Source organism: Neobacillus niacini (assembly GCF_046591715.1).
Lineage (GTDB): Bacteria > Bacillota > Bacilli > Bacillales > Cytobacillaceae > Neobacillus > Neobacillus niacini_L.
Map to the genome: position 1 here is coordinate 288,358 of NZ_JAWVNQ010000001.1, position 461,373 is coordinate 749,730.

At 37.9% G+C, this 461,373-nt stretch carries 432 protein-coding genes, 2 tRNA genes, 2 pseudogenes, 2 riboswitches and 1 other annotated feature (2 of these 439 cut by a window edge); of the genes and pseudogenes, 354 read left to right on the top strand and 82 right to left on the bottom strand.

The annotated features are described in order from the left end of the window. From ppc to SFC47_RS01565, 5 genes are all read left to right on the top strand, one after another. On the top strand, window positions 1-1,856 hold the 3' portion of the coding sequence (gene ppc, locus SFC47_RS01545; RefSeq protein ID WP_411252507.1) for a phosphoenolpyruvate carboxylase. Its footprint begins 907 nt before the window's first position; 1,856 of the gene's 2,763 nt are visible here — the last part of the coding sequence; its start codon lies off the left edge, out of view; the stop codon is at window positions 1,854-1,856. A gap of 243 nt (window positions 1,857-2,099) precedes the next feature. Continuing rightward, entirely contained in the window at window positions 2,100-4,703 is a 2,604-nt protein-coding gene (adhE, locus tag SFC47_RS01550; protein ID WP_411252509.1) for a bifunctional acetaldehyde-CoA/alcohol dehydrogenase, read from the top strand. 224 nt (window positions 4,704-4,927) lie between these two features. Beyond that, complete coding sequence (locus SFC47_RS01555) at window positions 4,928-6,562, top strand: long-chain-fatty-acid--CoA ligase (protein WP_411252511.1); 1,635 nt, start codon at window positions 4,928-4,930, stop codon at window positions 6,560-6,562. A gap of 120 nt (window positions 6,563-6,682) precedes the next feature. Next, on the top strand, window positions 6,683-7,417 hold the full coding sequence (locus tag SFC47_RS01560) for a hypothetical protein (RefSeq protein ID WP_411252513.1): 735 nt from the start codon (window positions 6,683-6,685) through the stop codon (window positions 7,415-7,417). A gap of 18 nt (window positions 7,418-7,435) precedes the next feature. After that, a complete protein-coding gene (locus tag SFC47_RS01565) occupies window positions 7,436-8,146 on the top strand; it encodes a hypothetical protein (protein ID WP_411252515.1) in 711 nt (236 codons plus the stop codon). A 59-nt stretch (window positions 8,147-8,205) separates the two neighbouring features. Here SFC47_RS01565 and SFC47_RS01570 read toward each other — a convergent pair whose 3' ends face one another. Continuing rightward, a complete protein-coding gene (locus tag SFC47_RS01570) occupies window positions 8,206-8,988 on the bottom strand; it encodes an alpha/beta fold hydrolase (RefSeq protein ID WP_411252517.1) in 783 nt (260 codons plus the stop codon). Window positions 8,989-9,136: 148 nt separating this feature from the next. Between SFC47_RS01570 and phaQ the strand changes: the two genes are divergently transcribed. From phaQ to SFC47_RS01630, 12 genes are all read left to right on the top strand, one after another. Further along, a complete protein-coding gene (phaQ, locus tag SFC47_RS01575) occupies window positions 9,137-9,574 on the top strand; it encodes a poly-beta-hydroxybutyrate-responsive repressor (protein WP_411252519.1) in 438 nt (145 codons plus the stop codon). Next, window positions 9,555-10,169 (top strand): hypothetical protein, encoded by a 615-nt coding sequence (locus tag SFC47_RS01580; RefSeq protein ID WP_411252520.1) that lies wholly within the window; start codon window positions 9,555-9,557, stop codon window positions 10,167-10,169. The genes phaQ and SFC47_RS01580 overlap by 20 nt, the downstream gene beginning before the upstream one ends. A gap of 264 nt (window positions 10,170-10,433) precedes the next feature. Further along, window positions 10,434-11,660, top strand: coding sequence for a C40 family peptidase (locus tag SFC47_RS01585; RefSeq protein WP_411252522.1), 1,227 nt, complete (start codon window positions 10,434-10,436; stop codon window positions 11,658-11,660). A gap of 390 nt (window positions 11,661-12,050) precedes the next feature. After that, window positions 12,051-12,884: an undecaprenyl-diphosphate phosphatase gene (locus SFC47_RS01590; RefSeq protein WP_411252523.1), complete on the top strand. Its 834-nt coding sequence runs from the start codon at window positions 12,051-12,053 to the stop codon at window positions 12,882-12,884. Window positions 12,885-13,003: 119 nt separating this feature from the next. Continuing rightward, on the top strand, window positions 13,004-13,249 hold the full coding sequence (locus tag SFC47_RS01595) for a hypothetical protein (protein WP_411252524.1): 246 nt from the start codon (window positions 13,004-13,006) through the stop codon (window positions 13,247-13,249). Further along, complete coding sequence (locus tag SFC47_RS01600; protein ID WP_411252525.1) at window positions 13,246-14,415, top strand: GerAB/ArcD/ProY family transporter; 1,170 nt, start codon at window positions 13,246-13,248, stop codon at window positions 14,413-14,415. Before SFC47_RS01595 ends, SFC47_RS01600 begins: the two co-directional genes overlap by 4 nt. Then, window positions 14,363-15,967: a spore germination protein gene (locus SFC47_RS01605; protein ID WP_411252526.1), complete on the top strand. Its 1,605-nt coding sequence runs from the start codon at window positions 14,363-14,365 to the stop codon at window positions 15,965-15,967. The genes SFC47_RS01600 and SFC47_RS01605 overlap by 53 nt, the downstream gene beginning before the upstream one ends. Further along, window positions 15,964-17,157, top strand: a complete 1,194-nt coding sequence (locus SFC47_RS01610) for a Ger(x)C family spore germination protein (protein WP_411252527.1) — start codon at window positions 15,964-15,966, stop codon at window positions 17,155-17,157. The genes SFC47_RS01605 and SFC47_RS01610 overlap by 4 nt, the downstream gene beginning before the upstream one ends. Window positions 17,158-17,392: 235 nt before the next feature. After that, window positions 17,393-18,613: an ATP-grasp domain-containing protein gene (locus SFC47_RS01615; protein ID WP_411252528.1), complete on the top strand. Its 1,221-nt coding sequence runs from the start codon at window positions 17,393-17,395 to the stop codon at window positions 18,611-18,613. 22 nt (window positions 18,614-18,635) lie between these two features. Continuing rightward, window positions 18,636-19,061, top strand: coding sequence for a CotY/CotZ family spore coat protein (locus SFC47_RS01620; protein ID WP_411252529.1), 426 nt, complete (start codon window positions 18,636-18,638; stop codon window positions 19,059-19,061). A gap of 120 nt (window positions 19,062-19,181) precedes the next feature. Beyond that, on the top strand, window positions 19,182-19,274 hold the full coding sequence (locus SFC47_RS01625; RefSeq protein WP_179158406.1) for a YjcZ family sporulation protein: 93 nt from the start codon (window positions 19,182-19,184) through the stop codon (window positions 19,272-19,274). Window positions 19,275-19,306: 32 nt separating this feature from the next. Then, window positions 19,307-19,429, top strand: a complete 123-nt coding sequence (locus SFC47_RS01630) for a YjcZ family sporulation protein (protein WP_411252530.1) — start codon at window positions 19,307-19,309, stop codon at window positions 19,427-19,429. Between the two features lie 24 nt (window positions 19,430-19,453). Here SFC47_RS01630 and SFC47_RS01635 read toward each other — a convergent pair whose 3' ends face one another. Continuing rightward, window positions 19,454-19,861, bottom strand: a complete 408-nt coding sequence (locus tag SFC47_RS01635; RefSeq protein WP_411252531.1) for a YkvA family protein — start codon at window positions 19,859-19,861, stop codon at window positions 19,454-19,456. Between the two features lie 62 nt (window positions 19,862-19,923). Further along, on the bottom strand, window positions 19,924-21,660 hold the full coding sequence (locus tag SFC47_RS01640; protein WP_411252532.1) for an AAA family ATPase: 1,737 nt from the start codon (window positions 21,658-21,660) through the stop codon (window positions 19,924-19,926). Window positions 21,661-21,845: 185 nt separating this feature from the next. Between SFC47_RS01640 and SFC47_RS01645 the strand changes: the two genes are divergently transcribed. From SFC47_RS01645 to SFC47_RS01665, 5 genes are all read left to right on the top strand, one after another. Continuing rightward, complete coding sequence (locus SFC47_RS01645) at window positions 21,846-23,426, top strand: peptide chain release factor 3 (protein WP_411252533.1); 1,581 nt, start codon at window positions 21,846-21,848, stop codon at window positions 23,424-23,426. A 134-nt stretch (window positions 23,427-23,560) separates the two neighbouring features. After that, a complete protein-coding gene (locus SFC47_RS01650) occupies window positions 23,561-24,658 on the top strand; it encodes an SDR family oxidoreductase (RefSeq protein WP_411252534.1) in 1,098 nt (365 codons plus the stop codon). A gap of 99 nt (window positions 24,659-24,757) precedes the next feature. Continuing rightward, a complete protein-coding gene (locus SFC47_RS01655) occupies window positions 24,758-25,234 on the top strand; it encodes a hypothetical protein (protein WP_411252535.1) in 477 nt (158 codons plus the stop codon). Window positions 25,235-25,517: 283 nt separating this feature from the next. Next, window positions 25,518-26,264: an RNA polymerase sigma factor SigI gene (gene sigI, locus SFC47_RS01660; RefSeq protein WP_411252536.1), complete on the top strand. Its 747-nt coding sequence runs from the start codon at window positions 25,518-25,520 to the stop codon at window positions 26,262-26,264. Continuing rightward, window positions 26,261-27,319 (top strand): anti-sigma factor domain-containing protein, encoded by a 1,059-nt coding sequence (locus SFC47_RS01665; RefSeq protein WP_411252537.1) that lies wholly within the window; start codon window positions 26,261-26,263, stop codon window positions 27,317-27,319. Before sigI ends, SFC47_RS01665 begins: the two co-directional genes overlap by 4 nt. 32 nt (window positions 27,320-27,351) lie before the next feature. Here the strand turns inward: SFC47_RS01665 and SFC47_RS01670 are convergent, their stop codons facing one another. Continuing rightward, window positions 27,352-27,555 (bottom strand): alpha/beta-type small acid-soluble spore protein, encoded by a 204-nt coding sequence (locus SFC47_RS01670; RefSeq protein WP_411252538.1) that lies wholly within the window; start codon window positions 27,553-27,555, stop codon window positions 27,352-27,354. Window positions 27,556-27,685: 130 nt separating this feature from the next. Further along, the gene (locus tag SFC47_RS01675) at window positions 27,686-28,036 is read right to left on the bottom strand and encodes a DUF3905 domain-containing protein (protein WP_411252539.1); all 351 of its coding nucleotides are present in this window, start codon (window positions 28,034-28,036) and stop codon (window positions 27,686-27,688) included. Window positions 28,037-28,166: 130 nt separating this feature from the next. On the opposite strand from SFC47_RS01675, the gene SFC47_RS01680 reads away from it, so the two are divergent. Beyond that, entirely contained in the window at window positions 28,167-28,328 is a 162-nt protein-coding gene (locus SFC47_RS01680) for a hypothetical protein (protein ID WP_221820518.1), read from the top strand. 160 nt (window positions 28,329-28,488) lie between these two features. Here SFC47_RS01680 and SFC47_RS01685 read toward each other — a convergent pair whose 3' ends face one another. Beyond that, complete coding sequence (locus SFC47_RS01685) at window positions 28,489-30,225, bottom strand: B12-binding domain-containing radical SAM protein (RefSeq protein WP_411252540.1); 1,737 nt, start codon at window positions 30,223-30,225, stop codon at window positions 28,489-28,491. A 302-nt stretch (window positions 30,226-30,527) separates the two neighbouring features. On the opposite strand from SFC47_RS01685, the gene SFC47_RS01690 reads away from it, so the two are divergent. From SFC47_RS01690 to SFC47_RS01700, 3 genes are all read left to right on the top strand, one after another. Then, window positions 30,528-31,541, top strand: a complete 1,014-nt coding sequence (locus SFC47_RS01690; RefSeq protein WP_411252541.1) for a 2-oxoacid:acceptor oxidoreductase family protein — start codon at window positions 30,528-30,530, stop codon at window positions 31,539-31,541. After that, on the top strand, window positions 31,541-33,835 hold the full coding sequence (locus SFC47_RS01695; protein ID WP_411252542.1) for a thiamine pyrophosphate-dependent enzyme: 2,295 nt from the start codon (window positions 31,541-31,543) through the stop codon (window positions 33,833-33,835). Before SFC47_RS01690 ends, SFC47_RS01695 begins: the two co-directional genes overlap by 1 nt. 111 nt (window positions 33,836-33,946) lie before the next feature. Continuing rightward, window positions 33,947-35,059 carry an ATP-binding protein gene (locus tag SFC47_RS01700; RefSeq protein ID WP_411252543.1) on the top strand — a complete coding sequence of 371 codons (1,113 nt, stop codon included), beginning with the start codon at window positions 33,947-33,949 and terminating at the stop codon, window positions 35,057-35,059. 38 nt (window positions 35,060-35,097) lie between these two features. On the opposite strand, the gene SFC47_RS01705 is transcribed toward SFC47_RS01700, so the two are convergent. Beyond that, window positions 35,098-35,880 carry a carbon-nitrogen family hydrolase gene (locus tag SFC47_RS01705; protein ID WP_411252544.1) on the bottom strand — a complete coding sequence of 261 codons (783 nt, stop codon included), beginning with the start codon at window positions 35,878-35,880 and terminating at the stop codon, window positions 35,098-35,100. 116 nt (window positions 35,881-35,996) lie between these two features. Here SFC47_RS01705 and SFC47_RS01710 point away from each other — a divergent pair, with 116 nt between their 5' ends. From SFC47_RS01710 to SFC47_RS01735, 6 genes are all read left to right on the top strand, one after another. Further along, the gene (locus SFC47_RS01710; protein WP_411253597.1) at window positions 35,997-37,175 is read left to right on the top strand and encodes a pyridoxal phosphate-dependent aminotransferase; all 1,179 of its coding nucleotides are present in this window, start codon (window positions 35,997-35,999) and stop codon (window positions 37,173-37,175) included. 77 nt (window positions 37,176-37,252) lie between these two features. Then, a riboswitch (SAM riboswitch) is annotated at window positions 37,253-37,364 on the top strand. Window positions 37,365-37,437: 73 nt separating this feature from the next. Then, window positions 37,438-38,640, top strand: a complete 1,203-nt coding sequence (mtnW, locus tag SFC47_RS01715; RefSeq protein WP_411253598.1) for a 2,3-diketo-5-methylthiopentyl-1-phosphate enolase — start codon at window positions 37,438-37,440, stop codon at window positions 38,638-38,640. Then, window positions 38,641-39,312: a 2-hydroxy-3-keto-5-methylthiopentenyl-1-phosphate phosphatase gene (locus SFC47_RS01720; protein ID WP_411252545.1), complete on the top strand. Its 672-nt coding sequence runs from the start codon at window positions 38,641-38,643 to the stop codon at window positions 39,310-39,312. Beyond that, on the top strand, window positions 39,306-39,935 hold the full coding sequence (locus tag SFC47_RS01725; RefSeq protein ID WP_411252546.1) for a methylthioribulose 1-phosphate dehydratase: 630 nt from the start codon (window positions 39,306-39,308) through the stop codon (window positions 39,933-39,935). The genes SFC47_RS01720 and SFC47_RS01725 overlap by 7 nt, the downstream gene beginning before the upstream one ends. 26 nt (window positions 39,936-39,961) lie before the next feature. Further along, window positions 39,962-40,495 carry a 1,2-dihydroxy-3-keto-5-methylthiopentene dioxygenase gene (locus SFC47_RS01730; protein ID WP_411252547.1) on the top strand — a complete coding sequence of 178 codons (534 nt, stop codon included), beginning with the start codon at window positions 39,962-39,964 and terminating at the stop codon, window positions 40,493-40,495. A 274-nt stretch (window positions 40,496-40,769) separates the two neighbouring features. Next, window positions 40,770-41,006 (top strand): aspartyl-phosphate phosphatase Spo0E family protein, encoded by a 237-nt coding sequence (locus SFC47_RS01735; protein WP_411252548.1) that lies wholly within the window; start codon window positions 40,770-40,772, stop codon window positions 41,004-41,006. A gap of 21 nt (window positions 41,007-41,027) precedes the next feature. Here the strand turns inward: SFC47_RS01735 and SFC47_RS01740 are convergent, their stop codons facing one another. Continuing rightward, on the bottom strand, window positions 41,028-41,759 hold the full coding sequence (locus SFC47_RS01740; RefSeq protein WP_411252549.1) for a ZIP family metal transporter: 732 nt from the start codon (window positions 41,757-41,759) through the stop codon (window positions 41,028-41,030). Window positions 41,760-42,091: 332 nt separating this feature from the next. Between SFC47_RS01740 and SFC47_RS01745 the strand changes: the two genes are divergently transcribed. Genes SFC47_RS01745 through SFC47_RS01760 form a run of 4 tightly spaced genes read left to right on the top strand, consistent with a single transcriptional unit; the run spans window position 42,092 to window position 45,555 of the window. Further along, window positions 42,092-42,919 (top strand): electron transfer flavoprotein subunit beta/FixA family protein, encoded by an 828-nt coding sequence (locus SFC47_RS01745; protein WP_411252550.1) that lies wholly within the window; start codon window positions 42,092-42,094, stop codon window positions 42,917-42,919. A gap of 32 nt (window positions 42,920-42,951) precedes the next feature. After that, the gene (locus tag SFC47_RS01750) at window positions 42,952-43,992 is read left to right on the top strand and encodes an electron transfer flavoprotein subunit alpha/FixB family protein (protein WP_411252551.1); all 1,041 of its coding nucleotides are present in this window, start codon (window positions 42,952-42,954) and stop codon (window positions 43,990-43,992) included. Next, complete coding sequence (locus SFC47_RS01755) at window positions 43,976-45,271, top strand: FAD-dependent oxidoreductase (RefSeq protein ID WP_411252552.1); 1,296 nt, start codon at window positions 43,976-43,978, stop codon at window positions 45,269-45,271. The genes SFC47_RS01750 and SFC47_RS01755 overlap by 17 nt, the downstream gene beginning before the upstream one ends. After that, the gene (locus SFC47_RS01760; protein ID WP_075685099.1) at window positions 45,271-45,555 is read left to right on the top strand and encodes a ferredoxin family protein; all 285 of its coding nucleotides are present in this window, start codon (window positions 45,271-45,273) and stop codon (window positions 45,553-45,555) included. The genes SFC47_RS01755 and SFC47_RS01760 overlap by 1 nt, the downstream gene beginning before the upstream one ends. 73 nt (window positions 45,556-45,628) lie before the next feature. On the opposite strand, the gene SFC47_RS01765 is transcribed toward SFC47_RS01760, so the two are convergent. Further along, entirely contained in the window at window positions 45,629-46,288 is a 660-nt protein-coding gene (locus SFC47_RS01765) for a helix-turn-helix transcriptional regulator (RefSeq protein ID WP_411252553.1), read from the bottom strand. Window positions 46,289-46,612: 324 nt separating this feature from the next. Here SFC47_RS01765 and SFC47_RS01770 point away from each other — a divergent pair, with 324 nt between their 5' ends. The 3 genes from SFC47_RS01770 (at window position 46,613) to SFC47_RS01780 (ending at window position 50,154) form a co-directional block, all read left to right on the top strand. Further along, window positions 46,613-48,049, top strand: a complete 1,437-nt coding sequence (locus SFC47_RS01770) for a tryptophanase (protein ID WP_411252554.1) — start codon at window positions 46,613-46,615, stop codon at window positions 48,047-48,049. Window positions 48,050-48,181: 132 nt separating this feature from the next. Next, the gene (locus SFC47_RS01775) at window positions 48,182-48,550 is read left to right on the top strand and encodes a RidA family protein (protein WP_411252555.1); all 369 of its coding nucleotides are present in this window, start codon (window positions 48,182-48,184) and stop codon (window positions 48,548-48,550) included. A gap of 215 nt (window positions 48,551-48,765) precedes the next feature. Beyond that, window positions 48,766-50,154 carry an amino acid permease gene (locus SFC47_RS01780; RefSeq protein WP_411252556.1) on the top strand — a complete coding sequence of 463 codons (1,389 nt, stop codon included), beginning with the start codon at window positions 48,766-48,768 and terminating at the stop codon, window positions 50,152-50,154. Between the two features lie 135 nt (window positions 50,155-50,289). On the opposite strand, the gene SFC47_RS01785 is transcribed toward SFC47_RS01780, so the two are convergent. Continuing rightward, a complete protein-coding gene (locus SFC47_RS01785) occupies window positions 50,290-50,634 on the bottom strand; it encodes a hypothetical protein (RefSeq protein ID WP_411252557.1) in 345 nt (114 codons plus the stop codon). 129 nt (window positions 50,635-50,763) lie between these two features. Then, window positions 50,764-52,002 carry an MFS transporter gene (locus SFC47_RS01790; protein WP_411252558.1) on the bottom strand — a complete coding sequence of 413 codons (1,239 nt, stop codon included), beginning with the start codon at window positions 52,000-52,002 and terminating at the stop codon, window positions 50,764-50,766. 146 nt (window positions 52,003-52,148) lie between these two features. Between SFC47_RS01790 and SFC47_RS01795 the strand changes: the two genes are divergently transcribed. The 3 genes from SFC47_RS01795 (at window position 52,149) to SFC47_RS01805 (ending at window position 55,503) form a co-directional block, all read left to right on the top strand. After that, entirely contained in the window at window positions 52,149-53,138 is a 990-nt protein-coding gene (locus SFC47_RS01795) for a phosphotransferase enzyme family protein (RefSeq protein WP_411252559.1), read from the top strand. 129 nt (window positions 53,139-53,267) lie between these two features. Next, window positions 53,268-53,708, top strand: a complete 441-nt coding sequence (locus tag SFC47_RS01800; protein ID WP_411252560.1) for a MarR family winged helix-turn-helix transcriptional regulator — start codon at window positions 53,268-53,270, stop codon at window positions 53,706-53,708. A gap of 100 nt (window positions 53,709-53,808) precedes the next feature. After that, window positions 53,809-55,503: a M3 family oligoendopeptidase gene (locus SFC47_RS01805; RefSeq protein WP_411252561.1), complete on the top strand. Its 1,695-nt coding sequence runs from the start codon at window positions 53,809-53,811 to the stop codon at window positions 55,501-55,503. A gap of 50 nt (window positions 55,504-55,553) precedes the next feature. On the opposite strand, the gene SFC47_RS01810 is transcribed toward SFC47_RS01805, so the two are convergent. Next, the gene (locus tag SFC47_RS01810; protein ID WP_411252562.1) at window positions 55,554-57,689 is read right to left on the bottom strand and encodes an ATP-dependent Clp protease ATP-binding subunit; all 2,136 of its coding nucleotides are present in this window, start codon (window positions 57,687-57,689) and stop codon (window positions 55,554-55,556) included. Window positions 57,690-57,894: 205 nt separating this feature from the next. Between SFC47_RS01810 and SFC47_RS01815 the strand changes: the two genes are divergently transcribed. Beyond that, a complete protein-coding gene (locus SFC47_RS01815) occupies window positions 57,895-58,947 on the top strand; it encodes a YkvI family membrane protein (RefSeq protein WP_411252563.1) in 1,053 nt (350 codons plus the stop codon). 42 nt (window positions 58,948-58,989) lie between these two features. Here SFC47_RS01815 and SFC47_RS01820 read toward each other — a convergent pair whose 3' ends face one another. Beyond that, window positions 58,990-59,601: a CPBP family intramembrane glutamic endopeptidase gene (locus tag SFC47_RS01820; RefSeq protein WP_411252564.1), complete on the bottom strand. Its 612-nt coding sequence runs from the start codon at window positions 59,599-59,601 to the stop codon at window positions 58,990-58,992. Window positions 59,602-59,753: 152 nt separating this feature from the next. Here SFC47_RS01820 and SFC47_RS01825 point away from each other — a divergent pair, with 152 nt between their 5' ends. Further along, complete coding sequence (locus SFC47_RS01825; protein WP_221820470.1) at window positions 59,754-59,873, top strand: DUF6254 family protein; 120 nt, start codon at window positions 59,754-59,756, stop codon at window positions 59,871-59,873. 43 nt (window positions 59,874-59,916) lie between these two features. Here the strand turns inward: SFC47_RS01825 and SFC47_RS01830 are convergent, their stop codons facing one another. Continuing rightward, a complete protein-coding gene (locus tag SFC47_RS01830) occupies window positions 59,917-60,105 on the bottom strand; it encodes a YkvS family protein (RefSeq protein ID WP_063251529.1) in 189 nt (62 codons plus the stop codon). Between the two features lie 218 nt (window positions 60,106-60,323). Between SFC47_RS01830 and SFC47_RS01835 the strand changes: the two genes are divergently transcribed. The 9 genes from SFC47_RS01835 (at window position 60,324) to SFC47_RS01875 (ending at window position 68,816) form a co-directional block, all read left to right on the top strand. After that, window positions 60,324-60,518, top strand: a complete 195-nt coding sequence (locus SFC47_RS01835) for a hypothetical protein (protein ID WP_411252565.1) — start codon at window positions 60,324-60,326, stop codon at window positions 60,516-60,518. A gap of 62 nt (window positions 60,519-60,580) precedes the next feature. Continuing rightward, the gene (gene glpK, locus SFC47_RS01840) at window positions 60,581-62,071 is read left to right on the top strand and encodes a glycerol kinase GlpK (RefSeq protein WP_411252566.1); all 1,491 of its coding nucleotides are present in this window, start codon (window positions 60,581-60,583) and stop codon (window positions 62,069-62,071) included. A 36-nt stretch (window positions 62,072-62,107) separates the two neighbouring features. Continuing rightward, window positions 62,108-63,763, top strand: coding sequence for a glycerol-3-phosphate dehydrogenase/oxidase (locus tag SFC47_RS01845; RefSeq protein WP_411252567.1), 1,656 nt, complete (start codon window positions 62,108-62,110; stop codon window positions 63,761-63,763). A 326-nt stretch (window positions 63,764-64,089) separates the two neighbouring features. Beyond that, window positions 64,090-64,356, top strand: coding sequence for a phosphocarrier protein HPr (locus SFC47_RS01850; RefSeq protein WP_411252568.1), 267 nt, complete (start codon window positions 64,090-64,092; stop codon window positions 64,354-64,356). Then, entirely contained in the window at window positions 64,356-66,071 is a 1,716-nt protein-coding gene (gene ptsP, locus SFC47_RS01855; protein ID WP_411252569.1) for a phosphoenolpyruvate--protein phosphotransferase, read from the top strand. Before SFC47_RS01850 ends, ptsP begins: the two co-directional genes overlap by 1 nt. A gap of 115 nt (window positions 66,072-66,186) precedes the next feature. Beyond that, window positions 66,187-66,972, top strand: a complete 786-nt coding sequence (locus tag SFC47_RS01860) for an SDR family oxidoreductase (protein WP_411252570.1) — start codon at window positions 66,187-66,189, stop codon at window positions 66,970-66,972. Between the two features lie 90 nt (window positions 66,973-67,062). Beyond that, window positions 67,063-67,536: a hypothetical protein gene (locus SFC47_RS01865; RefSeq protein WP_411252571.1), complete on the top strand. Its 474-nt coding sequence runs from the start codon at window positions 67,063-67,065 to the stop codon at window positions 67,534-67,536. Between the two features lie 157 nt (window positions 67,537-67,693). Next, window positions 67,694-68,572, top strand: coding sequence for an NAD(P)-dependent oxidoreductase (locus tag SFC47_RS01870; protein ID WP_411252572.1), 879 nt, complete (start codon window positions 67,694-67,696; stop codon window positions 68,570-68,572). Window positions 68,573-68,639: 67 nt separating this feature from the next. Then, the gene (locus SFC47_RS01875; RefSeq protein ID WP_411252573.1) at window positions 68,640-68,816 is read left to right on the top strand and encodes a hypothetical protein; all 177 of its coding nucleotides are present in this window, start codon (window positions 68,640-68,642) and stop codon (window positions 68,814-68,816) included. Between the two features lie 27 nt (window positions 68,817-68,843). On the opposite strand, the gene SFC47_RS01880 is transcribed toward SFC47_RS01875, so the two are convergent. The 3 genes from SFC47_RS01880 to SFC47_RS01890 form a co-directional block, all read right to left on the bottom strand. After that, on the bottom strand, window positions 68,844-70,010 hold the full coding sequence (locus SFC47_RS01880; RefSeq protein ID WP_411252574.1) for an aminotransferase A: 1,167 nt from the start codon (window positions 70,008-70,010) through the stop codon (window positions 68,844-68,846). Window positions 70,011-70,172: 162 nt separating this feature from the next. Next, window positions 70,173-70,373: a hypothetical protein gene (locus tag SFC47_RS01885; RefSeq protein ID WP_411252575.1), complete on the bottom strand. Its 201-nt coding sequence runs from the start codon at window positions 70,371-70,373 to the stop codon at window positions 70,173-70,175. Between the two features lie 165 nt (window positions 70,374-70,538). After that, complete coding sequence (locus tag SFC47_RS01890; protein WP_411252576.1) at window positions 70,539-71,015, bottom strand: YkyB family protein; 477 nt, start codon at window positions 71,013-71,015, stop codon at window positions 70,539-70,541. Between the two features lie 236 nt (window positions 71,016-71,251). On the opposite strand from SFC47_RS01890, the gene SFC47_RS01895 reads away from it, so the two are divergent. Then, window positions 71,252-73,381 carry an EAL domain-containing protein gene (locus SFC47_RS01895; protein ID WP_411252577.1) on the top strand — a complete coding sequence of 710 codons (2,130 nt, stop codon included), beginning with the start codon at window positions 71,252-71,254 and terminating at the stop codon, window positions 73,379-73,381. Between the two features lie 32 nt (window positions 73,382-73,413). On the opposite strand, the gene SFC47_RS01900 is transcribed toward SFC47_RS01895, so the two are convergent. Both SFC47_RS01900 and SFC47_RS01905 read right to left on the bottom strand, forming a co-directional pair. After that, window positions 73,414-74,292, bottom strand: a complete 879-nt coding sequence (locus SFC47_RS01900; RefSeq protein WP_411252578.1) for a metallophosphoesterase — start codon at window positions 74,290-74,292, stop codon at window positions 73,414-73,416. 212 nt (window positions 74,293-74,504) lie between these two features. Further along, window positions 74,505-75,332, bottom strand: a complete 828-nt coding sequence (locus tag SFC47_RS01905; protein ID WP_411252579.1) for a C39 family peptidase — start codon at window positions 75,330-75,332, stop codon at window positions 74,505-74,507. Window positions 75,333-75,490: 158 nt separating this feature from the next. Here SFC47_RS01905 and SFC47_RS01910 point away from each other — a divergent pair, with 158 nt between their 5' ends. The 12 genes from SFC47_RS01910 to SFC47_RS01965 all read left to right on the top strand — a co-directional run bounded on the left by SFC47_RS01910 (window position 75,491) and on the right by SFC47_RS01965 (window position 85,559). After that, on the top strand, window positions 75,491-76,702 hold the full coding sequence (locus SFC47_RS01910) for an EAL domain-containing protein (RefSeq protein WP_411252580.1): 1,212 nt from the start codon (window positions 75,491-75,493) through the stop codon (window positions 76,700-76,702). A gap of 69 nt (window positions 76,703-76,771) precedes the next feature. Continuing rightward, entirely contained in the window at window positions 76,772-77,011 is a 240-nt protein-coding gene (locus tag SFC47_RS01915) for a hypothetical protein (RefSeq protein ID WP_411252581.1), read from the top strand. A 226-nt stretch (window positions 77,012-77,237) separates the two neighbouring features. After that, entirely contained in the window at window positions 77,238-77,474 is a 237-nt protein-coding gene (locus tag SFC47_RS01920; protein ID WP_045515459.1) for a YkuJ family protein, read from the top strand. Between the two features lie 130 nt (window positions 77,475-77,604). Further along, window positions 77,605-78,057 (top strand): cyclic-di-AMP-binding protein CbpB, encoded by a 453-nt coding sequence (gene cbpB / locus SFC47_RS01925; protein WP_411252582.1) that lies wholly within the window; start codon window positions 77,605-77,607, stop codon window positions 78,055-78,057. 51 nt (window positions 78,058-78,108) lie between these two features. Continuing rightward, window positions 78,109-79,620 carry an MDR family MFS transporter gene (locus tag SFC47_RS01930; RefSeq protein ID WP_411252583.1) on the top strand — a complete coding sequence of 504 codons (1,512 nt, stop codon included), beginning with the start codon at window positions 78,109-78,111 and terminating at the stop codon, window positions 79,618-79,620. Between the two features lie 110 nt (window positions 79,621-79,730). Then, window positions 79,731-80,612, top strand: a complete 882-nt coding sequence (ccpC, locus tag SFC47_RS01935; RefSeq protein ID WP_411252584.1) for a transcriptional regulator CcpC — start codon at window positions 79,731-79,733, stop codon at window positions 80,610-80,612. Window positions 80,613-80,688: 76 nt separating this feature from the next. Then, on the top strand, window positions 80,689-81,399 hold the full coding sequence (gene dapD, locus SFC47_RS01940; protein ID WP_411252585.1) for a 2,3,4,5-tetrahydropyridine-2,6-dicarboxylate N-acetyltransferase: 711 nt from the start codon (window positions 80,689-80,691) through the stop codon (window positions 81,397-81,399). A gap of 64 nt (window positions 81,400-81,463) precedes the next feature. Then, a complete protein-coding gene (locus SFC47_RS01945) occupies window positions 81,464-82,585 on the top strand; it encodes an N-acetyldiaminopimelate deacetylase (RefSeq protein ID WP_411252586.1) in 1,122 nt (373 codons plus the stop codon). A gap of 152 nt (window positions 82,586-82,737) precedes the next feature. Then, the gene (locus tag SFC47_RS01950; protein WP_411252587.1) at window positions 82,738-83,286 is read left to right on the top strand and encodes a peroxiredoxin; all 549 of its coding nucleotides are present in this window, start codon (window positions 82,738-82,740) and stop codon (window positions 83,284-83,286) included. A 71-nt stretch (window positions 83,287-83,357) separates the two neighbouring features. Next, window positions 83,358-83,813 carry a TlpA family protein disulfide reductase gene (locus SFC47_RS01955; protein ID WP_411252588.1) on the top strand — a complete coding sequence of 152 codons (456 nt, stop codon included), beginning with the start codon at window positions 83,358-83,360 and terminating at the stop codon, window positions 83,811-83,813. A 109-nt stretch (window positions 83,814-83,922) separates the two neighbouring features. After that, window positions 83,923-84,828 (top strand): DUF4349 domain-containing protein, encoded by a 906-nt coding sequence (locus SFC47_RS01960; protein ID WP_411252589.1) that lies wholly within the window; start codon window positions 83,923-83,925, stop codon window positions 84,826-84,828. Window positions 84,829-84,899: 71 nt separating this feature from the next. Continuing rightward, on the top strand, window positions 84,900-85,559 hold the full coding sequence (locus SFC47_RS01965; protein WP_411252590.1) for a potassium channel family protein: 660 nt from the start codon (window positions 84,900-84,902) through the stop codon (window positions 85,557-85,559). Between the two features lie 284 nt (window positions 85,560-85,843). Here SFC47_RS01965 and rnjA read toward each other — a convergent pair whose 3' ends face one another. Both rnjA and SFC47_RS01975 read right to left on the bottom strand, forming a co-directional pair. Beyond that, complete coding sequence (gene rnjA / locus SFC47_RS01970) at window positions 85,844-87,511, bottom strand: ribonuclease J1 (protein WP_411252591.1); 1,668 nt, start codon at window positions 87,509-87,511, stop codon at window positions 85,844-85,846. Between the two features lie 6 nt (window positions 87,512-87,517). After that, on the bottom strand, window positions 87,518-87,727 hold the full coding sequence (locus SFC47_RS01975; protein WP_411252592.1) for a DNA-dependent RNA polymerase subunit epsilon: 210 nt from the start codon (window positions 87,725-87,727) through the stop codon (window positions 87,518-87,520). 530 nt (window positions 87,728-88,257) lie between these two features. Here SFC47_RS01975 and SFC47_RS01980 point away from each other — a divergent pair. After that, a complete protein-coding gene (locus tag SFC47_RS01980) occupies window positions 88,258-89,028 on the top strand; it encodes a Cof-type HAD-IIB family hydrolase (RefSeq protein WP_411252593.1) in 771 nt (256 codons plus the stop codon). Between the two features lie 39 nt (window positions 89,029-89,067). On the opposite strand, the gene def (SFC47_RS01985) is transcribed toward SFC47_RS01980, so the two are convergent. Next, window positions 89,068-89,622, bottom strand: a complete 555-nt coding sequence (gene def, locus SFC47_RS01985; RefSeq protein WP_411252594.1) for a peptide deformylase — start codon at window positions 89,620-89,622, stop codon at window positions 89,068-89,070. A 184-nt stretch (window positions 89,623-89,806) separates the two neighbouring features. On the opposite strand from def (SFC47_RS01985), the gene SFC47_RS01990 reads away from it, so the two are divergent. From SFC47_RS01990 to lpdA, 5 genes are all read left to right on the top strand, one after another. Continuing rightward, window positions 89,807-90,475 (top strand): YkyA family protein, encoded by a 669-nt coding sequence (locus SFC47_RS01990; RefSeq protein ID WP_411252595.1) that lies wholly within the window; start codon window positions 89,807-89,809, stop codon window positions 90,473-90,475. 346 nt (window positions 90,476-90,821) lie between these two features. After that, entirely contained in the window at window positions 90,822-91,937 is a 1,116-nt protein-coding gene (pdhA, locus tag SFC47_RS01995) for a pyruvate dehydrogenase (acetyl-transferring) E1 component subunit alpha (protein WP_411252596.1), read from the top strand. A 3-nt stretch (window positions 91,938-91,940) separates the two neighbouring features. Beyond that, a complete protein-coding gene (locus SFC47_RS02000; RefSeq protein ID WP_411252597.1) occupies window positions 91,941-92,918 on the top strand; it encodes an alpha-ketoacid dehydrogenase subunit beta in 978 nt (325 codons plus the stop codon). A 123-nt stretch (window positions 92,919-93,041) separates the two neighbouring features. Then, window positions 93,042-94,379: a dihydrolipoamide acetyltransferase family protein gene (locus SFC47_RS02005; protein ID WP_411253599.1), complete on the top strand. Its 1,338-nt coding sequence runs from the start codon at window positions 93,042-93,044 to the stop codon at window positions 94,377-94,379. Between the two features lie 3 nt (window positions 94,380-94,382). Further along, complete coding sequence (gene lpdA / locus SFC47_RS02010; RefSeq protein ID WP_411252598.1) at window positions 94,383-95,798, top strand: dihydrolipoyl dehydrogenase; 1,416 nt, start codon at window positions 94,383-94,385, stop codon at window positions 95,796-95,798. 410 nt (window positions 95,799-96,208) lie between these two features. Here the strand turns inward: lpdA and SFC47_RS02015 are convergent, their stop codons facing one another. Further along, complete coding sequence (locus tag SFC47_RS02015; RefSeq protein ID WP_411252599.1) at window positions 96,209-96,643, bottom strand: DUF1885 family protein; 435 nt, start codon at window positions 96,641-96,643, stop codon at window positions 96,209-96,211. A gap of 243 nt (window positions 96,644-96,886) precedes the next feature. Here SFC47_RS02015 and SFC47_RS02020 point away from each other — a divergent pair, with 243 nt between their 5' ends. Then, a complete protein-coding gene (locus SFC47_RS02020; protein WP_411252600.1) occupies window positions 96,887-97,012 on the top strand; it encodes a GapA-binding peptide SR1P in 126 nt (41 codons plus the stop codon). Window positions 97,013-97,061: 49 nt separating this feature from the next. On the opposite strand, the gene SFC47_RS02025 is transcribed toward SFC47_RS02020, so the two are convergent. Continuing rightward, window positions 97,062-98,534, bottom strand: coding sequence for an aminotransferase class I/II-fold pyridoxal phosphate-dependent enzyme (locus SFC47_RS02025; protein WP_411252601.1), 1,473 nt, complete (start codon window positions 98,532-98,534; stop codon window positions 97,062-97,064). Between the two features lie 398 nt (window positions 98,535-98,932). On the opposite strand from SFC47_RS02025, the gene SFC47_RS02030 reads away from it, so the two are divergent. Both SFC47_RS02030 and SFC47_RS02035 read left to right on the top strand, forming a co-directional pair. Continuing rightward, entirely contained in the window at window positions 98,933-99,892 is a 960-nt protein-coding gene (locus SFC47_RS02030) for an NAD(P)H-dependent flavin oxidoreductase (RefSeq protein WP_411252602.1), read from the top strand. Between the two features lie 40 nt (window positions 99,893-99,932). Further along, window positions 99,933-100,205 (top strand): UPF0223 family protein, encoded by a 273-nt coding sequence (locus tag SFC47_RS02035; RefSeq protein ID WP_411252603.1) that lies wholly within the window; start codon window positions 99,933-99,935, stop codon window positions 100,203-100,205. A gap of 33 nt (window positions 100,206-100,238) precedes the next feature. On the opposite strand, the gene SFC47_RS02040 is transcribed toward SFC47_RS02035, so the two are convergent. Beyond that, complete coding sequence (locus SFC47_RS02040) at window positions 100,239-100,871, bottom strand: YktB family protein (protein WP_411252604.1); 633 nt, start codon at window positions 100,869-100,871, stop codon at window positions 100,239-100,241. Window positions 100,872-101,048: 177 nt separating this feature from the next. Here SFC47_RS02040 and SFC47_RS02045 point away from each other — a divergent pair, with 177 nt between their 5' ends. Together SFC47_RS02045 and SFC47_RS02050 are read left to right on the top strand one after the other, a co-directional pair. Continuing rightward, the gene (locus SFC47_RS02045; RefSeq protein WP_411252605.1) at window positions 101,049-101,243 is read left to right on the top strand and encodes a hypothetical protein; all 195 of its coding nucleotides are present in this window, start codon (window positions 101,049-101,051) and stop codon (window positions 101,241-101,243) included. Window positions 101,244-101,437: 194 nt separating this feature from the next. Continuing rightward, window positions 101,438-102,235: an inositol monophosphatase family protein gene (locus SFC47_RS02050; RefSeq protein ID WP_411252606.1), complete on the top strand. Its 798-nt coding sequence runs from the start codon at window positions 101,438-101,440 to the stop codon at window positions 102,233-102,235. 27 nt (window positions 102,236-102,262) lie between these two features. Here SFC47_RS02050 and SFC47_RS02055 read toward each other — a convergent pair whose 3' ends face one another. Beyond that, the gene (locus tag SFC47_RS02055; protein WP_411252607.1) at window positions 102,263-102,448 is read right to left on the bottom strand and encodes a YlaF family protein; all 186 of its coding nucleotides are present in this window, start codon (window positions 102,446-102,448) and stop codon (window positions 102,263-102,265) included. Window positions 102,449-102,602: 154 nt separating this feature from the next. Here SFC47_RS02055 and typA point away from each other — a divergent pair, with 154 nt between their 5' ends. The 3 genes from typA to SFC47_RS02070 all read left to right on the top strand — a co-directional run bounded on the left by typA (window position 102,603) and on the right by SFC47_RS02070 (window position 105,092). Then, the gene (typA, locus tag SFC47_RS02060) at window positions 102,603-104,441 is read left to right on the top strand and encodes a translational GTPase TypA (protein ID WP_411252608.1); all 1,839 of its coding nucleotides are present in this window, start codon (window positions 102,603-102,605) and stop codon (window positions 104,439-104,441) included. Between the two features lie 88 nt (window positions 104,442-104,529). Next, window positions 104,530-104,781 (top strand): YlaH-like family protein, encoded by a 252-nt coding sequence (locus tag SFC47_RS02065; protein WP_411253600.1) that lies wholly within the window; start codon window positions 104,530-104,532, stop codon window positions 104,779-104,781. 14 nt (window positions 104,782-104,795) lie between these two features. After that, on the top strand, window positions 104,796-105,092 hold the full coding sequence (locus tag SFC47_RS02070) for a hypothetical protein (RefSeq protein WP_411252609.1): 297 nt from the start codon (window positions 104,796-104,798) through the stop codon (window positions 105,090-105,092). 41 nt (window positions 105,093-105,133) lie between these two features. Here SFC47_RS02070 and SFC47_RS02075 read toward each other — a convergent pair whose 3' ends face one another. Then, on the bottom strand, window positions 105,134-105,334 hold the full coding sequence (locus SFC47_RS02075; RefSeq protein ID WP_411252610.1) for a YlaI family protein: 201 nt from the start codon (window positions 105,332-105,334) through the stop codon (window positions 105,134-105,136). A 173-nt stretch (window positions 105,335-105,507) separates the two neighbouring features. On the opposite strand from SFC47_RS02075, the gene SFC47_RS02080 reads away from it, so the two are divergent. Beyond that, the gene (locus tag SFC47_RS02080; protein WP_411252611.1) at window positions 105,508-105,963 is read left to right on the top strand and encodes a pyridoxamine 5'-phosphate oxidase family protein; all 456 of its coding nucleotides are present in this window, start codon (window positions 105,508-105,510) and stop codon (window positions 105,961-105,963) included. 64 nt (window positions 105,964-106,027) lie between these two features. Here the strand turns inward: SFC47_RS02080 and SFC47_RS02085 are convergent, their stop codons facing one another. Then, entirely contained in the window at window positions 106,028-106,615 is a 588-nt protein-coding gene (locus tag SFC47_RS02085; protein ID WP_411252612.1) for a YhcN/YlaJ family sporulation lipoprotein, read from the bottom strand. 203 nt (window positions 106,616-106,818) lie between these two features. Here SFC47_RS02085 and SFC47_RS02090 point away from each other — a divergent pair, with 203 nt between their 5' ends. Then, window positions 106,819-108,147 (top strand): PhoH family protein, encoded by a 1,329-nt coding sequence (locus SFC47_RS02090; RefSeq protein ID WP_411252613.1) that lies wholly within the window; start codon window positions 106,819-106,821, stop codon window positions 108,145-108,147. A 63-nt stretch (window positions 108,148-108,210) separates the two neighbouring features. Here SFC47_RS02090 and SFC47_RS02095 read toward each other — a convergent pair whose 3' ends face one another. After that, on the bottom strand, window positions 108,211-108,708 hold the full coding sequence (locus tag SFC47_RS02095; protein ID WP_411252614.1) for a peptidyl-prolyl cis-trans isomerase: 498 nt from the start codon (window positions 108,706-108,708) through the stop codon (window positions 108,211-108,213). A gap of 171 nt (window positions 108,709-108,879) precedes the next feature. Here SFC47_RS02095 and SFC47_RS02100 point away from each other — a divergent pair, with 171 nt between their 5' ends. The 3 genes from SFC47_RS02100 to pyc all read left to right on the top strand — a co-directional run bounded on the left by SFC47_RS02100 (window position 108,880) and on the right by pyc (window position 114,033). Beyond that, a complete protein-coding gene (locus tag SFC47_RS02100; RefSeq protein WP_095247795.1) occupies window positions 108,880-109,161 on the top strand; it encodes an Fpa/YlaN family protein in 282 nt (93 codons plus the stop codon). Between the two features lie 172 nt (window positions 109,162-109,333). Then, window positions 109,334-110,533, top strand: a complete 1,200-nt coding sequence (locus SFC47_RS02105) for an FtsW/RodA/SpoVE family cell cycle protein (RefSeq protein WP_411252615.1) — start codon at window positions 109,334-109,336, stop codon at window positions 110,531-110,533. A 59-nt stretch (window positions 110,534-110,592) separates the two neighbouring features. Continuing rightward, window positions 110,593-114,033 (top strand): pyruvate carboxylase, encoded by a 3,441-nt coding sequence (gene pyc / locus SFC47_RS02110; protein WP_411252616.1) that lies wholly within the window; start codon window positions 110,593-110,595, stop codon window positions 114,031-114,033. Between the two features lie 42 nt (window positions 114,034-114,075). Here pyc and SFC47_RS02115 read toward each other — a convergent pair whose 3' ends face one another. Next, a complete protein-coding gene (locus SFC47_RS02115; protein ID WP_411252617.1) occupies window positions 114,076-114,981 on the bottom strand; it encodes a COX15/CtaA family protein in 906 nt (301 codons plus the stop codon). 589 nt (window positions 114,982-115,570) lie between these two features. Here SFC47_RS02115 and cyoE point away from each other — a divergent pair. From cyoE to SFC47_RS02155, 8 genes are all read left to right on the top strand, one after another. Continuing rightward, complete coding sequence (cyoE, locus tag SFC47_RS02120) at window positions 115,571-116,509, top strand: heme o synthase (protein ID WP_411252618.1); 939 nt, start codon at window positions 115,571-115,573, stop codon at window positions 116,507-116,509. Window positions 116,510-116,695: 186 nt separating this feature from the next. Further along, window positions 116,696-117,751, top strand: coding sequence for a cytochrome c oxidase subunit II (coxB, locus tag SFC47_RS02125; protein ID WP_411252619.1), 1,056 nt, complete (start codon window positions 116,696-116,698; stop codon window positions 117,749-117,751). 32 nt (window positions 117,752-117,783) lie between these two features. After that, entirely contained in the window at window positions 117,784-119,658 is a 1,875-nt protein-coding gene (ctaD, locus tag SFC47_RS02130) for a cytochrome c oxidase subunit I (protein WP_411252620.1), read from the top strand. Further along, window positions 119,658-120,287 carry a cytochrome c oxidase subunit 3 gene (locus SFC47_RS02135; RefSeq protein WP_411252621.1) on the top strand — a complete coding sequence of 210 codons (630 nt, stop codon included), beginning with the start codon at window positions 119,658-119,660 and terminating at the stop codon, window positions 120,285-120,287. Before ctaD ends, SFC47_RS02135 begins: the two co-directional genes overlap by 1 nt. Window positions 120,288-120,291: 4 nt before the next feature. Continuing rightward, entirely contained in the window at window positions 120,292-120,627 is a 336-nt protein-coding gene (gene ctaF, locus SFC47_RS02140; protein ID WP_411252622.1) for a cytochrome c oxidase subunit IVB, read from the top strand. 127 nt (window positions 120,628-120,754) lie between these two features. Next, entirely contained in the window at window positions 120,755-121,660 is a 906-nt protein-coding gene (gene ctaG / locus SFC47_RS02145; RefSeq protein WP_411252623.1) for a cytochrome c oxidase assembly factor CtaG, read from the top strand. A gap of 95 nt (window positions 121,661-121,755) precedes the next feature. Further along, the gene (locus tag SFC47_RS02150; RefSeq protein WP_411252624.1) at window positions 121,756-122,220 is read left to right on the top strand and encodes a DUF420 domain-containing protein; all 465 of its coding nucleotides are present in this window, start codon (window positions 121,756-121,758) and stop codon (window positions 122,218-122,220) included. 77 nt (window positions 122,221-122,297) lie between these two features. After that, window positions 122,298-123,476 carry a GNAT family N-acetyltransferase gene (locus SFC47_RS02155; RefSeq protein ID WP_411253601.1) on the top strand — a complete coding sequence of 393 codons (1,179 nt, stop codon included), beginning with the start codon at window positions 122,298-122,300 and terminating at the stop codon, window positions 123,474-123,476. Between the two features lie 85 nt (window positions 123,477-123,561). Here the strand turns inward: SFC47_RS02155 and SFC47_RS02160 are convergent, their stop codons facing one another. After that, window positions 123,562-123,921, bottom strand: a complete 360-nt coding sequence (locus SFC47_RS02160) for a YugN family protein (protein ID WP_411252625.1) — start codon at window positions 123,919-123,921, stop codon at window positions 123,562-123,564. 164 nt (window positions 123,922-124,085) lie between these two features. Here SFC47_RS02160 and SFC47_RS02165 point away from each other — a divergent pair, with 164 nt between their 5' ends. Both SFC47_RS02165 and SFC47_RS02170 read left to right on the top strand, forming a co-directional pair. Then, complete coding sequence (locus tag SFC47_RS02165; RefSeq protein WP_411252626.1) at window positions 124,086-124,520, top strand: CBS domain-containing protein; 435 nt, start codon at window positions 124,086-124,088, stop codon at window positions 124,518-124,520. 227 nt (window positions 124,521-124,747) lie between these two features. Next, window positions 124,748-125,755, top strand: coding sequence for a CAP domain-containing protein (locus tag SFC47_RS02170; RefSeq protein ID WP_411252627.1), 1,008 nt, complete (start codon window positions 124,748-124,750; stop codon window positions 125,753-125,755). A 24-nt stretch (window positions 125,756-125,779) separates the two neighbouring features. Here the strand turns inward: SFC47_RS02170 and SFC47_RS02175 are convergent, their stop codons facing one another. Together SFC47_RS02175 and SFC47_RS02180 are read right to left on the bottom strand one after the other, a co-directional pair. Beyond that, a complete protein-coding gene (locus SFC47_RS02175; protein ID WP_411252628.1) occupies window positions 125,780-126,145 on the bottom strand; it encodes a hypothetical protein in 366 nt (121 codons plus the stop codon). 16 nt (window positions 126,146-126,161) lie between these two features. Continuing rightward, window positions 126,162-126,656, bottom strand: coding sequence for a PaaI family thioesterase (locus SFC47_RS02180; protein WP_411252629.1), 495 nt, complete (start codon window positions 126,654-126,656; stop codon window positions 126,162-126,164). A gap of 139 nt (window positions 126,657-126,795) precedes the next feature. Here SFC47_RS02180 and SFC47_RS02185 point away from each other — a divergent pair, with 139 nt between their 5' ends. The 5 genes from SFC47_RS02185 to SFC47_RS02205 all read left to right on the top strand — a co-directional run bounded on the left by SFC47_RS02185 (window position 126,796) and on the right by SFC47_RS02205 (window position 129,195). Beyond that, window positions 126,796-127,194 (top strand): YlbD family protein, encoded by a 399-nt coding sequence (locus tag SFC47_RS02185; protein ID WP_411252630.1) that lies wholly within the window; start codon window positions 126,796-126,798, stop codon window positions 127,192-127,194. Window positions 127,195-127,211: 17 nt separating this feature from the next. Continuing rightward, entirely contained in the window at window positions 127,212-127,451 is a 240-nt protein-coding gene (locus SFC47_RS02190; protein ID WP_411252631.1) for a YlbE-like family protein, read from the top strand. Between the two features lie 96 nt (window positions 127,452-127,547). After that, window positions 127,548-127,934, top strand: coding sequence for a hypothetical protein (locus tag SFC47_RS02195; RefSeq protein ID WP_411252632.1), 387 nt, complete (start codon window positions 127,548-127,550; stop codon window positions 127,932-127,934). A gap of 58 nt (window positions 127,935-127,992) precedes the next feature. Further along, the gene (locus SFC47_RS02200) at window positions 127,993-128,436 is read left to right on the top strand and encodes a YlbF/YmcA family competence regulator (protein ID WP_411252633.1); all 444 of its coding nucleotides are present in this window, start codon (window positions 127,993-127,995) and stop codon (window positions 128,434-128,436) included. A gap of 483 nt (window positions 128,437-128,919) precedes the next feature. Next, on the top strand, window positions 128,920-129,195 hold the full coding sequence (locus SFC47_RS02205) for a YlbG family protein (RefSeq protein ID WP_045515404.1): 276 nt from the start codon (window positions 128,920-128,922) through the stop codon (window positions 129,193-129,195). 42 nt (window positions 129,196-129,237) lie between these two features. Here SFC47_RS02205 and SFC47_RS02210 read toward each other — a convergent pair whose 3' ends face one another. Then, complete coding sequence (locus tag SFC47_RS02210) at window positions 129,238-129,627, bottom strand: DUF7147 family protein (RefSeq protein ID WP_411252634.1); 390 nt, start codon at window positions 129,625-129,627, stop codon at window positions 129,238-129,240. A 365-nt stretch (window positions 129,628-129,992) separates the two neighbouring features. Between SFC47_RS02210 and rsmD the strand changes: the two genes are divergently transcribed. Together rsmD and coaD are read left to right on the top strand one after the other, a co-directional pair. Then, complete coding sequence (rsmD, locus tag SFC47_RS02215; RefSeq protein WP_411252635.1) at window positions 129,993-130,553, top strand: 16S rRNA (guanine(966)-N(2))-methyltransferase RsmD; 561 nt, start codon at window positions 129,993-129,995, stop codon at window positions 130,551-130,553. A 13-nt stretch (window positions 130,554-130,566) separates the two neighbouring features. After that, window positions 130,567-131,049, top strand: a complete 483-nt coding sequence (gene coaD / locus SFC47_RS02220; RefSeq protein WP_411252636.1) for a pantetheine-phosphate adenylyltransferase — start codon at window positions 130,567-130,569, stop codon at window positions 131,047-131,049. A gap of 22 nt (window positions 131,050-131,071) precedes the next feature. On the opposite strand, the gene ylbJ is transcribed toward coaD, so the two are convergent. Then, the gene (ylbJ, locus tag SFC47_RS02225) at window positions 131,072-132,298 is read right to left on the bottom strand and encodes a sporulation integral membrane protein YlbJ (RefSeq protein ID WP_411252637.1); all 1,227 of its coding nucleotides are present in this window, start codon (window positions 132,296-132,298) and stop codon (window positions 131,072-131,074) included. Window positions 132,299-132,513: 215 nt separating this feature from the next. Between ylbJ and SFC47_RS02230 the strand changes: the two genes are divergently transcribed. Further along, window positions 132,514-133,293 carry a patatin-like phospholipase family protein gene (locus SFC47_RS02230; RefSeq protein WP_411252638.1) on the top strand — a complete coding sequence of 260 codons (780 nt, stop codon included), beginning with the start codon at window positions 132,514-132,516 and terminating at the stop codon, window positions 133,291-133,293. A gap of 6 nt (window positions 133,294-133,299) precedes the next feature. Then, window positions 133,300-134,319 (top strand): SepM family pheromone-processing serine protease, encoded by a 1,020-nt coding sequence (locus SFC47_RS02235; protein ID WP_411252639.1) that lies wholly within the window; start codon window positions 133,300-133,302, stop codon window positions 134,317-134,319. A gap of 21 nt (window positions 134,320-134,340) precedes the next feature. On the opposite strand, the gene SFC47_RS02240 is transcribed toward SFC47_RS02235, so the two are convergent. Beyond that, window positions 134,341-135,564 carry a nucleotidyltransferase gene (locus SFC47_RS02240; RefSeq protein WP_411252640.1) on the bottom strand — a complete coding sequence of 408 codons (1,224 nt, stop codon included), beginning with the start codon at window positions 135,562-135,564 and terminating at the stop codon, window positions 134,341-134,343. 260 nt (window positions 135,565-135,824) lie between these two features. Here SFC47_RS02240 and SFC47_RS02245 point away from each other — a divergent pair, with 260 nt between their 5' ends. The 4 genes from SFC47_RS02245 to SFC47_RS25880 all read left to right on the top strand — a co-directional run bounded on the left by SFC47_RS02245 (window position 135,825) and on the right by SFC47_RS25880 (window position 138,177). Then, window positions 135,825-136,352, top strand: coding sequence for a YceD family protein (locus tag SFC47_RS02245; protein ID WP_411252641.1), 528 nt, complete (start codon window positions 135,825-135,827; stop codon window positions 136,350-136,352). An 82-nt stretch (window positions 136,353-136,434) separates the two neighbouring features. Beyond that, entirely contained in the window at window positions 136,435-136,608 is a 174-nt protein-coding gene (gene rpmF / locus SFC47_RS02250; RefSeq protein ID WP_063251584.1) for a 50S ribosomal protein L32, read from the top strand. A gap of 98 nt (window positions 136,609-136,706) precedes the next feature. Further along, the gene (locus SFC47_RS02255; protein WP_411252642.1) at window positions 136,707-137,471 is read left to right on the top strand and encodes an enoyl-CoA hydratase/isomerase family protein; all 765 of its coding nucleotides are present in this window, start codon (window positions 136,707-136,709) and stop codon (window positions 137,469-137,471) included. An 82-nt stretch (window positions 137,472-137,553) separates the two neighbouring features. Continuing rightward, window positions 137,554-138,177, top strand: coding sequence for an RsfA family transcriptional regulator (locus SFC47_RS25880; RefSeq protein ID WP_486348371.1), 624 nt, complete (start codon window positions 137,554-137,556; stop codon window positions 138,175-138,177). 51 nt (window positions 138,178-138,228) lie between these two features. Here SFC47_RS25880 and SFC47_RS02270 read toward each other — a convergent pair whose 3' ends face one another. Further along, the gene (locus tag SFC47_RS02270; RefSeq protein ID WP_411252643.1) at window positions 138,229-138,702 is read right to left on the bottom strand and encodes an N-acetyltransferase; all 474 of its coding nucleotides are present in this window, start codon (window positions 138,700-138,702) and stop codon (window positions 138,229-138,231) included. A gap of 300 nt (window positions 138,703-139,002) precedes the next feature. On the opposite strand from SFC47_RS02270, the gene SFC47_RS02275 reads away from it, so the two are divergent. From SFC47_RS02275 to pyrE, 45 genes are all read left to right on the top strand, one after another. Continuing rightward, a complete protein-coding gene (locus tag SFC47_RS02275) occupies window positions 139,003-139,911 on the top strand; it encodes a 2-dehydropantoate 2-reductase (RefSeq protein ID WP_411252644.1) in 909 nt (302 codons plus the stop codon). Next, window positions 139,908-140,300: a DUF3397 domain-containing protein gene (locus tag SFC47_RS02280; RefSeq protein ID WP_411252645.1), complete on the top strand. Its 393-nt coding sequence runs from the start codon at window positions 139,908-139,910 to the stop codon at window positions 140,298-140,300. Before SFC47_RS02275 ends, SFC47_RS02280 begins: the two co-directional genes overlap by 4 nt. A gap of 79 nt (window positions 140,301-140,379) precedes the next feature. Beyond that, the gene (gene bshC / locus SFC47_RS02285; protein ID WP_411252646.1) at window positions 140,380-142,014 is read left to right on the top strand and encodes a bacillithiol biosynthesis cysteine-adding enzyme BshC; all 1,635 of its coding nucleotides are present in this window, start codon (window positions 140,380-140,382) and stop codon (window positions 142,012-142,014) included. A gap of 340 nt (window positions 142,015-142,354) precedes the next feature. Further along, the gene (mraZ, locus tag SFC47_RS02290; protein ID WP_411252647.1) at window positions 142,355-142,786 is read left to right on the top strand and encodes a division/cell wall cluster transcriptional repressor MraZ; all 432 of its coding nucleotides are present in this window, start codon (window positions 142,355-142,357) and stop codon (window positions 142,784-142,786) included. Window positions 142,787-142,846: 60 nt separating this feature from the next. Beyond that, window positions 142,847-143,779 carry a 16S rRNA (cytosine(1402)-N(4))-methyltransferase RsmH gene (gene rsmH, locus SFC47_RS02295; protein ID WP_411253602.1) on the top strand — a complete coding sequence of 311 codons (933 nt, stop codon included), beginning with the start codon at window positions 142,847-142,849 and terminating at the stop codon, window positions 143,777-143,779. A 22-nt stretch (window positions 143,780-143,801) separates the two neighbouring features. Continuing rightward, window positions 143,802-144,161 (top strand): cell division protein FtsL, encoded by a 360-nt coding sequence (ftsL, locus tag SFC47_RS02300; protein ID WP_411252648.1) that lies wholly within the window; start codon window positions 143,802-143,804, stop codon window positions 144,159-144,161. Continuing rightward, window positions 144,158-146,395: a penicillin-binding protein gene (locus SFC47_RS02305; protein WP_411252649.1), complete on the top strand. Its 2,238-nt coding sequence runs from the start codon at window positions 144,158-144,160 to the stop codon at window positions 146,393-146,395. The genes ftsL and SFC47_RS02305 overlap by 4 nt, the downstream gene beginning before the upstream one ends. 97 nt (window positions 146,396-146,492) lie before the next feature. After that, window positions 146,493-148,412: a stage V sporulation protein D gene (locus SFC47_RS02310; RefSeq protein ID WP_411252650.1), complete on the top strand. Its 1,920-nt coding sequence runs from the start codon at window positions 146,493-146,495 to the stop codon at window positions 148,410-148,412. Between the two features lie 185 nt (window positions 148,413-148,597). Continuing rightward, a complete protein-coding gene (locus SFC47_RS02315; RefSeq protein ID WP_411252651.1) occupies window positions 148,598-150,058 on the top strand; it encodes a UDP-N-acetylmuramoyl-L-alanyl-D-glutamate--2,6-diaminopimelate ligase in 1,461 nt (486 codons plus the stop codon). 2 nt (window positions 150,059-150,060) lie between these two features. Beyond that, window positions 150,061-150,516 carry a hypothetical protein gene (locus tag SFC47_RS02320; protein WP_411252652.1) on the top strand — a complete coding sequence of 152 codons (456 nt, stop codon included), beginning with the start codon at window positions 150,061-150,063 and terminating at the stop codon, window positions 150,514-150,516. 1 nt (window position 150,517) lies between these two features. Then, window positions 150,518-151,492: a phospho-N-acetylmuramoyl-pentapeptide-transferase gene (gene mraY / locus SFC47_RS02325; protein WP_411252653.1), complete on the top strand. Its 975-nt coding sequence runs from the start codon at window positions 150,518-150,520 to the stop codon at window positions 151,490-151,492. Beyond that, window positions 151,493-152,845 carry a UDP-N-acetylmuramoyl-L-alanine--D-glutamate ligase gene (murD, locus tag SFC47_RS02330; protein ID WP_411252654.1) on the top strand — a complete coding sequence of 451 codons (1,353 nt, stop codon included), beginning with the start codon at window positions 151,493-151,495 and terminating at the stop codon, window positions 152,843-152,845. Between the two features lie 97 nt (window positions 152,846-152,942). Beyond that, on the top strand, window positions 152,943-154,043 hold the full coding sequence (spoVE, locus tag SFC47_RS02335; protein WP_411252655.1) for a stage V sporulation protein E: 1,101 nt from the start codon (window positions 152,943-152,945) through the stop codon (window positions 154,041-154,043). Window positions 154,044-154,197: 154 nt separating this feature from the next. Continuing rightward, window positions 154,198-155,301, top strand: coding sequence for an undecaprenyldiphospho-muramoylpentapeptide beta-N-acetylglucosaminyltransferase (gene murG, locus SFC47_RS02340; RefSeq protein WP_411252656.1), 1,104 nt, complete (start codon window positions 154,198-154,200; stop codon window positions 155,299-155,301). A gap of 63 nt (window positions 155,302-155,364) precedes the next feature. Continuing rightward, the gene (murB, locus tag SFC47_RS02345; RefSeq protein WP_411252657.1) at window positions 155,365-156,273 is read left to right on the top strand and encodes a UDP-N-acetylmuramate dehydrogenase; all 909 of its coding nucleotides are present in this window, start codon (window positions 155,365-155,367) and stop codon (window positions 156,271-156,273) included. Window positions 156,274-156,466: 193 nt separating this feature from the next. Further along, on the top strand, window positions 156,467-157,267 hold the full coding sequence (locus SFC47_RS02350; RefSeq protein WP_411252658.1) for a cell division protein FtsQ/DivIB: 801 nt from the start codon (window positions 156,467-156,469) through the stop codon (window positions 157,265-157,267). Beyond that, window positions 157,248-157,955: a DUF881 domain-containing protein gene (locus SFC47_RS02355; protein ID WP_411253603.1), complete on the top strand. Its 708-nt coding sequence runs from the start codon at window positions 157,248-157,250 to the stop codon at window positions 157,953-157,955. Before SFC47_RS02350 ends, SFC47_RS02355 begins: the two co-directional genes overlap by 20 nt. 49 nt (window positions 157,956-158,004) lie before the next feature. Next, window positions 158,005-158,742, top strand: a complete 738-nt coding sequence (locus SFC47_RS02360; RefSeq protein WP_411252659.1) for a DUF881 domain-containing protein — start codon at window positions 158,005-158,007, stop codon at window positions 158,740-158,742. Continuing rightward, on the top strand, window positions 158,742-159,104 hold the full coding sequence (locus tag SFC47_RS02365) for a small basic family protein (protein WP_411252660.1): 363 nt from the start codon (window positions 158,742-158,744) through the stop codon (window positions 159,102-159,104). The genes SFC47_RS02360 and SFC47_RS02365 overlap by 1 nt, the downstream gene beginning before the upstream one ends. Before the next feature lie 127 nt (window positions 159,105-159,231). Beyond that, entirely contained in the window at window positions 159,232-160,518 is a 1,287-nt protein-coding gene (gene ftsA, locus SFC47_RS02370; protein WP_411252661.1) for a cell division protein FtsA, read from the top strand. Between the two features lie 42 nt (window positions 160,519-160,560). Then, entirely contained in the window at window positions 160,561-161,694 is a 1,134-nt protein-coding gene (gene ftsZ / locus SFC47_RS02375) for a cell division protein FtsZ (RefSeq protein WP_411252662.1), read from the top strand. A gap of 237 nt (window positions 161,695-161,931) precedes the next feature. Further along, window positions 161,932-162,870: a sigma-E processing peptidase SpoIIGA gene (gene spoIIGA / locus SFC47_RS02380; protein ID WP_411252663.1), complete on the top strand. Its 939-nt coding sequence runs from the start codon at window positions 161,932-161,934 to the stop codon at window positions 162,868-162,870. 44 nt (window positions 162,871-162,914) lie between these two features. After that, window positions 162,915-163,634, top strand: coding sequence for an RNA polymerase sporulation sigma factor SigE (gene sigE, locus SFC47_RS02385; RefSeq protein ID WP_063251599.1), 720 nt, complete (start codon window positions 162,915-162,917; stop codon window positions 163,632-163,634). 190 nt (window positions 163,635-163,824) lie between these two features. Further along, entirely contained in the window at window positions 163,825-164,604 is a 780-nt protein-coding gene (gene sigG, locus SFC47_RS02390) for an RNA polymerase sporulation sigma factor SigG (protein ID WP_045515367.1), read from the top strand. 197 nt (window positions 164,605-164,801) lie between these two features. Further along, window positions 164,802-165,071 (top strand): YlmC/YmxH family sporulation protein, encoded by a 270-nt coding sequence (locus SFC47_RS02395; protein WP_411252664.1) that lies wholly within the window; start codon window positions 164,802-164,804, stop codon window positions 165,069-165,071. Between the two features lie 73 nt (window positions 165,072-165,144). Next, window positions 165,145-165,969, top strand: coding sequence for a peptidoglycan editing factor PgeF (pgeF, locus tag SFC47_RS02400; protein ID WP_411252665.1), 825 nt, complete (start codon window positions 165,145-165,147; stop codon window positions 165,967-165,969). Beyond that, the gene (locus SFC47_RS02405; protein ID WP_411252666.1) at window positions 165,966-166,643 is read left to right on the top strand and encodes a YggS family pyridoxal phosphate-dependent enzyme; all 678 of its coding nucleotides are present in this window, start codon (window positions 165,966-165,968) and stop codon (window positions 166,641-166,643) included. The genes pgeF and SFC47_RS02405 overlap by 4 nt, the downstream gene beginning before the upstream one ends. Before the next feature lie 12 nt (window positions 166,644-166,655). Continuing rightward, window positions 166,656-167,090 carry a cell division protein SepF gene (locus tag SFC47_RS02410; protein WP_411252667.1) on the top strand — a complete coding sequence of 145 codons (435 nt, stop codon included), beginning with the start codon at window positions 166,656-166,658 and terminating at the stop codon, window positions 167,088-167,090. Window positions 167,091-167,095: 5 nt separating this feature from the next. Continuing rightward, window positions 167,096-167,359, top strand: coding sequence for a YggT family protein (locus SFC47_RS02415; RefSeq protein ID WP_411252668.1), 264 nt, complete (start codon window positions 167,096-167,098; stop codon window positions 167,357-167,359). 34 nt (window positions 167,360-167,393) lie between these two features. Beyond that, window positions 167,394-168,167: a YlmH family RNA-binding protein gene (locus SFC47_RS02420; RefSeq protein ID WP_411252669.1), complete on the top strand. Its 774-nt coding sequence runs from the start codon at window positions 167,394-167,396 to the stop codon at window positions 168,165-168,167. 93 nt (window positions 168,168-168,260) lie between these two features. Then, the gene (locus SFC47_RS02425) at window positions 168,261-168,776 is read left to right on the top strand and encodes a DivIVA domain-containing protein (protein ID WP_179160910.1); all 516 of its coding nucleotides are present in this window, start codon (window positions 168,261-168,263) and stop codon (window positions 168,774-168,776) included. Between the two features lie 50 nt (window positions 168,777-168,826). Continuing rightward, window positions 168,827-169,058: a binding site (T-box leader), on the top strand. Window positions 169,059-169,131: 73 nt separating this feature from the next. Beyond that, window positions 169,132-171,903: an isoleucine--tRNA ligase gene (gene ileS, locus SFC47_RS02430; RefSeq protein ID WP_411252670.1), complete on the top strand. Its 2,772-nt coding sequence runs from the start codon at window positions 169,132-169,134 to the stop codon at window positions 171,901-171,903. Between the two features lie 147 nt (window positions 171,904-172,050). Then, entirely contained in the window at window positions 172,051-172,347 is a 297-nt protein-coding gene (locus SFC47_RS02435) for a hypothetical protein (RefSeq protein ID WP_411252671.1), read from the top strand. Window positions 172,348-172,423: 76 nt separating this feature from the next. Then, complete coding sequence (gene lspA / locus SFC47_RS02440; RefSeq protein WP_411252672.1) at window positions 172,424-172,915, top strand: signal peptidase II; 492 nt, start codon at window positions 172,424-172,426, stop codon at window positions 172,913-172,915. Then, window positions 172,887-173,792: an RluA family pseudouridine synthase gene (locus SFC47_RS02445; protein WP_411252673.1), complete on the top strand. Its 906-nt coding sequence runs from the start codon at window positions 172,887-172,889 to the stop codon at window positions 173,790-173,792. The genes lspA and SFC47_RS02445 overlap by 29 nt, the downstream gene beginning before the upstream one ends. Before the next feature lie 183 nt (window positions 173,793-173,975). Further along, complete coding sequence (gene pyrR / locus SFC47_RS02450) at window positions 173,976-174,518, top strand: bifunctional pyr operon transcriptional regulator/uracil phosphoribosyltransferase PyrR (RefSeq protein ID WP_411252674.1); 543 nt, start codon at window positions 173,976-173,978, stop codon at window positions 174,516-174,518. Between the two features lie 163 nt (window positions 174,519-174,681). Beyond that, a complete protein-coding gene (locus SFC47_RS02455) occupies window positions 174,682-175,992 on the top strand; it encodes a solute carrier family 23 protein (protein ID WP_411252675.1) in 1,311 nt (436 codons plus the stop codon). A gap of 163 nt (window positions 175,993-176,155) precedes the next feature. Then, window positions 176,156-177,100, top strand: coding sequence for an aspartate carbamoyltransferase catalytic subunit (locus SFC47_RS02460; RefSeq protein WP_411252676.1), 945 nt, complete (start codon window positions 176,156-176,158; stop codon window positions 177,098-177,100). After that, window positions 177,060-178,349 (top strand): dihydroorotase, encoded by a 1,290-nt coding sequence (locus SFC47_RS02465; protein ID WP_411252677.1) that lies wholly within the window; start codon window positions 177,060-177,062, stop codon window positions 178,347-178,349. The genes SFC47_RS02460 and SFC47_RS02465 overlap by 41 nt, the downstream gene beginning before the upstream one ends. Beyond that, window positions 178,346-179,452: a carbamoyl phosphate synthase small subunit gene (locus tag SFC47_RS02470; protein ID WP_411252678.1), complete on the top strand. Its 1,107-nt coding sequence runs from the start codon at window positions 178,346-178,348 to the stop codon at window positions 179,450-179,452. The genes SFC47_RS02465 and SFC47_RS02470 overlap by 4 nt, the downstream gene beginning before the upstream one ends. After that, window positions 179,431-182,637, top strand: a complete 3,207-nt coding sequence (carB, locus tag SFC47_RS02475) for a carbamoyl-phosphate synthase large subunit (protein WP_411252679.1) — start codon at window positions 179,431-179,433, stop codon at window positions 182,635-182,637. The genes SFC47_RS02470 and carB overlap by 22 nt, the downstream gene beginning before the upstream one ends. Then, entirely contained in the window at window positions 182,634-183,407 is a 774-nt protein-coding gene (locus SFC47_RS02480; protein ID WP_411252680.1) for a dihydroorotate dehydrogenase electron transfer subunit, read from the top strand. The genes carB and SFC47_RS02480 overlap by 4 nt, the downstream gene beginning before the upstream one ends. Next, window positions 183,404-184,345, top strand: a complete 942-nt coding sequence (locus SFC47_RS02485) for a dihydroorotate dehydrogenase (RefSeq protein ID WP_411252681.1) — start codon at window positions 183,404-183,406, stop codon at window positions 184,343-184,345. Before SFC47_RS02480 ends, SFC47_RS02485 begins: the two co-directional genes overlap by 4 nt. Beyond that, window positions 184,317-185,033, top strand: a complete 717-nt coding sequence (pyrF, locus tag SFC47_RS02490) for an orotidine-5'-phosphate decarboxylase (RefSeq protein ID WP_411252682.1) — start codon at window positions 184,317-184,319, stop codon at window positions 185,031-185,033. Before SFC47_RS02485 ends, pyrF begins: the two co-directional genes overlap by 29 nt. Next, on the top strand, window positions 185,030-185,662 hold the full coding sequence (pyrE, locus tag SFC47_RS02495; RefSeq protein WP_411252683.1) for an orotate phosphoribosyltransferase: 633 nt from the start codon (window positions 185,030-185,032) through the stop codon (window positions 185,660-185,662). The genes pyrF and pyrE overlap by 4 nt, the downstream gene beginning before the upstream one ends. A 36-nt stretch (window positions 185,663-185,698) precedes the next feature. Here pyrE and SFC47_RS02500 read toward each other — a convergent pair whose 3' ends face one another. Next, complete coding sequence (locus SFC47_RS02500) at window positions 185,699-187,411, bottom strand: Rqc2 family fibronectin-binding protein (protein ID WP_411252684.1); 1,713 nt, start codon at window positions 187,409-187,411, stop codon at window positions 185,699-185,701. A gap of 191 nt (window positions 187,412-187,602) precedes the next feature. Between SFC47_RS02500 and SFC47_RS02505 the strand changes: the two genes are divergently transcribed. The 17 genes from SFC47_RS02505 (at window position 187,603) to spoVM (ending at window position 205,439) form a co-directional block, all read left to right on the top strand. Further along, complete coding sequence (locus SFC47_RS02505) at window positions 187,603-190,281, top strand: calcium-translocating P-type ATPase, SERCA-type (protein WP_411252685.1); 2,679 nt, start codon at window positions 187,603-187,605, stop codon at window positions 190,279-190,281. Window positions 190,282-190,401: 120 nt separating this feature from the next. Further along, complete coding sequence (locus SFC47_RS02510) at window positions 190,402-191,277, top strand: YicC/YloC family endoribonuclease (RefSeq protein WP_411252686.1); 876 nt, start codon at window positions 190,402-190,404, stop codon at window positions 191,275-191,277. Between the two features lie 60 nt (window positions 191,278-191,337). Beyond that, on the top strand, window positions 191,338-191,601 hold the full coding sequence (remA, locus tag SFC47_RS02515) for an extracellular matrix/biofilm regulator RemA (protein WP_095247706.1): 264 nt from the start codon (window positions 191,338-191,340) through the stop codon (window positions 191,599-191,601). Window positions 191,602-191,612: 11 nt separating this feature from the next. Continuing rightward, window positions 191,613-192,227: a guanylate kinase gene (gene gmk / locus SFC47_RS02520; protein WP_221820104.1), complete on the top strand. Its 615-nt coding sequence runs from the start codon at window positions 191,613-191,615 to the stop codon at window positions 192,225-192,227. Beyond that, window positions 192,228-192,473: a DNA-directed RNA polymerase subunit omega gene (rpoZ, locus tag SFC47_RS02525; protein WP_411252687.1), complete on the top strand. Its 246-nt coding sequence runs from the start codon at window positions 192,228-192,230 to the stop codon at window positions 192,471-192,473. A 187-nt stretch (window positions 192,474-192,660) separates the two neighbouring features. Then, window positions 192,661-193,878 carry a bifunctional phosphopantothenoylcysteine decarboxylase/phosphopantothenate--cysteine ligase CoaBC gene (gene coaBC / locus SFC47_RS02530; RefSeq protein ID WP_411252688.1) on the top strand — a complete coding sequence of 406 codons (1,218 nt, stop codon included), beginning with the start codon at window positions 192,661-192,663 and terminating at the stop codon, window positions 193,876-193,878. Beyond that, window positions 193,865-196,276: a primosomal protein N' gene (gene priA / locus SFC47_RS02535; protein WP_411252689.1), complete on the top strand. Its 2,412-nt coding sequence runs from the start codon at window positions 193,865-193,867 to the stop codon at window positions 196,274-196,276. The genes coaBC and priA overlap by 14 nt, the downstream gene beginning before the upstream one ends. A 117-nt stretch (window positions 196,277-196,393) precedes the next feature. After that, window positions 196,394-196,879: a peptide deformylase gene (gene def / locus SFC47_RS02540; protein WP_411252690.1), complete on the top strand. Its 486-nt coding sequence runs from the start codon at window positions 196,394-196,396 to the stop codon at window positions 196,877-196,879. Next, window positions 196,876-197,829 carry a methionyl-tRNA formyltransferase gene (gene fmt, locus SFC47_RS02545; RefSeq protein WP_411252691.1) on the top strand — a complete coding sequence of 318 codons (954 nt, stop codon included), beginning with the start codon at window positions 196,876-196,878 and terminating at the stop codon, window positions 197,827-197,829. The genes def (SFC47_RS02540) and fmt overlap by 4 nt, the downstream gene beginning before the upstream one ends. Beyond that, entirely contained in the window at window positions 197,822-199,171 is a 1,350-nt protein-coding gene (rsmB, locus tag SFC47_RS02550; RefSeq protein WP_411252692.1) for a 16S rRNA (cytosine(967)-C(5))-methyltransferase RsmB, read from the top strand. Before fmt ends, rsmB begins: the two co-directional genes overlap by 8 nt. Window positions 199,172-199,174: 3 nt before the next feature. Further along, the gene (rlmN, locus tag SFC47_RS02555) at window positions 199,175-200,266 is read left to right on the top strand and encodes a dual-specificity RNA methyltransferase RlmN (RefSeq protein WP_411252693.1); all 1,092 of its coding nucleotides are present in this window, start codon (window positions 199,175-199,177) and stop codon (window positions 200,264-200,266) included. A gap of 5 nt (window positions 200,267-200,271) precedes the next feature. Then, complete coding sequence (locus SFC47_RS02560) at window positions 200,272-201,024, top strand: Stp1/IreP family PP2C-type Ser/Thr phosphatase (protein ID WP_411253604.1); 753 nt, start codon at window positions 200,272-200,274, stop codon at window positions 201,022-201,024. Further along, complete coding sequence (gene pknB / locus SFC47_RS02565) at window positions 201,024-202,982, top strand: Stk1 family PASTA domain-containing Ser/Thr kinase (RefSeq protein WP_411252694.1); 1,959 nt, start codon at window positions 201,024-201,026, stop codon at window positions 202,980-202,982. Before SFC47_RS02560 ends, pknB begins: the two co-directional genes overlap by 1 nt. A 43-nt stretch (window positions 202,983-203,025) precedes the next feature. After that, complete coding sequence (rsgA, locus tag SFC47_RS02570; RefSeq protein WP_411252695.1) at window positions 203,026-203,907, top strand: ribosome small subunit-dependent GTPase A; 882 nt, start codon at window positions 203,026-203,028, stop codon at window positions 203,905-203,907. A 3-nt stretch (window positions 203,908-203,910) separates the two neighbouring features. Continuing rightward, the gene (rpe, locus tag SFC47_RS02575) at window positions 203,911-204,555 is read left to right on the top strand and encodes a ribulose-phosphate 3-epimerase (RefSeq protein ID WP_411252696.1); all 645 of its coding nucleotides are present in this window, start codon (window positions 203,911-203,913) and stop codon (window positions 204,553-204,555) included. Between the two features lie 57 nt (window positions 204,556-204,612). Beyond that, on the top strand, window positions 204,613-205,260 hold the full coding sequence (locus SFC47_RS02580; RefSeq protein WP_411252697.1) for a thiamine diphosphokinase: 648 nt from the start codon (window positions 204,613-204,615) through the stop codon (window positions 205,258-205,260). Window positions 205,261-205,355: 95 nt separating this feature from the next. After that, window positions 205,356-205,439, top strand: coding sequence for a stage V sporulation protein SpoVM (gene spoVM / locus SFC47_RS02585; RefSeq protein ID WP_035445740.1), 84 nt, complete (start codon window positions 205,356-205,358; stop codon window positions 205,437-205,439). A 99-nt stretch (window positions 205,440-205,538) separates the two neighbouring features. On the opposite strand, the gene rpmB is transcribed toward spoVM, so the two are convergent. After that, window positions 205,539-205,727: a 50S ribosomal protein L28 gene (gene rpmB / locus SFC47_RS02590; RefSeq protein ID WP_251631051.1), complete on the bottom strand. Its 189-nt coding sequence runs from the start codon at window positions 205,725-205,727 to the stop codon at window positions 205,539-205,541. A 247-nt stretch (window positions 205,728-205,974) separates the two neighbouring features. Between rpmB and SFC47_RS02595 the strand changes: the two genes are divergently transcribed. The 91 genes from SFC47_RS02595 (at window position 205,975) to SFC47_RS03045 (ending at window position 305,026) form a co-directional block, all read left to right on the top strand. Then, on the top strand, window positions 205,975-206,337 hold the full coding sequence (locus tag SFC47_RS02595) for an Asp23/Gls24 family envelope stress response protein (protein WP_045515300.1): 363 nt from the start codon (window positions 205,975-205,977) through the stop codon (window positions 206,335-206,337). A gap of 36 nt (window positions 206,338-206,373) precedes the next feature. Next, window positions 206,374-208,056 carry a DAK2 domain-containing protein gene (locus SFC47_RS02600; protein ID WP_411252698.1) on the top strand — a complete coding sequence of 561 codons (1,683 nt, stop codon included), beginning with the start codon at window positions 206,374-206,376 and terminating at the stop codon, window positions 208,054-208,056. 260 nt (window positions 208,057-208,316) lie between these two features. Further along, window positions 208,317-208,979, top strand: coding sequence for an L-serine ammonia-lyase, iron-sulfur-dependent subunit beta (sdaAB, locus tag SFC47_RS02605; RefSeq protein WP_411252699.1), 663 nt, complete (start codon window positions 208,317-208,319; stop codon window positions 208,977-208,979). Window positions 208,980-209,041: 62 nt separating this feature from the next. Then, complete coding sequence (gene sdaAA, locus SFC47_RS02610) at window positions 209,042-209,920, top strand: L-serine ammonia-lyase, iron-sulfur-dependent, subunit alpha (protein WP_411252700.1); 879 nt, start codon at window positions 209,042-209,044, stop codon at window positions 209,918-209,920. Further along, window positions 209,921-211,969, top strand: a complete 2,049-nt coding sequence (gene recG, locus SFC47_RS02615; protein WP_411252701.1) for an ATP-dependent DNA helicase RecG — start codon at window positions 209,921-209,923, stop codon at window positions 211,967-211,969. Between the two features lie 118 nt (window positions 211,970-212,087). Continuing rightward, window positions 212,088-212,672, top strand: coding sequence for a transcription factor FapR (fapR, locus tag SFC47_RS02620; protein WP_411252702.1), 585 nt, complete (start codon window positions 212,088-212,090; stop codon window positions 212,670-212,672). Further along, on the top strand, window positions 212,669-213,673 hold the full coding sequence (gene plsX, locus SFC47_RS02625; RefSeq protein WP_411252703.1) for a phosphate acyltransferase PlsX: 1,005 nt from the start codon (window positions 212,669-212,671) through the stop codon (window positions 213,671-213,673). Before fapR ends, plsX begins: the two co-directional genes overlap by 4 nt. Before the next feature lie 14 nt (window positions 213,674-213,687). Continuing rightward, window positions 213,688-214,635 (top strand): ACP S-malonyltransferase, encoded by a 948-nt coding sequence (fabD, locus tag SFC47_RS02630; RefSeq protein ID WP_411252704.1) that lies wholly within the window; start codon window positions 213,688-213,690, stop codon window positions 214,633-214,635. Continuing rightward, entirely contained in the window at window positions 214,632-215,375 is a 744-nt protein-coding gene (gene fabG, locus SFC47_RS02635; RefSeq protein ID WP_411252705.1) for a 3-oxoacyl-[acyl-carrier-protein] reductase, read from the top strand. Before fabD ends, fabG begins: the two co-directional genes overlap by 4 nt. A 69-nt stretch (window positions 215,376-215,444) precedes the next feature. After that, complete coding sequence (acpP, locus tag SFC47_RS02640) at window positions 215,445-215,678, top strand: acyl carrier protein (protein WP_307196417.1); 234 nt, start codon at window positions 215,445-215,447, stop codon at window positions 215,676-215,678. A gap of 168 nt (window positions 215,679-215,846) precedes the next feature. Beyond that, the gene (gene rnc, locus SFC47_RS02645; protein ID WP_411252706.1) at window positions 215,847-216,587 is read left to right on the top strand and encodes a ribonuclease III; all 741 of its coding nucleotides are present in this window, start codon (window positions 215,847-215,849) and stop codon (window positions 216,585-216,587) included. A gap of 61 nt (window positions 216,588-216,648) precedes the next feature. Beyond that, a complete protein-coding gene (smc, locus tag SFC47_RS02650) occupies window positions 216,649-220,215 on the top strand; it encodes a chromosome segregation protein SMC (protein ID WP_411252707.1) in 3,567 nt (1,188 codons plus the stop codon). A gap of 20 nt (window positions 220,216-220,235) precedes the next feature. Further along, window positions 220,236-221,225: a signal recognition particle-docking protein FtsY gene (gene ftsY, locus SFC47_RS02655; RefSeq protein ID WP_411252708.1), complete on the top strand. Its 990-nt coding sequence runs from the start codon at window positions 220,236-220,238 to the stop codon at window positions 221,223-221,225. A gap of 86 nt (window positions 221,226-221,311) precedes the next feature. After that, a complete protein-coding gene (locus SFC47_RS02660; protein WP_411252709.1) occupies window positions 221,312-221,644 on the top strand; it encodes a putative DNA-binding protein in 333 nt (110 codons plus the stop codon). A 12-nt stretch (window positions 221,645-221,656) separates the two neighbouring features. Further along, window positions 221,657-223,009, top strand: a complete 1,353-nt coding sequence (ffh, locus tag SFC47_RS02665; RefSeq protein WP_411252710.1) for a signal recognition particle protein — start codon at window positions 221,657-221,659, stop codon at window positions 223,007-223,009. A 141-nt stretch (window positions 223,010-223,150) separates the two neighbouring features. Further along, window positions 223,151-223,423: a 30S ribosomal protein S16 gene (rpsP, locus tag SFC47_RS02670; protein ID WP_179160869.1), complete on the top strand. Its 273-nt coding sequence runs from the start codon at window positions 223,151-223,153 to the stop codon at window positions 223,421-223,423. Between the two features lie 5 nt (window positions 223,424-223,428). Next, complete coding sequence (locus SFC47_RS02675) at window positions 223,429-223,659, top strand: KH domain-containing protein (RefSeq protein WP_411252711.1); 231 nt, start codon at window positions 223,429-223,431, stop codon at window positions 223,657-223,659. 125 nt (window positions 223,660-223,784) lie between these two features. Next, window positions 223,785-224,171 (top strand): YlqD family protein, encoded by a 387-nt coding sequence (locus tag SFC47_RS02680; protein ID WP_411252712.1) that lies wholly within the window; start codon window positions 223,785-223,787, stop codon window positions 224,169-224,171. 14 nt (window positions 224,172-224,185) lie between these two features. Beyond that, window positions 224,186-224,704: a ribosome maturation factor RimM gene (rimM, locus tag SFC47_RS02685; protein WP_411252713.1), complete on the top strand. Its 519-nt coding sequence runs from the start codon at window positions 224,186-224,188 to the stop codon at window positions 224,702-224,704. Continuing rightward, entirely contained in the window at window positions 224,704-225,444 is a 741-nt protein-coding gene (trmD, locus tag SFC47_RS02690) for a tRNA (guanosine(37)-N1)-methyltransferase TrmD (protein ID WP_411253605.1), read from the top strand. The genes rimM and trmD overlap by 1 nt, the downstream gene beginning before the upstream one ends. A 147-nt stretch (window positions 225,445-225,591) precedes the next feature. Beyond that, complete coding sequence (gene rplS / locus SFC47_RS02695) at window positions 225,592-225,936, top strand: 50S ribosomal protein L19 (protein ID WP_095247673.1); 345 nt, start codon at window positions 225,592-225,594, stop codon at window positions 225,934-225,936. Between the two features lie 81 nt (window positions 225,937-226,017). After that, window positions 226,018-226,569 carry a signal peptidase I gene (gene lepB, locus SFC47_RS02700; protein WP_411252714.1) on the top strand — a complete coding sequence of 184 codons (552 nt, stop codon included), beginning with the start codon at window positions 226,018-226,020 and terminating at the stop codon, window positions 226,567-226,569. A gap of 18 nt (window positions 226,570-226,587) precedes the next feature. Beyond that, window positions 226,588-227,472 carry a ribosome biogenesis GTPase YlqF gene (ylqF, locus tag SFC47_RS02705; RefSeq protein WP_411252715.1) on the top strand — a complete coding sequence of 295 codons (885 nt, stop codon included), beginning with the start codon at window positions 226,588-226,590 and terminating at the stop codon, window positions 227,470-227,472. Between the two features lie 265 nt (window positions 227,473-227,737). Next, window positions 227,738-228,406 carry a helix-turn-helix transcriptional regulator gene (locus SFC47_RS02710; RefSeq protein WP_411252716.1) on the top strand — a complete coding sequence of 223 codons (669 nt, stop codon included), beginning with the start codon at window positions 227,738-227,740 and terminating at the stop codon, window positions 228,404-228,406. 33 nt (window positions 228,407-228,439) lie between these two features. Further along, window positions 228,440-229,486, top strand: a complete 1,047-nt coding sequence (locus tag SFC47_RS02715) for a PTS sugar transporter subunit IIC (protein WP_411252717.1) — start codon at window positions 228,440-228,442, stop codon at window positions 229,484-229,486. 48 nt (window positions 229,487-229,534) lie between these two features. Then, on the top strand, window positions 229,535-230,197 hold the full coding sequence (gene sdaAB / locus SFC47_RS02720) for an L-serine ammonia-lyase, iron-sulfur-dependent subunit beta (RefSeq protein ID WP_411252718.1): 663 nt from the start codon (window positions 229,535-229,537) through the stop codon (window positions 230,195-230,197). A gap of 27 nt (window positions 230,198-230,224) precedes the next feature. Next, window positions 230,225-231,124: an L-serine ammonia-lyase, iron-sulfur-dependent, subunit alpha gene (gene sdaAA / locus SFC47_RS02725; RefSeq protein WP_411252719.1), complete on the top strand. Its 900-nt coding sequence runs from the start codon at window positions 230,225-230,227 to the stop codon at window positions 231,122-231,124. Window positions 231,125-232,018: 894 nt separating this feature from the next. Continuing rightward, complete coding sequence (locus SFC47_RS02730) at window positions 232,019-232,810, top strand: ribonuclease HII (RefSeq protein WP_411252720.1); 792 nt, start codon at window positions 232,019-232,021, stop codon at window positions 232,808-232,810. A 206-nt stretch (window positions 232,811-233,016) separates the two neighbouring features. Continuing rightward, window positions 233,017-234,177 carry an ADP-forming succinate--CoA ligase subunit beta gene (gene sucC, locus SFC47_RS02735; protein ID WP_411252721.1) on the top strand — a complete coding sequence of 387 codons (1,161 nt, stop codon included), beginning with the start codon at window positions 233,017-233,019 and terminating at the stop codon, window positions 234,175-234,177. A 23-nt stretch (window positions 234,178-234,200) separates the two neighbouring features. Beyond that, window positions 234,201-235,103, top strand: a complete 903-nt coding sequence (gene sucD, locus SFC47_RS02740; protein ID WP_411252722.1) for a succinate--CoA ligase subunit alpha — start codon at window positions 234,201-234,203, stop codon at window positions 235,101-235,103. A gap of 71 nt (window positions 235,104-235,174) precedes the next feature. Beyond that, window positions 235,175-236,041: a DNA-processing protein DprA gene (gene dprA, locus SFC47_RS02745; RefSeq protein ID WP_411252723.1), complete on the top strand. Its 867-nt coding sequence runs from the start codon at window positions 235,175-235,177 to the stop codon at window positions 236,039-236,041. A gap of 425 nt (window positions 236,042-236,466) precedes the next feature. After that, a complete protein-coding gene (topA, locus tag SFC47_RS02750; protein WP_411252724.1) occupies window positions 236,467-238,545 on the top strand; it encodes a type I DNA topoisomerase in 2,079 nt (692 codons plus the stop codon). Between the two features lie 203 nt (window positions 238,546-238,748). Beyond that, window positions 238,749-240,056, top strand: coding sequence for an FADH(2)-oxidizing methylenetetrahydrofolate--tRNA-(uracil(54)-C(5))-methyltransferase TrmFO (trmFO, locus tag SFC47_RS02755; protein WP_411252725.1), 1,308 nt, complete (start codon window positions 238,749-238,751; stop codon window positions 240,054-240,056). A 346-nt stretch (window positions 240,057-240,402) separates the two neighbouring features. Then, window positions 240,403-240,945, top strand: coding sequence for an ATP-dependent protease subunit HslV (gene hslV, locus SFC47_RS02760; protein ID WP_179597183.1), 543 nt, complete (start codon window positions 240,403-240,405; stop codon window positions 240,943-240,945). A gap of 16 nt (window positions 240,946-240,961) precedes the next feature. Further along, window positions 240,962-242,365 (top strand): ATP-dependent protease ATPase subunit HslU, encoded by a 1,404-nt coding sequence (gene hslU, locus SFC47_RS02765; RefSeq protein ID WP_411252726.1) that lies wholly within the window; start codon window positions 240,962-240,964, stop codon window positions 242,363-242,365. A gap of 57 nt (window positions 242,366-242,422) precedes the next feature. Next, complete coding sequence (gene codY / locus SFC47_RS02770; RefSeq protein ID WP_411252727.1) at window positions 242,423-243,202, top strand: GTP-sensing pleiotropic transcriptional regulator CodY; 780 nt, start codon at window positions 242,423-242,425, stop codon at window positions 243,200-243,202. Window positions 243,203-243,450: 248 nt separating this feature from the next. Further along, on the top strand, window positions 243,451-244,155 hold the full coding sequence (gene rpsB / locus SFC47_RS02775) for a 30S ribosomal protein S2 (protein ID WP_179161220.1): 705 nt from the start codon (window positions 243,451-243,453) through the stop codon (window positions 244,153-244,155). A 131-nt stretch (window positions 244,156-244,286) separates the two neighbouring features. Beyond that, window positions 244,287-245,168, top strand: a complete 882-nt coding sequence (gene tsf / locus SFC47_RS02780; protein WP_411252728.1) for a translation elongation factor Ts — start codon at window positions 244,287-244,289, stop codon at window positions 245,166-245,168. A gap of 116 nt (window positions 245,169-245,284) precedes the next feature. Continuing rightward, window positions 245,285-246,010 carry a UMP kinase gene (gene pyrH / locus SFC47_RS02785; protein WP_411252729.1) on the top strand — a complete coding sequence of 242 codons (726 nt, stop codon included), beginning with the start codon at window positions 245,285-245,287 and terminating at the stop codon, window positions 246,008-246,010. Further along, window positions 246,010-246,567, top strand: a complete 558-nt coding sequence (gene frr, locus SFC47_RS02790) for a ribosome recycling factor (protein WP_411252730.1) — start codon at window positions 246,010-246,012, stop codon at window positions 246,565-246,567. Before pyrH ends, frr begins: the two co-directional genes overlap by 1 nt. Window positions 246,568-246,819: 252 nt before the next feature. Beyond that, window positions 246,820-247,599 (top strand): undecaprenyl pyrophosphate synthase, encoded by a 780-nt coding sequence (uppS, locus tag SFC47_RS02795; protein ID WP_411252731.1) that lies wholly within the window; start codon window positions 246,820-246,822, stop codon window positions 247,597-247,599. A gap of 42 nt (window positions 247,600-247,641) precedes the next feature. Further along, entirely contained in the window at window positions 247,642-248,430 is a 789-nt protein-coding gene (locus SFC47_RS02800) for a phosphatidate cytidylyltransferase (RefSeq protein ID WP_411252732.1), read from the top strand. Between the two features lie 66 nt (window positions 248,431-248,496). Further along, entirely contained in the window at window positions 248,497-249,639 is a 1,143-nt protein-coding gene (gene dxr / locus SFC47_RS02805; protein ID WP_411252733.1) for a 1-deoxy-D-xylulose-5-phosphate reductoisomerase, read from the top strand. Between the two features lie 17 nt (window positions 249,640-249,656). Then, window positions 249,657-250,916: an RIP metalloprotease RseP gene (gene rseP, locus SFC47_RS02810; protein WP_411252734.1), complete on the top strand. Its 1,260-nt coding sequence runs from the start codon at window positions 249,657-249,659 to the stop codon at window positions 250,914-250,916. 166 nt (window positions 250,917-251,082) lie between these two features. After that, window positions 251,083-255,405 (top strand): PolC-type DNA polymerase III, encoded by a 4,323-nt coding sequence (locus tag SFC47_RS02815; protein WP_411253606.1) that lies wholly within the window; start codon window positions 251,083-251,085, stop codon window positions 255,403-255,405. Between the two features lie 325 nt (window positions 255,406-255,730). Further along, window positions 255,731-256,201, top strand: coding sequence for a ribosome maturation factor RimP (rimP, locus tag SFC47_RS02820; RefSeq protein ID WP_411252735.1), 471 nt, complete (start codon window positions 255,731-255,733; stop codon window positions 256,199-256,201). 39 nt (window positions 256,202-256,240) lie between these two features. Next, window positions 256,241-257,362 carry a transcription termination factor NusA gene (gene nusA, locus SFC47_RS02825; protein WP_411252736.1) on the top strand — a complete coding sequence of 374 codons (1,122 nt, stop codon included), beginning with the start codon at window positions 256,241-256,243 and terminating at the stop codon, window positions 257,360-257,362. Between the two features lie 17 nt (window positions 257,363-257,379). Continuing rightward, window positions 257,380-257,664, top strand: a complete 285-nt coding sequence (gene rnpM / locus SFC47_RS02830) for an RNase P modulator RnpM (protein WP_411252737.1) — start codon at window positions 257,380-257,382, stop codon at window positions 257,662-257,664. Beyond that, window positions 257,661-257,963, top strand: a complete 303-nt coding sequence (locus tag SFC47_RS02835) for a YlxQ family RNA-binding protein (RefSeq protein WP_411252738.1) — start codon at window positions 257,661-257,663, stop codon at window positions 257,961-257,963. The genes rnpM and SFC47_RS02835 overlap by 4 nt, the downstream gene beginning before the upstream one ends. 19 nt (window positions 257,964-257,982) lie before the next feature. Continuing rightward, window positions 257,983-260,256, top strand: a complete 2,274-nt coding sequence (gene infB / locus SFC47_RS02840; RefSeq protein ID WP_411252739.1) for a translation initiation factor IF-2 — start codon at window positions 257,983-257,985, stop codon at window positions 260,254-260,256. Further along, on the top strand, window positions 260,253-260,534 hold the full coding sequence (locus tag SFC47_RS02845; RefSeq protein ID WP_411252740.1) for a DUF503 domain-containing protein: 282 nt from the start codon (window positions 260,253-260,255) through the stop codon (window positions 260,532-260,534). The genes infB and SFC47_RS02845 overlap by 4 nt, the downstream gene beginning before the upstream one ends. Window positions 260,535-260,550: 16 nt before the next feature. Beyond that, the gene (gene rbfA, locus SFC47_RS02850; RefSeq protein WP_411252741.1) at window positions 260,551-260,922 is read left to right on the top strand and encodes a 30S ribosome-binding factor RbfA; all 372 of its coding nucleotides are present in this window, start codon (window positions 260,551-260,553) and stop codon (window positions 260,920-260,922) included. 59 nt (window positions 260,923-260,981) lie between these two features. After that, complete coding sequence (gene truB, locus SFC47_RS02855) at window positions 260,982-261,902, top strand: tRNA pseudouridine(55) synthase TruB (protein ID WP_411252742.1); 921 nt, start codon at window positions 260,982-260,984, stop codon at window positions 261,900-261,902. A 33-nt stretch (window positions 261,903-261,935) separates the two neighbouring features. Further along, window positions 261,936-262,907: a bifunctional riboflavin kinase/FAD synthetase gene (gene ribF / locus SFC47_RS02860; protein ID WP_411252743.1), complete on the top strand. Its 972-nt coding sequence runs from the start codon at window positions 261,936-261,938 to the stop codon at window positions 262,905-262,907. 140 nt (window positions 262,908-263,047) lie between these two features. Continuing rightward, a complete protein-coding gene (gene rpsO / locus SFC47_RS02865; RefSeq protein WP_045515183.1) occupies window positions 263,048-263,317 on the top strand; it encodes a 30S ribosomal protein S15 in 270 nt (89 codons plus the stop codon). A gap of 227 nt (window positions 263,318-263,544) precedes the next feature. Then, window positions 263,545-265,671: a polyribonucleotide nucleotidyltransferase gene (pnp, locus tag SFC47_RS02870; protein ID WP_411252744.1), complete on the top strand. Its 2,127-nt coding sequence runs from the start codon at window positions 263,545-263,547 to the stop codon at window positions 265,669-265,671. Window positions 265,672-265,935: 264 nt separating this feature from the next. After that, on the top strand, window positions 265,936-266,883 hold the full coding sequence (locus SFC47_RS02875; protein WP_411252745.1) for a polysaccharide deacetylase family protein: 948 nt from the start codon (window positions 265,936-265,938) through the stop codon (window positions 266,881-266,883). Between the two features lie 70 nt (window positions 266,884-266,953). Then, the gene (locus tag SFC47_RS02880) at window positions 266,954-268,192 is read left to right on the top strand and encodes a M16 family metallopeptidase (protein ID WP_411252746.1); all 1,239 of its coding nucleotides are present in this window, start codon (window positions 266,954-266,956) and stop codon (window positions 268,190-268,192) included. Window positions 268,193-268,335: 143 nt separating this feature from the next. Then, window positions 268,336-268,590, top strand: a complete 255-nt coding sequence (locus SFC47_RS02885; RefSeq protein ID WP_411252747.1) for a YlmC/YmxH family sporulation protein — start codon at window positions 268,336-268,338, stop codon at window positions 268,588-268,590. Between the two features lie 162 nt (window positions 268,591-268,752). After that, complete coding sequence (dpaA, locus tag SFC47_RS02890) at window positions 268,753-269,655, top strand: dipicolinic acid synthetase subunit A (RefSeq protein WP_411252748.1); 903 nt, start codon at window positions 268,753-268,755, stop codon at window positions 269,653-269,655. Continuing rightward, window positions 269,652-270,251, top strand: coding sequence for a dipicolinate synthase subunit B (gene dpaB / locus SFC47_RS02895; protein WP_411252749.1), 600 nt, complete (start codon window positions 269,652-269,654; stop codon window positions 270,249-270,251). The genes dpaA and dpaB overlap by 4 nt, the downstream gene beginning before the upstream one ends. Window positions 270,252-270,437: 186 nt before the next feature. Then, window positions 270,438-271,490 (top strand): aspartate-semialdehyde dehydrogenase, encoded by a 1,053-nt coding sequence (asd, locus tag SFC47_RS02900; RefSeq protein ID WP_411252750.1) that lies wholly within the window; start codon window positions 270,438-270,440, stop codon window positions 271,488-271,490. A gap of 38 nt (window positions 271,491-271,528) precedes the next feature. Then, window positions 271,529-272,773, top strand: coding sequence for an aspartate kinase (dapG, locus tag SFC47_RS02905; protein WP_411252751.1), 1,245 nt, complete (start codon window positions 271,529-271,531; stop codon window positions 272,771-272,773). An 85-nt stretch (window positions 272,774-272,858) separates the two neighbouring features. Continuing rightward, a complete protein-coding gene (gene dapA, locus SFC47_RS02910; protein ID WP_411252752.1) occupies window positions 272,859-273,725 on the top strand; it encodes a 4-hydroxy-tetrahydrodipicolinate synthase in 867 nt (288 codons plus the stop codon). Window positions 273,726-273,943: 218 nt separating this feature from the next. Continuing rightward, window positions 273,944-275,611 (top strand): ribonuclease J, encoded by a 1,668-nt coding sequence (locus tag SFC47_RS02915; protein WP_411252753.1) that lies wholly within the window; start codon window positions 273,944-273,946, stop codon window positions 275,609-275,611. 558 nt (window positions 275,612-276,169) lie between these two features. Beyond that, complete coding sequence (locus SFC47_RS02920) at window positions 276,170-276,922, top strand: ClpP family protease (RefSeq protein ID WP_411253607.1); 753 nt, start codon at window positions 276,170-276,172, stop codon at window positions 276,920-276,922. Then, window positions 276,919-277,155: a YlzJ-like family protein gene (locus SFC47_RS02925; protein WP_411252754.1), complete on the top strand. Its 237-nt coding sequence runs from the start codon at window positions 276,919-276,921 to the stop codon at window positions 277,153-277,155. Before SFC47_RS02920 ends, SFC47_RS02925 begins: the two co-directional genes overlap by 4 nt. A gap of 151 nt (window positions 277,156-277,306) precedes the next feature. Then, a complete protein-coding gene (locus SFC47_RS02930; protein ID WP_411252755.1) occupies window positions 277,307-279,655 on the top strand; it encodes a DNA translocase FtsK in 2,349 nt (782 codons plus the stop codon). 247 nt (window positions 279,656-279,902) lie between these two features. After that, on the top strand, window positions 279,903-280,628 hold the full coding sequence (locus SFC47_RS02935) for a GntR family transcriptional regulator (protein WP_411252756.1): 726 nt from the start codon (window positions 279,903-279,905) through the stop codon (window positions 280,626-280,628). Window positions 280,629-280,713: 85 nt separating this feature from the next. Next, entirely contained in the window at window positions 280,714-281,817 is a 1,104-nt protein-coding gene (locus SFC47_RS02940; RefSeq protein WP_411252757.1) for a BMP family lipoprotein, read from the top strand. Window positions 281,818-282,018: 201 nt separating this feature from the next. After that, window positions 282,019-283,542 (top strand): ABC transporter ATP-binding protein, encoded by a 1,524-nt coding sequence (locus SFC47_RS02945; RefSeq protein WP_411252758.1) that lies wholly within the window; start codon window positions 282,019-282,021, stop codon window positions 283,540-283,542. Further along, complete coding sequence (locus SFC47_RS02950) at window positions 283,539-284,615, top strand: ABC transporter permease (protein WP_411252759.1); 1,077 nt, start codon at window positions 283,539-283,541, stop codon at window positions 284,613-284,615. The genes SFC47_RS02945 and SFC47_RS02950 overlap by 4 nt, the downstream gene beginning before the upstream one ends. Window position 284,616: 1 nt before the next feature. Beyond that, window positions 284,617-285,567 carry an ABC transporter permease gene (locus SFC47_RS02955; protein WP_411252760.1) on the top strand — a complete coding sequence of 317 codons (951 nt, stop codon included), beginning with the start codon at window positions 284,617-284,619 and terminating at the stop codon, window positions 285,565-285,567. Between the two features lie 206 nt (window positions 285,568-285,773). Next, entirely contained in the window at window positions 285,774-287,054 is a 1,281-nt protein-coding gene (gene yfmF, locus SFC47_RS02960; protein WP_411252761.1) for an EF-P 5-aminopentanol modification-associated protein YfmF, read from the top strand. Next, the gene (gene yfmH, locus SFC47_RS02965; protein WP_411252762.1) at window positions 287,054-288,343 is read left to right on the top strand and encodes an EF-P 5-aminopentanol modification-associated protein YfmH; all 1,290 of its coding nucleotides are present in this window, start codon (window positions 287,054-287,056) and stop codon (window positions 288,341-288,343) included. The genes yfmF and yfmH overlap by 1 nt, the downstream gene beginning before the upstream one ends. A gap of 77 nt (window positions 288,344-288,420) precedes the next feature. Further along, the gene (gene ymfI, locus SFC47_RS02970) at window positions 288,421-289,143 is read left to right on the top strand and encodes an elongation factor P 5-aminopentanone reductase (RefSeq protein WP_411252763.1); all 723 of its coding nucleotides are present in this window, start codon (window positions 288,421-288,423) and stop codon (window positions 289,141-289,143) included. Between the two features lie 78 nt (window positions 289,144-289,221). Further along, entirely contained in the window at window positions 289,222-289,479 is a 258-nt protein-coding gene (locus tag SFC47_RS02975) for a DUF3243 domain-containing protein (protein WP_411252764.1), read from the top strand. Between the two features lie 158 nt (window positions 289,480-289,637). After that, a complete protein-coding gene (locus SFC47_RS02980; RefSeq protein WP_411252765.1) occupies window positions 289,638-290,429 on the top strand; it encodes a DUF3388 domain-containing protein in 792 nt (263 codons plus the stop codon). A gap of 20 nt (window positions 290,430-290,449) precedes the next feature. Beyond that, window positions 290,450-291,355, top strand: a complete 906-nt coding sequence (locus SFC47_RS02985; RefSeq protein WP_411252766.1) for a helix-turn-helix domain-containing protein — start codon at window positions 290,450-290,452, stop codon at window positions 291,353-291,355. A 50-nt stretch (window positions 291,356-291,405) separates the two neighbouring features. After that, window positions 291,406-291,984, top strand: coding sequence for a CDP-diacylglycerol--glycerol-3-phosphate 3-phosphatidyltransferase (gene pgsA, locus SFC47_RS02990; RefSeq protein WP_411252767.1), 579 nt, complete (start codon window positions 291,406-291,408; stop codon window positions 291,982-291,984). A gap of 17 nt (window positions 291,985-292,001) precedes the next feature. Next, the gene (locus SFC47_RS02995; protein WP_411253608.1) at window positions 292,002-293,255 is read left to right on the top strand and encodes a competence/damage-inducible protein A; all 1,254 of its coding nucleotides are present in this window, start codon (window positions 292,002-292,004) and stop codon (window positions 293,253-293,255) included. 879 nt (window positions 293,256-294,134) lie between these two features. Then, window positions 294,135-295,175, top strand: coding sequence for a recombinase RecA (recA, locus tag SFC47_RS03000; RefSeq protein WP_411252768.1), 1,041 nt, complete (start codon window positions 294,135-294,137; stop codon window positions 295,173-295,175). Window positions 295,176-295,490: 315 nt separating this feature from the next. Continuing rightward, window positions 295,491-297,050, top strand: coding sequence for a ribonuclease Y (gene rny / locus SFC47_RS03005; RefSeq protein ID WP_411252769.1), 1,560 nt, complete (start codon window positions 295,491-295,493; stop codon window positions 297,048-297,050). A gap of 393 nt (window positions 297,051-297,443) precedes the next feature. Further along, the gene (locus SFC47_RS03010) at window positions 297,444-298,241 is read left to right on the top strand and encodes a TIGR00282 family metallophosphoesterase (RefSeq protein WP_411252770.1); all 798 of its coding nucleotides are present in this window, start codon (window positions 297,444-297,446) and stop codon (window positions 298,239-298,241) included. Between the two features lie 173 nt (window positions 298,242-298,414). After that, on the top strand, window positions 298,415-298,675 hold the full coding sequence (gene spoVS / locus SFC47_RS03015) for a stage V sporulation protein SpoVS (protein ID WP_003181955.1): 261 nt from the start codon (window positions 298,415-298,417) through the stop codon (window positions 298,673-298,675). Between the two features lie 466 nt (window positions 298,676-299,141). Continuing rightward, on the top strand, window positions 299,142-300,878 hold the full coding sequence (locus tag SFC47_RS03020; protein WP_411252771.1) for a 2-oxoacid:acceptor oxidoreductase subunit alpha: 1,737 nt from the start codon (window positions 299,142-299,144) through the stop codon (window positions 300,876-300,878). A gap of 2 nt (window positions 300,879-300,880) precedes the next feature. After that, window positions 300,881-301,747 carry a 2-oxoacid:ferredoxin oxidoreductase subunit beta gene (locus SFC47_RS03025; protein WP_411252772.1) on the top strand — a complete coding sequence of 289 codons (867 nt, stop codon included), beginning with the start codon at window positions 300,881-300,883 and terminating at the stop codon, window positions 301,745-301,747. A 181-nt stretch (window positions 301,748-301,928) separates the two neighbouring features. Next, complete coding sequence (miaB, locus tag SFC47_RS03030; protein ID WP_411252773.1) at window positions 301,929-303,473, top strand: tRNA (N6-isopentenyl adenosine(37)-C2)-methylthiotransferase MiaB; 1,545 nt, start codon at window positions 301,929-301,931, stop codon at window positions 303,471-303,473. 1 nt (window position 303,474) lies between these two features. Further along, complete coding sequence (locus SFC47_RS03035) at window positions 303,475-303,927, top strand: YlbF/YmcA family competence regulator (RefSeq protein ID WP_411252774.1); 453 nt, start codon at window positions 303,475-303,477, stop codon at window positions 303,925-303,927. Window positions 303,928-304,152: 225 nt separating this feature from the next. Continuing rightward, window positions 304,153-304,698: an outer spore coat protein CotE gene (locus SFC47_RS03040; protein ID WP_411253609.1), complete on the top strand. Its 546-nt coding sequence runs from the start codon at window positions 304,153-304,155 to the stop codon at window positions 304,696-304,698. Window positions 304,699-304,825: 127 nt separating this feature from the next. Further along, a complete protein-coding gene (locus SFC47_RS03045) occupies window positions 304,826-305,026 on the top strand; it encodes a hypothetical protein (protein ID WP_411252775.1) in 201 nt (66 codons plus the stop codon). 29 nt (window positions 305,027-305,055) lie between these two features. Here SFC47_RS03045 and SFC47_RS03050 read toward each other — a convergent pair whose 3' ends face one another. After that, window positions 305,056-305,622 (bottom strand): GNAT family N-acetyltransferase, encoded by a 567-nt coding sequence (locus SFC47_RS03050; protein WP_411252776.1) that lies wholly within the window; start codon window positions 305,620-305,622, stop codon window positions 305,056-305,058. Between the two features lie 125 nt (window positions 305,623-305,747). Here SFC47_RS03050 and SFC47_RS03055 point away from each other — a divergent pair, with 125 nt between their 5' ends. Next, complete coding sequence (locus tag SFC47_RS03055) at window positions 305,748-306,398, top strand: protein kinase family protein (RefSeq protein WP_411252777.1); 651 nt, start codon at window positions 305,748-305,750, stop codon at window positions 306,396-306,398. A 22-nt stretch (window positions 306,399-306,420) separates the two neighbouring features. On the opposite strand, the gene serC is transcribed toward SFC47_RS03055, so the two are convergent. After that, a complete protein-coding gene (serC, locus tag SFC47_RS03060; protein ID WP_411252778.1) occupies window positions 306,421-307,518 on the bottom strand; it encodes a 3-phosphoserine/phosphohydroxythreonine transaminase in 1,098 nt (365 codons plus the stop codon). A gap of 199 nt (window positions 307,519-307,717) precedes the next feature. Here serC and SFC47_RS03065 point away from each other — a divergent pair, with 199 nt between their 5' ends. From SFC47_RS03065 to SFC47_RS03075, 3 genes and pseudogenes are all read left to right on the top strand, one after another. Next, window positions 307,718-308,530, top strand: coding sequence for an alpha/beta hydrolase (locus SFC47_RS03065; protein WP_411252779.1), 813 nt, complete (start codon window positions 307,718-307,720; stop codon window positions 308,528-308,530). A gap of 935 nt (window positions 308,531-309,465) precedes the next feature. After that, window positions 309,466-309,840, top strand: a pseudogene (locus SFC47_RS03070) (CAP domain-containing protein); the annotation flags it as partial. 172 nt (window positions 309,841-310,012) lie between these two features. Next, window positions 310,013-310,378: a hypothetical protein gene (locus SFC47_RS03075; protein WP_411252780.1), complete on the top strand. Its 366-nt coding sequence runs from the start codon at window positions 310,013-310,015 to the stop codon at window positions 310,376-310,378. 67 nt (window positions 310,379-310,445) lie between these two features. Here SFC47_RS03075 and SFC47_RS03080 read toward each other — a convergent pair whose 3' ends face one another. Next, window positions 310,446-311,381, bottom strand: coding sequence for an AEC family transporter (locus SFC47_RS03080; RefSeq protein WP_411252781.1), 936 nt, complete (start codon window positions 311,379-311,381; stop codon window positions 310,446-310,448). Window positions 311,382-311,641: 260 nt separating this feature from the next. On the opposite strand from SFC47_RS03080, the gene katG reads away from it, so the two are divergent. Beyond that, window positions 311,642-313,852: a catalase/peroxidase HPI gene (katG, locus tag SFC47_RS03085; protein ID WP_411252782.1), complete on the top strand. Its 2,211-nt coding sequence runs from the start codon at window positions 311,642-311,644 to the stop codon at window positions 313,850-313,852. An 81-nt stretch (window positions 313,853-313,933) separates the two neighbouring features. Here the strand turns inward: katG and SFC47_RS03090 are convergent, their stop codons facing one another. Then, window positions 313,934-314,068 (bottom strand): hypothetical protein, encoded by a 135-nt coding sequence (locus SFC47_RS03090; protein ID WP_260631366.1) that lies wholly within the window; start codon window positions 314,066-314,068, stop codon window positions 313,934-313,936. 183 nt (window positions 314,069-314,251) lie between these two features. On the opposite strand from SFC47_RS03090, the gene SFC47_RS03095 reads away from it, so the two are divergent. The 4 genes from SFC47_RS03095 (at window position 314,252) to SFC47_RS03110 (ending at window position 320,938) form a co-directional block, all read left to right on the top strand. After that, complete coding sequence (locus SFC47_RS03095; RefSeq protein ID WP_411252783.1) at window positions 314,252-315,067, top strand: N-acetylmuramoyl-L-alanine amidase family protein; 816 nt, start codon at window positions 314,252-314,254, stop codon at window positions 315,065-315,067. 467 nt (window positions 315,068-315,534) lie between these two features. Beyond that, complete coding sequence (locus SFC47_RS03100) at window positions 315,535-318,147, top strand: right-handed parallel beta-helix repeat-containing protein (RefSeq protein ID WP_411252784.1); 2,613 nt, start codon at window positions 315,535-315,537, stop codon at window positions 318,145-318,147. A 30-nt stretch (window positions 318,148-318,177) separates the two neighbouring features. Next, window positions 318,178-319,488, top strand: coding sequence for a pectate lyase family protein (locus tag SFC47_RS03105; protein ID WP_411252785.1), 1,311 nt, complete (start codon window positions 318,178-318,180; stop codon window positions 319,486-319,488). Between the two features lie 211 nt (window positions 319,489-319,699). Continuing rightward, complete coding sequence (locus SFC47_RS03110) at window positions 319,700-320,938, top strand: multidrug effflux MFS transporter (protein ID WP_411252786.1); 1,239 nt, start codon at window positions 319,700-319,702, stop codon at window positions 320,936-320,938. Window positions 320,939-321,029: 91 nt separating this feature from the next. Here SFC47_RS03110 and SFC47_RS03115 read toward each other — a convergent pair. Together SFC47_RS03115 and SFC47_RS03120 are read right to left on the bottom strand one after the other, a co-directional pair. Next, window positions 321,030-321,103, bottom strand: a tRNA-Arg gene (locus SFC47_RS03115). A gap of 63 nt (window positions 321,104-321,166) precedes the next feature. Further along, the gene (locus SFC47_RS03120; RefSeq protein WP_411252787.1) at window positions 321,167-321,880 is read right to left on the bottom strand and encodes a YwaF family protein; all 714 of its coding nucleotides are present in this window, start codon (window positions 321,878-321,880) and stop codon (window positions 321,167-321,169) included. Between the two features lie 165 nt (window positions 321,881-322,045). On the opposite strand from SFC47_RS03120, the gene mutS reads away from it, so the two are divergent. The 3 genes from mutS (at window position 322,046) to SFC47_RS03135 (ending at window position 327,456) form a co-directional block, all read left to right on the top strand. Beyond that, the gene (mutS, locus tag SFC47_RS03125) at window positions 322,046-324,640 is read left to right on the top strand and encodes a DNA mismatch repair protein MutS (RefSeq protein ID WP_411252788.1); all 2,595 of its coding nucleotides are present in this window, start codon (window positions 322,046-322,048) and stop codon (window positions 324,638-324,640) included. Window positions 324,641-324,652: 12 nt separating this feature from the next. Continuing rightward, on the top strand, window positions 324,653-326,536 hold the full coding sequence (gene mutL, locus SFC47_RS03130) for a DNA mismatch repair endonuclease MutL (RefSeq protein ID WP_411252789.1): 1,884 nt from the start codon (window positions 324,653-324,655) through the stop codon (window positions 326,534-326,536). Between the two features lie 467 nt (window positions 326,537-327,003). Beyond that, window positions 327,004-327,456, top strand: a complete 453-nt coding sequence (locus tag SFC47_RS03135) for a hypothetical protein (RefSeq protein ID WP_411252790.1) — start codon at window positions 327,004-327,006, stop codon at window positions 327,454-327,456. Window positions 327,457-327,566: 110 nt separating this feature from the next. Here the strand turns inward: SFC47_RS03135 and mreBH are convergent, their stop codons facing one another. Continuing rightward, complete coding sequence (gene mreBH, locus SFC47_RS03140; protein ID WP_411253610.1) at window positions 327,567-328,574, bottom strand: rod-share determining protein MreBH; 1,008 nt, start codon at window positions 328,572-328,574, stop codon at window positions 327,567-327,569. Window positions 328,575-328,905: 331 nt separating this feature from the next. On the opposite strand from mreBH, the gene miaA reads away from it, so the two are divergent. From miaA to spoVK, 3 genes are all read left to right on the top strand, one after another. Continuing rightward, window positions 328,906-329,862 (top strand): tRNA (adenosine(37)-N6)-dimethylallyltransferase MiaA, encoded by a 957-nt coding sequence (gene miaA / locus SFC47_RS03145; protein WP_411252791.1) that lies wholly within the window; start codon window positions 328,906-328,908, stop codon window positions 329,860-329,862. Between the two features lie 26 nt (window positions 329,863-329,888). Continuing rightward, the gene (gene hfq, locus SFC47_RS03150; protein WP_034672853.1) at window positions 329,889-330,119 is read left to right on the top strand and encodes an RNA chaperone Hfq; all 231 of its coding nucleotides are present in this window, start codon (window positions 329,889-329,891) and stop codon (window positions 330,117-330,119) included. Window positions 330,120-330,241: 122 nt separating this feature from the next. After that, entirely contained in the window at window positions 330,242-331,192 is a 951-nt protein-coding gene (gene spoVK, locus SFC47_RS03155; protein ID WP_411252792.1) for a stage V sporulation protein K, read from the top strand. A gap of 36 nt (window positions 331,193-331,228) precedes the next feature. On the opposite strand, the gene SFC47_RS03160 is transcribed toward spoVK, so the two are convergent. Beyond that, a complete protein-coding gene (locus tag SFC47_RS03160; protein WP_411252793.1) occupies window positions 331,229-331,834 on the bottom strand; it encodes a trimeric intracellular cation channel family protein in 606 nt (201 codons plus the stop codon). A 168-nt stretch (window positions 331,835-332,002) separates the two neighbouring features. On the opposite strand from SFC47_RS03160, the gene hflX reads away from it, so the two are divergent. The 4 genes from hflX (at window position 332,003) to glnA (ending at window position 336,457) form a co-directional block, all read left to right on the top strand. Beyond that, window positions 332,003-333,271: a GTPase HflX gene (hflX, locus tag SFC47_RS03165; protein WP_411252794.1), complete on the top strand. Its 1,269-nt coding sequence runs from the start codon at window positions 332,003-332,005 to the stop codon at window positions 333,269-333,271. A 4-nt stretch (window positions 333,272-333,275) separates the two neighbouring features. Continuing rightward, window positions 333,276-334,547: a methionine gamma-lyase family protein gene (locus tag SFC47_RS03170; RefSeq protein WP_411252795.1), complete on the top strand. Its 1,272-nt coding sequence runs from the start codon at window positions 333,276-333,278 to the stop codon at window positions 334,545-334,547. 143 nt (window positions 334,548-334,690) lie between these two features. Continuing rightward, window positions 334,691-335,092: a MerR family transcriptional regulator gene (locus tag SFC47_RS03175; RefSeq protein ID WP_411252796.1), complete on the top strand. Its 402-nt coding sequence runs from the start codon at window positions 334,691-334,693 to the stop codon at window positions 335,090-335,092. Window positions 335,093-335,122: 30 nt separating this feature from the next. Continuing rightward, complete coding sequence (gene glnA / locus SFC47_RS03180; RefSeq protein WP_411252797.1) at window positions 335,123-336,457, top strand: type I glutamate--ammonia ligase; 1,335 nt, start codon at window positions 335,123-335,125, stop codon at window positions 336,455-336,457. Between the two features lie 49 nt (window positions 336,458-336,506). Here glnA and SFC47_RS03185 read toward each other — a convergent pair whose 3' ends face one another. Beyond that, complete coding sequence (locus SFC47_RS03185; RefSeq protein ID WP_095251706.1) at window positions 336,507-336,791, bottom strand: DUF4257 domain-containing protein; 285 nt, start codon at window positions 336,789-336,791, stop codon at window positions 336,507-336,509. A gap of 170 nt (window positions 336,792-336,961) precedes the next feature. Continuing rightward, window positions 336,962-337,585: a transcriptional repressor LexA gene (lexA, locus tag SFC47_RS03190; protein ID WP_411252798.1), complete on the bottom strand. Its 624-nt coding sequence runs from the start codon at window positions 337,583-337,585 to the stop codon at window positions 336,962-336,964. 158 nt (window positions 337,586-337,743) lie between these two features. Here lexA and yneA point away from each other — a divergent pair, with 158 nt between their 5' ends. From yneA to SFC47_RS03235, 9 genes are all read left to right on the top strand, one after another. Continuing rightward, window positions 337,744-338,067: a cell division suppressor protein YneA gene (gene yneA / locus SFC47_RS03195; protein WP_411252799.1), complete on the top strand. Its 324-nt coding sequence runs from the start codon at window positions 337,744-337,746 to the stop codon at window positions 338,065-338,067. Between the two features lie 9 nt (window positions 338,068-338,076). After that, entirely contained in the window at window positions 338,077-338,733 is a 657-nt protein-coding gene (locus tag SFC47_RS03200) for a YneB family resolvase-like protein (RefSeq protein ID WP_411253611.1), read from the top strand. Between the two features lie 147 nt (window positions 338,734-338,880). Next, window positions 338,881-339,111: a DUF896 domain-containing protein gene (locus SFC47_RS03205; protein ID WP_411252800.1), complete on the top strand. Its 231-nt coding sequence runs from the start codon at window positions 338,881-338,883 to the stop codon at window positions 339,109-339,111. A gap of 177 nt (window positions 339,112-339,288) precedes the next feature. Next, the gene (gene tkt, locus SFC47_RS03210; protein ID WP_411252801.1) at window positions 339,289-341,292 is read left to right on the top strand and encodes a transketolase; all 2,004 of its coding nucleotides are present in this window, start codon (window positions 339,289-339,291) and stop codon (window positions 341,290-341,292) included. A 238-nt stretch (window positions 341,293-341,530) separates the two neighbouring features. Then, window positions 341,531-341,971, top strand: coding sequence for a sporulation inhibitor of replication protein SirA (gene sirA / locus SFC47_RS03215; RefSeq protein WP_411252802.1), 441 nt, complete (start codon window positions 341,531-341,533; stop codon window positions 341,969-341,971). A 77-nt stretch (window positions 341,972-342,048) separates the two neighbouring features. After that, window positions 342,049-342,270, top strand: a complete 222-nt coding sequence (locus SFC47_RS03220) for a YneF family protein (protein WP_095251700.1) — start codon at window positions 342,049-342,051, stop codon at window positions 342,268-342,270. A gap of 170 nt (window positions 342,271-342,440) precedes the next feature. Then, window positions 342,441-342,899: a hypothetical protein gene (locus tag SFC47_RS03225; protein WP_411252803.1), complete on the top strand. Its 459-nt coding sequence runs from the start codon at window positions 342,441-342,443 to the stop codon at window positions 342,897-342,899. Between the two features lie 172 nt (window positions 342,900-343,071). Next, complete coding sequence (locus SFC47_RS03230) at window positions 343,072-344,823, top strand: ABC transporter transmembrane domain-containing protein (RefSeq protein WP_411252804.1); 1,752 nt, start codon at window positions 343,072-343,074, stop codon at window positions 344,821-344,823. A 1-nt stretch (window position 344,824) separates the two neighbouring features. Further along, the gene (locus SFC47_RS03235) at window positions 344,825-346,618 is read left to right on the top strand and encodes an ABC transporter ATP-binding protein (RefSeq protein ID WP_411253612.1); all 1,794 of its coding nucleotides are present in this window, start codon (window positions 344,825-344,827) and stop codon (window positions 346,616-346,618) included. A 39-nt stretch (window positions 346,619-346,657) separates the two neighbouring features. Here SFC47_RS03235 and SFC47_RS03240 read toward each other — a convergent pair whose 3' ends face one another. Continuing rightward, window positions 346,658-346,837 carry a Spo0E family sporulation regulatory protein-aspartic acid phosphatase gene (locus SFC47_RS03240; protein ID WP_411252805.1) on the bottom strand — a complete coding sequence of 60 codons (180 nt, stop codon included), beginning with the start codon at window positions 346,835-346,837 and terminating at the stop codon, window positions 346,658-346,660. A 274-nt stretch (window positions 346,838-347,111) separates the two neighbouring features. Between SFC47_RS03240 and SFC47_RS03245 the strand changes: the two genes are divergently transcribed. Together SFC47_RS03245 and SFC47_RS03250 are read left to right on the top strand one after the other, a co-directional pair. Next, window positions 347,112-347,819, top strand: a complete 708-nt coding sequence (locus tag SFC47_RS03245) for a cytochrome c biogenesis CcdA family protein (RefSeq protein WP_411252806.1) — start codon at window positions 347,112-347,114, stop codon at window positions 347,817-347,819. A gap of 66 nt (window positions 347,820-347,885) precedes the next feature. Then, window positions 347,886-348,362 (top strand): CcdC family protein, encoded by a 477-nt coding sequence (locus SFC47_RS03250; RefSeq protein WP_411252807.1) that lies wholly within the window; start codon window positions 347,886-347,888, stop codon window positions 348,360-348,362. A gap of 42 nt (window positions 348,363-348,404) precedes the next feature. On the opposite strand, the gene SFC47_RS03255 is transcribed toward SFC47_RS03250, so the two are convergent. Beyond that, the gene (locus SFC47_RS03255) at window positions 348,405-348,887 is read right to left on the bottom strand and encodes a hypothetical protein (protein ID WP_411252808.1); all 483 of its coding nucleotides are present in this window, start codon (window positions 348,885-348,887) and stop codon (window positions 348,405-348,407) included. Between the two features lie 80 nt (window positions 348,888-348,967). Then, window positions 348,968-349,396: a DUF2621 domain-containing protein gene (locus tag SFC47_RS03260; protein WP_411252809.1), complete on the bottom strand. Its 429-nt coding sequence runs from the start codon at window positions 349,394-349,396 to the stop codon at window positions 348,968-348,970. 214 nt (window positions 349,397-349,610) lie between these two features. Between SFC47_RS03260 and SFC47_RS03265 the strand changes: the two genes are divergently transcribed. The 4 genes from SFC47_RS03265 (at window position 349,611) to SFC47_RS03280 (ending at window position 351,792) form a co-directional block, all read left to right on the top strand. Further along, window positions 349,611-349,707, top strand: a tRNA-Sec gene (locus SFC47_RS03265). 259 nt (window positions 349,708-349,966) lie between these two features. After that, on the top strand, window positions 349,967-350,155 hold the full coding sequence (locus tag SFC47_RS03270) for a hypothetical protein (protein ID WP_411252810.1): 189 nt from the start codon (window positions 349,967-349,969) through the stop codon (window positions 350,153-350,155). 164 nt (window positions 350,156-350,319) lie between these two features. Then, window positions 350,320-350,961 (top strand): excalibur calcium-binding domain-containing protein, encoded by a 642-nt coding sequence (locus SFC47_RS03275; protein ID WP_411252811.1) that lies wholly within the window; start codon window positions 350,320-350,322, stop codon window positions 350,959-350,961. A 45-nt stretch (window positions 350,962-351,006) separates the two neighbouring features. Continuing rightward, entirely contained in the window at window positions 351,007-351,792 is a 786-nt protein-coding gene (locus tag SFC47_RS03280; RefSeq protein ID WP_411252812.1) for a hypothetical protein, read from the top strand. A gap of 335 nt (window positions 351,793-352,127) precedes the next feature. Here SFC47_RS03280 and SFC47_RS03285 read toward each other — a convergent pair whose 3' ends face one another. After that, window positions 352,128-352,298 carry a hypothetical protein gene (locus tag SFC47_RS03285; RefSeq protein WP_411252813.1) on the bottom strand — a complete coding sequence of 57 codons (171 nt, stop codon included), beginning with the start codon at window positions 352,296-352,298 and terminating at the stop codon, window positions 352,128-352,130. Then, window positions 352,270-353,109, bottom strand: coding sequence for a GAF domain-containing protein (locus tag SFC47_RS03290; protein ID WP_411252814.1), 840 nt, complete (start codon window positions 353,107-353,109; stop codon window positions 352,270-352,272). Before SFC47_RS03290 ends, SFC47_RS03285 begins: the two co-directional genes overlap by 29 nt. A gap of 408 nt (window positions 353,110-353,517) precedes the next feature. Between SFC47_RS03290 and SFC47_RS03295 the strand changes: the two genes are divergently transcribed. Further along, window positions 353,518-353,952: a hypothetical protein gene (locus SFC47_RS03295; protein WP_411252815.1), complete on the top strand. Its 435-nt coding sequence runs from the start codon at window positions 353,518-353,520 to the stop codon at window positions 353,950-353,952. A gap of 553 nt (window positions 353,953-354,505) precedes the next feature. On the opposite strand, the gene SFC47_RS03300 is transcribed toward SFC47_RS03295, so the two are convergent. Together SFC47_RS03300 and SFC47_RS03305 are read right to left on the bottom strand one after the other, a co-directional pair. Further along, window positions 354,506-355,240, bottom strand: a complete 735-nt coding sequence (locus SFC47_RS03300; RefSeq protein ID WP_411252816.1) for an SH3 domain-containing protein — start codon at window positions 355,238-355,240, stop codon at window positions 354,506-354,508. Window positions 355,241-355,245: 5 nt separating this feature from the next. Then, on the bottom strand, window positions 355,246-356,166 hold the full coding sequence (locus SFC47_RS03305; protein WP_411252817.1) for a hypothetical protein: 921 nt from the start codon (window positions 356,164-356,166) through the stop codon (window positions 355,246-355,248). Window positions 356,167-356,607: 441 nt separating this feature from the next. On the opposite strand from SFC47_RS03305, the gene SFC47_RS03310 reads away from it, so the two are divergent. From SFC47_RS03310 to SFC47_RS03320, 3 genes are all read left to right on the top strand, one after another. Beyond that, a complete protein-coding gene (locus tag SFC47_RS03310; RefSeq protein WP_411252818.1) occupies window positions 356,608-357,888 on the top strand; it encodes an MFS transporter in 1,281 nt (426 codons plus the stop codon). Window positions 357,889-357,987: 99 nt separating this feature from the next. Beyond that, a complete protein-coding gene (locus SFC47_RS03315) occupies window positions 357,988-358,158 on the top strand; it encodes a hypothetical protein (RefSeq protein ID WP_411252819.1) in 171 nt (56 codons plus the stop codon). Window positions 358,159-358,242: 84 nt separating this feature from the next. Further along, window positions 358,243-359,490: an NAD(P)-dependent malic enzyme gene (locus SFC47_RS03320; protein ID WP_411252820.1), complete on the top strand. Its 1,248-nt coding sequence runs from the start codon at window positions 358,243-358,245 to the stop codon at window positions 359,488-359,490. A gap of 132 nt (window positions 359,491-359,622) precedes the next feature. Here SFC47_RS03320 and SFC47_RS03325 read toward each other — a convergent pair whose 3' ends face one another. After that, complete coding sequence (locus SFC47_RS03325) at window positions 359,623-360,912, bottom strand: MFS transporter (RefSeq protein WP_411252821.1); 1,290 nt, start codon at window positions 360,910-360,912, stop codon at window positions 359,623-359,625. 273 nt (window positions 360,913-361,185) lie between these two features. Here SFC47_RS03325 and SFC47_RS03330 point away from each other — a divergent pair, with 273 nt between their 5' ends. The 11 genes from SFC47_RS03330 (at window position 361,186) to SFC47_RS03380 (ending at window position 372,422) form a co-directional block, all read left to right on the top strand. Beyond that, on the top strand, window positions 361,186-362,001 hold the full coding sequence (locus SFC47_RS03330; RefSeq protein WP_411252822.1) for an IclR family transcriptional regulator: 816 nt from the start codon (window positions 361,186-361,188) through the stop codon (window positions 361,999-362,001). 336 nt (window positions 362,002-362,337) lie between these two features. Then, the gene (locus tag SFC47_RS03335) at window positions 362,338-362,871 is read left to right on the top strand and encodes a cupin domain-containing protein (RefSeq protein WP_411252823.1); all 534 of its coding nucleotides are present in this window, start codon (window positions 362,338-362,340) and stop codon (window positions 362,869-362,871) included. Window positions 362,872-362,993: 122 nt separating this feature from the next. Further along, window positions 362,994-363,917 carry a VOC family protein gene (locus tag SFC47_RS03340; RefSeq protein WP_411252824.1) on the top strand — a complete coding sequence of 308 codons (924 nt, stop codon included), beginning with the start codon at window positions 362,994-362,996 and terminating at the stop codon, window positions 363,915-363,917. Window positions 363,918-363,954: 37 nt separating this feature from the next. Then, window positions 363,955-364,746 carry an SDR family oxidoreductase gene (locus tag SFC47_RS03345; protein ID WP_411252825.1) on the top strand — a complete coding sequence of 264 codons (792 nt, stop codon included), beginning with the start codon at window positions 363,955-363,957 and terminating at the stop codon, window positions 364,744-364,746. A gap of 31 nt (window positions 364,747-364,777) precedes the next feature. Further along, window positions 364,778-366,466, top strand: coding sequence for a thiamine pyrophosphate-binding protein (locus SFC47_RS03350; RefSeq protein ID WP_411252826.1), 1,689 nt, complete (start codon window positions 364,778-364,780; stop codon window positions 366,464-366,466). 13 nt (window positions 366,467-366,479) lie between these two features. Beyond that, complete coding sequence (locus SFC47_RS03355; protein WP_411252827.1) at window positions 366,480-367,925, top strand: aldehyde dehydrogenase family protein; 1,446 nt, start codon at window positions 366,480-366,482, stop codon at window positions 367,923-367,925. 16 nt (window positions 367,926-367,941) lie between these two features. Next, the gene (nadX, locus tag SFC47_RS03360) at window positions 367,942-368,727 is read left to right on the top strand and encodes an aspartate dehydrogenase (RefSeq protein WP_411252828.1); all 786 of its coding nucleotides are present in this window, start codon (window positions 367,942-367,944) and stop codon (window positions 368,725-368,727) included. Window positions 368,728-368,764: 37 nt separating this feature from the next. Further along, window positions 368,765-370,066: an aromatic ring-hydroxylating oxygenase subunit alpha gene (locus SFC47_RS03365; protein WP_411252829.1), complete on the top strand. Its 1,302-nt coding sequence runs from the start codon at window positions 368,765-368,767 to the stop codon at window positions 370,064-370,066. 21 nt (window positions 370,067-370,087) lie between these two features. After that, window positions 370,088-370,597: an aromatic-ring-hydroxylating dioxygenase subunit beta gene (locus tag SFC47_RS03370; protein ID WP_411252830.1), complete on the top strand. Its 510-nt coding sequence runs from the start codon at window positions 370,088-370,090 to the stop codon at window positions 370,595-370,597. 34 nt (window positions 370,598-370,631) lie between these two features. Then, a complete protein-coding gene (locus tag SFC47_RS03375) occupies window positions 370,632-371,420 on the top strand; it encodes an SDR family NAD(P)-dependent oxidoreductase (protein ID WP_411252831.1) in 789 nt (262 codons plus the stop codon). Window positions 371,421-371,594: 174 nt separating this feature from the next. Then, a complete protein-coding gene (locus SFC47_RS03380) occupies window positions 371,595-372,422 on the top strand; it encodes an alpha/beta fold hydrolase (protein ID WP_411252832.1) in 828 nt (275 codons plus the stop codon). A 218-nt stretch (window positions 372,423-372,640) separates the two neighbouring features. On the opposite strand, the gene SFC47_RS03385 is transcribed toward SFC47_RS03380, so the two are convergent. Beyond that, window positions 372,641-373,369, bottom strand: a complete 729-nt coding sequence (locus tag SFC47_RS03385; protein WP_411252833.1) for a metallophosphoesterase — start codon at window positions 373,367-373,369, stop codon at window positions 372,641-372,643. 279 nt (window positions 373,370-373,648) lie between these two features. Here SFC47_RS03385 and SFC47_RS03390 point away from each other — a divergent pair, with 279 nt between their 5' ends. Further along, window positions 373,649-373,831, top strand: a complete 183-nt coding sequence (locus tag SFC47_RS03390) for a Fur-regulated basic protein FbpA (RefSeq protein ID WP_411252834.1) — start codon at window positions 373,649-373,651, stop codon at window positions 373,829-373,831. 234 nt (window positions 373,832-374,065) lie between these two features. Here the strand turns inward: SFC47_RS03390 and SFC47_RS03395 are convergent, their stop codons facing one another. The 5 genes from SFC47_RS03395 to SFC47_RS03415 all read right to left on the bottom strand — a co-directional run bounded on the left by SFC47_RS03395 (window position 374,066) and on the right by SFC47_RS03415 (window position 381,052). Beyond that, the gene (locus tag SFC47_RS03395) at window positions 374,066-376,315 is read right to left on the bottom strand and encodes a cell wall-binding repeat-containing protein (RefSeq protein WP_411252835.1); all 2,250 of its coding nucleotides are present in this window, start codon (window positions 376,313-376,315) and stop codon (window positions 374,066-374,068) included. A gap of 31 nt (window positions 376,316-376,346) precedes the next feature. After that, window positions 376,347-377,087, bottom strand: a complete 741-nt coding sequence (locus SFC47_RS03400; RefSeq protein WP_411252836.1) for a hypothetical protein — start codon at window positions 377,085-377,087, stop codon at window positions 376,347-376,349. A 255-nt stretch (window positions 377,088-377,342) separates the two neighbouring features. Continuing rightward, window positions 377,343-378,452, bottom strand: a complete 1,110-nt coding sequence (locus SFC47_RS03405; protein WP_411252837.1) for a Ger(x)C family spore germination protein — start codon at window positions 378,450-378,452, stop codon at window positions 377,343-377,345. Beyond that, entirely contained in the window at window positions 378,445-379,569 is a 1,125-nt protein-coding gene (locus SFC47_RS03410) for a GerAB/ArcD/ProY family transporter (protein WP_411252838.1), read from the bottom strand. The genes SFC47_RS03405 and SFC47_RS03410 overlap by 8 nt, the downstream gene beginning before the upstream one ends. Beyond that, window positions 379,562-381,052 (bottom strand): spore germination protein, encoded by a 1,491-nt coding sequence (locus SFC47_RS03415; RefSeq protein WP_411252839.1) that lies wholly within the window; start codon window positions 381,050-381,052, stop codon window positions 379,562-379,564. The genes SFC47_RS03410 and SFC47_RS03415 overlap by 8 nt, the downstream gene beginning before the upstream one ends. 196 nt (window positions 381,053-381,248) lie before the next feature. Between SFC47_RS03415 and SFC47_RS03420 the strand changes: the two genes are divergently transcribed. From SFC47_RS03420 to SFC47_RS03470, 11 genes are all read left to right on the top strand, one after another. Then, window positions 381,249-381,440 (top strand): hypothetical protein, encoded by a 192-nt coding sequence (locus SFC47_RS03420; RefSeq protein ID WP_411252840.1) that lies wholly within the window; start codon window positions 381,249-381,251, stop codon window positions 381,438-381,440. Window positions 381,441-381,969: 529 nt separating this feature from the next. Continuing rightward, window positions 381,970-382,986 (top strand): amidohydrolase family protein, encoded by a 1,017-nt coding sequence (locus SFC47_RS03425; protein WP_411252841.1) that lies wholly within the window; start codon window positions 381,970-381,972, stop codon window positions 382,984-382,986. Window positions 382,987-383,049: 63 nt separating this feature from the next. Next, complete coding sequence (locus SFC47_RS03430) at window positions 383,050-384,396, top strand: MFS transporter (RefSeq protein WP_411252842.1); 1,347 nt, start codon at window positions 383,050-383,052, stop codon at window positions 384,394-384,396. 156 nt (window positions 384,397-384,552) lie between these two features. Further along, window positions 384,553-385,995: a sigma-54 interaction domain-containing protein gene (locus SFC47_RS03435; protein ID WP_411252843.1), complete on the top strand. Its 1,443-nt coding sequence runs from the start codon at window positions 384,553-384,555 to the stop codon at window positions 385,993-385,995. A 432-nt stretch (window positions 385,996-386,427) separates the two neighbouring features. After that, the gene (locus SFC47_RS03440; protein WP_411252844.1) at window positions 386,428-386,949 is read left to right on the top strand and encodes a CoA-transferase; all 522 of its coding nucleotides are present in this window, start codon (window positions 386,428-386,430) and stop codon (window positions 386,947-386,949) included. A 30-nt stretch (window positions 386,950-386,979) separates the two neighbouring features. After that, entirely contained in the window at window positions 386,980-387,318 is a 339-nt protein-coding gene (locus tag SFC47_RS03445) for a cupin domain-containing protein (RefSeq protein WP_411252845.1), read from the top strand. A 25-nt stretch (window positions 387,319-387,343) separates the two neighbouring features. After that, window positions 387,344-388,126, top strand: coding sequence for an SDR family NAD(P)-dependent oxidoreductase (locus tag SFC47_RS03450; RefSeq protein ID WP_411252846.1), 783 nt, complete (start codon window positions 387,344-387,346; stop codon window positions 388,124-388,126). Between the two features lie 22 nt (window positions 388,127-388,148). After that, entirely contained in the window at window positions 388,149-389,105 is a 957-nt protein-coding gene (locus SFC47_RS03455) for a 3-hydroxyacyl-CoA dehydrogenase family protein (RefSeq protein WP_411252847.1), read from the top strand. Between the two features lie 30 nt (window positions 389,106-389,135). Further along, window positions 389,136-390,074 (top strand): cyclase family protein, encoded by a 939-nt coding sequence (locus SFC47_RS03460; protein WP_411252848.1) that lies wholly within the window; start codon window positions 389,136-389,138, stop codon window positions 390,072-390,074. A 61-nt stretch (window positions 390,075-390,135) separates the two neighbouring features. After that, window positions 390,136-390,984: a beta-keto acid cleavage family enzyme gene (locus tag SFC47_RS03465; RefSeq protein ID WP_411252849.1), complete on the top strand. Its 849-nt coding sequence runs from the start codon at window positions 390,136-390,138 to the stop codon at window positions 390,982-390,984. A gap of 111 nt (window positions 390,985-391,095) precedes the next feature. Then, window positions 391,096-392,403: an MFS transporter gene (locus tag SFC47_RS03470; RefSeq protein ID WP_411252850.1), complete on the top strand. Its 1,308-nt coding sequence runs from the start codon at window positions 391,096-391,098 to the stop codon at window positions 392,401-392,403. A gap of 255 nt (window positions 392,404-392,658) precedes the next feature. On the opposite strand, the gene SFC47_RS03475 is transcribed toward SFC47_RS03470, so the two are convergent. After that, entirely contained in the window at window positions 392,659-393,309 is a 651-nt protein-coding gene (locus SFC47_RS03475) for a CoA transferase subunit B (protein ID WP_411252851.1), read from the bottom strand. 24 nt (window positions 393,310-393,333) lie between these two features. Beyond that, complete coding sequence (locus SFC47_RS03480; RefSeq protein WP_411252852.1) at window positions 393,334-394,035, bottom strand: CoA transferase subunit A; 702 nt, start codon at window positions 394,033-394,035, stop codon at window positions 393,334-393,336. A 123-nt stretch (window positions 394,036-394,158) separates the two neighbouring features. Between SFC47_RS03480 and SFC47_RS03485 the strand changes: the two genes are divergently transcribed. Further along, window positions 394,159-395,076 carry a LysR family transcriptional regulator gene (locus SFC47_RS03485; RefSeq protein ID WP_411252853.1) on the top strand — a complete coding sequence of 306 codons (918 nt, stop codon included), beginning with the start codon at window positions 394,159-394,161 and terminating at the stop codon, window positions 395,074-395,076. An 85-nt stretch (window positions 395,077-395,161) separates the two neighbouring features. On the opposite strand, the gene SFC47_RS03490 is transcribed toward SFC47_RS03485, so the two are convergent. Continuing rightward, the gene (locus SFC47_RS03490; RefSeq protein WP_411252854.1) at window positions 395,162-397,210 is read right to left on the bottom strand and encodes an AAA family ATPase; all 2,049 of its coding nucleotides are present in this window, start codon (window positions 397,208-397,210) and stop codon (window positions 395,162-395,164) included. 171 nt (window positions 397,211-397,381) lie between these two features. Between SFC47_RS03490 and SFC47_RS03495 the strand changes: the two genes are divergently transcribed. The 3 genes from SFC47_RS03495 (at window position 397,382) to SFC47_RS03505 (ending at window position 401,619) form a co-directional block, all read left to right on the top strand. Beyond that, the gene (locus SFC47_RS03495; RefSeq protein WP_411252855.1) at window positions 397,382-397,771 is read left to right on the top strand and encodes a hypothetical protein; all 390 of its coding nucleotides are present in this window, start codon (window positions 397,382-397,384) and stop codon (window positions 397,769-397,771) included. A gap of 208 nt (window positions 397,772-397,979) precedes the next feature. Continuing rightward, window positions 397,980-400,013: a YhgE/Pip family protein gene (locus SFC47_RS03500; RefSeq protein ID WP_411252856.1), complete on the top strand. Its 2,034-nt coding sequence runs from the start codon at window positions 397,980-397,982 to the stop codon at window positions 400,011-400,013. Between the two features lie 157 nt (window positions 400,014-400,170). Next, entirely contained in the window at window positions 400,171-401,619 is a 1,449-nt protein-coding gene (locus tag SFC47_RS03505) for a glycoside hydrolase family 1 protein (protein WP_411252857.1), read from the top strand. A gap of 469 nt (window positions 401,620-402,088) precedes the next feature. Here SFC47_RS03505 and SFC47_RS03510 read toward each other — a convergent pair whose 3' ends face one another. Together SFC47_RS03510 and SFC47_RS03515 are read right to left on the bottom strand one after the other, a co-directional pair. Next, the gene (locus SFC47_RS03510) at window positions 402,089-403,396 is read right to left on the bottom strand and encodes a M14 family zinc carboxypeptidase (RefSeq protein WP_411252858.1); all 1,308 of its coding nucleotides are present in this window, start codon (window positions 403,394-403,396) and stop codon (window positions 402,089-402,091) included. A gap of 223 nt (window positions 403,397-403,619) precedes the next feature. Next, window positions 403,620-405,443 carry a helix-turn-helix domain-containing protein gene (locus tag SFC47_RS03515; RefSeq protein WP_411252859.1) on the bottom strand — a complete coding sequence of 608 codons (1,824 nt, stop codon included), beginning with the start codon at window positions 405,441-405,443 and terminating at the stop codon, window positions 403,620-403,622. A 261-nt stretch (window positions 405,444-405,704) separates the two neighbouring features. Between SFC47_RS03515 and SFC47_RS03520 the strand changes: the two genes are divergently transcribed. The 7 genes from SFC47_RS03520 (at window position 405,705) to SFC47_RS03550 (ending at window position 413,947) form a co-directional block, all read left to right on the top strand. Then, window positions 405,705-406,844 (top strand): acyl-CoA dehydrogenase, encoded by a 1,140-nt coding sequence (locus tag SFC47_RS03520; protein ID WP_411252860.1) that lies wholly within the window; start codon window positions 405,705-405,707, stop codon window positions 406,842-406,844. A 46-nt stretch (window positions 406,845-406,890) separates the two neighbouring features. Further along, window positions 406,891-408,861, top strand: a complete 1,971-nt coding sequence (locus tag SFC47_RS03525; RefSeq protein WP_411252861.1) for an acetate--CoA ligase — start codon at window positions 406,891-406,893, stop codon at window positions 408,859-408,861. Window positions 408,862-409,032: 171 nt separating this feature from the next. Then, the gene (gene accC, locus SFC47_RS03530; RefSeq protein WP_411252862.1) at window positions 409,033-410,394 is read left to right on the top strand and encodes an acetyl-CoA carboxylase biotin carboxylase subunit; all 1,362 of its coding nucleotides are present in this window, start codon (window positions 409,033-409,035) and stop codon (window positions 410,392-410,394) included. A gap of 12 nt (window positions 410,395-410,406) precedes the next feature. Continuing rightward, window positions 410,407-410,619 carry an acetyl-CoA carboxylase biotin carboxyl carrier protein subunit gene (locus tag SFC47_RS03535; protein ID WP_411252863.1) on the top strand — a complete coding sequence of 71 codons (213 nt, stop codon included), beginning with the start codon at window positions 410,407-410,409 and terminating at the stop codon, window positions 410,617-410,619. 34 nt (window positions 410,620-410,653) lie between these two features. After that, complete coding sequence (locus SFC47_RS03540) at window positions 410,654-411,580, top strand: hydroxymethylglutaryl-CoA lyase (RefSeq protein WP_411252864.1); 927 nt, start codon at window positions 410,654-410,656, stop codon at window positions 411,578-411,580. Window positions 411,581-411,592: 12 nt separating this feature from the next. Then, entirely contained in the window at window positions 411,593-412,375 is a 783-nt protein-coding gene (locus SFC47_RS03545) for an enoyl-CoA hydratase (RefSeq protein ID WP_411252865.1), read from the top strand. Between the two features lie 39 nt (window positions 412,376-412,414). Further along, window positions 412,415-413,947 (top strand): acyl-CoA carboxylase subunit beta, encoded by a 1,533-nt coding sequence (locus tag SFC47_RS03550; RefSeq protein ID WP_411253613.1) that lies wholly within the window; start codon window positions 412,415-412,417, stop codon window positions 413,945-413,947. A 56-nt stretch (window positions 413,948-414,003) separates the two neighbouring features. Here the strand turns inward: SFC47_RS03550 and gltC are convergent, their stop codons facing one another. Next, entirely contained in the window at window positions 414,004-414,909 is a 906-nt protein-coding gene (gltC, locus tag SFC47_RS03555; protein ID WP_411252866.1) for a glutamate biosynthesis transcriptional regulator GltC, read from the bottom strand. A gap of 133 nt (window positions 414,910-415,042) precedes the next feature. On the opposite strand from gltC, the gene gltB reads away from it, so the two are divergent. Both gltB and gltD read left to right on the top strand, forming a co-directional pair. Beyond that, window positions 415,043-419,590, top strand: coding sequence for a glutamate synthase large subunit (gene gltB / locus SFC47_RS03560; RefSeq protein ID WP_411252867.1), 4,548 nt, complete (start codon window positions 415,043-415,045; stop codon window positions 419,588-419,590). Between the two features lie 17 nt (window positions 419,591-419,607). Beyond that, window positions 419,608-421,074 (top strand): glutamate synthase small subunit, encoded by a 1,467-nt coding sequence (gene gltD, locus SFC47_RS03565; RefSeq protein WP_411252868.1) that lies wholly within the window; start codon window positions 419,608-419,610, stop codon window positions 421,072-421,074. A 205-nt stretch (window positions 421,075-421,279) separates the two neighbouring features. Here the strand turns inward: gltD and SFC47_RS03570 are convergent, their stop codons facing one another. Beyond that, entirely contained in the window at window positions 421,280-421,861 is a 582-nt protein-coding gene (locus tag SFC47_RS03570; RefSeq protein ID WP_411252869.1) for a M15 family metallopeptidase, read from the bottom strand. Window positions 421,862-422,182: 321 nt separating this feature from the next. Here SFC47_RS03570 and SFC47_RS03575 point away from each other — a divergent pair, with 321 nt between their 5' ends. From SFC47_RS03575 to SFC47_RS03615, 9 genes are all read left to right on the top strand, one after another. Continuing rightward, window positions 422,183-424,825, top strand: a complete 2,643-nt coding sequence (locus SFC47_RS03575; protein ID WP_411252870.1) for a polysaccharide lyase 8 family protein — start codon at window positions 422,183-422,185, stop codon at window positions 424,823-424,825. 154 nt (window positions 424,826-424,979) lie between these two features. Further along, on the top strand, window positions 424,980-426,053 hold the full coding sequence (locus tag SFC47_RS03580; RefSeq protein ID WP_411252871.1) for a Wadjet anti-phage system protein JetD domain-containing protein: 1,074 nt from the start codon (window positions 424,980-424,982) through the stop codon (window positions 426,051-426,053). Further along, the gene (locus tag SFC47_RS03585) at window positions 426,044-427,555 is read left to right on the top strand and encodes a hypothetical protein (protein WP_411252872.1); all 1,512 of its coding nucleotides are present in this window, start codon (window positions 426,044-426,046) and stop codon (window positions 427,553-427,555) included. The genes SFC47_RS03580 and SFC47_RS03585 overlap by 10 nt, the downstream gene beginning before the upstream one ends. Further along, entirely contained in the window at window positions 427,552-428,301 is a 750-nt protein-coding gene (locus SFC47_RS03590; RefSeq protein ID WP_411252873.1) for a DUF6063 family protein, read from the top strand. The genes SFC47_RS03585 and SFC47_RS03590 overlap by 4 nt, the downstream gene beginning before the upstream one ends. Then, complete coding sequence (locus SFC47_RS03595; RefSeq protein WP_411252874.1) at window positions 428,279-432,742, top strand: hypothetical protein; 4,464 nt, start codon at window positions 428,279-428,281, stop codon at window positions 432,740-432,742. The genes SFC47_RS03590 and SFC47_RS03595 overlap by 23 nt, the downstream gene beginning before the upstream one ends. A gap of 217 nt (window positions 432,743-432,959) precedes the next feature. Next, complete coding sequence (locus tag SFC47_RS03600) at window positions 432,960-434,468, top strand: ATP-binding protein (RefSeq protein WP_411252875.1); 1,509 nt, start codon at window positions 432,960-432,962, stop codon at window positions 434,466-434,468. Then, window positions 434,461-435,147: a response regulator gene (locus tag SFC47_RS03605; protein ID WP_411252876.1), complete on the top strand. Its 687-nt coding sequence runs from the start codon at window positions 434,461-434,463 to the stop codon at window positions 435,145-435,147. Before SFC47_RS03600 ends, SFC47_RS03605 begins: the two co-directional genes overlap by 8 nt. Window positions 435,148-435,345: 198 nt before the next feature. Next, window positions 435,346-436,638: a CitMHS family transporter gene (locus SFC47_RS03610; RefSeq protein ID WP_411252877.1), complete on the top strand. Its 1,293-nt coding sequence runs from the start codon at window positions 435,346-435,348 to the stop codon at window positions 436,636-436,638. 243 nt (window positions 436,639-436,881) lie between these two features. After that, entirely contained in the window at window positions 436,882-437,805 is a 924-nt protein-coding gene (locus SFC47_RS03615; RefSeq protein WP_411252878.1) for an AEC family transporter, read from the top strand. Between the two features lie 21 nt (window positions 437,806-437,826). On the opposite strand, the gene SFC47_RS03620 is transcribed toward SFC47_RS03615, so the two are convergent. The 5 genes from SFC47_RS03620 to SFC47_RS03640 form a co-directional block, all read right to left on the bottom strand. Then, window positions 437,827-439,155 carry a replicative DNA helicase gene (locus SFC47_RS03620; RefSeq protein WP_411252879.1) on the bottom strand — a complete coding sequence of 443 codons (1,329 nt, stop codon included), beginning with the start codon at window positions 439,153-439,155 and terminating at the stop codon, window positions 437,827-437,829. Beyond that, entirely contained in the window at window positions 439,076-439,414 is a 339-nt protein-coding gene (locus SFC47_RS03625) for a hypothetical protein (RefSeq protein ID WP_411252880.1), read from the bottom strand. The genes SFC47_RS03620 and SFC47_RS03625 overlap by 80 nt, the downstream gene beginning before the upstream one ends. After that, window positions 439,411-440,292, bottom strand: a complete 882-nt coding sequence (locus SFC47_RS03630; RefSeq protein ID WP_411252881.1) for a hypothetical protein — start codon at window positions 440,290-440,292, stop codon at window positions 439,411-439,413. The genes SFC47_RS03625 and SFC47_RS03630 overlap by 4 nt, the downstream gene beginning before the upstream one ends. A 184-nt stretch (window positions 440,293-440,476) precedes the next feature. Further along, complete coding sequence (locus SFC47_RS03635; protein WP_411252882.1) at window positions 440,477-441,388, bottom strand: AEC family transporter; 912 nt, start codon at window positions 441,386-441,388, stop codon at window positions 440,477-440,479. 164 nt (window positions 441,389-441,552) lie between these two features. Continuing rightward, window positions 441,553-442,902 (bottom strand): MFS transporter, encoded by a 1,350-nt coding sequence (locus SFC47_RS03640; protein ID WP_411252883.1) that lies wholly within the window; start codon window positions 442,900-442,902, stop codon window positions 441,553-441,555. A gap of 344 nt (window positions 442,903-443,246) precedes the next feature. Here SFC47_RS03640 and SFC47_RS03645 point away from each other — a divergent pair, with 344 nt between their 5' ends. The 3 genes from SFC47_RS03645 (at window position 443,247) to ypfJ (ending at window position 446,086) form a co-directional block, all read left to right on the top strand. Continuing rightward, entirely contained in the window at window positions 443,247-443,882 is a 636-nt protein-coding gene (locus tag SFC47_RS03645; RefSeq protein ID WP_411252884.1) for a DNA-3-methyladenine glycosylase, read from the top strand. A 224-nt stretch (window positions 443,883-444,106) separates the two neighbouring features. Next, window positions 444,107-445,066, top strand: a complete 960-nt coding sequence (locus tag SFC47_RS03650) for an aldolase catalytic domain-containing protein (protein ID WP_411252885.1) — start codon at window positions 444,107-444,109, stop codon at window positions 445,064-445,066. Between the two features lie 183 nt (window positions 445,067-445,249). After that, a complete protein-coding gene (ypfJ, locus tag SFC47_RS03655; protein WP_411252886.1) occupies window positions 445,250-446,086 on the top strand; it encodes a KPN_02809 family neutral zinc metallopeptidase in 837 nt (278 codons plus the stop codon). A 61-nt stretch (window positions 446,087-446,147) separates the two neighbouring features. On the opposite strand, the pseudogene SFC47_RS03660 reads toward ypfJ, so the two are convergent. Next, window positions 446,148-446,249, bottom strand: a pseudogene (locus SFC47_RS03660) (hypothetical protein); the annotation flags it as partial. A gap of 107 nt (window positions 446,250-446,356) precedes the next feature. Next, a riboswitch (cobalamin riboswitch) is annotated at window positions 446,357-446,535 on the top strand. Between the two features lie 137 nt (window positions 446,536-446,672). On the opposite strand from SFC47_RS03660, the gene SFC47_RS03665 reads away from it, so the two are divergent. The 4 genes from SFC47_RS03665 (at window position 446,673) to SFC47_RS03680 (ending at window position 452,005) form a co-directional block, all read left to right on the top strand. After that, window positions 446,673-448,982, top strand: a complete 2,310-nt coding sequence (locus SFC47_RS03665) for a ribonucleoside-diphosphate reductase subunit alpha (RefSeq protein ID WP_411252887.1) — start codon at window positions 446,673-446,675, stop codon at window positions 448,980-448,982. A gap of 27 nt (window positions 448,983-449,009) precedes the next feature. Beyond that, complete coding sequence (locus tag SFC47_RS03670; protein WP_411252888.1) at window positions 449,010-450,053, top strand: ribonucleotide-diphosphate reductase subunit beta; 1,044 nt, start codon at window positions 449,010-449,012, stop codon at window positions 450,051-450,053. After that, window positions 450,034-450,507 (top strand): flavodoxin domain-containing protein, encoded by a 474-nt coding sequence (locus tag SFC47_RS03675; RefSeq protein ID WP_411252889.1) that lies wholly within the window; start codon window positions 450,034-450,036, stop codon window positions 450,505-450,507. Before SFC47_RS03670 ends, SFC47_RS03675 begins: the two co-directional genes overlap by 20 nt. A 280-nt stretch (window positions 450,508-450,787) precedes the next feature. Beyond that, on the top strand, window positions 450,788-452,005 hold the full coding sequence (locus SFC47_RS03680; protein WP_411252890.1) for an MFS transporter: 1,218 nt from the start codon (window positions 450,788-450,790) through the stop codon (window positions 452,003-452,005). 78 nt (window positions 452,006-452,083) lie between these two features. Here SFC47_RS03680 and SFC47_RS03685 read toward each other — a convergent pair whose 3' ends face one another. Next, window positions 452,084-452,824, bottom strand: a complete 741-nt coding sequence (locus SFC47_RS03685; protein WP_411252891.1) for a metallophosphoesterase family protein — start codon at window positions 452,822-452,824, stop codon at window positions 452,084-452,086. Window positions 452,825-453,081: 257 nt separating this feature from the next. Between SFC47_RS03685 and SFC47_RS03690 the strand changes: the two genes are divergently transcribed. Then, window positions 453,082-453,879 carry a DUF2935 domain-containing protein gene (locus SFC47_RS03690; protein ID WP_411252892.1) on the top strand — a complete coding sequence of 266 codons (798 nt, stop codon included), beginning with the start codon at window positions 453,082-453,084 and terminating at the stop codon, window positions 453,877-453,879. A 440-nt stretch (window positions 453,880-454,319) separates the two neighbouring features. On the opposite strand, the gene SFC47_RS03695 is transcribed toward SFC47_RS03690, so the two are convergent. After that, entirely contained in the window at window positions 454,320-455,219 is a 900-nt protein-coding gene (locus tag SFC47_RS03695) for an EamA family transporter (protein ID WP_411252893.1), read from the bottom strand. 266 nt (window positions 455,220-455,485) lie between these two features. Between SFC47_RS03695 and SFC47_RS25885 the strand changes: the two genes are divergently transcribed. Then, window positions 455,486-455,686, top strand: a complete 201-nt coding sequence (locus tag SFC47_RS25885; RefSeq protein WP_486348374.1) for a YczF family membrane protein — start codon at window positions 455,486-455,488, stop codon at window positions 455,684-455,686. 12 nt (window positions 455,687-455,698) lie between these two features. On the opposite strand, the gene SFC47_RS03700 is transcribed toward SFC47_RS25885, so the two are convergent. From SFC47_RS03700 to SFC47_RS03710, 3 genes are read right to left on the bottom strand one after another with little or no spacing between them, the layout of a single operon-like run. Then, window positions 455,699-456,799, bottom strand: a complete 1,101-nt coding sequence (locus SFC47_RS03700) for a GerAB/ArcD/ProY family transporter (RefSeq protein ID WP_411252894.1) — start codon at window positions 456,797-456,799, stop codon at window positions 455,699-455,701. Window positions 456,800-456,819: 20 nt separating this feature from the next. Continuing rightward, window positions 456,820-457,992, bottom strand: a complete 1,173-nt coding sequence (locus SFC47_RS03705; protein WP_411252895.1) for a Ger(x)C family spore germination protein — start codon at window positions 457,990-457,992, stop codon at window positions 456,820-456,822. Window positions 457,993-458,011: 19 nt separating this feature from the next. After that, window positions 458,012-459,493: a spore germination protein gene (locus SFC47_RS03710; protein WP_411252896.1), complete on the bottom strand. Its 1,482-nt coding sequence runs from the start codon at window positions 459,491-459,493 to the stop codon at window positions 458,012-458,014. Window positions 459,494-459,695: 202 nt separating this feature from the next. On the opposite strand from SFC47_RS03710, the gene SFC47_RS03715 reads away from it, so the two are divergent. Next, window positions 459,696-460,919 (top strand): ATP-binding protein, encoded by a 1,224-nt coding sequence (locus tag SFC47_RS03715; RefSeq protein ID WP_411253614.1) that lies wholly within the window; start codon window positions 459,696-459,698, stop codon window positions 460,917-460,919. Between the two features lie 252 nt (window positions 460,920-461,171). Here SFC47_RS03715 and SFC47_RS03720 read toward each other — a convergent pair whose 3' ends face one another. After that, window positions 461,172-461,373, bottom strand: the final stretch of a protein-coding gene (locus tag SFC47_RS03720; RefSeq protein WP_411252897.1) for a hypothetical protein. Its footprint extends 497 nt past the window's final position; the window shows 202 of its 699 coding nt (coding positions 498-699); its start codon lies off the right edge, out of view — the gene reads right to left on this strand; it ends in the stop codon at window positions 461,172-461,174.

The window sequence follows — 461,373 nt, forward strand, 5'->3', positions numbered from 1 at the left end:
GTCATTCAACTACTAGGGTAGATGTTAGTTTAGAATTGGTCCAAACCTTGGAGGAAGAAGAAATCAAGTACTTGTCGGAAGATAAGAGATGGCCAATTACATCAGAAGTATATCGCCGGAAATTTGCTATTATCATTGAACGCTTAAAGCAGGTTGGTAAATCAGATTTAGGTTATAAATCATCCGAAGAATTATTAGAAGATTTATTCATAGTAAAAAGAAGCTTAAACGTACATCATCCAGCAGCGCATGAGTTAAAAACTATCCAAAAGTTGATACGTCAGGTACAACTATTCGGATTCCATCTTGCAACCCTTGATATTCGAAACCATAGTGGTGAACATGAGGGTGCTATTACAGAAATTCTCCGAAAAGTACGGATTTCTGATAATTATGCAGAACTATCTGAAGCCGAAAAGGTAAAAATCTTAGAAAATACTTTGATGGATCCCCGGCCGCTTCTTCTGCTAAATGAAGATTATTCACCTGAAACCCAGCAGATGATTCAGGTATTTCAAATGATAAGAGATGCTCAAAAGGAATTTGGTGTGCGTGCAATATCCGTTTATCTTGTCAGTATGACGAAATCGGCAAGCGACTTACTTGAAGTATTAGTTTTGGCAAAAGAAGCCGGTATCTATCGATTACATGCCGATGGGACAATTGAAAGTCAGCTAAATGTCGCACCATTACTTGAAACCATTGATGACTTGACTGCAGGACCTAGAATTATGGAAACCTTGTTTAAAATGCCTGTATATCGTAATCATTTAAAAGTAATGAATGACCAACAGGAAATTATGCTCGGATATTCAGATGGCAGTAAGGACGGCGGTACATTAACAGCCAATTGGAAGCTTTACAAGGCGCAGCTTGAAATTCATGAGATGGCAAACAAGTACAATGTTGGATTGAAGTTTTTCCACGGCCGAGGCGGTTCACTAGGACGCGGGGGCGGTCCGTTAAACAAAAGCCTGCTTTCCCAGCCTGCTGAAACCATCGGTGACGGGGTGAAAATTACAGAGCAGGGTGAAGTGCTGTCATCACGATATTTGCTTGAAGATATCGCTTATCGAAGCTTAGAACAGGCTACTTCTACACTTATGCTGGCAACAGCCCATGTATCAAAAGAAGCAGAACATGGAAACTTGAGGGATGAATCTTGGGAGCTGGCTATTGAAGAGATTTCCAGCGTATCACTAAAGAAATATCAATCTCTTGTTTTTGGAGATCCAGACTTTTTAACCTATTTTAATGAAGCAACCCCATTAAGAGAGCTTGGTGACTTAAATATAGGTTCACGGCCAATGAGCAGAAAGAATCGCGGCAGGTTCGAGGATTTAAGAGCCATTCCATGGGTTTTTGCTTGGACACAAAGCAGGCAGCTTCTTCCAGCATGGTATGCAGCGGGAACAGGTTTAGAAAGTTTTGCATCACAAAGCGACGAAAATCTACACCAATTACAGCTGATGTATGAAAAATGGCCATTTTTCCGATCAACGATTGATAATCTCCAAATGGCGCTGATGAAAGCAGATATTACAACTGCAAAAGAGTATTTATCATTAGTAGAAAATCAAAATATTGCTGAGCGTATTTTTTCGAACATCCTTGAAGAATATGAAAGAACAAAAGCTATTCTCCTCAAAATAACGGGGGATAAAGAGTTGCTGGATCATACACCAAACATTAAAGACTCAGTCTATCGACGAAATCCATATGTTGATCCATTAAACTTCTTACAGGTAGAATTAATTAAACAATTAAGGAAAATGGACGAGCCTGATGAAGAATTAATTACCGAAGTACTACTTACCATAAGTGGAATATCAGCTGGTTTACGTAATACTGGTTGATTTTTCTGCCAAACCGCATCCCAAAAGAATGGGGTGCGGTTTTTATGTTCATCAGAAAAGGGGAGTGGTTTTGAACATTCTGTGAAATTTTAAAAAATGAATGAATATTCATTCGTTTTTTAGCGAATTTCGACAAATTACGCATTATCCAGCATGATATATTTTAGCCAGAAAAGATAAAAAATTTTAAAGTTTGTCAAGAAGGACATTTCTTCATGACAGTTTGATTTGGAGGGATTATGAATGGCGGTTGAAGAAAGAGTTGTAAAAGAGAATCAAAATGTGGCAGGAATGATTGATATTTTAGCAAGAAATGCAGCAATTGCACTTAAAGAATTCCGCTGCTATAACCAGGAAATGGTGGACGTAATCGTCAAACAAATGGCCTATACAGCACTTGGGTCACATAAAGATCTAGCCAAGCTGGCAGTCGAAGAAACAAAAAGAGGGGTATATGAGGATAAGGTTTTCAAAAATATGTTTGCAACCGAATTCATCTACAACAATATAAGAGAAATGAAAACAGTGGGAGTTATTAGTGAAAATGAGCATGAGGGCATGGTCGAGATAGCAGAACCAGTGGGGGTCATAGCAGGTATTATTCCTATCACGAATCCAACATCCACCGTCATTTTCAAATCGTTGATTTCCCTTAAAACAAGGAATCCAATTATCTTTGCTTTCCCGAAATATGCACAAAAATGCTGTGCTGAAACAGCAGTACTACTTAGGGATGCAGCTTTAAAGGCGGGGGCACCTGAGAATTGTATCCAATGGATTGAAATTCCTTCCCATGAAGCATTTCAGACTTTAATGAAACATCCAAAAATTTCTCTCATCCTGGCTACGGGAGGACCAAACTTAGTGAAAGCTGCGTACAGTTCAGGGAAACCGGCACTGGGGGTAGGAGCGGGTAATGTTCCTTGTTATATTGAAAAAAGCGCCAATATTAAACGAGCAGTAAACGACATTATTCTATCCAAAACATTCGACAATGGTATGATTTGTGCCTCAGAACAAGCCCTTATTATCGACAATGAGATTTATGATGAAGTAAGAAAGGAGATGATCGATAACAATTGTTACTTCTTAAATAATGAAGAGAAGCAAATGATTGAAAAGGCAGTAATCGATGAAAAGAACGCATCTCTAAATCCGATGATTGTTGGATTACCAGCTTTTACGATTGCAAAAATGGCTGGGGTTCATGTGCCTGTCAATACTAAAATCTTAATTGCTGAACTAGATGGTGTCGGAGCTAATTTCCCTCTTTCATGTGAGAAATTAAGTCCTATACTTGCCTGTTATAAAGTGAATAGTTTGGCTGAAGGACTTTTAATCGCTGAAGAAACATTAGAGTACGGAGGACTTGGCCACTCAGCAGCTATTCATTCATCAGACCAAAATGTTATCGATACCTTTGCTCTTAGGATGAAGGCAGGAAGAATTATTATAAATACACCATCTACTCATGGGGCAATTGGAGATATATACAACACATCTTTACCATCCTTAACAATTGGATGCGGAACATATGGAGGGAACTCAGTGTCTCAAAATGTTGGAGCAGCTAATCTATTAAACATAAAAAAAGTAGCAAAAAGGAGAAATATGACACAATGGTTTAAGGTTCCATCACAAATATTTTTTGAAAGAAATTCTATTCAGGTCCTATCTTCCATACCAGGGATTTCAAAAGTATTTATTGTAACAAGCACGAGTCAAATAAAAAATGGAGCTATTGATAAGGTACTTTATCAACTGGAAAAACATCCTGCTGATATCCAATATGAAGTGTTGAGTGATATTGAAGCTGAACCAGACATCGATGTGGTAGGAAGAGGGGCAGAAAGAATGCGGAAATTCCAGCCCGACTGTCTTATCGCTCTTGGAGGCGGTTCTGTGATGGACGCTGTTAAAGCGATGTGGCTATTCTATGAGCATCCAGAAGCAGATTTTAATAGCCTAAAACAAAAATTCTTTGATCCTAGTAAGAGAGTGGTGAAATTTCCATCTCTTCGAAAAAAGGCAATTTTTGTTGCCATACCGACCACATCTGGTACAGGTTCAGAGGTAACTTCCTTTTCGGTAATTTCTGATAAAAAGGCAAATATAAAATATCCGTTAGCAGATTTTCAATTAACACCAGATGTGGCTATTGTTGATCCTCAGTTTGTGATGACCGTTCCAAAGCATGTTACAGCAGATACGGGTATTGATGTATTAACTCATGCGATTGAAGCATTTGTTTCAGTATTAGCAAATGATTTTACAGATGGCTTAGCCTTGAAAGCAATCCAATTAGTATTTGAGTACTTACCGAAGGCATATCACGATGGCAATGACGAACTTGCCCGTGAGAAAATGCACAATGCATCCTCAATTGCCGGAATGGCTTTTGCTAACTCATTCTTAGGAATTAACCACAGCCTGGCACATGCCCTGGGTGCTGAATTTAACATCGCTCATGGTCGAGCTAACGCAATTATGCTGCCGCATGTGATTCGTTACAATGCACAGAAACCGAATAAATTCATGACATATCCCAAATATGAACACTTTATTGCAGATGAGCGCTATGCTGAGATTGCAAAAGCTCTTGGTCTGCCTGCTGAGACAACAGAAGAAGGGGTAGAGAGTCTCATACAAGCAATTATGAAGCTTATTGTTGAATTAGAATTGCCAACGAGCATTGAAGAGATGGGGATAAAGAAAAGAGTATTTGATGAAAAGATTAATATTCTAGCTGAACATGCCTTTGATGATCAAGATACGATTGCAAATCCAAAACAGCCTCTAGTAACGGAGCTGGCAGATCTCTATCGAAAGGCATACAAAGGCCTTTAAGGATACACTGTAATTTCGAAAGTTGTGTGAACAGGGGCTATTCTTTCGACAAGAATCATCAATCTTCAATGTGTAATATGTCTATTACCTTTGCAGACTAATTATGAATGCTTTGTCATTATTCGAAAAGTGCTGAAAATTGTCGAATTGGCTACGTTTACAAAAACCTTATTAAAAACAATAATTTAAGTGGTTAGTTACCTGATTGGATTAGGAGGGGGAGTATGGTTTATTCAGAAAAGCCATGGTTAAAGTTTTATGATCCAAGGATAAATAGTGAGGTTTCTGTTGACTATGATTCGTTATTCGATCTTTTACAGCAGGCAGCCAATATTCACGGAGAAAAACCAGCACTAACTTTTTATGAAAGGTCATGGAGTTACAAAGAAACAAGAGTTATTTCAGAATGGCTGGCTGCTTCCTTGTACCGCATTGGTTTCAAAAAGGGAGATAGATTAGGAATTATGCTGCCTAACTGCCCTCATTATATTTTTAGCCTATTCGCAGTGTTCAGGTTAGGAGGCATTGCTGTTCAAGTCAACCCCATGTATGTCGAAAGAGAAATCGAATATGCCCTAAATGATTCTGAGTCAGACTATATGGTTGTATTTGAAGCATTTTATCCAAAGGTTAAAGAAGTAGAGGCGAGAACCTCTTTGAAAAAAGTAATAGTTGTTGGCTTTGGAGGAACAAAGATTAATCTTTCAGAAGGTGATATTTACTTTGATGACTTTCTTACACATGATAATATAATCCCTGATATTCCAATCAACATAGAAGAAGATGTAGCTATTCTACAATATACGGGTGGTACTACGGGTGTTTCTAAAGGGGTAATGCTTACCCACCAAAACCTGCTTGCCAATATTATTCAAGTATGTGATTTCACCTATAATGCTGTTGATGAAAAACCGGAAAACTTTAAAATTATCAGCGTCCTCCCAATGTTTCACGTCTATGGATTGTCATGCAATGCACTCTCAGGAATCCGAATTGGATGTAACCAATTAATTCTCCCGCGTTTCGATGTTAATGAGTTAATTGAATTAATTAATAGAGAGAAGCCATTTCAGCTTACTGCAGTGCCAACGATGATTTTTGCATTAAACAGTCATCCACAATTGGAAGAAAGTGCAATTAAGGATATATACTACTTTAGCAGCGGCGGTGCACCTCTCCCTGTTGAACAAGTAAAATCATTTGAAAAAAGGTTTGGAATCCGGCTGGCGGATGGTTATGGACTTTCGGAAACAGCTCCTTCGGCTATCTCTACACCGCCATTTCTCCCAAGGAAATTAGGCAGTGTGGGTATTCCAATACCAGGAACAGAAGCAAGGATCGTGAGGGAAACTCAAGAGGGATATATAAATGTTCCAGTCGGTGAAGCCGGTGAATTAATTCTGCGCGGCCCTCAGGTAATGAAAGGTTACTGGAGGAGAGCTAGTGACACTCAATTAGTAATTAGAGACGGCTGGCTCTTTACTGGTGATATCGCCAAAATGGATGACGACGGTTACTTCTATATCTTAGATCGTAAAAAGGACTTAATCATAGCGAGCGGATACAATGTTTACCCGCGTGAAATCGAGGAAATTATCTACCAGCATGCAGCGGTTGAAGAAGCCATTGCAGTTGGAATACCAGACTCCTATAGAGGAGAAACAGTCAAAGCATATGTGAAAGTTAAGGCTGGTGCAAATGTTACACCAGAGCAAATAATTGAATTTGCTAAGAAATATCTTGCTCCTTATAAAGTACCAAAAGAGATTGAGTTTCTTACGGACCTGCCAAAATCATCAGTTGGAAAGCTATTAAGGAGAATGCTCCGCCAGGAAGAAAACGAAAATATTCATTCTTAAGAAGCTATCATTATCATAACCCGCTAAATTACAAATACTTCGTAGAACACATCAAGATTCCTTCAAGTAGATACAACACGAACAATTTCCTAAATAATTCAATAAATGGGGGAGAAATAAATGACTGAAAAAAAAGAAACCAAATCAAAGAATCTTGAAACACCCAAAACGACTAAAAAGAGACGTAATGCTGTGGATAATTCTTCAGTTGAAAGTGAAGTCATAGATTCTGAGGTAACAGAAACTATTATAGAATCAAAGGAACAGGAACCAACTCTTCCGGAAAAAGATGTCGAGGAACAATTTTCAACTCTGGACCTTCTTTGGAAGCATGCGTTTTGTGAATTAGACCAATGGGCAAAAAGAGCAGATTTCCGTGATGATGTATTTTTAAAAGAAGCAATGTATTTCTCTGAAAGTATAAAAAGAAATCAGGAGAATATAAAATTGGTCAGAGATCAGTTCCAAAGAGAATTCGCAAACTGGGAAAGAACTGCTAGAGAGGAGTTTTTAATGTCAACAACAGTTCTTCAGCATGTATTTCCAAAAGTATCTTATGAAGGAATTAATCAGCAGATTGACCAAATTCAAAATAAAACAGCTTCAATTTTAAACACACCAATAAAGTTAGTGCTAAGTAATCAAATGGGTGACCAATATCTTCAAATGATTGAACAATATATTAATCTTAGGAAGAATAGCAGAAAACAATATATAAAAACCTTAAAACAAGCAGCCACTCTTATTTTTGAAAGTCAAAAAGGTTTTGTCAGCCTCTTGACCGGGCAACTTAGAAATATAATATTTCCATTAAATAAATATATGGAACAGGCTGAAGAAGTTACAAAATCATAAGAATAAGGATGATGAAGGATGGCAAATGAAAAGATGTATGATCCATACGAAGGCTTTAAACAGATAAGTGAAATGTGGGAAAAACAAATAAATGGCCTTTTGTTTATGGCTTTGGATAATAATGAATTTGTCCGTTTAGCTAATACCGGCTTAGGTGTTCACTCACGTTACATGGAACTATTAAGGAAAAATCAACAGCTATTGGCTGGTATAATGAACCTTCCTACTAAAAAGGATATTGCGAATGCTGCCAACCTTTCTATCCAAGCAGAAGGTAAAATTGATATTTTAGAAGAACAGCTTTGGAAATTACAAGCTAGTCTGTGTGAAATCAATAAAGAAAATCTAGCATTGTTTCAAGAGATGGCTATTATGGTTAAACAAATGCAGGGAGAATTCCAAAGAGCTGCTCATGAAGTATCTGAATTGAAAAGATTGAAGGATGACATTCAGGAAATAAGGAAAGATCTTGTGGACATTAAAATTATTCAGGTTAACCTTCGTGATGTAAAAGGGGAACTTGAGAAAATAAAAGAAACACAGAAGGAAATATTGAAAATGAAAGATCTTGATGAGACAAAGACCATTCACTCTGATTTAGAGGAAGTAAAACTTGGGTTAGGTCAATTAACAGAAATAAAAAATGAATTAACATCTTTAAAAACTCTTGTGGGCAAGGAAAGCCCAAAAGGCAAGGAGAAGGAAAAAGAATTAGTTACAACTGTTTAACTCAAGTATGAAATAATAAGTGGGCAGGACCCCCATCCTTCCCACTTATTTAAATCAAATCAAGCAGCGGACTGTTGCCGGTTTAAGAACTTTCTTAGCAAAAGATTAAACCGGTCAGTTGCTTCTAATTTGGCTAAGTGGCCACTATTTCTCATGATGATAAATTCTGAATGAGGAATCAACTTGTGCATACAATACTGTATCCAAACGGGCAGAACCGAATCATATTGACAGCCAATAATAAGAGTTGGAACTTTTATAGTGGGTAATAAAGAAAGATTATCAACCTCGAAACAAGCTTTTAGCGATTTTAAGAAGATGTTACGCTTCGGCTGAAAATATCGTTTAAAGTGATTCATATTTTGCTCAGACCAAGAAAAAAGGCTCATGTGCGCTGCGGTTTCTTTGAGGTCATGGTCCGTTGCGGCAATCCCCAATCTTAATTTCTTAAAATGATATAACGGTTTTCTGAGTTTTCTTGGGAAAAAGTGGAATGTGCTAATCAACAAGAGAGAGCGTACTAGGTGGGGGGCTTGACGATAAATCTCTTGGGCGACAGCACCGCCCATTGACAAGCCTAAAATGTTAGCGTTTTCAATTTTTAATTCATTTAATAAAGCTATTACATCTGAAGCAAAATTTGGAATAGTTATCCCTTCGGTTTTGATACATTCACCATGCCCGCGCAAATCAGGAATAATTAACTCGTACTGATCAGCTAGTTCAAACTGAGCCTTCCACCCTTCTTTCACTTCACCTAATCCATGAATCAGAACTAATGGTTCACCCTTGCCAAAATGTAAGTAGGGCATCCCAAACATACTTACCTTCGATTGTTTCAATTTGACACCACCCTCAATTTTTAATAACTTTATTACCAACTTACGAAAATTGTAAACGTGATGTTACACCATATAATAACATTTATTTGTCAAGTTGACAAAATATTACTCATAGGTGTAAAATACATATAGGTGAGGTGATATGAGAATGGTAAATCAAGAGAATCAATCTGTCAATCCTTCAAAAAATTTTGTTCTGCCATTTATTTTATTGCTCCTTAGCAGGATGTCTCTTCACGGATATGAGCTCAGCCAGAAATTACAAACATTTGGGTTTAAAACGATTGATCAGGGAAATTTATACAGACTGTTAAGACAACTGGAAAAGGAAGAACTAGTTTCATCTGAATGGGATACTAATGGCAGTGGTCCTGCCAAGAGAAGATATTCCATCACCAAAGCTGGTATTACATACTTAAGAGGCTATGCCAATCAACTAGAATCGTACCAATCGATGCTTGACCAATTCTTTAAAATGTATTCAAGTTTCCTTGAGCTCTATATTCCTTCATTTCAAAAGAAGGATTCGATAGAGAAAGTAAACAATAAAAAGAGGAGGAAGGACGATGGCACAGAAAAAGAGTGAAAGTGTAACTGCTGTTGAAGAAAAAATGATTCCAGCAGCCCAAGAACCGAAAAATGAAGGATTATTTGTGGATACACTTTGGAATCAGTATGAACAATCCCTTGAACGGGCTAGACAATTGCGTGAAAACCGCGAAGATGCATATGTAAGGGCTTTGAAAGAAGTAATTAAGTTTAACAAGCAATACAGGAAGTCAATTGGTAACCTATTTGAGCAAACTAAAAAAACAAATAAAGAAGTTTTCTCTGGATTGATGCAGCAAATGGATGCACGCAGACAGCAGCTTATGAAAGACGAGGAAAAGTTGGAAGCAGAATTAATGAATGAAAGGGAAGAGCTTAAAGAACAGCTTAAAGAGGTCTCTAATCAATTAGAAAATCTGGCTCTCACTCCAATCAAATCTGTATTCCAAATTATTGACCAGTTAGAAGATAATTTCGAAAAGAGTACGGAAGCAAACATTGATTATGCTCGTGAACGTCGTAATGCTTGGCAGCAAGTTACAAATGAGTACGTAAAAATGGCAAGGAATACTCATAATGAAATTGTAAATCGCGGAAGAAATAGTGTTAAAGAGCTCTTTAAAATAAACTAATGCCTTATCCTTATTGATTAGCAGACCAAAAAACATGGTCTGCTTTTTATGTTTATTAATTGAAGTTGAAACATAAATTTAATAAAACTATCATTGAATTAACAAGAATTCATGCTATACTTCTAATTGCAGATGAATAGGATAAATATGGGTATATAGGATTATTTCTGGTAAATTTCTAATTTAATAAATTGATAATGATCTTGTTTTACATAGTGGAAAAATAATGAATTGTGTTATTTGAAGGAAAGCAGGGGAAAAGAATTGAAAAAGAAGATTATAGCTTTTTGTTCAATAATTACGTTAGGAAGTCCAACTGTAATACTTCAAGTAGAAGCCGAGGAAAATGAAAACCCACAAGTACAAACAGAGGAAAATGGAAACCCACAAGTACAAACAGAAGAAAATAAAACCCAAGAAGTTATAGATGAGCAGCGTTTAAAAATTCAATTAGAAATACAAAAAGGAAATATAGAGCTTAATCAAATAAAAGATGAAATAAAACAAATAAATGAACAAATCAGCAGAGTCGATCAAGCAATAGTTGATAATAATAATATAATTCTCGAAACAGAGAACAAAATTAAAGTTTCTCAATTGGAAATACAGAAACTAGAGTCAGAGATTGATTTGTTAAACGAAAAAGTAAAAAAGCGTAATGAGATCTTGAAAAAGCGTGCACTTACTTTTCAGGAAACAGGTGGAAAGGTAAACTATCTTGATGTATTACTAGGTGCTTCAAGTTTTAAGGATTTTGTAGGACGTGTAGGTGCAGTAGCATCTCTTGTAGAAGCAGACCAAACACTTATAGAGCAGCATGAAATCGACAAAAACGATATCAAGAAGAAGCAAGAATATGTTCAAGACAAATTACTAGAGCTAGAAAGCATGAAAGTAGAATTAGAAGGAATGCAGGCACAAATTCAAGAACAAAAACAACAAAACGTAATGTTAAGATTAGAATTAAAGAAAAAAGAACAAGTTGTTCTTGCAGAACAGGCAGGGTTAATGCAGCAGGATTCTGCACTTACAACAATGTATAATATAACCGATATTGATGTAAACCAAATTCTAAATGACTCGACGTTGTTAACAAATGAAACCGTTAAAAGAATTATTTCTGAAGGAATTAGATATATAGGGAATTCGGTTTATGTATTTGGCGGCGGTCGAAATGAATATGACATAGCAAATGGACGATTTGATTGCTCAGCTTTTGTCAGTTGGGCGTATCGACAGGCAGATATTAAAATCGGTGCGAGTACGGAGGTATTGAAAAATACTGGAACTGCTGTAAATGTTGAGGATATGCTTCCAGGAGATCTAGTGTTTTTTGATACCTATAAAAAAGATGGTCATGTTGGAATTTATCTAGGTGCAGGCAAGTTCTTAGGATCACAAAGCTCTACAGGTGTTGCCATTGCAGATATGACAACTGGTTATTGGTTGGAGAAATTCAATGGGCGTGTTAATCGCATTATTTTACAATAGGTAAGCGAGGCTGGCATAGCCTCGCTTCTTTTTTTATTGGCTGTGTGAAAGGATACTGGTGATTTTAGAACCTGTTGATTGGAGCGGAAGGCGCTTGACTCCTGCGGGAGTACGAGCTGAGTCAGACCCCGCAGATCGGAACGATCGAGGAGGCTCACGGGCGAGCCCGCGGAAACCATAGCGCCTCGGGGACAGGCAAAGATCGCCTGTCCCTGCGGTGAATAGTCAAAGAAGCTTTCCTTAGTGGAGCGTAAATCAACAGCCTAGTTTAACACAGCCATTTTATTAAATAATATTTGCTAAAGACAATGGATATTGAGTACAATTAAAAAGTTGTTCCGATGTCCTTAATGTAAATAATAGAAGATAAAGTTAGGAGTAGTTATGTAAATGGAATTATTATTAATTATTAAAGCAATCATCTTAGGTTTTGTAGAGGGGTTAACAGAATTTGCTCCAGTATCTTCAACAGGGCATATGATTATCGTTGATGATATGTGGCTGCAATCCGAAGCGTTTTTGGGTAAGTATGGAGCAAATACATTCAAAGTAGTCATCCAGCTGGGTTCCATTTTAGCGGTTGTTGTGACATTTAAAGACAGGATCATTGACCTATTGGGAATGGGACGTATAAAAAATAAACTATCTGAACAAAGCGGCAATCGGTTAAAACTTTCTCAAGTTATTGTTGGATTAATACCAGCTGGAATCTTCGGTGTGCTGCTTGAAGATTACATCGATGAATATTTATTTTCGACTGAGACTGTTTTAATAGGATTAGTGATTGGTGCTATTTTCATGATTATTGCAGATCGCTTTGGCCCAAAAACGCCAATAATCCAAACTGTTGACCAGATTACCTATAAACAAGCATTAACGATTGGTCTTATTCAATGTTTATCATTGTGGCCAGGATTTTCCCGTTCAGGATCGACTATTTCTGGCGGGGTTCTTTTAGGATTAAGTCATAGAGCTGCTGCGGATTTTACCTTTATCATGGCAGTACCTATTATGGCGGGTGCCAGTTTTCTTTCTTTACTGAAAAATTGGGAGTATATGACCATGGATGCACTTCCATTTTTTATTGCAGGATTTATTAGTGCCTTTGTGTTTGCATTAATTTCTATTCGCTTCTTCTTAAAACTAATAGATAGAATAAAACTAGTACCTTTTGCAATTTATCGTATTCTGTTAGCGTTCGTTATTTTTATTGTCTATTTTTAATATAGTGTTAGGAATCAACTGATTGGAAACCAACAACGAAAAGTTGTTGGTTTTTTTGTTGGATAAAAAGTGTTTTTTTTTGGAAAGATAAGGTAAAGACGGTAATGAGGATATCCAAAATGGTAACATTCTCTTTTGTTGCACTTATTATTTTATTAACTATACTTATTGGCCTTTTTGACATGAGGCTATTTGAGTACTCTTTTTTAGAAGCGATAATTAATATTTTGTATTCTGAAATTGCAATTGGCAGATATATTGCCCTATTTGGCGCTGCTTTAGGCTTGATTTCAAGTGTTATCATCGATATGCGTATCCATCGTTCAAAAAGAAAAAGCAATGCAGATGAGAGGACACAAGAATGAGAATGGAAAAGGAGAATATATCATTAAGTCAGCTGCTAACACTGTTAATTAATTTTTTACTTGGCAGTTCAATTGTCGTTGGTGTCGGTGGAACTGCAAAAAATGATGCTTGGTTAGCCATATTAATTGGTGGATTAATAGGTATCACTATCATTTATTTAGTTCATTTTTTTGTATTTCGCTTCCCAGACAAAAATATTTTTCAAGTTTTTGAATTTTGTATAGGCAGGAAAGTAACGATTGTTTGCACATTTATGTACATTGTTTATTTTCTATATATATCAAGCAGAGTAGTAAGGGACTTCGGAGAGTTAATGGCAACTGCTATTTTACCAAATACACCGATTGAAATGATGTCTCTAACCCTCTGCCTTTTAATGGCTTATATTATGTATTTGGGAATTGAAGTACTAGCTCGGACATCAGAAGTTTTTACACCCTATATTTTTGGTTTTTTCTTATTGTTGGCTATTTTCTTATTTGCAAGTGGAAGCGTAGAGGTTCAGCAAATTCAGCCCATCCTTGGTGAGGGATTAAAGCCTGTCATGAAAACAGCATTTACGGAATTAGCATTTTTTCCATTTGGAGAAATAATTGCATTTAGTGTCATATACGCAAATTTGACCAATAAAAAATATAGTCTTCGCGTCTCAATGGCGGGTGTGGGTATTGCAACGATACTTCTAAGTGCCTCATCATTTTTAATGGTTATTTCTCTCGGTGTTGATTCTGTTTCAAGATCTAATTTCCCCTTGTTAAGTACTGCAAGAGTCGTTTCCATTGGTAATTTTATAGAAAGAATTGATGCATTGGTTGTATTTATGATTATGTTAGGTGTTTTTATCAAAGGTTCCATGTTTTTTTATGCTGGTTTAAAAGGGCTGGAATATATTTTTAATCAGCCGTATCGGTATTTTGCCCTTCCCGTATCAATGATTATCTCATTATTTTCAATCTTAGTGTCCGTAGATTTTGCTGATCATATCCAAGAGGGCATTAAAATGGTTCCTTATTACCTGCACTTTCCATTTCAAGTTGTACTTCCATTAATCCTTTTTCTATTGGTGAAGTGGAAACAACATAGAAGCAAGTCGAAAAGTAAAGGAGATCAGGATGGCTCCAGACAAATCAAATCGTCGTTTATTAAAGAAACCAATAAAAATTGAAGATAAAATAAGGACCATTGAAAAAAAAGTGGAAGAGGCAGAGGTGTGCTTAGAATTTTCCGTTGATAATATGCAAGCAGAGGTGGTTACCGCCTTTGGAAATTCAGCGGATCTAAAGGTAATCGAAGGTGGAAAATCGGAGAGAATCTTCTCGATTATTTTTCTAGAAAGTATGGTTGATTCCACAAGTTTAAAGGAAACTACATCAAAATTTTTATCCTCCACCTCTTTCGAAAAGGAACATCTGAGTAATATTGATGAATTAACAGCTTTCTGTAAAGGGATATTTGGCGGAGCAAGCTGTAAAATTGCAAGTTCAAGAGATGAAATCATCTATGAAATTATTAATGGCAGCATTGTGATTGTTGTGGAGGGTATAGACAATGCACTATCCGTTAACTTAATGAATGGAGAAAAAAGATCGGTAGCAGAACCTACTTCGCAAACCGTTATCAGAGGACCGAAGGATGCCTTTATAGAATCCATTTCAACAAATGTAAGCCTTATTAGACGAAGAATCCGCAACAAAAATCTTCATTTTGAACAATATACAATTGGTGAAGATACTAAGACAACTGTATATTTGGGTTTTTTTTATGGCATAGCAAACGAATCAATACTGCAAGAAGTTCGAAACAGATTAAAGAAAATAAAAGTTAGTTCCATTTTTGAGAGCGGCAATATTGAGGAGTTAATAGCTGATAAGACATTCACCTTGTTTCCACAGGCACTAAATACGGAACGTCCAGACACAGTAGCTGCTAACTTAATGGAAGGGAAAATGGTCATTCTAATAGATGGTACGCCATTTGCTTTAATTGTGCCTGCTGTTTTTGTCAGCTTCTTTGAGAGTCCAGAGGATTATTATCAGTCTTTTTTTTTAGGAAGCTTCTTAAGAATGATTCGTTATCTATCCTTTATGATAGCGCTATTGACCCCTTCTATTTATGTCGGTGTGTTGACCTATCATCATGAATTATTGCCAACCACCTTACTTTTAAGTGTTATTTCACAGCGTGAAGGGATCCCATTCCCGGCTGTTGTAGAAGTATTGGTGATGGAAATTACCTTTGAGATCCTAAGAGAAGCTGGAGTTAGGATGCCTCGAGTTGTTGGCCAGATGGTATCGATTGTTGGGGCTTTGGTCATTGGCCAAGCCGCCGCAGAAGCCGGAATTATTTCAAACATCATGATTATTGTCGTTTCGATTACAGCAATTGCTAATTTTGTTTCCCCAATATACAGTTTTGCGACTGCCTCTAGATTATTGCGTTTTTTACTAATCCTTTTTGCCGCTATCTTAGGCTTATATGGGGTGTTACTTGTTCTAGTGGCAATGGTTGCCCATTTAGCAGCATTACGGTCGTTTGGAGTGCCCTATTTGGCACCTATAGCACCTTTTATAATTGAGGATCAAAAGGATGTGTTTGTTAGGTTCCCATTTTGGAACATGAAAAAAAGACCAAAATATTTAATAACGGAATCAGAGCAGAAAGTATTTTCAGCTTCGCCGCCTTCACCACCTCCCGTGAAGGGTGGGAACACAAGTTGAGACTACTTAAAGGCACATTAATAATAATCACAATTGTAATGATATTGAGCGGGTGCTGGGACCATCGAGAAATTTCTGAGATAACAGTTGTGGTTGGGATGGCAGTAGATAAGGGTGATGATGATAAGTACACATTAACAGTTGAAGGTATAAACGCCAAAGAATTAAGTGATAAAACTGCCTCTGGATTTGCACCATCGTTTGTTTTTTCACTAAAAGGGGATACTTTGGCCGAATTATCTCAAAAAATGAATGTTGGTATTTCAAAACACCTAATATTTTCACATATGAAGGTACTGGTTATAGGCGAGAACGTTCTCAAAGAAGGCATAATTGATTTTATCGATTACTTGGAAAGAAATCGTGAAATTAGGGATGACTTTAACATTGTTACAGCAAGGAATGTAAAAGCGGCTGATGTCCTTAAGGTAACTTATCTTGTGCAAAAGTCATCTTCCTTAAAACTCCATACACAATTGAGTACTTTTGTAGAAAGTTGGGGGGGAGATCCAGATATCCGATTGAACGACTTCATTCAAGCTTATACATCTTCTGGAAGAAGGGGAGTAATGGCTGCATTAACGATAAAAGGTGACCTTGAAAAAGGCCGCAGTGTTGAAAATATGAAAAAAGGTGCAGCAGATGCTATGGTACTAGTTGATTCAATGGCCATTTTAAAAGAAGATAAACTCCAAGATTTTCTCCAGCTCGAGGATGCAAGGAATTATTTATGGATTACAAATAAATTAGATAAAACGGTAGTAACTGTGGATTGTAGTAAAAATAAATTCCTAGGAGTGCGTATTTTCAATACAGTGACAAAATCAAAAGCCAGGATAGTTAAGGGCAAAGCAATGATTAATCTTAAGGTTAGGGCTGAGGCCTATTTAGACAGCAGCCAGTGTAAAGATGATTTAACGCAGATTAATACGTTTAAGAAATTCGGAAAGTTAACGGAAAAACAAATTAAAAAAAATCTTGAAGGAACCATAAAAAAGCTTCAGCAAGAATTTGAGTCAGATATTTTTGGTTTTGGTGAAATACTTTATCGCCAAGATTATGATAATTTCAAACGAATTGAAAAGCATTGGGATGAGTATTTCAAGGATGCAATCGTCAATGTTGATGTAAATGTCAAAATAAGAAGATCCGGCATCCGCACGAAGAGTCTTTTTAGTGAACAAAAGTAATTTTTTATTAAACCATATCAATTGAGGATTAATACCTTTAGATATGGTTTTTTGTTTTCTAAACACTTGTCCATTATTTTTTTCACAGGCATCTGTCACACATTAAATTTATTGGTCAAATAACTGGTCGTACATAATGAACTAGCCTACACCAACCATCAGAAAAAGAATATTTTATTGTAACAGATAAACTATCACATAAAAAGGTGATGAAAATCTTTGGTGGGTGCAGAAGATGAAAGCAATCGTTTTTTTAGGTACGAATAAAACGGGATCGAGTTATGAAGGAATAAAAGCAGCGAAAAGACTAGGGTATGAGACAATCCTTTTAACAAATCGCACCATTTTTGCAGAGGAAAGGGAGGATTATAAAGAGATAGATGAGGTACGGCTTATCAATATGTCAGATACTGATGAAATAATCTTAATGATAACTGACCTAATAAACGAGGGGAAAAGTATCGACTGTTTTATTAGCTTTTTAGATGAGTATGTATATTTGGCTGCCTTGCTCACGAATATAATTTGTACTACACCGCTCACGTTTGAACCCTTGAAGATTATGAGCGATAAAATATTAACTAGGAGATTTTTAACAGGTAAGAACTATAATCCTTTCTTTAAGGTGCTAAGTTCACCCGGAGCCGTTGAACATGAGCTAAAGGAGTTAAAAAAACAATTTCCACTAATTATTAAAGCACCACAATCAAATGGTTCAAAGGATGTTTTTTTTGTTGAGGATATTTGGGAATGCAGGAGGAGAATAAAACAGCTTTTTAGAAAAAATTCTGAGTTTCCTATATTAGTAGAGGAATATCTTGAGGGACCACAATATTTGGTTGAAGTTATGGTGTATCATTCCAAGATATCAATTGTGGCAATTGTTGAACAAGAAGTAACAAAAGGCGAACGGTTTATTATTACAGGTTATTCAATCAGTCCTAAGTTGATATTGGAACAACTTCCTGATTTAAATGAGACTGTCTATTCTATTATAGAGGATTTTCAAATTAGAAATGGTACTTGCCATTTAGAAATGAAATTAACCAATAAAGGCTGGAAACTGATTGAAATTAATCCGAGAATGGCAGGGGGAGCTATGAATCGGATGATTGAGGAAGCATTTGGTGTTAATCTTGCTGAACAGACAATAAAGCTGTATGCAGGTAAAGAGCCAGATTTAACAAAAAAACGTGAAAAGGCTATCTATGCCCATTATTTAATCGTTAACACTGTTGGGAAATTACTTAAAGTCACAGGGAGTGATTCTGCTATACAACAAGATGGTGTAATTGAGGTTTTCACAAAAGCTGAAACAGGTCAAATTGTCACACCACCACGCTCAATGGGACAACGTTATGGGTATGTATTAGCTGGTGCTGATTCTACAAGTGAGGCAAGGAAATGCGCCATAAATGGTGCGCAGCAAATTCAATTTTACTTGCAGCTTATATAAATATTTGAAAGGAGGTTTGATTATGGGGGAACATAAAAGGAACACATGCGTTTGTCACGACCTGCAACAACTGTTGGCAGAACAAAAAAAACTATCCTTTGAAGATTTTCGCTTTGTGAACGGAGATTTTGGATATGATACGATTCCATTTATACTTTCAACGAAGGAATGTCAATTTGAGGCTTGGGGTTGGACAAATAATGGAGATTTTTTTATAACAAATGTTTTTAAACTAGAAGCAATTGATGAAGAAAGATGTTGTGCTACATTATCTCTTCTTGAACCAGTCGATATCGATGGTTGTCCAGTAAGTATATGCGAGGATGTTTTTTCATTAAGAACAACATCGAATTGTATTATTGTAGACCTCTCCTGCTTTACTTCATTACAGCCGTTGTCACCTAAATTAGTAAATCGATTACTTCCGATTATAGAACCAAAATGTTAGTAAGCCCATAAGAATGGGCTTATTCTTTTTTTTGAAAAGCAGTTTATTTCTATATGTGTCTATCGCACATTTTTGGCGAGATGAATAGGATATATGGAATGAAAAAAGGAGGTAATGTAAATGTCTGGTTCACATGGCGGGTATGGCGGAGGCTTCGCCCTTCTAGTTGTATTGTTCATTTTGTTAATTATTATCGGGGCTTCTTGGTGCTGAGTATACTATTAAATTAATGAGGGGGTAAAAATATGCATTATGGATATGGTTATGGCGGCTTTGGCTACGGACGCTGTGGATATGGCGGAGGCTTCGCACTAATCGTAGTTTTATTCATCCTATTGATCATCGTAGGAGCAGCATGTTTTAGATAAAAAGAAAAGCGGAAGCCCTCTTGATTAATCAAGAGGGCTTTTTGCAGCAAGTTTTTTCCAATCCTTAAATTCGTCAATTTCAGTTGATAATTTATTAAGCGCAAAGGTAATAACCGCTGCATCGTCAAGGATTCCCAAGCCGATCAAAAAATCTGGAACCACATCTACCGGAGAAACAAAATATAGGATTGTCCCAATGACCGTTAAGATTGTTGCTGGAGAAACTTTGCGATATTCGCCTTTTGAATATGCTTGAACTAATTCAAAAAATAATTGGAGCTTTTCCCAGGCCTCTCCTAAGGTGCCTTTATTATTTTTTGCCTTTAAGATCGCCTTCTTGAGTAACCCTTCGGTCTTTTTAGGATTATCGAGGTAGCTATGAGCCCCTTTTTGTTGTTTTTTGATCTCGAAATCGAGTTTTGAGTCAATCATTTACATACACTTCCTTAAGTGGAATACATAAAGATAGTGTACCTCAGGAATACGCATTTCATTTATGCAGAAATATCATCATTCACTTCTGAAGTCTTGCCCCGGACAATTTCTTCAACCTCATAGCCTTCAAGTGTTTCTTTCTTTAATAAACGATCGACTAAAAGCTGATACTGATGTTGATGACTCTTAATCAGGTTTTCTGCTTTTTCTATCCCTTTGTCAAAGAGTTCTTGCATCTTTATTTCCTTATCCTGTTTGTTAAAGGTTAAAGTGAATCCTCCTTGAAGCATACCGGTATCTACCATTTGTTCAATTATTTTTTTAGCTTGCTGAACGTCTCCGCTGACACCAATGCTATGTTCGCCAAGGTGCATCCTTTCCGCAACGCCGCCGGCTAGAACCATTGCAATCCTGTCTAATAAGTCACTGGTTGTTGATAAATGCAGCTCTTTTGGTATTGGTGCCACATAACCAAGTGCTTCACCACGTGGGATAATCGTAGCTTTCCTGACAGACCCTGGCTTTGTTAATGAAGCAACAATGGCATGACCTGCTTCATGGATTGCCACACGACGCTTCGTTTCATAGTCCTGTAAAGAACGAGAAGTACTTCCTAATATGGTACGATCAAGAGCGTAATCAAGATCACCTTTTGTTAAGACATCCTGCCCATTTCGTACGGCACGTCTTGAGGCAGTCTCAAATAGTGATTGGAGTTCTGCTCCAGAAAAGCCGGACGTACTTTCAGCTAGTTCATCTAAAGACTCTAAGACTTCACCGCTAAGTGCTTTCCCCTTTGTATGGATATCAATAATTTCTCTTCTTCCCTTTGTATCAGGGAGTGGTACCTGGAAGGTGAAGTCTATTCTGCCAGGTCTTAAAAAAGCTTCATCGAGCATATCTTTTCTGTTTGTGGCAGCAATAAATAGAATTCCGTCATTTGAATGCCCGCCATCAAGCTGAACTAGCAGTTCGGTAAGAGTTTTTTCTGCTTCCTCTCCGCCGTGTGCTTTCCTTCTGCCGGCTAGTGCATCTACTTCATCAATAAAAATGACAGCAGGTCCTTGTTTTCTTGCGGTTTGGAATAATGAGCGGACCCTGCTGGCACCAACACCAACAAATAATTCATTAAAAGCAGAACCGCTGGCTGAGAAGAAAGCTGCATTTAATTCACGTGCAATAGCTTGAGCAAGTAATGTTTTTCCCGTACCTGGAGGTCCATATAAGAGGATACCTTTTGGGGGCTTAATCCCCATTTTAATGGCCCTTTCAGGTTCTTTTAGTGTTGAAAGTGTTTGAAGGATTTCTTCCTTCATTTCCTCCCCAATGCCGCCAACGTCTTCCAAACTAATGGCAGGAAGAGGGCGTGCTTGTGAAACACTATTCTTCATCGAGTTTGAAAGGCCAATACCGCCTTTGGTTTTTTGAAGCACCAGAGCTGCTGCTACAAGGGCAAGCAGTATACCTGCCATAATCCATTTACCAAAGCGGCTGCTATTTGAAAATGAATAATTTATATTGTATGTTTCAACCAGCTTCCCAACCATTTGGCTATTTGGAGGAATATGTGAAACGTATTTGTGGCCATCTGCTTCAAGATGTAGACTGCCATCTGAATGTTCAGTTAGTGTAACCGAGCTGCCATTTTGTTTCTGAATAATATTTTCTACTGAAGAAAACGGGATTTCTATTTTAGCAGTTGTTGTTTGTATTACCCAAGAAATCCCTGCAATTAATAGTAATGATGCTATTATGAGCGGAAGGATCTTTGAAACTAGTTTTTTACTTGTATTCATGTATAGTCATCTCCTCCATACAGAGTCTTATTCTATTATAAAAGGAAAATAACAAAAGGGGATGTGGGAATGGGTGGAAATGGATTTCCAGTTGAATTGTATTAAAGCATTGCAAATTTTACCCGTGACATATAAGATAAAGGGTACGAGAAAAATTTTTGATTGTTAAAAGAGAGGAATTTGAAATGGGTATCAATTTTAAAGAAGAAGTACTTTCGCGCAGGACCTTTGCGATTATTTCTCACCCGGATGCCGGGAAAACAACACTTACCGAAAAGTTATTATTGTTTGGCGGGGCTATACGCGATGCCGGAACAGTAAAAGCGAAAAAAACAGGAAAATTTGCGACAAGTGACTGGATGGAAATTGAAAAACAACGTGGAATTTCTGTAACATCCAGTGTAATGCAATTTGATTATAATGACTTCCGTGTCAATATTTTGGATACACCCGGACACCAGGATTTTAGTGAAGATACCTATCGTACCTTGATGGCTGTAGATAGTGCAGTAATGATTATTGACTCTGCAAAAGGGATTGAGGAGCAGACATTAAAGCTATTTAAAGTGTGCCGGATGCGCGGAATTCCTATCTTTACTTTTATTAATAAGCTGGATCGGCAGGGGAAAGCACCATTAGAGCTGCTTGCTGAATTAGAAGAGGTACTTGGAATTGAATCCTATCCAATGAACTGGCCAATTGGAATGGGAAAAGAATTTCTTGGAATTTATGATCGATATTATAATCGCATTGAACAATTCAGAGTGAATGAAGAAGATCGGTTCATTCCTTTAAATAATGAGGGAGAAATAGAAGGTGACCACCCATTAAAGGTTTCTGGGCTATATGACCAAACGCTCGAAGAAATTATGCTTTTAAACGAAGCTGGTAATGATTTTTCTGCTGAAAAAGTTGCCGATGGAAAGATTACTCCTGTTTTCTTTGGAAGTGCGTTAACCACATTTGGAGTCCAAACCTTTCTTGAGACATACCTGCAATTTGCTCCAGCACCGATGGCTCGAAATTCAACCTCAGGTGAAATTAATCCACTAGCTGAGCAATTTTCAGGTTTCGTCTTTAAAATTCAAGCAAATATGAATCCTGCTCATCGTGACCGAATTGCGTTTGTCCGAATTTGTTCGGGGAAATTCGAACGAGGTATGACCGTAAATATCCCGCGATTAGGTAAACAAATTAAGCTTTCTCAATCGACTTCCTTTATGGCTGAGGAAAGAAGCACTGTAGATGAGGCTGTCAGCGGAGACATTATCGGCCTTTATGATACAGGTACTTACCAAATTGGGGATACCATTACTTCGGGTAAAGAGAATTTCCAATTTGAAAGACTCCCGCAGTTTACTCCTGAGCTCTTTGTCAGGGTTTCTGCTAAAAATGTAATGAAACAAAAGTCATTCTATAAAGGTATTCAACAGCTTGTGCAGGAAGGTGCGATTCAGCTTTATAAAACAGTGAAAACTGATGATTACTTGTTAGGAGCTGTTGGGCAATTACAATTTGAAGTATTTGAACATCGAATGAGAAACGAATACAATGCTGAGGTACTAATGGAGCGAATGGGATCCAAAATTGGAAGATGGGTTGAGGGAGATGTCGTGGATGAAAATCTTTCAAGCTCTAGAAGTCTTCTTGTAAAGGATCGCTTCGATCACTATGTCTTTTTATTTGAAAATGATTTTGCACTTCGTTGGTTCCAAGAAAAAAATCCAAGTGTGAAGCTTTATAATCCAATGGATCAGCATGAGTAAAGAAATGACGGGTTTAATCCCGTCATTTTTTCGAGAAATGAAAACTGAAAATTCAGACTTATTTCTTGACTATATTTTCAAGAACGACATACAATTAGTACAAATATCATTAACATTTTTTGGGAGGAATCATAATGGAATATGGCTATTTTTTTACAGGATTTCCGGGTTTTATCTGCAACCAGTTAATTCGTGAAATTTTAAGAAGGAATCATTGCAAGGGAGTCATATATGTTCTTGTTCTTCAAGGGATGATGGATAAAGCAAGGAAGGAACGTCAAGCCATTGTCGAAGAACTTGGCCTGAAAGATGAGTCCTTTGTGCTGATCGAAGGTGACATCACACAGCCATCCCTAATGATTTCTAATGATATACTAGACTTTCTTAAAGGAAAGGTAACCCATGTTTTTCATCTTGCAGCGATTTATGATTTGGCAGTACCAAGGGATGTTGCCTATAAAATTAATGTGAATGGTACAGACAATGTGAATAACTGGGTAAGAGAATTGACTCAATTAAAACGGTATGTATATTTTAGTACAGCATATGTAGTGGGTACTCGTGAAGGAACGCTATACGAGACCGAGCTTATTCGGCCGGAAAGTTTTAAAAATCATTATGAGGAAACTAAATACGAGGCCGAAGTTTTGGTGGAAGAATTAAAAAAGGATATCCCCATTACCATTATCCGTCCTGGGATCGTCAAAGGTCATTCTAAAACAGGAGAAACAATCAAATTTGATGGACCATATTTTATGATGAATTTTTTAGAACGATTGAAATTTCTTCCTCTTCTGCCGAAATTGGGCAAGGGAGAAGCATTTGTAAATTTAGTCCCAATAGATTATATCATTCAGGCAACTGCTTATCTCGGTTTCTTAGAACAAGGGATTGGTAAGACCTATCATTTAACGGATCCTCGTCCCTATCGAGCTGTTGAAATTTATACTTTTATGATGGAGGAGTTAATAAGGAAAAAACCAATTGGTACTCTTCCTTTAACAGTTGCCAAATGGTTTCTGTCCATAAAGCCGATGAGAAAGTATCTCAAAGTTGAAAAAGAAGCACTCGATTATTTTACTTGGATGGGACACTTTGATTGCACACATGCAGTGAAGGATTTGAAGGATTCAGGAATCATATGTCCTGATTTTAAGGATGGTTTAAAGCCAATGACAGCCTTTTACCTTAAACAAAAGGACAATCCTAATTATCATATTCCCATTACATGATAAAGTATGGTGAAAATATTTCTTCTATTTCTCGTTTATTCAGTCCGTTACTGGTAAAACTAAATTGGAAGTAACTTACACCAGAAGCGAGATAGTGAAATGAAAAAAATGAGTAAATTAGAAGCGGTATTATGGAGTATTGCCTTTCCTGGATTCAGTCAGCTTTTAAGCGGCCAGTATATCAAGGGGATTTTGTTTGTGATTTTAGAATTTATTATTAATGTAAACAGTCATTTTAATAGTGCAATTATGTACAGTTTCCTAGGTGAAATAAAAAGTGCTGAATCGGTCGTAAACTACCAGTGGCTAATGTTTTATCCGTGTGTTTATATGTTTTCGATGTGGGATGGATATCGATATGCTATGCCTTCTGATGAAAAGCATTCCTATTTGCCATTTGTATTTTCTGCCTATTTTGTAACGGTTGGATTAATGATTTCACCAAAGGTTACCATTTTTAATGTTCATCCTGGTCCTGTTTTTTTACCAATGTTATTTGTCATACCTGGAGTACTCATTGGTTTTTTAATCAGATGGTTAATATTATTTCGGAAAAAGCTGCCAATCAAAGACTGATTTGCAGCTTTTTTGTTGATAATTTTTTTTATGCCCCCATAAAAGAGGGCTATGTAAACGTACCTCTTTAATGGATACGGGCGTTACATACCACCTGAGAGGAAGGCGAGAGCCTGCTTGAGAAAAACAGACCTATTCTAGTTCAAAAGATAATACTGAAGTAACTGTAATAGGTAAAGATAGCCTTTCTTGGGGGCTATTTTTTTCCCATTCGCCCCGCTGCATAAAATCCAAAATGACAGCACTATGTTATAATTGGGTTATTGTGAGGTGAGGCAATGCAATGCTAGGTTTATTGTTTTTAACTAAGAATAAAAAACGAACGTTAGAAGAGTCGGTTCTTTTAATTCAACAAGGGGACCACTTACTTTTAAATGAAATAATAGATTCTTATAAACCATTTATTGCGAAAAATGTTTCTGCAGTATGTAAACGATATATCTATGAAACCGATGATGAATTTAGTATTGGTTTAATTGCCTTTAGTGAGGCTATTGAAAAATATTCACCTGACAGAGGAAGTTCTCTGCTTAGTTTTGCTGAGGTCATAATCAAAAGAAGAGTAATTGATTTTATACGGACACAAACGAAAAATCAACATGTCAGTATTGACTTAACCTATTCTTCTCTTGAAGATGAGTCAGCAGGCATGGTTATTGTGAACGAGCTATCACTTGAAGATTATAAGAAAAAATCAGATGAAGAGTTAAGAAAAGACGAAATTATGCAATTTCAAACATTATTGTCCTCATTTGATTTAAGCTTTAACGATTTAGTTGAGAATTCACCTAAACATGCAGATGCTAGAATAAATGCCATTACAGTGGCGAAGCTCCTAGTTGACGATCAGGAATTGGTAAGCTTTTTAATCGATAAAAAGCGTCTTCCGATAAAACAGTTGGAAAAAAAGGTGAATGTTAGTAGAAAGACGATTGAGCGAAACAGAAAATATATTATTGCGATTGCGCTTATATTATCGAATGATTATGTCTATTTAAATGATTATTTAAGGGGGGTGCTTGAGACATGAAAAAAGGAATTGTAATGGAAGTTGACGATCCCTATATAACATTACTGACTCCAGACGGTGAGTTCTTACGTGCCCGTAAAATGGATCGACATTATTCTATTGGTGAAGAAATAGATTTTTTTCCTGTTGCTGACGTAAGGAGAAAATCAAATATACTTAAAAACTTTTTCACTTTTAGAACGGTTTTGATGTCTTTGATGGTACTAATTGTTGGTTTAGGTTCTCTTATTCCAGTCTATCAAAGTAATAAAACATATGCTTATATGTCCATCGATGGAAGCACGAGTATTGAAATGGGACTGAATAACAATATGGAGGTCGTCGAACTAAAGGGGTTTACTAAAGAAGCAGAAAAAATCATTTCTCAGCTTGAAGATTGGAAGAAGAAAGATGCTTCCGAACTAACACCCATTATTGTAGCAGAGCTAAAAGAGGGGGGGATTTTAGCCCAAACTGAGCCTGTTGTGATTTCTACTGTAAAAACGAATGAGCTTAAAGAGAAAGCAGAAACCAAACTACAGGAAAATATAGATAAAATAAAGAAATCAATAAATAAGCATCCAGTAGAAGTAAAAATGTATACTACAACAAAAGCAGAGTTAGAAAAAGCCCAAGATTCCGGGGTTCCAGTCGGAAGTTATCATAGAAGTAAAAATAACTCTGCAGAAAACAAACAAAAGAAAGAGAAAATAAAGCAGATTAAGAATACTCCAGATCAAGCATCTGAAAAGTCTGTATTGCCGCAAGGTCAGCAAAAGAAACAGGAAGAAAAAAGCAGTGAATCCACTTCTAATAATAACCAGCCGGAAATGAATAACAATAAAAAACCTGATGTTGCGGAAAAACAAAACAACGGAAAGCAGCCTGAACATAATAATCAACAAGTTGTACAGAAAGAGTCTGACAAAGTAAATAGAAAAGTAAAGCAGAAAGAGAATAACAATGTAAATCAACAGGATAAACGTAACCAACCAAAACAAGATAAACAGAAAACGAACAATCATAATAAATCAAAAAAACAAGAGAATAACGAAAAAAATAAGTCCGGCAAATAATGCCGGACTTTTTCCATTTTATTTAGTTAAAGTTATTGTTGTGAAGATTGACCCGCCATTTGCGCTTGAGCTTGTTTAACTAACCTTTTGGTAATTTCGCCGCCAACAGAACCATTTGCTCGGGAAACTGTATCAGAGCCTAAATTCACACCAAACTCTTGTGCAATTTCATATTTAACCTGATCAAGATATTGCTCAATTCCTGGAACTAATAATTTATTGCTGCTGTTAGCCATTGTATTCAACTCCTTAGGATCTTGTACAGAGAGTAATCTCTGTAATGGTATTATGATTCAATTTTGTATTTTAATAAGTGGTAATGTTTTGCGGAAATGGATACTTATTTAGTTTGGCGGTGTAAACAACTTAATCTGTTCCCTTGCTTACATCCTTATCTGGATGCATAAAGGGATATGCCTGTGGTTTCTTTTTACTCTCCAGCAATTCACGGTTTTCTGCTGTGTTCCAGCCAATGTCATTTGTTGGGTGAACCCACTGGTCACCAGCCATAATTTCAGGGTCCGTATTTTCAGTCCAATTTTCTAAAGGAGAGTTTGGTGAAGAATATAGGCTATCTCCAATTACAACGCTATGTTCATTAATAAATGGTGGCTGCATTTTAATACCAGTTCCCTCGAAACTTGGTGCGTTAATTTGATGTGGAATTGTTTCGTTCATCGTTGGATTATTTGGTTTTTTCTTTTTTTCATTAGTCATATTTCTCACTCCTATTTTTCTTTATTTTTCGCCGGAAGGACAAATTTATTTATGAAAAATAAGGAAGTGATTGAATCCCTGATTTTGATAAAAACTAAAGATGTAACATCAACGATGGGAGGAAGAATATATGGCTAAGCGTAAAGCAGAATATGATGCTGTTAATAAGTATTCAAAAACGCCTCATAAGAATGTTCAGGAAAGTGAATTTTCTGCAGAATTTACTGATGATGACAATGCCATCAGGTTTGCAAACCGCAATTCAAAGCTTGGAAAAAAAGGACGAAGTTAATGAAAAAAAAGAAAAGTACTGAAAACACACGTGAAGAATTTAGCATTGAATTCGGTGACGTAAATGGAGTAAAGCTATACGAAGTACTTCAGGCTAACCAGGGAAATAAAAAGTCCTCGAAAAAAAAATAAGCCGGCTCTTTGCCGGCTGTATTTATTCATTAAAATGAAAAGATTACTGTTCCTTTATTTGAAGGATCAAAATAAGCAATTAATTTGGAAGGCTCCTTTATTATTTTACCAGATGATAAGTAATCCGAAAGACTAAAGGAAAGTTCTTCAATCATTGTATGCTTATATAAGTCTTTCTCATCAAGTTCAAGTTCCACATAAGTTTGCCCCAAAAGTAACGGGTTATCTACAATTTGTTTATAAATTTCAGTTCTTGTCTGTTTATTAAAACTTTGTTCCCACCATGGCTTTCGCGGCTTGTACTTATGGTTTATAAAATAATCATATTTCATCAGGCCTTCAATAATGTTAAGGTTATTCACCTTCAGATATTGAAGGAATGAATACAATCTTCTAAATAAGTCCTCTAACTGATGCCCAATCCTTGACCAGCCTTGCTCGTCCCAATAGGTCCCAAACTCTTGGAAGAAATCAAAAGGTGATGGGAACACATTTGTAACTAAATATTCAATTGTGTGGTCCATTCGATGGTCATTCCAATACTTTTCTAACACATCCTCTACCTGTTTAATTCGAAGTATATCATCGAATGACAGGACATTATTCCCTAAAATTTCATATGGAGAGTGATCCATATAAATATATTCATGTTCTTCTCCACGTAGTCTTAGACCTGTTCCACGCAGCATTTTCAAAAAACCTAACTGCAGCTCTTCTGGCCGAAGTTCAAAAACATCATTAAACGTCTTCCGAAAGGATGCGTAATCTTCCTCAGGCAGTCCGGCGATTAAATCAAGATGCTGGTCAATTTTCCCGCCTTCCTTCACCATCGTTACTGTTCTAGTCAATTTTGCAAAATTTTGTTTCCGCATGACAAGTTCGTTTGTGTAATCATTAGTTGATTGAACACCTATTTCAAAGCGGAATAAGCCTTTGGGTGCTTCATGATTTAAAAATTCTATTACCTCTGGCCTCATGATGTCAGCAGTAATTTCAAACTGAAAAACAGTTCCAGGGAGATGTTCATCAATTAAAAATCGGAACATTTCCATCGCATAACTTCTGCTTATATTAAATGTACGGTCTACAAACTTAATAGTCTTAGCCCCATTAGCCATTAGATAACGAATATCTTCCTTAATTTTCTCTCTGTCAAAATAACGGACCCCTACTTCAATGGAAGAAAGACAGAATTGGCAGCTAAATGGGCATCCTCTACTTGTTTCAATATACGTGACCCGTTTACCTAAATCAGACTTATCTTCAGGAAATCGATAAGGAGATGGGAGTTCCTTAAGGTCGAGCTTATTCATTTGGGGAGTCACTTTTACTTTTCCGTTTTCACGATAAGCAATTCCATGTACATTTTTATAATTGCCCTCTCTGTCCAATTCAGAAAGCAGCTGCTTAAAAGAATGTTCCCCCTCCCCCATGACGATAAAGTCGACACTTGGAAGTTTCTCCATCCATTCAACAGTATCATAGGATACTTCCGGACCACCGAGAACAATTTGAATCGAAGAATCAATTTTCTTAATCATATTGATAACCTTAATGGTCTCTTCAATGTTCCAAATATAACAACTAAATCCGATTATAGTTGGTTTTTGCTGATAGAGGTCTGAAACAATGTTCATAACCGGATCCTTAATTGTATATTCCCTTAATTGGATGTTAAATTCCGGAGCAGCAAAAGCCTTTAAGCAGCGAATTGCTAAATTTGTATGTATATATTTAGCATTTAAAGTACAGCAAATAACGTTCATAATAAAACTCCTTCAATAAATTAAAAGCAATAGTATATTATATCCTATTTTTTTTAAAAATCATAACCGAATTATTAACCCTCTGTTATATTACAGAATGATTTCTGTTATATAAGTCATTTGTATAATAAAATCCATATAAATTAACGTTTTTTATATTATTTGGAAAGGTGTTATATGATTTTCTTGCTAATGTTTGATTTTTGTCACAGCCTAAAAAAATGTTTTACCCTACAATGAATTCGGGGAGTTTATATTTTTGTATTTTCAGAGTTTTTTTGTTCAGGAAGGGGAGGGACATTATGTCTAAATTACCAAAGAAAAATGAGCTGGGTTTCTTTGAGATTCGTCTTGAATCAATCGGGGGTCTTGGAGCAAATTTAGCTGGAAAAATGTTAGCCGAAGCCGGAGTACTGGGTCTGGGTTTAAATGGATCCAACTTTTCATCATATGGCTCTGAAAAGAAAGGATCACCTGTTAAAAGTTTTATCCGTTATTGTGATCCAGATGTTGAAATAAGGGATCACAGTCCAATCGAGCAGCCACATATTGTTGCTGTATTTCATGAAGCGCTATATAGAACAGTTGATGTTGTAAGCGGATTAAATGCTGATGGAATTGCGCTTGTTAATACGGCCAGAGAGGCCGATGAAGTGAGGAAAGATCTAAAGTTAGAATATGGCACACTTGCAATTGTTGATGCTCTATCGATTGCCGTTGAAGAAAAAACAAAAGTAAACACGGCCATGCTTGGTGCTTTATATCGAATCTGTGATTTCCTAGACCCTGATTCCATGAGAACGGTTATTAAGAAAACATTTGAAAAAAAATACCCGCATTTAGTTGAACCAAATATTCGTACGTTTGACCGCGGCTATAGCGAAGTTCAATTTAAAACCTATGAAGTGCCAGAAGGTGCAGAAGGAAAAAGTTTTTCACGGCCGCTTCCGCAATTAGGGTATCTGACCCAGGGGATTGGCGGAGTTATGACCACTCAAGGGAACAGCATTTTAAAAGATTTAAGTGGTTCACGACAAGGATTTCTTCCGCAGTTTGAAAAGGATAAGTGTATCCACTGTGCTGCTTGTGATAATGTCTGTCCTGACTATTGCTTCGTTTGGGAAGCTGGTGAAGATAAAAAAGGCAGAAAGCAAATGTTCCTAAAAGGGATTGATTATCAATACTGTAAGGGCTGTTTAAAATGTGTGGAAGCATGTCCAACTGACGCACTTTTTGAGCTTCGTGAAATGATTGGTTATGCAGAAGCAAACACCGTAAAACAGAACTTTCCGTATCTAGCAGGGGGGATTTCATAATGGCAATTTTAGAAGATAAGTTAAAAAGTCAGGGGATCTGTGAACAACTTTCAACTTTTGAATCCGGAAATGAAATGGCTGCAATGGCAGCTGCTCAAATTAATTATCATATTATGGGCTATTTCCCTATTACACCTTCAACAGAGGTGGCACAATTTTTGGATCAAATGAAAGCCCGCGGCGAACATGATATAAAGCTGATACCTGCTGATGGTGAACATGGTTCTGCAGGAATTTGCTATGGTGCTTCAACAACAGGTGCTAGAGTATTCAATGCGACAAGTGCAAATGGTCTTCTTTATATGATAGAACAGCTGCCAGTTCAATCTGGTACCAGATTCCCTATGGTAATGAATCTCGTAACGCGTGCGGTCAGCGGGCCGCTTGATATTAGAGGCGATCACTCTGATCTTTACTTTGCTTTAAATACCGGCTGGGTTATCCTGACAGCTAGTACGCCGCAGGCTGTTTATGATATGAATATTATGGCTTTAAAAATTGCGGAACATTCCAAGGTACGTCTGCCGGTTATTGTTGCCTATGATGGATTTTTCACTTCACATCAAAAGAGAAGAGTAGAGTATTTCAAGGACCGCAGTGTAGTTCAGAAATTTGTTGGTGAATGTCCAGAAGACTATAATTTTGCAAGAGACCCCAAGAAGCCGGTTACAATAGGTGCCCATATGAATGGTGACGACCTAATCAATAACAATTTCCAACAATCAGAAGCAATCTACGCTGCTGGTGAAGTATATAAAGAAGTTGCAGCTGAATACGCCCGTATTTCCGGCCGGGAATATTCAATACTTGATTTATATAAAATGGAAGACGCAGATGTAGCACTATTCTTATTAAATTCTGCCGGGGAATCAGCAAAGGATGTTGTGGACCAATTACGTGCAAAAGGAATTAAGGCTGGTGTAATCAGTCCTAATATCATCCGTCCATTCCCAGCCAAGGAAATCCGTGAAGCACTTAAAAATGTGAAGGCTTTATTGGTTGGTGAACGTGCAGATTCATATGGTGCAAATGGACCTAATTTAACCCATGAAGTGAAATCTGCCCTTCAAGAAGATCGGGAAAATCATACCATCGTATTAAGCAGAGTTTTCGGTTTAGGAGGTAAGGATTTCTACGCTTCCGATGCACATAAATTCTTTGATATGGCGATTGAGGCAAAAGAGAAAGGATATGCTGAAAAGCCATTTGATTATTATGGCCATGTACCAGGCTGCCCGGAACAAGTTCTTAAGCCGGTGATCACACCGCAGCATGGCGATGTATACAAATCAGGTCTAATTGATGTGAAAATGGATGAGGAAACCAATAAACTTAAAGTCAAAATTCCGCCGCAGAGGGCATTAACTGGAAAGCCTAAGCGTATTGCATCTGGACACGGAGCATGTCCGGGCTGTGGAATTTTTGCCGGCTTAGAGCTTTTCTTTAAAGGGATTGAAGGTGATATCGTCACGTTGTTCCAAACAGGTTGTGCTTATGTAACGACAACTTCATATCCACATAGCTCTCATAAACAAACGATGATTCATAACCTTTTCCAAAATGGCGCAGCTACATTATCAGGAACACTTGAAGCATTTCTTGAATTAAAACGCCGTGGTGAAATAGAGGTTTCTGATGATGTGACGTTTGTCATGATTACTGGTGATGGCGGTATGGACATTGGCATGGGTTCAGCTATTGGTACGGCACTTCGGGGGCATAAGCTTATTATGCTGGAATATGATAATGAAGGGTATATGAATACAGGATCCCAAATGTCTTATTCAACTCCTATAGGCCATATGACGAGTACTTCGGGTGTTGGTAAGGTCCAAAAGGGTAAAGGGTTCCATCATAAAGACACAGCGCAGATTATGGCGGCAGCCAATATACCTTATGTATTTACAGGGGCAGAGGCTTTCCCGCAAGACTTAATTAAGAAAGGTGCAAAAGCTCAATGGTATGCACAGAACGTTGGTACGGTCTACGGGAAAATCCTTATTACCTGTCCGCTTAACTGGAAATCCGAAGACCGTTTTGGGACAACAATATTGGAGCAAGCTGTAAATTCTTGTTTCTTCCCGCTGTATGAGGTCGAACAAGGAGTTACCAGCATTACCTATAACCCAGAAGATAAAAACAAACGCGTGGCTATTTCAGAATGGCTTAAATACATGGGTAAAACAAAACATCTTCTAAAAGAAGAAAACAAATCAATCTTAGAAGAATTTGAAGCTGAAGTTGAAAAAAGATGGCAGCGTCTGAAAGCAAAACACGAGAATCCGTTTCTGTAAAGGGAAAAAGGTAAAGCAGGAGTTGTGTGCTTTACCTTTTTAAATTTTCCCAATGTAATAAATTTGTCAAGTAAAAAGGGATTTATATTAAAATGTAGAATAATACAATATATGATTTTACCTAATTTTGAGTTTCATGGGGCGGGTGAGTGTGTGGCAGAAGAAAAACTGAGTGAGGCTTTGCCTAGTGAACAAAAATTTCGGAGAATATTTGAAGATTCAATGGACGGGTTAATTTTATGGAATGATATGTATCAAATAGTTGATATCAATTATTCAGGTGAAAGAATCTTTGGACTTGCGAAAGATAGATTGTTAGGGAAGTCTCTAATAGATTTATTTAATACTGTAGAAGAAAAGAAACAGGAAATTATGAACCATATTGAACAAGCAATGCAAATTGGAAAAAAGTGTTCATCGATAGTGATTGAAATGATTGATGGGACAGTAAAACATTTTGATTACTCAACTAAGCCGAAAATAATTGATGGACTGAATCTAACCGTTATAATTGATGTTACGGAAAAAGCTAAAATGCAGGAACAGTTGAGGAAGTCTGATCGATTAAGTATTGTTGGTGAGCTCGCTGCTGGCATTGCCCATGAAATAAGGAATCCAATGACGGCATTGAAGGGGTTTATTCAACTGCTAAAGCCTAGTATTAAAGCAGAACATACTATGTATTACGATGTAATTACTTCGGAGCTGGCAAGAATTGATTCAATCATTAATGAATTCTTAGTCCTTGCAAAGCCTAAGGAAATAAGATTTCAAGAGAATGATGTCTGTCAAATCATGAAGGAAACAGTTGATTTACTGAGTGCCCAAGCGGTACTTTACAACGTTCAATTACATCCAGAATATGAATCTGAGTTACCATTGGTTTATTGTGAACCTAATCAACTGAAAAAAGTTTTTATTAATCTAATAAAAAACGCAATAGAAGTCATGCCTGGCGGGGGAAGAATTACCATAACGATAAAAAAAGAGAAACAAAATGTACAAATATCGATTCATGATGAAGGTACCGGGATTCCGAAGGATCAATTAAATAAACTAGGAGAACCCTTTTACACTACAAAAGAAAAAGGTACAGGATTAGGTTTAATGGTAAGTTACCAAATTATTGAAGAGCATAATGGGGAAATTCAAGTTGAAAGTGAAGATGGGAAAGGGACCTTATTTAAAATAACATTGCCATTAAATCAAATGGAAATAAATTAGAAAAACCACTGCCTATATCGGGAAGTGGTTTTCTTTGATTAATACAATTCAGGCCTTCTATCTTCAAATATTGGAATTTGTTTACGAATATCTTTCACAAGATCTAACTCAATTTCTGCAGACAGTACTTCCTCATTCACTCCCGCTTCTGCTATTACATCTCCCCAAGGGTCAATAATCATTGAATGACCAGCAAACTCATTGTTCGGATCCTTGCCTGAGCGGTTACATGCAATGACGAAACATTGGTTTTCAATTGCTCTGGCTATTAATAACGACCTCCAATGTGATAAACGGGGAGCAGGCCATTCTGCAACCACGAAAAGAGCTTCGGCTCCTTTAGATGTATGTGCTCGAATCCACTCGGGAAAACGAATATCATAGCAGATTACACCCCCAAAAGTGCGGTTTTCCAATTCAAATAATCCTTTGTCTTCTCCCGCCTCGAGGTAAAGATGTTCGTCCATTAATTTAAAAAGATGCAGTTTGCTGTAAGAATGGACAAGTTGACCTTTATTGTTGATGATTAGCAGGGTATTCTTTACTCCTTCTTCAACTCGATTTGCAACAGAGCCGCCTACGAAGTGAACCTGATATTTTTTTGCAGCCTTTATAAAAAAATCTATGGTTTCTCCTGCGTCCTTATCTGCGATGACATCAAGACGTGTCAAATCATATCCAGTTGTCCATAACTCTGGAAATACAATGAGATCAGGTTTATCTTTCATTGCTTTTTCAATTAAACTTTCTGCTTTTTGATAGTTTTCAGTTGGATTACCAAAGGCGATGTCCATCTGTAAACAAGCTATCTTTAATTTCATCAATTTTCACCTCATTTGAATTTTTTAGAATTTTATCTTTACAAGCTGTATTAAAAGTTATATCATTTGTGACTAGAATTCAACAACAAAATGAAATAATTAAAGCAGGTGACAAAATGAAACAATTTCCAACATCTCAAGTATTAAATAATCTTCCGAAGCAGTTTTTTGCTTCTTTAGTTAAAAAAGTAGGGGAATACATTGAAGCTGGTTATGATGTCATTAATTTAGGGCAAGGGAATCCTGACCAGGCAACCCCGCAGCATATTGTAAAAAAAATGCAGGAAGCGGCGGCTGACCCTGTGAACCATAAATATTCTCCTTTTCAAGGTCATCGATACTTAAAACAGGCAGCAGCCGACTTTTATCAAAGAGAATATGGTGTTTCCATTAATCCAGATAATGAAGTGGCTGTCTTGTTTGGCGGTAAGGCTGGTTTGGTCGAAATTCCACAATGCCTTTTAAATCCTGGTGATACTATGCTGGTCCCAGACCCAGGTTATCCTGATTACTTATCTGGGGTAGCGCTGGCAAAGGCAGAAATGGTCACGATGACGCTTAGTGAAACCAATCATTTTTTGCCTAATTATAGCGAATTACCATCTGAAGCAATTGAGAAGGCAAAATTAATGTTCCTTAATTATCCTAACAACCCAACAGGGGCAACTGCGACGAAGGAATTCTTTGAGGAAACGGTCCGCATTGCCAACCAGCATGATATTTGTGTTGTACATGATTTTGCTTATGGAGCAATCGGGTTTGATGGCGAAAAGCCATTGAGCTTTTTACAAATTGACGGGGCAAAAGAAGTTGGCATAGAAATATATACGCTCTCAAAAACCTATAACATGGCAGGCTGGCGCGTCGGCTTCGCAGTTGGAAACAGCAGTGTGATTTCAGCGATAGAACTTATTCAAGATCATCTTTACTGCAGTATTTTTGGCGGTATTCAGGAAGCAGCAAGAGAAGCCTTAACAGGACCGCAGGATTGTGTTGCAGACTTAAACAATCTTTATGAGAAGAGAAGAAATGTTTTGATTGATGGACTTCGTTCCATGGGCTGGGATGTTACGGCACCAAAAGGATCGTTTTTTGCCTGGCTTAAAGTTCCTGCGGGACTGACTTCTACAGAATTCGCTGACATCCTGCTTGAACAAGCTCATATTGCTGTTGCTCCTGGAATTGCATTTGGTGAACAAGGTGAAGGTTATGTTCGGGTTGGTTTGCTCACAAGTGAGGAACGTTTAGGAGAAGCAGTTAGAAGAATAAGTGAGTTGGAAATTTTCAAAAAATAGATTGACAAAAAATATGATTCTTGGGATAATGCAAAATATAGTTTATCAACATGATAAAAGTAAATAATACGATCGTTTTCTTATCAAGAGCAGGCGGAGGGAAAAGCCCTATGAAGCCCGGCAACCGACTTACCAATATGGTTAAGCACGGTGCTAAATCTTGCAGCATTAAAGGCTGAAAGATGAGAAGATGTTAGTTTGCGATGCTAACCTCTTCTTTTGGAAGAGGTTTTTTATGTTTTACGAAGAAAGGAAGATTAATTTGTCAGAATTAATTGCAACATACCTTGTCCATGGTGAAAGAAACCTCGAGAAAAAAGCAGAGGAAATTGCTTTAGGATTAACTGTAGGTTCATGGACGAACTTACCTGAACTAGAACAGAGTCAATTACGTAAGCATAAAGGCAGAGTGGTTTCGACTGAAGGTTTACAAGAGGATCAGGCACTCATACATATTGCCTATCCAACGATCAACTTTTCAAATGATATTCCTGCCATTCTAACAACTGTTTTCGGAAAACTTTCATTAGATGGAAAAATAAAATTATTGGATTTACAGTTTGAGGATATCTTGAAAAGCAAATTTCCTGGACCTAGATTTGGGATTGAAGGATTAAGGGAAAAGCTTGAGGTTTATAACCGTCCATTATTGATGAGTATTTTTAAAGGGGTACTTGGTAAGGATATAAATTTCCTCACAGAACAACTAAAACAGCAGGCTCTTGGTGGTGTTGATTTCGTAAAGGATGATGAAATCCTTTTTGAAAATGAGCTGACTCCATTTGAACAAAGAATAATTGAGGGCAAAAAGGTGTTACAGGAAGCATATGAGTTAACTGGACATCGCACATTGTATGCTGTCAATCTGACTGGAAGAACTTCACAGTTGAAAGACAAAGCTAGGAAGGCAAAAGAGCTTGGGGCAGACATGTTACTGTTTAATGTTTTTGCCTATGGATTAGACGTTCTGCAGGAATTGCGTGAAGATGACCAGATCTCCCTGCCATTAATGGCTCATCCTGCTGTAAGCGGGGCATTAACCTCATCTTCTCATTTTGGTCTCTCCCATTCCTTGTTATTAGGCAAACTGTTGAGACTTGCTGGTGCGGACTTGTCATTATTTCCATCACCATACGGAACAGTGGCATTAGAGAAATCAGCTGCTATTTCTATTGCAGAAGAACTAACCAAATCCGACACGATAAAGCGGTCGTTTCCTGTCCCTTCAGCAGGCATACATCCTGGGTTAGTGCCATTATTAATCCGTGATTTCGGTATTGAATCTGTTATTAACGCAGGAGGCGGCGTTCACGGTCATCCTAATGGAGCGCGCGGCGGCGGTCTTGCATTTAGGCAGGCGATCAGTGTAAATCTAGAAGGGCAAACCTTAGCCGAAGGAAGCAAGCAATATCCAGAGCTAAAGAGCGCATTGCAGTTATGGGGAAATGCTGAGGTGTCAGTTTAAATGAAGCCTGTCATCTACTGCGATTTTGATGGAACAATCACCGAAAGTGACAACATCATTGCGATAATGAAAAAATTTGCACCGCCTAACTGGGAGCAAATCAAAGACCAAATACTATCACAAGAGATTTCTATTAGTGAAGGTGTAGGTAAATTATTCGCTGAATTGCCAAGCAGTCAAAAAGAAGAAATTACAACATTCGCCATTGAAAACGCCAAGATTCGTGATGGGTTTTCTGAATTTGTTGAGTTTGCTAAGTCTGAAAATATTCCTTTATATATTGTCAGCGGCGGGATTGATTTCTTTGTTTATCCAATTCTTGAAAAATACGGTCCGTTTGAAGGGATATATTGTAACCACAGTGATTTTTCAGCGGAAAACATAAAAATACTATGGCCGTATACCTGTGATTCATTATGTAAGAATGAATGCGGATGCTGCAAACCTAGTATTATTCGGAAGATTAATCAAGATGAAGATTTCTTTACAATCGTGATTGGTGATTCTGTAACTGATCTTGAGGCGGCTAAACAAGCAGATTTTGTATTGGCACGAGATTTACTAGAGAATAAATGTACCGAATGGGGGCTAAATCATAAAGGATTTACTACCTTTTATGATTGTATAGACGAAATTAAAAATCAGATTGAGGTGAAGAGGACATCATGTTAAGGGAAAAATGGATCGAGTTAGCAGATATAAAGGATGAACTGGCTGAGCGCGATTGGTTTATGGGAACAAGCGGCAACCTTGCTATTAAGGTAAGCGATAATCCTCTGCAATTTCTGGTGACTGCAAGTGGTAAGGATAAACGCAAACGTACGGAAGAGGACTTCCTGTTAGTAGACGAATTTGGGCATGCTGTGGAAGAAACTCACCTAAAGCCTTCAGCAGAAACACTGCTTCACGTTGAAATATATCGTAAAACTAAAGCTGGCTGCAGTCTCCATGTTCATACAATTGATAATAACGTAATCTCAGAGGTTTACGGGAGCCAGGGGGAAGTAACGTTCAAGGGGCAGGAGCTGATTAAGGCTTTTGATAAGTGGGAAGAGGACGCCGTGTTGACAATTCCCATTATCAAAAACTTCGCTCACATTCCTACGCTGGCACATGCCTTTTCTGAGCATATTAAGGAAGATTGTGGTGCTGTGTTGATTCGAAATCATGGAATCACCGTTTGGGGCAGAAATGCATTCGAGGCCAAAAAAATCCTCGAGGCATCTGAGTTTTTATTTAAATATCAATTACGCTTACTAGAACATAAACCATACCAGCTGTTTAAAGTGGTATAAATTAATAGGGAGAGGGAGATTTAATCATGGCATATATTACATTTCAAAACAGAGAAGAGCAAATTCTAAACCAAGAAGAAGTAGCAAGCTTTTTAGCTTCCCAAGAGGTAATCTATGAAAATTGGGATATTACAAAGCTTCCTGAAACACTTGTTGAAAAGTATCTATTAAGTGATGAAGAGAAGAATGAAATACTCAATGTCTTTTCTACAGAGATTTCAGACATTTCTGCGAGAAGAGGATACAAGGCACAGGATATTATTTCTTTGTCTGATAACACTCCAAATCTTGATACTCTGTTAACAAACTTTAAGAACGAACATCACCATACTGATGATGAAGTTCGCTTTATTGTAAGCGGCCACGGAGTTTTTGTTATTCAAGGAAAAGACGGAGAATTTTTCGAAGTTCACCTAAATCCAGGAGATTTAATTTCTGTTCCAGAAAACACAAGACATTATTTTACATTAGAAGAAGATCGTAAAGTAGTCGCGATTAGAATTTTTGTTACCACAGAGGGCTGGGTGCCGATTTACGAGAAAGAGGAAATTCATCAATAATTAATTAAAACTGGCTGCTTGACAGCTGGTTTTTTTATTTTTTTTATAAAATTTAGTAAATATTTTTACTAAATCATCACCAAAAGCGAATAAGAATTGTCGCAAAATCTAATAAAACAAGCATGGATTTTGTCGAAATATGGGGTAAAATGCTTGTTTTGTCTACTTTTGCGAAAGTGTTTACTTTTGTTTGAAATCTTGTCATAATTCATCAAGTAATCAATTTTTTTAGCGATTTAGTGCAAAAGAGTAGGAGTAGGTGGAGAAATTGTACATGTCAGGTAATAACCCTTCTGAGATGCTTAAGGAAATAAAAAGTAAACGTGCATTAATGATAAATTGTGCGAATACAAAAGGATTTACTAGTGAAGAAACGATTAGATACAGTCAGGAGCTTGATGTTTTGATAAATGAGTATCAAAAAGCTTCTCAGCAATTATCAATTCCAAATGAAGAAATTAAGCTTGCTTTTAATCAAATGATAATGATCTGGCCAAAGGTATGCGTTTAGAAAACTTGTCCAGCAAAATTCTTAGAAAATATCAATAATGAGAACCATCACTAAAAGTCCGGTAATAAAAGCATAGGTAGAGACCCGTTCATTCCCATCGCCATGACTTTCTGGAATCAGCTCTTTATAAATAATAAACAACATCGCACCAGATGCAAATGAAAGGCCATATGGGACAAGCCCTTGAACAAATGAAGTTAAATAATATCCTATGAAAGATGTAACAATCTCAATTGCACCTGTTAGAGTTGCTAGTAAGAAGGCCTTAAATTTGCTGGTTTTTTGGTTAACTAAAAAGAGAGCAACAAGAAGGCCTTCTGGCGCATTCTGAAATCCAATTGCCAGTGCTATTAAATTCCCCGTATCTTCTGTTTGTGATGCATAGCTGACCCCGACGGACAAGCCTTCCGGAATATTATGCAGCGTAATAGCTGCGATAATCAACAATGCTTTTTCATCAAAATGAATACCATATTGATTATGCTCTAAGTCAATATGCGGTATCTTTTTTTCTAGGGTTGTTAATGCCCATACCCCCAAGAATACTCCAATTGAAAGTGAGACAAAACTACCCAATTTTAATGCCTCAGGGATTAGCCCTATCGTCGAGGCAGCCATCATGATCCCGGCACTAAAAGCTAATAAAATATCCATCCAACGGTGCGTAAATGATTGTTTAATAAAAAGAATGATTAGAGCTCCTGCACCTGTTGATAAAGCAGAAAGTACGCTTCCCACAAACACTTCCATCATTCTAAGCCTCAACCTCTCATCTGTATGAATATCGTAATTTAAATTATCTACATTATTAGACAGAAACTGTGATTTTTATCATTGTTTTATTCTGAATATTTCTTATAGTTAAATTATCACGATCTCACTCACATCATGACAACTCACCTAATCTTATACTTCTAGAATTTACCTCAAACCTATAATTTATCAATATTCAAAAAAGAAATCTATCATTGTTTGGTAATATGCTAATGTTACGAGTCATATATCGTAATATGGCATTTTTTATAACCAAGTAAAGAAGCGCTTTCAAAACAAACATAGCCAATATGGGGGAGGGAATGTCCTACATGCACATTGTCGTATGTGTCAAACAAGTACCTGATACAAAAATCATAAAGATTAATCCAAAAACCAATACGCTCGACCGCCGCAGCGCACCTGCCATTTTAAATCCTTACGATGCCCATGCTGTACAAGAGGCAGTAAGCATTAAGGAAAAAAATGGAGGTACAATCTCAGTTTTGTCGATGGGGCCGCCGCAAGCAACAGCCGTGATTAAAAAAAGTATTGAAATTGGTGCTGATCGCGGATACTTGATTACGGATCGTGCTTTTGCAGGTGCCGACACACTAGCAACGAGTTATGCCCTTTCAAAAGCATTAGAAAAAATCAATAAAGAACTCCCTGTTGATATGGTCATCTGCGGAAAGCATGCAATTGATGGGGATACCGGCCAGGTAGGACCTGGTATTGCCAGGAGGATGGATATTCCGCCTGTAACGAATGTTATTGAAGTGTCAGAAGTTAATTTAAAGGAAAAATCAGTCTTAATCAAAAGGAAATTATCGAGCGGCTATGAACTAATTCAGGCTGAACTGCCATGCTTGTTAACAGTAGAAAAAGAAATTAACCATATCGAGTACTCACCAATGCCAAATATGATAAAAGCGGCTAGATATGAACCAGTTATCTGGACAGTCAATGATTTTGAAAATGTGGATCGTTCCCAGCTGGGTCTTAAAGGATCACCAACCATCGTTGGGAAAATGTTTACACCACCACGTCCTGAAGGCGGGAAAAAGATTGAAGGTTCTGTAGATGAACAGGTTAAACAACTCATGGAAATCTTGATGGAGAAAAAAGAGGTATTCACATTACAGTCATCTAAACAATAAAGATTATTCTTTTTGACGTGGGAGGGGTTTGCATGAATTTTGATGATTACCGTGGTGTCTGGATATTTATTGAGCAAAATGACGGTAAAATTGAGGGAGTTTCTTTAGAACTCCTGGGAGCAGGACGAAAACTTGCAGATAAATTACAAGTTCCACTAGCAGGTTTTTTACTCGGCAGTGAGGTGAAACCATTAGCAAAGCAGGTTATTGCTTATGGTGCAGATGAGGTTTATATGGTAGACCATCCAGTGCTAAAGCAATATCGGACAGAATCCTATATGCAGGGAGTTATGCTCTTAGTTGAAAAATACAAACCAGAGATTATTTTATACGGAGCAACACCAAATGGTAAAGATTTGGCCAGTGCTGTTGCAACAGATTTAGTCACAGGTTTAACAGCTGATACAACGATGCTCGACGTGGATGTAGACAGCCGTCTGCTTGAAGCCAGCCGTCCAGCATTTGGCGGTAATATTATGGCTACCATCCTTTGTAAAAAACATCGTCCTCAAATGGCAACAGTTAGACCGAAAGTAATGAAGGCACTTGAGCCGGATGTTAGCAGACTAGGAAAGATTATCGAAGATACCATCGATCTTAAAGAAGAAAATATGAGGACAAAAGTGCTGCAAATTGTGAATGACGTAACAAAAAAAGCAAATCTGGCTGATGCTCATGTGATTGTCTGCGGGGGAAAAGGAATGGGTGATGTGCAAAATTTCCAAATTCTCTATGAGCTTGCAGATACAATTGGAGCAACCGTTGGAGGTACACGTGATGTAGTCGAAGCGGGCTGGCTGCCACATGAGCTTCAAATTGGTCAAACAGGCGAGACAGTCACACCAAAAGTTTATTTCGCAATTGCATTATCTGGGGCCATTCAGCATGTTGTCGGTATGAAAAATTCCGATTTAATCATCGCCATTAATAAAGACCCGAACGCACCGATTTTTGATGTTGCAACATATGGAATTGTAGGAGACGCATTGGAAATTGTACCGAAACTTATCGAGCAGTTTAAACAGCTGCGTAATGAACAGGGCGGTGAAATTAGCTATGCCAGAAAAATTTGATGTTATTGTGGTTGGAGCGGGTCCTGCCGGGACTTCATGCGCACTTGTATGTGCCCAAAAAGGCTTAAATGTATTACTTATTGAAAGAGGAGAATATCCTGGAAGTAAAAACGTAATGGGCGGTGTTCTTTATCGGAAGCAAATGGAAGAGCTGATCCCAGAGTTTTGGAAAGAGGCACCGCTTGAGAGGCCAGTTATTGAGCAGCGTTTCTGGATGATGGATAAGGAATCTGTCGTTCAATTCGGATACAAAGGTCTTGAATGGGGGGTTGAACCGTATAATAACTTTACTGTATTAAGAGCTCAATTTGACCAATGGTTTGCAAAAAAAGCCGTAGAAGCCGGTGCTCTATTAATCAATGAAACTGTAGTAACAGAATGTATTGTAGAAAATGGCAAGGTTGTTGGTGTTCGGACAGACCGGCCAAATGGCGAAGTATATGCAGATGTTGTTGTCCTGGCCGATGGGGTAAACTCACTACTTTCTAAGCAATTAGGCTTCCATAAAGAATTCCGTCCTGATGAAGTGGCCTTAACGGTAATGGAAGTGATTAATTTACCTAAAGAAAAAATTAATGACCGTTTTAACTTAGAAGATAATCAGGGCTGCACGATTGAAATCTTTGGAGATTCAACAAAAGGAAATCTTGGAACAGCTTTTCTTTATACCAATAAAGATAGTTTGAATATCGGCGTTGGTACAACTCTTTCTAGTATGATTAAATCAAAAATGAAGCCATATGAGCTGCTTGACTATTTAAAAACACATCCTATGGTCAAACCTATGCTTCAAGGAGGCGAATCACAAGAGTACCTTGCGCATCTTATACCTGAAGGTGGATACCGCTCTGTACCAAAGGTAGCTGGTAATGGTGTTGTGGTAGTAGGGGATGCTGCACAGCTTGTTAATGCAATCCATCGTGAAGGTTCGAACATGGCGATGCACTCCGGTTTACTCGCCGCTGAAACAGTTATTGAGGCTAAGTACCGTGGAGACTATTCGGAATCGAGTTTAAATCTTTACCGTCAGAAGCTATACGATAGTTTCATAATAAAAGATTTAGAGAAGTACAAAGATGCTACTCATACATTTGAGAATAACCCGCAATATTTTAAAGAATATGTTCCGATGATGAATAAAGCAATGAGCAAGTTCTTTACAGTAGATGGCACACCAAAGCGGGAAAAACAAAAAGAAATTATGAAGAGTGTTACAGCAGAAAGAGGAACGATGAAAGTTATACAGGATATTTATCGTGCATGGAAGGCGGTGAAATAATGTCAACTAAGAATATCGAAGAAAAACAGTATCTTCTTCGTTTTAAAGCTGATACAAAATCACATTTAACCGTAATGGACGATGATATTTGTGCAACAAAATGCCCTGATAAAATTTGCACTATTTTTTGTCCAGCTGAGGTCTACAAATGGGAAGGACTAAGAATGCAGGTTGGTTATGAGGGCTGTCACGAATGCGGCAGCTGCCGGATAGGCTGCCCGTACCAAAATATTAAATGGGAATATCCTAAGGGTGGACATGGAATTGTGTTTAGGCTGGCATAAAAGGGTACCAAGCTGCTAATTAATGTTTAAATAAAGGTTAAGAACTCGTCAATTTTGGCGAGTTCTAATTTTTTTATGAGCGCTGAATTAACTGCAGGTAGCGGTAGATACTTGCTTCTGATATTTTCAATGTGGATGAAACTTCTTGAACAGCACCCTTCATCTGGAAAACATTTCTGTCGTTTAATTCTTTGATAATGCTGATTTTCTTTTCTTTTGTTAATTGTAAATCAGGTTGAAATATATCGAAATCGACCACACTATAGATAATATCCTGAATATTATCAGGGAAATGCTCTACTAATTCATTGTTTTGAGTGTCAGAAACCATTTTTGAAATGGGTAATTTAATGTTGGCCAATTGGAGAATTTCTTGAGCAACTAATTTATGTCTAGTTGTATCAAAATTAAAACATAAGAGGCCTAAAAGCTCCCCTTTTGAATTCTTTATAAAATAGGTTGATGAAGAAATTTCTTTACCGTTTGCCATTTTTCCGACGTAATTAAATAAGTAATCACAGTTTTTATATTTTTTATCTTTGATCATTTTCCTGGCTAAGTCAGTTAATCCTGAATTCAATGTACGTCCACTTATCTCGCTGTTCGCAATGGCTCCAATATATGCTTCTTCCTCCGAGGTTAATACGTGTAATACAACTTCGTATTGGGAACCTAATACTTTCCCCAAAAATTCAACTAACGATTTATAATGACGTAACAATTCTTCATCCATTCATTTTCCCTCTCAATTAATAGAATTTTGATATGTAAATAACAATTTTCGCAGATTGTATATGTTAACAAAATTGTCAAAAATGATTGGTAGAGCTAATTGAAAACGGTTTCTTGCTGTGATAAATTGTTATCAAGATAATAATTTATCCTAATGATAAAAAATTATCATACCTAATAATAACTTATTTTTTGCTTTACATCAATATTAAGTAATCCATAAAGGAGGAAAGAATATTACTGGAAGCAGTTAAACGAACCTAACTATTATTTTAAATCTAGTAATGTATGAATCTAACAATTACCTTTAGGGAGGAATTTGATAATGGCTATTAAATATATTGCAGAACCATTTAGAATTAAATCAGTTGAACCAATTAAGATTTTATCTAGAGAAGAGAGAGAAAAAAGGATTCAGGAAGCGAAATATAATTTATTTGGAATTAGAGGGGAAGACGTTTATATCGATCTTCTAACTGACAGCGGAACTGGTGCAATGAGTGTTGAACAGTGGGCGGGAGTTATGAGAGGTGACGAAGCATATGCAGGTGCTTCAAGTTATTTTAAACTTCGTGATGCTGGTATAGACATCTTTGGTTATGAATACATACAGCCTGTACATCAAGGTCGTGCTGCAGAAAAGGTTTTGTTTCCGACATTCTTGAACGAGGGAAAATACGCCATTTCTAATATGTTCTTTGATACAACTCGTGCGCATGTTGAACTTGCTGGTGCAAGAGCAATTGATTGTGTAGTGGAAGAAGCAAAAGATCCATCCATTCGCAAACCTTTTAAAGGGAATATGGATGTTGAAAAAATGAAAAGAATTATCAATGAGTATGGTCCAGAAAATATTGGACTTGTTGTAATGACCATTACAAACAATTCAGCCGGCGGGCAGCCTGTTTCCATGCAAAATATGAGGGAAGTTTCTGAAATATGTAAACAGTACAATATTCCTCTAGATATTGACGCTGCTCGTTATGCTGAGAATGCATTCTTTATTAAACAAAGGGAAGAAGAATGTCAGAACATGTCCATCAAAGAAATAATCGCTAAAATGTTTAGTTATGGTGATATGTTCACGATGTCTGCAAAGAAAGACACAATTGTAAACATGGGTGGCTTAATCGGAGTTAAAGATGGTAATTCCCCGCTAATTCTAAAAATAAAAGCAAATTGTATTTCATATGAAGGTTTTTATACTTATGGCGGATTATCTGGACGCGACCTTGAAGCACTTGCGATTGGGTTATATGAAGGTATTGATGAATCATATTTAGCATATAGAATTGGTCAAAGTGAGTACATTGCAGCTCGTTTAGATGAAGCTGGAATCCAGTATCAGGCGCCTGTTGGAGGTCATGGAGTGTTTGTTGATGCCCAAAGTATGTTCCCACATATTCCATATAACGAATACCCAGGTCAAGTTTTAGCAATTGAACTGTACAAAGAAGCAGGAATTCGTACCTGTGATATTGGATCATATATGCTGGGAAATGACCCAGATACAAAAGAACAATTAAAAGCTGACTTTGAATTTACACGTCTGGCTATTCCGAGAAGAGTTTATACACAAGCCCATTTGGATGTCGTGGTAGATGCCTTAATTGCTATTAAAGAGAGAGCTCACGAAATCAAACGCGGTTATAAAATCTCGTGGGAGCCGCCAATTCTTCGTCACTTCCAAGCAAGTTTAGAACCAATTGCAGAAGTTGGTACAGAAAACACTGAAAAAGAAAATGAGCTGGTTTCTATTTGATTGATTAACTCCAATCTTAATTACTAAATTAAAGGCTGAGGCAGTGACTTTCTTATGGAGGAGTCACTGTCTTGCCCCGAAAAAAAGAAAAAACTGCTGTCCTACACTACTTCTTTAGCGGAGGAATGAATCATGAAAAAGCTTGAAACAACTGAAGCTCCAGGTGCAATTGGTCCTTATTCACAGGGCTTTGAAATTAATGGACTAGTATATACATCTGGACAAATACCAATTAATCCTGAAAACGGTCAAATTCCAGAAGGGATAAGTGCGCAGGCCGAACAGTCTTGTAAAAATGTTGGGGCCATTTTAAAAGCAGCTGGACTAAATTTCGAAAGCGTTTTTAAGACTACTTGTTTTCTAACAGATATGAATGATTTTACAGCATTTAACAAAGTTTATGCAGAGTACTTTGTATCAAAACCAGCACGCAGCTGTGTAGCGGTGAAGCAGCTTCCTCAAGGCGTATTGTGTGAAATTGAGGCTATAGCTCGAAAGTAATAAATATAAAATTGAAAAATATTTTGTCTCCTATTGAAAGAGGCTCAAAATGAAATAGCAGCCAAACTTCCCCTAGTCTTCAACCTTACGAGGGTGTCTATTTTTAGGAAACTCTTTCAGTTTGTCCCATCTTGTTCTCATTAATTTTCCAGATCAAAAATTTACTTTGAAAAATCTATATAATGATATGCATTTCTAATTGGAGAGTGAGAATTATGCAAGAAAACCAAGAATTGAAAAGAGGTCTTAAAAATAGGCATATCCAAATGATAGCTCTAGGCGGTGCAATCGGGACAGGATTGTTTTATGGATCCGCAGCAACAATCGGACTTGTGGGACCAGGAGTTATGTTATCATATGCCATTGGTGGATTTTTTATCTTCCTTGTAATGCGCTGTATGGGAGAAATGACAGTACATACACCTGTTTCTGGTGCTTTTAGTACATTTGCATACAAATATTGGGGGGACATGGCCGGTTTTATATCTGGCTGGAACTATTGGTTCTGTTATATAGCTGTCTCGATGGCAGAAATAACCGCTGTTGGTATTTATGTGAATTATTGGTTCCCTGATATTCCGCAGTGGGTATCTGGTTTCGTGATGTTCTTAATCATTACTGGAATAAACTTAATCGGAGTAAAAGCATTTGGAGAGATTGAATTTTGGGGAGCTATTATTAAAGTTTTAGCAGTTATCGTGATGATTCTTTTTGGCTTGGCAATTATCTTCTTTGGTTTTGGAAATGGCGGAGAAGCGATTGGGTTTGAGAATTTATATAAACATGGCGGATTTTTACCAAAAGGGTTTACTGGTTTAATCCTGTCCTTAGTGGTTGTAACCTTTGCATTTGGCGGTGTTGAACTAATTGGGATTACTGCCGGTGAAGCAGAGAACCCCGAAAAAACGATTCCGAAAGCGATTAATCAGGTTCTTTATCGAATTCTCATTTTCTATGTAGGATCTATGCTTGTACTAGTAACATTATTCCCTTGGGATAAAGTGGGGTTAACGGGAAGTCCATTCGTTCTCATTTTTGATCAGTTAGGCATTCCAGCTGCTGCATCTATACTCAATATCATTGTACTTACGGCAACATTTTCTGCATATAATAGCTGCTTGTATAGTAATGCACGAATGCTATATGGTCTTGCTGAGCAAGGTAATGCACCTAAATTCTTAAAGAAAATTGGCAAAACAGGTGTTCCAACCTATTGTGTTTTATTATCTTCTGGTGTCGTTGGGGTATCTGTTATTTTAAACGCATTCCTGCCAGGACAAGTTTTTGGTATTGTTATGTCGATTGCGATTCTTGCAATAATCATCAACTGGGTTATGATTTTAATAACGCATAACAAGTTTAGAAAAATAATTGGTAAAGAGGAAGCTGCAAAGTTAAAGTTTAAAATGCCTTTTTATCCTATTTCTAATTATGTTACCATGGGCTACCTAATAATGCTGGTTGTATTAATGGCCTTCCTGCCAAGTTATCGATTATCTCTTTATCTGGCTCCGGTTTGGTTAGGGATATTATTCATCGCATATAAAGTTAAGAATCGCGGCAAAGTGGAGGATCCTTCGCAATATCTAAAGAAGGCTAACTAAGAATTATTTAAGAGGAAGCACCAAAACCATGGTGTTTCCTTTTATTATAGATACAGATTTTTCCTATATGTAGATTTTTTCACAAGTGAAGGTAAAAAGAAGGTGAAGCTCAAAAAGGGGATATTTTTTTGTGGCTTAGCTTATTTTTTCTTGTAGGTTGAAAGTGGAGAGTTGATCTCGTTTACTTGTCGCAGTCAATGTGCAGGCAAGTTCGTGTGCATGATCCATAGATTCCATAATTGGTGAACAGTAAAAAGGTTTCTTCCAATTAAAATCACCATCAACATTAGACGGATAGATACTTACTTTCCAATGAAAATAAATTCTTGACAGCGGGAGCTGCTCTCCTTCTACTGCTATGAGCCAATGTGAAGGAGCATCAAAGTCGTATGATTCGTATTCCTTTAATGCCACCAGGTCATTGCAGCCAATAGGTATCAAAGCTTTTTGATAAAAGTCATGGTAATTAGGGGTTTTCATGATTTAGCCCTCCCTTTTATGTTCTAACTATATTATATGATAGATAATAAGATTTTTTGAGGGTAAATGTTAAAATTTTTTGAAAATTATAAAGTGTGTAAGATGAAAAATAAGGAGGCTTAGCCCTCCTTATTTTTCTTGATTCCATTCTTGGACCATTTGATCACTTGGAAGGAGGAAAGCCAATAATCCAATCAAAGGCAAAAATCCGATTGAAGAAACCATGGCTGACATACTAAATAAATCTGCTAAATATCCAAGTCCTACTGAACCAATAGCCCCCATACCAAATGCGAGCCCAACTGTTAACCCTGACATAGTACCAATTTTTCCAGGTACAAGCTCTTGTGCAAAAACCACTGTAACTGAAAAATTGGTCATTAAAATAAATCCAGTAAGTGTTAGAAAGATAAAGGCTAGATAATGGGGTACAAAAGGAATAAGAATAGAAAATGGTATAGTCAATAACATCGAAACAGATATTAAATTTTTCTTTCCGAATCGGTCAGCCAGCGGGCCGCCAAAAAAAGTACCAAAGGCACCTGCAATTAAAAAGGCAAAAAGAAAGAGTTGTGATTTCTTAATCGAAAGGGAATATTCTTCAATAGCAAAGAAGGCGTAAAAATTAGTCATCCCCGATATATACCATGAACGTGCAAATATTAGTAAAAGAATTAATATTAGTGATTGTTTAACCTTTTTTGAAAGCCCAGTATTTTTTTCTGCCGTTGAATTTTTCTTTTTTATTAAGGGCAGGGTTTCAACTAAACTATTTTTATACCAATTAGCAATGTAAATTAATAACAATACGGCTAAGGCTGCAACGATTGTAAACCATGATGCACCTTTTTGCCCAAGTGGAACAAGGATAATCGCCGTAATGAGTGGAGCCAACGCCTGCCCGGTATTACCGCCAACTTGATAAATCGATTGGGCAAGCCCTCTTCTTCTTCCTGCAGCCATATAAGCTACTCTAGAGCCTTCTGGATGAAAGACTGCAGACCCAAAGCCAATGAAAATAACAGACAAAACTATTAATCCAAATGAAGGGGCGAACGCTAAACCAAGAACACCGCAAAGTGTTAAAGTAAGTCCTATTGGCAAAGCGAAGGGCATTGGCTTTTTATCTGTCACGACCCCAACTACTGGCTGCAATACGGAGGATACCATGTTCAAGGAAAAGGCTATAATTCCGAGCTGAGTAAACGATAAACCCATCGATTTTTCTAGTATTGGGAACATAGCGGGAACTACCGCTTGTATCGCGTCATTGAGTAAATGACAAAGACTAATGATAAAAAGAATATTGAACATGGTGGTATCTGACGTTTTAGGTGTACTTCGTGTTACTGCTGCTGGTTGACTCATATTTCACCTCGTTTAGTTTACTATTAATCTTTTCATAACCTTATCTTACATAATTTATCTAAAATTGAAAAATAGATTGTTTCTAAGTTCGAAATATTTAAATATAATGGAAGTAGACGTGTATCTTGAAAAATCAGGGGTGTAAAATGGAGAAATCAGTAGAAATATTGTTTACTAGAGAGATTCTAAACACTTTTTTGGATTGCTTTTGTTTACAGCCAGAAGTAAAGTTACTGGGGGATTTTGAGAATTATGTGTTTGAGGCCTATCAAAAAGACAAGCCTGTAATCTTAAGGATTACCCATAGTTCACATCGGCGTGATGGTGAGATTCTAGCTGAACTTGATTGGATCAATTATTTACATGAGCATGGTGTTGGCTGCCCTTTAGCTTTTACCTCTTCTAATAATCAATTTATTGAAACCCTGCCTGCTGGTGACGGTTCATTTTTTTATGCCTGTCTCTTTTCAAAAGTACCTGGGGATCCTGTTAGAATTAAGTCAGCAGATTTCAATGAACAATTATTTACAGCTTGGGGAAGCGCCATAGGTCAAATGCATGCTCTCACAAAGGAATATCAGCCTGGGAATGTTTTTAATCTCCGGCCATCTTGGGAGGAGGAGGAATTACTTGACATCGAAACCTATGTTCCTGATGAAAAAGAGATCATCAAAAATACAAAAGGGTTAATAAAAGAGTTAGAATTCCTTACAAAAAGCAAAGATAATTTTGGACTCATTCACAGTGATATCCATTCAGGTAACTTTTTTTATGATGGAAAGTCTATTCATGTATTTGACTTCGATGATAGCAGCTATCATTGGTTTGCTTCAGATATTGCAATTCCACTTTATTATTCAATTTTGTATGGATTTCAGGATAAAGCCAAATGGGAGAGGGAACAGTTTGCCGGGAATTTTCTCACTCACTTTATGAAAGGGTATGGAGAGCACAATTTTTTGCCAAACGGCTGGAAGGAGCAGCTCCCGCTGTTTTTCATGCTGCGGGATATTACCCTTTATTCTGTTTTACATAAGAAAATTCCTAAAGAAGATAGAGATGAATCGCTTAACCAAATGCTAAATGGTTTGCACGAGAGAATACTAAATAAAGAGCCAATTGTACAACTAGGTTAAAATGGAATAGACTTTTGGAGGTAAATTGACAGTCCATAAAAAGTTTTTTATAATAATCTTGAAGTCGAGATAAAAATAGAAAAGCGAAAGCCTTATAACGCTGACCTATTATAAAAAGGATGAGGTTAAATGGAGAATGATACAGTATCTCAATCGTTGAAGTTATTTATTGTTCTTTCAAGGGCATATAAAGCGATTAATGAGCACGTTAATAAAGTGATACAAGCAAGCGGCTTGAATCCGACTGAATTTGCCGTATTAGAGCTTTTATATCATAAAGGTGATCAGCCGATGCAGCAAATTGGCGGGAAAATATTGCTTGCAAGCGGCAGTATTACCTATGTTGTTGATAAGCTGGAGCAAAAGGGACTTTTGGTTAGAATAGCTTGTCCGAATGACCGGCGTGTTACCTATGCACAAATTACAGATAAAGGAAAAGAATTTATTCAGGAAATATTCCCGGAACATGCACAGCAGATTCATCAGTTAATGTCTAGTCTAACGGATTCTGAAAAACAAGAAGCCATCGATTTATTAAAAAAACTAGGATTGCCTGCTGGTAAATTTTAATACGGCTCATGAGCCGTATTTTTTTCTTTTTAAAGGAATATTAATGGATTATGTTGAATTGTTAATAGTTCCAAATTTTTTTATCAAAGGGGATGTTCCAATGAGATTTGAAGAGTATACATATAACCGTCCGAATCTAGAAATTATTACAGAAAGATTTGAGGATGCAATAGAGAAGTTTAATCATGCAAATTCAACAGAAGAGCAAAGCATGGCCATGCAGGAAGTAAATGTAATTAGAAATGATATTGGCACGATGTTTAACCTTTGTTATATTCGCCATTCCGTTGACACCAACGATGAATTTTATAAGGCAGAGCAAGATTATATGGACGAAATACAGCCAGAAATTGAAGGCTTGGTTACCAAATATTATCAGGCACTTGTTCAGTCCAAGTTTCGTGCTGAATTAGAAGCTAAATTTGGCAAACAATTATTTGCCTTAGCTGAAGGACAATTAAAGACCTTTAAACCAGAAATAGTTCCTTTATTACAAAAGGAGAATCGTCTTTCTACACAATATACAAAATTAATTGCTTCAGCAAAAATTATCTTTGAAGGTGAAGAACGGACCCTTGCGCAATTAGAACCTTTTACTGAATCAACAGATAGAGAAATGAGAAAGCGCGCAAATGAAGCGAAGTTTGGATTTCTGGCTGAGCATGAGGAAGAACTCGATCGTATTTATGATGACCTTGTTAAAGTGAGGACTGAGATTGCCCGCGAGTTGGGGTATAAAAACTTTGTTGAACTTGGTTACTACCGAATGATGAGAACTGACTACAATGCTGAGATGGTGGCAAATTTCCGTCAGCAGGTAAAGGATTTTATTGTACCAATCGCAACCTCTTTAAAAGCCCGGCAACAAGAACGTATTGGTGTGGATAAGTTAAATTATTATGATGAAGGTTTCAAATATCAAACTGGCAATGCTGTACCTAAGGGCAGTCCAGAATGGATTATTGAGAACGGACAGAAAATGTATGAAGAGCTTTCAAAGGAAACTGGAGAATTCTTTCAATTTATGCAGGATAACAATTTAATGGACCTTGTGGCAAAGAAGGGTAAAGCAAGCGGAGGTTATTGTACCTTCATTGAAAATTACAAAGCTCCGTTTATTTTCTCAAATTTTAATGGGACCTCTGGGGATATTGATGTGCTTACACATGAAGCAGGGCATGCATTCCAGGTTTATTCGAGCAGGGATTTTGAAATCCCAGAATATTATTGGCCAACCTACGAAGCATGTGAAATTCACTCAATGAGTATGGAATTTTTCACTTGGCCATGGATGAACTTATTCTTTCAGGAAGATACAGATAAATATAAATTTTCACATTTAAGTGATGGGTTGTTATTCCTGCCATATGGTGTTTCAGTTGATGAATTCCAACACTGGGTATATGAAAATTGGGAAGCTTCGCCTGAGGAACGAAAGCAGCAATGGCGCGAAATTGAAAAGAAATATTTACCACATAGAGATTATGACGGGAATTCTTATTTAGAGAATGGTGGTTTTTGGCAGCGGCAAGGTCATATTTTCAACTCTCCTTTCTATTATATTGATTATACTTTGGCTCAAATCTGTGCTTTCCAATTTTGGAAACGTTCAAGGGAAAATCAAAAAGAGGCTTGGATTGATTATGTGAACCTTTGTAAACTCGGCGGAAGTATGTCTTTTACAAGGCTTGTGAAAGAAGCTAACCTAATTTCACCTTTTGAGGATGGCTGTGTCCAATCTGTTGTTGGCGAAATTGAGGCTTGGTTAAATTCTGTTGATGATCACAAGTTATAATAATAAGGAAAAGCGAAGCCATTAGGCTTCGCTTTTTCTATTAATAAACTTTACTTTTTAGCTGCAGTTACCTTTAGATGACCATCTTCAATGATGGCAGATAAAGCATCTGCCTCAGGCTGGTCAAGTATAAAGTCAGCGATCTTGTCCTCAATCTGCTCTTGAATCACTCTGCGGAGCGGACGTGCACCAAATGCTGGATGATAGCCTAATTCTGCTAATGTTTCTTTTGCTTCTAGAGTTATAGTAAATTCAATATTTTGTTCTTTAAGAGTTTCTTTTAAATCATTGATCATTAAGTCAACAATCTGCATGATATGTTCTTTTTCAAGTGAGTTAAATTCAATAATACTATCAAATCGATTTAAAAATTCTGGCTTGAAGAAGCTGCCAAGTGAATCTAAAATAGATGCTTCCTCTATGGCATTATTTGTACCGAAACCAACGTGAATCGTTTTGTGTCCCACTCCAGCATTACTTGTCATGATAATGACTGAATCCTTGAAGCTAACCGTCCTGCCTTGACTGTCTGTTAGGCGCCCGTCCTCAAGAATCTGTAAAAACATATGCTGCACATCTGGATGAGCTTTTTCAATTTCATCTAGCAAAATAATGCTGTATGGATTCCTGCGTACTTTCTCGGTTAACTGTCCGGCTTCATCATGACCTACATAACCCGGCGGCGAACCGATAAGTTTCGAAATACTGTGTTTTTCCATGTATTCGCTCATATCGAGTCGAATCATAGCCTCTGTTGATCCAAATAATTCTTCGGCGAGCGTTTTAGAGAGCTCGGTTTTACCGACACCCGTTGGGCCAACAAAGAGGAAAGACCCAATCGGACGAGTCTTTGATTTTAACCCGGCCCGGCTTCTTCTTATAGCTTTAGCTACCTTTTCAACAGCCTTTTTCTGACCGATGACTTTTGTGTTTAAGCTCATCTCCAGGTACTTCATCTTTTGCTGTTCATCTTCTTGTAATTTTCCGACAGGAATACCGGTCTTTTGTTCAATTAGTTCTTGAATATGTGATAACTCGATCACCGGTCTTCTGATTGCAGAATGTTCATTTAATAATTGTTCAAGCTTAGCTTCTTCGTCACGAAGTGTTGCTGCTAATTCATAGTTTTCATTTTTAAGGGCCGAATCTTTTTGTAGTGCTATTTCTTTTAATCTGACTTCAATTTGTTCCTTACTATTCCCTTCTGTTGTCAGGTTTAATTTAGAACCTGCTTCATCCAGTAAGTCAATAGCTTTATCCGGTAAGAACCGATCTTGGATATACCTGTGTGATAAGTGTACACACGCTGAGAGTGCAGCATCAGAATAGGTTACTTCATGAAAGTCCTCATACTTCTTCTTAATTCCTTTTAAGATTTCAATGGCTGCACTAGGGGAGGGTTCCGCAACCTGAACGGGCTGGAATCGGCGTTCTAAGGCAGCATCTTTTTCAATTTGACGGTATTCCTTCAAAGTAGTCGCACCGACTAGTTGAAGCTCACCTCGTGCTAGTGCTGGTTTTAAAATATTACCTGCGTCCATTGATCCTTCTGCTGAGCCAGCCCCAACGAGGAGATGAATCTCATCAATGAAAAGGATAATATTTTTTCGTTCTTGTAATTCTGCAATCAATTGCTTCATTCTTTCTTCAAACTGACCACGGATACCAGTATTTGCTACTAGAGATGCAACATCAAGTAAATATACATCTTTATTTTTTAACTTAGCTGGCACTTGTCCATCAACGATTTTCATTGCCAGACCTTCAGCAATAGCTGTTTTTCCGACACCTGGTTCCCCAATTAAAACGGGATTATTTTTATTACGACGATTCAATATTTCGATAACCCTTTTAACCTCTTCATCACGGCCAATTACAGGATCAATCAGACCAGCCTTGGCCATATGTGTTAAATTCCGTCCAAATTGATCTATAAAACCGCCGCCATTTCGCTCGGCAGTCTGCTTATGATTCATTTGGTTTATACTATTTTTCTTCATATTAAAAAACAAGTCTTCTAATGGAAATCCTGCAAATGATCCCATATTCGGAGCTAGACCAGTATTGATTTTACTTTTATTTGCTGTATAACATTCATGACATAGTTTCATTTCACTTTGAGATCCATTAATGTTTAGTTTAAGTTGAAGAGTGGCTTGGTTTTCTTTACACAATTGACAAAGCATAAAATAAAACCTCCTTAAAGATATAAAAAATAATTTTGACTTTGACTATATTTGACCTTATGCACATAGTATACTTTGACCTTTTTTGACTTTCAAGCACTATGCTTATGGTAAATTTTTGTAAGAGATAAATTGGACTCATTTTAAAAAAAGCTCGTCTTTGTTTGTCCCCTTGCTCATATATTGTATTTAAGGGGGAGATGAGGTGAAAAGAAATTGGTCAGCAGCATTCCAAATCGCCGCAGTTTACGTTGGTACAGTAGTCGGTGCAGGGTTTGCTACAGGAAGAGAAATTGTTGAGTTTTTCTCACGATTTGGCTTCATCGGTTTTCTAAGTATATTACTGAGCGGCTACCTCCTTATCGTATTAGGGTCAAAGTTGATGAGAATTGCTGCTCGGATACATGCAGTCTCGTATCAGGAATTTAATGTACACTTGTTTGGGAAATGGGCAGGCAGGGGTATTAATATAATCATGCTTTTTATGCTTCTAGGGGTAAGCGCGGTAATGCTCGCAGGCGCAGGAGCAGTTTTTGAGGAACAGCTGGGTCTTTCAAAGAATTTAGGAGTGTTTTTAACTATTTTTTTATCTTTTTTAGTAATGCTCGTTGGTACAAAGGGACTATTTGCAGTCAATTCATTTGTAGTTCCCATCATGATTTGCTTCAGTCTTATGTTAATGACACTTTCTATTAAACAGTCAAATTTTATAAATCACTTATTATTTATTCCTCATGCGGAAGATGGCTGGAAAAGTGTCTTGGCACCCTTTTCTTATACTGCCTTAAACCTGGCTCTAGCACAGGCTGTGCTCGTTCCGATTGCAAATGAAATTAAGGATGATTGGACCATAAAATGGGGAGGCATATTAGGAGGGACAGCGTTGACTGTCATTTTAATCTCAAGCCACTTTACCTTAATTATGCTTCCAAACTTAGAAATTTACGAGATACCGATGGCGATCATTATGAAGCAGACAGCACCTTTTTTTTATTGGATATTTGTCCTTGTTATATATGGTGAAATCTTCACTTCAGTCATAGGAAATGTTTATGGACTTGATCGTCAATTAAAGCAATTTGTTAATGTTCCTACTTTCGTTACCATATCATCTATTTTTATCGTTTCTTATATTATCAGCCTTATTGACTATAGTAAACTTTTGTCTAATCTTTACCCATTGTTTGGCTATATCAGCCTTATCTTTTTTATCCTTTTATGGATGAAGCCTCTTAACGATAAAGTCAATAAATCATAAAAATAGGAAAAGCATCGTCAAGTAAAAAGACAGATGCTTTTCCTATTTTAACGGTAAAATAATAAAAATCATAATATCAAAAACTATGTGGGAGACGATAACCAATGGCATACTTCTCTTCCATAAATAAAGTGCACCCCACATTAGCCCGGATAAGAATGCGGCTAGCATTAAGATCAGTGTGCCCGAATAAATATGTACAGATGCATAAAGCAGAGCACCAATAAAAATACTCGTTAATGGCCTAAAAAAATGAAGCAATCTTTTTTGAACAAATCCGCGCCAAAAGAGTTCCTCACCAGGAGCTGCCACTAGAATTAAAGCTAGGTATTGCCAAAATAATGAAGGAGCAAACCACCGATAAAGTTTATTGATACTTTTCTCAAAAGGCAGATTTAGAAGGTCAAAGGCTTGAACCCCTATCCAAAAGAATAAATAGAGGATTAACCCTGAAATAGTACCTAAAGAGAGATATTTAAAAAATGATACTTCATCATCCACGGCTTCTTGAAACATTGCATATGTAATCAAAATAAGGAGAGAGCCAGTAAATATGTACCAGAATATTGCCCGGTCATAAAAGGTAAAATACATCAGCGCATGGGAAATAATTATGCCGGCTGTCAGTCGAAGGTCCAATTGGTGTTTCTTCAAGGATCTCTTGCCTCCTTTCTTTCAATAGAATTTATTTTAACAAAAAAAAATTATGAAAGGAAATGTTTACATCATACTTTTGAACGTTTCCACTCATAAGAATGATGAAACCTGAAAAAAATAGTAAGGTGAATGGAAAGGAGGAAGGGAAGATGAGCAAATCTAAAAGCCAGCAAGAACGCGAATGGACTGTGCGAAAACAAGACCAAAATCCTCATGGAAAAGTAAAATCAAAAGACCAGCTATTAAAAGAAGCAGGACAAGATAAGTAAAAAAAGGCAGCCTCTAGGCTGCCTAATCTACAAAGCTATCAATTTAATAAGCGCTTTCTTTTACTATCTTATAATTTTTATGGTTTACAACTGTCCGCTGATCCAATTCGAGGTCACGGTAATTATCCATTAATGTTAGGTCGACTATGACAGAATTTTCATTTACCTTTTCTACAATCCCTTTTAATCCGCCACGGAATTCAATGACATTGCCTACTTCTGCTTTTTTCATAATCTCTCTCTCCTTTACTTGACAAAATGTATATACTCATTTACATAACAGTTTGCACTACTTTTATAGTTTCGTAAAGGGTTTTATTTGACAATTTCGTTAATTATTCATTAAAAATGCAATCGTTTTCATTTGTAACGTGATTTCTATTGAACTAAGGTGGAATTGTTGGCTATGATTACACATCCTGCTATAAAATAATATTTGAGGTGACGGATATGAACGAACAATATGTCAATGAAATCTTAGAAAAATTAAGATCAGGTGAACTTTCCGAATACTATGTTAAAAAGGAAGATTTTATGGAATTTAGGCAGTTCCTGGTTAAAAGGGAGGACTTTAAACATTTCCGCGGAATAGGTCAAAGAGGTGGAGATGTATTATATCAATATTTGGAAGAGCCCAGAAGTTAAAATAGATTAATGCATTAAGTATTATAAGAAATTTAAACCATATAGTGAATAGGGGGATTTCTTTGGAGACGTTTATTCTCTCTATAGACCAAGGTACAACAAGCTCGAGAGCGATTCTATTTAATAAACTGGGGGAAATTGTTTTTTCTGCACAAAAAGAATTCACGCAGCATTTTCCTAGACCAGGCTGGGTAGAGCATAATGCCAACGAAATTTGGGGCTCGGTACTTTCAGTTATTGCTGAAGTAATGTCTGAATCGGGAATACAACCAGAGCAAATTGAAGGTATAGGAATCACCAATCAACGTGAAACCACGGTAATTTGGGATAAAGAAACGGGGGAACCTATATATAATGCAATCGTTTGGCAATCAAGACAAACTAGTGATATTTGTGATGAATTAAAAACTAACGGATATAGCGATTTATTCCGCTCAAAAACGGGACTGCTCATTGATGCCTATTTCTCTGGTACAAAAGTTAAATGGATATTAGATCATGTGGAAGGAGCGCGTCGTAGAGCGGAGCAAGGTGAACTTTTATTTGGAACGATTGATACTTGGATTGTTTGGAAGCTTTCTGGAGGCAGGGCACATGTAACGGATTATTCGAATGCATCAAGGACATTGATGTTTAATATATATGACCTCAAGTGGGACGACGAATTATTGAAGATATTGGATGTTCCTAAATGTATGCTTCCAGAAGTGAAACCCTCCTCATTCGTTTATGCGAAAACGGTTGATTATCATTTTTTTGGCAGGGAAACACCTATCTCAGGGATAGCCGGTGATCAGCAGGCAGCGCTTTTCGGGCAGGCGTGTTTTGAGCCGGGTATGGCGAAAAATACGTACGGTACGGGTTGTTTCATGTTGATGAATACAGGAGAAAAAGCAGTTCGATCAGAGAATGGCTTGTTAACGACTATTGCCTGGGGACTGAATGGAAAGGTTGAGTATGGCCTTGAAGGAAGTATTTTCGTTGCGGGCTCTGCTATTCAATGGCTCCGAGATGGTCTTAGGATGTTTAAGGAAGCTAAGGATAGTGAGGCCTATGCGTGCAGAGTGGATTCCACAGATGGTGTTTATGTGGTTCCTGCGTTTGTTGGCTTGGGGACGCCTTACTGGGATAGTGATGTACGAGGTGCTGTTTTTGGTTTAACGAGAGGAACCTCGAAGGAACATTTTATCCGGGCTGTACTAGAGTCATTAGCCTATCAAACAAAGGATGTACTGGCAGCTATGGAGCTTGATTCATTAATAAGCTTGAAAACACTTCGAGTAGATGGAGGGGCCGTTAACAATAATTTTTTAATGGAATTCCAGAGTGATATCCTAAATGTACCGGTAGAAAGACCGGAAGTAAGTGAAACGACAGCACTTGGAGCTGCCTATTTAGCTGGTCTTGCTGTAGGTTTTTGGAAAAGTCAGGAAGATATTTCAAAACAATGGGCATCTGATCGAAGATTTGTCCCTAAAATGTCCGAGAAGCACCGCATCACACTTTATAATGGCTGGAAAAAAGCAGTGAATGCGGCAATGACTTTTAAATAATATTAGGGCGTCTATTTCTATTTAGGAGGAAAAGCGATGAAATTTTCTAACATAAATAGAAATGAAATAATTGATAGCTTGAAAAACAAGGAATTTGATTGTTTAGTAATTGGCGGGGGGATTACCGGCGCTGGGATTATCCTAGATGCTCAAACGAGGGGGATGAAAACTGCACTTGTGGATATGCAGGATTTTGCTGCTGGAACATCAAGCCGTTCCACAAAATTAATTCATGGCGGACTTCGTTATTTAAAACAATTTGAAGTGAAAATGGTTACGGAAGTGGGCAAAGAAAGAGCAATTGTCTATGAAAATGGCCCTCATGTAACAAAACCTGTATGGATGTTACTTCCGATTTATAGAGGAGGAACCTTTGGATGGTTGAGTACATCAATAGGGTTAAGAATTTATGATTTTCTTGCAGGAGTAAAAAGTATAGAGCGAAGAACCATGTTAACAAAAGAACAAACAATAGAAAAAGCACCACTGCTAAAGAAGGAAGGTTTAATAGGAAGCGGCTGCTATGTTGAATATCGTACAGATGATGCGCGTTTGACGATTGAAGTCATAAAAGAGGCATTTAGATTTGGTGCAGTTCCAATAAATTATACAAAGGCAGTAGATTTTGTATATAGAAAAGGAATGGTTTCCGGTGTCGTTGTTCGGGATCAGTTAACAGGCGAAAAATATCAAATTTTTGCTAAAAAGGTCATTAATGCAGCGGGTCCCTGGGTGGAGGATGTTCTTGAACTGGACCAGTCTAAAAATGGAAAATCTTTGCAATTGACCAAAGGGGTCCATCTAGTTATAGATCAGTGCCGTTTTCCCTTGAGGCAATCCATTTACTTTGATACGCCTGATGGCAGGATGGTATTTGCTATTCCTCGCGATGGAAAAACGTATGTAGGTACAACGGATACTTTTTTTAATCAAGATAAGCTCCATCCACTCATTACTAAAAACGATCGAGATTACTTACTTAAGGCAATTCATTACATGTTTCCTGAAGTAGATATTAACGAAAATGATATTGAGTCAAGCTGGGCAGGGTTACGGCCGCTAATTTATGAGGCAGGCAAGGACGCTTCAGAAATATCACGCAGGGATGAAATTTGGGAATCCAAAACTGGTTTGATTACCATAGCAGGTGGTAAATTAACTGGTTATCGAAAGATGGCTGAAGCTGTTGTTGACACCTTAGCAGGTTATTTGGAGAAGGAACAAGGAATTAGGTACCAAAACTGTATAACAAAGCAATTGCCTATATCTGGCGGTCATGTAGGAGGATCTCATAATTATGCCCGGTTTACCTGGCAAAAAATAGCGAAGGGTATCGAAAATGGTCTTACTTCATCAGAGTCAGAGCAGTTAGTTTATATGTATGGTTCCAATATTGACCTGGTATATGATTTACTCATGGAAAATAAAAGTGATGCCTTAAAATACGGGATTCCAGAAGAGTTGCTTGCAAAGCTAGTTTATTCTATACAGTGTGAAATGGTGGCAACACCAATAGATTTCTTTATAAGGAGAACTGGAGCTGTCTTATTTAACATACGTTCTGTCTATAGCTATAAAAAACCTGTGATTGAATATATGGCCGAGAAATTAAAATGGCATGACACAACCAAGAATTTATACACAGATGAATTAGAAAAAGCTCTGAAAATTGCATCTGGAACAGTGAATTGAACAAAGACGAAGCTGCCCAATTGGTCAGCTTTTTCTGTTGATAAATCAGAAAAATTTATGGCAAAATCGTGAACAATTTAAAAAAATTAAGATGTCGATTTTTTAATGCGCTTACATAAATGGTTTTATGTTGTCTGTAATGTTTGAAAGTGTTATCCTAGCAATTGTATGAATTTCAAAAAATAAATGAGGCTGTCTGGTTACATACTTCATATCCTTTTGGAGAAAAATATAGCAATTAGTTCAGTTAACTGATCTGACTATATGCTGTTAGATAGTAATAAGCCAGTGTCATTTTACATTAACGAGAAGGAGTTTGATTTAACATGGCAGAAAAACAATTTAAGGTAACAGCTGATACAGGGATCCACGCAAGACCTGCAACCCTGCTTGTACAAACTGCGAGCAAATTTGATTCAGAGATCAATTTAGAATATAAGGGTAAAAAAGTTAACCTAAAATCCATTATGGGTGTTATGTCTCTTGGAATTGGTCAAGGAGCAGATATCTCAATTAGTGCAGAGGGCAGTGACAGCGAAGAAGCTATTAGAAGCCTTGATGAATTATTGAAAAAAGAAGGACTGGCTGAGTAATGACATTTTTACAGGGAATTGCCGCTTCCAATGGTATTGCCATTGCAAAAGCGTATCGGTTAGTAGAACCAAATTTATCATTTGAGAAACAAACAATAGAAGACACTGAAACAGAGGTATCACGTTTTAGGAAAGCTATAGAGAAATCTAAAGCAGAACTTGAAGCGATTCGAGATCGTGCTCAGGTTGAACTTGGTGCAGATAAAGCAGCTATCTTTGAGGCGCATTTGCTTGTTCTTACGGATCCAGAGTTAAATGGACCAATCGAAGACAAGATTAAATCTGAAAAGGTAAATGCGGAAGCTGCATTAAAAGATACAGCAGATATGTTTGTGATGATGTTTGAACAAATGGACAATGAGTATATGAAGGAACGTGCAGCTGATATCCGTGATGTGACAAAGCGTGTTTTAGCACATTTGTTAGGCGTACAGCTAGTAAATCCAAGTATGATTGCAGAGGAAGTTATTATAGTTGCAGAGGATTTAACACCATCCGATACTGCGCAGCTAAATCGGCAATTTGTACTGGGATTTACAACTGATATAGGCGGACGTACTTCCCATTCTGCGATTATGGCTCGTTCTATGGAGATTCCAGCAGTTGTAGGTACCAAAACTGCTACTGAAGAAATCAACAACGGTGACTTAGTCATTGTCGATGGACTAAAAGGTGAAGTACATATAAACCCGACTCCAGAACTAGTGGAAGAATACCGTAACATTCATCAACAATATGAGGCACAGAAGACTGAATGGGCAAAGCTTGTCAATGAAAAAACGGTATCAGCCGATGGTCATCATGTTGAATTAGCAGCTAATATCGGTACTCCTAATGACCTAAAAGGAGTAGTTCAAAATGGTGGAGAAGGTGTAGGTCTCTATAGGACTGAATTTCTTTATATGGGAAGAGACCAGCTTCCGACTGAAGAAGAACAATTTGACGCTTATAAAGCAGTATTAGAAGGTATGAATGGGAAGCCTGTGGTAGTGCGGACTTTAGATATCGGCGGCGATAAAGAGCTTCCATACCTGCAATTACCAAAAGAGCTTAATCCATTTTTGGGATTCCGGGCAATTCGTTTGTGTCTAGAGGAGCAGGATATTTTCCGTACCCAGCTTCGTGCACTCCTGCGTGCAAGCATATATGGAAACCTAAAAGTAATGTTCCCGATGATTGCAACGTTAGATGAATTCCGTGAAGCAAAGGCAATCTTAGAGGATGAAAAGCAAAAGCTTATTTCAGCTGGACATGATGTTTCAGACAGTATCGAGCTGGGAATTATGGTTGAAATTCCTTCAACTGCAGTCCTAGCAGATCAATTCGCTAAAGAGGTTGACTTCTTTAGCATTGGAACGAATGATCTAATTCAATATACCATGGCGGCAGACCGGATGAATCAGCGTGTATCCTACCTGTATCAGCCATATAGCCCATCGATTTTACGATTGGTAAAAATGGTTATTGATGCTGCTCATGCTGAAGGTAAATGGGCTGGGATGTGTGGGGAAATGGCTGGAGACGAAACAGCGATCCCTCTTCTGCTTGGTCTTGGATTAGACGAGTTTTCTATGAGTGCAACATCAATTCTAAAAGCACGTTCACAAATTAAAAAATTAAGTAAGACCGAAATGGAGAAGCTTGCTGCACAAGTATTAAATATGCAAACAACAGCACAAGTGATTGAAGCGGTTAATGCTGCAACAACAAAATAATACTTAATTCCACAAGAGAGACAGAGTGATTCTGTCTCTTTTTGTCGTACATGTTTTAGGAATGGCTGGAGATTTTTAGTATAATAGATATAGACAAGTTAAAGGGGGAGCTAGAATGGAATTAAATCTAAAGGGGAAAACAGCGCTTGTTATTGCATCCAGCCAAGGGCTGGGTTTTGCTATCGCAAAAGCGTTAGTGAATGAAGGAACCAATGTTATGATCTCAGGCAGAGAAGAAGAAAAACTTAAAAGGAAGGCTGATGAATTAGCATCTATAGGACTGGGCAAGGTTAGTTATCAAAAAGCAGATATCACAAAAATAGAAGATATTAAATTACTTGTTTCAAAAACAATTGATACATTTGGTGAGTTACAGCTGCTTGTCAACAATGCAGGCGGTCCTCCGGCAGGGTCCTTTGAAGATATAACAGATGGCGAGTGGAAAAGTGCATTTGAGTTAAATTTATTATCCTATATACGTGTAATCCGCGAAGCTCTGCCCTATCTAAAAAAGGATGGAGGAAAAATTCTTAACATTGCTTCATCTTCAATTAAAGAACCAATACCTGGCTTAATTCTTTCTAATACATTTCGAACCGGTATCGTTGGACTCTCAAAGACCCTGGCATCTGAATTTGCACCTTATAATGTCCTAATCAATACCATTGCCCCAGGACGAATTGCTACAGACCGTGTTAAGCATTTAGATCAAATAAACGCAGACAAACAAGGTGTCGGCTTAGAAAGTGTTGAAAAAGCTATGAAAGAGACTATTCCGCTAAAGAGATATGGTACACCTGAGGAATTTGCTAATGTTGCAGCCTTTCTTCTTTCTGATGCCAATACTTATATGACAGGAAGTTCGTTCTTAGTTGATGGGGGCATGATTAAAGCAATTTAATTACTCTGTTATTATTCCAATAATCAACCTCATTTTACGTTTATTACCAAAAATAAATGGTTAAGGTAAAAACATAAAGGAGTGTTAAACATGCGGAGAAGTAGAAAACTGGTTTTTGTACTAGTGTGTATAATGTTTATTGGGCTTGTTCTTAATGGTTGTGGGTTACCACTATCAAAAGAACTAATTGTAAATCGGTACGCGGATGCATTGTTAACTAAAAATAATGAGCTTCAATTCCGTTTTAGAATTAATAATGAGATTTTGGATAGACATGAGTTATATAAAGTAAAAGTTACGATACATGATGATTTACTGGCTGCTGCGATTGGTAAACGTGAAATCATATATGGGGAAGATCAAGTTCTTAATGGAGAGTATTTAGAGGTCAAGGGTAAGAGCGAAAAGTATATCTTTATGGACCCGCTTCCTCTTCAGGAAGATTTACACATTCATGAACTAAAGAATATGATAGAAAAAAACCAAGCAGTTTCAATTGAAATATATAATAACCAGGAAGTCTTTGGCCGAGTCTTCCTAACAAATTTTTCTTCGGAGCTTTAAATATATGGTTTATCATGATTTGAACTAGGAGAAGCTATGTAGGTGCATAAATTTGGAGATTGAGCACGATAACCGGAAAGTACTTAGTTCCGGTTTTTTTGTGTTATTCACTATATAATAAAAGGGTGAAAATTTTATAATTGGAGGATTGATACTTTTGTTTACTCCAGATAATACTGTAATTGGTTTTATTGGGACAGGCGTTATGGGGAAAAGTATGGCAGGACATTTAATGGCAGCAGGGTTTCCTTTGATGGTTTATTCTAGGACAAAGGCAAAAACAGATGACCTAACTGAAAAAGGGGCGGCTTGGCTGGATTCTCCAAAGGAAATAGCAGAGAAGGCTAATGTAATCATTACTATGGTTGGTTATCCTTCTGACGTAGAAGAAATTTATTTAGGTGAAAATGGATTGGTCAATCATGCTAGAGTAGATAGTTATCTAATCGACATGACCACTTCAGCTCCCTCCTTGGCTGTTAAAATATTTAACAGTGCAAAAGAAAAAGGCATTCATACCATTGATGCACCTGTTTCTGGGGGTGATGTTGGTGCAAAGGAAGCAAAGCTGTCCATTATGGCAGGCGGTGAAGAACTTGCGGTTAAAGCCATAATGCCTATCCTGAATCTGCTCGGAACCAATATAGTTTATCAGGGAAAAGCAGGTGCAGGTCAGCACACAAAAATGTGTAATCAAATTGCGATAGCATCAAATATGATTGGTGTATGCGAGGCAGTAATTTATGCTGAAAAGGCAGGGTTAAACCCAGAATCAGTGTTAAAAAGTATTACTACAGGTGCTGCAGGAAGCTGGTCATTAAGCAATCTTGCTCCAAGAATGCTTAACGGGAATTTTGAACCAGGGTTTTACATAAAACATTTTATTAAGGATATGAAGATCGCGCTGGATGAAGCAGAGCAAATGGACATGAAAGTGCCGGGCTTAGCTTTAGCAAAATCATTATATGATCAACTTGTAGAAATGGGCGAGGAGAACAGCGGAACACAGGCTCTTTATAAATATTGGAAGTCCTAACACCGGTCGTATAAATTCCTCCTTCTAACAAAAAATAAGATAGAAGCTGAATTAGGAGGAAGATGTAATGGCTAAAAGAACAAAAAAGAATGACCCTCAGCAAAAGAACAAAAAGGGATTTGATTCTGCAGTTCTAAATGAAGAATTTGCCCATGAAATGGGATCTCAAGCAACAAATAAAATTCATAAAGATAAAGCTAAAAAGGAAAAAGCATCTAAAAATAACGGGCAATACAAAGGATAATATATACAAAACAAAACACCCTCACTTTTAACAGTGAGGGTGTTTTGTATTCACTAAAAATTGTTCTATTCGATTTAACCCGGTCTCCAGCGTTTTAAGTGAAACGGCAAAGGATAATCTAAAATAACCTTCGCCATACTCAGAAAATGCACTCCCAGGAACTACCGCTACCTTTACTTGATGAACCATCTCAAGTGCAAAGTCAAAACTATTTAAAGAAATTGAATCTGGTATTTTAACAAAGAAATAAAAAGCCCCATCGGGTTTTACTACATTCAACCCCATTGCCCTTAAGCGGTTGTATACATAATCACGTCTAGTGATATATTCCTTTTTCATTGGAATGGCATCATTTATTCCCGTTGTTAGTGCTGCCAGCGCTGCCCGCTGAGCGATAGAATTAGCACAAGATACATTGTATTGGTGTACCTTGAGAATATGCTTTGTGATATTACTTGGTGCAAATAGAAAGCCAATTCTCCATCCAGTCATCGCATGCGATTTTGATAACCCATTAATTACGATTGTTTTTTCTTTTAAGTATGAAGCTATCGAAAGATGGGGCTGGTCGTAAGTTAGCTCACTGTATATTTCGTCTGCAAGAATAAAGATTTCTTTCTCTCGGAGGTAATCTGCAATTTCTTTTAACTCCCCCTCAGTAAGACTTACTCCTGTAGGATTGGATGGATACGGCAATACTATACAGCGAGTCTTATCCGTAATATAAGGTTTAATCATTTCTAATGTAAATCGGAATTGATTTCCCCTAATATCGACATGAACCGGGACAGCTCCACACATCCGAATAATCGGCTCATAACCTGGATAAATTGGTCCTGGGAGAATGACCTCCGTACCTTCTGCCAGGATCGTTCGAAAGGAAATATCAATTGCCTCACTTGCACCCATTGTTACAATAACTTCTGATTCGGAGTCATACGAAAGATTGTATTTTTGTTCAACAAACTGGCAGGCTGCTACTCTCAATTCACTGATGCCAGCGTTATGTGTATAGGAAGTAAAGTTTTCCTCTATTGCTTGAATACCGGCTTCTTTTACATGCTTTGGTGTATGAAAATCAGGCTGTCCTATCGTAAGTGAAATAACATCGTCAATATGTGATACCATATTATAAAATTTTCTAATACCTGAGACCTCTATTGCTTGAACTTTGGTATTAATTAAATGTTCCACCCTTGTTCATCCTTCCATTACGTTCATGAATACTCTGATTATAAACAGGTTTTTAGAAATATTCTACAATAATGGCAAAAGACAATAAGAAAGAATAAAAAAACAGCCTGAAGCTAATCAGACTGTTTTTTAAGGAGGGAGTTAATATCATTATAGCGATTATTAATAACCATAATCCCAATCAACTTCATCTTCATGCCAGAACACAGGAGAGACGGAATCAAAAGTAACTATTTTATTATCTACCTTGCAGCTGCACTGTTCACAGCCACATTGGTTTTTAATTTCTTCAAATACTGTTTGCTCAACATCTTCTATAAATGTAATCCTTTGCTCTTGAAAAAGAATTGCTGTCCCTTTCATATTTAAGGCACCTCTTTATGATTATTGTTCTTTTGATTTTATTGTAAACCTATCGGTGGATAAGGTCTATTATTCCGTGTAAGAGTTCACAAAGATATCAATAACTTGTATCCATTTTATGTACAAAACAAAAATACATAAAAGAGCCAAATTCATTTGGCCCTATTATGTATAACGTTCCCCTAATTTTTTAAAAATTGGTTTTTGATATGGACGGTTTTTTCGTTGATTTGACGGTGGCTGCTCCATTTCTTTAATGCCAGTATATAACTGCAATATCCCTTTTGCTTGGTTTAGGGATAGTGAGGTTTTAGGGTTTCTCATACTGCCGTCTAATTTCCCTAAATGAGGGAGCTCAGCAAAGTCGGTCTTAGCAGGAGGTATATGAAAAGTATAATGGCCGCATTGAACGAGGACATCGGATTGCTGTTTGCTATTACGTGGATTTTGTGAAAAGTGAAGTCCTATCTTCTTGGCTTTGCCTTCTTCTATTAATTTTTTTAACGATTCATGCTTTAATTTATATAAATATTTGGGGTTTGGTGCAGTTTTAGCATGGCGGTTAACAATATAGAGAGCTTGTGAGAGGTTTTCTATTCTCAGCTTTCTTTTAGGGTGGGGAATTTCCTTGTCGTGAGTCAAGATATGTACTCCTTTCTAATTAAAAAAAGAATAATCCTAATTCCTTTCATTTCCATATATTCTTTTCGGTCTATACGGTCAACTTAAGAATAACAGGATTAAAAAACCGTACCTGAATAGTATTTATTTCTTTAAATTATTTTTCTTTATTATGATTTAATTGTAAATTAGAAATACAAGAAAGTAAAAACATTATTGTAAAAAACAAGAACTTTTTACGGCTGAAGGATGAGAAAATGGATTTCAAAAGTGAATCGAATAAAGAACTAGCCTTGGATACAGTTAATAGGAAAATCCAAAAAATTATCTTTGATATAATATTCCAGCATCTTCAGGATATGGTTTATGTAATGAAAGTTGAAGAAGGACCAACTTTTCGCTACCTGTTTGTTAATGAGTCAGGTCTGAGTAAGGCAAACCTCTCAATTGATGTAATTGGTAAAACGATGAGCGAAGTACTTCCCTATGAGTTTGGTGTTAACTTACATAATAATTACCAAAAGTTGTTAGAAAAAAAAGAAATTATTTTCTTTGATGATGTTTTTTATTTTGAGGATGGCAGGAAAATTTATGGAGAAACCATTCTTACTCCCATATTTAATGAGGAAAAAAGAATTAGCTACGTAGTGGCGGTTACAAGAGATATTACTGCATGGATAATTGAGAAAAATAAGATAATTGAAAGTGAACAACGATTTCGATCGATTGTTGATAATAATTTAGATGCTATATTTATGTTAAGTCTAAAGGGGAAAATCCTTGAGGCCAATCCAGCAGCAATTAAAATGACAGGATATAAAGAGCATCAACTGATTAATAAGTCTATATATGAATTTATCAATGACCGAGATTTAGTTGAGTTTAAGAGTCAATTAGTAAAGACAAGTACGGGACATTCTCTAGAATCCTTGGATTGTAAGATCATTCATAACAATGGCCAATTACTCATTGTCCATATTAAAACTGTGCCAATTGTAATACATGGAGAAATTAGTGGGATTTATGTCATGTGTAAAGATGTATCGGAGCAAACAAAGAACATAGAAACCATTAAATTTATGGCCTTTCATGATCAATTAACAGGATTATTAAATAGACGTGCTTTGTTGGAACAACTAAATAACTTGATCAATAGTTCTAAAACTACGAAGAAGGAATTTGCTCTCATTTCAATCGATCTTGACCGGTTTAAATTCTTAAATGATACACTTGGCCAATTAGCCGGAGACGAAATTCTTAAAAGAGTCTCAGAACGTTTAGCGCAATTTCAAAATGAAAACTGTTTTGTTTATCGACAAGGAGGAGATGAATTTAATATCCTTCTAGTCAATATTAATCGTGAGTTAACCGTTAAATTTGTAAAAAAGGTTTTTGCGCAGTTTGTCCACTCTTTTTACTACAATTCACAAGAGTATTACATTTCACCAAGCATTGGGATCAGTATGTATCCAAACGATGGAAAGGACGCAGAAATGCTCATCAAAAATGCGGATGAGGCAATGTTCAGGGTTAAAGAGAAGGGGAAGGCACATTATCAATTTTATCGAAGCGATATGAATTCTGTTTTCACTAATATAGTAACCTTAGAGACGCATTTGCGCAAAGCAATCGATAGAAATGAATTGCATTTGGTATTCCAGCCTCAAATTGATTTATCAACTGGACACTCTGCAAGTTTTGAGGCACTTCTCAGGTGGAATAATATCGAGGCTGGCAGTATCTCACCCAATGTGTTTATCCCGCTGGCAGAAGATACAGGCTTAATTATTCCAATTGGAAACTGGGTTATTGAAAGAACATGTGAGCAGATTCAACAATGGAACCAACAGGGGTATAATAATATTAGAGTTGCTATAAATATATCTGCCATCCAATTCCAACAGCATAATCTTGTTGATTTTATTCGCTCCATGGTTAAGAAATATAATATCCATGCTTCCTCACTTGAAATTGAGATTACTGAGGGTGTGATGCAGGATACAAATGAAACAATTCCCATTCTAAAGAAATTAAAACAACTGGGATTAACCATTTCAGTAGATGATTTTGGGACTGGATATTCCTCGTTGAATTATTTAAAATATCTTCCAATCGATGTTCTGAAAATCGACCGTACTTTCATAAGGGATATACTTGTTGATAAAAGAGCAGCAGCGATTACGTCTACGATTATCCACTTAGGAAATAGCCTTGGATTAGAGGTAATTGCAGAAGGGGTAGAAAATAGCAGCCAGGCAGAGTTCCTTAAGAATGCTAATTGTCATAAGATTCAAGGGTATTTTTATTCGAAGCCAATCCCAGCAAAAGAACTGGAGGAAAAGTTTCTAAAAAGGAATCTCTTTAATGAGAAGAATAGGAAAAAATAAAAAATCCTTGCCGGCTTTATGGTAAGGATTTTTTAATCTGTTTTAGTTGAAATCATGGTAAATACAGTTAGTTCTGGTTTTGACATAAAACGAAAAGGGAGTCGTGTCGTTCCGATACCTCGATTAACATATAATGACAAAGGATTAATATCACCAATGGAATAATAGCCTTCCGGATAATTTTGCGCAAAAGGCGGAATCACTAGTGCGCCTGCAAAAGGTATTTTAACCTGGCCGCCATGGCTATGTCCGCTCAATTGCCAATGTATTTGATAGGCGGAAGCTTCATCAGCAACATCAGGTGCATGAGATAAGAGCAGTTTAAAGGAACTTTCTGGTACATTTTCCATGGCGGACTGTAAATCCGGTCTGCCGAGCATTCGATCATCTATACCTAGAAGTGAAATAAAACTACCATCACTTCTCTTTATAGGCAGGGATTCGTTAAGCAGGAGGGTAAAATTAGACATCTCCATTATGTCTTTATATATTTGTGAACCATACCCGCCATGGTCATGGTTTCCATATATACAATATTTACCCATACTTGCAGTTAACTGCTGTAAAATGGGAGGAACTTTATTTAATTCATTAAATTTATTTGGCTCGTCCAATAAATCTCCTGTAAAAAAAATCAAATCGGGTTGAAGTTGATTGATTTTGTCGACTAAATTTTTTAATTGGTTAAGATTATAATGAAATCCTAAATGAGTATCGCTAAACTGGACAATTTTTACTCCATTAAAACTTGTTGGAATTAAGGAGTGCTTGATTTCACGTTTATTTATTTCTAAAAGTGAAGGTTCAATTCGATTAGCGTAGAAATAACCGCCAGAACCAAGGCCAATAATAGTAAGCAGTGCACCAAAGGTACTTTTCAGGAAGGTTCTCCTTTTTATTTTTTTAGGCATATTTTATTACCAACCAATCTCCAAGTTTTTTTCTATAAATAATTAAGAGTCATTCGTATTTTCTTTAAAAATGGTCACTTTTGCAAGCAAAAGGCAAAATCATTTTTCAGAAGAAAAAAGGTGTACAATAGTTCATATTCTAAAATAAATAAAAAATTCCAATAAAAAGCAGCCTTTTGGCTGCTTATTTGTACACTGTGTTTACTGCTATCTTATTTATAACTTATTGCCCGGCTTTGAAGTGCTTTCCAAGATGAGATAAATCTGTCTTTCCCAACTCTTACTTGTTTTCCGCCAGAAAGCGGGTCATTTAAATAAACAAAATTTGCATCATAACCCACTAAGACTACCGCATGTAAATCAAGTGGTGTTTTTATAACTTGCTGTCCATGATACCAAGACTCCCAGCGGTCAGGTAAACGATAATCCCCAGTAGTCCACACCACTACAGGATACCCGGCAGAAACATGCTCTAGTATCCGTTCAAAAGGCTGGTTTGTTAAATTTACAGCTCTGCCAGGAAGTTTTTGATTTACAAGTGCTTCCATTGGTTTATCAAAGACTGCATATCCTGCCTTTTTACCGGTCATATCACCTACAAATCCATCTGCAGGGTTGCCCCAATTCAATATATCACCATTAGCTGACCGTTTGATAGGGTCTGGATCTTTCTGTATGGAGCGATACAAATCCATTTTATCTGTTTTCACACCTGCGAAGTTTAATACCATGGCAAGGCTTGTGACTTCACATCCGTATCTAAGCTCAGGATTTTGTTTTATCAAAACAACATCCAGCATCATTGAATTCTTTTTTGCTGGTTGTGTAACCTGCTGGTTTACGTTAGCTTTTGAAATAGGCTGTTTTTCCTCAAGGTTATTTTCCATCTTGGTATTCACTGTTTTTTGAATTCTTGGTTTCGGTACTTGTTCATATATTTCTGTGTAGTTTTGCTTATCCTGGTGCTTAGAGACTGTCTCATCTGCATTATTACATCCAAACAGTGGAAGAATTGATACCAACAAGCAAAGTTTTTTCAATTGATATCCTCCATTCATATGGACTTGGTACTATCATTCGGCAGTTTCGACATGGCTATGATGGTATTCTTTTGGAAAAGAACATGATATTGAAGTTAAGCGTATTGTATATAAGGGTATGGTATAATGAGGGAAATCTTTTTCTGGAGGGTACTTGAATGGATGCATTGGATATCCTAACGGATCTTGAAAATGTCATTCCTTTTTTTCAACCAATTTTTAGTGCCGATGAGCAGCGGGTTATTGCTTATGAGGTTTTGGGTAGATATCAATCAGAAGGCAGCATCATCAGTTTGGGGAGTTTTTTCCATGATGATAGTATTCCTGAGGAATACAAATTCGAGGTTGATCAATTACTCGTTCAAAAAGCATTGGAACGAGCTTTGAAGCTTGATGATGATGTTAGTATCTATTTGAATCGTGATGCCGATTTACTCATGTATCGACATGGAGAGCCATTTCTACAAGATTTACTGGCTTTTGAAAAAAGAGGCTTGAATTTAAAGAGAATAGTGCTTGAAATTTCTGAAGGTAACTACAAAGGGGATTTTGGACAATTAGATCATTTATTACAATATTACCGAACGTATGGGATAAAAGTTGCGATTGCTAGTATTGATAGTGACACAAATTTCTTTGAGCGGATTGGCCAATTGGGCCCTGAAATCATAAAAATAAATTTACGTGCATTAAAATCTAATGCAACGGCTGCCAGCTTTACGGATGTGTTGTTCTCATTATCATTATTGGCACGTAAGATTGGAGCTACATTACTTTTTGAAAATATTGAAATGAGCTATCAGCTTCAATTCGCATGGAAAAATGGCGGACGCTATTATCAAGGTTTTTATCTGTATCCACCTTCCTCGGAGTTTATTGAACGTGACTTACTGAAACAACGTTTAAAAGGGAAATTTCATGAATTTATCACGTATGAAAAAAAGAAGCTTGAAGCCATTTATTCAGCAGCAGAGTTTTTTCAAAATAAAGTACAAGATATAATTGTGAAGAATAAAAAGGCAAATTATGAAGTATTATTTACATCGCTCATCAAAGAAATGGATCAAATTGCATTTCGAATGTATGTATGTGATGAAGATGGTTTTCAGAAATCCTCAAATATGTTTAAAGGTGAGAGCGGCTGGTATTCTCAAAAAGAATATATTGAAAAAAATTGGAGCTGGCGCCCCTATTTTTTAGAAAATATCATAAAAATGAGAAATGAAGGTAAGGGGATCCTTTCTGATTTATATAGTGATATCGAGACAGGAGAGACCATCAGAACTTTCTCGATTCCTATAAACGGAAGTGATTACCTTTTTATTGATATATCTTATAAGTATTTATTTGAAAATGAACAATTGTTATAACTTAGTTAGTATAGAAAAATTCATGGAGTGGAATTTTAATAAAAACATGTTAAAAGGAGAAAAAAGCCCATGAATCTGTTTGTTAATGCCTTGTCAATTGTTATTGTTGGAATTCTTGCAGTTTCGCTTATTTATACTTTGTCAGTGGTCAGGCAAAAAAAAACTGTTGAAGGTGAATTGGATACAAAAATAGCTGAGCCGATACAAAGACATATTTATTTAAGCAATCCGATTTTCTGGGCATATGGTATATTTTTCACCTTAGTTTTATTTATCATTCTTTTTGTTGCTATTACATTCTTTCGATAAGGCCTCCCAAGAGGCCAATTTTTTTCTTTTTTTATGTAGATAAGTAAAAAAAGTTTCCATTTTTTTCACTTTAACATGGACAGATGCAGTCTGTTATTTTATTCTTTTAATATTGGCATATTCACCAGAAGAAATTATGCTGGAAAAAATCCATTAGGATAGAAATATGCGAAAAGAGAAACATAACAGTAGAAAGTTTGCTTGTGTTTGAAAGGAGACGGAGCATATGTCACAGCTTCAAGGAATATTAACACGGTTAAAGAACCTTCAGGAACAGTCTAATGGAGGTGAACCGGCACAACGCTATTTTGAAGTAAATGGCGAAAGAAAGTGTCAAGTAACATTTCATCCCAAAACAGAAACATTTGAATTAGAAATATATAATGAAAAGGAAAAGCCAAAACGCTATCAATTTGACAATGTAGACATGATTACAATTGAAATTTTTGATCTGATTCAATAGGACCGGCAACGGTTCCTATTTTTTTTCTGAAGAAATTTCTATTTATTACTTTTTCATAAAAAAAACCAGTTCTCCGAAAACTATGGTAGAATATACATGTGGTAAAACAAACATTGAGGAGTTTTCGGCGATGATAAGTCTTCACAGTGGTGAATTTTTAGAAATAGATATTCGAAAATTAATGATACCTTCTGAGCGTGTGGCTCATGTGCAGGTTGGAAATAATCTTGAACATGCACTATTAGTATTAACGAAAAGTGGTTATACGGCTATTCCCGTATTAGATCCGAATTATAAACTGCATGGCTTGATTAGTACTCCAATCATAATGGATTCAATTCTTGGGCTTGAAAGGATTGAATTTGAACAACTTGAGAAAAAAAGAGTGGAAGAGGTTATGAATAAATCTGTTCCGCGAGTAAAGGATACAGCTTCAATCAAAACCTGTCTTAGACTGTTGGTCAACCATCCTTTTCTTTGTGTGGATAATCTAGATGGATATTTTGAGGGGATTTTGCCACGAAGCACTGTGTTGATGCAGTTGAATATGAACGTAAACAAAATGAATAAAAGTGAGAAATAAAGCTCCCAAAAGGGGGCTGTATTATTTTATTGAGAAATATGAGGTGTCATAATGGAGAATCCAATTTCCAACTCCAAAAGAGGCAAAACAAATAGACCACTTGTATTAGCGGCTGTCATGCTGGCAATGTTTATGGGTGCGATTGAAGCAACCATTGTTTCAACTGCCATGCCTGCAATTGTTTCTGACCTAGGCGGCTTTACTCTTTACAGCTGGGTTTTTTCAGCTTATCTTTTAATGAATGCGGTAACGGTCCTGATTTATGGGAAATTATCTGATTTATTTGGCAGAAAACCTATACTCTTTATTGGTATTACAATCTTTTTAATTGGGTCCATTCTATGCGGCTTTGCACCATCGATGGAAGCGCTTATTATCTTCCGATTGATTCAAGGTTTTGGGGCTGGTGCCGTTACGCCGATTGCCACCACTATTGTTGGTGACATATACACTGCTGAGGAAAGAGCAAAAGTTCAAGGATATTTAGCAAGTGTATGGGGTATTTCTGCTGTTACGGGACCAGCAGTGGGTGGATTACTCGTACAATACGTAAGCTGGAATTATGTTTTTTGGATAAACATCCCTCTTGGTATTCTATCTTTGATTGGTATAGGATTCTATCTCCATGAGAACGTAGAAAAGAAAAAACATGAAATTGATTACATAGGTGCATTTTTACTTACGGCAGCTATTTCCTCATTAATGTTTTTATTAGTAGAAGGCGGGGGCCGATGGTCATGGGACTCCTGGCAAGTAATTGGATTGATTGTCTTTTTTCTTATAACCATAAGTCTTTTTGTCTATCATGAAGGCCGTGCAAAAGAACCCGTAATGCCCTTTAACATTTGGAAGGAACGATCTATTTTTGTTGCGAACGTAACCTCTTTAACAACAGGTATAATGTTAATAGGAATTTCAAGTTTTCTTCCTACCTTTGTTCAAGGGGTAATGGAACAAACACCAATTGTTGCAGGGTTCACATTAACAGCTATGTCGATCGGCTGGCCAATAGCATCGACGATTTCCGGGAAGATGCTTATTTCATTGGGATACCGCATGACCTCCCTTATTGGTGGAGTCGCCTTAATTATCGGGAGTTTCGTATTTGTTACGATGTCAGGTTCCTCTGGACCTCTCTGGGCTGCCTTAGGCTCATTTATTGTAGGGTTTGGGATGGGGTTGACCTCAACTGCTTTTATTGTATCTATCCAGGCTACAGTAAGCTGGCAGCAGCGAGGAATCGCAACGGCAGCTAATATGTTTATGAGGAATTTAGGAAACACAATTGGTGCGGCTTTGCTTGGCGGGATCCTTAATAATCGGCTGGCAAATTATCTTAGTGGTAACGCTGACACAACTGGGGAAAAACTAACCGTGGATTCGACAACTCTTTTATTAAAGGAAGAAGAGCGGTCAAATTTATCTCAATCTGACCTGGAGCTGTTACAAGAAGGTTTGACTCAATCGTTACATTGGGTATATTATGTGGTTCTTACCTTTGCGATAGTAAGTTTAATCCTAATATCATTTATTCCAAAAACAAATAAAGGCTCTGTATCGTGATGATGCAGAGCTATTTTTCTGAAAAAGTGAGAGCGAACTAATGAAATGTTTTAATATTCTATATATAATAAGTAATGGTGATGTCTAATAATGTATGAAGGTGGATGGTTTTGTCTTCAATATCTGAATTTCACTTATTATCTGTTTTAGCTCAAGAAATGAATATGCGAAAAGCGTCAGAGAGACTTTTTGTATCTCAGCCGGCTCTTTCTCAACGTCTGCAGACAATTGAGAAAGAGTGGGGGACAAGACTTTTTATCCGATCTCAAAAAGGACTCTCACTTACCCCTGCCGGTGAGCATGTCATTCAGTTTGTAAATGAAGTGCTGGTTAAGGAGGAAAAGGTTCGGGAAAGTATTCATGCCCTTCAATCGGGGGTATCAGGTACCTTAAAGATTGCTGTTGCTTCGATAGTAGGTCAAAATTGGCTTCCACCCGTTTTAAAAAAGTACAGTGATACATATCCGCAAGCTAAAATATCGCTCATTACGGGGTGGAGCAGTGAAATACTGAAAAGTCTATATGAAGATCAAGTACATATTGGTATCATACGAGGGCTGCCAGATTGGAAAGGGGTTAAAATTAAACTTTTCAGTGACCCGCTATTCTTGGTTGATAAAGACATTACTCGACCGGAACAGCTTTTAGAGACGGATAGACCATTCATTCAATTTAAAAGTGATTCTAATTATTATCAGGAAATCCAAGATTGGTGGATGCGTCAATTCAAAACTTCACCTAAAAGGACAATCATTGTTGACCAGATTGAGACCTGTAAGCAATTAACATTCAATGGGTTAGGATATTCTATCCTGCCGGGTATTACATTAAATCACTCAGAAAAGGAAATTTATAAAATTCCGTTACTAGATGAGAATGATGAGCCCCTAAAGCGTGATACATGGCTGCTTGCATATGAATCGTCCTTCAAACTAAAACAGGTTCAGGCATTTGTAGACCTTATGAAAGAACATAGCGGTCAAAGCAGCTAATGCATGTTTTATTTTTCTTGTTTTAAGTACTTTTGTTTGATAAAGTAAATTTTAATTCTAGTTGGAGGTAATATTTATGAAAATGATGGATGCAAATGAAATTATTTCTTTTATTCAAAACAGCAAGAAATCAACACCAGTAAAGGTTTATGTAAAAGGCGATTTAGAAGGTATTGATTTTGGAAGCAATTCTAAAACCTTTATTAATGGAAACACTGGTGTAGTTTTTGGTGAATGGTCGGATATTAACCCAGCGTTAGAATCAAACCAGGATAAAATAGAAGATTACGTTGTTGAAAATGACCGCCGTAATTCAGCGATCCCATTACTAAATACTAAAAATATTAATGCTCGTATTGAACCAGGAGTTACGATTCGTGACCAGGTTGAAATTGGGGATAATGCAGTAATTATGATGGGTGCCGTTATTAATATTGGTGCTGTTATTGGTGAAAAAACGATGATTGACATGGGTGTTGTTCTTGGCGGCAGGGCAACTGTAGGAAAGAACTGTCATATCGGTGCAGGTACAGTTTTAGCAGGTGTAATCGAACCACCGTCCGCACAGCCAGTAATCATTGAGGATGATGTTCTGATTGGCGCAAATGCTGTTGTTTTAGAAGGTGTTAGAGTAGGACAAGGCTCGGTTGTCGCTGCTGGAGCTGTAGTAACAAAGGATGTTCCACCGTATACAGTTGTTGCTGGAACTCCTGCGAGAAAAATTAAGGATATCGATGAGAAGACAAAATCGAAGACGGAAATCATGCAAGAGCTTCGTCAATTATAAAAATAAGACAAAGTAAAGCGTGGACACTCTCCACGCTTTCTTTTCTAGTAAAGGAGGAGAATAAATGAATCCATTCATCAAAATAAGACGTGACCTGCATCTAATTCCTGAATTAGGATTTCAAGAATATAAAACACAAGCCTATTTATTAGCATACTTAGAAACCTTATCACAAGAGCGAATAACTATAAAAAAATGGAAAACCGGTCTTTTCGTTAAGGTGAATGGTTTGCATCCTAGAAAAATAATCGGCTATCGTGCTGATATTGACGGCCTGCCGATTGTTGAAGAAACTGGCCTTGAATTCTCTTCTACCCATCAGGAACAAATGCATGCATGTGGTCATGACTTTCATATGAGTATTGCACTTGGTGTGTTAACACACTTTGTGCAAAATCCAATTGAAGATGATCTTTTATTTATATTTCAACCTGCTGAAGAGGGTCCAGGCGGTGCAGAGCCCATGCTTAACTGTGACATCATGCAAGAATGGATGCCTAATATTATTTTTGCTCTTCATATTGCACCAGAATATCCAGTTGGATCGATTGCACTAAAAGAGGGGTTACTATTTGCAAATACATCAGAGTTGTTTATTGACTTAAAAGGTAAGGGTGGACATGCAGCCTATCCACATCTAACAAATGATATGGTTATTGCAGCCTGCTCACTGGTAGGACAGCTGCAAACGATTATTTCTCGCAATGTAAATCCATTAGATAGTGCAGTCATTACAATCGGCAAAATTTCAGGAGGTACAGTCCAGAATATTATTGCTGAAAATGCTAGACTTGAGGGAACCATTAGAACCCTTTCAGATGATTCAATGGATAAGGTCAAACGACGAATCGATGCTGTCGTAAAAGGGATAGAAACCAGCTTTGAGTGTGAAGCTGTTATTGATTATGGATCCATGTATCACCAAGTATACAATGATGAGAATATTACGCGGAATTTCATTCAATTTATGAAAGAACAGACTACTATCGATGTAATTGAATGCAAAGAAGCCATGACAGGCGAGGATTTCGGATATATGTTAAAGGAGATACCGGGATTGATGTTTTGGCTCGGAGTAGATTCTCCCTTTGGACTCCACCATGCCAAATTGAATCCAAAGGAAGAAGCAATAGAGGTAGCTATTAATATTCTCACCAGCTATCTGACATTTCAAGGTAATAGATAAAAGCATCACTTGGACTGCGTTTTTATTTCAATCTCTTGTCTAAAAATGTTAAACTGAAAATTAGAAAAGATTGTTACATATCGCGAGTTTATCCTTTATGAAAAAAGGGTAAACCAATGAAGGAACTAATTATTCATATGGAGGGATTCAACATGCCAGAACGTATGGTAGCTAAGCAAGCACCTAGATTTGAAATGGATGCTGTATTACCGAACAAAGAATTTGGAAAAGTAAGCCTTGAAGAAAACATGAAAAACGAAAAGTGGACTGTTTTATTTTTCTATCCTATGGACTTTACTTTTGTTTGCCCGACAGAAATCACAGCAGTTTCCGATAGATATGAAGAATTTGATGATTTAGATGCAGTTGTAATCGGTGCGTCTACTGATACAATTCATACACATCTTGCTTGGATTAATACAGACCGCAAAAACAACGGTCTAGGTGAGCTTAATTATCCTTTAGCAGCAGATACAAATCATGTGGTTGCCCGCGACTACGGTGTTTTAATTGAAGAAGAAGGTATTGCGCTTCGCGGCTTATTCATCATCAGCCCAGAAGGTGAGTTAATGTATTCTGTCGTTAACCACAATAATATTGGCCGTGACGTGGATGAGACCTTACGTGTCCTTCAAGCGCTGCAAACTGGCGGACTTTGCCCGGCTAATTGGAAACCTGGACAAGCAACTCTTAATGCTTAATCCTATAAAATATAAAAATTAAGGCCTAACAATTTCGTTAGGTCTTTTTTAAAAAGGAGAGTATATACATAATGAAATTACGTGAGCCAATGCCAGACTTATTGGGAGCTGTTGAATGGTTAAATGGGGAAGTTACAAAAGAGGATTTAATAGGTGAGAAACCGACTCTTATCCATTTCTGGTCTGTCAGCTGTTACCTTTGTAAAGAGGCTATGCCGCAGGTTAATCAATTCCGTGATCAATATAAAGACAAATTAAATGTAGTGGCTGTTCATATGCCGCGGTCTGAAGAAGATCTTGATATCGAGCAGATAAAGCAAACAGCCGCGGAGCATGGAATTAATCAGCCGATTTTTGTCGATAGTGAACATAAACTAGCTGAGAAATTTGAAAATCAATATGTTCCTGCTTATTATGTATTTGACCGTGAAGGTAAACTTCGTCATTTCCAAGCCGGCGGCAGCGGAATGAAAATGCTCGAAAAAAGAGTAAACCGTGTATTAGATGAATTAGAAAAAACAGAGTAATTAGTATAATGGGAGGCTGTTCGTTTTTATACGAGCAGTCTTTTATTTTCTGTAACCATCCTGGCTTTTTATCGTCGGTATTTATAAATAGATATTAGGGGGTTAGTTTATGGCAAAAATCGTAAGGATACTTGCTTTTGTTTCAATGTTTCTTTTTCTGGCCGCTTGCAGCTCCAATAGTAATAGTGAAGAGACGAAGAAAAGCAGTGACAACAGTGGCACAATGGATTCAAAACAGGCTCTAATAGAGGGGGAGGCACAAGTATCGTTAGATAATAGTGTTAAACAAGAGAAAAGTACACATGAAGAAACAAAAGTTCCTGCGCAAATGGTTATCTATCAAGCAGATCTGCAGCTGCGTGTGAAAAACTTTGAGCAAACATTACAAAAGCTCGAAGAAAAAGTAATAAAGTATGGTGGATATATAGCGGAATCCAATGTATCTAAAGATGGAGTTGAGCAAGTAAGTGGAAGAATTACCGTTAGAATTCCCGAAGAGAACTTTCAAGCCTTTTTACATGATGCAGAGGGGCATGCGCTTGAGGTCTTGCAGCGTGCTATAAATGGCACAGATGTGACGGAAGAATACGTTGATCTAGAGTCCAGATTAAAGTCAAAAAGAGTAGTAGAAGAACGGTTAACATCCTTCATGAAATCTGCAGAGAAAACAGAAGATCTGTTAAAAATTTCTGCTGATCTTGCAAAGGTCCAAGAGGAAATTGAAACCATCCAGGGGAGATTGAAATATCTAGAGAATCAGACCTCACTTTCAACCATCCATATTTCACTTTATGAAAATAAAGTGATTGTGCCAAATCTTGAAGAGGAAAATCTAAATACTTGGGAGAAAACAAAAAAACAATTTATGACAAGTACCAACTTGCTATTGTCAGCGATTTCAGGATTTATTGTTTTTGTTATAGGTAATTTACCTATTTTAGGAATCCTAGCGGCAGCGGTATTTTTTATCTTTTTATATATCAGAAAGGTTTGGAGAAGAAAAGACAACGAGTAAATTAGTATATTCCACTAATTTGGTTATGCTAAAATGAAAATGGATGAATTGATTTTGGTGGAGGAATTAAGGTGAGGAAGAATTTTGCAGTAATTGGATTAGGGCGATTTGGCGGGAGTATCTGCCGCACTCTTTCAGATGAAGGTTTTGAGGTACTGGCAATTGATAAAAACGAAGAAAGAGTAAATGCATACGCCATGATAGCCTCTCATGCTGCTGTTGGAGATACAACGGATGAGGCAGTCCTAAAAAGCTTGGGTATTCGTAATTTTGACCATGTAATTGTCGCTATAGGTGATGACATTCAATCAAGTATTTTAACCACTTTAATTCTAAAGGAACTAGGGGTAACTCATATAACCGTTAAAGCACAGAATGATTATCACGAAAAGGTACTTGTAAAGATTGGTGCGGATAAAGTTGTACACCCTGAGAGAGATATGGGAAGAAGAATTGCTCACAATATGGCTTCGAGCAGTGTATTAGATTATCTAGAGTTATCCGATGAACATAGTATTGTTGAAATTGTAGCAAATAGTAAGATCAGTGGTCATACCATTATTGACTTAGACATTCGAAAGAAATATGGCTTAAATATCGTTGCGATAAAAAGAGGAATGGATATCATTGTTTCTCCCAAGGCAAATGAAGATATCCGTGCAAACGATGTATTAATCGTTATTGGAACCGATGAAGACATAGATCGATTCGAGAGGAAAGTAATGCAATAAGAAAAGCGGAAGCGCCTGGTCAGGGGCGACAGGTATAAGGCAAGCCGGCGAGAAGGTGGGGTTTTACCTTCTTGACGGATTGCCTTATAACCCCGAGCCCCTAGGCGCTGGAGCTAGACAATAAGAAAAGCGGAAGCGCCTGGTTCAGGGGCGACAGGTATAAGGCAAGCCGGCGAGAAGGTGGGTTTTTACCTTCTTGACGGATTGCCTTATAACCCCGAGCCCCTAGGCGCTGGAGCTAGACAATAAGAAAAGCGGAAGCGCCTGGGCACTTCCGCTTTTTTTTATACTTCCATAATGATTGGTAGAATCATTGGTCTACGTTTTGTTTTTTCGTAAAGGAACGGTGCTAACGTATCAGTAATTTCGTTTTTAATTTCTGACCATTGACTTGTCTTACGCTCCATTACTTTATTTAAATGCTTAGTAATTAGATTTTGAGCATCATTAATTAAATCCCCAGATTCCCTCATATAGACAAACCCTCTAGAAATAAGGTCAGGTCCAGAAGCAATTTTAAAGTCTTTCATATTAATGCTGACTACCACAACGACCAAACCTTCTTCGGAAAGAATTCTTCTGTCGCGTAAAACGATATTTCCGATGTCGCCAATACCGCTGCCGTCAATATAAACAGAACCGGATGGGATTTTCCCAGCTACTTGTGCACTGTTTTCAGATAGAGCTAATACTTCACCATTATCCATAATAAAACAATTATCTTCTTCTACACCACAGTCGACTGCAAGCTTGGCATGCATTCTTTGCATTCTATATTCACCGTGGATAGGCATAAAGAATTTTGGTTTAATTAAACGCAGCATCAACTTTTGTTCCTCTTGACCACCATGCCCAGAGGTATGAATATTACTTAGCTTCCCGTGAATAACTTCTGCACCTGCTCTAAACAGTTGGTTAATAGTACGGTTGACACTAATGGTGTTCCCTGGAATAGGTGAAGATGAGAACACTACGGTATCCCCAGGGATAATTTGTATTTGTCTGTGCGTTCCATTGGCAATTCTAGATAAAGCTGCCATAGCTTCGCCCTGGCTTCCAGTACAAAGAATGGTAACTTTATCTGCAGGAAGTCGATTAATTTGATTTGCTTCAATAAATGTCTCTTTGGGGGCAACAATATACCCTAGTTCTTGACCGATATTTATTGCTGATTCCATACTTCTGCCGAAAACGGCTACTTTTCTTCCATTAGCAACTGCGGCCTCCACTACTTGTTGAAGCCTGTAAATATTTGACGCAAAGGTTGCAAAAATAATACGCCCGGAAACCTTTCGGAAAATATCATCAATACTTTCACCCACGAGACGTTCTGACATAGTGAATTCAGGAATTTCACTATTTGTACTATCTGACAGTAAACACAAAACGCCTTCTTTACCGATTTCTGCCATCTTCGTTAAATTTGCAGGTTCACCAACAGGTGTAAAATCAAATTTGAAATCACCGGTATGCACGACTTGACCTGGAGGTGTTTTTACAACAATTCCGTATGAATCAGGGATGCTATGGGTGGTTCGGAAGAAAGAAACCGATGTTTTGCGGAATTTAATCACATCATCTTCTTGAATAACATTCAGCTTAGCAGTTCTTAAAAGCCCATGTTCCTCAAGTTTATTCTTAATTAATCCCAGCGCAAGCTTTCCGCCATAAATTGGGATATTTACTTCTCTTAACAGATAAGGAATCCCGCCTATGTGGTCCTCATGTCCGTGAGTAATAAATAATCCTTTAATCTTGTCTTCATTTTTTACTAAATATGTGTAATCCGGTATGACATAATCAATTCCCAATAGTTCGTCCTCTGGAAACTTTATTCCGGCATCTATTAATATTATTTCATCCTGAAACTGCACTGCATATGTGTTTTTTCCGATTTCACCCAAACCGCCTAAGGCAAAAACCGCGGTTTGGTCATTTTTTACAAATTTCATAAATTATCAAATCTCCAATACTTTATAATCTTCATTCTGTTGTTCATATTCTAAAAAAGCTCCAGTCACTTCTTGGACAAATTCAATGTTATATCCACGGTCTTCAATTTTCTTCCGTACATCACGAACAGATTCTCCTTCCACATAGAGGACCTGTGTTTTTTCTCTTACAGGGACTTCAGTAATTCTACTTTGAAAAAAGACTTTAAATACCATAATAAATCGCTCCTTAATCGATCATGACTTTTTCTATTATATTAAATAATTACAATTTTTTCATTTAATTTCACTTTTCGCCTAAAAAGTAAGGACTTGGACTTAGAAGAAAAAATATGTAAATAAATACACTGATTAACAATTTACAATAAGGAATGAGCCCTTCGCAAGTTTGAAGGGCCCGAAAAAATTGTTGTTTAAGCAATTGATTTTTTTCGCAGTAAATCTTTCCACTGTTTTAAGAGCTTCTTTCTTAGCTTCTTTAACATAGTGGATCATCTCCTTACTTCCTATTTTAAACGATCCTTGTCCAATGTAAAGCAAGCCATGATAGATATTGTAGATTTTTTTTTATTTAAGGGATTTTATACTAATATTATATGGTATAAACAAGAAATCTTTCATGGATAAACATGGTAGAATAATGAACGTTTTAAAATTGACATTTATTCTTGTTATGATTAGTGTTTATAAAAGAATGAATGAAAAGCTCGATCATAATTGAAAAAGCTAAGAGGAGATAGAATTATATGAAAAAAATTGTTTTTTTCGATATAGACGGAACCTTGCTCGATCAAGAAAAAAAGCTCCCAGCGAGTACTAAGAGGGCAATTCAATTATTAAAAGAAAATGGCGTGTTTGTAGCGATTGCAACCGGCAGAGCTCCCTTTATGTTTACAGGCCTAAAAAATGAACTGGATATTGATTCTTATGTAAGCTTTAATGGGCAGTATGTTGTGTTTGAAAACGAAGCGATTTATAAGAATCCACTAGAACAAGATGAGTTAAAAAGATTTCTTCAGGATGCTAAGGCTAATGAACATCCCTTGATATTTATGAATGAACTAACCATGAAGGCTACGACTCATTACCATCCATTTATCGAAACAAGTATGGGCAGCTTATTATTTCCGCATCCGGATGAGGATCAAACATTTTTTGCCCATAATGAAATTTATCAATCCTTACTTTTTTGTAAAGATGATGAAGAGAAGTTTTACTTTAATGATTTCGCTAAATTTGATTTTATTAGATGGCATCCTTATTCAGTCGATATCTTACCTAAGGGTGGATCAAAGGCCGAAGGAATAAAGAAAATGATTGACAGGTTAGGGTTTGACTTGAAGGATGTTTATGCATTTGGAGATGGTTTAAATGATTTAGAAATGCTTAAAGCTGTTGGCACCGGTGTTGCAATGGGGAACGGGGTTCCCGAGGCTAAGGAAATAGCTAATTTCGTTACTACCGATGTATCGGAGGATGGGATCTGGAACGGATTGAAGGAGTTAAAGCTCATATAAATAGTAAAAAAGCGCAAGTGCGGGAACACTTGCGTTTTTTTATCTTTCAATGGCTATGGCACCCTCAATAGGTTTAAATGGATCTTGTTTATTTATATGGTCATAAAACATGATTCCATTTAAATGGTCGATTTCATGTTGGAAGCAAATCGCAGGGAGACCTTTTAAGCGGAGCTTTACTTCTTCGCCTTCTAGTGTGATTCCTTTAACTGTAATCCGAGCAAATCTTCCGACGTAGCCTGGAATGTCATCATCGACTGAAAGACACCCTTCACCAGAAACCAAATAAGCTTTTTCGACTGAATGACTGACGATTTTGGGATTGTACAAAGCATAGCTATATAGGTTTCCTTTGTCATCATGAAGGTGAATAGCAATCATGCGCTTAGAAACATTTATTTGTGGGGCAGCTAACCCGATTCCAGGTCGTAATCCATATTGTGATGAAACCTCAGGATTTTGACTATTCTTTACATATTCTAAAAGGCTTTCAAGTATTTTTCTATCTTCCTCTGATGGCGGCATTGCTACATCCACTGCTGTCTTTCTTAGTGTAGGATGGCCGTCTCGTATGATATCATCCATCATTAACATGATTGATTCACTCCTGTATATAAACTAAAGATATTGATATTCATTAGTCTATCAGACTATTCCAGAAAAGTTAATCTTAAGGATTAACAATTCTTCACCATATTTTAAGGTAATTTACAGAAGATATTGTCAAAAATATGGAGTATAGATATAGTAGGAATTGTAATCAGTAAGGGGGTGCGACTTGTCTATTATTAGATTTACTTCAATAATCTTTCTTGTAGTCACGAGTGTTATCCTATTAACCAGCTGCATGAGCAAGGAGTCTTCAGCTGAAGAGCTCTATACTGTGTTAGAAAAAGTCGTAGAAGCAGAGAAGGAATTTGAAGGCCAGCAAGGACCGTTAGTTGAGTTGGAAGAGGAAGAAAAGGAAATTTACAACGAAATCATGACTGTTGGGATGAAGGCGCATGAAAAGATTGCTGTGCTTTCTGATGAAGCTCTTTCTAATATTGAAAAAAGGGAAAACCATTTACAAATTGAAATTGACAGTATAAATGCGTCCAAAACACAATTTAAGAAAGCAGAAGAAATAATAAAAAAAATAAAAGATCCTGATCAAAAGAAAAAAGCAGAAGAATTATCTGAATTAATGATGGAAAGATACCAGCTGCATACGATCCTTTCAAAGGAATACTCCAAAGCGCTAAAGAGCGATAAAGAACTATATCTGATGCTTAAAGAGTCCGATATCTCCTATGACAAGCTTGAAGCACATGTTTCTGATTTAAATAATGCCTATCAAAAGGTATTAGAAGCAAATGAAGAATTCAATGATTTAACAGCAGAATATAATAAGAAAAAACTTGAATACTATAAACTAGCAGGTCTTAATCTTGAAAAAGAAAAGTGAGAAATTGGATGATAGTGCCGATTTCTTTTTTTTTTATGGAAAAAATGAAAATATATTAATATAACAGGAATGATGATAGAGTGGTACAGAACTTTTGTTTAATCGCAAATTAATAATATTTACGTGTTGTAAAATAATGAAACATAGTATTTGACGAGCGAATTTAGATGATGTAAACTCAATATGGACTTAAATATTGTACTATTAATTTTTTGAAAAGTTATAGTACAGAACAACAGATAACGAATGTAATGTAATTGTAAATGTTGTTTAAGATTTTTGGGTAATCTAATATGAGTGAATTTATTTTTTCCATTATTGTAATGAAGAAAGGAAGATGTGAAGAATGGCATCTAAAACTCAAAATGCTCAGCTTGATGCTAAAAAGGTACTCAACGCTGTAGAAGATCAATTTACAACGCTTCAAATTTTAAATGAAGAAGGCGAAGTTGTTAATGAAGCAGCAATGCCTGAATTAAGTGATGAACAGCTTCAAGAATTAATGCGCCGTATGGTTTATACGCGTATCCTTGATCAGCGTTCAATTTCTTTAAATCGTCAAGGTCGACTTGGATTCTATGCACCAACTGCAGGGCAGGAAGCATCACAATTAGCTTCTCAATTCGCTCTTGAAAAAGAAGATTTTATCTTACCAGGCTATCGCGATGTTCCACCAATTGTATGGCATGGTCTTCCATTATATCAAGCATTTTTATGGTCCAGAGGTCATTTAGCAGGCGGACAAATACCTGATGGAGTAAATGTTGCGATTCCTCAGATTATCATTGGTGCGCAGTACGTTCAAACTGCAGGTGTAGCTTTAGGAATGAAAAAACGTGGAGTTAAAGCTGTTGCTCTTACATACACAGGTGATGGCGGAACATCTCAAGGTGATTTCTATGAAGGAATGAACTTTGCAGGAGCATACAAGGCACCGGCAATCTTTATTGCTCAAAACAACCGTTTTGCGATCTCAACTCCTGTTGAAAAACAAACGGCTGCAAAAACACTTGCTCAAAAAGCTGTTGCTGCAGGTATTCCAGGTATCCAAGTAGACGGCATGGATCCATTAGCAGTGTATGCTGCAGTTCGTGATGCACGTGAGCGTGCGATCAACGGAGAAGGCCCTACATTTATTGAAACTTTAACATACCGTTATGGTCCACATACAATGGCTGGTGATGATCCAACACGTTATCGTACTGCAGAATTAGATAATGAATGGGAAAAGAAAGACCCACTAGTTCGTTTCCGTAAATTCCTTGAAAAGAAAGGTCTATGGAATGAGGAAAGAGAAAACGAAGTAATTGAGCAGGCGAAGGAAGAAATTAAAGAAGCTCTTAAACAAGCAGATGCTGCGCCTAAGCAAACGGTAACGGATCTAATGAACATCACCTATACCGACATGCCAGATAGCTTAAAAGAACAGTATGAAATTTATTCAGCAAAGGAGTCGAAGTAAGTCATGGCTCAAATGACAATGATTCAAGCAATTACAGATGCGATGCGTGTGGAATTAAAAAATGATCCGAACGTCTTAGTTTTTGGTGAAGATGTTGGTGTAAACGGCGGTGTTTTCCGTGCAACCGAAGGATTACAAAGTGAATTTGGCGAGGATCGTGTATTTGATACACCTTTAGCTGAATCTGGAATCGGCGGTTTAGCTGTTGGTCTTGCATTACAAGGCTTCCGTCCAGTACCAGAAATTCAATTCTTTGGATTTGTTTATGAAGTAATGGATTCCATTTCTGGACAAGCTGCTCGCCTTCGATTCCGTACAGGCGGCAAATTCAGTGCTCCAATCACATTCCGTTCACCATTTGGCGGCGGCGTACATACACCAGATATGCACGCAGATAGCCTAGAAGGCTTAATGGCACAACAGCCTGGATTAAAAGTGGTTATTCCATCAACACCATATGATGCGAAAGGTCTTCTTATCTCAGCAATTCGTGATAATGATCCAGTTATTTTCCTTGAGCATATGAAATTATATCGTTCATTCCGTCAAGAAGTTCCTGAAGGTGAATATACCATTCCACTAGGAAAAGCTGAAGTGAAACGTGAAGGTACGGATCTTTCAATTATTACTTATGGTGCAATGGTACATGAATCATTAAAAGCTGCAGAAGAGCTAGAGAAGGAAGGTTTCTCGGCAGAAGTAATCGATTTACGTACAGTAAGCCCGCTCGATATCGAAACAATTATTGCGTCGGTTGAAAAAACAGGCCGTGCCATTGTTGTCCAAGAAGCTCAAAAGCAAGCTGGGATTGCAGCAAATGTTGTAGCTGAAATTAACGATCGTGCGATTTTAAGCTTAGAAGCACCTGTTTTACGTGTAGCAGCACCTGATACAATTTATCCATTCCCACAAGCTGAAGCAGTGTGGCTTCCAAATTATAAAGATGTAATTGAAACAGCAAAAAAAGTTTTAACATTCTAATATAAGTTGGGGAATAGTAAAACTGTTTCCCGCTTATTTCTTTAATTGATCGGCAGAAATTTATGCGAAAAATAGGAGGATGAATCCCAAGTGAGCGCAACCGCAACCACATTCCAATTTAAAATGCCTGACATTGGTGAAGGTATACATGAAGGCGAGATTGTTAAATGGTTCATAAAGCCAGGTGATAAAGTCCAAGAAGATGATGTACTTTGCGAAATTCAAAATGATAAAGCAGTAGTAGAGATTCCTTCACCTGTTGAAGGTACTGTACTTGAAGTTTTAGTAGCTGAAGGAACAGTTGCGACAGTTGGACAGGTATTAGTAACATTTGATGCTCCTGGTTACGAAAACCTTCAATTCAAAGGTGACGACCATGCTGAAGAAGCACCGAAACAAGAAGCAGCAGCACCTGCACCTGCTACTGCATCAGCACCGGAGGGACAGACAACTCCACCGGCAGCTCCACCCGCATATGGGATCGGAGTAACACACCCACAAGGGCAAGGACAAGTTGAGGTAGACCCTAACCGCAAAATCATTGCTATGCCTTCTGTTCGTAAATATGCTCGTGATAAAGGTGTAGAAATTACACAAGTACCTGGATCAGGGAAAAATGGCCGTATTGTGAAAAGTGATATTGACGCATTCTTAAGCGGCGGTGTTGCTGTTCAGGCACCACAAGCACAAGCAGCACCAGCACAAGCAGCTGCGGTGGCAGAGGAAGCACCTAAAGCTGCTCCGATTCCACAAGGCGAATATCCTGAAACTCGTGAGAAAATGAGCGGAATTCGAAAAGCAATCGCGAAAGCAATGGTAAATTCAAAACATACTGCACCACACGTAACTCTTATGGATGAAATCGATGTAACAAAACTTGTTACACATCGTAAAAAATTCAAAGAAGTTGCTGCGGCTAAAGGTATCAAGTTAACATTCTTACCATACATCGTAAAAGCCTTAACTAGTGCGCTACGCGAATTCCCTGCGTTAAATACATCACTTGATGACGCAACTAGTGAAATTATCCATAAGCATTATTATAATATTGGAATTGCTGCCGATACTGAAAAAGGTTTATTAGTGCCTGTTGTTAAAGATGCAGACCGTAAATCAGTATTCTCAATTTCAAATGAAATCAATGAACTAGCTGGAAAAGCACGTGATGGTAAACTTGCCCCTAACGAAATGAAGGGTGCTTCTTGTACTATTTCCAATATTGGTTCTGCTGGAGGTCAATGGTTTACTCCAGTCATTAACCATCCTGAAGTAGCAATCCTTGGAGTTGGCCGTATTGCAGAAAAGCCAATCGTACGTGATGGTGAAATTGTGGCTGCACCAGTATTAGCATTGTCACTAAGCTTTGACCACAGAATGATTGATGGAGCAACTGCTCAAAATGCATTAAATCACATTAAGAGATTATTGAACGATCCAGAACTATTGTTAATGGAGGCGTAACAAATGGTAGTAGGAGATTTTGCAATTGATACTGATACTATAGTCATAGGTGCTGGTCCTGGCGGATATGTAGCTGCAATTCGTGCAGCGCAGCTAGGTCAAAAGGTGACAATAGTAGAAAAAGAATATATTGGCGGGGTTTGTTTAAACGTAGGTTGTATTCCTTCAAAAGCAGTAATTGCTGCTGGACACCGTTACGAAGTAGCGAAGCACTCTGATTCATTCGGAATTAAAGCTGAAAATGTATCGGTTGATTTTTCAAAGGTTCAGGAATGGAAAGCTGGAATCGTGAAAAAGTTAACTGGCGGTGTAGAGGGTTTATTAAAAGGTAATAAGGTAGAAATCGTTCGTGGTGAAGCATATTTTGTGGACGGAAATTCATTACGAGTAATTGGTGAGAATTCTGCACAAACGTACAACTTTAAAAATGCGATTATTGCATCAGGTTCTCGTCCAATCGAACTGCCAACTTTTAAATACTCAAAACGTATCCTTAACTCAACTGGTGCCCTTAATTTACAGGAACTACCTGAAAAGATCGTTGTTATTGGCGGCGGTGTTATCGGAATTGAACTTGGCGGGGCTTATGCAAACTTTGGTACTCAAGTTACAATTTTAGAAGGTGCCGATGAGATATTAGGTCTTGGTGTATTTGAGAAGCAAATGGCTGCTCTTGTTAAAAAGACCATGAAGAAAAAAGGTGCTGAATTCTATACAAAAGCTATGGCTAAAGGTGTAGAAGAAACGGAAAATGGTGTAGTTGTAACATTTGAAGTTAAAGGCGAAGAAAAGAAAATTGAAGCTGATTATGTATTTGTAATGGTTGGCCGCCGGCCAAATACTGATGAAATGGGTCTGGAGCAAGTTGGGGTAAAACTTACCGACCGTGGCTTAATCGAGATTGACAATCAGTGCCGGACAAGTGTATCAAACATTTATGCCATTGGTGATGTTGTAGCAGGTCCACAATTGGCACATAAGGCTTCTTACGAAGGAAAGATTGCAGCAGAAGCGATTGCTGGACATAATTCTGTAATTGACTACCTTGGTATACCTGCTGTTGTATTCTCCGATCCTGAACTAGCCAGCGTAGGATATACAGAAGCGCAAGCAAAAGAAGAAGGAATCAATGTTACTTCAGCGAAATTCCCATTTGCTGCAAATGGCCGTGCACTATCACTAGACAGTGCAGATGGTTTTGTTAAATTGGTTTCACGTAAAGAGGATGGTGTTCTAATCGGTGCACAAATCGCCGGTGCAAGTGCATCTGATATGATTGCTGAACTAGGGTTAGCAATTGAAGCAGGAATGACGGTGGAAGATTTAGCATTGACCATACATGCTCATCCAACATTAGGTGAAATTACAATGGAAGCTGCTGAGGTTGCACTTGGCACACCAATTCATGTATTAAAATAAAACATAAAGTAAAGTCCTTTCCGAGAGTATAATGGAAAGGACTTTCTTATTTTCAATCGAATGATAAATCATTTCTTCTTGCATATATATAAAACACTACAATCTTTATTCTAAAAAAAGATGCGAGTGGTGATAAATATGCGAATTTATGTTGTAGTGATCTTACAATTAATAATATGGAGTACTTTTACTTTGATTGAATGGATGTCTCGGCATGATCAACTATTATACAAGGTAATTATGTTCTTTGTGTTTTTTTATCTAGCCTTTGTCCTCTGTAATAGATTTACCCAATCAACTGCCAAAACACTTTTCATTACAACCTTAAGTCTAATGATCTATACATCCATACATTATACACTTGCTCTTTTTACACATTAAAAAACTCCCGGTATGGGAGTCGGCCATAATTATTTCCTTGGATAAAAGTACATGATTCGCTCGTTAAAAAGGTGCAGTTCTCCCTGTAATTTCTTCGCAAGGAATTTACAAAACTCATTTGCTTTGCCTTTATCACCGAACGTAGATTGTTCTGGAAGAGTAACTTGTATGTATGTTTGAATTCTATCAGTACCATCTTCTTCACGAATGCTTTCCTGATCCACACCAATTAAGATTGCATAATAACGCTCATTCGTAGATTGTAAATAAAACCATCTTCCTTTTCCTTCATCTTTCTCCTTGATTACGTAAGGAAAAGCTGAGTCACCATATTCCCAATCCACTTGGTTTCCTGTTTTAGCCGTAATATCTGTATAATAATTTAAGATTTCTTTTACCTCTTCTACAGTAATTGTCTGCTTACTAGATGAAGGCACAAGTTTAATATAAGCGTTTTCAGCCATCTCCATCCCCCTATGTCCCATTTGATATCTTCTTTATTCTAGCATTGTAAAAACCGTGGTGACAACTTATAGATACAAAAAAGTAAAAGACCTAATTTTAGGTCTTTTTTTGTATAAAAATATTTAAATGTGACATACAATTTAGGCTTGAAAATTTAAATGTGTTATATTATTATTGAATTAACCACAATAAAGCGTTTCCAATGCATTGAATATTTTAAAATGAAAAGGGGATTGAAAAAAATGGGTACAATCGTATGTCAGGCTTGCGACTCAACTATTGATCATTTCGAAGACGAAAAAGTAACAGTTCTCTATTCTAGATGTAATTGTTGTGATGATCACCACCATTCAGAAGAAGAACGATAAAATTCCTAATTAAAATAGAAACAGGATTCCTCAGCGGAATCCTGTATTTTTATTTTATTGCTTTATATTCTTTTATCACACGAATGGTTTTTATTTCATCATCCTCAGGTCCTTGAACGGGTAATCCCGCTTCAAGGTTTTCTCGTATATAGTGAAGATTCTCTTTCGTAATGATCTCTCCTGGGATAAAGATAGGTATTCCTGGCGGATACACCATAATAAACTCGGCGATGATTCTACCCTCTGATTCCTCAAAAGGAATTACTTCTGTATCTGCATAAAATGCGTCACGTGGAGTTAACGCTAAGATTGGAATATCAGGAAGCAGGACCTGAATAGGTTCTAACTTTTCTTTACGGAGTTCTCTTTCCTCTGCCAGTTCTTTTAAGGCATTGACTAAAATATCCCCTTCATTTTCGGTATCGCCAAGTGTGATGATACAAAGTATGTTGTAAAGGTCAGACATTTCTACTTCAATATTATGCTTTTCTCTTAACCACTTTTCTACCTCATAACCTGTTAAACCTAATTCTTTAACTGAAATAATCAATTTGGTTGGATCATAATCAAATGTTGCCTTAGAACCTAATATTTCTTCTCCAATACAAACCAAATGATCAATTTCATTAATTCTTTTACGAATAGATTGAGCTAAGCTGATGGTCTTGTCAATCAACTCTTTTCCTCTGGTAGCTAACTGCTTTCTCGCAACATCAAGTGAAGCAAGTAATAAATAGGATGTTGATGTGGTAGTAAGCATGCTAAGGATCGATTGAACGTGTTTTGCAGATACTAGACCTTCTTTTACATTTAAAATTGAGCTTTGCGTCATTGACCCGCCTAGTTTGTGGACACTCGTTGCTGCCATATCAGCACCTGCCTGCATGGCTGATAGAGGCAATTCATCATGAAAATGAATATGCACCCCATGTGCTTCATCAACAAGGACAGGAACGTTATGTGAGTGTGCAATTTCAACAATTTTCTTTAAATCTGCAGATATCCCAAAATAAGTTGGATTAATGACTAGAACAGCTTTTGCATCCGGATGTTGTTTAAGTGCTTTTTCAACGGATTCGGTTGTAATACCATGTGATATACCTAAATCTTCATCAATTTCCGGGTGAATGAACACAGGAATTGCACCAGAGAAGACAATAGCTGACATAACAGATTTATGAACGTTTCTTGGTACAATGATCTTATCTTCTGGTCCACAAACAGCCATTATCATAGCAATAATAGCTCCGCTTGTTCCTTGAACTGAAAAAAAAGTTCTGTCTGCTCCGAAAGCCTCAGCAGCCAAATCTTGTGCTTGTTTTATCATACCTTTTGGCTGATGAAGATCGTCTAGTGGACCGATGTTAATTAAGTCTATTGACAAAGCGTTATCACCGATGAATTCCCTAAAATCAGGGTCAATTCCTACACCTTTTTTATGACCAGGGATATGAAATTGGATTGGATTTGTTTTTGCATGTTCTAATAAACCGCTAAATAACGGTGTCTGGTTTTGAGACAATTTATTTCCACACCTCTTTATATACAAAATGCTTTTATTTTAATACAAAACAAATGAATTATAGCACTAATATAAATGCTTGCAAAGATATTTATATTTTAGGCTGTGTTAAAGGATACTTTTTGATTTTTGGAACCTGTTGATTGGAGTGGAGGGGCGCTTGACTCCTGCGGGATGAACGAGCTGAGTGAGACCCCGCAGGTCGGAACGACCGAGGAGGCTCACGGGCGAGCCCGCGGATAGCATAGCGCCCTGGAGCGCAAATCAACAGCCTAGTCTAACACAGCCAAATTTAAAGTAAATCAGTTTTTGCAGTGTTACGTTAGTTTCTCAATAAAACAGGAAAATTAACCTTTGGAAGCGAAATATGAGTATAACAATAATTAGGAGGGATTACATTGAATTGGAATACTCGTATTACAGAAATACTTAATATTAAATATCCAATCATACAGGGAGGATTAGCTCATCTTGCTTATTCTGAATTGGCTGGTGCTGTTTCCAATGCCGGAGGACTGGGTCAAATAACAGCAATGTCACTAGATAATCCTGATCAACTTCGTGCTGAAATAAGAAAAGTCAGGGAGATAACTAATAAGCCATTCGGAGTAAATTACGCAATAGGCCAACATAATAGACCATTTGAGGAAATGCTTCAAGTAGCTATTGAAGAGGATGTGCCAGTTGTATCAATGACAGGAGGAAACCCTGCACCTATATTCAAACAGCTTGAAGGAACGTCTATTAAAAAGTTAGTTCTTGTAGCGGCTAGAAGGCAGGCGGAAAAGGCCGAAGAACTAGGAGCAGATGCTGTAATGGTGGTCGGTCAAGAGGGCGGCGGCCATCTTGGAAGAGATGATATTGGAACAATGGTATTAATTCCTCAAGTGGTTGATGCTGTATCCATTCCTGTAATTGCCTCTGGGGGAATTGGAGATGGCAGAGGATTAATGGCAGCGCTCAGCCTAGGTGCAGAAGGAATCGAAATGGGAACAAGATTTATCGCTACGAAGGAATGTGTTCATGCAACAGAACTTTACAAAAAAAGACTAGTTGAGGGTTCAGAAACTAATACTGTTGTTATCAAGCGTACTCTTGGAGCACCGGCTCGTGCCATTTCAAATAAGTGGACTGATAAAATAATAGCCATTGAGAAAGAAAATGGCACTTACGATCAATTAAAGGATTATATAAGCGGGCTGGCAAATAAGCGTTATATATACGATGGGGCAGAAGATGAGGGTTTTGCCTGGGCGGGTCAGGTTATGGGGCTCATCAAAGATATTCCAACAGTTGCAGAATTATTTAACCGAATGATTACGGATGCAGAACAAATTCGTGGAAAATGGGCAAAATAAAGGTATGATATACATATATTTTATGTAAGCAGGTGAAGACTTGGAATACCAATACCCTATTGATTACCATTGGACTACAGATGAAATCGTTGATGTCATTAAGTTCTATGAAGCCGTCGAAAGAGCCTATGAACAAGGGATTGATCGTGAAGAACTAATGAATAGTTACCGGAGGTTTAAAGAAATTGTACCAAGTAAATCGGAGGAAAAAACACTTTGCAGTGAATTTGAAGAAATGAGTGGTTATTCTTCCTATCGTACAATAAAAAGAGCTAAAGATGCCTCTCAAGGCGAAAGAATTTTGATGAAATAATGAAAAAAACTCCGAACTAGGTCCGGAGTTTTTTTATTTAATATTAAGAGCAATTTTATATAAAGGTGCCACTTTATTAAAAACATAATCCACAGTGTTTAGGAAGTCTTCTTCGCCCCATTTGAGTATGTCTTCCCGTTTAATCTCATATCCGCATAGTATTTCTGCCTTTTTCACCTGTTCGAGCCTTTCAAACATGCTTCTTAAGTCTTCCTTTGATAAAGTTCCATGCGGTATTGAATTTGTTTTTGTATGATCTAAGGACCAAACAAAGTCCTTTGGGATCTCTTTATAAATGTTGTTTAACTTTTTAGTAAATCTTTTCGCGAAATCTTGTTTTTGTGGTGCTTCATAAATGACAGCGAACCATATGAAAACATGGGTATTCCAAAGGCCTATTTGAAAATGAGGTAGCATTTTGTATCCACGCGGGTTATTTGCAAATGCAACCCATGTGTCTTTAGGCGGATTAATGGTTCTCCTTAAATGCTTGGCTACATGGACAGATAATTCATCCCCAGTGAGTGTTGTTAACACAGGTGCAAAATACTGTCCTAAACTTTCTAGTTTTGGACGTATTCTCTCCTTTAGTGCATCCATTCTTGCCTCTAAACCATCTATCTGAAAAACATCGAAATCTTCATTAGTGAAGTTTTTAAAGTCCATAGGGTACCTCCTTAGGCAGACATTTGTCATTTATTGTAGCATACTGGGGGATATTCTTGAAACGAAGTGCTTATATAGGTTAACGCACATATTTGTTGCAACCTTACAAGGTGGCTCATATTATATTACTAAAAATAGTCTGAAAAATTAAATAACAGTTGAAAGGAGTAAGCTTACATGAAACAATTAATGAATACTTCACTGAAAAAAGTCAGCGAAAAGGAAAGAATGGCATATTTACGATTAGAAATGGATTATGAGCTGGCAACATTATTTGAAGCTCTTGAAGAAAAGAACGAAAAAAAGATGAAGGAATGTAAACAAAAGCTAGAAAAAATCCGCCAAGAGTTATTAAAACTAAAAGCTCTTTGATAATTTGTTTTCAAAGGGGATACAATTTAGAATGAACATAAAGAAAATGATAATGAAATTCTAAAACGAACTCTGTAAAGGGAAAGAGAGTTCGTTTATTGTTTTGTCCATACCATTATTTGGGTCCTTAAAAGTTGAAGACATAACTAATTTTGATTAAGCTTAGTTTATAGTACATATGAGGGAGGGAAAATATGGACTGGGAATACATTGATCAAAAAGCCAAGCAATGGATAATGGAAGCTGGGGATAAAATTAGGCATTCTTTTTCCAAAACATTAAATATCCAAACCAAATCAAATCCCAATGATTTAGTAACAAATATAGATAAAGAAATTGAACAATTTTTTATCAATAAGATTAGAAGTACCTTTGAAAATCATAGGATATTTGGCGAAGAAGGGTTTGGCGATGAAGTTAGTAATCTTGATGGAGTGGTTTGGATTATTGACCCGATTGATGGGACGATGAATTTTATCCATCAACAGCGAAATTTCGCCATTTCCTTAGGTATATATGAGAATGGTATTGGTAAGGTCGGGATTATTTATGATGTTGCACATGGTGAATTATATCATGCCATTGATGGAAAGGGAGCGTTTATGAATGACACCCAGCTGCCTCGACTAGAAGAAGTGACGGTAAAAGAATCAATCATAGCATTAAATGCAACCTGGGTAATGGAAAACCATCGGATTGACCATAACCTCCTAATCCCGCTAGTTAAAGATGCCAGAGGTACCAGGTCATATGGAACTGCCGCACTGGAAATGGTATTTGTGGCAACAGGAAGAGTTGATGCATATATTTCAATGAGACTTTCACCTTGGGATGTTGCTGCGGGTGCTGTTATTATCAATGAACTAGGTGGAAGGGTAACCAACCTAAGAGGGAAAAAACTTGATTTCCTTTCAAAAGATTCACTGCTCGTCGCAAAACCAGGACTACACCAAGCTATAATAAATGAATATCTCAAAGAAGGTAATTGGTAAAAAAAAGAAGCCTGAAATGGCTTCTTTTTAGATTTGTCCGTTAGCTCTATATTTGGCCTTTGTTTTAAAACCGAACCCCATTATTAGTATCAGTGCAAGGATACTGCCAATTACACCCAATAAACTTTTTTCACCAATGGCAACGCCTATGCCCATAATACTCATGGCTGCAAGTATGGCATAAACCACAAATATCCATTTAATATGCTTCATTTTCTCCTATGTCCCCTTTGTAAAATAAATACATACCTATATTCTACATAAAATGCTTTTAGCTTTCCACCATTAATGTGGTATAATACTTTAGTTGTATATGGGAAACTATAAATAGCTTAAATTTTTTGAAATAGAGGCAGGAGTGAATTACTTGAAAATTAGAGAAGATATTCGCAATATAGCAATTATCGCACACGTTGACCACGGGAAAACAACCTTGGTTGATCAATTATTAAAGCAGTCAGGAACATTTCGATCAAATGAGCACGTTGAGGAACGCGCAATGGACTCAAATGATATTGAGAGAGAACGTGGAATAACGATTCTCGCTAAAAATACAGCTATCCAATATAAAGATACACGTATCAATATCTTGGATACACCAGGACATGCTGATTTTGGCGGCGAAGTTGAACGTATCATGAAAATGGTTGATGGTGTTCTCCTTGTTGTTGATGCCTATGAAGGAACCATGCCGCAAACTCGTTTCGTACTAAAAAAAGCATTAGAACAAAATTTAACACCAATCGTTGTCGTTAATAAAATTGACCGTGATTTTGCACGTCCGCTAGAAGTAATCGATGAAGTTATTGATTTGTTTATCGAACTAGATGCAAACGAAGATCAGCTTGAGTTCCCAGTAATCTTTGCTTCTGCAATCAATGGAACTGCCAGCACTGACCCTGAAAAACAGGATGAAAATATGCAATGTTTATATGACTCCATTGTTGAACACATTCCTGCACCAATTGATAATCGTGAAGAACCGCTGCAATTCCAAGTTGCACTTCTTGACTACAATGATTATGTAGGAAGAATCGGAATTGGCCGTGTTTTCCGCGGCACAATGAAGGTTGGACAACAAGTTGCATTAATGAAGATTGATGGTTCTGTAAAACAATTCCGTGTTACCAAAATCTTTGGTTTCTTTGGGTTAAAGCGCCAAGAAATTCAAGAAGCAGTAGCAGGAGACTTGATTGCTGTTTCTGGGATGGAAGATATCAATGTGGGCGAAACTGTTTGTCCGATTGAGCACCAAGAAGCATTACCAATTCTAAGAATAGATGAACCAACATTACAAATGACGTTTGTCGTAAATAACAGCCCGTTTGCAGGCCGAGAGGGTAAATACCTAACTTCTAGAAAGATTGAAGAAAGATTGCTCGCTCAACTCCAAACTGATGTAAGTTTACGTGTTGAAAATACAGATTCTCCGGATGCATGGATTGTTTCAGGTCGTGGTGAGCTGCATTTATCGATCTTAATTGAAAACATGCGACGTGAAGGATATGAGCTCCAAGTTTCTAAACCTGAGGTTATTGTAAGAGAAATAGATGGTGTTCGTTGTGAGCCAATTGAAAGAGTTCAAATTGATGTACCTGAAGAGCATACAGGTTCCGTAATGGAATCCATTGGTGCCCGTAAAGGTGAAATGATTGATATGATTAATAATGGATCCGGTCAAGTCCGCTTAATTTTTAATGTTCCAGCACGAGGTTTAATTGGTTATACAACTGAGTTTTTAACGATGACCCGTGGATATGGAATTATCAATCACACATTTGACAGCTACCAGCCAATGGTTCAAGGACAAGTTGGCGGAAGACGCCAAGGCGTTCTAGTGTCTATGGAATCAGGTAAAGCTTCGACTTATGGCATCATGCAAGTAGAGGATCGCGGGACAATCTTTGTTGAACCTGGAACAGAAATCTATGAAGGTATGATTGTTGGAGAACACACACGTGAAAATGACCTTACTGTTAATATTACAAAGGTGAAACAAGCAACGAATATTCGTTCTGCTAATAAGGATCAAACATCGGTCATTAAAAAGCCGAGAATTATGACTCTTGAAGAAGCATTAGAATACCTAAACGAAGATGAATACTGTGAGGTTACTCCTGAATCTATTCGTTTGCGTAAGAAGATTCTTGATAAGAATGAACGTGAAAAAATGGCGAAAAAGAAAAAATACGCAGAATTAAGTTAAGTTCTCTTCGGGGGAGGTAATAAATGTGAATATAGCGGATAGGCTTTCTTTTTTTCCAGCCCTCTATAATGTAACCGAACATCCAAAAATGGGAATGTGGCTGCTTTATTTTACCATTGTCGCACTGTCCATTCTGGTATATAAACTGGGCTTTGCTCAGAAGCTTCCATTAGGAAAATCAATTGTAATTTATATTTTCTTAGCCGCTGGATGTACGATTCTGACTGCGCTGGGGATATTCTTGCCGATAACAGAGGGGCTGGTTGTGGCAGCTTTAATCCTAATCATATACAAAATTCGCTTGCGCCAGTCAAAAAAACAGCAAGTTGAGGCAAAGTAACGGGGGATATTTACATGAGATCGATACAGGATGCACTCTACAATTGGTTATCGATAAAGGTTGTTTGTGACGCTCGTCCTCTGGATACTGCAGCAAGAGAAACATTAGACCTTTTTGATGATATAATAAAGAATGAGCAACATTTAACAAACATAGAAGTCACAACAGATGAAGTGATGTATTATGTTTCCTTTACTCATGAGGGTGAATCGAAGAAGACGCGATTCCCTCGTGATCTGATTGAGGTAATGCTTAAGCAAATTAACCAAGAGCCGGATAAATATTGTAACTTTCCATTTGAAGATGAATAAAAAAAACAAGCCAATTCCGTAATGGAATTGGCTTGTTTTTTTTACCAATCGTCCTTTTCAGACTGTGCACGATAAAATCTGAAGTTGCCTGTATCAATTCTAGCTTTTGTTTTATCGGAAATCCTGCTGCTGCAGTCTTCGCACATATATGTATGGATAGGACGATTACGAAGACGTTTGGCGATAAAAGACTCATCTTCGATCGATTCAATTTTGTCGCAGATTACACATTTTACTCTCATAAAGCACCTCAGGTCCATTCTAGTCTTACTTTTCTTATACATAGTATATCACGCAAGTAGGATGACAAGTAAATCTATTGTGATTAAGTTGCTGAAAAAAACAGATAATAGTACTATGAGAATGTCTGTTTTTTTGTCTTAGTATTTAGGAAATGAATGAAGGGGTTGTAAGTATGCCAAATCAAGTAGAACCAAGGCTCATAAGTCCATTATATGATGAGCTGCAGAAAGAAAGGTTTGTAACGTTAGCTACAGTAGATCATGAAACAGGTGGTCCAAATGTCAGCGCGATCTCTTGGATTTTAGCAAAGGACGAAGAAACAATCTATTTTGCTGTAGATAATAAATCTAGAATTATTCAAAACATCACACAAAATAATAAAGTTGTCATTAATTTAATTGCTAATGAATCTACATATTCCATACAAGGTGAAGCATTATTGAAGGAAGAGCGGCTGCAGGACATTCCTTTAAAGCTGGCATTAATCGAAATTCGGATTCACGAGGTTAGGGACGTAATGTTTTATGGGTCAAAAATTGTCACAGAACCACAGTATGATAAAACATATGACAAAAATGCAGCTGCACGATTAGATAACCAGGTAATGGAAGCCATGAAAAAAGCTTAGTCGTTGACTAAGCTTTTTTTTAATGAGAAGAGGGTATACGTTTTTACTGTGCTTTTGTGCATTTTTATTTATAATGTTTGGATTCTTCTTGCTGTTTATCCTCTAAACTTTTCTTCTCGTTTTCCTCTAGCTTTTTCTTTGGTTCTTCCGGTGCATTTTTAGGATTTGGGTCTATCATATCTCCTGGGATTTCAGGCATTAGTCTGCCTGCCACGTCGGCTAGTTCTTCCATTATCCCTTGTATCGGTCTGCCTTTTTCGATATCGGCAGCAATTTCTTTGAGACGTTGATTGGTATCGGCATCAGCCACTACGATTGCACGTGCACCGTATGGGTCCTTCTTCAGACTCTCAGCAACTGAGTATTTTATAGAGCCCACTTGGGATCGTTCAATCTTTGAATTTACATCAATCCCAACAATAGCGTATCTGCCAATCACTACCGCAGTTGCATCATGAACATTAGGAATACTAGTCGCAAGTTCAACTAATCGTTTGGAAATCTCTTGACCAGTTTTCCTGTCCACATCTTCTATATAGCTGTTCTTTACGTTAACTAATGATTGCTTTTCATTATTTTGAGCATTGTTACTATTGTTGTTACAGGCTGCAAGGAAGAGTATTATACTGGTAAATATGAAAAGCTTCTTCATAACAAAATCCACCTCCAGATAGAGTTGTATAACCTTGTTCGGTAAAACAATCGAAAGTTGTTATACTCAACTTACATTTATTGTGCGGAAATCCTTCTATCTTTATTCGAACAAACATATATTTTACCAAAGTCCTATCTAGCAATAGGTTTGTAAGGAACGGATTAGCAAACCAATCAACTAGAAAAAGTGGAGGCGTCGCTTTGAGTAAAATATACGTGTTAGATACAAACGTCTTATTACAAGACCCGTATTCCATATTCTCATTCGAAGATAATGAAGTAGTCATTCCCGCAGTTGTCCTTGAAGAGGTGGACTCAAAGAAAAGGTACATGGATGAAATAGGGAGAAATGCCCGGCATGTATCCAAATTGATTGATGAATTGCGTCAAGCAGGTAAGCTTCATGAAAAAATCCCTCTTGAAAATGGTGGAACAATTAGAATCGAGCTTAATCATCGTGCTTTTCATGAATTACAAGAAATTTTTGTGGAAAAAACAAATGACAATCGAATTCTGGCCGTGGCAAAAAATTTATCAACAGAAGAGCAGCAAAAGGAAGATGGCAAGCCAGTGATCCTTGTTAGTAAAGATACATTAGTCAGGGTAAAGGCAGACGCTATTGGATTAACTGCAGAAGATTTTTTAAGTGACAGGGTGGTCGAGATTGACCATATCTACACAGGGTTTTTGGAGGTTTATTTATCTGTAGAATTACTGGGTTCGTTTTATGAAAAAGGGGAGTTACCATTAACTGAAATTGGAAAGTATTCATTTTATCCAAATCAATACTTAATCATGAAAGATGCTCTAGGAGGATCTGCATCAGCATTAGGGATGGTGGATAAAACAAGAAAAAAGGTTAAGAAGCTTGCTATTAATCAGGAACATGTATGGGGAATTCACCCCAGAAATGTACAGCAAACGATGGCAATAGAACTGCTCCTTCGTAAGGATATCCCGCTAATTACCTTAATAGGTAAAGCAGGAACAGGTAAAACCTTATTGGCATTGGCATCCGGACTCATGCAGACAGAGGATTTTAGAGAGTTTAAAAAGCTTTTAGTAGCCAGGCCGATTGTACCTGTTGGTAAGGATTTAGGGTATTTACCGGGTGAAAAGCAAGAAAAACTTAGGCCATGGATGCAGCCGATATTCGATAATCTTGAATACCTTTTTAATACTAAAAAACCTGGAGAATTAGACGCCATTCTTGCGGGAATGGGGTCGATAGAGGTAGAGGCTTTAACGTATATCAGAGGGAGAAGTCTGCCGAAACAATTTATTATCATTGATGAAGCCCAAAATTTAACAAAACATGAAGTAAAAACAATTCTGACACGTGTGGGGGAGGGCAGCAAAATTGTGTTAATGGGTGACCCTGAACAAATAGACCATCCATATCTCGATGCCTACAATAATGGTCTAACCTATGTAGTGGAACGATTTAAAGATCAGGTTATTTCCGGACATGTTAAACTCTTAAAAGGTGAGCGGTCTGGATTAGCGAGGCTGGCAGCCGATTTGCTGTAATCTAGGAAGAGTACGAATAGGATAAAAGGCTTAAACGGGTACCAAAATGGCACCCGTTGTTTATTATTTAATCGTAAATTCTCTAACATTTTTTATTGGCTTTGATAAATTAGAGCCATCACCGAAATATACATGGACAGGTCCATCGTCAGATAGAGGTTTTCCTGCATCGGAAAAACCTAATATAATATCTTTTGCCTTATCAAGCGGTATCTCGTGTTCTGTTGTTGCTGTTTTTATGGTTAAAACTGCAGCATCTTCATCAAGTTCTGCATTTTTTAAAAAAGGAAGGATAGGTATACCGAAACTGCCTGTTAATACCTTTTCTTTCTCGTATTTCTTCTCCGTTTTTAATGTTGGCGGGTAAACAGCACCCTCTATGATTTCGCGGTCCCAATGTTTAGATATTGATTTAGTATACTCCTCAAGTTCATTGGCGGCTTCAACGGTATTAGAGAAGTATGTAGTCAAATCAACCTTTCGATCATCAAATATCCAAACGGAGGGATCGAGTGTGATCGAGTACTTTACCTTCCCCGATAGTACAATTATATTTTCCATCTTTCATTCCTCCCGTTCTTTCTATTAAAGTATATCGTGAAATAGAATGAATGTCATATATGTAATATGAAGGAACAACATGCAAATCGTTATTGTTCTTGCATTTTTCTGTGGTAAAAGGTAAAATTTATAGATAAGTTGGGTTATCGCTCTGAAATGGGGGGATCAATGTTGGCGTCTGAAATGATAGTGAATCATCAGGAAAAAGCCTATGCCTTGTTACAGGCAGACGCTGAAAAAATATTAAAGCTTATTAAGGTGCAAATGGAAAATCTCACGATGCCTCAATGCCCTCTTTATGAAGAGGTATTGGATACACAAATGTTTGGTTTATCAAGAGAGATAGAATTTGCAGTTAGATTAGGCTTAATTGAAGTTAAGGATGGCAAAGCGATACTAGATAAATTAGAAAGAGAATTATCTGCGCTTCACGAAGCATCCCTTAGAAAATAGCTGAAAAACTCAAACAATGATGATGTGTTGTTTGAGTTTTTTATTAGCTATAATTTTTTTCAGAATATTCTCATTCGAAAGATTGGAGTAATGTAACTTTTCCTCAACTAATTCACTCAGTTTTCTATTATAATAGCAATATCCACTATTTTAAAAACGAGGAAGTTATAACATGTTAAAAAAAATATTGAAATCCTACGATTATTCACTAATCATTGCCATCATTCTTTTATCTTTGTTTGGTTTGGTAATGGTATATAGTGCAAGTATGGCCTCCAGTGTCCAAAGATACGGGGTTGAAAGTGATTATTTCTATCAAAAGCAAAAGCTTTATTTATTTGCATCAGGTTTTATTTTTATTTTAATCGCGCTTTTTCCTTATAAAATAATGAAAAGTACAAAATTTTTACTGCCAATGGTCGGTTTATCGATCCTAGGCCTTGTTGGACTTTTTGCATTTGGACAAGTTAGAGGGAACGCTCAAAGCTGGTATGACTTTGGATTTATTAGTATTCAGCCCGCAGAGTTTGTGAAAATCTCGCTTATTATTTATTTGTCAGCTGTTTATTCAAAGAAACAGGCGTATATTAACAAATTTAACCATGGCGTACTTCCGCCATTAGCCTACTTAGTCATTGTACTTGGCTTGATTGCCTTCCAGCCTGATTTTGGTACAGCGCTCATTATTGGTTTGATAGCTGGTACCATTATTATTTCTTCAGGTATGAACATCAAAACGATTACAAAATTAGTATTGCTTGGAATGATTCTTTTATCACCCGTTATTTTAGTTCTGCAGGATGAAATCTTTTCTGAGAAACGTTTGGAACGTTTTCAGGTATTAAATAATCCCTTCGAAGATGAACAAGATTCTGGGTTTCATCTAGCAAACTCCTATATAGCGATTGGTTCTGGGGGGGTTAATGGCTTAGGTTTAGGAAAAAGTGTTCAAAAGTTAGGGTATTTACCTGAATCACACACTGATTTTATTATGGCGGTGATTGCAGAAGAGCTGGGAGTATGGGGAGTCAGCTTTGTAATTATTACACTAACATATATTGTATTAAGGGGAATTTATCTTGGCCTTCGTTGTAAAGACCCTTTTGGAAGCTTATTGGCTATTGGGATATCGAGTATGATTGGAATTCAGTCTTTTATCAACCTTGCAGGTGTTTCGGGGGTTATGCCGTTAACAGGTGTCCCTTTACCGTTTGTGAGTTACGGAGGGTCTTCACTTTTACAATTAGCTATAGCAGCAGGTATTCTGGTGAATGTATCAATGTTTGTTAGATACGAAAATAAATATAAACATCAGCACCAAGAAAAAGAGAGCAGTCATCAAGATGGAAATGTATATCAATTTAGAACATAGCGCTGGGAAAATTGTATTTCCTTGCGCTTTTATTCAAACCATGATGAGGGGTGCAAAAATTGACAGGACAAATTAATAAAGTACTAGTTGCAAACAGAGGAGAAATTGCTATTCGGGTTTTTAGAGCTTGTACGGAATTAAATATTAAAACCGTAGCCATTTATTCAAGGGAAGATGCTGGAGCTTATCATCGTTATAAAGCGGATGAGGCCTACTTAGTTGGTGAAGGCAAGAAACCAATCGATGCCTACCTGGATATTGATGGGATCATTGAAATTGCCAAATTTAGCGGAGCAAATGCGATTCATCCAGGATATGGATTTTTATCAGAAAACATTCATTTTGCAAGGCGTTGTGAAGAAGAAGGTATTATATTTATTGGACCGACATCAAGCCATCTTGATATGTTCGGTGACAAAGTCAAGGCAAGGAAACAAGCGGAAATAGCAGGTATCCCAGTAATTCCTGGGAGTGACGGCCCTGTTCAAAACATCGAAGAAGTGCAGGAATTTACAGCCCATTATGGTTATCCGATAATTATTAAAGCGGCACTCGGCGGCGGCGGTCGTGGAATGCGGATTGTGAGAAACCATGAGGAAATAGAAGAAGCATATGACCGCGCCAAATCGGAAGCCAAAGCAGCTTTTGGAAGTGACGAAGTATACCTCGAAAAATTAATTGAGAGACCAAAACATATAGAGGTACAAATATTTGGAGATAAAAAGGGGAACATTGTCCATTTGTATGATCGCGATTGTTCGGTACAGCGCCGTCATCAAAAGGTTGTAGAAGTTGCCCCAAGTGTATCCATTTCTGATGCATTACGTGAGAAAATATGTACTGCAGCTGTAAAGTTAATGAAAAATGTAGCTTACTTAAATGCAGGGACAGTTGAATTCCTTGTTTCGGGCCAGGATTTTTATTTCATAGAGGTAAATCCAAGAATTCAGGTTGAACATACTGTAACGGAAATGGTAACAGGTATTGATATAGTACATACGCAAATCTTAGTGGCGGAAGGTCAGGAGTTACATAGTCCAATTGTCGGAATCCCACCGCAAGAAGAGATTAAGATTAATGGTTTTGCTATCCAATCGCGTGTTACAACAGAAGATCCGCTTAATAATTTTATGCCTGACACCGGGAAAATTGTTGTCTATCGCTCTGGAGGAGGCTTTGGCGTCCGTCTTGATGCCGGGAATGGGTTTCAAGGTGCTGTAATCACACCTTATTATGATTCGTTACTTGTGAAGCTTTCTACATGGGCATTAACCTTTGAACAAGCGGCATCAAAAATGGTCCGGAATCTTAGAGAGTTTAGAATTCGCGGAATAAAAACCAATATTCCTTTTCTAGAGAATGTTGTAAGACATGAGAAATTTAGAAGAGGGGAATATGATACCTCTTTTATAGATTCAACTCCGGAGTTATTTGTTTTTCCTGTAAGTAAGGACCGCGGAACCAAAATGCTTACCTATATTGGGACCGTGACGGTTAATGGTTTCCCAGGTGTGGAAAAGAAGAAAAGACCTGTCTTCTCGAAACCGCGAGTGCCTAAACTAAGCTATGATTTTCCTTATCAGGACGGAACGAAACAAATTCTCGATCAAAATGGTGCAGAAGGGCTCGTTAGCTGGATAAAGAGTCAGAATAAAGTCCTATTAACGGATACCACCTTTAGAGACGCCCACCAATCGTTATTAGCTACAAGAGTAAGAACAACCGATTTTTTGCATATAGCTGAACCAACAGCAAAGCTAATGCCTAACTTGTTTTCACTTGAGATGTGGGGGGGAGCAACTTTTGATGTGGCCTACCGCTTCTTAAAAGAAGATCCATGGGAAAGATTGCGCAGCCTTCGCGAAAAAATTCCGAATGTTCTGTTTCAAATGTTGATTCGCGGTTCTAATGCTGTGGGTTATAAAAATTATCCTGATAATCTTATCCGTGAATTTGTTAGAAAGTCTGCTGAAGAAGGAATTGACGTATTCAGAGTTTTTGACAGCCTAAACTGGGTACCGGGAATGGAAGTTGCCATAGAAGCTGTACGGGACAGCGGGAAAATTGCCGAAGCAGCAATTTGTTATACAGGTGATATCCTAGACCCAGCAAGAGTAAAATATAACCTCAATTATTATAAGTCTCTAGCAAAAGAACTAGAAAATCGAGGGGCACATATTTTGGGTATTAAGGATATGGCTGGCTTACTAAAACCCGAAGCAGCGTATCAGCTTATATCTGAATTAAAAGCGACTGTCGATATTCCGATTCACCTTCATACACATGATACAAGCGGAAATGGTATCTTCACCTATGCTCGTGCAATTGACGGCGGTGTAGACATTGTGGATACAGCACTTAGTTCGATGGCAGGGCTGACTTCACAGCCGAGTGCGAATTCTCTTTATTACGCATTAGAAGGTAAAGATAGGAAACCGAATGTCAATATTAATGCATTAGAGCAGCTTTCCTATTATTGGGAAGATGTTAGAAAGTATTATCACGATTTTGAAAGTGGAATGGTGGCGCCGCATTCAGAAGTTTACCAGCATGAGATGCCAGGAGGTCAATATAGTAATCTCCAACAGCAGGCTAAGGGTGTGGGGCTTGGTGATCAGTGGGATGAAGTCAAAGAAATGTATACAAGAGTCAACCATATGTTTGGGGATATCGTAAAAGTTACCCCATCCTCTAAAGTTGTAGGGGATATGGCACTTTTTATGGTTCAAAATAATTTATCAGAAGCAGATGTTCTAAATCAAGGGGACTCCATCGATTTCCCAGATTCAGTAGTTGAATTATTTCAGGGCTATCTTGGCCAGCCGCATTTAGGATTCCCTGAAAAACTGCAAAGCGTAATATTAAAAGGGAAAAAGCCGGTGGAGGTACGTCCTGGGGAGTTACTCCCTGAGGTGGACTTTTCAGAATTAAAGAAAGAGTTAAGTGTAGATGCAGGACGAAATCTATCGGACCTTGATTTAATTTCGTATGCTCTTTATCCAAAAGTCTTTAAAGAGTATTTAAAAACGGTTGATCTTTATGGAAATATATCATTCTTAGATACACCTACTTTCCTTTATGGTCTCAGACTAGGGGAAGAAATAGAAGTTGAGATTGAAACAGGTAAAACACTTATAGTAAAACTTGTTTCAATTGGTCAGCCCCAGGCAGACGGTACACGAATTGTTTACTTCGAATTAAATGGCCAGCCTCGTGAAGTTAATATTAAAGATGAAAGTATTAAAGCTGCTGTTTTATCTAGATTAAAAGCAGACCCTAAGAATGAAACACATATTTCGGCCACTATGCCTGGAACTGTTGTCAAAGTATTAGTGGAAAAAGGGGAGAGAGTAGAGAGGGGAGACCATCTCCTAATTACGGAGGCTATGAAAATGGAAACAACCGTTCAAGCTCCTTTTTCAGGGATAATAAAAGAAATTTACGTAAAAAATGAGGAAGCCATTCAAACGGGAGATCTACTTCTTGAATTAGAGAAATAATTAAAAGAAAAAGTTGCCAAGGATGATTCCTGGCAACTTTTTTTACTGTTTCTTCCGTGACCTTGATAGTAAAAAGAGAAAATAACTTAGGACACCAAATAAACAGGTTATAAATAAAGCATGCAATAGAGCAATAAAGAGATTTAGCTGGGTGAAAATAACTAGAGCTCCTGATAATACTTGGAGCGATACTAAGGTAAAAGCAGTAATCCAACCCCAATAAATAACTTTTTGCTGACGATAGTGTTTAACGGCTAAATAAGTAACATATCCAATCCAAATGAAAATTAGACCTGCCGCAGCACGATGCCCCATCTGAACCCATTCATATAAGTTAGTTGGCAGTGCAGGACTGTCATTGATACATAATGGCCAATCACGGCAAACCAAACTTGAGTTGGTATGTCGGACTAAGGCGCCTGTATAGATAACAAAATAGCTATATATGGATATAGAGACAATATGAAAACTCATTCGCTTGTCAATAATGAGCTTATCTGCATCAAACTTTTTATCGATTTCAAAGATTAATAATGTAAGCAAAAGAACAGCGGCAAAAGAAATTAGTGATATTCCAAAGTGCAGCGCAAGAATAAAGTCAGACTGTTCCCATATTACAGCTGCCGCTCCAATTAAGCCCTGTAATAGTAAAAAGAAAAAAGATAGAAAGGATAAAAATTTCGTCTCTCTAATATGCCCGATTACTTTCCAAGTCCAAATAGATAATATGAGTACTAAAAAACCAACTGCACCAGATACAAGTCTGTGAGCGAGTTCAATAACTAATTCAGGCGTTATGTCCGTTGGCACGAACTCCCCATTACATAAAGGCCACGATCTCCCGCACCCCATACCTGATTCTGTCTTTGTTACCAGTGCGCCCCCAAGTAAAACCAATATCATTCCAATAGTAGTTGCCACAGCTAACCACTTTAAAGAACGTCGCAAACAATCACCTTCTTAAATAAATGTCTAATAAATTTTTGTTCAATATTTTGTAAGTATAATGTTTTGGAATATCAAGCGATAAAAGTACTACCTTATCATATCGAAAACATAAGAAAAAGAACAGAATTAAAACTTAAAATTTTTTGTATAACTTTTTACAAATTGGATTCAAGATAACTTTAAGTTTTAACTATTATTATAGTGAAAACTATTGATAAATGGGTAAGTGTCTGTTAGAAATATAAAAGTAGGTTAAATTAATCTTATATATAACAACGTTAATATTGCTTTTGATATCTATAACACAAAGAAAATATTTGGATTTTGCTTAAATTAGAGTGTATTTTATTATCTAAAGATTCTAATATATAGTATAATGGTTATTAAATACCAGCGGACACAATTTAGACAAAAATTATTCAAAAAAAATTCACAAAAATACATGAAAATGTGATTTAATATACAGAGAAAGTGTTCCTTAAATAACAATATTATAAAATAATAATAGCTTTTAAATAACTATTATAATTTGGTAAAGTTATCTATCGGGATTATAATAATAATTACAACATACTTAGGAGGGGGAAAGATGCCAAATTCAAAGGCATACGGTGAAGCAACGTTAGAGAATGGTTCAACGGGTCTTAATTCACATATGGCAAAGAGCACTATGTGGAAAGATTTTATGGCACTCATAAAGATTGGGATTGTAAATTCAAATCTTATTACAACTTTTACTGGCATTTGGCTGGCGCTGCATTTTAGCGGTCAAAGTTTTCTAGGAAACATCGATATAGTTTTATTTACCGTAATTGGTTCCTCCTTAATTATTGCGGGTTCATGCAGTATAAATAATTTCATCGATCGTGATATCGATCCATTAATGGAAAGAACAAAATCCAGACCTACGGTTACGGGGAAAATAGAACCTGCGAAGGTATTGGCACTGGGTATTATTTTAATTGCTTTAGGAACAATTTTTCTATTGTTTACTACGATGACTGCAACAGTGATAGGACTGCTTGGGGTTTTTAGTTATGTTGTCCTCTACTCCTTATGGTCAAAGCGTCAATTAGTTTCTAATACAATCATTGGCAGTATAAGTGGTGCAGTACCGCCGCTTATTGGATGGGCTAGTGTAGATGGAAACCTTGATATGATGGCATGGGCGCTATTTATTATTATGTTTATTTGGCAGCCGCCTCATTTTTATGCTCTTGCGATGAGAAGGGTAGAAGAATATAGAGCTGCAGGGATCCCGATGCTACCAGTAGTAAAGGGATTTAAAACAACTAAGAAACACATCTTAATATGGGTCGCTGCACTGCTTCCGACACCTATATTACTTACTTCATTAGGAATCCCATTTCTAATTTTGGCCAGCGTGTTGAATATTGGCTGGCTTGTATTAGGGATTTATGGATATAAGATCAAAGATGATATTAAGTGGGCGAAATTGATGTTTGTGTATTCATTGCAATATTTAACAATTATCTTTGTTGCAATGGTCATTGTTACATTAGTTTAGCTGGGATGTTCTTTCTTAAAAAAGGGGAATATAAGTACTCTTAGTTGTAATAGAAACCTTTGGAGGCACAAGAAACCTATTTGCCTCCGTGTTTCTTTTAACGTTTTGGAAAGAATGTTACTACATACATTTTTGATCACAGATAATTTAAGAAATCATTTAGCGAAAGAGGGGTATGATTTAGCTATGAAAAGGCTTGCAAAATGGCGTTTAATTTCGATATTTGCGATTCTTTCGCTTATCCTTTCAGGATGCGGCGAACCGTTTCTATCGACATTAAGGCCTGCTGGTGAAGTTGCAGACATTCAATATGATCTGATGAAACTTAGTACATTGATTATGGTAGGGGTAATTATAGTTGTAATGGTAATCTTCTTTATCGTTTTGATTAAGTTCAGACGGAAAGATGAAAGAATTCCTAAACAGGTAGAGGGAAGTCACAAACTAGAAATTATTTGGACAGTTATACCTATTTTATTACTATTGCTATTAGCAGTTCCAACGGTTTCTGCTACATTTAAGCTAGCTGATGTATCACCAATGGATAAGAAAGACTCTGATGCATTGGTCATCAATGTACGTTCCAATTTATATTGGTGGGAATTTGAATATCCTGGGCAAGGGATTATTACTGGTCAAGATTTAGTTGTACCAACAGATGAGAAGGTATATTTTAATTTAATATCCTCAGATGTTAAACACTCTTTCTGGGTTCCGGCAGTCGGCGGTAAGCTTGATACTAATACCGAGAATGTAAATAAATTCTGGTTAGAGTTCGACAGTGCTAAAGCAGATGAAGCTGCAAATCTGTTCTATGGTAAGTGCGCAGAGCTTTGTGGACCATCACATGCATTAATGGACTTTAAAGTAAAAACAATGAACAGAGATGACTTTGACAACTGGGTTACTGATATGAAAGATGTTGAAGAACCAATGGTAGCAGAATCTGAAAGTGCTCAACGTGGTCAAGAAATATTTAATAAAAGCTGTATAGGCTGTCATGCTGTTACACCTGGAAACTCAACACCACCAGAAGCAAGACGTGCACCGAATTTAACAAACTTTGGAGAACGTTCACGTATAGCAGGTGTGTTGGATCATACGGAAGATGACCTAAAGAACTGGCTAAAGGATCCTGAAAAATACAAGCCAGGAAACTTAATGACAGGCAGTTATTCATTAACAGATGAACAGATTAATGATGTAGCAGAATATTTAATGGGATTAAAGGTTCAGGAATAATAGGGGAATTGGTAGAAAGGGAGGTATAAAGCGTGAGTACCTACGCACAAAAAAAGGGATTTGGTGCGACTTTATGGGACTTTTTAACAACTGTTGACCATAAAAAGATCGCCATCCTATATCTTATTGCAGGTGGATTCTTCTTTGTAATCGGCGGACTTGAGGCAGTATTTATCCGCATCCAGCTTGCAGTACCAAATAATGATTTTGTAAGTGCCGGTTTATTTAACGAAATAATTACCATGCATGGAACGACGATGATCTTCCTTGCAGCAATGCCGCTTGTTTTTGCTTTTATGAATGCCATTATGCCGTTGCAAATTGGTGCACGAGACGTTGCGTTTCCATTCGTAAATGCATTAGGATTTTGGTTATTCTTCTTCGGAGGAGTATTCCTAAACCTTTCTTGGTTCTTTGACGGTGCACCAGATGCCGGTTGGACATCTTATGCATCCCTTGCAATGGCCTCAAAAGGTCATGGGGTTGATTTTTATGTATTGGGATTACAGATCTCAGGTTTAGGTACACTTATTGGTGGTATTAACTTCCTTGTTACCATTATTAATATGCGTGCACCTGGAATGACCTATATGAGGATGCCTCTATTCACTTGGTCGACTTTTGTAACATCAGCACTTATTTTATTTGCATTCCCGCCATTAACTGTAGGTCTTGTCTTAATGATGTTTGACCGTATGTTTGGTTCAAATTTCTTTGAAACAACCATGGGTGGTAATACAGTTATCTGGGAACACTTATTTTGGATTTTCGGACACCCAGAGGTATATATTTTAATACTTCCTGCGTTTGGTATTTTCTCGGAAATCTTCGCAATGTTTTCAAGAAAACGCCTATTCGGATACTCTTCAATGGTATTCGCTACAGTTTTAATTGGTTTCTTAGGATTCATGGTTTGGGCTCACCACATGTTCACTACTGGACTTGGACCTGTAGCAAATGCAATTTTTGCTGTTGCTACAATGGCGATTGGTGTACCTACAGGTATTAAAATCTTTAACTGGTTATTAACAATGTGGGGCGGTAGTGTTAAATTTACTACACCAATGCATTATGCTGTTGCGTTCATTCCATCATTCGTTGCCGGTGGGGTAACAGGGGTTATGCTTGCATCAGCTGCAGCAGACTATCAATACCATGATACGTATTTCGTTGTTGCGCATTTCCATTACGTTATCGTTGGTGGTGTTGTATTTGCACTACTAGCTGGAACACACCTTTATTGGCCAAAAATGTTTGGTACAATGTTAAATGAAACATTAGGAAAGATTACTTTCTGGTTATTCTTTATTGGTTTCCATATGACATTCTTTATTCAGCACTTCTTAGGGTTGTGGGGTATGCCTCGTCGTGTATTCACATACCTGCCAGGTCAAGGATTTGAAACATCTAACTTGATTAGTTCATTAGGTGCAGTATTTATGTCATTAGCTGTAATCGTTCTTCTTTACAATATCATTGCGACATCTGTGAAAAATGAAAAGGTTGGAAATGATCCATGGGGAGATGGAAGAACACTCGAGTGGGCACTTCCGTCACCGCCGCCATTCTATAACTTTAAACAGCTTCCACTTGTACGTGGTTTAGATGCTTATTGGTTAGAAAAGATGGAAGGTAAGAAGGGGATGACTCCTGCTGAGCCGCTGGGTGATATTCATATGCCTAATGCATCATTCTTACCATTTGTGATGTCTTTTGGATTGTTTGTAGCAGCATTTGGTGCATTGTTTAATATGGATGATAAAGCATGGTCAGTACCAGTTATTATTATTGGTCTATTGATTACCTTTGGAGCAATGTTCTTACGTTCTGTAAAGGATGATCATGGTTTCCATATTCATAAAGAAGAATTAATGGAAGATGATAATGATAAGGGGGTTAAGGCATAATGCACGCAGATGAAAAATTAACATATGAAACGTGGCCTGCTGAGCCTGAAAAATCAACCCTTGAAGCAAAAAATAAGTTTTTAGGTTTTTGGTTCTTCCTTGGTGGAGAGACAGTGCTGTTTGCCTCTCTCTTTGCTACGTATCTTGCTTTAAAGGATAAAGTTCCTGATACGACGCATACACTAGCAAAAGATTTGTTTGACCTGCCATTAACATTTGTTGCAACCATGTTGTTATTAACAAGCTCTTTAACAAGTGTTTATGCAATGTATCACATGAAGAATTTTAATGCTAAAAAAATGAACCTCTGGTTAGGGTTAACTCTATTACTAGGCCTTGCTTTCCTTGTATTAGAAATTTATGAATTCAACCACTATGTACATGAGTATCATCATACCTTTACAAGTAGTGCGTTTGGATCTGCATTCTACACATTAGTTGGTTTCCATGGTGCACACGTTGCATTCGGTCTTTTATGGATCACTACTTTAATTGTACGTAATGCTAAACGCGGGTTGGATCTATATAATGCTCCTAAATTTTACGTAGCAAGCCTTTACTGGCATTTCATTGACGTAGTTTGGGTGTTCATCTTTACAGTAGTATATTTGATGGGGATGGTGGGATAAACTGATGGCAAATCCACAATTAAATTCAGGTAACCCAAGAGTTGACATTGAATATCGCCGCAAAAAAAGTGCTGAAGAAATGAGACATCAAGTTGTTTCATTCGCCTTGATGATCTTTTTAACCTTAATTGCTTTTGCAGCAGTTGCCATTAAAGGATTTTCGGCTTGGTTTATCGTGCCGTTTATTCTCCTCTTGGCTGTTGTGCAAGTAATATTTCAGCTTTACTATTTCATGCATATGAGCCATAAAGGCCACGAAGCTCCAACAATGTTTTTATATTCAGGAGTTCTTGTTGGCGCAGTAACAATTTTGGCTTTCACAACAATTATTTGGTGGTAAAACATTTTAGAAAATCGGCTTTAAGCCGATTTTCTTTTTATAGGGAAATAATTCATTTCTTTGCTTCTTTAATTTGCTTACGTATATAATAAAATATGATATAACTACTATTTAGAGGTGATATGCGGTGCTTACATTAGATATTTTCGGCTTTAAAGCACTTTGGAGCCCGTACTTCCTATTAGTTTTACTTGCACTTACGGCTGTATATTTTTTAATTACAGTTACATTTCGCAGCAAATTTGTTGATAGTGAACCGTTAACAATAAAACAGGCTGCATTATTTTTACTGTCTATTACACTTATATATGCTATTAAGGGTTCACCGCTGGACTTGATGGCTCATTTAATGTTTTATGTTCATATGATTATAATGGCGTTTTTAGTGCTGGTGATACCGCCAATCTTCATTTTTGGTATTCCAGTATGGATATGGAGAAGGATTTTTAAAATTAAATGGGTCCATACTCTATTTAAGTTTTTTACAAAACCACTAATTGCGTTAATCGTTTTTAACGGGTTGTTTTCTTTTTATCATATTCCAATGATTTTTGACCAAGTTATGCAAAATTTCTGGTTACATGCTGGTTATTCACTTCTTTTGTTTATCGTTGCAATATTCATGTGGTGGCCGCTGATTAATCCTGTACCAGAACATCAAAGGATAAGCGGTCTTAAGAAAGTAGGTTACATTTTTGCGGACGGTATTTTAATTACTCCTGCATGTGCCTTAATTATTTTTGCTCCTGGTTCTATTTATGCAACCTATTCTGATCCTGAAGTATGGGCACAAGTGATGAGTCTTTGTGTAGGTCCTGCAACATTTGCTGGCTTAGACATTAGCGGCCCAGAATTATTTAGTTCGATGTCTTTAGTACACGATCAACAACTAGGCGGTGTGCTAATGAAAATTATTCAGGAAATCGTTTATGGTATTATCTTAGGGCATGTTTTCTTTGAATGGTACCGTAAGGATCAAGCAGAAAGCGAAAAAGAATTAAAGCAGACTTTAAAGCCTTCTCTTATAGAATAATCTCCCTCGCGCTGGGAGATTTTCTTTATATATTGAAAAAAAGGTGTAACTAATCTAAAATTATTTTAGAATATATAAAAAGTGAGGCTAATTCCATGGATTCCCTAGCAATATTACCAACGATAAGTACCAGCTTTATCGTATTAAGTGCTATTACGGTAGCAATTGGCTGGATGCAGATTAAACAAAGGAAGATAGAAGCACATAAAAAGACCATGTTTTTTGCTGCAATATTTGCGTTAATTTTCTTTATCATTTATGCATCAAGAACGATATTTATTGGTAACACCGCCTTTGGAGGCCCAGACCACCTAAAAATTTATTACACGATTTTTTTAATTTTCCATATTTTCTTAGCAACCACTGGAGCAGTTTTTGGAATTGTGACCCTTTATACTGGTTATAAAAATAACCTCACCAGACACCGAAAGCTGGGTCCGATTACGAGTATTATATGGTTTTTTACAGCTATTACGGGTGTGGCTGTATACTTATTACTCTATGTTTTTTACACAGGAGGGGAAACAACCTCAACAATAAAAGCTATATTAGGAATATAAAGTGCCTGCATCAGGCGCTTTTTGTTTTATTAGAGGATTTTCTGATGATATGTAGAAATATTTTATATAAGGGAGTGATGGAATTGGAAGTCAGAGAATTAAATGAAAAAGATTATATAGAATCACTTAAGCTATCAATGTATGCTTTTCAATACAAAGTACCTGAGGAGAATGTTCCCTCTAGAATAGAAATGCTTAAACGACATACCGTAATAGGAGCTTGGGAGGATAATAGTCTTTGTGCGAAGCTCCATATTATCCCTTTTCATATCCATATGAAAGATAAACAATGGAAGATGGGTGGGATAGCAGGGGTAGCTACATATCCTGAATATAGAAGGAAAGGGTATGTAAAAAGGTTAATCATTAATGCATTAGAAAGAATGCGCCAACAGGAGCAAATTGTTTCGCTGCTGCATCCCTTTGATATAAATTTTTATCGGAAATTTGGCTGGGAGATTTTTACTGAAAATAAGGAGATCTTACTTGAGAAAAAAGATCTTAAGTTTCTAGATTACCAACCTGGTTCAATTAAACGTTTTAATAAAGAAAATCATCATTCAGATATAGAAGCTGTTTATGCCCAATACAGTAAAAATCATCCGGGTATGCTAGTACGTGATTTACCGTGGTGGAACAATAACATTTATGATGATAGTCAGATTGCCGTTTACTACAATCAAAATGATGAAGCCACAGGCTATATCTTATACGAAGTGAAAAATAAAAAAATGGACGTTCAGGAGTTTCTAGGGCTAAATAAAGAAGCAAGGTACGGTTTATGGAATTTTATTTGCCAGCACGATTCAATGGTGGATACAGTAAAGCTCCTTACTTCAAATCATGAGCTTTTACCATATATCCTGCATCAGCCTAAAGTAAAGATGGAGGTCACACCTTATTTTATGGCACGAGTAGTCGATGCTTGGCAATGCTTAATTAAATATCCTTTCAATAACATCTCAAAAAAGGTATTCCTCCATCTAGAGGATGAATATGCTCCATGGAATAATGGTACCTATCTCATTGATGGCGGTGAAGTTAAAGTTTATAAAGATAAGCAGGGAGCCAATTGTGTCAATCCTCCTAAGCGGGGTGTGAGATTGGATATTAATTCATTGACTGCATTACTATTTGGTTACAAACGACCTAGCGAATTATTTGAGCTTGGATACCTATTGGGGGATGAATCAGAAATAGAAGTGTTAGAGGAATTGTTCCCACAAGCCAAGCCATATTTTTATGACTTTTTCTAATTTTAAGCAGGGGTAACAAGAGTGTTTGTTGATTTCCCGCCGAATTAAAAAATGACGCATGAACTGGATTCATGCGTCATTTGCTTTATAAAGCAAATTTTTCAACTTCTGTTTTTACACTATCAAGAATTTTCTTGCATTGATTTACAAGAGATGTTGGGAAGTTTTCCCCCTCACCATATTCTACTCCATGAGGATAATAATGTTTTCCTAACAATGGCGTCATTAATTGAATAACAGCCTTGCTGGAATCTACATTTCCTTCTATAGCATAACCTTGAACGCGTAAGTAAAATGTTCCTTCTTTTAAATCAAACTTACGGTCATATGTAACACGGTCGTAATCCCACTGACCTTCTCGAACTAAACCGTACTCAAGCATTACATCATCTAAACGGTTTAAATCAGCTTTCATCTTTTCGTAGCCAGTATTCTCGAATTTCATAAATAGTCCCTCCTAGAAACAATGCCTTACCTAAGCAAATTAATTCAATTTAATAATAGTTGAAAATGTATAAACTTGCAACGATACATCACCGAATAAATCATTCCTTTTTGGTAAACATAAGAAAATGTTAAGGAAAAACTTTGTAAACTGGGGGCGTAGATTTGGAAAAGATAAAAGATATTATGACAGAGAATGTAGAGTGCTGCACTTTGTTGGATAATGTTTTTGAAGTAGCAGTTAAAATGAAAGAATTAAATGTTGGAGCGATCCCTATTGTGGATCAGGAAAAGCTTGTTGGGATGATTACTGACCGTGATATTGTGGTTCGAGGTGTTGCTGAAAAACACCCGGGTTCAACGAAAGTAGAAGATATCATGAGCAGTAAACTTGTAACCATTTCAAAAGATGCAACCACTAAGGAAGCAGCAAATTTAATGGCTGAGCACCAAATACGCCGTCTTCCTGTTGTTGAAGGGGATAAATTAATAGGTATTGTTTCTCTTGGAGACTTTGCAATTCGAAAATTGACCGATGACCAAGCTAAAGAGGCACTTACAGAAATCTCAGAGCAAAATTATAATGGCGTACAACACTAAAAAGAGAAACAGGTACATCAAACGGTGTATCTGTTTTTTTTTACATAAATTATATTTTTCAGACAAGTTTAATATTCTCTATTACTTACAATGATAATGGTGATATAATTATTAAAATAAGACATATTATGAATGAAAAGTAATAGAGAGGGTGAATACAACTGCGTACTCTCTTCAGAATCCTCATCCTAGCGTCTATTTTCGTAACAATTGGTTTTTATGTTAGTGTGAATGAAAATGGCGATAATGAAGTGTTAATAACTGATGATCAAACGTTAGAAATGAATGAATCATTATATCAAAATCAGGAAAAAAGTATTCAAGAGAAAACTTCTGGAGAAAAGCCAAACAGTGGATTAGGCTTATTAATAGGCCAAGATCTCTCCTATTTAAAAGGAATCCTAGGGGAACCACAAAGAATCGATGAATCATTATATGGGTACCAATGGTATATTTATAATACTGAATATTCCCGCTATGTACAGGTGGGTGTGGAGAATAACAAGGTCGTGACAGTTTTTGCAATAGGTGATGACTTGGATGTTTCACCTTTTAAAATTGGACAGCCAATTGAAGAAATATTTAATTCGCAGTCTGTAGATACAAATATAGATATTGAGTTTAACGGAAATTCTTATCGATTCGAGTTGAATGATACTGATTTAAATATTCGTCCATTAATAAAATTGGGTGATGTTTTTGTCCAATTATATATTGATCAATTTACTGGAAGCCTATCTAGTGTGCGTTTTTTAAACGAGGAAACTCTTATTAAACAGCGGCCATACGAACTAGTGTATAGCGGTGAATTAATTGAAGCACCTGAGCCTGGTGAAGAGTTGTGGAGACTCATAGAGGAAGGAACCGAGAAAGAAATCCTTGATATAACCAATGTTATGCGAATAAGGCATAATGTAAATATTTTAAAATGGGATGAGGACACCTCAGCAGTTGCCTACGGTCATAGTAAGGATATGTCAGAAAACAATGACTTCTCTCATACCTCAAAGAAGTTTGGAAGTCTCTCTGATAGGCTGGAAGCAGCAAAGGTAGCCTACAAGGCTGCTGGTGAAAATATTGCTGCTAATTACACGGATGCCCCCGCAGTCGCGGAGGGATGGTTAAATAGTAAAGGACATCGAGAATCTTTATTAAATGACGATTTCACTCATCTGGGTGTTGGAGTTTTTCAAAAATATTATACTCAAAACTTTATTCAAAAATTAGAGGAATAGAAGATAAAGAAAAAAGGCGGCTCACTAGTCACCTTTTTTTACTTTAGAATATTCGTCAAATTGAAATACATTACCTTTCCAGCTGCCATATATTCTAATTACTTCTCCAACCGAAAACGTTTCGATTTGAATATTATTTCTGATTGGAATGATTTTTCTTGCTCTTACTAACTTCGTCTCTGTTTGGAGGGAAAGTTCATATACAAGAATATAGCGATGATAATAAAAACGTTGTCTTTCTGGGTTAAAGCTTTTTATTTCACCGGTCAGAACGGCCTCTTTTTTTACCTCGGCAGATTTTAGCCACTTTTGATCATTTTGTTTCATTTCTTTCCTAGTAATCCAATAGAAGTAAAGGCAAAGGATCGGAATGACAACCGCAGTAACCATATGGACTTCTCCTCTTTTACCCTTTTTTTTGAATGATGAAAAACGTACCTGTACCATGTGCGATTTTCTTACCATCATCCCGGAAGACTTCTCCTGAAATCACAGCCGTCTTCGCTCCATGATGAATGATTTCAGCTTTACATCGGAGGGTATCACCTGTACCAGGTGCAATATAATGGATATTCAGTTGATTCGTTACCGCCCCGTACCCTTCTTTTAGGATGGCATTTATTGCTGTTCCCATAACAGTATCAAGTAAAGTTGCGGTAATTCCTCCATGGACAATATCTAACGAATTATTCCATACAGCATTTAATGGCACTGTAATTTCACAGGTTTTTTTTTCTTTATCTATTTTTCTTTCCATATGTAAAAGTCCGTCTATATATTGTGTATACGGTTTATCAATCTTCTTTTGAAATCCTTCTAATAAGTAGGTAAGAGCATGTAAATCCTCTTCTGTTCCTTTTTCAATACATTGGTTTAATAATTGATGCAGTACATCTTTCATTTGTATTCCCTCTCTCATTTTTTCTTTCTAAAGTCATCTTACCATTATACGATAATATTTACAGCAAGCAGGTTTTTCACAATTTTTCATTCGGTACATATCGTATAATAGGCACATTGGATTTAGGCAGGGGTGAAGTATGATGCAGAAAAGTTTACATCCTTCCGTGATTAAATTTAAAGAGTTTGTAAAGAATAACCCGGCGTTAATTAAGGAAGTACGGAATGGAAATTCAACCTGGCAGGAGTTATATGAAGATTGGTACCTGCTTGGCGAAGAAGATAACCGCTGGGAATCGTTAGGTGTTAAATCTAGTCCTAGTGCTGAAAAGGAAGAGGACAAAAAAGGAGACTGGATATCAACTATACTAGGGACTGTTCAAAAAATGGATCCGAATCAAATTCAGCATTATGTTAATAACTTAAGTCAAGCGTTGGGGGCTATTCAGGGGGTAATTTCTCAATTCCAGGGCAATCAACCTAAACAGGTCTCATCAAAAGCTGAACACAGACATCCATTTTCATTCCGTAAAGACTAATAGAAGGGAAAATTTCCATGAGAAGAGATGTATTAGATTTTTTAAATGGCCAAAAAGAACTGAAAAAGTTCATACGAGAACAGCCGCTTTGGTATCGAAAACTATCTAGGAACCCCTATGATCTACAATCTTTAGAAATTGAGTCACTGCATTACTATAAAAAAACGATTCCACATAAGGTTGAAAAATTTTCAAATAATGTACAAATGGCCTCTATGATGTTTTACATGCTTCAATCAATGAAAGACCAAGATTGAAAAAAGACCACTATTTCGTGGTCTTTTTTCGTTTAGGGCCGGTAAAGAGTAAAAATAATCATCGAGGTGAACAATACAGAAAAAGGAGTGATGGATTTGAAAAAGTACATGGTATTAACCTTTCTTTTTATATTCTCTGTAAGTATCCTTTCCGGTTTTCAAGGTTCAACTGTTTCACCATTATATGGTGAAATATTGGAAAAGACTCCGTCGTTCTTTGTTCAATCTAATACAAAGGGTAAGGATGTATTTGTAGAATGTATTTTGTCCGGAATCAGCTTCCGCCAATCAGACAAAAAAGGTCAGAAGACAGGTAAATTATTAATTTGGATCGATGGAAAAAAAACAAGAGAGGTAAACGCAGCAGCCTTTATCATTAAAGATCTTTCACCTGGAAAACATGAGATTAAATTGGAAGTCATTGACCTTGAAAACAAATCATATGGATTAACGAATAAGTTCTTGGTAAATATCCCTAGGTGACAGTTTATTTCACTTTCAACACACATTCATGGTAAAATGTGAGTGGAGGTGGGCGTACATGCTTGCTACATCAGAAAGAGTAGAACTTTTGGAACATGCTGAGCAATTAGCACAAATGGTATTAGAATCTGATATTGTAGAACAATATCAAATTTGCCTATATAAGATGCAGACAAATAAGGAAACACAAGAGAAGATTAACCGTTTTGTAAACCTTAAGGATCTTTATGAAGAGGTGCAGCGGTTTGGCAAATACCACCCAGATTATAAAAGGGTAATGAGTCAAATTCGTGAATATAAACGGGAGATGGACTTAGATCCACACGTGGCTGAATTCAAGTTAGCAGAGAATGATTTGCAAGGTCTGCTCGATGAAATAAGCATGCAAGTGGGCGGTGCGGTCTCTAAACATATTAAGGTTCCTACAGGCAACCCATTTTTCCAAACTGATTCCCACAGTGCAGGCTGTGGCGGCGGTGGAAGCTGCAGTTGTTCAGCTTAAAAAGAACGGCTTAATTCTGATTAAGCCGTTCTTTGTTATCTAATTAACCGTGTACAATCAGCGCATAGATTTCCGCAGCAAAACATTTTTTCTTGAGGTACATAAAACCGGTGACGAAAAACCAATAACAGCCCATCCTGGCGCACAAAAATGGTCTCATGGTGCAGCCGGTGACCTTTCATTGCGATTATTGAACATTTGTAAATGATTTCCTCAAGAGTCCGCTGTGGTAAATTTGGGGATACGAGAATATATAAGAATGGAATTCCGGTTATTTTTTTCCAGTGGACATTTGAAATATGGTTAGACACTGAAAGTCTCTCAATAAATAGCTGCCAGATCGGCTCTAAATCCATAAGAATCACCATTATCCTTTGGTGTTTTTGTAAAATTACCGAATCATCAGTAAAGTTTAAATTGAAAAAGAGTGTTTTAATATGCTAGACTTATTAAAATGATGGTTTATTGAAGGGGAAAAGAAGTATGTTCGTTCAAAGGCAAGGATTGGTTATTTGGCTCTACTCCTTAAAGCAGGCAAAAATGTTAAGACGCTTTGGGAATGTTCATTACGTCTCAAAAAAATTAAAATATGTGGTACTATATTGTAATCAGGATGAACTTGAAGTGATTATGGAAAAAATAAATTCCTTTTCATTTGTTAAGAAAGTAGAACCGTCATATAAACCTTTCTTAAAGATGGAATTCGAAAATGCAGCACCAGATAAAGCTAAAGAGTATGATTATAAAATGGGAATATAAAATAGAAAGCGGAAGTGCCAAAGGGCGCTTCCGCTTTCTATTTTAATGAAGTGGTTTAATATAATGATTAAGTCTTAATATTGCGATTAAATGTTGATAGTACAGGTCTTTTTCATGAAAAATAGTTGAAGGTTTAACAGAAAGTTGAATAATTTGCTTTCCGAGTTCCTCTGCTGTTTGTTGAAACAAATCATATCTTTTGTTAGGGATAAAGTTTGGATTGGGAATCCCTTCACGGCAAATATAAAGCGCTTGGAATTTACCAGGGTCTGTGAGCTGCAAAACAAGTACTAAAGATGTTACTTGTTTTTCATTCTTTTCAGTATGCAATGCCATCATATGAAGAAGCCGGTGTTGATTAGCTTTTGCTAGTTCAAGTAACTCATATATATCAGAATACCCTTCGCCTAGTTCAATAAAGCGTTGTATCAAAGATAACACTCCTTTCCCTTAAGAATTCATTCCATACTTTATCATATTTTTAATAATAAATCTTTAAAGAAAAGAAAAAACCCTGCAGATATACATCTGCAGGGTCCTTCTACATCCTTATATAAGGATAGAAGGCAAAGGGAGAGGAGAAACCGGAGGAAGAACTTATGGGGAAACGTAAGTCTTCTCCGCGGTTGGCAACAACATCCTCGAATTGATGTTGTTAGTAACATTATCTCCACAACTAACAAGCTTATACGTGTTAAAATAATTTTTCGCAAAATAATCCGGCAAGTTGGCTAGTTTATTCAATTATGATAGGATAATGATAAAATAGAATACTGAAAAAATTGTGGTGATAATGATTGAGAGTCGTTTCAGGAGTTTGTAAAGGAAGAGCCTTAAAAGCAGTTCCCGGAAATTCAACCAGACCAACAACTGACAAAGTAAAAGAAGCATTATTTAATATGATTGGACCATATTTTGTAGGTGGAATAGGGCTGGACCTTTTCGCTGGCAGCGGGGGATTAGGATTAGAAGCACTAAGCAGAGGGCTGGATAAAGTCATATTTGTCGACAAAGACAGAAAAGCCATTCAAACTATATATGAGAATATCCAAGCTTGTAAGATGGAGGACAAGGCCGAAGTATATCGTAATGATGCTGACAGAGCATTAAAAGTACTCATGAAAAGAGATATTCAATTTGATTACATATTTTTAGACCCGCCTTATAAAAAGCAGCAGTTACTTAATTTAATGGAAAAAATTTCGGAATATGGGTTATTAACAACAGGCGGATACATAATCTGCGAGCATAGTCACGATGTGGAATTGCCAGAAAGTTCAGGGGAATATACACAATATAAGCATGAAAAGTACGGAATAATTGCAATAACAATTTATTCGCAGCATAGTGAAGAATAAGGGGGAGTTTTTTGTGGCTAGTATTGCTGTTTGTCCTGGGAGTTTTGATCCCATAACGTATGGTCATTTGGATATCATCAGGCGGGGCGCTAAGGTATTTGATATGGTTTATGTGAGCGTCATGAATAATTCATCGAAAAACCCGCTTTTTACAGTGGAAGAGCGGATGGGGTTAATTAAGGAAGTAACAAAGGATCTTCCAAATGTTAAGGTGGATGAACATTCTGGTCTCCTAGTTGAATATGCTAAGTCTGTTAACGCGAATGCAATCATTCGAGGCTTACGTGCGGTCTCTGACTTTGAATATGAAATGCAAATTACCTCTATGAACAGAGTCCTGAACGATGAAATCGAAACCTTTTTTATTATGACGAATAGTCAATATTCATTCTTAAGTTCAAGTATTGTCAAGGAAGTATCGAAATACAATGGCAATATTTCAGAGCTTGTTCCACCTGTCGTGAAAAATGCATTGGATAAAAAATTTAATCGATAAGCTAAAAAGCCAATAGGGAAACCTATGGCTTTTTTGGTGTTCGTATGGATTGAAAATATAACAGCATAACGTATAGGGATAAGGAAAGTATCGTAATGATGGGACCCAGTTCAATTATTTTATGATATAAAGTATGGAGCAATGTACCTTCTCCAAAAATACTAACTGGTATTGCATTTGATGGCTCTTCGGTCTGATAAAAACGAATATAAATTGGTTTCCACAAAATAAAAGCAAAGAAACTAGCGAAAACACCTTGAGCAATTCTTGCGAAGAAAAACGGTTTAAAGCGAATATCAGACTGGGCTAATATACTAGCAACCTGTGCCTGAACACTAAACCCGCTAAAACCTAGGATAAAGCTAGTTATAATCGCTTGCTGGAGCAATGTAGCGTCCCCGGCCCTGCTTGTTAAATCACTTCCCATTGTAATCTCAAACAATCCTGAAATGAATGGAATACTCAGTATTTCTGGAAATGCTAATGATGAAAGAACTAGATCAAACCCTTTTGCGAGTGCAGCCGTTATATGTAGAAGAAAGAGAAGTTTATTGATAACCGAAAATATAATAATGAATCCACCAACCATTAGTAAAGTTTGAATGGAAGAACTTACGGCATCTCCTAGAAGTTTCCCGATTGGCCGGTTGTCATTTATTCTAGTTTGATGTAATACTGAAAATGCATTTCTCAGAATAAATTTTCCTTGCTTGTCCTTTGTTTTATTTGGAGTTTCACTACCATAGAACCTCATCATTAGCCCCACACAAATATTTCCTAAATAATGAGCTAATGCTAAAATGACTCCTAAATGCGGGTTGTGGAAAAAACCAACTGCGACCGCGCCGAAGATAAATAATGGATTTGAGGAATTTGTGAAGGAAACTAGCCTTTCTGCTTCAATTTGGGTTAACTGACCTTCCTGACGAAGCCTTGCAGTTAACTTAGCCCCTGCTGGAAACCCAGATGCCATGCCCATTGCCCAAACAAACCCGCCAACACCAGGTACTCTGAACAAAGGTCTCATGAGCGGTTCTAATAACACACCAATAAACTTAACAACTCCAAAACCAATTAACATTTCAGATACAATAAAGAACGGTAACAATGAGGGAAAAACAATTTCCCACCACATATTAAGTCCGCGGATGGAGGCTTCAAAAGACTCCTTAGGATATGCAATCATGGACCCAGCTAAAATGATGGCAGATATTGATAATAAGATTGTTTTTAATTTAGATTGAAACAAAGAAAAAGCCTCCTTCCCGAGGGTTTTGTTATACTGAATAAATAAATAATGTTAAAATAAGGATTATTCACTCGTAATTACTCTGGCCTTGTCCCCCATATAACACAAATATACTCATAGAACGCTAATTTAGACCATAAGATTGAACGAGATTTCTCCTAACACATTTTGTATTGTCATAATGCTAATAAAGCTTATGAAAAGGAGGGAATGCTATGGAGCGTCCTAAAATAGGCCTAGCGCTTGGTTCCGGCGGAGCAAGGGGATTTGCCCATTTAGGGGTCATTAAAGTTCTGGAGGAAGCTGAAATTCCTATTGATATAATTGCCGGCAGCAGTATGGGAGCATTAGTTGGAAGCTTTTACAGTGCGGGTATTGAAATGGACCGATTATATAAATTATCAACGGCATTTAAACGTAAATATTTCTTAGATTTTACTGTACCGAAAATGGGCTTTATTGCAGGAAAAAGAGTGAAGGATTTCATAAGGGTTTTTACTCATGGTAAAAATATTGAAAATCTGTCCGTTCCATTAGGCATCGTGGCAACCGACTTACTTACTGGTGAAAAGGTTGTATTTAAGAAAGGTCCTGTTGCTGAGGCTGTAAGAGCAAGCATAGCTATTCCCGGCATATTTGTCCCGGAAAAATATAATGGAAGAATTTTAGTGGACGGGGGGGTGTCAGATAGGGTGCCGGTTTCTGTTGCAAAGGAAATGGGTGCTGATATAGTGGTCGCTGTTGACGTATCGAGAGTCAAGCGTAATGCGGAAATCACCTCTATTTATGATGTAATTATGCAGAGTATTGATATCATGCAAACAGAAATCTTAATTAATCGTGAGATTGCTTCTGATATTATGATTCGTCCGCCTGTTGAGGTATATAGCTCACGTGCATTTACAAATATTGACGAAATCATAACTATTGGAGAAGAAGAAGCAAAAAAACATATAGAACAAATAAAAAAGGTAATAGAGGGATGGAAGGTGTAAAATGCTATGAGAAGAAAAATATTTGTCAGTTCTTCGATTGTTATAGCATTGTTAATGATTGCGGGCATATTTTATTCATTGCCATACTATGTATCAAAGCCGGGGATAGCAAAAGAACTAGCCCCCATCATCCAGGTAGAGGACGCGGAAGAAGGTAAGGGCAGTTTTATGCTTACCACTATAAGAATGGGAAGAGCCAATATCTATTCTTATGCTGAAGCGATGCTTTTTGATTATGTAGAACTCTACCCAGTAGATGAAATCTTACATGAAACGGAAACGCAGGAAGAATACAATGCTAGACAACTTCACATGATGGCAGGCTCAAAACTTAATGCAATTGAAGCAGCTTATAAAAAGGCTGGGTATCCAGTTGAATACGAGTATAAGGGTGTCTACGTGGTCCAGGTAGTTCCAGATATGCCTGCGGAGGGGAAATTACTGCCTGGCGATCGAATCATTGAGGTTGATAATCAGAAATTTACATCTTCTGAAAATTTTATTGAATATGTGGGCAGCAAAAAGGCGGGGGAAAACGTTGAGTTAACTATCTTGAGCAATGATAAAACAAAAAATGTAAAAGTTGCACTTCAAGCTTTCAAAGATGACCCCAATAAGGTTGGAATTGGAATTTCCTTGGTTGATGATAAGGAAATCCTTGTAAATCCTAAAGTGACCGTTAAGACCGACGAAATTGGCGGCCCTTCTGCAGGATTAATGTTCGCATTAGAAATCTATGATCAGTTAATGGAAGAGGACTATACGAAAGGCTACAAAATTGCAGGAACAGGGACAATCGATTCCAAAGGAGCAGTTGGACCTATTGGGGGGATTGACCAAAAAATTGTTGCAGCTGACAAGGCAGGAGCAGACATTTTCTTCGCACCGAATGAAAAGGGTATCAGTGATTCAAATTATAATCTAGCGGTAAAGACAGCAAAAGATATTAATTCAAAGATGAAGATTGTGCCGGTAGATTTACTGGATGATGCCATCAATTACTTACAAAAATTACCGAAGAAATAAAAAAGATGGTGCCAAAAGGCATCATCTTTCTGTTTCAACATATATTGGAGGTTGTTTATATTCTTGGTGTAAAAGGATTTCTGCATGTTGTGTTGGTAACCCGAAAGAATAAACACGTGATGCTTTGATATCAAGTGAAATAAAGTTTTCTTTATAAGCTGATATTTTTGAGACGAGTGGAAGGTTAAATTGGGATTTGTATTTATTTAAATACTCTTTTCCTGTCTTTGTCATTCCTAATAGCCGTAAATAAGCAGCCTTTTCTAAGGTGGTGCTCATTTCTGATTTTTTTGTATTAGTTAAAATATGAACACAAATTCTTTGAAGTCTAGTCCAAGTATAGCGCTTAGTTTTGACTTTTTGCATAAATTCCTTAAAAGTACCGGAATCAAGTGCAGCAGTTATTAAACGATTTTCTATGCCTTCTTCTACCTCGTAAATTTCTCTAAGTTCTTTTGGACTGCTATGGAGCAGGCGAAAACGTAATAAATTCCAATAATTTTCCCATTCATGAAAGTTTCCATATTCTTTAAGATACTGTTTGAGTAAAGTGCTTGTTGCTTCAGGAACATATTGTTCAATGGCACTATTTCCTGCTGCAGAAGAAAATAAGGCTTTCCTTATGCTTGTTGCACTGGCAATTGTCTCGGCAGTAAAGTGTTCATCATGGTAATCGGCATTTTTTCTCTTTATTGTGAGAGGAACAATCGAACTATTTTGCTTTCTTATCGCTTTTACATAATGAAAACCAAGGATATTATTTGGCTTATCTAAGCTCAAAACATTTTCAGTACTTGACAAGGATTGAAAAGACAACGATAATGCTTTAGGGAAACTCACACCTGTTTTGATGTTCATTTTTATTTTTTCATCTAAATGTTCTTTATGTGTATTCATATATTCAACAGTTTGTTGGAAGGTTGAAATATCTCCGCTTTCACTGCCGAAGCATAGTGACTGACATCCAATGGCATCTAAAATGGACACAGCACCATTAGCAAAGGTTTCGGCCTTTTGTGTTGCAAAAGGATAGGGAAGTTCTAAAACTATATCAACACCGCTAAGGAGTGCCATTTTTGTCCGATACCATTTAGAAACAAGGGCAGGTTCACCTCGTTGAAGGAAATTTCCACTCATAACAGCAATGGCAAGATCAGCGTGCGCTGTTTCCTTTGCTGCTTGTAGATGATAGGCATGTCCATTATGAAATGGGTTATATTCAACAATTACACCAACAGCTTTCATGCATTACTATCTCCTTATTCTTTAGAATAAAATGGTTTTTTTACAGTAATCGTATTATAGCAAAATTTACCATGATAAGATAATAATTCATAAGAATAGTAAGCAGGGATTGTATTGATATGGATATGGGTAAACTAGTATGTAGCAAGTTTTTTTGGAAAAAAGTAAAATTAAAATCTTCATTTTAGGTGTAAAGAAAAAACATTGACAAAAATTTAATCGAAGGCTATAATTACCTTTGTTGCCTTGGGGTGATTCAATTGAAATGGACATTAAGCCAATTACAAAAATATCGAAACAAGGATTTTCTGATTGATGATACGATTAGAGTTGATGAAATTATTGAAACGGATCCATCGATTCGTGAAGTATCTCCGATGCATATTACCGGTCGGGGGGACATTGATTCAACAAAAGTAACATTTCATTTGAAAATAGAAGGTTATTTAATCCTGCCTTGTTCTCGTACTTTAGTGGATGTAAAACTTCCGATTAATGTCGAAACAACTGAAACTTTCCTCTTACAAGGTTCAGAATATGAAACTGAAGAGGAAGTATATCAAGTAAAAGGGGAAGTAATTGATCTAATGCCGGTCATTAGAGAAATCCTTTTACTAGAAGTTCCAATGCAGGTGTTCTGTGAGGATGTTAATCATGAAGATGCTGCACCACAATCCGGTAAGGACTGGGAAGTTGTTCATGATCAAGATCAATCCAAGAAGATTGATCCAAGACTAGCAGGTCTTGCAAAGTTTTTTGACAAAAACAATTCTTCTTCCGAATCATAATCTAGAAAACAAGAAGCAAAGTGAAGAACCAGCATTCCTGGCCTTCATTACTTTCTTAATACTCTTTAAGGAGGTGGGAAGAATGGCTGTACCTTTTAGAAGGACTTCTAAAACTGTAAAAAGAAAACGTCGTACACATTTTAAATTAAACGTACCTGGTATGGTAAGCTGCCCAAACTGTGGTGAAATGAAACTTTCACACCGCGTATGTAAAGCTTGCGGAACATACAAAGGGAAAGACGTTGTTAACGACTAATTTCCATTAGGATAAAGCACAAGGCGCTAATATGCCCTTGTGCTTTTGTCGTTACTCGGGAATTTACATACATTATAGGAAAGAAAGGTGGATGCTGTTTGTCCTACTCTATTGAGAAAAAAGATAATGGATACTTATTATTCACAATCGCAAGGAGAGAAAAAAGAAATGCAATTAATTATGATGTCATGCAGGGATTAAAAGAAGCCATTTCATTAGCTGGCAACCCTTCAATTAAGGCGCTTGTGATTACAGCGGAAGGTGACGCTGCATTTTGTTCAGGCGGAGACTTATCTGTATTTCACCAGCTTAGAACAAAAGAAGAGGCCTATGAAATGCTATCAAAAATGTCTCATATTCTATATTCGCTATTGACATTAACAAAACCGACGATTGCCCTGATTAATGGAACGGCCGTCGGCGGGGGCTGTGAGCTGGCGGCAGCGTGTGATTTCCGTTTAGCGAGAGAAGGAATAAAAGCTGGGTTTATTCAAGGTAAGCAGGCTATTACAACAGGCTGGGGCGGCGGGGCCATTTTAGCAGAAAAACTACCTGCCTCAAGCAGTATGAAGCTTTTAATGGAAGCTGACTTAAAACCTGTAGAATATTTAAGAGAAACTGGCTTTATAGATCATCTTTATTCACAGGACCCGATTGCAGCCTGTGAAGCCTATTTGGAGAAGCTATTAACAGTGGAATTGAGTGTGTTAGAATCATATAAAATGATGTGGATTCGAAAATGGGAGGAAAATAAGCTTCGAGAAAGAATAGAAGAAGAAGTCAGAAATTGCAGTGTCCTATGGGAAAGCGAATCTCATCATAGTTATGTCCAACATTTCATTAGTAAAAAAATACAGAAATAAGCATAAAGACAATCTGTTTATCAGTCTATCTTTTCTAGTAGATGCATATGTATGAATAAAAACACTAGGAGGGATTTGACTTATGTCACCAACTCGCCAAGATGCATGGTCCCAAGATGAAGATTTATTGCTTGCTGAAGTTGTGTTAAGGCATATTCGAGAAGGCGGGACACAACTCCAAGCATTTGAAGAAGTTGGGAAACAGCTTTCTCGAACTTCAGCTGCCTGCGGATTCCGCTGGAACTCGTTTGTAAGGAAGCAATATAAATCAGGAATTGAACTGGCAAAAAAACAACGGAAAGAATTAAAAAAACAGACAGTACCTAAAGAAACAGATTATCAGAAAGAGTTTACCCATGAAGAGACCACTTCAGCTATTACTCACATGAGTGAGGGTGTAACGTTCCAATCTGTACTGCACTTCTTAGAAAACCTCCATAAAAAAGCTTCCGCTGCCTCAAGCATTGAAGAGGCAAAAGAGAAGTCCGTTCAAAAAATAAAGGAACTTGAAAAGAAAGCTTATTCGCTCGCGGCAGAAAATGAAAGATTATCCAAAAACCTAAAAGCGATTGAGGAGGACTACCGTTCTTTAATTGAGATTATGGAAAGAGCCCGGAAAATGGTTGTCTTGCAAGAAGAAGATAGACAGCAAAAAGTAAAATTTCAAATGGATAAAAACGGGAACCTCGAAAGAATTGAAAAATAGTAAAAAGCGGACATGGAGTCCGCTTTTTCATTTTATAGCTTAAGTGTTTTCCTAATTATGTTGTGCTTCCACACCTTCTGGGTACCAGACTAGTGGATTTTCTCCTCTGTCGCGTTCCATATCATATTCAACATTTGTAAAATTCATATGCTCCCAAAAGTTTCTTGATTGTACTCTTGGGTTTGTTTTAATTGGGAGACCAAAGTTTTTGGCGAACTCTACGAGTGTTTTCCCGTAACCCTTGCCTTGATATTCTGGTAAAACCTCGAGTTTCCATAACTCCAAGTAATTTTGCGGAGGATAGAAATATCGATCAAACTTTGAGTCTATTTGATATAGGCTCATTCGTGCTACTAGTTTGTCTCCGAAATATATACCATAAAAAGGAGATTCACTATCATTATCAACCATATTTGCTTCTAGGTCCTCAAGCATAGAAAGCTCTTGGATTCCATATTCTTTAAATTTTTTAAACTCCTCTAATGTCTTAAAATTTACTTTTAATTTTTCGACTTTCATTACCATAAATTAAGCCCCCTAAGTATTAATTTGCACCTTACTGTATATATTCATTTAATATTGAATAATATAATGGGATTAATGTTAAGATTATTCAAAATGAATTAATATATATTATATAACAAATACACAAAAAATTCTTTAAATAAATGATTGAAAGAAAGCGTTTCCTAAAGTATAGCAATATTATAATCTAAAAGTCCCGTTTTAACTAATAAGTGAAATGGGATTTTTCATTTTTAGGACAGACTTACAAACTAGTATCTGCTAAAATGTTAATAAAGTAGATAAAAATGGGTGGATATCATGAATAATATTGGGATTGTTGGTGCTGGTTCAATAGGATTATTATTCGCTTCCTACTTGTCTAAAGCTTTTACTGTAACACTTTATACAAGAACAAGCGAACAAGCAGAAATAATCAATCAAAAGGGCATAATCCTTCAAAAGGAAGGAAAAGAATTGAGAGTCAGTCTTAAGGCGATTCCAATTTCAATGTGGACGGGTGCGGAAGAATTAACGATCATTGCAGTAAAACAATATCAACTTCAATCTATTGTGGAACATCTAGCAAATACCGATAGCTGTCCTAAAAATCTATTGTTTTTACAAAACGGAATGAGACATTTAACTATACTTGAACACCTTAACGCCGATACTATTCTTGTGGGGTCCGTGGAGCACGGAGCAAGTAAGGTGAATTCATATACAGTACGTCACAATGGTGAAGGCGCTGTCAATGCTGCACTATATAAAGGTGAATTAGAATTACTAATAAAACTTGCCGAAAAATGCACTTCTATAGATTTCCCTATTACAATAAAAGACGATTATTACCAAATGATGGTGGCTAAATTAATTGCCAATGCTGTAATTAATCCTTTAACAGCTATACTTCAGGTCAATAATGGAGAATTAATTGCAAACACCTTCTATTTTTCTGCCGTAAAAAAACTATTTCTTGAAATCTCTACTATATTAAATTTAGAAGATCCTATTAGGAAGTTTAGAAATATAATTAGAATTTGTAAGAAAACAGGGGAAAATCAGTCCTCAATGCTAAAGGATTTTGAGGCGGGAAGAAGGACTGAAGTTGACGCGATTCTTGGCTTTTTGTTAGATGAAGCAGCGAAACAGCAAAAGCCAGCAATAAATATAGAGAACTACTATTATTTATTAAAAGGTAAAGAACAGTCAAGGGAGGGAGTTAATTGAATTCATTTATTTCATCCATCATCTCTATTTTTTTAACAGCCCCTCTACTGGGGTTTATCATCATTTTTGTAATAAATAAGCTAATAACGAAAAACGCTCGGAAGTCTTTTCATAAGGCTTTGGACTACTCGAATATATTATTTATCTTGGCTGTTCATTTTTTATTTATTACCATTTGGGGAAAATCATTCTTCTGGGTAATCTTATTATTAGTAATTTTGATTGCAATGGTTTTTGTAGTAATACATTGGAGAATAAAGGGTGAAATTATATTTACAAAGGTGTTTAAAGGTTTTTGGAGATTTAATTTTCTAATCTTCTTTCTAGCTTATCTCACCTTAACTTTATTCGGTGTATTGCGGAGTGCAGTAACTTTTACATTTTCCTAAGCAAAGATTTTTTTTATTGGGAAAGATGATGTTATACTCATATGGAATGAATATGGTTGATTAGAAAGGAAGTACTTAAATGGAGATTTTAAATCTCTCATTATCAGCAACGAACCGCTTTGCTTCTAATTATCTAGAGCAATCTCCTGATATTCTGTCTTTTTTCCATTATCGGTTTAATGACTTCGGTGAAGATCAGAAAAGATTGGATGAATTAAGTAATCGAAGCTTTCCACGTGAAAATGTAGCTGATCACATTGAGAAATTTATGGAGCGTTTTCCATCATCTGAGGCAGTAAATAACTCGCTTGCTAAACTAAAACAATCAAATAGTGCTGTGGTCATTGGCGGTCAACAAGCAGGAATACTTACCGGACCTCTTTATTCTATACATAAAATCATCTCAATTATAAAATTGGCTGAGGAAAAAGAGAGGCAGCATGGAATACCTGTTGTACCTGTATTTTGGATAGCGGGAGAAGACCATGATTTTCATGAAGTTAATCATGTGTTTATACCAGTTGAAAAGAAAGTAGACAAATGGTCTTACCCAGAAAAGGTTAAACAAAAGAAGATGGTTTCTGATATTAACCTGAATAAAGAAATTTGCATGAAATGGATAAATAATCTTATTGAAAATTTCGGTGAGACAAACCATACCAAACAGTTACTTCAATTTGCTGAAGAATCCTTATTGAAATCCACTACATTAGTTGATTTTTTTGCCAACATCGTTATGGAAATTTTTAAAGATTATGGCTTATTAATCGTGGATTCAGGGGATCGCAATTTCCGTCTCTTGCAAAAGGAAAACTTCACAAAGCAAATTGAAAAACATAGGGAAGTAACAAATTATTTGCTCGAACAACAAAGTGTTATAGGCAAAAATGGGTTTCCTATAACCATTGATTCGAGTGAGAGAGCTGCGAATATTTTTTATTGTCATCCCAAATCCAACGAGCGAATACTACTTGAGTTTGATTTAGAATCTAATCGTTTTGTGGGTAAAAGTGGGGCAGTAACCTTTACAAAAGAGGAATTAATGGAAATCGCCAGTCAAGAACCAGGTAAACTAAGTAATAATGTGGTGACACGACCTTTAATGCAAGAGTGGCTATTCCCAACATTGGCCTTTATTGCTGGACCGGGTGAAATTTCATACTGGGCAGAATTGAAGCTTGTCTTTGAGCATTTTAATATTAAAATGCCGCCTATCGTGCCAAGACTTAATATTACCTTGTTAGAAAGAGCGATTGAAAGTGATTTAAATGAGTTGAATTTAGACCTAACACAGGTCTTGAAAAGGGGAAGCAGTGAAGAAAGAAATCAATACCTTGACTCAATAAAGGATAGAGAAGTTTCTGAGTTATTCACTTCACTAAAATCACAGTTAGTTAAGCAGTATGAGCTGATAGAAGCGAAAACAAATGAGCTTGACAAAAGCCTGCTTCCATTAATAAAGAAAAATGAAAGCTATTTATTAAAGCAAATCGGTTTCATGGAAACGAAACTGGAACAATCTGTAAATTCAAAGTTTGATGTTATTCTAAATAAGTTTAACCGTATTGATTTAGCGTTGCGTCCAGATGGTTTCCCCCAAGAGCGAGTGTGGAATTTATTCTATTATTTAAATCAGTATGGAACTAATTTTATTAAAGAACTAATGGAACTTGAATACGAATTTGATGGCAGTCATAAAGTAATTAAACTATAAGAAACTTCACTCACGGTGAAGTTTCTTTTTTTTTTGGCTGTGTAAAAGCAAAATTTTGATATTGCACCCTGTTGATTTGCGCGGAAGGCACGAATACTCCTGCAGGAGTACGGAGCAGGGGAGACCCCACAGGCGCTTTAGCGCCGAGGAGGCTCCCCGCAACGCCTGCGGAAAGCGAAGTGCCTGGAGCGTAAATCAACAGGTCCGGTTAACACAGCCTTTTCATAAAAAAAATTCTGGATAAAAAAGGATTTAAGCGAGTAACCAAGAATTATTAAAAAATAAGTGGAGGAAAGTGGGGGAATGTGGTACATTTTATATAGAAAGTGGGGGTACCGGGATGTTCATGGGTGAATACCATCATAGCATTGATAATAAAGGCCGTATGATCGTGCCATCCAAATTTCGCGAAGAACTTGGCGAGATGTTTATCATCACCCGCGGATTGGATCAATGTCTATTTGGTTACCCATTATCAGAGTGGGCGCTAATTGAAGAAAAACTTAAAGGCCTGCCACTGACAAAAAAAGATGCCCGTGCATTTACCCGATTCTTCTTTTCTGGTGCGACGGAAAGCGAGCTAGATAAACAAGGAAGAATAAATATTCCAACACCATTACTTCAGTATGCAAAATTAGAAAAAGAATGTGTAGTTTTAGGGGTTTCCAATCGAATCGAAATATGGAGCAAACAGATTTGGGAGGACTATTTCTCACAGTCTGAAGATTCTTTTGCTGAAATTGCAGAAAATATGATTGGTTTTGATATATAATGGACAAGTTATTCTATTATAACTCATGTTTTTATCGTTCGATTGGAAAAGGTGATAATGATGTTTGAACATACAACTGTGTTACTAGATGAAGCTGTTAACGGCTTAAATATTAAGCCAGACGGTATATATGTTGATTGTACTTTAGGCGGGGCCGGCCACAGTTCCCTGATACTCTCAAAACTTACCGACAATGGAAAATTGTTTGCCTTCGATCAAGACGAAATAGCTATTGCAAATGCAAAAGAGAAATTGTCACTCTATGGCGGGCAACTTACAATAATTAAAAGCAATTTCCTATATCTCAAGGAAGAACTTGAAAAGCTTGGAATCGAAAAAGTTGACGGGGTCTTATATGACCTTGGTGTATCCTCTCCTCAATTAGATACTCCTGAGCGGGGCTTCAGTTATCATCATGATGCACCATTGGACATGAGAATGGATAATGAAGCACATATTTCAGCGTATGATGTTATTAATCACTGGTCTTATGAGGATTTGGTCAGAATCTTTTTCCGTTATGGGGAAGAGAAGTTCTCTAAGCAGATTGCTCGGAAAATTGAGGCAAGAAGAGAGATTAAGCCGATTGAAACCACTTTTGAGTTAGTTGAACTAATTAAGGAAGGGATTCCTGCTCCTGCAAGAAGGAAGGGCGGACATCCTGCTAAGAGAATTTTTCAAGCAGTCAGAATCGCTGTCAACGATGAATTAGCTGTTTTTGAAAAGTCTCTGCAAAAAGCAATCGACATCCTTAATCCAGAAGGAAGGATTAGTGTTATTACCTTCCATTCTTTAGAGGATCGGATTTGTAAGGCGGCTTTTAAAAAGGCAAGTGAGTTACCAGAGTTACCTCATGGTTTACCTGTGATTCCAGAGGAATTTAAGCCGATTTTAAAGTTAATAAATAGAAAGCCTATTGTTCCGACTGAAGAAGAATTAGAACATAATAATCGTGCCCGATCTGCAAAACTTAGAATAGCAGAGAAATTATAAAAAATTATGTGGAGGGGAAAGAATGAGTAATCTTGCCAGGAAATTTCAGCAACAACAGCAAGTAGAACGGACTGTACATGAACGTACGATTGTAAAAACAAAAAAGCACTGGCTCACACCTGGGGAGAAAATAATCGGAGTCGTATTTACAGGGTTGGTTTGTTTTGGTGCAGTCAACCTCATCTCGAATCAAGCAGAAATTTACCAGGTAAATAAGGATATTCAAGAGGTCCAAACTTCTATTAATGAAATGCAAAAGGTAAATAATGACCTGCAGGTACAAGTAAGCGAACTTAGTACGTATGAGCGGATTTGGGAAAAAGCAAAACAAATGGGGCTTGTTTTAAACGAAAATAACGTCAAGGTTGTGCACGAGAAATGAACAAGAAACAGCCATATATGAATTTCGGAGCAGCTGGATTGTTTGTCATATTCGGCCTGCTCTTTTTTATATTGCTTATTAGGTATTTTTCCATTCAATTCACTGGTGAGGTTGGTTCTCAGCCGCTTGCAGCAAAGGCTCAGCAAAAATACAGCAGAACAGGGAGCTTGGACGCAACAAGGGGCGTGATCTATGATCAAAAAGGAGAAGTGATTGCTGAGGATACAACTTCTTATACTTTGATTGCCATTTTAGATAAAAAGATGACGACGAATCCCAAGAAGCCGAATCATGTTACCGACCCGGAAAAAACAGCAAGGGAACTAGCCAAATTTATCGATTTGGAAGAATCTAAGATTTATAGTATTTTAACGAAAGATCAGTTCCAGGTTGAATTTGGGAAAGCGGGAAGAGATATATCTCACCAGACAAAAAAGGAAATTGAAGCCCTAAAACTGCCTGGGATTACATTTAAACGAGATTCAAAAAGGTTTTACCCGAATGGAATCTTTGCCTCTCACCTAGTTGGTTATGCTGATAGGATTGATGAGGAAGATGGAACCTATAACTATGTTGGGAAAATGGGAATAGAAAAGACATTAAACAAAGAGTTGACCGGCAAGGATGGAAAAATAAATTACGAAAGTGATTTATGGGGTTATTTACTTCCGAATGGAGAACAAAAAGTTACCCCTGCAGAGAACGGAAATGATGTCTACTTAACAATAGACAAGAAGATTCAAACATTTTTAGAAGATGCTATGAACAAAGTAGCAGAGGAATATAACCCCAAAAAAATCATTGCTATTGTAGCTGATCCAAAAACAGGTGAAATCTTAGCAATGGGACAAAGACCTTCCTTTCATCCTAAAACAAAGGAAGGGATTGATAATAGCTGGCATAACGAAGCGATTGAAACTTCCTTTGAGCCTGGATCTACAATGAAAATCTTCACCCTTGCAGCGGCTATTGAAGAAAAGAAATTTGATCCTAATGAATTATTCCAGTCCGGTTCCTATCGAGTAACTTCAAAGGATAAGCCGATACATGATCATAATAGATCCGGATGGGGTACTATTAGTTATCTTGAGGGAGTTCAGCGTTCTTCGAATGTTGCATTTGCAAAATTGGCAAATGAAAAATTAGGCTTTGAAAAATTCCGGGAGTACTTAACAAAATTTGGATTGGATCAGCCAACAGGCATCGACCTTCCAAATGAAACGTCTGGAAAAGTTCAATACACTTGGCCGATTGAAAAGGCTACGACTGCATATGGACAAGGGACAGCGATTACGCCGATTCAGCAGATACAGGCGGCGACAGCGATTGCGAATAAAGGGAAAATGATGAAGCCTCACGTGGTCGACAAAATTGTCGATCATGATTCAGGAAAGATAATTCGTGATACTGTCCCTGAGGTTGTAGATTCACCAATTTCTGCTGATACTGCGAAGGAAGTTCTTGATATTTTAGAAACGGTAGTAACAAATGAAAAAACCGGTACCGGGAATCGATATCAGATAGATGGTTATAGAGTAGCAGGGAAAACAGGGACTGCAAGTATTCCAGATCCAAAGGGCGGATATTTAGATGGACAAGAAGATTATATTTTTTCTTTTTTAGGTATGGCCCCTGTCGATAATCCAAAATTAATTGTCTATGTAGCCGTTCAACAACCGGACATTGACCACTATTCCATGGGCTCGCTCCCAGTCTCAATGGTTTTTAATCCTGTTATGAAAAACAGCTTGCAGTATTTAAATATTCAGCCTTCACAGCAAGAAAAGGCTGCTACGACAAAACTAGGGGATTTCGAAGGTCAAACACTAACTGAGACAGTAAAAAGTCTCGAGGAAAAGAAACTTCAAGTGGTTGTATTAGGAAAGGGAACAAAAGTAACGAAACAGATGCCGGCTGCTGGTACAAATGTGCTCGAAGGAGAGAAAATCATTCTTCAGACTGCTGGAGAGTCGACTGCACCGGATTTTACAGGATGGTCACTTAGGGACGTGATGAAGGTTGCAAAAATAACAGGAGTCAAACTAAATTCAACTGGCAGCGGTTATGTGGTAAAACAAAACCTTAAAGATGGTGCGCTTTTACGAAAAGGAGATTTTTTGATCGTAGATTTAAAAACTCCAGAAGAAATCATGAAGTTAGAAGAAGAAAACAAGGAAGCTGACGAAAACAGTGAACTGCCTGAAGAGATGACAGAAAATCTCCCGTTGGATTAATAATTATCGGTTCTAGAAACGGTTGCAGTAATCGTTCTAACTAAATAAGTACAAGCATATAAATGAACGAGTAGGATAAAGGAGGCTCGTTCATTTTATGCGTGTTTCAAATGTAACTGTCCGTAAAAGGTTAATGATTGCATTATTCGCTGGAATTCTTATCTTTCTAATTATTGATGTCAGACTTGGTTATGTACAGTTTGTTTTAGGTGATATGTTGACTGGACAAGCAAAAGGTTCTTGGAGCAGAAATATTCCTTTTGAACCTGAACGCGGTGAAATCATAGACCGTAATGGTGTTCCGCTGGCAACAAATGTAAGTGCTCCAACTGTATATGTTGTTCCGAGACAGGTTAAAGACCCTGCTGCAACTTCCCAGAAGCTGGCCGCAGTGTTAAATATCCCAAAAGAGAATGCATATCGCCAAATTACCCAGGGCGAATCCATTGTAAGAATAAAAGAAGGAAGAAAGATTTCTCATGAAAAAGCTAAGGAAATCAGGGCATTAGGACTTGAAGGTGTTTATATAGGTGAAGATTCTAAAAGGCATTACCCATTTGGAAGTTATCTTTCTCATGTTTTAGGTTTCGCTGGGGTCGATAACCAGGGGTTAATGGGATTAGAGCTTTATTATGACAAAGAGCTAAGCGGTGAAAGAGGCTCAGTAAAGTTTTATGCTAATGCTAAGGGAGAAAGAATGAATGACATGGCTGATGATTACGAACATCCCGTGGATGGTCTTGATCTAAAGCTAACCATTGATACCAAAATTCAAACTATCATTGAACGAGAGCTTGATATAGCAGAAGCAACATATAACCCGGATGGAATTATTGCAATTGCAATGAACCCGAATAATGGGAAAATATTAGGTATGTCAAGCCGGCCTACCTTTGATCCGGCAAATTTCAGAAATGTCCCGCAAGAGGTATACAACCGAAATCTTCCGGTGTGGTCCAGCTATGAGCCGGGTTCGACTTTTAAAATTATCACTCTTGCTGCTGCTCTTGAGGAAGGAAAAGTGAATTTAGAAAAAGAACACTTTCATGACCCAGGTTCAGTGGAAGTTGCAGGTGCAAGACTGAAATGCTGGAAACGAGGCGGACATGGAAGCCAGACATTTTTAGAGGTAGTTCAAAATTCATGCAACCCGGGGTTTGTGGAACTGGGACAAAGATTAGGGAAAGATACATTGTTTAAATATATAAAGGATTTTGGTTTTGGGCAAAAGACGGGGATTGATTTAGCTGGTGAAGGTTCTGGGATATTATTTAATTTGGACCGTGTAGGTCCGGTTGAATTAGCAACAACCGCTTTTGGTCAAGGGGTTTCTGTAACACCAATTCAACAGGTTGCCGCTGTTGCTGCAGCTGTAAATGGCGGAATTCTATATAAGCCATATATTGCGGAAGAGTTAATTGATCCAGTTACAAAAGAAGTGGTCATGAGAAATACTCCTGTGGAGAAACGAAGAGTAATCTCTGAAGCAACATCGAAGGAAATTCGGCATGCTCTAGAGAGTGTTGTGGCACAAGGAACAGGTTTTAGGGCTTTTGTTGACTCCTATCGAATTGGCGGAAAAACTGGAACAGCCCAAAAAGCACAAAACGGAAGATATTTGGAAAATAACTTTATTGTTTCTTTTATGGGCTTTGCCCCTGCAGATGACCCTGAAATCGTGGTTTATGTAGCAGTCGATAATCCAAAAGGGGGACTCGTTTTCGGGGGTACCATAAGTGCTCCTATCGTAGGGAGTATAATGAAGGATGGTCTAATGGCCATGGGTGTTAAACCGAGAAAAGACCAAATTGAAAAAGAATTAAGATGGCCAGATACTCCTCCGATTACACTCCCTGACTTAACAGGTTTAACAAAATTGGAGATTACAGAACAGCTTTTAAATCTAAAGATAGACGCAAGCGGTGAAGGTGATATCGTCGTAAGACAATCTCCTGAACCTGGGACAAAGCTAAAAGAAGGTTCTACCATAAGACTTTATTTTGGTAAAGAGGAATAAATAATGAATTGATTTCTTAAAGCTAGGCGGCCGGAATGAATTCCGCCGCCTGTTTTTTTGAAAAACAAAAGGATAAATAGCATTCTACATTGTTTTGCTGTAAAATAAGGTGAATCTTTTTAAGTAATATATATTTTAATAAATAATCGCTGCTTTTGTGAAAAGGTAAGAGAGGATTTGAGATTATGAAACTACATGATTTACTTCATCATTTGCACCTCGTCGTTCCTTATCAAGGAGATAATCCTGAAATTACGTCAATTGAAAACGACAATCGTCTGGTGCAAGAGGGAAGTTTATTTATCTGTATTAAAGGATATACCGTCGATGGGCATGACTTTGCGGAGTCTGCAGTGCATAACGGAGCTCTTGCAGTGCTTTCTGAGAAGGAACTTCCACTCTCAGTACCCGTTATCATCGTTAGTGATACAACTCGGGCAATGGCGGTGCTCGCTGATGCATTTTATCAACAGCCAACAAAAAAAATGCATCTAATCGGAATAACAGGGACCAATGGGAAGACAACTACCAGCCATTTAATTGAAAAGATATTATCTGATGTAAACCGGAGTACAGGTTTAATCGGAACGATGTATACAAAAATTGGTGAACAGAAAATTGAAACGAAGAATACAACTCCAGAAAGTCTGGTCCTTCAAAAACGTTTCCATCAAATGCTGGAGGCTGGTGTTGATACAGCAATAATGGAGGTTTCCTCGCATGCCTTACATATGGGCAGGGTTCATGGGTGTGACTATGATGTAGCAGTATTTACAAACCTCAGCCAAGATCATTTAGATTACCATAAAACAATGGAGGATTATAAGCACGCTAAGAGTTTATTGTTTTCTCAACTTGGAAACACTTTTAGCCCTGATAAACCCAAATATGCAATCTTAAATGCAGATGACTCTGCTTCAGAATTGTACCGTAAATCAACAGCAGCGCATGTTGTTACATATGGAATTGATCATAATGCAGATTTCCACGCAAGAAATATTAAGATGACTTCTGCCGGGACTACTTTTGAAATAGTAATAAAAGAGAAGAGTTATCCAATCAATATACAATTAATCGGGAAATTTAGTGTTTATAATGTCTTAGCTAGTATCGCAGCTGCCTTTGTGTCAAATATTCCGTTGGATAAAATTATCGAGTCTATTGAGAGTGTTAAAGGGGTTGACGGGAGATTGGAGCTTGTAAATGCAGGTCAAGAATATACCGTAATTGTTGATTATGCACATACACCAGATAGTTTAGAAAATGTATTAAAAACAATACAAAGCTTTGCGAAAAAGAGGGTTTTTGTAATCGTGGGATGCGGCGGCGACCGGGATAAAACAAAAAGGCCATTGATGGCTGAAATCGCCTGTCGGTATAGTACAGATCCTATTTTTACCTCTGATAACCCAAGAAGTGAAGATCCATTAGCAATATTAAAAGATATGGAAAATGGTGTCATAGGGAAAAGCTACATTTCCATTCCGGATAGGAAAGCGGCAATAGTTAGAGCAATTAGCCAGGCTAGTGAAGGTGATGTCATCTTAATTGCAGGTAAAGGTCACGAAACATACCAGATAATCGGCAGTGAGGTTTATGATTTTGATGACCGAGTCGTTGCTCGGGAAGCTATCGAGGAGAGATAGAAATGTATTTAGCATTTAATGACTTGGTAACGATATTCCCAGATTTTAAGGGTGTAAGAGAGGCAGACCATTTATATTTTATGGTGACGGACAACGCAGGCAGTGACCAGCCGAGAGGTTTATTTATACCATTAACCAATGATTCAGGGGAACTATTAGATGCAATCGCAAATGGAGCCATTGCAGCGGTTTGGGATAAGAAGAATCCGATACCAAAATATACCCCAAATCACTTTCCTGTTTTTTTTACTGAAGATTTAACCTCAGGAGTTCGACATCTGTTACAATTTTATTTTGAAAAAATAGACGGAGAAAATAGAGAGAAAATGAATATGACCAAATTCGCATTTTTAAATAAAAAACTTCTCAAAGAAAATAAAGAAACATATGATATAGCTGTAATGTTGGAAAAGATATCTATGAAGAATTCAAATAATGATGTAGAGAGGAGGGGATAAAATGCTGGAGCAAGTTATTTTTTTCACAATTTTAATGGGCTTCCTGATAACTGTATTACTTTCTCCAATTTTTATTCCCTTCTTAAGAAGGTTGAAATTTGGACAAAGCATTAGGGAAGAAGGCCCAAAATCCCATCAAGTAAAAACAGGTACACCAACGATGGGTGGAATCATGATTTTATTTTCTATTATTATTACCACTCTTGTTATGACTGGAAAATTTGCTGAACCGACGGTTAAAACCTACTTGCTTGTTCTTGTAACCTTTGGATTTGGTTTACTTGGATTTTTGGATGACTTTATTAAGGTGGCATTAAAGCGTAATTTAGGCTTAACCTCAAGACAAAAGCTTTTAGGACAAATTATTATTTCCGTTATTTTTTATCTTGTTTATAAAGAAAATGGTTTTCCTACGGAGATCACTATCCCAGGAAGTGATTACTCCATTGAGTTAGGCTGGTTCTTTGTGTTTTTCATAGTATTTTGGCTGGTAGGCTTCTCAAATGCAGTCAATTTGACAGATGGACTAGATGGCCTCTTATCAGGTACAGCTGCCATTGCTTTTGGCGCTTATGCTGTTCTAGCTTGGAATCAGTCGCAGATGGAAGTGGCAATTTTCTCAGTGGCTGTTGCTGGGGCTGTATTAGGGTTCCTGGTTTTTAATGCCCACCCTGCAAAGGTATTTATGGGTGATACAGGTTCCCTTGCATTAGGTGGTGCTATTGCTTCTATTGCGATTTTAACAAAGTTAGAATTATTATTGGTTATTATAGGCGGTGTCTTTGTAATAGAAACCTTGTCGGTAATTTTGCAGGTAATCTCCTTCAAAACCACAGGGAAACGAATTTTTCGGATGAGTCCTCTTCATCACCATTATGAGCTGCTTGGCTGGTCGGAGTGGAAGGTTGTTGTAACTTTTTGGAGCGTAGGGTTAATATTAGCGATACTAGGTATCTATATTGAGGTGTGGTTATAATTGAAGCAGATAAATACGTATCTTCATAAAAAAATTCTTGTCCTTGGACTGGCCAAAAGCGGGGTAAGCGCTGCGGCTCTATTACATAAGCTTGGTGCGTTTGTGACAGTAAATGATAAAAAACCATTATCAGAAAACCCAGAAGCGCAGGGGTTACTAGAGCAAGGCATTAAAGTTATCTGTGGTGAACATCCTGTTGAATTACTTGATGAAGGATTCGAACTTATCGTTAAAAACCCAGGTATTCCTTATCAAAATCCAATCATCAAAGGTGCAGTAGAGAAAGGTATACCTGTAATAACTGAGGTAGAGTTAGCCTACCAAATATCCGAAGCGCCATTCATTGGTATTACTGGAACAAATGGAAAAACAACCACGACAACTCTCATTTTTGAAATGTTGAATGCAGGAGGAAAGAAGCCATTAATTGCAGGTAATATTGGGACGGTAGCATCTGGAGTGGCGGAGGAAGCAGCCGCAGAAAATAATATCGTTATTGAGTTATCATCCTTCCAATTAATGGGAATAGAAACATTCACTCCTAAGATAGCCGTTATGACAAATTTGTATGATGCTCACTTGGATTACCATGGAAACAGAAAAGAATACATTAAAGCAAAGGCGAATATCACCAAAAATCAAAGTGAAGCCGATTACTTTATCTATAATGCTGACCAGCAGGAAGTGGTGGATATTGCTAAAGATTCCCGGGCTAATTCTATTCCATTTTCTACAAAGCGCGTCATTACTGAAGGTGCATACATCAATGAAGGCTGGATTTGTTTTAAAGGTGAAAAAGTCATGTTATTAGACGAAATCGCCCTTCCAGGTGTTCATAATCTTGAAAATATTTTATCGGCAATGGCTGCTGCAAAGTTATCCGGTGTAAAGAATGATGCCATCCAAAGTGTCCTGCGAACTTTTACAGGGGTTAAGCATCGGCTTCAATATGTTACAGATATTGATGGGAGAAAATTCTATAATGACTCAAAGGCAACAAATATCTTAGCAACCGTAAATGCACTTCAGGCTTTTAAGACTCCCATCATCCTGTTAGCCGGCGGCCTTGATCGTGGAAATGAATTTGATGAACTGCTGCCATATTTGAGGAATGTGAAAGCATTAGTTACCTTTGGTCAAACCTCAGCTAAAATTGAGAGAGTCGGTAAAGAAGCAGGAATAAAACAAATTAACACTGTCGATAATGTTGAAAAGGCCGTGCCTGTTGCTTATGAATACTCAGAGCCTGGCGACGTTATTTTGTTATCTCCTGCATGTGCAAGCTGGGACCAATATAAAACTTTTGAAGTCAGGGGAGACATTTTTATCGAAGCGGTGCATAAGCTTAAGTAAGGGCTTGTCCGAAAAGCGGAAGCGGCTTTCAGAGTTTTGGAACATAAACTTCTGATGTGTGCACAAGCCCTAAAACTTGCTATTAGAGGTGTTAGGTGTGCCGACAAAGAGAACAACTCCTGATTTTATATTATTAATTTGTACATTTACGTTATTAGCAGTAGGACTCATTATGGTTTATAGTGCGAGTGCGGTTTGGGCGGAATATAAATTTGATGATTCTTTCTTCTTCGCAAAGAGACAGACTCTTTTTGCGGGAGTTGGGATTGCTGCTATGTTTTTTATCATGAATATTAATTATTGGACCTGGAGAGAGTGGTCAAAGGTTTTATTGATCACCTGCTTTGTGCTCTTAATACTCGTACTTATTCCTGGAGTTGGTAATGTGCGGAATGGCTCACGAAGCTGGATTGGTGTAGGTGCCTTCTCTATTCAGCCATCGGAGTTTATGAAACTTGCAATGATTGCCTTTTTAGCTAAGTTTCTTTCAGAAAGACAGAAGTTAATCACCTCTTTCAGACAAGGCCTGGTGCCATCTTTAGGTCTTGTATTTATCGCCTTTGCCCTAATTATGCTGCAGCCAGATTTAGGCACTGGAACAGTAATGATAGGCACATGTGTGGTAATGATATTTATTGCTGGTGCTCGTATTGGACATTTTGCTTTATTGGGTTTAATAGGTCTGGCAGGCTTTGTAGGTTTGGTTGCTTCTGCACCTTATAGAATGAAACGGATTACCTCTTTCTTAGACCCTTGGCAAGATCCATTAGGAAGTGGCTTTCAAATTATTCAATCGCTATATGCAATTGGTCCTGGCGGTTTATTCGGCCTTGGCCTTGGTGAAAGCAGACAAAAGTTCTTTTATTTACCTGAACCGCAGACTGACTTCATATTTGCAATATTAGCAGAAGAACTGGGGTTTATTGGCGGTTCCTTTATCCTCCTTTTATTTGCACTGTTGTTATGGAGGGGAATACGTATTGCTCTCGGGGCACCTGATTTATACGGAAGCTTTCTGGCAGTTGGAATTATTTCAATGGTCGCAATTCAAGTTATGATAAACGTCGGAGTAGTAACCGGGTTAATGCCTGTTACTGGAATCACCCTTCCGTTCTTGAGTTATGGCGGATCTTCTCTAACCTTAATGTTAATGGCTATAGGTGTTTTATTAAATATTAGCCGTTACTCTAGATATTAATCTACCCTGTTTTTAGGCAGGGTTCTTTTTATTTATTTCGTTTGTAAGTTTACAATTAGATAACATTCTTTTTTCAGACCTTACCTTCTGTTAATTTTATAGTAAGATAGGATAAGAAATGAGCATAAAGCATTTTTTTATTTGAGGTGGACATATGAAAATAGTAGTAAGCGGCGGAGGAACTGGAGGACATATTTATCCAGCTCTTGCACTCATAAGGAAAATACAGAAAGAAAATAAAGATGCGCAAGTTTTATACATAGGGACTAAGAATGGGTTAGAAAGTACAATTGTTCCTCGGGAAAAGATTCCTTTTAAATCTATTCATATTACCGGCTTCAAAAGAAAATTATCCTTCGATAATATTAAAACGATTTTAAGATTTCTAAAAGGTGCTAGCGACAGTAAAAAGATGCTAAAAGAATTCCAGCCAGACATTGTAATTGGGACAGGTGGTTATGTCTGTGGACCTGTTGTTTATGCAGCCGCAAAGTTAAATATTCCGACCATTGTTCACGAACAGAATAGTGTACCGGGATTAACAAATAAATTCTTGAGCAGATTTGTTAATAAAATTGCCATTTGCTTTGAGGAAGCAAGGGAATACTTTCCAAAGGAGAAGGTTGTGTTTACTGGCAACCCTCGGGCATCTGAAGTTATGGGGCAGGATGGTATCAGGGGAAGACTTTCGACTGGATTAAGTACAACAATGCCAGCTGTATTAATTTTCGGAGGCAGCCGCGGAGCAAGACCCATAAATGATGCAGTTGTTAAAGGACTCTCTGAATTTGGTGAAAAACCCTACCAAGTACTCTACATTACGGGTGATGTGCATTTTAATGATGTACAAAAAGAAGCAGAACTAGTTGGAAGTCCTAAAAACGTAGTAATTAAACCATTTATTCATAATATGCCAGAGGTTCTGGCAGGGATTGACTTAGTCGTCTCAAGGGCTGGTGCAACAACACTTGCCGAGATTACTTCATTAGGAATTCCGAGTATACTTGTGCCAAGTCCATATGTTACGAATAACCATCAAGAAAAAAATGCAAGGTCACTTAGTGATCATGGAGCAGCAGAATTACTTCTCGAGAAAGACCTTAACAGTAAAAGTCTTATTCAACATATAGACAAAATTCTGTTAGACCAAGAGAATCTTAAGATGATGAAAATAAAAGCACAAAAATTAGGGGTGCCGGACTCTGCAGAAAGACTATATAAAGTCATGAAGCAGCTTGTCAAAGGAAAACAAAAGTAGCCCAAAACAGTTTTTTGCATAAACTAAAACTATACGTTTGTTTTGAAAGATAGGGTGATAAGAATGGACGGATTATTAACAGAAGTTCAGGAACTAAATATTGGAAAAGTAAAGGTTAATGAAATGTTATCACAGCATACAACCATGAAAATTGGAGGTCCTGCTGATCTTTTAATTGAACCATCAAGTTTAGAAAATATCCAAAAAGTAATGACCTTTATTAAGAAACGCAATATCCCTTGGAGGGCTATTGGAAGGGGCTCTAATCTGCTTGTGTCCGATAAGGGGATTGAAGGTGTAGTAATAAAATTAGGCTCTGGATTGGATCATCTAACTATTAATGACTCTGCTATTACAGTTGGAGGAGGACATTCATTAGTCAGCCTATCTACATTAATTTCGAAAAAGGGTTTATCTGGGCTTGAATTTGCGAGTGGTATCCCTGGTTCAGTGGGCGGAGCCGTTTACATGAATGCAGGAGCGCATGGTTCTGATATTAGTAAGATTTTAACAAAGGCACACATCTTATTTGAAGACGGGACCATTGAATGGCTTACAAATGATGAAATGGAGTTCACTTATAGGACCTCAGTCCTTCAAAAGAAACGACCAGGTATCGTACTTGAAGCAGAATTTAAGTTAACAGAGGGTGACAGAACCACGATTGTCTCCAAAATGCAAAAAAACAAAGATTATCGCAAGGAAACACAGCCATGGAATTTTCCTTGTGCAGGGAGTATCTTTCGGAACCCTCTGCCCAATTATGCAGGTAAATTAATTGAGGAAGCTGGTTTAAAAGGTTTCCAAATTGGCGGTGCAAAAATATCTGAAATGCATGGAAATTTTATCGTAAATGCAGGTAATGCAACAGCCAAGGATGTCCTTGATTTAATCCAATATATAAAAGATAAAATTCAAGCATTATATGGAATTGAAATGGAAACCGAGGTAGAAATTATTGGTCGAAAGTAATAAGAATAAATCGTACCAATTACAATTTTTGTGGTATAATTACTCATTATAAATATGGAAAAAAACTGAGAAAATGAATGACGGCATGATTTTTCGTGCCGTTGTTTTCGCTTTTTAGGCTCTAAAAAGCGGGTAGATATTATAGGTTTTCTTTTAGGACATGCTAAGCGTTATTCTTAATGGAGGGAAGTGTATGGATAAAGGTAAGATTGTCGCTCTCGAAGATCGAATCCCAAAGCTAAAAGAGCAAAGACGACGAAAAGCCAACAGAAGGCTTATTTTTCTTCTATTTTTGTTCTTTACTATGATTGCCGTCGTCGCTTATGTACAGTCGCCATTAAGTCATGTAAAAAAGATAACCATTAAGGGAAATGATTTACTGTCAACAAATGAAATTATAAGTACAAGTCATTTATCTAAACAAACAAATATTTGGAGTGTTAAAACCGATTCAATTGCATTAAAACTACAAAAATTAAATGTTATTAAAGAAGCAAAGGTAAAAATAATCTGGCCAAATACCGTAGTGATTGAGATTGAGGAACGGGAAAAAATCGCTTACCTCGAGTCGGAAAACTCCTATTATCCTGTAATGGAAAATGGAAAAATCCTAAAGGATAGGGAAGTGTCTGAGGTACCAATAAATGCACCTATTCTATTTAAATTTAAAGAGGGGGCAATCCTAAAAGAGACTGTCTCTGCCCTTGTTGAGCTTCCCGATGAAGTTCTAAATGCAATCTCTGAATTACACTATACCCCGAAAAAAACGGATCAATATCATATATCTTTATTTATGAATGATGGTTTTGAAGTGCGTGCCACATTACGAAGCTTCTCGGAAAAAATGATCCATTATCCTTCAATCATTAGCCAGTTAGATCCTACCAAAAAGGGTATTATTGATTTAGAGGTAGGTTCATATTTTAAAGCCTATGAGTTGGAAGCAGATGAATCGGAGGAATCAGAAATTGAGAATGATAAAGGTGAAGGGTAAACATGTAATTTTATCCCTTGTATGCCTTGTTCTTGGGTTTATGATTGCATTTTCTTATCACTTTACTCAAAAAGAAATAAATCAGAAAAACACAAATTTAACAAGTAAACAATGGGAAAAAACCTTAGACCTAAGAAATCAATTAATTGAAATTGAAGAAACGAATCGGAAATTGCAAAAGGAATTAAACCGGAAGCAAAATATGGTACTAGAAAACGAAAAAGATCTTTCCAAAGAAGCAGAAGCATATTTGACACTTGCCGAGAATGCAGAAAAATATCGAATGTTCTTAGGGAAAGTTAAGGTTAAAGGTCAAGGTGTAATGGTACAGCTGGCAGACGGGGCCTACAAACCTGAAGAAGAAAATATCAATAACTATCTAGTCCATGAACATCATGTTTTTAAAGTTATAAATGAACTTTACATCTCAGGGGCTGCTGCCATTGCTATTAATGGGCAAAGATTAACAAGTCAATCGTATATACTATGCGATGGACCAGTAATTACTATCGATGGAATTCAACATCCCGCACCGTTTGTTATTACAGCTATTGGAGACCCTGAGGTTTTGGCATCTGCAATAAACCTCACTGGCGGTGTGAAAGACCAATTAGTTAACGATAATATTGTCTTTACCCTAGAAAAACAGAATGAAATTATCCTAAATCCCATTTTAGGAAATTCATAGATTATTACTATGTCCACGATAGATAAATTTAAAAGGCAGGGTGAAAAAAGTGGACAAGCATAAAAAAAACTTTAGCTTTATTGCCATATCTGCTGTAATTGGATTTATGATTGCCATTCAATTTCAAACAGTAAAAGAACCTGTTGAACGTGATACTCGTGATTTATGGCAGCTACGGGAGGCATTGCTTCAAGAAAAAGAATTGCAATCTGAATTGTTAAGTGAGATCAGATCAATTGAAGAAAAGCTGCTTGCCTATGAATCAAAACAAAAGCAAAGTAAAGAACAGGCATTAAGAGATACAATTGAAGAATTGAAAGTTGAGGCCGGATTAACAGAAGTGCAAGTTCCAGGTTTAACTTTGAGAATTGAACCTATTTTGGAAGATATTCAAATCGGAGCTCATGTTTCTAAGGATCTCTCACCTGAATTGCTTAAAAGGTTATTAAACGAATTAAATATGTATGACGCCAAGTATGTTTCAGTAGATGGTCAAAGAATTATCAATACTACGGTCATAAGAGAGATTACGAATGAAACTAAAATTGATGGTCATGCATTATCCAAATTTCCCATAGAAGTTAAAGTCGGTGTCGATAATTTTGAGGTAGCTGAAAAGCTATACAATCGGATAAAAGCCTCCAAAGCAACAGAGGAATTTTTCACTGAAAGCCTTAAGTTGACTATATCAGAACCAATTCCTGAGGTTACCATCCCCGCATATGATAATCCTATCCAAATTCGATATTTGGAGTCATTGAAGGCGAACGAAGGAGGGAATACATAATGTGGCTGCCATTTTTAGGATTAATCATTGGGATACTCCTGGGACTGTTAACAGATATAAGGATTCCTGAAGAATATTCTAATTATCTATCAATTGCAGTTCTGGCAGCTCTTGATACATTATTTGGCGGAATAAGAGCTCATCTGCAAAATATTTATGATGAAAAAGTATTTGTTTCAGGGTTCTTTTTTAATATTTTACTTGCTGCAAGTTTAGCTTTTCTAGGCGTTCATCTTGGTGTAGACTTGTATTTAGCAGCTGTATTTGCTTTTGGTGTACGCTTATTTCAAAATATTGCTGTAATAAGAAGAATATTATTGACAAAATGGTCTAATTCAAAAGAAAAAATAGAAAAAAATTGATTTTTTTAAAGGGAATTATTTAGTTGTGACGAATAATTTTATAAGATATAGGTGTGTACTTTTTATTAATATATCTTGTGAAATATAATGTTGTTCGACTGAAGTAATGCTAAGGAGGTGCCAAAGAATGAACAGCAATGAAATATATGTAAGTCTTGACATCGGTACATCCAGTGTAAAAGTAATCATCGGTGAAATTGTCAATGACTCTATCAATATAATTGGTGTTGGAAATGTAAAGTCGGAAGGACTTCGTAAGGGATCTATCATTGACATCAATGATACCGTTCATTCTATTAAACGTGCAATTGAAGAAGCAGAAAGAATGATTGGAATGGAAATACGACAAGTGATTGTAGGTATTTCCGGCAATCAGGTTGCTCTTGAACCATGCCGTGGAATTGTAGGAGTTTCTAGTCAAAACCGTGAAATTACAAATGATGATGTTAGACGTGTTATTGAAGAGGCTCAAGTTGTTTCTATTCCTCAGGATAGAGAAATTATCGGAGTAATACGAAAACAGTTCATCCTTGATGGCAAGGATGAGATTAATAACCCGTGTGGTATGATTGGCGTTCGTTTAGAAGTAGAAGGAACACTTATCACTGGATCTAATGCTATTATTACAAATACACTGCGTTGTGTAGAACGTGCCGGCTTAGAAATAACGGACATTATTTTACAGCCGCTTGCAGCGGGTGATTATGCATTGTCAAAAGATGAGAAGAACTTAGGCGTTGCATTAGTTGATTTAGGCGGAGGGTCGACCACCATCGCTTATTTCGAACAAGGATACTTGGCAGCAACGAGTGTGATTCCGGTTGGAGGAGATTTAATTACTAATGACCTTTCAAAGGTATTACACACTTCTACCGAGGATGCCGAAAAAATCAAAGTAAAATATGGACATGCTTTTTACGATGATGCGTCAGAGGATGAATTCTTCAGTGTTCCTATTATAGGAAGTGATCAGCATCAGCAATTCAATCAATTATATGTATCTGAAATCATAGAAGCAAGAATGGAAGAAATCTTTGAATTAATTGCTCATGAATTGAAACGACTCGGAATAAATGATTTACCTGGTGGATTCGTTTTTACAGGCGGTACTGCAAATATGCAAGGTATATTAGAACTTGCTCAATCTATATTCCAAAGTCCCGTTCGCAAAGCTGTTCCCAATTATATTGGAGTAAGAGAACCTCAATATACAACAGCGGTTGGTTTAATCAAATATGCATACAAGAATGCTAGATTACCAGGTGGGACCTTCGTCGCTTCAGCACCTGTTTCTGAACCAATCGAGAAGAAAGTCCAAAAACAACAACAACAACCGAAAGCAAAACCAGAAAAACATCCGGAAGATAAGATGTCATCAAAAGTAAAAAAATTCCTTGGTCTCTTTTTCGAATAAGCTAACACGAAAAGGAATATCGACGAATTAGGAGGATTTGTCATGTTAGAGTTTGATACAAATTTAGATTCTCTTGCTACTATAAAAGTAATTGGGGTTGGCGGCGGAGGAAACAATGCAGTAAACCGAATGATTGAACATGGTGTTCAAGGAGTCGAATTCATTGCAGTTAATACGGATGCACAAGCATTAAACCTCTCAAAAGCAGAAGTGAAAATGCAAATTGGTTCAAAATTAACGAGAGGACTTGGTGCTGGTGCCAATCCTGAGGTTGGTAAGAAAGCTGCAGAAGAAAGTAAAGAACAATTAGAGGATGCTCTGCGTGGTGCAGATATGGTGTTTGTAACTGCTGGTATGGGCGGCGGTACAGGTACAGGTGCTGCACCTGTAATAGCACAAATTGCCCGTGGTTTAGGTGCTCTAACAGTTGGTGTTGTAACACGGCCGTTTACATTTGAAGGGAAAAAGCGTTCTAATCAGGCTGCGGGTGGAATCGGTGCCATGAAAGAGGCTGTGGATACTTTAATTGTAATCCCGAATGACCGACTGCTTGAAATAGTAGATAAAAGTACTCCAATGCTTGAAGCATTCCGTGAAGCGGACAATGTGCTCCGTCAAGGGGTTCAGGGTATTTCAGATTTAATCGCGGTTCCGGGTCTAATTAACCTAGACTTTGCAGATGTGAAGACAATTATGTCTAACAAAGGATCTGCCTTAATGGGAATTGGTATGGCAACGGGTGAAAATCGTGCCACTGAAGCAGCGAAAAAAGCAATTAGCTCCCCTCTGCTAGAAACGTCTATCGATGGTGCACAAGGAGTTCTGATGAATATTACTGGCGGCAGCAATTTAAGCCTGTATGAGGTTCAAGAGGCTGCGGATATTGTAGCAACTGCTTCTGATCAAGAAGTAAATATGATCTTTGGATCAGTGATTAATGAAAATCATAAAGATGAAATCATCGTTACAGTTATTGCAACTGGATTTAATGAAGAGGTTATCCAGCCAAAAGCAACTCGTCCAGCCTTTGGTCAAGCAAAACCACAAATGGGTACTGTTAAGCCAAAACGTGAAGAGGCACCGCAAGAACCGGTTCGGAATAACCATGCACATGCACCACAAGAAGAAACGCTTGATATTCCAACATTTTTACGTAACAGAAATCGTAGAAGATAAAAGAAGAAGGCATGGTCCAAAAGGACCATGCCTTTTTTGTATAAATGTAATTAGACAAAATACGTTGTTTATAGTGGAAATTTCTGTTTTTTTGATTACAGAAAGTGACACACTTCAGCCCATTAAATAGGTTATACTTTTCCCTAAACAGAATAATAGAAATGAAGTTCATACACCCTTATGAAGAATCCATAAAGCTGCTAAAAAGCTTTTGACATTTAAAAGGGGGAAGGCTTGTTGTCGGTATATTTAGATATTATTTGGGCTCTTAATCTGTTATTTGATAGCCTTCTCCTATATCTATCAGCCATTTTTCTAAAAAGACGAATTGTGATATGGAGATTATTTGCAGGCGGTTTTGTTGGGTCATTAATAATATTATTTTCATTTACACCATTAAATATCTATTCCAATCATCCAATATCCAAGCTTCTATTCTCGGTTGTAATGGTTCTAGTAGTATTTGGTTATAAACGTTTTTCTTTTTTCATAAAGGCGTTAATGACTCTATATGTAACAACCTTTCTAATAGGAGGAGCATTAATCGGAGCTCATTATTTTGTTCAATTTGATCAAGAGATGTCTACAAAAGTAATGATTTCCAATGTTACAGGGTTTGGTGATCCCATTAGCTGGCTTTTTGTTCTGCTGGGTTTTCCAATTGCATGGCATTTTTCGAAAAGGAATATTGAAGGTATGGAAATGACCAAAATTCAATTTGATCAGATTGTGAATGTCACGGTAAGAATTAATGATGAATCTTATACTTTTAAGGGTCTTGTAGACAGTGGAAATCAGCTATATGATCCATTAACCAAACTTCCTGTTATGTTTGTATCTATTAAGAATTGCTTTGAAAAAGTGGCAGAACCGGTAAGAAAAATGGCAGCAGATCCTGAATCTCTGGTCCTCGGGAATGTTGAGTTTCCAGTAGAATGGCAAAATAAGCTTAGGATTGTACCGTGCCGGGTAGTAGGACAAGAGCATCAACTAATCGCAGCAGTTAAGCCTGACTCCATATTGATTGACTCTAAGGGTGAAAGTTATTTATGTGAAAAAGGCCTTGTATCGTTTACCATGCAGCAATTATCCTCAGACGATGCCTTTCAATGCATCGTACATCCGAAAATGCTCACTGGACCAAAGCAGCATGATGATTCGGCGAAAGTAAGCTAATAATACTATACTCGAAAAAACAGATTTTAGAAGGAGGAACTTCTGTGAAAAAATGGAGACTTCGCTTATCCTACTACTGGTATAAGATACTAATCAAATTAGGAATTAAAAGTGATGAAGTTTATTATATTGGCGGCAGCGAAGCCTTACCGCCTCCTTTAAGTAAGGATGAAGAAGAGCTGCTTTTAAATAAGCTTCCAGGCGGTGATAAGGCCGCAAGATCGATATTAATAGAACGTAACCTAAGGCTTGTCGTATATATTGCTAGAAAATTTGAAAACACCGGTATTAATATAGAGGACTTAATTAGTATTGGTACCATTGGCTTAATTAAAGCAGTCAATACGTTTAATCCAGAGAAAAAAATTAAGCTGGCTACATATGCATCTAGATGTATTGAAAATGAAATTCTCATGTATTTGAGGAGAAATAATAAAATTAGATCTGAAGTTTCATTTGATGAACCATTAAATATTGATTGGGACGGTAATGAATTATTATTATCTGATGTATTGGGAACGGATGATGATATTATTACCAAGGATTTAGAAGCAAATGTAGATAGAAAGTTATTAACCAAAGCATTGCATCAGCTTAGTGATCGGGAAAAGCAGATTATGGAGCTTCGCTTCGGACTTACCAATGGAGAAGAAAAGACACAGAAGGATGTAGCTGACATGCTTGGTATTTCTCAATCATATATATCCCGTCTGGAAAAAAGAATAATTAAAAGATTAAGAAAAGAATTTAATAAGATGGTTTGATGACGAACTTAGTCGTTTGCAAGAAAAAGAAAAAAGAATTTTTTCATGCCGAAAGACCATTGAAATTAAAGTGAAAATCGTGTTTTTCGACAATCCCTATAACATTCCTTAGAAAGTACAAGTGCATATTTTTCCTCTTCAAGGAAATACTGTTTTTTGTACAGCAACTCCTATGAGGAGGGAAAAGGGATTGACTCGAAATAAAGTTGAAATTTGCGGCGTAGATACATCAAAACTTCCTGTATTAAAAAATGAAGAAATGAGATTACTCTTCAAGCAAATGCAAGAGGGCGATATTACAGCACGAGAAAAACTCGTCAACGGAAATTTACGGCTCGTACTTAGTGTTATTCAAAGGTTTAATAACCGTGGCGAGTTTGTTGATGATCTGTTTCAGGTTGGCTGTATTGGGCTTATGAAATCGATTGATAACTTTGATTTAAGTCAAAACGTTAAGTTTTCCACTTATGCCGTACCGATGATTATTGGCGAAATACGCAGGTACCTCCGCGATAATAATCCAATTCGCGTGTCAAGGTCCTTAAGAGATATCGCTTATAAGGCCTTGCAAGTAAGGGAACGATTAATGAGTGAAACTTCACGGGAACCGACTGCTGAGGAGATTGCTAAAGTATTAGAAGTCCCTCACGAAGAAATAGTCTTTGCTCTAGACGCTATCCAAGACCCAGTGTCCTTATTCGAACCAATCTATAATGATGGCGGCGACCCCATTTATGTGATGGACCAATTAAGCGATGAACGAAATAAAGACATTCACTGGATTGAAGAGATTGCATTAAAGGAAGGCATGAGACGCTTAAATGAGCGTGAAAAGTTAATTTTAAGAAAGCGATTCTTCCAGGGAAAAACGCAAATGGAAGTAGCCGATGAAATTGGAATATCGCAAGCTCAAGTTTCACGTTTAGAGAAAGCAGCCATTAAACAAATGAATAAAAATATTCAAAGCTAAAGCTGTCCAAGAGGAAACGGCAAATATGCGGGAACATTTAAAGGGTGAATTCGTTACATTTAGTAGCAGTTCACCCTTTCTATTTTCACGCCTGCAGTTTCCTCTTTGGACAGCTTTATTTTTTCGTCAATTTACAGATAAATTAACCAATCTAATCATATATTTTGTTAAGGATAAAAATGGCGGGAGTGAGAGATATGGTCAAAATTTCTGAATTTCAGATTAAAGATGTAGTGAATGTGTCTGATGGTAAAAAGCTTGGAAATATTGGTGATATAGAAATTAATCTTTCAACTGGTAAAATAGAAGCGGTTATTGTCACCGGTAATGGTAAGGTCCTAGGCTTTTTTGGAAGGGAAGAAGATATTGTTATACCATGGAAGAATATAATAAAAATAGGTCAAGATGTAATCTTGGTTAGATTTAAGGGAATTGAAGAAAGAAATGCAGAGGAAATGGAAGTATAGGATTGATTGTCATCTTACGGTGACCAATTTAATTATTCATGGTAAACTAGAAAAAAACAAACGAGGTTGAGTGATGGAACCCTTCGCATTTGGAAATCAATCATATCTTTACATTAAAAATTGGATGGATCAAAATTTCGGGCTAGTTGCTGGACTAACAACTAAATTAGGCGGCAGCAGTAAGGAAGCATTTGACAGTCTTAATATGGGATTTCACGTAGGAGACCAGAAGGAGGCTGTCTGCCATAATCGGAACAAGGTGGCCGGCCTTATTCAATTTCCTCTAAAACATTGGGTAGGCGCAGAACAGACCCATGAAACCCTCATTAGAAAAGTCACGAAGGCTGACCGCGGGGTTGGGGCTGATTCCTACCATAATGCCTTTAAGGGGACGGATGGTTTTTATACTGATGAAGAGGGAGTTTTATTAACTCTTTGCTATGCTGATTGTGTCCCTCTTTTTTTTATTTCTCCTAAACATCGGATGATTGGTGCTGCCCATGCTGGATGGAAGGGAACTGTAAATGAAATTGGACGAAAAATGATAGAGAAATGGGAAGTGGAAGGGATCCTTCCTAATCAAATTTTTGTCACAATAGGGCCATCTATTTGTGAAAAATGTTATATTGTTAATGATTATGTCATCAACTTTGTTGAAAATACTCTAGTAGATGTCGAAGAAAAACCCTATAATTTAATTAAAGAAGGACAGTATACCTTAGACTTACGGAAACTGAATAAATTAATCCTGCAGAAGGCTGGAGTCCCGCCAGAAAATATTCAAATAACTAAACGCTGCTCTAGCTGCGACCAATTTGAATTTTACTCACATCGCCGTGACCAAGGGAAAACAGGAAGGATGTTAAGTTATATTGGATGGAAGGAGACCTCCGAATGAAGGTAGCAGAAAATCTCATACATATTAAACAGCAAATAAGTGATGCATGCCAAAGGGTAAACCGGACTCCTGATGAAGTGAAATTGATTGCCGTAACCAAATATGTCAGTATCAATAGAGCAAAAGAAGCATTGGAAGCTGGAATAATCAATTTAGGTGAAAATAGAGATGATGGGCTGTTAGCAAAGTGGGAAGTATTAGAGGACAAGCCTCATTGGCATTTTATCGGGACACTGCAAACCCGTAAAGTGAAAAATATAATTGATAAAGTTGAATATATTCACTCTTTGGACCGAGTTTCATTAGCAGAGGAAATTAATAAACGTGCGAGTAAGAAAGTAAAATGCCTGGTTCAAGTGAATGTTTCACAAGAAGAATCTAAGCATGGTCTGGCTCCAGAGGATGTAATAGATTTTATTAAAAGTTTACAGCCATATGAGAATATAAGTATTGAAGGTTTAATGACAATGGCCCCATTTATAGATGACGAAGAAATGCTTCGAACTTGTTTTCGAAGGTTAAAAGATCTTCGTGATCAGGTAAAGAATTGTAACCTTGAATTCGCCCCATGTACTGAGCTTTCAATGGGAATGTCTAATGACTTTGTTATAGCCATTGAAGAAGGCGCCACGATGGTTAGAATAGGTACGGCACTTGTCGGTCAAGTCTCTTGAGGAGGAAAAAGAATGACAATAAAATCTAAATTAAAAACATTTTTCTTTTTAGATGATGATTATGATGATAATAATCAGGAGGATTATGAGAAGGTTGAACCAATTAAGCCCCAAAAACTGCCTGCTAAGCCGCAAAACGTTGTAAGTTTGCAGAGTGTACAAAAATCTGCAAAGGTAATCCTAGTCGAACCTAGAGTTTATGCGGAAGCTCAAGATATAACGGACCATTTAAAAAGCCGCCGTGCTGTTGTCGTGAATCTTCAGCGCATCAGTAATGAAGAAGGAAGGCAAATTGTCGATTTTTTAAGTGGAGCAGTGTATGCCTTAAGCGGGGACATACAAAAGATTGGCTCTAGTATATTTTTATGTACACCTGATAATGTTGAAATTTCTGGCAATATTTCTGAACTAGTAAAGGAACAAGAATATCACGATACAAGGTGGTAGTAGGAATGGATATTATTTTTAGCTTTTTGATCCAAATCATCGGGATTTATAAATGGATGCTTATCATTTATATCCTTTTATCATGGTTTCCAAATATGAGAGAATCACAGATTGGGACAATTCTTGGTAAGTTATGTGAACCATTTCTAGAACCATTTAGGAGAATCATTCCGCCAATAGGGATGATGGACTTATCACCTTTAGCAGCATTTCTTATTCTTTCTTTCGCCCCTCAAGGCTTATTAGTTTTGCAAAACTTAATTTCTTAATTCTGCCTTACTTAAATGGTATAAGGAGTTCAACATGAATATTTATCAGCATTTTCGCCCAGAGGAACGGGATTTTATTGACCAAGTATTACATTGGAAGGATTTTGTTGAATCCAGCTATACATCTAAACTTACCGATTTTCTAGATCCAAGAGAGCAGCATATTTTAAAGACACTGATTGGAGAGAATGGAAGTACTAAATACCAATTATTTGGCGGGAGCTCTGAAGGTGAAAGAAAGCGGGCATTAATTATGCCAGATTATTTCATACCAAACGAGAACGATTTTCAAATTACCCTGTTTGAAATTGTCTATCCCGCTAAATTTGTTTCCATAGAACATCCACAAGTTCTCGGTTCTCTTATGTCGTTAGGATTAAAACGCGGGAAATTTGGCGATATCCTTATGAAAGATGAACGTGTTCAATTCTTTACGAGCACAGAAATCAGTGACTATATTAAAAGTAATTTAGAATCAATTGGAAGAGCATCAATAAGATTAAAAGAGGCAGGTCTACATGAGGCAATTACAGTTGATGATTTATGGATGGAACAGGAGCTTACTGTTTCCTCCTTACGCCTAGATACCATCATTTCTGGCATTCATCACATTTCCAGGCAGAAATCCCAAGCGTACATTCAACAAGGATTAGTGAAGGTGAACTGGACTAGTATTGAAAATCATTCCTTTGAATGCCGCGAAGGTGACTTGTTGTCAGTCAGAGGTTACGGAAGAGTAAAGATCTTGTCAATTGAAGGAAGAACCAAAAAGGATAAATGGCGAATCATCGCCGGAAAGCAAAAATAAATTTATCTATTTAGCAGGATTATAGAAAACTTTGTCGAATTTATGCTTTATACATTAATTACATACAGAAGAAAGATTCTTGGAGGTGGCATCATGCCGTTAACGCCGTTAGATATTCACAATAAAGAATTTAATAAAGGTTTTCGTGGTTACGATGAAGACGAGGTAAATGAATTTTTAGACCAAGTCATAAAGGATTATGAATTAGTCCTTCGTGAAAAGAAAGAAATGGAAGAACGTTTGAATGAAATGAAGGACCGTTTAGGTCACTTTGTAAATATAGAAGAAACATTAAACAAGTCTATTGTAATTGCACAAGAGGCTGGAGAAGATGTAAAAAGAAATGCTCAAAAGGAAGCCAAGCTTATTATCAAGGAAGCAGAAAAGAATGCTGACCGCATTGTTAATGAATCACTTTCGAAAGCGAGAAAGATTGCCCTTGAAATCGAGGACTTGAAAAAGCAGTCAAAAGTTTTCCGTACTCGTTTTAAAATGTTAATAGAGGCCCAGCTGGATATGATTAATACCGATGATTGGGATCATCTATTAGAGTATGAGGTAGATGCAACTGAGCTTAAAATCCATCAAGAAGAAGATTCCTTAGCTTGACGAATTGGTATAATTTCGCATATAATTTTCTAATAAGTAAATAAAGAATGGAAATGACAATGAGAGGGACAGTACATTTTTTCATAAACTTTTGATAGCGAGCCGGGGATGGTGGAAGCCTGGGAAAAGTGAGGAAATGGAAAATCACCCTTGAGTCCCAAGCTGAACTACGAAGAGTAAGCTATGGCGGGTTATTCACGTTACGAATCTTAAAGAGGATAGTACTTTTTCGTTCTATCTATCAGGGTGGTACCGCGGGAATAAAACCTTCTCGTCCCTTTTATGGGATGAGAGGGTTTTTTTATTTGTCTATTGGCTATTCTGTTTATGATGAGTGTAACAGGAGGAATATGAAATGGAATATAAAGATACGTTATTAATGCCAAAAACTGAATTTCCTATGCGTGGAAATCTCCCGCAAAGAGAACCTGAAATTCAGGCAAAGTGGGAAGAAATGAATATTTATAAGAAAGTTCAAGAGCGGACCGCAGGACGTCCGATGTTTGTGCTTCATGATGGACCTCCATATGCAAATGGTGATATTCATATGGGCCACGCGCTTAACAAAGTTTTAAAAGATTTTATTGTTCGATATAAATCAATGAGCGGTTACAATGCACCATATGTTCCAGGCTGGGATACTCATGGATTGCCAATTGAACAGGCGTTAACAAATAAGGGAGTAAAACGTAAAGAGATGACGGTAGCCGAATTCCGTCAGCTTTGTACAAAATATGCACTCGAGCAGGTAAGCAATCAGCGTGAACAATTTAAGCGCATTGGAGTTCGTGGTGATTGGGAAAATCCATATATTACTCTAAAGCCTGAATATGAAGCACAGCAAATTAAAGTCTTCGGTGAAATGGCAAAGAAAGGCTATATCTATAAAGGTCTTAAACCTGTTTATTGGTCCCCTTCAAGTGAATCAGCTCTTGCTGAAGCAGAAATTGAATATCAGGATAAAAAATCACCGTCCATTTATGTTGGATTTAAAGTTAAGGATGGAAAAGGCGTTCTTGATACAGATGTTCAAATTGTTATCTGGACGACTACACCATGGACGATTCCGGCTAACTTAGGAATTTCAGTACACCCCGACTTAAGTTATGTAGTCGTTAACACTAATGGTAATAAATATTTAGTGGCGGAAGCCCTGTTAGAAGCAGTAACAAATGAAATTGGCTGGGAAGATGCTGTAGTTATTCAAAAGGTTAAGGGAACTGAATTAGAGAATATCCTTGCAGCACACCCGTTATATGACCGTGATTCTTTAGTTATGTTAGGTGAGCATGTCACAACGGATGCCGGAACAGGCTGTGTTCATACAGCTCCAGGACATGGGGAGGATGACTTTCATGTTGGTCAAAAGTATGGACTTGAGGTTCTTTGCCCTGTCGATGATAAAGGAGTCATGACAAGTGAAGCACCAGGCTTTGAAGGCTTATTTTACGATAGTGCAAATAAGCCAATTGCTCAAGCATTAGAAGAAAAAGACGCGCTCTTAAAGCTTTCTTTTATCACACACTCCTATCCGCATGATTGGAGAACAAAAAAACCTGTCATTTTCAGAGCCACTGCACAATGGTTTGCTTCCATCAAGGATTTCCGCAATGACCTTCTTGAAGCAGTAAAAGAAACAAAATGGGTACCTGCATGGGGCGAAACACGACTATTTAATATGGTCCGTGACCGCGGCGATTGGTGTATTTCCCGCCAGCGTGTCTGGGGAGTACCAATCCCAGTGTTCTATGCTGAAAATGGCGAGGAAATCATCACAGATGAAACGATTGAACATGTTTCTGGCTTATTCCGGGAGTTTGGATCAAATATCTGGTTTGAGCGTGAAGCGAAAGAGCTATTGCCAGAAGGATTTACCCATCCAGGAAGTCCAAACGGGTTGTTTACGAAAGAAACAGACATTATGGATGTTTGGTTTGATTCCGGCTCATCCCACCAAGCAGTACTGTTAGAAAGAGACGATTTGGTCCGCCCGGCGGATTTATATTTAGAAGGTTCAGATCAATATCGAGGCTGGTTTAACTCTTCCTTATCGACGGCTGTTGCAGTAACGGGCAAAGCACCATACAAAGGTGTATTAAGTCATGGTTTTGCTTTAGATGGAGAAGGAAGAAAGATGAGTAAATCATTAGGGAATGTTATGGTACCTGAAAAAGTAATGAAGCAATTAGGTGCAGATATTCTCCGTCTATGGGTAGCATCCGTTGATTACCAGGCTGATGTTCGTGTATCTGATGCAATTCTGAAACAGGTTGCAGAGGTATACAGAAAAATCCGTAACACCTTCCGTTTCTTACTTGGTAACTTGTCCGACTTTAACCCAGCAAGTGATAGGGTTACTTACGAAAACCTTCGTGAAGTTGATCAATTTATGCTTGTGAAATTAAATAAGCTGATTAAATATGTTCGGAATGCTTATGATAATTATGAGTTTGCAGGAATTTATCATGCGATTAACAATTTCTGTACCCTTGACTTAAGTGCCTTTTATCTTGATTTCGCTAAAGATGTTCTCTATATTGAGTCCGTTAACAATCATGAACGGCGTGCGATCCAAACGGTCCTATACGACTCATTACTTGCATTAACAAAATTAGTTTCTCCAATTCTGTCTCATACGGCTGACGAAGTGTGGAATTTCATTCCGGCAGTTAATGAGGAAAGTGTCCAGTTAACTGACATGCCAGAATATCAGGAACTACAAAATGCAGCGGCGTTAGAAGAAAAATGGACATCATTTATGAAGCTTCGTGATGATGTATTAAAAGCACTTGAAGAGGCTAGAAATCAAAAGGTTATTGGTAAATCATTAACTGCAAAAGTTTCTTTATATGTGAATGAAAATACGAAATCACTATTAGACTCAATTCATGAGAATGTGCAGCAATTATTTATTATCTCAGGATTTGAAGTCGCAGGAAGCTATGAACAAGCACCTGAGAATGCAATTAAATTAGAAACAGCTGCGATTCTGGTCTCTAAAGCAGAAGGTGAAACTTGCGAACGCTGTTGGGTTGTAACACCTGAGGTTGGAAAAGATCCAGAACATCCTACACTTTGCCCTCGTTGTGCAGAAGTAGTAAAAGAAAACTATACACATTTAACCTAAATAGAAAAACCCCATGAAAAAATTCATGGGGTTTTTTCATTTTTTATCCTATTCCGTTAATTGTTGTTCCGGTTGTCAAATGTTTTCCCGGGTCAGGCCAAGAGAAAGGGAGATAATATTAGAAATGAATTAACGGAGGTTACAACTATGAATGCAATGCAGGAACAGCTGTTTTGGGAACTCCGTAAAACACAATTAGAAATTTTAAAATCACTGAAAAGTAAGCAGAAAAATGAGTGGATGACTCCAATACTAGAGGATGAGTTAGCAGATATTTCAACAGCCATAAAAAAACTTAAAGAAGGTAATTTTGGTCAGTGTGAAATGTCAGGTGAGCCGCTGCCCGAACATCTTTTAAAGACAATCCCAACAATAAAGTCATCTAAAGATTCTGATATTTTAGAGCACTTTTATAAGAAACCAATAATTTCCGGCTTTTTCTAACCTTCCATTGTTGTTTCGCTATAGATTATGCTAAAATGCTAAGGAAGTAAGTCTTCGAAGATGGGGGTATTCCTTAGTGTTTTATTATTTAATCGCAATTTTTATTATTTTATTAGATCAAGTGACGAAATGGCTGATTGTCACTAAAATGCATCTTGGTGAAAGTATCCCAGTTATTGAGGACTTTCTGTATATTACTTCTCACCGAAATCGCGGTGCTGCATGGGGAATCCTTCAGGGACAAATGTGGTTCTTTTATGTCATAACTGCTATAGTAATCATTGCGATCATTTATTACATTCAAAAAGAAGCAAAGGGTAAATGGTTGTTAGGTGTATCGCTGGCATTTATGCTCGGCGGAGCAATCGGAAATTTTATTGACCGCTTAATTCGGAAAGAAGTGGTTGACTTTATTCATACGTATATATTCAATTATAACTTTCCAGTATTTAATATTGCGGATTCGGCTTTAGTCATTGGCGTAGTATTATTAATGATTCAAATGCTGCGTGATGAGCGTGAAACAAAGGAGAAATCATATGGAGAAAATGGTACACACCATTCTTGAACAACAAAAGGGCGACAGAATTGACAAGGTAATTTCAGCTTTAGATGAAGAATGGTCTAGGACTCAAGTACAGCAATGGATTAAAGAAGGTAATGTCCTTGTAAATGGACAAAAGATCAAAACAAATTATAAATGCAGTTTAAATGATCAAATCGAAATTAATATACCCGACCCTGAATTACTCGATGTGATTCCAGAAGAGATGGATTTAGATATTTATTTCGAAGATAAGGATGTCTTGGTGGTTAATAAACCGAGCGGAATGGTAGTCCATCCTGCCCCTGGACATTTAACAGGAACGCTGGTTAATGGGTTAATGGCTCATTGTAAAGACTTATCAGGAATAAATGGCGTCCTTAGACCTGGAATCGTTCATCGTATTGATAAAGACACATCAGGACTATTAATGGTGGCTAAAAATGATATGGCCCATGAAAAGCTGGTTAACCAATTAGTTGAAAAGTCCGTTACACGGAAATATAGAGCGATTGTACATGGTGTAATACCTCATGACTTTGGAACAATTGATGCACCTCTGGGGAGAGATACAAGAGATCGGCAAAGTATGACCATTGTCGATAATGGCAAGCATGCTGTAACCCATTTCCAGGTGATTGAACGTTTTAAGGATTTTACATTTGTAGAATGTCAATTAGAGACAGGCAGAACACACCAAATACGTGTCCATATGAAATACATTGGCTATCCGCTTGCAGGTGATCCTAAGTATGGACCTAAAAAAACATTGGATATCAATGGTCAGGCATTACATGCTGGAGTTCTTGGCTTTAACCACCCGAGGACCAATGAATATCTTGAGTTTGAAGCACCTCTGCCAGAAGAATTTGAAGAGGTTCTAAAACAGTTGCGAAAATAATCATTGACACATTTGTCGAATTATTGTACGATAACAACAGTTGAATATGCCTTTAAATCAGTCCTGAGAGGCTGGGAAGGAAACGGATAATTAGGTGGGATAACTATGCCCATACTAATACTCTTTACCTCTCACCTCTAAGCGTGAGAGGTTTTTTTATTAATAACGGGCAGGTGTTTAAAAATGAACCAAAAAGCCGTAGTATTAGATGCACAAGCAATAACAAGAGCATTAACAAGAATTGCTCACCAAATCATAGAAAAAAATAAAGGGATTGAAGACTGTGTACTTGTAGGAATTCGGACTAGAGGAATCTTTATTGCAGAAAGACTTGCAGTAAAAATTAACGAAATTGAAGGAAAACCAATACCAGTTGGCGAGTTGGATATTACTCTTTATCGTGATGATTTGACCAAAAAGACAAATGATCAAGAACCTCTGGTGAAGGGGTCTGATATTCCAGTTGAACTGAAAGATAAAAAAGTTATTCTAGTAGATGATGTGTTATATACTGGCCGCACAGTTAGAGCTGGTCTAGATGCCATCATGGACCTTGGCCGTCCCTCTACCATACAACTAGCCGTGCTTGTCGACCGCGGGCACAGAGAACTGCCGATACGAGCTGATTATGTTGGGAAAAACATTCCAACATCAAGCAGTGAAAAGGTCGTGGTTGAATTACAAGAAGTAGATAAACTTGACCAAGTAAGTATCTTTGAAAAATAAATAGTAACCCTTTTAAATCCAGTCCTGTGAGGCTGAAAAAGGGGGGAGCTGCCGTATTTATTATGGCTATTTCTTACCCTCTTTGTACTCTCATGGACAAAGAGGGTTTTTTATTTCAAAAAGTCAAGCTGATAAATAGAAAAAGATTGTGGAGGAGAAACAAGTGAATAATAAACCTATCTTAGACGTAAAAGAGATTCCCAATCCTGCCCAATGGCTTACTTTAAGCTTGCAGCACTTATTCGCAATGTTTGGTGCAACGATTCTTGTTCCATACCTTGTTGGGTTAAGCCCAGCGATTGCATTAATATCAAGTGGTTTAGGAACACTCGCTTTCTTAATGATTACAAAATGGCAGGTACCTGCATACCTTGGTTCTTCCTTTGCTTTTATTGCTCCAGTGATAGCTGCAAAAGCAACAGCTGGTCCTGGTGGAGCCATGATAGGTTCTTTCCTTGCTGGTCTTGTCTACGGAATTGTCGCACTAATAATTAGTAAAGCAGGTCATCGCTGGATTATGAATCTGCTGCCGCCGATTGTTGTCGGTCCAGTCATTATCGTAATTGGTTTAGCACTAGCGGGTACAGCAGTTAATATGGCGATGAACAATCCCGCAGGTGAATATAGCCTGCTTCATTTCTCGGCAGCACTTGTAACTTTAGCAGCTACGATTATCTGCACCATATACATGCGCGGCATGTTAAGCATTATCCCAATTCTTGCAGGCATCGTAATCGGATACCTTTACTCCTTTGCAATTGGCATTGTTGATTTTAAACCAGTATTGGAAGCAAAGTGGTTTCAAATGCCTGAATTCATCATTCCGTTTGTAAGCTACGAGGTAAAAGTAACATGGGACTTAGCACTTCTAATGGTGCCAGTCGCAATCGTAACCCTGTCTGAACATATTGGACACCAGCTTGTACTTAGTAAAGTAGTTGGACGTGATTACATTAAAGAACCTGGTTTACACCGCTCAATTTTGGGGGATGGAACAGCAACGATTATTTCTGCTTTAATTGGCGGACCACCGAAAACAACGTATGGGGAAAATATCGGGGTCCTTGCAATAACCAGAGTATACAGTGTGTATGTCATTGCAGGTGCAGCCGTTCTCGCTGTGATCTTTGGATTTATTGGAAAAATAACAGCCTTAATCAGTACAATCCCAACACCAGTAATGGGTGGTGTTTCCATCCTGCTCTTCGGAATTATTGCTTCATCCGGATTACGTATGCTGGTAGACAGTAAAATTGATTTTGGCAACAAGCGTAACCTAGTCATCTCATCAGTCATTCTTGTCATCGGAATTGGCGGTGCTTTTATAAAGGTTTCAGAATCCTTCCAGATTCAAGGGATGGCATTTGCCGCAATTGCGGGTGTTCTCCTGCACTTAATCCTTCCTGGTAAAGAACCAGTAAGTGAAGATATGTTTGAACAAACAGTAGAAAATGAAAAGCAAAAAACTGCATAAGAATAAACTTTTTAAAAGTAGTCCAGAGAGGCTATAAGGGTGTAGTACGAAGTCCATTGAAATGTGCCATCACATTCATAATGCGGACTTAGTAAGCTGCAATTGCACCCTGGTCGATTTGATCAGGGTCTTTTTTTACCAAAAATGGAGATGGGGGAATAGCATGTTAAAGCATTTGCTAACCACGAATGAGTTAAAAGTGGAAGAAATAAAGCAAATTATCACAGATGCCCAGCGTTTTGCGGACGGAATGAAATGGCGTCCAGAAGTTCAAATGTTCTCTGCTAACTTATTTTTTGAAGCAAGTACAAGAACGAAATCAAGTTTTGAGATGGCAGAAAGAAGATTAGGATTAAACATCATTCCCTTTGAAGTCTCAACTTCAAGTGTACAAAAAGGAGAGACACTGTACGATACAGTAAAGACACTAGAATCCATTGGCGTGAATACGGTTGTCATCCGCCATGGGCAAGATCGTTACTTTGATGAGCTTGTTGGAAAAATAAATATCCCCATTATTAATGGAGGCGATGGGTGTGGACATCATCCTACACAATCTCTTTTAGATCTTCTAACCATCTATCAGGAGTTTGGAACTTTTAAAGGTTTGAAGATTGCCATAATTGGGGATATCCGGCATAGCAGAGTAGCAAGGTCTAATGCAGATACCCTGACAAGGTTAGGAGCGGATGTTATCTTCTCTGGACCTATGGAATGGTTTGATCATCATAGTCTAAGTGCTGCAAGGTTTACACCGATTGATGAAGCAATAGCCGATGCAGATGTGGTGATGCTCCTTCGTGTTCAGCATGAAAGACACCAAAAGAAGGGCAGCTATACAGCAGCGGACTATCATAGACAATTTGGGCTCACTTTAGAGAGAGAAAAGAGTATGAAGCAGGGCAGTATTATTATGCATCCCGCACCAGTTAATCGAAATGTTGAAATATCAGATAGCTTAGTAGAATGCAAACGATCAAGAATCTTTAAGCAAATGGAAAATGGTGTGTTTGTAAGAATGGCTGTCCTAAAACGGTCATTAGAAAGTCTAAAAGGAGTGTATGAGGATGAAACTACTTATTCAGAACGCCAGCTACATAGCATCTAACGGTGAAAATAAACAGGCCGATATATTAATAGAAGATGGTATTATTACAAAAATAGAAAAACAGCTTGAAGTGAGTGCAGACCGGAAAGTTAATGCAGAGGGGATGATTGTTTCACCGGGATTCGTTGACCTGCATGTCCATCTTCGCGAACCTGGCGGTGAGAAAAAAGAAACAATTGCTACAGGAACACTCGCTGCCGCAAGAGGCGGTTTTACAACATTAGCTGCAATGCCAAATACTAGACCAGTCCCAGATTCGAAAGAACAAATGGAATGGCTGCAAGGAAGAATAAAGGAAACAGCCAAGGTAAGAGTCCTTCCGTATGCTTCTATCACAGTGAGGCAAATAGGAAAGGAATTGACAGACTTTGAGGCGTTAAAAAATGCAGGAGCCTTTGCCTTTACCGATGACGGTGTAGGGGTTCAAGATGCGAGTAAGATGCTTTTGGCAATGCAAAAAGCAGCAAGTGTAAATATGGCAATTGTTGCACATTGTGAAGAAAATACACTGATTAATAAAGGATGCGTCCATGAAGGTTCCTTTTCAAAGAGAAACGATTTAAACGGTATTCCTTCGGTTTGTGAGTCTGTTCAGATCGCTAGGGATGTCCTCTTAGCAGAAAGTGCTGGGTGTCATTATCATGTTTGTCATGTTAGTACAAAAGAATCGGTTCGTGTCATAAGAGATGCAAAAAGAGCGGGGATTAAAGTCACTGCAGAAGTCACGCCACACCATTTATTATTAACTCAAGACGATATTCCGGATAATCTGGATCCGAACTTTAAAATGAATCCACCGCTTCGTGATAAGGCTGATCGCGACGCATTACTTGAGGGATTACTAGACGGCACCATTGATTTTATTGCGACCGATCATGCACCGCATACTAGTGAAGAAAAAAATGAGGGAATTGAACTTGCTCCATTTGGGATTGTCGGATTAGAAACTGCATTTCCACTGCTTTATACACACTTTGTTCTAAAGAACATCATGACACTTGAACAACTAATTGGATACCTGACGAAGAAACCAGCTGATAGTTTTTCACTGCCTTACGGAACCATTGAAGAAGGAGCTATTGCAGACATCGTCCTGTTGGATCTGAGTGAGGAACAAGCAATTAATCCGAAAGAATTTCTATCTAAAGGGAAAAACACACCATTTGCGGGATGGGCTTGTAAAGGCTGGCCGCATATGACAATTGCAAGCGGTGAGGTAGTATGGGAGAAGGGACGTGTAACAGTATGAAGGCACAGTTAATTTTAGAAGATGGAACGATTTTTATCGGTGAAGGATTTGGTAGTCATATGGATACCATCGGGGAAGTTGTTTTTAATACAGGAATGACTGGCTACCAAGAAATACTTTCCGATCCATCCTATTGCGGGCAAATTGTTATGCTGACGTATCCACTGATTGGAAACTACGGAATCAACCGGGATGATTTTGAAACAATTACTCCCGCAGTGAAAGGTTTTATAGTTAAGGAAGCTGCCGAATTTCCATCGAATTGGAGAAGTGAATTTACGCTTGACGAGTATTTTAAAATGAAAAATATTCCTGGAATTGCAGGAATTGATACACGTAAATTAACAAGAATTATTCGCCAATATGGAACATTAAAAGGGGCAATCTGCAGTATTGAAAGTGATCCAGATGAAGTGATAAGGAAGTTAAGGCAGACAAAATTACCGATTGACCAAGTGAGAAGAGTATCTACAAAAAATTCTTACCCAAGCCCAGGCAGAGGGAAGAGAATCGTCCTTGTTGACTTCGGAATGAAGCATGGTATTTTACGAGAATTAAACAAACGAAATTGTGATGTTGTTGTCGTTCCATACCATACAACCGCGGATGAAATCCTTCAATTACGGCCTGACGGGATAATGTTATCCAACGGTCCTGGGGATCCAAAAGATGTCCCAGAAGCGATCCATATGATTAAGCAGTTATTGGGATTGGTACCAATATTCGGTATCTGCCTTGGACATCAGTTATTTGCATTGGCATGTGGTGCCAATACAGACAAAATGAAATTCGGTCATAGAGGTTCTAACCACCCTGTTAAAGATTTAGCAACTGGGAAAATCGCGATCACAGCGCAAAATCATGGATATACAGTAGAAGAGAAATCATTACAAAATACTAGACTACAAGTTACTCATATTGCTCTTAATGATGGTACGGTAGAGGGTTTAAAACATATCGATTATCCAGCCTTTACTGCTCAATACCATCCAGAAGCTTCACCAGGACCGGAAGACGCAAACCATTTATTCGATCAGTTTCTTGCAATGATTGAAGCTGAAAAACAGGAGGTTTCTACAACATGCCAAAACGTACTGATATAAACTCCATTCTAGTAATAGGTTCAGGACCTATTGTAATTGGGCAGGCAGCGGAATTTGATTATGCTGGAACCCAGGCTTGTATCGCTCTGAAAGAAGAAGGATATCGAGTTATTCTTGTAAATTCCAATCCCGCCACTATTATGACGGACACAGAGATTGCAGATGCTGTCTATATTGAACCGTTGACTGAGGAATTTGTAAGCAGGATTATTCGCAAGGAACGTCCCGATGCGCTTTTAGCCACTCTTGGCGGTCAAACTGGTCTCAATCTTGCAGTTGAGTTATCTAAATCAGGTGTTTTGGAAGAATGTGAAGTGGAAATCTTAGGGACGAAGTTATCAGCTATCAAACAAGCAGAAGACCGTGACCTATTCCGCTCCTTAATGAATGAACTAAGTGAACCTGTGCCAGAAAGTGAAATTATTCATGAACTGAAAGAAGCACATGCATTTGTGGAAAAAATAGGATTCCCTGTCATCGTACGTCCTGCTTATACGCTTGGAGGAACTGGCGGAGGCATTTGTCATAACTCAGAAGAATTAGACGAAATCGTGACAAGCGGCTTAAAGCATAGTCCTGTTAATCAATGCTTACTCGAGAAAAGTATTGCTGGTTTTAAAGAAATTGAATACGAGGTAATGCGTGATGGAAATGACAACGCCATTGTGGTATGTAACATGGAGAATATTGACCCTGTAGGGGTTCACACAGGTGATTCGATTGTTGTTGCACCAAGTCAAACCTTAAGTGACAGAGAATATCAGTTATTAAGAAATGTTTCTCTTAGAATCATTCGTGCGTTAGGTATAGAAGGCGGGTGTAATGTCCAACTTGCTTTAGATCCCTATAGCTTTAACTACTATATTATTGAAGTAAATCCAAGGGTAAGCCGCTCTTCGGCCCTTGCATCAAAAGCAACAGGTTACCCAATTGCCAAGCTGGCAGCAAAGATTGCTGTTGGTTTAACGTTAGATGAAATGCTTAACCCAGTAACAGGAAAAACGTATGCGAGCTTTGAACCTGCTCTTGATTATATCGTAACAAAAATACCAAGATGGCCATTTGATAAATTTGAATCAGGGAACCGTTCCCTTGGAACACAAATGAAAGCAACGGGCGAGGTTATGGCGATTGGACGCACATTTGAGGAATCCTTATTAAAAGCAATCCGTTCTCTAGAAGCCGGTGTCCATCATTTCGAATTAAATGGATCAGCAGAAATCAGTAATGAATTACTTGAGAAACGAATTATGAAAGCCGGAGATGAGAGGCTCTTTTATATCGCAGAAGCATTCAAACGCGGTATTACAGTAGAGACCATTCATCAATGGAGTCAAATAGACCTATTTTTCTTACACAAACTTCACGGAATCATCGAGTTTGAATCAAAGCTTGCGGCGAATCCAATGGATATGGAAATCCTTAAGGAAGCCAAACAAAAAGGATTCTCAGATAAAAAGATTGCTGAGCTTTGGGGCCAAAAGGAAAAGGATATTTATAAACTGCGCAAAAGTTTAGGTATGGTTCCGGTATATAAAATGGTCGATACTTGCGCAGCTGAATTTGAATCAGAAACTCCTTACTACTACGGAACATATGAGGACGAAAACGAATCCATTGTAACAGAAAGACAAAGTGTCATTGTTCTAGGTTCTGGACCCATCCGCATAGGGCAGGGGATTGAGTTTGATTATGCGACTGTCCACTCTGTTAAAGCCATCAAAGAAGCAGGCTATGAAGCAATTATTATTAATAATAATCCAGAAACAGTGTCAACGGATTTCAGTATCTCTGATAAGCTTTACTTTGAGCCGTTAACCATTGAGGATGTAATGAGTATTATTGATTTAGAGAGTCCAATCGGTGTGGTAGTTCAATTCGGGGGGCAAACGGCTATTAATCTAGCGGCAGAATTAGCGGATAATGGCGTGAAAATTCTAGGAACCAGCCTTGAGGATTTAGATCGTGCAGAGAATAGAGATAAATTTGAACAGGCCCTTGTAGAGCTCGATATTCCGATGCCGATGGGAAAAACAGCTTTATCAGTGGAAGAAGCCATCATAATCGCTAATGAAATCGGCTATCCAGTTCTTGTTCGTCCTTCTTACGTTCTTGGCGGGCGTGCCATGGAAATTGTATATCGACAAGAAGAACTGCTTCATTATATGGAAAATGCCGTTAAAATCAACCCGGAACATCCTGTCTTAATTGACCGCTACTTAACAGGTAAAGAAATAGAAGTGGATGCCATTTGTGATGGAGAAAATGTATTAATTCCCGGCATTATGGAGCATATAGAACGAGCAGGGGTCCATTCCGGGGATTCAATTGCAGTGTATCCGCCGCAGACACTAACAAATAGAATTAAACAAACGCTGGTTGAATACACAGAAAAGATGGCAAGAGGATTAAATATCGTAGGTCTGTTAAATATTCAATACGTAATTGCTAAGGATCAAGTATTCGTACTAGAAGTGAATCCACGTTCAAGCCGTACGGTTCCATTCTTGAGCAAAATCACAAATGTTCCAATGGCTAAAATTGCAACAAAAGCAATCTTGGGAATTTCGATAACGGAACAAGGCTTTACACCTGGAATCGTCCCTGAAAAGAAGGGTGTTTATGTAAAAGTTCCAGTATTCTCATTTGCTAAGTTAAGAAGTGTAGATATCACCCTGGGTCCTGAGATGAAATCAACCGGTGAGGTTATGGGTAAGGATTGCACACTTGAAAAAGCACTTTACAAAGGACTAGTAGCATCAGGAATGAGTATTCAAAAGTTCGGCACAGTATTGTTTACGGTTGCTGATAAGGATAAACAAGAATCATTAAAGCTTGCAAAAAGATTCGCGGCAAACGGCTATCGGCTTATGGCTACAAGTGGAACAGCAGCTGTACTTGAATCCAGTGGACTGCCGGTTAAGGTGATTGCCAAAATTGGCGCAGAAGGCAAAACACTTCTCGATGTCATTCATCATGGAGAAGCCCAGCTTATCATTAACACCCTGACAAAAGGCAAGCAGCCGGAACGGGATGGTTTTAGAATCCGCCGTGAAGCAGTTGAAAATGGAGTCCCATGCTTAACTTCATTAGATACAGCGGATGCGATCCTTAAAGTGATAGAGTCAATGAATTTTTCAGCAGAAGCGATGGAAGTTAAGGAAAAGGAGGCAGTTTTTGCATGATAAAAAAAGAATTATGCAGAATCATCTCCCAAACAGAAATTGCTAAAGATATTTTTCAACTGACAGTTGAAGCAGATTTCGTGAATGAGATAAAAGCACCGGGGCAGTTTGTGCATATTCGGGTCGATAAGTCTATCGACCCTTTATTACGAAGACCAATCAGCATTTCTTCTGTTGATAGGGAAAACTCACAATTTACCATGATTTATCGAAGGGAAGGAAAAGGGACCACAATGCTTGCTGAAAAAGATCAGGGGATGAAGCTCGATATTCTTGGTCCATTAGGCAATGGCTTTCCTGTCGATGAAGTAAATCCAGGGGAAACAGCTTTACTTGTTGGGGGAGGAATTGGTGTCCCTCCTTTATATGAACTTTCTAATCAGCTGTCCAATAAAGGGGTAAAGGTCATCCATGTCCTAGGCTTCCAAACACAATCAGCAGTCTTTTATGAAGAAGAATTTATGGGCAATGGAGAAACCTATATTACGACTGTGGATGGTTCATATGGAAGTAAAGGTTTTGTAACAGATATAATAAAACATTTAAAATTTGATTGTTTATATACATGCGGGCCAACACCGATGCTGAGAGCAATTGAAAAAGAGTATGCACATAAGAAACTATTTTTATCATTAGAAGAACGTATGGGCTGCGGCATAGGGGCATGCTTTGCCTGTGTATGTAAAATTAGCGAAGATCCTTCTGAAGTCTCTTATAAAAAAGTTTGCAGCGATGGACCAGTTTTCCGTGCAGGGGAGGTACTAATATGAGCACTTTAAATATAGAGCTGCCTGGTTTGAAACTAAAAAACCCAATAATGCCTGCATCTGGCTGCTTTGGATTTGGCAGGGAGTACAGCCAATTCTATGACTTGAGTAAGCTTGGTGCAATAATGATTAAAGCGACAACGGTTGAACCGAGATTTGGCAATCCAACCCCGCGGGTAGCAGAAACATCTGCCGGAATGCTGAATGCCATTGGTCTGCAAAATCCAGGTTTAGAAAAAGTGGTCAGTGATGAACTGCCATGGTTATCTCAATATGATGTTCCCATTATTGCAAATGTTGCAGGTTCCCTTGAAGAGGATTATATTGAGGTTGCAAAGAGCATCTCTAAAGTTTCCAATGTTCATGCATTAGAATTGAATATTTCCTGTCCAAATGTAAAAACAGGGGGTATCGCTTTTGGTACGATTCCTGAAGTTGCTAAGCAGTTAACACGGAAGGTAAAGGAAGTTTCTGATGTACCAGTTTATGTAAAGCTTTCACCAAACGTAACGAATATCGTGGAAATGGCAAAAGCAGTTGAGGACGGCGGTGCTGATGGTTTGACCATGATCAACACTCTTGTGGGTATGAGATTGGATTTGAAAACAGGTAAGCCAATTTTAGCTAACCGTACCGGGGGGCTATCAGGCCCTGCAATTAAACCTGTTGCTATACGGATGATATATGAGGTAAGTCAGGCTGTAAAAATCCCAATCATTGGGATGGGTGGTATTGAGTCTAGTGAAGATGTTATTGAATTCTTTTATGCTGGGGCAAGTGCTGTCGCAGTAGGCACTGCCAATTTTGTGGACCCGTTTATATGCCCGGCTATTATTGATGAATTACCTATACTATTGGATCAATTAGGTTATGAACACATCAGTGAATTAAGGGGAAGGAGCTGGAAGGAACATGGACAACTCGCTTATCATCGCGCTTGATTTTGCAAATCGTAAAGAGGTAGAACAATTTTTACAGCCCTTTAAAGGTAAGGAACTGTTTGTAAAAGTTGGAATGGAGCTGTTTTATCAGGAAGGCCCCGAAATTGTTCGATACTTAAAAGGAAATGGACATCGTATTTTCCTAGATTTAAAGCTTCATGACATTCCGAATACAGTGAAGAGTGCGATGAAGGGTCTTGCAAGACTTGATTGTGACCTGGTCAATGTACATGCTGCAGGCGGGAAAGAGATGATGTCAGCTGCAATGGAAGGATTAGAGGAAGGGACTGCACTAGGAAAGAAGCGTCCAGCGTGTATCGCAGTTACGCAGCTAACAAGCACATCCGAAGAACAAATGAACAAAGAACAGCTGATTTCTTGTTCACTTGAACAATCAGTTCTTCATTATTCCTCATTAACAAAAGAAGCTGGATTGGATGGAGTAGTATGCTCTGCTTGGGAAGCCGTACCAATTCGAAAAACGTTAGGTCCCGATTTCTACACTGTTACCCCTGGAATACGGATGGCAGAAGATTGCACTGGTGACCAAAAACGGGTAGCCACCCCTGAATTTGCAAGAAATGCGGGTGTAACCTCAATTGTAGTAGGTCGTTCAATCACGAGATCAAATGATCCAGTAAAAAGTTATGAAAAATGGATGGAAGCATGGAGGAATGTTCAAGTATGAAAAAATTAATAGCAGATAAATTATTAACCATTAATGCAGTGGCATTAAAGCCAAATGATCCTTTCACTTGGACTTCAGGATTACGTTCACCGATCTATTGTGACAACCGCCTGACCCTTTCTTATCCGGAGGTAAGAAAAGAGATTGCAAAAGGAATGCAATCAATTATTCTAGAGAAATATTCAGATGCAGAAGTCATTGCTGGTACCGCTACAGCAGGAATACCGCACGCTGCGTGGGTTAGTGAACTGTTAAATTTGCCAATGTGTTATGTTCGTTCAAAAGCGAAAGGTCACGGCAAAGGAAACCAGATAGAAGGAAAAGTAGAAAGAGGACAAAAGGTTGTTGTTGTAGAAGATTTGATTTCTACCGGGGGCAGTGTCATTACCGCCGTTCAAGCATTAAGAGAAGCCGGTTGTGAAGTGCTTGGAGTAGTTTCAATCTTTACATATGGTTTAGAAAAGGGCAGGGAAGCTTTCGCACAAGAAGGAATAAAAAGCGAATCACTAACAGATTTTCCTAGTCTAGTGGAAGCAGCGATTGAAAAGGGCTATATTTCTAAAAATGATCAAGAAAGTTTACTTTCCTGGAGTAAAGCTCCTTCAGACTGGAGTAAAACATTCGAATAAAAATAAAAATAAAGCCCCGGAAAAACCGGGGCCATTTTATTTTTTCTTAAGTTTTAGAACTGTCTCCTCTTCGGGTGTAACATAGACAGTCTGCTGGTTATCATATATGACAAACCCAGGCTTTGCGCCACTAGGCTTTTTCACATACCGTACTTTGGTAAAATCTACTGGTACACTACTAGAGTTTCGGGCCTTGCTGAAATAGGCTGCCAGGATTGCAGCTTCATAAATGGCTGCCTCAGAAGGGTCTTTACTGCGAATAACAACATGCGAGCCGGGAATGTCTTTCGTATGCAGCCAGATTTCATCTCTAGCTGCAAGTTTATTCGTTAAATAATCATTTTGCTTATTGTTTTTTCCGACAATTAATTCAGTGCCATCGGAAGAAAGGTAATGGTCAAGTATAGGCTTTGCATTAGAGACTTTTTTTGCATTTCGTCTTTGACGATCGCGGATATACCCGCCTTCAATTAGCTCTTCGCGAATTTCTTGAATATCCTTTGGTGAAGCGGATTGCACCTGTTGAAGTAAATTTTCAAAATAAGTAACTTCTTCACGTGCCTTTTCAATTTGTTCGATGACGATGGAAACAGAATTTTTGGCTTTTTGGTATCTAGAAAAATACTTTTGTGCATTTTCTGAAGGTGTTTTCCTAGGGTCTAAGGTGATGGTTGCCGTACCGCCCATTTCATCATAGTAATCGACCACAACAATCTCTTTCATCCCTTTTTTGGCAGCATAGAGATTTGCAGTTAAAAGTTCACCAAAGCGCTGGAACTGCTCGGCTTTCTCCGCCTCTTTTAAAGTAGTCTCTAATTTCTCGATTTTTTTCTCATTCTTTTCTTTTTCATTGATAATTAGCCGTTCAATATCATTTCCCTGTTGTTTTACACGATCTCGTGCAGCCTTTCCAAAATAAAAGCGGTCCAGCATTTCACTTAAAGTTGAAAAGCTTTTTACTTCGCCTTTTACATGTTCAAGCGGAAAGAGGTAAAACACTTCCTTATTTCCTGTTGATAAGATAGAAGGCTCAATGGTTCCACGTTTAATTTTATCTATCATTTGAATAAACGTTTTAGGGACTGTTGTACGGTTGGCAATCCCGCATTGGAAAATAACCTCTTTTGCAAAAAGCGGCGAGATACCAGCAAATTGTTCAACAAGCTGCCGATCAAGCTTACCGCTATTAAAATCAATCTTTCTCAATACATCATCTTCATCAGCTAGAAATGGATTTTGTTTATTTTGTTCCGGCGGATAAATATAGGGCTGACCAGGTAAAATCGCTCTGTGGCTGTTGACTGCAAACGAAACATGCTTCACGCTGTCAAGAATGATATTTCGGGTTTTATCCACCAGGATAATATTACTGTGCCTGCCCATTATTTCAATAATTAACTGCTTGTAGCTTACATCTCCGATTTCATTTCGTCCCTTAATCTCAAATATAATCATTCGGTCATTTTCAACCTGATAGACATCCTCTAAAATATAGCCCTCAATATGCTTTCTTAGAAGCATACAGAACATAGGAGGTTCGCTGGGATTCTCGTATGCTTCATTGGTGAGCTGTACTCGGGCATAGCTCGGATGTGCAGAAAATAATAACTTTTGATTCACTCCATTTGCACGGATTGTGAGAATTACTTCATTTTTATAAGGCTGATGTACTTTATTAATTCTGCCTCCCTTTAAGGTTAGCGAGAGTTCATCAACCATTGCTTTTGTAAATAAACCATCAAATGACATGGAAAACATCCTTTACTTCAAACTATTTCTTCTCTTTAGTATAGCTCACTAAGTTAGAGTATGTCTCATTTTATCTAGTTCCATTAGTTATGCTAACTGTTCTAAATTATCATAGCATTTTTTGGGACGAGGCTGAATAAGCTTTCTTATGAGTATGTGTATGAAATTTAAGGGGGAAGTGAGATGGTCGGATGAAATTCCATGAGATGGAGATAAATCAAGTAGAAAAGGTCCTAGATACCGACTTTTCGTCTGGGTTATCACCGGAAGCTGTAAAGAAACGTATAGCCCAACATGGGCTTAATGAATTGGAGGAAGGAGAAAAGCAATCCGCTTTACTCTTATTTTTTAGTCAGTTTAAAGATTTTATGGTGCTAGTACTGCTGGCAGCCACGCTTTTATCTGGATTACTAGGCGAATATATTGATGCAATAGCAATCATCGCTATCGTCATTATTAACGGTATCCTAGGCTTCTACCAAGAAAGAAGGGCAGAGAAATCATTACAGGCGCTGAAGGAATTATCCGCACCTCAGGTATCCATATTACGGGAAGGACAGTGGGTGAAGATTCCTTCTAAAGAAATTGTTCCGGGAGATATCATTAAATTTTCAAGTGGAGATAGAATTGGTGCAGATGTCAGGATTATCGAATCTAGAAGTTTAGAAATTGAAGAGTCTGCCCTCACTGGTGAGTCGGTACCCGTGTCTAAGCATATAGATCGTTTAAAAACGGTAAACCCTGGAATTGGTGATATGGAAAACATCGCCTTTATGGGAACGATGGTAACTAGGGGAAGTGGTGTGGGAGTCGTAATTGGCACAGGGATGAAAACAGCTATGGGACAAATTGCTGATTTACTCCAAAATGCCGAGACACAAGAAACACCCCTGCAGCGCCGCTTAGAACAGCTCGGAAAAATATTAATAACTGTTGCATTGTTATTGACCGTACTTGTGGTTGCGATTGGGGTTTTACAGGGACATGAACTTTATACCATGTTCTTAGCAGGTGTTTCTTTAGCAGTTGCGGCAATTCCTGAGGGGTTACCGGCTATTGTAACAGTTGCCTTGTCGCTGGGTGTCCAAAAAATGATAAAGAAAAATGCCATAGTCAGAAAGCTGCCTGCTGTAGAAACACTTGGCTGTGCATCCGTTATTTGTTCTGATAAAACGGGGACAATGACGCAAAACAAAATGACGGTTACCCATTTATGGAGCGGCGGGCATACATGGACGGTAGATGGGGTAGGATATCATCCTCAAGGAGATTTCTATCGTGATAATACGCGGGTACACCCAAAAGAAGAAAAGGCACTTCAGCAAATGCTTATATTTGGGATGATTTGCAATCATTCAGAATTAGTGATAAAAGACGATGATTACATTCTTGACGGGGATCCTACTGAGGGGGCATTGCTAGTAAGTGCAATGAAAGCAGGGTTCGACCGCACAAATCTATTAAATGAGTTTACGATTATCAAAGAGTTTCCATTTGATTCAGCCAGAAAAATGATGAGTATGCATGTTAAAGATAAGCAAGGCCGGAATTTTATTGTAACAAAAGGGGCCCCAGATGTAATTATTGGGAAAAGTGAATCTATCCTCTGGGATGGGAAAACGCAGTATCTCGGCCAGAATGTTCAAAGCCAGGTGCAAGAGGCTATCAATAATCTTGCTAGTAAAGCACTTAGAACCATTGCGATTGCCTTTAAACCAATTTCGGCTAATACAGTTATCTTAAGTGAACAAGAAGCAGAGAGTAAATTAACCTTTATTGGTGTTCAAGGAATGATTGACCCGCCAAGACCAGAAGTGAGAGATGCGGTAAAGGAATGTAAGGAAGCCGGAATTAAAACGGTCATGATAACAGGTGATCATATCATCACAGCTAAAGCTATTGCAGCACAGCTTGGGATTCTTGCAAAGAAAAGTTTGGTACTTGATGGGAATGCATTATCAAACATGTCGGTAGAAGAGCTTGAGGATGTTGTAGATGATGTTTCGGTATTTGCCCGTGTTTCACCGGAGCATAAATTGAAAATAGTTAAAGCTCTGCAGAATAGAGGCCATATTGTAGCGATGACGGGTGATGGTGTGAACGACGCCCCGGCAATAAAGGCTGCTGATATCGGTGTTGCAATGGGGATTACCGGTACAGATGTAGCTAAAGAAGCATCTTCTCTTGTATTGCTCGATGATAACTTTGCAACAATAAAGTCTGCGATTGAAGAGGGCCGAAACATCTATGAAAACATTCGTAAATTCGTTCGATACTTACTTGCTTCAAATGTAGGTGAAATTTTGGTTATGTTGTTTGCCATGATCCTGGCATTGCCGCTGCCGCTCGTGCCGATTCAAATTCTCTGGGTTAATTTAGTGACAGATGGTTTGCCGGCAATGGCTCTGGGACTAGACAGGCCTGAAGAAGATGTGATGAAACGTAAACCAAGGAGTCCAAATGAGGGAGTATTTGCCCGGGGATTAGGCTGGAAAGTTGTTTCAAGGGGATTCCTAATTGGAATCGTTACTCTTTTAGCCTTTATGATTGTCTATAAACAGAATCCTGAAAATCTCCCATATGCACAAACAATAGCCTTTGCTACTCTAGTTATGGCACAGCTCATTCATGTGTTTGATTGCCGTAGCGAAAAATCAGTCTTATCTAGAAATCCATTTGGCAATCAATACCTAGTCTGGGCCGTTATTTCTTCCCTGGCGCTGATGATTGCTGTTATCTATTACCCGCCATTTCAACCGATTTTTCATACCATGCCAATTCTGGCAAAAGACTGGCTTTTGATTATTGGACTATCCTCTGTTCCAACTTTTTTACTAGCCGGAACATTTTTGTTAAGAAAAACAAAATAAAGTGTGTTATAATCCAAAAGGTAGTAGAGGCCGCTCTATTACCTTTTGTTAGTTCTAGATATAAAATAAAACTTTACATAGAAGGTTAGCGCTCATCTTCAATTGATTGGAGTGTACTTAATGGTTATAAGTATGACGGGCTTTGGAAGAAGCAGAATTGCTTCAGCCTCTTTTTCTGTGAATGTAGAAGTAAAAACAGTCAATCATCGTTTTAGTGAAATGAATATCCGGATGCCAAGGCACTTATTGAAGATTGAAGATAAGATAAAGAAAAAATTGAATGAGCATCTTCGTCGTGGCAGAGCTGAAGTTTATATAATGATAGAAGGGGAGGGTGGAGTTAATCGAAAAATCCAAGTTGATTGGAAGCTGCTGGAAGAATACTACCTGTTTATTAAAGAAGCGCGAGAAAAATTTAATCTTGAAGGCAGCGTATCACTTCAGGATTTATTAACTTGGAATGAATTTTTACATATTGAAGAAAATGATGCTGGAAATGAAGAGTTGGAAAGTTTAGTACTCCAAGCTGCAGAAGAAGCTGTTCTTTTATGCAGACAGATGCGTGCCCGAGAAGGCGAAGAGCTGAGAAAGGATTTGCTCACTTCATTAGGATTATTAGATTCCAATATAGATGAACTTAAAAGTTATGCACCCCAAGTTGTCTCGGCTTATAAGGAACGATTAATGAAGCGAATGGAAGAGTTTGTCCAGGGACAATTTGATGAAACACGGGTATTAACAGAGGTGGCACTATTTGCTGATAAAATTGATATTAATGAAGAATTAACTAGATTAAAAAGTCATATTCAGCAATTTAGTCAAACCCTAAACGAATTAGAACCGATTGGAAGAAAGCTTGATTTCCTTGTTCAAGAAATGAATAGGGAAGCGAATACGATCGGGTCAAAAGCAAACGATTCTTCGATTGCTAAAAAAGTAGTTGAGATAAAAAGTCTGCTTGAGAAGCTTAAAGAACAAGTACAAAATATTGAATAATACTGTTTAGAAAATGACTCAAACGGCAAAAATATATTATTGATGATTGGATTGAATTTCATGTCGATTAAATTGATTAATATTGGATTTGGAAATATCGTATCTGCCAATCGGATAATTTCAATTGTAAGCCCTGAATCTGCTCCGATTAAGAGGATTATACAAGATGCCCGAGATCGGGGTTCATTGATAGATGCTACATATGGAAGACGTACTCGTGCTGTAATTGTCATGGATAGTGACCATGTCATTTTATCAGCAGTACAGCCTGAAACGGTTGCCCATCGATTGGCAGACCGTGATGAAATTATTGATGAAGGGTAGGATTATAGAAAATGCAGGAAAAAGGATTGCTTATCGTATTTTCTGGTCCATCAGGTGTCGGAAAAGGAACCGTTAGAAAGGAAATATTTTCCCATCCGGACACGGCTTTTGAATATTCAATATCTGCGACCACACGCGCTCCACGTCCTGGTGAAGTAAATGGCGTAGATTATTTTTTTAAGTCACGAGATGAATTTGAAGAATTAATTAAACAAGGGAAACTATTAGAATACGCAGAGTTTGTAGGAAATTATTATGGGACCCCAGTGGATTATGTTCGTGAGACCTTAGATGCTGGAAAAGATGTATTCCTAGAAATTGAAGTAAAGGGTGCAAGGCAGGTTCGGGAAAAATTCCCAGAGGGTTTATTTATCTTCCTAATGCCGCCAAGTCTATCTGAACTAAAGAATCGGATTGTCACTAGAGGTACGGAAACAGAAGAGTTAATTAACAACCGCATGTTGTCTGCCCGAGAAGAAATTGAAATGATGGAATTATACGATTATGTTGTGGAAAATGACCAAGTAGAATTGGCATGTGAACGTGTGAAAGCCATTGTTGTAGCTGAACATTGCCGCAGAGAACGTGTAGAACACCGATATAAAAAATTACTGGAGGTCGAATAAATGTTATATCCTTCGATTGATTCATTGCTAAATAAAATAGATTCAAAATACTCTCTTGTTTCCGTTGCAGCTAAGCGTGCCCGTTCCATGCAGCAAACACGTGACGAAAGATTACCTAAATATGTTTCTTATAAGCATGTAGGAAAAGCACTTGAAGAGATATACAGCGGCGAACTTACTTATCGTGTTCCGAAGAAATCAGAAACAGGTGCTGTTTACGGTAAAGATAGCAATATAGGCAAGTAACAAACCTCTGAAGGTCTGACAGCAGCAAAATGTCAGCCTTTTTTATTTTTTGGAGAGCACATACCACTGGCTAACAAAAATAGACATTTTTTGTAGAAACAAGTTGAAAAAGATGAAAATATAATGTGATTCTAGCATAATAAAAGAATAGATTATTTGTGGAATTGAAGTGGGGGATAGTATTAGGATGGATAAAAAGATACTAGTATGTGTAACCGGCGGAATAGCAGTATATAAAGCAGCTGCATTAACAAGCAAACTTGTCCAAGCAGGAGCAAAAGTAAAAGTAATTCTTAGTGATTCTGCAGCAAAATTTGTTTCCCCTTTAACTTTTCAAGCTCTATCTCGTAACGAAGTGTATACCGACACCTTTGATGAAAAAAACCCGAATGTGATCGCGCACATCGATTTAGCTGACTGGGCAGATTTAATTCTAGTAGCACCTGCAACGGCTAATACGATAGGAAAGCTTGCAAATGGTTTTGCTGACAATATGATTACGACAACCTTATTGGCTGCAACAGCACCAGTTTGGATTGCACCAGCGATGAATGTCCATATGTATGACCATCCGGCAGTGAAAAAGAACATTTCCATATTGTCCTCGTACAATTATCAATTTATTGAACCAAGTGAGGGCTATCTAGCTTGCGGTTATGTAGGAAAGGGCCGTCTAGAGGAACCTGAGAAAATTGTCGAATTGATTAAACAACATTTTTTAAATAAAAGCTCTTTAAAGTTAAAAGGGAAAACCGTCTTAATTACTGCTGGTCCAACAAGAGAGAAAATTGATCCGGTCCGATTCATTACAAATCATTCTACAGGAAAAATGGGATATGCTCTTGCAGAGGCAGCGAGGAACGAAGGCGCAAGAGTCCTATTAGTTTCTGGTCCGGTCCATTTAACCCCTCCCGAGGGTGTGGATGTAGTGAAGGTGGAGAGTGCGGAGGAAATGTACCAGGCAGTTATCAGCAACTTTGAGTCTGCTGATATTATCATCAAAACGGCCGCAGTAGCGGATTATACTCCCAAAGTTTCCTTCGATCATAAAATGAAAAAGCAGCCTGGTGATAAGGTTATTGAACTAGCTCGAACAAAGGATATTTTATCTGAGCTTGGTACCAAGAAAAAAAATAAGATACTAGTTGGTTTCGCGGCCGAAACTGAAAATGTAGAAGAATACGCATTAAAAAAACTAAAGGCTAAAAATGCAGATATGATAGTAGCCAATAATGTAAAGTCTGAAGGTGCTGGATTTGGTATGGATACAAACATTGTGACCTTATTCATGCGAAATGGTTCTAAATTCGAGTTACCAATAATGTCGAAGCTCGATGTTGCCTATAAGATTATTGATGCTATTACTGTGCTGCCAAAGGATCTGGAACCAAATGAAAGTTGCTAGTGTAATTGTTGATGTACCTGCAAAACAAACGGATAGGGAATTTGATTATTTAGTTCCAGAAGATTGGTTAGAAACAATCCAGCCAGGTATGAGAGTAATTGTCCCATTTGGTCCAAGAAAAATTCAAGGATTTGTAACGGAGATAAAAGCAGAATCTGAATTTAAGAAGCTCCGTGAAATTCATGAGCCGATGGATTTAGAACCAGTGTTAAATAAGGAATTACTTGAACTTGGGAGCTGGCTGACTGAAACAACGCTGTGTTTTAAGATAAATGCCTATCAAGCCATGCTGCCTGCCGCCTTGAAAGCCAAATATGAAAAGAAAGTAAAACTTTCTCAAGGTGTATCAATTCATGAATTACCTGAACTGCTGTACGAGGTCTTTAACAAAGAGGAAGCAATAAATTGGGATGATGCATTGAAGAAGGGCCTTGTTCCCCTCCTTCAAAGAGAAGCAGCAAAGGGCCTTTTGGAAGTAATTTATCTAGTTAAAGGAAAACTGAATAAAAAGAAATTAAAATATGTCAGTCCACTTCGTTCACCTGCAGACTTAGAAGCTGAATTAAATAGTTTTTCTCAAAGAGCTGAAAAGCAAAAAGAAGCATTGAGGTACTTTATAGAGAACCCTGAACCAATAGAACAGAGAATATTGTCAAGAGACTTGAATATCTCATCAGCGATTGTAAAAGCACTTGTGGCAAAGGGACTGCTCATAGAAAAAGACATGGAAGTTTATCGAGATCCCTATGAGAACCGGACCTTTGAGAGGTCGGAGCCTTTACCATTAACGCATGAACAAGAAGGAGCAATTGGACCAATATTAGGGTCAATTGAAAGGATGGTTCATGAAGTGTTCCTCCTCTATGGGGTAACAGGAAGCGGAAAAACAGAAATTTACCTGCAATCCATACAGGATGTTATTGAAAAAGGCAAGGAAGCAATCGTTCTTGTCCCTGAGATTGCCCTCACACCGCAAATGGTAAATCGCTTTAAAGGTCGTTTTGGCAATTTAGTTGCTGTTTTGCACAGTGGACTCTCAGCTGGAGAAAAATATGATGAATGGCGGAAAATTCAGCGCAAAGAGGTTAAAGTGGTTGTTGGTGCTAGATCAGCAATATTTGCTCCATTTGAAAATCTGGGGATCATTATTATTGATGAAGAACATGAAACAAGCTATAAACAGGAAGAAATGCCGCGCTATCATGCGAGAGATGTTGCGATTGAACGTGGCAGTAAAAATAAATGTCCGGTAGTCCTTGGCAGTGCTACACCTTCTTTAGAATCATTTGCAAGGGCTCAAAAAGGGGTATACAAGCTGTTAACTCTTCCAAGCCGAATGAATCAGAGGGCACTTCCTGCAGTGGAAATTATTGATATGCGTGAGGAGCTGCGGGCAGGGAATCGTTCCATGTTTTCTAAAAAGCTTTTTGAACTATTGAAGGAAAGAATAGAAAGGAAAGAGCAGTCTGTATTATTTTTAAATAAACGCGGTCATTCTTCCTTTGTAATGTGCAGGGATTGCGGGTATGTCATGGATTGCCCTAATTGTGATATATCCTTAACTTACCACAGAGTTACGGAACAAATGAAATGCCATTATTGTGGATATGAGAGTCATGTACCAAATCAATGTCCTGAGTGTTCAAGTGATTATATCCGTTACTTTGGGACGGGAACACAAAAGGTGGAGGATGAACTCGGAAAAATCCTTCCCGAGGCAAAGGTAATCCGTATGGATGTAGATACAACAGGGAAAAAGGGTTCTCATGAGAGGCTTTTAAAGGAGTTTCAAGAAGGGAAAGCGGATATTCTTTTAGGAACACAAATGATTGCAAAAGGGCTGGATTTTCCGAACATTACACTTGTGGGAGTTCTCTCAGCAGATACTATGCTCCATTTACCAGATTTTCGCTCATCAGAAAAAACCTTTCAGTTATTAACACAAGTCAGCGGCAGGGCTGGGCGGCATGAATTACCAGGGGAAGTTATTATCCAAACCTATACACCTGAACACTACAGTGTAGAGTTAGCAGGAACACAAAACTACGACCTCTTCTACAATCGGGAAATGGTGCTCAGAAAGACACATCATTACCCGCCATTTTATTATTTAGCTTTAATTACGATTAGTCATGAACAGTTAATGACTGTGGTTTCGGAAACAGAAAAGATTGCGGCTTTTGTACGTTCACGCATTTCTAACACTGCAGTTGTTCTTGGACCGGCTGCTTCACCGATTCCAAGAATCAATAATCGATATCGTTACCATTGTCTTATTAAATATAAACATGAACCGGAACTGACTAAAACGCTAAGAACGATACTAGATCAGTACCAAAACGATCCGAAAACCGGATTACTAGTTTCGATTGATGTAAACCCATATATTTTAATGTAAGATACGCAAATATCGTTGATATAAAAGGTTATGTTCAGGTATTTTGGGTGAAAATGATAGTAATAATTGAAATAGATATAAAAATCGGACAACTTCAATACAGATGGAGGAACATCATTGGCTATACGAAAGATTGTTATGTACCCTGCAGAGGTACTCGAAAAGAAGTGCAGGCCTGTCGTGAACTTTGACAGAAAGCTTGCTAAATTACTTAATGATATGTACGACACAATGATTGAATACGATGGCGTTGGACTTGCAGCCCCGCAAATTGGGATTGATGAACGTATCGCTATTGTGGATATTGATAATGAATTAGGAACCATTGAGATGATTAATCCTCAAATCCTTAAAACAGCTGGTGAGCAAAATGGACCAGAAGGATGTTTAAGTTTTCCAGATTTGTTTGGAGAGGTTACTAGGCCAAATTATGTGATGATTGAGGCCTACAATCGCAAAGGAAAAAAGTACACGCTGGAAGCGGAAGAATTTCTAGCTAGAGCGATCCTTCATGAAATCGATCATTTGGACGGGATATTATTTACAACGAAAGTTAGCCGATATCTCGAGGAAGATGAGTTAAAAGGAGTAGAAATGGAATGACGAGAATCGTGTTTATGGGAACCCCGGATTTTTCGGTACCCGTCCTGCGCAGAATTATTGAAGATGGTTATGAGGTCATTGCTGTGGTTACCCAGCCCGACAGACCTGTTGGCAGGAAAAAGGTACTGACACCACCGCCAGTTAAGGTTGAAGCGTTAAAGCATGGTATTCCTGTGTATCAACCTGAAAAAATCCGGCAAAAAGAAGAAATGGAAAAAATTCTTGCTTTGAATCCGGACCTAATTATCACAGCGGCTTTTGGGCAAATTTTACCGAAGGATATTTTAGAAGCACCCGCTCATGGCTGTATTAATGTCCATGCTTCTCTCCTTCCTGAACTTCGGGGCGGGGCACCTATACATTATGCCCTCATAGAAGGCAAGAAGACAACGGGAATCACGATTATGTATATGGTTGAGAAACTAGATGCTGGTGATATATTAACACAGGTTGAAGTCGAAATCACTGAGGATGATAATGTTGGTTCTCTTCACATAAAACTTAGTGAAAGCGGGGCAGAATTACTGTCAGAAACACTTCCTAAGCTATTAGAAGGAAAATTAACACCTGTCCCTCAAGACAATGAAAAAGCGACATTCGCCTATAACATAAAAAGGGATCAAGAAAGAATTGACTGGTCTAAAACAGGGGAAGAGATCTATAATCATGTCCGCGGATTAAATCCATGGCCGGTTGCGTTTACTACTCTCGATGGTCAGACATTAAAGATATGGCGTACGGAAAAGGTATCAGGGGTAAAGAGCGAGGTACCTGGGACAATCCTAAAGAATGAACCTGATGGAATGACGGTTTCTACCGGAAATGAAACAGCTATTAAGGTAAAAGAACTCCAGCCTGCTGGTAAAACAAAAATGACAAGTGAAGAGTTTTTCAGAGGTACAGGATCAAAAATTTCAGTTGGCAAGAAACTAGGAGAATCAAATGAGTAATAAAAAGAAAAATGTTCGGGAAGCTGCAATGGATTTACTTGATGCAATTGAAAAGAACCAATCTTATAGTAATTTACTGCTAAATACAACGATTGAAAAAAATAACATTTCTTCTCTTGATACTGGGCTCTTGACGGAGTTAACATACGGAACTCTTCAAAGAAAAATGGCATTAGACTTCTTTTTAAAGCCGTTCATTAAAAATAGCAAAAAATTGGAGAAATGGGTACTTCAGCTGTTGAGAATTACTCTTTACCAAATGGTCTATCTAGACAAGATACCAGATAGAGCTGCAATATTTGAGGCAGTGGAAATTGCCAAAAAGCGGGGCCACAAAGGAATTGCCGGCATGGTAAATGGGGTGCTGCGCAGTATCCAGCGTGAAGGCCTGCCATCTTTGGATGGTATAAGTGACCCCGTAGAACGATTATCCATTGAAACGAGCCATCCAGAATGGCTTGTTAGGAGATGGGTAGAGCAGTTTGGTATGGATAGAACACGAGAAATGTGTGAAGTCAACTTAACAGCACCTCTCCAAACAGCAAGAGTAAATCTCACTAAAACCACCATTCGTGAGTGTATTGAGGATCTTGATGAAGAAGGCTTTCTAATCGAAAAAAGCCCTATTATTCCTGAAGCCATTAGAGCTTTAAAAGGGAATCTAGCTTTTTCAAGTGCATATAAAAAAGGGAAAATTACCATTCAAGACGAAAGCTCAATGCTCGCAGCCTATGCATTAGCACCAAATGAAAATGAACTGATTTTGGATGCTTGTGCAGCTCCAGGCGGAAAAAGCACTCATATTGCAGAAACAATGAAACTTACTGGGGGAGTAATCTCTCTTGATCTGCACGAACACAAAGTAAAATTAATTAATGAAAATGCAAAAAGACTCGGTTTGGGCAATATAAGGACAATCGCGATGGATTCACGAAATGCAGGAGAGCATTTTGAAAAGGAGTACTTTGATCGTATACTTCTTGATGCCCCGTGTTCTGGTTTAGGTGTAATGAGAAGAAAACCAGACATGAAATATACCAAACAAGAACAGGATCTTAATCAATTAAGTATAATTCAGCAAAATTTATTAAAATCTGTGTCACCTTTAGTCAAAAAAGGTGGAATTCTTGTCTATAGTACGTGTACAGTAGATAAGGAAGAAAATGAAAATACTGTTTTTGCTTTTTTACAGGAGCATCCTGAATTTGAGATCGATGTTACCTTGAAAGATAGAATGCCGGAGCCAGTCCAACCATTGGTAAAAGAAGGTATGCTGCAAATTCTTCCACAGGATTTTGGCTCTGACGGGTTCTTTATCGCAAGCTTAAGAAAGAAGGTGTAACAGTTGGAACAATTAAACACAACTGAGAACAATACAACAATGGACATGAAAAAAACGTCAATTTATTCCCTCGAGCTTCATGAACTTAAGGAATGGCTGACTAATAATGGTGAAAAGCCTTTCCGGGCAGAACAAATCTATGATTGGCTGTACAAAAAAAGAGTTTCTTCTTTTGAAGATATGAATAACTTGTCAAAAGGATTACGGGAAAAGCTTTCGGAGAATTTTCAAATCACGACATTAAAGACGGTTATTAAGCAATCTTCTTCTGACGGAACGATTAAATTTCTATTTGAGCTTCATGATGGATACTCAATTGAGACGGTTTTAATGCGCCATGATTATGGAAATTCGGTTTGTGTAACGACACAGGTTGGCTGTAGAATTGGCTGTACCTTCTGTGCTTCAACACTTGGAGGACTCAAGCGCCATCTAGAAGCTGGTGAAATTGTCTCTCAAGTTGTAACTGTACAGCAAACACTTGACGAAACAGATGAGCGAGTCAGCTCGGTTGTTATCATGGGGATTGGAGAACCCTTTGACAATTATGATAATATGATGTCTTTTCTTAAAATCATTAATCATGATAAGGCATTGATGATAGGCGCACGGCATATAACCGTATCCACTAGCGGTATTGTTCCAAAGATCTATCAATTTGCCGATGAAAATATGCAGATTAATTTTGCAATTTCACTGCACGCGCCTAATACTGAATTAAGGTCTCGGTTAATGCCGATTAACAGGGCATATAAACTTGATGACTTAATGAAATCTGTAAGGTATTATATCGATAAGACAGGGCGGAGAATTAGCTTTGAGTATGGCCTTTTTGGCGGTGTGAATGATTCTGTTGAACATGCAGAAGAATTAGCCAGCCTGTTAAAGGGACTAAAATGCCATGTTAATCTCATTCCTGTTAATTATGTTCCCGAGCGGGATTATGTACGTACTCCAAAGGATAAAATCTTTGCATTTGAAAAAACACTCAAAAATCGTGGAATTAATGTAACGATTCGCAGGGAGCAGGGGCACGACATTGATGCAGCATGTGGACAACTTCGTGCAAAGGAGCGGAAAGAGGAGACGAGGTGAACAGTTTGAAAGCAGTATTTATGACTGACCAGGGCAAGGTCAGGCAACATAATGAAGATGCTGGTGGAATATTTGTAAATAAGGACGGAAACCGCCTTGCCATTGTCGCAGATGGCATGGGGGGTCACCGTGCTGGTGATGTTGCCAGTGAAATGACAATCTCTCAGTTGAAGAGCGTATGGGAGGAGTCTAATGGTATTTCAACTGCTGGTGATGCAGAAAACTGGTTGAAAGATCATATTACAACTGTCAATAGCTTGCTTTTTAATCATGCGATGAATAACTTAGAATGTGATGGGATGGGTACGACAGTTGTTGCAGCTATTAGTACCAATCGCTTTGTAACAATTGCAAACATTGGTGACAGCAGATGCTATTTACTTAATGAGAGTGGATTTAAACAGGTTACAGAAGACCATTCATTAGTAAATGAGCTTGTTCGTACAGGTCAAATATCGCGGGAAGACGCGGAGCATCATCCCCGCAAAAACGTACTTCTGCGTGCTCTTGGGACTGAAAAGGCAGTAGAAATGGATATTAAAACAATTATTTTTGAAGAAGGGGATATCCTCTTATTATGTTCTGATGGTCTTTCCAATAAAGTTAGTGAAAAAGAAATGAGCGAAATTTTGACTAATCAACAACCTTTAGACAAAAAAGCATGTACGCTTATTTCTCTTGCTAATGAAAATGGCGGAGAAGATAATATTACACTTGCGATTGTTGAGTTTTCTGATTTCAGCGAGGGTGATGCATAATGTTGATTGGAAAACGTTTAAGTGGCCGCTATAAAGTATTAGAAATGATTGGCGGAGGCGGGATGGCAAATGTTTATTTAGCCCACGATATGATTCTTGATCGTGATGTGGCTGTTAAAATGCTGCGCCTTGATTTTGCTAATGATGAAGAATTTATACGCCGGTTCCGTAGAGAAGCCCAATCTGCAACAAGTTTAGCACATCCTAATATCGTAAGTATCTATGACGTTGGCGAAGAAAATGATCTTTATTATATTGTAATGGAATATGTCGAAGGTCAAACATTAAAACAATACATACAACAAAATTCACCATTACAGGTTGAAGAAACAATTGAAATAATGAAACAGCTGACCTCTGCCATTTCCCATGCGCATCAAAACCATATTATTCATAGGGATATCAAGCCTCAAAACATTCTCGTTGACAGGTTTGGAAATGTAAAAATAACTGATTTTGGAATTGCAATGGCACTAAGTGCTACAAGCATTACTCAAACGAACTCAGTACTTGGATCCGTTCACTATCTATCTCCTGAACAAGCTCGCGGAGGCATGGCAAATAAAAAATCAGATATTTATTCCCTTGGAATCGTCATGTTTGAATTATTAACAGGAAGACTTCCCTTTTCAGGTGAATCTGCTGTTTCCATTGCCTTAAAGCATCTTCAATCGGAAACACCATCCGTAAGAAGATGGAACCCGAACATACCACAAAGTGTGGAGAATATTGTTTTAAAGGCAACAGCTAAAGATTCTTTTCATCGTTATAACAATGTAGATGAAATGGAAGAAGATTTAAGGACAGCACTTGATTCAGAGAGATTAAATGAACTTAAATTTGTAATCCCGGTTGATGATGAAGCGACAAAAGCCATACCGATAATTACCGATGATCGCCCCCTGCAAAATCTTGGTGAAACAATGGTACATAGTCAGGATAAACAAAAAGCTAATGATGCAGCTTCAAAAGCAAATGAGCCGAAAAAACGTAAAAAGTGGCCCATTATCTTGATAACAACGTTCTTATTGTTATCATTGTTAGGGTTATTTACTTTTCTGGTTTTACCGGGACTTATTTCTCCTAAAGATGTGACAATCCCTGATGTCAGCGGTTTGGAATTAAAAGAGGCTATCGCAAAAATAGAATCTGCTGGTTTACAAGTGGATGAAGAAATTGAGAGTACTCATGACGAAATTGAAGAGGGAAAAGTAATTAAAACGAATCCCGAAGAAGGAAGTACTGTTAAGGAAGATACTGCAATTTCTATATATATAAGTATTGGGAAAGATAAATTCGAATTACCAGATTATACTGGCCGTAAATATGAAGATGTCATGCGGATATTAGATAACCAAGATTTTAAAGATATTAAAATAACTGAGGTATTTGATGATAGTGAAAAGGGGACCATCCTAAGTCAAAAACCTGAAAATGGCGAAGAAATAGTCCCAGAAGACACCATTCTTGAGTTTGAAGTCAGCAAGGGACCTGAAAAAATAATCCTTAAAGATTTAACCCAGTCTAATTTAAAAGGTGCACAGGCTTATGTTGAATCCGTCGGCCTTACACTTGATGCTACAGAGGAAAAGTATGATGATACTATCCCTCGTGGTAATATCATTTCACAGTCACCTCCTCCAGAAACAGAGATGAAAAAGGGTGACACAGTGTCAGTAATAATTTCAAAAGGGAAAGAAGAAAAACCGCCTAAAACTGTTACGGTCGATATACTTATTGAGTATACAGGAACGGAACCTGGTCAAGAACAAATGGTTACCATTTACATTGAAGATGTTAATCGAAGCATGACCACTCCAGCAGATACCTTTCCAATTTTTGCAACAACTCATAAAACGATTGAGCTCTTAGTTCCATATGACCGTGATGCAGGATATAAGGTATATAGAGATACTACGGTACTATATGATAAACCTGTAAAGTATCCGGAAAATTAATCGTATAAATCATTTGTTATGATAAAAGGCAAGGAGTGTGGGTATGCCTGAAGGAAAAATTGTAAAAGCATTAAGTGGGTTTTATTATGTCCTGCATGATGGAGAAATGATTCAATGCCGCGGGAGAGGTGTATTTCGGAAAAATAAGATTACACCCCTCGTTGGCGATGAAGTGGTTTTTCAAGCAGAAAATGAGCGTGAAGGATATATTATGGAAGTAAAGGAAAGGAAGAATGAGCTTGTACGTCCGCCGATAGCAAACGTAGACCAAGCTATTCTTGTTTTTTCCGCCGTTGAACCTGACTTTAGTACAGTGCTTCTAGATCGCTTTCTTGTACTAGTTGAATATAATCATATTCAACCACTTATATGTATTACAAAAATGGATTTAACCAATGAGAAACAAAAGCAGGCTATTACCGAGTATGCTGAAGAATACAGGAATATGGGGTATGAAGTCCTCCTGACTTCATCTGAAACAGAAGCCGGGATAGAGAGGCTAAATCCTCATGTTGAAAATAAAATATCAGTATTTGCCGGCCAATCAGGGGTGGGAAAGTCGTCTCTTTTAAATGTGCTCCGCCCTGATCTTAGTTTGAAAACAAATGATATTTCCTCCCATTTAGGAAGAGGAAAGCATACTACTCGACATGTTGAATTGATTAGTGTGGGTAATGGACTAATTGCTGATACACCGGGATTTAGCTCATTGGAATTCACTACAATTGAGGCAGAAGAGCTAACGTATTGTTTTCCGGAAATAGCACGTGAAAGTGAAAAGTGTAAATTTCGGGCCTGCTTACACATTAGCGAGCCGAAATGTGCAGTAAAAGCTGGTGTTGAAGCCCAGACTATAACTCAATATCGCTATCAACATTATGTTGATTTCCTGCAAGAAATAAAAGACAGAAAGCCGAGGTACTAAATAATGGTGAAGATTGCACCTTCTATCCTTTCTGCTGATTTCGCCAGATTAGGTGAAGAAATAGCGGCAGTAGAAAAGGCAGGAGCCGACTATATCCATATCGATGTAATGGATGGTCATTTTGTTCCAAATATTACGATAGGTCCGCTAATTGTGGAAGCGATTCGTCCAGTTACAAAGCTTCCACTCGATGTTCATCTTATGATTGAGAACCCTGACCAATATATAGAAAATTTCGCTAAAGCAGGAGCAGATTACATTACAGTCCATGTAGAGGCTTGCCGGCACCTGCATCGTACTATTCACCATATTAAATCTTTTGGAATAAAGGCTGGAGTAGTCTTAAATCCAGCTACACCAGTTGATTCTATACAGCATATTTTAGCGGATATTGATATGGTGTTGTTAATGTCTGTGAATCCAGGTTTTGGCGGACAAAAGTTTATACCTGAAGTTCTTCCGAAAATCAGGAAAGTTAAGGAAATGGCTGACTCAATAAACAAAGAACTTGAAATTGAAATTGACGGCGGAGTAAATCCGGAGACAGCGAAACTCTGTATGGAGGCTGGGGCAAATGTTTTAGTTGCTGGATCAGCTATCTATAATCAAGAGGATTATGCAGCTGCAATATCACTAATAAGAGGTTAAACCGTACAAAGCTGGCTATATGCTGGCTTTTTTTATAGTCAAGAGGGGGATAGTTGCGTGAATATTAACATCTTAGCTGGCGGACCTATTGAACTTTTGCCTAATTTGAATGAATATTTAGGTGAAAATGAAGTTTGGATCGGTGTTGACAGAGGGGTTTACAGCCTTATAAAAATGAATATTATCCCGAAAATTGCTTTTGGGGACTTTGATTCAGTATCCGACGATGAATATGCTGTTATCGAAGAACATGTAAGGTATATGAAAAAGTATAAGCCAGAAAAAAATGAAACAGATATGGAGCTTGCATTGAACTGGGCAATCAAACAAAATCCTGATTTCATTCGGGTCTTTGGTGCCAGCGGCGGCAGATTGGACCATTTCTTAGCCAATGTCCAATTATTGGTTAAGCCTTTATTGGAAGACAATCATGTGGAAATTTTTCTTATCGATCATCAAAATATCCTATCATTAAAAGGTCCCGGCAGTTATAAAATGAGAAAGAGGGCAGATAAAAAGTATGTTTCTTTTGTCCCGTTAACCCTTGATGTGAAAGAGCTCACTCTTAAAGGATTTAAGTATCCTTTAGAAGATCGTCATATTACCATCGGCTCTACACTATGTATTAGTAATGAACTTATTAGTGATAATGGTACTTTTTCATTTTCAGAAGGCATATTATTAGTGATAAGAAGTAATGATTAATACGATTTTTCGAGGTACTGATTTCGTCCGTATGAATAAAATAGTAAAGGCGTACGAGAGAAGTTTAGATGTGTTAGATTGTGAGGAGGGACATAATGAAATTTTATACAATTAAACTGCCAAAGTTTTTAGGTGGACTTGTCCGAGCGATGATTGGTGCATTTAAAAAGAATGAATAGAAGGAAATTTAAGCACCTATTTTTGGGTGCTTTTTTATTTTTGGGGAAAGAGGGTAATATAGTAAGAAAGGGCACCCTTTATTAGGATGCCCTCACATATTATACGCGTTCTACTTTACCAGATCTTAACGCTCTTGTAGAAACCCAAACACGCTTAGGCTTTCCATCAACAAGAATACGTACTTTTTGTAGGTTAGCACCCCATGTGCGCTTGTTAGCGTTCATAGCGTGTGAACGTGCATTACCAGATGTAGTTTTTCTTCCAGTTACAACACATTTACGTGGCATAATGATTCCCTCCTTATTACCAAAAGCTTTATACAGCATTTACGTTATTGTCTAAAGATACCTTAATAATTTATCATACAACCTGTTTGAATGCAATAGTGATTAATAAACGTTTCAAGAAAAATACCTTGACATGCATGATAATTGATTGTGAAGTCAATAAGAATAAAGTATCGCTTTCATATTTTTCTTGACTATAGTAAAATGACTTTAGTCAAGGAGCAATTTCCAAAAGGGGGAACGATTCATGTCCATCGAATTAAAAACTAAGTTCGGACAAATTGATATTTCAAATGAAGTAATCGCCACCATCGCTGGAGGTGCCGCTATCGATTGTTATGGCATTGTGGGTATGGCATCAAAAAGTCAGATAAAAGACGGTCTTACAGAAATTTTAAGAAAAGAAAATTTTACTCGTGGAGTTATTGTTCGCCAAGAGAATGAAGAAGTACATATTGATATGTATATAATTGTCAGCTATGGAACAAAGATTTCCGAGGTTGCCCATAACGTGCAATCAAAGGTGAAATACACACTTGATAAGACCGTTGGACTTGCCGTTGACTCGGTAAATATTTACGTTCAGGGAGTTCGTGTAACGAACCCTTAAGTGGTGTAACGAACCGCAAGTAGAGGAGGAAAGTTTGTGTCTATTACAGCTTTAGATGGAAAACGTTTTGCAGAAATGGTGATTCAAGGTGCGAATCATTTAGGAGCCAACGCAAAAATGGTGGATGCGTTAAACGTTTTTCCTGTGCCCGATGGTGATACTGGAACGAATATGAATTTATCAATGACCTCAGGGGCAAAGGAAGTAAAAAATAATGTACAAGAACATATTGGAAAAGTTGGAGCAGCTTTATCAAAGGGCTTGCTCATGGGTGCCAGAGGTAACTCTGGGGTAATTCTTTCCCAATTATTTCGTGGATTTTCAAAAGCGATTGAAACAAAAGCAGTAATCAATGGGAAAGAATTTGCTGCGGCGCTGGATTCGGGTGTCGAAACTGCCTATAAAGCCGTCATGAAGCCGGTAGAGGGGACAATCCTAACGGTTGCAAAGGATTCAGCCAAAAGAGGTGTTGCTGCTTCCCAAAAATCGAATGATATTATCGAGATTATGGAGGAAGTTTTAAAAGAAGCGAAGGCTTCACTTAAGCGCACACCAGATCTTCTGCCAGTTTTAAAGGAAGTTGGAGTAGTTGACAGCGGCGGCCAAGGGCTTGTCTTCGTTTATGAAGGATTTCTTGCTGAACTAAAAGGTGAGCAGCTTCCTGATACACCGGACAGCTTTCCTTCAATGGATGAAATGGTCAGTGCAGAACATCACAAAAGTGTCCAAAGTCATATGAATACAGAAGATATTGTATTTGGCTATTGTACAGAATTTATGGTGAAATTCGAAGAAGCTAAGCTGGCTAAGCATCCATTCGATGAACAGGTGTATCGAAACGATCTTAGTAAGCTTGGTGATTCTTTACTTGTTATCGCTGATGAAGAGGTTGTAAAGGTACATATTCATTCTGAACAGCCTGGTGATTGCTTAAGCTACGGACAAAAGTACGGAAGTCTTATCAATATCAAAATTGAAAACATGAGGCAGCAGCATTCCAATATTGTTGGCGAACTGCACACACCGTTGGTTTCCGATAAACCACAAGTTCCAAAAGAACAGCAGGAATATGGAATTGTTACCGTATCAATGGGTTCTGGTATTGCGGAATTATTTAAGAGTATCGGAGCACATGCCGTAATTGAGGGCGGACAAACAATGAATCCAAGTACGGAGGATATTGTTAAGGCTGTTAAAGAAGTGAATGCCAAAAAGGTATTTATTCTGCCGAATAATAAAAATATCATTATGGCAGCTCAGCAGGCTGCGGATGTTTCAGAAGAAGAAATTTATGTAATTCCATCTAAAACAGTTCCTCAAGGTCTTTCTGCTCTTTTAGCATTTAATCCAGCAGGAGATGTTAAAACAAATGAAGCATCGATGACGGAAGCAATGCAGCATGTTAAGACCGGTCAAATTACATTTGCTGTCCGCGATACCCAAATCGATGGATTAGAAATTGAGAAAGATGATTTCATGGGAATTGCTGAAGGCAAGATTGTTGTAAAAAACAAAGATAAAGCAAAAGCTGCTGAAGAACTGCTATCTAAGATGGTAGATGAGGATTCGGAAATATTAACCATCATATATGGTGAAGACGTTTCTGAAGATGAGGTAAATGCACTTGTAATGTTTGCTGATGAGCATTTTGAGGATGTAGAGGTTGAACTTCATGATGGAAAACAACCATTATATTCATTTATCTTTGCAATTGAATAAGTGATAAAATAGAAGGGGAAATAACCCTTCTATTTTCTTTTTTTAAGGCTCTTTTCTTTTTCTTAAACCTTTTTGCTCTTTTGGAACAAGATTTAATAAGAAAAGAGCTTGCAAACTAAATTCTAAAGCGCAAAATAGATATTTCCACGTTAAAATCGGCTTTAAGATTTTAACAATATTCTTTTAGAATTCAGCCTTTTTCTGTGTTATAAATATAGATGGATACCAAAGAGATATATTTGTCCTAGGGGGAGAAAGTAATGAAATACAGAAGTGTTTTTGACATAATCGGACCTGTTATGATTGGCCCATCCAGCTCACATACAGCGGGGGCTGCTAGAATTGGCAGGGTTGCCAGGAGTTTATTTGGCAGGGAACCAAAATGGGCAAATATTTCTTTATATGGCTCATTTGCTAAAACGTATAAAGGACATGGGACAGATGTTGCGATTGTTGGCGGCTTGCTAGATTTCGATACAGATGATGTAAGAATCATAAATGCAATAGATATAGCGAAGGAGCGGGGTATTAAACTTCGTTTTATTGAAGAGGACGCTATTACTGACCATCCGAATACTGCCAGAGTAATAATTGGTGATGATAAAGGCGAATTAGAGCTGGTTGGAATTTCAATTGGCGGCGGGAAAATTGAAGTAATAGAGTTAAATGGTTTTGAACTTAAATTATCAGGGAACCATCCAGCCATATTGGTAGTTCATAATGACCGGTTTGGTGCCATTGCAAGTGTTGCAAATGTACTGGCTAAATACGAAATTAATATTGGTCATATGGAAGTAGCAAGGAAAGAAGCAGGAAAGCTTGCACTGATGACCATTGAAGTTGACCAGAACATCGAAGATAAAATCCTTCATGAATTAGAACAACTGACCAATATCCTAAAAGTTACTAAGATCGTGGATTAATAGAAAAGCCGGGTAGAGATGCACGAGATACACAAGATAAAACAACAACAAGGGGGAAGACAATGTTTCGAAATGTAGCTGAGTTAGTGGAGCTTGCTATTAGTAAAAATAAAAAGATCTCAGAAATTATGATTGAGCAGGAAATGGAGGTCACCGGCCGCAGCCGGGAAGAAGTAATGGCCTTTATGGACAGAAATCTGAAGGTCATGGAAGAAGCGGTTGAACGGGGAATTAAAGGAGTTAAATCCCACTCTGGCCTAACGGGAGGGGATGCTGTTCTTCTGCAGAAATATATTGAAAAAGGTAATTTTCTATCCGGTGAAACGGTCCTGGATGCTGTGAGCAAAGCCGTTGCGACGAACGAAGTTAATGCTGCAATGGGGACAATTTGTGCTACACCGACTGCAGGTTCAGCTGGAGTGGTGCCAGGTACGCTTTTTGCGGTAAAGAATAAGCTTAACCCTTCACGGGAGGAAATGATTGCTTTTCTATTCACAGCGGGAGCTTTTGGTTTTGTTGTTGCGAACAATGCTTCGATTTCAGGTGCAGCTGGCGGCTGCCAAGCAGAAGTTGGTTCCGCATCAGGAATGGCTGCAGCTGCTATAGTGGAAATGGCAGGCGGCACACCAGAGCAGTGTGCAGAAGCAATGGCCATAACACTAAAAAATATGCTCGGCCTTGTTTGTGATCCTGTTGCCGGTTTGGTAGAAGTTCCATGTGTGAAAAGAAATGCGATGGGAGCAGCTAATGCGATGGTAGCAGCGGATATGGCATTAGCGGGTATTACTAGCAGAATTCCATGTGATGAAGTCATTGATGCCATGTATAAAATAGGTCAAACGATGCCGACAGCACTAAAAGAAACTGCACAGGGAGGGTTAGCGGCAACTCCGACAGGTCGTGAACTCGAAGCAAAGATCTTCGGTATTCCGCGCGTCTAAGTGAATCATTATCTTAAGCAATCAGTAACAGTAATAAGAGGTATTGGGGAAGAAACAGCTGAAAATTTAGCGGAAATGAAAATATTTACCGTTCAGGATTTATTAGAATATTTTCCATACCGTTATGAAGATTACCGGCTTCGTGAACTTACTGAGGTTCAGCATGAAGAGAAAATTACAGTAGAAGGGAAGGTTCATAGTGAGCCTTCTCTTACATATTTTGGCCGCAAGAAATCAAAGCTGATGTTTAGAATGTTTGTCGGTCAGTACCTGATTAAAGTTGTATTCTTTAACCAGCCCTATTTAAAAAGTAAAATCATTATGAATGAAACCATTACCGTAACAGGTAAATGGGATGCCCATCGACAAACAATAACTGCTAATGAAATGCAGGCCGGACAAAATGCAAAAATTCAGGATTTTGAGCCTGTCTACTCACTTCGAGGAAAAATTACAACCAAAGGAATGCGGAAGTTTATATCGATTGCCTTTCAACAATATGGCAAATATATCGAGGAGAGTCTGCCTTCAGATCTAGTAAAAAAGTATCGTTTGCCAAACCGGAGTGATGCAATGAGGGCCATGCATTTTCCTGTTAACCAGGAAGATGTAAAGCAGGCCCGCCGGCGTTTAGTCTATGAAGAATTTTTACTATTTCAGCTAAAAATGCAGGCATTACGGAAATTTGAACGCGAGCATGCACCGGGAATTGAACAAACCTTTCAGATGAAAAAGGTTGAGGATTTTATTCAATCGCTGCCATTTCCATTAACAAATGCACAGAACCGTGTTGTAACGGAGATTTTAACAGACCTAAAGTCTCCTCTTAGAATGAACCGCCTTCTGCAAGGAGATGTAGGCTCAGGTAAAACAGTGGTGGCAGCTATTGGGTTATATGCAAGTTATACAGCAGGTTACCAAGGAGCGCTAATGGTTCCGACAGAAATTTTAGCAGAACAGCACGCGGAATCTCTAAAAGGGCTATTAGAACCATTTGGCGTAAAATGTGAACTATTAACAAGTTCTGTGAAAGGCAAACGCAGAAAAGAAATCCTTCAAAAACTTGCAGATGGAAAAGTGGATATTTTAATTGGCACACACGCTCTTATTCAAGATGAAGTCTCCTTTAACAATCTAGGCTTTGTCATAACGGATGAACAGCATCGCTTCGGTGTTGAACAACGAAGAGTGCTTCGGGAAAAAGGAGAAAATCCTGATGTTTTGTTTATGACGGCAACACCTATACCTAGGACGCTTGCGATTACGGTATTTGGTGAGATGGATGTTTCTGTCATCGATGAAATGCCTGCAGGGCGTAAAGCAATTGAAACCTATTGGGCAAAACCAGATATGTTAGGAAGAGTTCTTTCGTTCATTGAAAAGGAATTGATAAAAGGACACCAGGCATATGTAATCTGTCCTTTAATTGAAGAATCAGACAAGCTGGATGTCCAAAATGCAATAGACGTCCATACTACTTTAACCCATCATTTTCAAAATCGCTATAAAGTAGGATTGATGCATGGACGGTTAAGTTCAGAAGAAAAAGATACAATTATGAAGGAATTTAGTATTAATGAAGTACAAGTACTGGTTTCAACCACTGTAGTAGAAGTGGGTGTCAATGTACCTAATGCAACCATGATGGTCATTTATGATGCTGAGAGATTTGGGCTGTCACAGCTGCATCAGCTTCGCGGCAGAGTAGGACGGGGCAGTGACCAATCATATTGTATCTTGTTAGCCGATCCCAAATCAGAAGTTGGTCAAGAGAGAATGAGAATTATGACTGATACGAATGATGGATTCGTTTTAAGCGAAAAAGACCTTGAATTACGTGGACCAGGTGACTTTTTTGGAAAGAAACAGAGCGGTGTACCTGAATTTAAGGTCGCTGATATGGTTCACGATTACCGTGCTCTTGAAACAGCTAGAAATGACGCTTCACAAATGATCCAATCAAAGACTTTCTGGAATGATAAAGAATTTGAAAACTTAAGAAATCAGCTCGATGATACAGGCGTTTTAGAAGGCGAAAAGTTAGATTAAACATCATACTTATGCTTCAGGCAGATTGTAAGAATATAAACTTATTCTTGCAATCTGCTTTTTCTAATTTTATACTACTATTAGTACCTAGTCATAATAGCTCGGACGGTGTGTGATTATGAGAAGAACAAAAAAAGAACGGCAGCAGATGTTAAAAGAGACGATCAAAGAGAATCCATTTATTACCGATGAAGACCTTGCAGATAAATTTCAAGTCAGTGTACAAACCATTCGCCTTGATCGTTTGGAATTATCAATTCCTGAGTTACGGGAAAGGATAAAATATGTTGCAGAGAAAAAGTTTGAAGATGAAGTTAAGTCTCTGCCGATAGAGGAAGTAATCGGAGAAATTATTGATATTGAATTAGATCAAAGTGCCATTTCCATTTTTGATGTGAAAGAAGAGCATGTCTTTATTAGGAACAAGATAGCTAGAGGCCATCATGTTTTTGCGCAGGCTAATTCTCTTGCCACAGCAGTCATAAATGATGAATTGGCGTTAACAGCAAAGGCAAACATACAATTTAAACGCTCAGTTAAGCAGGGAGAACGAGTGATTGCCAAAGCAAAGGTTATTAAAATAGATGACGGGATTGGAAGGACCATTGTCGAAGTAACAAGTTTTGTAAACAATGAACTTGTCTTTAAAGGGGAATTCGAAATGTACCGTTCAGAAAAATCATTAAAGGATGAGAAAAGATGAAGTTAGCTATCGATGCAATGGGTGGCGACCATGCTCCTAAAGAAATCGTAATCGGTGCGATGAAAGCGATAGAAGCATTTTCAGATATACATATAACCCTTGTTGGGGATGAAACCAAAATTAAAGAATACTTAACAAACCAAGAACGGATTAGCATTTTACATACAACCGAAGTAATACTTGGAACGGACGAGCCTGTGAGAGCTGTTCGCCGCAAGAAAACGGCCTCGATGGTTTTAGCTGCACAGCAGGTAGCAGAGGGGAATGCAGATGCTTGTATATCTGCAGGAAATACCGGTGCATTAATGGCTGCAGGATTGTTTGTTGTAGGCAGGATTGAGGGAATTGAACGGCCGGCCCTTACACCTACTCTGCCAACTATTGGCGGTGAGGGATTTCTGCTATTGGATGTCGGGGCAAATGTCGATGCCAAGCCTGAACACTTGCTCCAATATGCAATAATGGGTTCCATCTATAGTGAAAAAGTAAGAGGAATTGCCAATCCACGGGTAGGTCTCCTTAATATCGGAACAGAAGAAAAGAAAGGTAATGACCTAACAAAGGCGGCATTTGAACTTTTGAAAAAGACAAATCTAAATTTTGTTGGAAATGTAGAAGCCAGGGATTTGCTAGATGGCGCAGCAGATGTAGTGGTTACTGATGGATTCACGGGTAATATGGTGTTAAAGACAGTTGAGGGTACTGCACTGTCAATGTTTAAAATGTTAAAAACCACGCTGATGAGCAGTGTGAAAAGTAAACTCGCTGCTGCAGTATTAAAACCTGAATTCAAAATCTTAAAGAACACACTAGATTATTCTGAGTATGGCGGTGCAGGTCTTTTTGGCTTAAAAGCCCCTGTAATTAAAGCGCATGGCTCCTCAAACGGACAAGCAATCTTTAGTGCAATTCGCCAGACAAGAGAAATGGTGGAAAAAGATGTAGTCGGACTCATTAAACAGACAATTGAAAAACAAAGGACAACTAATTCAGAAGTGTAGGAAGGGGTGCACATATGGGAAAAATAGCATTTGTATTTCCAGGACAGGGGTCGCAGGCAGTTGGTATGGGGAAACAGCTTGCTGAGCAGTATCCGGAGGTTATGGACTATTTTAATAAAGCTGATGAGACACTTTCGGTTGAATTAACTAAACTGATTTTTGAGGGCCCTCAAGAAGAATTGACCAAAACGGTTAATACCCAGCCAGCCTTATTAACAACGAGTATGGCTATACTTGAAAGATTTAAAAAATCTGCAATCAAGCCTGATTATGTTGCTGGACATAGTCTGGGTGAATATACAGCCCTTGTAGCTGCTGGTGCTCTAACCTTTAGGGATGGAGTCTTTGCGGTTAGAAAAAGGGGAGAATTTATGGAAGGTGCGGTTCCAAATGGCGAAGGTTCTATGGCTGCCATATTAGGACTAGACCGTGATCCTCTTTCTGCAGTTACAGTGGAAGTTAGTGAATCAGGCTTTCCTGTTTCACTAGCCAATTTAAACTGTCCTGGCCAAATTGTCATATCTGGTTCTCGTAAAGGTGTTGAGCTTGCAGGGGAAAAGGCGAAAGAGGCTGGTGCTAAAAGAGCCATTCCTTTAGAAGTAAGCGGTCCTTTTCATTCGTCATTAATGAAACCTGCTGCAGGTCAATTGCGTGAGGTTTTAGATGCACTTGATATGAAAGACGCGCTTATTCCTGTTATTGCAAATGTTTCTGCTAACCCAATGACAGAGGCTGCTGTAATAAAGGAAAATTTAATTGAACAACTTTATTCACCAGTCCTTTGGGAAGATTCTGTTGTAAAAATGATTGATTTAGGTGTGGATACTTTCATTGAAATTGGACCAGGAAAAGTACTATCAGGATTAATTAAAAAAATCAACCGGAGTGTAAAAATTTATTCGATATCTGATGAAGAAAGTTGTCAATCTGTAATCGAGGCATTAAAGGAGGGAAATCTATGACTTTAGAAGGAAAAATTGCCTTAGTAACCGGCGCTTCCAGAGGGATTGGCAGGGAGATTGCCCTCGAACTTGCAAGACAGGGAGCAAATGTTGCTGTAAATTTTGCTGGCAGTGAAGGAAAAGCAAATGAAGTGGTAGATGAAATAAAAGCTATCGGAAAAGAGGCTTTTGCCATAAAATGCGATGTATCCAATAGTGAAGAAGTATCTGCGATGATTAAAGAAACGGTAGATCGTTTCGGGAAATTGGATATACTTGTAAACAATGCAGGAATCACGAAAGATAATTTATTAATGAGAATGAAAGAAGATGAATGGGATGATGTAATTAACATCAATCTAAAAGGTGTTTTTCTTTGTACAAAAGGCGTTACCCGCCAAATGATGAAGCAGCGGGTTGGCCGTATCATTAATATCACTTCTGTTGTTGGAGTTAGCGGTAACCCTGGGCAAGCTAACTATGTGTCAGCAAAAGCAGGTGTAATCGGACTAACCAAAACTACTGCAAAAGAACTTGCTTCTCGTAATATTACAGTTAACGCGATTGCTCCTGGATTCATTACAACAGATATGACAGATAAATTATCCGATGAAGTTAAAGATGAAATGCTAAAACAAATTCCGCTGGCACGTTTAGGAGAGCCTAAGGATATTGCTAAAATGACAGCTTTCTTAGCTTCTGATGACGCTTCATATATTACAGGCCAGACGATTCATATCAATGGCGGCATGGTGATGTAATATTTTATTAATGTGTGTGTATTATTTTTTTGATATACTTTATAATAGCTTGAGGGGAGGTGAACGACAATGGCAGAGGTATTAGAACGTGTAACAAAAATCATCGTTGACCGTTTAGGTGTAGATGAGTCACAAGTTAAGCTTGAAGCTTCTTTCAAAGATGATCTTGGTGCTGATTCCCTTGACGTAGTTGAACTAGTTATGGAATTAGAAGATGAGTTTGATATGGAAATTTCTGACGATGATGCTGAAAAAATCAGCACAGTTGGTGATGCTGTGAATTACATAAATAGCAAAAATTAATTCGTTGGATTTCTTTTTAAAAGCTCCGTTTTCAAACGGGGCTTTCTTCTGTATTATTAAACTTGGCAGCCTTTAAATAATACTGCCAGGTTTCTTTGCGTTTTTATTTAATATTACTTAAACTATGGATAGAAATGTGTGCAAAAAATATGCAAGGTGGAGACTTTAATGCGCAGAAAAGGTAAGGAAAAAGAAATGAACAATCGCGCAAAAGAAAATCAGTTTAAAGATTTTCAGGACAAGATCGGTATTCATTTTGAAAATGAAAAGCTATTAAAACAAGCTTTTACTCATTCATCCTATGTGAATGAGCATCGCAGAAAGCCTTATGAAGATAACGAAAGGCTTGAATTTTTAGGGGATGCTGTACTAGAACTTACTGTTTCGAAGTTTTTGTTCCAGAAATATCCAATGATGAGTGAAGGGGAGCTGACAAAGCTCCGTGCAGCTATCGTATGTGAGCCTTCTCTCGTCATTTTGGCAAACGAACTTTACTTTGGCAAACTAATATTGTTGGGTAAAGGAGAAGAGATGACGGGAGGAAGAGAGCGCCCTGCACTATTAGCCGATGTATTTGAAGCTTTTATTGGTGCGTTATACTTGGATAAGGGACTTGAGGCAGTAAATGGATTTCTAGACAAAGTGGTTTTCCCTAAAATTAATGAGGGTGCTTTTTCTCATGTGATGGATTTTAAGAGCCAGCTTCAAGAATTAATCCAGAGAGATGGGACAGGTTTGATTGAATACAAAGTACTAATTGAAAAAGGTCCTGCCCATAGTAAAGAATTTGTTTCAAGAGTTTCGTTAAATGGTGAAGAATTAGGTATTGGTACAGGTAAATCAAAAAAAGAAGCAGAACAGCATGCCGCCCAAATGGCATTGGAGGTTTTAAAAGCAAAAACATCATAGGCAGTAAACAACAGAAGAATGCTAAGGAAGATTCCGGCCAAGCTTTAGGGAGGATAAGGATATGTTTTTAAAACGGTTGGACATCATTGGCTTTAAATCTTTTGCAGATCGTATTGGGGTGGATTTTGTTAAAGGAGTCACTGCTGTAGTTGGTCCAAACGGAAGTGGAAAAAGTAATATAACAGATGCAATTCGCTGGGTATTGGGTGAGCAATCTGCTAAATCACTTAGAGGCTCTAAAATGGAAGATATCATTTTTGCGGGAAGCGATACAAGAAAGCCGTTAAATTATGCGGAAGTGACTCTGACTCTTGATAATCAAGACGAGGGATTATCAATTGATTACAACGAAGTAAGTGTAACAAGGAGGGTCACGCGTTCGGGGGATAGCGAATACCTAATTAATAAACAACCTTGCCGATTGAAGGATATTGTTGATTTGTTTATGGACTCGGGTCTTGGCAGAGAAGCATTTTCAATTATCAGCCAAGGGAAGGTAGAAGAAATTCTCAACAGTAAGGCTGAGGACCGCAGGACCATTTTTGAAGAAGCTGCAGGTGTTTTAAAATATAAAAATCGGAAGAAAAAAGCAGAATCTAAACTGATAGAAACAGAGGATAACCTAAATCGCGTTAATGATATATTACATGAACTTGAAGGACAAGTTGAACCATTAAAGATACAGGCTTCAATAGCAAGGGATTATTTAGATAAGAAAGAAGAGCTTGAGAAAATTGAAGTGGCTTTAACGGTCTACGATATCGAAGATTTACATCAAAAGTGGACAAAGATTTCGACTCAGCTCGAAGAACATCAGCAAGAAGAAATCAGGCTTTCGTCCACGCTGCAAATAAAGGAAGCGAAGATAGAGGAAGCAAGGAATCATATTGCTGCGCTTGACGAGCAAATAACTGATTTGCAAAATGTCCTTCTTCATGCCAGTGAAGAGTTAGAAAAGCTGGAAGGCAGGAAAGAAGTTCTAAAAGAAAGAAAGAAAAATGCCTCTCAAAATAGATCCCAGCTTGAAAAAAGTATTACAGAACTTACAGATAAGATATCTCAATTAAAAAGTAATAGAGATTTACAGGATGAACATGTAAAAAAGCTGACACAGCAAGTGCAGTTTCTTCAAAATCAGTTGAGAGAAAAGCAGGAAAAATTAGCGTTATTCACGGAAAATATTGATGAAAAAATTGAATCCTTAAAAGGTGAATATATTGAACTGTTAAATGAACAAGCTGGAGCGAAAAACGAGGTCAAATATATTGACCAGCAGCTTGAGCAGCAGGAAACAAAAAGTTTGCGGCTGGACTCTGAAAATGTAAAATTTATTGAGGAAAGGCAAATAGCACAAACAAAAATGCTGCAAATTCAAACAGCACTAAATGAGGTTCAAAAAAATCTTTCAAATCAAGTAACGGGTTTCAGGGAGAAACAGCGGAAACTTGACAATTCCCAAAATCATTATCAGAAGCAGGAAAAGACCCTATATCAAGCCTATCAAATTCTTCAACAGGCAAAATCACGAAAAGAAATGCTTGAGGAGATGGAGGAAGATTACTCAGGCTTCTTTCAAGGGGTAAAAGAGGTATTAAAAGCCCGCGGCAATAAGCTTAAAGGTATTGAAGGAGCTGTTGCTGAATTAGTTAAGGTGCCGAAAGAGTACGAGACAGCACTTGAAACTGCATTAGGCGGGGCTTTGCAGCATATTGTTGTGGATACAGAACAGAATGCGCGTATGGCCATTACTTTCTTAAAACAACATTCATTCGGCCGGGCTACTTTTTTACCTTTAAGCGTTATTAAGGGCAGATTGTTGTCATCTTCCCAACTAAACTCTATTCAGAACCATCCTTCATTGGTTGGAAGTGCAGTTGATTTAGTAAATTTCGACCCTAAGTATACAGAAGTCTTCAGTAATCTTTTAGGTAACGTTGTCATAACCAAGGATTTAAAGGGTGCGAATGAACTGGCCAAAATCCTCCAGTATCGCTGCCGGCTAGTGACACTAGATGGTGATATTGTAAACCCAGGCGGCTCGATGACTGGCGGGGCACAAAAGCAGAAGAACAGCTCGTTATTGACAAGAAAAGGTGAGCTGGAAGAGTTGAAGGACAAGCTTGTCGTAATGACTGATAAAACCTCTAGTTTAGAAAACTCTGTTAAGACTTTAAAACAAGAGATTAAATTACAAGACCAAGAGCTAGAGTCTATGCGGAAGGTTGGAGAGGAACTAAGACAAGAGGAACAAACGTTGAAAGGTGACCTAAGGGAAGCCGAATTCGAGGTAAAGAATATCAATAATCGCTTGGCAATGTATGATCTTGAAAAAGGACAATTTAAAGAAGAACAGGTAACCCTGAACAATCGAAAAAATGAACTTATTGAATCATTGTCAAGCTTTAAAGGAAAGATAGAAGCCCTAGATCAACAAATTGCTAAACTAACAGAACAAAAGACAAATGATATCTCATCAAAAGAAGCGCTGACAAAAGAAATAACGGATTTAAAGGTTGAATATGCTGCTAAGAATCAGCAATTTGTAAATACAAAAGAACGATTGACCATAATCGTAGAAGAATTAACACAAAGTGAAGAGAGGCTGTCCCTTTACTCTGAAGATCTTATGCTGCTTACTTCTGAAATGGAAGGCAGTACTTCCGGTGAAGAACAGTTGGAAGCTGCTGCAAAACGAAAACAACAGGATAAGGAACAAACGATTGCCCTTATTTCTTCAAAAAGGCAGGAACGTCTGGAATTGCATGCAGCCCTGGAGGATGCTGAACTAGAAGCAAAGGAATTAAAGCGACTTCATAAGGGTATGGTCGAAGTCTTAAAGGATGAAGAAGTAAAGATTAATCGATTAGACGTTGAACTAGAAAACAAACTGGCTCATCTAAGAGAAGAATATTTACTTTCTTTTGAGGGTGCTAAGGAACAATATCCGCTGACACTTCCAGTAGAAGAATCCAGGAAAAAAGTAAAACTAATCAAATTGGCAATTGATGAACTTGGCAGTGTGAATATTGGAGCGATTGAAGAATACGAGAGAGTTTCGGAACGTTATGAATTTTTAAACGAACAAAAGAACGACCTCAAAGAGGCAAAGGATACGCTTTATCAAGTTATTGACGAAATGGATATTGAAATGAAAAAACGTTTTGAAGAGACCTTTACTGGAATTCGTGAGCATTTTGAACCTGTGTTCCGTGCGTTATTTGGCGGCGGGAGAGCTGATTTAAAACTTACGCAGCCGGAGGACCTATTGAATACCGGAGTAGAAATTGTTGCGCAGCCGCCTGGGAAAAAACTGCAAAATCTTGGTTTATTGTCTGGCGGGGAAAGAGCCCTTACGGCAATCGCTCTGTTATTTGCAATTTTAAAGGTACGCCCGGTTCCATTTTGTATACTTGATGAGGTTGAAGCTGCTCTTGATGAAGCAAACGTTTTTCGTTTCAGTCAATATTTGAAAAGATTTAGTTCAGAAACTCAGTTCATCGTCATCACTCACAGAAAAGGAACAATGGAAGAAGCCGATGTTCTATATGGTGTAACCATGCAGGAATCCGGTGTCTCGAAACTTGTTTCTGTCAGACTTGAGGATACAAAAGAGCTTGTTGAAACTTAAAGGCTAGGATGTGAAGAAAAGTGAGTTTTTTTAAAAAATTAAAAGAGAAAATCACAAAACAAACTGAGGCAGTGACAGAGAAGTTTAAAGATGGTCTATCGAAAACAAGAAATAACTTTTCTGGAAAAGTAAATGATCTTGTTGCAAGGTACCGAAAAGTGGATGAAGATTTCTTCGAGGAGTTAGAAGAAATCCTAATCCAAGCGGATGTTGGCTTCGATACTGTGATGAAACTAATTGAAGAGTTGAAGATGGAGGTTAAGCGCCGAAATATACAAGACCCTGCGGAAGTTCAAAGCGTGATTTCGGAGAAGTTAGTCGACATTTACAATGCTGGTGAGGAGCAATCATCCAGCTTAAATATTCAGGAGGATGGACTTACAGTTATTTTATTTGTCGGTGTTAATGGTGTCGGTAAAACAACGACAATTGGAAAGCTTGGACATAAGTTTAAAAGTGAAGGGAAATCAGTCCTATTAGCTGCTGGTGATACTTTCCGTGCTGGCGCAATTGAACAATTAGAGGTATGGGGAGAAAGAGTCGGTGTGGACGTTATTAAACAGGCAGAAGGCTCCGATCCGGCTGCAGTAATGTATGATGCCATTAAGGCCGCTAAGTCGAGAAATGTGGATATTTTGATTTGTGATACTGCCGGACGTTTGCAAAATAAAGTTAACTTGATGAAGGAACTTGAAAAGGTTAAACGGGTAATTGAACGGGAAGTACCAGGAGCACCACATGAAGTTCTGCTTGTTTTAGATGCAACTACAGGTCAAAATGCACTTATTCAAGCAAAAACCTTTAAAGAGGTCACGAATGTGAGCGGGATTGTTCTTTCAAAATTAGATGGTACGGCAAAGGGCGGTATTGTTTTGGCTATTCGAAATGAATTGAAGATTCCTGTGAAGTACGTGGGTCTTGGTGAAAAAATGGATGATCTTCAGGAATTTAATGCAGAGCAATATGTGTATGGTTTATTCGCTGACCAAGTGGATAATGCTGTAAATTGATGTAAAGATATTTTCTTGACAGACATGGAAGGACTGTGTAAACTACATTTGTAAAGGCTTTTCACTTAACAAAGGGAGGTATACGCATGCTTGAAAAAACAACGCGAATGAATTATCTTTATGATTTCTATTATTCGTTGTTAACACCAAAGCAGCAAAGCTATATGTCTCTCTATTATTTAGATGATTACTCACTTGGAGAAATCGCTGAAGAGTACGATGTAAGCCGCCAGGCTGTCTATGATAACATCAAACGTACGGAAGCTATGCTTGAGGAGTATGAAGAAAAGCTATTACTATTTCATAAATTTCAAGAGCGCAGCAAACTATTAAGGATTGCGAAAGAAATGCTAAATGAAGAACACCCATCAAAGCAGGCAATGCTGGAAGTGGTTGCCGAGCTTGAGAAATTAGATTAGGAGGCGGCATGAATGGCGTTTGAAGGATTAGCCGACCGACTGCAGAATACAATTCAAAAAATCCGCGGTAAAGGAAAAGTCTCTGAAGCGGATGTTAAAGAGATGATGCGTGAAGTCCGCCTTGCGCTATTAGAAGCAGACGTTAACTTCAAGGTTGTCAAAGATTTTGTAAAAAAGGTAAGCGAACGTGCAGTAGGACAAGAAGTACTAAAAAGCTTAACTCCAGGACAGCAGATCATTAAAATTGTTAATGAAGAATTGACAGAATTAATGGGAGGAGAGCAGAGCAAGATTGCTGCTTCTAATCGTCCTCCAACTGTCATTATGATGGTTGGATTACAGGGAGCTGGGAAAACGACTACGACAGGTAAGCTTGCTAACCTGCTTCGCAAAAAGTATAACCGTAAACCTTTGCTTGCAGCTGCTGATATTTATCGGCCTGCTGCGATTAAGCAGCTTCAAACCCTTGGGAAACAATTAGATATGCCGGTATTTTCTTTAGGTGATCAGGTAAGTCCGGTTGAAATTGCAAAGCAAGCGATTGCGAAGGCAAAAGAGGATCATAATGACTATGTCCTTATTGATACGGCCGGACGTTTGCATGTAGATGAAAACCTCATGGGAGAACTGAAGGATATAAAGGAACTTACGAAACCTGATGAGATCTTTCTTGTTGTTGATGCCATGACTGGTCAAGATGCCGTTAATGTAGCCCAAAGCTTTAATGAACAACTTGGTTTAACAGGTGTTGTTTTAACGAAACTTGACGGTGACACACGTGGGGGAGCTGCGCTGTCCATTCGTGCTGTTACCCAGACACCGATTAAGTTTGTCGGTTTGGGTGAGAAAATGGACGCCATTGAACCGTTTCATCCTGAACGGATGGCTTCAAGAATACTCGGTATGGGCGATGTCTTAACTCTTATTGAAAAGGCTCAGGCTAATGTTGATGAACAAAAGGCAAAAGAGCTTGAACAGAAGATGCGGACTGCGTCATTTACGCTTGATGACTTTTTGGAGCAGCTGGGACAAGTCCGCAATTTGGGACCACTCGATGAACTTTTAAAAATGATGCCGGGTGCAAACAAAATTAAGGGCTTGAACAATATTCAAATTGAAGAAAAGCAAATTGCACACGTTGAAGCCATCATTCAGTCAATGACAAAAGCAGAAAAAGAACATCCAGAGATTTTGAATTCAAACAGAAAAAGAAGGATTGCCAAAGGAAGCGGAAGAACGGTTCCTGAGGTAAACCGTTTATTGAAGCAGTTTGAAGACATGAAGAAGATGATGAAGCAAATGTCAGGAATGCAGCAAAAAGGCAAGAAAAAAGGCGGATTTAAATTTCCGTTCAAACCTTTCTAAGACGAAAAGCGTAAGCTTTTTAGCATGTTTGAACTTGTATGAAATTGGAAATACTACTGTAAAGAAAAAACACTTTACAAATGAATTAATAATTGATAATATACTATCTTGTGTGAAACTATTCGGAGGTGCTTATTTAAAATGGCAGTAAAAATTCGTTTAAAGCGTATGGGAGCTAAAAAGACTCCTTTCTATCGTATCGTAGCAGCAGATTCTCGTTCTCCTCGTGACGGACGTTACATTGAAGTGATTGGAACTTACAATCCAGTGGCTCAGCCAGCTGCAATCCAAATCAACGAAGATTTGGCTCTTAAATGGTTACAAGACGGTGCTAAACCATCTGATACAGTTCGTAACCTTTTCTCAAACCAAGGCATCATGGAAAAATTCCATAATGCTAAGCACAGCAAGTAATTGCTATGAAGCAATTAATTGAAACAATTGTTAAGCCCCTTGTTGATTTTCCAGAAGACGTTCAAGTTAATGTTAACGAAGAGGATCAGCGAATTACCTATCACCTAACTGTCAACAAGACAGATATGGGAAAAGTGATTGGAAAGCAAGGGCGTGTTGCAAAGGCCATAAGGACTGTTGTATATGCAGCAGGATCATCACAACAAAAGAAAATTTTTCTAGAGATTGGTGAATAGCTTTTTGCATCTAGATTAAAGGGAGGGATTGAAATCCTCCCTTTTTTGCTATATGGAAAAGCGAAAATCTCCTAGGCGCTGCAGTTAGACATTTCTCGAGGTTCATTGAACAAGGAGGGGACTTTATGCAACTCATTCGTACTGTTGTGGTGAAACAGGTCTTAACCGAAGCAAGCAAGCAAAAGCTGCTTGAAAAATATTTTGCTGGTAAGCTGCAGATGCAAAAAGAATATGAGCAGCTTCAATTTGAGTTAAAGAAGTTAGAAAAAACCAAAAAGTATCAAACAAGCGCCCTTAAAAGTCACTTTGAAAAAGAATTGAAAAAACGCCATGATAAAGAAAAGCTTTATGAGTTTCAAATTGAACAACTACATATGCTACCAATAGGCAGTGAAATGAAGCAAAAAGAAGTGCAATCCCTGGTCGAAGTAAAGGTTGGCGACAATTGGGAAGAAGTGATGGAAAAAACGACTATTATCATAAAAGACGGCATAATCGAGGAAATAAGATAGAGGTGACAAACAAAATGGAAAAATGGTTTAATGTCGGCAAAATCGTCAATACACACGGAATTAGAGGTGAAGTCAGGGTAATTTCTAAAACGGATTTTCCGCAGCAGCGATACAAGGCAGGGAATAAATTATATTTGTTTATGCCTAAGTCTAATAACCCGATTGAATTAATAGTAAAGACCCATCGGGAACATAAAAATTTCAATTTGCTTACCTTTGAAGGGTTCGAAAATATTAATGAAGTTGAAAAGTTTAGGGATGGTATCCTAAAGGTGCCAGAATCCCAACTTGGGAATCTTGAAGAAGACGAATATTACTATCATGAAATCATTGGATGCATGGTGTCTACCACGAGCGGTGAAGAACTTGGCAAGGTTACAGAGATATTATCTCCCGGGGCTAACGATGTATGGGTTATTAAATCAACGAAAGGCAAGGAGATCTTAATTCCGTATATTGAGGATGTTGTGAAAAAGGTGGATGTGAAGGAAAAAAGTATCCTGATTGAGCCAATGGAAGGACTGCTTTCATGATGAAAATAGATGTACTGACATTATTTCCTGATATGTTTTCAGGAGTATTCGGACATTCAATTTTACATAAGGCTGCCCAAAAAGGTGCTGTTACCTATAATGTTGTTAATTTTCGTGACTATGCTGATAATAAGCATCAAACGGTAGACGACTATCCTTATGGCGGCGGAGCAGGCATGGTCTTGAAGCCTCAGCCTCTCTTTGATGCAGTTAGTGCACTTAAGGAACAAGCAGAAAGTAATAAAACAAGAGTGGTCCTGCTTTGTCCCCAAGGAAAACGCTATGACCAAACAATAGCAGAAGAATTAGCGAAAGAGGACCATCTTATTTTTGTATGCGGCCATTATGAGGGCTATGATGAAAGAATTCGTGAACATGTGGTAAGTGATGAGATCTCTATCGGTGATTATGTATTAACTGGCGGTGAACTTGGGGCGATGGTTGTGATTGATAGTGTTGTGCGTCTCTTACCAGAAGTTTTAGGAAATCAAGAATCACATATGAAAGATTCGTTTAGTACAGGACTATTGGAGCATCCTCACTATACCAGGCCAGCTGACTTTCGCGGAATGAAGGTTCCGGAGGTACTTCTGCAAGGAAACCATCGATTAATCGAAGAATGGCGAACCAAGGAAGCACTGCGCCGTACCTTCCTTAGGAGGCCGGACTTATTAGAAAAGATTGAATTAAGTCAGGAACAGGAAAAATGGCTGAATGAAATAAAAAAAGAATATGAGTAGATATTGCATGAAGTTGTCTTTTATGTTAAGATACTTCTTGTGACTTGAGCTGAGTAACTTATTCAGTGTGGTCTTATAAAGATGTTCCGCTGCAATGGAATAGGATAGTAGATATGCATGAGCGTCTGTTGGAAGGAGTTGAAAACGATGCAACATTTGATTGAAGAAATCACAAAAGAACAACTTCGTTCTGATTTACCTGCGTTTCGTCCTGGTGATACTGTACGTGTACACGTTAAAGTTGTCGAGGGTACTCGTGAGCGTATTCAGTTATTCGAAGGTGTAGTGATTAAGCGTCGTGGTGGTGGAATTAGTGAAACTTTCACAGTTCGTAAGGTATCTTACGGAGTAGGCGTAGAGCGTACTTTCCCTGTACACACACCTAAAATTGCGAAGCTTGAAGTATTGCGCCGCGGTAAAGTTCGCCGTGCTAAGCTATACTACTTACGTAAGCTGCGTGGTAAAAAAGCTCGTATTAAAGAAATTCGATAATAAAAGAAAGAGCTTGCTTTGCAAGCTCTTTTTTCGTACATATCTTATCAAACATTTTTTTGTGATTGGTGGGGAACAAAGATGATTAAAAAGAAAAATGAACTTTGGGAATGGACGAAGGCATTGTTAATTGCAGTAGCACTGGCAGCTGTTATTCGTTACTTTCTTTTTGCACCAATTGTAGTAGACGGGCTGTCAATGATGCCCACGCTGGAGCACCAAGACCGTATGATAGTGAACAAGCTAAGCTATAATATAGGTGAGCCAAAACGGTTTGATATTATTGTCTTTCATGCGCCTGAACAGAAGGATTATATAAAAAGAGTAATTGGTCTGCCTGGCGACCGGATTGAATATAAAGATGATACTTTATATGTAAATGGAAAAGCGTATGAAGAACCATATTTAGATGAGTATAAGAAAAAAGTTGAAGGACCGCTGACTGACCCTTTTACCCTTGAAGAGACTCCTGCAGGTGTAGAAACAGTACCAGAAGGTGAATTATTCGTAATGGGGGATAACCGCCGTTTCAGCAAAGACAGCAGGCATATTGGAACCATCTCAATGGACAAAATAATCGGTAAAACAAGTATTGTATATTGGCCATTAAAAGATGCTCACATTGTGAAATAGATTTAGGAGGTGGCTGCTTTGACAATCCAATGGTTTCCTGGCCATATGGCAAAGGCTCGAAGAGAAGTCACGGAAAAATTAAAACTAGTAGATATTATTTATGAATTAGTGGATGCAAGAATTCCCTATTCGTCTCGAAATCCAATGATTGATGAAATTATTCAGCATAAACCTAGACTAGTCCTCTTAAATAAAGCAGATTTAGCAGATAAGGCAATTACAAAGGAATGGATTGCACATTTTGCTGAAAGAGGAATAAAAGCAATAGCTATTAATTCTCAAGCTGGTGAGGGTATGAAGGATATTGTAAAAGCATCTCATGAAATCTTAAAGGAAAAGTTTGATCGATTAAGAGCAAAGGGTGTTGTCAATCCAAGAGCTATTCGAGCCATGATTGTTGGCATTCCCAATGCAGGCAAATCAACATTGATTAATCGACTAGCAAAGAAAAATATTGCAAAGACTGGCAATACACCGGGAGTAACAAAAGCCCAGCAGTGGATAAAGGTGGGAAAAGAGCTGGAGTTATTGGATACACCAGGTATCCTTTGGCCAAAGTTTGAAGACCAAGAGGTTGGAAAGAAATTAGCTGTAACGGGGGCAATCAAAGATACTCTTCTAAATCTGCAAGACCTGGTTGTCTTTTCACTTAAGTTTCTTGAAGAGCGTTATCCAGAACGTCTTAAAGAACGCTACAAGCTTGAATCAGTGCCAGAAAATGTGGTAGAGATGTTTGACCAAATCGGGGAGCTTAGAGGCTGCCTCGGAGCTGGTGGAGTCGTGGACTATGATAAGGTATCAGAACTTGTTATTCGGGAAATTAGAAGTGAGAAATTTGGACCTCTAACTTTCGAACGCCCAAGGGATATAATCGCTAAAACTGAAATGGATATTGGAAAATAAGGCTCTCCTTTAAGGGGGAGCTTATTTTTTTGCAGGCGAATTGGTTTTTCAAAAAAATTAGTAAATATTATTAAAATTTTTTTGTAACTATTAAAATTTTATTTGAACTCTATCATCTTATGTGTTATTCTAAAAAAGCTAATTAGCCGAAGTGATATAAGTAAATTGTTTGTTTAGAAGTATTTTTTTGTTAAATGGAAATAAAAGTGCTATTCTAATATTTTTTTATTAAAATTTGTAAACGTTTGCAGGAGGTGGTTGGTAAGTGAAAACCAGTGATCAACATGTATTTAATTTAGCTATTCGTACAGCAGATATGCTGGTAAAAATGTTTGGAAGCAGGTGTGAAGTTGCTGTCCATGACTTTAGTGATTTAAAAAAATCATTAATTTACATAGCTGGGAATGTAACTGGGAGGAAAATTGGTTCCCCAATTACAGATCTAGTTTTGAATGAGCTTGTAAAGCAAAAGTCGGAAATAAAAGATATTCCAAATTATAAAACCCAGTCCAGCAAAGGGATTATTATGAAATCTTCCACAGTATTTTTACGTGACTCAAAAGAGAAAGTAATTGGTGCTTTGTGTATGAATTATGATATTTCCCTGTTAATGCAATTTGATAGAGAAATAGAAGATTTTATCAGCTTCGAGGAAACTAAATCTGAAAGTTTTTATTCAACCGTCCAAGATGTCATTCAAAATATGGTTGATCAGGTCTTGCGTGAATTTAAAAAGGCGCCATCAGCAATGAATCTAGAAGATAAGATTGAATGTGTTCGATTACTTGAGGAAAAAGGGGCTTTCTTAATAAAGGGCTCAACTGAGTATTTGGCATCGGTTTTAGGAGTTTCCAAGTTTACCATCTATAACTACCTCCAAAAAATAAGAACACAAAACGAGTACCATATAGAAGAACCTGTAATTAAAAAATAATACTTACATCACAAGATTCTAAGGAGACTTATTATGGAGATTTTAAAAGGAACCGCATTATTATTATTAGTTTTAGGATTGTTCTGGTTATTTAGTTATAAGGCGCCAAAAGGAATGAAGGCGATGGGCGCTCTAGCGAATGCAGCTTGTGCAGCGTTCCTTGTGGAAGCGTTTCAATTATATGTAGGCGGAGATTTAATAGGAATTAAATTTCTCGGTGAGGTCGGCACTGCCGCAGGAAGTATGGGCGGTGTAGCAGCAGCAGCCTTGGTTGCCTTAGCCGTAGGTGTATCACCCGTATATGCATTAATGTTAGGTGTATCGTGTGCGGGATTGGGATTACTTCCAGGATTTATTGCAGGGTATTTAGTAGCATTTCTAGTAAAATTGATTGAAAAGAAGGTACCAGGCGGTTTAGACCTAATCGTGACAATTCTAATTGCGGCCCCTCTTGTCCGCTTAATTGCAGTAGGCATGAAGCCGGTGGTTGATGCAACACTTTTGAATATTGGCGGAATCATTACAGAAACAGCTAGCAGTAATCCAATCTTAATGGGGATAATTTTGGGCGGCGTTATTACTGTAGTTGCTACTGCTCCTTTAAGTTCTATGGCTTTAACAGCAATGCTGGGCTTAACAGGTGTACCAATGGCAATTGGGGCATTGTCTGTATTCGGATCTTCATTTATGAATTACGTTTTATTTGATCGCATAAAATTTGGTGATAGAAAGACAACCATTGCAGTAGCAATTGAGCCCTTAACACAAGCACATATTATTTCGGCCAATCCAATTCCTGTGTATGTTACTAACTTTATTGGCGGGGCGTCTGCAGGGGTAATTGTTGCTTTGTCTGGTTTAATTAATGACGCAACAGGAACAGCAACACCAATTGCCGGATTAGCTGTTATGTACGGTTTTAATGACCCGCTTAAAGTAACATTAGTTGCTCTAGCTTGTGCCACTGTAGGAGCATTAAGCGGATTCATTGGTTCTATTATCTTCAAGAATTTCAAAATTAAAACCGTTGCAGATCTAAATGCAATGGATAAAAAATCAGAAGAAGCACAGGCTGCCTAATCAACTGCCATGAAGAACTATCATTAACAGCTTTAGGGGGCAAAATGCATGAAATATAGATCAGCTTTTGAAATAATCGGTCCTGTAATGATTGGACCATCAAGTTCTCATACAGCAGGTGCAGCTCGAATTGGCCGGGTGGCAAGAACCTTATTCGGTAAACAGCCAAAAAGAGCAATTATTTCCTTGTATGGGTCCTTTGCAAAAACCTACAAAGGCCACGGAACGGATTGTGCGTTAGTTGGAGGTTTATTAGACTTTGATACGTTTGATGAACGTATTCCAAGTGCATTGGAACTTGCAGAAAATGCAGGGATTCAAGTTGTGTTTCTTCCTGAAAATGCAGTTACAGAGCACCCGAACACGGTAAAGATAAATTTATATGATGAAGAAGACGAATTGGAAGTTGTGGGTATTTCTATAGGTGGAGGAACAATTGAAATTACCGAATTAAATTCCTTTAAGTTAAAACTGTCAGGTGAACATCCAGCTATTCTGGTTGTCCATAATGATCGCTATGGAATGATATCGTCAGTTACTAGCATTTTAACCGATTATGAAATAAATATTGGCCATATGGAGGTTTCTAGAAAAGAAAAAGGTGATATTGCCTTAATGGTCATCGAGACGGACCAGAACATTAGTGATACTGTGATTTGTGAATTGAAGAAATTATCAGATGTTACCCAAATCATTAGAATGATTGAATAACATCGTTAGACAGCAGGAGGTTACAGCATGTTTAGAAATGTAGCAGAACTCGTTGAACTTGCAGAAACAAACAAAGTGAAAATAGCAGAAATTATGATAAGACAAGAGGTTGAAGTAACTGGCCTCACAAGAGAACAGATTATTGCAAAAATGGATACTAATTTAACTGTTATGGAAGAGGCAATACAAAGAGGTCTAAATGGTGTAAGGTCTCATTCAGGTCTAACAGGCGGGGACGCTGTTCTGCTTCAGAATTATATTAAGAGCGGAAAAGCATTATCAGGAAGTATTCTTTTAGATGCAGTAAGTAAGGCGGTTGCTACTAATGAAGTTAATGCTGCAATGGGTATTATTTGTGCAACGCCAACAGCAGGATCTGCAGGAGTTGTTCCAGGAACACTATTTGCGATAAAAGAACAATTAAAGCCAAGTCGTCAAGAAATGATAGAGTTTTTGTTTACTTCAGCAGCTTTCGGTTTCGTAGTTGCTAATAATGCCTCCATTTCTGGCGCCGCAGGTGGTTGTCAGGCAGAGGTAGGTTCTGCAAGTGGCATGGCAGCTGCTGCAATAGTAGAAATGGCAGGAGGCAGTCCAAAGCAGGCAGCAGAGGCTATGGCAATTACGTTGAAAAACATGCTTGGATTGGTTTGTGATCCTGTGGCAGGTTTGGTAGAAGTACCATGTGTAAAACGTAATGCTATGGGGGCTTCTAATGCGATTACAGCAGCTGATATGGCTTTAGCAGGAATCTCTAGCAAGATTCCTTGTGATGAAGTTATTCATGCGATGTTTCTAATTGGACAAGCCATGCCATCATCATTGAAGGAGACAGCGGAGGGTGGTCTTGCAGCTACACCAACAGGACGCAGACTTGAACAAGAGATTTTTGGGGATACAATCAAATTAAAAGATTTAGTATTAGCTTAATTCTTTTAATATACAACCTTACTTAAAAGCACACCTATTCTGTGCTAAGGCTGTCGAGAAAATCTCGACAGCCTTTAATATCTTTAACAAGGACAAATCCTTCTGCTTGCGCTTACGATTTGTTCTCAAGACCGCGGATGATGGACAAATCCTTCTGCTTGCGCTAGCGATTTGTCCTCAAGACCGCGGATGAAGGACAAATCCTACTTGCTGGCAACCGATTTGTCCTCAAGGCACTGGATAAAGGACAAATCCTTCTGCTTGCGCTTACGATTTGTTCTCAAGACCGCGGATGAAGGACAAATCCTACTGGCGGGCCAATCGATTTGTCCTCAAGACCGCGGATGAAGGACAAATCCTATTGTCGGGCCAACCGATTTGTCCTCAAGACCCCGGATGAAGGACAAATCCTATTGGCTGGGCAACCGATATGTCCTCAATACCGCGGATGAAGGACAAATCCTTCTGCTTGCGCTAGCGATTTGTCCTCAAGACCCCGGATGAAGGACAAATCCTACTTGCTGGCCAACCGATTTGTCCTTAAGACCCCTTATGAAGGACAAATCCTGCTGTCGGGCCAACCGATTTGTCCTCAAGACCCCGGATGAAGGACAAATCCTATTGGCTGGACAGACGATTTGTCCTCAAGACCCCGGATAAAGGACAAATCCTACTGCTTGCGCTAGCGATTTGTTCTCAAGACCGCGGATGAAGGACAAATCCTATTGGCTGGGCAACCGATTTGTCCTCAAATTGAATTTACAATGCTAAAAAATCGGCAGGATAGACTCAGAGAAAAAAGGAACTTTCTCGACAATTTAAGCACACCTATTGTGTGCTTTTACCATTGAAAACAAGTCGGTATAAATGTATTATGTACAACGGGTGAAGAAAATGAAAGTACAAACAATAGCAGAAATAGAGCAGCAGCTTCATAGAATAAAATCTGATAGTGACCCTTTATTTCGGAAATATCAACAGGATGAACGTAAAGGGGTCCAACATTTAGTACATAAATGGTTAAAGAAAATGGAACAAGAAAGACTGCAGCAGGAAAAGTTTCATGAAATGAGTGTATACGAAAGGAAATGGCGTGCAAAGGGTTATCAATATATTGCTGGTGTTGATGAAGTAGGCAGAGGTCCGCTTGCCGGGCCGGTAGCAGCAGCAGCCGTTATTTTGCCGAAGGATTTTTTCTTACCGGGGATTGATGATTCAAAGAAACTTACCGAAAAGAAACGGTTTGAATATGATTCAATTATTCGAAAAGAAGCGATAGCTGTAAGTGTCGCAATGATTGATGCGGACGAAATAGATACCATTAATATTTACGAGGCCGCAAAAAAGGCAATGTTAGCTGCTATTGCTGCTTTACCAACCAAACCAGATGTTCTCTTAATTGATGCAATGAAGCTCGAGACACCTTATGCTGCAGAGTCTATTATAAAAGGTGATGCTAAGAGTATTTCGATTGCTGCAGCATCCATCGTAGCAAAGGTGGCCAGGGATCAATTAATGATGAAATTATCGGCTGAATTTCCTGAATATGGTTTTGGGCAAAACATGGGTTACGGGACAAAAGAGCATATTTTGGCAATTCAAAAGTATGGAATAACACCATTTCACCGTAAGAGTTTTGCACCAATTAAGGACATGTTATTTGCTAATAACAAAACAAGCTTCTAATGGCTTGTTTTGTTATTGTTAAAAAATAATTCGTTGTTCCTATTTGGCCTCACTTTAAATGAAAGCGCTTTAATTTGTGCTGATGATAATTCATAATATTATGAGGATAATAATTTTTTTTGCGCATAATGGTGGACAAGGTATCTGTCATTCTATAAAATGAAAACGGAGTCAATTTTTTGAAGAGTTTGATAGGAGGATGGGAAATGAATATCCATGAGTATCAGGGGAAAGAAATCCTCAGAAAATACGGGGTAAGTGTTCCTAATGGTAAAGTGGCATTCACGGTTGAAGAAGCAGTTGAAGCCGCAAAAGAATTAGGCACACAAGTATGTGTAGTTAAGGCGCAAATTCATGCTGGCGGTCGGGGTAAAGCCGGCGGTGTTAAAGTTGCTAAAAATCTGGATGAAGTGCGTACATACGCTGGTGAAATTCTAGGGAAAACATTAGTTACTCACCAAACTGGTCCTGAAGGTAAAGAAGTAAAGCGTCTTTTAATCGAAGAAGGCTGCGACATCAAAAAAGAATACTATGTTGGTCTTGTACTAGATCGTGCTACATCAAGAGTTGTGCTCATGGCTTCTGAGGAAGGCGGAACAGAAATCGAAGAAGTAGCTGAAAAGACTCCGGAGAAAATCTTCAAAGAAGAAATTGATCCGGTTGTGGGCTTAATGCCGTATCAGGCTAGACGTATTGCTTTCAATATCAACATTCCAAAAGAGCTGGTTAATCAAGCAGTTAAGTTCATGATGGGCTTATATAATGCTTATATTGAAAAAGATTGTTCAATCGCAGAGATTAACCCACTGGTTGTAACCGGAGATGGTAAAGTAATGGCGTTAGATGCAAAGTTAAACTTTGACTCAAATGCATTATACCGTCAAAAAGATGTGCTTGAATACCGTGATCTTGAAGAAGAAGATCCAAAGGAAATTGAAGCATCTAAATATGATTTAAGCTATATTTCATTAGATGGAAATATTGGCTGTATGGTCAACGGTGCAGGCCTTGCAATGGCAACAATGGATATTGTAAAGCACTATGGCGGCGACCCGGCGAACTTCCTTGATGTCGGGGGCGGTGCAACAGCTGAGAAAGTTACAGAAGCATTCAAAATTATCCTTTCTGATCCAAACGTAAAAGGTATTTTTGTTAATATTTTTGGCGGAATCATGAAATGTGATGTCATTGCTGAGGGTGTTGTAGAAGCGGCTAAGCAAGTTCAATTAAGTGTACCTCTTGTTGTACGTTTGGAAGGTACAAACGTTGATTTAGGTAAGAAGATTCTTGCTGATTCTGGTTTAGCAATCACTCCTGCAGAATCAATGGCTGACGGCGCACAAAAAATCGTTTCACTTGTGAAATAGGATCGAAAGAAAGGGGAATTAACGTGAGCGTTTTTATTAATAAAGATACAAAAGTAATTGTTCAAGGGATTACAGGTTCAACTGCCCTTTTTCATACAAAACAAATGCTAGAATACGGTACACAAATTGTTGCTGGGACCACTCCAGGAAAAGGCGGCATGGAGGTTGAAGGTGTACCTGTCTATAATACAGTGAAAGAAGCTGTTGCTGCTACAGGCGCTACTGCTTCAGTTATCTATGTTCCAGCACCGTTTGCTGCAGATGCTATTATCGAAGCAGTTGATGCGGAATTAGAGCTCGCTATTTGTATTACAGAGCATATTCCTGTATTGGATATGGTAAAAGTAAAACGTTATATGGAAGGTAAGAAGACTCGTTTAGTGGGTCCTAACTGTCCAGGTGTTATTACTGCTGATGAATGTAAAATCGGTATCATGCCTGGTTACATTCATACAAAAGGTCATGTTGGAGTTGTGTCCCGTTCTGGAACACTAACATATGAAGCTGTTCACCAATTAACACAAGCAGGAATTGGCCAAACAACTGCAGTTGGTATCGGCGGGGATCCAGTTAATGGTACAAACTTCATCGATGTATTAAAAGCCTTTAATGAAGACCCAGAAACATATGCAGTTATCATGATTGGTGAAATTGGCGGTACTGCTGAAGAAGAAGCTGCTGAATGGGTAAAAGCGAACATGACTAAACCTGTAGTCGGCTTCATCGGCGGACGTACGGCTCCGCCTGGAAAGCGTATGGGCCACGCTGGTGCAATCATTTCAGGTGGTAAAGGTACAGCAGATGAGAAAATTCGTGTTATGAATGAATGCGGAATAAAAGTTGCTGACACACCATCTGTTATGGGTGAAACGTTAATTGAAGTTCTTAAAGAACAAGGCATATACGATAAGTGTGTAACACACTAAGAATAGATGAAATAGTCCCTTTTGAAGGGGCTATTTCTTATTTCTTAATATTGAATAATTGGGGGTTAAGAATGGATGATTTTAGAGAAAAACTCATTCGTTTAGTGCATGTTCCAGGGATTACATGGAGTGCAGTGTTAAATTATTTAAAGAAAGACCCATCTCTTCAAATGAAACCTCAATACATCCAACAAAACCTATTCTCTTCTACTGTTCATAGAAACCTTCCTTCATCAAATTCTATTCAAACCGAACTCATTACAGAACAAATTCGTCAATATGAAAAAAACGGGATTATGGCAATAACGATCTTTGATGAAATTTACCCCAGTTTATTAAAGGAAATTTATCAGCCCCCCTGGGTATTATTTGTAAAGGGCAATCTTCCATTGCTGCTTAAGCAGCCAAAGCTCGCAGTAGTTGGGTCCCGTCAAGCAACCCAGTATGGTAAGAGTGCCATTCAGTTACTTTTTCCAGGATTAGTTGAAAAAGGGGTTGTAATTGTTAGCGGCCTTGCGAATGGGATAGATACGCTGGCGCATGAGAATGCGATAAAGAACGGCGGGGATACCATTGCTGTAATAGCTGGGGGATTGAATCATATTTATCCAAAGGAAAACACCAATTTAGCAAAAGAAATGATGAAAACCCAGCTAATTGTTTCTGAATATCCACCAAATACCAAGCCGGAACGATGGCATTTTCCAGCGCGCAACCGAATCATCAGCGGAATGTCAAACGGGACATTTATAATAGAAGCAAAACGAAAAAGTGGGTCACTTATTACCGCAAATTACGCGGTAAATGAAGGCCGTGAAGTTTTTTCGCTGCCTGGGAGCATCTTTAGTCCATATTCATTAGGGACAAATGACCTTATCCAGCAAGGTGCAAAACTTGTAATGGGAGTTGAAGATATTTTAAATGAACTCCGCTATTAAAATTAAACTTTTCTAAAGGTTTTTTTGAATTATTGGAGAAATATGCTAAAAAAGCTTGAAATTATTTCTAATATGTTATACATTTTCCAACAGATATTTGAAAAAAAGAGTGTGTAAATAGGAATAATTTGGCGTATTATTATCATTAACTAGTTGTAAACGGTTTCGTTGTTGTTGACATCAATAGTTATTTGTTTAAGAATAAGAGGTATTATAAAAATGAATACATTTTCCAATTTTTAAAAAAATGAATATATAAATGGAAAAATTAGGGATAAGGTTTTTGTAAAGTATTTTCACAGGTCCGAATTGAGAAATTTGGAATTTAGGAAAACTTCTCAAATTGTAAGTAAACTCTGAATCTGATATTTTTATTCAGAGTTGCTTTCATATCTTCTTATATCCCCTTGAGGAGGATTATTTGCATGGCAGAGTTTCTGGTAATTGTTGAATCACCTGCAAAAGCGAAAACAATTGAACGCTATTTAGGTAATAAATATAAAGTAAAAGCATCTATGGGGCACGTACGAGATCTGCCTAGAAGTCAAATGGGTGTAAACGTTGAAAATAGTTATGAACCAAAGTACATTACGATTCGCGGTAAAGGTCCAGTATTAAAGGAATTAAAATCAGCTGCAAAAAAGGCAAAGAAAGTTTTCCTCGCAGCTGACCCGGATCGTGAAGGAGAAGCAATCGCTTGGCACCTTGCTCATAGTCTAAATGTAGATATTAATTCAGATTGCCGTGTGGTATTTAATGAGATTACAAAAGAAGCGATTAAAGAATCCTTTAAGCATCCGCGTCCGATTAATATGGATTTAGTTGATGCACAGCAAGCAAGAAGGATTCTCGATCGTCTAGTCGGCTATAATATTAGCCCGCTGCTTTGGAAAAAAGTAAAAAAAGGATTAAGTGCAGGACGAGTCCAATCTACTGCTGTCCGTTTAATCATCGAACGTGAGAAGGAAATAAAAGCATTTGTACCTGAGGAATATTGGACAATTGAAGCACAATTGGTTAAGGGAAAGGATCATTTTAGTGCTTCGTTTTTCTCATTAGCAGACAAGGAAAAAGCGGAATTAAAATCAAAGCAGGATGTTGAAGAAATATTTAAAAAAATGGAAGGCGATGATTTCAAGGTTGTTTCAGTCACTAAAAAAGAACGTAAACGAAACCCATCTCCACCTTTTATCACGTCTTCACTTCAGCAGGAAGCTGCTAGAAAACTAAATTTCCGTGCTAAGAAAACCATGATGCTGGCACAGCAATTGTACGAGGGAATAGAACTTGGTTCATCTGGAACTGTGGGGCTAATCACTTATATGAGAACTGACTCAACTCGTATTTCTGAAGTGGCTCAAAAAGAAGCCGCGGATTATATACTTCAGGAATATGGCAAGGAATACTTAAAAGAAGAACTAAGGAAAGAGAAGAAACAATCTAATGCACAGGATGCTCATGAAGCAATCCGCCCGACAAGTACATTGCGTGAACCAAATAGTTTAAAACCATTCTTATCAAGAGACCAATTGCGGTTATATAAATTAATTTGGGAACGATTCTTAGCAAGTCAAATGGCACAAGCTGTGATGGATACAATGAGTGTAGACTTACAAAATGGGGAAGTCCTGTTCCGTGCTACTGGATCGAAAATAAAGTTTCCTGGATTTATGAAACTATATGTTGAAGGTTCAGATGACCAGGTTGAAGAACGCGATAAAATGCTTCCAGACCTAAAAGAAGGCGATGTAGTATTCAAAAAGGATATTGATCCGAAACAACATTTTACACAGCCGCCGCCAAGGTATACTGAGGCTAGGTTAGTCAGAACACTAGAGGAACTAGGTATAGGAAGACCATCTACCTATGCGCCGACTTTGGATACAATTCAAAAGCGAGGTTATGTTGCTCTCGATAATAAACGATTTGTCCCTACAGAGTTGGGCGAAATTGTTGATGAATTGATTATTGAATTCTTCCCAGATATCATTAATGTTGATTTTACCGCCAAGATGGAGCAGGATTTAGATAATGTAGAGGATGGTAAAGTCCGCTGGGTAGAAATCATTGATGGATTTTATCAAGAATTTGAAAAACATCTAGTTATTGCAGAAAAAGAGATGCAGTCAGTTGAAATTAAAGATGAGCCAGCGGGCGAAGATTGTGAATTATGCTCAAGTCCAATGGTTTTTAAAATGGGCAGATATGGTAAATTTATGGCATGCAGCAATTTCCCTGATTGCCGGAATACTAAGGCGATTGTTAAAGAAATCGGCGTCACCTGTCCAAACTGTAAAGAAGGAAACATTATTGAGCGAAAAAGTAAGAAGAAGAGGATCTTTTACGGCTGTGATCGGTTTCCGGAATGTGATTTTATTTCTTGGGATAAACCGATACCAAGACCTTGTCCTAAATGTGAAGGTCCGCTCGTAGAAAAGAAATTGAAAAAAGGTGTTCAAGTTCAATGTACGAAGTGTGACTACAAGGAAGAACCACAAAGTTAAGGGTGAGCATTAGCTCACTCTTTTCCTTTTTTAAACTGCTAAAAGAATATGATGTGATTCCACATTTTTTATAATCATAAAACTTTTTTGTTTTTGAATCGTATAGTACAATGCAAGATGGGTTAAAAAGAGGGAAAAGTAATTATGTTATCGTAAAGCTAGAATCATGAAACATCAGCTTTGTAAAATCAGGAGGTAAACAAATGAACGATGTAACAATAAATGTAATTGGAGCAGGACTTGCAGGGAGTGAAGCTGCGTGGCAGATTGCTAAACGCGGTGTAAAGGTCCGTCTTTATGAAATGAGACCAGTTAAACAAACACCTGCTCATCATACCGATAAGTTCGCAGAACTTGTATGCAGTAATTCCTTAAGAGCAAATACCTTAACGAATGCAGTGGGTGTTTTAAAGGAAGAAATGCGTATTCTTGATTCTGTTATCATTGCAGCTGCAGATGCATGTTCTGTTCCTGCAGGCGGTGCCTTGGCAGTAGACCGTCATGAGTTTGCAGCTAAGGTAACTGAAATGGTTAGAAATCATGAAAATGTAACAGTTATTAATGAGGAAGTGACGGAAATTCCTGAGGGAATAACGGTAATCGCAACGGGCCCGCTGACTAGTCCTGAATTATCCGCCCAGCTTAAAGCCTTAACAGGTGAGGAATATCTTTATTTCTATGATGCTGCAGCACCTATTCTTGAAAAAGACAGCATAAATTTGGATAAGGTTTATTTAAAATCTCGTTATGATAAAGGTGAGGCTGCCTACTTAAACTGTCCAATGACAGAGGAAGAATTCAACACCTTTTACGATGCACTTGTTGCAGCAGAAACTGTACCTTTAAAGGAATTTGAAAAGGAAATCTTTTTTGAAGGCTGTATGCCAATTGAAGTCATGGCGCAAAGAGGCAAGAAAACAATGTTATTCGGTCCATTAAAGCCAGTTGGTTTAGAAGATCCGAAAACTGGAAAAAGGCCATATGCGGTTGTGCAGCTAAGGCAGGACGATGCAGCGGGAACCCTTTATAATATTGTTGGCTTTCAAACACATTTAAAATGGGGTCCTCAAAAAGAAGTGATTCAATTAATACCTGGACTCGAAAATGCCGAAATTGTACGTTATGGGGTTATGCATCGTAATACCTTTATCAATTCACCAAAAGTTCTTAAAGCTTCATATCAATTTAAGGAACGGGAAAATCTGTTCTTTGCTGGACAGATGACAGGTGTGGAAGGGTATGTAGAATCGGCTGCAAGTGGACTAGCTGCTGGAATAAATGCTGCAAGATTAGCACTGGGGGAGAATCCATTAGAATTTCCTGTTGAAACTGCAATTGGCAGTATGGCGCGTTATATTACCACGGCTAACGCAAAGAATTTTCAGCCGATGAATGCGAATTTTGGGCTGTTTCCCGAATTACCTGAAAAAATCAAGGGGAAGCAAGAACGCAATATGCAGCATGCAAACAGAGCGTTAGAAACAATTCAGAACTTTGTGAAAGTTTTGTAAAATTTATTGCAAGGGGTTAAGAAGTGTGTTAGACTTTAGTAGCCTTTGTGTGGTTGAGATATTAATAAATGTGACTGTTTTATGTACATTAGTTAATAATCATTTACAAATGGAGAAAACTTAATCACAATAAACTATTGGACAATCCCAATATGCACAAGATAAATTCCTTTTGTTCATGGGTGAACAAGTGGGGGTTAATGGACCGAGGTTAACGTATATACCCATTCTTAATAGGGAATAAATGAATAAAGTTTTCATACTATTCTAGTGTAATGCACTTGTCTTTTTAAGACAATCTCTTGTTACATAATATGCTTGTAAAAATGCAAGAGGAGGAGAAATGATGAACGAATTTCATGCCACGACGATATTTGCAGTCCATCATAATGGTCAATGTTCAATGTCTGGTGATGGTCAAGTCACATTTGGTAATGCAGTAGTGATGAAGCACACAGCAAAAAAGGTTAGAAAGATATTTAATGGCAGGGTATTAGCTGGTTTTGCTGGATCTGTTGCAGATGCTTTCACTCTATTTGAAATGTTTGAAGGAAAATTAGAAGAATATAATGGCAACCTCCAACGTGCTGCCGTTGAACTAGCTAAACAGTGGAGAAGTGATAAGGTCCTAAGAAAGCTAGAAGCGATGTTAATTGTTATGAATAAAGAAGATCTTCTCCTCGTATCAGGGACAGGAGAAGTAATCGAGCCTGATGATGGTATTCTAGCAATTGGCTCAGGTGGGAATTATGCATTGGCAGCTGGGCGTTCTCTGAAGAAATATGCAGGTGACCATCTAACTGCAAAAGAAATTGCAAAGGCTTCTTTAGAAATAGCTGCTGAAATTTGTGTATATACAAACCACAACATTATCGTGGAAGAGCTCTAACGGGAGGGAACCTACAATGGCAAAAACAGATAACTTAACACCACGTCAGATAGTTGAAAGACTTGATCAATATATTATTGGACAAAAGGATGCTAAGAAAGCGGTAGCGGTTGCACTTAGAAATCGGTATCGACGAGGATTGCTAAATGAGAATCTCCGCGAAGAAATTATTCCTAAAAACATTTTAATGATCGGCCCAACTGGTGTAGGGAAAACGGAAATAGCACGGAGAATTGCTAAATTAGTTGGTGCACCGTTTGTAAAAGTAGAAGCTACTAAATTTACCGAAGTTGGTTATGTTGGCCGTGATGTAGAATCTATGGTGCGCGACCTCGTAGAAACATCTGTGAGATTAGTAAAAGAGGATAGAATGTTATCTGTTAAAGAACGTGCAGAAGAAAACGCAAATGCCAGGCTCGTTGACTTGCTTGTTCCATCAGCTAAGAAGGCACAAAATTATAAAAATCCACTTGAAATGCTATTCGGTGGCGGTAATGGCCCTGCTGAGCAGGATACCCATCAAGAAGATTATTCTGTAACGGAAAAACGGAAAATTGTGAGGGAAAAACTTGCTCTTGGACAATTAGAGGATGAGGTCGTTACAGTAGAAGTCGAGGAGCAGACTCCTTCGATGTTTGATATGCTCCAAGGTTCAGGAATGGAACAAATGGGAATGAACATGCAAGATGCACTGAGCAGCTTTATGCCAAAGAAACGGAAGAAAAGGAAGTTAACAGTCCGTGAGGCAAGGAAAGTATTAACGAATGAGGAAGCAGCAAGATTGATTGATATGGACGAAGTTACTACTGAAGCTGTTTACCGAGCTGAACAGACGGGTATTATTTTTATCGATGAGATTGATAAAATAGCCAGCAAAAACACTGGGGGTTCTTCAGCAGATGTTTCCCGTGAAGGTGTTCAGCGAGATATTTTGCCAATCGTTGAAGGTTCTACGATTGTGACCAAATATGGTTCAATTAAAACCGATTATATATTATTTATAGCGGCTGGTGCCTTTCATATGTCAAAACCTTCTGATTTAATTCCTGAATTACAAGGAAGGTTACCGATTCGCGTTGAATTAACGAAATTAACCGTTGAGGATTTCTTTAGGATTTTGATTGAGCCGGATAATGCCTTAATTAAACAATATCAAGCTTTATTGGAAACAGAAGGTATACAAATTGAATTTTCTGACGATGCTATTCGTAGAATAGCTGAGGTTGCTTTTGAAGTGAATCAAAATACAGATAATATTGGGGCAAGAAGACTTCACACAATATTGGAAAAATTATTAGAAGACTTATCCTTTGAAGCGCCAGATATTACGATGGAGAAGATTACTATTACTCCACAATATGTTGATGAGAAACTCGGAGCAATATCTAAAAATAAAGACCTAAGTCAATTTATCTTGTAAGCATATATCACACTAAAAACTTAATAAGGGTTCCAGTTAATTAGGAGGAAGAAACAGATGGATTTACTAACAAAAACAAGAAGAATTAATGTATTATTACAAAAGGCAGCAGGGAAACCGGTTAATTTCAAGGAAATGTCAGAAACTCTTAGTGAAATTATTGAAGCGAACATTTTCATTTTAAGTCGTCGTGGAAAGCTGTTAGGCTATGCGATAAACCAGCAAATCGAAAATGACCGTATGAAAAAGATGCTAGAGGACCGTCAATTCCCTGAAGAGTATACAAATGGTTTATTTAATATTCAAGAGACATCTTCCAATCTTGATATTGAAAGCCAATACACGGCATTTCCAGTTGAAAATAGGGATTTATTCCATGAAGGATTAACAACAATTGTGCCAATTATTGGCGGCGGGGAACGTCTTGGAACATTAATCCTTGCAAGATTGCAAGAAAAATTCCATGATGATGACCTTATCCTAGCGGAGTATGGTGCAACAGTTGTAGGTATGGAAATCTTGCGTGAAAAGTCTGAGGAAATTGAAGAAGAAGCAAGAAGCAAGGCAGTTGTTCAAATGGCAATCAGTTCATTATCTTATAGTGAACTTGAAGCAATTGAACATATCTTTGAAGAGTTAAATGGACACGAAGGCTTACTAGTAGCATCAAAAATTGCAGACCGTGTGGGTATTACTCGTTCTGTAATTGTTAATGCTTTAAGAAAACTAGAAAGCGCTGGTGTAATCGAATCTCGTTCTCTTGGTATGAAAGGGACATATATCAAAGTTCTGAACGATAAATTCTTGGTTGAGCTTGATAAATTAAGATCTAATTAATACTAATAGCTCTCTAGCGCCTTGTTGAGGCAGACAAGGAAAGTGGAGCTGGCAATAGAAATCAAATCCCTGGTTTTTCCGGGGATTTTTTTTGAAAGTACAACTTGATTGTTAACTTTACTTATGCTATATTATTTCATGGTGTTATTACACACGCTTGTTGATTTAAGCAGCCGGTGCTGTTAATACAGTTGCTGCTTAAAGATGAGACAAAGCGGAGGAAAACGAAACCATAGGAGGAAAATAACATGTCAGTAATTTCAATGAAGCAATTGCTTGAAGCTGGTGTACACTTTGGACACCAAACTCGCCGTTGGAACCCTAAGATGAAGAAATATATCTTCACAGAGCGTAACGGTATCTATATCATCGACCTGCAAAAAACAGTTAAGAAGGTTGAAGAAGCTTATAACTGGGTAAAAGACCTAGCTGCTAATGGCGGAACAATCCTTTTTGTTGGTACTAAGAAACAAGCTCAAGATTCTGTTAAAGAAGAAGCAGCTCGTTCTGGTATGTACTTTGTAAACCAACGCTGGTTGGGCGGTACTTTAACAAACTTTGAAACAATCCAAAAGCGTATTGGCCGCTTAAAAGATATTGAGAGAATGTCAGAAGATGGTACTTTCGAAGTACTACCTAAGAAAGAAGTAGTACAATTAAAGAAAGAACAAGAACGTCTTGAAAAATTCTTAGGCGGAATCAAAGACATGAAGCAGCTTCCAGATGCACTTTTCATTATCGACCCTCGTAAAGAGCGTATCGCAGTTGCTGAAGCTAAAAAATTGAACATTCCTATCGTAGGAATTGTTGATACTAACTGTGATCCAGACGAAATCGATGTAGTTATTCCAGCGAATGACGATGCGATTCGTGCGGTTAAGCTTTTAACTGGTAAAATGGCTGACGCGATCCTTGAAGCAAAACAAGGCGAAGAAGTAGCTGTAGAAGCTTAATTTATATGGTTTGAACAATATAAAGGTGATAACAGGGTGCACCCTTTATCACCTTTTTTTAAAGGTTTATCTTAGCTCATAATGGCTAAGCTATTAGTATGTACATAAGAGTTTAAAGGAGGAAATTTATTATGGCAGTTACAGCTCAAATGGTAAAAGAACTGCGTGAAAAGACAGGCGCAGGAATGATGGATTGTAAAAAAGCATTAACAGAAACAAATGGTGATATGGAACAAGCAATTGACTTCTTAAGAGAAAAAGGAATTGCTAAAGCTGCGAAAAAAGGTGACCGTATTGCTGCAGAAGGTTTAACATACGTTGTTGCTGAAGGTAACGATGCTGTTATTTTAGAGGTAAACTCTGAAACTGATTTCGTTGCAAAAAACGAAGCATTCCAAAATCTTGTAAAAGAGTTAGCTGCACACTTGCTTGCTAACAAGCCAGCAACAGTTGAAGAAGCTACTGCACAAACCATTAATGGTGTAACAGTTGCTGACTATATCAACACTGCTATTGCTAAGATTGGTGAGAAAATCTCACTTCGTCGTTTCACTCTTTTGTCAAAAACGGATAATGATGCTTTTGGTGCATACCTTCACATGGGCGGACGTATCTCAGTACTAACTGTATTAGAAGGTACAACTGATGCAGATGCAGCGAAAGATGTTTCTATGCAAATTGCAGCGATAAGACCTTTATATGTTTCTCGTGACCAAGTTTCCCAAGAAGAAGTGGAACGTGAGCGCCAAGTATTAACTCAACAGGCACTTAACGAAGGAAAGCCTGAAAATATTGTTGCTAAAATGGTTGAAGGACGTCTTGGAAAATATTTTGAAGATGTATGCTTACTTGACCAAACTTTTGTTAAAAACCCTGACCAAAAAGTTCGTCAGTTTGTTGAATCAAAAGGTGCTACTGTTCGTGAATTCGTTCGTTACGAAGTAGGCGAGGGTATCGAAAAGCGTGAAGATAATTTCGCAGAAGAAGTTATGAACCAAGTTAATAAAAAGTAATTGATTCGGTTATAAAGCTGCTAAGATACTAGAAATATGTCTTGAATAGGGAACACGATGTGTTCCCTATTTTTAAAGGTCTTTTTATAATAAATATACATAATAAGGAGGTTCATATGAGCGGTCCTAAGTACAAACGCGTCGTTCTAAAATTAAGCGGGGAAGCTCTTGCAGGAGAATCAAGCTTCGGTATTAAACCATCCGTAATAAAATCAATCGCTGGACAAGTAAAGGAAATTGCAGAACTTGGTGTTGAGGTGGCAGTTGTTGTTGGCGGAGGTAATATTTGGCGTGGTAAAATAGGCAGTGAGATGGGAATGGATAGAGCTACTGCTGATTATATGGGGATGCTTGCCACTGTAATGAATTCATTAGCACTTCAGGACAGTTTAGAACACCTGGGAATTGAATCAAGAGTGCAAACATCTATTGAAATGCGACAAGTAGCAGAGCCATATATTCGACGCCGGGCAATGAGACATTTAGAAAAAAAGAGAGTTGTTATTTTCGCAGCCGGGACAGGAAATCCGTATTTCTCAACCGATACAACTGCAGCATTGCGTGCTGCTGAAATTGATGCAGAAGTCATCTTAATGGCTAAAAATAATGTAGATGGTGTGTATTCTGCTGACCCGCGTATAGATCCTAATGCAACGAAATATGAAGACCTCTCTTTCCTTGATGTTCTCAAAGAAGGATTAGCTGTCATGGATTCAACCGCATCTTCATTATGTATGGATAATGATATTCCACTTATTGTTTTCTCAATTATGGAACAGGGAAATATTAAACGTGCAGTAATGGGTGAAAAAATTGGAACGATTGTTAGGGGGAAAAATTAATGCCAAAACAAGTGGTTTCAGCAACGAAAGATAGAATGCTTAAAGCAATTCAAGCTTATTCCCGTGAGCTTGCTAGTATTCGTGCAGGGAGAGCAAGTGCTTCGTTATTAGATAGAATTACAATTGATTATTATGGAGCGCCGACACCAGTGAATCAAATGGCTGGTATCTCTACTCCGGAAGCAAGGCTTCTTGTCATCCAGCCTTATGATAAGTCAATTCTTGGTGATATTGAAAAGGCGATTCTAAAATCTGATTTAGGGTTAAACCCGTCAAATGATGGTACGGTTATTCGACTTGCTATCCCACAATTGACAGAAGAACGCCGAAAAGAGCTAGTGAAACTAGTAAAGAAAGAATCTGAAGAGGCGAAAGTGGCGATTCGTAATATTCGACGTGACGGCAACGATGATTTGAAAAAGCTTGAGAAAAACGGTGAAATTACGGAAGATGCCCTTCGAGGATATTCTGATGATATTCAAAAACTCACAGACGAACATATAAGTAAGATTGACCAAATAACAAAAGATAAAGAAAAAGAAATCTTGGAAGTTTAATCATTGTGAGAACCCTCTTTTTTAGGGGGTTTTTTTCACTATTTTTATCTAAAGATAATGATTATGATAGTAAAAATGGCATTCTTAATTGTTGAACTTGTACATAACTTATTTAGTAGAAGATATATTTTTACTTTTTTGGTATGATAAAAGCATGCAAAAATCAGCATTCTTCATATATATCAACACAGGCTCTGTGGGCATGATCTATTATCGGAGGAAATGATTATCTTAATTTGGAGGAGCAATGTTATGTTTAATAAAATTAGGCTTTGGAAGAATCAAAACAATAACTCTTCCGCACTCCGAGAAAATATAGAAAAGGTTAAAAAATTGCCGGTACCGGAACATGTTGCGATTATTATGGATGGAAATGGGCGCTGGGCTAAGAAGAGAGCTTTGCCGCGAATTGCCGGACATCATGAAGGTATGAAGGTCGTGCGTAAGATAACGAAGTTAGCAAGCAGCCTTGGAATAAAAACACTTACGTTATATGCTTTTTCAACTGAAAATTGGAAGCGTCCAAAAAATGAAGTGGACTATTTAATGAAGCTTCCAGAGGAATTTTTAGGAACCTTCCTGCCTGAATTAATTGAAGAAAATGTTCAAGTAACGATGATGGGGTATAAAGATCAGCTTCCGGTACATACATTAAATGCAATTGAGAGAGCTATCCAGGACACAAAGAATAATGATGGACTGATATTAAACTTTGCACTTAACTATGGCAGTCGATCAGAAATTATCGATGCAGCCAAAAAAGTCTTAAATGATTATAAAAGTGGAATACTAAAAGAGAGCGAGTTAAACGAAGAGAGTTTCTCCTCGTATCTAATGACTTCTAACCTCAATGACCCGGATTTATTAATCCGTACAAGCGGCGAAATCAGGCTGAGTAATTTCATGTTGTGGCAATTAGCCTATACGGAGTTTTGGTTTACGGATGTATTGTGGCCGGACTTCAGGGAAAAACATTTCATTGATGCTATTAGTGCCTATCAAAATCGTCAACGTCGTTTTGGCGGTGTCTAAAAACAACTCACTCCAAGTACTATAAAGGTGTTGAAATCTTAGATGAAGCAAAGAATCATTACAGGAGTTGTAGCAGCTGCTTTATTTTTACCAATCGTATTTTATGGTGGACTGCCTTTTGTCCTTCTAACTTATTTTCTAGCAACTGTAGGTTTGTATGAGTTATTAAAAATGAAAAAACTTAGTATCTTTTCCGTTCATGGATTGCTGAGTATATTACTTCTCTGGGTGATCCTTTTTCCAGAACAGTATAGCGATGTTGTAAATACATTTTCATATACAAAAACTGAACTAGGTATTGCTCTTATCCTTTTGTTATTGACATATACCGTGTTAACCAAGAATAGATTTACCTTCGAGGATGCTGGTTTTTCTGTTTTGTCAGCAATTTATGTGGGTATTGGATTTTATTTCTTTATCGAAACTCGAGATGCAGGTATCGTCTATATTTTCTACTCATTATTTATGATATGGGCTACTGATTCAGGTGCTTATTTTATCGGTAAAGCTGCCGGAAAAACAAAATTATGGCCTGAAATAAGTCCGAATAAGACGGTTGAGGGATCCATTGGCGGTGTGGTTTCAGCATTAGTCGTAGCTGTGTTGTTTGCTATATTTTCCGAAATCAATGCAAGTATCCTTACATTAATGGGAATTACGGTGGTACTTTCTATTTTTGGACAAATTGGAGATCTTGTTCAATCTGCCTTCAAACGCCATTTTAATGTAAAGGATTCAGGAAATATTTTACCAGGTCATGGTGGAATCCTTGACCGTTTCGATAGTCTTTTATTCGTTCTGCCATTACTTCACTTTTTTCACCTATGGTAGACTATTGTCTAGCTCAGTGCCTGAACCGGGCGCTTCCGCTTTTCTTATTAGGGAGTTGAATGAACTGTGAAAAACATAAGTATTTTGGGCGCTACTGGCTCGATTGGCACCCAAACCTTAGATATACTGCGTGAACATCCATCTGAATTTAAATTAGTTGCAATCTCGATTGGAAAAAATTTAGATTTGGCTAGAAAGATAATTCATGAATTTCAGCCAGAGCTAGTTTCTGTACAAGAGTACCAAGATTATAATACATTAAAAGCAGAATTTCCGAAGATTAAATTTACTTTTGGTGAAGAGGGTCTCGTAGAAGCTGCAATATACCCTTCTATTGATATCCTAGTAAATGCAGTCATCGGGAGTGTTGGATTAAATCCAACATTACAAGCGATTGAAGCGGGTAAAACCATTGCTATTGCGAATAAAGAGACACTTGTAACGGCTGGTCATCTTGTTATGGAGGCAGCGGAGAAAAATGATGTAGCTTTACTGCCAGTTGATAGTGAACATTCTGCCATTTATCAGTGCTTACAGGGTGAAAAAGAAAAGAATATTGAAAGATTGATTTTGACAGCTTCTGGCGGCAGCTTCCGGGATCGAACACGTAAAGATTTAGAAGGGGTTACGGTTAGAGAAGCTTTAAATCATCCTAATTGGTCAATGGGAGCAAAAATTACAATAGATTCTGCAACGATGATGAATAAAGGGCTTGAGGTCATTGAGGCTCATTGGCTGTACAATATGCCTTATGAAAAAATTGATGTATTGCTACATAAAGAAAGCATTATTCATTCAATGGTAGAATTTCATGACAGCAGCATAATCGCCCAGCTCGGTACACCAGATATGAGAGTACCCATTCAATATGCACTCTCATATCCAGAGAGGCTGCCCCTGATTTCCTCTCAAAGACTTGACCTAGCGAAAATTGGTCAATTGCATTTTAAGGAAATGGATACAAATCGTTTTCGCTGTATGCATTATGCCTATGAGGCAGGTAAACAAGGCGGAACAATGCCTGCTGTTTTAAATGCAGCAAATGAAGTAGCTGTAGCTGCTTTTTTAGAGGAAAAGATTAGTTTCTTGCAAATTGAGGATATGATTGAGAAGGCATTAAACCAGCATGAATTAATAAAAAATCCTGACTTATCTATTATTCAAGAGGTGGACAAAGAAACAAGACTATATGTAAATTCACTTCTATAAAAAAGGTGGTTTTGAGTTTGACTACAGTTATTGCCTTTATCGTTATCTTTGGTGCTCTAGTATTTTTCCATGAATTAGGCCATTTGATTTTTGCGAAACGAGCAGGCATTTTATGCCGTGAGTTTGCAATCGGCTTTGGTCCGAAGGTTTTCACTCATAAAAAAGGGGAAACTACCTACACAATTAGGTTATTGCCAATCGGCGGATTTGTTCGAATGGCTGGGGAAGACCCTGAGGTTGTGGAACTAAAACCCGGTTACAGAATTGGTCTCTTGTTTGACAAAGATCAAAACGTAAATAAAATCATTTTGAATAATAAGGAAAAGTATCCTGATTGTCGAATTGTAGAAGTGGAGTATGCGGATATTGAACACAAGCTGTTTATTAAAGGTTATCCCGAGGATGAGGAAGACAGATTGCAAATTTTTCCGGTAAGTCCAACTGCGGTTACAATTGAAAATGGGATTGAAACACAATTGGCACCTTATGATCGTCAATTTGCTTCAAAGACACTGCCTCAAAGAACAATGGCGATTTTTGCCGGCCCGATGATGAATTTTGTCTTGGCATTCTTTTTATTCATTATTATTGCGTTTTTACAAGGTGTTCCTACCAACGAGCCCAAGCTAGGTGTAATTACCCCTGACGGTGCGGCAAATGCGGCTGGATTATTAGAAGGAGATATAGTTCAAAGTATTAATGGTTCTGAAATTTCCAGCTGGTCTGATGTTGTAGAGATTATCAGGGAAAATCCGAATGAGTCACTTGATTTTACTATTAGTCGTGATGGTAAAGATCAGGAAATTACTGTAACTCCAAAAGAGCAGACAGTTGAAGGCGAAAAGATTGGTTTAATTGGAGTATACAGCCCAATCGAAAAATCACCATTAAAGGCGATTAGTGCAGGTTTTACTGAGACCTATTTTTGGACAAAGCAAATTTTTGTGATGCTCGGTCAGCTGGTTACTGGTCAATTCTCTATTGACATGCTATCAGGCCCAGTTGGAATCTATGCTTCAACTGATACCGTAGTTCAGTCAGGAATTTACTATGTGATGAAGTGGGCAGCTATTTTAAGCATTAACTTAGGTATTATGAATCTCCTGCCTATCCCAGCACTAGATGGCGGAAGGTTAATGTTCTTTGCAGTCGAAGCAGTAAGAGGAAAGCCGATTGATCGTCATAAGGAAGGGATGGTCCACTTTATTGGATTTGCTCTCTTAATGCTCCTTATGCTCGTTGTGACTTGGAATGATATCCAAAGATTTTTCTTGTAAGTAATTCAATATTGTATAGAAAAAGGTTCCCTTGTGAACCTTTTTTTATTTACTTTTTTGGCTTTATTTTTCTGTCGAAATAAAACGAATGATTTTGTATCATATGATATAATTACTATTTGACATAAGAATTTAGAGAAACTTTTTATAGATGGGAGAGGGAATGATGAGCGAACATGCCTCTGGCAAAAAAGAGCGATTCTTACTCTTGCTCCAGCAACTAGAATTAAAAGAGGACGCTGTTGTAGCACAATTTCAAAATGCTCAAATTGAAAGATTTGTTGTAGAAAAAAAGACACGTAAATGGCACTTTCAATTTTTACTAGAAAAAATCCTTCCTTTTAGTCTATACCTGCGCTTTACAACGGAACTTGAAAGAAAATTTTCTAGTATTGCAAAGATTTCATATGATTTAAAAGTAGAAGACCCAAGCTTTCATCCCGATTTGTTGTTAGAATATTGGAATTATAGTATTCAGCAAATCGATGGTATCTCACCGCCAATGTTAAAATTGCTAAATGAACAGATGCCGGTACTTAGTGGGAACAAGTTAACGTTGTCTGTTCGTAATGAAACGGAAGGAATGGCTCTAAAAAGGAAATATGCCGCGATGATTACGAGTCTTTATCAATCGTATGGTTTTCCAAGCTTAACACTTGAAACCGAAATTGACAGCGGTGAAAAGAATGATGAATATCAGCAATTTCTATTAGCGAAACAAAAAGAAGATCAGGAACGCGGTCTAATGGCATTAGCTGACTTGCAAAAGAAAGAAGCTGAGAAAGATTCAGGTGGAGGAGTTCAAGAAGGACCGCTCTCAATCGGCCTAACCATTAAGGATGATTCAGATCTTAGAAATATGATTGATATTGTAGACGAAGAAAGACGAGTCACAGTAGAAGGGTTTATTTTTGATGCGGAAACCAGGGAGCTAAGAAGCGGCCGTACGCTATTAACCTTTAAAATTACCGATTACACCAGTTCTCTTATGGTTAAAATGTTCTCTCGTGATAAAGAAGATGCAGCCCTTTACCAGCTTGTTAAAAAAGGCATGTGGGTAAAAGTTAGAGGTAGCATTCAAAATGATACATTCGTACGCGATTTAGTCATGATTGGAAATGATATAAATGAAATTAAACCGGAAGGCCGTAAGGATACAGCGCCGGAAAATCAAAAACGGGTAGAATTGCATCTTCACACCCCAATGAGCTCGATGGATGCGGTCACCCCTGTAGGAGCACTCATTGCCCAAGCAAAGAAATGGGGTCATAAGGCGATTGCAGTGACGGACCATGCTGTTGCGCAATCTTTTCCTGAGGCTTATAGCGCAGGAAAGAAAAATGATATTAAGATTCTTTATGGTGTTGAGGTTAATCTTGTGGATGATGGTGTTCCGATTACTTATAATGACGCCCATCGAGTCCTGGCAGAAGATACATTTGTTGTATTTGACGTCGAAACAACAGGTCTTTCAGCCGTATATGACACAATTATTGAATTAGCGGCAGTTAAAATCCATGATGGTGAAATTATTGACCGGTTTGAATCATTCGCCAACCCGCATCATCGACTATCAGCAACAACCATTAATTTAACAGGGATTACGGACGATATGGTTCAAAATGCTCCAGAAGTTGGAGAGGTAATCCAAAGGTTTCACGAGTGGGTAGGCGATGGTGTCCTGGTTGCACACAATGCATCTTTCGATATGGGATTTCTTAATGTAGGGTATAAAAACATTGGTCTTGAAAAAGCGAAAAATCCAGTGATTGATACCCTTGAACTTGGCAGATTCTTATACCCAGAAATGAAAAACCACCGCTTAAATACGTTAGCGAAGAAATTTGATATTGAATTAACACAGCACCATCGTGCTATTTATGACGCAGAAGCTACAGGTTATTTACTATTGAAAATGCTTAAAGATGCATCGGAAAAAGGCATAGAGTATCATGACCAATTTAACGATAATATGGGGAAGGGGAATGCTTATCAACGGGCACGTCCTTATCATTGTACTTTATTAGCACAAACCGAAGCGGGTTTAAAGAATCTATTTAAACTCGTTTCAATTTCTCATATAGAATACTTTTATAGAGTACCAAGGCTGCCGCGCTCCGTTCTTCAAAAATATCGGGAAGGAATTCTTGTTGGGTCCGGCTGTAATAAAGGTGAGGTATTCGAGGGAATGATGCAAAAATCCCCTGATGAAGTTGAAGCCTATGCACAATTTTATGATTATCTTGAAGTAATGCCTAAGGAAGTCAATGCTCCATTAATTGAAATGGAATTGGTCCGTGATGAAAAGGCAATGGAAGATATTATTGGCAATATTATAAAGCTTGGAGACAAATTAGGGATTCCTGTTGTTGCAACGGGTAATGTCCATTATTTAAATGAAAACGATAAGATATATCGTAAAATATTAGTTAACTCACAGGGCGGAGCCAACCCATTAAATCGCCACAAATTGCCTGATGTCCATTTCAGGACAACAAATGAAATGCTTGCAGCTTTTTCTTTCCTTGGCGGTGAAAAGGCTAAAGAAATTGTTATAGATAACAGTAATAAAATAGCTGATATGATTGACGTCATCAAGCCGATTAAGGATGACTTATACACACCGAGAATCGAAGGCGCAGATGAAGAAATGCGAGAAATGAGCTATTCAATGGCTAAGAAGATTTACGGAGAACCACTTCCGGAAATCGTAGAGGCACGTCTTGAAAAAGAATTGAAGAGTATCATTGGACATGGTTTCGCGGTTATCTACTTGATTTCACATAAGCTTGTAAAGAAATCATTGGATGATGGGTATCTGGTTGGTTCACGTGGATCGGTAGGTTCTTCTTTTGTAGCAACAATGACAGAGATTACCGAGGTAAATCCCCTGCCTCCTCATTATGTCTGTCCAAGCTGCAAGCATTCAGAATTCTTTAATGATGGGTCAGTTGGTTCCGGCTTTGATTTACCTGATAAGGACTGTGTACAATGTGGCAGTAAATATCGAAAAGACGGACATGACATTCCGTTTGAAACTTTCCTAGGATTTAAAGGGGACAAGGTTCCCGATATTGATCTCAATTTTTCCGGAGAGTATCAGCCGCGTGCGCATAACTATACAAAGGTTCTGTTTGGAGAGGAATATGTTTACAGAGCAGGAACCATTGGTACGGTAGCAGATAAAACGGCTTTCGGATACGTCAAAGCTTATCAACAGGATAATAATTTACAATTACGCGGGGCTGAAATTGAAAGGCTTGCATCAGGCTGTACAGGTGTGAAAAGGACAACCGGTCAGCATCCTGGCGGTATCATCGTTATACCAGATTATATGGATGTCTATGACTTTACACCTATACAATTCCCTGCAGATGATAGAAACTCCGAATGGAAAACGACCCATTTTGATTTCCATTCAATCCATGATAATGTGCTAAAGCTTGATATACTAGGGCACGACGATCCAACGGTAATCAGAATGCTGCAGGACCTTAGCGGAATGGATCCGAAAACCATTCCAACGGATGATCCAGAGGTTATGAAAATCTTTAGCGGTACAGAATCCTTGGGTGTAACCGAACAGCAGATTATGTGTAAAACTGGTACTCTCGGGATACCGGAATTCGGTACACGATTTGTCCGCCAAATGCTTGAAGATACAAAACCTACGACTTTTTCTGAATTAGTCCAGATCTCAGGGTTGTCACATGGTACAGATGTATGGCTGGGAAATGCACAAGAATTAATTCATAATAACATTTGTAGCCTAAGTGAAGTTATTGGCTGCCGTGATGATATAATGGTCTACTTAATCTATCAAGGACTTGAACCTTCATTTGCCTTTAAAATTATGGAATCAGTCCGTAAAGGAAAAGGCCTTTCAGAAGATATGGAAGCAGAAATGCGGAAGAATGAAGTTCCTGAATGGTATATTGATTCATGTAAAAAGATAAAATATATGTTCCCTAAGGCTCATGCTGCAGCCTATGTATTAATGGCCGTTAGAATTGCCTACTTTAAGGTACATCTGCCGCTATTATATTACGCTGCTTATTTTACTGTTCGTGCTGAGGACTTTGATATTGAAGCAATGTCTAGAGGGTCAGAATCTATTCGGGCTAAAATTGAGGAAATTAATGCAAAGGGTCTTGAGGCTTCAAATAAAGAAAAAAACTTGCTAACGGTCCTTGAACTAGCCCTTGAAATGACGGAGAGAGGCTTTTCTTTCCAAAATTATGATTTATATAAATCAGATGCGTCTGAGTTTATTATTGAAGGAAATTCATTAATCCCTCCATTTAACTCTATACCGGGACTTGGAACAAATGCAGCCTATAATATTGTAAAGGCAAGAGGAGATGGAGAGTTTCTTTCAAAAGAAGACTTACAGCAGCGTGGTAAAGTTTCAAAAACTATACTAGAATATTTAGACAAGCAAGGCTGTCTAGGTTCATTGCCAGAACAAAACCAGTTATCACTGTTTTAGCTTTTAAACTTAGATTGGCGTCCAGCTTCAGCGCCTAGGGGCTCGGGTCATAAGGCAATCCGTCAGAAAGGTTAAAAAACAACCTTTCCGCCGGCTCGTCTTATACCTGTCGCCCCTGACCAAGGCGCTTCCGCTATCGTTGTTTGCATATAAAATTTGGTTATGGTATAGTTTTATTGGAAATACTAAGAAATACTCTCGTGTTCAAGAGTGGGGAAACCCGCTCTTTCGTTTTTGTATACAGTTTTTTTTTGAAGAGTTATTTATAAAATTTTCCGTGAAATACGTATAATATGGGTGAAAATGTCGGTAAAGGAGGTTTAACATGAGCAAAGTAACGGAAGTAGTAGAAGAGCTAACGCAGCCAATCATCCAGGAACTTGGATTAGAATTGGTGGAAATTGAGTTTGTTAAAGAAGGGAAAAACTGGTTTCTGCGCGTATATATTGATAAAGAAAACGGTGTTGATATTGAGGACTGTGGCATTGTCAGTGAACGGCTTAGTGAAAAACTCGATGAGCTTGACCCGATAACCCAAAATTATTTTCTTGAGGTATCTTCTCCAGGTGCAGAACGACCGCTTAAAAAAGCAAAGGATTTTGAAAAGGCAATTGGCAAAAATGTTTTCATTAAAACATACGAGCCGATTGATGGTGAAAAAGGTTTTGAAGGGAAATTGCTCGATTATGACGGGAAAACAGTAAAAATAGAGATGAAAATCAAAACCCGTAAAAAAGTAATTGAAATTCCTTTTGAAAAAGTGGCTAGTGCAAGATTAGCTGTTATTTTTTCATAATGAAAGATAAATATATAATGGATAGGGGGATATAATCAAATGAGCAGCGAATTATTAGATGCTCTTACAATACTAGAAAGAGAAAAGGGCATTTCTAGAGATGTATTAATTGATGCGATTGAAGCAGCGCTCGTTTCAGCATATCGACGTAATTTCAATCAAGCCCAGAATGTTCGAATTGATTTAAACTTGCAAACAGGCTCAATGAGAGTCTTTGCTAGAAAAGAAGTAGTAGATGAGGTTTTTGACCCTCGTCTTGAAATATCTCTAGCAGATGCAAGAAACATAAATCCAAACTATGTTGTAGAAGATGTAGTTGAAATGGAAGTAACACCTAAGGATTTCGGCAGAATTGCTGCTCAAACAGCAAAGCAAGTCGTCACCCAAAGGGTTAGGGAAGCGGAAAGAGGAATTATTTATTCCGAATTCATTGACCGAGAAGAAGATATCATGACAGGAATTGTTCAAAGACTTGACTCAAAATTTATTTATGTCAGTCTTGGGAAAATTGAAGCGTTGCTGCCTGTAAATGAACAAATGCCTAATGAGCGTTATAAACCTCATGACCGTATAAAAGTGTTTATTACGAAAGTAGAGAAAACAACCAAGGGGCCTCAGATTTTCGTTTCTCGAACACATCCTGGATTGTTAAAGCGGCTGTTCGAAATTGAAGTGCCAGAAATATATGATGGCACGGTTGAGATTAAATCTGTTGCTCGTGAAGCAGGAGACCGCTCGAAAATTTCTGTTCATTCCGATAACAATGAGGTTGATCCTGTTGGATCTTGTGTTGGTCCAAAAGGTACAAGGGTTCAAGCTGTTGTGAATGAGTTAAAAGGTGAAAAAATCGATATCGTTAAGTGGTCCGACAATCCTGTCATCTTTGTTGCAAATTCTTTAAGCCCTTCTAAGGTTTTAGATGTTATGGTAAATGAAGCTGAGAAAGCGACAACTGTTGTTGTACCAGACTATCAGCTTTCATTAGCAATTGGAAAACGTGGACAAAATGCCCGCCTTGCAGCAAAGTTAACTGGATGGAAAATCGATATTAAGTCTGAAACAGAGGCTCGTGAATTAGGGATCTATCCACGTGAAGAAATGATTCGTCTGTTTGATGATCAAGTAGATGTTGACTTTGATGAAGAAGAAGAAAAGGAATAATTGTGAGGTGAATGATCGTGAACAATCGTAAAAAAGTTCCTATGCGTAAGTGTGTCGCAACCGGTGAAATGAAACCGAAAAAAGAACTCGTTCGCATCGTTCGCTCTAAAGAAGGAGAAGTATCTATCGACTTAACAGGGAAAAAGTCGGGCAGAGGTGCCTATCTTTCTAAGGACAAAGAAGCAGTCCTACAAGCCAAGAAGAAAAATACTTTATCTAATCATTTACAGGTTACAATAGATGATTCATTATATGAAGAACTGTTGCAGCTGATAGAAAAGGAAAATAGGCAGTCTATATGAGTTCAAATCAATGGATGTCGTTACTTGGCTTAGCCAATCGAGCACGGAAAATCATATCGGGTGAGGAGCTTTCTGTTAAAGAAATACGAAGCGGAAAAGCAAAGCTTGTTTTATTATCTGCAGATGCATCTGCAAATACGACAAAAAAAATTACAGATAAATGTAAGTCATACGAAGTTCCCTATAAACTAGTGGAAGATCGCCACCTTCTTGGCCAAGCGATTGGCAAAGAAGCCCGCGTAGTTGTAGCTGTACTGGATAATGGATTTGCGAAAAAACTGATGACGTTGCTCGATTAATTCTAGCGGGGGTGAAAATATGAGTAAAATTCGTGTTTATGAATATGCAAAGAAACACAATATTTCTAGTAAAGATGTTATTACTAAATTGAAAGAAATGAACATAGAAGTATCAAATCATATGGCAACAATTGAGGATGCGGCAGTTTTAAAACTTGACGCAACATATAATAAAAACCAAAATAATTCAGGGCAAAAGCAAGCCAGACCTCAACAACAAAATCGCCAAAATCAGAATCCACAGCAGCAGGGAGTTAAACCACAAGTGCAAAGTAAAACAAGTCCAAAAGCTTTTGAGGATGATGACGCAAAGACTGCAGCACCAAGCAAGGTGAAAGTTGCTTCACCGCCAAAAACAGTTGACAGTAAAAAGCAAAACCAACAATTCCAATCAAAGGAAAATAAGGTGTTTAGCGCTGGAAAAGGGAATAAAAAACCTTTTAATAATAATAACCAGAATCGTAATAATAATAATAACCGGAAAAAGAACCATACACCTTCCCCACAAGCACAGCCACAGGTAAGGAAAGTGAAAGAGCTTCCGGCTAAAATAACTTTTAGTGATACATTGACTGTTGGTGAACTGGCTAAGAAAATCTACCGTGAACCATCTGAGATTATTAAGAAGCTGTTTTTACTGGGAGTAATGGCGACTATTAATCAGGTTTTAGATAAAGATGCGATTGAATTAATTGCGAGCGAATACGGGGTTGAAGTTGAAGAGGAAATTAAAATCGATACAACTGACCTTGAAGTTTATTTTACTGAAGATGAAACAGATGACCTCGTAGAAAGACCATCAGTTGTTACCATCATGGGGCACGTTGACCATGGTAAAACAACTTTACTTGATTCCATTCGCCATACAAAAGTAACAGAAGGCGAAGCCGGTGGAATAACTCAGCATATCGGTGCTTACCAAGTTGTTGAAAATGGTAAAAAGATTACATTCCTTGATACACCGGGACATGCTGCTTTTACAACGATGCGTGCACGTGGTGCGAAAATAACGGATATAACCATCCTTGTTGTAGCTGCTGATGATGGTGTAATGCCGCAAACAGTTGAAGCCATTAACCATGCAAAGGCTGCTGAGGTTCCAATTATTGTTGCGGTTAATAAGATGGATAAAGAAGCTGCCAACGCTGATCGAGTAATGCAAGAACTTACTGAGCATGGACTAGTTTCTGAAGCTTGGGGAGGAGATACCATCTTTGTTCCGCTTTCAGCGAAAACAGGAGAAGGTATCGACAACTTGCTTGAAATGATTCTGCTAGTAAGTGAAGTGGAAGAGTATAAAGCAAATCCTAATCGTAAAGCAGTTGGAACAGTAATTGAAGCTCAATTAGATAAAGGCCGCGGATCTGTTGCCACCTTGCTCGTTCAAAATGGTACATTGAAAATAGGTGACCCAATTGTTGTAGGAAACACGTATGGCCGTGTTCGTGCAATGGTAAATGACCTAGGACGCCGTGTGAAAGAAGCTGGACCTTCTACACCAGTAGAAATCACAGGGTTAAGTGATGTTCCACAAGCTGGTGACCGCTTCGTTGTATTTGACGATGAGAAAACAGCTCGTCAAGTTGGTGAGGCACGTGCACAGCAAGCATTAGCAGCACAGCGTGGTGAGAAATCTATCGTCAGCCTGGATAATTTATTTGAACAATTAAAGCAGGGTGAAATGAAGGATTTAAATATCATCCTAAAAGCTGACGTTCAAGGTTCTGCGGAAGCAGTAGCTGCATCATTGCAAAAAATTGATGTAGAAGGAGTTAATATCAGAATTATTCATAGTGGTGCTGGTGCCATTAATGAATCAGATATTACACTTGCCTCTGCTTCTAATGCAATTGTGATTGGCTTTAACGTTCGTCCTGATGTGAATGCGAAGCGTGCAGCAGAACAAGAAAAGGTAGATGTTCGTCTGCACAGCATTATTTATAAAGTAATTGAAGAAATTGAATCAGCCATGAAAGGTATGCTAGACCCTGAATTTAAAGAAAAAGTCATTGGTCAGGCAGAAATTCGCCAAACCTTTAAAGTTTCTAAGGTGGGAACAATTGCTGGTTCTTATGTAACAGATGGAAAAATTACCCGTGATAGTGGAATTCGTTTAATTCGTAACGGTGTGGTCGTATTTGAAGGACAAATCGATGCACTTAAACGTTTTAAAGATGATGCTAAAGAGGTTTCCCAAGGTTATGAATGTGGTATTACCATTAAAAACTTCAATGATGTAAAAGAAGGAGATATTATTGAAGCATATGTAATGGAAGAAATTGAGCGTAAATGATTGTTGGGATCGCCGTATGTGAATGTATCATCTACGATGCTCATTCACTAAAAGAGAAACGCGCTGTCCTGCAGCGTATTCTCTCAAGGTTAAAACAAAAATTTAACGTCTCTGTATCAGAGGTTGATTATCAGGATGTGTGGCAAAGAACACAAATAGCCATTGCTGCAGTAACATCCAAACGGGTAATGACTGAACTAGAGCTGCAAAATGCACTCAAATTAATTGATTCTTTCCCTGAAATAGAAAGGACAATCACGCGTTTTGAATGGCTTTAAGTAAAGAGGTGAAGTGATGAGCCACAGAGCAAATCGTGTTGGAGAACAAATGAAGAAAGAACTAAGTGACATCATTGGCCGGAAGATTAAAGATCCGCGGATAGGGTTTGTGACAGTTACGGATGTTCAAGTAACAGGAGATCTGCAACAAGCTAAAGTATATATTTCTGTTTTGGGCGATGAAGAACAAAAGGAGAACACACTAAAAGGTCTTGCAAAAGCGAAAGGGTTTATTCGAACGGAAATTGGACATCGTATTCGCTTACGTAAAACACCTGAAATCCTTTTTGAATGGGATGAGTCAATGGATTACGGAAATCGAATTAACTCTCTTATTCATCAATTGCACCATGAAGAAAAAGGCATGGAAAAAAATGAAGAAGAATAAATGGATAGACAAATGTCTATCCTTTTTTTTCGATACAAAATAGAATTGGAGTGACCTAGGTGGAAGGAATCTTACCTTTATATAAACCGGCAGGGCTGACGTCGCATGATTGTGTATTTAGATTAAGAAAAATCCTAAAAACAAAAAAAGTGGGTCATACAGGAACACTTGATCCAGATGTGACGGGAGTGCTTCCTATTTGTATAGGGAAGGCAACAAAAGTAGCTGAGTACATAACGGACGCAGGAAAAAGTTATGAAGGGGAAGTAACCCTGGGTTATTCCACTACAACCGAAGATGCATCAGGAGAAAAAGTTGAAGAGAAAAAAGTAGCAGATACTTTCAGTAGAAAAGAAATACTGAATGTTCTCGAATCATTTAAAGGTGAAATAGAGCAAACTCCTCCAATGTACTCTGCGGTAAAAGTAAATGGAACAAGGCTTTACGAATATGCTCGTAAAGGGATCGAAGTGGAACGGCCAACGAGAAAGGTAACAATTTATACGATTGAGCTGCTTGATAACAGAGAAGAATTTACAGGAGAAACTATTTCTTTTCGATTTAGAGTTAGCTGCAGTAAGGGAACCTATATTAGGACTTTAGCAGTAATGATTGGCGAAAGACTTGGATATCCTGCACATATGTCAAATCTAATTAGGGTCCAATCAGCAGCATTTACTATTGATGATTGCCTAACGTTTGAACAAATTGAAAAATTAATGGAAACAGGGACTATTTCAACGTGTTTAAGACCATTAGAAATGGCACTTTCTCATTTGCCGAAATACATAATAAATGATAAAGTAGCAGAGAAAGTGAAAAATGGTGCACTTTTACCCATACCAGATTATTTAATAAATAGTAACGGACCTATTATCGCTCAAACGGAAGAAGGAAGTGCTCTTGCCATTTATTCGGTACATCCGAACAAACTAGGGCTCTTAAAACCAGTTAAAGTTTTGCGTAATGATCAAGGTTAAAAAAGGTTACTGTTGAGAAAAGGTGAGTTTCAATTGGAAGTTATAAAGCTTACATTCCCATTAAATATAGATAAAACTAAAATACCCCCGTTATCCATGGCACTTGGTTATTTTGATGGTGTTCATCTTGGTCATCAAAAGGTTATACTTGAAGCCAAAAAACAAGCACATCAACAAGGACTTCACTCTGCGGTTATGACCTTCGACCCTCACCCATCTGTAGTCCTAGGGAAAAGTGACAAACATGTGCAATACATAACACCCTTAGCCGAGAAAATTAAAATTGTTGAGGAGTTAGGCATTGATTATCTTTTCATTGTCCATTTTACAACAGAATTTGCTAACCTGCTTCCGCAAGAATTTATCGATCAATATGTAATTGACTTAAATGTAAAACACGTGGTTGCAGGATTTGATTACTCATACGGTCGTATGGGGAAGGGAACAATGGAGGTCTTGCCTTTTCATTCAAGAGAAATGTTTACTTTTACCATTGTTGAAAAATTGACCAGAGGAAATGAAAAAGTAAGTTCAACACGAATTCGTCAATATATAAGGGATGGAAAAACAGCAGAGCTGCCAGAATTACTAGGAAGATTTTATAAGACGGCCGGTATGGTTGTCCATGGAGATAAAAGAGGCAGAACAATTGGATTTCCAACCGCAAATGTCGAAACACATGATGAATATATAGTACCCCCGCTGGGCGTTTATGCTGTGAAAATCAAGATAGGGAATGAATGGTACGAAGGCGTATGTAATGTAGGATACAAACCTACTTTTAATAAGGAAGCACTAAGAGTATCAGTCGAAGTTCACGTGTTTGACTTTAACAATGATATTTATGGTGAGCATGTTATAGTTGAATGGCATCAATACCTGCGTAAAGAACAAAAGTTCTCCGGAATCGAAGAACTCGTTACACAAATTGAAAAAGACAAACAGAATGCTCTTGAGTACTTTAATAAAATCGACAAACATTTACTAGATAATTGCGAAAAATAGCCTTTTCTTAGGTTAGAACTTGCTTTTTGCCGTGAAACGTTGTATTCTTATTAACGTACTAAAAATAACCTTTGCTTGGCAAGTCGAGTCACCGACGCTTGCTCAGTAACAGGGGATAGTAAAATTAGGAGGTGAATAGGATGGCAATCACACAAGAACGTAAAAACGAACTTATCGCTGAGTACAAAACTCATGATAACGACACTGGATCTGCAGAGGTTCAAATCGCTGTCCTTACTGAATCAATCAACAATTTGAATGAGCACTTACGTACTCATAAGAAGGACCACCACTCACGTCGCGGTCTGTTGAAAATGGTTGGTAAGCGTCGTAATCTTTTAACGTACCTACGTAACAAAGATGTTCAACGTTACCGTGTATTAATCAATAAGCTTGGACTTCGTCGATAATCAAAAGAAGCGGGATTTTTCCCGCTTTTTTGTTAGGTTAAAAAAAGATATCATAAGAACAGCAGGAAAATCTTATATACATATTTTAAGTCGCGAAAATTTGTGCATACTATTAGTATATTTGTATTGATAACATAAGCGTAATACGCTTTTTTTATATTAGATGATTAGAGCGAAATGATTTCGCATTATCCTCTAAAGTGATTTGGATAGAGAGGGGTAAGAAAATGGAACAAACGAAACATGAGTATTCCATGGATTGGGCTGGACGTAAATTAACCGTTGAGATTGGACAACTTGCCAAACAAGCAAATGGGGCAGTAATGGTCCGTTATGGAGATACGGCAGTTTTAAGTACAGCTACAGCTTCAAAAGAACCAAAAAACTTAGACTTTTTTCCATTAACATGTAACTATGAAGAACGATTATATGCGGTGGGGAAAATTCCTGGAGGTTTTATTAAACGGGAAGGCCGTCCAAGTGAAAAGGCCATTTTGGCCAGCCGCTTAATTGACCGTCCAATTCGTCCGCTTTTTGCTGAGGGCTTCCGAAATGATGTCCAAGTAATCAGCATTGTTATGAGTGTGGATCAGGATTGTTCTTCTGAGATGGCAGCGATGTTTGGTTCTTCTTTGGCACTTTGTACATCTGACATCCCATTCGAGGGGCCAATTGCTGGTGTTATTGTTGGAAGAGTTGACGGTAAGTTTGTAATTAATCCAACGGTAGAACAAGCTGAAAAAAGCGACATACATTTAACCGTTGCAGGAACGAAAGATGCGATTAACATGGTTGAGGCTGGCGCAGATGAGGTTTCTGAAGAGGTTATGTTGGAAGCTATTATGTATGGTCATGAAGAAATCAAACGTCTCATTGAATTCCAAGAAAAAATTACAGCTGAAGCTGGTAAGGTAAAAAGAGAAGTTATTCTTTATGAACTTGATAAAGATTTAGAAGCTGAAGTTAGAGAAATGTGTGAAGCCGATATGGTGGCAGCCATTCAGGTGCAAGAAAAGCATGCTCGAGAAGATGCCATTAAAGAAGTGAAAAATCGAGTTGTGGCTAAGTTTGAAGAGAATGAAGCAACAGATGATGACTTAAAGCAGGTAAAACAAATTCTAGATAAAATTGTTAAAGGTGAAGTCCGCCGTTTAATAACAGTTGAGAAAGTACGTCCAGATGGCCGGAAAATCGATGAAATTCGTCCGTTATCTTCGCAGGTAGGGATTCTGCCGCGTACACATGGTTCAGGTTTGTTTACACGTGGACAAACTCAAGCATTAAGTATTTGTACTTTAGGTGCAATGGGAGATGTTCAAATCCTAGATGGTTTAGGTATTGAGGAAGAAAAACGTTTTATGCATCATTATAACTTCCCATTATTTAGTGTTGGAGAAACTGGACCAATTCGTGGACCTGGCCGCCGTGAAATTGGACATGGCGCTCTTGGCGAACGGGCATTAGAACCCATCGTACCATCTGAAAAGGATTTTCCGTATACCATTCGTCTTGTATCTGAGGTACTTGAATCAAACGGTTCAACCTCTCAAGCAAGTATTTGTGCTAGTACCTTAGCAATGATGGACGCTGGTGTTCCAATTAAAGCTCCAGTTGCAGGGATTGCAATGGGACTTGTAAAATCAGGTGAATATTATACTGTTTTATCCGATATTCAAGGTATGGAAGACCACCTCGGTGATATGGATTTCAAAGTTGCTGGAACAGCCAAGGGAGTAACAGCCCTGCAAATGGATATTAAGATTAAAGGTCTTTCACGTGAAATTCTTGAAGAAGCATTGCAACAGGCGAAAAAAGGAAGAATGCATATCCTTGATTCAATGCTAGCTACAATTGCTGAGCCTAGAACTGAGCTTTCTCAATTTGCACCAAAAATCTTAACGATGAAAATTAACCCAGATAAAATCCGAGATGTTATTGGACCAAGCGGTAAGCAAATCAATAAAATTATTGAGGAAACTGGTGTTAAGATTGATATTGAACAGGATGGCACAGTATTTATTGCCTCCACTGATCAAGCAATGAATCAAAAAGCGAAGAAGATCATTGAAGACATTGTCCGCGAGGTGGAAGTCGGTCAAATGTATCTTGGTAAAGTCAAACGTATAGAGAAATTCGGTGCATTTGTCGAAATTTTCGCTGGCAAAGATGGACTTGTCCATATTTCTGAATTGGCAGAAGAACGAGTTGGAAAGGTCGAGGATGTTCTGGCCATTGGAGATGAAATTTTAGTTAAGGTTACTGAAATTGATAAGCAAGGTCGAGTAAACTTATCACGTAAGGCAATCTTAAAAGAACAACGCGAGAAAGCTGAAAAAGCGGAAGAAAAACAATAAGGCTGTCTCGCTAACAGTGATAGTTGGTCAGGGGGAACCCTGACCTTTTCCATGTTAGTGTCACCCCTGAACAGGCGCTTCCGCTTTTAGTTCTATCTAGCTCCAGCGCCTAGGGGCTCGGGTCATAAGCCAATCCGTCAAGAAGGTTAAAGGGCAACCTTCATGCCGGCTTGTCTTATGCCTGTCACCCCTGAACAGGCGCTTCCGCTTTTAGTTCTACCTTGTCCCCTTCATTCATATAGTTTGTATGAAGGGGGAAGGTAAATGAAGAAGTTAAGTATGGCCGTTTTCTTATTACTCGCTGCATGGTTTTCTGTGAACAATCCTCTTGTACATACATATGTTGCTTCACTAAAAGGAAACGTGCTAACTGTAGGAAAAGAAGAAGATCCTCTATATCAAAGTATTATTAAAAATGCTTCTACATATGAAATACCGCCTTCCAATGCAAAGATTGATGAAGTATGGAAGGCGATTCCAGGCTATAACGGGACAACTGTCGATATTGAAGCTTCATATAAGAACATGAAGAAAAATGGTACATTCAATGAAAAGAAATTAGTTTTTAAACAAACTGAACCATCCATACATCTTAGCGATTTAGCTCCAACTCCCATTTATCGGGGGCATCCTGACAAACCGATGGTCAGCTTTATAATAAATGTAGCTTGGGGAAATGAATATTTGCCTGAAATGCTTGCAGCTCTTAAAAAACATCAAGTTAAAGCAAGTTTTTTCCTTGAGGGAAGATGGGTAAAGAATAATCCTGAATTAGCGAAAATGATCGTGAGCGCCGGTCATGAGGTTGGGAATCACTCCTATACACATCCTGACATGAAGAGAATCACAGCAGCGCAGACAAGGGAGCAATTACTTAAAACAAATGAAGTAATTGAAGCCGCAACGGGTAAAAAGAGCACATGGTTTGCGCCTCCTAGCGGCAGTTACCGGGACGAAACGGTTACAATTGCTTCTGAATTCAAGATGAAGACAGTTATGTGGACAGTAGATACTATAGACTGGCAAAAGCCATCACCAGATGTACTAATCCATCGTGTAACCTCAAAGATTAGTAATGGTTCAATGGTACTTATGCACCCGACAGAATCTACTGCAAAATCATTAGACCGTCTTATAACACTGATTGAAGAAAAAGGTCTAAAAATAGGTACGGTAAGTGAATTAATGAGTGAAGAAAGAATTATGAAATAAATTTCACTTAGTATCCAGATAATAAAGGAAAAAGCTAAAGTTTCTGCTTTCTATAGACAGGAGGATTTTGATGATTAACAAATATTCTTGCAAAAATGGAGTAAGAATTGTATTAGAAAATATTCCAACAGTGAGATCTGTGGCAATTGGAGTCTGGATTGGCACTGGTTCAAGAAATGAAGATCCCCAAACGAATGGTATTTCGCACTTTTTAGAGCATATGTTTTTTAAAGGTACAAAAACACGCTCTGCGAAAGAAATAGCTGAATCCTTTGATAGTATTGGCGGCCAAGTGAATGCTTTTACCTCTAAGGAATACACCTGCTACTATGCGAAAGTACTGGATACTCATGCCCAATTTGCATTAGATGTATTAGCCGATATGTTCTTTAATTCCACTTTTGTTGAAGAAGAATTAAATAAAGAAAGAAATGTCGTGTTAGAAGAAATTAAAATGTATGATGATACTCCAGATGATATTGTCCATGATTTACTCAGCCGGGCTATTTATGGAGATCATCCGCTTGGGTACCCAATTTTAGGTACAGAAGAAACATTAAATACATTTACAAGCTCAACCCTAAAAGATTACATCCATAACCGCTACACACCAGAAAATGTAGTTATTTCAATTGCTGGGAATGTTTCAGATAAATTTATCTTAGAGGTAGAAAAGTATTTTGGCTCCTATGAGGGTGGAAATAGCGCAACACAAGAAAATATTCCAGTCTTTCAATCCAACCGCTTATCACGGAAAAAAGAAACAGAACAAGCTCATCTTTGTCTAGGTTTTGAAGGTTTAAAGATTGGACATGAAGATGTCTACAGCTTAATCATATTAAATAATATATTAGGCGGCAGTATGAGCAGCCGATTGTTCCAAGAAGTTCGAGAGCAGCGAGGCTTAGCTTATTCAGTCTTCTCTTATCATTCTGCTTATCATGATAATGGAGTTGTGACTGTTTACGGTGGTACAGGGGCAAAGCAGCTTGATGTGTTATTTGAAACCATTCAAGAAACACTTGGAAAATTAAAACAAGATGGAATTACTGAAAAAGAATTAAATAATAGTAAAGAACAGTTAAAAGGAAGTTTGATGTTAGGCTTAGAAAGTACGAATAGCAGAATGAGCCGGAACGGAAAAAATGAGCTTCTCTTAAGGCGTCACCGATCTCTGGATGAAATTATTGAGCAAATTGATTCAGTCACAAAACAAAGTGTAGATGGGATGGCTACATCTGTATTCACTGATAAATACTCGGTTTCATTAATTAGTCCTGATGGAGAATTACCCAAAACCTTAATCTAAAAGAAAGAAACAGTTCACTCTAGAACTGTTTTTTTCTTTTCGTTCTGGCTAGGGGCGTCTAGTACCATCCACTTTTGTTAGTCTAATTTAGGACTTCCATCGATAAACTTATAGTAAAGAGTTAGAGAGAGGAGTTCATAATAATGAGGTTAAGTGAACTAAGTGGAAAAGAAATAGTGGATGTGAAGAAGGCTGAGCGGTTGGGAGTTCTGGGGCAGACTGATCTTGAAATCAATGAGAGTACCGGGCAAATACAAGCCTTGCTGATACCGTCTGTAAAGTGGTTTGGATTTAGAAAACAAGGCGGAGAAATTAGAGTGCCATGGCAGCATATAAAAAAGATAGGAAGTGATATGATCATCATAGATGTACATGAGGAAGAAAAGGTTGAAGAGTAACGTTTAGGGTAAAAAGCCCAAGCAAAAAAAAATTTGCTTGGGCTTTTTTTTTTACTGTAAAAGGAAAACTCACAGATTCATTCACTCTTACATAAGATGTTGAAGTGATAAGAAGAAAAAGACTTCTGCTTGGATTTTTAAAAAAAGAAGGTGAATGATTTCATGCTGACAGGGATGCAGATAGCCGTGATCGGTGGAGATGCAAGACAGCTGGAAATTATCCGGAAGTTAACCGAGTTAGATGCCAGATTATCTTTAATTGGCTTCGAGCAGCTTGACCACGCATTCACAGGCGCTGTGAAGGAAAAGTTGGATGAAGTCGATTTTTCAAATATGGATGCCTTAATCTTACCGGTACCCGGTACAAATTTAGAAGGGCATGTTGAAACAATCTTTTCGAATGAAAAGGTAATATTAACAGCCGAAATGTTATTGAAAACACCTGAACATTGTACCATTTACTCCGGAATTAGTAATGCTTATCTAAACGGCATTACGACGGAAGCAAATCGTCCGCTTATACAGCTTTTTGAAAGGGACGACGTGGCCATTTACAATTCAATTCCGACAGTTGAAGGTACAATTATGATGGCCATCCAGCATACTGATTTCACGATTCATGGCTCAAATATTACGGTATTAGGCTTAGGAAGAGTTGGGATGAGTGTGGCAAGAACGTTCCATGCACTGGGTGCAAAAATTAAAGTTGGTGCTAGGAAAACTGAGCATCTTGCAAGAATTACGGAAATGGGTTTAACACCATTTCATTTAAACGAAGTAGAACAACAGGTAAAGGATACCGATATCCTCATCAATACAATCCCATTATTAATAGTAACTGCATCAGTTATTTCCAAAATGCCAGCTCATACGTTGATTATTGATTTAGCCTCGAAACCAGGTGGAACAGATTTTAGGTATGCGGAAAAACGAGGTATCAAAGCCCTGCTTGCGCCAGGGCTGCCTGGAATTGTCGCGCCAAAAACAGCTGGTCAAATATTAGCCAATGTTCTGGCCCAATTGCTTCAAGATGATTTAGGTAAGCGAAAGGGGAAAATAAAATGAGTTTAAAAGGAAAAAAAATAGGCTTTGGTTTAACAGGATCTCATTGTACGTATGACGCAGTATTTCCAGAAATTGAAAAACTGGTTCAGGCAGGCGCTGAGGTTTTACCAGTCGTTACTTTTACCGTTAAAAACACAGAAACCCGCTTCGGTAAAGGTGAGGATTGGATTCAACGAATAGAGGACCTTACTGGCAATAGAGCGATAGATTCAATCGTTAAAGCAGAGCCTTTAGGACCGAAAATACCTTTAGACTGTATGGTTATTGCCCCATTAACAGGTGTTTCAATGAGTAAATTTGCAAATGCAATGAACGATAGTCCAGTGTTGATGGCTGCAAAAGCAACATTAAGAAACTTAAAACCCGTCGTACTAGGAATTTCTACCAATGATGCATTGGGCTTAAACGGAGTTAACTTAATGAGATTAATGGCTACAAAAAACATTTATTTTATCCCATATGGTCAAGATGACCCGGTAAAGAAACCTAATTCAATGGTAGCAAGAATGCCTATGTTAATGGAAACCGTTGAAGCAGCTATAGAAGGCAGGCAAATTCAACCTGTTTTGGTGGAAAGATATAGGGATGCAGACTAATTCTTACTCCTTTCGTCAAATATGGTTATTTCTTTTAAGGAATATGTTAATATATTAATAATTCAATCATCAGTGGGACCAAGTATCTCACTGATGAGAATTTATATTAATCTTTTCTGATTTCTACACCATCGAAACAGAAATGACCAATCATTATAGATGAAAGATTGAGAGGAGCACTAGAATATGAAGCAATCAAATGGTTATCATGTGGCTGTAGTAGGAGCAACAGGAGCAGTTGGTCAACAAATGATCCAAACTTTAGTGAATCAAAAATTCCCTATTGGACAATTAACTTTACTATCTTCTGCTCGTTCTGCAGGTAAAAAAGTTACGATTGACGGTGTCGAGCATACAATTCAGGAAGCGAAGCCTGAAAGCTTTAAAGGGGTCGATATTGCATTGTTCAGTGCGGGCGGGAGTATATCAAAAGAACTTGCTCCCGAAGCAGTAAAACACGGTGCAATTGTCGTAGATAACACAAGTGCATTTAGAATGGATCAAGATATTCCTCTTGTTGTTCCAGAAGTTAATGAAGATGACCTGCACAATCATAATGGTATTATTGCAAATCCGAATTGTTCTACCATCCAAATGGTCGTAGCACTAGAACCTATTCGACAAAAATATGGTCTAAAAAAGGTGATTGTTTCTACCTATCAAGCAGTTTCTGGTGCAGGGGCTGTTGCTATTGAAGAGTTACAAAATCAAACAAAAGCTATTATTAATGGTGAGACAATCGAACCTAAGATTTTACCTGTTAAAGGTGACAAGAACCATTATCAGATTGCATTTAATGCAATCCCGCAAATTGATATGTTCACAGAAAATGGCTATACCTATGAAGAAATGAAAATGATCAATGAAACCAAAAAGATTATGCATTTACCAGAGTTGTCTGTTGCCGCAACTTGTGTAAGATTACCTGTTGCAGTGGGTCACTCAGAATCTGTCTACTTTGAAATTGAAGCAGACAATGTCAGTGCCAATGAAATCAAAGATTTATTAAGATCAGCACCAGGTGTTGTTTTACAAGATGACCCAGAGAATCAAGTATATCCAATGCCAGCAAATTGTGTAGGCAGCAATGATGTGTTCGTAGGCCGGATTCGTAACGATTTAGATGAGACTCGTGGGTTCCATATGTGGGTCGTTTCTGATAACTTACTAAAGGGTGCTGCCTGGAATTCAGTTCAAATTGCAGAAAGCTTAATTAAGCTTGGATTAATCAAAGAATAAAAATAATGGTTTGATAATAAAGGCAGGTTTTTATGTCTATGAAAATAATAGTTCAAAAATTTGGCGGGACATCTGTCAGGGATGAAGCAGGCAGAAAACATGCAAAAAAACATATCGAAAAAGCCTTAGCTGATGGATATAAGGTTGTAGTAGTAGTATCTGCTATGGGGAGAAAGGGTGACCCCTATGCAACAGATACACTTCTATCATTAATTGGGGGAAACGACAGCAAGGTTACAAAACGTGAACATGACCTGCTGTTATCCTGCGGCGAAATTATTTCTAGTGTTGTTTTTGCCAATATGCTGAAAGACAATGGCATCAATGCTATGGCTTTGACAGGTGCTCAAGCAGGATTTCGAACAAATAATGATCATGCACAAGCAAAGATTATAGAGATGAAATGTGATCGATTATTAAGAGAGTTAGAACAAACTGATGTGGTTGTGGTTGCTGGATTTCAGGGTGCTGCCAAGAACGGAGACGTCACGACAATTGGACGAGGTGGCAGTGATACTTCCGCAGCGGCCTTAGGGGCCGCACTAAATGCAGAATGGATTGATATTTTTACCGACGTAGAAGGCATTATGACAGCCGACCCTAGAATCGCTGATAATGCTAGGCGTCTATCTGTGGTTACCTATACGGAGCTTTGTAACATGGCTTATCAGGGTGCAAAGGTTATTCATCCAAGAGCCGTTGAAATTGCTATGCAGTCAAAGGTTCCCATTCGAATTCGCTCCACATACTCGGATAATTTAGGTACATTGGTAACTTCTATTTCAAGAGATTCCCGCGGCAGTGATATTAAAGAAAGAACCGTCACAGGGATCGCACATGTTTCCAATGTAACCCAAATTAAAGTTTTTGCAAAAAAAGACCAATACTATTTACAATCAGAAGTTTTTAAAGCAATGGCAAATGAGAAAATTAGTGTGGATTTCATCAATATTTCCCCTAATGGTGTGGTTTACACCGTTACGGATGAAACGACTGAAAGAGCAATAAAAGTCTTAAAAGAAATAGGTCATGAACCTGTTGTAGAGCGTCATTGTGCAAAGGTATCTGTGGTTGGAGCCGGGATTGCAGGAGTACCGGGTGTTACTTCTAAAATTGTAACAGCTCTTTCTGAAAATGGAATTCGGATTCTTCAGTCCGCTGATAGCCACACAACCATCTGGGTACTAGTTAAACAAGACGACTTGAGTAAATCCGTGAATGCATTGCATGATGCCTTTCATCTTGAAGAAGAAACACTTGAAACAAAACTTACGGATATCTAATATAATATAGGAAACGATTATGGCAGTTTGAAAAGGTAATTGCCATTGTCGCACCTGGATATCGTAACCCGAGAGGAGTAGGATAATGGTTCATTTTGGGCGGGTTTCAACAGCCATGGTTACACCTTTTGATAAAAAAGGACATATTGATTTTCAGAAGACCACTCAATTAGTCAATTATCTAATAGAACATGGTACAGATTCCCTTGTTGTAGCAGGTACAACAGGGGAATCGCCAACCCTTTCTAAGGAAGAAAAGCTGGCTTTATTTGATCATGTGGTAAAGGTAGTTAAAAAAAGAATACCAGTTATTGCAGGAACAGGCAGTAATAATACCTATGCATCGGTGGAACTAACAAAAAGAGCAGAACAGCTTGGGGTGGATGGGATTATGGTAGTGGCTCCCTACTATAATAAACCCAATCAAGAAGGCTTATATCAACACTTCAAATCTGTTGCTGAAGCCACCTCTCTGCCTGTCATGGTATATAATATCCCTGGGAGGGCATCAGTCAATATTCACCCTGATACAATTATTAGGCTTTCAAAAATTTCAAATATTGTGGCTGTAAAAGAAGCAAGCGGGGATTTAAATGCAATGACACACATTATTGCGAATACCGATCATGACTTCGAGCTATACAGCGGTGATGACGGGATAACCATTCCTGTTATGGCAATCGGCGGGGTAGGGGTTGTTTCTGTAGCCTCTCATGTAATTGGGAACGAAATGCAAGAGATGGTGAAAGCTTTTTTAGAGGGAGACAATGTAAAAGCGGCAAAGCTGCACCAGCAGCTGCTTCCAATTATGCAGGGACTTTTTGCTGCACCAAGCCCTGCCCCTGTTAAAACGGCACTTCAAGTAAAAGGGCTGGATGTAGGATCAGTTAGACTGCCGCTTGTTCCATTAACGGAACAAGAAAGGTCAGTATTAACTAAATTACTCTTATAATTTTACAAAAATGCCAATCGAAAACATGCGGTTGGCATTTTTTATCGATCTTTTGTAATTCACTTATTTCCTCCAAAGGGTAAAACAACTAAATTTGGTTGTAAAGGTTTTCATATATCAAGTATAATAATCGTAACTGATTTCGATCGGGCAATATTGAAATGTCGAAGACCTTTAGTAAAGGAGAGCTAGACAATCAACATAGGAGGAAACGGAAATTGATAAATAGAAAAAATAGTTCCATTAAGATTATTACGCTTGGTGGTATCGGAGAAATCGGGAAAAACATGTATCTTGTCGAAGTGGACAAGGATATCTATATCATTGATGCCGGGTTAATGTTCCCCGAGGATGAAATGCTTGGCATTGATATCGTGATTCCAGACATCACGTATTTAACAGAAAACAAGGATAGAGTAAAGGCAGTATTCCTCACACATGGTCATGAAGATCATATCGGAGCCCTTTCCTATCTACTCCGTCAAATGGACGTACCTGTATATGGAACTAAACTAACTTTAGCTCTTGCAGCCGCAAAGTTAAAGGAGCAGGAATATACCGGAAGAACGAATTTTATTGAAGTAACATCGGATACGATTGTTCAGTTGGATTCTGTTGAGGTGAGCTTCTTTCGAACAAATCATAGTATTCCAGACTCGGTAGGTGTTTCGATCCATACTTCAGAAGGCAGTATTGTCTATACGGGTGATTTTAAATTTGATCAGGCAGCATCAAAGCTTTACAAGCCTGAAATTGGAAAAATGGCAGCCCTGGGAGAAAAAGGTGTATTATGTTTACTTTCAGATAGCACGGAAGCAGAAAAACCTGGGTACACTACATCTGAGGCAATTGTTGAGCGAGAGCTATCAACTGCATTCTATAATACCCGAGGAAGAATGATTGCAGCATGCTTTGCTTCAGACATTAGCAGAATACAGCATATTTTTAACGCGGCTAGAGATAATGGCCGTAAAGTAGCCGTAGTGGGCAAAAGTCTAGAGAGAATCTATCATATTGCATTAGATTTAGGCTATCTAGAGGTAAGTGAAGACCTAATAATCCCTGTAAATGAGATAAATAACTATGAAGACAGGGAAATTGTTGTATTAATGACGGGAAGTCAAGGAGAGCCAATTGAAGCCCTTCAAAAAATGGCCAAGCAATCTGCAAAGCATGTAAATATCCAGCCTGGTGATACAGTACTTATTGCTGCATCCACACTAAGAGGCAGTGAATTATTGATATCGAGGACGGTGGATATGCTTTTTAGAGCAGGAGCTAATGTGATCTCCGGAAAAAGAACACTTCATGTCTCCAGCCATGGCAGCCAAGAAGAATTAAAGTTTATGATAAACCTAATGAAACCAAAGTATTTTATTCCGGTACATGGTGAATATAGAATGCTTAAGGCACATCGGAGACTGGCACTTGATTGTGAAGTACCAGATGAGAACATTATTATCCCAGACCGTGGTGACGTGGTAGAATTTAAAGATGGAAAGTTTTCTATCAGCGGTAAAGTTCCGTCAGGAAATGTATTAATTGATGGAATAGGTGTAGGCGATGTTGGAAATATCGTTTTACGAGATCGGAGACTATTGTCTCAAGATGGTATATTAATTGTGGTTGTTACATTAACTAGGCAGGATAAGCGGATTGCGGCTGGTCCTGAAATCATTTCACGTGGTTTTGTTTATGTCCGTGAATCAGAAAAATTAATGGATGAATCCACAAAATTAGTACGTGATATCGTTCAGAAGAATATTTCTAAAGATTCCTTCGAATGGTCAAGCCTAAAACAGGATATAAGAGATGGTCTAAACAGGTATTTGTATGAAAAAACAAAGAGAAGACCGATGATTCTCCCGATTATAATGGAAGTTTAAGAATGTAGAAGCATTGGGTAACCAATGCTCAGGCTGTCGAGAAAATCTCGACAGCCTTTTTAATAACTTTAAACATTGGACCACGTATTTCTAATATTATTGTTGTACAATCCTCAAAACTCCGGATGAAGGACAAATCCTTCTGGCTGCGCTTAGGATTTGTCCTTAAGACCCTGTATGAAGGACAAATCCTCCTAGCAGAGCTTACGATTTGTCCTTAATACCCCGGATGAAGGACAAATCCTCATGTCTGCGCATACGATTTGTCCTTGATACCCCGGATGAAGGACAAATCCTCCTGCCAGCGCATACGATTTGACCTTAATACCCCGGATGAAGGACAAATCCTCCTGCCAAGACAAACGATTTGTCCTCAAATAGCATGTACAACATATAGCGAAAAAATCAGCAGGATAGACTCAGAGAAAAAAATTCCCTTTCACAACAATCTGTGCATTAGTTACCCAATGGTTCATTATTTACATATTCCATCAATCATAGAATGAAATTGTTTCATAGGTCAATACTAACGGTATCATGCGTGAAGGGAGACTTATGATGAATAAGGATATACAAAAAAGTGAATCGGGAAATCAAGAAGGGCAAGAACCTCAAAAAGAGGATAAGCCTTCTTCTTTAATGGAGAAAATACAGCAGCTAGGGCAGACAAATGTACCTCAGCTATCTTCTGACTCAAGAATTCATTGTTTAACAATTATTGGCCAAATTGAGGGTCATTTAGCGCTGCCTCCACAAAATAAAACGACAAAATACGAACATTTGATACCGCAGTTAGTAGCGATTGAGCAAAACCCTAAAATTGAAGGAGTATTGATTATATTGAATACTGTTGGCGGTGATGTGGAGGCTGGGCTGGCTATTTCTGAAATGATGGCTACACTCTCAAAACCAACTGTTTCTATTGTATTAGGCGGCGGACATTCAATAGGGGTGCCTATAGCGGTGTCATGTGATTACTCCTTTATTGCCGAAACAGCAACCATGACCATTCATCCTATTCGTTTAACGGGTCTGGTAATTGGGGTGCCGGCAACCTTCGAATATTTAGATAAAATGCAGGACAGGGTTGTCAATTTCGTAACCAAACACTCAAATATTTCTGAAGAGAAATTTAAGGATCTAATGTTTGCGAAAGGCAATCTAACACGTGACATAGGCACAAATGTCGTTGGCCCCGATGCGGTAGAGTATGGTTTGATTGACGAGGTTGGCGGATTAGGACAGGCGATGAAGAAATTAAATGAACTAATAGATCAATCTAAAGGTACAGCTGAGGGGCTGATCCAATGATTCTTTATACAACGATGCCTCAGGAATTAATCTTTCCAAATGAAACAGAAGCCTTTAGCAGGCAGCAAACTGTAACCTATCAAGGGGTATCATTAATCGTAGAACAATCTGATGCCCAAAATGTCCAGGTTATACGAATATTAAGCAGTGACCCGCAGCATTATTTAGATGAGCGCATATGTCCAGGTGCTAAAATTTCTTGTGCCAGCATTGAAGGATTGTCATCAAACTAATAGAATATTATGGTATAATAAGATACCAAGCTTAAGCAGCCATTAAAGGCTGCTTTCTTCCTTTTGTGGGTAATTTCTTCTAGTATTGCGTTTGAGTAGGCAAAAGGTTGATAATGATGATAGTACTACACTCATATAGACAGGTGATAAGATGGCGAAGAAAAAGAGAAGATCAAAAAAGAGAGATAATCATTTAAAACAAACTGTACAATACGAGCTTACCGCGCTCGCATTATTAGCGCTTGCTATTATATCGATAGCTAAATTGGGTGCGGTTGGGGAAGCAGCCGTTCTATTTTTCCGTTTTTGGATGGGCGAATGGTATATGCTCAGCTTGATTGGCCTTGTTATATTAAGCGTCTATCTTATGTGGAAACGAACTATTCCTTTTATTTTTCATATTAAATTAATTGGAATTTATTTAATCGTTTCATCTATTCTCCTTTTAAGCCATGTAACACTATTTCATTTACTAACAAATGATGGGAACTTTAAGAATCCTAGTGTTATTAGTAACACGTGGGAAATATTTATGATGGAAGTAAAAGGGGAAACTAGCACAATTGACCTTGGTGGAGGAATGATTGGCGCCGTCCTTTTTGCAATGTTTCACTATCTCTTTGCTGAAACTGGCACAAAGATTATTGCTTTTATCTTTATTCTAATAGGATTTATTTTACTTACAGGTAAATCATTCGGAGAATTTATTGCAAAAATAGGAACAGCGATGGTTGAATTTTCTAAGGGACAATGGAGTGCATTCCAATTAGATATGGAAGAATGGAAGCAGAAAAAACAAGAACGGCGGGAAGAAAGACGAGTACAACAGCAGCGAGAACGTGAAAACAGAGCAGCAGCATCCCTCCAGCCTGAAATCAATCACCCAATACAAAATGATCAGGACGAAATGGTGATACCTGAGCCGGTAATCTCAAGCTTTGCTGATCGTGCTTATCCTGATGAAGAACCGCAAAGAGCAAAACGACGGAAAGAAGATACAAAAGGTAAGGAGGCTGAACAGAAGGCAGAAGAGGAAGATAACACACCGCCGATTACCTTTACGGAGGTAGAGAATGTTGCATATGAATTACCACCTTTAAGACTTCTAAAGCTTCCAAAGAAAACAGACCAAAGCGGTGAATATGAATTAATTCATGCAAATGCAGCTAAACTGGAAAGAACCTTTCAAAGTTTCGGGGTGAAAGCACGAGTAACACAAGTACATCTCGGACCGGCTGTCACAAAGTATGAAGTACATCCCGATGTAGGGGTTAAAGTAAGTAAAATAGTCAGCTTGAGTGATGACCTGGCATTAGCACTAGCTGCTAAGGATATACGAATTGAAGCGCCTATTCCTGGAAAGTCAGCAATTGGAATTGAGGTGCCAAATTCAGAGGTAGCAGTTGTATCACTAAGAGAAGTGTTAGAAGCAACCCAAAATAATAAACCAGAGGCAAAGCTGTTAATTGGTCTTGGAAGGGATATTACAGGGGAAGCAGTTCTTGCTGAATTAAATAAAATGCCTCATTTGCTCGTGGCTGGTTCAACCGGAAGCGGAAAAAGTGTTTGTATAAATGGTATTATCACCAGTATTTTGATGAGAGCTAAGCCTCATGAAGTCAAATTAATGATGATTGACCCTAAAATGGTGGAATTAAATGTTTATAATGGAGTCCCCCATCTACTAGCACCAGTGGTAACGGATGCAAAAAAAGCATCACAAGCTTTGAAAAAAGTTGTCAGTGAAATGGAAAGACGATATGAACTATTCTCTCATACTGGAACACGGAATATAGAAGGGTACAATGATCATATCAAGAGGCATAACATCGAGGAAAATGATAAACAGCCGCTTCTGCCATATATCGTCGTCATTGTGGACGAGCTTGCTGATTTAATGATGGTTGCTTCATCTGATGTTGAGGATTCCATTACAAGACTTGCACAAATGGCGCGGGCTGCGGGAATACATCTGATAATCGCTACACAGCGTCCATCGGTGGATGTAATTACGGGAGTAATTAAAGCAAATATCCCTTCTAGAATTGCCTTTGCTGTGTCGAGTGCCACCGATTCAAGAACGATTTTGGATATGGGCGGTGCAGAAAAACTGCTGGGCCGAGGAGATATGTTGTTTTTACCAGTGGGTGCTTCAAAACCTGTTCGTGTACAAGGTGCCTTTTTATCAGACAATGAAGTAGAAGAAACGGTTAATTTTGTTATTGGGCAGCAAAAAGCACAATATCAAGAAGAAATGATACCAGATGATACACCTGAAGCAGTGGGTGAGGTAGATGATGACTTATATTCAGATGCTGTGGATTTAGTTATTGAAATGCAAACAGCTTCTGTTTCCATGTTACAACGTCGTTTTCGTATTGGATATACAAGAGCGGCACGCTTGATTGATGAAATGGAAGCACGAGGGATTGTCGGGGCATATGAAGGCAGTAAACCTAGAGCAGTATTACAATCTAAACAAAATGAAGAAGTAAATTAAAAAAGAGCCTAATGGCTCTTTTTTTTTTCGAAAATATTCCCATCTCATTTAGACAATAATAAATTATAGCAGATTTAAGAGTAAAAAGACCTATCTATTTTTGTTACTTTTCGACAAATTTTGTTTTTTCGACAATTTTTTGAATATCTATTTCCATATGCCTAAAAAAGTGGTATATTATTTTCGATTAGTAGGAATGATTATACATCAGATGTCTGATGTCTTAGGAAAAGCTGGAGGTACCCGCATGTCTATTAAGCTAGATAACCGACATTTATACCTGCAAGTTATTGATCGGTTAAAACAAGATATCGAACAAGGAGTTTACAAAGAAAAAGAAAAGCTTCCTTCCGAATTCGATCTTGCCAAACATCTCGGTGTAAGCAGAGCCACACTTCGAGAGGCACTACGCATACTTGAGGAAGAAAACGTTATCATTCGCCGTCACGGTGTAGGAACGTTTGTTAACTCTAAGCCGCTGTTTATGTCTGGGATTGAACAACTTAATAGTGTTACTGACATGATATTTCAGGCGGGGATGAAACCAGGAACAATTTTTTTAAGTTCATCAACTGTTGGAGCCACTGAAGAAGACATTCGTCGTTTCTCCTGTTCAGCAAATGAGGAAATTGTGATCATGGAGCGAGTAAGAACTGCAAACGGGGAACCTGTTGTGTATTGCATCGACAAGGTACCTGAAAAAATCTTGCCAGAAACTTTTTCCCATGGAGAGGAATCCATTTTTTCCATTTTGGAAGAGGAGGCAAACCGAAAGATTACATACGCGGTTGCTCAAATCGAACCAATTGGTTATCATGAGAAAATTTCTCCCATTTTAGAATGTGAACCAGAAACAGCATTGCTTGTTTTAAAGCAAATGCATTTTGATGAGATGGATGAACCTGTGCTTTTTTCGGTAAACTACTTTAAAGCAGATAAATTTAGCTTTCAGGTCCTAAGAAAAAGATTTTAATTTCTGTAGTAAGGAAGCATATTCATGTCTGCAAAATAGTACATTTCTACTAAATCAAACAAACATAAATAGGGGGTAAATTGCCTTGAAAAAACGTAATTTTGGCTTGGCCATGTCATTGATTCTAGGTGCAGGCACAGTGTTAGGAGCTTGTGGCGGCGCTGACGACAAAGATACTGGCAGTAAGGATAATGGTAAAGATTCAGTTAAAATCGGTATGGTTACCGATGCTGGTACAATTGATGACAAATCCTTTAACCAAGGTACTTGGGAAGGTATTCTTAAAGCTAAAGATGAGCTTGGAATTCAAGAAAAATATCTTAAGCCGGCTGGAACTACAGAGGCAGAGTACCTAAAAGAAATGGGTAATTTATATGATGCAGGCTATAAGTTTATCGTAACACCTGGATTTAAGTTTGAAACTGCTGTATTCCAGGCTCAAGATAAATATAAAGATGCAAAATTTGTTATTCTTGATGGTAATCCGCATTCTGGTGATTTCAAACCAGTTGTTAAAGAAAACACAGTTGCCGTTTTCTTTGCTGAACAAGAATCAGGTTTCTTAGCGGGTGTAGCTTCTGCTCTTGAATTAAAAGAGGGAGAGGCTGGATTCATCGGTGGTATGGAAATTCCAGCTGTTCAAAAGTTTAACTGGGGCTTCCAGCAAGGTGTTAAATACGCTAACGAGAACTTAGGCACAAAACTTAACATTAAAGCTGAAAACGTATTATACCAAGGATCATTTGATAACGTTGCTGCAGGTGGACAAATTGCTGCACAAATGTATGACCGTGGTGTAAATGTAATCTTTACTGCTGCTGGCGGAGTTGGTGTAGGTGCAATCAACGAAGCAAAAACACGTGCAAAAGCAGGAGAAAAAATCTGGATTGTTGGAGTTGACTCTGACCAATACGCAGACGGTATTTATGAAGGTGAAAAATCAATTATCTTAACTTCAGCAATGAAGAAATTAGATAACGTAACATTCGACTTAATTAAGCGTGAGTTAGATGGTGATTTCCCTGGCGGTGAAACATTAACGTTTGATGCTAAAAACGATGGTATCGGTCTTCCAGAAGAAAATCCAAACTTAAGCGATGAAACAACTACTAAAGTAAAAGAAGTATTTGAAAAAATTAAGTCTGGCGATATAAAAGTTGCGGCTGAGCAAGGCAGCTTACTTAAGTAAAAAAAGCATAAAAGAGACGGTTTTACCCGTCTCTTTTATGCCTTTTAGCTTAAAGGTTCTGCCAACTAATCATATTCCTAGAGTAAGGAAATAGTGGTTTAATATATTCCTTTTGAAAACAAATTTCCTTCAGTGATGAAGTGATAGGGGACTCCCTATTTTCGAAAGAAACCCGAGTCTAATAAAAAGGTGAGTGCTACTATGAGTTATGTGGTTGAAATGCTGAATATTAGGAAAGAATTCCCTGGTATTGTGGCAAATGATAATATTACCCTGACATTAAAAAAGGGGGAAATACATGCCCTGTTAGGTGAAAATGGTGCTGGTAAATCAACACTCATGGGTGTATTGTTCGGCATGTATCAACCTGAAAAAGGGATTGTTAAAATCCGGGAGAAGGAAGTAAAAATAACTAGTCCTAATGTTGCCAATCAACTTGGGATTGGAATGGTCCATCAGCATTTTAAATTAGTAGAAAATTTTACAGTTACAGAAAATATAATACTGGGCAGTGAGCCTTTAAAAGGGTTAGTCCTCGATATTGACAAGGCTGCAAAAAGAATTGAAGAACTATCGAAACATTATGGATTAAATGTTGATCCGCATGCAAAGATTGAAGATATTTCCGTTGGTATGCAGCAAAGAGTAGAAATTATGAAGATGCTTTACCGTGAAGCCGAGGTTCTTATTTTTGACGAACCAACTGCAGTTCTAACTCCTCATGAAATTGATGAATTAATGAAAATCATGCGTAACCTTATTAATGAAGGTAAATCCATTATTATTATTACACATAAATTAAAGGAAATTAAAGCGGTTGCAGACCGTTGTACGGTTATTCGACGTGGAAAAGGAATTGGAACGGTTAACGTAAAAGAAACAAGCGAGGCACAGATGGCAGAAATGATGGTTGGCCGTCAAGTTAACTTTAAAGTGGATAAGAAAGCTAGTACACCAGGTGATGTTGTACTTCAAATAGATTCTATTTCTGTGAAAAATAACAGAAAAGTAATGGGACTGAAAAACTTCTCTGTTGAAGTTAAACGAGGAGAAATAGTCGGTATCGCTGGAGTTGAGGGGAATGGTCAATCTGAACTCGTAGAAGCGATAACGGGACTTAGGAAAGTAGAATCAGGAAAAATTTTATTAAAAGGAAAAGAAATAACAAATATTCCAATTCGCCAAAGAATTGAAAGTGGAATTGGTCACATCCCTGAAGACAGACATAGGCGGGGACTTGTTCTCGATTATACACTAGAAAACAACATGGTATTAGAGGTCTACAATAAACGTCCATTTGCGAAGGCTGGATTATTAAATGGGGCTGCTATTAAGAAATATGCTAAAAGTATACTAGAAAACTTTGATGTTCGTTCCGGTGAAGGCGGTGCATCAATTGCTAGGACTCTATCTGGGGGTAACCAGCAAAAGGCAATCATCGGGCGGGAAATGGAATTAGATCCTGATTTGCTTATTGCTGTACAACCTACACGAGGATTGGATGTGGGATCGATTGAATATATCCACAAAAGATTAATCGAGCATCGCGATAAAGGAAAGGCTGTTCTTCTCGTTTCTTTAGAGCTTGATGAAGTATTGCAGCTTTCAGACCGAATTGCCATCGTTAATAATGGAGAGTTAATTGGTACAGTTAATGCTTCTGAAACGAATGAAAATGAGGTAGGACTGATGATGGCCGGAGTGAGTAAGGAGAGAAGCGTATGAGAAACACCATTGTTTCATTAATATCAATTATTCTAGGATTAATCGCCGGAGGCTTACTGATGCTCTTTATTGGGGCAAGTCCGGTTGAAGGTTACACGTATTTATTCCAAGGTGCATTAAAAAATATATCACGTATTGGTGATACTCTTGCAACGGCAACACCACTAATTTTTACTGGTCTAGCGGTGGCGTTTGCCTTCCGTACAGGTTTATTTAATATTGGTGCTGCTGGTCAAATGTTAATAGGCGGCCTTCTTGCTACTGCTGTTGGTTTAACGTTTGATCTTTCAAGACCGATATTAATTCTTGTAATGTTACTAGCTGGAATTTTAGGCGGAGCATTATGGGCATTTATTCCAGGATATTTTAAAGCAAGATTTAATGTACATGAAGTTGTATCAACGATCATGATGAACTGGATTGCTTATTGGACAGTTTATTATGTGGTTCCTGCGTATTTTAAAGGCGGGACCGAAACAGAATCAAAACTAATCTCAGAAACAGCTTCCTTAAAAACTCCTGTGCTGTCTGAAATGTTTCAAGGGTCTTATATAAACTTGGGAATTTTCTTTGCGATAATTGCTGTAATTGTGATTGCATTTATTATTAATAAAACAACTTTAGGATTTGAATTAAAAGCTGTAGGATTCAATCGACATGCAGCAGAATATGCAGGTATGAAAGTTAATCGCAATATTATCTTATCCATGTTAATATCAGGTGCTCTTGCGGGTCTGGGTGGTGTAGCATTATACACTGGTAATGCTTCTAGTATCCAAATTGGAATTTTACCAACACAGGGCTATGATGGAATTGCCGTAGCATTACTTGGAGCAAACTCTCCCGTTGGAGTATTCTTTGCAGCACTCCTATTTGGAATTCTTTATTCCGGGACAGGCTTTATGAACGCGATGATCGAGATCCCGCCGGAACTTGCAAATACAATCATTGCCATTATTATTTACTTTGCTGCTACTAGCGTTCTGATTCACCGTGTATTAAATAAATTCCGTAAGACTCGTTCAAATGCAAATGATGTAAATGGACCTGTTGGCAAGAAGGGAGATGCATAATATGTGGGCAATAATTGAACAAATATTCCCTTACGCAATTGTTTTTACAATTCCACTTCTTATTACAGCTTTAGGTGGTCTATTTAGTGAACGAAGCGGTATTGTAAATATCGGTTTGGAAGGTTTAATGATTTCAGGAGCATTTGCGAGTGCAATAACTGTTAACTCTCTGCAAGATAGTATGTCTGGATCAGCGGTATTATGGGTTGGGTTATTAGTAGCGGTGGTAGTAGGTGTTTTGTTTTCTCTATTACATGCATTTGCCAGCATTAACTTAAGTGCTGACCAAGTTATCAGTGGTACAGCGATAAACATGATTGCAATGGCTTTGACGGTTTTCTTAGCTAGAAATATAACTGGCAGCGGTAATATTCGTATTACCAGTGGTTTTACACCTTTTGATGTCCCGATTTTATCTCAAATTCCGATTATTGGGGATTTATTGTTTACCAAAACGTATGCAACCACTTGGTTTATTTTATTAGTACTGCTCGTTAGTGCGTTTATTCTTAATAAAACAAAATTTGGCTTGCGTTTAAAGTCTTGTGGTGAGTTTCCTCAGGCTGCTCAAGCAGCAGGGATAAATGTAGTAAGAATCCGTTATATCGGCGTTATGCTTTCTGGTGCTTTAGCAGGACTAGGCGGAGGAATCATTATTTTAACCTATGCAGGTGAATTTACAGGTTCTGTTTCCGGTCTAGGATTCTTAGCACTTGCTTCCTTAATTTTTGGTCAATGGAGACCGCTTGGAATCTTAGGAGCAACATTGTTCTTCGGATTTGCGAGTACGGTTGCTAACGTATCACAAGTAATTCCTGAATTGGCAGTTATTCCGCCAATTATTTTGAAAATTTTTCCATATGTTGTAACATTAATTGCTTTAGTTATCTTTTCTAAATCTTCACAAGCACCTAAAGCAGCTGGAGAACCATTTGATCCAGGTAAACGTTAAAATATTTTTTGGAAACAGGCTGGCTAATGAGTCAGCCTGTTTTGTTATGTAAAAGTATTAATATGAAGAGTATATAGCTTGTAAAAAACAAGCCTGGCAAATTATAGTAAGAATAAGGGTTTATTACAATGGAAATGATGTAAAATAACCGGATGAATGCTTACATATATAATAAGAAGGATTTGAAAACTTAAGGAGGTCTTCAAATGGATTCAACTGCTGAAAAAATTACTGCTATGCAGGGGTACAAACTCCATGTCATTGAAACAGATAAATATAAGACGAATACTTTTGTTTGGAAAATGAAAGCTCCATTGACAAAAGAAGATGTAACAAAAAGAGCATTGCTTCCTCAGGTTTTACAAAGCAGCTCCGCGAAATATCCATCCACAACTGCATTACGTTCATATTTAGATGAATTATATGGTGCCACGCTTTTTATTGATTTAGCAAAAAAAGGTGAATATCATATCATCAGTTTCACTCTTGAAATTGCGAATGAGAAATTCTTAAGTGATCCTGACCCATTATTGAAAAAAGGTTTTGAACTTCTATCAGAAGTTTTAACCAAGCCTAATGTTTTAGGTACTGCATTTGATCCTGATACGGTAAACAAAGAAAAGCGGTCTTTAAAGCAGCGTATTCAATCAGTGTATGATGATAAAATGCGTTATTCAAATGTCCGTCTTCTTCAAGAAATGTGTAAAGGGGAACCATATGCCCTTCAAGTGAATGGAGAGGCAGAGGATGTAGAAGGTATTAATCCTGAAAATCTATATGAATATTTTAAAAAGGCATTTTCTGAGGACGAAATGGATCTATATGTAATTGGAGATGTTAAAGAAGAAGAGGTGAAAGCCCTTGCCAATGACCTGCTTAAATTTGATAATCGTACTCCAAAAACTCTAGAATCAAAAGAGATTCAGAAAAAGGAGCAAGTTAAAGAAATAAAAGAAGAGCAGGATGTTAAACAAGGGAAATTAAATATTGGATATCGCACAAATATTGTCTATGGTGATTCCGATTATTTTGCTCTTCAATTGTTTAATGGAATCTTTGGAGGCTTTTCACACTCAAAGTTATTTATCAATGTACGTGAAAAGGCCAGTTTAGCATATTATGTTTCCAGCAGACTTGAAAGCCATAAAGGGTTAATGATGGTTATGTCTGGAATTGATTTAAAGAATTATGATCAGGCAGTAGGAATTATCCGCGATCAATTAGATGCCATGAAAAAAGGTGACTTTACTGACCAAGAATTAGTTCAAACGAAAGCAGTTATTCGGAATCAGATTCTTGAAACCATTGATACTTCAAGAGGATTAACAGAAATCCTTTACCATAACGTTGTCGCAGGTAAGGAAATTAAACTTGATCAGTGGATTACAGATATGGAGAAAACCACTAAGGAAGAAATTATTGCAGTTGCAAATAAAATTGAACTTGATACGATTTATTTCTTAACTGGAACGGAGGCGGTAAAATAATGGAAAAAATTAATTTTGACCAGCTTCAAGAAGAACTTTATCATGAACAGTTACCCAATGGTTTAAATGTATATATTTTACCTAAAAAAGGGTTTAATAAAACCTTTGCTACTTTTACCACGAAGTATGGGTCTATTGACAATAACTTCGTACCATTGGGAAAAGATGAATATGTAAAGGTACCGGATGGGATTGCCCATTTTCTTGAGCATAAACTTTTTGAAAAAGAAGATGGAGATGTATTTCAACAATTCAGCAAGCAGGGTGCTTCAGCTAATGCTTTCACCTCCTTTACACGTACTGCATATTTATTTTCCAGTACATCTGATGTTGAAAAAAACCTTGAGACATTAGTTGATTTTGTTCAAGATCCATACTTTTCAGAAAAAACGGTTGAAAAGGAAAAAGGGATTATCGGTCAGGAAATTACCATGTATGATGATAATCCAGACTGGCGGCTATATTTTGGCTTGATCCAAAACTTGTATCAAAATCATCCTGTAAAAATAGATATTGCTGGGACGATTGAATCCATCTCCCATATTACAAAGGATCTTCTGTATGAATGCTACAATACCTTCTATCACCCGAGTAATATGCTATTATTTATTGTTGGACCAGTTGATCCGGATAAATTTATGGGGCAGGTCAGAGAAAACCAAGCAAAAAAAGTTTACAAAGCCATGCCTGAGATTAAACGGAAATTTGAAGATGAACCCGTTCACACAGCAGAAACAAAACAGGTTCTTGAAATGAACGTGCAAACATCTAAATGCTTAATTGGGATGAAGGCACTTCATGTGGACCAAAAGGGTGCTGAGTTATTAAAGAATGAATTAACCATGAATGTATTGTTGGATTTGTTATTTGGAAAAAGCTCGGAAAATTACAACCAACTTTATAATGAAGGGTTGATTGATGAAACCTTTTCATATGACTATACACAGGAACAGGGATTTGGCTTTGCGATGATTGGCGGAGATACAGAAAATCCAGATAAACTTACTGAACAACTTAAAAATATGCTTTTCCATGCGAAAACTGCTGCTTCATTTACCGAAGAGCAATTGGAAAGAGCGAAAAAGAAGAAAATTGGGTCATTTCTGCGGGCAGTTAATTCTCCAGAGTATATTGCCAATCAGTTTACACGATATGCTTTTAATGACATGAATTTATTTGATGTCGTCCCTACTTTAGAGAAAATCACTTTAGATGATGTGAAGAAATTAGCTTCCGAAGTGATTTCGGAAGACCGTTTTTCAGTATGTCAGGTCATTCCTAAAAAATAAAGAGAAAGCGTCGCTAATCCGGCGCTTTTCTTTTCGATTAAAATTAGTTTTAGTTTATATAGAAAGAGTGAAATTTCGTGGAAAAATATGCATTAATTACGGGAGCAAGCGGCGGGATCGGACAAGCGGCAGCATTAAAACTGGCATCTCTAGGCTATCATTTATACTTACATTTTAATCAAAATAAAGCATCTATCCAAGGATTATTAGCACAACTTGAATCCTATGGAGGTGAATACATACCGATTCAAGCAAATCTAGAAGAGCCTGAGGGATATAAAAAGATTTGTTCTCAAATTTTCTCCCTAGACGCCATTATACATTGCAGCGGCAATAGCCATTATGGTCTCCTCGTTGACATGAAACAAGAAGAGGTAGAATCTATAATGAGAATTCATGTGATGAATCCCATCATGATAACAAAGGAACTGCTGCCAAAACTAATTAAAAAACGGTCAGGAAGTATAATCCTTATCTCGTCTATCTGGGGACAGACGGGTGCTTCTTGTGAAGTAGCTTACTCGGCAGCAAAAGGGGCCCAAATTTCATTTGTTAAGGCTTTAAGCAAAGAGGTTGCATTAAACGGGGTGCGTGTGAATGCCATAGCGCCTGGAGCAGTGGAAACCGCGATGATGGGTAAGTTCACCGAAGAAGATATTCAATTACTTCAATACGATATCCCAATGGGCAGGCTTGGCATACCGGAGGAGATTGCAAATGGTGTGAAGTTCTTACTATCAGATGAATCATCCTATATCACAGGACAAGTTCTGTCGATAAATGGCGGATGGTATACATAAATTATACATTTTTTCCGTGAATAAATCCCCTCACTCTAAAGCAAAATAACAATGTACAACTATAAAGGAGGGTTTAATATGTCTGTTTTAGATAACTGGAAACAATGGGAAGACTTTCTTGCTGACCGACTTCACCAAGCACAAAATGAAGGAATGAGCGAGGGGGCAATTAGTGCACTTGCCTTACAAATCGGTGATTATTTAGCAGATCAGGTAGAACCGAAAAATGAACAAGAAAGAATTCTCGCTGACTTATGGTCTGTTGCAGATAAAGAAGAGCAGCAAGCAATCGCCAACATTATGGTGAAATTAGTCCAAAATAATGGAACTCGTTAGGAAGAGAGGTTTAACCTCTCTTTTTTTTTGCGTATTTGAAGCAAAATATATTAAATAAGCATTGAGCTTGTTTTTGCTTTCATCTTCAATCAAAATCATATATTATTATGGATAGATAAGGAATTGAAAAATTTGTCGTTTAGTTTAGGAGGTTTTTTATGGAGAAGAAAGAGTGGTATTTAGAATATGAGATTCAAAAAAACCGTCCTGGATTACTGGGCGACATCTCATCTTTACTCGGAATGCTGTCAATTAATATTGTAACGATTAATGGAGTCGATGAAGGACGGCGCGGCTTATTAATCTTAGCAAAAGATGATAATCAAATTAAACGGTTAGAGTCAATTTTAAATACAATGGACACAATAAAAGTAATTAAGATTAGAGAACCAAAGCTTCGTGATCGGCTGGCAGTCAGACATGGACGGTACATACAACGTGATGCGGATGATAAGAAAACATTTAGATTTGTTCGAGATGAGCTTGGTTTATTAGTTGACTTTATGGCAGAATTATTTAAGCAGGAAGGACACAAACTAATAGGTATTCGCGGGATGCCGAGAGTGGGCAAAACAGAGTCCGTGGTTGCAGCAAGTGTCTGTGCCAATAAAAGATGGCTGTTCGTTTCTTCCACACTGCTTAAACAAACCATACGTAACCAATTGATACAAGACGAATACAACGCTGATAATTTGTTCATTCTAGATGGAATTGTATCAACCAAACGTGCAAGTGAACGACATTGGCAGCTTGTGCGAGAAATCATGCGTTTACCAGCGGTTAAAGTGGTCGAACATCCTGATATCTTTGTGCAAAACTCTGAGTATACGCTTGATGATTTTGATTACATTATCGAGTTACGAAACGGGGCTGACGAAGAAATTACATATGATATTGTCGATCAAAATAACTTATTCTCAGGCTCCGATTTTGGAGATTTTGGATTTTAATAATTGGAAGGTGTTAACAGGTGACTGAATTAGGTAATCGACTAAAAGAAGAGCGATTAGCCAAAGGATTAAGTTTAGAGGATTTACAGTCTCTCACTAAAATTCAAAAGCGGTATTTAATAGGTATTGAAGAAGGTAATTATTCCAGCATGCCAGGGAATTTTTATGTTCGAGCTTTTGTAAAGCAATATGCTGAAGCTCTTCAGCTAAATCCGGATGAAATCTTTGAGACGTATAAGAATGAAATACCTGCAACTCACAATGATGATTTACCAGAACAACTGTCTAGAGTAAAAACACGCAGGACGGTTTCAGATGGTTCATCGAAAATATTTGATATTATCCCAAAGGTATTAATCGGAGTCTTTATTGTCGGTGCTGCAGGGGTTCTGTATTATTTCATTGTGAATAACGTGGGTGACAAGGCAAATGATTTAATTAATAAAGAAAATGAACCTGTAAAGTTTGTCCGTTCTGATAATCTAGAAAAAGCAGATGAGGCCGAAAAAGACAAGCCGAAGGAAAATGAAAAAGAGAAAGAAAATGATGAAGAAAAGACGGTTGAGGAAACTCCTGTTGTAGAAGCGCCTAAACAAGAATTAACTGCCGTGCAAAACAGCGGAAAAAACTCTGTCTATGATTTGAAAAATGCAGAAAAATTTGTGGTGAAACTGGTCTCAATAGGGGAAACATGGGTGAGTGTTACAAATGGCAATGGTCAAACTAAGTTTCAAGGGATGTTAACAACCAATGGTACACAAAGTACGGAAGTAGATTTAACTGGGGAGACCAAAGCAACAATTGTTGTTGGGCGAACGCTTGATACTGAAATTTACGTAAATGACCAGAAGCTAGAGTATGCAATTGCACCTGCTGATGTGGTTCGTCAGAACATTACGATTCAATATGTTCCGAAGAACGAATAGTCATCTAGTGATGACTATTTTTCGTTCTAATATTATTTGGAGGCAAAACAATGAATGTACCAAATCAAATAACAATATCAAGGATACTATTAATACCTATATTCTTGATTATTATGCTTGCCCCCTTTGAATGGGGAAATATGCATCTGCTGGGAGCTGACCTTCCTGTAACCCATTTTGTGGGAGCATTAATTTTTATTTTTGCTTCTTCTACAGATTGGGTAGACGGCTACTATGCCCGAAAATATAATCTTGTTACAAATATGGGAAAATTCCTTGACCCGCTTGCTGATAAATTACTAGTCTCTGCTGCGCTGGTTGTCCTTGTTGATCTTGGATATGCAGCATCATGGATTGTCATTGTAATCATAAGCAGAGAATTTGCTGTCACAGGTCTTCGTTTATTACTCGTTGAGGGTGGAGAAGTGGTAGCGGCCAATAACCTGGGGAAAATCAAAACCTGGGCACAAATAATCGCAATTTCAGCACTCTTATTACATAACATTATTTTTGAAATGATTGGATTTCCATTTGATGACGTTGCATTATGGGTTGCATTAATTTTTACTGTCTGGTCTGGATGGGATTATTTTTCTAAGAATATGCATGTTTTCAAAAATTCTAAATAGAACTTAGGTGTCAGATGATGAATGCAGAAATTATTGCTGTTGGTTCTGAATTACTGCTGGGTCAAATTGTTAATAGTAATGCACGTTTTCTATCACAGCAGCTTGCTGTTTTAGGCATCAATGTTTTTTATCATACAGTTGTTGGTGATAATCCCGACCGATTAAGGTCAGCTATAGAGATTGCGGAAAAACGCTCAAATTTAATTATTTTTACTGGCGGACTTGGTCCGACGAAAGATGATTTAACAAAGGAAACGATTGCCCGCCATTTAGGGAAAGAGCTCGTAATGGACATAGCTGCATTAGAATCTATTGAACTCTTTTTTAAAAAGACAAACAGGGTAATGACAGAAAATAATAAGAAGCAGGCTCTTGTTCTGGAAGGTTCAACTATTCTTCAAAACAATCATGGGATGGCTCCGGGTATGATGGTCGAGAATGGTAATTGTATCTATATGCTATTACCTGGGCCCCCGAAAGAAATGGAGCCTATGTTTTTACAATTTGGCAGGGCTGCTCTATCAAATCAAGTAAAGACGAATGATAAAATTGTATCTAGAGTTTTAAGGTTCTTTGGAATCGGAGAGGCTTCGTTAGAAACTGAAATCATGGATTTAATAGAACAACAAACCAATCCAACGATTGCCCCGCTTGCAGCTGACGGAGAATGTACCTTAAGGCTAACGGCAAAGCACCAAGATATACAAACCGCAGAGTCGATGCTTGATGAAACTGAGAGTAAAATTAGAGCTCGTGCAGGGGAGTTTTTATATGGCTATGATAATACTTCTTTAGTTGCTGAATTAATGAAGCTTTTAAAAGAAAAAAACGTCAAAATTTCCGCTGCAGAGAGCCTGACTGGAGGATTGTTCCAACAGGAATTAACTAGTTTTCCTGGTGTTAGCTCAGTTTTCAAAGGCGGTGTGGTTTGTTACACCAATGAGGTTAAAGAGAAAGTCTTAGGCGTTAAAAAGGAAACAATTGAAAATTATGGTGTGGTAAGTCAAGAGTGTGCGAAAGAGCTGGCTGAAAATGTTGCGGCTCTAGTATCTGCTGATATAGGGATTAGTTTTACCGGTGTTGCCGGCCCAGATGAACTGGAGGGCAAGCCGGTTGGGACCGTATATATTGGTATTTCGATAAAAGGGAAGCAAACGGTAGTTGAAAAGCTTGAGCTTGGCGGTTCAAGAGAAGCAAACCGGACCCGATCAGTAAAATATGGCTGCTACTATTTAATAAAGCATTTGCAAGAATCACAGAAAGCTAACTAGAGCTCTCTGTGATTTTTTTGTCTTACTCGGGAGATACTCTCGGATAAGCAGGTTTACTCTCGCATAGCAGGAAACACTCTCGGATAATGAGAGTTTACTCTCGCATAGCGGAAAATACTCTCGGATAAGCAAAGCTTACTCTCGCATAGCGAGAAATACTCTCGGATAAGCAAGGTTAACTCTCGCATAGCGGGATATACTCTTGGATAAGCAAGGTTTACTCTCGCATAGTGGGAAACACTCTCGGATAAGCAAGGTTTACTCTCGCATAGCGGGAAACACTCTCGGATAAGCAAGGCCTTACTCTCGCATAGCGGGAAACACTCTCGGATAAGCAAGGTTTACTCTCGCATAGTGGGAAACACTCTCGGATAAGGAGAGTTTACTCTCGCATAGCGGAAAATACTCTCGGATAAGCAAAGCTTACTCTCGCATAGCGAGAAATACTCTCGGATAAGTAGTGTTTACTCTTGCATAGCGGAAAATACTCTCGGATAAGCAAGGCATACTCTCGCATAGCGGGAAACACTCTCGGATAAGCAAGGTTTACTCTCGCATAGTGGGAAACACTCTCGGATAAGGAGAGTTTACTCTCGCATAGCGGAAAATACTCTATGATAAGCAAAGTTACTCTCACAAACTTTGGGAAAGTCTGAAAATAGATAAAAAATGTAAATTTAGAGTTAAATAACTGTTGAAGTTGTGAAAATCCCTGGGGAATTACCTATTTTTACATGAGTATTAGATCCAAAAAAGTCGAATGAATGTTCGATTTTTTGCTGTACAAAAGTCTAAAAAGAGGTTATATTATTAATAGGATTTAAATTATAGATTTTGGCTATTAACTTTTTAGGTTTATATATAAAGGAGGAACTAGTAGTGACTGATCGTAAAGCGGCCTTAGAAATGGCGCTAAAACAGATTGAAAAGCAATTCGGAAAAGGTTCCATTATGAAAATGGGAGAGAAAACAGATACACGGATTTTAACAAGTCCTAGCGGATCACTAGCAATAGATTCAGCACTTGGAGTTGGCGGATATCCTAGAGGAAGAATTATCGAAATTTACGGTCCAGAAAGCTCTGGTAAAACAACTGTTGCCTTGCATGCAATCGCAGAAGTACAAGCTGCAGGTGGACAAGCTGCGTTTATTGACGCTGAGCATGCTCTGGATCCAGCATATGCACAAAAACTAGGTGTAAACATTGATGAGCTATTGTTATCCCAGCCAGACACTGGGGAACAAGCGCTAGAAATCGCAGAGGCACTTGTACGAAGCGGTGCAATTGATATTCTAGTAGTCGATTCCGTTGCAGCATTAGTTCCAAAAGCAGAAATTGAAGGAGAAATGGGAGATTCCCATATGGGCCTTCAAGCCCGCTTGATGTCTCAGGCACTCCGTAAACTTTCTGGTGTCATTAACAAATCAAAAACAATTGCAATCTTTATTAACCAGGTTCGTGAAAAAATTGGAGTTATGTTCGGGAACCCTGAAACAACTCCTGGTGGCCGTGCATTAAAATTCTACTCTACGATTCGTGTTGAGGTACGTCGTGGAGAAGCGTTAAAGCAAGGTACTGACGTAGTTGGAAACAAAACAAAGATTAAAGTTGTTAAGAATAAAGTTGCTCCTCCATTCCGTACAGCTGAAGTAGATATTATGTATGGTGAAGGAATTTCTAAAGAGGGCGAAATCATTGATATTGGCTCTGAATTAGACATCGTTCAAAAGAGCGGTTCTTGGTATTCATATAATGAAGAAAGAATCGGTCAAGGCCGTGAAAATGCAAAGACTTTCTTAAGGGAAAATCCAAGCGTTCGTCTTGAAATTCAACAAAAAATTCGTGCGCATTATGGCTTAGATGGTGAAAAGATTGTCACTGAAGCCGATGATGATGAGCAGTTTGAATTAATAGACTAACAAAAAAGCAAAACCTATTCAGGTTTTGCTTTTTTTAATAAATTGTATATTTAATAATATATTTGTATAATTATTCATTTGATAGCATTCTAACTATTGTTAAACTATGAACAAAGTCTAAATATTTCAAAAATGCTGTCAGGAGTTACCCTTGACAATGAATATACACACATTTACAATTAACATGTATATTTTACATTTTTGTTAATATTACAATGAAAAGCCTGGTGCTTGCTGTATGTTGAACCTAACCAATGTACATGCCGACACTTAAAAAAGTGTAACAAAAAGTTCATAGCAAGAGGAGGTGTAACGATGGAACCAATTACTATCATCTCCATTTTGCTTGGCATTATCGTCGGTGCCGTTGTTGGCTATTTTGTTCGTAAATCCATTGCTGAGGCAAAAATAGCAGGTGCAAAGAATGCTGCAGAGCAGATTCTTGAAGATGCAAAGCGTGACGCTGATTCATTGAAGAAAGAAGCTTTGCTTGAGGCAAAGGATGAAATTCACAAGCTTCGTACAGAAGCCGAACGTGAGGTTCGTGAACGAAGAAATGAACTGCAAAAACAAGAAAACCGTTTACTGCAAAGAGAAGAGAATTTAGATCGAAAGGATGAATCGTTAAATAAACGAGAAATTCTATTAGAAAAGAAGGATGATTCTCTAAACCAAAGACAACAGCATATTGAACAAATGGAAAGCAAAGTGGACGAGCTGGTACGAACACAACAAACTGAACTTGAACGTATTTCGAGTTTGACTCGTGAGGAAGCTAAATCCATCATTATCGATAAAATGGAGCAGGAATTAACCTATGACACTGCGATAATGATTAAGGAAAGTGAAAACCGCGCGAAAGAGGAAGCAGACAAAAAAGCGAAGGAAATTCTATCGCTAGCGATCCAGCGTTGCGCTGCTGACCATGTTGCGGAAACGACTGTATCTGTAGTCAACCTTCCGAATGATGAAATGAAAGGTCGTATAATTGGCCGTGAAGGAAGAAATATCCGTACGCTAGAAACGCTTACGGGAATTGATTTGATTATCGATGATACTCCAGAAGCTGTAATTCTATCAGGATTCGATCCTATTCGCCGTGAAACGGCTCGATTGGCTCTTGAAAAGTTAGTTCAAGACGGCCGTATCCATCCTGCACGGATTGAGGAAATGGTTGAAAAGTCACGCCGCGAAGTGGATGAATATATCCGTGAAGTGGGCGAACAAACGACCTTTGAAGTCGGTGTGCATGGATTACATCCGGATCTTATTAAAATCCTTGGACGTTTAAAATTCCGTACAAGTTACGGACAAAATGTTCTTAAGCACTCCATGGAGGTTGCACAGCTTTCAGGCCTATTGGCAGCAGAACTTGGTGAAGATGAAATTCTGGCACGTCGTGCAGGACTCCTACACGATATCGGCAAAGCAATTGACCATGAAGTGGAAGGAAGCCACGTTGAAATTGGAGTGGAGCTTGCAACTAAGTACAAGGAACACCCAGTTGTTATCAACAGTATAGCTTCTCACCATGGTGATACCGAGCCAACATCAACCATTGCTGTTCTAGTGGCTGCTGCTGATGCATTATCAGCCGCAAGACCGGGAGCACGTAGTGAAACGCTTGAGAACTACATCCGCCGTTTAGAAAAGCTGGAGGAAATTTCTGAGTCCTATGATGGTGTTGAGAAATCCTTCGCGATTCAAGCTGGCCGTGAGGTGCGGATTATTGTAAGACCTGATGCAGTAGATGACCTAGCTGCACATCGTTTGGCTCGAGATATTCGAAAACGAATCGAAGAAGAGCTTGATTATCCAGGACATATTAAAGTGACAGTCATCCGTGAAACACGGGCTGTGGAATACGCAAAATAAAGCGGTGCTTATGCACTGCTTTATTTTTTGTGGGTTTGTATAAAGAAGGTTGATTTGCTCTTTAGTAGTCAGCCAAGTAATAAGCGGAGACTTTCCGGCTAAATACAAAATTGAACTTGTTTCGGGGTGAATAAGGGGAGGATTTCCGGTTATTCAAAGCAAAATCCCTCATTTTCACGTTTTTTGAATCAATAGACGGAATCTCTCCGTCTATTTCAGCTTTTTTAAATCAAAATTTCAAAATAGGCGGAATTTTTCCGTCTATTGAATCTTCTTAATATAAAAATAACCTTTAACACCGCCTTTATGTAATGTAACGGGTAATGAGCGGTTAAATAAAACAAAAGTGTGATACAATTTATAGTAAATAAATGCATCACGAAAGGAATACATATGAACTTATTATTTATTGGAGATGTTGTTGGCTCACCAGGCAGAGATATGGTGAAAGAATATGTACCAAAAATTAAAGAAAAATACAGACCCAACTTTACAATCATTAATGGTGAAAATGCTGCAGGAGGAAGAGGGATAACTGAAAAGATCTACCGGGAGTTTTTGGGTTCTGGTGCGCAGGCTGTAACCCTGGGTAACCACGCATGGGATAACAAGGAGATTTTTGAATTTATTGAATCGGCAAAGAATATGGTACGGCCAGCAAATTTTCCTGAAGGCACCCCAGGTGATGGATTGAAATTTTTTAAAGTAAATGACTTAGAAGTTGCTGTTATTAATTTACAAGGGCGTACTTTTATGCCGCCTTTAGATTGTCCTTTTAAGAAAGCGGATGAATTAGTGGAAATGGCACATGAGAGAACACCTTTTATCTTTGTGGATTTTCATGCAGAAGCAACAAGTGAAAAACAAGCAATGGGCTGGTACTTAGATGGAAGGGTTTCGGCTGTAGTCGGTACACATACACACGTTCAAACGGCCGATAACCGAATTCTGCCTGGAGGCACAGGCTATTTAACAGATGTAGGGATGACAGGCCCTTATGACGGAATTCTTGGCATGGAAAGGGAAGCAGTCATTACAAAATTCCTTACAAGCCTGCCTGTACGATTTGAAGTTCCGAAAACGGGCAGAACCCAGCTTAGTGGAGTCTACATGGAACTAGACCGGAAAACTGGCAAGTGTAAAAAGATGGAAAGAATTCTAATAAGTGAGGATAATCCTTGGTATTCTTAACCTTCCAATTGTGGAAGGTTTATTTCTTTTTTAGCAATAAATAAGCACTTTTTTTGTCCAAGCCGGAATATGTCTTTTGCAGAATGAATATAGTAGCAGTGGAAACTTATATACCTGATTTGCTCATGAAACTGCTCATGCCAGGATCGGGATTATACAAGGGGGAGCTAGGAATGGAAATATTAAAAGTTTCAGCAAAATCTAATCCTAATTCTGTAGCTGGTGCACTTGCTGGAGTTCTGCGTGAAAGAGGTGCAGCAGAAATACAGGCGATTGGTGCAGGTGCATTGAATCAAGCTGTTAAGGCAGTAGCGATTGCAAGAGGATTTGTAGCACCTAGCGGAGTTGATTTGATTTGCATCCCTGCGTTCACTGATATTCAGATAGATGGTGAAGAACGCACGGCAATAAAGCTTATTGTTGAACCAAGATGAAAGAGATAGAATTAATGATGTGAGACAAGATGAATAATACAAACATTTACCTGCTTAGTTTATAAGCAGGTTTTTTTATATACAAATTAATATAATAATGTTATTCTAGTATAAATGAAAACGTTTTCCACGATAAAGCGATAAAGTATAATATTTTATTAGATTTATTAAAAAATCGCATAACAGCAGGCTTTTACAGCATTTTTAAACTGAGATATGCATTTTAACAAAAAGTCAATTTTTTAAATATAAAAAAATATTCATATTTTAGACAATATTTCGTGTGAAAGGGTTGCAATTTTTGGTTTAGAGGTCTAGAATTGTAAGCGTTTAGTACATCTCTAGTTTCAATTGATTTTGTCTTTAAAGCATTAAAGAGCTAAAATCTAGTGAATTACTCGGAATTGTGCTACACTATTTATGAGTTATAAAATATATTTTTTACATATCCAAAGGGGTGTAAGTCATGATCAATCAACTTTCGTGGAAAGTTGGCGGACAACAAGGGGAAGGTATTGAAAGTACAGGGGAAATATTTGCTATTGCATTGAATCGCCTCGGTTATTACTTGTATGGTTATCGTCACTTTTCATCTCGTATTAAAGGCGGTCATACAAATAACAAAATCAGAGTAAGTACGACAGAAGTTCGTTCAATCTCTGATGATCTTGATGTTCTTGTCGCTTTTGACCAAGAAACGATCGATTTAAACTACAAAGAGCTTCATGCGAAAGGTATTATTCTTGCGGATGCGAAATTTACGCCGAAGAAACCAGAAGATACACAAGCATCATTGTATGCGGTTCCATTCACAGAAATCGCTACTGAATTAGGAACATCCCTAATGAAAAACATGGTAGCTATTGGTGCAACATCTGCTGTCTTGAATCTTGATATTCATGTTTTTGAAGAAGTAGTTCAAGAGATTTTCGGTAAAAAAGGTGCTCAAGTAGTTGCGAAGAACATGGACGCCATTAAAGCTGGATTTGATTATATGAAAAAACAGCTTGTGGATGGCATTGAAATAATGGAACTTGAAAAGGCTGACGGCAAGAAGCGTATGTTCATGATTGGAAATGACGCTATTGCATTAGGAGCTGTAGCCGCTGGATGTCGTTTCATGGCTGCATACCCAATAACACCAGCTTCTGAAATAATGGAATATTTAATTAAAAAGCTTCCGGCTCTTGGCGGAACAGTTATTCAAACAGAAGATGAAATTGCTGCATGTACAATGGCTATTGGTGCTAACTATGCTGGTGTCCGTACGATTACAGCATCTGCTGGTCCTGGACTATCATTGAAAATGGAAGCAATTGGTCTTTCAGGTATTACTGAAACTCCGCTTGTTGTGGTTGATACTCAGCGTGGCGGTCCATCTACAGGATTACCAACGAAGCAAGAACAGTCAGATTTAATGGCCATGATCTATGGTACACATGGAGAAATTCCAAAAATCGTTATGGCTCCAAGTACCGTAGAAGAGGCTTTCTACGATACAACTGAAGCATTTAACCTTGCTGAAGAATATCAATGTCCTGTAATCGTTCTAACAGATCTTCAACTATCTCTAGGTAAGCAGACTGTTGAACCTTTAAGCATGGATAAAGTGGAAATCAGACGTGGAAAGCTTGTGACGGATGAAATTCCTGAGAATGAAAATAAAGCGTATTTCAAGCGTTATGAAGTTACACAAGATGGTGTTTCACCACGTGTTATTCCTGGTATGAAAAATGGTATTCACCATGTAACAGGTGTTGAACATGATGAAACAGGAAAACCTTCTGAATCGGCGGCAAACCGAAACGCTCAAATGGACAAGCGATTCCGAAAAATTGAAAATATTCGTTTTAATACACCAGTGTATAAAAACGTTAAGCACGAAGAAGCTGACATTTTACTAGTTGGTTTTAATTCAACTAGAGGTGTTATCGAAGAGGCTATGGTTCGTCTAGAAAGTGATGGAGTGAAAGTAAATCACGCGCATATTCGTTTGATTCACCCATTCCCAACAGACGAAGTATTACCACTTGTTCGCTCAGCAAAGAAAGTAGTTGTTGTTGAGAACAACGCTACTGGACAATTGGCAAACATTATGAAGATGAATGTTGGTCATGCTGAAAAGATTATTAAACATTTAAAATATGACGGTAATCCGTTCCTGCCACACGAAGTATATACAAAATGTAAGGAGTTGTTCTAAACATGGCCACTTTTAAAGACTTTAGAAATAATGTAAAACCGAACTGGTGCCCTGGCTGTGGCGACTTCTCTGTACAAGCGGCAATGCAGCGTGCAGCAGCGAATGTAGGTCTAGAACCTGAAAACTTAGCTGTTATTTCTGGTATTGGATGTTCTGGCCGTATCTCTGGATACATTAATTCATATGGCTTCCATGGTATTCATGGACGTTCATTACCAATCGCACAAGGTGTAAAAATGGCAAATCGTGATTTAACAGTTATCGCTTCTGGCGGTGACGGAGACGGTTTTGCGATTGGGATGGGTCATACTATTCATGCTATCCGTCGTAATGTTGATATCACATATATTGTTATGGATAACCAAATCTATGGTTTAACAAAAGGACAAACGTCCCCACGTTCAGCTACCGGCTTTAAAACAAAATCATCACCGCTAGGTTCGATTGAACAACCGATTTCGCCAATGGAGATGGCTTTAACAGCTGGTGCGACATTTGTAGCGCAAAGCTTCTCAACTGATCTTAAAGACTTAACTGCTTTAATTGAAGCAGGTATTAAGCATAAAGGATTCTCTTTAATTAACGTATACAGTCCATGTGTTACCTATAACAAAGTCAACACATATGACTGGTTTAAAGAAAACCTAACAAAACTAAGCGATATCGAAGGGTATGATCCTTCAAACCGCGAAGAAGCTATGCAGACATTGATGAAGCATAATGGCTTAGTTACTGGTTTAATTTACCAAAACACAGAACGCCAATCTTATCAGGAACTAATCAATGGTTTCTCTGAAACTCCTTTATCAAAGGCTGATTTGAATCTTGACCAGAATTATTTTGATAAATTAGTTAACGAATTTATGTAAGTTCTATAGAATAGTCCCGTAGTGAATGCTACGGGATTTTCTATTGTTTTCATGCCTATTAACCTTTATACTATAATAATGTGCAGAGTTGTGTTAGATATGATCCTAATACACTAGTACAGGGAAAAAATTAACTTTTCATAGACAAATTTTATATTGTTTGAAAGGAGATTTATTATTCATGAATGAAAAACAACGTGTAGATGCCGGTCAAATTGAAGCTGCTAATTCTTCGGACAAAAAATCCGCCAAGGATTACAGTAAATACTTTGAGCAGGTAATTACGGCACCTTCTTTAAAAGACGCTAAAAAGCGCGGGAAAGAAGAAGTGAAGTATCATAACGACTTCTCTATTCCTGAAGAATTCCGTGGTATGGGAGAAGGCCGTAAGTTTTATATCCGTACCTATGGCTGTCAAATGAATGAACATGATACTGAAGTAATGGCGGGGATTTTCTTAGCTTTGGGCTATGAGCCAACAGATTCTACAGAGGATGCCAATGTGATACTCCTTAATACTTGTGCCATTCGTGAGAATGCTGAAAACAAAGTGTTTGGTGAATTAGGTCATTTAAAGCATTTGAAGCTGGAAAAGCCAGATTTGCTTCTAGGTGTTTGCGGATGTATGTCACAAGAAGAATCAGTCGTTAATAAGATTCTAAAAACATACAACCAAGTTGACATGATCTTTGGTACACATAACATTCACCGTTTACCAAATATCCTTAATGAAGCATATATGTCAAAGGAAATGGTTGTTGAAGTTTGGTCAAAAGAAGGCGACGTTATTGAAAATCTGCCAAAGGTAAGACGTGGCAATATTAAGGCATGGGTTAACATTATGTACGGCTGTGACAAATTCTGTACCTATTGTATTGTTCCATATACTCGTGGTAAAGAACGAAGCCGTCGTCCTGAAGAGATTATCCAAGAAGTACGCCATTTAGCGGCACAGGGCTATCAGGAAGTTACTCTATTGGGTCAAAACGTAAATGCATACGGAAAAGATTTAGAAGGTGTGAAATATGGCCTAGGTGACCTCATGGATGAATTACGGAAGATCGATATTCCTCGAATTCGTTTTACGACAAGTCACCCGCGTGATTTTGATGACCATTTAATTGAAGTCCTTGCAAAAGGCGGAAACCTAATGGATCATATTCACCTGCCTGTTCAATCTGGATCAACCGATGTATTAAAAATTATGGCTCGAAAATATACAAGAGAACAATATTTAGAGCTTGTTCGCAAAATTAAAGCTGCTATTCCAAATGTTGCTCTAACTACTGATATTATCGTTGGTTATCCAAATGAAACGGATGAACAATTTGAAGAAACAATGTCATTATATCGTGAAGTGGGCTATGAACTAGCTTATACATTTATTTATTCACCTCGTGAAGGTACACCTGCTGCAAAAATGCAGGATAATGTTCCGATGGAAGTAAAGAAAGAACGACTTCAGCGTTTAAATGCTTTAGTTAATGAGCTATCTGCAGAAGCAATGAAAAAATATAAGGGACAGATTGTTGAGGTTCTTGTTGAAGGGGAAAGCAAGAACAATCCTGATGTCCTCGCAGGATATACATCTAGAAACAAGCTTGTGAATTTTGCTGCTCCTAAATCAGCAATCGGCAAAATTATTAAAGTTAGAATAACAGACGCAAAAACATGGTCATTAAACGGAGAAATGGTGGAAGAATTAGAACCGGCAGAGGTGAAGTAAAGTGGCGAAGTATACAAAAGACGATATCATCGCGCGTGCTCAAGAATTAGCACGTATGATTGCAGAAACAGAGGAAGTTGATTTTTTTAAACGTGCGGAAGCACAGATTCACGTAAACCCAAAGGTTAGTACACTAATATCAGATATTAAGGGTTTGCAAAAGCAAGCTGTTAACCTGCAGCATTATGGTAAACCAGAAGCATTAAAAAAGGTCGAAGATAAAATCGCTTCAATTGAACAAGAACTTGACGATATTCCGGTTGTTCAGGAATTCAAACAGTCACAAATTGAAGTAAATGAATTGCTTCAGTTAATTGCCACAACCATCTCAAATAAGGTGACAGATGTCATTATTGAATCAACCGGTGGAGATGTATTAAAAGGTGAAACAGGTGCAAGTGTAAGAAATGGCGGATCTTGTGGGAACCACGATGACCATGACCACCAACATTAAATAAATCTAACCAGGCTTAGTTATAAGCCTGGTTATTTTTTTTTGCATTGGTTCCGTTGTAAATCCTTCTGACATAAATACATGCCTATTTGTAACCTACATAAGACTCCCGCATAAAATGAACTATGACTAAACTTTTAACCAGTATTCTCAGAAATATATCGCACACTAGTCTAAAAAATTGCATAGGATGAAATGAAAATGAAAGAGGAGGTTTCGCGCGAAATGGGAGAATACAGAGAGATAATTGTTAAGGCCGTAGTAGCGAAAGGGCGTAAATTCACCAATTCCAATCATACGATTAGCCCGGCACATAGTCCAACCAGCATACTTGGCTGTTGGATTATCAACCATAAATACAACGCGAAAAAAGTCGGCAAAACTGTAGAAATACACGGCTCTTATGACATCAATGTATGGTACTCATACAATGACAATACCAGAACAGAGGTTGTTACTGAATGTGTAAAATATACAGATGTCATTAAGTTGAAATACCGTGATCATGATTGCCTGGATGACAATGAGATTTGTGCTCGTGTTCTGCAACAGCCTAATTGTTGTGAAGCAGTCATCTCCCCAAATGGTAATCGAATCATTGTCCATGTCGAAAAGGAATTCCTAGTGGAAGTTATTGGTGAAACAAAAGTATGTGTCGCCATTAATCCAAAGGGCTGCCATGATGATGACGATGATTGGGGATATGATGTTGATGACGAGGAATTTGAGGAACTAAACCCAGATTTCTTGCTTGGAGTCGAAGAAGAATAACCATACTAGGAAGTTTCTACTTCCTAGTTTTTTCTTTATAAAAATAGTATGATTATTCTATAAGAGAAATAATGTATGATAAAAAGAAAAATCAGCATGCTATTTTTTAGGAGGTGTCAAAGACGAAATGGAGCCTAGACAACCTGGAAATAACAAATTGCCTGATTTCGATCAATTAAACGACAGGATTATTGCCGAACAGCCCTCGGAGCCGCATTTGATAATTAAGACCAATCTGGACCCAGTGGATTCTACTGAAAACAACCCTTATTATCAGGGGAAGGAAACCAGTAATCCGAAAGCTTTTAAAGACTATTTTGAAGAATGATGAAAGCCAGGGATACCTGGCTTTATTTTTTATGGAGTTGAGATTCTACGATTGTTTTCTTCCCATTCCCTTTTTAGCAATGATAACATATAGGTATGATGAAACTGATTGTTTTGGTGTAAATAATCCCGTAATAGTCCTTCTTTCATAAAACCTAACTTCTCTAAGAGTTTGAGTGATGCCTTGTTCTCAGGAAACACAACTGCTCCAATCCGATTTAATTCCAAATCACAAAAGCTGTATGTAATGACCTCTTTGATAGCCTCCGAGGCATATCCGTTTCTCCAGTAATTTGGATGCAGCTCGTAGCCAATTTCAGTTTTCTTATTTTTAAGCTGTAAACCATTAAGACCTAAAGTCCCAATAAAGGTCTCTTCCTTTTTTAGGATCATTCCCCATCGAATAGAACGTTTTTCATAAAATCCTTTTTGGAACATGTCAATTAACTTACTTGCCTCTTCTTTTGATGTAAAGGAGTCAGACCCATAGTATTTTGTTACTTCCTCTAATGAAAATATTTCGAACAGTTTTTCAGCGTAATCTTGTGTAATGTGGACTAGTTTTAATCGTTCAGTTTCTAATATTGGAAAATTCATTTTTCCACCTCATCATTAAATAGAAAATTTTTCTTTATTATATTGAATATTTTATCTATTCTAAGTGTATATCGGATATATACTAAAATAAAGAATTATTAATCACTTTCATTCTGAGGTGTGTAATGAAAATAGAGAAATATATAAAATTGATAGGAAATGAATTGCTGCCTAATATCCACCTATCCACAGAAGGTCCATTTGATCCAATTGTTGTGAAGAATTCCTCGAATACGTGGAAAACCATCGGAAGTGGAAATTATGCAGGTGTTTTTTTACATCAGTCCAACCCTAAATGGGTGGTTAAGGTCTATGGAAGAAAACCTGAGGATTTAAAAAAGGAAGTGGATGTATACAAAAGGCTGGGTAACCATGAATCCTTTTCCTCCTTGATTGACTATGGAGAGAATTATTTGATTTTAAAAAGGATAGATGGAATGAATTTGTTTGATGCAGTTGTAAAGGGCATAGTGATACCAGAGTCTGTCATTCGAGATGTTGATGAGGGAATACTCTATGCTAGGTCAAGGGGATTAAATCCGTATGATGTTCATGGGAAAAATGTTGTTATGAGTAATGGGAGAGGCTATATTGTAGATGTTTCAGATTTTTATAAGCAGGGTAAATGCCGTAAATGGGATGACTTGAAAAAAGCGTATTACAAAATTTATCTGCCGTTTATTTATAAATATCACCCGCCCATTCCATTCTTTATTGTTAATAGCGTTAGAAGAGGTTATCGATTATACAGAAAAATAAAAAAGGGAAATATTTAAAAGTCCATATTTCCCTTTTCTGTTATCGGTTTGTATTTTGGAAATGAATCATGAACTCGCTAAAGGCTTTACAAGTTTCATATGGAACGGAGTTGTAAGTAGATGCTCGGCACCCGCCAACAGAACGATGTCCGTTTACACCAACAAATCCTTCAAGTTTTGCCTCACTTAAGAATTTCTTCTCCAATTCTTCATCATTTACTCGGAAAGTAATATTCATAAGGGAACGGCTTTCAGGTTCAGCGTGACCAACATAAAAACCATTGCTTTGGTCGATGACATCATAAATAAGTTTTGCTTTTTGCTTATTCCTCTCACCTAGGGTATTGATTCCGCCTAATTCTTTTATCCAGTTTAACACTTCACCCAGCATGTAGATTCCGAATGTTGGAGGTGTGTTATATAATGAATTGTTTTTTGAATGAGTGCTATACTTTAACATCGTTGGAATGTTTGCATTCCCTTTTTCAATCATATCCTTACGAATGATTGCCACAGTAACACCAGAAGGGCCAAGATTCTTTTGGGCACCAGCATAAATTAAGGCAAATTTGCTGACATCAAATGGCTGGGATAAGATATCACTAGACATATCTGCAATTAATGGTACTTCGCCTGTGTTTGGAAAATCACTCCACTGAGTTCCATATATGGTATTGTTGGATGTCAGATGAATATAGGCATCGGTTGGATTGTACTGTAATTCCTCAAATTGAGGGATTCGGCGATACTGACTTTCCTTATTACTGAAAACGTGATACGGGTCCCCAAATAATTTGGCCTCTGCAAAGGCTTTTTCAGACCAAGAACCTGTCATAATATAGCCTGCTTGTTCCCCAGGCTTTAAGAAATTCATGGGAACCATTGAAAACTGAAGACTTCCTCCACCTTGCAAAAAAAGTACTTCATATTCATCGGGAATCGATAACAATTCTTTTAGAAGGGTAATGGCATGATTATGTACTTCTTCATAGGCTGCACTCCGGTGGCTTAGCTCCATGACTGACATACCAGTGCCGCGAAAATCAATCAGTTCCTGCTGGGCTTTTTCAAGCACCTCCAGTGGAAGGGCGGATGGTCCTGCATTAAAATTATAGGCACGCTGTATTAGTGAATTCATTTTCTCACTCCCCATTTTCATTTATTAGAATATAACATATTTTCTAAAATTTTAAATACAAAAAAACCAAAATAAATCATTGATAGGCCAATATTTTTATTGAAGGCGTTTACATTTATTTTGAATAGCGAGCATTAATTTTTAATATTCTGGTATTATATATGTTGCAAATCCGTAGAACTGAAAGAGGGGTTACCGAATGGGAAGACTAGGTCCTAATGCAAGAGGAAAAATACCTTTATGGGGAAATGTGGAACGAGAAGAAAATGGACATAATACAGATTGTCCTAGTATTGAGCTCTTTTTACTTAATGGAAATGGTCCGTATCCAGCCATGGTCATCGCTCCTGGAGGCGGTTATGCCCGTCGAGCAGACCATGAGGCATATCCAGTAGCAAGATGGTTAAATTCCATTGGTATTTCTGCCATCATCCTCCATTATCGAGTTGCTCCATTTAAACATCCAATACCTTTACTTGATGCAAAGAGAGCTATTCGAATGGTTAGGTTTCATGCTTCTGAGTGGAAAATAGACCCGGACCATATTGGAATCCTTGGATTTTCTGCTGGAGGTCATGTGGCAGCAACTGCTGGAACCCACTTTGACCTAGGAATTAGGGAGGATGAAGATCATCTTGAACGAGTCAGCAGCCGGCCTGATGTCATGGTCCTTTGTTACCCAGTCATTACCATGGGTGACCATACACATGAAGGCAGCAGAACCAATTTGTTAGGTGAAAGCCCTAGTTTAGAAATGATTCAACAGTTATCTCTTGAATTACGAATTACTAAAGATACACCTCCTGCTTTTCTTTGGCATACAGCGGATGACGCATCTGTTGACGTAGAAAATAGTTTGCTTTTTGCTGCTGAATTAAGCAGGCACAGTATTCCTTTTGGGCTACATATTTTTGAAAGCGGCCGGCATGGATTAGGGCTGGCTGAGGAACATCCAGAAGCAAAGGCTTGGCCAAAGTTATGTGAAGCATGGTTAAGAAATAGAGGGTTTTAATGAAAGTTAAATACCCCCAATTTTTTAAAAGATGTATTAATAATAGTAACTTACCCCATATGAAGTGCAAAAAACCGATTGGTATCCGTTACCAATCGGTTTTTTTATGTAGAAAATACCATCAATATTTCTTGAAGAAAAATCAAAAATAAGAAGGCAAAAAAACATTTTTGCAAAAGGGGGTAATTAGTTTGATAAAAAAGCCATTAGGCTTGTTACTTTCAGGGGTTTTAACATTAGGTCTAGCTGCATGTAACAATGGTAATGATGCAGCGGATGAGGTACGTACAGGCAGGATAGATCGAGACCAAACCACTTTAAATGTTGGTAACGGAAGAGATGATGGGATAGATCATAACGGTCCACTAACCGAGGATTACACCAATAATGATAACAATGATAGTGATTGGGATCGAAATGCTTATAATCGAAACAATAATGATGATTTTGTAACCAATGTAAATAATGATCGTCGTACAAATCGAATACACAATCGAAATGTAAATAATGATCGTCAGGCAAACAGAACTGACAACAGAAAAGTAAATCGTAACCACGTTAATGTTGACAATGATAACAATAATGACGATTTGAATATTTCAGCTGACCGAACATCATTGGATAGTAAGAATTACCCTCATACAAAAGCGATATTAATTAAACATGCTCAGTATAGGTATATTCCTTTTGGATCTGTTCAATGGTACCAATTTGGAGGTCAACAAGGAAAGATTCCAGGACAGCAGCAACAGCCGACAACACAAGCACCAGCTGGACAACCAGCAGCACCGGCACCAACTGCACCAACGCCAGCACCTGCTGCACCTAAACAAGAAGCACCAACGCCAGCACCTGCTGCACCTAAACAAGAAGCACCAGCACCAGCTGCGCCGGCACCAAAAACAGAAGCACCAGCACCAGCAACTGGTGATGCTAGTGCATACGTTCAACAGGTGATTGATTTAACCAATGCACAGCGCAGTAAAAACGGTCTGCCAGCTTTAAAACATGACACAAAATTAAGTGGAGTGGCACAAAAGAAATCACAAGACATGGCTCAAAACAATTATTTCTCCCATACGAGCCCGACTTATGGTTCACCATTCGACATGATGAGGGATTTTGGTGTGACGTATAAGTCAGCAGGGGAAAATATTGCTCAAGGACAACGTACACCACAAGAAGTTGTAAATGCTTGGATGAACAGTGAAGGACATAGAAAAAACATCCTAAGCAGTAACTTTACTCATATTGGTGTAGGGTATGAAAAATCTGGAAACCATTGGACACAAATGTTCATTGGAAAATAAACTGTGGGGTAGGGGAATCTTACTTGATTCCCCTGCTTCTTTGAAGGTTTAACCTGTGTATTTATTGGTATTGGTAATGGAGAGTAGAATAGTTTCAATAGGCGAAATCTAGTAAGGGATTAAATTGAATCCTATATTTTTTAATCCACAATCATACTCGGGGGGAATAGCCATGCATACACCGCAGCATTCAATCACGCACATTAACCAATGCCGTAATCTTGCACAGCAATTAATACAACAAACACAGCAGGCAAGCCATCAATACCAGCAGATGCTTCAAAATGAACAGCAGAATGCTCAAGTGCTTGAGCAGATGATACAAAAGGAAAGAATGGCTGTTCAGACGATTCAACAGAGTCTCCAAGGACATGAGTTAGCGATCCAAAGATGCCAAGAAGTCATTGCCCAGTGTAATCAACTAGAACGAGAACTTTCTGCTCAAATGAGTTCTGTTGGTTTTCAGGGGCAAACGTTTGTGAATCCATCGTTTCAAACACAGCAGTTTCAAAATTATCAAAATCCAACGTTTCGTTAATAGGTAAGAAGGAAAAAACAGGAATCTTCATTGATTCCTGTTTTTTAATAAAGGACTAGGTATAAATTCAATTAATGAAAGTTAAAACAAAATATAGAAACGGTATGGTAATCATACACAACAGGGTAGAGAATAGGACTCCTAATGATGAAAAACTAGTATCTGCATTGTATTTCTGTGCATAAAGGGAAATCGTTGGGGCTGCAGGCATGCCAGAAACGAGAACAGCAATAACAAGTAATGGATACGGAATAGTAAGAAGAGCAAATGGCAGCAGCAGCATGGGAATCAACAAGAGTCTGATAAAAGACGCTTTCCACAAGTAGATATTTTTCACAAATATAGAAATGTCTTTACGTTTTACATCTGCAATTAACAGACCGATCATCATCATCGATAGAGGGACAGTCATTTTTCCAACGCTTTCAAGTCCTCTTGAAAGCATATCAGGCAAATGTACCGGAAGGAAAAATATTAATAGGCCGGTTAAAGTAAAAAGAATTCCGGGATTCATGAAAATTTTTCTCCAGTTTATCACCTCAGTACCTTTATTAAACAAGTATATTCCGTATGTCCAAATCAAAATCAAATAACATAAATTAAATATGGTTAAATAAATAATTCCTTGTTCCCCCAAAAGGATATATACTACTGCGTACCCAATGAATCCTTGATTTCCAAAAATGATAAGTCCTTGATACACGCTCTTTTGGTTACCGTCAAGGATAGAACGTCTGCTCATCCAAATAGCTAATAATATTGATAATAGCAGAATGTAGGCAGACATCGAGACGAGCCACAAAAATTCTTTTGCAATGGTGTAAGAAAAGGAAATATCTAATGAAAATAAAATGAGGGCAGGTAAAGTGATATTAAGAATGAGTTGTGTTAGCACATCGTTTGCATGTTCATTTAGGATTCCTTTTTTTCTTATTAGAAACCCCAGCAATGCCATTCCATATAAGACGAACATCTCCTGAAAAAATATATCTGATGAATACATCGGTATCCCCCCTCGTTTACTGTATGAGTCAGAAACAAAGATGGTTAATGGGGTTAATGAATAGGCTAAAGATATTTTCTTTGATGTGAAAAGTCTATTATACAACTTCCTAAATGTTAAAACTTTGTGATAATTTTGATAATCAATGCAAGTTTAAGTAATAGCTTAGTAGAATAGAAATAGAATAATTATAGACATCCAGTTTTATGTTCTCACCACTAGAAGCATAATTATTAATTTCGTAGAAAGGGGACAAATTTATGGACGCTAAAAACAATACAAACACTGGAGCATGCCCGTTTGGTCACGGAGGGGCGACTAGTAACACATCTAGTGGTACATCTAACCGAGACTGGTGGCCCAATCAGTTAAACTTGAACATTCTCCATCAGCATGATAGAAAATCTAACCCGATGGGAGAAGACTTTGATTATGCAGAGGAATTTAAAAAATTAGACTATTATGCTCTAAAGCAGGATCTTCGTGATCTAATGACAACCAGTCAAGATTGGTGGCCTGCTGACTATGGACATTATGGTCCATTCTTCATCCGAATGTCCTGGCACGCTGCAGGTACATATCGGATAGGAGACGGCCGCGGCGGCGGCGGAACGGGTGCACAGCGGTTTGCTCCACTTAACAGCTGGCCTGATAACGGCAACCTTGATAAAGCCCGCAGACTGCTATGGCCGATTAAGCAAAAGTACGGGAACAAAATCTCTTGGGCTGACTTGCTCCTATTAGCAGGTAACGTTGCGATAGAATCAATGGGCGGCAAGACTTTTGGGTTTGGGGCAGGACGCCCAGACATTTGGCATCCGGAGGAAGACATTTACTGGGGAACTGAAGCCGAGTGGCTTGGAGATAATCGGTACAAAGGTGATCGTGAGCTTGAAAATCCACTAGCAGCTGTTCAGATGGGCCTAATTTATGTTAATCCGGAAGGTCCAAACGGTAAGCCCGATCCTGTTGCAAGTGCACGAGACATCCGCGAAACCTTTGGGCGGATGGGAATGAATGATGAAGAAACAGTAGCACTAATAGCAGGCGGCCATACGTTCGGTAAGGCACACGGTGCAGGTGATGCTAGTCAAGTTGGTCCGGAACCGGAAGCGGCTCCTATGGAAGCATTAGGCTTAGGCTGGTTAAGCACCCACGGCAGCGGTAAGGGGCGTGACACCATTACCAGCGGAATTGAAGGTGCTTGGACGGCGAATCCAACACAGTGGGACAATGGTTACTTTGATTTATTGTTTAAATATCAGTGGTGGCTTACAAAGAGTCCAGCGGGTGCCTATCAGTGGCTTGCTGTTAACCCTGATGAGGAGGATCTTGCACCTGATGCAGAGGATTCGTCCATTAAAGTTCCAACGATGATGACCACTGCGGATATGGCGTTACGTTACGATCCTGAATACGAAAAAATCTCCCGCCGTTTCCATCAGAACCCAGAAGAATTTGCAGATGTGTTTGCCCGTGCCTGGTTCAAACTTCTTCATCGTGACATGGGACCTAAAGCCAGATATTTAGGACCAGAGGTTCCAAAAGAAGATCTTATCTGGCAAGATCCAATACCTGCTGTTGATTACGAATTAACAGATGGTGATGTAAAAGAGCTAAAAGAAAAAATCTTAAACTCAGGATTGACAGTAAGCGAGTTAGTGACAACCGCTTGGGCTTCCGCTAGTACTTTCCGTGGCTCTGATATGCGCGGCGGAGCTAATGGTGCCCGAATCCGTCTTGCTCCACAGAAGGACTGGGAAGTGAATCAGCCGGAACAGCTTGCCAAAGTACTCAATGTCCTAGAAGACATTCAAAGTAAGTATGGTAAGCAGGTTAGCCTTGCTGATTTGATTGTCTTAGGCGGTAATGGTGCTATTGAAAAGGCAGCCTTTGATGCTGGCTTTGATGTGACTGTTCCTTTTGCCCCTGGACGTGGTGATGCAACAGAAGAGCAAACGGAAGTAGAAGGCTTTGAAGTACTAGAGCCTATCGCAGATGGTTTCCGCAACTATCAGAAGAAGCAATATCGTGTAAGTCCAGAGGAGCTTCTAGTTGACAAGGCACAGCTCTTAAACCTTACTGCGCCAGAAATGACGGTCCTAATTGGCGGTATGCGTGTTCTAGGTACAAACCATGGCGGATTAGAGCACGGGGTATTCACTGATCGTATAGGAACACTCACGAACGATTTCTTTGTTAACTTGCTTGACATGGGGGTAGAGTGGAAGCCGGTAGAAGAAAACGTATATGTAGGACGTGAACGGAAAACAGGGAAAATCGTTCGTACAGCTACGAGAGTGGACCTTGTATTTGGTTCAAACTCTGTTCTTCGGTCATTGGCGGAAGTTTATGCTCAAGATGATAACAAAGAAAAGTTTGTCACTGACTTTATAGCAGCATGGGTCAAGGTAATGAATGCAGACAGGTTCGACCTTAAATTGAAGAAAGCTCAATTAACAAGGAAATAGATGAAACCTTAATAATAAAGGAAAAACTAATCGGAAATATAACCGATTAGTTTTTTTTATTCTCGAGAAAACTCTAGTTCACTACTTATTTCTTCCTTTACTCTCACCTTTGTTCCCTTGCCCATAACGCATATGGCCGGAATCACCTTCACCTTTTTCATTAGACTTTTTTCCGCCTAAACTGACATTTGGATAGCTCTTTGTATTTTCATCCATGATTTTCACCTCCAATGCTTTATTCTGTTCCTTTTATAAAAAATTATGTTTTTAGGGTTTAAAACAGTGGTAAAAATGCTATAGATTCAGCGTTTTTATATAAAAAAGGTAAATAAATTAATCATCAGCACAATCAAATATGAATTGCAGTTCATATACTGAAAAAAAAGGAGAGTGTATACGATGGCAAAGAAGATTATGTGGGATCCCGGCCATGGTGGTTCAGATCCAGGTGCCGCTGCTAATGGTTTGCAAGAGGAACACTTAACCCTGAAGATTGTAAATTATGCAGTTGCATATATGAGTGCGAATTATACCGATTTTGAACAAAGAGTAACACGTGGTCATGAACAAACATTACCACTCGGTAACCGTGATGATGCTGCGGATGCGTGGGGGGCAAATGTATTCGTATCCGTCCACATAAACGCAGGTGGAGGTACAGGATTTGAAAGCTATGTTTATACTTCCCCCGGACCTTCAGCAAGCGCATTACAAAATATTCTCCACGGAGAAATATTAGCAGCTATGAGACAGTTTGGTTCAATTGCTGACCGAGGCAAGAAAAGGGCGAACTTCGCGGTATTAAGAGAAACAAACATGGATGCGGTCTTAACAGAGAATTTATTTATTGACAACACGAACGATGCCAATAAATTAAAAAATGAAGCATTTTTAAAGGCTGTGGGTGAAGGTCATGCACGAGGAGTTGCAAAGTTCTTAGGGCTGCCTGCTAAACAAGGCTCACAGCCAGCACCAGCACCTGCACCAGCACCTCAACAACCAGCTCAACCTCAAGGGATTGGTATTTTAAAAGTATTAAGCAATACGGTTATACGGGACAAACCTGTCTATTTAGGCAATATTATGGGGCAAGTAGCACCCGGTGAAGAGTACATCGTCCATGACTATCAAACCGGCTGGTTTAACATCGGAGGCTGGGTATCAGCACAACATGTTCAGTTTATGCCGCATAACGATACAAAAATAATACGGTAATCATGCCTCTACTCAATTTGAGTAGGGGTTTTTTAAATTCAATGAAAGAATAAGTTTTCAAATATGTAAAGAGTAATTATACCTATATATCAAGCTAATGTTAGTGTCGAAACACAAACTATTTAACTATCTTTTTAAACAGTTTAAAATATTAAACAGTTATCTAAAAATTTTATATTCTCAAAAAAATCTTAAACTTACATAATACACTTAGACTATAGGAAAGGAAGGTATAAGAATAAGTGGAAGTGTTTTTTTAAAAGGTGTGTAGCAGGAAATTGTTCTCACTCTATGAATAAAGCCTTTTATAAACCTTAAAACTGAAAGCGCTTCCGGAACAATAGTCATTAATGATAACTAACGGTTTATTAGGCAGAGATTCAAAGGATACTCTCTGAGAATAGCTATATGAATTCAATGAAAGTATCAAAAAATTTGTTGCAAAATTGAAATAGGGAGTGTGAAATTTGAAGACTATAACAAAAATACGAAGTGTTTTACTTGCCTTGCTTTTCCTATGCAGCAGCATCCCATCTGCATTAGCAGAAGAAACAGGAGGTAATGAGAACGCAGCCCAAAGCGAGAATTTAGTGTGGCAAAGTGTAACATTTGGTCAGTCTACGGATCTGAATTTTGCCGCGAATGTTTTGCCTGGGAAAATTGGGACAAACCATGCAGTACCAGATAAGCCAGGCACCATTGATGGAAAAATCACCTTGGAGAGCAGGGGAGGGAAGCTGGCTCCAGGACACGATGGATTGACATTCTATTATACAAAGCTCAATCCTGCTATCCATAACTTTGTCTTGGAAGCAGATATGACGATTGAACAGTTTGGTCCGGAAACAGGGGCTGGACCAAATGGACAGGAAAGTGCCGGGATTATGGTCAGAGACACGATCGGTGCACACCGGCAAGACCCGATGATCCTTGGTTATGAAGAGGTTCCCGCTGCTTCCAATATTTTTGGCGTCGGGATGATGCGCAATGGTGTAGCTCCTATCTATAGGACAGGTGTAGTTTATCCTTGGGGGAATCTTGGAAGCCAGTTAAAGGCTTCTCCTTTTACAACAGATTCACAGTATAAAGTTCCAAATGGAATCCCTGTTAAGGTAAGGCTGGAGAGGACTGACACAGAATTTATTATGTCTGCTGTATATACTCATTTGGCTGAAGAAAAAACATTTGAACAACGAGTCAAGGGTGCAGATCTTGTTCAAGTTATGGACAAAGATAATATGTATGTTGGTTTTTATGCAGCCAGAAATGCCAAAATGACGATTCAGAATGCAAAAATCACTCTTAGTGAGGCTCATACTGTACTCACTCCACCGACAGAGCCTGTAGCAGATAAACCAAATATGAGTTTACTTTCGGCGCCGGAATCTGGTTCACCACAGTATGACCTGAAAGTTTCTGCCAATTATAAAGGTGCAATTTCAGTATTCAAAGATGGGGAGGAAGTAGTAAGCGGGGAAGATGTTCAAAAGGATCAACTCTATTCGTTTAATACGTTATTGGATAACGAAACCACTGACTTTACCGTTACCTATACACCAAGTGAAGGACCATCCACTGCACCGATTACCAAAAGCCTTACTGTAACAAAGAGAATTTATTCGAATGGGGCAGGCTTGTTTGTATCACCAAAAGGAACTGGTTCTGCAAAAGGAACCATCGATGATCCCATAGATTTGGAAACAGCCATTAAATACGCCCTGCCGGGTGAAACAATTTACATGCGTGAGGGCATCTATACTCCTGCTAATATCATTAATATTAAGAAGGAATATAGCGGTTCTAAAGAAAAAATGAAAACATTAATGGCTTACAATGGTGAAAAAGTAGTGATTGATGGTCAAGGTAAACTTAGTAATATTCTGCAATTAAATGGAGATTACTGGCGCTTGTTTGGCATACAGATCACGAAAGCAACCTCAAGTGGGATGAGAGTGAGCGGTGACCACAATGTTGTAGAGCAAATGCTGTTCAACTATAACGGTGATACAGGTCTGCAAATTAGCGGCAGTGGCACCAATCCGGATTTGTGGCCGAAGTACAATGTAATCTTAAATTGCGAATCACATGATAACCGTGACCTTTCCGATGAAAATGCAGACGGATTTGCCGCTAAGTTAGGAGTAGGTGCCGGAAATGTGTTTAAAGGAAACATCGCCCATCACAATATTGATGATGGCTGGGATTTATATAACCGGACGAATGAAGGCGCCAATATGCCGATTACACTTGAAGGAAACATTGCCTATTCGAACGGGAAATTGAGCAATGGCTATAACAAAGATGGCAATGCTGGTAATGGTTTTAAACTCGGCGGGGAAGGTTTGCCAGTAGCGCATATTGTTCGCAGCAATATTGCCTATGACAATAATATGGACGGATTTACTGACAATTTTAATCCAGGAAAGATGGTTGTTGAAAATAACACAGCTTTTAATAATAAAAGATTTAATTATGTGTTTCGGATTAATCCATATTTCACTGCTGAAGAGCAGGGGATATTCAAAAACAACCTTTCTTACCGGACTGCTTCCGGTGCGGTAAAAGATTTCATTTCAGGTAACATTGATAGCACGAATTTCTTCTATGACGGATTCAAAACATCCAACAGTGAGGGGACCGTTGTCTCTTCAAAAGACTTTGTTAGCCTAGAGATGCCAGGCAAGGTTGATAGAAATATAGAAGGAAATATACTCTATGGAAGCTTTCTTCGCATCTCTCCTGATAGTTTCCTAAATAGCGCAGGTACTAATAATAGTTATGTTGGTGCTCTGCCAGCAGATCCTGTGTCAATTAGGCTGGAAGGCCCTAAGACTCTAAGAGAAGGGGAATCAGCCAAGCTAGTTGTAATTGCTAGATTCTTTGATGGCACTGAAAAAGTTTTATCTTCAGATGTTCAGTTCAAGAGTGGAGATATCTCCATCGCTTCAGTAGACCAGTTGGGCAATCTTCAAGCCGGTGAAAAAGGAAAAACTTCTGCTATTGCTTTTTACCATGGGTTGGAGGCAAAGCTTGAAATCCATGTAAAACAAATGCCCCCTGGACTAAAAAACAAGAAATGAGATAAATCATTAAATAAAGGAGTGTTCTGAGTGAATAAAACATTTAGCAGCCTTTTAGCAGTCTCTTTGTTATCAATGGGGATTGCCTCGGTTTCATCAGCTTCGTCTGATTTAGGAAGTGAAGTCCTGGCACCAAAGGATGGATGGGCAGCTTATGGAAACGGAACAACAGGAGGAGCAGCCGCTGATGCCAGCCATGTGTTCACCGTAACTAATAAAGCCGAGCTTCTTAAAGCTCTTGGCAACGGCAAGGATCACACTCCTAAAATTATTTATGTTAAAGGTACGATCGACTTTAATGTAGATACGAATAATAACCCAGTTGGACCTGGTTTTTATGCAGATCCAGCATATAATTTTGCCGCCTACCTTGAGGCATATAAACCTGAGGTATGGGGTCATGAAAACGAAGTGTCCGGTCCGTTGGAGGATGCAAGGGCCCGCTCTGCTCAAAACCAAAAACAGCAAATCGTTGTTAATATTGGCTCAAACACATCTATTATTGGACTTGGTGATGACGCCAAAATTATCGGCGGCAGCTTTATTATGAGCGGAGTGGAAAATATCATTATCCGTAATATCGAATTTGAAGCACCTGTTGATTTCTTTCCGCAATGGGATCCGACAGACGGCGAGTTTGGTGAATGGAACTCAGAATATGACAATGTCACGGTAACGAATAACTCGCACAATGTCTGGATTGATCATAACAAGTTTACGGATGGAGAACACCATGATGAGGATTTTGGAAAAGTTTTTGGCAGGACGTTCCAGCAGCATGACGGATTGCTTGATGTGACGAATGGCGCTGATTATGTAACGATTTCTTACAATGTGCTAGAGGACCATGACAAGACCTCACTCATCGGCTCCAGTGACAGTAAAAAGACCGACGAGGGGCACTTAAAAGTCACGATTCACCATAACTATTACAAAAACGTAACACAGCGGCTGCCAAGGGTCCGTTATGGACAGGTACATGTATACAACAATTATTATGAGTTTAATAAAGACTCAGATTATAAGTTTGATTATGCTCTAGGCGTTGGCGTGAACTCAAAAATTTATGCAGAGAATAATTATTTTGATTTTAATTATGATGTTGATCCGGGAGAAATAATTCAGGATTGGAAGGGAACTTCTATCTATGAAAGCGGTTCTTTTGTAAATGGAAAAAGCTCTGCGAATGAAGTGGATTTAGTCAAAGCTTTTAATCAAACACATACTGTCCAGTTAAATGAAAATGTTGGCTGGGAACCATCATTATTTACAAAAATTGATCCAACACAGGCAGTTCCAGCACTGGTAAAAGCGAAGGCGGGGACTGGAAAACTGAAATAGGCTGTTTTAAGAACCCATAAGATAATTATGGGTTCTTGCTGTGTTTGTTTCTAATATAAATATTTCGCTTGACGAAGTAATTTGTCCTGTGCTATTTTTGTATGCATGTTGCGTTTTTTAAACCAGTTATTTACTAATTGCTTTTTTAAATGTTGCTAAACTTTTTAAAAAATATAATACATCAATGGTTTTATAGAAAGGAGAGTAATAGTTGAATACTCTAACAGGCGCGAAACGATTACAACTTGCTTTATTATTAGGCTCACTCGGCCTTTTAGGTCCATTTACAATTGATACGTATTTGCCTTCATTTCCTACAATTGTGAAAGATTATGATACAACTGCATCTCTCGTTCAGGTTAGTTTAACGACATGCCTGCTCGGATTAGGAGTGGGTCAATTAGTTATTGGACCGATGAGCGATGTGCAAGGGCGACGGAAACCGCTAAGGACTTTCCTCTTTTTGTATTTAATCGCTTCGGTAATTTGTGCATTTGCACCCAATATTTACACTTTTATTGGTGCTCGTTTCATACAAGGCTTTGCGGCAGCAGGCGGTCTTGTTATTTCTAGGGCAATCGTTCGCGATCTCTACAGTGGGAGAGAGCTGACTAAGTTTTTTTCTTTATTAATGTTAGTGGGTAATCTTGGACCGATTGTGGCACCGATTGCCGGAGCCATCATCCTGACGTTTACAGACTGGTCAGGAGTTTTTCTAGTTTTATCGTGTATAGGAATTTTATTAGTTTTAATAGTTTCATGGAAACTGGAAGAAACCTTACCCGAGGAAAAACGTGTATCTGGTAATTTCTCACAGGTTGTAAGGAATTTTGGTTCCTTGTTCAGGGATAGAGAGTTTACAGGGTATGCCTTTACTCAAGGATTAATCGTTGCAGGGATCTTTGCTTATGTTTCAGGTATTCCGTTTGTTTATCAAAATATTTACGGTGTCACTCCTCAAGTATTCAGCCTATTATTTGGTGTCAATGGTGTTGCGCTGATTATTGGAAGTCAATTGGTTGGAAGATTAGCAGATTTTATATCTGAAACGACGTTCTTAAAGATCGGGTTATTTACGGCAAATATAGCGGGTGCTGTGTTACTAACAGCACTACTGTTGAAGGCGCCGCTAATTGCCGTTGCCATTCCTATATTCTTGTTTATTGCATCATTAGCCGTCATTTCTTCAACTTCGTTCACGTTAGCTATGGAGAAACAAGGCCATATCGCAGGAAGTGCCTCGGCGCTTTTAGGGCTATTACCATTTGTTCTTGGGTCTTTAACAGCTCCGCTTGTTGGAATAGCAGGAGAGTATTCAGCCATTCCAATGGGGGTTATTATGTTTGCAACTAGCTTTATTGCTTTATTGATTTATTTTGGAGTTGTCCGAAATGCTTTTAAGGTTCAGCCAAGAAGAAAGCTTAAGGGCAATTTTCAAATAAAGGGATAATAGTAACGCCTGACTAATCATCGTCAGGCGTTTTCTTTATTTGATTTTTTAACAAAAATAAAAAGCCTTGAAGGATCAAGGCTTTTTTCTACGTCCCGAAGAGGATTCGAACCTCCGACCTACAGTTTAGGAAACTGTTGCTCTATCCTGCTGAGCTATCGGGACACTTTTTGTTCAACGTTTATAATTATAAATAGTTACTGCGAAAAGGTCAATAATTTATTACTATTAACGGCGGCTGCTGGTTCTCTTTCGAAAAATTAACCAAACGATTAGGCTGAGCACGATTAATAAAAATTCCATTGAAACGATATACCAGGGATACGGACCGAGTATATCCAAAAGACTAGGGGTGCTCGGCTTATGGCTTAAAAACATATAATTTCCATCTACAAGTGTATTAATGAACATAATGATAGGCAATAAAAGATTTAAAAAGACAAACATTTTGACTACTGACAGGATGGTGGGCTGGTAACCTTTTACCCATGTGTAATAAAAGACCACCCAAATGATCATTAAATGTGTATAAAAGAAATGGAAAAAGCGGAAATGTGGGAAGTTGAAGGTCAGCAATGGTGTGAATATGGCTTGTGTTGCTCCCAGCAGTGCTGTAAATAATAAGATTTCATAAATCAATTTTTTCCTAGTAAGCAATAATAACGCTGACAGAATTAAGCTGATACTGCACAAATCTAAGGGAATGGAGTGGCTTACATCCCACATTTCATTTGTATACAGCCAAATATGGTAACTAACTTCTATAACTATTAATGATAACGCAACAGCTACCTCAGTTTTTCTCCATTTTTCATCCTTCAATGTCTCTCGATGGAAAAAAATAAAGTATGAACCAATAAAAAGAATTGCGATGATGATAAAATGGCTGATTGAAAACATTTCAAAAATATAATCACTATTATTGCCGCCAAACAATCCCATTCTATGACCACCTTTTTTCTTTGTTACTTTTTATTTATATGCAGACAAGGTACATCTCCGACCAAAATAAGTATAAAGAAATTTCTACCTAATCTAAGTCTAACCGATTTATGATATAATAGTTTGTCGAAGATACTCGAAATGATTAAAATAGTGGAGGTCATTATGGCTGGGTACACGCCGATGATACAACAATACTTAACGATTAAGGCAGATTATCAAGATGCCTTTTTATTTTTTCGCTTAGGCGATTTTTATGAAATGTTCTTTGATGATGCAATCAAAGCATCGCAAGAATTAGAGATTACTTTAACAAGCCGTGAAGGCGGCAGTGAGGACCGAATTCCGATGTGCGGGGTTCCTTATCATTCTGCCCCTAACTATATTGAACAGCTTATTTCAAAAGGCTACAAAGTGGCGATTTGCGAGCAAATGGAAGACGCAAAATTAACAAAAGGCATGGTTAGACGGGAAGTTGTTCAACTGATTACCCCTGGAACTGTAATGGAAGGGAAGTCATTATCGGATAAAGAAAATAACTACATTTCCTCGATTTCTTGTTTTGACGATGGCACATTTGGATTTGCTTATACCGATCTTTCAACTGGTGAAAGTAAGGTAACTCAACTCTCATCCAACTTTGATGAAGTGTTAAACGAACTAGCCGTTTTAAGTTCTAAGGAAGTTGTTGTCGCAACCGATTTTGACGGAGAATTGCAAAAGAAAATGCGCGAACGTGATGTGCTCGCCATTTCATTCGAAGATAATAGTTCAGTAGAAATGAACTTTTCACATCTGCTAGACAATCTTAATCAAGATAAATTGAAACAAAGTGCAGCAAGGCTGTTTCATTATTTATATCGTTCCCAAAAGAGAAGTCTTGATCATCTTCAGCCGGTGACGACCTATCAAATCCATCAATATATGAAAATTGATTACTACTCTAAACGGAATCTTGAACTAACGGAAACCATTCGTTCCAAAGGGAAGAAAGGCTCTCTGCTTTGGCTTCTTGATGAAACGATGACGGCTATGGGCGGCAGAACGCTGAAAACCTGGATTGACCGTCCGCTAATTTCCCGCAATGAAATTGAGCACCGTCAAACTATCGTTGAAGTGCTTATGAACCAATATTTCGAACGTCAAGAGCTTCGTGAAAAGCTGACAGAAGTATATGATTTAGAGCGGCTCGCTGGCCGGGTTGCTTTTGGAAATGTCAATGCCCGTGACCTTGTGCAATTAAAACGGTCATTAATGCAGATTCCTTTCCTGAAACAAATTCTCTTTGGTATGGGTCATGAAGAGGTAAATAAAATTGCGGAATCACTTGATCCATGTGAAGAAGTAACCGACCTTTTAGAACAAGCTATTGTTGAAAATCCGCCGCTTTCTTTAAAAGAAGGGAACATGATTCGCGACGGCTACAACGAACAGCTCGATCAATATCGTTTCGCAAGCCGTAACGGAAAAACGTGGATTGCACAGCTTGAGCGTGAAGAGCGGGAAAAGACTGGGATTAAATCACTAAAAATCGGCTATAACCGTGTATTTGGCTATTATATAGAAGTAACCAGAGCAAATCTGCATCTTTTAGCTGAAGGGCAATATGAAAGAAAACAGACGCTTTCAAATGCGGAACGCTTTATTACCCCAGAATTAAAAGAAAAAGAGGCGTTAATTTTACAAGCTGAAGAAAAAAGCGGCGAACTTGAATATGAGCTTTTTGCTGAAATTCGCGAGATTGTTAAAGAACATATACCGCGCCTCCAGGCTGCAGCTAAAGCGGTTAGTGAGCTGGACGTTCTCCAATGCTTTGCACAGGTGAGCGAAGAGCGCCGCTATGTCAAACCGAAGTTTTCAACAGAAGGAAAGGTAGTCCTAAAGGAAGGCAGACATCCTGTAGTTGAAAAAGTGCTCAATGCACAGGAATATGTAGCAAATGACTGCTTTATGGATGATGATCGGGAAGTTCTGCTTATTACGGGTCCCAACATGAGCGGTAAAAGTACGTATATGCGTCAAATAGCGTTAACCGCCATATTAGCTCAAATCGGATGCTATGTACCAGCTGATGAAGCTGTTCTGCCAATCTTTGACCAGGTATTTACAAGAATTGGAGCAGCGGATGATTTGATATCGGGTCAAAGTACCTTTATGGTTGAGATGCTAGAAGCTAGAAATGCACTGACCAATGCAACCCAGAACAGTCTCATATTATTTGATGAAATTGGCCGTGGAACCTCCACCTATGATGGTATGGCACTCGCGCAGGCGATAATTGAATACATTCATAAACATATTGGTGCGAAAACATTGTTTTCAACTCATTATCATGAATTAACCGTGCTGGAAAACGAACTTGAGAAATTAAAGAACATCCATGTAAGTGCAATTGAACACAATGGGAAGCTTGTTTTCCTTCATAAAATAAAAGAAGGACCTACGGATAAGAGCTACGGAATCCATGTAGCACAGTTAGCTGAGCTTCCAAAGGAACTAATTAATCGTGCCAATGAAATATTGTCAGCACTTGAAAAACCTGATGTACAGCCTATCGCTGTTAAAAGTCCTGTGAAGGAGATAAAGGAGCAGCCAGCACAGCTGTCATTCTTTGATGAACCAAAAGAACCGAAGAAACAAGAACTTTCTTCGAAAGAAAAGAAAGTAATTGATAAAATGAAGGAGCTTGATTTACTAGATATCACACCACTGCAAGCGATCAATCTGTTGTATGAGCTTCAAAAAAAGTTAAAAAGCTAGGAGGTGACACGTATGGGTAAGATTATTCAGCTTGATGATGCGCTATCCAATAAGATTGCAGCCGGAGAGGTAGTAGAACGTCCTGCTTCTGTTGTTAAAGAGTTAGTAGAGAATGCAATAGACGCTGGCAGTACGGTAATTGAAATTGAAGTGGAAGAAGCCGGGCTTCAGAAAATCCGAATCACGGATAATGGCAATGGAATTGAAGAAGAAGACGTCTTACTTGCCTTCCAACGTCATGCCACTAGTAAAATTAAGAATGAAAATGACTTGTTTCGGATCAAGACTCTCGGTTTTCGCGGGGAAGCTCTGCCAAGTATCGCATCCGTTTCAAGGCTGGAGATGAAAACCTCTACGGGTGAGGGCGCAGGAAATCGGGTGGTCATTGAAGGCGGCAAGGTTGAAGTTTTTGAAAAAGCTTCGAGCAGACGTGGAACGGACCTAACGATTACCGATTTGTTTTATAACACGCCAGCACGCTTAAAGTATATGAAAACCATTCATACAGAGCTTGGTAATATTACCGATGTGGTGAATCGACTGGCACTTTCACATCCTGAGGTTGCCTTCCGCTTAATTCACAACGAGCGAAAGCTTTTGCAAACGAATGGAAATGGTGATGTCCGCCAAGTGCTGGCCTCCATCTATGGAATGGCGATTGCCAAACAGCTAGTGCCGATATCTGGGGAATCGCTTGATTACAAGATTAGCGGCTTTGCCTCTATGCCTGAAGTAACTAGAGCATCAAGAAACTATATTTCTACAATGATCAATGGCCGTTTTATCAAAAACTACCCATTAGCTAAGGCGATTCAGGAAGGATATCATACTTTGCTTCCAATCGGCAGGTTTCCGATTGTTCTTCTCAATATTGAGATGGATCCTTTATTAGTAGATGTCAATGTCCATCCTTCTAAAATGGAGGTTCGGATCAGTAAAGAAGCAGAACTGAATGAATTGGTTACGAATATAATCAAAAATGCTTTTAAATCTAAAGTATTAATTCCTACGGCTTATACCCAAGTGAAGAAAGAGCAGCCCAAGTCTGAGCAAACGACCTTGATTCTAGATGAAAGAACAAACCCTGTTCCAAAGAGTGATGGTTTAAAATGGGATCGCCCAGTTGTCTCTAACGCTATCAAGGAATTTGCACCACCTCTTGAGGTTAAGGTAGAGCCGCGGATTCCTATAGAAGAGAAGGTAGAGCGTGTCGCACCAAATATTTGGGAAGACACACCTCAAAAGATGGACCTGATTGAACCAGAAGTGGATACAGACACAGAACCTTTGGTGGAAACTAACCAAAGTGAAAGCCGGATTCCAAGGTTATATCCAATTGGTCAAATGCACGGTACGTATATCTTTGCTCAAAATGAAAATGGATTATATATTATTGATCAGCATGCGGCACAGGAACGATTGAAGTATGAGTATTTCCGTGAAAAAGTGGGTCAGGTTCATGCTGAGCTACAGGAACTACTTGTTCCAATCACACTAGATTATTCCACTGATGAATATTTGAAAATTAATGAAAACCGTCATGAACTCGAAAAGGTTGGTGTCTTCCTTGAGGAATTCGGAATGAACAGCTATATTGTACGCTCGCATCCACAGTGGTTTCCTAAAGGGGAAGAAAAACAACTTATCGAAGAAATGATTGAACAGCTGTTAATGATGAAAAAGGTTGATATTAAAAAACTTCGTGAAGAAGCAGCGATTATGATGAGCTGTAAGGCTTCCATTAAAGCAAACCGTCATTTACGTAATGATGAGATCCAAGCATTACTCGATGATTTAAGAAAAGCTTCAGATCCGTTTACCTGTCCACACGGAAGACCAATCATTGTCCATTATTCGTCCTACGAGATGGAGAAAATGTTTAAACGAGTAATGTAGTAACCTTCTTAGAATATCTATAGATTTAAAGGGTACGTAAATTCTTTTACGTGCCTTTTTTTATAGGGATCAACCTTCGAGCCTTTCAGTTTGAAGAGCAATTGTGCCCAAAAATACTGGGAAGACGACTTTTCGGTAACAATCGAGCTAGTATTGTGCCCTAAAGTGATGGCGATGCAAATTTTCAGTAACAATCAAGGTGGGATTGTGCCCCAAAAAGAGTGCGAGTCAAAATTTCGGGAACAATCGAGCTGGTATTGTGCCCTAAAGTGTTGGCGATGCAAATTTTCGGTAACAATCAAGGTGGAATTGTGCCCCAAAAAGCTGGCAAGCCAAATTTTCGGTAACAATAACGGGATAAATAATTTTATGCACTCTTTTTATTGATTTTACGAAAAAGTACTTATATTTGTATGAATTATAGTGTAAAATTACACTATAAGGGAGATTTATAAGGAGGTGGGGACGTGGCAATTTTTGCCCTCTTAAGTACTATTTTACCAATTGTAATTATTATTTTTGTAATCGTTTACGCTGTGAAAAACAAAGAAATGGGGGATGAAGCAGTGATACGTCATCTTTATACGTATTTAGTCTTGTTTGCGACACTTATGATGGTGATCGGCGGAGGAATATCAATTTTTATGGCGGCAGCCGATTTAGTTAGTCCGCCAGGTTATTATCAAAACTTCGAAGATTTTAAGCAGGTTTACCATGATCAGAAAGTTCCAACTGAGGAGAGTAAAAGCTTAACAGATGCTGAAATTCGTGATAGATATGATCAAATGATAAAGGATGATAAGAATCGTACGAGGGAGAATGCCAAAAATCAAATTATTAAGAGTTTAGGCTTTATTGTTATACCGCTTCCGATTTTCCTTTATTTTAATAATATGCGAAAACGTCAGAGTGATATATAGACATGGCGTAAATATAGCGAGTGCGTTTGGGGTCAATGCAGTCGGCCCTGCGATACTGAAAAAAAAAAAAAATAGCAAAAAGAGTGCACTCACGCACTCTTTTTTTCTATCTATTTCACCGCAGCAGGCAGCTTATGCATATATTTCAGAGCTTGTCCCGTTCCGATTGCCACGGATTCAAGCGGGTTGCTAGCTAACTGTACAGGAACAAAGATCTCCTTGCTCAGCCATTCTTCCATACCCTTCATTAAAGCTCCGCCGCCTGTAAGGATCACACCACGGTCCACAATGTCGCCGCTTAGTTCTGCTGGGCAGTCCTCAAGGGTTGCTCGAATCGCTTCTAAAATATGAGATAACGATTCTTTCAAGGCATTTCTAATTTCATAGGATGATAGGGTAACTGTCTTTGGCAGCCCAGTCACAAGGTCACGGCCTCGAACTTCCATAGTCAATTCTTCGTGATCGACGAGTGCATACCCAATTTCCATTTTGACATTTTCAGCTGTTCGGTCACCAATCAAGACATTATATTCCTTTCGGACATGTTGAATGATTTCCTCATCGAGACGGTCTCCGCCAATTTTAATTGAATGGCAGGATACAACTCCGCCGAACGATATAATCGCTACCTCTGTATTCCCGCCGCCAATATCAACAACCACATTGGCTACCGGCTCATCAACAGGCATTCCAGCACCAATTGCAGCTGCTACTGGTTCTTCAATTAACTGGATTTTTTTTGCACCTGCATTTCTCACAGCATCTTGAATCGCTCTTCTTTCTACACTTGTTGAACCGGATGGTGTACAGATTACAACATTCGGCTTGCGAATGGCAAAGCCGACGGATTTAGAAGCTTTTCGCATGATATGCTTCAGAAGTTCGGTTGTTAAATCATAATCGGCAATGACCCCTTCTTTTAAGGGCCTGACAGCAATTATTTTCTCAGGCGTTTTTCCGATCATTTCTTTCGCTTCTGTACCAAAAGCGACAAGCTTTTTTGTATCAGTATCAATCGCAACCACTGAAGGTTCGTTTACAGCGATTCCTTTATTTTTACTATAGACTAATATATTAGCTGTTCCTAAATCGATTCCAATTTCAAAGTTTGATAACATCATCTTCACCTAATTTCCCTATTTTTCGACAATTAGTCATTTGACTAGTCATCTTTCTACAAAATAAGCTACGATTAAGACTACCACGAACTTGGGGGTAAAACCTTGTTTGTAAATGAATCGTTATAGGAATGTAAAGTTGTAAAGTAAATTTATTAGTTTGTCTTAAATGTAATAAATTAAAAATCCTTGGCAAAAGGATGCATATAAAACATATTTTTTGATTATACTTATTTGATGTTCAACTGCTTTTAAAATATATGTTAGGATGTTAGTGTGACATGGTTCTTTGCCATCACGTAAATAAAGAAAAAAGGGCAGTGTGAAAATATTGGATCCAAAACAGAAGCTATTAGTCATTATTGGTCCAACAGCAGTTGGAAAAACAAAGTTAAGCATAGAACTGGCTAAACGTTATAATGGCGAAATTATCAGCGGCGATTCCATGCAGATTTATAGAGGTATGGATATCGGAACTGCTAAAATAAAATCCGAGGAAATGGAGGGGGTTCCCCACCATTTAATTGATATTAAAGAGCCGGATGAAAGTTTTTCAGCAGCAGAATTCCAACAGCTTGTTCGAGCGAAAATATCTGAAATTACCTCGAGAGGGAAGCTTCCTATCATCGCAGGCGGGACGGGACTTTATATTCAAGCCGTCATTTATGATTATCAGTTTTCAGATGCAGCTGGCGATGAGGCATATCGTTTGCAGCTTGAACAGAGGGCAAAAGAAATTGGAAATGAGGCGCTTCACTGTGAATTAGAGAAAATTGACCCTGAAAGTGCAAGTCAAATACATCCAAATAATGTGAGAAGAGTTATTAGGGCACTTGAAATTTATCATTGTACTGGTAAGATTATGAGTGAACATCAAATGAATCAAGAGCCAGATCTTCTCTACGAAACAGCCATCATCGGTTTGACCATGGATAGGGAAAAGCTTTATGAACGGATTAACATTCGAGTGGACATGATGATATCCGAAGGGCTTCTAGAAGAAGTCTCAGAGCTGCACAAACAGGGATTCAGAGATTGTCAATCCATTCAAGCAATTGGCTACAAAGAAATCTATGATTATTTAGATGGTAAGGTTAGTTATCAAGATGCCATTGAAAATTTAAAACAAAATTCAAGGCGGTATGCCAAAAGGCAACTAACTTGGTTTCGTAATAAAATGGATGTAGAATGGTTTAATATGACAAATGTCTCAGAATTGTCAAAAAAAATAACTGAAATTTCATGTTACATTGAAGGAAAGCTACAAGTAAAATCGAATACATATTAGTAGAGATAAAAGAGGAGGATATACAAATGAAAACCACTATCAACATTCAGGACCAATTTTTAAATCAGTGCCGCAAGGATAATACCCATGTTACGGTTTTCTTATTAAATGGATTCCAATTGAGAGGCCAAATTAAAGGCTTTGATAATTTTACAGTCCTTTTTGAATCAGAAGGAAAACAGCAGTTGGTTTACAAGCATGCCATTTCAACATTTGCACCGCAAAGAAATGTTCAGCTTGACTTAGATGCACAATAATCTTTACCAGACTTGAGCCCATGAAATATACGGGGCTCTTTTTTATTTTTATAATGAAAAGCTAATTGGATGAATACACATAAATGAAGGAGTATTGCTTTATTGAATGAGAGGTGAAGGCTTTGGACCAACCGATTCGCATGAAGAGTAATGGACAAATAACGGTTTCGCTCAACTCCCAAAAGAGAAAGTCATTAACGAAAGAGCTCCCTGTTCCTCAAGTTGTTCCAAAGGTTATTCCCCCGGAGCACGCGGCATTAAAAGAAATCGAAGACGAGCTCGGGGCATTAGTGGGTATGGAAGAAATGAAACGAATGATAAAAGAAATTTATGCTTGGATATTCGTGAATAAAAAACGGGAAGAAGCAGGGATGAAGGCAAGAAAACAAGCCCTTCATATGATGTTTAAAGGAAATCCTGGAACCGGAAAAACAACCGTTGCCCGATTAATTGGCAAGCTCTTCTTAAAAATGAATGTACTTTCAAAAGGACACTTAATTGAGGCAGAACGAGCAGACCTTGTTGGAGAGTATATTGGTCATACTGCTCAAAAGACACGGGACTTAATTAAAAAAGCACAGGGTGGAATACTGTTCATTGATGAGGCTTATTCACTTGGCCGCGGCGGAGAAAAGGATTTCGGAAAAGAAGCGATTGATACGCTGGTTAAGCATATGGAAGACAAACAGCACGAATTTATTCTTATATTGGCTGGGTATTCTCGAGAGATGGATTATTTCTTAACCTTAAATCCGGGGCTGCATTCCCGTTTTCCATTGGTTATTGATTTTCCCAATTATTCAATTGATCAATTGATGGAAATTTCAGCTCGGATGTTGGAAGAGAGAGAATATAGCTTAAGTCATGAAGCGGAGAAAAAATTAAAGGATCATTTAATTTGGGTAAAATCCGTTCTCAATCCAAATAGTTTTTCTAATGGCCGTTATGTTCGGAATATTATTGAAAAATCCATTCGTGCTCAGGCTATGCGGCTTTTGCTGCAGAATAGCTTCGACAAACACGAATTAATGACTCTTCGAAGCAATGATTTAATCTTCGAGGAAGACACATAAGCATAAAAAATCGGCGGACTATTTCCCGCCGATTTATTAATGTGCACCGAGTCTTCTTGATGGCAGTTTCCAATCAAAGGTGTAGGAAAGTACCCGCAGTGCCGTAATGATAATAAATAATATATAAAACTCCCAAGGGCTATCAGGAATTTTCAATCCAATGATTAGTCCGGCTAGAATGGCCCAAACTGCATAAATTTCTGCTCGTAAGACAATAGGTTTTCTGCCTGCGAGTAGATCGCGAATAATACCTCCGCCAATTCCCGTTAACACAGCCGCTACAATGACTGCACTTATCGGATGGTCCATATTCGCTGCGTAAATAGCGCCTTGAATGGCAAATGCAGACAAGCCGATGGCATCAAAGAAGTTCCCCCATCTTTGCCAATGGCGTAACAAATTAGCTGGAAACAAAATTACTGCTGTGATCGATAGTAAGGCGAATTGGAAAAACAGACCCTGTTCCCATAAAGCAGAGACGGGGACCCCAATTAATAGATTCCGTATCGCACCCCCGCCAAATGCAGTGACAACCCCTAGAATATAAACACCTAAAATATCATATTCTTCTTCCATAGCGACTATAGCACCACTAACGGCAAAAGCAATTGTACCAATAATACTTAAAACATCCCATGTCATTTTGTTCTGTTTCTCCTCGAAGTGATTTACATTTATTTTTAAATTTTCAGCAAACAATATGATTTTAACACGGAGGTATAAATTATCAACATAAATTTTCAAAAATTAGGGTATTACCAGCTTTTTTGGTATGATGGTGAAAGAAAATTCATGAAAGCAGGTGTTGGTATGGAACAAGAAGTGAGCTTAGAAAAAGCAATCTTAGTTGGCTGCCAAACGCAAACAATGGATGATAACAGGTTTCAATATTCTATTGAAGAGCTTGCTGCCTTAACCCAAACAGCTAAAGGCGAAGTTCTTATGACTGTTGTTCAAAAAAGAGAGCGTATCCACTCAGCACTGTATATAGGTAAAGGAAAAGTAGAAGAACTTAAGACACTAGTTGATGAGACAGAAGCAGATTTAGTCATTTTTAACGATGAACTTTCTCCGAGTCAAAAACGAAATCTTTCTTCTGAGTTAAATGCACGAATTATTGACCGAACACAGCTAATCTTAGATATCTTTGCACAAAGAGCAAGGTCCAAAGAAGGGAAACTCCAGGTTGAACTAGCGCAGCTTCATTATTTACTTCCTCGTCTTGCCGGGCAGGGTACAGCATTATCAAGATTAGGTGCAGGTATTGGGACAAGAGGACCTGGGGAAACAAAGCTTGAGTCAGACCGCCGTCATATTCGCCGGAGAATCGACGAAATTAAGAGTCAGCTTGCTGTAATTGTGCAGCACCGCGAACGGTACCGTGAGAGAAGAAAGAAAAACAAAACATTTCAAATCGCTATTGTCGGCTATACAAATGCGGGCAAATCGACACTATTTAATCGCATGTCTGAAGCGGATTCGTTTGAGGAAAATCAATTATTTGCTACATTAGATCCTATGACAAGAAAGCTGATTTTGCCAAGTGGATTTCAAACCTTAATCACAGATACAGTTGGGTTCATTCAAGACCTTCCAACCGCATTGATTGCAGCTTTCCGTTCGACTCTTGAAGAGGTTAAAGAAGCGGACCTGCTTTTACATGTAGTGGATATGTCAAATCCGGACTATTTTCAGCATGAAAAAACAGTGAATAAGCTTCTTGAGGACTTGGAAGTTAAGGACATTCCACAGATAACCGTCTATAATAAGAGGGACATTAAGCACCCTGACTTTGTACCAACAACAAACACTCCTCTAATATTTATCAGTGCCTATGACAAAGAGGACCGAAATGAACTGAAAAGAAAAATCGAAAAAGTAATTATTGAAATGATGGATCAATACCAGGTTAGTATACCTTCAACAGAAGGGAAGCTGCTTTCACAATTAAAAAATGAGACAATTGTAAGAGAACTGGTCTTTGATGAGGAAAAAGAGCTTTATCAATGCCGAGGCTTTTCTCTTCCTGATCATCAAGTTTCCGGACAATTACAGAAATACAAAAAGAGAATGGAGTAACAGCATGTTTCAAGAGTTAAAAAATGGGGAAAAGCTTCAACAAATTGTAAGAAATGTAGAACAACAGATTTTAGAGGTACATAAAGGAATAGAGGAAAGGATCGAGAATAATCAATTTCGTGTACTAAAGAGCTATCAAAAACACAGAGTAAGTGATTCTCACTTTATTCCAACTACAGGATATGGATATGATGATATCGGCAGAGATACATTAGAACTGATTTATGCAGATGTTTTTGGAGCGGAGGCAGGTCTTGTTCGTCCGCAAATTATCTCTGGAACCCATGCTATTTCCATCGCTTTATTTGGGATTCTTCGGCCTGGGGATGAACTATTGTATATAACAGGAAAGCCATACGATACCCTTGAAGAAATAGTTGGGATCCGTGGGAACGGTGTTGGTTCTTTAAAGGAATTTGGGATTTCTTATGATAGTGCAGCACTAACAGATGAAGGAACAATTGATTGGAATGCGGTTGCCTCCAAAATTAAAAGCAATACGAAAATGATAGGAATTCAACGTTCAAAAGGGTATGCAAATCGCCCCTCTTTTACCGTGGCACAAATCAAAGAAATGATTTCATTTGTAAAGGAAATAAAAGAGGATGTTATCGTTTTTGTCGATAACTGTTATGGGGAATTCGTTGAGGAAATCGAACCCTGCCATGTAGGAGCAGATTTAATGGCAGGTTCTTTGATTAAGAATCCTGGAGGCGGCATCACGAAAACTGGTGGATACATTGTCGGGAAAAAACAATATGTTGAAGCCTGTTCTTATCGAATGACATCACCAGGGATCGGGGCGGAGGCTGGCGCTTCCCTATACAGTCTTCAAGAAATGTATCAAGGTTTCTTTTTGGCGCCGCATGTAGTGGGGCAGGCGTTAAAAGGTGCCGTTTTTACCGCTGCACTTCTTGAAAGGCTAGGAATGAATTCTTCCCCTAAATGGGATTCAAATAGAACGGATTTAATTCAATCCGTGCAATTTGATGACAAGGACAAAATGATTGCTTTCTGCCAAGCCATTCAGTTTGCTTCACCAATTAATTCACATGTGACAGCGTACCCAGCTTATATGCCAGGTTACGAGGATGATGTGATTATGGCGGCTGGAACGTTTATTCAGGGTGCAAGTATTGAACTGACAGCAGATGGACCAATTCGACCTCCTTACGTTGCCTATGTTCAAGGCGGCTTAACCTATTCTCATGTAAAAATGGCCGTTTGTATTGCGGTCGATTCTTTAATTGAAAAAGATTTGATTGAATTAAACTGAAGAAATTTACAAAGGATAACTCTAAGAAGTTGTCCTTTTTTATGTGTAAAAAACCATGTTAGGAAACCTAACATAAGATTGACATCTTTTCTAACACGCAATATAATAGCAATATAAATTAGAAAAAAGAGAGGAGAAATACAATGAGTGGAAAAGAAATACGCCGCTCAATGCCACTATTCCCAATCGGAACGGTCATGCAGCTAACAGAATTAACAGCTAGACAAATCCGATACTATGAAGAGCATCAATTGATTTCTCCAGCAAGAACTGATGGGAATAGAAGACTATTTAGTTTAAATGATATTGATAGTCTATTAGAAATTAAGGATCTTATTGATCAAGGAGTAAATATGGCTGGTATTAAACAGCTATTCCTAATCAAGGACCAACAGGCTACCGGTATTCAAGCGCAAGCTGAGAAAGCCAAACAGGAATTAACCGACGAACAACTGCGAAATCTCCTTAGACATGAATTGCAGCAAGCTGGAAGATTTAATCGTTCGTCACTCAGGCAAGGGGATATGTCACGATTTTTCCATTAAATTTTATTAAATTATTTGGGGGTAATAAGGATGACAAGGTTTACAAGAGAAGACATTAAGAGGTTGGCACAAGAAGAGAATGTTAAATTTATTCGTTTGCAATTCACAGATATTCTAGGAACAATTAAGAACGTAGAAATCCCGGTCAGCCAATTGGAAAAAGCTTTGGATAATAAAATGATGTTTGACGGATCTTCTATCGAAGGTTTTGTACGTATTGAAGAGTCTGATATGTATTTATATCCAGATTTGAATACATGGGTGGTATTCCCGTGGACAGCTGAAAAAGGTAAAGTTGCTCGTTTAATCTGCGATATCTATACAGCAGAAGGAAATCCATTTGATGGTGACCCTCGTAATAACTTAAGAAGAGTATTGAAAGAAATGGAAGAACTAGGATTTACAGACTTTAACTTAGGACCTGAGCCAGAATTCTTCTTATTTAAATTAGATGAAAAAGGTGAACCAACACTAGAATTGAACGACCAAGGCGGTTATTTCGATTTTGCTCCAACAGATTTAGGAGAAAACTGCCGTCGTGATATCGTACTAGAACTAGAAGAAATGGGCTTTGAAATTGAAGCTTCTCACCATGAAGTAGCACCAGGTCAGCATGAAATTGATTTTAAATATGCAGATGCATTAACAGCGTGTGACCAAATTCAAACATTCAAATTAGTAGTAAAAACCATTGCTCGTAAGCACGGTTTACATGCAACGTTCATGCCAAAACCATTGTATGGAGTAAACGGTTCTGGAATGCACATGAATCTTTCATTATTTTCTAATGGCAAAAATGCATTCTTCGAGCCAACTGGCGACTTAGAAATGAGCGATACAGCTCGTCAATTTATTGCAGGTATCCTTAAACACGCTCCAAGCTTTACAGCGGTTACCAACCCAACTGTAAACTCTTATAAGCGTCTGGTACCTGGTTATGAAGCACCTTGCTACGTGGCATGGTCTGCTAGAAACCGTTCACCATTAATCCGTATTCCTGCTTCTCGCGGCTTAAGTACTCGTGTAGAAGTAAGAAGCGTTGACCCAGCTGCTAACCCATATCTAGCAATGGCTGTTCTATTAAAAGCAGGTCTAGATGGAATTAAAAATAAAATGACTCCACCAGCTCCAGTTGACCGTAACATCTATGTAATGAGCAAAGAAGAGAGAATTGAAGAAGGAATCATCGATCTTCCAGCAACTCTAGCTCAAGCACTAGATCAATTAAAGTCCGACGAAGTAATCGTAGCTGGTTTAGGAGAGCATATCTTCGAACACTTCATTGAGGCAAAAGAGATTGAGTGGGATATGTTCCGTACCGTTGTACACCCTTGGGAACGTGACCAATATATGAGCATGTATTAAAAAAAAATAACCCAGTATGGATAATCCATACTGGGTTATTTTATTTCTTTTATTTTTCATTTTTTTCATTTAGTAATTTAAATTTGGTGAGTATAATATCACTGCTAATCCCTACAAGTACCGATACTAAAATATTCTCAACTAATGAATTTGGAGTTGTGTAAATCACCACGAGGAGACAAGCAACTAAGCACAGCAGTATTTCTTCTAGAAAACCTAGATAAATAAACTTCTTTGTTTTACGAGGCATGATGATTTTTCCGTGCTTTCGTACATGACTGATAATTCCTACTGATCCACCAATAACCATTGAGAAAATAATGTCCTTCAACACTGTTTTCACACTCCTTAAGCCTGGATTTTTTGACCTAAGGTTAAATCTTGGTGTAATACCATTATACAAATAGTGGAAACTAAATAGAATGAGTAAATATTCATATTTTTGCATATACTTCCAAAAATAAACAAAAAAAGAGCAGATTGAGAAAAATCTGCTCTTTTTACTTAATGAATATGACGGTAAACACCAATAACTTTTCCAAGTATTGAAACATTTCTTAATATGATTGGATCCATGGTAGAGTTCTCAGGCTGCAGGCGAATGAAGTCTTTTTCTTTAAAGAATCGCTTACAAGTAGCTTCGTCCTCATCTGTCATAGCAACGACGATATCACCATTATTAGCAGTTTGCTGCTGTCTTACAATCACGTAATCTCCATCAAGAATTCCGGCCTCTATCATACTCTCACCCATGATTTCCAGCATAAACACTTGCTCATCGGCAGGTGCCAGGCTTTCAGGGAGAGGAAAATACTCTTCTACGTTTTCAATTGCGGTTATGGGCAGACCAGCCGTTACTTTACCTACGATAGGTACATTGACGACATTGTTTCTTGGGATATTGATAGTTTCATCTGCTTCTAATATTTCGATGGCTCTCGGTTTTGTCGGATCTCTTCTAATTAGTCCCTTACTCTCTAAACGTGCTAAATGACCATGGACAGTAGAACTAGAAGCTAGCCCGACCGCTTCTCCGATTTCTCTTACGGAAGGTGGATAGCCTTTTTTCTTTACTTCCCCTTTAATAAACTCAAGGATATCCTGCTGGCGCTTAGATATTTTTGTCATAATAGATACACCTCGCCCTATTTAATATGTAATTTAATTATAGCATGTTCGCTTTTTTTATACAAACATAAGTTCGAATTGTTGTTGACAACAAACAAACGTTCGGACTATAATGAAAACATATAAAGCGAACATATATTCTGAATAGGGGTTTGATTATGAAAAAAATATGGGAAAAATACTCTTATGCAATTTTATTAATGATCTTAAGCTGCTCATTAGCTTTTATCTTATCATTACGTTTTAATTCAAATGTTGATGAGGAGTTTGTTACAATTACCATTTCTGAAGGGGACTCACTGTGGGAAATTGCTGATGAATACTCGCAACAACATTCATTCTCGAATCATGAGTTTATCAGCTGGGTTAAGCGGCATAACGATATTGAAGGAGATAAAATATTTCCAGGAGAAGAAATCACAATACCAGTCAACCTTGAAGTTGGTTCTTTAACAGAATACGCAAGCGCAGCTGAGGAGTAATAATAGATGATAAATGCTGTAATATACTGCAGGGTGAGTACAAATAAAGAGACCCAGGAAACATCACTAAAGCGTCAAGAAGAGGAACTAATTAAGCTGGCCGGTCAATATCATTTTAATGTGGTTTCTATTATTAGAGAGCAAGCAAGTGGTTATGACCTAGAGAGGGACGGTATTCTTCAGTTATTAGACCTATTAAAAGAAAAAACGGTACAAGCGGTGTTAATTCAGGATGAAACTAGGCTTGGACGAGGGAATGCCAAGATTGCTCTGTTGCACGTTATGATGAAAGAGGGCGCTAAGCTTTATAGTATTTCTCATAATGGTGAGCTGCAGTTATCTGAAAGTGATTCCATGGTTCTGAAAATAGTTGGTATGGTCGAAGAATATCAGCGTAAGCTGCATAATATCAAAATCAAGCGTGGAATGAAGAGAGCAGTTGCACAAGGATATAAGCCGGAAAAAAATCTAAAAAATCTCGAAATCAATTCTGGAAGGGAAAAAATAGAGGTTCCCATTGAAGAGATTGTCCGTCTTAGAAAAAACAAATTAACTTTTTCGGAGATTGCGGCAACTTTAAGGGGTTTTGGATACAATATCTCTAAAGCAACTGTACATAGACGCTACCAAGAATCACAACAAACTATACAATCAGAAGATCAGTAGACCATTTGACTTGTCAGGTGGTCTACTTTTTAGTAAAATCAGTCTTTAGGTAATTACTGTGGTAAAGCTGCTGTTTTCCCTGTAATTGAACGTTATAAATACTAATAAGGTAAACCATAGTCCATCGAATTGAAAGGAGTGTTCTCCATGCTCTCGAAAGAAAAAATGGCAAGAATCAATGAGCTAGCTAGAAAAGCTAAATCAAACGGTTTAACAGAAGCTGAAGCGAAGGAACAATCTAATTTAAGAAGTGAGTATTTAACTACGTTTCGCAGTTCAATGCTTGATACATTAACCAATACCAAAATTATTGATCCAAAGGGAAATGACGTAACACCTAAAAAGATAAAAGATAGAAAAAAATATAATCTTCATTAATAAGGGAACATTTTGTTTCCCTTTACATATTACAACCGCTGCAGAGCTAAAATAAGAAAATGAAAGTATTTTAATTTGTTTAGTAATCAAATTAATTGTTGAATTAATACCGAGAGAACTATAATATTAGTGTTGTACTTATTTTTTTATCCTAGTGAATCAGGAGTGATTTGATTAATGTTTAATACTATTGATGATTTGTCAGTAACCTCTATTCGTACGCTTTCTATCGATATGATTGAAAAAGCAAATTCTGGGCATCCTGGAATGCCAATGGGTGCTGCACCTATGACCTATACATTATGGACACGTTTTATGAACCATAATCCAAAAAATCCAGAGTGGTTTAACCGTGACCGGTTTGTATTATCTGCAGGCCATGGATCTGCATTATTATACAGCATGCTTCATTTGTCAGGTTATAAGTTAACTATTGAAGATTTAAAACAATTCCGCCAATGGGGAAGTAAAACTCCAGGACACCCAGAGTATGGTCATACTGATGGAGTAGAAGCAACTACGGGTCCACTTGGACAAGGAATTGCAATGGCTGTCGGAATGGCAATGGCAGAGCGCCACACAGCGAGTGTTTATAATAAAGAAAACTATGAATTAGTAAACCATTTTACATATAGTATCTGTGGTGACGGAGATTTAATGGAAGGTGTTTCAGCCGAGGCTGCGTCGCTTGCAGGTCATTTGAAACTTGGACGTTTAGTGGTTCTATATGATTCCAATGATATTTCACTTGATGGTGATTTAAATAAATCCTTCTCTGAAAGTGTAAAGGATCGTTTCACTTCTTATGGCTGGCAATATGTTCGCGTAGAAGACGGAAATAATCTTGAAGAAATTGCAAAAGCACTGGAAGAAGCTAGAAGTGACCTTGATCGACCAACCATGATTGAAGTAAGAACAGTTATTGGCTATGGTTCTCCTAACCGAGCTGGAACTTCAGGTGTACACGGTTCTCCACTTGGAGCTGATGAGTTAAAGCTGACAAAAGAAGCTTATAAATGGACATTTGAAGAAGACTTCCATGTGCCAAGTGAGGTTTACGAAAACTTCCAAAACCTAATTGTTGAAAATGGTGCAAAAAAGGAAAAAGAATGGAACGACCTTTTTGCACAATATAAAAATGAATATCCTGAATTAGCAAATCAATTAGAAAAGGTATTGAAAAATGAGTTACCTGAAGGCTGGGATAAAGATATTCCGGTTTATAGCGAAGGAAAAGCACTGGCAAGCCGTGCCTCATCAGGGGAAGCTTTAAATGGTATTGCTAAGAACTTGCCTATCTTCATTGGCGGCTCTGCTGACCTGGCTGGATCTAATAAAACCATGATTAAAGGTACAGGGGACTATGCGCCAGGAAACTATGAAGGCCGAAATATCTGGTTCGGTGTTCGTGAATTCGCAATGGGTGCAGCTATGAACGGGATTGCTCTACATGGCGGAGTGAAAATTTTTGGCGGAACATTCTTCGTGTTCTCTGATTACTTGCGTCCTGCTATCCGTCTTGCAGCTTTAATGGGACTGCCAGTAACGTATGTATTTACTCATGACAGTATTGCGGTTGGAGAAGATGGTCCTACTCATGAGCCAATTGAACAACTTGCTGCACTGCGTGCTATGCCTGGCCTATCCATTATTCGTCCTGCAGATGGTAATGAAACGGCTGCTGCATGGAAGCTTGCGGTTGAGTCAACCAATAAACCAACTGCTTTAGTGTTAACTCGTCAAGATTTACCAACACTTAAAGATACAGATAAAAATGCATATGAAGGAGTTTCAAAAGGTGCGTACGTGGTATCTCCATCTGAAAGAGAAACACCAGATGCCCTTCTGCTAGCCAGCGGTTCAGAGGTAAGTTTAGCAGTTGAAGCTCAGAAAGCATTAACTGGTGAAGGTATCCATGTATCTGTTGTAAGCATGCCATCATGGGACCGCTTTGAACAACAATCTCAAGAATACAAAAACTCAGTTCTTCCTAAGAATGTGAAAAAACGTCTTGGAATTGAAGTCGGTTCTTCATTAGGCTGGCACAAATACACAGGTGATGAAGGAGATGTCCTAGCAATTGATACATTCGGGGCTTCAGCACCTGGAGAAAAAATTATGGAAGAATACGGATTTAGTGTAAGTAATGTAGTTGCACGTGTTAAGGCCCTTCTTCAATAGTAAATAGTTGTAACAAAGGGAACGACGTTATGTCGTTCTCTTTTTTTCTATTTTTGAACAATAGATGAATAATTCGGAGTGTTTATAACGCTTCTATTATTTGTAAGATATAATAAAATTTGTAAGAACCATATGATTTCGACAATAATAGTGTTTTTTCTTGCCAGTATAAGACAAATGTTTTGATAGTGTTTATTTATAATTGATAGAAAGGGTATTCAACGAAGGAGAGATCGTGGTGAGGAATTATCAGCTTTATCTAATAGAAGATGAATTTGCCGCCCATTACTTCGGAAGAGAGCGTATGTTTTATCAGCTTTTTCAGGAACATCATAAAGCAGACGGTGAACTGAAATTTATAACAAAGAAACAGATCTCTTATATAACAAAGTCTATAGAGGTTTTGAAAATACACCAGTTGATTCAAAAGCAGCTTGGAAAAAAGAAAGGTTTTCTGGCTGAACATGGTACATACTACATTGAATTAAGTGGAAAACTAAGTACAGCGAAATTAAGAGTCTTCCAAGATTTAATTACTATAGAGGCTTCTGGCAGTTATGAAGCTGAAACCATTTTCTTTGAAGTACTTAGAAAATGTGAATCTTCCTTTATGGCTCTAGATCTCGACCACCAACGGTTTGGTTGGTTAAAGCCTATAAAAGAAAGAAAATATGTCTAATCTTTTAAAAGAGAATATTGTATATTCCCGTTTTATTTAGTACACTGTATGATAGACAACATGAAGGAGGAAGTTTAATGGGTACAGGTTTATGGATTCTAGTTGTTGTACTAGCGTTAGTAGCTGGTGTAGCTCTAGGATTTTTCATTGCTCGTAAATACATGATGAGCTACTTAAAGAAAAATCCGCCAATTAATGAACAAATGTTAAAAATGATGATGATGCAAATGGGTATGAAGCCTTCTCAAAAGAAGATCAACCAAATGATGTCTGCTATGAATAAACAGCAAGGCAAATAAATAAATCAAGAAACCACTTATTTTGAAGTAATCAAAAGAAAGTGGTTTTTTTGTTTGATATAAGGAATTTTTCGAAAAATCTTATATTTTGGTTTTCTATTGAAAAAAGGAATAATAAGGTTCATACTAGTTACGCTAAGAAGTAACTACATAATGAAGGAGCAACCTACATGAAGAAAGTTTTATCACTTATTTTAATTCTACTATTAGCTTTAACAGCATGTGGAACGCAAGAAAAAGAAGAAACAGCAACTCCAAAAGAGAATAAAACAGAAGAAGGAACAAATGCTGCAAAAGAAAGCTCAAATACAAGAGAGTTAACAGCTGAAGATGAGAAATTTGCTGAATTAATCATAGCAAAGGATTACGAGACTGTCGTAAAAGAAACAGGTTCATTAAAGAGTGAATCACAAAAAGATTTCTATTATATTGCTTCTGCTTTTATTAAAAACAATGAAATTCAAACTAAGACATACGACCCGAATGACCCAAATGCCATTATTACTGATCATAAGGTTATCATAAATTATTTAAACAGAGTGAAATTTGTTCCGGATAATATTAAGGACCAAGTGAATGAATTAAGAAGTGCTGCTGAGAAAAAATTAGCAGAATTAGATCAACAGTAAATGAAATATCAGGGGAAGCACTCATCTAAATGGGTGCTTTTTTTTATACAAAGAATAGGTGTCTAAATCTTTATTATTTTTATAATATTTGATAAAATGAATCTTCGGGTGTGGTGAAAGATTTTTTAAAATAATAAAAAAGAAAAGTTGAAACATTTTCGGGGGAACGATTATGAAAGTATTCTTAGATTTAGGATGGTTTTTTAAACAAGAGAAAAAAGCTTACATATTTGGAACCGTTATCTTACTGTTTGTCGCACTGCTTCAACTTGTGCCGCCAAAGGTAATTGGTGTTATCGCCGACCATATTAATAACGGTACGATGACCAAAGGTATACTCCTTGAATGGATGGCAGTATTAGTCGGGGCAGGTCTCGGTATGTATGTGTTGAGATATTTTTGGAGGATTATGATTTTTGGTTCAGCGGTTAAGCTTAGTAAACAGTTACGAAATCGCTTATATCAGCATTTTACGAACATGTCCCCATCTTTTTATCAGAAAAGAAGGATTGGGGATTTAATGGCGCATGCGACCAATGACCTGCAAGCGATACAGCAAACGGCTGGGGCCGGTGTCCTTACTTTAGTTGATTCTCTTTCAACAGGCGGGTTTGTTATTTTAGCCATGGCATTTACGATAAGCTGGAAGTTAACCTTGATATGCCTAATTCCAATGCCATTTATGGCGATTCTTACAAGCTGGTTTGGTACAATGCTGCATCGAACTTTTCACAAGGCTCAAGAAGCCTTCTCTGATCTCAACGATAAAACACAGGAAAGTATTACGGGGATAAAGGTTATAAAAACATTTGGGCAAGAGAAGGAAGATATTGAGGATTTTAGGAAACAATCACAAGATGTAGTTGAAAAGAACATTGTTGTAGCGAAAATAGATTCTTTATATGATCCCACCATCTCCATTATCGTAGGGATTTCATTTTTCTTAGCAATTACCTTTGGTTCGAAATACGTGTTGGCAGGGGAATTAACCATTGGTGAATTGATTGCTTTTACCACCTATTTAGGACTATTAATTTGGCCAATGCTGGCATTTGGCTGGTTGTTTAACATCGTTGAACGAGGGCGTGCTTCGTATGACCGTGTGGCTGCGCTGCTTCGTGAGAAACCGGATATTACCGACAAAAGTGATGCATTAGAAATCGTTCCTAGCGGTGATATTCACTACGATATTAAGAAATTTACTTTTCCGGGTGAGAAAGAACCAATGCTCAGAAATATCAGCTTCACTCTTAATAGAGGAGAGACGCTGGGGATTGTAGGGAAAACAGGTGCAGGTAAAACAACACTGTTAAAGCTTCTGATTCGTGAATTTGAAGACTATGAAGGAGGTATATCCTTCGGCAGTCATACTCTCCAAGAATACAAACTTGAAAAGTTACGTGAAGTGATTGGCTATGTTCCACAAGATCATTTCTTATTTTCCGCAAGTGTAGCTGAAAATATCGCCTTTACGAACCCTCGTGTACCGAAGGATGAAATATTTGATGCTGCAAAGCTCGCAAGCATTCATGATGATATTCTCCAATTTACAGAAGGCTATCAAACGGTTGTTGGCGAAAGGGGAGTATCCTTATCAGGCGGCCAGAAACAGAGAATTAGTATTGCGCGTGCTTTGTTGATGAATCCAGAAGTGTTATTGTTAGATGATTCCCTATCTGCTGTTGATGCGAAGACCGAAGAGGCGATTCTTTCATCATTACGGAAAAATCGAGAAGGTAAAACGACGATTATTACCTCTCACCGGTTGAGTGCAATTCAGCATGCAAACTTAATACTTGTGCTTGATAATGGCGAGGTCATTGAAAGAGGGACGCACGATGAATTAATGGCATCCCAAGGCTGGTATAAGGAAATGTATTTACGTCAGCAGCTAGAGGAGTTGGTTGAGCATGGAGGACATTAAAATGGAAGAAACAGCACAGCTGACGGAAAAAGAACAAAAAAGGGTTTTATATCGCTTGCTGTCATATACCAAACCACATAAAAAGGAAATAATTTTGGCATTTAGCCTTTTAGTGTTAACGACACTAGGGGAGTTAGCATCTCCAATCCTAGTAAAAATCTTTATTGATGATTACTTAACACCCGGAAATTTACTATTTCAGCCGCTGCTTATCCTCGGGGCAAGCTATCTCGGAATCCAAATAGTAAAATCTATCTTGTTGTTTTTTCAATTAGTTAAGTTTCAGGAAATTGCATTAAAGATTATTCAACAGCTTCGGATTGATATTTTTTCAAAGGTCCAGTCACTAGGACTTAGGTATTTTGATCAAACTCCCGCTGGAAGTATTGTCTCAAGGGTGACCAATGATACCGAGGCGATCAAAGATATGTTTGTTACGGTCCTTTCGACTTTTATCCAGAGCGGCTTTTTACTAACAGGAATTTTCATTACAATGTTTATCCTGGATGTAAAGCTTGCATTATTCTGTCTAATATTTATTCCGTTAATTCTTCTTGTTATGAGTTTATACCGGAAATTTAGTTCCCGTTTTTATCTGGAAATGCGTGAAAGACTCAGCCAATTAAATGCGAAACTAAGTGAATCCCTGCAGGGCATGAGTATTATTCAAGTGTTCCGCCAAGAGAAAAGGCTTCGTAATGAGTTTGAAGAGATCAATGATAAGCACTATAAGGCGGGAATGAGAAATATTAAGATAGATGGATTATTGCTGCGTCCTGCAGTGGATTTGATATTCATTTTAGGATTGATCATCGTCTTAAATTATTTTGGTATTACTTCATTGGACAGTCCAGTAGAAATTGGTGTGCTATATGCATTTGTTAATTACCTGGAGCGTTTCTTTGAACCAGTAAATAATATGATGATGAGATTATCGTTGTACCAGCAAGCGATTGTGGCAGGGGCACGTGTCTTTAGAATCTTGGATAAGCAGGAATTGGCACCAGGGCAAAATGAAGAAAGTAATGTATTGATTGAAAAAGGAAGAATTGAATTTAAGGATTTAACCTTTTCATATGATGGCAAACGAGATGTTTTGAAGAATATTTCCTTTACAGCAAATCCTGGAGAAACTGTTGCACTAGTTGGTCATACAGGAAGTGGGAAAAGTTCAATCATCAATTTATTAATGAGATTTTATGAATACGAGAAGGGCGATATCTTAATTGATGGCCAGTCCATCCGTCAATATTCTAAGGATGAATTACGAGAAAAAATGGGGCTGGTTCTTCAAGATCCGTTCTTATTTTACGGAACCGTACGAGATAACATTACGCTTCATAATCATCATTTAACAGATGAACAAGTAGAGGAAGCGGCCCAATTTGTTCAAGCACATACATTTATTGAAAAGCTGGAAGATTCCTATAATCATAAAGTAGTCGAAAGAGGATCAACATTTTCTAGTGGACAGCGTCAATTAATTGCCTTTGCAAGAACGATAGCTGCTAATCCAAAGATTCTCGTCCTCGATGAGGCAACGGCTAATATCGATACGGAAACAGAGGAAGCGATTCAAACCGCTCTTTCAAAAATGAGAAAAGGACGTACGACGATTGCTATTGCCCACCGGTTATCAACGATACAGGATGCGAATTTAATTCTTGTCCTACATCAAGGTGAAATTGTTGAACGAGGCACGCATCAAGAGTTACTAGCTCTAGGCGGACTTTATCATAAAATGTTCCTGCTGCAAAATGGAGCTTTGGAACCATTAGAGGATGTTATGCAATAAAGAAAAAAATCCTGGTGCTTGACCAGGATTTTTTTCGGGTTAGAGGCTCGCCACTTGGCGAGTTTTCTTTATATGATTTCGATTATATTCATTTAAAAGATGGTCTAATTCCTGACTATAGCGGATAGCAATGGAGGAAGTCAGGCCGTTGGTTACCGCGACTTGAATTAATTCAGCACGCTTTTTCTCAATAAGTACAATTAGGTCTTGTTTGAGCACAGCCGTGGTCCTTTCCGGAGAAACTCCAATAATAGAAAACATTGATAGTTATTCTCTACCAATGTTTTACTAGTATAACCTAAGATGGGAATAAATTCAAAGATATTTGTAAAAAAATATCCAAATATAGTTGGAAAATAATAGCATCATAGATAAGTCTGTGTATGATATCCTAATTAGTCTCTGGAGTCACAAAATATTCATGTTAACCATTATCTTTTAGGGGTAAGTTTTGTTAAAATGAAGTAGTATCGACTATACTGGGAGTGTTAATATGACTGATGTAAATATATTTTTAGCTTTGGGCGCGGGCTTTTTAAGTTTTATTTCACCATGCTGTTTACCGCTTTACCCTGCATTTCTCTCTTATATTACCGGGATGAGTGTTGGGGAATTGAAAACGGAAAATGCCATGCTTCAAAAGCGCAGTCTTCTACATACTATCTTTTTCCTGTTGGGATTTTCGGCTATTTTTATCGCGATTGGTTTCGGAACCTCGTTTGTGGGAAGCTTTTTTCTCGAGTACAAGGATCTCATTCGCCAATTAGGCGGAATATTTATCGTCCTATTTGGGTTAATTATTGTTGGAGTATTTAAACCTGAATTTTTGATGAAAGATCGGAAATTAGAATTTAAAAACCGGCCATCTGGCTTTTTCGGTTCAGCGCTTATCGGGATGGCCTTTGCAGCAGGCTGGACACCATGTACAGGTCCAATCCTCTCTGCTGTAATTGCCCTTGCAGCGACTAATCCAAGTTCTGGTGTCCTTTACATGGTGGCATATTCGCTTGGATTTGCAATTCCGTTCCTAATCCTATCATTTTTTGTTGGCCGAATGAAATGGATTCGCAAAAACAGCGGTAAAATTGTTAAAATCGGCGGTTATATTATGATCATCATGGGTATTGTGCTGTTCTTTGACTGGATGACAAAAATTATTACGATTTTCTCAGGAATGTTTGGTGGTTTTACAGGCTTCTAAATATTAGATTTATATAGTAAAATATGAATTTCGAGCTTTATTCTAAGGAATTAGGGGTTGAAACCTATGAACTTTGTTGTTGTTTCTTCAATAGGAGCGGTTTTTATGGGGATATTTGCTTTATTTGTCCGTATGAAGGCTGCTAAGAAACCTACAAATGTAAAGAAAATTATCCTGCCGCCCGTCTTTATGTCGAGCGGGGCATTAATGTATGTGGTACCACAATTTCGGTTGACTGGTATGGAAATCATAGAGGTTGTCATTTTGGGTATGCTTTTTTCAATACTATTAATTAAAACATCTAAATTTGAAATACGGGAAAACGAAATTTACTTAAAAAGATCGAAGGCGTTTATTTACATTTTAGTTGGATTGTTAATAGTGAGATTAGCATTAAAATATATCTTAAGCACGACTATTGACTTTGGGGAACTAAGCGGCATGTTTTTCCTGCTCGCATTTAGTATGATTGTTCCTTGGCGGATCGCGATGTATCTTGATTACAAAAAGCTATTCAAACAACTTCATGGCCAGCACTTATAGTATATTGGAAAACGCTCAGGGCATTAGGCTCTGAGCGTTTTGTTAATAACGGTATCCTCTAAGTTTATCGATTAAATACTGTACACCATATAAGATATACGCTTTATAGTGTAAATAAATGAAAAATTGGACGTGATTTAATCGACCTAAACTAATAATTTTAAGCTTTTTTAGAACATCTATGATAAAGAACGCAAAGGCGCCATCAGCAATCGCATTCAGTAACACAAACTTCTTAAAGTTTCCGTATGAAAGTTTAAGCAGCCACATCGATAGGGGCATATAGGGACCAACACTAAAAGGAAGTTCATCTTTAAGAAAGGATTTTCGCTTATCGTAAAACTTCCACCAATTCCGCTTGTGTCCATATAGATGATTAATGATTTCAAAAATAATGATAAAAACGCCCGAGAAAGAATAGCGTTTAAATTCACGCTTGCCTAAAAAAAGTAAAGATAACCACGGAATTAATATAATCAATAGGTTAAATGTTTTGTGCCTTTTCGTTGCCTTGTGTTTTGCCATCCACTTTCACCCCAGCCTAAATTTTCCTCCTTTTTAAAGTATCCATATTTATGAAAAAAAACCGCCAAAAATTGGACGGTTTAGAATAAATGCTCATAAGGAGCGACATCAATTCTATTTTCAAATAGCTTTTTACGTAAAAATTTGTGATCCCTTTTTGGTGTTGCTTGAATGTACCCGCGGATTACGAGTTCTTCTGTAATTTTCGACACTTTTTCATTGAGAGCAAGTTCGCCGATTTTTCCCGCTATCTTATGCCTTGCAACGTCCCGGAATAATTCAGGTACCGGGCTGACCAAATCTTCAAGAAGATGTTTTTCTTCCTCGCCCCATAAATGACGAGTTTGATAAACATAGTATTCTTCCCAATCCATCACGGATTTGCCGTCTTCCTTTGGCATTTTCTTAAGAAACTTCCTGAACATAAAAAATCCGCCAATGGCCATTAAACCAGCAAAGACAAAAATCCATATTAATATAAACCATAAAAACCAACCTGTTAGCTGCATTGTATTCACCTACATGATACTATTTTCATTTATCTATTATAGTCTGAAATGAGGCTAAAAGACAAGCAATCGCTTTATTTACAAGGGAAAAGTCTCATTAAACAGGGGTGCAAAAGTTGTCGAAAAAATGACAAAATCGGCAACTCTATTGATTATTACTATATTCCATTGTATTATGATTACAAATAGAGATTACTTTCTACTATAATAATGTGGGGCTGAATGGGGTACTGGTGTCCTCCACAGTCTTCAAAACTGCTTGAGACCTGCGTGCCAGGTCTGGTGGGTTCGATTCCCACGCAGTCCCGCCAAAATAAGATTTTTAACGTTTTTAATAAATCTATTCCTCCACAGTCTATTTGGGGTTTACTGACTAAACTGTTGAAAACTGTTTGTCGAGACTGTGAAGGAAATTTACTCTTAGTCACCTATAATAATTCATAGGGGGCTATTTTTATCTAAAAAGTAATACGTACATATAAACGTGGATAGGGTAGTAGTAAGAGTAGTAAGAATATATTAAATGAATTTACATTGGATGAAATGTTTGGTAAATTCATGACATTTAAGATGACTGAAGCACTAGCACCCAGAACTATTAAAGAGTATAATATCCACTTTGAATATTTAAAAGAATTTCTTGCTGAAGGTATAACCGATGAAACTTTATCTATTGAAGATTTCCGTGGGTATATTGGTTTCATGCTTCACGAAAAAGAACTATCATCAATGACTGTTAATATTAGAATTAGAACTTGAAACAAACTTGGTAAAAGCTTGGAGGACACGAGAGAAAGGGATAAATACTTGTATAATAGTACAGCTGTTAATTACTAATGGCTGTACTTTTTTATTGTAATGTGATGGAATATATAGGAAAATAGCACTAGGGATAAACACTATGCTTTTTGGGGGAAATAGATGTGGGTAAACTGAAGTTTTTAACTACTACTCTATCACTAGGTTTTTCAATATTAATTCTGAATGGGTGCGGTAGTCAGGCAACTGCCAATAAGGTAGTAAGTGCACTTGAGAATGAAGATTATAATCAAGCTAGTCAAATTTTTGAAGAAGCATTATATAATACTTCTGACAAAAACGAATTAAATGATACAGTATCAGCAAAAGTTCAATTATATTTGGATGAAGCTTATGAGGAAATGGACGGAGATTCCTTTTATAGTCTTATTACTCATATTGAAGAGATTGGAATTTATGAGAAAGGTTTTTTTAGTACAGTTGATAACTATAAAGAATTAGCAGGAATAGATGTTGAGGACGATTATAGTTATATAGAGGACGATAGTTATGAAGAATACACCGATGAAGAGGAATACAACTCAAATGAGGAATCCTTCGATAATGAAGAGTATTATGAAGAAGAAGGAGAAGAGGTTACCACATCGGATAATCCATATACAGCGACAGATATAGACCACGATTGCAGTGATTTTGAAACAGGGTGGGAAGCCCAGCTTTTTTATATAGCAAATGGAGGACCTGAATATGACCCCCATGATTTAGATAGGGATAATGATGGTCAGGCTTGTGATTGGAATCCATAGAGGAAAAAATACCTATTTAAAACAAAAACAAAGGGAGTAGAGATATTGGGAGAAGTTGTTCAATTAGCTGTAAAAAGCTTCGAAAAATTAGGTCTGACACCAGTGACGATGTTGCTACTATTATTGATGGCTTTGTTATTCACGTGGCTATTTAAACAGGTAACTCTTAAACAAGAGAAACTATTTGAGGAAGAGAAAGTAGAAACACAAGATTCACTAATCCAATATTGTAATCTTTACAAAACATTAATCCTTTATAAAGAAGAAATTGAGTCAAGAGAAACCTTATTGGTTGAATATACAAATACAATTCCTATCTTGAAGACGGAAACCTGTGAAAAACTAGAAGGGCTATTATTTAATGACCAACCTATTGAGGAAAGTATTAGTCATATAAACGAACAAATAAAATTATTAAGAAATGAACTTGATGAAGTATATCCCCGTTATGACCGTAGTACAACATCAGGAAAAATAGGATTTAACATAAGGATAATTGAAATTATTTATCAGCCTATATTTCTCACGGCTTTAGCCTTTGTTTCATTCTTATATTTTATATATGTTAGTTTACAACCGTTAGTTGGGCTAACTAATGTATTTCTGATTAATATAACAATCTTCCTAAACTTCTTTTTAATCTTAAGCATTTTTGCTGCTATCTTTGATAAAAGATTTAATTATTCGGTAAAAAATATTGGTTTAATCATAGGCTATTTTGTAGCAATAGCCATACTTCTTTTTATAAATAACATTTATACTTCAGCTATTGCACTGATTGTAAATGTTGGTTTTACAACAATTTATAATCCTAAAAAAATGTATAAATAAAGATAATGATAAGTGAAACAGGGGATTTTTAGATACTAACGATTGAACTGAATTAGCTTGCTTCACTTTCGCATTGTGGTGCAAGTAACAAGCGTTATGGCCAATAAACATTTTAGAGTGGGGCACCAAAATGAAATAAGGCGTGTTTGGATAAAAAGATTAATCTGATTGGCTCGACACCATGTAACAATGAGTTAGCTACTCTTTCGAGTAATTAGGCAGACAATAGTTTATAAATCAGATCCCTTATGATATGACTTTTGGTTCTGCGGATATTATTTTTAGGCTGGTTTAAAAAAAGCAACCCCCTCTATAACTAGAAGGGGATTTTAATGTTAAACAGTTGTAAGTTTTCTTTCGATTTTTTTAGTGGTTTTTTCAATATTTTTGCGTTCATGGTCTCCCATAGTAAACTTTTTAACAAATGAAGAGAATTCCTCAGGTGTAATTTTATTGTTCAAATACGCAATTCTGGCATCATCCAATGTTCTGAATTTCATCGACATTAGTTATACCTCCTTCATTAACAGTAATACCCATTAAATTAAAAATTATAGCAAGCTGATTAGAAAAAATTTGTAAATACTCAATATCGTCTGCCGTGAAGCAATCTTGTTCTGATCCATCAATACTTAAGACCGCTAAAGTTTCTGTACCAATCTTTATGGGGACACAGACTAAAGAATGGTATTGTTTTGTAGCTTTTGGATGGGGTTTAAAGGATGCTTCTTTTGTAACATCTTTACAATATATATATTCTCCTTTGGTAAAAACATTTCCTGCTGTCGAAGAAGATATATCCAATCTCAAGTTTTCTTTACCCTGAACGCTAAAACCCACACCTTCATATATTTTAAGGTGGGTAGGCATTTGTAAATCAGGTGTAAAAACTGCACACCGATGGTTTATATTTTTCATACTTTTTAATGTTAATGGGATTTGCTCTATTACCATATCCGTAACTTTTCGACCGTGTTTTACTAGTTTTTCAAATTCTCTACCTGATTTCATCTGTTGGAGTGTCGGTATTTCTTTATTAACTTGGTCTAATATTGTCATGATTAGTGATTTTTGTTTTGAATCTGCATTTGTTTTCTCTAAGTTTTGTTTGTATTCTTGGATTAATTCAGAACCAGGTGCCTTATATAATTTCCAAATCCTCACAATCCAGAAAATTACAAACAAGCTTATTAAAATGATAAGTAGTATAAACAAGAAATTAGGGGGTAATCTGTCAACCTGTGAAGACATGGCATCATCGATCTTTTTGAATGTTTTTGTTTCTGGTATTAAAGTTATTCCTAGTACATTAACCAAATAAATCACCTCTCACTTCCATTGTCCTAACGGAAATGATTTTACCATAAAAACGGTAATTGTGCAGTTAATTTTCAATATTTTGACAGTTATTAAATTTAATGAAATATATTTCTTCAGCTATGGAAAGGGTACATCTAGATTTTTATAACTAAATTAATCATTAAGTTGCGGCATATTTGCGGAAATAAAGAAAAGACAAAATAAATAAAATTGCAGCCTATGCCAAAAGGCTGATTTGACAAGGTCTATGTTACGGCCCAAAGAGGTTTAGAACCTCCAAACCTACATTTTTGGAAACTTTTAATCTTATAATCGAGAAAGCATTTCGGAGAAGTTGTGGAATATGCTATAAAATTACAAAAAGTTAGAAATAACATTCTTGTCTTTTGTCAGGAGGGCTCCATTTTGAAGGAGGCTTTTATTAGTTATTTACCTGAATTGGTTGGTGGTTTGGTTCTCACTGTTATTACTTTTATTTTTACTAGAATAAGTGAAAAAACAAAATGGCAAAGAGAACTAACAAATGAACAAACTAGATTAGAAAATGAAAAAGAAAAACTAATCCTTGAATTTGAAGCAAAATTAAAAGAACAACAGCTATTATTTAACCATGAAAAGGATATATTAGAAAAGCAACATGAACAAGATTTACAGAAGTATCAAATGCAAGTCAAAGACCAAGATTTAAGAAGTATCTTTATCGGTGAATATGATTTAGAGAAAATCAGTAAGCAAATGGAAGGACTTGAAGATTTACTCGGGAAATCCCAAGAAATAGATAAAATGATAAAGAACATTAATCTATATAATGCTAATCACCCAACTAGAAAAAGAAGATAATAACTTAATAATTAATTTAGCGATAATACATTAAGTCATTCAGGAGAAATGTCCAGTATTAAATCAGTAATCTCTATCATTAGCCTTTCTAAAGCGGGCTATAAGGTGCCATGCTCTGTGCCCAAATTTTAAAAATAACAAATTACAAGAAAACACTAGGAAGTAAGAAAGCTTGGTTTATCAAGACTTGAGGGTATATCAAGATACAAGAAAAACAGATGCAAGCAAACTTCAAAACTGCTTGAGACCTGCGTGCCAGGTCTGGTGGGTTCGATTCCCACACAGTCCCGCCAAAATTCAATTAAATAAATTTCAACCTAGACGTCTATTATTATCATCATCAACGGAATTGCGTGAGTTCGTGGAGACCAAACTTGGTGTGTTTAAAACCTTCAAATTCTAAAATTTGGAGGTTTTTTGTTGTGATTTTAACATAGGCCACATGCCTTCTCATTATGATATAAATTATTTACATCAAATTTTAGAATCGATGAGATTAATAAATAAAGAGAGTAGACTAATCATACTGAGTCAACTCTCCTTATTTAGGTTATTATTTTTCAGTGACAATCAAAGAAGAAATCCACCCTTCGACCCCGCTAGGTGTTTGAACTTTTAGCCACTTAATACCTTTGGAATCTACTTGTTCTTCATTCAAAAACTGCATGGTTTCTTTATTTGTAATTGTGTATAGACGGGGTGATGTTAGTTCTGGGGCTTCGCGGATATTTCCGCCATCTTTATAAATCTTATTTAAAATGAATTCTTTTTGAACAGGGGAAGCCTTGGATGCCTGAATATGAACCTGTTCCTGGTTTAACCATACCTCAGCTTTCTTCCATTTTTGTGTATACCATTCATTTGGATTGTTCATAATTGCTGCAGTAAGCAAAATTACTAAAGCTGTAGCAGAATAAAATGTCCATCTTTTTATCCTGTTCTTATTTCTTTTCCGTTTCTTGAAAAGCTCAATCATTTTGTTGAAAAACTTTTCAAACAAGGAAAACATTCCTTCAACGATTTCCATCCAAACAGGTATGCCAGCTTCTCCTGCTTCTCTCCTCCTTCTTTGCATCGAAGCAAGAAGTTTCATGATCGGGTAAGAAATGAGATAAAGCATTTTTCTCAACAAACGGCATACCAAGGTAAAGAACGGAGGGATAATGTACACCATAAACAGCCTTAAAAAATGTATGAGTAGAAAGAGAGCTAAAAAAATACGAAGCCATTCAGGCAGAACAGAGAGAAGTGACCAGAACCAAAAAAGCTGATTTAAAATGGATTCCACAATACCTACTCTCCTTTATTAAAGTAGGATAAAAGTTCTCTCTTTTGACCAGAAATCTGTTTTTTTCTATTGATGTTTTCCAGATTGACGGGGAGGTGAGGGAACAGATTTTTTAGCTTGGCCAATCTTTGTTCTGCCTCAAACTGGTCAATCGAGTGATCGTTGATCAAGTTTAAAAGTTGTTTGTTTACCTCAAATTTAAAGGTTTGATTTTGGTTAAACTCTGATTCCACTAACACCTTTGCCATTTCACTTTTTTCTCCAAGCTTTCCAGCAGTGATAAAATCACCTGCTTGAAGCGCTTCTTTAATCGCGGCCGAAATACGGCGAGCTTCCTCCAAGTCCAGAGCCTCTTGATAGGCAGATAGTTCCGCGTTCCTGTCTAGATCGGCGATTGCCTCATCATGGCGCTGATCCCGAAACCCTTGCCGGATCAAAACACGAACATTCCGTACCACAATTCCAGTTTCTCTTAACACCTTAACCAATTGAGAGGTTTGAAAAAAATCCTCTATATGCTGAGCAAAGCCCAGTTCCTCTTCAATAGGATAAAATCGTGCTTCCGACTCCACCCAGAAGGGGAGATAATTGTTAATAATGTCGCCAATTTCACCGGCATTTTGTTGAACTATGCGTTCGGGGTGTTCAACAGCAATATCGATAAACAGGTTGACAAAAAACCTTCTTCCTCTTGTTGCCGAAGGGAATTCCTCTTTGAAGGTAATGGTATGCTGCTGCATATTGACGGTATACACCTTTTTATATTTGCCAATCCGTAATTCACTACGGGACAGACGTTCACCATTTTTAACAGCATAGTAATCGTTGTGATTATTTACATAAACAAAGGCATATGTCATCGACGACGCAGGCGGTTTTTCCAAAAAACTAAACTTCACTTCTTTAACATCTTCAATAAAATGCATTAGGCTATTCCCTCCTGGTTTACTATTTTCATTTTGAGAGATTACTTACCCTTGTCTACATACTATGCAGGTAATCGGAAGAAAAGCCCCATATCTTAGCAGAAGTTGGGGTTTGAGGGAGTTGAAGTATTAAAAGTTAATAGGAAGCCCAGATATAGAAAAAGGTATGGTTTCATTGTTCATTAAATGAAACCACGCCTTTTTGTTTTGTATATAAAACTACTTTTCTTTTAAAAAACTAATTATCTGAATATTATTGACTATTATTAAAATTCAATATAATATTATTAAGAATAGAAACATTGTTTTGTATATAAAACACAGTGTTTCAGCTATTCATTTATAGAGGAGTTGATGTGTTTAATAGTGTGATTGAAATTATTTTTATCATTGAATTTGAAAGCGTATTCTTGTAGAGCGAAATTGAAGGAGGATAATAACATGTTACAAGGTCAAAAAAGATGGTTGTATATTGCTGTTCCAATTTTTTTCTTCTGGTTTTTCGGCCAGATTGATAAAGTAGGCATTTCAGTGATCCAGACAGATCCAGGATTCTTAAGTGATCTTGGTTTAACTGGCCCAGACAAAAATGCCAAAATTGGTTTAATCTCCTTTATATTCATGATCTCATACTCGTGTTCCAACATTTTTTGGGGAATTATAATCGACAAATTAGGGGCAAGGAAAACAGCTGTTTTGGGTCTATTGGTATGGACAGCAACCATGGTAATGGGTGGGCTGTCTACCTCATATGAAATGTTTTTAATTAGTAGAATTATCCTTGGAATCGGGGAAGGTATGATGATTCCGATATCAGGTAAATTTATTTCAAATTGGTTTAATAAACGAGAGCTTGGTCGTGCACAATCATCCTGGATTACAGGCAACTATCTAGGTCCAGCAGTGGGTGCGGTTATCCTCATTCTAGTTATTTCCACTTTTCATTGGCAGGCAGCATTTTTTGTTCTTGCTGGCTTTAACTTATTTATTAATATTCCAATGTTCCTTTTTCTCACACGTAATACGCCAGAAGAACACCCACGTCTCAGTAAAGAAGAGATCGCCTATATTCGCGAAAAAGACGAAGCAGTTGATGAGGAGACAAAGCCATTCTTTGCTAAGGATTTTCGTTATTGGATTGTCTGGTTTGGTAATTTAATGTCGTCCTTTCTGTTCTTTGGAATCAGTATTTGGCTCCCTACATATCTCGTTGACGCCAAAGGCTTTGAAAGAGAAGCAATGACGGGGATTACTTCATTATCGTGGCTATTCGCACTTGGCTTTGTACTGATTGGCGGCTTCATAGTAGACAAAACGAAACGCCCGAGTATACAGGCGACGATTCTTTTCATCCTTACTGCTGCATTTTTGACCATTGCAGTTATTGCACCAAATCCAATCGTGGCAGGCGTTTCTATGGGACTCGCAATGGGTTCTCAGGGAGGAATGTTTCATCTAACCAATTTATTCATCATCAAATTTTCAACTTCTAAAACAGCGGGACGCGCAGCCGGTTTAATGGGGTTCACAAATATTATGGGTGGTTTTTCGAGCTATATTATGGGTTGGGTACGCGATTTGTCAGGTGGAGATTTTGGTCCTTCCATCATCATGTTGATTGTGGCAGCTATTATGGGATTTGCAGCGTACCTTTTTATGATCAAAAAAGAGGCTGCTGAATATCAACTAAGTAATACATCAGGGAAAAATGTAATTGTATAAATGGTATATATGGTTTCTCAGTAAGAAGGAAATTAAATGCTTACTGAGAAACCAAAAGAATTTCTGTTATGAAGGCAAATTTAATTGGAGGAAATGTTAATGTGGGTCATCACTCATTATTCAAATTCAAATATAAAATTGTTTGAGTTTGACACCGTGGAGGAAGCAAAAGAAGCTTATAAAAACATTGAAGGATGTAAGATTCTTTCTGAGATTGTTTATTACAATGATTTTCGTGTAGATATAGCTACTGGAGTAAAATGGGATTAAAAAAATAGGAAGGTAAGACCCTTTTTGAGATAGCCATTTTTTCTAAAATAACCATAATATATTTAACATAGGGAGAGACACAGGATGTCAACTTTACGTGAAGAATCTTTAAAGATGCACAAAGAAAAACGAGGAAAGCTTGGTGTTCACTCGAAAGTCGCAGTAAAGAACGCAAACGATTTAAGCCTTGCTTATTCACCAGGCGTTGCAGAACCATGCTTGGTGATTCATGAGAATGAAAGCAAAGTATATGAATACACGATGAAGGGTAATCTTGTTGCCGTAGTTTCAAACGGAACGGCTGTACTCGGACTTGGAAATATAGGCCCTAAAGCAGCAATGCCGGTAATGGAGGGAAAAGCATTGTTATTCAAATCATTTGCCAATGTAGACGCATTCCCTCTTTGCTTAGATACAACTAATCCTAACCAAATTATCGAGGTTGTCAAATTGCTTCAGCCTACATTTGGCGGGATTAATTTAGAAGATATTTCTGCTCCTCAATGTTTTGAAATTGAAAAAGCATTGCGAGAGGTCTGTAATATCCCAATTTTTCATGATGATCAACACGGTACTGCAATCGTAACAGCTGCTGGATTAATCAACGCTCTTAAATTGGCTGATAAGAAAATTGAAAATATTCGTGTTGTGATAAACGGCGCGGGTGCCGCAGGTGTGGCGATTATTAAGCTGTTACTTCATATGGGTGTAAACGATGTTATTTTATGTGATACAAAAGGAATCATATATGAATCCCGTCCTGAAGGAATGAATTCATTTAAAGAAGAAATTGCACGTATTACTAATAAAGAACAACTACAAGGGACATTAGCAGATGCGCTGGTGGGAGCAGATGTGTTTATTGGGGTATCCGCTGCAGGTGCTGTAACAAAAGAGATGGTTCGTTCCATGAATCAATATCCGATTATTTTTGCAATGGCCAATCCGGTGCCAGAAATTATGCCGGAGGATGCAAAAGAAGCGGGAGCACATGTAGTTGGGACAGGCCGCTCTGATTTCCCGAATCAGGTGAATAATGTACTTGCATTCCCAGGGATATTCCGCGGTGCTTTAGACGTTCAAGCAAAAGAAATTAATGAAGAAATGAAACTGGCAGCAGTGTATGCTATTGCTGGCTTGATTTCAGATGAAGAACTCCATACTGACTATGTCATCCCCGATCCATTTGACCGCAGGGTTGCTGCCCATGTAGCTGCGGCCGTTGCAAAAGCTGCAATTGAAACGGGTGTAGCACGAAAAATTGTAAATGTAGAAGATATCAAAAAGCGTCTATTAACATTTCAAGATGAAAAGCTACCTGCTTTTGTATAAACCCGAGGCATTATGTTATAACTAAAAATCCCCTTTCATATGACCTTAAAGGAACTAACCTAGACGGTCAAATGAAGGGGGATTTATCAAGTTGTTATCTTACAGTTTTTTATTATTATTGATATCGTACATTTAGGCATGACTTTTTTGCGTAGGGAGAGGCGTTGAATAAAGTTCAGATGCCTCTTTTTTAATCGTAAATACATAAGCGGCCAAACCTAAAATAGATGCCAAAATTAGCATAGCAATGGATGTACTGAAGTCCCCGTTAGAAATGTCACGAAGCCAGCCCATAATATAGCTTGAAAAGCCGCCCATAATATTAGTGAATCCCATTAAACCTGCTGCCCGGCCGGCTGTTTCTGGTGTTGAGTATTTTACCATAAGCATATTACTCAGATGGAACACTCCGCCCTGGCAACCCATTGCGAGACCCATACAAATACCTGCCATAATGGAATTTGGGATAAAAACCGCCATTGTCAAAAAAAATGTTGTCATGGAAAATAAAATCGTTGCCATTAAACCTGGGCGTCTTGTCTTATCAGCAAGAAATCCGCATGATAGGACAAATCCAAGTGCAATTAACCAGGATAGGGATGTGATGCTTGACATTCCTTTATGTTCGAAGCCTTTTGCTTCCATAAGATATGTCGGGAGCCAAATACTAATTCCGAAGAATAGGAAAGAACACACAAGCATACCGAACCAGACAATCCAGAAACGGTAATCCTGAACAAAACTCTTATTCGTAGACGTGATTCCCACTTTTTCTTCATCATCCCTATGACGGATAAAAGCCAGTTCTTCTTTACTAACCCGTGGGTGCTCTTCTGGTTTATTTCTTGTCAGAAAGATAAACATTGGGATATTAATAAATAAGTTAAATGCCGCTAGAATAAAGAATGCTGACTGCCAGTGGAGTGATGAAATAATGAGAGTCAATACAACTGCCCCAATCGCAGGACCTAAATAGTTTCCAGTAAGCCAAGATGCCTGCGCACGTCCTAGTTCACGTTTATTAAACCAGGAGGAAATAAATTTACCGGATACCGGAATCATCATCCCTTCGCCAAAACCGAGAATAATTCGACTCAGTAAAAATATCTCATATGAAGTAGTGAGACCTGACGAAATCATGGTAAGCGTCCAAATGGATAAACCAGCAATAGCTGTATTTCGCGCACCAAATTTGTCAATAATGAAGCCCCAAAATAGATTGGATACCCCATAAGCAATCGTAAAAACAAACGAGAGAAGACCAATTTTTGTATTTTTGTCTACTCCTGTTATCCCTAGAGCATTCAAGAAATCTGGATCAGTTTGAATAATGGAAATACCAACCTTATCAATTTGGCCAAAGAACCAGAAGAAAAAAATTGGTACAGTAATGTATAGCCATCTTTTTTGTCCTTGCAGCATAATATCTTCTCCTCGTTTAGATGCAAACAATAATTAATGCGCTTACAATTGGAAAATATGTTTTGTTGATAAAACATTTTTTTATATTTTAACGATAAAATAAGTATAATTGTTTGTCAATTTAATATTTTGACTTATTGAATTTAATTTCATACAAATATATAATTTATTTATTAACGATGTTTTACATATGAAATAAAAAAATAGATAATGATCAGTTTCTCCTCTATTTTAAGGAGCTCTAAAGGAGTAAACTACGGGAGGAATACTCGGATGGTAAGCGAAGAAAAAGAAAAGTATAGTGCCAATTCTTTAGTAAGAGGATTAGAAATCATAAAGCTTTTTAATGAAGAACAATCGAGCTTGTCACTTTCAGAAATCGCGAAAAAGCTTGGCGTAAGCAGAACGGTACCATATCGTTTATTATTTACACTTCAAAATTTGGGTTACCTGTCTCAGGATGAAAACACAAAACATTATAAATTAACTCCAAAAGTGCTTGAATTAGGTTTTAGTTATTTAAACAGCTTGAAATTCCCAGAAATTGCCCAGCCTTATATGGAAAAGCTGCGTGATGAAATCGGTGCTTCAATTCATTTGTCAATTTTGGATGGACAGGAAGTGGTTTACGTAGGAAGTGCTCCTGTTCGGGGGATATCCGCTATCAATGTGAACATTGGCATGAGGCTGCCAGCTCACGCAACAGCCAATGGAAAATTATTGCTTGCTTATCAGTCAAAAGAAACTCTAATGCAAATGTTCCATGTCTCAAACCTAACACCTTATACGGATAAGACACTTATAACACCGAGTGAGTTTCAACAGCAATTAGAAACAATTCGGCAAACAGGATATTCAATTACTAGTGGAGAATTCCTTCCTGGTATTCGATCTGTTGCAGCGCCGATTTTTGATAGAAGTGGAGAAATTTTGGCCGCTTTGAATGTAGTAGCTACAGAATCGGCTTACAAAGAAGATTTTATGGATAAAATTGCCTTGCCAAAAGTACTGGAGGTTTCCCAATTACTATCGAATTATATGGGATACAGCGGAGGAATTCCGAAAGCACTTAATCAAAAAAATGTCTGAAAAAACAATTGATTTTAACTAAAAAAGAATATTCTTTTATCAAAAGTGTGGATACCCATCCTAGGGTATCCACATTTTTTTGTTGTAAAAAAATAAATTTTTTTACTGTGGGTAAGTGTTACGACATAAAGCTCCTAATCGATAAGTTACTTCTGCTTTTGTAAATGACTAAGGCCTTGGATCGTTCAAAAATGGTGATTTAAAATAAAAACCTTTTAAATTTTCTAAAAACTAATCTTGACAATAAAATGATTCCATTCTAGAATTGGTTTATAGATAAAACATTGTTTTATATATGAAACAAATACACGAAATGTATAAAGGGAGGATTTATAAATGACAAAAGAAACATTTTCGGTTAAAGAATTTGAAAAAAAATATGTGGCTAGATTGGAAGACCGTACCCTTGATTGGAATGTTCTGAAGTTCCAAGAGGAAATTGACCCAGCGTATAGACGTGCACAAATGCGATATATTGGACGAGGCGCTACTGCGAATAATGATTCAAATGTAATTGCAGCGGAACATTTTACATTAAGTACAATGGTGCTTCCTCCAGGATGTATCGGGCCGTTACATCTCCACGATGATGTAGAAGAAGTATTTTTTATTCTTGAAGGAGAAGTTACAGCGTTAATTCAGGAGGACAGCAACAGTGAAGTTCATGAAATTAAACTGAATGCCAGAGACTGCATCAGCAGCCCACCTGGAGTATATCGCGGGATCCGAAATGATGGGAAAGAAGAGGCGCGTATGCTCGTTATGCTTGGAGCAGTGAAGCCTAATTTGCCAACCTATCCAGAAGGCAGTGCACTTGAAGAACTGCGTAAACAACGTGCTATAGAACGAGAAGCAATCATAAAAGGCTGATAAATAAAATAGAAAAGTTACAGCTGCATTATGAAAAATAATGCAGTTGCCTTTTCTAGATGAACAAAAATTGAAAGCGCTATCAAGTGAGCGGGATATCTGTTTAATGGGAGGTATACAAAGTGCTTGGAATTACTCATTTACGACATATTAGTTTAATTACCTCGAATTTTGATGAACAAGCAGAGTTTTATGAAAAGGTTTGGGGTTTAGATAGAGTGGATGTTCCAGATGAAAAAAATATAGTTTACTTTCGCGGTGCAGGACCAGAACACCACATTGTAAGCCTTCACAAAGGAGAAAAGCGTGGTTTGCACCACATTTCATTTGGGATGGTCGATAAAAACGCTGTGGATCGTGCAGCAGAAATATTAGAGTCAAAAGGTGTACGTATAATCCAACAACCAGGGTATTTGGATGAGGCGGGAGCTGGATATGGACTTCGGTTTGTGGATCCAGAAAATCGAGTAATAGAGCTTTCGGCTTGGGTGGAAGTCCAAACATCCATTTGGAACAACAAAAACGTAGATCCTGTGAAATTGAATCATGTTGTTATGAACACAAAAGACTTAGACATGATAGTAAAGTTTTATACAGATGTACTTGGTTTTAAAGTAACGGATTGGAGTGAACACCAAATGTCATTCTTGCGGTGCAATCGAAAACACCACTCGATTGCATTCAATCAAGATACACATGCTTCAGTCAATCACATTGCTTACGAAGTTGATTCAGTTGATGAACTAATGCGTGGCATAAGCAATGTTCGAAATGCTGGCTATCGTGAATTATGGGGGCCAGGACGTCATGGACCAGGAAACAATATTTTCTGTTATTTCCAGGACCCAGGAGGTTTCGTAATAGAGTATACATGCTATCTTGAAACGATTGAAGATGAGTCTGAGTGGAGAGCGCGTGTATGGAAACGTGTACCGCATTTAATGGATCAATGGGGTATTGCAGGACCGCCGAGACCTGAAGCCCGAAAAGCAATGGGAGGGGATCCCGATCCAGGCTGGGTTGATGCAGCAGTAGACGTTCGTTAAAGTGACGAAACAAGAAGCTAAATAAAGGGGTGACGAAATGGACTTAGGTTTGAAAGGAAAAGTTGCTGTTATTATGGGAGGCACATCAGGTGTCGGATTAAAAGCAGCCGAAATGTTTTTAGGTGAAGGCGCAAAAGTAGCAATCTGTGGAAGAAACGAACAGCGCATGGAAAATGCTCAACATCAATTGCATTCGTTTGGGAACAAGGAAGATATTTTTGCATCAACTTGTGATGTAACCTCTAAATCAGATGTGGAATCATTTATTAACAGCACATCAGAGAAATTTGGCGGAATTGATATATTAGTAAATGCTGCTGGACAAAGCGTGATGGGATATTTTTTTGATATTACAGATGAACAGTGGCAAGAACAAATTCAATTAAAATATTTTGCTATTATCTATGCAGTTCGTTCTGCCCATCCACACCTTGTTAAAAGAGGCGGCGGACGGATAATAAATATTAATGCAACACTTGCTAAAGAGCCTGAACGTCACATGGTAGCGACTGCTGCTACACGTGCTGGTCTATTAAATTTAAGCAAAACTCTGTCTCAAGAACTGGCTTTAGACAATATATTAGTGAATTCAGTCAGCCTCGGACTAATTCGGACTGATCAATGGGAGCGCAGAAGATTGAAAAATGCTCCTGATATGGATCCGGAAGAATATTATAGAGATCTTTCGAAAAAACGAAATATTCCACTTGGCCGTGTGGGTGAAGCGGAAGAGGTTGCTAGTGTTATTTTGTTTCTCGCTTCAGACAAAGCGAGTTATGTAGCTGGCTCGACGATTGAAACAGCAGGAGCGTTAGGAAAAGCGCTTTAATAATATGACTAAACAAAGGTAGGATATCAAAATGAAAAAACTAGAAGAGATAGAGTTTACAACAGCTGATGCCATTGTAAAAGAGCTAGTTCGTGCAGGTGTAGATGTCGCTTTCGGTATTGTAAGTATTCATAATATGCCTATCTATGATGCCATTCTAAGAGAGGGAAGCATTAAGCTTATCTGTTCACGTGGAGAGAGCGGAGCAGTCAATATGGCAGATGGTTATGCGCGTGCGACTGGAAAATTAGGTGTTGTGATTACAAGTACAGGAACAGGAGCAGGTAATGCAGCCGGTTCTTTAGTAGAGGCTTGGGCTGCCGGTGTCCCACTTCTTCACCTTACGGGAGAAGTTGCATCTCCATATCTTGGAACAGGTAGAGGATACATACACGAATGCAAAGATCAACTCTCGATGATGAGCGGTGCATGTAAAAATGCTGTACGGCTTAGAAGGCCGGAACAAACAGCTGCAGTAGTAAGAAAGGCGATTCAAGAGGCGTTAACTGCACCGGCTGGACCGGTATCACTGGAAATTCCGATTGACTTTCAATCTGCGATTATAGAGGATCTATCTCTTAGCGGTGTACAAGTTGCAGAGTGTAAACAACCATCATCGGTATTTGTTCCCGAACAAGCAGTTACAAAAATGGTTGAAGCGCGCCGTCCAGTAATTTGGGCAGGGGGTGGTGTTATCACTGCTAATGCTTCACATGAGCTTCAACAATTAGCAGAAATTCTAGGTGCTGCAGTTATTACAAGTCAATCAGGAAAAGGTTCGATTCCAGAAGACCACCAACAATGTATTGGACACTATGCTGCATATGAGTCCACAAAAGAGTTTTTGCGTAATGCGGATTTATTAATCAGCGTAGGTGTTCGTTTTAGAGGGAATGAAACGTCCAATTGGAAAGTACCTGTGCCAGAAGAGCATATTGCAATTGATGCGGATTGGCAGGCAATCAACCGAAATTATAAAGCGACAGTTGGTTTAGTTGGCGATGCAAAAGATTTGTTAGCGGCCCTCGTGCAAAAGCTCGAAGAAAAATCAGTTTCTGCAGCACCTTTATATATAGAAGAAGTACGTTCCCTAAGAGATGAAGTGCGCGCACAACTTCGTGAAACGCTCGGACCCTATGAGCAATTTGTAGATGGAATGAGAGAAATATTACCGCGCGATACGATTTTAGTTCGTGATGTAACTGTTCAGGCAAATGTTTGGGGAAGCCGTTTATTTGAAATTTATGAACCGAGAACTTCCATTCATGCATCAGGGGGTGGAATTGGTCAAGGTCTTCCGACAGCAATTGGTGCCCAAATGGGCTGTCAAGATAAAACAGTTGTGCTGATGGCTGGAGATGGCGGGTTTATGGTCAATGTCGGAGAAATGGTTACGGCAGCTGAAGAAAACTTACCAATTATCATTGTATTGTTTGATGACTCAGGCTACGGAGTTCTTCGCAATATCCAAGACGCTGCATATGGACGCCGAGTAGCTGTAGATTTATTGAGTCCTGATTTTGTTAAGCTTGCTGAGTCCATGCACTTTGCTGCTGTACGGATTGGTTCTGGAGAAGAATTTGTTAGCGAACTAAAAAAGGCAAAAGAAAGACGTAAACCGTCGATGATCGTTGTCGATATGGAAGCTGTTGGGCCAATGGCCAAACCATTTGGCGGACCTCCAGGAGCATCGGAAGCCTTTAAACCCAAAAAAATATAAAGGAGGATTGAAAATGATTTCGACCTATCCAGTGGTTTCAGGAAGATACCTCGTTAATGGTGAATGGAAAGAAATAAATGAAACTATCGATGTGATTAATCCTGCCAACACGTCAGAAGTAGTTGGCCAGGTGGCGATATGTTCTGAGGACAATGTCAATGAAGTGATAGAAATGGCAGAAAAAGCTTATGAAACCTGGTCTCGTACTGATATAAGAGATCGAGCAGCCCGCATGAACACAGCAGCAGAAGAATTGGCTAGTATTATCGAGGAAAATGTCACGTTATTTGTACGGGAAAATGGAAAAACACTTGTAGAAGCTAAAAAAGATTTACTTCGCTGTGTTGAGGTTATGAAAGGCTGCCCAAATGAGCTGCTTAACTGGTGGAAAGCAGAAGTGCTTCCAGGAAATCAAAAGGTTCAAGTTAGAAGAAGAGCAAGAGGCGTCACAGCAGTGATCACTCCATGGAATTCACCTATGATTTTAACATTTAAACGAGTAATCCCAGCTGTATTAGCAGGTAATTCCGTTGTTGTAAAACCTGCTACAAATTGTCCGTTAACAATTATGACTTGTTTAAAGGTAGTCGCAGAACATTTTCCACCAGGTGTCATAAATATTGTGACGGGTTCTGGAAAAGTAATCGGTGACAAGCTTTGCTCTGATCCCCGCGTGCGTACCGTCGCTTTTGTCGGCAGTTCTGAAACAGGAAAAGCTATTATGAAAAAGTCTGCAGGAAATCTCCAAAAGCTATATATGGAACTCGGAGGAAATGATCCGGCAATTATCTTGGACGATGCAAATATGGATGAAGCAGCGATCAAGCGACTGAAAATGGGTATTTTACGTGCAGGAGGGCAAGTATGCTCAGCTATTAAACGAGTGTATGTCCATGAATCTCGTTATGAAGAAGTTGTAAAAAAATTAACTTATGCGTTTGAACGGGTTGTTGTTGGAGATGGCATTCAGCCTGAGGTAACAATGGGTCCATTAAATAATAAAGCACAGTTTGAATATGTGAATGAGTTAATTGAACGTACAGTTAAGACTGGTGCAGAAGTAATTACTGCCGGTATTCAACATAATCCGGAATCGTGGGATCAAGGTTATTTTATGCTGCCTTCGATTGTTACAGGAATCGATCAGCAATGTGAAATAGTTCGCGTCGAGCAATTTGGACCAGTCATCCCTATTTTGCCTTTCTCTGATGTTGATGAAGCGGTAAAGTTAGCGAATGATAGTGAATTCGGTTTACGGGCGTCTGTTTGGACTGAGAACGAAGACTTAGCTATTGAGCTGGCCGACCGCCTTGAGGCAGGAGCTGTTTTCCATAATAATCATACTGTTTTTAGTGATATCGCTCTAGACTTTCCAGGTTTAAAAGAAAGTGGTGTTTCCCGCGAAACGAGACATTGTGGACTGGAATACTTTACAGATTCATACGGGTTTGCTGATTAGGGAAGGGTGAAAGGGTATGAAAATAGGGCTAATTGGGTGCGGTAATATCGGTAAATTTCTACTTCAGGCAATAAATAAGGACGGACTGCTTCCAGGTGGTAAAATCGTTTCGATTTTTGCACGCAGCGAAGAAATTGGAGCTCAACTAGCTGAGGAATTTGGAACAAAGTCATATCGAGATGTTGACGCACTTCTTCAATCTAATGTTGATCTAGTCATTGAAGCAGCGACCATTGAAGCCGCAAAAGCGTACGCATTGAAAGTGCTTATGGGTGGTAAAGATTTATTATTAAGCAGCATAGGAGTAATGGCTGATACTGCCTTTGAAGAAAGCATAGGCGAATTTTGCAGAAAGAATAATGTAAATGTTTACCTTCCGTCTGGTGCGATTGGAGGACTCGATGTACTTAAATCTGCAAAAGCCGTTAATGGACTTGAATCTGTGTCCATCACAACGAGAAAACCGCCAAGCGCATTGCCAGCAGGCGCATCATTAGAAAGAGAAACGATTTTATTTGAAGGTTCTGCTGCAGAAGCAATTAAGCAGTTTCCGAGAAATATTAATGTTGCGATAGTGTTATCTTTAGCTGGTCTTGGTTCTGAACAGACGAAAGTGAAAATTATTGCCGATCCAGATGTGTTGAAGAATAGTCATCTTATTGAAGCATCAGGTTCGTTCGGAAAACTTAAGCTTGAAGTAGAAAATGACCCGATGCCAGGCAATCCTAAAACAAGTTATTTAGCAGCATTAAGTGTACTGGCTACGCTGCAAAACAAAGACAAGAGTATTCTTGTTGGATGATGAATTAAGTGAAGCCCGTAGAGGGAGGGGTAGAAATATGCTTAAAACTGATCAATCATTAAAAGAAATGTCGAAAGACCAAGTAGTTAATTATTTGAACGAAAGTGTCAAACCGGAGGAAGGGGTAATCCCTGCTTATCTTCTAGGAAATCAAACTGTTTACGATTTAGAGCATGAAAAAGTATTTTTGAAAACATGGATTTTTGTCGGGCATGAATCTGAAATTCCGAACACAGGGGATTTCATGACACGGGAACTTTCCGGATATTCACTCATAATTACGCGTGATAAAGAAGGAGAAATTCGTGCTTTTTATAATATGTGTACCCATCGTGGAATGAAACTATGTCGTGCTGACAAAGGGAATAAGTCTTTTTTTACGTGTCCATATCACGGATATAACTTTAAAAATACAGGTGAGCTTGTTGGTGTTCCGCTTCAAAAAGATATTTATGGCGAGAACCTTGACCGTTCAGAAATGGGTCTGCATCAAGTGAAGCTTCAATCTTATAAAGGTCTTATATTTGGAACATGGAATCAAGATGCAGAGCCGCTTGAAGAGTTTCTCGGCGATTTCAAATGGTATTTAGATATCGTTGTAGGACGTGCAGAAATGGAAGTGATTGGGGCACCGCAACGATTTATTGTGAACTCTAACTGGAAAATCGGTTCTGATAACTTTGTTGGCGATTCCTACCATACGATGGTCACACATGGTTCAATTGCAAAACTAGGGATGGTGCCAAACGCAACGTATTCAAAGCGTGGTTTTCAAATTCACACTGAAAATGGACATGGGCTAAACCTTGGAACACCTAACCCTGACTTTGCCTTCCCGGAAGAATTAATAGATGAATATAAAAATAATCTATCTGAAGAACAATTTGAAGTGTTATCAAACTTGAAAAATATGATTGGTAATGTATTTCCGAATCTATCATTCTTAATTTCCCATACCAAAATAAAAGGCAAGTTAATCTCTAACACTTCAATTAGAATGTGGCGTCCACTTGGTGTTAATAAGATGGAAGTGATTGCCTGGATGCTCGTTGAAAAAAATGCTCACAAAGAATGGAAGGATCGTTCGAGAGATTCCTTTATCTTGACGTTTAGCCCATCTGGTATTTTTGAACAAGATGATACCGAGGTATTTACCGATATTACGGAAGCCGCCCAAGGTCCAATGCCTTTTCAAAAAAAGCTAAATTATAACTATACAATGGGTCTTCATCGCGAACCGGTTGAGTTTATCGGACCAGGTGTTGCATACAATGATAAATTCACAGAAGCGGCACAGCGTAATTTCTACAAATATTGGCTGGAATTAATGACGAAGTGATGAGCAGTAGGGGGAAGTAAAATGAATTTTGAAAATATGCTGGCAAAATGTGAGTTTGAACAGTGGTTGTTTGATGAAGCACAATTACTTGATGACATACAATTTGATGAGTGGTTTCATTTAATGCACTCGAGCTTGCGTTATCAAATGCCTGTGCGTGTTAATAAAGAAGGAGTAGAACGTCCAGATTATTCAACTGAAATGTTTACGTTTAATGATGATATTGAGCTGTTAAAGCTTCGCGTGGAGCGTTTGAAAACGGATTATGCATGGGCGGAAATTCCTCCTTCAAGAACACGCCGCTTTGTCAGTAATGTCCGTGTGAAAGAGTTTGTTGAGGGTGAAAAGGCAGTTGTAAAGAGCTATTTACTGATCTACCGCAGCAGAAGCACAGATATTCATCATGATTTAATTTCAGGTGAACGAAATGATGAACTTTTATTTGAAGATGGTAAATGGAAACTTTCCAAACGGGTATTCATTGTAGATCAAACAACCATAAATACTAGAAATCTTGCAATCTTCGTTTAATGATGTATGAAAGATAATTAAAGAGGTGGAGACAATGGTAATGGCCTTAAAAGATAAAGTAGTGTTGATTACAGGTGGTGCTTCAGGGATAGGAGAAGCTGTGACACGCCGTTTTATACAAGAAGGAGCAAAAGTGAGCATTATCGGCCGCTCTATAGAACAGTTAGTGAAAATGAAAGATGAATTTGGTGAAGATATTCTAACCTTTCAAGGTGATGTAAGCAAATACGAAGACAATGAGCAAGCTGTCCAATCTACTGTTAGAAAATTTGGGAAGCTGGATGTTTTTATTGCTAATGCTGGTGTATTCGATGGTTTTGCAAAATTTGCCGAAGTGACTCCTGATGCTCTTTCAAAAGCGTATGATTACCTTCTCAATATAAATGTAAAAGGTTCTTTTTTCGGCGCAAAAGCAGCTCTTGAAGAACTGAAAAAAACAAACGGTAATATAATTTTTACTGTTTCTGGTGCGAGTTTCTATCCTGATGGCGGCGGCGTTTGGTACACAGCAAGCAAGCATGCTCAAATTGGATTGATGCGCCAGTTAGCATTCGAACTAGCACCTTCTATCCGTGTAAATGCGGTAGCACCAGGGGGCACACTGACTGCACTCTCGGTAATCGAGCCCTTAACTCCATTTGTGAAAATCGTTGATAATGATACGAAGGCAAGCAGAATTAAAAAAAGAAATGTACTTCAACTCGCCCAGATGCCAGAGGATCATGTGGCGGCGTATGTACTATTAGCATCCGACCAATCACGTGCGATCACTGGAGAAGTTATTTCCAGCGATGGTGGATTATCAGTGCGAGGTCTTGGCTAATTATAGAAATGAAAAATACAGACCTTTAGAAAAAATTCTAAAGGTCTGTCATTTGTGCATTTGCAAAAGCAGGGTAGATTCATATGGCATTGTCTGAACAGATAGACCCTGCCTATAAAGAAATACAATCGGTGGAATATTATTATTTTTATGTGAAGTCGGAGGGATGGCAGTATGCCTTACGTACAAGTAGGAGACTTGAGTATCTATTATCAAATGGAAGGAAATGGAGAACCATTAGTATTGCTGCATGGTATGAGTAATAACTCACAGTCATGGAAGGAACAAATACAGGTCTTAAAAAAGCATTTCACAGTTATTGCCTGGGATGCTCCGGGTTATGGGAAAAGTTCAGACCCAGCTGAAGAATTTAGATATTTTAATGAGTTTGCACATATTCTGAACGGAATGCTGGAGCAGCTGAAGTTGGAAAAGATCTATCTACTCGGTCATTCAATGGGAGCAGCAGTTGCACTAGAGTTTTGTATTCTATACGCAAATAAAGTCAAAAAGCTAATACTAGCTGACCCAACAAGAGGAGCCGCCGCTCTGGATCCAGAAGAGAACGAGCTGAAATTAAATAATCGATTATTTTCTATTAAAAATCTGCATCCTGAGGAGATAGCGGAAAAAAGGATTAAAGCATTGCTATCTCCCTATGCTACAAAAGAAGTGTTTCAGCGGGTAAAAGAGATCATGATACAGATTAGACCGGCAGGATATCGTTCGGTAGCATATTCACTTTATCATCAAAATCAGATGAAACTGTTATCCCAGATAGGTGTTCCTGCTCTTATTATTTGTGGTGAGTTGGATTCTGTTACTCCTGTAAAGGAATCGAGAGCGATTGATGAAGAGTTGCTAAACTCCCAGCTTGTCATTATTCCCAAAAGCGGTCATTTGTGCTATCAAGAAAAGCCTGAAGAGTTTAATTCAATTATTATTGAATTTCTCAACAAAGAGGAAGTGTTACAGGAGGCTTGCAAAAACATTGGAAAGTAACATAAAGAAATTGATCATGTATTCGTACATGCCACAGTAAGTAAGTGCCTTAGTGGAAAAGAAAATAAATTTACATTTAGTGGACCAACCAAATACTGGTGGTCCATTTTTTCTGGTTAGTAACTATATGAAATTTTATCGGAGCCATTTTGATAGGACAATAGTAAGGCTTAGGGAGGACCTTGTTTTTTTTGATTTATAAAAAAGAACATTACTATCTAATCTCCTTTATAAAGTCTATCCTTCATTTTTATTTCTTGTATTGGTAACTTCTGAACCTCAGTAGATTTGGTATCGTTAATGAAGTACGTTTGATTTGTGAGATTGATAAGAGAAAGTTTACCGTTAGGCAGGACTGAAGCTCCTGTGTCACAAGATATAAAGTTCCCAGCACGATAGACAGATGAATAAGGGGTATGGCCGTGAACCACCATGGAGTTCCCAATAGCTATTATTAATTCTTCCTTATTAACCGTATACATATCAGCTAATTCCATGAACGTACAATCCTCATGCTGTTTGGTGATATCCCGTGACAAGTCAATACCCGCGTGAACATAAACGAATTCTTCGTCACGATGGGTGAGGGGGAGATTTGCCAGCCAGACGAGATGCTCATTGCGTTCCGATATTCCATTAAAGTGAGTTTTCATTTCTTCAATAACTTTCAGTCCTCCGTATTGCAGCCAAATATGACTTTTCCCGCCAAAAATATATTGCCTCATCATAATCTCGTGATTTCCTAAGACAACAAAGATATTTTCAGGATTCTGTTCCTGCAATTTTTTGACAAACTTGATTACTTCAACGGAGTTCGGCCCCCTGTCAATTAAATCCCCGATTAATACCAGTTGGTCTTCCTTAGGATTAAAATTGGCAGAATCAAGTAAAGTTATAAATGAATTGTATTGACCGTGTATATCGCTTATTACAAATTTTCTTTTCATAGCTTTATCCATCCCATTGTGAAGTAGACTAGTATATTTCTAATTATAAAACTGCTTAATATGGTAAACAATCCTTATTCCAATTCTTGTAAATCTTATTTTAAAGTATATTCTATTTCTCGACTTTCCGATTTTCGGCAGACGAAAAATCTAATTCATACTTTACAGGTAGGAATTATAGGTTTATAATACAAGTAATTCATAAATATATTATTTCCAAACTGATTCCTATTGATAATTTTCCAACTAGGTAACTGAAATAATGAAGGAGTGGCTCTGATGAGAAAAAATGATGACAAAAAGCGGCAAAAACTTATTAATAAATTAATCTTTTTGAACGTATATCTCAAAGAAGATCAAAAGCTTTATGAGCTGCCACTATCGAAATTGGAATATGAATATAGGAGATATAAATTACAGAACCATCCACATGGTGAGTTTGGCTCTATTCAGTGGGTATAAAATATAGAATTAATTGAAAAATCCGGTAGAGCAAAGTAAGTGAGCAATCCAAACTTTAAAAGAAGCATGACCATATAAGCCTGGTAGGTATTTATCCTACCAGGCTTATATTTTTTAATAGGACATTGTAGTGAAGCGACGTATGTTGAGAAGTAGTCGCAGAAGAGTGCTGCACTTTCGTTCTAAGGGAAAAAGACCGAGAGAACCGTCCCCATGGTCTTTCCCCAAATACACCTATTTTAGTGTCTGAAATATAGTAGCCCTTGTATCATTAGGAATCACTTCATATCCTCCTAGAATAGTTACATCTGGAGTGGAAGGTAATTCTTTTTCTAAAAAGTACTTCAGGGAATCAGGTAAAGTAGAGGTATTATTTGTTAATAAAATAGGTGAGCCATTTAATGCGGCTAGAGCAGAACCAGGCAAGGCATCAATGAAACTAACTCCACTTGCGAAGTAAAGGGACCTTAGATTTAGCACACTCTGAAACCTGCGTGCAATGGCAACGCTTGTTTCATAGCGATTGGCTCCCGCTATTCTTTCAACATTTTTTACTCCCAAGTTGCTTAATTCTGCTTCTACTTTTGCTGAGATGGCACTCACCCCGCCAATAATAGTAACCTTTTGTACATTTCTATTTTGAATTATATCCCTAACTTCGGAAGGGAGGGCGTTTTGCTCCGTAAATAGAATTGGAAATTGCTTAATTCCTGCAAAGGGTGCAATTGATAGTGCATCTGGGGATTCTTTCCCTGTTGCAAGAATTAGTTCACTACTTTTACCAATTTCGTCAGCAACCTTTACAGAGGTATCATATCTGTTTTTTCCGGCAATTCGCTTTACACTATATCCTAACTTCTTTATCCGTAACTGTACTTCATTGGAAACGGCAGTTTCGCCGCCAATAATGTATACAGTTTTTGGTTGAAGGCGATTTAATTCTGAAACAACCTTATCTGGTAAGGTAGAACTCATTGTAAGTAACAATGGTCCTTGGAATTTTTTTGCTAGTACACTCCCAGTCAGAGCGTCAATTGGCAAATCCCCTCTACCTAATACAACTGCATTTGAACCCTTATTCCATCCAGTATTTGAGACCTGAACTCCTGTGTCATATCGATTTTGTCCATAAACCTCATTAAGATTGAAATTTTTCAGGTTGTTTCCTGCTACATAACCTGTTAATCCATTATTGAGCTGAACAGGGTACCAAACATAATTTTCTACAGTAACTGCAGGTCCGGTTATCTTAAGAGACGAACCTTTAGATAAGGTTTTTAACACTCTTCCATTTATAGATGCGGTCTCCCTAAAATTTACATTATTCGTAACAATTATCCCGATAGGACCAGATTCGAACTTGGCTGGAACGTTTGTGGTTAGGGTATTTCCATTTAAGGCTGTTGTATAATAATTCCAAGTTTCTTCTGTTTCATGAGAGAGCGCCCATGATCCAGTCCCTTTTATTTGGTATTGTGCAGGGAGTTTCAGTTTAGCTCTTATAGATTGTTCATTTTCATACCATATACTATAGCTGCCTTCGGTAAGTCTTGTGCTCCCTATAAAATATTCCTTACCTTTTGGGATCGTAAAAGTAGCATTAGGAGATTGAGTTTTTTCATCAAACTTTATCTTTCCATTAAATTGATTAACTATTGGAAGGATCCTTGTACTAGATATACCCATCCCTGTGATGAATCGATTGTCTAAATTCGGACCATCTAATTTCCATATTCTACCGAAGAATGGAAGGCCAACCACTATTCGGTCCCTAGAAACTCCTTGATTAATGGCATATATAATAGACCTTTCAAAAAAAGATTGACTTGATACGGGACCAATGGGGCTATCAGGAGATTCCCAACTCTCATCATAAGCCATAATCATTAAATAATCCGCATACTGAGATAACATTTTATAATCATAAAATCCATGCCAACCAGTATTCCAACCATTAGGATTAGCTGCGACTGCCACAGAAACTACTTTGTCTTTTGGGATATATTGACGTAACAGCCTTATGAAATCTGTATGTTCATTTCTATATGTATGGCCGACTCCTTCAATATCGACATTAATACCATCTAAATTGTATTTTTTAATAGCAGCAGCAATATCTTGTGCTAACTTTTCTCTATTATTTAACCCGTTAATTCCAGCGGTCCGATCCCAATGATTGGCTAAAAAAGGTGTTACCTTAATTCCGCGTTTATGCATTTCTGATATAAACGAAGTCTGAAGCTTCCAAGTTATATCTAATTCACCATTCGTAGTTATGTCAAAATAGTTTGGAGAAACAGCTTGCAAGGTTCCCTTTGTACGATCTACTTGAGAAATGTAAGTATTTAACCCACCGAAGAATAGATAAGACATATTATAAAATTCATTATTGAATGCTGCGCTCTGAGCTTCTAAATGATAGGTGTTCCGGAATAAGAAAGTAATTGAGAGCATTGATGCAAGAATTAGTTTCATTACCTTCATGGCGCCCTAATACTCCTTTCTAAATAAAGTTCTATTGATTAACATAGGAAATTTTAAATGTAAAATCTTTATCCGTAATAGATAGATCATACTGTAAATCAAGGTAAGAAAAGGAAGTACTTTTCATATTAGTTAAATCTGCGTTTGGTCCAACACCAATTCGGTTGAATAAAGAGTCTACATCGTGTATTTCCATACTTGGAAGGATGATAGTGATCATCTGGCTCCAACCTGTTAGCATGTTATATATATTATCTTGGGACTTTCCTTCACTACGCATTTCAAGGCTTTGGACATAGTTTTTTAATGTAGTTATGGACAATGAAATTTGGTCATTTATCCGTGTGCGATAGATTGTTTCTCCATTTGCTTCAACTTCTTCCAGCTTTTTAATGTATAAATTAGACATTTGTTCATCTGTAACAGAATTCCATCGTTCTTTGAAATTATGAAAAGGAAGCTTGGTCGAACCCTCAGGAGAGGCTATAATGCTGTCTTGTTGTCCATTCATCCCTTGATATTTCTGTTTCTCTTCATTCTGAGGAACTTCCTGTACATTGTTATTTTGTTCAATATCGCCATACTCTTCGACATTAGAGGGTTCTTCTGTTGAAGGGTTTTCGGAAGTTTTTTCTTCTGCCTGCTCATTACTTTGTGTAGATAATTGTTGATACTTAGTTGGATCTGGTTGTTGTTTCGTTTGGTTAGGTGAACATGCATACAGAAAAAATGGGATAATACTTATAGCGAGAGTTCTAAAAAAATAAGTCAAAATATCACCTGCTTAGAATTTTTATTAGTATTTAATTAAAGTGTTTTAAATATTAATAAGTAATCAAAGAACTACTATTCCAATGTCGATAGTAGTAACTGTAAATGATAGAAGTATAGACCTAATAAGCCTGGTAAGTATTTAACCTACCAGGCTTATATTTTTTTAATAGGAAATTGGAGAGAAGGTCTGAAGCAATGGTATGATGCCCATGATTGGGAAAAAGACCGGGAGAACCGTCCCCATGGTCTTTTTTCAGTAAATAAGTCCTCTGTTAATGATTTTTACCTTAGTATGTGATGTTATTTTGATTTCGGGATAATCCTTACTCCAATTCAATTTTTTCCAAGTTTTAGGATGATGGGCGATCAGCAATCTTCCGAGTCCTAGTGCATCACAATTTGCTTCCTGTAAGGTTTGGATGATGGCGGCCATATCCTGTTCAATTCTTTGGGAAATGATTTTACTCACCTCATCCAATTCTTTCTGACCTTTCAGACTTTTTCCGTTATATTCGTTTATTTCTGCAGTCAGGTTAAAACTCAATGTGACACGGGGCTTAAAGCCTTTCGTTGAGATAGCAATGTCTCTTTTCGAATCTCTTATTGTAAAGGAGATATAATTTCTGAGATCTTTTTCTTTTTTGTAACGTACCATCAGTCTCGTATTTCTGTGTTGTTTATTTTGCATCAACAATAACAGACCGGGATATTCTTCTTTTAATGTTCTGCCTGTGTAACGGTCGCCGTTAAAGAGAGCAACACCCGTCAAAACAATATCTTTATTCTTTAATTCAAGATATGGGAGGACGAAATCTTTACCTTCAGCACTGATTTTATTTTTGATGGTCTGCTGGTTTTCATGTGCAATGACAGAATTGATTTCGGCGTGTTCTAGTAATTTGGTTAACGCTTCCCCAATTAATTTATTCTGATATTTATTTATTTTTATGACATCTGCCGCTTTTCCTTTTGTGACTACGACGCTTGCGGCCAGTGTCAATTTCGGATCCCTTAGATAGGCATCTAAATAGGGAGTGATAGAATCCCTCGCCAGTTTTTCACCCAGTAAAATCACTCGTATTTTATTGGGTGAATAATTCCCGACAGTTTTTTTATCGATTTTAATTCGGGTATCTCTTATGGTGTGACCTGACTCGCTCACGGTGCTGTTTACGGTTTCGTTTTGACCTCCTGATATTTGTTTAGTACCTCTGACCGCAACAGTTGTTAATATTTTGTCCTTGCTGATTTTATCGAAAGACCCAACTACAACGACGAAATTTTTCTTCAGGGGATTCTGGTCCCAACAACCTGTTAAGAAAAATAGTAAGGTTAAGCACAACAGAATCGTTTTTTTACTCATGAATTTCCCTCGCGTTCTGCACTTTCTTTTTGAATAAGAATGAATACACCAATAAGAACAAAGGGATGACGATGGTAAACAATAAGGCAGTAATACTGAATATCTTTGATAATGAATCAACAATTCCTTTTGCTTGCGGGAGGAATCCTCCTACTAAGAAAAGAATGATGAACATCATTCGGTTGCTGTTTTTTTTATATTTCTTATTATTCTTATCTTTAAATAAATAACGTGTTGCCGAATTGGCTAAATGTAAATAGATAACTGCAGCTGCAATCGCCATGATGACCCAAACGGATAGGAAAATCAGGTCAAGCCTTTCTAAGATTTCAAATAACGTCAGGCTTTTCAGAAGGAACAAGGTAGGTTCCACGATCGATTGGATTTCATTTCCGCTAAAATAGACTGTACATAAAATAGTGATATACAAAAAGGTAAACGTGACAAATAAAGTGGAGTAAATCGCCGCCATTATCTTTTTTTTGTTTTCCCCTTTTACGAATGGAAAGATGATCAACAAGCTTTCAAAACCCAAAAAAGATACAAGTGAACCATTAACCCCTTTCATGATGTCCATGATTTTGACTTCTTGTATGGGAAGCAGGTAATTCCAATCCGCATGCTTAAAGCCACTTATGGAGAATAGGAATAAAAGCAAAGTAAACCAAAAGGCGAATTGGCAAAGGCTTGCTATGTTCCTCAAACTTTCCTTTCCGAAATATAAGCCATACATCACTAGAATTAAAAACACGAGCCATTGGGGTGTTGCTAATAATATCCATCTGCGTAATGTCGCCATGTAACCGAAGCTGATAATGAAGGAAGCGAACAAAAAATAGAAAGCATAGGCAGCCGCAAACAATTTCATTGCCCATTTACCGAAAAGCTCATTGAATATATCGAGGATATTCATGTTTTCGAACCGTTTGAACAATAACGAATAAATGAGTATGAAAAGGATACAAACTAGGCCAGTAAGGATAACCGATATCCATCCATCATGTTTGGCAAAACCATAGACCGTCGCTGGCAGACTGATGACGCCAACAGCGAGTTCTGCTTTTACAATGTAGAAAAAAAGCTGTAATGGCGTTATGGTTGTATGTTCCTTACTCATTTTCCTTCCACTCTTTCTTTCCGCTGGACAGTCTTTGTCCGCTAGAGTTGGTTGATGTTGCAACTGTTTTCATCTTCCAGATGGGAATGCGGATAAAGGTGTCCTTCCAATCGTTAAAGCGAATCGGGGCTGCTGGTGCAAAATAAGGAACACCGAACGACCTCAATTTAATTAAATGCATCAGTACAAATGTCCAACTGAAGGCAATTCCGACAATTCCTAGAAATGCAGCTGCAATCATCATCGGAAATCCTAAAATCCTCATAGAAAAGCTCATTTCGTGAATAGGATTGACGAACGAAGAAATTGCCGTCAATGCGATGACAATGACCATGATGTTGGAAACAATATTCGCCTGTACAATCGCGGTTCCGATGACGAGTCCTCCTACCACACCGATGGTTTGTGAGATGGAGCTCGGAAGTCGAATCGCCGCTTCCCTCAAGAGTTCCAAAATGAGCTGCATTATGAAGGCTTCGACAATGGGCGGGAAGGGGACATAGTCGACGCTGCCTTTCACTGCTGTCACCAAGTCAATCGGGATGATTTCATAATTGAACGATACGATGGCAATGTAAAGTGCAGGGAGAGTGACACTCATGAAAAAACCAACTAACCTGATGATGCGCAAAAAAGATGAGATGATTGCCCTTACATCGAAATCATCAGGTGACTGGTAATAAGAAAAAAAAGTGACGGGCATAATCAAGGCGGTTGCATCTCCTTCCACCATGACAGCGACCCTACCTTCCATAAGATTAGAGGCTATTCGGTCGGGGCGTTCCGTCTTCAAGATTTGCGGGAAGATGGAAAGGGAGCTGTCCTCGATGAATTCTTCCAACTTTCCAGAGGTCAATCCGCTTCCGATTTTAACGGACGTGATCCGTTTTTTTACGGTGCTGACGAGTTCTGCACTTGCAAGATTCTCCATATAAATGACTACAATATTGGTGCTGATATTTTCACCTATCGGAAGAATTTCCGTCTTCAAGTCGGAAGAACGAATCCGTTTTCTTATAGTATTGAGATTGGTTGAAATGCTTTCTACAAATCCGTCATGGGAGCCATAGACAACTTTTTCCGCCATTGGCTCTGTTAAAGTTCTGTTTTGAAAATTATCAGTCTCGATAATATAGGCTTCGCGCATGTTTTCGACGAACAGGACAGTGTTCCCGTTGGTTAGCCCTGCCTCAGCTTTTTCGAAGTCATCTGTGAGTTCAATATTGGAGATGGGAAGGTCGATTAACATATCTCCTTCTTTTAGTTCACAGATTGGCTTGATGATTCCTTCATTGATGATACCCTTGTCAGCGATGGAGTCGAGATAGACGATACATATTCGTTTATGATTAAAAAGAAGCGTTCTTGTACGTAAATCATAGTTGTGTGTGAATCGTTCTTTTATCTTTTGAATATTTTGATCGATGTTTCTCTCAATAGTTCTATCGATGTTTGTCTTTTCTGATTTTGGATTGGTCGACATAACTTCTCCCATAGGAAATATTTTAGGATTGGTATTGTTATTTTTTGTTAATTGGATGGATAATATTCTTGTTTTATGGTTCTTTTAATGTTATTTGGAATTTCAGGCAGGAAGGATTGCAAAGGTGGAATATGAGTACATAAAAAAGCTGGTTTCATCATATTTATCATCAAAGAGAGGTTAAAGAGGTGAAAATATGTTTGGTAAAGTTGGCAGAAAATTCATTTGGTATCTACTCAGAAGTACCGCTTTTACTGCCTTGATCGGATATGCCCTATATAAGGCTGGCCTCATATCATTTCCAGGTTACCCTATTAAACCACAAAGAGAACTGAATAGTAGAGAACGTAATCGAAGTAGACGGATTGGAAAAATTCGAGTTTCTTAGAAATTTTATAAAATATCTCTGTCCATGTTGTTTAAATATTTCAAAATGAAAAAATAATAATATTAAAATAGTCCAATTTCTTTAATAGTGGAGAAATTTGGGCTTTTTTTTATTTAATTCAATGAACTTCTTAATGACAACTTTGTATGTTTATTGGCTACAGTTTTATTGACGAGAATATTAGTAGGTGAAAAAGGGGGAGTAATGACTCTCAAATAATCTTGTAAGGAAATAGATATAATTTGACTAAGTTACTCTCTTTTATCGATACATTTTTTTTATGATGATACAAAAATCTATCATAACAAAAAACATATACCTCAAGGATTTTCTTGGATTCTTCAATAAGTGATACATTTTTTTATCAGTTTGATTATAAAAGAGGACCTACTCAGGTTATAAGTTCCGTGAAGATAGTAATCTACCAATAAAGATTTCAAAAGATTAATGGTTGGCACGGTTTTTGCAAATACAATTTTGTAAGCGATTTCTTCACTGCTTTAATAAAAATTCAAAAGGGGAATTTCACATGAAAAGAATTGATTTTGAAAATCATTTTTACGATCAAAGTTTACTAGAGGCTTTCTCTAATAGACAACAGCCGCCATTTTACAGAAAAGAAACTAATGTCATAACATGGACAGATGCGATTACAATGCCTCAAGATGTTATCCTCCCACAGTTGTTGGAGGTGGCCGAAAAGCGAAATCAGCTTATGAAAGAGCAAGGGGTAGATATTGTTATATTAAGCAGTTCACCGGGGCCGGAGCAATTGGATGAAGAGAATAGTATTGAGGTATGCCGGAAGACCAATGATGCAATGGCTGCAATTATGAAAAAGTATCCAACCCAATATTTAGGAAGTGCCATTCTGCCGGTCAAAAATCCAGTTGAGGCTTGTAAGGAATTGGAAAGATGTGTAAAGGAATATGGATTTGTATCATGGCACACCCATTCCAACTATGGGGACGGTGCACCAGATGAAGAATTTTATTTCCCGATCTTCCAAAAGGCTCAGGAACTTGGTGTATATGTCTATTTGCATCCACAACTTCCAAACGATATGCGTGTAGAGGGATATGGATTTACTGTGGCGGGGCCAGCATTAGGATTTACTTTGGACACAATCATCACGATTACTCGAATGATTGTATCCGGGTTATTTGATAGGCTGCCGAACTTAAAAGTAGTTCTCGGTCATTTAGGTGAGGGACTCCCGTTTCTATTGGATCGAATGGACAACCGAGTAAAATTCCTGCCAAACCCTTTTATTAAATGTAAGGAAGATGTAAGCTATTATTTTAAGAATAATATTTATGTTACAACTAGCGGGAATATGAGCAAAGAGGCTTTTATTTGTACAAAGGAAGTATTGGGAATTGATCGAATCTTATTTGGAAGCGATTACCCCTATGAATCTCTGCCGGAAATGATGCATTTCCTATCAGATGTTCCTCTGACAGAAGAAGAAAGAGAGAAATTATTCTATCGAAATGCAATTGAAAAATTAGGAATAAACCTGTACCAACATAATCATCACCTTTAAGTATAACTCTCAAATAAAAACATTGGTTATAAAAAAAAATATTAATCCCTAGGGGGAACTTGAATGTCAAAAATCAATATAAATGAGTTTATCGGAAAAAGTAAATTGAATAAATTTCATCTTCTAATGTTCACGTTGTTTTTTTTGATTATGACATTTGATGGATTTGATATGGTGATATATGGTGCAACTTTGCCTGTTTTATTGGAACAATTCCAAATGAACCCGTCACAAGCAGGTTTTATTGGCAGTTGTGCTTTAATCGGTGCAGCAATCGGTGCACTACTTTTCGGCTATATGGCAGATAAAATTGGCCGTAAAAAGGTAATTATCATCTGTACGATTTTGTTTAGTCTTGGAAGCATACTGACAGGTTTTTCGAATACCATGATTACCTTTGGTATTTTTCGCTTTATTGCTGGTATAGGTCTTGGTGGTGTAATGCCGAACATAGTCTCCTTAACCACGGAATATGCTCCAAACAAGAATAAGGCAGTGATGGTTGCAGTGATTTTCTCAGGAATGCAGGTGGGAGGCATCTTAGCATCAGGGCTAACGCTATGGCTTTTAAAAGGTTTTGGCTGGAAAGTATTATACATTATTGGAGGCTTTCCACTCTTGTTAGTGCCACTATTACTGAAATTTCTTCCGGAATCAGCTGTTAATTTATACAAAAACGATCATTTTGGAGCTTTAAGAACCATTTTTAGCAAATTACAACCAAATGCTTATTTACCAAAAGATGTAACTTTTGAATTGAATGATATTGAAAAATCTTCTGTTTCCGCGTTATTTAAAGAAAAAAGGGCACGTAATACTATTTTAATTTGGGTCGTCTTTTTTATGAATATGTATATGATATTTGGCGTAGGAACCTGGCTTCCACAATTAATGATTAAGGCTGGATTTGGACTTAATTTTTCACTATTATTCCTGCTAACATTAAATTTAGGCGCATTATTTGGCAGCAATATAGCAGGGTTAATTGTAGAACGTGTCGGTTATAAAAATACTTTAGTGAGTTTATATGTAATAGCTTTTATTTCAATCACACTCCTCGGATTTACCACCAATTTATTTGCGGTAGTGGTCCTTGTAGCATTCGCTGGGATTGGATTTTATGGCGGCCAAAACGTTGCAAATGGTTATTTGTCGCTTTTCTATCCTCCTTCTATGAGGTCAACCGGCATGGGATTTGCCTTTGGTCTAGGACGATTTGGTGCCATTTTTGGCCCGACCATTTCAGGATTTATCGTGTCAATGGGTATGGATCTTTATGTCAGCTTTCTTGCGGTCTCCATCCCTGGAGTAATCGCTGCCCTTGCGGTACTTACCATCCGGGAAGGGAAAAGCACTCTACAATCATCCAAGAATAATGAAATGGGAGAAACAGAAATTCAGTTAAACTAGAAGTATACACAAAAAGGATCATCAATTGTGATCCTTTTTGTGTTTTATTTAAAAATTATTTGTATTCTGCAAATTAGTAAATTACAATAGTAAAAATAATAGCGCTTTATTTATAAGTAAGAATTTTAGTAGTTTTAAGGAGGCGGAAATCTTTTTATGAAAGCATCACCTACTGTGCATGATGGAGTTTTTAGTGAAACCCAAAATGAAAACAAACATATAGTTATTGATGGTTTTGAACTGGGTGATGAGCTTTCTGATGGAATACTAGTAACCGATCATAATGGTGTAGTGTTACGAATTAATAAAGCATACTCAAAAATAACAGGTATTTCAGAAGAAGAAATGATCGGCCAGCATATGCAAACGTTTGTAGAAAAAAAATACATTAATAAGCCTGTATCATTATTAGTATTAAAAGAAAAAAAGAAGATATCGATCATGTCTACAACACCATCAACAAATAGTAAGGTTTTAGTAACCGGAACGCCAATATTTGATAAAAATGGTGAAATAGCTCAAGTATACACTATCGTAAGAGATTTTACTGAGCTGGTCCTGTTAAAGGAGAAGCTTGAAGAAAAAGAACGAGAAAACGAAAAGTATTATAAAGCATTACAACTATTAAATGAAAATAAAGGTAATACAAGTTTTATTGGAGAATCAACCCCTATTATTAAGATTAAAAGATTGATTGAGCAAGTTTCAAATACCGATGCCACGGTCTTAATTACCGGGGAAACAGGTGTTGGGAAAGAAGTTATCGCGAATGAAATAGTAAAAAATAGTTCAAGGAATAAACAGCCCTTTGTTAAAGTAAACTGCTCGGCGATTCCGGAAACACTGTTAGAGTCGGAGCTATTTGGTTACGAAAAAGGCGCGTTTACAGGAGCGCAGCAAAAGACAAAATTAGGATTATTTGAAGAAGCCAATCACGGTACAATCCTCTTGGATGAGATTGGTGAAATGCCGATGAAGCTGCAAGCAAAACTATTACGCATCATCCAGGAAAAAGAAGTTGTAAGGATTGGAGGGTCACGGCCGATTAAGATTGATGTACGAATCATTGCGGCTACCAATCAAAATATACTCAATCAAATAAAAGAAGGCAGCTTTAGAGAAGACCTATATTATCGCCTAAATGTAATTCCTTTTGTGATGCCGCCATTAAGAGAAAGAAGCGAAGACATTTACCTTCTTGTTTATCATTTTCTTAATCAGTTTAATTCCAAATACAATAAACAAAAAAAGATTGCACCTGAAGAATTGGACTTATTAACGAATTATCAATGGCCAGGAAATATTAGGGAATTAAAGAATACAATCGAGCGTCTGGTTATAATTGGAGAAAACGAATACATAACTAGGGATATTATTATTCTTACATTAGGTGAGGAACACTTTCCTAGTAATATAGGAAAAAAAATTATGCCTCTGAAAGAGGCCGTTGCAATATTAGAAAAAGAGATTATAACCAACGCCTTAAAAAAATATGGCAGCACACATAAGGCAGCGAAGGCATTGGGTGTAACGCAGCCGACGGTATTAAGAAAGGCAAAATCCCTGGGAATAACTGATTGGAAATTTAATAATGATTAGAACCACCTTAAAACTCTTTATCACGAAATGAATTTATTTCGTGATATAAAGAGTTTTTTATTTTGGAACAATGAATGGGAGGGGTCAAAAGAGAAGATGGTGATACATTATTGTATCGATTGATAAAAATACGCATCATTATAAAGCTCATATTATTGTTCAATAAATTCGGCTCAATGGAAAACTGATAAAAAAAAGTATCAGACTCGAAACATAGTTTCATTTGAATGATTTTTTTAAGCTTAAAATTCTCAAAAAAGCCGGGAATATACTAGTTATATGAATTTATATGAATAACTCATGAGTTAATTAAAGTTGGCACGGAACTTGCAATTATAAAAAGTGTAAATGCCAAACTACAAAAGTGCCAAAAATAATCAATCCGACAACATGACAAAACGGTAGTTATTATTTCGTAGGTGGTGAAAATGAATGCGCAACAGCAAGAAGCATTTAATTGCAAAGCGGATTGCAGAAGAATTAATGGATGGAGATGTGGTCCATCTTAGCACCGGCTTGCCTCAGTTGGTTGCTGATTATGTTGTTGATAAAAAGGTAAAAATAATTCTTCAATCATTAATGAGTTGCGGAGGGCATATTGATTTTGCCGTTCTCGAGGCATTGGAAGTAGATGAAAAAGGAAACCTTGCTATTGATATAGCCTCAAGTATTGGTAGTGGTTTGGATTTAATTACAAGGGCAAACAAGGTGCTTATTGCCATGACGCACTCATCAAAGGATGGAACTCCCAAAATATTGAGAGAATGTCGTCTGCCTTTGACCGCAGTTGGCCAAGTGGAATTAATTGTTACCAATCTAGGTGTAATCGAAGTGACACCAAACGGACTTCTTTTGAAAGAAATGGCTTCAGGTGTAGGACTGGAAGATATTTTAAGTCAAACAGAAGCTGACCTATTCATTAGTGACGAATTAAAAACAGCAGCTTTCATTTAATAAAATGGTCCTTGAAAGGAGGTGTGCAGTATGAAAAAGGTTGATTTTTCAAATGTAAAACCATATAGTGCTCCATTGCATTTCGATTGTTCCACTTTAAAACTTCATGGAATTGAAGAAACAGGAACCACAAAATTCTGGATGGGAGTTACTCATTTCCTTCCGAATGGTGGTGCTGAATATAGCTATGAAGATTCTCCAACCGAGAAGGTTTATGTCGTGTTGGATGGCGAGGTCACCATTAAGACAAAAACAGAAGACTATGTTCTTAAAAAATATGATTCTATTTTTCTCGCTCCAAATGAAGGCAGATCCATTATCAATGAAACGAACATGCCTGCTACGATGTTAGTGGTCGTTAATTATTAAAATTTAAAAATAGGTGTGATAATTGATGGTTAAGAAAGACGAGGTAAAAAATCAATTTAATCTTGAAGGAAAGGTTGCCATCGTGACCGGTGCAACCGGAGCCCTCGGAAGTGCAGCTGCATGGGGTTATGGGTATGCTGGGGCAAAGGTAATGCTGACAGCACGTACTGAATCAAAGCTAAAGGCACTCTGTGACCAAATGCAAGCTGAAGGAATTCAATGTGCATATCGCATAGGAAATCCCGCAAATGAAGCAGAGGTAGAATCAGTTGTTGCAGCAACGGTTGAAGAATTCGGCAGTATTGATATTTTAATGTGCTCGGCTGGAATGAATAATCCTAAACCAATTCTTGAACAGCCAACAGAGGAATGGGAAGCCATTATGGATGCTAACGTGAAAGGAACTTGGCTTTATTGCAAAAAAGCTGGACAAGTGATGAGAGAACAGGGGAGAGGCGGAAAAGTCATTCTCGTTTCATCAACCAGAGGAAAGCTTGGTATGAAGGGGTATACGGCATATAGCCCATCAAAGGCAGCTATAGACCTTATGGCTAAATCGCTTGCATGTGAATGGGGAGAATTCGGGATTAATGTGAATGCAATTGGACCTACGGTATTCCGTTCTGACCTTACAGAATGGATGTTTGAAGACGATACAGCACGGACAAAGTTTTTAACACGGATTCCAATCGGAAGGCTTGGAGAACCAGAGGATTATGTTGGAGTTTGTACGTTCCTGGCTTCTTCTGCAAGCGATTTCATTACAGGAACAACGATTTACGTGGATGGTGGATATTTGGCTGGCTAACGGTAGAATGTGAGGGAGCAGTTTGAGTAGATATAGTGATATGAAAGTAGCGATTTGCGGATCCGGATTAATGGGCACTGGCATTGCTCAGATTTTTGCAAGCCGCGGGTTCAATGTCAGCATTTATTCGGTTGAAGATTCAGAGGAAGAAGTACTTCAGAAAGTGGAAAATAATTTAAATATCATGTTAAATCGGGATGTACTAACGACAAAGGAAGTACAGGATGCCTTATCAAGACTAAATATTACGAGCCAGTTGGAAGATGCCGTAAAAGACGCTGGATTTGTAGTGGAATGCATTCCGGAAGATATGAATTTAAAACAATCACTTTTTGAAATACTTGATAAAATTTGCGAGCACCATGTTATTTTAGCTACAAATACGTCTGTAATGAGCATAACGGAAATTGCCCAGAAAGCAGAGAGAAAGGAACGAATCATCGGGACACACTTCTGGAATCCTGCTTACTTAATTCCATTGGTCGAAGTGGTCCAAACAAAAGATACTTCAGAAGAAGTGATTCAACAAACTATGGGACTATTAAGTTTTCTTGGAAAACATCCAATTAGAGTGAAAAAAGATGTTCCTGGTTTTGTTGCAAATCGTTTGCAGCATGCACTTTGGAGGGAGGCAATTTCAATTGTAGAAAATGGAATCGCAGATGCCAAAACAGTCGATGATTCGATCAAATATGGATTTGGGATGAGGCTTCCAATCCTAGGACCAATGGAAAATGCTGATATGGTGGGAACAGACTTAACCTTGTCAATCCATAGTTATCTATTAAAATATCTCGAAAATTCACCTGAACCATCGCCGCTATTAAAAGAGTTGATAGCAAAAGGAGAACTAGGTTTTAAATCCGGCAAAGGATTTCAGGAATGGTCATCTGAAACAATAGAGAATTCAAGAAAAAAATTAAATGAATACTTACTTGATGTAACAAATGGAAACAAAAAAACACCAATAAACCAATAACATACAAAGGAACTTTAGGAGGAATATAAAATGGGTAAAAAAGTATTAGTAGATTTGAGTCATCCTTTTCACGCAGACATTCCAGTTTGGCCATATTTTGCAAAACCAAAAATTGACACGATGCATAATCTTTCAAAAAGTGGTGTACTAACTCAAAAAATCGATGTTGTTATGCACTGCGGTACTCATGCAGATGCACCACGTCATGTTATGGAATACGAATTTGACGGCAGACGGGCACGTTATACGCATGAAATGCCTTTAGATGCCTATTATGGAGACGCTGTTTGTCTAGATATTCAAGTTGAACGTTGGGGGCTTATTAAAGCTTCACATCTTGAGGATGCTTGCAGACGTGCAAACATTAAACCAGAAGAACTTAAAGATATGGTTGTATGTTTGAGAACAGGTATGCATCTGAAATTTGACGAAAGCAAGGAATATTATCATTATTCCTGCGGAACAGGTAGAGAAGCAGGGGAGTGGTTTGCAAAGTATCAGCCAAAATGTGTGGCTATGGATATGCAAGCTCTTGATCATCCTCTTCATACAACAATGGGTAAGAACGGTGGTTCTCTTGCAATGGAGCTTGATGGTTATTCAGGAAAAACCATTACGGAGGAATACATTGAGCAATTTGGAATTGAGGCATTCGCAGAGTTTAACAAGGAAACTTATATAAAGGTACATGGAATTGAAAAATATATGCAGGACTTCGGAAAACTGGAAGAGCATCGTCTAGAAGGAACATGGGAGCCTTGCCATAAGCACATGCTGGGTAATGGCATAGTAGGAATCGAAAACCTTGGAGGAGACCTGGATAAGGTTGTAGGTAAACGCTTTAAATTTATGGCATTCCCTATTCGCTGGTGGTTAGGTGACGGCTCTATGGTTCGCTGTGTGGCAGAAATTGATGAAGATGATTTGAATGATGCACCAGAGCGCGTTTATCCATTTGGAGCAATCTAAAATACTTTTTCTATAGATTCCTAACTTATACAATATCACGATAAAAGAAAGTGGGAAAAAGATGAGCAGCCTTGAAAATAAAGTCATATTAACCGTAGCTCCGACTGGGGCTTGGCCAACTAAGGAAGATACTCCTTATATTCCATTACAGCCTGAAGAAATTGCTGATGAAGTGTATGCTTGTTATCAAGCAGGAGCTTCGATTGCACATATCCATGTTCGAGATGATGAAGATCGTGCTTCCATGGATTTTGATAAATTTGAACAAACAGTAAAGCTGATTAGAGAGCGCTGTGATATTGTTCTTAACTTGACTACTTCAGGCGGATTAGGATTAACAGATGAAATTCGCATGAAACCATATATGGAGTTATTGCCAGAGCTTGCATCCTATGATTGTGGTTCTATGAACTGGTCACACTCGACTGTTTTTGAAAATAGTCCTCACTTCCTTGAAAAATCAGGGTTGAAGATGCAGGAACTAGGAGTAAAACCAGAGATTGAGATTTTTGATGCAGGCATGATCTACAATGCGCTTTATTATATAAAAAAAGGTGTCTTAAAAGAACCATGCCACTTCCAATTTGTCCTTGGAGTCCCTGGTGGAATGGCGGCAACAGTAGAAAATTTAGTGTTCTTGAAAAGTTTAATTCCTAAGAACTCTACATGGGGTGCACTAGGAATTGGTAAGGGACATTTGCCTATTCTCTACGCAACATTAGCATTAGGTGGTCATTTACGGGTTGGGATGGAAGATAATATTTACTATGCAAAGGGCCAATTGGCCAAATCAAATGTTGAATTTGTAGAAAGAACAAAGAGAACGGCAGCCGAATTGGGTAAGGAGATTGCGACGCCTGATGAAGCGAGGGCTATTTTAGGGTTAAAAAATAGCATTCTAACTAAATAAAACCTTGATACTACATATCCCCTAGACTCACCTATATCTAGGGGATATGTTGTTATAAAATGATAGGTTTTCAATATCCAGTATTTTTGTTAGTAAAGAGGAGGTTTTTCTATGGGAAATGAGACTAAAATAAAAAATGACTTCGGGCCAAAAGGCTGGAGTATGATCATCTTTTGTATGCTGATGTATTACAATTTTGCTGCTTGGACAGCGGATGGAATAAACATTTTTACCCAAGGTTATGCCAAAGAATACGGTTGGGATCCATCTGTTTTACTTTCCTTTTCAACACCTGCTAATTGGATCGGTGTTATTGGGGCACTAGTATTTGCACAGATTGTTGTAAAAAAGGGATCACGTTTTGTTGCTGCGGTGGGTCTAATTGCACAAGGAATTATTTCAATTTGGTTTGGTAATATTCAATCTGTGCTAGCCTATGCGATTGCAATTTCTGCGCTAAACTTTTTCGCCTCAGGATTTGGTTATGTGGTACCAGGTACGATTATGAACGTTTGGTTTCCTAAAAAGAAGGGGCTGGCTTTAGGATGGGCCACCATGGGTATGGGCTTTTGTACGGCCACCTTTGTCGCACTAATTACTTTTTCATTTTCAAAATTAGGTATCTCGATGACAATGACAATCGTTGGCGTTATTCTTATCGCCCTAGGAATTTTATCTGTTTTCTGGGTAAAAGATACACCAGAATTAGCTGGAGCTTATCCAGACAACGATCCCCACTCTCAAGAAGATCTCAAAAAAACAGCATTGTTAATGCAATCATACAAAAGTCCTTTTACGGTAAAGAAATTGTTAAAAGATAAGGATATGTGGCTTATTTCACTGGGATACGGTTGCGTTTGGCTAGTAACAATCGGAATTGTTAGTCAGTACGTTGTACGATTAGTTTCTGTTGGATACAGTGAAAGTTTCGCACTTTCCATGCTTAGTACGGCTGCGATTTTCTGTTTAATTGGCAGTTATTTATGGGGGTGGCTTGATCAAAAAGTAGGTACAAAAAAGGCCAGTATGATTTATGTCTTGTCCTACATTTTGACCATCATTTTGCTGCTTCTTGATGGAAATGTAATTTTAACATTTATCACGGCCATTGCTGTTGGTTCTGGTCTTGCAGGTATTAAGAACTTTATTACCTCTATGACGGGTACGGTTTACGGACGTTATGACTTCGCTGCGGCAAACCGGATGGTTACTCCAATTGCTAATTCAGTACGTGCTCTTCCATTTGTTATTCTTGGTATATCTATGAAGTTCACGGGAGGTTTTAATTTGGCTTATATGATCTTTATTGGAATAGATATCTTAGGATTAATCCTAATTAGTCGAATAACAAATGAATGTAAAGGTACGGTTAGTTTAAAGTATATGGACCAAAACAGTGTTATCAAAACTGCAAAGTGAAATTTTGGATTTTTAAAATTTATTTTAACTTGTCTTTGTAACTATATTATTCAAAATCCCGTGGGTATATTTCCCAAGAAGTCCCGCAATTTTATATATAAGTTCGAAGTTAATATGACATTAAATACCTCCAAGTGATGATTGCTAGGAAATTTATTTTGTTACATTTTTGGAAAGTAGGGGAGAGTTCTCCAGCCAATTTTGTTCCGTAGGACAAACAAAAAAAACAGAAGAACACTCCCCATGGTCACTCTTTTAAACTTCCAAAAGCTCAGGAGAAACTGTAAAAGCAGCTTCGGTTTTTTCTTTTACTTCAGCGACTGTTACACCGCTGGCTGTTTCGATGAGTACCATGCCTGATGGTGTAAAATCAAATACGGCTAAATCGGTGATTAAACGGTGGACAACTTGTTTTCCCGTTAACGGCAGACTGCACTGTTTCTTGATCTTGGACTCACCATATTTATTTACATGTTCCATAATCACGACAACCCGTTTAGCGCCATTTACTAGATCCATGGCTCCACCCATACCTTTGACCATCTTACCTGGAATCATCCAATTCGCAAGATCACCCTCTTCAGACACTTCCATGCCGCCGAGGATAGCTACATCAATATGTCCGCCACGTATCATTGCAAAAGATTCAGCACTGTCAAAAATAGATGCTCCAGGTACAGTGGTAATCGTTTCTTTACCGGCATTAATTAAATCTGGATCCTCCTGGCCATCAATAGGGTATGGTCCAATGCCCAGGAGTCCATTTTCTGATTGTAATAGTACATTAATATCTTCAGGAATTTCGTTTGCTACTAAAGTCGGCAATCCGATTCCAAGGTTTACATTCATTCCATCTTTTATTTCTTGTACTGCTCTTTTTACAATTGATAACCGAATGTCTTTCATATAAAATCATCCCCTTATAGTAAATTAAGAATGGACTACCGTGCGTCGCTCAATTCGTTTTTGATAGTTGGTTCCTAACAGAATCCTCTGTACATAGATACTTGGTGTATGGATTTCATCTGGATCTAGTTCTCCTGCCTCGACAATTTCCTCTACTTCTGCAATCGTGATTTTACCGGCCATTGCTGCCAAAGGATTGAAATTACGCGCTGTTTTCCGGAAGACAAGGTTACCAAGCGTATCTGCTTTCCATGCTTTTACTAGAGCAAAGTCTCCAACAATTCCACGTTCAAGGAGATATGTTTTTCCTTCAAATTCTTTTACTTCTTTTCCTTCTGCAATCGGCGTCCCAATGCCTGTAGCTGTATAAAAACCAGGTATCCCGGCACCGCCTGCTCGGATTCGTTCTGCAAGAGTTCCTTGAGGAGTTAATTCAACTTCTAGTTCGCCGCTAAGAAATTGCTGTTCAAAAATTTTATTTTCTCCAACATAGGAAGAAACCATTTTCTTTATTTGCTTGTTTACGAGTAGGAGACCTAGCCCCCAATCATCAACCCCGCAATTGTTACTAACCACTGTTAAATTTTTTGTACCTTTTTCTTTCAAAGCTTGGATTGCTTTTTCCGGAATTCCGGATAAACCAAATCCGCCTACAATTAACGTTGCACCATCTTGGATATCTGAAACCGCTTCCGAAAATGAAGTAAGTATTTTACTAGTTTTCATTTATTTTTCATCTCCTTAGTCAGAATATTCTACTATTAAATAGTTTACATTCCATCAACTTATAAGTAAAATACATAAATAGAATAAATGTTATGAATTTCTGGAATAAATGGAGGGGCTAACTTGGAACTTCGTGATTTAAAATCTTTTATTGAAGTTGTTAATCATCAAAGCTTTACAAAAGCCGCAGCTCATTCATACCTTTCACAGCCGTCATTCAGTAAAGCGGTAAAAAAGCTAGAAGTAGAATTGAATGTGGAATTGTTCAACCGTACAACCCGCCATTTACAATTGACAGATGCAGGTCAAATTGTTTATAAACAAGCGCAAAAAGCATTCTCAGCACTTTCTGAGATAAACAATCTGCTTGATGATTTAAGGAATGTTGTATTTGGTGAGATCAAAATCGGTATTCCACCATTAATTGGTACTTTGTTTTTCCCTATCTTAGCGAAGCAAATCCAGGAAAAATACCCTAACGTTTCCCTTCAGTTAGTTGAACGTGGTGCAAAACTAATTGGCCAGCTTGTTGATAATGGAGAGGTGGATCTCGGCATCGTGGTGCTCCCAGAAGATGATACAAAGTTTACTATTCGTCCTTTTATAACCGATGAATTTGTTCTTTATGTACATAAACAGCATCATCTTGCTAACAAGAGTGCCGTTTCAATTCGTGAGTTAAAAGGAGAAAAGTTTATCCTTTTTTCTAAAGAATTTACCTTGCATGATTATATTAAAGATGCTTGCATTGGTGCAGGATTTATCCCTGAGATCTCCTATCAAAGTTCACAGTGGGACTTAATCGTGGAACTTGTTTCTTCTGAATTTGGTATAGCTTTACTGCCAAAGTCTATTTTTCAAAAACAAAATAATAGTAATCTACAAATTGTTCCAATAACGGAACCAACCATGTATTGGCGGCTCGGTATTATTACGAAAAAGGATGCCTATCACACATTCGCCTTGAGAGAAGTCCTGAAATTACTAGAAACGGGGATATCGTCTGGTATAGAAAATCCGTCACCTGATATTATTCAATGATTAAAGAAAGAAATGCAACTTAAAAAAGATGCAGGCATATTGGCAGCCTGCATCTTCATTATCATCACTGATTGTGAGAGGTAGATTATTTTTGCGTAAGAACCTGGTATAGACGGTCTAGTGCTTTATTTAAATACCGATAATAGGTTGATAGAGATAGATTTGTTTTCTTGGCAACAAGTTCATGTGGACGAATTCCTTGTACAAATACAAATTTCAACAGTTTACCTAGAATTGTATCTGCATCCTCACCGTCAATCAGTTGGTTTACCACACTTAATATGTCTCCTTGTATAAATTTTCCTATATTATCATTCGAAAAATCAGATTTGGTCCGATGGGGAAACATGTGGAAGTATCTCTCGCCCAACTCAGGATTGATATGGAGTTTTGAATAATTTTTCATGAAAATTTTAAAATCATTTGCATCATAAGTTGTATTGGGTTCGTTTGGAGTTTCGCCCCCCGAACTTTTTGAGAGTACTCTATCAAGTTTTGTAAGATAGTCTTCTTGTGTGAGATCAAGAATAAATCCGCGGAATTCCGTCCCGGATGGAGTTGTGCCATTTGACCAAGGAGCGGGTTCAAATCCGCATAACTCTAGAACAGGAAACCACTCTTTTAAACAGGTAAAATCTATGAGCCATTCTGATTTTGAAAAATGATTAATGAGTGTATTAATAATATACGTTTGTGTTTTGGCGGCAAGCTCCGGCAGAAGGCCGACAAAACATACTAAATATGAATTGGGAATTGGCTTCCATCCATTCAAAAAGGGTTGAAGGACGGAATCTGTTTCTAATACCTTCAGCATTTTGTCATGCAGTGGAATTTTTCCAAAAAAAGCAACTAATTCATTTTCCTGCCAGATGGTAATAAATGAGGAAGGATCAACCTCCCATATCGGACGAATTAGTCGTTCCATCAGAATATCACCGGAAGCTTCAGGTAATACGAAGTGATGGTAGCGCAGGTACAAGGATTGTATTATAGGAAGGTCATCAAGATAGCATCCCCGCACTTCGACATTGTCTAAATGACCGGTGAAACAAATATTCCGAACGAGTGGATTTTCATGTAGACTCATTTTATCTAAATGTAATTTCTGTCTTAAAGTTGGATTAGAACTTTCTTCCATTCTAATTTGTGTTAATGCTTTCCTTCTCATTTGCTCATAGGCTTGTGGTTTCCTTAGCATCAAATCTTCAAGTGCCCATGATCGTACGGCATCATGAAGCATCCAGCCATCTTCCTTTAAAATAATAAAAGGCATTTTGATCAGTTTTCTAAAAGATTCATAATCTATTTCTTGATTTAATAATGCTGAAAGCCGCTCTTCATTAAATCTCCAAAATACAGACGCTGCCTCGAGGAGTCTTCTTACTGGGGCTTCCAATCCTTCGAATAGTTCTTCCATCAATACCGAAATAAGCTGATGTTGTTCCACGCGTGCCAGCGGTTTGTATCGATTTCCCTTTGACATCATTTCAGCAACAAGTGTCATGGCAAGTGGAATCCCACGAGAAAACTGGAATAACTGTGATTTTGTCTCGTTGCTCACCAAACCCCGTTTTCTTGCATATAAATCCACATCGATAGGTGTCAAAGAGGACAAGTGCAAGGTTTTAATAAAATTTGCCCAGCCTGAACGGAGCCATCCCCCTGTGAGTGGATGCCTTCCAGCCGTGATAATTCTAACAGATTCTTCGATCTTCCCAAGCCACTCCGGAAGCCATTCCTCTACGGACCGCCAATTTTCAAAAGTATCTAATAAAAGAACGATTTGACTGTCCATTTGGGCCGACCTGCGAATGATTCTGTTCACTATTTCCTCTTGATCTTGTTCATGCAAGTCCCATTCACCTGCTCTCCTGAGCTGAGAGGCCAATTGAACCAGTACATCCTCTTTAGACCTTATCGTTTTACTTCCATCTATGAAGTAAATCTCACCGTTATCCAATTCAGCCATGAATTGATGAAGAAGTGTGGACTTACCAATGCCGCTTTGTCCATAAATATGAAGCCACTGACTCTTTTTATGTCCAGCAGCATGATTTCGTAATATCTCAAGTTCCTTTTCTCTTCCTACAAAAAAGTTACGTTCTACTCCATTGAGCTTTGCCTGAATTTGCATCTATCTTATACCCCCTTACTAACTTAATATTCTATATTTTACATTTCATTCCTTTTTTTGAGAGTGAAATGATATTGCGTGTGAGAGTGTTTTTTGATTATATTTATCTGAGAAAATCCAATTTTAACAGGTAAAGTAACGATAACATTAGGCAGGTGCTGCTAATTGAATATGCTGATTTCAAAAAAAATAAAGAATGCATTAGAGTGTGTTTTTCCCTGTTATATTACCACAGTTCCACAAAATGGGATTTCATCAAATATCTCTTTATCTCAAGTATGCTATATAGATGAACGACATATTGCCTTGCCAATCCAGACTGCAAACAAATCCTCCAAAATTGTTCTTGAGGATCCCATTATTTATGCAGAAGTGGTTGACCCAGAAACATTACGAAATTGGAACCTAGAATTAAAATATTTAAGCACTGTCGAACAAGGTCCTATATTTGATAAAATGGCTGGAAAGTTAGCTGCGATGTTTTCATTAGTTGGAATGGAGGACCTTTTTTACTTAGAAGGAGCAGAGATTTATGAAGTGTTAGCTGTAAGTGATAACTAATGGATTCATTTATTGAAGGTAAACAGTTTTGAATATGATATACTTATATTCCTTGGCAGGGGCACTACAAAAGTAGCAGAGGGCAAAAAAATAAGCCCCCTGCTATTTTTTTATGGTCTAAAGTTTCATACAGGTCCCATTTCAGCATAAAAACCACATTAAATACAACAATAAAATTATTATGTTGTGAATGGGTGTGCTTTTAATAATGAGGAAAATATGGAGTATCTATACGACTGATTGGAGAAATATCTTTAGTGTTCCAACAGTTGCATTACTAGTGTTGGGACTGATGCTTCTACCATCAGCTTATGCTTGGTTCAATATTAAATCCATGTGGGATCCGTATGGGAATACTTCAGGGATAACTGTTGCCGTTTCAAATGAGGACGAAGGTGCTTTAGTCAGTTTAACCAAACAGAATATTAATGTTGGCGACGAAACAATAAAGAATCTTAAAAAGAATGATAAGCTTGGCTGGGTGTTTGTGGACAAGAAAGAAGCCATACACGGTGTAAAACACGGTGATTATTTTGCTTATCTCGTAATCCCAAAGGATTTTTCAAAGAAAATTATAAGTATTTTAGAGGCAAATCCAGAAAAGCCAGAAATTTTATTTGGCGTTAATGAAAAAATCAATGCCGTTGCTCCAAAAATTGCTGGTTCCGGTGCCACAGGGGTTACTTCTCAAATTAGTGAAGCTTTTATCAAAACAGTAGGTGATGCGATTTTTTCCGCATTTTATAAAGCCGGTGTGGAACTAGAAAAAGATTTACCATCTATTTTCTCTGTTGAAAACCAAATTTTTGAACTAGAAAAGGCGCTCCCGCAAATTGAAGAAATGGGGCAGAAAGCGATTGAGTTAGAAGGAAAATTACCAGAGATTCATGCAAAAGGGCAGCAGATTATTGAATTGGAGCAGCGGATTCCTGACCTCGACCGGGTGGGGGCAAGTATTCTAAAAGTAGAAGAAAGTCTTCCGCTTGTGAAGGATGCAGGTGAACAAGTATTGGCAATACAAGATAGACTAACAGATTTTTCAACAACTTCCGCCATCATCGAGAAAGTTTTAGCAAATATAACTGAAATAGAAACACAATTAAATCAAGCGATAGAAAGTATTGATGCTGCAAATCAGTCAGATACAGCCACAAATCCTGAACAATTAACTTCGTTATATAAAGAATTAACTAGCATTCGTGGGACCATAGAAGTTACTCGGGATGACCTGCAGCAAAAGATAGACCAGGTAACGGGTGGTATAGACACAGCAGCTGATTTCATCAGAAACGACTGGCCATCCGTTGAACAAAAAATCCATAAAGCAGCAAATTTTGTACGAAATGACTTGCCGAAAGTAGAGGACAATATTCGTAATGCTGCTGATCTTATTCGAACCAAGCTTCCCGCAGCAGAACAAGCGATACATAAAGCAGCGGATTTTGCCAGAAACGATCTACCGGGATTTGAGGAAAAAGTAAGGACTGCAGCAGATCGACTCAGGAAGTTAAAAAACAGTATGGATATTTATGAATTGATTCAATATTTAAAGCATGACCCTGAAAAGGAAAGCAGTTTCTTAGCGAAACCGGTCCTGTTAAAAACAGAGCGGATTTTTCCGATACCCAATTATGGTTCTGCCATGACTCCATTTTATACAATGCTTTCTCTTTGGGTTGGTGGCACACTTCTTGTTTCTTCGTTACGTGTAGATGTGGAAGACCCTGAAAGTCAGTATAAGCACTATCAAATCTATTTTGGAAGACTATTAACTTTTTTGACTATTGCCATCTTCCAAGCAGTCATTGTAGCATTGGGTGATTTGTATTTAATTGGTGTGTATGCTGCTGATAAATTATGGTTTGTGCTGTTAAGTATCTTTATAAGTATCGTATTTACAATTATGATCTATACTCTATGTTCCGTGTTTGGCAATATTGGTAAGGGTTTATCCATCATCTTGCTGGTATTGCAAATTTCAAGTTCGGGTGCAACTTTTCCAGTAAGCTTGACGCCTGCCTTTTTTCAAAAATTACATCCCTTTATGCCGTTCACATATGCAGTCAGCATTCTCCGTGAAACCGTGGGTGGAGCCATTAAACAAATTGTCATAAAAGATGCACTATACCTGCTTCTGTTTATTGGCATTAGCTTCCTCATCGCACTTGTATTAAAAAAACCTTTAGGAAATCGGATTCAGCGTACAGCAGAGAGAGCAAAATCTACCAAGATAGTTCAATAGTGACCGTGGGAGTGACCGTGGGGACGGTTCTCCCGGTCCTAAAGGACCAGAAGAACCGTCCCCATGGTTTTTTGGTTTAAATAAATTATGAAAATCAGAGCACTTTATTAGAGTAGAAGTTAATGCTAGAACAATGTAATTGTCTAGGGGGGTCAAAATGATGAAAGATTCACAAAGATTACTATTTCCTGAAGGTTTTTTATGGGGTGGTGCAACCGCAGCGAACCAGATAGAAGGCGGGTTTAATGAAGGGAATAAGGGTCTAAATATTGCCGATGTTCTGCCGGGCGGGAAGGAACGCCTTAACATATTAATGTCGGCTGGTTTTAACTTTGAAATCGACCGCGATAAATATAGTTATCCTAATCATGAAGCCATAGATTTTTATCATCGCTACAAAGAAGATATCGCTTTGTTTGCTGAGATGGGCTTTAAAGTGTTTCGAATGTCTATAGCCTGGACAAGGATTTTTCCAAACGGTGATGAAGTGGAAGCAAATGAGGAAGGTTTGGCTTTTTACGACCGGGTTTTTGATGAGCTGCTAAGGTATGGTATTGAACCAGTCGTAACGATTTCTCACTATGAAATGCCGCTCTACCTAGTTAAAAAGTTTGGAGGCTGGAGAAATCGCCAGGTTGTTGGTTTTTTTGAGAGATATGCCAATGTCATTCTGAAGCGATACAGTGATAAAGTGAAATATTGGATGACCTTTAATGAAATCAATGGGGCCTTGAAGATGCCAATAATGAGTATGGGGTTTTCTCCTCTAAATGAAGAAAGTCGTTACCAGGAGACTTTCCAGGCTTTTCATCATCAGTTTGTTGCTAGTGCTATAGCAGTAAAAGCTTGTAAGGAAATTATTCCTAAAGCAAAAATAGGCTGCATGATTTTGTTTGCGCCTGTTTATTCTTACGACTGCAATCCACAAAACATTCTATTCGCGTTAAAAGAAGAGGAATTATTTAATTATTTCTGTGCAGACGTCCAGGTACGAGGGGAGTATCCAGCATTTTTAAAGCGATTCCTTAAGGAGAAAAATATTGAAATAAAAATGCAAGAAGGTGATTTAGATATAATTAAGGAAGGTACAGTGGATTATATTGGTTTAAGCTATTACATGTCACGTACGGATAAAAAGGAGAAGTCTGAAGGCGAAAAAGCACAAGGAAATATTGTGGGCGGAGTAAAAAACCCATTCCTTGAGGCAAGTGATTGGGGCTGGGAAATTGATCCTGTAGGTTTAAGAATCAGCCTAAACAAGCTATATGGAAGATACCAGATTCCATTATTTGTTGTGGAGAATGGTTTAGGGGCATACGATCAATTGGAAAGTGACGGTTCGGTTATTGACGATTATCGGATTGATTACTTACGTGAACATGTAAAAGCCATGCGAGAAGCAATTGCAGATGGTGTGGAATTAATGGGTTATACAAGCTGGGGATGCATTGACTTAGTTAGTATGTCAACAGGTGAAATGTCCAAGCGCTACGGATTTATTTACGTCGATAAGAACGATGATGGAAGTGGAACCCTGGAACGCAGGAGGAAGCGTTCCTTCCATTGGTATAAAAAAGTAATTGAGAGTAATGGAGAAATTCTCTAAGATTCTACCCATTACTAATTACTTAACTTTAAGACTAAATTAAACCCATTCATGTTGAATGGTTTAGTTTAGTTTTTTTATTGGAATTAATCAGCTTAAAAGCCTCGATACACATTTCTTACAGGTGACCTTGCCAATTTCAATAAACTTGATTTTTCTAAGTGTTTTCCTTTTAATTACTAAGTCGGAGTGATACCTTATACCACAAACACATGAATTAATATCTTTTACAATATGAATCTTTTTTTTCTGTTCGATTAGTGGATATAACATTATTTCACGCCTTTATTCAAAATTGTTCTTGATAAAGAACTACTTGTTGCAAGTATAATCCATATGTAGGTATTTGTAAATGTTGTTGGTAAAAATAACCAATATAATGTGTGCCCAGAAATAATAACTGACCCAAAAGTAATGGTAAAAAACTTTTGGGTCAGCCTCAGGTGTATATTCTTTTTATAAGATTTGGTTAATCCCTTGTGGTAGGGTCTTCAATTCTGTTTGTTGATTCTGGAATAGCATCATAAATCGCCGGATCCACTTCATGAATCGATCCATCTGCAAGACCTTTAAATACCTCAAATAATGGTACTTTAACTGTTTCTTTTAGCATACCGGCTTGTTTTTGTCCTAATGTTTGGGATTGCCCTTTGATTTCAATAAGCATGATAGCTGCGTCATTTAAAGCAAAGGCCCCAAGTGCAGTTCCTGGAAGGTTAACGTCAGGATATTTTTGAATGGCGCCATAATGTGAGTTACCTCTTTGAAGAGAAAGATTGGCCAGTGCATTCACTTGTTTACCTAGTTTCAAAACGTCCTCATCCACTTCATAGTGTTTACCTGTGAATGGATCTGTGTAAGGATCTGCCACTACAGCAGCTACTTGAACAGGAACGGATCTGTTATCTTCATCTGAAAGTGTATTAAATCCACGGTGGTGAACATCAACAAAAACATCTGGTTTAAACTCTTGAAAAACTTTTGTGACCGAACGTGCTTCAGCTGTTACATAGAAACCGCCATAATTGCTGTTATTAGTCGCATTACTATTCAGGAATTCCGCTACTTCAGCTGGGTCTTCATTTTCTACCCTAAAATCCAAATTCGGATTATAATCTCGGTTTTGGTCGTAACCAGGGATTCCGTATACCACACGGCCATCATTTGCCTGACCTCGTTCACTGCCATCTGCATTATAGTACCAAGGCGCCAGAGTACCTGTAGGAAGAGCTATATTTTCCGGAAGCCAGGTTTGGTGAGTATAACGAGTAGGGTACCATTTCCCTTCAAATTTATTATCTGATCCTTCAGGATTAATTCTTGGCATTATCCAAATAGACACGTTTTCTAAAATTTCTTCGATATCCTGTCCGCCGCTTGATAATTTTTGAATAATATCAATGGCAGCCTCTGTTCCAATTTGTTCGTTGCCATGGATTTGCGTCGTAATTAAAATTCTTTTTTTGTTTGGATCCGCATCACCGAATTTCACAACATACAATGGATCGCCTTTATCTGCTTCGGTTTTGTATCCATCTAATGTATGGTTAGAATATCCGACAACTTCTAATTTCATTTTCCCTTTAGAGGATGCTTCTAGTTTCTGCAGAGTCTTTGTTAATTCCTCATTTGACATGTAGCTTGATAATGAGATGTTTTGTTCTCCCTCAATATAGGGTCCATTTGGATTAGATTGAGGTCCAGCCAAAGCAGTGGATGAAAGTGTCATCGTTAGTGCCATTGCAGCTGGAATAACAGCCTTTGAAAACTTTTTCATAGAAATTCCCCCTGGTATGTAATAGCTGCCATTATTTCGGGTGTAGAAATAAGTGGTAGTTACTTTGTATATTACCAAGTAAAGGGAGTTGAATACACTGAAAAATCACTATATTTCGAAAAATGAATCAATAGGACTTGTCTATCGTCTCTTTCCGGACCATATTACCCAATTTTATCTAATTAATAGATAGGCTTTTCATCATGTTACTAGTTTTTTAACTTCAGATTTTCTGTATTGTATCTTTATCTTTTATAAACTGGTAAATATTAATTGCTAAATGAATATTAAATAATGAATGACTATCATTCAAATTCGTTACTAGAATTTCCTCAATTCGCTTTAAACGGTAGCTTAGAGTATTTGTATGAATATGTAAAAAATCTGCTGTTTTTCTGATGTTTTGATTTTGGTCTAGATAAACGATTAGCGTGCTTAACAATTCACCTTTTCTAGTTTGTTCGTATTGTATAAGAGGACCTAATACTTCTGTGATAAAATCGATTAATTCTTCCTTTGAATTTTGTAAAATAAACCTCTGCACCCCTAAATCTGTATAACTAATAACTCGATCATCAAAAGAATAGTTTTTGAGAAATTTTATGCACTTTGTTGCTTCTACAAATGATTCATGGATAAGTGTAAGACCTTGCTTCATTCTTCCTATACCTATAGAAACGTCTATGTCACTGTACTTATGAACAATCTCCAAGTGTAACTTTTTTGCCATCTCTTTTATATCAGCAACAATATTGCTTGAGGTGACTTTAGAATGCAAGGAAAGGAGAGCTGCGATTTGATTTTTATTCCTTACCGCCGTTACTTGAAGGTTTCTCCCAATTAATGACCTATTGGCCATATGAAGTAAATTTCTAATAACGGGATCGCCAAAAACCTTTTGCTCATTAAACTTATCTTTAACATTAATAATAATCGCAATGTAATTCCAATTAGGGTCAAAATTTAAATTTTTTGCTTTCTGAATCAGTACCTCATCAATCTGCCCTGAAAATAGTTTGGATACGAAATCTCCTCTTAAACGCTGTTGTGTTTCAATAACGGCTTGTTCTTTTACTAGTTCAAGAGAAATGACTGTACAAGCATGTTCGAGGGCAGCAATATCCACTTTACTTACTTTTTGTTTGGAAAGAATAATAAGCCCTCCTAGAGACTTTTGCTTAGAGCCAAGCGGCAATACAACTAATTGATAGTGATCGTCAATTAATGTAATTTCAGAAACGGTATGTGAGTTTTCCAGCGTCAAAATAATTTGTTTTGCATACGCTTTCATAAATTCGGTCATTTCATAAGAAAAAGTGGAATGACAGGCGGAAGCCCTAAGTTCTCCTATTTCGTCAAATAGAAACAGTTCCTGTCCGATGCTTGTATGTATGTAATTTAAAATGGATTGAATCCCTTCTCCATTTACCACAAGATTAGCTAAGTTTCGGTGAATTTCAATGGAATGGGAAAGCTTGTGAACCATTTCTTCTTTTTCTAAGAATAGTTTGGACTTTTCCAACGCAATCGCAGCTTGGTGACCGATCGCTTCCAATAAATGAATATCTTCTTGCTTAAACTGCAGCGACTGTTCAAATGAGTCCAATGTTATGACCCCGATACATTTTCCATTTTGTAGTATAGGGGAAGAAATCACAGAGGTGAAATGAAAATTACTCGGGATAGCCTGATCTAATAAATCTCTATTTTGTGGAGTTAATGTAGACAGTGCTTGTTTCACTTCTCCCTCATCCCAAAAAATGAGACATTTTTTGGCTGCAAAAGCCATCCCAGTCATAGATTCACCACTGACAAGTTTAATCTGTCTAAAAATATGTGGATAAAATAAACCTTGTGCGGATTTTGCAACTAACCGGTTCTCATTTTTGTCAAAGATCCATATAGAGCCGCCTCCAGCCGCTTCTACCACCGAAATCGTTTCACTCATGATAGATTCAAAAATGGAATTAATATCCAACTTTGAATTAATTACGTTGGATACATGGATTAAGGACTTTAGCTGCCGGTGGGTGAGTGTATCTTGCATCGTTTATCACTCTTTCCTCTTTGAAATTAAATTCGTTTACTTTTAAGTCGAATTTATGTTTTTGTGTAAAAGTCACAAATTTATCACATCTATATTCATGAAAACGGACATAGCATAATAAGGCCAATCGTTATATTCTGATTATAAGAAAATTTAGATAGTAATGAAAGGGGGGCTGTACATAGAATTGTGAGTTTACTAGTTTGTTTTAATAATTATTTACTAAAAATAATTAGAGCATTCGAAAGGAGTTTGAGATAAATGAATTTTGATTTAACAAAAGAACAAGAGATGATCCGCAATTTAATTAGAGATTTTGCTGATGCGGAGGTTGCTCCTGGGGCAGATGAACGTGATCGAACAGGAGATTTCCCTAAGGAGATATTCTCGAAATTATCAGAGCTAGGCATAATGGGTCTTCCTTTTCCTGAACAATATGGGGGTGGTGAAGCAGACACGATTAGCTTTGCAATTGTCGTTGAAGAACTTAGCCGTGTTTGTGCCTCAACAGGAATTACATATTCGGCACATATTTCATTAGGCGGGGCACCGCTCAATTTATTTGGCACTCACGAACAAAAAGAAAAATACTTAACACCCATTTGTACTGGAGAATCCTTCGGTGCATTCGGTTTAACTGAACCAAATGCAGGCTCCGATGCAGGAGGCACTCAAACAACAGCAGTTCTTGATGGAGATGAGTGGGTACTAAACGGTTCTAAATGTTTTATTACAAATGCAAGCTATGCCAAACACCTTGCAGTGACAGCAGTTACAGACCGATCAAAAGGAATTAACGGTATCAGCGCTTTTATCGTTCCTACAAATGCACCTGGATTCACAGTAATTGATAACTACGAAAAAATGGGTCTGCATGCATCAAATACAACAGAACTTATCCTTGAAAATGTTAGAATACCCAAGGAAAATCTGCTGGGGACAAATGGAAACGGTTACAAACAATTCTTAGCGACTCTTGATGGCGGAAGAATTGGGATCGGTGCTATGGCTGTTGGGATTGCACAGGGAGCGTATGATAAAGCTCTTCAATATGCAAAAGAAAGAAAACAATTCGGAAAAAGTTTATCCAACTTCCAGGCTATTCAATTTAAATTAGCAGACATGGCAATGAATATTGAATTGGCTCGGAATATGGTTTTTAAAGCAGCATGGTTAAAGGATCAAGGAAGAGCATTCAAAAAAGAAGCAGCATATGCGAAATTATTTGCATCAGAAATATGTATGCGTGCTTGTGATCAGGCTGTTCAGATCCATGGCGGATATGGGTATATGAAAGAATACCAAGTTGAGCGATTCTTCCGTGATGCGAAACTTTTGGAAATTGGTGAAGGAACATCGGAAGTTCAACGTATGGTCATTGCAAAACAAATTGGGTGTTAATGATTCTTTGTGATGAAACAATTATCTTGTTAAAGGAGCGAAAGAAATGGATATCAGTGGAATTTTACAAGTCGTTTCAAATAGTAAACTCATTTATCCACGAGAAGAAAAAGTGCGTTCAACTTCCATTGGAAGCACTGAAGCTTTTCAAGACCTTCTTAAACAATCTCAAGAAGATCCTGCAACATTCTGGGATCGTGCAGCACGTGAACTTGTTTGGTATGAACCATGGAAAGAAACCATTAGTGGAGAACTTCCTGATTTTCGCTTTTTTACCGGCGGCATTAGTAACCCGAGTGTAAATTTACTTGATCGTCATATCGAAAATGGTGCAGGAAACCGAACCGCTCTGATTTGGGAGGGGGAAAACGGAGACAGCAAATTTTACACGTATAATATGCTTCTTGCCGAAGTAAATCGATTTTCGAATGTTCTTAAATCTTTTGGTGTCAAAAAAGGCGATTGTGTAGCTATTTTTCTTCCAAATTTAGCCGAAGCCATTATATCCGTTTTAGCCTGTTTTCGAATTGGTGCTGTTTACAATACGATTTTCTCAGGTTACTCTGAAAAATCATTGACTGACAGACTGATAAACTTTGAACCGAAAGTATTGATTACGGCGGATGCAACTGAACGCAGAGGGAAACGTATTTCTCTAAAGGAAAAAGTTGATAAGGTTGTGCCATCTATAGCCTCAATTGAAGCTGTGATTGTTGTAGATAGATTAGGTACAGAGGTTGACATGAAAGAGGGCCGGGATTACTGGTGGCATGAAGAGACAAAAACTGCAAGTATTATTTGTGAGCCTGAGAGATTAGAAGCTAACGATAGCGGTATTGTTTTCTATACTAGTGGTACAACTGGTAAACCAAAAGGTGTTGTACATTCCGGCATGGCTTTTGTCATTCAGAACTACATATATGCCAAGTATCATATGGATCACCACCATGACGATGTTTTCTGGTGTACTGCTGATATCGGCTGGTTAACGATGCATATTTGGGGAATTACAGGTTCTTTAGCAAATGGAGTAACCACCGTTGTCTATGAAGGTTCAGTTGATTATCCAACGAAGGATCGTTTTTATCAAATCATTGAAAAATACAGGGTGAATAAACTGTTTACTGCTCCAACTGCTTTACGAATGTTAAAAAGTATGGGAGATAAGGTATTGGATAAATTTGATTTATCTTGTCTTGATGTTATTTCCCTTGTTGGAGAGCCTTTTGACCCTGAAACTTGGTACTGGACATATGAAGTGTTAGGAAAGAAGAAAGTTTATATCAATAATACGTGGGGTCAAACCGAAACAGCAGGGTCACCTATAGCTGGAGCTGCTTGGCTGACACCAATGAAACCGGGTGCAGCGGGTACAGCCTTTTTAGGTGCTGTTATGGATGTTGTGGATGAAGAGGGCAATGCAGTACAGCCTGGAAGGTTAGGAAATCTTGTAATTCGTAAACCATTTCCAATGCTTTGCCGAACTCTTTGGAAAGAACCTGAGCGCTATTACGCCTCCTATTTTAGTCAGGTGGATGGCTGTTATTATGCCAGCGATCTTGCATTAAAAGATGATGATGGATATTTATGGGTAGTCGGGCGTTCAGATGATGCGTTTAATGTAGCGGGACATCGTCTAAGTACCATGGAGATGGAGAGTGCTGTACTTGAAACTGAGGGTGTTTCTGAAACAGCAATCATTGGAATCCCTGACGAAATAAAAGGAGAAGTTCCACTAGTATTTGTTCGTCTCGCTGATGGCTATCACGAAACAGAGGAATTAAAACAGCAAATAAATGCTCAAATTATTCAACAAATCGGTAAGATTGCAGCACCAAAATCGATTATCTTTACCGATATGCTGCCGAAAACAGTCAGCGGAAAAATCATGCGCCGGCTATTAAAGGAAATTGTGGTTTCAGGAAGTGTTCAAGGCGACATTACAGGATTAGAAGATCCAGCAACAGTAGCACAAATACAAAAAATAGTTGCCGAAAAATCCTCTGTTAAGAGGTAGTAGCAGATCTAGTCATTTGTCAGGAATCACCTTGGCAAATGACTGGTTCCTTTACAAGATTAGCAGTTAAAGAGAAAGCTGCAAAATAAATGATTTATTTTTACATATGTATGTAATAAAGCTAACGAGTATTGAACCTATTTTGATAAAAGCCAGAAAGGGTGGAAATGCATGTTCAAAAAAGTGCTAGTTGCTAATCGCGGCGAAATTGCTGTTCGTGTAATCCGTACATGCAAAGCCTTAGGGATTACAACGATTGGAGTCTACTCTGAAGCAGATAGTGATGCCCCGCATGTAAAAATCGCAGATGAGGCGTATTTAATCGGAGGACCCCGTGTCGCAGAAAGCTATTTAAATATTAGTAAAATTCTAGAGGTCGCGCAAGCTTCAGGAGCAGAGGCCATTCACCCAGGATATGGCCTGCTATCTGAAAATGCTGAATTTGCCCGCCGTTGTGAGGAAGCAGGTCTACAATTTATCGGACCTTCTCCAAAGGTAATTTCCAAAATGGGTAATAAAATTGAATCACGAAAAGTGATGGAAGAGGCCGGTGTTCCTGTTGTTCCAGGGATTACCTACCCGCTGGCAGACGCAGAGGAAGCAGTGGAAGTGGCAGACACCATCGGTTATCCGGTTATGCTGAAAGCCTCCGCTGGAGGTGGGGGAATTGGTATGCAGGTGGTCCATAACGGAGATGAAATTCGAAAAGCTTTTGCTGGGAACCAAAAGCGGGCTACTGATTTCTTTGGTGATGGCTCGATGTATATTGAAAAATTTGTCGCAAATCCAAGACATATTGAGATTCAAATCTTAGCAGACGGTTTTGGAAATACTGTTTACCTTTGGGAACGAGAATGTTCAATCCAGCGCCGTCATCAAAAAGTTGTAGAAGAAGCCCCATCATCATTTATAACTGAAGATACTCGTACTAAGATGGGGGAGGCTGCCGTAAAAGCCGCGAAATCGATTGGATATAAAAATGCTGGTACGATTGAGTTTTTAGTGGATGAACAGCAAAATTTCTATTTTCTTGAAATGAATACTCGATTGCAGGTGGAACATCCGGTTACGGAAGAAATTACAGGACTAGACTTAGTTGAACAACAATTGCGAATTGCTGCTGGTCAACACTTGAGTTTTACCCAAGAAGAGGTCAAACGTGAGGGACATGCCATTGAGGTAAGAATTTATGCCGAAGATCCTAAAACATTCTTCCCTTCGCCAGGGAAAATAACTAAATTAGATTTGCCGGATGGACCGGGAGTTCGACATGAATTAGCAATTCACGGTCAATCTGTTGTCACTCCTTTTTATGATCCAATGATAGCGAAACTTGTTGTGACAGGCAGTAATCGTGAAGAGGCAATTAATCGTCTGCAAGCTGCCCTAGCTGATTATCATATTGAAGGAATTAAAACAAATATCCCTATGCTACAAGACGTGATTGCTCATCAGGCGTTTCATTCAGGTGATACGACCACAGATTTCGTTAACAAGTATTTAAAAAACAATAAAACAAACAATATAAAATAGGAGGAATAAATCATGAATGAAATTATTGCAAGTATGGCAGGAAGTGTATGGAAGGTGTTAGTTCAAGCGGGGGATCAAGTAGAAGAGGGGCAGGATGTAGTTATCTTAGAATCTATGAAAATGGAGATTCCGATTGCTGCTGAATTCGATGGAACGGTGAAAGAAGTAAAAGTGGCGGAAGGGGAATTTGTAAATGAAGGGGACATCATTGTAATAGTCGAATAAAAGCCTGGGTGATGCTAGGAAAGGAGATGGAGCAATGAATTGGCCAGTTGATGTAACAATCAAAGAGGTTGGTCCTCGTGATGGATTACAAAACGAGAAAACTTTTATTTCAACGGAAGATAAAATCACTTGGATTAATCAATTGTCAGAAAGTGGACTTAAAAATATTGAAATTACCTCATTCGTAAATCCCAAATGGATCCCGGCCCTTTCTGATGCCGTTGCAGTTGCAACTGGAATTACTAAAGTGCCCGGTGTCACTTATACCGCACTCGTTCCAAACCTTCAAGGCTTGGAACGAGCGTTACAAGTGAACATAGATGAAGTAGCACTATTTATGTCCGCGAGCGAGACTCATAATCTTAAAAATATCAATAAAAGTATTGATCAGACTTTACCTGTGTTAAAAGATTTGGCCAGAGAGTCCCTCTTAGCAGGGAAATCCACCAGAGGTTATGTATCAACCGTTTTTGGCTGTCCGTATGAAGGGCAAGTTGATATCGAGCCAGTCATAAAAGTGTCCGAATCATTATTTGAAATGGGGGTTAGTGAGCTGTCCCTCGGGGATACAATTGGTGTTGCGAACCCAAAGCAAGTTCAAGAAGTTTTGGAGGTCTTATTAAAAAGATTTCCTGCAGATAAATTAGCCATGCATTTCCATGATACAAGGGGTACTGCGCTGGCTAACATCTTAGTTTCATTAGAGATGGGGATTACCACATTTGATTCTTCCCTTGGCGGATTGGGAGGGTGTCCATATGCACCAGGTGCAGCCGGAAATGTTGCGACAGATGATTTGCTCTATATGCTTCACGGGATGGGCATTCATACTGGAGTTGATGAGCAAAAGATGCTGCGTGCATCCCAATTTATTCAGGAGAAAATAGGCAGAGTGTTACCTAGTAAAAGTTTTCAAGCTGCCAGTTCTCAATTAGGAAGAACTATAGGAAAAACCGTGTAAGGAAGGTGAACCATGACTAACACCATTTTAGTTAACAAGCTGGATAACGGAATTGTGTTGATTACGTTAAATAGGCCAGAAGCGGCTAATGCATTATCAATAAGTATGTTAGAGAGCCTCAAGAGTACACTTCATACATGTAAATATGACCGAACAGTCCGTTGTATCATAATCACAGGGGCTGGAGAGAAGGCTTTTTGTGCAGGAGCTGATTTAAAAGAAAGAGCGGGAATGGATAGTGTGCAGGTTAGGAAGACAGTTTCTTTAATTCGCGAAAATATCAACTCTTTAGAATTATTACCACAGCCAGTGATAGCAGCTGTGAACGGCGTTGCTTTTGGCGGAGGAATTGAACTCGCTCTTGCTTGTGATATCCGTATTGCCTCTGAAACTGCTAAGCTTGGCCTTACGGAAACATCACTCGGAATCATCCCAGGTGCCGGCGGAACACAGCGCTTACCAAGATTAGTAGGAAAGGGCCGTGCCAAAGAGCTGATATTTACGGCTAGACGAATTGATGCCAATGAGGCTCTTGAGATTGGATTAGTAGAATACACTGTTCCAAATGGAAGTTTACTAGATAAATCATTAGAAATTGCCAGACAAATTGTCCGGAATGGCCCGATTGCCGTCGCACAAGCAAAGTTTGCAATCGATAAAGGCTATGATGTTGACCTTAATACCGGTCTTGCTATTGAGCAAAATGCTTATGAAGTAACAATTCCAACAAAAGATCGGCTAGAAGGATTGCAGGCTTTTAAAGAGAAACGTACTCCAAATTACATTGGAGAATAAGAAACTTACATGAATCGAGGAGGAAAAATGACTGTGGATATGAAACCTCTCCAAGAAACTTTAAATGATAGAGTTGAACAAATTAAAAAGGGTGGACCTCCTAAATATCACGAGAAAAACCAAGAGCAGGGTAAACTGTTCGTCCGCGACCGTTTATCATTATTATTCGATTCCGGCCTTGAACTAGAGGATGGTCTATTTGCAAACTGTATGGCGGGGGATCTTCCTGCGGATGGTGTTGTGACAGGGATGGGCAAAATCAATGGCCAGCAGGTATGTGTTATGGCCAATGATTCAACCATTAAAGCGGGTTCTTGGGGAGCTCGTACGGTAGAAAAAATCATTCGAATCCAGGAAACTGCTGAAAAGCTGCGATTGCCATTATTATACCTAGTTGATTCTGCTGGAGCACGGATAACAGATCAGGTGGAAATGTTTCCAGGACGTCGTGGTGCAGGAAGAATCTTTTATAATCAGGTAAAACTTTCAGGCAAAATCCCTCAAATTTGTATTCTATTTGGACCATCTGCTGCAGGCGGTGCCTATATTCCAGCTTTTTGTGACATTGTTATTATGGTTGATAAAAATGCGTCCATGTACCTGGGCTCACCGAGAATGGCTGAAATGGTGATTGGTGAAAATGTAACCCTTGAAGAAATGGGCGGAGCCCGCATGCACTGCTCTGTTTCAGGATGTGGTGATGTTCTGGCGAAAAATGAAGAGGAAGCTATTTCGATGGCAAGAAACTATCTATCTTATTTTCCAGCCAATTTTTCTGAAAAACCGCCAAGTAGTGAGGCAGTGGACCCCAAACCATTAAAGAAACCATTAGAAGAGCTTATTCCAACTAACCAAAACTCTCCATTTAATATGCTTGACCTAATTAATGGGATTATTGATGAAGGCTCATTCTTTGAAATTAAGAAACTATTTGCAGGTGAACTAATCACCGGACTCGCCAGAATGGACGGGAAACCTATCGGCATTATAGCCAATCAGCCGCGTGTAAAAGGCGGGGTATTATTCCACGATTCTGCCGATAAGGCCGCGAAATTTATTAATCTTTGTGACGCTTATCATATTCCGTTATTATTCCTAGTGGATGTACCTGGATTTATGATCGGAACAAAGGTAGAACGGGCAGGTATCATACGTCACGGGGCAAAAATGATATCAGCGATGTCTGAAGCAAGTGTTCCAAAAATTTCTGTTATCGTCCGTAAAGCGTATGGAGCAGGTCTTTATGCAATGGCTGGCCCTGCTTTTGAACCTGATGCATGTCTGGCTTTGCCGTCAGCATCGATTGCGGTTATGGGACCAGAGGCAGCAGTTAATGCTGTTTATGCAAATAAAATTGCTGCACTGCCTGAAGAGGAGCGAGCAGAGTTCATCGAACAAAAACGGGAAGAATACAAAGAGGATATTGATATCTATAATTTGGCTTCCGAAATGGTTATTGACGGTATCATACCAGCAAACTCATTACGTAACGAACTAGTAACTCGTTTTGAGGCATATTCATCAAAATACCTCATTTTCTCAGAACGAAAACACCCTGTATATCCAGTTTAAAACCATGGGGACGGTTCTCCTGGTCATTTTTGACCAGGAGAACCGTCCCTTGATTTTTATAGTTTATATTGTTCCAATCTGTTGAAATATTGTATAAGGAATTGGTAGAAATTCTTTTCGGATGGTGCAATGTCTCTATGTTTTGGAGTAATAACTCCTACGGTGCGCATTGCTTTAGGAGTTTCAATTGGAACTTTCACTGTGTAACGTGGAACAGAATCATAGAAAGTGCTTTCTGGTAATAGGCTAACTCCGATTCCTGCAGAAACAAGTCCTTTTAAAGCATCCATATCCTCGCCTTCGGACGCAATGTTCGGTGCAAAGCCTGCCTCATGACAGGCATCCACAGCAATTTTTCGAAGAATATACCCATCTGGAAATAAAACGAATCGATCTGTTCGCAAGTCACTTAAATACAGACTCTTCCTATCAGCCAAGGGGTGATGTGCAGGAACGAGAGCAACGATATTTTCCATAAATAAAATCTTAGCATTAAGATCAGGTTCCTTCATTGGGACAGGACCGAGAAAGGCCAAATCGATTTCACCGTTTTTCACCGCATTAATTAAGTAAGCATAGGAACCATGCCGTAAATGGAAATTAACATTGGGTGCTATCTCCTTATAAGCGGAAATTAAATTTGGAAGCCAATAGATGGAGAGACTGGATGGGTATCCAATATGAAGCGTTCCTTCTAGTGGATTAAGAAATTCTTCGACTTTTACCTTTCCTTCATCTAATGTTTTTAAAGCATTTTTTGCAAATTCTAAAAAGATATTTCCGGCCTGTGTAATTTTAATGTTCCTGCCGACCCTTTCTAATAACTTAACCCCAAGTTCCTCTTCTAGTTTGGTAATTTGATAGCTGACGGCTGATTGGGCCACGTTAAGATTGTCTGCTGCCTCTGTAACATGCTGCCGCTGTGCAACTTCGATTAAATAACGTAATTGACGTAACTCCATTGCTAATTCTCCTCCAATCTATATAAGAATTAGATTGATTTGATATAAATTATATATTGTTTGTATTAATTAGAAAACCTAAAATTATTCATATAAATATTTCGATAATTTAATCAATAGGGAGAGATTAAATATGACGTATCATCAACTACCAAAAGCACAAGGTCTCTACCGTCCAGAATTTGAACATGATGCTTGTGGAATCGGCTTATATGCTCACATAAAAGGAAATGCCACACATGAAATCGTGGCAAAAGGACTAAAAATGCTTTGTCAACTGGATCATCGCGGCGGACAGGGAAGTGACCCGCTTACAGGCGATGGCGCTGGACTTATGGTTCAAATACCGGATCAATTTTTCCGCCAAGAATGTCCAGAAATAAACTTGCCTGAAAAAGGGAAATACGGCGTGGGAATGATGTTTTTCTCGAAGGATGATGGTGAACGGGGAGAAATAGAATCATACATTAATAAAATGGTCGAACAAGAAGGGCAAACCGTTCTTGGTTGGAGAACAGTTCCAGTTAATGCTGACCCAATTGGAGTAACGGCGCAGGAAAGCTGTCCTGTGATTCGTCAGGTGTTTGTTGGTAATAACGAAAATAGTACGGATTCATTAGCATTTGAACGAAAATTGTATGTGATTCGTAAACTTGTAGAAAAATGGGCAAGGGAATCACATTATCGGTTTTACTTTGCGAGCCTTTCAAGCAGGACCATTGTCTACAAAGGTCTGTTAACACCTGAACAAGTAGATCAGTTCTATTTGGATTTGCAGGATGAGAATTTTGTCTCTGCGTTTGCTTTAGTGCATTCCCGCTTTAGTACTAACACATTTCCTAGCTGGGAAAGAGCACATCCTAACCGATATTTAATTCATAATGGGGAAATTAATACACTTCAGGGAAATATTCATTGGATGAAGGCGCGGGAAAAACAATTTGTTTCTGAATTATTTGGAAGCGATTTGGAAAAAGTGCTGCCAATCCTTGATACGGATGGAAGTGACTCTTCGATTCTAGACAATGCACTTGAATTTTTAGTACTTGCAGGGCGTAAACCCGCACATGCAGCGATGATGCTTGTCCCGGAACCATGGTCAGAAAATCCGCATATGACTGGGGAAAAGCGAGCTTTTTATGAATATCACAGTACACTCATGGAGCCTTGGGATGGACCATCAGCTATTTCTTTCACGGATGGGAAGCAAATCGGTGCCATTTTAGATCGTAACGGCCTGCGGCCAGCACGGTATTATGTTACAGAAGATGATTATATTATTTTTTCATCTGAGGTTGGTGTTATTGACGTAGAGCCGGAAAAGGTATTATACAAAGAGCGGCTTCGTCCTGGTAAAATGCTCCTAATTGATTTAGAAGAAGGGCGCATCATTTCTGATGAAGAAATCAAATCACAGTTATCTCAAGAACAGCCGTATCAGCAATGGCTAAATGAGCAGCTTGTTCAATTGGGAGATAGAGAAGAGGCAGAGGGAGAAATTCCGGCAGATTTACTTGTCCTTCAAAAAGCCTTTGGATATACGTATGAGGATATTCAAAAATATATCCTTCCTGCTGTAACTGAAGGAAAAGACCCGCTTGGAGCAATGGGAAATGATATGCCGCTTGCTGTCTTATCAGACCGTCCACAGGCTTTGTTTAATTACTTTAAGCAATTATTTGCCCAAGTAACCAATCCGCCGATTGATTCGATTCGTGAAGCAATTGTTACCTCAACGGTTTCCTACTTAGGAGCAGAAGGGAATTTACTTCATCCATCAGCAGAAAATTGCCGCCGAATTCAATTAGAGACTCCAATCTTAACGAATGGCCAGCTTTGTGATTTAAAGAATAATGTATCATTTAAAAGCAAAGTGATCGACATCCTATTCACAGAGGATTTAAAGGACAGCCTTAACGAAATATGCCGTCAAGCAGACATAGCAATTGCAGACGGGGCAAGCTTAATTATTTTGTCTGACCGAAATATGAGTGCAAAAAGTGTTGCCATACCTTCCTTATTGGCAGCCAGTACCCTTCATCAACACTTGATTCGTGAAGGTATAAGAACGAAGGCAAGTATCATTATTGAAACAGGGGAAGTAAGAGAAGTTCACCATTTTGCGGTTTTACTTGGATATGGTGTAGATGGGATTAACCCGTATCTTGTATTCTCTGCCTATCATCAAGCTGTTGTTGAGGGAACTTTACCGTTCACCTATCAAGAAGCAGTACAGAAGTATATCTATGCCATGACAGAGGGTGTTGTGAAGGTCATGTCAAAGATGGGGATTTCAACCGTGCAAAGCTACCGCGGTGCACAAATTTTTGAAGCAGTCGGGATTAGCTCTGATGTCATCGACAGCTACTTCACAGGAACGGTTTCCCAGCTTGGTGGAATTGGTTTAGACACGATTGCACAGGAAGCGAAACTACGCCATCACGCTGCTTATCAGGAATATTCTGATAAGACCTTAGAATCAGGAAGTAACTTCCAATGGAGACATGATGGTGAACACCACGCATTTAATCCAGGAACGATTCATACTCTGCAATGGGCTTGCCGTAACGGTGATTATGAATTATTTAAAAAATACTCAACATTAGCAAATGAAGAAAGACTTGGCTTCTTACGCAACTTATTCTCCTTTAATGGAACACGTACAGCTGTGCCGATTGAAGAAGTAGAATCAGTGGATTCTATTGTACGCCGTTTTAAAACGGGTGCGATGTCATTTGGATCAATCAGTAAAGAAGCTCATGAAACATTAGCGATTGCCATGAACCGATTAGGCGGAAAAAGCAATTCTGGTGAAGGCGGGGAAGATTCAAGACGCTATGTAATTGATGAAAATGGCGACAACAGAGGTAGTGCGATTAAACAGGTTGCTTCTGGCCGTTTTGGTGTAAAGAGTCATTATCTTGTTAATGCCGAAGAGCTGCAAATCAAAATGGCTCAAGGAGCAAAGCCTGGTGAAGGCGGACAGTTGATGGGAACAAAAGTTTATCCATGGGTTGCCGACGTTCGCGGTGCGACACCAGGAGTAAGTTTAATTTCTCCGCCGCCGCACCATGATATTTATTCCATCGAAGATTTGGCACAGCTGATTCATGATTTGAAAAATGCCAACCGCGATGCTCGTATAAGCGTAAAGCTTGTTTCAAAAGGCGGGGTCGGAACGATTGCTGCAGGTGTGGCAAAAGCAGTAGCCGATGTTATTGTCATCAGCGGCTATGATGGCGGAACAGGTGCATCGCCAAAAACGAGCATTCAGCACGCAGGATTGCCGTGGGAACTTGGATTAGCGGAAGCGCACCAAACACTAATGCTAAATGGCCTACGTGATCGTGTTGTACTTGAAACAGATGGAAAGTTAATGACAGGTAAGGATGTAGTTATGGCTGCATTGCTTGGAGCGGAGGAGTTTGGCTTTGCTACAGCACCGTTAGTTGTCTTGGGCTGTGTGATGATGCGTGTTTGTCATTTGGATACATGTCCGGTTGGAATTGCCACTCAAAACCCAGAGCTTCGCAGAAAGTTCACGGGTGAAGCAGATTATATCGTTAACTTCATGCGTTTTATTGCACAGGAAGTGCGTGAGCTAATGGCTGAGCTTGGTTTTAGAAGTGTTGAGGAAATGGTCGGCCGCGCAGATGTATTAACTGTAAGTGAGCGGGCGAAATCCCATTGGAAGGCTAAGCATTTGGATTTAAAATCTTTGCTCTACAAGCCTGAAGGTGCATGTACCTTCAAAACTCCACAAAATCATAGAATTAACGAATCACTTGATATGAAAGAAATTCTTCCGGCTGTTCAGCTAGCTTTAGTGCAAGGGAAACCAGTGGATTTAAGCTTCCCAATTACAAATATCAATCGTGTGGTTGGTACGATTGTCGGAAGTGAAATTTCAAAACGCTACGGTGAAGAAGGTCTTCCTGAGGATACGATTAATCTACGGTTTGCCGGATCTGCCGGTCAAAGCTTTGGTGCCTTTGTACCAAGGGGGATGACTCTTGAACTTACAGGAGATGCCAATGATTATGTTGGTAAAGGTTTGTCTGGAGGAAAGATTATCGTTAGAGCAGATGAGCATACAAGGATTGTTTCTGGAGAAAACGTCATCGCAGGAAATGTGGCATTTATCGGGGGAACAAGCGGTGAAGCTTATATAAACGGGCGTGCAGGAGAACGCTTTGCAGTTCGTAACAGCGGAGTAAATGTCGTTGTTGAAGGAATTGGCGACCATGGCTGTGAGTATATGACTGGCGGACGTGTTGTTATTTTAGGTGATGTAGGTAAAAACTTTGCAGCTGGTATGTCCGGAGGAGTTGCCTACGTCTTAGCAGAAGACAAGGATGCATTTAAACATTTATGTAATCATGAATTGATTGAATTTGAATCAGTAACCACACCCGCTGATCAGGATGAACTAAAAAAGTTAATCGAAAACCACTTCCGTTACACCCAAAGTGTAAAGGCTAGCTGTGTTCTAGAAAACTGGAAAAAGTGTGTTAGAAAATTTGTCAAAGTCATTCCGAAGGATTATAAAAGGATGATTCATTTAATTGAGCAGCAAAAATTAGCAGGTTTATCGGAAGATGAAGCAGTAATGAGCGCCTTTTTAGCGAATTCCTCTGCAAAACCAACACATGCTAAACAGCAGGAAGCTGCAAACCGCTAAAAAAGGGGAGAGGAACAATGGGAAAAACAACTGGATTTATGGAATATTCCCGCGAAAAAGTGGGTGAAAGAGATCCGTTAACACGTCAAAACGATTGGAAAGAGTATAATGTTCCTTTTACCGATGAAAAGCTGCGTATCCAGGGGGCACGGTGCATGGATTGCTCCATACCCTTCTGTCATACCGGGATGGAAATTCAAGGAGCAACGTCAGGCTGTCCGATTCACAACCTGATCCCGGAGTGGAATGATTTAGTCTATCAAGGCCGTTGGAAAGAAGCGCTTGATCGGCTGCTAAAAACAAATAATTTTCCTGAGTTTACAGGAAGAGTCTGCCCGGCTCCATGTGAAGGTTCATGTACATTGGCGATTTCCGATCCAGCTGTAGCCATTAAGAATATTGAACAGGCAATCATCGATAAAGGCTTTGAAAACGGTTGGATTACTCCCAGAATTCCAAGGTCAAGGACTGGAAAAAAAGTGGCGATAATCGGTTCCGGTCCTGCTGGTTTGGCAGCAGCAGATCAGCTCAATCAAGCAGGTCACTCCGTAACTGTATTTGAGCGCGCAGACCGTCCAGGTGGTTTGCTTATGTACGGAATACCAAACATGAAGCTTGAAAAAGAAGTGGTAGAACGTCGAGTAGGTTTATTGAAACAAGAGGGTATCGAATTCGTTACGAATACAGAAGTCGGGAAAGATATCACAGCTGATGAACTTCAAGCACAATTCGATGCGGTAATCCTTTGTACAGGTGCCCAAAAGCAACGCGATTTAGTGATTGAAGGCCGTGAAGCAAAGGGAATTCACTTTGCGATGAATTATTTAACGCTAGCGACAAAAAGTTTATTAGATTCGAACTTTGAAGATGGTCAATTTATCAATGTTGAAGACAAAGACGTCATCGTTATTGGTGGCGGGGATACAGGTGCAGACTGTGTGGCAACAGCGCTTCGTCAAAAAGCCAAGAGTGTCGTTCAGTTCGGTAAGCATCCGCAATTACCTGGTGCTCGTACATCTGATAATTTATGGCCAGCTTATCCAAACGTCTTTACAATGGATTATGCTTATAAGGAAGCAGAAGCCAGATTTGGTGATGATCCACGTGAATACTCAATTCAAACAAAGAAAATCGTCGCCGAAGAGAATGGAAATCTTAAAGAACTTCACACCATCCAAATGGAGAAACTGAAAGATGAAAATAATCGTTATTATTTTAAAGAAATCCCAGGCACTGAAAAAGTATGGCCAGCTCAGTTTGTGTTTATCGCAATCGGCTTTGAAGGTACTGAACAGCCTCTGTTAAGCCAATTCGGTGTCAAAGCAGTCAACCAAAAGGTGGCTGCGAGGTACGGTGAATTCAAAACGAACGTTGAAGGGGTGTTCGCTGCAGGTGATGCGAGAAGAGGTCAGAGCCTCATCGTCTGGGCAATCAACGAAGGCCGGGAAGTCGCAGATGAAGTTCATAAATACTTGATGCGGTGAACCAGAAAGTCTCTAAATGAGCCACAAGAAGCACAAGGGATAAGGAAGTGCTGGGAGAATCGTGCCCGTGAGGTGAGGTTTATAGAGTATTAGGTAACGATTCTGAGAGAAATCTGACGCGAGGTGTCGTTTTCAGAGATTATAAAACTATAAAAAGGGGAACAAAGCACATTTAAGTAAATGTGCTTTGTTTTGTGTGGTTGTACTAGTTATCTGCAACGTTGGATGATTCATCAGGTCTTTCTCCATTCTGTAAATCAGCAATGGTCAGTCCAAAATCCATTTGGAAATGTGGGTAATCTTTAAAATCTTTCCAATCTCCTCCCCACTCAAACCCTAGTGACTTAGCTATTTTCACGACCTCGGACCAATCGGACTTTGCATTTTGATTTCGATCATATTGACGATCCCAAACGACATCTCCTGAAGGAGTCTCAAGTGCAAAATCAATCGCGAGCCCATAATTATGATAGGATTCTCCACCTTTTGCATTCGTGACTATATTTCCCTCTGTGGTACGTCCTTGTTCATAAAGGGTGTTCTGCTCATCTATACTGCGAAAACCGTCCGTAATCAAAACAACTATTCCTATCTTTGCTGCTTGTTGGACTAATTGGTCGCTCCGTTCCTTTACGAAAGGATGGAGCTCAGTTGGTAAAGGTACATCTTGGTCTTGTTTAATCCCTGTTGCCTTAGAGGGCTTAGTATCATTTTCTTTAAATATTAATATAGTGCTAATTCCTATAACAATTAGAAAAAGCAAAAATTTAACCGCTCTTCTATTCATGGTGAAACTTCCTCTCGTATTAAAAGAACGCTAGCTCCTGCTGTTGCCACACATTCTTCATCTTTCTCTATCTCTATCACTCTTTTATATTTCAATATTAACCTTAGACAAATCTTAAATAGTAGTAAACTAATCTGTTAAATAATAAACAATCACGAACCTCTAGTAAAGAGGACTGGCTCAATTTTAAGAAAAGTTTAAAGTGTACCGTCACGTCTTCTTGGTTTAAGGTCTAGTTTAAGTCATTGTCTTGTATTTTTTTACCCTTTAGAATGAAACATGTATTAGGAATTACTAAAAAATATGTAGGACGGTGTTAGAATGGAAAAAAAAACAATAAAAATTTTGGCTTCTTCACTTACATTATCAACTATGTTGTCAATGCCAATGATTAGCTCTACCAGCATGGCACATGCCTCTCAAACATCAGCCTCTAGTGCTCTTACCTCAACAGAAACTACTAACAGTGATACTGAAAATCAATTCGAAATATTAATGCAGAACTACAAAGAATATCTTGTTGGGAATGAAAGTATCAATAGTAACCAGGTACTCGATATTAAAATAAATAAGGTCCATAGTGATGCAGCGAATGTATTAAAGAAATTTCTTCCGGTTGACCAAAGAGTTAATGGGGAAGAAAAACTGTTATTTAGTGGCTTGCCGCTTGGAACGAGTGATTCCAATTTAAATAGTTCCTATTTAAATTTATACCAAATGGCATTAGCTGCAAAAACACTGAAGAGAGAAGGTCTAACTGGTGAAAATTTATATCAAGACGAGGAGACCATTGCAAAAGTAATTGATGGATTAGATTGGCTATACACGAACTTCTTCAAGGACCAAGAAAAGGGATATTATGGAAACTGGTACAATTGGGAAATAGGGATGCCGACCAATATTACAAAAACAATGCTTTTGTTGCATGATGAGATTAATGCAGCTAAACCTGAGCTTATCGAAAACTATGTGAATTCAATGGACTTGTACTTGAGAAACGGTAAAAATGGGGATGTTGATTTAGATTCTCGTTTTCATACAGGTGCGAATTTATCTGATATTACAACAAACCGAATCATACAAGGTGCCATAACAGGTGACGATGCAAGGATATCAAAGGCAGTGGAAAATACCCTGACAGTTTTCAAGACGATTGACCCTAATAATATAGTAAATGGTAATACGGATGGGTTTTATGAAGATGGTTCATTTATCCAACATGATCGGGTAGCCTATACTGGTTCGTATGGAAGAGTGCTGTTAGGCAGGATGATCCAGACGATGAAAATACTAGATGGCAGTCAATATAACCCAGAGGAAATCTTGGTTCCTACGGTTAAGAATTGGATATACAATGGTTTCTCGCCAATCATGTTTGAAGGATATAACATGGAAATTGTGAAGGGAAGAGCAGTGTCACGGAGTTCCGGATCAGGGTATGGAGATGCGACAAGTGTTTTGGAAGCGATGGTGGATTTAACAAAGTACTTAACAGATGATGATAGTATCAAATTAAAATCTCATTTAAAATATATTGTGGATAAATCAAAAGCTGCAGTATCAACATCGTCTTTTATCTCTTATGATGCGATCGTTAACTTTAATAATATTATTAGTGACTCAAAGATTATTGCTAATAATGGAATAGATTCGAATGGCCATCATGCATTTAATTTGATGGATAAAACGGTCCATTTAAGAGATTCATATGGTTTTGCTTTCTCAAGAAGTTCTAATCGAATTGCAAAATATGAATTTATGAGCGGGGAAAATTTAAAACCATGGTTCCAGGGAGATGGGGCATTTTATTTGTATTTATCCGGAAGAGATCAAAGAAAACAGTTTGGCGTTAATTATTTTGCTACAATCAGCCCTTATCAATATCCGGGGACAACTGTACCAGAAGAAGAAAGAAAAACAATCCCAGAGCTCTATGGGAAACAATGGTATGAAAATACAGCACATCCATTGAATTTCTATTCATCATCTGAATCGCAAAATCATTATGTCTATTTTCCAACAGGAACCAATACTTTTTCAGGTGGAGTAAAATTAGGGAAATATGGTGCAGCAGGGATGCAGCTGGGTGACGAAGTCGGTTATCAAGACAAACAAGCGGGACTTCTGCCTGATGATTTTGTCGTCTATAAAAATGCTGACGCCAATAAGTCTGCCTTTATGTTTGACGATGAAATTGTTTTACTAGGATCCGGAATTAAAGATCAACTTGGGAGAAAGGTAAATACCACTCTGGATAATCGAATGTTTGAAACAACCGAAACAAGTACCATTACGGGAGAAACCAATGATAATCAACGTCTTAATAATCCTGCCAATGGGGATTACCATTTAAAATGGATTAATTTCAATACGGACACTCCGGGAACTCAAATTGGCTATTATTTCCCAGAATCCTCAGCCATAAAAGTATCAACCAACACAGTGACCAACAGTCTAAGGAATATCCGTACACCTAACCCAGATACATTTGTAACCCGAAATTTCTTTACATTAGGAATGAATCACGGAGTTAATCCACAGAATTCCAAATACGCTTATGTGATTTTACCAAACTTCGGAGCTGAGGAAACCAAGGAGTATGCAGAAAATCCGAGCATAAAAATTTTAGCAAATACCGAAGCTGTCCATGGTGTAGAAAATACGAAACTAGGTATTAAAGGGTTTAACTTCTTTTCTGGTAAAAGGACTAAGGTGAGTAATGTTACCTCCTTCAACCAAGCTTCAATCCTAGTAAAAACAGATGGGGACACGATGACAATTGCCGTCAGTGACCCGACAATGAGTTTAGAAAAAATGAAGCTTTCAGTCGAAGTACCTAATCCCTCTGTAATTACAGCAAGTGAGGGAGTAAAAACCTCCGTATCCAGAAAGAAAGCACTGATTCATATTAATTCTGCAAAATCAAATGGAAAGAGTTTCGAAATAAAGCTTAAAATGAACTAATAAACCCAAGGGGACGGTTCGGTGGCCAAATGACCACTAGAACCGTCCCCTTGGGTTTTCCCTTGGGTTTTATTATTCTAAGGAAATTTCATTTACCACCAATTGCCTAACTAGTTTATAATTAAAGGATGTCGAAATTAGAAGAATTAAGCAGGTGAGTACGATCGATATTATTGAAACTCGGGTGAGAGGTTTTATAGCTGATATTCAACACCCTAAACAAAAAAAGAAGATTAATATTAATGATTTAGAAGTTCAGCTGCGAAGGCTTATGGATAATTATTTTGAAATGGATGGTTATTCTTTGTTTTACCATGCCATTCAAACACTAGCAGCAGAGGGGCAGCTTACCCCTATTCTTAACAATCAATATAATGGAAGAACGCCGGCACTTGCGTTATTTTACTGGGTTAATGTCAAAGTTCAAGAAAACAAATGGGATCGTCTTGCGATGATGAAATTAAGTGATCAGTTTGATTTTTCTTTTTATGAACGGCATCCCGAATGGCAGACACAAGACGAATGGGATCGCATCCAGAAGGTGTATACATTTCTGCAAACTAGCAACGAACGAGAAGTAGTGTCAGTCGAGGAAAGAAGTCTGGAGCTTTTTGGCCATGAAAAATTCTTACTTGACGGTGAGAGCTTTCCAGATGGTAAAGGCTTTTTAGCTAGAATTGGAATAGCAGAAGACCAATTGAAAATGGTGAACTACGGAGAGCCTTTTGTATTTTGGATGAAACAAGGGAAAGAAATCAAAGATATACAGCGTGTCCTAATTGTTGAGAATCTCTCTTTCTTCCATACTGCTATAAAGTTATTGGAAGCAGGTCAATTAGATTATGAACCCGAACTGATTATATACGGTGAAGGAACAAAAATTGAACGGAGCTTTTCTTTTTTCTTTCGAATGTTTCCTCCTAACAACTATCTTTTCTATTACGCAGGAGACCTTGACGCTGCCGGATACGGAATTCTCTATAGACTTATAGATAAATACCCCGATTGCTGTATTCAGCCAGCCTTGAAAATATATCGCAAAATGTTAGAATGCTATGAACAGAAGAATGTCCAAAAACAAGGGCAGACACAAAACATGAAATACCGTGATTCCTTTTTTCAATGGTTTACGGAAGAGGAAGAAACGCAATTAATGCAATTATGGCAGGATAATAAGCGGATTCCTCAAGAGGTATTAACAATTGAAACCTGGAGGCGATGGATGTGAATGAATCATGGGAAGGTTTCGGCAAGAGACTGCAGCGTTTAAACCCATTATTTGAGCTTGGGAGAGGAATGGAAGTGGGTGAGCTGAAACCTCACATCCAAGCCATTCTCATGCAAGTGCTTCTCACCATCTTTTACAGAGAATTAAATGATGATGACCACAGGCGTAAATCCGATATCAAATATATGGTAGAAGATTCTATTAAACAAATGAAGCTATTAGCAGATGATAAACAAATTGAACGGATCACAAGCGGGCTCTTGTATCAAGGGAAAGAGGAGTACAGTAAACCGTTCGAAGCCTTATATTACGATGAAATAAAACAATCCTGGGAGACGCAAGTTTTTCGGTATGTCACCATGGATGAGCTTTATACAAATTTAGAACTTGGCGGATCCATTGTTTATAAACTCACAGATGTTGCTCAAGAAATGATTTTTATGAGCCGGGAAATGGCTGAGGAATTCTCCATCACGATTGAACAACTATACAGTATGCAGTTGATTAAAAACGGTAATTTCAGAAAGGCCACTCGAAACCTCGATCACCTCATTTCACGAGTAAACCGCTTAATGGCTAAGGAATTCACTTTTCAAAAGGATATGATTAACAATCCTAAAATCTTACTAGCTGAAGAAGAATGGCAAAGAGCCGACAATCGTGTTGAAATTGAAAAGCAATTTGAAGAAGAAAAAAATCATTTCCGTACGATTACTAGTATGATAGATAAAACAAAACGCAGAAATGAAGAAGATGATCTGATTCAGAAGGAATTGGTTCTTCTTCAAGAAAAAATTGGTCATACCAGGCAATTGCATGATCGTTTTGCGAAGCTCGTCATTCAAAATATTTCCTATGAGATGAAATTAAAGGCAGAAAACCCTTCATTGTTTTGGGAAACCAGTCTGGTGTCATTTCGTGAGCAATTTTATGAGAATTGGTTTACGAAGGAAGGGTTTCTACGTTTTTCAGAAATAGAAAGCGTTCTTTCACCTTTATTTTCGCCGAAGAATGAATTTATTTTGCCTCTTGATTGGATATGGGGTGAACAAGAATATGATGAAAAACCATTAAAAGAAACATTAGTGGAAGAGGAGACCGAAGAAAGCATTACTCAACAGCGTGTGACGAACTGGGAATCAGTTATAAAGGCGTGGAGCTATGTTTTTCAATTTTTACAAACGTACGGAGAGTTTTCGTTAGCAGATTTAGCATCGCTGCCACTAGAAGTGCAGGATTTATGGTTTGAAGAATCTGAAACAATTGATTTGTGGATGATGTTTGATAAAAAACCGCTGAAAGTTCAAGTACTCCACCGGAAGGAAGAAACATTAAGCGATGAGCGGGAAATTCTTCTATATAAACTAATGATAGAATATCCGCAATTCCAAGTGTTTGAAGGTACAAAGATTTTTACACAATTTGATCATCGAGAAAAACCGCATCATTGGTATCAAATGAAAATCACCCCATTTAAAATCTGTGTACAGGAGGGAAAATGATGAATGCAGAAAGTATTAAAAAGGCATCTGGGGTCTATTTTACACTATTAAAAGAGAAAGTAATTGACGAGAATAGTGAACACTTTCAGATTTACTTTGATCCGGAAGTAAGACAGACGGTTCTTTTATTAGCAGACGAATCAGGTACCTATATTATTGAATCACCCAAACGCATCCAATTAGTCGTTCAGCCGACCGGCTCGGTCTTTGCAACGAATTTTACCCATATGAAGGAAAAGCATAAGCAAGTGGAAACGAAGAAACACTTTCATTTAATGAGCATCGTCATTATGTCTTTCTTAGCAGCAATTGATCAAAATCATGCTGCAAAAATTCGAACAAAGCGTGAAGGAATTAGCTACTATGCACTAGAACGGGAAGTCAATGATTTAATCACCAAATGGGATAGTATTCTTAAAAATAAACCAAGCTTTGGCGAAGAAGAACGAATTGATATGAAAGAAGTTGTGACCACTTGGAAATACATGGAGGTCGATAGTGACGATTATGGTTTAAAAAAAGGCAATAGGCGGACGAGAATCGGCTTAATTGCTGGAGCAATGAGGATATTAGAAGCCGAGGGACTAATCGTCATTCTTGACCGGGACGATATTCCAAAAGTAATTCCAAAAACAGAGTTATTTGAGCGAATTGAATATCTGTACCATGACTATGATCGTTATGAACTATTGAAGAAGTTAATGACAAGTGAGGAGGTTGAGCATGCCGAAAATCCATCGAATTAGAATAGTTAACCTGAAGTATGATGGCATGCAAAAGCAATATAAAGATACGACTTTTAATTTTCATAACAATGAGACATCAACCAATGGTCTCATTGCCATGATGAATGGCGGAGGAAAAGGTGTATTCCTTCAAACGATTTTTCAAATACTCAAACCTGGAACTTCGTGGGGTAAACAAAATAATCGTTATTATCAGCAGTTCTTTTTTAATAACAAAGAGCAATTTATTCCCTATACCTTTCATGTTCTGATTCAATGGGAATTGGATGGAGCAGACCGCCGGCATCTGATTACAGGAGGAATGTTTTCAGCGGAACAGCGAATCTCAATGAATGAAGAAAGCGGAAATGAAAGTAAATCCTTAGAGCAGGAAGCCAAAATTCTCCCTAATATCACCTTTTATACGAGAGAATTTGAACGGAAAGAAGAAGCTGCGCTTGAGCATATTCCTCTCTATGAAAATGATGAAGTTACAGAACCTGACACTCTAAAAGACTACTTAAAATGGAATGGATATGATGTTTATCGGGATACGAAGAAACACTATCGTATTCTGGATACATACGGAATTAACCGTAAAGACTGGGATATTATGAAGGATATTAACAAGGATGAAGGAGGAGTAGGGAAGTACTTCGAGGGAGCCGAGGATGACCATTCCCTCTTCCAAAAACGAATCATTCCTACTGTTAGCCAAGTCTTGCACCGAACCGAACATCAAAGAAATGATCTTGTAGAGATTTTCAAGAGCCAGGCAAGTATAGCTAAGGACCTTCCTGTTCTTTTAAAAAGAGAGCAAGCCCATAAAGAGTTTTTAGAAGATATTGTTCCATTTGAAGAGCACTTAGCAAAAGGAGTGGAACATAAAGAAATCGTTCAAGCAAGTATACAGACTGGGAGACAGCTGCTTGGTGCACTACAGTATTTGAAACAGTCTGAAGAGGAAAGTTTGCAGGCTATAGAGAAGAAGATGGAGAAATTAATCATTAGGCAGGCAGAACTTCGCTATCAAAAAGATAATTTAGAGTTTGCAAAAGCTCACCGAGAAGTATTGGATTGGGAAAAGAAATTAGAGGAAGAAAGAGCTAAACATGCTTCTTTTCAAGACATTGTAAAAGTAAAACAGGAACGAAAAGAACAATTGGTTTTCCAAGCTTTATTAAAAGAGTGGTATGAAAACGAACAATGTATAAGCTCGTTGTCACAGCAGATCGCGACATTGGAACAAAATAGCGGTTTAGAGCAAGTGAATCAGAGAATGGCTGAAATTAAAGCAGAAGCTCGAAAAGAATGGGAGAAATCCTATCAATCAATTCAAGATCGTGCAAAAGAGTACTTGGGGTATCAAAAGTTCTTAAAGAAAAAAGCAAAAGAACTATCGCAGCAGGATAAACAAAAGACAAAAGACATTGCCCAGCTTAGTACGGAAATTGATTTTCTTTATACGCAAATCCATAGCTTTGAATCAAAGGAAGGAGCACTCATTCAAACATTTGGCGACCGCTTAAGCTATGACTTTACCGGCTTGAACGAGAGTCTTCTTAAACAAATTGAAGATAAAAAAGCTAGAATAGTAGAGTTGCAGGCAAAAGATAAACAATCTAATGAACTGCAAAACAAATTAGCGGCCTCGCAAGGTACGCTCATTCAATCGATTCAGTTTTCAGAAGAAAAGTGTGAAGAATTAAATAAAGCCAATGAAATACAAAAGCAAAAAGAAGCAAAACTATTTGAGCGGCTTCTAGCTATATTAGATGACGTGTCTGCACCGTTTACGCATTCGCTTTTATCCAAGTATAGTTTACAAATAGAAGAAACACTTAACCAAAACCGCCAGCAGGCTGAACAAATGAAAAAGGAGCTTTGGGAAACACAACTCGACCATTCCTTAAACGATGAGCCTTTCTGGATCGCAAATAAAGATGTAAAGGAATTAAAGGAATGGATTGATGAAAAGACCGGGATTGATGTGTTTTATGGAACTCAATTTCTTCAATCATTAGGAATAGAGGATATGACGAACTGTTTGATGTCAAATCCGCTCCTTCCATTTGGTTTGGTTGTAAGCGGACAGCAATGGCAAAAAATTAATCAGCAGGTTCTCTCAGGCAGAATGTTTAAAAGTCCAGTACCGATTTTCTTGCGCGAGGAAATGAATAGAGAATTAAATGAACCCTCTTTTGTGATCATTAACGGAACGGAGACAAAGCTGTTATCGGATAAAAACCAATTCACCAATTGGAAAATAAATGTTTCGAAACAAATAGAGGAAAAGAAAGACGCACTCCTAGAAATCGAAAAGACAGAGTCGTCATTGCGACGAATTTTAAAAGAAATTGACCGGTTTTTATCAGGTGAGCTCTCTAGTGATATCGAAAAAGCTTATAACCAAGAACAAAATGCTCTCCTGTCCAAGAAAACACAATTACAGGAAATCAAAACTCAAGCTGATAAAGAAAAGGAATTACAGCTTGGGATAAAGGAGCAGTTGGAGAAATCAAAAATCAAGATAGAAAAGCTGACAAAAGATGTAGAAATATTAGAAGCTTTTAATCAAGAAAAAACACTTCACCAAGAAAATAAACGGGTTAAAATGGAGAAAGAGAAACAAAAAGATGTGTTAACTATTCAGCAGCAGGAAATAGGGATAGAGCATCAAACTACTGTTGATCTTCAAAACCAGTGGAGTCAAACGTATATAGAATGGAAGCTTACATTAGAACAGAATATAAAGGAGTTATCTTTCTTTATTGAAGAGGCTGTTTTTCCTCCTGAACAAAAAGCGGACCATAGCGAAGAGGTCCCTCAGCTTTCAACGCATTTACTAAAAGAGATAAACGGAAGTATGGAAGAGCTAAAGCAGCTGCAAAAATCAAAAGAAGAGCAGGCTAGAGAACTGCTTATACTTCAAGCGAGAAAAGAAACGGAACAAAAGCAGCAGAAGAAATTAGAGAAGAAACTTACATCTCATAATGAAGACTGGATGGATGCACAAGAACCATCTGAACCAATCAGTATATTAGAAAACATGCTTCAAACTGCACAAAAGGAAGCAAAGTCAGCGGAAAAAGATGAACGGGATCAAGGAACAGCCGTAACCGTGGCAGAAACTTCTTTGAAGCATGCAGGTGAGCAGCGTGAAAAGTCAGGAAAAAAAGTCGAAAAGCATGAAAAACAGCCTGAAGAATGGGCAGATCTTGACTTAATGGTAAAAGAAGTAGAAATTAAAGACCAAACAAAGTTGACGAAAGAAGAAGTAAAACAGGCTGAGAAACGTAAAAAAGAAACTGAAAATAACATTACTGGGTACGAAGGAGACTTATTAACCTTATCCGTAATCCTAAAGGAAGAAGCAGGAGTATTTACGAATGAGGACGTTGAAAAAATTAAGAGTCAAGGAAAAGCATGTATTTTATCCTGGTGTGAAGAACATCAAAACATTCAGGAAGAAGGCAAGGAGAAGCATGCGAAAATTGATCAATCATTAAGGAATTTAAAGCTCACTATTGAAGGTAAAGATTGGGAGATTAAGTTTAAAAATGAGGTATTAACAACACTAGACCATTTGGATACAAGACATTATACGCATATCCAAAGCATTGTGAAAAATATGAAGCGATTTTCCCAAAGTGGATTGGAGCAATTGGAACGCGATAAGGAAAGAGCTGAGAAGGCGCAAAATTTCTGGGCCAGCCGTGCCAGCATGAAAGTTATGAGTATCTCTGAAGCTATTCGTTCGATGGCTGCGAAAATGAAGCTGAAAAATGAACGAGGATCCTTTCCACTTGTCCAGCTTAAAGAGGATATTTTACCTAAAAAGCCCGAGGATATTGAGCCGCTGTTGAAGCAGCATTTCGTCGCAGCAATAAATAAAATTACCAAACAATTTGATTTGATAGATGATCACAACCGAGCCTTAGATGAGGAAATAAGACAACTCATAAGTGATGAGCAAATCTTATTCGTGTCACTACGAAATCGATATCCGGAACTGCTCGTATATAATATGAGAACGGATAATGCCTTTATGTACGGGAAACCTCAAAGAGAGCACTATTCAACCTGGCAGACGATTAATCAAGGTTCAAAGACGAAATCCGATGGCAGCGGGGGGCAAAAGCTTTCAGCCCGAATGGTAATGATGATGATGTTACTTTCCGTTAAAAGTGAAACCGATCAAAGCTGGGTTCCTTTAGTCTGTGATAATCCGTTCGGACAAGCGGCATCAGCTCATGTCCTTGACCCGATATTTGCGGTTGCAGAAAAATTGAAGTTCCAATTTATCGTCGTTACACCTCCAGAATTGGTGAAAACGGAAATCAGTCAAAGATTTGAATCCTATTACAAGCTAGACTTCATTCGGGAAAAGGGAAAAGAAATTGTTTCCGACACGATTGTTCCAGCATTCCGGATTTATCAGGGCGAAGAGGTTGCACAATGATTGCTGCATCAAAAGAAATCCATAAAGTTTAAGAGTTATTAGTTTAGGAGATTAGGAATGAGTTTATATCGTTTCAAGCAAAGCAATTAATAAGTAAGAGTAATAGGAGGTTTTCTGCCTGAAGTCAATAAAAATTTCCCTGCAAACAAAAATATTCGGGCTGGTTCTCTCACTAGGCTTATTGTTAATCCTGCTGCTGACAGGATTTTATAGTTATATGGAAAGTAAACAAATTGAAGAAAACAAGGGAAGGCTGGCATTGGAGTTATCTAAAACGATTTCACTCATGCCGACTATAATCGATGCTTTCCAAACAAGCCACCCACCTAAAATGATACAGCCTATCGCAGAGAAAATACGTAAAGAAACGGGTGCGGAATTTGTAGTCATTGGAAATACAGATGGAATACGATATTCGCATCCTTTGAACACAAAAATCGGGCAGAAAATGACAGGTGGAGATAATGAAAGAGCACTAGTCCAAGAAGAGTATTATATCTCGAAGGCAGAGGGGACACTTGGACCATCGATTAGAGGAAAGTCCCCGATTTTTAATCATCAGGGGGAGGTTATCGGAATCGTTTCAGTCGGATATCTTCTTGAAGATGTCAATCAGCAAATCCTAAATAATCTTAAAAGAGTTCTCATTGTTTCATTCTTTGCCCTTTTGATTTCACTTTTAGGCAGCATGTTACTAGGACGTAATATCCGCAGGGATACAATGGGACTTGAGCCGTACGAAATCGCTTCTCTTTATAAACAAAAAAATGCTGTGCTGCATGCAGTAAAAGAAGGTATCTTAGCAATTGATAGCGATGGCTATATTACAATGATGAATCAGCAGGCGAAGCGGCTTCTGCAGCTTCAGGGATCAGTCAGAAATATGAAAGTGGATGGGTTATTTCCATCTAATTATTTATTTGAGGTATTAAGAACAGGAAACTCTCAATCGGATAGAGAAATGGTCTGGAATGATAAAACCATCATCGTTAATAGTACTCCCATCATTGATGAAAATGGTATTAAGGGTGTTGTTGCTTCTTTTCGTGACAAAACAGAAATAGAGCAAATGCTAAATACTATATCTGAAGTAAAAAGATATTCAGAAGATCTTCGTGCCCAAACGCATGAATTTACTAATAAATTATATGTATTATTGGGTCTGCTTCAACTTGGAGAACATAACGAGGCAATAAAAATGATTCAAAGCGAAACGCAAACACTGCAATTTCAGAATTCAGTCGTTTTTAACCAGATCAAAGATCCAAAAGTGCAAGCCATCCTTTTAGGAAAATTAGGAAAGGCATCAGAAAAAAAAATACAGTTTGAGGTTATTTCAGACAGCTATTTGGATAGTTTACCCCCCCATATTAAACTCTCAAACTTAATTGTAATCCTTGGAAACTTAATCGATAATGCTTTTGAAGCTGTCTATGAATGCGAGACGCCAACGGTTAGGTTTTTCGTTACAGATATCGGAAGAGATATCATTTTTGAGATTTCGGACAATGGGAAGGGAATTAGTGATGAAGACTTTCCACTCCTTTTTGAAAGGGGTTATACTTCTAAAACTGGCACTGAGCCAAGGGGGTTTGGCTTATCAAATGCAGAAGAGGCAGTATTGGAGTTAAATGGGATTATTGAGGTACAAAGCAGCAAGGAAAACGGATCTGTTTTTACTGTTTATCTTCCAAAGAATGTGCAAGGGGATGAGAATTTTGGATAGGATAAAAGTGGCTATAGCGGAAGACGATTTTCGAATAGCGGGGATACATGAGAAATTTCTAGAGAAGTTTAAGGAAATAGATGTGGTAGGTAAATCATTGAATGGAGAGCTGACTTTGCAATTATTAGAGCAGGAAATCCCAGATTTACTGCTTCTAGATGTGTATATGCCTGATATGCTAGGTTCTGAGTTACTCCCCAGGATCCGGGAGAATTTCCCAAAAGTTAGTATTATTATGATTACTGCAGCAACGGATAAAATTTTCATTGAAAAAGCTTTAAGCTATGGTGTTGAGAATTACTTAATCAAACCAGTAAGCAGGGAAAGATTCGATGAAGTAATTCATGATTATATAAAAAAACACTCGCTTCTTTCAGCCACTCAGGAAGTAAATCAGAATTACGTAGACTTGCTATTCAGAAAAGGGAAAAATGAAGTACAGGCAAAGAGTCCAGGATTGCCAAAAGGAATTGACGAAATTACCTTAGGAAAAGTTAAGACTGTATTACACGATAGAAAAGAGGGACTTTCCGCAGAAGAGGTTGGTAAGGAAATGGGTGCTTCAAGGATAACTGCGCGAAGGTATTTAGAATATCTCTCCTCTATACAGGAAGTAAGGGCAGAAGTGGTATATGGAATTGTTGGAAGACCTGAAAGGAAGTATTATCCAGTGTTGTGAGGGGGAATCCCCTCTTTTTTTATTTTCACTTTCATTGCATACCCCAAATAAGTTGTTGAAATTGGAAAGACTCCCTTCTTCCTATGAACAAAATGTACAAAATTGATTTTTATTTACGTTAATAACTTTATTTTGGTAACGTTTTCACGCCTGAATATTTTGACTATATTTAATTTATAAACAAAAGGGGTGAAGACAATGCTTGCGATATTAGGTTTCTTGATGATCATTGCTTTTATGATTTTAATTATGACGAAACGCCTTCCTGCTATGATTGCTCTTATAGTGATTCCGGTGATTTTTGCATTGCTTGGCGGTTTTGGTAAGGAAATGGGGCCAATGGCGCTGGAAGGGATAAAAAGTGTTGCCCCAACGGGAATTATGATCCTGTTCGCTATTCTCTTTTTCGGCATCATGATTGATGCAGGGGTATTTGACCCGATAATTTCGACTATCTTGAAAGTGGTAAAGGGAGATCCAGTAAAAATAGCCATTGGAACTGCCGTACTTGCACTTTTGATATCCCTTGACGGGGATGGAACAACTACATATATCATTACTATTTCTGCCATGCTGCCATTGTATAAACGTATTGGCATGAAACCATTGATTCTTGCTGGAATTGCAATATCATCTTCAGGTGTTATGAACCTGCTTCCATGGGGTGGACCTACTGCTAGGGCGATGACGGCATTAAATCTTGAGATGTCAGATGTTTTTACTCCGGTAATACCTAGTATGGCGGGGGGGATATTGTTCGTATTGTTCATGGCCTACTGTCTTGGGAGAAAGGAACGGAAACGAGTTGGAATACTGCAAGTCGATTACAGCACAATGTCGATGGTAGCGGCTACAACAGAGGACGCTTATCTAAAACGCCCAAAGCTAATACTGGTAAACTATTTTCTTACGATTCTTCTTTTGGTTGCATTAATTAAAGAGGTACTTCCAACAACTGTGTTATTTATGGTTGGATTTGCGTTGGCGATTACGATAAATTATCCGAAAATTAGTGACCAAAAAGAACGAATTGCCAATTATGCTGATAATGCGTTATCGGTAGTTTCAATGGTATTTGCTGCAGGTATTTTTACTGGAATTCTTTCAGGCACGAAAATGGTCGATGCCATGGCAAACACTATGATCTCCTATATTCCTGATGTACTTGGGTCTCAGTTTGCACTTATTACTGCGATTATCAGTGCACCCTTAACGTTTTTCATGTCAAATGATGCTTTTTACTATGGTGTTTTGCCTTTGCTTTCCAAAGCAGCAAGTGTCTATGGAATTAATCCTGAGTTCATCGGCCGAGCGTCATTATTGGGACAGCCTGTCCATTTATTAAGCCCTCTTGTACCTTCAACGTACTTATTAGTCGGTTTGGTTGGAGAAGATTTTGGGGAGTTACAGCGCACATTCCTCAAGTGGGCCTGTGGGTCGACTTTGGTAATGATTGTTGTTGCTATTGGTTTATCAATAATTCCTTTTTAAAATAGAATGGAGATGAATGTTAATGTGGGTAATCACTGTCTATTCAAAGGGTAACAATATTTCAATGTTTGAATTTAATTCCGAAAAAGAAGCCAAGGAAGCTTTTAAAAATGTCTCAGGTTGTAAAATTCTTTCAGAGGTCATTTATTTTAACGATCAGGTAATGTAAGAATCAGGGAAATGCAATTTATTTATGAATAAACTGCATTTTTTCTTTTTCATCAGAGAGAGAAGGTAAGTTGGATGAGTATTTTATATCATATATTACTAGATATCATTTTTCCGATATTCTTGTTAATAGGGGCAGGCGCATTACTTCAGCGTGCCATTAGGCTTGATTTATCTACACTGTCAACATTGACGGTGTATTTCTTATTGCCTGCTGTGTGTTTTGTAAATATATATGAGAGCAATATGTCCAGAGACTTAATTAGCCAAACGTTAGTATTTTTACTACTTTTTAATATTCTACTTATCTTAACCAGCATGCTAATTGCGAAAGTGAACAAGTTTGACCCTAAGCTGACAGCAACTTTTAAAAACAGCATGGTTTTGAGTAATTCAGGTAATTATGGTCTGCCTGTAAGTGAACTAGTTTTTGCCGCTAATCCTGCAGGTATGTCAATTCAGATTATTATTTCTATCTTTCAAAATCTCCTTACTTTTACATACGGTTTTTTCAACAGTGTCTCTGCAGAGAGCAGCGGACTGGATATCTTACGAAAAATTGTCACTCTTCCGGTTATTTATGCGTTATTATTGGCAATATTGTTGAAATGGCTGCATATTGATATCCCTAAATTTTTGTGGGGGCCAATTGAAGATTCCTCAAATGCGTTTTTAGCAGTTGCACTTGTCACTCTTGGAGCTCAAGTGGCATTTTTAAAGATTACCCGAATTTCTAGGCCCATTGTTTGGATTGTAATCGGCCGGCTGATTATATCTCCTATCATTGGATTACTAGTTATATATATGCTTGGATTAACTGATATTACAGCTCAAGCTTTATTTATCGCCAGCTCATTTCCTTCTTCAAGAAATAGTGCTCTGCTGGCACTCGAGTATGATAATTATCCAGAATATGCTTCGCAAGCGGTCCTTTTGACTACCGTCATAAGCAGTATTACAGTGGCGGTGGTTGTTTATCTATCAAAAATACTTTTTTAAATAAATATCAATCGAAATTAGCTATACCGGGTAATCCCGATAGCGACTATAGTTCTTCTCAAATGCTAGTTTAATAACTCCCACGGGACCATTCCGATGCTTGGCAATATTCAAGTTAATCAGTTCAGCTGTATCCGATTTTACAGGTTCGTCATCTTCACGGCTTAATAGCATGATCACATCTGCATCCTGCTCAATGCTGCCAGAATCCCGCAAATCTGACATTACCGGACGTTTGTCAGCCCGCTGTTCGACACCTCTGGACAACTGGGACAACAGGACAATCGGGACATCGTATTGTCTGGCAATCTGCTTTAGCTCTCTTGTTATATAACCAACCGCTAAATCCTGACGTTCAAACCTCTTTGTTTGAGTTATAAGCTGTAAATAATCGATCACTACCAAGTGACTGCCATTTGGGTGCTCCCGTTTCGTCTTTTGGATAGTAGAGCGAATGTCTGAAATTGTTTGCCGTGGCACAACGTGTATATGAAAATTCCATTGATCTAAAGTTCCTAACGCATGTACAGCTCGTTCATGATCTTTATCGCTGAAGTAATGATATGGATCTTTCCATTTGAATCCATCTACATAGGAAATATCACTCAGCATTCGTTTGATTAGCTGTATCGCCGGCATTTCTAACGAAAAGAAATCAACAACTCCGCCTCCCTTGCAGCAGTTTTTTGCTAGATTAAGAGCCAGGGCGGTCTTTCCAACAGAAGGACGTGCTGCCATAATAATTAAATCACCATTTTGCAGTCCATTTAACATGCCATTGAGCAGCGAAAACCCAGTATCTAACCCTGATATATTTCCATGATCTTCGACCATCTCTAGGTATACATCGGTTAAGATATCACGTTTTGATTTGCCTTTTACCTTACCGACATCCTGCATATCTGTATAGACTTTATAAAAATCATCTGCTGCTTCTATTGTTTGCTCGTTTAGAAATAGGAATGCAGCCTTTTTCAACATTCTAAGTTTGTATTGATTCAGAACAATAGTTTGATAGTGTTCATAATTGTCAGGGGATGGGCAGCGGCTAGTAATATCCATCATATAACTAACGCTGACCATAACTTTTGTGCCTGCTAATTTTTCAACCAGCAGGATTACATCAATGGGCCTGTTCTCCATTTGCAGCTCACGGAATGCCTGAAACAGAAGCTGGTTTTGCTTCTGCGAAAAGTGAAATGGCTCTAAGGTTATTTCATGAATTAGTTCAGGAGCCTGAAAGACTGCACCTAAAAGGATACCTTCCGCTTCAAACGGATTTTCTTGGTGAATATTCGGTAAACCAAGCAGGTAGTGGTCCTCGTTTGTTTGATTTAGAGTCGCATTCAATTCTCTCCCGTCCTTTCTCCATCCATTCCTGTAAAGTGGCAGGAAAATGGTTTTCTTCAAAATGGAATACAGCAATATCACCAATCGCAGGAGGAAAGGGACTTTTACGAATATGGTTTTTCAATTTCGTTAACACTTTCTCATAATCCATCTCAGAACAAAATTGGAACCATTGCTGAACCGTTTCGTCTTTAAATATGCAATTGGAATAAACCGATTCAATCAGAACTAAAAGTTTGACTACCTCTTCCTTGGTCATTGGATTTCCTCCTGTAACGAGATTTTTCCTTCCAGTATTAAACGTTCAACCCGATCAGACATGGATTCTTTTTTAGATTTTTTCTTTTGGCTGGCGTTCTTTCCCGCTTCTAGTTTTGTCCCAATAACCTTTTCGCAATACGATGCGCTGCTAATTTTCCCGTTTGGATTCTTACGATGATACTCATCAAAAATCTCCCTTAACAAGGATTCTAGTTGCTCCGTTTTCACAGATAGTCTACAGATTCTATCAATCGATAATTGATCTTTTGGGCTTAAATAGACTCCTTGATTTCGTAAAGCGATAAATGTGCTGGCAATCCTTTCAATCCGTTTTTCTTTTTCTTTTGCACACTCATCCTCCAGGACTACTTGGGAAGGAAGGTTCAAATTTTTGCGACTTGGATGATTATCATTATTTTTATAATTCTTAAATTCTTTATTTCTATTATTTTGTTCCAGCTGCGTTTTGTTATTGTTCTGCGACAGTTCCACTTCCGTTTCGCGAAACGGAGGGCAAAAAAAATCAACTGTTCCGTCTATACACTTAAAATCATCAGAATTTACAACTGTAAAAAGTGTTCCCAAAGGGGTTTCTTCAGCCATCATCAGCCCTTTTTTTACAAGTTTGTCAACAGCGCGCTTTACAGTACTTTTTGCAAGCGCCTTTTTCGATCTTCCTTCTATGTACATCAAATCCTCACCTAACTGGGAAAAAGCTCTTAAATACTGTCCCTTTTTTAACCTCATCCCATTCAAAACAATACCATCTTCGTATGCTGCCATCATTAAAATCCATACATAAAGCCGGAAAGCGGTAACGTTAAACCATAATTCATCATTCGTAAATTTCTTCGTCAATTTTACCCAGCCAGACATTTAACCATCTCCTAATAGTTTTCTCACCCTTTATATATAGAAAAAGACCAATAAAGGACAGGGTCAAAAAAAATAGTTACCAAAAATAAAAAGCTGCTCATAATTTAGAGCAGCGCTTAACCACGTATTTTAAAATCGAGTACTAAATGAGTACACTTAGTTGGTTTGTTTTTTAATAAAATTTTTATAAAATAAAGTTTGCAAAAAGATATAAAATCACAATGCTAATTAACATTGTAATATTCGACATCGTGGCAACGAAACGGATACTCGTAATGCTATATTTAAATTCAACAGCAAAAGTTAAGGCAGATGCTGCAACAGGCAGTAACAGACCAATTAGAACCGTAGAGCGGAGCATGACATCGTAAGGCAGGATAAAGTATAAGACTAATCCAACGGTAAGACCTAACCCATATCGGAAGATTAAAAATTTCACCATTGGTCTGATAAACTGTTTGTCAAACTTAAAATTTAAAAAGAGCCCTAATAGTAATAATGATAATGGTATATTTGCTGCTGAGATTTTACTAGCAACTTCAATGAACATATCAGGTAAATGGATATGACTAAAGTTTAATATACTAGCAATAATATACGTCATTAATGGAATAGACTTTCCAAGTTTTTTTAGAATTTCTAATGGGTTAAGACGAAGACCTTCACTTGAAAAGTAACTTCCAAAAATAAAAGAGATTCCAAAGACAAGAAATGATGCTCCAACATCAAACATACTAAAATGAGTTAATCCTTCCATACCCCATATTGCATAAACTAAAGGGAATGCAAATAAGCCAACATTAAAACCGTGAGATAACATCAAAAGAGAACCTTTAAGTTCTCTTTCTTCATTTTTAAAGAATAACAGACCGAGAATGGCTGTTATCATTCCATATATCAGTACAATCACTGGTAACATAATTAAAGAAGTTTCAATTTTAACAGAATCAAATGTAACAAGAACTAAAGCAGGAAGGGTAATTTTAAAAATAATTTTTGAAATCACTTCTCCATCTTTTTCTTGTAAAATATTTAATCGTTTTAATAGATATCCAAAGGCAATGATGATTATAATAGTAAGAAATTCCTGATTCATGATAAAATAACGCTCCTCTATGATGTAACATAATTCCTCTACTAGTTTAGTGCTAATTAGCCCATAATTTCAATCAAAATTATTCGATTTCCAAATCAGTATCAAATACAGCTTCATACAAATCAAAAAGTCTCCCTTTTTAAAAGGGGAGACTTTCCTATTCATTAACTGACATGAACTTTTAAGGATTCATCTTTGGTATCGTTTTCATTTTGATAGGCATTTTTTATAGGTACCATTGCGAGTGCGGCTGCTGCAATCAAGCCAGGAATCGCAAAAGCAATAAAGTTTAAGTGTATGGGTAAAGAAACGGATAATAGGAATCCTCCTAAAAGGGGACCCAGCATCCCGCCGGTCCTGCCAACTCCAGAAGCCATTCCTAATGCTGTTGATCTGATAGATGGCGGATAATACTGAGAAACATAAGCCTGAACAATATTTTGTGCACCAATGGTGGCAGCTCCAGCAATGGCTACTAACAGGTAGATTACGAATATATTTCCACCAAATCCTAGAAGTGTTAGAGCAACAGCCCCAGACGCATACATGGGAACTAGCATTTTTTTTGAACCATATTTATCACATAGTCGTCCGATTATGAGTGTACCGATAATAGCACCACCCTGTAGTGCAATGAGAAAACCTAAACTTGAATTTAATCCATATCCTGCTTCCATCATTAATTTAGGCAGCCATGTATTCAAACCATAAACCATCAATAAACAACTGAAAAATGCTGTCCAAAACATAACCGTACTTAATGCACGGTGCTCCTTGAATAATCCAATTATTGGAACCTTTGACTTCTGTATTTTTATATCGATAACATCGTCATTTTGACTAAATTGCGATTCAGGACTCACTTTAGCAAGGGTTGCGATCAATTGTTCTTTTTTACCTGTACGAATCAAATAGCTTGCTGTTTCGGGAAGCTGTTTATACATGATTGGCAAAAATAAGAGAGGGAGACCCGCAAACCAGAAGATTGATTCCCATCCAAATGTTGGCATTATGAAGATTCCAATTAAGGGAGCAAGAATTCCACCAACAGAATAACCACATAATACGATACTAACAATCATACTTCTCATTGCTTTAGGAGCATAATCAGTTAATAGTGCGATAACATTTGGCATGATTCCTCCCAAACCTAAGCCTGCTAAGAAGCGAAAAGTAGAAAATGATGTTGGTGTTTTGGAAAAGCCACAAAGGAATGTAAATAAGCTAAACAGTACCAATGTTATCGCAATTACGTTCTTTCTGCCGATCGTGTCAGCTAAAGTGCCGAAAAAGATCGCTCCAAACATCATCCCAAATAACCCATAGGTTCCTATTGCACCTGCTTCAACTGATGAAAGATTCCATTCGTTTATCAAGCTTGGTACAACCGTCCCATAGACCACCAAATCATAACCATCAAATAAGATAATGATAAAACTCCATACTAGTAATCCTAAATGGAAGCGGTTAAATTTGCTGTTAGCAATCACTTCAGTAGAATCAATTTTTGCCATATTCTTTCCCCCTGTAATAAGTAAAATAAATGATAGGTTTTGCGAAAATATAAGAAAATTCGCCCTTGATAATAGTTAATACTAATTGCACTTTACTTATAGTAAATACTGTTCTCTAATTAGAGATTATAAACACAAGTAGTTTTATTTTCAATATAACTTTTATACTTTTCGGAATATTAATACAAAATTAGTTCCATTGAACGAGGAAACATATATAAGAATCGGGAATTAAACTTTTTCTGTTTGGTGTATTTGCAAGGATGTACTGTATTATAAAAAGGTAAATCTGAAAAACTAAACAAAAAGATAAAGAGCGTGAAAAGTTAGAGGTAGGCAGCGAATTGGAAGAATGTTACAAAAAAATCATTCCATTACCACAAGCATTTTATGAACAGCCCACCTTACAACTGGCAAAAGCTTTGCTCGGGTGCCTCCTTGTAAAAGAAGATCATCAGGGAATGACTGCGGGATATATAGTAGAAACTGAAGCGTATAAAGGCCCGGGTGATAAGGCAGCCCACAGCTATAATAACAAAAGGACTGCACGGACAGAGGTCATGTTCGGGCGCTCGGGTCTTGCCTATACATATCAAATGCATACCCACTGCCTTTTCAATGTGGTCAGCGGCGGGGAGGAAAAACCTGAAGCAGTACTAATTCGTGCCCTAGAACCTCGTCATGGTATTGAGTTAATGAAAACCCGTAGAGGTTTGAATGACCTGAAAAACCTAACCAATGGTCCTGGGAAATTAACTAAATCATTGGGAATTACAATGGATGACTATGGAAGTTCACTTACTCTTCCGCCTTTGTATATAGCAAATGGTTATTTGCCGAAGAGTATATCAGTTGGAAAAAGAATAGGAATTGACAACTCTGGAGAAGCCAAGGATTATCCATGGCGGTTCTGGATTACGAATAATAAATTTGTTTCAAGGCATCAAAAATCTGAATTTGAAGTCAGTCTAAAAACATAATCTAGAAACCGTTTTTGTCTAAAGTAGTCGGAACTTATAAAGAAGTCATTCTTTCAACTTCATGTTGAATGAGGTGGCGTTTTATTGTAAAATAAATGAATTTTTGGAAAATAGCATTGACTCTCTCGATTAAAACATGATATAAACACAGTAAGAATTTAGTACTTTAAAGCGTTCGACTTACAAATACTGACAAAAAAGGGTATACAGGAGGAATTACTTTCATGGGACATAGTAGCAAGATATTAGATTGCACCATTCGAGATGGAGGGTTAGTAAACAATTGGGATTTCAGTGTTGAATTTGTTCAAGACTTATATAATAGCTTAAGTGCAGCTGGTGTTGAATATATGGAGATTGGTTACAAAAACTCTCCCCGCCTACTCAATGCAACTGAGCCAAATCCATGGAGATTTCTCGACGATAACTTCTTGAAAGAAATCTTCCCTGAGAAAAAATTTACGAAGTTTTCAGCTTTAGTAGATATTGGACGGGTAGATCCAAATGATATATTACCACGTGAACAAAGTGTTTTAGATATGATTCGAGTGGCATGTTATATCCGCGAAGTAGATAAAGGGTTGGAGCTCGTCCAAATGTTTCATGATTTGGGCTATGAAACTTCACTTAATATTATGGCTTTATCAAGTGTTCCTGAAAAGCAGCTCACGAAAGCATTTGATATGGTGAGAGAAAGTCCAGTGGATGTTGTATATATCGTCGATTCCTTTGGCAGCTTGGATCCTGTGGATATTGAACATCAAGTAAAAAAATTCCAAGAGTTGATCCCAAACAAACAGCTTGGTATTCATACACATAACAACATGCAGTTAGCATTCGCTAATACACTAGCAGCGTTGCAAAACGGGGTTACATACCTGGATTCATCTGTTTATGGAATGGGCCGTGCTGCAGGTAACTGTAATACAGAACTTCTTGTCAGCTACATACAAAAGCCAAGCTATGAACTGAAGCCAGTCCTAGAGATGATTGAAAAGCACATGCTAGAAATGCGCCAAAAATGGGAATGGGGTTACATTATCCCGTATATGATTTCTGGTGTATTGAATGAACATCCACGTGTTGCCATGGCTTATCGGGAGAGTGCCGACCGTGATAAATTTGTAGATTTTTATGATAAGGTAACTTCCCCAGAAGCCTCTATTGCACCGGCAACGAAATAGAATTCACATTGAAAAGTACCTCAGTTGATAGAGGTGCTTTTCTTTTTATTTGCTATGCGGAAGTAAATCTGGTCATGCGCAAGTAAATCCGGCCATCCAAAAAACTCCTCTTAATATGATTGATAAATCCCAGCTAAGAAGCAAAAACTATGTCATCAGCCATATTCTTAGGGAGGAAAAGTAATGAAATGGAAAGGCAGACGGCAAAGTACGAACGTGGAAGATCGAAGAGGGATGGGGATGGGTGGAAAAACGGTTCTTGGCGGTGGAATAGGTAGTATAGTCGTGATTCTCCTCTTTACACTGCTTGGTGGAAACCCTGGAGATTTAATGAACAATACTCCAACAACGAATGGTTCGAACACAAACGCCCCAATGAATGTCTCCAGCCAGGAGGAGGAACTCGCGGGTTTTGTTTCAGTAGTCCTCGCTGATACAGAAGATGTTTGGACATCTGAATTCGAGAAACGAGGCATGGTTTATGAAAATCCAAAGCTCGTTTTGTTTAAGGATAGCGTTCAGTCGGCTTGTGGGGCAGCCAATTCTGCGGTGGGACCGTTTTATTGTCCAGGTGACCACAAGCTTTATATTGATTTAAGTTTTTATCAGGAACTAAAACAAAGATTCCAGGCACCAGGTGATTTTGCGATGGCCTACGTTATTGCCCATGAGGTAGGACATCATGTACAAACGCTTTTACATAGCGGAGACGAAGCATCTGCTGCCGAGAAGCGGACCAATGAGTATTCTGTTCGATTTGAATTACAGGCAGATTACTTGGCAGGTGTCTGGGCTCACTACGCAAAAGGAGAGGGCTATCTCGAAGAAGGTGACCTTGAAGAGGCATTAAATGCGGCAAACGCAGTTGGAGATGATAATATCCAGAAAAAAGCTCAAGGGTACGTTGTTCCCGAAAGTTTTACACATGGAACATCAGAACAGCGGGAGCGATGGTTTAATAAAGGGTTCCAAAACGGTACATTAGAGGGTGGAGATACATTTAATGCCGCAAATCTTTGAATAATCCAGAAATGGGGAAGGCGCAACCACCAGGCGTCTTCCATTTTTAAACTAAATTTTATTAGAAAAAAGTCTGATTCTGCTGTTGGCGGAGCTTTGTTAAGGAAGCAATGGTATCATCTTCATGACGTGTTTTTAAGCCACAATCTGGATTTACCCAAAATTATACTCTGAGAATTATTTTTGGTATTGTCAAAGTGAAAATAGTATATTATAGTTGAATTCATACAATATTTAGTAGTGGTTAATAATTTAAAATACTAAATATAGATAATAACCAATAAAAATGGTGTCTGTATAGACTTAATAGGGAATCTGGTGTGAATCCAGAACTGTACCCGCAACTGTAAGTGCTGACGAAATAATCATATCCACTGTCTTTAAGACGGGAAGGGATTAGAGTAGGGAGAAGCACAAGTCAGGAGACCTGCCATTTCTATTACGCATTATCTTCTTCGGGAGCTGGGAAGATATAACGAGGGTATTCCTTCTATTACAGTCAATGAGCCTGTACTATAGACTATTCCGCGTTATAAAACCCATCTTCATAGATGGGTTTTTTTGTCATTTCACTCTCGAATTCATTATGAACAGAAATGAGGAATTTAGTATGGCAGTAAATCAAATTTATTCAGAAAAAGATACCGTTTTAGCAGCAATAAAAAGAGCCTCAGAAAAATATAATCTGAATACTAATGAATTAGTTGAAAAGATTGTAAATCTAGAAGACTCTGTCAGATATGAACAATCACTTTTTTATGCCCTAAATCAAATCTCAATGACCGACCCAAACTGGACCTTTCTAGCAGCAAATCTTTATTTACAGGAACTTTATCGGAATGCTTCAAACAGCAGGGGGTACCAACCGGAAAAAAAATACGGAGATTTTTACACTCTGATTGCTGAATTAACCAAAATAGGAATCTATTCCGAGAATCTATTACGAGATTATACAAAAGAAGAGATTCAAATATTAGGCGCAGAAATAACGTCTGAAAAAGACCATTTGTTTAATTATATAGGGTTGTTTTTACTAGCAGATCGTTATTTGGCAAAAGATTACGAAGGAAATCTTTACGAATTACCTCAAGAAAGGTTTATGATCATCGCCATGACATTAATGAGGAAAGAACAAAAAGGAAACAAACTAAAGCTAGTTAAAGAAGCGTACTGGGCACTTAGTAACTTATATATGACTGTTGCTACACCAACTCTATCAAATGCGGGCAAAAGTTTTGGACAGCTCTCTTCCTGTTTTATTGACACAGTAGAAGATTCTTTAGATGGAATTTATTTGAACAATTGGGATATTGCTAGATTAAGCAAGGACGGTGGCGGGTTAGGTGTTTATCTGGGCAAGGTACGTGCTTTAGGATCTGATATTAAGAAGTTTAAAGGCCATTCTTCTGGGGTTGTGCCTTGGATTCGTCTTATTAATGATACGGCTGTGAGTGTCGATCAATTGGGCCAAAGGCAAGGAGCGATCGCCGTTTATTTAGATGTATTTCATAAAGATATTATGACTGGCTTTTTAGATTTAAAGACAAATAACGGGGACGAAAGAAGAAAGGCTCATGATATTTTTACGGGTGTTTCGATACCTGACTTGTTTATGAAGAAATTAGAAAAGGTAGATGAGAACGGTCGAAGTGTTGGGGAATGGCATACCTTTTGTCCTCATCAAGTAAAACAAATGATGGGGTGGAAAGACCAAGAAGGAAATCCCCTAGGCTTGGAAGATTTTTATGATGAGTGTGATATAAAGTATTTTACAGAAAAGTATGAAGAAGCAGTAAAACATCCTTTTCTTCCACGAAAAACCTATCGAGCCATGGATATTATGGCAAGGATTATGATATCTCAATTAGAAACCGGTACTCCATATATATTTTATCGGGATGAGGTAAATCGTCAAAATCCAAATAAACATGTAAGAGAAAAGGGACTAACATCGATTTATTGCAGCAATTTGTGTACAGAGATTACGCAAAATATGTCCGCGACAACGATTGTTAAAGAATATAAGGATGAAGAAGGAAATATTGTCCTTGTTCGAAAACCAGGGGACTTTGTTGTCTGCAATCTATCATCTATTAATCTGCCGAAAGCTGTAAAAGGGAATGTACTAGAAAGATTAATACCTATTCAAATGAGAATGCTAGACAATGTCATTGATCTTAATACCATTTCAGTTGGACAAGCGGAAGTCACAAATAAGCAGTACCGCCCTGTTGGATTAGGTACGTTTGGCTGGCACCATCTTCTTGCTATGGAAGGGATTTATTGGGAGTCTGAGCAAGCTGTTGAATACGCAGATCGTCTATATGAGGAAATTGCTTATCTTACGATTCGTGCTTCGATGGGTTTGGCGAAGGAAAAAGGCTGCTATCCAAAATTTGAAGGTTCTGAATGGCAATCAGGCCAGTATTTTGAACGGAAAGGATATAAATCAGATCGGTGGAACCAATTGATAGGGGATATATCAAGGTATGGTGTTCGAAATGGCTGGATGATGGCAATTGCTCCAAACTCATCAACCGCAAAGATTGGTGGTTCAACAGATGGGATTGATCCTTTGTATGCTGTTGAATACGCAGAGGAGAAGAAGAATTTCAAATTTAAAGTAACGGCACCTGATCTTGACCATAACAGTTACAACTATTATCGTCGAACCCGGCATGTTCTGGATCAAACATGGAGTATAAGGCAAAACGCCGCGCGGCAGCATCATATTGATCAATCGATTAGTTTCAATCTCTATGTTCCTCATGATATCAAAGCTGCAGAGTTATTAAATCTACATAGAGAAGCATGGAGACAAGGCTTAAAAACGACTTATTACATAAGAAGTACTTCTCAATCTGAATTAGAAGAATGTGAAGCATGTCAAAGTTAGTAGAAAAGAATTGAGGAGGTATATTTAATGATTCATACACCATTAACCAAAATACGATTACTAAATCCTGAATTTCCAAACAAATCCACTGGAATTATAAATGGAAAGTCGTCCGGAATTCTTAACTGGAATGATATTGCCTACCCAAAAATGTACGACTTATATCAGACTCTATTATCGAATTTTTGGAAACCGCAGGAAATTAATATGCAGGATGATATAAAACAATGGGATCTTCTTAGTAATCAAGAAAAAGATGTGTTTCTGCGTATCAATACACAGCTTGCTTCACTTGATAGCCTGCAGACCCCAACCATGAGTCAAGTAATGGATTATGTGAGTGACTCTAGTTTCAAAGCAATCTTTGCCGTTATTTCACAACAAGAAGCCGTTCATAATGAATCTTATTCTTATATACTAAGCTCGCTTATTCCCATGGGCGAACAAAATGAACGATTTAATCAAGCGAAAAGTGATCACATTGTACGAAAACGAAATCAACTTATTTTAGATGCCTATGAGGAATTTAGACAAAACCCAACGCCACAATCGTTATTTAGTTTATGTGTAAACTCCATTAACCTGGAGGGTATTTACTTTTACGCCGGTTTTGCTTTTTTCTATCACTTAGCACGTCAGCAAAAAATGCTGAAAACAAGTACGATGATTAGTTATATTCAACGAGATGAAATGCAGCATGCCTACTTTATTGCTCAATTTATTCGAATTCTTTTAACAGAAAATCCTGAGCTTCACACAGATGAAAATATCCAATATGTCTATAAGACAATTAGAGAAGCTGTTTCTCTAGAAAAAGAATGGGCTCATTATATATTATCCGATATAAAAGGGATTGATTTAGCAGAATTCGAAGGATATGTAGAATATTTGGCCAATAAGCGATTAAGACAGCTTGGATTGAAGAACTTTTATGAAGAAAGAAACAATCCGATGCCGTGGATTCAAATTTTTGGAGATGAAATGATGAATGAGACGAAGTCAGATTTCTTTGAACAAAAGTCAAGAACCTATTCAAAGGTTTCACAGTCCAATGGATTTGACGAACTGTAAAATATCCGTCGCCATCGTTTATGCATCAGTTTCTGGAAACACAAAAGTATTGGCCGAAGAACTCTATCAAATTTTTCTTGGGAAATCAGTTAATTTATCTATATATAGGGTAGATGAGTTTTCACTTAGTGACTTAAGTTATTATCAGGCAGTGGTAATAGGAACTTACACCTGGGGTAATGGGGAAATCCCTAGGGAAATGAGGAAGCTATATCAAGCGATTGAATCAATTAATAGAAAAGACCTTACTACTGCTGTTTTTGGAACGGGAGATAGCTGTTATCCCATGTTTTGTGGAGCGGTTGATCAATTTCGGGACATGCTGTACGTACACACAAACTTAGCTGCTACTTTGAAGGTTGAACTTTTACTGCAAGTAAAGGATATTGAGCGGTGCAAAAAGTTTGTTGAAATACTACTATTGCGAGCAGGTATGGAAAATCAGGTAACCTAGTATTTAAAATGGGCTAAAGGAGGCTCTAGAAGCTGTGCGTTTCTTTAATTTTAAGTTTTTATTTTTTTAATATATTGTCACCTGATTATTATCATGTTACTATTAGTTGAAATTAAATCCCTTTAAATCTGGTCCAGAGAGGCCAAAAAGGCGAATGTAAACTTCATACATATTTATTATGTCTATGAATGCCTTTTTGTCCTTTGGATTGAAAGGCATTTTATTTTTGCTCAAATCTTTTAATCGGAGTCCTGTGAGGCTCGAAAGGAGAACAACAAGAATGGATTATCGAAAAAAAACAGTAGTTGCATCAGTAGCGGGTTTAACATTAGAGGGCATGGATATCATGTTTATTTCCTTTGCCATGTCGATGATTATTGCAGAGTTTCAAATTGATATGGCAGCTGGTGGTCTTATTTCCTCCATTACTAATTTAGGAATGCTCGCTGGGGGAGTCATTTTCGGTATTTTAGCAGATAAATTTGGGAGAGTTAGAATTTTCACCTATACGATTCTATTATTTGCTGTCGGAACTGCCTTAACCGGACTTGCACAAAATATTGAACAAGTATATCTATTTCGGTTTATTGCTGGCTTAGGAGCAGGGGGAGAATACGGAATTGGCATGGCCCTTGTTGCCGAGGCATGGCCAAAGAATAAACAAGGACGTGCATCTTCATACGTAAGTGTAGGTGCTCAATACGGTGTAATTCTTGCAGCACTTCTTAGTGCAATGATTCTTCCGTCTTGGGGATGGAGAGGGTTGTTCTTCGTAGGATTGGCCCCAGTTATTTTCGCCTTTATCGTTCGAAAGAAATTAGACGAATCACCGGCATGGCTGGAGGCACAAAAGAAAAAGCAACAGGTTCAGAAGCAAGGGAAACTAAAGCAATTATTTGCTACTCCTAAAATTGCAGTAACTACTATCGCTTTAGCAATAATGGCAACCGTTCAAATCGCCGGTTATAATGGCTTGATGATTTGGCTGCCATCCATGCTTCAACAATCCCAAGGATTATCCGTTTCAAGCTCGGCTCTTTGGACGATTAGTACCGCAGCAGGTATGATTGCAGGTATGTTAACGTTTGGTCAATTTATCGATCGATTTGGAATGAAAACCTCGTATGGAATTTTCTTATCAGCTTCCGCTATTGCTGTTTTCTTATACTCCTTTGCTTCAGGCAGCACAGGTCTTTTAGTTGGCGGTGCGATTGTAGGGTTCTTCTCGAATGGAATGTTTGCTGGGTATGGAGCATTAATTAGTAAGTATTATTCAGTAGAAATACGCAGTACAGCAACGAATACGATTTTCAACTTTGGCAGAGCCTTAGGAGGCTTATCTCCTATAGTAGTAGGGTATATCCTGCAAAATGCTAATGTAACGGTAGCGATGACATACCTTGCATTACTGTACTGTATCTCCTTTATAGCAATGATTAGTTTGCGAAAAGGTAAAGGTATAAAGGAAGAATTCAATCCTTTTACAGAAGCAATTTAAATGAATTAAAAAGCTATTCTCTCCAACATGCATGTTGGAGAGAATAGCTTTTTTATTGTAAAAGGTCTATAAAGATTTCTATTTTTTTAATCCTCGATATTTTCCAGTGGTTAATTCTAGAATATATTCCTCAAGCTCGGGCATTACCATTTCTTTCGCTATCTGTATGGATGCTTCAATATCATAGGGGACCCGAACAAGCTGAATTGAAAAAACCCCATTTTTACTTTGGTTAAATTCACCTTCAAGAATGGCATAGGATGCCTGAGGAAGATCGAGCGGGTTACCTACACTGCCCACATTACATAAAGTTTTTCCTTTAATATTTTCTAAATAGGCATTATGAATATCTCCATAAAAAACAACATCAGGCTCTCTATTTCCTGCAATATTCTCAGTATGTTCAGTGTTATCGAACATACTTAATCGACGTAGAAGAGAGTCCCATGGTTGTATTCTTTCATATACACTCCGCGGTGAAGCATGAAACATTCGCACTAGTTTTCCGCTCACCATAAACTCAACTGAAAAGGGCAGTTCTTGCAAATCATTCATTTGGATTTTCGTTAATTGGTTTTGGTGCCATTTGATTGTCTCGGATTCTTGCTGTTTAGGAATGAAATCATCCCAATTCCCTCTAACCACTATTTCACAATGCTTTTGGACTATTTGTATGGCCATGCTTGATTGCGGTCCTTTACCTGCTAAATCACCCAAGCAAATTATTCTCTTAATTTGTCTAGAAGCTATATCAGCCAGTACCGATTCTAATGCAGGAATATTTCCATGTATGTCTGAAATAATTGCGACTTTTTCCATCTTAATATACTCCTATCGATTAATATGAAAATAATTCTCTATTTGTATCTGCATTTCCTTTTTGTTCTCCCGAAATTGCTTATGCCGATGACCATTACTCCCTGAAGGGTGCGGGAATCCCTTTAAAGTATGTGTATGATTCATAAAATGGTAGCACAACAAGTCTTATTATTCCTAAAGATCGATGTACATAAGACATACATAAGGAGAATAAATATAAATTTGATGTGTTTATTTTTTTCCTAGGAGGAATGGACATGAATGAAGTATTAGAGAGGTCAGCCAGATTTGAGCATCGTTTTTGGCTTCAAATATTAGGAGATCATTCTAGGTTTATTTTTGAGGCTCTTGCACCCATTCAAAAGGTCGAAATTGAGCAGGCGAGTAAGTTTATTAACATATTTGATACACTTCTAGAACGAGCAAAATCCTCACCAATTATAGAACTAACAGCTGAAGTTGAACAAGAGGTAATAAAGTTAAGGGAATTTAAATTAGATCTAATACGAAAACACCTTGTCGGAAGGATTAAGATCCACCTTTCACCTACTTTTATCAATCATATGGTAAATGAATTAGAAGAATATTTAAGAATTTTAAAACACTTAAAAGAAGGGAAAATTCCTCCTGTTTACCATGAACTTCATCATCACTTACTTTGGTTATTAGATGCAGCAGGTCATTCTGACGCTATATATACAAATTTAGATGGTGTCGAAAAGTCATTAAGAAAAAAAAGTAAAACTTTTAAAGAGGATTTTGAAGGTTTTTATCTAAAAGCAGTAGAGCTGGCAGGATATTTAAGAACCAATTTGACAGCTTTTCCAGCTTTGACAAAAATGACGAATGATGCTCAATTAGAAATTAAGTTATTTCAAAATTTTTTAACGGAACTAGAAGAATTAGAACTAAGTAACCAAGCTTTGGGAACATTTGCGCCATTAATGGCTGATCATATGTACCGGGAAGAATGTTATTATCTAATGAAATTAGCAGAATCAGCGAACATTGACCCGCCTAATTGTGACCCAGCTAAACCAAGACTTAAGGAATGAAAGTGACTATATTATTAAGTTTGCCCAAAAATGCCGATTGCGATAGTTTACCTTTTATAATTTAACACTAAAATAATGGTATAATGAATTACTTATATAAATCGATTTCCCTTCATATTATTTATTGAATAATAAAGGATAGCGGGGGATTTCGATGGATATTCATAAATGTCCGGAATGTATGGCATTAAGAATGTTCGAGGATGGTATATGTACAAATTGTGGTTATTGTTCGAGTATTAGAGCATCAATAAATGCATTGTATTCACAGAAAAAGAAGTCTAAGTACCAAGAATACGAAACTATAAAAAGGTTAAGAGAAAATAGATATGGCTCAGTGAGGTCATTAAAACGACAGTAAAATTAAAGAGTAATAAAGGTGCCTAGCATCTCCAAATAAATGGAGGGTGCCAGGCACCTTTTTTTAAAAGATACGCATCTTAAGAGGCGGATTCCAATTCCATCTTTTTAGGCTGAGACAATTTCAAGTTTCCTGCTGCTATTCCGCCTAATATTAAAACCACTCCAAACCATTGAGTCGTACTTACCTGTTCGGATAAGATGATCGAGGAAAGGATAACAGCAATAGGAAGTTCTGAGGACGTCAAGATGGTACCGAGCCCTGGTCCGATATGAGGCATTCCGATTGTAAATAAAATCGGCGGCAATACTACTCCTAAAAGACCAAGATAAAATCCGTATGGTGCAATATCCATTAACACTGGTAATTCTAATAATCCTGTTGGCGGACTAAGGATAAAAACAGTAATCATACCGCCAGTGGTAAATAGAGCACTTTTCTGGACAACAGGAGTATTTTTTTCAACTGCGCTGCTAAGATAGATAAAAGTAGTGTAGGTCAAAGCAGAAAGCATTCCCCATCCAGTACCATGCCAAGTTATTTCTCCGAGCCCCTCTGAAATAATTCCAGATGCAAGAATGGAACCCATAACGAGAATACCAATGGATATCATCTTACCCAAAGTTGGTTTCTTTTTATAAAAAAACCATTCAAATAAGCTGCCAATCCAGACGAATTGGAATAAAAAAATAATCGCAAGTGAAGCGTTAAGTGATTGAAGTGCTTGGTAATAAAAGAGACTTGTTAATCCAAGTGGAATTCCAGATAACAGTAATTTTCCTACTTTAGCTAGTGTCAGTTTCTTCTTTTTTGAAAAAAGCGCAGCAATCCAGATCAATAATGTCCCCATTAAGAATTGACTCCCTGTAACCTCGCTGCTAGTAAAGCCTGCGGAATAAGCTAGCTTTACAAAAGTTGATAAGGCACCGTAACAGCACCCTCCTACCAAAACGATAAGTGCGTATTGCCAAGTTTTCATGTTTTCTACCCCTTTCTTAACAAAAACAAACAAAAAAGCCACACAGCTATAATAAAGCTGTGTGGCGAAAATAGAGATGTCTCTAGAAAAGTCCACAAACAAAAGTTTTTTTTATATAAATTTACCTTTGTCATCATAAATGAAAACAAAATGAATGTCAACGAAAAGAGATTGGTTATGAATAAAAAAACTTGTTAAGGATAGTAAGGTTACTATCATTTCATATGAAAAAATGAACCTTGAGGGTGAAAACCGTGCTTACTTTAGTGATTCTAACTTTAATATTCCTTAGTACTTTGGCTCTAATTATTTTTTTAGATCGTATACAAGGCAATGAATTGAACGAAGCTTGGATTAGTATAAGTAAAATAGTAAAGCTTGCTAGAGGAGAGGATTATTTTCTTATTTTGCTTTGTTTTATCATTTTGATTCTCCTCATTTTTAATCAGGTAAGAGGCAGAAAATAATTTTATCAAAATTCAAGTCAGTACTTTTTTTATTTTCCCTTTTATTAATACAGTGATTAGTAATAAAAGAGGGATGACTATTTGAAAAGGAATATGAAGGATGTATGGAACAATTATTAGTCCTTCGTCTAAGTGACTTTGATAATTTGGTGCGATCATAATGGAGGAGATAAATATTATTCCCCCCATTGAATATGTTGTTAATGCATTTGGTTTTATCTTGAATAGAGTGTTTATTCCAATAATTGCACAAAAGAAAAACATGGATACTTTAATAAATCCTAAGAACACAACTAAGATGATGACAAAAGAATCCAAGCGTTGAATAAAACCTGCGATATCTATAAAACTGGCAGCTTTAAGAGCTGGGAATGAAGATCTTGTTAAGACGTCGGTTCCTAGAATACATATTAATAATAGAATATTTAAGGTTAAATAAAGACCTGCAAAAAAAACTGCAATCATACCCGTCTTTACTATTTTTGTTCCTTTATTAATATAAGGAAAGATCATTGAAAATGTAATTAATTCCCCATAAGGAACTGTTATACTTAGCCTTAGTTCTTTTATAATTGGTTTCCATCCATCTGCGAGGATTGGCTTAATATTTTCGAAATGGATTAGGTCGGTAATGATAAACATAATATCGATGATTATTAAAGTAAGACCAACCAATATAAAGCAAATGCAGGCAACCCTTGCAAATACCTCAAACCCGAAATTTACCGTGTAAATTAAAGTAAGCATCATGCAAATACCTACAACAATGATTGAAGTTTTGTAATAGGCAGAATTAATGAGTATTTCTTCAATATCTCGTAAAACTCTTGATGCTATATAAATAAAATAGATGATATAAAAGTAACCAACGATACTCCCAAGGTATTTACCCCAGATTTTTTTTACATATTCTGTTAGGGGGAGAGCAGGGAATTCCTTATGAAGTTGAAAATAAATCATGTATAAAATTAACCCAGCAAAAGGAGAGATAAGGGTTACAATCCAGGCATCTTGTTTTGCTCCGCTGCCAATATCTAAAAAAATGGTGGTCCCAAACAAAAAAAGGACGATTAAGCAGAAAAGCTGATATCCATCAATTTTCACATTAGACATAGCTGTGTACCTCTTTACTTTTATTTAGGTTCATAGGGATCTGTTACCAGGCCAGAATCATTTATTGAAGCATTTACGTTAACCTCCACTTTTGCCTTCTTGAAAATGGTGTTCCACTCTTTTTTGTGTTTTTTCCAATATCCCGGATTATCTTTAGATAGGTTGGTTCCAAAGCCAAACACATCTGCTCCAGTATCCTGTGAAATCTGAATGGTTTCTTGTACTTTCCTTTTTAATTCTTTTTCTAAATCCTTTTCTATATCTGCTAACACCTTTGTTTTGGTTAAATCTTTATTACAATTTATTTCGGAAATTTCAGTGTTTAAATCCAAGTTGACTTTTAATGTGGGAGCAGGGTTTAAAAGGGTTTTAATTGAGCCTTTACTTCGTTTACCGACAAGTGTCATATACTTGTTTTCACAGGGTATAGGAAATGATGTAGTCTCTATTTCTGATAATATTAAATGAGCATTGCGGGCCATTTCTCCATCATACCAGCCTGCTAATTTATCTTTCTTAAATAGAGCTAAGCCGCTAACTTCAATAACCGAAGGCTTTATATTATTTAAATTGTCTGATTGGTTTTTGGAAGTTAGTTTTTTATTTAGTTTAATACCTGGTAATAGCAGATCTTTTCCTTCACTTGATATTGTCGTTATCACTTCATGCAGGTACATAGTTTTTGCAATACCATAAAATTTTTGATTGTTCTCACTTGTACTTCGAACACTTTTTGTTGGATTGGATTCAAGAGGTTCAACCACTCCGAGTACATTTTCTGCTGAAGTTCCTCTTGCAATAAAAACAGGGAAGGTAGATTTTGCTTGTTTCCCTCGTTCAAATGCATCAAATACCAAATTGGTTCCTCTTCGTGCCAATTCTTCACTAATTACGACCAATGAAAGGTGTGTAACGTCATTATCCCTGGGAATAATCATAGATGCTCTTCGATAGGCATCTACTAAAGTCTCAGATTCAGCTGTATAGTTAGAAACGGGTATCCCGGTAGGGGACCCAATGGGAGATAATTGACTTGGGTTAATGACTTGGAATGTAACCCGATATCCATTATCAATATTCTGAGAAATATCTATTCCCATGGCAATTACCAGGCCTAATTGATTTAACTCTCTGTAATTAGAACATCCGGGGATTAACATGATTATGAAGAGCAAAGTACTGAGTTTTCTCATTTTTGTCTCCTGGTGGTATTCATTTTATTTTATTTTCATTTTCAATCTCTGAATGCTTCATGCTTAAAGAAGTAATTGGAAACCGTATTAAGCTATCTTTTTGACCAGCCAATTTGAATGGTGCAAAAGGCGTAAAATAAGGCACACCGAAAGACCGTAAACTACACAGATGTACTAATATAAAGAGAGTAGATAATAATATGCCATAAAATCCAATAAAAGCAGAACATAAAATTAACAGAAAGCGTAAGCCTCTGGCGGTATTGACAATATTTGTATTTGGAAGTGTAAAGCTATTTATAGCTGATGTAGCAACAATAATGACAATTGCAGCAGAAACAAACCCAGCTTCTACTGCTGCTTGACCTAAAATGAGAGCTCCAACAATGGAAACGGCTGGACCAATTGCTCTAGGCATCCGTACGCCAGCCTCTCTTAATACTTCAAAGGCAAGCTCCATAAGTAATAATTCAATAATAGCAGGGAATGGAACTCTTTCTCTTTGAGCCATTAACGTGACCATTAATGTAGTAGGGATTAATCCCTGATGATGCGTGATTAAAGCTAAATAAACGGCAGATGCATACATATTCAAAAGAAACGAGCCAATTCGAATTAATCTTAAAAAAGAGCTGAAAACATTATTCTCATAATAATCTTCCGGAGATTGAAAGAACTGAATTAGAAATACCGGTAATAGTAAGACAAATGGTGTTCCTTGAATAATTATCGCTATTTTCCCTTCTAATAAATTCGCGGCAACTACGTCAGGTCTTTCGGAACTTTGCATAAGAGGGAAGAGTGTCTTTCTGTTGTCTCGTACCGCTTCTTCTATATAATTGGCTTCAAGAATGCTATCTATCTTAATCTTATTTATCCGAGATAAAGCTTCCATGACAATCCTGTGATCTGCAATACCTTCTATGTACATAATCCCGATATCTGTTTTCGTTACATTTCCTACTTTTGTTGATTTAAGCCTTAATTTCGCATTTTGGATTCTAGACCGTACTAAAGAGATGTTTGTGCTAAGATTCTCAGTAAAGCTATCCTTTGGACCTTTAATAACGGTCTGGGTGGTTGGTTCTGTAATCGACCGGGATTGAATTTTTTTAGTACCTAGAATGAGTGCTATTGATGAATCCTCAATCAAAATAACTGTATTGCCAGCCAAAATGTTTTCTAAAAGCTTTGACCAGTCTAATATATACTGGATTGAGGGTACAGAAATAATTTGAACCATTTTGTCTGTTATGTCTTTTGCTGTTTTCAAAGTCGATGTTTCTTTATGAAGTTGTATAATCGGGCTGATTACATTTTCATTAATACTTTGTTCATCAACGATGCCTTCAATATGTAAAATCGCTATAACTTTAGAGGAAACTTTGAGTCTTCTGATTAATAAATCGTCGCAATTTCCGAGTTCGATTTCAAGTCTATTAATGTTTTCCTCAACATTCTCGCTAAGTGGAATTAGTTGGTTGTGATTCTGGTCAGGCATGTTAAAATTCCCCTTTCGAGAAAAATTTTCTAAACAATTATTATTTTTTCCAAGAATGACTTTATTATGATTACATATTTTTAAGCGGGAAATATAGAAAAACAGATATGTATAAATTCCCAATATTGTAGTAAAATATTGTTTTGTTATGTAATCTTTTGTTTACAACTCTAACGAAAGGAGTTACACCTTGATAGAATCATTGCTCTTAAATTTCCTTTTTCTCTTATTCCCGGTTTTAACTTTTCTACTATTTTTTGAAAGTAGATTCCATACATTTAATCGATACATATTAACACTCCTTTCATCAATTTCCATGGTTTTATGTATGGCATTTCCTATAAAATTAGAAATTGGCTTTATATTTGATTTACGCTATATTCCTTTTTTAATTATTGCTCTTTTTGGAGGATATAAGTTTACAATCCCACTCTTTATTATCTTAAATGCGTATCGGTTTTTAGTTGGTGGTGAAGGAACGATTCATTCATTTATTTTTGCTTCTGTTATTTTTATAATAGTACCGCTCTTACATAAATGGTTTATGAATCAAAGTACAAAGAAACGAATCTGGAGTGCCGTAATGGTCTCTATTCTGACTATGCTCCTGTATCTGACTATATTGGGTACATTAATGCCAGTTTTGAATAGAGAATTCTGGACATTAACCATCAATGCTATAACTACTTATGCTGTGGTCATGTTCATCATCATGATTTTAATAGAGCAAATACATGCTAATATTATGAAACGTGAATCAACTCAACAGTCGGAAAGATTTAATATTATCAGTGAATTATCAGCTAGTGTGGCACATGAAATTAGAAATCCACTTACAGTTACAAAAGGGTTCCTGCAGCTTCTAATTAATTCTCAGAACATTACACAGGAAGAGAAAAAGTATATTGATTATTCATTAGTAGAATTAAAACGCGCTGAAAGAATTGTAAGCGACTTTCTAGCTTTTTCTAAGCCTCAAAGTGAAAACATGATTTATTCTAATCTCAAAGAGGAAACAGAATATGTAAAAAACATAATTACCCCATTTGCCAATATGCACCGGGTTGAAATCCAATATATGTTTTCTAATTCAATAAATATTTACTATGATAAAAATCAAATGCAACAATGCTTAATGAATTTATATAAAAACGGGATTGAATCCATGATAGAAAATGGCGGGGTCCTTACTATCAATGTAACGGAACATAAGAATGACATCACGATTAAAATCAAAGATACTGGGGTAGGCATGTCGAAGGAAGAAGTATTTCAATTAGGCAGACCCTATTACTCTACCAAAAGCGAAGGAACAGGTCTTGGCATGTTGATGGTTTATAGTACCATCAATAAAATCAATGGAAAGATTGAAGTACAGAGTGAAAAAGGGAAAGGGACTACGTTTTTTATTTCTATTCCGGCTTAAAGAATGTAAGACATAGGGTGGGATAATAGGACTTAATAGATCAATAATAAAGACTTAACCCCGGTGGTTAAGTCCATTGTATATGTTTATATAAACTTCATTCTCCTTAAAAAGAAGTTGGATATAATGAGTTTTTTCCTTTCCTTTTATTTTTTTATTATCTATATTATCGAGAAGGATTATCCTCATAATCCTTTTGTTTCGATTTGTATATTAATATGAAATTGTCTATTCCTTTTTGAATAAGAGCTTTTAACCTCCCCTCATAGTAAAAATGGGTTGGTTACGATCACCTGGACCGATAAAGTCTAATGCGGCAGGGGAGAATACCATAACTTTTCTCTTAACGCCCTCCAAAAACATTCGGATTGGTCCGATAACTTCAGTATCTTGAAAGACATGGCCTCCAAAGAGTCTCCTCTTATTGGCCCTCCATTCGAAGACAATCATATTT

Excerpts from the sequence above, each read along its gene's own strand:
- adhE (WP_411252509.1), top strand. The coding sequence starts at position 2,100 with ATGGCGGTTGAAGAAAGAGTTGTAAAAGAGAATCAAAATGTGGCAGGA.
- SFC47_RS01555 (WP_411252511.1), top strand. The coding sequence starts at position 4,928 with ATGGTTTATTCAGAAAAGCCATGGTTAAAGTTTTATGATCCAAGGATA.
- SFC47_RS01560 (WP_411252513.1), top strand. The coding sequence starts at position 6,683 with ATGACTGAAAAAAAAGAAACCAAATCAAAGAATCTTGAAACACCCAAA.
- SFC47_RS01565 (WP_411252515.1), top strand. The coding sequence starts at position 7,436 with ATGGCAAATGAAAAGATGTATGATCCATACGAAGGCTTTAAACAGATA.
- phaQ (WP_411252519.1), top strand. The coding sequence starts at position 9,137 with ATGGTAAATCAAGAGAATCAATCTGTCAATCCTTCAAAAAATTTTGTT.
- SFC47_RS01580 (WP_411252520.1), top strand. The coding sequence starts at position 9,555 with ATGGCACAGAAAAAGAGTGAAAGTGTAACTGCTGTTGAAGAAAAAATG.
- SFC47_RS01590 (WP_411252523.1), top strand. The coding sequence starts at position 12,051 with ATGGAATTATTATTAATTATTAAAGCAATCATCTTAGGTTTTGTAGAG.
- SFC47_RS01595 (WP_411252524.1), top strand. The coding sequence starts at position 13,004 with ATGGTAACATTCTCTTTTGTTGCACTTATTATTTTATTAACTATACTT.
- SFC47_RS01600 (WP_411252525.1), top strand. The coding sequence starts at position 13,246 with ATGAGAATGGAAAAGGAGAATATATCATTAAGTCAGCTGCTAACACTG.
- SFC47_RS01605 (WP_411252526.1), top strand. The coding sequence starts at position 14,363 with ATGGCTCCAGACAAATCAAATCGTCGTTTATTAAAGAAACCAATAAAA.
- SFC47_RS01615 (WP_411252528.1), top strand. The coding sequence starts at position 17,393 with ATGAAAGCAATCGTTTTTTTAGGTACGAATAAAACGGGATCGAGTTAT.
- SFC47_RS01620 (WP_411252529.1), top strand. The coding sequence starts at position 18,636 with ATGGGGGAACATAAAAGGAACACATGCGTTTGTCACGACCTGCAACAA.
- SFC47_RS01625 (WP_179158406.1), top strand. The coding sequence starts at position 19,182 with ATGTCTGGTTCACATGGCGGGTATGGCGGAGGCTTCGCCCTTCTAGTT.
- SFC47_RS01630 (WP_411252530.1), top strand. The coding sequence starts at position 19,307 with ATGCATTATGGATATGGTTATGGCGGCTTTGGCTACGGACGCTGTGGA.
- SFC47_RS01635 (WP_411252531.1), bottom strand. The coding sequence starts at position 19,861 with ATGATTGACTCAAAACTCGATTTCGAGATCAAAAAACAACAAAAAGGG.
- SFC47_RS01640 (WP_411252532.1), bottom strand. The coding sequence starts at position 21,660 with ATGAATACAAGTAAAAAACTAGTTTCAAAGATCCTTCCGCTCATAATA.
- SFC47_RS01645 (WP_411252533.1), top strand. The coding sequence starts at position 21,846 with ATGGGTATCAATTTTAAAGAAGAAGTACTTTCGCGCAGGACCTTTGCG.
- SFC47_RS01650 (WP_411252534.1), top strand. The coding sequence starts at position 23,561 with ATGGAATATGGCTATTTTTTTACAGGATTTCCGGGTTTTATCTGCAAC.
- SFC47_RS01655 (WP_411252535.1), top strand. The coding sequence starts at position 24,758 with ATGAAAAAAATGAGTAAATTAGAAGCGGTATTATGGAGTATTGCCTTT.
- sigI (WP_411252536.1), top strand. The coding sequence starts at position 25,518 with ATGCTAGGTTTATTGTTTTTAACTAAGAATAAAAAACGAACGTTAGAA.
- SFC47_RS01665 (WP_411252537.1), top strand. The coding sequence starts at position 26,261 with ATGAAAAAAGGAATTGTAATGGAAGTTGACGATCCCTATATAACATTA.
- SFC47_RS01670 (WP_411252538.1), bottom strand. The coding sequence starts at position 27,555 with ATGGCTAACAGCAGCAATAAATTATTAGTTCCAGGAATTGAGCAATAT.
- SFC47_RS01675 (WP_411252539.1), bottom strand. The coding sequence starts at position 28,036 with ATGACTAATGAAAAAAAGAAAAAACCAAATAATCCAACGATGAACGAA.
- SFC47_RS01680 (WP_221820518.1), top strand. The coding sequence starts at position 28,167 with ATGGCTAAGCGTAAAGCAGAATATGATGCTGTTAATAAGTATTCAAAA.
- SFC47_RS01685 (WP_411252540.1), bottom strand. The coding sequence starts at position 30,225 with ATGAACGTTATTTGCTGTACTTTAAATGCTAAATATATACATACAAAT.
- SFC47_RS01690 (WP_411252541.1), top strand. The coding sequence starts at position 30,528 with ATGTCTAAATTACCAAAGAAAAATGAGCTGGGTTTCTTTGAGATTCGT.
- SFC47_RS01695 (WP_411252542.1), top strand. The coding sequence starts at position 31,541 with ATGGCAATTTTAGAAGATAAGTTAAAAAGTCAGGGGATCTGTGAACAA.
- SFC47_RS01700 (WP_411252543.1), top strand. The coding sequence starts at position 33,947 with ATGATTTTACCTAATTTTGAGTTTCATGGGGCGGGTGAGTGTGTGGCA.
- SFC47_RS01705 (WP_411252544.1), bottom strand. The coding sequence starts at position 35,880 with ATGAAATTAAAGATAGCTTGTTTACAGATGGACATCGCCTTTGGTAAT.
- SFC47_RS01710 (WP_411253597.1), top strand. The coding sequence starts at position 35,997 with ATGAAACAATTTCCAACATCTCAAGTATTAAATAATCTTCCGAAGCAG.
- SFC47_RS01720 (WP_411252545.1), top strand. The coding sequence starts at position 38,641 with ATGAAGCCTGTCATCTACTGCGATTTTGATGGAACAATCACCGAAAGT.
- SFC47_RS01725 (WP_411252546.1), top strand. The coding sequence starts at position 39,306 with ATGTTAAGGGAAAAATGGATCGAGTTAGCAGATATAAAGGATGAACTG.
- SFC47_RS01730 (WP_411252547.1), top strand. The coding sequence starts at position 39,962 with ATGGCATATATTACATTTCAAAACAGAGAAGAGCAAATTCTAAACCAA.
- SFC47_RS01735 (WP_411252548.1), top strand. The coding sequence starts at position 40,770 with ATGTCAGGTAATAACCCTTCTGAGATGCTTAAGGAAATAAAAAGTAAA.
- SFC47_RS01740 (WP_411252549.1), bottom strand. The coding sequence starts at position 41,759 with ATGATGGAAGTGTTTGTGGGAAGCGTACTTTCTGCTTTATCAACAGGT.
- SFC47_RS01745 (WP_411252550.1), top strand. The coding sequence starts at position 42,092 with ATGCACATTGTCGTATGTGTCAAACAAGTACCTGATACAAAAATCATA.
- SFC47_RS01750 (WP_411252551.1), top strand. The coding sequence starts at position 42,952 with ATGAATTTTGATGATTACCGTGGTGTCTGGATATTTATTGAGCAAAAT.
- SFC47_RS01755 (WP_411252552.1), top strand. The coding sequence starts at position 43,976 with ATGCCAGAAAAATTTGATGTTATTGTGGTTGGAGCGGGTCCTGCCGGG.
- SFC47_RS01760 (WP_075685099.1), top strand. The coding sequence starts at position 45,271 with ATGTCAACTAAGAATATCGAAGAAAAACAGTATCTTCTTCGTTTTAAA.
- SFC47_RS01765 (WP_411252553.1), bottom strand. The coding sequence starts at position 46,288 with ATGGATGAAGAATTGTTACGTCATTATAAATCGTTAGTTGAATTTTTG.
- SFC47_RS01770 (WP_411252554.1), top strand. The coding sequence starts at position 46,613 with ATGGCTATTAAATATATTGCAGAACCATTTAGAATTAAATCAGTTGAA.
- SFC47_RS01775 (WP_411252555.1), top strand. The coding sequence starts at position 48,182 with ATGAAAAAGCTTGAAACAACTGAAGCTCCAGGTGCAATTGGTCCTTAT.
- SFC47_RS01780 (WP_411252556.1), top strand. The coding sequence starts at position 48,766 with ATGCAAGAAAACCAAGAATTGAAAAGAGGTCTTAAAAATAGGCATATC.
- SFC47_RS01785 (WP_411252557.1), bottom strand. The coding sequence starts at position 50,634 with ATGAAAACCCCTAATTACCATGACTTTTATCAAAAAGCTTTGATACCT.
- SFC47_RS01790 (WP_411252558.1), bottom strand. The coding sequence starts at position 52,002 with ATGAGTCAACCAGCAGCAGTAACACGAAGTACACCTAAAACGTCAGAT.
- SFC47_RS01795 (WP_411252559.1), top strand. The coding sequence starts at position 52,149 with ATGGAGAAATCAGTAGAAATATTGTTTACTAGAGAGATTCTAAACACT.
- SFC47_RS01800 (WP_411252560.1), top strand. The coding sequence starts at position 53,268 with ATGGAGAATGATACAGTATCTCAATCGTTGAAGTTATTTATTGTTCTT.
- SFC47_RS01805 (WP_411252561.1), top strand. The coding sequence starts at position 53,809 with ATGAGATTTGAAGAGTATACATATAACCGTCCGAATCTAGAAATTATT.
- SFC47_RS01810 (WP_411252562.1), bottom strand. The coding sequence starts at position 57,689 with ATGCTTTGTCAATTGTGTAAAGAAAACCAAGCCACTCTTCAACTTAAA.
- SFC47_RS01825 (WP_221820470.1), top strand. The coding sequence starts at position 59,754 with ATGAGCAAATCTAAAAGCCAGCAAGAACGCGAATGGACTGTGCGAAAA.
- SFC47_RS01830 (WP_063251529.1), bottom strand. The coding sequence starts at position 60,105 with ATGAAAAAAGCAGAAGTAGGCAATGTCATTGAATTCCGTGGCGGATTA.
- SFC47_RS01835 (WP_411252565.1), top strand. The coding sequence starts at position 60,324 with ATGAACGAACAATATGTCAATGAAATCTTAGAAAAATTAAGATCAGGT.
- SFC47_RS01845 (WP_411252567.1), top strand. The coding sequence starts at position 62,108 with ATGAAATTTTCTAACATAAATAGAAATGAAATAATTGATAGCTTGAAA.
- SFC47_RS01850 (WP_411252568.1), top strand. The coding sequence starts at position 64,090 with ATGGCAGAAAAACAATTTAAGGTAACAGCTGATACAGGGATCCACGCA.
- ptsP (WP_411252569.1), top strand. The coding sequence starts at position 64,356 with ATGACATTTTTACAGGGAATTGCCGCTTCCAATGGTATTGCCATTGCA.
- SFC47_RS01860 (WP_411252570.1), top strand. The coding sequence starts at position 66,187 with ATGGAATTAAATCTAAAGGGGAAAACAGCGCTTGTTATTGCATCCAGC.
- SFC47_RS01865 (WP_411252571.1), top strand. The coding sequence starts at position 67,063 with ATGCGGAGAAGTAGAAAACTGGTTTTTGTACTAGTGTGTATAATGTTT.
- SFC47_RS01875 (WP_411252573.1), top strand. The coding sequence starts at position 68,640 with ATGGCTAAAAGAACAAAAAAGAATGACCCTCAGCAAAAGAACAAAAAG.
- SFC47_RS01885 (WP_411252575.1), bottom strand. The coding sequence starts at position 70,373 with ATGAAAGGGACAGCAATTCTTTTTCAAGAGCAAAGGATTACATTTATA.
- SFC47_RS01895 (WP_411252577.1), top strand. The coding sequence starts at position 71,252 with ATGGATTTCAAAAGTGAATCGAATAAAGAACTAGCCTTGGATACAGTT.
- SFC47_RS01900 (WP_411252578.1), bottom strand. The coding sequence starts at position 74,292 with ATGCCTAAAAAAATAAAAAGGAGAACCTTCCTGAAAAGTACCTTTGGT.
- SFC47_RS01910 (WP_411252580.1), top strand. The coding sequence starts at position 75,491 with ATGGATGCATTGGATATCCTAACGGATCTTGAAAATGTCATTCCTTTT.
- SFC47_RS01915 (WP_411252581.1), top strand. The coding sequence starts at position 76,772 with ATGAATCTGTTTGTTAATGCCTTGTCAATTGTTATTGTTGGAATTCTT.
- SFC47_RS01920 (WP_045515459.1), top strand. The coding sequence starts at position 77,238 with ATGTCACAGCTTCAAGGAATATTAACACGGTTAAAGAACCTTCAGGAA.
- cbpB (WP_411252582.1), top strand. The coding sequence starts at position 77,605 with ATGATAAGTCTTCACAGTGGTGAATTTTTAGAAATAGATATTCGAAAA.
- SFC47_RS01930 (WP_411252583.1), top strand. The coding sequence starts at position 78,109 with ATGGAGAATCCAATTTCCAACTCCAAAAGAGGCAAAACAAATAGACCA.
- dapD (WP_411252585.1), top strand. The coding sequence starts at position 80,689 with ATGAAAATGATGGATGCAAATGAAATTATTTCTTTTATTCAAAACAGC.
- SFC47_RS01945 (WP_411252586.1), top strand. The coding sequence starts at position 81,464 with ATGAATCCATTCATCAAAATAAGACGTGACCTGCATCTAATTCCTGAA.
- SFC47_RS01950 (WP_411252587.1), top strand. The coding sequence starts at position 82,738 with ATGCCAGAACGTATGGTAGCTAAGCAAGCACCTAGATTTGAAATGGAT.
- SFC47_RS01955 (WP_411252588.1), top strand. The coding sequence starts at position 83,358 with ATGAAATTACGTGAGCCAATGCCAGACTTATTGGGAGCTGTTGAATGG.
- SFC47_RS01960 (WP_411252589.1), top strand. The coding sequence starts at position 83,923 with ATGGCAAAAATCGTAAGGATACTTGCTTTTGTTTCAATGTTTCTTTTT.
- rnjA (WP_411252591.1), bottom strand. The coding sequence starts at position 87,511 with ATGAAATTTGTAAAAAATGACCAAACCGCGGTTTTTGCCTTAGGCGGT.
- SFC47_RS01975 (WP_411252592.1), bottom strand. The coding sequence starts at position 87,727 with ATGGTATTTAAAGTCTTTTTTCAAAGTAGAATTACTGAAGTCCCTGTA.
- SFC47_RS01980 (WP_411252593.1), top strand. The coding sequence starts at position 88,258 with ATGAAAAAAATTGTTTTTTTCGATATAGACGGAACCTTGCTCGATCAA.
- def (WP_411252594.1), bottom strand. The coding sequence starts at position 89,622 with ATGTTAATGATGGATGATATCATACGAGACGGCCATCCTACACTAAGA.
- pdhA (WP_411252596.1), top strand. The coding sequence starts at position 90,822 with ATGGCATCTAAAACTCAAAATGCTCAGCTTGATGCTAAAAAGGTACTC.
- SFC47_RS02000 (WP_411252597.1), top strand. The coding sequence starts at position 91,941 with ATGGCTCAAATGACAATGATTCAAGCAATTACAGATGCGATGCGTGTG.
- SFC47_RS02005 (WP_411253599.1), top strand. The coding sequence starts at position 93,042 with ATGCCTGACATTGGTGAAGGTATACATGAAGGCGAGATTGTTAAATGG.
- lpdA (WP_411252598.1), top strand. The coding sequence starts at position 94,383 with ATGGTAGTAGGAGATTTTGCAATTGATACTGATACTATAGTCATAGGT.
- SFC47_RS02015 (WP_411252599.1), bottom strand. The coding sequence starts at position 96,643 with ATGGCTGAAAACGCTTATATTAAACTTGTGCCTTCATCTAGTAAGCAG.
- SFC47_RS02020 (WP_411252600.1), top strand. The coding sequence starts at position 96,887 with ATGGGTACAATCGTATGTCAGGCTTGCGACTCAACTATTGATCATTTC.
- SFC47_RS02040 (WP_411252604.1), bottom strand. The coding sequence starts at position 100,871 with ATGGACTTTAAAAACTTCACTAATGAAGATTTCGATGTTTTTCAGATA.
- SFC47_RS02045 (WP_411252605.1), top strand. The coding sequence starts at position 101,049 with ATGAAACAATTAATGAATACTTCACTGAAAAAAGTCAGCGAAAAGGAA.
- SFC47_RS02050 (WP_411252606.1), top strand. The coding sequence starts at position 101,438 with ATGGACTGGGAATACATTGATCAAAAAGCCAAGCAATGGATAATGGAA.
- SFC47_RS02055 (WP_411252607.1), bottom strand. The coding sequence starts at position 102,448 with ATGAAGCATATTAAATGGATATTTGTGGTTTATGCCATACTTGCAGCC.
- SFC47_RS02065 (WP_411253600.1), top strand. The coding sequence starts at position 104,530 with ATGGGAATGTGGCTGCTTTATTTTACCATTGTCGCACTGTCCATTCTG.
- SFC47_RS02070 (WP_411252609.1), top strand. The coding sequence starts at position 104,796 with ATGAGATCGATACAGGATGCACTCTACAATTGGTTATCGATAAAGGTT.
- SFC47_RS02075 (WP_411252610.1), bottom strand. The coding sequence starts at position 105,334 with ATGAGAGTAAAATGTGTAATCTGCGACAAAATTGAATCGATCGAAGAT.
- SFC47_RS02080 (WP_411252611.1), top strand. The coding sequence starts at position 105,508 with ATGCCAAATCAAGTAGAACCAAGGCTCATAAGTCCATTATATGATGAG.
- SFC47_RS02085 (WP_411252612.1), bottom strand. The coding sequence starts at position 106,615 with ATGAAGAAGCTTTTCATATTTACCAGTATAATACTCTTCCTTGCAGCC.
- SFC47_RS02095 (WP_411252614.1), bottom strand. The coding sequence starts at position 108,708 with ATGGAAAATATAATTGTACTATCGGGGAAGGTAAAGTACTCGATCACA.
- SFC47_RS02105 (WP_411252615.1), top strand. The coding sequence starts at position 109,334 with ATGTTAAAAAAAATATTGAAATCCTACGATTATTCACTAATCATTGCC.
- cyoE (WP_411252618.1), top strand. The coding sequence starts at position 115,571 with ATGCCAAATTCAAAGGCATACGGTGAAGCAACGTTAGAGAATGGTTCA.
- coxB (WP_411252619.1), top strand. The coding sequence starts at position 116,696 with ATGAAAAGGCTTGCAAAATGGCGTTTAATTTCGATATTTGCGATTCTT.
- SFC47_RS02135 (WP_411252621.1), top strand. The coding sequence starts at position 119,658 with ATGCACGCAGATGAAAAATTAACATATGAAACGTGGCCTGCTGAGCCT.
- ctaF (WP_411252622.1), top strand. The coding sequence starts at position 120,292 with ATGGCAAATCCACAATTAAATTCAGGTAACCCAAGAGTTGACATTGAA.
- SFC47_RS02150 (WP_411252624.1), top strand. The coding sequence starts at position 121,756 with ATGGATTCCCTAGCAATATTACCAACGATAAGTACCAGCTTTATCGTA.
- SFC47_RS02155 (WP_411253601.1), top strand. The coding sequence starts at position 122,298 with ATGGAATTGGAAGTCAGAGAATTAAATGAAAAAGATTATATAGAATCA.
- SFC47_RS02160 (WP_411252625.1), bottom strand. The coding sequence starts at position 123,921 with ATGAAATTCGAGAATACTGGCTACGAAAAGATGAAAGCTGATTTAAAC.
- SFC47_RS02175 (WP_411252628.1), bottom strand. The coding sequence starts at position 126,145 with ATGGTTACTGCGGTTGTCATTCCGATCCTTTGCCTTTACTTCTATTGG.
- SFC47_RS02180 (WP_411252629.1), bottom strand. The coding sequence starts at position 126,656 with ATGAAAGATGTACTGCATCAATTATTAAACCAATGTATTGAAAAAGGA.
- SFC47_RS02185 (WP_411252630.1), top strand. The coding sequence starts at position 126,796 with ATGATGCAGAAAAGTTTACATCCTTCCGTGATTAAATTTAAAGAGTTT.
- SFC47_RS02190 (WP_411252631.1), top strand. The coding sequence starts at position 127,212 with ATGAGAAGAGATGTATTAGATTTTTTAAATGGCCAAAAAGAACTGAAA.
- SFC47_RS02200 (WP_411252633.1), top strand. The coding sequence starts at position 127,993 with ATGCTTGCTACATCAGAAAGAGTAGAACTTTTGGAACATGCTGAGCAA.
- SFC47_RS02205 (WP_045515404.1), top strand. The coding sequence starts at position 128,920 with ATGTTCGTTCAAAGGCAAGGATTGGTTATTTGGCTCTACTCCTTAAAG.
- SFC47_RS02230 (WP_411252638.1), top strand. The coding sequence starts at position 132,514 with ATGGAGCGTCCTAAAATAGGCCTAGCGCTTGGTTCCGGCGGAGCAAGG.
- SFC47_RS02235 (WP_411252639.1), top strand. The coding sequence starts at position 133,300 with ATGAGAAGAAAAATATTTGTCAGTTCTTCGATTGTTATAGCATTGTTA.
- SFC47_RS02240 (WP_411252640.1), bottom strand. The coding sequence starts at position 135,564 with ATGAAAGCTGTTGGTGTAATTGTTGAATATAACCCATTTCATAATGGA.
- rpmF (WP_063251584.1), top strand. The coding sequence starts at position 136,435 with ATGGCTGTACCTTTTAGAAGGACTTCTAAAACTGTAAAAAGAAAACGT.
- SFC47_RS25880 (WP_486348371.1), top strand. The coding sequence starts at position 137,554 with ATGTCACCAACTCGCCAAGATGCATGGTCCCAAGATGAAGATTTATTG.
- SFC47_RS02270 (WP_411252643.1), bottom strand. The coding sequence starts at position 138,702 with ATGGTAATGAAAGTCGAAAAATTAAAAGTAAATTTTAAGACATTAGAG.
- SFC47_RS02275 (WP_411252644.1), top strand. The coding sequence starts at position 139,003 with ATGAATAATATTGGGATTGTTGGTGCTGGTTCAATAGGATTATTATTC.
- bshC (WP_411252646.1), top strand. The coding sequence starts at position 140,380 with ATGGAGATTTTAAATCTCTCATTATCAGCAACGAACCGCTTTGCTTCT.
- mraZ (WP_411252647.1), top strand. The coding sequence starts at position 142,355 with ATGTTCATGGGTGAATACCATCATAGCATTGATAATAAAGGCCGTATG.
- rsmH (WP_411253602.1), top strand. The coding sequence starts at position 142,847 with ATGTTTGAACATACAACTGTGTTACTAGATGAAGCTGTTAACGGCTTA.
- ftsL (WP_411252648.1), top strand. The coding sequence starts at position 143,802 with ATGAGTAATCTTGCCAGGAAATTTCAGCAACAACAGCAAGTAGAACGG.
- SFC47_RS02305 (WP_411252649.1), top strand. The coding sequence starts at position 144,158 with ATGAACAAGAAACAGCCATATATGAATTTCGGAGCAGCTGGATTGTTT.
- SFC47_RS02310 (WP_411252650.1), top strand. The coding sequence starts at position 146,493 with ATGCGTGTTTCAAATGTAACTGTCCGTAAAAGGTTAATGATTGCATTA.
- SFC47_RS02315 (WP_411252651.1), top strand. The coding sequence starts at position 148,598 with ATGAAACTACATGATTTACTTCATCATTTGCACCTCGTCGTTCCTTAT.
- SFC47_RS02320 (WP_411252652.1), top strand. The coding sequence starts at position 150,061 with ATGTATTTAGCATTTAATGACTTGGTAACGATATTCCCAGATTTTAAG.
- mraY (WP_411252653.1), top strand. The coding sequence starts at position 150,518 with ATGCTGGAGCAAGTTATTTTTTTCACAATTTTAATGGGCTTCCTGATA.
- murG (WP_411252656.1), top strand. The coding sequence starts at position 154,198 with ATGAAAATAGTAGTAAGCGGCGGAGGAACTGGAGGACATATTTATCCA.
- murB (WP_411252657.1), top strand. The coding sequence starts at position 155,365 with ATGGACGGATTATTAACAGAAGTTCAGGAACTAAATATTGGAAAAGTA.
- SFC47_RS02350 (WP_411252658.1), top strand. The coding sequence starts at position 156,467 with ATGGATAAAGGTAAGATTGTCGCTCTCGAAGATCGAATCCCAAAGCTA.
- SFC47_RS02355 (WP_411253603.1), top strand. The coding sequence starts at position 157,248 with ATGATAAAGGTGAAGGGTAAACATGTAATTTTATCCCTTGTATGCCTT.
- SFC47_RS02365 (WP_411252660.1), top strand. The coding sequence starts at position 158,742 with ATGTGGCTGCCATTTTTAGGATTAATCATTGGGATACTCCTGGGACTG.
- ftsA (WP_411252661.1), top strand. The coding sequence starts at position 159,232 with ATGAACAGCAATGAAATATATGTAAGTCTTGACATCGGTACATCCAGT.
- ftsZ (WP_411252662.1), top strand. The coding sequence starts at position 160,561 with ATGTTAGAGTTTGATACAAATTTAGATTCTCTTGCTACTATAAAAGTA.
- SFC47_RS02395 (WP_411252664.1), top strand. The coding sequence starts at position 164,802 with ATGGTCAAAATTTCTGAATTTCAGATTAAAGATGTAGTGAATGTGTCT.
- pgeF (WP_411252665.1), top strand. The coding sequence starts at position 165,145 with ATGGAACCCTTCGCATTTGGAAATCAATCATATCTTTACATTAAAAAT.
- SFC47_RS02405 (WP_411252666.1), top strand. The coding sequence starts at position 165,966 with ATGAAGGTAGCAGAAAATCTCATACATATTAAACAGCAAATAAGTGAT.
- SFC47_RS02410 (WP_411252667.1), top strand. The coding sequence starts at position 166,656 with ATGACAATAAAATCTAAATTAAAAACATTTTTCTTTTTAGATGATGAT.
- SFC47_RS02415 (WP_411252668.1), top strand. The coding sequence starts at position 167,096 with ATGGATATTATTTTTAGCTTTTTGATCCAAATCATCGGGATTTATAAA.
- SFC47_RS02420 (WP_411252669.1), top strand. The coding sequence starts at position 167,394 with ATGAATATTTATCAGCATTTTCGCCCAGAGGAACGGGATTTTATTGAC.
- SFC47_RS02425 (WP_179160910.1), top strand. The coding sequence starts at position 168,261 with ATGCCGTTAACGCCGTTAGATATTCACAATAAAGAATTTAATAAAGGT.
- ileS (WP_411252670.1), top strand. The coding sequence starts at position 169,132 with ATGGAATATAAAGATACGTTATTAATGCCAAAAACTGAATTTCCTATG.
- SFC47_RS02435 (WP_411252671.1), top strand. The coding sequence starts at position 172,051 with ATGAATGCAATGCAGGAACAGCTGTTTTGGGAACTCCGTAAAACACAA.
- SFC47_RS02445 (WP_411252673.1), top strand. The coding sequence starts at position 172,887 with ATGGAGAAAATGGTACACACCATTCTTGAACAACAAAAGGGCGACAGA.
- pyrR (WP_411252674.1), top strand. The coding sequence starts at position 173,976 with ATGAACCAAAAAGCCGTAGTATTAGATGCACAAGCAATAACAAGAGCA.
- SFC47_RS02460 (WP_411252676.1), top strand. The coding sequence starts at position 176,156 with ATGTTAAAGCATTTGCTAACCACGAATGAGTTAAAAGTGGAAGAAATA.
- SFC47_RS02465 (WP_411252677.1), top strand. The coding sequence starts at position 177,060 with ATGAAACTACTTATTCAGAACGCCAGCTACATAGCATCTAACGGTGAA.
- SFC47_RS02470 (WP_411252678.1), top strand. The coding sequence starts at position 178,346 with ATGAAGGCACAGTTAATTTTAGAAGATGGAACGATTTTTATCGGTGAA.
- carB (WP_411252679.1), top strand. The coding sequence starts at position 179,431 with ATGCCAAAACGTACTGATATAAACTCCATTCTAGTAATAGGTTCAGGA.
- SFC47_RS02480 (WP_411252680.1), top strand. The coding sequence starts at position 182,634 with ATGATAAAAAAAGAATTATGCAGAATCATCTCCCAAACAGAAATTGCT.
- SFC47_RS02485 (WP_411252681.1), top strand. The coding sequence starts at position 183,404 with ATGAGCACTTTAAATATAGAGCTGCCTGGTTTGAAACTAAAAAACCCA.
- pyrF (WP_411252682.1), top strand. The coding sequence starts at position 184,317 with ATGGACAACTCGCTTATCATCGCGCTTGATTTTGCAAATCGTAAAGAG.
- pyrE (WP_411252683.1), top strand. The coding sequence starts at position 185,030 with ATGAAAAAATTAATAGCAGATAAATTATTAACCATTAATGCAGTGGCA.
- SFC47_RS02500 (WP_411252684.1), bottom strand. The coding sequence starts at position 187,411 with ATGTCATTTGATGGTTTATTTACAAAAGCAATGGTTGATGAACTCTCG.
- SFC47_RS02505 (WP_411252685.1), top strand. The coding sequence starts at position 187,603 with ATGAAATTCCATGAGATGGAGATAAATCAAGTAGAAAAGGTCCTAGAT.
- SFC47_RS02510 (WP_411252686.1), top strand. The coding sequence starts at position 190,402 with ATGGTTATAAGTATGACGGGCTTTGGAAGAAGCAGAATTGCTTCAGCC.
- remA (WP_095247706.1), top strand. The coding sequence starts at position 191,338 with ATGTCGATTAAATTGATTAATATTGGATTTGGAAATATCGTATCTGCC.
- gmk (WP_221820104.1), top strand. The coding sequence starts at position 191,613 with ATGCAGGAAAAAGGATTGCTTATCGTATTTTCTGGTCCATCAGGTGTC.
- rpoZ (WP_411252687.1), top strand. The coding sequence starts at position 192,228 with ATGTTATATCCTTCGATTGATTCATTGCTAAATAAAATAGATTCAAAA.
- coaBC (WP_411252688.1), top strand. The coding sequence starts at position 192,661 with ATGGATAAAAAGATACTAGTATGTGTAACCGGCGGAATAGCAGTATAT.
- priA (WP_411252689.1), top strand. The coding sequence starts at position 193,865 with ATGAAAGTTGCTAGTGTAATTGTTGATGTACCTGCAAAACAAACGGAT.
- fmt (WP_411252691.1), top strand. The coding sequence starts at position 196,876 with ATGACGAGAATCGTGTTTATGGGAACCCCGGATTTTTCGGTACCCGTC.
- rsmB (WP_411252692.1), top strand. The coding sequence starts at position 197,822 with ATGAGTAATAAAAAGAAAAATGTTCGGGAAGCTGCAATGGATTTACTT.
- pknB (WP_411252694.1), top strand. The coding sequence starts at position 201,024 with ATGTTGATTGGAAAACGTTTAAGTGGCCGCTATAAAGTATTAGAAATG.
- rsgA (WP_411252695.1), top strand. The coding sequence starts at position 203,026 with ATGCCTGAAGGAAAAATTGTAAAAGCATTAAGTGGGTTTTATTATGTC.
- rpe (WP_411252696.1), top strand. The coding sequence starts at position 203,911 with ATGGTGAAGATTGCACCTTCTATCCTTTCTGCTGATTTCGCCAGATTA.
- spoVM (WP_035445740.1), top strand. The coding sequence starts at position 205,356 with ATGAAATTTTATACAATTAAACTGCCAAAGTTTTTAGGTGGACTTGTC.
- rpmB (WP_251631051.1), bottom strand. The coding sequence starts at position 205,727 with ATGCCACGTAAATGTGTTGTAACTGGAAGAAAAACTACATCTGGTAAT.
- SFC47_RS02595 (WP_045515300.1), top strand. The coding sequence starts at position 205,975 with ATGTCCATCGAATTAAAAACTAAGTTCGGACAAATTGATATTTCAAAT.
- sdaAB (WP_411252699.1), top strand. The coding sequence starts at position 208,317 with ATGAAATACAGAAGTGTTTTTGACATAATCGGACCTGTTATGATTGGC.
- sdaAA (WP_411252700.1), top strand. The coding sequence starts at position 209,042 with ATGTTTCGAAATGTAGCTGAGTTAGTGGAGCTTGCTATTAGTAAAAAT.
- fapR (WP_411252702.1), top strand. The coding sequence starts at position 212,088 with ATGAGAAGAACAAAAAAAGAACGGCAGCAGATGTTAAAAGAGACGATC.
- plsX (WP_411252703.1), top strand. The coding sequence starts at position 212,669 with ATGAAGTTAGCTATCGATGCAATGGGTGGCGACCATGCTCCTAAAGAA.
- fabD (WP_411252704.1), top strand. The coding sequence starts at position 213,688 with ATGGGAAAAATAGCATTTGTATTTCCAGGACAGGGGTCGCAGGCAGTT.
- fabG (WP_411252705.1), top strand. The coding sequence starts at position 214,632 with ATGACTTTAGAAGGAAAAATTGCCTTAGTAACCGGCGCTTCCAGAGGG.
- acpP (WP_307196417.1), top strand. The coding sequence starts at position 215,445 with ATGGCAGAGGTATTAGAACGTGTAACAAAAATCATCGTTGACCGTTTA.
- rnc (WP_411252706.1), top strand. The coding sequence starts at position 215,847 with ATGCGCAGAAAAGGTAAGGAAAAAGAAATGAACAATCGCGCAAAAGAA.
- smc (WP_411252707.1), top strand. The coding sequence starts at position 216,649 with ATGTTTTTAAAACGGTTGGACATCATTGGCTTTAAATCTTTTGCAGAT.
- SFC47_RS02660 (WP_411252709.1), top strand. The coding sequence starts at position 221,312 with ATGCTTGAAAAAACAACGCGAATGAATTATCTTTATGATTTCTATTAT.
- ffh (WP_411252710.1), top strand. The coding sequence starts at position 221,657 with ATGGCGTTTGAAGGATTAGCCGACCGACTGCAGAATACAATTCAAAAA.
- rpsP (WP_179160869.1), top strand. The coding sequence starts at position 223,151 with ATGGCAGTAAAAATTCGTTTAAAGCGTATGGGAGCTAAAAAGACTCCT.
- SFC47_RS02675 (WP_411252711.1), top strand. The coding sequence starts at position 223,429 with ATGAAGCAATTAATTGAAACAATTGTTAAGCCCCTTGTTGATTTTCCA.
- SFC47_RS02680 (WP_411252712.1), top strand. The coding sequence starts at position 223,785 with ATGCAACTCATTCGTACTGTTGTGGTGAAACAGGTCTTAACCGAAGCA.
- rimM (WP_411252713.1), top strand. The coding sequence starts at position 224,186 with ATGGAAAAATGGTTTAATGTCGGCAAAATCGTCAATACACACGGAATT.
- trmD (WP_411253605.1), top strand. The coding sequence starts at position 224,704 with ATGAAAATAGATGTACTGACATTATTTCCTGATATGTTTTCAGGAGTA.
- rplS (WP_095247673.1), top strand. The coding sequence starts at position 225,592 with ATGCAACATTTGATTGAAGAAATCACAAAAGAACAACTTCGTTCTGAT.
- lepB (WP_411252714.1), top strand. The coding sequence starts at position 226,018 with ATGATTAAAAAGAAAAATGAACTTTGGGAATGGACGAAGGCATTGTTA.
- SFC47_RS02715 (WP_411252717.1), top strand. The coding sequence starts at position 228,440 with ATGGAGATTTTAAAAGGAACCGCATTATTATTATTAGTTTTAGGATTG.
- sdaAB (WP_411252718.1), top strand. The coding sequence starts at position 229,535 with ATGAAATATAGATCAGCTTTTGAAATAATCGGTCCTGTAATGATTGGA.
- sdaAA (WP_411252719.1), top strand. The coding sequence starts at position 230,225 with ATGTTTAGAAATGTAGCAGAACTCGTTGAACTTGCAGAAACAAACAAA.
- SFC47_RS02730 (WP_411252720.1), top strand. The coding sequence starts at position 232,019 with ATGAAAGTACAAACAATAGCAGAAATAGAGCAGCAGCTTCATAGAATA.
- sucC (WP_411252721.1), top strand. The coding sequence starts at position 233,017 with ATGAATATCCATGAGTATCAGGGGAAAGAAATCCTCAGAAAATACGGG.
- dprA (WP_411252723.1), top strand. The coding sequence starts at position 235,175 with ATGGATGATTTTAGAGAAAAACTCATTCGTTTAGTGCATGTTCCAGGG.
- topA (WP_411252724.1), top strand. The coding sequence starts at position 236,467 with ATGGCAGAGTTTCTGGTAATTGTTGAATCACCTGCAAAAGCGAAAACA.
- trmFO (WP_411252725.1), top strand. The coding sequence starts at position 238,749 with ATGAACGATGTAACAATAAATGTAATTGGAGCAGGACTTGCAGGGAGT.
- hslV (WP_179597183.1), top strand. The coding sequence starts at position 240,403 with ATGAACGAATTTCATGCCACGACGATATTTGCAGTCCATCATAATGGT.
- hslU (WP_411252726.1), top strand. The coding sequence starts at position 240,962 with ATGGCAAAAACAGATAACTTAACACCACGTCAGATAGTTGAAAGACTT.
- codY (WP_411252727.1), top strand. The coding sequence starts at position 242,423 with ATGGATTTACTAACAAAAACAAGAAGAATTAATGTATTATTACAAAAG.
- rpsB (WP_179161220.1), top strand. The coding sequence starts at position 243,451 with ATGTCAGTAATTTCAATGAAGCAATTGCTTGAAGCTGGTGTACACTTT.
- tsf (WP_411252728.1), top strand. The coding sequence starts at position 244,287 with ATGGCAGTTACAGCTCAAATGGTAAAAGAACTGCGTGAAAAGACAGGC.
- pyrH (WP_411252729.1), top strand. The coding sequence starts at position 245,285 with ATGAGCGGTCCTAAGTACAAACGCGTCGTTCTAAAATTAAGCGGGGAA.
- frr (WP_411252730.1), top strand. The coding sequence starts at position 246,010 with ATGCCAAAACAAGTGGTTTCAGCAACGAAAGATAGAATGCTTAAAGCA.
- uppS (WP_411252731.1), top strand. The coding sequence starts at position 246,820 with ATGTTTAATAAAATTAGGCTTTGGAAGAATCAAAACAATAACTCTTCC.
- SFC47_RS02800 (WP_411252732.1), top strand. The coding sequence starts at position 247,642 with ATGAAGCAAAGAATCATTACAGGAGTTGTAGCAGCTGCTTTATTTTTA.
- SFC47_RS02815 (WP_411253606.1), top strand. The coding sequence starts at position 251,083 with ATGAGCGAACATGCCTCTGGCAAAAAAGAGCGATTCTTACTCTTGCTC.
- rimP (WP_411252735.1), top strand. The coding sequence starts at position 255,731 with ATGAGCAAAGTAACGGAAGTAGTAGAAGAGCTAACGCAGCCAATCATC.
- nusA (WP_411252736.1), top strand. The coding sequence starts at position 256,241 with ATGAGCAGCGAATTATTAGATGCTCTTACAATACTAGAAAGAGAAAAG.
- SFC47_RS02835 (WP_411252738.1), top strand. The coding sequence starts at position 257,661 with ATGAGTTCAAATCAATGGATGTCGTTACTTGGCTTAGCCAATCGAGCA.
- infB (WP_411252739.1), top strand. The coding sequence starts at position 257,983 with ATGAGTAAAATTCGTGTTTATGAATATGCAAAGAAACACAATATTTCT.
- SFC47_RS02845 (WP_411252740.1), top strand. The coding sequence starts at position 260,253 with ATGATTGTTGGGATCGCCGTATGTGAATGTATCATCTACGATGCTCAT.
- rbfA (WP_411252741.1), top strand. The coding sequence starts at position 260,551 with ATGAGCCACAGAGCAAATCGTGTTGGAGAACAAATGAAGAAAGAACTA.
- rpsO (WP_045515183.1), top strand. The coding sequence starts at position 263,048 with ATGGCAATCACACAAGAACGTAAAAACGAACTTATCGCTGAGTACAAA.
- pnp (WP_411252744.1), top strand. The coding sequence starts at position 263,545 with ATGGAACAAACGAAACATGAGTATTCCATGGATTGGGCTGGACGTAAA.
- SFC47_RS02875 (WP_411252745.1), top strand. The coding sequence starts at position 265,936 with ATGAAGAAGTTAAGTATGGCCGTTTTCTTATTACTCGCTGCATGGTTT.
- SFC47_RS02880 (WP_411252746.1), top strand. The coding sequence starts at position 266,954 with ATGATTAACAAATATTCTTGCAAAAATGGAGTAAGAATTGTATTAGAA.
- SFC47_RS02885 (WP_411252747.1), top strand. The coding sequence starts at position 268,336 with ATGAGGTTAAGTGAACTAAGTGGAAAAGAAATAGTGGATGTGAAGAAG.
- dpaA (WP_411252748.1), top strand. The coding sequence starts at position 268,753 with ATGCTGACAGGGATGCAGATAGCCGTGATCGGTGGAGATGCAAGACAG.
- dpaB (WP_411252749.1), top strand. The coding sequence starts at position 269,652 with ATGAGTTTAAAAGGAAAAAAAATAGGCTTTGGTTTAACAGGATCTCAT.
- asd (WP_411252750.1), top strand. The coding sequence starts at position 270,438 with ATGAAGCAATCAAATGGTTATCATGTGGCTGTAGTAGGAGCAACAGGA.
- dapG (WP_411252751.1), top strand. The coding sequence starts at position 271,529 with ATGAAAATAATAGTTCAAAAATTTGGCGGGACATCTGTCAGGGATGAA.
- dapA (WP_411252752.1), top strand. The coding sequence starts at position 272,859 with ATGGTTCATTTTGGGCGGGTTTCAACAGCCATGGTTACACCTTTTGAT.
- SFC47_RS02920 (WP_411253607.1), top strand. The coding sequence starts at position 276,170 with ATGAATAAGGATATACAAAAAAGTGAATCGGGAAATCAAGAAGGGCAA.
- SFC47_RS02925 (WP_411252754.1), top strand. The coding sequence starts at position 276,919 with ATGATTCTTTATACAACGATGCCTCAGGAATTAATCTTTCCAAATGAA.
- SFC47_RS02930 (WP_411252755.1), top strand. The coding sequence starts at position 277,307 with ATGGCGAAGAAAAAGAGAAGATCAAAAAAGAGAGATAATCATTTAAAA.
- SFC47_RS02935 (WP_411252756.1), top strand. The coding sequence starts at position 279,903 with ATGTCTATTAAGCTAGATAACCGACATTTATACCTGCAAGTTATTGAT.
- SFC47_RS02945 (WP_411252758.1), top strand. The coding sequence starts at position 282,019 with ATGAGTTATGTGGTTGAAATGCTGAATATTAGGAAAGAATTCCCTGGT.
- SFC47_RS02950 (WP_411252759.1), top strand. The coding sequence starts at position 283,539 with ATGAGAAACACCATTGTTTCATTAATATCAATTATTCTAGGATTAATC.
- SFC47_RS02955 (WP_411252760.1), top strand. The coding sequence starts at position 284,617 with ATGTGGGCAATAATTGAACAAATATTCCCTTACGCAATTGTTTTTACA.
- yfmF (WP_411252761.1), top strand. The coding sequence starts at position 285,774 with ATGGATTCAACTGCTGAAAAAATTACTGCTATGCAGGGGTACAAACTC.
- yfmH (WP_411252762.1), top strand. The coding sequence starts at position 287,054 with ATGGAAAAAATTAATTTTGACCAGCTTCAAGAAGAACTTTATCATGAA.
- SFC47_RS02975 (WP_411252764.1), top strand. The coding sequence starts at position 289,222 with ATGTCTGTTTTAGATAACTGGAAACAATGGGAAGACTTTCTTGCTGAC.
- SFC47_RS02980 (WP_411252765.1), top strand. The coding sequence starts at position 289,638 with ATGGAGAAGAAAGAGTGGTATTTAGAATATGAGATTCAAAAAAACCGT.
- pgsA (WP_411252767.1), top strand. The coding sequence starts at position 291,406 with ATGAATGTACCAAATCAAATAACAATATCAAGGATACTATTAATACCT.
- SFC47_RS02995 (WP_411253608.1), top strand. The coding sequence starts at position 292,002 with ATGAATGCAGAAATTATTGCTGTTGGTTCTGAATTACTGCTGGGTCAA.
- rny (WP_411252769.1), top strand. The coding sequence starts at position 295,491 with ATGGAACCAATTACTATCATCTCCATTTTGCTTGGCATTATCGTCGGT.
- SFC47_RS03010 (WP_411252770.1), top strand. The coding sequence starts at position 297,444 with ATGAACTTATTATTTATTGGAGATGTTGTTGGCTCACCAGGCAGAGAT.
- spoVS (WP_003181955.1), top strand. The coding sequence starts at position 298,415 with ATGGAAATATTAAAAGTTTCAGCAAAATCTAATCCTAATTCTGTAGCT.
- SFC47_RS03020 (WP_411252771.1), top strand. The coding sequence starts at position 299,142 with ATGATCAATCAACTTTCGTGGAAAGTTGGCGGACAACAAGGGGAAGGT.
- SFC47_RS03025 (WP_411252772.1), top strand. The coding sequence starts at position 300,881 with ATGGCCACTTTTAAAGACTTTAGAAATAATGTAAAACCGAACTGGTGC.
- miaB (WP_411252773.1), top strand. The coding sequence starts at position 301,929 with ATGAATGAAAAACAACGTGTAGATGCCGGTCAAATTGAAGCTGCTAAT.
- SFC47_RS03040 (WP_411253609.1), top strand. The coding sequence starts at position 304,153 with ATGGGAGAATACAGAGAGATAATTGTTAAGGCCGTAGTAGCGAAAGGG.
- SFC47_RS03045 (WP_411252775.1), top strand. The coding sequence starts at position 304,826 with ATGGAGCCTAGACAACCTGGAAATAACAAATTGCCTGATTTCGATCAA.
- SFC47_RS03050 (WP_411252776.1), bottom strand. The coding sequence starts at position 305,622 with ATGAATTTTCCAATATTAGAAACTGAACGATTAAAACTAGTCCACATT.
- SFC47_RS03055 (WP_411252777.1), top strand. The coding sequence starts at position 305,748 with ATGAAAATAGAGAAATATATAAAATTGATAGGAAATGAATTGCTGCCT.
- serC (WP_411252778.1), bottom strand. The coding sequence starts at position 307,518 with ATGAATTCACTAATACAGCGTGCCTATAATTTTAATGCAGGACCATCC.
- SFC47_RS03065 (WP_411252779.1), top strand. The coding sequence starts at position 307,718 with ATGGGAAGACTAGGTCCTAATGCAAGAGGAAAAATACCTTTATGGGGA.
- SFC47_RS03075 (WP_411252780.1), top strand. The coding sequence starts at position 310,013 with ATGCATACACCGCAGCATTCAATCACGCACATTAACCAATGCCGTAAT.
- SFC47_RS03080 (WP_411252781.1), bottom strand. The coding sequence starts at position 311,381 with ATGTATTCATCAGATATATTTTTTCAGGAGATGTTCGTCTTATATGGA.
- katG (WP_411252782.1), top strand. The coding sequence starts at position 311,642 with ATGGACGCTAAAAACAATACAAACACTGGAGCATGCCCGTTTGGTCAC.
- SFC47_RS03090 (WP_260631366.1), bottom strand. The coding sequence starts at position 314,068 with ATGGATGAAAATACAAAGAGCTATCCAAATGTCAGTTTAGGCGGAAAA.
- SFC47_RS03095 (WP_411252783.1), top strand. The coding sequence starts at position 314,252 with ATGGCAAAGAAGATTATGTGGGATCCCGGCCATGGTGGTTCAGATCCA.
- SFC47_RS03120 (WP_411252787.1), bottom strand. The coding sequence starts at position 321,880 with ATGGGATTGTTTGGCGGCAATAATAGTGATTATATTTTTGAAATGTTT.
- mutS (WP_411252788.1), top strand. The coding sequence starts at position 322,046 with ATGGCTGGGTACACGCCGATGATACAACAATACTTAACGATTAAGGCA.
- mutL (WP_411252789.1), top strand. The coding sequence starts at position 324,653 with ATGGGTAAGATTATTCAGCTTGATGATGCGCTATCCAATAAGATTGCA.
- mreBH (WP_411253610.1), bottom strand. The coding sequence starts at position 328,574 with ATGTTATCAAACTTTGAAATTGGAATCGATTTAGGAACAGCTAATATA.
- hfq (WP_034672853.1), top strand. The coding sequence starts at position 329,889 with ATGAAAACCACTATCAACATTCAGGACCAATTTTTAAATCAGTGCCGC.
- SFC47_RS03160 (WP_411252793.1), bottom strand. The coding sequence starts at position 331,834 with ATGACATGGGATGTTTTAAGTATTATTGGTACAATTGCTTTTGCCGTT.
- hflX (WP_411252794.1), top strand. The coding sequence starts at position 332,003 with ATGGAACAAGAAGTGAGCTTAGAAAAAGCAATCTTAGTTGGCTGCCAA.
- SFC47_RS03170 (WP_411252795.1), top strand. The coding sequence starts at position 333,276 with ATGTTTCAAGAGTTAAAAAATGGGGAAAAGCTTCAACAAATTGTAAGA.
- SFC47_RS03175 (WP_411252796.1), top strand. The coding sequence starts at position 334,691 with ATGAGTGGAAAAGAAATACGCCGCTCAATGCCACTATTCCCAATCGGA.
- glnA (WP_411252797.1), top strand. The coding sequence starts at position 335,123 with ATGACAAGGTTTACAAGAGAAGACATTAAGAGGTTGGCACAAGAAGAG.
- lexA (WP_411252798.1), bottom strand. The coding sequence starts at position 337,585 with ATGACAAAAATATCTAAGCGCCAGCAGGATATCCTTGAGTTTATTAAA.
- yneA (WP_411252799.1), top strand. The coding sequence starts at position 337,744 with ATGAAAAAAATATGGGAAAAATACTCTTATGCAATTTTATTAATGATC.
- SFC47_RS03205 (WP_411252800.1), top strand. The coding sequence starts at position 338,881 with ATGCTCTCGAAAGAAAAAATGGCAAGAATCAATGAGCTAGCTAGAAAA.
- tkt (WP_411252801.1), top strand. The coding sequence starts at position 339,289 with ATGTTTAATACTATTGATGATTTGTCAGTAACCTCTATTCGTACGCTT.
- SFC47_RS03220 (WP_095251700.1), top strand. The coding sequence starts at position 342,049 with ATGGGTACAGGTTTATGGATTCTAGTTGTTGTACTAGCGTTAGTAGCT.
- SFC47_RS03225 (WP_411252803.1), top strand. The coding sequence starts at position 342,441 with ATGAAGAAAGTTTTATCACTTATTTTAATTCTACTATTAGCTTTAACA.
- SFC47_RS03230 (WP_411252804.1), top strand. The coding sequence starts at position 343,072 with ATGAAAGTATTCTTAGATTTAGGATGGTTTTTTAAACAAGAGAAAAAA.
- SFC47_RS03235 (WP_411253612.1), top strand. The coding sequence starts at position 344,825 with ATGGAAGAAACAGCACAGCTGACGGAAAAAGAACAAAAAAGGGTTTTA.
- SFC47_RS03245 (WP_411252806.1), top strand. The coding sequence starts at position 347,112 with ATGACTGATGTAAATATATTTTTAGCTTTGGGCGCGGGCTTTTTAAGT.
- SFC47_RS03250 (WP_411252807.1), top strand. The coding sequence starts at position 347,886 with ATGAACTTTGTTGTTGTTTCTTCAATAGGAGCGGTTTTTATGGGGATA.
- SFC47_RS03255 (WP_411252808.1), bottom strand. The coding sequence starts at position 348,887 with ATGGCAAAACACAAGGCAACGAAAAGGCACAAAACATTTAACCTATTG.
- SFC47_RS03260 (WP_411252809.1), bottom strand. The coding sequence starts at position 349,396 with ATGCAGCTAACAGGTTGGTTTTTATGGTTTATATTAATATGGATTTTT.
- SFC47_RS03270 (WP_411252810.1), top strand. The coding sequence starts at position 349,967 with ATGACTGAAGCACTAGCACCCAGAACTATTAAAGAGTATAATATCCAC.
- SFC47_RS03285 (WP_411252813.1), bottom strand. The coding sequence starts at position 352,298 with ATGTCGATGAAATTCAGAACATTGGATGATGCCAGAATTGCGTATTTG.
- SFC47_RS03305 (WP_411252817.1), bottom strand. The coding sequence starts at position 356,166 with ATGCATTTTATTGAAGATGTTAAAGAAGTGAAGTTTAGTTTTTTGGAA.
- SFC47_RS03310 (WP_411252818.1), top strand. The coding sequence starts at position 356,608 with ATGTTACAAGGTCAAAAAAGATGGTTGTATATTGCTGTTCCAATTTTT.
- SFC47_RS03315 (WP_411252819.1), top strand. The coding sequence starts at position 357,988 with ATGTGGGTCATCACTCATTATTCAAATTCAAATATAAAATTGTTTGAG.
- SFC47_RS03320 (WP_411252820.1), top strand. The coding sequence starts at position 358,243 with ATGTCAACTTTACGTGAAGAATCTTTAAAGATGCACAAAGAAAAACGA.
- SFC47_RS03325 (WP_411252821.1), bottom strand. The coding sequence starts at position 360,912 with ATGCTGCAAGGACAAAAAAGATGGCTATACATTACTGTACCAATTTTT.
- SFC47_RS03330 (WP_411252822.1), top strand. The coding sequence starts at position 361,186 with ATGGTAAGCGAAGAAAAAGAAAAGTATAGTGCCAATTCTTTAGTAAGA.
- SFC47_RS03335 (WP_411252823.1), top strand. The coding sequence starts at position 362,338 with ATGACAAAAGAAACATTTTCGGTTAAAGAATTTGAAAAAAAATATGTG.
- SFC47_RS03345 (WP_411252825.1), top strand. The coding sequence starts at position 363,955 with ATGGACTTAGGTTTGAAAGGAAAAGTTGCTGTTATTATGGGAGGCACA.
- SFC47_RS03350 (WP_411252826.1), top strand. The coding sequence starts at position 364,778 with ATGAAAAAACTAGAAGAGATAGAGTTTACAACAGCTGATGCCATTGTA.
- SFC47_RS03355 (WP_411252827.1), top strand. The coding sequence starts at position 366,480 with ATGATTTCGACCTATCCAGTGGTTTCAGGAAGATACCTCGTTAATGGT.
- nadX (WP_411252828.1), top strand. The coding sequence starts at position 367,942 with ATGAAAATAGGGCTAATTGGGTGCGGTAATATCGGTAAATTTCTACTT.
- SFC47_RS03365 (WP_411252829.1), top strand. The coding sequence starts at position 368,765 with ATGCTTAAAACTGATCAATCATTAAAAGAAATGTCGAAAGACCAAGTA.
- SFC47_RS03370 (WP_411252830.1), top strand. The coding sequence starts at position 370,088 with ATGAATTTTGAAAATATGCTGGCAAAATGTGAGTTTGAACAGTGGTTG.
- SFC47_RS03375 (WP_411252831.1), top strand. The coding sequence starts at position 370,632 with ATGGTAATGGCCTTAAAAGATAAAGTAGTGTTGATTACAGGTGGTGCT.
- SFC47_RS03380 (WP_411252832.1), top strand. The coding sequence starts at position 371,595 with ATGCCTTACGTACAAGTAGGAGACTTGAGTATCTATTATCAAATGGAA.
- SFC47_RS03385 (WP_411252833.1), bottom strand. The coding sequence starts at position 373,369 with ATGAAAAGAAAATTTGTAATAAGCGATATACACGGTCAATACAATTCA.
- SFC47_RS03390 (WP_411252834.1), top strand. The coding sequence starts at position 373,649 with ATGAGAAAAAATGATGACAAAAAGCGGCAAAAACTTATTAATAAATTA.
- SFC47_RS03395 (WP_411252835.1), bottom strand. The coding sequence starts at position 376,315 with ATGAAGGTAATGAAACTAATTCTTGCATCAATGCTCTCAATTACTTTC.
- SFC47_RS03405 (WP_411252837.1), bottom strand. The coding sequence starts at position 378,452 with ATGAGTAAAAAAACGATTCTGTTGTGCTTAACCTTACTATTTTTCTTA.
- SFC47_RS03410 (WP_411252838.1), bottom strand. The coding sequence starts at position 379,569 with ATGAGTAAGGAACATACAACCATAACGCCATTACAGCTTTTTTTCTAC.
- SFC47_RS03415 (WP_411252839.1), bottom strand. The coding sequence starts at position 381,052 with ATGTCGACCAATCCAAAATCAGAAAAGACAAACATCGATAGAACTATT.
- SFC47_RS03420 (WP_411252840.1), top strand. The coding sequence starts at position 381,249 with ATGTTTGGTAAAGTTGGCAGAAAATTCATTTGGTATCTACTCAGAAGT.
- SFC47_RS03425 (WP_411252841.1), top strand. The coding sequence starts at position 381,970 with ATGAAAAGAATTGATTTTGAAAATCATTTTTACGATCAAAGTTTACTA.
- SFC47_RS03430 (WP_411252842.1), top strand. The coding sequence starts at position 383,050 with ATGTCAAAAATCAATATAAATGAGTTTATCGGAAAAAGTAAATTGAAT.
- SFC47_RS03435 (WP_411252843.1), top strand. The coding sequence starts at position 384,553 with ATGAAAGCATCACCTACTGTGCATGATGGAGTTTTTAGTGAAACCCAA.
- SFC47_RS03440 (WP_411252844.1), top strand. The coding sequence starts at position 386,428 with ATGCGCAACAGCAAGAAGCATTTAATTGCAAAGCGGATTGCAGAAGAA.
- SFC47_RS03445 (WP_411252845.1), top strand. The coding sequence starts at position 386,980 with ATGAAAAAGGTTGATTTTTCAAATGTAAAACCATATAGTGCTCCATTG.
- SFC47_RS03450 (WP_411252846.1), top strand. The coding sequence starts at position 387,344 with ATGGTTAAGAAAGACGAGGTAAAAAATCAATTTAATCTTGAAGGAAAG.
- SFC47_RS03460 (WP_411252848.1), top strand. The coding sequence starts at position 389,136 with ATGGGTAAAAAAGTATTAGTAGATTTGAGTCATCCTTTTCACGCAGAC.
- SFC47_RS03465 (WP_411252849.1), top strand. The coding sequence starts at position 390,136 with ATGAGCAGCCTTGAAAATAAAGTCATATTAACCGTAGCTCCGACTGGG.
- SFC47_RS03470 (WP_411252850.1), top strand. The coding sequence starts at position 391,096 with ATGGGAAATGAGACTAAAATAAAAAATGACTTCGGGCCAAAAGGCTGG.
- SFC47_RS03475 (WP_411252851.1), bottom strand. The coding sequence starts at position 393,309 with ATGAAAGACATTCGGTTATCAATTGTAAAAAGAGCAGTACAAGAAATA.
- SFC47_RS03480 (WP_411252852.1), bottom strand. The coding sequence starts at position 394,035 with ATGAAAACTAGTAAAATACTTACTTCATTTTCGGAAGCGGTTTCAGAT.
- SFC47_RS03490 (WP_411252854.1), bottom strand. The coding sequence starts at position 397,210 with ATGCAAATTCAGGCAAAGCTCAATGGAGTAGAACGTAACTTTTTTGTA.
- SFC47_RS03495 (WP_411252855.1), top strand. The coding sequence starts at position 397,382 with ATGCTGATTTCAAAAAAAATAAAGAATGCATTAGAGTGTGTTTTTCCC.
- SFC47_RS03500 (WP_411252856.1), top strand. The coding sequence starts at position 397,980 with ATGAGGAAAATATGGAGTATCTATACGACTGATTGGAGAAATATCTTT.
- SFC47_RS03505 (WP_411252857.1), top strand. The coding sequence starts at position 400,171 with ATGATGAAAGATTCACAAAGATTACTATTTCCTGAAGGTTTTTTATGG.
- SFC47_RS03510 (WP_411252858.1), bottom strand. The coding sequence starts at position 403,396 with ATGAAAAAGTTTTCAAAGGCTGTTATTCCAGCTGCAATGGCACTAACG.
- SFC47_RS03515 (WP_411252859.1), bottom strand. The coding sequence starts at position 405,443 with ATGCAAGATACACTCACCCACCGGCAGCTAAAGTCCTTAATCCATGTA.
- SFC47_RS03520 (WP_411252860.1), top strand. The coding sequence starts at position 405,705 with ATGAATTTTGATTTAACAAAAGAACAAGAGATGATCCGCAATTTAATT.
- SFC47_RS03525 (WP_411252861.1), top strand. The coding sequence starts at position 406,891 with ATGGATATCAGTGGAATTTTACAAGTCGTTTCAAATAGTAAACTCATT.
- accC (WP_411252862.1), top strand. The coding sequence starts at position 409,033 with ATGTTCAAAAAAGTGCTAGTTGCTAATCGCGGCGAAATTGCTGTTCGT.
- SFC47_RS03535 (WP_411252863.1), top strand. The coding sequence starts at position 410,407 with ATGAATGAAATTATTGCAAGTATGGCAGGAAGTGTATGGAAGGTGTTA.
- SFC47_RS03540 (WP_411252864.1), top strand. The coding sequence starts at position 410,654 with ATGAATTGGCCAGTTGATGTAACAATCAAAGAGGTTGGTCCTCGTGAT.
- SFC47_RS03545 (WP_411252865.1), top strand. The coding sequence starts at position 411,593 with ATGACTAACACCATTTTAGTTAACAAGCTGGATAACGGAATTGTGTTG.
- SFC47_RS03550 (WP_411253613.1), top strand. The coding sequence starts at position 412,415 with ATGAAACCTCTCCAAGAAACTTTAAATGATAGAGTTGAACAAATTAAA.
- gltC (WP_411252866.1), bottom strand. The coding sequence starts at position 414,909 with ATGGAGTTACGTCAATTACGTTATTTAATCGAAGTTGCACAGCGGCAG.
- gltB (WP_411252867.1), top strand. The coding sequence starts at position 415,043 with ATGACGTATCATCAACTACCAAAAGCACAAGGTCTCTACCGTCCAGAA.
- gltD (WP_411252868.1), top strand. The coding sequence starts at position 419,608 with ATGGGAAAAACAACTGGATTTATGGAATATTCCCGCGAAAAAGTGGGT.
- SFC47_RS03570 (WP_411252869.1), bottom strand. The coding sequence starts at position 421,861 with ATGAATAGAAGAGCGGTTAAATTTTTGCTTTTTCTAATTGTTATAGGA.
- SFC47_RS03575 (WP_411252870.1), top strand. The coding sequence starts at position 422,183 with ATGGAAAAAAAAACAATAAAAATTTTGGCTTCTTCACTTACATTATCA.
- SFC47_RS03585 (WP_411252872.1), top strand. The coding sequence starts at position 426,044 with ATGGATGTGAATGAATCATGGGAAGGTTTCGGCAAGAGACTGCAGCGT.
- SFC47_RS03590 (WP_411252873.1), top strand. The coding sequence starts at position 427,552 with ATGATGAATGCAGAAAGTATTAAAAAGGCATCTGGGGTCTATTTTACA.
- SFC47_RS03595 (WP_411252874.1), top strand. The coding sequence starts at position 428,279 with ATGCCGAAAATCCATCGAATTAGAATAGTTAACCTGAAGTATGATGGC.
- SFC47_RS03600 (WP_411252875.1), top strand. The coding sequence starts at position 432,960 with ATGGAAAGTAAACAAATTGAAGAAAACAAGGGAAGGCTGGCATTGGAG.
- SFC47_RS03610 (WP_411252877.1), top strand. The coding sequence starts at position 435,346 with ATGCTTGCGATATTAGGTTTCTTGATGATCATTGCTTTTATGATTTTA.
- SFC47_RS03615 (WP_411252878.1), top strand. The coding sequence starts at position 436,882 with ATGAGTATTTTATATCATATATTACTAGATATCATTTTTCCGATATTC.
- SFC47_RS03625 (WP_411252880.1), bottom strand. The coding sequence starts at position 439,414 with ATGACCAAGGAAGAGGTAGTCAAACTTTTAGTTCTGATTGAATCGGTT.
- SFC47_RS03630 (WP_411252881.1), bottom strand. The coding sequence starts at position 440,292 with ATGTCTGGCTGGGTAAAATTGACGAAGAAATTTACGAATGATGAATTA.
- SFC47_RS03635 (WP_411252882.1), bottom strand. The coding sequence starts at position 441,388 with ATGAATCAGGAATTTCTTACTATTATAATCATCATTGCCTTTGGATAT.
- SFC47_RS03640 (WP_411252883.1), bottom strand. The coding sequence starts at position 442,902 with ATGGCAAAAATTGATTCTACTGAAGTGATTGCTAACAGCAAATTTAAC.
- SFC47_RS03650 (WP_411252885.1), top strand. The coding sequence starts at position 444,107 with ATGGGACATAGTAGCAAGATATTAGATTGCACCATTCGAGATGGAGGG.
- ypfJ (WP_411252886.1), top strand. The coding sequence starts at position 445,250 with ATGAAATGGAAAGGCAGACGGCAAAGTACGAACGTGGAAGATCGAAGA.
- SFC47_RS03665 (WP_411252887.1), top strand. The coding sequence starts at position 446,673 with ATGAACAGAAATGAGGAATTTAGTATGGCAGTAAATCAAATTTATTCA.
- SFC47_RS03670 (WP_411252888.1), top strand. The coding sequence starts at position 449,010 with ATGATTCATACACCATTAACCAAAATACGATTACTAAATCCTGAATTT.
- SFC47_RS03675 (WP_411252889.1), top strand. The coding sequence starts at position 450,034 with ATGGATTTGACGAACTGTAAAATATCCGTCGCCATCGTTTATGCATCA.
- SFC47_RS03680 (WP_411252890.1), top strand. The coding sequence starts at position 450,788 with ATGGATTATCGAAAAAAAACAGTAGTTGCATCAGTAGCGGGTTTAACA.
- SFC47_RS03685 (WP_411252891.1), bottom strand. The coding sequence starts at position 452,824 with ATGGAAAAAGTCGCAATTATTTCAGACATACATGGAAATATTCCTGCA.
- SFC47_RS03690 (WP_411252892.1), top strand. The coding sequence starts at position 453,082 with ATGAATGAAGTATTAGAGAGGTCAGCCAGATTTGAGCATCGTTTTTGG.
- SFC47_RS03695 (WP_411252893.1), bottom strand. The coding sequence starts at position 455,219 with ATGAAAACTTGGCAATACGCACTTATCGTTTTGGTAGGAGGGTGCTGT.
- SFC47_RS03700 (WP_411252894.1), bottom strand. The coding sequence starts at position 456,799 with ATGTCTAATGTGAAAATTGATGGATATCAGCTTTTCTGCTTAATCGTC.
- SFC47_RS03705 (WP_411252895.1), bottom strand. The coding sequence starts at position 457,992 with ATGAGAAAACTCAGTACTTTGCTCTTCATAATCATGTTAATCCCCGGA.
- SFC47_RS03710 (WP_411252896.1), bottom strand. The coding sequence starts at position 459,493 with ATGCCTGACCAGAATCACAACCAACTAATTCCACTTAGCGAGAATGTT.